360 protein-coding genes, 6 tRNA genes, 1 other RNA gene and 6 pseudogenes (2 of these 373 only partly in view) are annotated in these 461373 nt (G+C 44.2%); 208 read left to right on the plus strand and 165 right to left on the minus strand.

Going from position 1 to position 461373, the window contains the following annotated elements; translation table 11 throughout:
• The 10 genes from CUR83_RS04375 to CUR83_RS04420 all read left to right on the plus strand — a co-directional run.
• A protein-coding gene (locus tag CUR83_RS04375) for a glycosyltransferase (protein ID WP_284719161.1) crosses the window boundary here: on the plus strand, positions 1-630 show its 3' portion. 507 nt of this gene lie to the left of the window's left edge; the window shows 630 of its 1137 coding nt (coding positions 508-1137); the start codon falls outside the window, past its left edge; its stop codon occupies positions 628-630.
• Positions 630-1550 (plus strand): polysaccharide deacetylase family protein, encoded by a 921-nt coding sequence (locus tag CUR83_RS04380; protein WP_284719162.1) that lies wholly within the window; start codon positions 630-632, stop codon positions 1548-1550. The genes CUR83_RS04375 and CUR83_RS04380 overlap by 1 nt, the downstream gene beginning before the upstream one ends.
• Entirely contained in the window at positions 1547-2593 is a 1047-nt protein-coding gene (locus tag CUR83_RS04385) for a GNAT family N-acetyltransferase (protein WP_284719163.1), read from the plus strand. The genes CUR83_RS04380 and CUR83_RS04385 overlap by 4 nt, the downstream gene beginning before the upstream one ends.
• A gap of 12 nt (positions 2594-2605) precedes the next feature.
• Positions 2606-3748: a glycosyltransferase family 4 protein gene (locus CUR83_RS04390; RefSeq protein ID WP_284719164.1), complete on the plus strand. Its 1143-nt coding sequence runs from the start codon at positions 2606-2608 to the stop codon at positions 3746-3748.
• The gene (locus CUR83_RS04395) at positions 3745-4338 is read left to right on the plus strand and encodes a sugar transferase (protein ID WP_284719165.1); all 594 of its coding nucleotides are present in this window, start codon (positions 3745-3747) and stop codon (positions 4336-4338) included. Before CUR83_RS04390 ends, CUR83_RS04395 begins: the two co-directional genes overlap by 4 nt.
• Positions 4339-4361: 23 nt before the next feature.
• On the plus strand, positions 4362-5000 hold the full coding sequence (locus CUR83_RS04400) for an acetyltransferase (RefSeq protein ID WP_284719166.1): 639 nt from the start codon (positions 4362-4364) through the stop codon (positions 4998-5000).
• 58 nt (positions 5001-5058) lie between these two features.
• Positions 5059-6267: a DegT/DnrJ/EryC1/StrS family aminotransferase gene (locus CUR83_RS04405; RefSeq protein WP_284719167.1), complete on the plus strand. Its 1209-nt coding sequence runs from the start codon at positions 5059-5061 to the stop codon at positions 6265-6267.
• A 61-nt stretch (positions 6268-6328) separates the two neighbouring features.
• Positions 6329-7807 carry a capsule assembly Wzi family protein gene (locus CUR83_RS04410; protein ID WP_284719168.1) on the plus strand — a complete coding sequence of 493 codons (1479 nt, stop codon included), beginning with the start codon at positions 6329-6331 and terminating at the stop codon, positions 7805-7807.
• Between the two features lie 229 nt (positions 7808-8036).
• Positions 8037-8915, plus strand: coding sequence for a bifunctional methylenetetrahydrofolate dehydrogenase/methenyltetrahydrofolate cyclohydrolase FolD (gene folD, locus CUR83_RS04415; protein ID WP_284719169.1), 879 nt, complete (start codon positions 8037-8039; stop codon positions 8913-8915).
• A 95-nt stretch (positions 8916-9010) separates the two neighbouring features.
• On the plus strand, positions 9011-9529 hold the full coding sequence (locus tag CUR83_RS04420; protein ID WP_240365313.1) for a phosphate-starvation-inducible protein PsiE: 519 nt from the start codon (positions 9011-9013) through the stop codon (positions 9527-9529).
• Between the two features lie 65 nt (positions 9530-9594).
• On the opposite strand, the gene corA is transcribed toward CUR83_RS04420, so the two are convergent.
• Positions 9595-10749, minus strand: coding sequence for a magnesium/cobalt transporter CorA (corA, locus tag CUR83_RS04425; protein WP_425301322.1), 1155 nt, complete (start codon positions 10747-10749; stop codon positions 9595-9597).
• 154 nt (positions 10750-10903) lie between these two features.
• Positions 10904-11293 carry a DUF2237 family protein gene (locus CUR83_RS04430; RefSeq protein WP_058024362.1) on the minus strand — a complete coding sequence of 130 codons (390 nt, stop codon included), beginning with the start codon at positions 11291-11293 and terminating at the stop codon, positions 10904-10906.
• Positions 11294-11781: 488 nt separating this feature from the next.
• On the opposite strand from CUR83_RS04430, the gene CUR83_RS04435 reads away from it, so the two are divergent.
• Complete coding sequence (locus CUR83_RS04435) at positions 11782-13089, plus strand: ATP phosphoribosyltransferase regulatory subunit (RefSeq protein WP_284719171.1); 1308 nt, start codon at positions 11782-11784, stop codon at positions 13087-13089.
• Between the two features lie 201 nt (positions 13090-13290).
• Positions 13291-14580: an adenylosuccinate synthase gene (locus tag CUR83_RS04440; protein ID WP_284719172.1), complete on the plus strand. Its 1290-nt coding sequence runs from the start codon at positions 13291-13293 to the stop codon at positions 14578-14580.
• A 216-nt stretch (positions 14581-14796) separates the two neighbouring features.
• On the opposite strand, the pseudogene CUR83_RS04445 reads toward CUR83_RS04440, so the two are convergent.
• From CUR83_RS04445 to CUR83_RS04460, 4 genes and pseudogenes are all read right to left on the minus strand, one after another.
• Positions 14797-15045 (minus strand): annotated as a pseudogene (locus CUR83_RS04445) (zinc ribbon domain-containing protein); the annotation flags it as partial.
• 167 nt (positions 15046-15212) lie between these two features.
• The gene (locus tag CUR83_RS04450; RefSeq protein ID WP_093071385.1) at positions 15213-16367 is read right to left on the minus strand and encodes an RNA-guided endonuclease InsQ/TnpB family protein; all 1155 of its coding nucleotides are present in this window, start codon (positions 16365-16367) and stop codon (positions 15213-15215) included.
• Positions 16364-16975: an IS607 family transposase gene (locus tag CUR83_RS04455; RefSeq protein WP_058025651.1), complete on the minus strand. Its 612-nt coding sequence runs from the start codon at positions 16973-16975 to the stop codon at positions 16364-16366. Before CUR83_RS04455 ends, CUR83_RS04450 begins: the two co-directional genes overlap by 4 nt.
• 83 nt (positions 16976-17058) lie before the next feature.
• Positions 17059-18118: pseudogene (locus CUR83_RS04460) on the minus strand (RNA-guided endonuclease InsQ/TnpB family protein); the annotation flags it as partial.
• Between the two features lie 342 nt (positions 18119-18460).
• On the opposite strand from CUR83_RS04460, the gene ndk reads away from it, so the two are divergent.
• The 10 genes from ndk to CUR83_RS04515 all read left to right on the plus strand — a co-directional run bounded on the left by ndk (position 18461) and on the right by CUR83_RS04515 (position 31125).
• Positions 18461-18892 (plus strand): nucleoside-diphosphate kinase, encoded by a 432-nt coding sequence (gene ndk, locus CUR83_RS04470; protein WP_100749128.1) that lies wholly within the window; start codon positions 18461-18463, stop codon positions 18890-18892.
• A gap of 372 nt (positions 18893-19264) precedes the next feature.
• On the plus strand, positions 19265-20500 hold the full coding sequence (gene rlmN, locus CUR83_RS04475) for a dual-specificity RNA methyltransferase RlmN (RefSeq protein WP_284719175.1): 1236 nt from the start codon (positions 19265-19267) through the stop codon (positions 20498-20500).
• Between the two features lie 106 nt (positions 20501-20606).
• Complete coding sequence (gene pilW, locus CUR83_RS04480; protein WP_284719176.1) at positions 20607-21557, plus strand: type IV pilus biogenesis/stability protein PilW; 951 nt, start codon at positions 20607-20609, stop codon at positions 21555-21557.
• A complete protein-coding gene (locus CUR83_RS04485) occupies positions 21548-22363 on the plus strand; it encodes a helix-turn-helix domain-containing protein (protein ID WP_284719177.1) in 816 nt (271 codons plus the stop codon). The genes pilW and CUR83_RS04485 overlap by 10 nt, the downstream gene beginning before the upstream one ends.
• Before the next feature lie 84 nt (positions 22364-22447).
• Positions 22448-23563, plus strand: coding sequence for a flavodoxin-dependent (E)-4-hydroxy-3-methylbut-2-enyl-diphosphate synthase (ispG, locus tag CUR83_RS04490; protein WP_105245022.1), 1116 nt, complete (start codon positions 22448-22450; stop codon positions 23561-23563).
• A 98-nt stretch (positions 23564-23661) separates the two neighbouring features.
• Positions 23662-24963 (plus strand): histidine--tRNA ligase, encoded by a 1302-nt coding sequence (gene hisS, locus CUR83_RS04495; RefSeq protein WP_284719178.1) that lies wholly within the window; start codon positions 23662-23664, stop codon positions 24961-24963.
• A 70-nt stretch (positions 24964-25033) separates the two neighbouring features.
• Positions 25034-25828 carry a YfgM family protein gene (locus CUR83_RS04500; protein WP_240365305.1) on the plus strand — a complete coding sequence of 265 codons (795 nt, stop codon included), beginning with the start codon at positions 25034-25036 and terminating at the stop codon, positions 25826-25828.
• A 192-nt stretch (positions 25829-26020) separates the two neighbouring features.
• The gene (bamB, locus tag CUR83_RS04505) at positions 26021-27241 is read left to right on the plus strand and encodes an outer membrane protein assembly factor BamB (protein ID WP_277077951.1); all 1221 of its coding nucleotides are present in this window, start codon (positions 26021-26023) and stop codon (positions 27239-27241) included.
• A gap of 316 nt (positions 27242-27557) precedes the next feature.
• The gene (gene der / locus CUR83_RS04510) at positions 27558-28979 is read left to right on the plus strand and encodes a ribosome biogenesis GTPase Der (RefSeq protein WP_071003380.1); all 1422 of its coding nucleotides are present in this window, start codon (positions 27558-27560) and stop codon (positions 28977-28979) included.
• Between the two features lie 184 nt (positions 28980-29163).
• Positions 29164-31125 carry a sensor histidine kinase gene (locus CUR83_RS04515; RefSeq protein WP_284719179.1) on the plus strand — a complete coding sequence of 654 codons (1962 nt, stop codon included), beginning with the start codon at positions 29164-29166 and terminating at the stop codon, positions 31123-31125.
• A gap of 202 nt (positions 31126-31327) precedes the next feature.
• Here CUR83_RS04515 and CUR83_RS04520 read toward each other — a convergent pair whose 3' ends face one another.
• Both CUR83_RS04520 and CUR83_RS04525 read right to left on the minus strand, forming a co-directional pair.
• Positions 31328-32494 (minus strand): D-alanyl-D-alanine carboxypeptidase family protein, encoded by a 1167-nt coding sequence (locus CUR83_RS04520; protein WP_223333781.1) that lies wholly within the window; start codon positions 32492-32494, stop codon positions 31328-31330.
• A 656-nt stretch (positions 32495-33150) separates the two neighbouring features.
• The gene (locus CUR83_RS04525; RefSeq protein ID WP_058025084.1) at positions 33151-33585 is read right to left on the minus strand and encodes an MCR_0457 family protein; all 435 of its coding nucleotides are present in this window, start codon (positions 33583-33585) and stop codon (positions 33151-33153) included.
• 787 nt (positions 33586-34372) lie between these two features.
• Here CUR83_RS04525 and surE point away from each other — a divergent pair.
• The 12 genes from surE to modB all read left to right on the plus strand — a co-directional run bounded on the left by surE (position 34373) and on the right by modB (position 44864).
• The gene (surE, locus tag CUR83_RS04530; RefSeq protein ID WP_284719180.1) at positions 34373-35218 is read left to right on the plus strand and encodes a 5'/3'-nucleotidase SurE; all 846 of its coding nucleotides are present in this window, start codon (positions 34373-34375) and stop codon (positions 35216-35218) included.
• A gap of 183 nt (positions 35219-35401) precedes the next feature.
• Complete coding sequence (locus CUR83_RS04535; RefSeq protein WP_284719181.1) at positions 35402-36181, plus strand: peptidoglycan DD-metalloendopeptidase family protein; 780 nt, start codon at positions 35402-35404, stop codon at positions 36179-36181.
• Between the two features lie 68 nt (positions 36182-36249).
• Positions 36250-37548 carry a lytic murein transglycosylase gene (locus CUR83_RS04540; protein ID WP_284719182.1) on the plus strand — a complete coding sequence of 433 codons (1299 nt, stop codon included), beginning with the start codon at positions 36250-36252 and terminating at the stop codon, positions 37546-37548.
• Positions 37549-37903: 355 nt separating this feature from the next.
• Positions 37904-39199, plus strand: coding sequence for a molybdopterin molybdotransferase MoeA (locus tag CUR83_RS04545; protein ID WP_252962884.1), 1296 nt, complete (start codon positions 37904-37906; stop codon positions 39197-39199).
• A 122-nt stretch (positions 39200-39321) separates the two neighbouring features.
• Positions 39322-40422, plus strand: coding sequence for a GTP 3',8-cyclase MoaA (gene moaA / locus CUR83_RS04550; RefSeq protein WP_284719183.1), 1101 nt, complete (start codon positions 39322-39324; stop codon positions 40420-40422).
• Positions 40423-40533: 111 nt separating this feature from the next.
• The gene (moaB, locus tag CUR83_RS04555) at positions 40534-41064 is read left to right on the plus strand and encodes a molybdenum cofactor biosynthesis protein B (RefSeq protein ID WP_284719184.1); all 531 of its coding nucleotides are present in this window, start codon (positions 40534-40536) and stop codon (positions 41062-41064) included.
• An 87-nt stretch (positions 41065-41151) separates the two neighbouring features.
• Positions 41152-41823, plus strand: coding sequence for a molybdenum cofactor guanylyltransferase (gene mobA, locus CUR83_RS04560; RefSeq protein WP_284719185.1), 672 nt, complete (start codon positions 41152-41154; stop codon positions 41821-41823).
• 42 nt (positions 41824-41865) lie between these two features.
• The gene (gene moaC, locus CUR83_RS04565; RefSeq protein ID WP_212563744.1) at positions 41866-42372 is read left to right on the plus strand and encodes a cyclic pyranopterin monophosphate synthase MoaC; all 507 of its coding nucleotides are present in this window, start codon (positions 41866-41868) and stop codon (positions 42370-42372) included.
• 77 nt (positions 42373-42449) lie between these two features.
• Positions 42450-42731, plus strand: coding sequence for a MoaD/ThiS family protein (locus CUR83_RS04570; RefSeq protein ID WP_212563743.1), 282 nt, complete (start codon positions 42450-42452; stop codon positions 42729-42731).
• A 53-nt stretch (positions 42732-42784) separates the two neighbouring features.
• Positions 42785-43276 (plus strand): molybdenum cofactor biosynthesis protein MoaE, encoded by a 492-nt coding sequence (locus tag CUR83_RS04575; protein ID WP_284719186.1) that lies wholly within the window; start codon positions 42785-42787, stop codon positions 43274-43276.
• Entirely contained in the window at positions 43269-44108 is an 840-nt protein-coding gene (modA, locus tag CUR83_RS04580; RefSeq protein ID WP_284719187.1) for a molybdate ABC transporter substrate-binding protein, read from the plus strand. The genes CUR83_RS04575 and modA overlap by 8 nt, the downstream gene beginning before the upstream one ends.
• A 54-nt stretch (positions 44109-44162) precedes the next feature.
• Positions 44163-44864 carry a molybdate ABC transporter permease subunit gene (modB, locus tag CUR83_RS04585; RefSeq protein ID WP_284719188.1) on the plus strand — a complete coding sequence of 234 codons (702 nt, stop codon included), beginning with the start codon at positions 44163-44165 and terminating at the stop codon, positions 44862-44864.
• 289 nt (positions 44865-45153) lie between these two features.
• Here the strand turns inward: modB and CUR83_RS04590 are convergent.
• Positions 45154-45230: transfer RNA gene (locus CUR83_RS04590), tRNA-Asp, on the minus strand.
• A gap of 37 nt (positions 45231-45267) precedes the next feature.
• Positions 45268-45343 (minus strand) — tRNA-Val (locus CUR83_RS04595).
• A gap of 531 nt (positions 45344-45874) precedes the next feature.
• Here CUR83_RS04595 and CUR83_RS04600 point away from each other — a divergent pair.
• The 7 genes from CUR83_RS04600 to CUR83_RS04630 all read left to right on the plus strand — a co-directional run bounded on the left by CUR83_RS04600 (position 45875) and on the right by CUR83_RS04630 (position 56434).
• Positions 45875-47404, plus strand: a complete 1530-nt coding sequence (locus tag CUR83_RS04600; RefSeq protein ID WP_284719189.1) for a cardiolipin synthase — start codon at positions 45875-45877, stop codon at positions 47402-47404.
• Positions 47405-47513: 109 nt separating this feature from the next.
• The gene (locus tag CUR83_RS04605) at positions 47514-49013 is read left to right on the plus strand and encodes a tetratricopeptide repeat protein (RefSeq protein ID WP_284719190.1); all 1500 of its coding nucleotides are present in this window, start codon (positions 47514-47516) and stop codon (positions 49011-49013) included.
• 119 nt (positions 49014-49132) lie between these two features.
• The gene (locus tag CUR83_RS04610) at positions 49133-50734 is read left to right on the plus strand and encodes a 3-deoxy-D-manno-octulosonic acid transferase (RefSeq protein ID WP_284719191.1); all 1602 of its coding nucleotides are present in this window, start codon (positions 49133-49135) and stop codon (positions 50732-50734) included.
• Positions 50731-51453, plus strand: coding sequence for a 16S rRNA (uracil(1498)-N(3))-methyltransferase (locus CUR83_RS04615; RefSeq protein WP_284719192.1), 723 nt, complete (start codon positions 50731-50733; stop codon positions 51451-51453). The genes CUR83_RS04610 and CUR83_RS04615 overlap by 4 nt, the downstream gene beginning before the upstream one ends.
• A gap of 555 nt (positions 51454-52008) precedes the next feature.
• Positions 52009-53142, plus strand: a complete 1134-nt coding sequence (locus CUR83_RS04620) for an extracellular solute-binding protein (protein WP_284719193.1) — start codon at positions 52009-52011, stop codon at positions 53140-53142.
• Between the two features lie 175 nt (positions 53143-53317).
• Positions 53318-54994: an ABC transporter permease gene (locus CUR83_RS04625; RefSeq protein ID WP_284719194.1), complete on the plus strand. Its 1677-nt coding sequence runs from the start codon at positions 53318-53320 to the stop codon at positions 54992-54994.
• 114 nt (positions 54995-55108) lie between these two features.
• Positions 55109-56434: an ABC transporter ATP-binding protein gene (locus CUR83_RS04630; RefSeq protein WP_223333753.1), complete on the plus strand. Its 1326-nt coding sequence runs from the start codon at positions 55109-55111 to the stop codon at positions 56432-56434.
• Positions 56435-56467: 33 nt separating this feature from the next.
• Here the strand turns inward: CUR83_RS04630 and CUR83_RS04635 are convergent, their stop codons facing one another.
• Positions 56468-57319: a methyltransferase domain-containing protein gene (locus CUR83_RS04635; protein WP_284719195.1), complete on the minus strand. Its 852-nt coding sequence runs from the start codon at positions 57317-57319 to the stop codon at positions 56468-56470.
• A gap of 56 nt (positions 57320-57375) precedes the next feature.
• Entirely contained in the window at positions 57376-57657 is a 282-nt protein-coding gene (locus CUR83_RS04640) for a hypothetical protein (protein WP_058025545.1), read from the minus strand.
• Positions 57658-58229: 572 nt separating this feature from the next.
• Between CUR83_RS04640 and gyrA the strand changes: the two genes are divergently transcribed.
• The 6 genes from gyrA to CUR83_RS04670 all read left to right on the plus strand — a co-directional run bounded on the left by gyrA (position 58230) and on the right by CUR83_RS04670 (position 65469).
• On the plus strand, positions 58230-60971 hold the full coding sequence (gene gyrA, locus CUR83_RS04645; protein WP_212563737.1) for a DNA gyrase subunit A: 2742 nt from the start codon (positions 58230-58232) through the stop codon (positions 60969-60971).
• Positions 60972-61112: 141 nt separating this feature from the next.
• Positions 61113-62183: an EamA family transporter RarD gene (gene rarD, locus CUR83_RS04650; RefSeq protein WP_212563736.1), complete on the plus strand. Its 1071-nt coding sequence runs from the start codon at positions 61113-61115 to the stop codon at positions 62181-62183.
• A 237-nt stretch (positions 62184-62420) separates the two neighbouring features.
• Positions 62421-63047 (plus strand): hypothetical protein, encoded by a 627-nt coding sequence (locus tag CUR83_RS04655; RefSeq protein WP_212563735.1) that lies wholly within the window; start codon positions 62421-62423, stop codon positions 63045-63047.
• 201 nt (positions 63048-63248) lie between these two features.
• The gene (locus tag CUR83_RS04660) at positions 63249-63917 is read left to right on the plus strand and encodes a glutathione S-transferase (RefSeq protein WP_093071308.1); all 669 of its coding nucleotides are present in this window, start codon (positions 63249-63251) and stop codon (positions 63915-63917) included.
• Positions 63918-64018: 101 nt separating this feature from the next.
• Entirely contained in the window at positions 64019-64291 is a 273-nt protein-coding gene (locus CUR83_RS04665; RefSeq protein WP_075106295.1) for a hypothetical protein, read from the plus strand.
• 32 nt (positions 64292-64323) lie between these two features.
• A complete protein-coding gene (locus CUR83_RS04670) occupies positions 64324-65469 on the plus strand; it encodes a ribonuclease Z (protein ID WP_284719196.1) in 1146 nt (381 codons plus the stop codon).
• Positions 65470-65528: 59 nt separating this feature from the next.
• Here the strand turns inward: CUR83_RS04670 and CUR83_RS04675 are convergent, their stop codons facing one another.
• Complete coding sequence (locus tag CUR83_RS04675; protein WP_058025551.1) at positions 65529-66473, minus strand: ATP-binding protein; 945 nt, start codon at positions 66471-66473, stop codon at positions 65529-65531.
• 81 nt (positions 66474-66554) lie between these two features.
• Between CUR83_RS04675 and CUR83_RS04680 the strand changes: the two genes are divergently transcribed.
• Positions 66555-67577: a serine/threonine-protein kinase gene (locus CUR83_RS04680; RefSeq protein ID WP_284719197.1), complete on the plus strand. Its 1023-nt coding sequence runs from the start codon at positions 66555-66557 to the stop codon at positions 67575-67577.
• 91 nt (positions 67578-67668) lie between these two features.
• On the opposite strand, the gene CUR83_RS04685 is transcribed toward CUR83_RS04680, so the two are convergent.
• The 3 genes from CUR83_RS04685 to CUR83_RS04695 all read right to left on the minus strand — a co-directional run bounded on the left by CUR83_RS04685 (position 67669) and on the right by CUR83_RS04695 (position 71186).
• A tRNA-Leu gene (locus CUR83_RS04685) sits at positions 67669-67753 on the minus strand.
• 219 nt (positions 67754-67972) lie between these two features.
• Complete coding sequence (locus CUR83_RS04690; RefSeq protein WP_284719198.1) at positions 67973-69733, minus strand: sigma 54-interacting transcriptional regulator; 1761 nt, start codon at positions 69731-69733, stop codon at positions 67973-67975.
• A gap of 82 nt (positions 69734-69815) precedes the next feature.
• Entirely contained in the window at positions 69816-71186 is a 1371-nt protein-coding gene (locus CUR83_RS04695; protein WP_284719199.1) for a two-component system sensor histidine kinase NtrB, read from the minus strand.
• A 135-nt stretch (positions 71187-71321) separates the two neighbouring features.
• Here CUR83_RS04695 and rimO point away from each other — a divergent pair, with 135 nt between their 5' ends.
• The 13 genes and pseudogenes from rimO to CUR83_RS04755 all read left to right on the plus strand — a co-directional run bounded on the left by rimO (position 71322) and on the right by CUR83_RS04755 (position 86476).
• Positions 71322-72917 carry a 30S ribosomal protein S12 methylthiotransferase RimO gene (rimO, locus tag CUR83_RS04700; protein WP_284719200.1) on the plus strand — a complete coding sequence of 532 codons (1596 nt, stop codon included), beginning with the start codon at positions 71322-71324 and terminating at the stop codon, positions 72915-72917.
• 172 nt (positions 72918-73089) lie between these two features.
• Entirely contained in the window at positions 73090-73815 is a 726-nt protein-coding gene (gene pyrH / locus CUR83_RS04705) for a UMP kinase (RefSeq protein WP_093068829.1), read from the plus strand.
• Between the two features lie 128 nt (positions 73816-73943).
• A complete protein-coding gene (locus CUR83_RS13400) occupies positions 73944-74096 on the plus strand; it encodes a ribosome recycling factor (protein ID WP_342213125.1) in 153 nt (50 codons plus the stop codon).
• Positions 74061-74497 (plus strand): annotated as a pseudogene (gene frr, locus CUR83_RS04710) (ribosome recycling factor); the annotation flags it as partial. The gene CUR83_RS13400 and the pseudogene frr, both read left to right, overlap by 36 nt.
• 273 nt (positions 74498-74770) lie before the next feature.
• Positions 74771-75529: a polyprenyl diphosphate synthase gene (uppS, locus tag CUR83_RS04715; protein ID WP_284719201.1), complete on the plus strand. Its 759-nt coding sequence runs from the start codon at positions 74771-74773 to the stop codon at positions 75527-75529.
• A gap of 175 nt (positions 75530-75704) precedes the next feature.
• On the plus strand, positions 75705-76514 hold the full coding sequence (locus tag CUR83_RS04720) for a phosphatidate cytidylyltransferase (RefSeq protein ID WP_071003455.1): 810 nt from the start codon (positions 75705-75707) through the stop codon (positions 76512-76514).
• 189 nt (positions 76515-76703) lie between these two features.
• The gene (gene ispC, locus CUR83_RS04725) at positions 76704-77912 is read left to right on the plus strand and encodes a 1-deoxy-D-xylulose-5-phosphate reductoisomerase (RefSeq protein ID WP_223333634.1); all 1209 of its coding nucleotides are present in this window, start codon (positions 76704-76706) and stop codon (positions 77910-77912) included.
• Between the two features lie 129 nt (positions 77913-78041).
• Positions 78042-79418, plus strand: a complete 1377-nt coding sequence (gene rseP, locus CUR83_RS04730) for an RIP metalloprotease RseP (RefSeq protein WP_284719202.1) — start codon at positions 78042-78044, stop codon at positions 79416-79418.
• A gap of 262 nt (positions 79419-79680) precedes the next feature.
• Positions 79681-82101 (plus strand): outer membrane protein assembly factor BamA, encoded by a 2421-nt coding sequence (gene bamA / locus CUR83_RS04735; protein WP_284719203.1) that lies wholly within the window; start codon positions 79681-79683, stop codon positions 82099-82101.
• 146 nt (positions 82102-82247) lie between these two features.
• Positions 82248-83264 carry a UDP-3-O-(3-hydroxymyristoyl)glucosamine N-acyltransferase gene (lpxD, locus tag CUR83_RS04740; RefSeq protein ID WP_058023666.1) on the plus strand — a complete coding sequence of 339 codons (1017 nt, stop codon included), beginning with the start codon at positions 82248-82250 and terminating at the stop codon, positions 83262-83264.
• Between the two features lie 52 nt (positions 83265-83316).
• Complete coding sequence (gene fabZ, locus CUR83_RS04745) at positions 83317-83853, plus strand: 3-hydroxyacyl-ACP dehydratase FabZ (protein WP_186474831.1); 537 nt, start codon at positions 83317-83319, stop codon at positions 83851-83853.
• 173 nt (positions 83854-84026) lie between these two features.
• On the plus strand, positions 84027-84806 hold the full coding sequence (gene lpxA, locus CUR83_RS04750) for an acyl-ACP--UDP-N-acetylglucosamine O-acyltransferase (protein WP_284719204.1): 780 nt from the start codon (positions 84027-84029) through the stop codon (positions 84804-84806).
• 317 nt (positions 84807-85123) lie between these two features.
• Positions 85124-86476, plus strand: coding sequence for a sodium-dependent transporter (locus CUR83_RS04755; protein WP_071003465.1), 1353 nt, complete (start codon positions 85124-85126; stop codon positions 86474-86476).
• 124 nt (positions 86477-86600) lie between these two features.
• On the opposite strand, the gene tgt is transcribed toward CUR83_RS04755, so the two are convergent.
• Complete coding sequence (gene tgt / locus CUR83_RS04760) at positions 86601-87752, minus strand: tRNA guanosine(34) transglycosylase Tgt (RefSeq protein WP_284719205.1); 1152 nt, start codon at positions 87750-87752, stop codon at positions 86601-86603.
• A 99-nt stretch (positions 87753-87851) separates the two neighbouring features.
• Here tgt and CUR83_RS04765 point away from each other — a divergent pair, with 99 nt between their 5' ends.
• Entirely contained in the window at positions 87852-88163 is a 312-nt protein-coding gene (locus tag CUR83_RS04765; protein WP_284719206.1) for an SOUL family heme-binding protein, read from the plus strand.
• A gap of 109 nt (positions 88164-88272) precedes the next feature.
• Here CUR83_RS04765 and asd read toward each other — a convergent pair whose 3' ends face one another.
• Complete coding sequence (asd, locus tag CUR83_RS04770) at positions 88273-89406, minus strand: aspartate-semialdehyde dehydrogenase (protein WP_284719207.1); 1134 nt, start codon at positions 89404-89406, stop codon at positions 88273-88275.
• Between the two features lie 471 nt (positions 89407-89877).
• Here asd and CUR83_RS04775 point away from each other — a divergent pair, with 471 nt between their 5' ends.
• Positions 89878-91008 carry an endonuclease/exonuclease/phosphatase family protein gene (locus CUR83_RS04775; protein WP_071003473.1) on the plus strand — a complete coding sequence of 377 codons (1131 nt, stop codon included), beginning with the start codon at positions 89878-89880 and terminating at the stop codon, positions 91006-91008.
• A gap of 534 nt (positions 91009-91542) precedes the next feature.
• On the opposite strand, the gene CUR83_RS04780 is transcribed toward CUR83_RS04775, so the two are convergent.
• Both CUR83_RS04780 and CUR83_RS04785 read right to left on the minus strand, forming a co-directional pair.
• On the minus strand, positions 91543-92937 hold the full coding sequence (locus CUR83_RS04780) for a peptidylprolyl isomerase (RefSeq protein ID WP_071003475.1): 1395 nt from the start codon (positions 92935-92937) through the stop codon (positions 91543-91545).
• 156 nt (positions 92938-93093) lie between these two features.
• Positions 93094-96138: an LPS-assembly protein LptD gene (locus tag CUR83_RS04785; protein WP_284719208.1), complete on the minus strand. Its 3045-nt coding sequence runs from the start codon at positions 96136-96138 to the stop codon at positions 93094-93096.
• A gap of 379 nt (positions 96139-96517) precedes the next feature.
• Here CUR83_RS04785 and CUR83_RS04790 point away from each other — a divergent pair, with 379 nt between their 5' ends.
• A complete protein-coding gene (locus tag CUR83_RS04790) occupies positions 96518-97633 on the plus strand; it encodes an aminoglycoside phosphotransferase family protein (RefSeq protein ID WP_425301255.1) in 1116 nt (371 codons plus the stop codon).
• Positions 97634-97682: 49 nt separating this feature from the next.
• On the plus strand, positions 97683-98426 hold the full coding sequence (murU, locus tag CUR83_RS04795) for an N-acetylmuramate alpha-1-phosphate uridylyltransferase MurU (RefSeq protein WP_284719210.1): 744 nt from the start codon (positions 97683-97685) through the stop codon (positions 98424-98426).
• Between the two features lie 194 nt (positions 98427-98620).
• On the opposite strand, the gene CUR83_RS04800 is transcribed toward murU, so the two are convergent.
• The 7 genes from CUR83_RS04800 to CUR83_RS04830 all read right to left on the minus strand — a co-directional run bounded on the left by CUR83_RS04800 (position 98621) and on the right by CUR83_RS04830 (position 108191).
• Entirely contained in the window at positions 98621-98752 is a 132-nt protein-coding gene (locus tag CUR83_RS04800; protein WP_263281220.1) for a hypothetical protein, read from the minus strand.
• Between the two features lie 92 nt (positions 98753-98844).
• Positions 98845-99861, minus strand: coding sequence for a cytochrome d ubiquinol oxidase subunit II (cydB, locus tag CUR83_RS04805; protein WP_284719211.1), 1017 nt, complete (start codon positions 99859-99861; stop codon positions 98845-98847).
• On the minus strand, positions 99861-101360 hold the full coding sequence (locus CUR83_RS04810; protein ID WP_071003485.1) for a cytochrome ubiquinol oxidase subunit I: 1500 nt from the start codon (positions 101358-101360) through the stop codon (positions 99861-99863). The genes cydB and CUR83_RS04810 overlap by 1 nt, the downstream gene beginning before the upstream one ends.
• Before the next feature lie 452 nt (positions 101361-101812).
• Positions 101813-104284 carry an esterase/lipase family protein gene (locus CUR83_RS04815; protein WP_071003487.1) on the minus strand — a complete coding sequence of 824 codons (2472 nt, stop codon included), beginning with the start codon at positions 104282-104284 and terminating at the stop codon, positions 101813-101815.
• A 370-nt stretch (positions 104285-104654) separates the two neighbouring features.
• On the minus strand, positions 104655-105833 hold the full coding sequence (locus CUR83_RS04820; protein ID WP_071003489.1) for a tetratricopeptide repeat protein: 1179 nt from the start codon (positions 105831-105833) through the stop codon (positions 104655-104657).
• 198 nt (positions 105834-106031) lie between these two features.
• Positions 106032-106670 (minus strand): 2-polyprenyl-3-methyl-6-methoxy-1,4-benzoquinone monooxygenase, encoded by a 639-nt coding sequence (gene coq7, locus CUR83_RS04825; RefSeq protein WP_197496799.1) that lies wholly within the window; start codon positions 106668-106670, stop codon positions 106032-106034.
• 189 nt (positions 106671-106859) lie between these two features.
• On the minus strand, positions 106860-108191 hold the full coding sequence (locus tag CUR83_RS04830; RefSeq protein WP_071003492.1) for an MFS transporter: 1332 nt from the start codon (positions 108189-108191) through the stop codon (positions 106860-106862).
• Between the two features lie 455 nt (positions 108192-108646).
• Here CUR83_RS04830 and CUR83_RS04835 point away from each other — a divergent pair, with 455 nt between their 5' ends.
• Positions 108647-112078: an autotransporter assembly complex protein TamA gene (locus CUR83_RS04835; RefSeq protein WP_284719212.1), complete on the plus strand. Its 3432-nt coding sequence runs from the start codon at positions 108647-108649 to the stop codon at positions 112076-112078.
• A gap of 100 nt (positions 112079-112178) precedes the next feature.
• The gene (locus CUR83_RS04840) at positions 112179-117173 is read left to right on the plus strand and encodes a translocation/assembly module TamB domain-containing protein (RefSeq protein WP_284719213.1); all 4995 of its coding nucleotides are present in this window, start codon (positions 112179-112181) and stop codon (positions 117171-117173) included.
• A gap of 133 nt (positions 117174-117306) precedes the next feature.
• Here CUR83_RS04840 and hemP read toward each other — a convergent pair whose 3' ends face one another.
• Positions 117307-117465 carry a hemin uptake protein HemP gene (gene hemP, locus CUR83_RS04845; protein ID WP_379542873.1) on the minus strand — a complete coding sequence of 53 codons (159 nt, stop codon included), beginning with the start codon at positions 117463-117465 and terminating at the stop codon, positions 117307-117309.
• Between the two features lie 328 nt (positions 117466-117793).
• On the opposite strand from hemP, the gene CUR83_RS04850 reads away from it, so the two are divergent.
• From CUR83_RS04850 to CUR83_RS04940, 19 genes are all read left to right on the plus strand, one after another.
• A complete protein-coding gene (locus CUR83_RS04850) occupies positions 117794-118906 on the plus strand; it encodes an NUDIX domain-containing protein (protein WP_284719214.1) in 1113 nt (370 codons plus the stop codon).
• Between the two features lie 433 nt (positions 118907-119339).
• Positions 119340-120533 carry a lipocalin family protein gene (locus CUR83_RS04855; protein ID WP_284719215.1) on the plus strand — a complete coding sequence of 398 codons (1194 nt, stop codon included), beginning with the start codon at positions 119340-119342 and terminating at the stop codon, positions 120531-120533.
• 343 nt (positions 120534-120876) lie between these two features.
• On the plus strand, positions 120877-122319 hold the full coding sequence (locus CUR83_RS04860; RefSeq protein WP_284719216.1) for a glyceraldehyde-3-phosphate dehydrogenase: 1443 nt from the start codon (positions 120877-120879) through the stop codon (positions 122317-122319).
• A 288-nt stretch (positions 122320-122607) separates the two neighbouring features.
• Positions 122608-123813 carry an Obg family GTPase CgtA gene (cgtA, locus tag CUR83_RS04865; protein WP_284719217.1) on the plus strand — a complete coding sequence of 402 codons (1206 nt, stop codon included), beginning with the start codon at positions 122608-122610 and terminating at the stop codon, positions 123811-123813.
• Positions 123814-123891: 78 nt separating this feature from the next.
• On the plus strand, positions 123892-125064 hold the full coding sequence (proB, locus tag CUR83_RS04870) for a glutamate 5-kinase (RefSeq protein ID WP_058024204.1): 1173 nt from the start codon (positions 123892-123894) through the stop codon (positions 125062-125064).
• Between the two features lie 128 nt (positions 125065-125192).
• Entirely contained in the window at positions 125193-126329 is a 1137-nt protein-coding gene (hemE, locus tag CUR83_RS04875; RefSeq protein ID WP_284719218.1) for a uroporphyrinogen decarboxylase, read from the plus strand.
• A 155-nt stretch (positions 126330-126484) separates the two neighbouring features.
• A complete protein-coding gene (gene argC / locus CUR83_RS04880; protein WP_071003502.1) occupies positions 126485-127552 on the plus strand; it encodes an N-acetyl-gamma-glutamyl-phosphate reductase in 1068 nt (355 codons plus the stop codon).
• Between the two features lie 220 nt (positions 127553-127772).
• Complete coding sequence (locus CUR83_RS04885) at positions 127773-128522, plus strand: hypothetical protein (RefSeq protein WP_284719219.1); 750 nt, start codon at positions 127773-127775, stop codon at positions 128520-128522.
• Between the two features lie 157 nt (positions 128523-128679).
• Positions 128680-129075 carry an ATP-dependent Clp protease adaptor ClpS gene (locus tag CUR83_RS04890; RefSeq protein WP_083328960.1) on the plus strand — a complete coding sequence of 132 codons (396 nt, stop codon included), beginning with the start codon at positions 128680-128682 and terminating at the stop codon, positions 129073-129075.
• 627 nt (positions 129076-129702) lie between these two features.
• Entirely contained in the window at positions 129703-132249 is a 2547-nt protein-coding gene (clpA, locus tag CUR83_RS04895) for an ATP-dependent Clp protease ATP-binding subunit ClpA (RefSeq protein WP_284719220.1), read from the plus strand.
• A gap of 167 nt (positions 132250-132416) precedes the next feature.
• A complete protein-coding gene (locus CUR83_RS04900) occupies positions 132417-133154 on the plus strand; it encodes a uracil-DNA glycosylase (protein ID WP_284719221.1) in 738 nt (245 codons plus the stop codon).
• 12 nt (positions 133155-133166) lie between these two features.
• Positions 133167-133727: a tRNA adenosine(34) deaminase TadA gene (gene tadA / locus CUR83_RS04905; RefSeq protein ID WP_425301256.1), complete on the plus strand. Its 561-nt coding sequence runs from the start codon at positions 133167-133169 to the stop codon at positions 133725-133727.
• 188 nt (positions 133728-133915) lie between these two features.
• Positions 133916-134683, plus strand: coding sequence for a (d)CMP kinase (gene cmk, locus CUR83_RS04910; protein WP_284719222.1), 768 nt, complete (start codon positions 133916-133918; stop codon positions 134681-134683).
• 300 nt (positions 134684-134983) lie between these two features.
• Complete coding sequence (gene rpsA / locus CUR83_RS04915) at positions 134984-136672, plus strand: 30S ribosomal protein S1 (RefSeq protein WP_071003507.1); 1689 nt, start codon at positions 134984-134986, stop codon at positions 136670-136672.
• A gap of 323 nt (positions 136673-136995) precedes the next feature.
• Positions 136996-137301, plus strand: a complete 306-nt coding sequence (locus CUR83_RS04920; RefSeq protein WP_284719223.1) for an integration host factor subunit beta — start codon at positions 136996-136998, stop codon at positions 137299-137301.
• 57 nt (positions 137302-137358) lie between these two features.
• Positions 137359-137766 (plus strand): lipopolysaccharide assembly protein LapA domain-containing protein, encoded by a 408-nt coding sequence (locus CUR83_RS04925; protein WP_284719224.1) that lies wholly within the window; start codon positions 137359-137361, stop codon positions 137764-137766.
• Between the two features lie 73 nt (positions 137767-137839).
• Entirely contained in the window at positions 137840-138538 is a 699-nt protein-coding gene (pyrF, locus tag CUR83_RS04930; RefSeq protein WP_284719225.1) for an orotidine-5'-phosphate decarboxylase, read from the plus strand.
• A 214-nt stretch (positions 138539-138752) separates the two neighbouring features.
• Positions 138753-139550 carry a metallophosphoesterase gene (locus CUR83_RS04935; protein ID WP_277077988.1) on the plus strand — a complete coding sequence of 266 codons (798 nt, stop codon included), beginning with the start codon at positions 138753-138755 and terminating at the stop codon, positions 139548-139550.
• 154 nt (positions 139551-139704) lie between these two features.
• Positions 139705-140541, plus strand: coding sequence for a histidine phosphatase family protein (locus CUR83_RS04940; protein ID WP_212563706.1), 837 nt, complete (start codon positions 139705-139707; stop codon positions 140539-140541).
• Positions 140542-140683: 142 nt separating this feature from the next.
• Here CUR83_RS04940 and rpsT read toward each other — a convergent pair whose 3' ends face one another.
• Positions 140684-140950 carry a 30S ribosomal protein S20 gene (gene rpsT / locus CUR83_RS04945; RefSeq protein WP_071003512.1) on the minus strand — a complete coding sequence of 89 codons (267 nt, stop codon included), beginning with the start codon at positions 140948-140950 and terminating at the stop codon, positions 140684-140686.
• Positions 140951-141414: 464 nt separating this feature from the next.
• On the opposite strand from rpsT, the gene CUR83_RS04950 reads away from it, so the two are divergent.
• The 5 genes from CUR83_RS04950 to CUR83_RS04970 all read left to right on the plus strand — a co-directional run bounded on the left by CUR83_RS04950 (position 141415) and on the right by CUR83_RS04970 (position 149003).
• Positions 141415-142116 carry an NAD-dependent epimerase/dehydratase family protein gene (locus CUR83_RS04950; protein ID WP_071003513.1) on the plus strand — a complete coding sequence of 234 codons (702 nt, stop codon included), beginning with the start codon at positions 141415-141417 and terminating at the stop codon, positions 142114-142116.
• A gap of 96 nt (positions 142117-142212) precedes the next feature.
• On the plus strand, positions 142213-142728 hold the full coding sequence (gene rraA / locus CUR83_RS04955; RefSeq protein WP_284719819.1) for a ribonuclease E activity regulator RraA: 516 nt from the start codon (positions 142213-142215) through the stop codon (positions 142726-142728).
• Between the two features lie 206 nt (positions 142729-142934).
• The gene (gene mfd / locus CUR83_RS04960; protein WP_284719226.1) at positions 142935-146645 is read left to right on the plus strand and encodes a transcription-repair coupling factor; all 3711 of its coding nucleotides are present in this window, start codon (positions 142935-142937) and stop codon (positions 146643-146645) included.
• 167 nt (positions 146646-146812) lie between these two features.
• Complete coding sequence (locus CUR83_RS04965) at positions 146813-147244, plus strand: HIT domain-containing protein (protein ID WP_071003515.1); 432 nt, start codon at positions 146813-146815, stop codon at positions 147242-147244.
• 559 nt (positions 147245-147803) lie between these two features.
• Positions 147804-149003, plus strand: a complete 1200-nt coding sequence (locus CUR83_RS04970; RefSeq protein ID WP_284719227.1) for an adenylate/guanylate cyclase domain-containing protein — start codon at positions 147804-147806, stop codon at positions 149001-149003.
• A 102-nt stretch (positions 149004-149105) separates the two neighbouring features.
• Here CUR83_RS04970 and fdx read toward each other — a convergent pair whose 3' ends face one another.
• The 8 genes from fdx to CUR83_RS05010 all read right to left on the minus strand — a co-directional run bounded on the left by fdx (position 149106) and on the right by CUR83_RS05010 (position 156322).
• On the minus strand, positions 149106-149444 hold the full coding sequence (gene fdx / locus CUR83_RS04975) for an ISC system 2Fe-2S type ferredoxin (RefSeq protein ID WP_058024187.1): 339 nt from the start codon (positions 149442-149444) through the stop codon (positions 149106-149108).
• An 86-nt stretch (positions 149445-149530) separates the two neighbouring features.
• Entirely contained in the window at positions 149531-151411 is a 1881-nt protein-coding gene (gene hscA / locus CUR83_RS04980) for a Fe-S protein assembly chaperone HscA (RefSeq protein ID WP_284719228.1), read from the minus strand.
• A gap of 209 nt (positions 151412-151620) precedes the next feature.
• The gene (gene hscB, locus CUR83_RS04985) at positions 151621-152202 is read right to left on the minus strand and encodes a Fe-S protein assembly co-chaperone HscB (protein WP_284719229.1); all 582 of its coding nucleotides are present in this window, start codon (positions 152200-152202) and stop codon (positions 151621-151623) included.
• Positions 152203-152337: 135 nt separating this feature from the next.
• Entirely contained in the window at positions 152338-152658 is a 321-nt protein-coding gene (gene iscA, locus CUR83_RS04990) for an iron-sulfur cluster assembly protein IscA (protein WP_284719230.1), read from the minus strand.
• A gap of 223 nt (positions 152659-152881) precedes the next feature.
• Entirely contained in the window at positions 152882-153292 is a 411-nt protein-coding gene (gene iscU, locus CUR83_RS04995; protein WP_284719231.1) for a Fe-S cluster assembly scaffold IscU, read from the minus strand.
• Positions 153293-153460: 168 nt separating this feature from the next.
• Entirely contained in the window at positions 153461-154687 is a 1227-nt protein-coding gene (locus CUR83_RS05000) for an IscS subfamily cysteine desulfurase (RefSeq protein WP_071003520.1), read from the minus strand.
• On the minus strand, positions 154684-155193 hold the full coding sequence (locus CUR83_RS05005; RefSeq protein WP_223333573.1) for an Rrf2 family transcriptional regulator: 510 nt from the start codon (positions 155191-155193) through the stop codon (positions 154684-154686). Before CUR83_RS05005 ends, CUR83_RS05000 begins: the two co-directional genes overlap by 4 nt.
• A 484-nt stretch (positions 155194-155677) precedes the next feature.
• A complete protein-coding gene (locus tag CUR83_RS05010; RefSeq protein WP_284719232.1) occupies positions 155678-156322 on the minus strand; it encodes a hypothetical protein in 645 nt (214 codons plus the stop codon).
• Between the two features lie 456 nt (positions 156323-156778).
• Here CUR83_RS05010 and CUR83_RS05015 point away from each other — a divergent pair, with 456 nt between their 5' ends.
• Entirely contained in the window at positions 156779-157099 is a 321-nt protein-coding gene (locus CUR83_RS05015; protein WP_161808411.1) for an HU family DNA-binding protein, read from the plus strand.
• A gap of 337 nt (positions 157100-157436) precedes the next feature.
• Positions 157437-159311 (plus strand): SurA N-terminal domain-containing protein, encoded by a 1875-nt coding sequence (locus tag CUR83_RS05020; RefSeq protein WP_284719233.1) that lies wholly within the window; start codon positions 157437-157439, stop codon positions 159309-159311.
• Between the two features lie 280 nt (positions 159312-159591).
• Here CUR83_RS05020 and purH read toward each other — a convergent pair whose 3' ends face one another.
• The 6 genes from purH to mrcB all read right to left on the minus strand — a co-directional run bounded on the left by purH (position 159592) and on the right by mrcB (position 167577).
• Complete coding sequence (purH, locus tag CUR83_RS05025; protein ID WP_093068915.1) at positions 159592-161172, minus strand: bifunctional phosphoribosylaminoimidazolecarboxamide formyltransferase/IMP cyclohydrolase; 1581 nt, start codon at positions 161170-161172, stop codon at positions 159592-159594.
• Between the two features lie 149 nt (positions 161173-161321).
• Positions 161322-161585, minus strand: a complete 264-nt coding sequence (gene fis, locus CUR83_RS05030) for a DNA-binding transcriptional regulator Fis (RefSeq protein WP_227674247.1) — start codon at positions 161583-161585, stop codon at positions 161322-161324.
• A 247-nt stretch (positions 161586-161832) separates the two neighbouring features.
• Positions 161833-163059: a DUF3426 domain-containing protein gene (locus CUR83_RS05035; RefSeq protein WP_093068918.1), complete on the minus strand. Its 1227-nt coding sequence runs from the start codon at positions 163057-163059 to the stop codon at positions 161833-161835.
• A gap of 159 nt (positions 163060-163218) precedes the next feature.
• A complete protein-coding gene (gene prmA / locus CUR83_RS05040; protein ID WP_284719234.1) occupies positions 163219-164145 on the minus strand; it encodes a 50S ribosomal protein L11 methyltransferase in 927 nt (308 codons plus the stop codon).
• Positions 164146-164213: 68 nt separating this feature from the next.
• On the minus strand, positions 164214-165026 hold the full coding sequence (locus CUR83_RS05045; RefSeq protein ID WP_071003527.1) for a tetratricopeptide repeat protein: 813 nt from the start codon (positions 165024-165026) through the stop codon (positions 164214-164216).
• 46 nt (positions 165027-165072) lie between these two features.
• Positions 165073-167577 carry a penicillin-binding protein 1B gene (gene mrcB, locus CUR83_RS05050; protein WP_284719235.1) on the minus strand — a complete coding sequence of 835 codons (2505 nt, stop codon included), beginning with the start codon at positions 167575-167577 and terminating at the stop codon, positions 165073-165075.
• A gap of 437 nt (positions 167578-168014) precedes the next feature.
• Between mrcB and CUR83_RS05055 the strand changes: the two genes are divergently transcribed.
• A complete protein-coding gene (locus tag CUR83_RS05055) occupies positions 168015-170813 on the plus strand; it encodes a heavy metal translocating P-type ATPase (protein WP_284719236.1) in 2799 nt (932 codons plus the stop codon).
• Positions 170814-170913: 100 nt separating this feature from the next.
• Here the strand turns inward: CUR83_RS05055 and CUR83_RS05060 are convergent, their stop codons facing one another.
• Positions 170914-171636, minus strand: a complete 723-nt coding sequence (locus tag CUR83_RS05060; RefSeq protein WP_071003531.1) for a Bax inhibitor-1/YccA family protein — start codon at positions 171634-171636, stop codon at positions 170914-170916.
• A gap of 272 nt (positions 171637-171908) precedes the next feature.
• On the opposite strand from CUR83_RS05060, the gene CUR83_RS05065 reads away from it, so the two are divergent.
• Complete coding sequence (locus CUR83_RS05065; RefSeq protein ID WP_071003532.1) at positions 171909-172913, plus strand: NAD(+) kinase; 1005 nt, start codon at positions 171909-171911, stop codon at positions 172911-172913.
• Between the two features lie 83 nt (positions 172914-172996).
• Entirely contained in the window at positions 172997-173308 is a 312-nt protein-coding gene (locus CUR83_RS05070; protein ID WP_284719237.1) for a YeaC family protein, read from the plus strand.
• 81 nt (positions 173309-173389) lie between these two features.
• Here the strand turns inward: CUR83_RS05070 and CUR83_RS05075 are convergent, their stop codons facing one another.
• The 5 genes and pseudogenes from CUR83_RS05075 to CUR83_RS05095 form a co-directional block, all read right to left on the minus strand.
• Positions 173390-173764 (minus strand): HopJ type III effector protein, encoded by a 375-nt coding sequence (locus tag CUR83_RS05075; protein WP_071003534.1) that lies wholly within the window; start codon positions 173762-173764, stop codon positions 173390-173392.
• 164 nt (positions 173765-173928) lie between these two features.
• Positions 173929-174096 (minus strand): annotated as a pseudogene (csrA, locus tag CUR83_RS05080) (carbon storage regulator CsrA); the annotation flags it as partial.
• 411 nt (positions 174097-174507) lie between these two features.
• Positions 174508-175794, minus strand: a complete 1287-nt coding sequence (locus tag CUR83_RS05085; RefSeq protein ID WP_058024167.1) for an aspartate kinase — start codon at positions 175792-175794, stop codon at positions 174508-174510.
• A 316-nt stretch (positions 175795-176110) separates the two neighbouring features.
• A complete protein-coding gene (alaS, locus tag CUR83_RS05090; RefSeq protein ID WP_284719238.1) occupies positions 176111-178783 on the minus strand; it encodes an alanine--tRNA ligase in 2673 nt (890 codons plus the stop codon).
• Positions 178784-178929: 146 nt separating this feature from the next.
• Positions 178930-180564 (minus strand): DUF389 domain-containing protein, encoded by a 1635-nt coding sequence (locus tag CUR83_RS05095; RefSeq protein ID WP_284719239.1) that lies wholly within the window; start codon positions 180562-180564, stop codon positions 178930-178932.
• A 364-nt stretch (positions 180565-180928) separates the two neighbouring features.
• Here CUR83_RS05095 and CUR83_RS05100 point away from each other — a divergent pair, with 364 nt between their 5' ends.
• Positions 180929-181141, plus strand: coding sequence for a hypothetical protein (locus tag CUR83_RS05100; protein WP_058024164.1), 213 nt, complete (start codon positions 180929-180931; stop codon positions 181139-181141).
• Positions 181142-181300: 159 nt separating this feature from the next.
• On the opposite strand, the gene CUR83_RS05105 is transcribed toward CUR83_RS05100, so the two are convergent.
• The gene (locus CUR83_RS05105; RefSeq protein ID WP_284719240.1) at positions 181301-182704 is read right to left on the minus strand and encodes a L,D-transpeptidase family protein; all 1404 of its coding nucleotides are present in this window, start codon (positions 182702-182704) and stop codon (positions 181301-181303) included.
• A gap of 341 nt (positions 182705-183045) precedes the next feature.
• On the opposite strand from CUR83_RS05105, the gene prmB reads away from it, so the two are divergent.
• Positions 183046-184221: a 50S ribosomal protein L3 N(5)-glutamine methyltransferase gene (gene prmB, locus CUR83_RS05110; protein WP_071003538.1), complete on the plus strand. Its 1176-nt coding sequence runs from the start codon at positions 183046-183048 to the stop codon at positions 184219-184221.
• Positions 184222-184324: 103 nt separating this feature from the next.
• On the plus strand, positions 184325-185428 hold the full coding sequence (aroC, locus tag CUR83_RS05115; protein ID WP_071003539.1) for a chorismate synthase: 1104 nt from the start codon (positions 184325-184327) through the stop codon (positions 185426-185428).
• Positions 185429-185562: 134 nt separating this feature from the next.
• Here the strand turns inward: aroC and CUR83_RS05120 are convergent, their stop codons facing one another.
• The 4 genes from CUR83_RS05120 to CUR83_RS05135 all read right to left on the minus strand — a co-directional run bounded on the left by CUR83_RS05120 (position 185563) and on the right by CUR83_RS05135 (position 190059).
• Positions 185563-185763: a hypothetical protein gene (locus tag CUR83_RS05120; RefSeq protein ID WP_071003540.1), complete on the minus strand. Its 201-nt coding sequence runs from the start codon at positions 185761-185763 to the stop codon at positions 185563-185565.
• 130 nt (positions 185764-185893) lie between these two features.
• Complete coding sequence (gene creC / locus CUR83_RS05125; RefSeq protein WP_284719241.1) at positions 185894-187666, minus strand: two-component system sensor histidine kinase CreC; 1773 nt, start codon at positions 187664-187666, stop codon at positions 185894-185896.
• A 16-nt stretch (positions 187667-187682) separates the two neighbouring features.
• The gene (locus tag CUR83_RS05130; RefSeq protein WP_284719242.1) at positions 187683-188462 is read right to left on the minus strand and encodes a response regulator; all 780 of its coding nucleotides are present in this window, start codon (positions 188460-188462) and stop codon (positions 187683-187685) included.
• Positions 188463-188688: 226 nt separating this feature from the next.
• Positions 188689-190059, minus strand: coding sequence for a glycerophosphodiester phosphodiesterase family protein (locus CUR83_RS05135; protein WP_284719243.1), 1371 nt, complete (start codon positions 190057-190059; stop codon positions 188689-188691).
• A 453-nt stretch (positions 190060-190512) separates the two neighbouring features.
• On the opposite strand from CUR83_RS05135, the gene CUR83_RS05140 reads away from it, so the two are divergent.
• The 9 genes from CUR83_RS05140 to CUR83_RS05180 all read left to right on the plus strand — a co-directional run bounded on the left by CUR83_RS05140 (position 190513) and on the right by CUR83_RS05180 (position 199929).
• Positions 190513-191184 (plus strand): alpha/beta hydrolase, encoded by a 672-nt coding sequence (locus CUR83_RS05140; protein WP_071003544.1) that lies wholly within the window; start codon positions 190513-190515, stop codon positions 191182-191184.
• An 85-nt stretch (positions 191185-191269) separates the two neighbouring features.
• Positions 191270-191628: a transfer-messenger RNA gene (ssrA, locus tag CUR83_RS05145) on the plus strand.
• 376 nt (positions 191629-192004) lie between these two features.
• Entirely contained in the window at positions 192005-192256 is a 252-nt protein-coding gene (locus tag CUR83_RS05150; RefSeq protein ID WP_058024156.1) for a hypothetical protein, read from the plus strand.
• A gap of 67 nt (positions 192257-192323) precedes the next feature.
• Positions 192324-192569 carry a hypothetical protein gene (locus CUR83_RS05155; RefSeq protein ID WP_093068926.1) on the plus strand — a complete coding sequence of 82 codons (246 nt, stop codon included), beginning with the start codon at positions 192324-192326 and terminating at the stop codon, positions 192567-192569.
• Between the two features lie 666 nt (positions 192570-193235).
• Positions 193236-194864, plus strand: coding sequence for a long-chain fatty acid--CoA ligase (locus tag CUR83_RS05160; protein ID WP_093068928.1), 1629 nt, complete (start codon positions 193236-193238; stop codon positions 194862-194864).
• Positions 194865-195238: 374 nt separating this feature from the next.
• The gene (locus CUR83_RS05165; RefSeq protein ID WP_284719244.1) at positions 195239-196609 is read left to right on the plus strand and encodes an aminotransferase-like domain-containing protein; all 1371 of its coding nucleotides are present in this window, start codon (positions 195239-195241) and stop codon (positions 196607-196609) included.
• 365 nt (positions 196610-196974) lie between these two features.
• Entirely contained in the window at positions 196975-198264 is a 1290-nt protein-coding gene (locus CUR83_RS05170) for a CitMHS family transporter (protein WP_093068934.1), read from the plus strand.
• Positions 198265-198286: 22 nt separating this feature from the next.
• Positions 198287-199633: an acyclic terpene utilization AtuA family protein gene (locus CUR83_RS05175; protein WP_071003549.1), complete on the plus strand. Its 1347-nt coding sequence runs from the start codon at positions 198287-198289 to the stop codon at positions 199631-199633.
• On the plus strand, positions 199630-199929 hold the full coding sequence (locus CUR83_RS05180) for an AtuA-related protein (protein WP_071003550.1): 300 nt from the start codon (positions 199630-199632) through the stop codon (positions 199927-199929). The genes CUR83_RS05175 and CUR83_RS05180 overlap by 4 nt, the downstream gene beginning before the upstream one ends.
• 83 nt (positions 199930-200012) lie before the next feature.
• On the opposite strand, the gene CUR83_RS05185 is transcribed toward CUR83_RS05180, so the two are convergent.
• The 10 genes from CUR83_RS05185 to CUR83_RS05230 all read right to left on the minus strand — a co-directional run bounded on the left by CUR83_RS05185 (position 200013) and on the right by CUR83_RS05230 (position 211284).
• Positions 200013-200099, minus strand: a tRNA-Leu gene (locus CUR83_RS05185).
• Between the two features lie 124 nt (positions 200100-200223).
• Positions 200224-200297, minus strand: a tRNA-Cys gene (locus tag CUR83_RS05190).
• A 177-nt stretch (positions 200298-200474) separates the two neighbouring features.
• Entirely contained in the window at positions 200475-200609 is a 135-nt protein-coding gene (locus CUR83_RS05195) for a putative transporter small subunit (protein ID WP_208855952.1), read from the minus strand.
• A 94-nt stretch (positions 200610-200703) separates the two neighbouring features.
• Positions 200704-202371 (minus strand): sodium:solute symporter family protein, encoded by a 1668-nt coding sequence (locus CUR83_RS05200; RefSeq protein ID WP_093068989.1) that lies wholly within the window; start codon positions 202369-202371, stop codon positions 200704-200706.
• Between the two features lie 908 nt (positions 202372-203279).
• The gene (locus CUR83_RS05205) at positions 203280-204242 is read right to left on the minus strand and encodes a formate dehydrogenase accessory sulfurtransferase FdhD (protein WP_284719245.1); all 963 of its coding nucleotides are present in this window, start codon (positions 204240-204242) and stop codon (positions 203280-203282) included.
• Between the two features lie 90 nt (positions 204243-204332).
• Entirely contained in the window at positions 204333-206663 is a 2331-nt protein-coding gene (locus tag CUR83_RS05210; RefSeq protein ID WP_186474780.1) for an FdhF/YdeP family oxidoreductase, read from the minus strand.
• Between the two features lie 190 nt (positions 206664-206853).
• Positions 206854-207648: an ABC transporter ATP-binding protein gene (locus CUR83_RS05215; RefSeq protein ID WP_071001262.1), complete on the minus strand. Its 795-nt coding sequence runs from the start codon at positions 207646-207648 to the stop codon at positions 206854-206856.
• 64 nt (positions 207649-207712) lie between these two features.
• A complete protein-coding gene (locus CUR83_RS05220; RefSeq protein WP_284719246.1) occupies positions 207713-208612 on the minus strand; it encodes an ABC transporter permease in 900 nt (299 codons plus the stop codon).
• Positions 208613-209054: 442 nt separating this feature from the next.
• Complete coding sequence (locus CUR83_RS05225) at positions 209055-210086, minus strand: ABC transporter substrate-binding protein (RefSeq protein ID WP_284719247.1); 1032 nt, start codon at positions 210084-210086, stop codon at positions 209055-209057.
• Positions 210087-210219: 133 nt separating this feature from the next.
• On the minus strand, positions 210220-211284 hold the full coding sequence (locus CUR83_RS05230) for an ABC transporter substrate-binding protein (RefSeq protein WP_223335120.1): 1065 nt from the start codon (positions 211282-211284) through the stop codon (positions 210220-210222).
• A 737-nt stretch (positions 211285-212021) separates the two neighbouring features.
• Between CUR83_RS05230 and CUR83_RS05235 the strand changes: the two genes are divergently transcribed.
• Positions 212022-212432 (plus strand): hypothetical protein, encoded by a 411-nt coding sequence (locus CUR83_RS05235; RefSeq protein ID WP_284719248.1) that lies wholly within the window; start codon positions 212022-212024, stop codon positions 212430-212432.
• Positions 212433-212539: 107 nt separating this feature from the next.
• Here CUR83_RS05235 and metG read toward each other — a convergent pair whose 3' ends face one another.
• Positions 212540-214645 (minus strand): methionine--tRNA ligase, encoded by a 2106-nt coding sequence (metG, locus tag CUR83_RS05240; protein WP_284719249.1) that lies wholly within the window; start codon positions 214643-214645, stop codon positions 212540-212542.
• A gap of 545 nt (positions 214646-215190) precedes the next feature.
• Positions 215191-215463 carry a hypothetical protein gene (locus tag CUR83_RS05245; protein WP_284719250.1) on the minus strand — a complete coding sequence of 91 codons (273 nt, stop codon included), beginning with the start codon at positions 215461-215463 and terminating at the stop codon, positions 215191-215193.
• A 143-nt stretch (positions 215464-215606) separates the two neighbouring features.
• Between CUR83_RS05245 and CUR83_RS05250 the strand changes: the two are divergent.
• The 6 genes and pseudogenes from CUR83_RS05250 to dcd form a co-directional block, all read left to right on the plus strand.
• Positions 215607-215966 (plus strand): annotated as a pseudogene (locus CUR83_RS05250) (CoA-transferase); the annotation flags it as partial.
• A gap of 66 nt (positions 215967-216032) precedes the next feature.
• Positions 216033-216641, plus strand: coding sequence for an SDR family NAD(P)-dependent oxidoreductase (locus tag CUR83_RS05255; protein ID WP_425301257.1), 609 nt, complete (start codon positions 216033-216035; stop codon positions 216639-216641).
• 209 nt (positions 216642-216850) lie between these two features.
• A complete protein-coding gene (apbC, locus tag CUR83_RS05260) occupies positions 216851-218083 on the plus strand; it encodes an iron-sulfur cluster carrier protein ApbC (protein WP_284719252.1) in 1233 nt (410 codons plus the stop codon).
• A 93-nt stretch (positions 218084-218176) separates the two neighbouring features.
• Positions 218177-218602 (plus strand): hypothetical protein, encoded by a 426-nt coding sequence (locus CUR83_RS05265; RefSeq protein WP_238062099.1) that lies wholly within the window; start codon positions 218177-218179, stop codon positions 218600-218602.
• Between the two features lie 27 nt (positions 218603-218629).
• On the plus strand, positions 218630-219751 hold the full coding sequence (locus CUR83_RS05270; RefSeq protein ID WP_284719253.1) for a DUF2804 domain-containing protein: 1122 nt from the start codon (positions 218630-218632) through the stop codon (positions 219749-219751).
• A 112-nt stretch (positions 219752-219863) separates the two neighbouring features.
• Positions 219864-220439 (plus strand): dCTP deaminase, encoded by a 576-nt coding sequence (gene dcd / locus CUR83_RS05275; protein WP_186474772.1) that lies wholly within the window; start codon positions 219864-219866, stop codon positions 220437-220439.
• 104 nt (positions 220440-220543) lie between these two features.
• Here dcd and CUR83_RS05280 read toward each other — a convergent pair whose 3' ends face one another.
• The 6 genes from CUR83_RS05280 to CUR83_RS05305 all read right to left on the minus strand — a co-directional run bounded on the left by CUR83_RS05280 (position 220544) and on the right by CUR83_RS05305 (position 226917).
• Positions 220544-220978, minus strand: coding sequence for a ClpXP protease specificity-enhancing factor (locus CUR83_RS05280; protein ID WP_186474771.1), 435 nt, complete (start codon positions 220976-220978; stop codon positions 220544-220546).
• A 132-nt stretch (positions 220979-221110) separates the two neighbouring features.
• A complete protein-coding gene (locus CUR83_RS05285) occupies positions 221111-221725 on the minus strand; it encodes a glutathione S-transferase N-terminal domain-containing protein (protein ID WP_284719254.1) in 615 nt (204 codons plus the stop codon).
• Between the two features lie 197 nt (positions 221726-221922).
• Positions 221923-222636: a cytochrome c1 gene (locus CUR83_RS05290; RefSeq protein WP_284719255.1), complete on the minus strand. Its 714-nt coding sequence runs from the start codon at positions 222634-222636 to the stop codon at positions 221923-221925.
• Complete coding sequence (locus tag CUR83_RS05295; protein WP_198336410.1) at positions 222636-223841, minus strand: cytochrome b; 1206 nt, start codon at positions 223839-223841, stop codon at positions 222636-222638. The genes CUR83_RS05290 and CUR83_RS05295 overlap by 1 nt, the downstream gene beginning before the upstream one ends.
• Before the next feature lie 22 nt (positions 223842-223863).
• A complete protein-coding gene (gene petA / locus CUR83_RS05300) occupies positions 223864-224448 on the minus strand; it encodes a ubiquinol-cytochrome c reductase iron-sulfur subunit (protein WP_186474769.1) in 585 nt (194 codons plus the stop codon).
• 525 nt (positions 224449-224973) lie between these two features.
• Complete coding sequence (locus CUR83_RS05305) at positions 224974-226917, minus strand: ATP-binding cassette domain-containing protein (RefSeq protein WP_284719256.1); 1944 nt, start codon at positions 226915-226917, stop codon at positions 224974-224976.
• Positions 226918-227156: 239 nt separating this feature from the next.
• On the opposite strand from CUR83_RS05305, the gene CUR83_RS05310 reads away from it, so the two are divergent.
• From CUR83_RS05310 to CUR83_RS05320, 3 genes are all read left to right on the plus strand, one after another.
• On the plus strand, positions 227157-227414 hold the full coding sequence (locus CUR83_RS05310; RefSeq protein ID WP_186474767.1) for a SlyX family protein: 258 nt from the start codon (positions 227157-227159) through the stop codon (positions 227412-227414).
• Positions 227415-227633: 219 nt separating this feature from the next.
• The gene (locus CUR83_RS05315) at positions 227634-228845 is read left to right on the plus strand and encodes an OmpP1/FadL family transporter (protein ID WP_284719257.1); all 1212 of its coding nucleotides are present in this window, start codon (positions 227634-227636) and stop codon (positions 228843-228845) included.
• A gap of 371 nt (positions 228846-229216) precedes the next feature.
• Positions 229217-230572, plus strand: coding sequence for an outer membrane protein transport protein (locus CUR83_RS05320; RefSeq protein WP_093070982.1), 1356 nt, complete (start codon positions 229217-229219; stop codon positions 230570-230572).
• Positions 230573-231036: 464 nt separating this feature from the next.
• Here CUR83_RS05320 and putP read toward each other — a convergent pair whose 3' ends face one another.
• Both putP and CUR83_RS05330 read right to left on the minus strand, forming a co-directional pair.
• On the minus strand, positions 231037-232536 hold the full coding sequence (gene putP, locus CUR83_RS05325; RefSeq protein ID WP_093070984.1) for a sodium/proline symporter PutP: 1500 nt from the start codon (positions 232534-232536) through the stop codon (positions 231037-231039).
• Positions 232537-233011: 475 nt separating this feature from the next.
• Positions 233012-233884, minus strand: coding sequence for a LysR family transcriptional regulator (locus tag CUR83_RS05330; RefSeq protein WP_071001286.1), 873 nt, complete (start codon positions 233882-233884; stop codon positions 233012-233014).
• 472 nt (positions 233885-234356) lie between these two features.
• Here CUR83_RS05330 and leuC point away from each other — a divergent pair, with 472 nt between their 5' ends.
• The 5 genes from leuC to CUR83_RS05355 all read left to right on the plus strand — a co-directional run bounded on the left by leuC (position 234357) and on the right by CUR83_RS05355 (position 240145).
• A complete protein-coding gene (leuC, locus tag CUR83_RS05335; protein ID WP_071001287.1) occupies positions 234357-235775 on the plus strand; it encodes a 3-isopropylmalate dehydratase large subunit in 1419 nt (472 codons plus the stop codon).
• A gap of 141 nt (positions 235776-235916) precedes the next feature.
• Positions 235917-236567, plus strand: coding sequence for a 3-isopropylmalate dehydratase small subunit (gene leuD / locus CUR83_RS05340; protein WP_071001288.1), 651 nt, complete (start codon positions 235917-235919; stop codon positions 236565-236567).
• 155 nt (positions 236568-236722) lie between these two features.
• Positions 236723-237442, plus strand: coding sequence for a hypothetical protein (locus tag CUR83_RS05345; protein ID WP_071001289.1), 720 nt, complete (start codon positions 236723-236725; stop codon positions 237440-237442).
• A gap of 39 nt (positions 237443-237481) precedes the next feature.
• Complete coding sequence (gene leuB / locus CUR83_RS05350) at positions 237482-238585, plus strand: 3-isopropylmalate dehydrogenase (protein WP_071001290.1); 1104 nt, start codon at positions 237482-237484, stop codon at positions 238583-238585.
• Positions 238586-238879: 294 nt separating this feature from the next.
• Positions 238880-240145, plus strand: a complete 1266-nt coding sequence (locus CUR83_RS05355; protein ID WP_071001291.1) for a L,D-transpeptidase family protein — start codon at positions 238880-238882, stop codon at positions 240143-240145.
• 256 nt (positions 240146-240401) lie between these two features.
• On the opposite strand, the gene infA is transcribed toward CUR83_RS05355, so the two are convergent.
• The 7 genes from infA to dinB all read right to left on the minus strand — a co-directional run bounded on the left by infA (position 240402) and on the right by dinB (position 248977).
• Positions 240402-240623, minus strand: a complete 222-nt coding sequence (gene infA, locus CUR83_RS05360; RefSeq protein WP_021814850.1) for a translation initiation factor IF-1 — start codon at positions 240621-240623, stop codon at positions 240402-240404.
• Positions 240624-240734: 111 nt separating this feature from the next.
• On the minus strand, positions 240735-241574 hold the full coding sequence (gene truA, locus CUR83_RS05365) for a tRNA pseudouridine(38-40) synthase TruA (protein WP_071003569.1): 840 nt from the start codon (positions 241572-241574) through the stop codon (positions 240735-240737).
• A 43-nt stretch (positions 241575-241617) separates the two neighbouring features.
• Positions 241618-242703: an asparaginase gene (locus tag CUR83_RS05370; protein ID WP_071001292.1), complete on the minus strand. Its 1086-nt coding sequence runs from the start codon at positions 242701-242703 to the stop codon at positions 241618-241620.
• 173 nt (positions 242704-242876) lie between these two features.
• Entirely contained in the window at positions 242877-244559 is a 1683-nt protein-coding gene (locus CUR83_RS05375; protein ID WP_071001293.1) for a FimV/HubP family polar landmark protein, read from the minus strand.
• A gap of 51 nt (positions 244560-244610) precedes the next feature.
• Positions 244611-246398, minus strand: coding sequence for a type IV pilus assembly protein FimV (locus tag CUR83_RS05380; RefSeq protein ID WP_071001294.1), 1788 nt, complete (start codon positions 246396-246398; stop codon positions 244611-244613).
• Between the two features lie 113 nt (positions 246399-246511).
• Complete coding sequence (gene queA, locus CUR83_RS05385) at positions 246512-247714, minus strand: tRNA preQ1(34) S-adenosylmethionine ribosyltransferase-isomerase QueA (protein WP_284719258.1); 1203 nt, start codon at positions 247712-247714, stop codon at positions 246512-246514.
• Between the two features lie 177 nt (positions 247715-247891).
• Entirely contained in the window at positions 247892-248977 is a 1086-nt protein-coding gene (gene dinB, locus CUR83_RS05390; RefSeq protein WP_071001296.1) for a DNA polymerase IV, read from the minus strand.
• A gap of 508 nt (positions 248978-249485) precedes the next feature.
• Between dinB and CUR83_RS05395 the strand changes: the two genes are divergently transcribed.
• On the plus strand, positions 249486-249731 hold the full coding sequence (locus tag CUR83_RS05395; protein ID WP_071001297.1) for a hypothetical protein: 246 nt from the start codon (positions 249486-249488) through the stop codon (positions 249729-249731).
• Positions 249732-249806: 75 nt separating this feature from the next.
• Here CUR83_RS05395 and CUR83_RS05400 read toward each other — a convergent pair.
• Positions 249807-249893: transfer RNA gene (locus CUR83_RS05400), tRNA-Leu, on the minus strand.
• Between the two features lie 138 nt (positions 249894-250031).
• A complete protein-coding gene (locus tag CUR83_RS05405) occupies positions 250032-250805 on the minus strand; it encodes a ferredoxin--NADP reductase (protein WP_071001298.1) in 774 nt (257 codons plus the stop codon).
• Positions 250806-251232: 427 nt separating this feature from the next.
• Between CUR83_RS05405 and tsaA the strand changes: the two genes are divergently transcribed.
• The 8 genes from tsaA to gspK all read left to right on the plus strand — a co-directional run bounded on the left by tsaA (position 251233) and on the right by gspK (position 259236).
• Positions 251233-252090, plus strand: coding sequence for a tRNA (N6-threonylcarbamoyladenosine(37)-N6)-methyltransferase TrmO (tsaA, locus tag CUR83_RS05410; RefSeq protein ID WP_284719259.1), 858 nt, complete (start codon positions 251233-251235; stop codon positions 252088-252090).
• Positions 252091-252148: 58 nt separating this feature from the next.
• Positions 252149-253936 (plus strand): type IV pilus assembly ATPase TfpB, encoded by a 1788-nt coding sequence (tfpB, locus tag CUR83_RS05415; RefSeq protein ID WP_284719260.1) that lies wholly within the window; start codon positions 252149-252151, stop codon positions 253934-253936.
• A 174-nt stretch (positions 253937-254110) separates the two neighbouring features.
• Positions 254111-254899 carry a TatD family hydrolase gene (locus tag CUR83_RS05420; protein ID WP_284719261.1) on the plus strand — a complete coding sequence of 263 codons (789 nt, stop codon included), beginning with the start codon at positions 254111-254113 and terminating at the stop codon, positions 254897-254899.
• Positions 254900-255133: 234 nt separating this feature from the next.
• Entirely contained in the window at positions 255134-255817 is a 684-nt protein-coding gene (locus CUR83_RS05425) for a TetR/AcrR family transcriptional regulator (RefSeq protein WP_071001302.1), read from the plus strand.
• 166 nt (positions 255818-255983) lie between these two features.
• Positions 255984-256808 carry a prepilin-type N-terminal cleavage/methylation domain-containing protein gene (locus CUR83_RS05430; protein WP_083328789.1) on the plus strand — a complete coding sequence of 275 codons (825 nt, stop codon included), beginning with the start codon at positions 255984-255986 and terminating at the stop codon, positions 256806-256808.
• A complete protein-coding gene (gene gspI, locus CUR83_RS05435; RefSeq protein WP_227517161.1) occupies positions 256808-257311 on the plus strand; it encodes a type II secretion system minor pseudopilin GspI in 504 nt (167 codons plus the stop codon). Before CUR83_RS05430 ends, gspI begins: the two co-directional genes overlap by 1 nt.
• Positions 257312-257313: 2 nt before the next feature.
• On the plus strand, positions 257314-258141 hold the full coding sequence (gspJ, locus tag CUR83_RS05440) for a type II secretion system minor pseudopilin GspJ (protein ID WP_071001303.1): 828 nt from the start codon (positions 257314-257316) through the stop codon (positions 258139-258141).
• A 48-nt stretch (positions 258142-258189) separates the two neighbouring features.
• Positions 258190-259236, plus strand: a complete 1047-nt coding sequence (gene gspK, locus CUR83_RS05445; protein ID WP_071001304.1) for a type II secretion system minor pseudopilin GspK — start codon at positions 258190-258192, stop codon at positions 259234-259236.
• A gap of 21 nt (positions 259237-259257) precedes the next feature.
• On the opposite strand, the gene CUR83_RS05450 is transcribed toward gspK, so the two are convergent.
• The 4 genes from CUR83_RS05450 to ychF form a co-directional block, all read right to left on the minus strand.
• Positions 259258-259938: a TetR family transcriptional regulator gene (locus tag CUR83_RS05450; RefSeq protein ID WP_058023818.1), complete on the minus strand. Its 681-nt coding sequence runs from the start codon at positions 259936-259938 to the stop codon at positions 259258-259260.
• Positions 259939-260042: 104 nt separating this feature from the next.
• On the minus strand, positions 260043-261461 hold the full coding sequence (locus tag CUR83_RS05455) for a deoxyguanosinetriphosphate triphosphohydrolase (protein ID WP_071001305.1): 1419 nt from the start codon (positions 261459-261461) through the stop codon (positions 260043-260045).
• Between the two features lie 78 nt (positions 261462-261539).
• Positions 261540-262031, minus strand: a complete 492-nt coding sequence (locus tag CUR83_RS05460; RefSeq protein ID WP_284719262.1) for a hypothetical protein — start codon at positions 262029-262031, stop codon at positions 261540-261542.
• Positions 262032-262217: 186 nt separating this feature from the next.
• Positions 262218-263309, minus strand: coding sequence for a redox-regulated ATPase YchF (gene ychF / locus CUR83_RS05465; protein ID WP_284719263.1), 1092 nt, complete (start codon positions 263307-263309; stop codon positions 262218-262220).
• Between the two features lie 443 nt (positions 263310-263752).
• Here ychF and CUR83_RS05470 point away from each other — a divergent pair, with 443 nt between their 5' ends.
• The 3 genes from CUR83_RS05470 (at position 263753) to CUR83_RS05480 (ending at position 267856) form a co-directional block, all read left to right on the plus strand.
• Positions 263753-265951 (plus strand): ATP-dependent helicase, encoded by a 2199-nt coding sequence (locus CUR83_RS05470; protein WP_071001308.1) that lies wholly within the window; start codon positions 263753-263755, stop codon positions 265949-265951.
• Positions 265952-266215: 264 nt separating this feature from the next.
• Complete coding sequence (locus CUR83_RS05475; RefSeq protein WP_071001309.1) at positions 266216-267463, plus strand: NAD(P)/FAD-dependent oxidoreductase; 1248 nt, start codon at positions 266216-266218, stop codon at positions 267461-267463.
• 54 nt (positions 267464-267517) lie between these two features.
• Positions 267518-267856 carry a RidA family protein gene (locus CUR83_RS05480; RefSeq protein ID WP_071003571.1) on the plus strand — a complete coding sequence of 113 codons (339 nt, stop codon included), beginning with the start codon at positions 267518-267520 and terminating at the stop codon, positions 267854-267856.
• Between the two features lie 187 nt (positions 267857-268043).
• Here the strand turns inward: CUR83_RS05480 and CUR83_RS05485 are convergent, their stop codons facing one another.
• Together CUR83_RS05485 and CUR83_RS05490 are read right to left on the minus strand one after the other, a co-directional pair.
• A complete protein-coding gene (locus CUR83_RS05485) occupies positions 268044-268190 on the minus strand; it encodes a hypothetical protein (RefSeq protein ID WP_284719264.1) in 147 nt (48 codons plus the stop codon).
• 237 nt (positions 268191-268427) lie between these two features.
• The gene (locus tag CUR83_RS05490) at positions 268428-268928 is read right to left on the minus strand and encodes a lactoylglutathione lyase family protein (protein WP_071001310.1); all 501 of its coding nucleotides are present in this window, start codon (positions 268926-268928) and stop codon (positions 268428-268430) included.
• Positions 268929-269035: 107 nt separating this feature from the next.
• Between CUR83_RS05490 and CUR83_RS05495 the strand changes: the two genes are divergently transcribed.
• Entirely contained in the window at positions 269036-269905 is an 870-nt protein-coding gene (locus CUR83_RS05495; RefSeq protein ID WP_071001311.1) for a LysR family transcriptional regulator, read from the plus strand.
• 84 nt (positions 269906-269989) lie between these two features.
• On the opposite strand, the gene CUR83_RS05500 is transcribed toward CUR83_RS05495, so the two are convergent.
• The 8 genes from CUR83_RS05500 to ppsA all read right to left on the minus strand — a co-directional run bounded on the left by CUR83_RS05500 (position 269990) and on the right by ppsA (position 278410).
• A complete protein-coding gene (locus CUR83_RS05500) occupies positions 269990-271126 on the minus strand; it encodes a glycerate kinase (RefSeq protein WP_071001312.1) in 1137 nt (378 codons plus the stop codon).
• A 112-nt stretch (positions 271127-271238) separates the two neighbouring features.
• The gene (locus CUR83_RS05505; RefSeq protein WP_093070987.1) at positions 271239-272597 is read right to left on the minus strand and encodes a GntP family permease; all 1359 of its coding nucleotides are present in this window, start codon (positions 272595-272597) and stop codon (positions 271239-271241) included.
• Between the two features lie 331 nt (positions 272598-272928).
• Positions 272929-273168, minus strand: a complete 240-nt coding sequence (locus CUR83_RS05510) for a hypothetical protein (RefSeq protein WP_093070989.1) — start codon at positions 273166-273168, stop codon at positions 272929-272931.
• A 321-nt stretch (positions 273169-273489) separates the two neighbouring features.
• Complete coding sequence (gene rplI, locus CUR83_RS05515; protein WP_093070991.1) at positions 273490-273996, minus strand: 50S ribosomal protein L9; 507 nt, start codon at positions 273994-273996, stop codon at positions 273490-273492.
• Between the two features lie 20 nt (positions 273997-274016).
• Positions 274017-274247 (minus strand): 30S ribosomal protein S18, encoded by a 231-nt coding sequence (gene rpsR, locus CUR83_RS05520; protein ID WP_010198808.1) that lies wholly within the window; start codon positions 274245-274247, stop codon positions 274017-274019.
• A gap of 16 nt (positions 274248-274263) precedes the next feature.
• Positions 274264-274668: a 30S ribosomal protein S6 gene (gene rpsF / locus CUR83_RS05525; RefSeq protein ID WP_071001316.1), complete on the minus strand. Its 405-nt coding sequence runs from the start codon at positions 274666-274668 to the stop codon at positions 274264-274266.
• 265 nt (positions 274669-274933) lie between these two features.
• Entirely contained in the window at positions 274934-275914 is a 981-nt protein-coding gene (locus CUR83_RS05530; RefSeq protein ID WP_093070994.1) for an RDD family protein, read from the minus strand.
• A 114-nt stretch (positions 275915-276028) separates the two neighbouring features.
• Positions 276029-278410: a phosphoenolpyruvate synthase gene (gene ppsA, locus CUR83_RS05535; RefSeq protein WP_093070996.1), complete on the minus strand. Its 2382-nt coding sequence runs from the start codon at positions 278408-278410 to the stop codon at positions 276029-276031.
• A gap of 596 nt (positions 278411-279006) precedes the next feature.
• On the opposite strand from ppsA, the gene ppsR reads away from it, so the two are divergent.
• Positions 279007-279903 (plus strand): posphoenolpyruvate synthetase regulatory kinase/phosphorylase PpsR, encoded by an 897-nt coding sequence (gene ppsR, locus CUR83_RS05540; RefSeq protein ID WP_071001320.1) that lies wholly within the window; start codon positions 279007-279009, stop codon positions 279901-279903.
• A 158-nt stretch (positions 279904-280061) separates the two neighbouring features.
• On the plus strand, positions 280062-281711 hold the full coding sequence (sthA, locus tag CUR83_RS05545; RefSeq protein ID WP_284719265.1) for a Si-specific NAD(P)(+) transhydrogenase: 1650 nt from the start codon (positions 280062-280064) through the stop codon (positions 281709-281711).
• Positions 281712-281817: 106 nt separating this feature from the next.
• Here the strand turns inward: sthA and CUR83_RS05550 are convergent, their stop codons facing one another.
• From CUR83_RS05550 to CUR83_RS05570, 5 genes are all read right to left on the minus strand, one after another.
• Positions 281818-283005, minus strand: a complete 1188-nt coding sequence (locus tag CUR83_RS05550; RefSeq protein ID WP_071001324.1) for an ABC transporter permease — start codon at positions 283003-283005, stop codon at positions 281818-281820.
• Positions 283005-284315 carry an ABC transporter permease gene (locus tag CUR83_RS05555; RefSeq protein ID WP_071001325.1) on the minus strand — a complete coding sequence of 437 codons (1311 nt, stop codon included), beginning with the start codon at positions 284313-284315 and terminating at the stop codon, positions 283005-283007. Before CUR83_RS05555 ends, CUR83_RS05550 begins: the two co-directional genes overlap by 1 nt.
• Positions 284316-284318: 3 nt before the next feature.
• Positions 284319-285518, minus strand: a complete 1200-nt coding sequence (locus CUR83_RS05560; RefSeq protein ID WP_071001327.1) for an HlyD family secretion protein — start codon at positions 285516-285518, stop codon at positions 284319-284321.
• Between the two features lie 48 nt (positions 285519-285566).
• Positions 285567-286433 carry a YihY/virulence factor BrkB family protein gene (locus CUR83_RS05565; RefSeq protein WP_071001329.1) on the minus strand — a complete coding sequence of 289 codons (867 nt, stop codon included), beginning with the start codon at positions 286431-286433 and terminating at the stop codon, positions 285567-285569.
• A 166-nt stretch (positions 286434-286599) separates the two neighbouring features.
• Entirely contained in the window at positions 286600-288267 is a 1668-nt protein-coding gene (locus tag CUR83_RS05570; protein WP_284719266.1) for a TolC family protein, read from the minus strand.
• Positions 288268-289071: 804 nt separating this feature from the next.
• On the opposite strand from CUR83_RS05570, the gene glpK reads away from it, so the two are divergent.
• The 4 genes from glpK to CUR83_RS05590 all read left to right on the plus strand — a co-directional run bounded on the left by glpK (position 289072) and on the right by CUR83_RS05590 (position 293692).
• On the plus strand, positions 289072-290682 hold the full coding sequence (gene glpK / locus CUR83_RS05575; RefSeq protein ID WP_284719267.1) for a glycerol kinase GlpK: 1611 nt from the start codon (positions 289072-289074) through the stop codon (positions 290680-290682).
• 248 nt (positions 290683-290930) lie between these two features.
• Positions 290931-291443: a hypothetical protein gene (locus CUR83_RS05580; RefSeq protein WP_071001334.1), complete on the plus strand. Its 513-nt coding sequence runs from the start codon at positions 290931-290933 to the stop codon at positions 291441-291443.
• 299 nt (positions 291444-291742) lie between these two features.
• Positions 291743-292762: an endonuclease/exonuclease/phosphatase family protein gene (locus tag CUR83_RS05585; protein ID WP_071001335.1), complete on the plus strand. Its 1020-nt coding sequence runs from the start codon at positions 291743-291745 to the stop codon at positions 292760-292762.
• 237 nt (positions 292763-292999) lie between these two features.
• A complete protein-coding gene (locus CUR83_RS05590; protein ID WP_071001337.1) occupies positions 293000-293692 on the plus strand; it encodes a TetR/AcrR family transcriptional regulator in 693 nt (230 codons plus the stop codon).
• Positions 293693-293765: 73 nt separating this feature from the next.
• Here the strand turns inward: CUR83_RS05590 and CUR83_RS05595 are convergent, their stop codons facing one another.
• From CUR83_RS05595 to CUR83_RS05615, 5 genes are all read right to left on the minus strand, one after another.
• Positions 293766-294551, minus strand: coding sequence for a hypothetical protein (locus tag CUR83_RS05595; protein ID WP_093070864.1), 786 nt, complete (start codon positions 294549-294551; stop codon positions 293766-293768).
• A gap of 123 nt (positions 294552-294674) precedes the next feature.
• Positions 294675-300023, minus strand: a complete 5349-nt coding sequence (locus CUR83_RS05600) for a hypothetical protein (protein WP_284719268.1) — start codon at positions 300021-300023, stop codon at positions 294675-294677.
• A gap of 139 nt (positions 300024-300162) precedes the next feature.
• Positions 300163-302268, minus strand: coding sequence for a beta strand repeat-containing protein (locus tag CUR83_RS05605; protein WP_284719269.1), 2106 nt, complete (start codon positions 302266-302268; stop codon positions 300163-300165).
• A gap of 66 nt (positions 302269-302334) precedes the next feature.
• Positions 302335-302799 (minus strand): hypothetical protein, encoded by a 465-nt coding sequence (locus tag CUR83_RS05610; protein WP_284719270.1) that lies wholly within the window; start codon positions 302797-302799, stop codon positions 302335-302337.
• A 249-nt stretch (positions 302800-303048) separates the two neighbouring features.
• Positions 303049-305079, minus strand: a complete 2031-nt coding sequence (locus tag CUR83_RS05615) for a hypothetical protein (protein WP_284719271.1) — start codon at positions 305077-305079, stop codon at positions 303049-303051.
• Positions 305080-305669: 590 nt separating this feature from the next.
• Between CUR83_RS05615 and aceE the strand changes: the two genes are divergently transcribed.
• The gene (aceE, locus tag CUR83_RS05620) at positions 305670-308483 is read left to right on the plus strand and encodes a pyruvate dehydrogenase (acetyl-transferring), homodimeric type (RefSeq protein ID WP_284719272.1); all 2814 of its coding nucleotides are present in this window, start codon (positions 305670-305672) and stop codon (positions 308481-308483) included.
• A 25-nt stretch (positions 308484-308508) separates the two neighbouring features.
• Positions 308509-310206: a 2-oxo acid dehydrogenase subunit E2 gene (locus tag CUR83_RS05625; RefSeq protein ID WP_284719273.1), complete on the plus strand. Its 1698-nt coding sequence runs from the start codon at positions 308509-308511 to the stop codon at positions 310204-310206.
• Between the two features lie 162 nt (positions 310207-310368).
• Here the strand turns inward: CUR83_RS05625 and CUR83_RS05630 are convergent, their stop codons facing one another.
• Positions 310369-310995, minus strand: coding sequence for an OmpW/AlkL family protein (locus CUR83_RS05630; protein WP_212563655.1), 627 nt, complete (start codon positions 310993-310995; stop codon positions 310369-310371).
• Between the two features lie 487 nt (positions 310996-311482).
• Between CUR83_RS05630 and CUR83_RS05635 the strand changes: the two genes are divergently transcribed.
• Together CUR83_RS05635 and CUR83_RS05640 are read left to right on the plus strand one after the other, a co-directional pair.
• Positions 311483-311710 carry a hypothetical protein gene (locus CUR83_RS05635; protein ID WP_143007428.1) on the plus strand — a complete coding sequence of 76 codons (228 nt, stop codon included), beginning with the start codon at positions 311483-311485 and terminating at the stop codon, positions 311708-311710.
• Positions 311711-312018: 308 nt separating this feature from the next.
• Positions 312019-313002, plus strand: a complete 984-nt coding sequence (locus tag CUR83_RS05640) for an ion transporter (protein ID WP_212563654.1) — start codon at positions 312019-312021, stop codon at positions 313000-313002.
• Between the two features lie 133 nt (positions 313003-313135).
• Here CUR83_RS05640 and CUR83_RS05645 read toward each other — a convergent pair whose 3' ends face one another.
• From CUR83_RS05645 to CUR83_RS05655, 3 genes are all read right to left on the minus strand, one after another.
• A complete protein-coding gene (locus CUR83_RS05645) occupies positions 313136-313783 on the minus strand; it encodes a TerD family protein (protein ID WP_284719274.1) in 648 nt (215 codons plus the stop codon).
• A 50-nt stretch (positions 313784-313833) separates the two neighbouring features.
• Positions 313834-314961 (minus strand): helix-turn-helix transcriptional regulator, encoded by a 1128-nt coding sequence (locus CUR83_RS05650; protein ID WP_284719275.1) that lies wholly within the window; start codon positions 314959-314961, stop codon positions 313834-313836.
• A gap of 265 nt (positions 314962-315226) precedes the next feature.
• A complete protein-coding gene (locus tag CUR83_RS05655; RefSeq protein WP_284719276.1) occupies positions 315227-317890 on the minus strand; it encodes an ATP-binding protein in 2664 nt (887 codons plus the stop codon).
• Between the two features lie 409 nt (positions 317891-318299).
• On the opposite strand from CUR83_RS05655, the gene rsmG reads away from it, so the two are divergent.
• From rsmG to CUR83_RS05705, 10 genes are all read left to right on the plus strand, one after another.
• On the plus strand, positions 318300-319016 hold the full coding sequence (gene rsmG, locus CUR83_RS05660) for a 16S rRNA (guanine(527)-N(7))-methyltransferase RsmG (protein ID WP_284719277.1): 717 nt from the start codon (positions 318300-318302) through the stop codon (positions 319014-319016).
• 259 nt (positions 319017-319275) lie between these two features.
• Entirely contained in the window at positions 319276-320055 is a 780-nt protein-coding gene (locus CUR83_RS05665; protein WP_284719278.1) for a ParA family protein, read from the plus strand.
• A gap of 104 nt (positions 320056-320159) precedes the next feature.
• Positions 320160-321302 (plus strand): ParB/RepB/Spo0J family partition protein, encoded by a 1143-nt coding sequence (locus CUR83_RS05670; protein ID WP_284719279.1) that lies wholly within the window; start codon positions 320160-320162, stop codon positions 321300-321302.
• A gap of 101 nt (positions 321303-321403) precedes the next feature.
• Positions 321404-322117 carry a MotA/TolQ/ExbB proton channel family protein gene (locus tag CUR83_RS05675; RefSeq protein ID WP_071001354.1) on the plus strand — a complete coding sequence of 238 codons (714 nt, stop codon included), beginning with the start codon at positions 321404-321406 and terminating at the stop codon, positions 322115-322117.
• A gap of 72 nt (positions 322118-322189) precedes the next feature.
• On the plus strand, positions 322190-322621 hold the full coding sequence (locus CUR83_RS05680; RefSeq protein WP_058024949.1) for an ExbD/TolR family protein: 432 nt from the start codon (positions 322190-322192) through the stop codon (positions 322619-322621).
• A 76-nt stretch (positions 322622-322697) separates the two neighbouring features.
• Positions 322698-324485 (plus strand): lipid A export permease/ATP-binding protein MsbA, encoded by a 1788-nt coding sequence (gene msbA, locus CUR83_RS05685; RefSeq protein WP_071001355.1) that lies wholly within the window; start codon positions 322698-322700, stop codon positions 324483-324485.
• A gap of 66 nt (positions 324486-324551) precedes the next feature.
• Positions 324552-325682: a tetraacyldisaccharide 4'-kinase gene (gene lpxK / locus CUR83_RS05690; RefSeq protein ID WP_071001356.1), complete on the plus strand. Its 1131-nt coding sequence runs from the start codon at positions 324552-324554 to the stop codon at positions 325680-325682.
• 45 nt (positions 325683-325727) lie between these two features.
• Positions 325728-326540: a 3-deoxy-manno-octulosonate cytidylyltransferase gene (gene kdsB / locus CUR83_RS05695; protein WP_284719280.1), complete on the plus strand. Its 813-nt coding sequence runs from the start codon at positions 325728-325730 to the stop codon at positions 326538-326540.
• 86 nt (positions 326541-326626) lie between these two features.
• Positions 326627-327757 carry a DNA polymerase III subunit delta' gene (locus CUR83_RS05700; RefSeq protein WP_284719281.1) on the plus strand — a complete coding sequence of 377 codons (1131 nt, stop codon included), beginning with the start codon at positions 326627-326629 and terminating at the stop codon, positions 327755-327757.
• A gap of 116 nt (positions 327758-327873) precedes the next feature.
• Positions 327874-328221 carry a PilZ domain-containing protein gene (locus CUR83_RS05705; RefSeq protein ID WP_058024954.1) on the plus strand — a complete coding sequence of 116 codons (348 nt, stop codon included), beginning with the start codon at positions 327874-327876 and terminating at the stop codon, positions 328219-328221.
• A 123-nt stretch (positions 328222-328344) separates the two neighbouring features.
• Here the strand turns inward: CUR83_RS05705 and ppk2 are convergent, their stop codons facing one another.
• Both ppk2 and CUR83_RS05715 read right to left on the minus strand, forming a co-directional pair.
• Positions 328345-329394, minus strand: coding sequence for a polyphosphate kinase 2 (gene ppk2, locus CUR83_RS05710; RefSeq protein ID WP_228724600.1), 1050 nt, complete (start codon positions 329392-329394; stop codon positions 328345-328347).
• A 232-nt stretch (positions 329395-329626) separates the two neighbouring features.
• Positions 329627-331255, minus strand: coding sequence for an acetyl-CoA C-acetyltransferase (locus CUR83_RS05715; RefSeq protein ID WP_071001359.1), 1629 nt, complete (start codon positions 331253-331255; stop codon positions 329627-329629).
• A gap of 566 nt (positions 331256-331821) precedes the next feature.
• Here CUR83_RS05715 and CUR83_RS05720 point away from each other — a divergent pair.
• The 4 genes from CUR83_RS05720 (at position 331822) to CUR83_RS05735 (ending at position 336688) form a co-directional block, all read left to right on the plus strand.
• Positions 331822-333222: a 3-oxoacyl-ACP reductase gene (locus CUR83_RS05720; protein WP_058024956.1), complete on the plus strand. Its 1401-nt coding sequence runs from the start codon at positions 331822-331824 to the stop codon at positions 333220-333222.
• A 306-nt stretch (positions 333223-333528) separates the two neighbouring features.
• A complete protein-coding gene (locus tag CUR83_RS05725) occupies positions 333529-334440 on the plus strand; it encodes a MaoC family dehydratase (RefSeq protein ID WP_071001360.1) in 912 nt (303 codons plus the stop codon).
• Between the two features lie 81 nt (positions 334441-334521).
• Positions 334522-335094 carry a protein tyrosine phosphatase family protein gene (locus CUR83_RS05730; RefSeq protein ID WP_284719282.1) on the plus strand — a complete coding sequence of 191 codons (573 nt, stop codon included), beginning with the start codon at positions 334522-334524 and terminating at the stop codon, positions 335092-335094.
• Between the two features lie 157 nt (positions 335095-335251).
• Positions 335252-336688 (plus strand): serine hydrolase domain-containing protein, encoded by a 1437-nt coding sequence (locus CUR83_RS05735; protein WP_425301261.1) that lies wholly within the window; start codon positions 335252-335254, stop codon positions 336686-336688.
• Between the two features lie 56 nt (positions 336689-336744).
• On the opposite strand, the gene CUR83_RS05740 is transcribed toward CUR83_RS05735, so the two are convergent.
• From CUR83_RS05740 to CUR83_RS05750, 3 genes are all read right to left on the minus strand, one after another.
• Entirely contained in the window at positions 336745-337992 is a 1248-nt protein-coding gene (locus CUR83_RS05740; RefSeq protein WP_071001361.1) for a cation:proton antiporter, read from the minus strand.
• Between the two features lie 256 nt (positions 337993-338248).
• Positions 338249-340135: a dihydroxy-acid dehydratase gene (gene ilvD, locus CUR83_RS05745; RefSeq protein ID WP_071001362.1), complete on the minus strand. Its 1887-nt coding sequence runs from the start codon at positions 340133-340135 to the stop codon at positions 338249-338251.
• 192 nt (positions 340136-340327) lie between these two features.
• Entirely contained in the window at positions 340328-341158 is an 831-nt protein-coding gene (locus tag CUR83_RS05750; RefSeq protein WP_223335345.1) for a hypothetical protein, read from the minus strand.
• 223 nt (positions 341159-341381) lie between these two features.
• Between CUR83_RS05750 and CUR83_RS05755 the strand changes: the two genes are divergently transcribed.
• The 3 genes from CUR83_RS05755 (at position 341382) to dusB (ending at position 345341) form a co-directional block, all read left to right on the plus strand.
• Positions 341382-341825, plus strand: a complete 444-nt coding sequence (locus CUR83_RS05755) for an HIT family protein (RefSeq protein WP_093070832.1) — start codon at positions 341382-341384, stop codon at positions 341823-341825.
• A gap of 317 nt (positions 341826-342142) precedes the next feature.
• Positions 342143-344188, plus strand: coding sequence for a BCCT family transporter (locus tag CUR83_RS05760; protein ID WP_093070830.1), 2046 nt, complete (start codon positions 342143-342145; stop codon positions 344186-344188).
• Positions 344189-344309: 121 nt separating this feature from the next.
• Positions 344310-345341 carry a tRNA dihydrouridine synthase DusB gene (gene dusB / locus CUR83_RS05765; protein ID WP_083328792.1) on the plus strand — a complete coding sequence of 344 codons (1032 nt, stop codon included), beginning with the start codon at positions 344310-344312 and terminating at the stop codon, positions 345339-345341.
• Positions 345342-345417: 76 nt separating this feature from the next.
• On the opposite strand, the gene CUR83_RS05770 is transcribed toward dusB, so the two are convergent.
• Positions 345418-345825, minus strand: a complete 408-nt coding sequence (locus tag CUR83_RS05770) for a DUF1622 domain-containing protein (RefSeq protein WP_071001367.1) — start codon at positions 345823-345825, stop codon at positions 345418-345420.
• A gap of 199 nt (positions 345826-346024) precedes the next feature.
• Here CUR83_RS05770 and CUR83_RS05775 point away from each other — a divergent pair, with 199 nt between their 5' ends.
• On the plus strand, positions 346025-346912 hold the full coding sequence (locus CUR83_RS05775) for an SDR family NAD(P)-dependent oxidoreductase (RefSeq protein ID WP_071001368.1): 888 nt from the start codon (positions 346025-346027) through the stop codon (positions 346910-346912).
• Between the two features lie 162 nt (positions 346913-347074).
• Here the strand turns inward: CUR83_RS05775 and CUR83_RS05780 are convergent, their stop codons facing one another.
• From CUR83_RS05780 to lipB, 4 genes are all read right to left on the minus strand, one after another.
• Positions 347075-347659 (minus strand): hypothetical protein, encoded by a 585-nt coding sequence (locus tag CUR83_RS05780; protein WP_071001369.1) that lies wholly within the window; start codon positions 347657-347659, stop codon positions 347075-347077.
• Positions 347660-347900: 241 nt separating this feature from the next.
• Complete coding sequence (locus CUR83_RS05785) at positions 347901-348368, minus strand: hypothetical protein (protein WP_223332964.1); 468 nt, start codon at positions 348366-348368, stop codon at positions 347901-347903.
• 178 nt (positions 348369-348546) lie between these two features.
• Positions 348547-349077 carry an inorganic diphosphatase gene (locus tag CUR83_RS05790; RefSeq protein ID WP_223332963.1) on the minus strand — a complete coding sequence of 177 codons (531 nt, stop codon included), beginning with the start codon at positions 349075-349077 and terminating at the stop codon, positions 348547-348549.
• A 193-nt stretch (positions 349078-349270) separates the two neighbouring features.
• Complete coding sequence (lipB, locus tag CUR83_RS05795) at positions 349271-350125, minus strand: lipoyl(octanoyl) transferase LipB (RefSeq protein WP_223332961.1); 855 nt, start codon at positions 350123-350125, stop codon at positions 349271-349273.
• Positions 350126-350519: 394 nt separating this feature from the next.
• Between lipB and CUR83_RS05800 the strand changes: the two genes are divergently transcribed.
• From CUR83_RS05800 to pncB, 5 genes are all read left to right on the plus strand, one after another.
• The gene (locus CUR83_RS05800) at positions 350520-352004 is read left to right on the plus strand and encodes a coniferyl aldehyde dehydrogenase (RefSeq protein WP_425301262.1); all 1485 of its coding nucleotides are present in this window, start codon (positions 350520-350522) and stop codon (positions 352002-352004) included.
• 346 nt (positions 352005-352350) lie between these two features.
• On the plus strand, positions 352351-354279 hold the full coding sequence (locus CUR83_RS05805) for a glycine betaine ABC transporter substrate-binding protein (RefSeq protein WP_223332959.1): 1929 nt from the start codon (positions 352351-352353) through the stop codon (positions 354277-354279).
• A 63-nt stretch (positions 354280-354342) separates the two neighbouring features.
• Positions 354343-355236 (plus strand): ATP-binding cassette domain-containing protein, encoded by an 894-nt coding sequence (locus CUR83_RS05810; protein ID WP_071001373.1) that lies wholly within the window; start codon positions 354343-354345, stop codon positions 355234-355236.
• A gap of 314 nt (positions 355237-355550) precedes the next feature.
• Entirely contained in the window at positions 355551-357296 is a 1746-nt protein-coding gene (gene msrAB / locus CUR83_RS05815; protein WP_379542890.1) for a bifunctional peptide-methionine (S)-S-oxide reductase MsrA/peptide-methionine (R)-S-oxide reductase MsrB, read from the plus strand.
• Between the two features lie 295 nt (positions 357297-357591).
• The gene (pncB, locus tag CUR83_RS05820; protein WP_071001375.1) at positions 357592-358818 is read left to right on the plus strand and encodes a nicotinate phosphoribosyltransferase; all 1227 of its coding nucleotides are present in this window, start codon (positions 357592-357594) and stop codon (positions 358816-358818) included.
• A 1-nt stretch (position 358819) separates the two neighbouring features.
• Here pncB and xseB read toward each other — a convergent pair whose 3' ends face one another.
• From xseB to CUR83_RS05835, 3 genes are all read right to left on the minus strand, one after another.
• Positions 358820-359065, minus strand: a complete 246-nt coding sequence (gene xseB, locus CUR83_RS05825; RefSeq protein WP_071001376.1) for an exodeoxyribonuclease VII small subunit — start codon at positions 359063-359065, stop codon at positions 358820-358822.
• A gap of 58 nt (positions 359066-359123) precedes the next feature.
• Positions 359124-360656, minus strand: a complete 1533-nt coding sequence (xseA, locus tag CUR83_RS05830) for an exodeoxyribonuclease VII large subunit (RefSeq protein ID WP_071003576.1) — start codon at positions 360654-360656, stop codon at positions 359124-359126.
• 227 nt (positions 360657-360883) lie between these two features.
• Positions 360884-361252 carry a hypothetical protein gene (locus CUR83_RS05835; protein WP_071001377.1) on the minus strand — a complete coding sequence of 123 codons (369 nt, stop codon included), beginning with the start codon at positions 361250-361252 and terminating at the stop codon, positions 360884-360886.
• Between the two features lie 290 nt (positions 361253-361542).
• On the opposite strand from CUR83_RS05835, the gene CUR83_RS05840 reads away from it, so the two are divergent.
• The 11 genes from CUR83_RS05840 to purF all read left to right on the plus strand — a co-directional run bounded on the left by CUR83_RS05840 (position 361543) and on the right by purF (position 372407).
• Positions 361543-362193, plus strand: coding sequence for an alpha/beta hydrolase (locus CUR83_RS05840; RefSeq protein WP_071001378.1), 651 nt, complete (start codon positions 361543-361545; stop codon positions 362191-362193).
• A 90-nt stretch (positions 362194-362283) separates the two neighbouring features.
• A complete protein-coding gene (gene zapE / locus CUR83_RS05845) occupies positions 362284-363384 on the plus strand; it encodes a cell division protein ZapE (RefSeq protein WP_071001379.1) in 1101 nt (366 codons plus the stop codon).
• 134 nt (positions 363385-363518) lie between these two features.
• Entirely contained in the window at positions 363519-364178 is a 660-nt protein-coding gene (locus CUR83_RS05850; protein ID WP_071001380.1) for a nitroreductase family protein, read from the plus strand.
• 122 nt (positions 364179-364300) lie between these two features.
• Positions 364301-365617: an NAD(P)H-dependent glycerol-3-phosphate dehydrogenase gene (locus CUR83_RS05855; RefSeq protein ID WP_071001381.1), complete on the plus strand. Its 1317-nt coding sequence runs from the start codon at positions 364301-364303 to the stop codon at positions 365615-365617.
• A 60-nt stretch (positions 365618-365677) separates the two neighbouring features.
• On the plus strand, positions 365678-366136 hold the full coding sequence (locus CUR83_RS05860) for a SixA phosphatase family protein (protein ID WP_058024979.1): 459 nt from the start codon (positions 365678-365680) through the stop codon (positions 366134-366136).
• Between the two features lie 160 nt (positions 366137-366296).
• Positions 366297-367592, plus strand: coding sequence for a type II secretion system protein GspL (gspL, locus tag CUR83_RS05865; RefSeq protein WP_071001382.1), 1296 nt, complete (start codon positions 366297-366299; stop codon positions 367590-367592).
• A gap of 33 nt (positions 367593-367625) precedes the next feature.
• Positions 367626-368195, plus strand: a complete 570-nt coding sequence (gene gspM / locus CUR83_RS05870) for a type II secretion system protein GspM (protein ID WP_071001383.1) — start codon at positions 367626-367628, stop codon at positions 368193-368195.
• Between the two features lie 281 nt (positions 368196-368476).
• The gene (locus CUR83_RS05875; protein WP_093070974.1) at positions 368477-368878 is read left to right on the plus strand and encodes a DUF4870 family protein; all 402 of its coding nucleotides are present in this window, start codon (positions 368477-368479) and stop codon (positions 368876-368878) included.
• A 224-nt stretch (positions 368879-369102) separates the two neighbouring features.
• Positions 369103-370137, plus strand: coding sequence for a quinone-dependent dihydroorotate dehydrogenase (locus CUR83_RS05880; protein WP_284719283.1), 1035 nt, complete (start codon positions 369103-369105; stop codon positions 370135-370137).
• Positions 370138-370167: 30 nt separating this feature from the next.
• Positions 370168-370665: a CvpA family protein gene (locus tag CUR83_RS05885; RefSeq protein WP_284719284.1), complete on the plus strand. Its 498-nt coding sequence runs from the start codon at positions 370168-370170 to the stop codon at positions 370663-370665.
• Positions 370666-370871: 206 nt separating this feature from the next.
• On the plus strand, positions 370872-372407 hold the full coding sequence (gene purF / locus CUR83_RS05890; protein ID WP_093070936.1) for an amidophosphoribosyltransferase: 1536 nt from the start codon (positions 370872-370874) through the stop codon (positions 372405-372407).
• A gap of 122 nt (positions 372408-372529) precedes the next feature.
• Here purF and CUR83_RS05895 read toward each other — a convergent pair whose 3' ends face one another.
• From CUR83_RS05895 to yajC, 6 genes are all read right to left on the minus strand, one after another.
• Entirely contained in the window at positions 372530-372889 is a 360-nt protein-coding gene (locus CUR83_RS05895) for an AzlD domain-containing protein (protein ID WP_093070939.1), read from the minus strand.
• Positions 372879-373610 carry an AzlC family ABC transporter permease gene (locus CUR83_RS05900; RefSeq protein WP_093070941.1) on the minus strand — a complete coding sequence of 244 codons (732 nt, stop codon included), beginning with the start codon at positions 373608-373610 and terminating at the stop codon, positions 372879-372881. Before CUR83_RS05900 ends, CUR83_RS05895 begins: the two co-directional genes overlap by 11 nt.
• A 111-nt stretch (positions 373611-373721) precedes the next feature.
• Positions 373722-375131: an MATE family efflux transporter gene (locus tag CUR83_RS05905; protein ID WP_093070944.1), complete on the minus strand. Its 1410-nt coding sequence runs from the start codon at positions 375129-375131 to the stop codon at positions 373722-373724.
• Between the two features lie 234 nt (positions 375132-375365).
• Positions 375366-376628: a protein translocase subunit SecF gene (gene secF, locus CUR83_RS05910; RefSeq protein ID WP_071001388.1), complete on the minus strand. Its 1263-nt coding sequence runs from the start codon at positions 376626-376628 to the stop codon at positions 375366-375368.
• A gap of 9 nt (positions 376629-376637) precedes the next feature.
• Complete coding sequence (secD, locus tag CUR83_RS05915; RefSeq protein ID WP_093070946.1) at positions 376638-378515, minus strand: protein translocase subunit SecD; 1878 nt, start codon at positions 378513-378515, stop codon at positions 376638-376640.
• A gap of 407 nt (positions 378516-378922) precedes the next feature.
• Complete coding sequence (yajC, locus tag CUR83_RS05920; protein WP_071001390.1) at positions 378923-379252, minus strand: preprotein translocase subunit YajC; 330 nt, start codon at positions 379250-379252, stop codon at positions 378923-378925.
• A gap of 499 nt (positions 379253-379751) precedes the next feature.
• Here yajC and CUR83_RS05925 point away from each other — a divergent pair, with 499 nt between their 5' ends.
• From CUR83_RS05925 to CUR83_RS05935, 3 genes are all read left to right on the plus strand, one after another.
• Positions 379752-381047: a CNNM domain-containing protein gene (locus CUR83_RS05925; protein ID WP_083328794.1), complete on the plus strand. Its 1296-nt coding sequence runs from the start codon at positions 379752-379754 to the stop codon at positions 381045-381047.
• Between the two features lie 266 nt (positions 381048-381313).
• Positions 381314-381808, plus strand: a complete 495-nt coding sequence (locus CUR83_RS05930; RefSeq protein ID WP_071001391.1) for a nuclear transport factor 2 family protein — start codon at positions 381314-381316, stop codon at positions 381806-381808.
• A gap of 145 nt (positions 381809-381953) precedes the next feature.
• Positions 381954-384941 carry a LysM peptidoglycan-binding domain-containing protein gene (locus tag CUR83_RS05935; protein ID WP_284719285.1) on the plus strand — a complete coding sequence of 996 codons (2988 nt, stop codon included), beginning with the start codon at positions 381954-381956 and terminating at the stop codon, positions 384939-384941.
• Between the two features lie 152 nt (positions 384942-385093).
• Here CUR83_RS05935 and CUR83_RS05940 read toward each other — a convergent pair whose 3' ends face one another.
• Entirely contained in the window at positions 385094-386299 is a 1206-nt protein-coding gene (locus CUR83_RS05940) for an MltF family protein (protein ID WP_284719286.1), read from the minus strand.
• Between the two features lie 1022 nt (positions 386300-387321).
• Positions 387322-388158 (minus strand): Nif3-like dinuclear metal center hexameric protein, encoded by an 837-nt coding sequence (locus CUR83_RS05945; RefSeq protein ID WP_284719287.1) that lies wholly within the window; start codon positions 388156-388158, stop codon positions 387322-387324.
• A gap of 391 nt (positions 388159-388549) precedes the next feature.
• Here CUR83_RS05945 and CUR83_RS05950 point away from each other — a divergent pair, with 391 nt between their 5' ends.
• Positions 388550-389881 (plus strand): S1C family serine protease, encoded by a 1332-nt coding sequence (locus CUR83_RS05950; RefSeq protein ID WP_284719288.1) that lies wholly within the window; start codon positions 388550-388552, stop codon positions 389879-389881.
• A 126-nt stretch (positions 389882-390007) separates the two neighbouring features.
• Here CUR83_RS05950 and yfaE read toward each other — a convergent pair whose 3' ends face one another.
• The 10 genes from yfaE to CUR83_RS06000 form a co-directional block, all read right to left on the minus strand.
• On the minus strand, positions 390008-390277 hold the full coding sequence (gene yfaE, locus CUR83_RS05955) for a class I ribonucleotide reductase maintenance protein YfaE (protein WP_212563634.1): 270 nt from the start codon (positions 390275-390277) through the stop codon (positions 390008-390010).
• 136 nt (positions 390278-390413) lie between these two features.
• On the minus strand, positions 390414-391547 hold the full coding sequence (gene nrdB, locus CUR83_RS05960) for a class Ia ribonucleoside-diphosphate reductase subunit beta (protein WP_071001397.1): 1134 nt from the start codon (positions 391545-391547) through the stop codon (positions 390414-390416).
• A gap of 86 nt (positions 391548-391633) precedes the next feature.
• Positions 391634-392002, minus strand: coding sequence for a hypothetical protein (locus CUR83_RS05965; RefSeq protein WP_284719289.1), 369 nt, complete (start codon positions 392000-392002; stop codon positions 391634-391636).
• A gap of 39 nt (positions 392003-392041) precedes the next feature.
• Positions 392042-392329: a type II toxin-antitoxin system RelE family toxin gene (locus tag CUR83_RS05970; protein ID WP_071001399.1), complete on the minus strand. Its 288-nt coding sequence runs from the start codon at positions 392327-392329 to the stop codon at positions 392042-392044.
• Positions 392319-392570 (minus strand): type II toxin-antitoxin system Phd/YefM family antitoxin, encoded by a 252-nt coding sequence (locus CUR83_RS05975; RefSeq protein ID WP_223332932.1) that lies wholly within the window; start codon positions 392568-392570, stop codon positions 392319-392321. The genes CUR83_RS05970 and CUR83_RS05975 overlap by 11 nt, the downstream gene beginning before the upstream one ends.
• Before the next feature lie 84 nt (positions 392571-392654).
• Positions 392655-392780 (minus strand): hypothetical protein, encoded by a 126-nt coding sequence (locus CUR83_RS05980; protein WP_265088263.1) that lies wholly within the window; start codon positions 392778-392780, stop codon positions 392655-392657.
• Positions 392781-392971: 191 nt separating this feature from the next.
• Positions 392972-393859 carry a hypothetical protein gene (locus tag CUR83_RS05985; protein WP_093070956.1) on the minus strand — a complete coding sequence of 296 codons (888 nt, stop codon included), beginning with the start codon at positions 393857-393859 and terminating at the stop codon, positions 392972-392974.
• Positions 393860-394696: 837 nt separating this feature from the next.
• The gene (gene nrdA / locus CUR83_RS05990) at positions 394697-396973 is read right to left on the minus strand and encodes a class 1a ribonucleoside-diphosphate reductase subunit alpha (protein ID WP_284719290.1); all 2277 of its coding nucleotides are present in this window, start codon (positions 396971-396973) and stop codon (positions 394697-394699) included.
• Positions 396974-397472: 499 nt separating this feature from the next.
• A complete protein-coding gene (locus CUR83_RS05995; protein ID WP_058024867.1) occupies positions 397473-397763 on the minus strand; it encodes a YbeD family protein in 291 nt (96 codons plus the stop codon).
• A gap of 276 nt (positions 397764-398039) precedes the next feature.
• Entirely contained in the window at positions 398040-398966 is a 927-nt protein-coding gene (locus CUR83_RS06000; RefSeq protein WP_284719291.1) for a bestrophin family protein, read from the minus strand.
• Between the two features lie 481 nt (positions 398967-399447).
• Here CUR83_RS06000 and CUR83_RS06005 point away from each other — a divergent pair.
• Positions 399448-399660, plus strand: a pseudogene (locus tag CUR83_RS06005) (STAS domain-containing protein); the annotation flags it as partial.
• A 68-nt stretch (positions 399661-399728) separates the two neighbouring features.
• On the opposite strand, the gene rpoD reads toward CUR83_RS06005, so the two are convergent.
• The 3 genes from rpoD to CUR83_RS06020 form a co-directional block, all read right to left on the minus strand.
• Entirely contained in the window at positions 399729-401654 is a 1926-nt protein-coding gene (gene rpoD, locus CUR83_RS06010) for an RNA polymerase sigma factor RpoD (RefSeq protein WP_284719292.1), read from the minus strand.
• 529 nt (positions 401655-402183) lie between these two features.
• Entirely contained in the window at positions 402184-404409 is a 2226-nt protein-coding gene (locus CUR83_RS06015) for a DNA primase (RefSeq protein ID WP_223332925.1), read from the minus strand.
• Positions 404410-404548: 139 nt separating this feature from the next.
• A complete protein-coding gene (locus CUR83_RS06020) occupies positions 404549-405730 on the minus strand; it encodes an outer membrane protein assembly factor BamD (RefSeq protein ID WP_284719293.1) in 1182 nt (393 codons plus the stop codon).
• A 728-nt stretch (positions 405731-406458) separates the two neighbouring features.
• Here CUR83_RS06020 and CUR83_RS06025 point away from each other — a divergent pair.
• The 7 genes from CUR83_RS06025 (at position 406459) to guaD (ending at position 417425) form a co-directional block, all read left to right on the plus strand.
• Entirely contained in the window at positions 406459-407700 is a 1242-nt protein-coding gene (locus CUR83_RS06025) for an RluA family pseudouridine synthase (protein ID WP_392397121.1), read from the plus strand.
• A gap of 114 nt (positions 407701-407814) precedes the next feature.
• Positions 407815-408810: a purine nucleoside phosphorylase YfiH/LACC1 family protein gene (locus tag CUR83_RS06030; protein ID WP_284719294.1), complete on the plus strand. Its 996-nt coding sequence runs from the start codon at positions 407815-407817 to the stop codon at positions 408808-408810.
• Positions 408811-408913: 103 nt separating this feature from the next.
• The gene (locus CUR83_RS06035; RefSeq protein WP_186474684.1) at positions 408914-409525 is read left to right on the plus strand and encodes a flavodoxin family protein; all 612 of its coding nucleotides are present in this window, start codon (positions 408914-408916) and stop codon (positions 409523-409525) included.
• Between the two features lie 993 nt (positions 409526-410518).
• Complete coding sequence (locus CUR83_RS06040; protein WP_284719295.1) at positions 410519-412225, plus strand: xanthine dehydrogenase small subunit; 1707 nt, start codon at positions 410519-410521, stop codon at positions 412223-412225.
• 97 nt (positions 412226-412322) lie between these two features.
• On the plus strand, positions 412323-414896 hold the full coding sequence (xdhB, locus tag CUR83_RS06045) for a xanthine dehydrogenase molybdopterin binding subunit (protein ID WP_284719296.1): 2574 nt from the start codon (positions 412323-412325) through the stop codon (positions 414894-414896).
• Positions 414889-415908 (plus strand): XdhC family protein, encoded by a 1020-nt coding sequence (locus CUR83_RS06050; RefSeq protein WP_284719297.1) that lies wholly within the window; start codon positions 414889-414891, stop codon positions 415906-415908. The genes xdhB and CUR83_RS06050 overlap by 8 nt, the downstream gene beginning before the upstream one ends.
• Positions 415909-415994: 86 nt before the next feature.
• Positions 415995-417425 (plus strand): guanine deaminase, encoded by a 1431-nt coding sequence (gene guaD, locus CUR83_RS06055; protein WP_252962378.1) that lies wholly within the window; start codon positions 415995-415997, stop codon positions 417423-417425.
• A gap of 143 nt (positions 417426-417568) precedes the next feature.
• Here the strand turns inward: guaD and CUR83_RS06060 are convergent, their stop codons facing one another.
• From CUR83_RS06060 to uraD, 6 genes are all read right to left on the minus strand, one after another.
• Positions 417569-418096 carry an ureidoglycolate lyase gene (locus CUR83_RS06060; protein WP_093069012.1) on the minus strand — a complete coding sequence of 176 codons (528 nt, stop codon included), beginning with the start codon at positions 418094-418096 and terminating at the stop codon, positions 417569-417571.
• Positions 418096-419214, minus strand: a complete 1119-nt coding sequence (gene alc / locus CUR83_RS06065; protein WP_284719298.1) for an allantoicase — start codon at positions 419212-419214, stop codon at positions 418096-418098. Before alc ends, CUR83_RS06060 begins: the two co-directional genes overlap by 1 nt.
• 112 nt (positions 419215-419326) lie before the next feature.
• Positions 419327-420307 (minus strand): allantoinase PuuE, encoded by a 981-nt coding sequence (gene puuE / locus CUR83_RS06070; protein ID WP_284719299.1) that lies wholly within the window; start codon positions 420305-420307, stop codon positions 419327-419329.
• 82 nt (positions 420308-420389) lie between these two features.
• Positions 420390-421712 (minus strand): urate hydroxylase PuuD, encoded by a 1323-nt coding sequence (locus tag CUR83_RS06075; RefSeq protein ID WP_212563621.1) that lies wholly within the window; start codon positions 421710-421712, stop codon positions 420390-420392.
• 93 nt (positions 421713-421805) lie between these two features.
• Positions 421806-422174 (minus strand): hydroxyisourate hydrolase, encoded by a 369-nt coding sequence (gene uraH / locus CUR83_RS06080; RefSeq protein WP_284719300.1) that lies wholly within the window; start codon positions 422172-422174, stop codon positions 421806-421808.
• Positions 422175-422291: 117 nt separating this feature from the next.
• The gene (gene uraD, locus CUR83_RS06085) at positions 422292-422813 is read right to left on the minus strand and encodes a 2-oxo-4-hydroxy-4-carboxy-5-ureidoimidazoline decarboxylase (protein ID WP_284719301.1); all 522 of its coding nucleotides are present in this window, start codon (positions 422811-422813) and stop codon (positions 422292-422294) included.
• 468 nt (positions 422814-423281) lie between these two features.
• On the opposite strand from uraD, the gene CUR83_RS06090 reads away from it, so the two are divergent.
• Positions 423282-423947, plus strand: a complete 666-nt coding sequence (locus CUR83_RS06090; RefSeq protein WP_071001416.1) for a TetR/AcrR family transcriptional regulator — start codon at positions 423282-423284, stop codon at positions 423945-423947.
• 106 nt (positions 423948-424053) lie between these two features.
• On the opposite strand, the gene CUR83_RS06095 is transcribed toward CUR83_RS06090, so the two are convergent.
• The 5 genes from CUR83_RS06095 to tolQ all read right to left on the minus strand — a co-directional run bounded on the left by CUR83_RS06095 (position 424054) and on the right by tolQ (position 429775).
• Positions 424054-425460: a nucleobase:cation symporter-2 family protein gene (locus tag CUR83_RS06095; protein WP_284719302.1), complete on the minus strand. Its 1407-nt coding sequence runs from the start codon at positions 425458-425460 to the stop codon at positions 424054-424056.
• A gap of 480 nt (positions 425461-425940) precedes the next feature.
• Complete coding sequence (locus tag CUR83_RS06100; protein WP_071001418.1) at positions 425941-427233, minus strand: PD40 domain-containing protein; 1293 nt, start codon at positions 427231-427233, stop codon at positions 425941-425943.
• Positions 427234-427511: 278 nt separating this feature from the next.
• Complete coding sequence (locus CUR83_RS06105; RefSeq protein WP_284719303.1) at positions 427512-428537, minus strand: cell envelope integrity TolA family protein; 1026 nt, start codon at positions 428535-428537, stop codon at positions 427512-427514.
• Positions 428538-428594: 57 nt separating this feature from the next.
• Positions 428595-429056 (minus strand): protein TolR, encoded by a 462-nt coding sequence (gene tolR, locus CUR83_RS06110; protein WP_058025343.1) that lies wholly within the window; start codon positions 429054-429056, stop codon positions 428595-428597.
• A complete protein-coding gene (tolQ, locus tag CUR83_RS06115; RefSeq protein WP_058025342.1) occupies positions 429053-429775 on the minus strand; it encodes a protein TolQ in 723 nt (240 codons plus the stop codon). Before tolQ ends, tolR begins: the two co-directional genes overlap by 4 nt.
• Positions 429776-430323: 548 nt before the next feature.
• Between tolQ and CUR83_RS06120 the strand changes: the two genes are divergently transcribed.
• The 4 genes from CUR83_RS06120 (at position 430324) to CUR83_RS06135 (ending at position 437166) form a co-directional block, all read left to right on the plus strand.
• Complete coding sequence (locus CUR83_RS06120) at positions 430324-431619, plus strand: NCS2 family permease (protein ID WP_284719304.1); 1296 nt, start codon at positions 430324-430326, stop codon at positions 431617-431619.
• Between the two features lie 709 nt (positions 431620-432328).
• On the plus strand, positions 432329-435577 hold the full coding sequence (putA, locus tag CUR83_RS06125) for a bifunctional proline dehydrogenase/L-glutamate gamma-semialdehyde dehydrogenase PutA (protein ID WP_284719305.1): 3249 nt from the start codon (positions 432329-432331) through the stop codon (positions 435575-435577).
• Positions 435578-435588: 11 nt separating this feature from the next.
• Positions 435589-436281, plus strand: coding sequence for a 1-pyrroline-5-carboxylate dehydrogenase (locus tag CUR83_RS06130; RefSeq protein WP_071001423.1), 693 nt, complete (start codon positions 435589-435591; stop codon positions 436279-436281).
• Between the two features lie 228 nt (positions 436282-436509).
• Positions 436510-437166, plus strand: a complete 657-nt coding sequence (locus CUR83_RS06135; RefSeq protein WP_189586920.1) for an IS1595 family transposase — start codon at positions 436510-436512, stop codon at positions 437164-437166.
• Positions 437167-437193: 27 nt separating this feature from the next.
• Here CUR83_RS06135 and CUR83_RS06140 read toward each other — a convergent pair whose 3' ends face one another.
• Positions 437194-438366, minus strand: a complete 1173-nt coding sequence (locus tag CUR83_RS06140) for a JmjC domain-containing protein (protein WP_284719306.1) — start codon at positions 438364-438366, stop codon at positions 437194-437196.
• 130 nt (positions 438367-438496) lie between these two features.
• Here CUR83_RS06140 and CUR83_RS06145 point away from each other — a divergent pair, with 130 nt between their 5' ends.
• Positions 438497-438682, plus strand: a complete 186-nt coding sequence (locus CUR83_RS06145) for an NF038104 family lipoprotein (RefSeq protein WP_284719307.1) — start codon at positions 438497-438499, stop codon at positions 438680-438682.
• Between the two features lie 4 nt (positions 438683-438686).
• Here the strand turns inward: CUR83_RS06145 and CUR83_RS06150 are convergent, their stop codons facing one another.
• From CUR83_RS06150 to mnmA, 3 genes are all read right to left on the minus strand, one after another.
• Complete coding sequence (locus tag CUR83_RS06150) at positions 438687-439325, minus strand: DUF2238 domain-containing protein (RefSeq protein WP_284719308.1); 639 nt, start codon at positions 439323-439325, stop codon at positions 438687-438689.
• 32 nt (positions 439326-439357) lie between these two features.
• Complete coding sequence (gene purB, locus CUR83_RS06155) at positions 439358-440749, minus strand: adenylosuccinate lyase (protein ID WP_277077430.1); 1392 nt, start codon at positions 440747-440749, stop codon at positions 439358-439360.
• 212 nt (positions 440750-440961) lie between these two features.
• Positions 440962-442074, minus strand: a complete 1113-nt coding sequence (gene mnmA, locus CUR83_RS06160) for a tRNA 2-thiouridine(34) synthase MnmA (RefSeq protein WP_414706370.1) — start codon at positions 442072-442074, stop codon at positions 440962-440964.
• A gap of 374 nt (positions 442075-442448) precedes the next feature.
• Between mnmA and ispF the strand changes: the two genes are divergently transcribed.
• The 5 genes from ispF to CUR83_RS06185 all read left to right on the plus strand — a co-directional run bounded on the left by ispF (position 442449) and on the right by CUR83_RS06185 (position 447582).
• Entirely contained in the window at positions 442449-442952 is a 504-nt protein-coding gene (gene ispF, locus CUR83_RS06165) for a 2-C-methyl-D-erythritol 2,4-cyclodiphosphate synthase (RefSeq protein WP_186474662.1), read from the plus strand.
• Positions 442953-443069: 117 nt separating this feature from the next.
• Positions 443070-443420 (plus strand): Grx4 family monothiol glutaredoxin, encoded by a 351-nt coding sequence (grxD, locus tag CUR83_RS06170; protein ID WP_057759647.1) that lies wholly within the window; start codon positions 443070-443072, stop codon positions 443418-443420.
• A 266-nt stretch (positions 443421-443686) separates the two neighbouring features.
• Positions 443687-444226, plus strand: a complete 540-nt coding sequence (locus CUR83_RS06175; RefSeq protein ID WP_186474661.1) for a hypothetical protein — start codon at positions 443687-443689, stop codon at positions 444224-444226.
• 260 nt (positions 444227-444486) lie between these two features.
• Positions 444487-446382: a tRNA uridine-5-carboxymethylaminomethyl(34) synthesis enzyme MnmG gene (gene mnmG, locus CUR83_RS06180; protein ID WP_186474660.1), complete on the plus strand. Its 1896-nt coding sequence runs from the start codon at positions 444487-444489 to the stop codon at positions 446380-446382.
• A gap of 240 nt (positions 446383-446622) precedes the next feature.
• On the plus strand, positions 446623-447582 hold the full coding sequence (locus CUR83_RS06185; RefSeq protein WP_277077856.1) for an AEC family transporter: 960 nt from the start codon (positions 446623-446625) through the stop codon (positions 447580-447582).
• 99 nt (positions 447583-447681) lie between these two features.
• Here the strand turns inward: CUR83_RS06185 and CUR83_RS06190 are convergent, their stop codons facing one another.
• The 5 genes from CUR83_RS06190 to katG form a co-directional block, all read right to left on the minus strand.
• Positions 447682-447852, minus strand: coding sequence for a hypothetical protein (locus CUR83_RS06190; protein WP_186474658.1), 171 nt, complete (start codon positions 447850-447852; stop codon positions 447682-447684).
• Positions 447853-447882: 30 nt separating this feature from the next.
• Positions 447883-448902, minus strand: a complete 1020-nt coding sequence (locus tag CUR83_RS06195) for an LLM class flavin-dependent oxidoreductase (protein WP_186474657.1) — start codon at positions 448900-448902, stop codon at positions 447883-447885.
• Positions 448903-449181: 279 nt separating this feature from the next.
• Positions 449182-451740: a membrane-bound PQQ-dependent dehydrogenase, glucose/quinate/shikimate family gene (locus CUR83_RS06200; RefSeq protein WP_093069051.1), complete on the minus strand. Its 2559-nt coding sequence runs from the start codon at positions 451738-451740 to the stop codon at positions 449182-449184.
• 202 nt (positions 451741-451942) lie between these two features.
• Positions 451943-452872: a LysR substrate-binding domain-containing protein gene (locus CUR83_RS06205; protein WP_093069053.1), complete on the minus strand. Its 930-nt coding sequence runs from the start codon at positions 452870-452872 to the stop codon at positions 451943-451945.
• Between the two features lie 330 nt (positions 452873-453202).
• Complete coding sequence (katG, locus tag CUR83_RS06210; RefSeq protein WP_284719823.1) at positions 453203-455395, minus strand: catalase/peroxidase HPI; 2193 nt, start codon at positions 455393-455395, stop codon at positions 453203-453205.
• Between the two features lie 765 nt (positions 455396-456160).
• Between katG and CUR83_RS06215 the strand changes: the two genes are divergently transcribed.
• The 5 genes from CUR83_RS06215 to CUR83_RS06235 form a co-directional block, all read left to right on the plus strand.
• Entirely contained in the window at positions 456161-457786 is a 1626-nt protein-coding gene (locus tag CUR83_RS06215) for an AmpG family muropeptide MFS transporter (RefSeq protein WP_284719310.1), read from the plus strand.
• A 56-nt stretch (positions 457787-457842) separates the two neighbouring features.
• Positions 457843-458715, plus strand: a complete 873-nt coding sequence (gene prmC / locus CUR83_RS06220; protein ID WP_284719311.1) for a peptide chain release factor N(5)-glutamine methyltransferase — start codon at positions 457843-457845, stop codon at positions 458713-458715.
• Between the two features lie 45 nt (positions 458716-458760).
• Positions 458761-459552 (plus strand): HesA/MoeB/ThiF family protein, encoded by a 792-nt coding sequence (locus CUR83_RS06225; protein ID WP_284719312.1) that lies wholly within the window; start codon positions 458761-458763, stop codon positions 459550-459552.
• 81 nt (positions 459553-459633) lie between these two features.
• Positions 459634-460977: an ABC1 kinase family protein gene (locus tag CUR83_RS06230; RefSeq protein WP_071001438.1), complete on the plus strand. Its 1344-nt coding sequence runs from the start codon at positions 459634-459636 to the stop codon at positions 460975-460977.
• 126 nt (positions 460978-461103) lie between these two features.
• On the plus strand, positions 461104-461373 hold the 5' end (the start) of the coding sequence (locus CUR83_RS06235) for a YbfB/YjiJ family MFS transporter (RefSeq protein WP_093069056.1). Its footprint extends 987 nt past the window's final position; only the first 270 of its 1257 coding nucleotides appear in the window; it begins with the start codon at positions 461104-461106; its stop codon lies beyond the right edge, outside the window.

Below are 461373 nucleotides of genomic sequence, written 5' to 3' on the forward strand. Positions count from 1 at the left end.
ATAAATATCAATAGTAGCGATCATAAATTAATTGAGCCACAAAAAAACAAAGAATTTACTGTTGGGCATGTTGGCCGCTATGACCCTGCAAAAAATCATGCATTGTTTATATCATCTTTCAATAGTTTCAATAAATACCGTACTGATTCTCGATGTATTATGGTAGGTACAGGCATAAGTTATGAAAATACAATATTTAAAAATAAATATGAGCATCTCATTAATGCTTCATTCACTTTTCTAGGTCAGATTGACAGTAGAGATGAGCTTTTCGATATTTATAAAAAAATGGATTGCTTGGTGTTAAGCAGTATTACCGAAGGCTTTCCAAATGTACTTATTGAGGCTATGAGCTTTGGTGTTCCTTGTATTAGTACAGATGTAGGGGATGCCCGCGAAATTATTGCAGATACAGGTTGGATTGTCCCCTCAGAGGATCAGAACGCATTAGAAAAAGCCCTAGAAGAAGCTTATCGCGAATATCTAGATTTCCCGGAGGATTGGGCCGCTCGAAGAGAGAAGGCTTACGAGAGAGTTATTGAAAATTACTCAGTAGAAAAAATGTGCGAGCGTTACATTGATGTCTGGAATGATGCAATAAACCAAACTACAAGAAAGAGGAGTCAGTAATGGACAAGGGTGTTTTTACCTTATCGCTTGACTGTGAGGGCCTATGGGGAGTTGCTGATCACTTAGGGGGTTCTACACAATGTATTAACCAAAGCAGCTTAAGTGAAGTATATACATATATTGAAGATGTGTTATCGCATCACTCTATCAAAGCGACTTATGCTTTTACTACTCTCTTTACGCAAGATGAAGCTGATATTCTAAAATATAAAGATATTATAAAATCTTATATCAATGAACAGGATGAGTGGTATAAGTACATTTATAGTGCACTGCAAAATGAAAGTTTAAACGGTTGGCTAGGAAGAGAGTTATATTTACAAGCTAAGCAAAATGGCCACGAAATTGCATGGCATGGATTTACTCATCATCCATTAGGTCAAACTACTAAAGAAAGTATTGTTGAATTTGAAATTGCAGAATCTCTCAAAATATTTGAAAAGGAAAGTATATCTGTAAACTCGTTAGTTTTCCCACGTAATGATGTAGGGCATTTAAAGCTCCTCAACAACTCAGGCTTCAATGTGTATAGAAAAGGTCTAATCGAGCAGTCTAGATTACACTCTAACAAATATTACAGAGTGCTTGATGAACTAAACATATTAAAACCTTCACAAAAATTCAAGCAATCTAAAAATAATCCTATGATAAGCTTGCCTGCAGGTTATTTTTTGAAATGGCCCAGTGGTGCAAAGAAATTTATACCTAGTGAAGTCACCTATAAACGATGGGATCATATATTAAGATCTGCTTCGCATAAGTCCGCTCAGGCACACATGTGGTTTCACCCTCATAATATGATTACGGCTCCTAAAATGCGCGACACGTTCGAAAGTATAATTAAAAACGTATCTACTAAAATTCAAAATGGTGAGCTTATCAACCTAACGATGGATGAGTGTAAAAGGTATTATAAATGAATAATAAATGGATAGATAATGAGCAAGACCTTCATTTGGTTAAGCAACTCTTTAATAACAATGATAGCCCTCGTACTCTACAACATTTGAAGTGGCAATATATAGAGAGCTATAGTCAGAAAGGCCGATTAATTTTAGGAGGCGTTGACCCAAGTCTAATAAATGGACTAACTGGTATATATGCTGTTTTTCAAAATAGATTTATGTCTAATGGAAAGGTAGTAACAGGGTCACAGTCTTTAGATACTTTAGTAGCACCTGAGGGCAGAGGAAAAGGTTTATTTAACAAGCTAGCCTCACAAGTTTATAAAGAAGCAGAAGATAGAAATATTGCATTTGTCTATGGATTTCCAAATGGAAACTCAGCCCACGGCTTCTTTAATAAATTGGACTGGATAAATTTAGATCCTATCCCTTTTCTGGTTTTACCGTTACGCTCGCATTATATCTTGTCAAAGCTTCCTATTATAAATAAAATTTCTAGCTTTTTACCTAATATTACTTATTTGAAAAGAATTAAGTATAAAGGTAATTTGAACATAGTTAAGAATATCGATATAGATTCTAATTATGATAAATTATGGCAAAATTTTTCAAAGAAAATTAATATAGGCTTAGTCAGAGATGCTGAATATATTAATTGGCGGCTCTCTCGGCCTGAAGAAGATTATCAGAACATTGCAATATGTAATAGTGCTGGTGAAATGCAAGCAATATGTATTTATTCATTGAAAGAAAAGCATGGTGGCTTAATAGGCTATATTATGGAGTTGATTTATCTTGAAGATAAATTAGGCTCTATAGTCTTAAATAAGGCTTTACAGCATTTAAAAAATAACAATTGTGATGCTGTCTTAGCTTGGAACTTTGATCATTCACCTAACCATGCTGCTTACAAAGCCAATGGGTTTTTATATCTCCCTGAAAAAGTGAGACCCATAGAATTGCACTTTGGTGTTAGGGTTTTTAATAAAGAGCTTAAAAATATTTTAAAAGATAGAAATAACTGGTACTTAAGCTATTTTGACTCTGACACTGTATAGGACCTCTTTAATATGAAATACCTAATCATAGCAAGCTACCCTGCTTCTATTTTAAAGTTCCGTGGTGCTTTAATTAAAGCCCTACAGGATAAAGGCTTTGAAATTCACATTGCTGCCCCTGAATTTGAGGTTTATCCAGAAGAGTGTGATAGTTTGATAGCATTAGGTTATACAGTGCATGACATACCTATGCAGCGTACAGGGACCAATCCGTTAAAAGACGCTAAAACCTTGTCTGCTTTATACTTATTAATGAAGAAAATTAAGCCTGATTATGTGCTTGGCTATACGATTAAACCTGTTATCTATGGTTCGCTCGCTGCTAAGCTTGCCCGTGTGCCGCATATTTTTGCGCTAATAACAGGGCTTGGCTACGCCTTTAGTGGGGCGGAAGAAAAAGGGTACAAAAAGTCCAATCTGCAAAAAGTGATGCATCAGCTGTATGCCGCAGCATTACTGACAGCGGATAAGGTGTTTTTCCAAAATCCTGATGATCAAGCGCTATTTAAAAAAATGGGTATTTTAAAACCATCAACACCTAGCACGGTGGTCAATGGCTCAGGTGTCAATGTATCAGAATATAGCGTTGCGCCATTGCCGACAGAAAATGGTGAGTCTGTGCCGCGCTTTTTGCTCATTGCGCGCTTGCTGGGTGCAAAAGGCGTGCGTGAGTATGCTCAGGCAGCAGCAATTATCAAGTCGCGTCACCTTAACGTGCAGTTTGACCTAGTAGGCTGGGTCGATGACAACCCTGATGCGATTGCGCAGCGTGAGCTGGATGCGTGGATTGATGATGGGCTGGTTAGTTTCTTAGGTAAGCTCAACGATGTAAAGCCTGCTATTGCAGACAGTTCGGTTTATGTGCTGCCATCCTATCGTGAGGGGACGCCGCGTACAGTGCTTGAGGCTATGGCAATGGGTCGTGCGGTTATCACTACCGATGCGCCTGGCTGTCGTGAGACAGTCGTAGACGGTCATAATGGTTATCTTGTGCCAGTCAAAGACGTCGATGCGCTAGCCGCAGCAATGGAAAAATTTATAACCGACCCTGACTTAATCACCAACATGGGCAGTGCAGCACGTCAGGTGGCTATGGATAAGTTTGATGTCAATGCGGTTAATCAGATGATGCTAACGGAGATGGGAATACAATGATAAAACGACTGTTTGATATTGCAGCAGCGTCCAGCGCGCTCGTGGTCTTAGCCCCTGTCTATGCAGTGACCGCTTATAAAGTAAAAAAGAATCTAGGCTCGCCTGTCTTATTTCGTCAAGTTCGTCCTGGTTTGCATGGTCAGCCATTTGAGATGCTCAAGTTTCGCTCGATGAAAGATGCTGTTGACGCTGAGGGCAATGTACTGCCTGATAGCGAGCGTCTAACAGATTTTGGTAAGCGTCTGCGTGATAGCAGCTTGGATGAGCTGCCTGAGCTTTGGAATGTCGTTAAAGGCGATATGAGTTTGGTTGGCCCGCGTCCCTTACTGATGGAATATTTGCCACTATACAATGATGAGCAAAAGCGCCGCCATGATGTGCGTCCTGGTATTACAGGGTATGCGCAGGTTAATGGGCGCAATGCGATTGGTTGGGATGAAAAGTTTGCGCTTGATACGTGGTATGTCGATAATCAGTCATTGTGGTTAGATATCAAGATATTACTTAAGACAGTAAAGAAAGTGGTTGTTAAAGATGGTATTAGTGCTGACGGCGAAGCGACAATGAGTAAGTTTATAGGAAGTAAATAGTTAATAATAACAAGGAAGTCGATATGCAGCAGTTAATCGGTATATATGGCGCTAGTGGTTTTGGCAGAGAGCTTTTACCTTTAGTGCGTGAGCAATATCCAGAAGCAAGTATTTGTTTTGTAGATGACGGATCACAAGACGAAGAGTTAAATGGTTATAAGATTTATAACTACAAAGCCTATTTAGGTTTAGCTCCTAAAGATAAAGCAGTGGTTATAGCCATTGCAGATAGTAGGATTCGAGAAATCTTAGTAGCTAAATGTAGTAAAGACAATATCGCTGTTTTGTCTGCAAAAGCATCTAATAGCATTGTATTAGATGCAGTCGAAATAGGAGAAGGTTCAGTACTATGTCATTTTACTCAACTGACTTCTAATATTAAAATCGGCAAACAGTTTCACGCTAATATCTATAGCTATATTGCTCATGATTGCGTCATCGGCGACTATGTGACCTTTGCCCCGCGCGTTAGCTGCAATGGCAATATTCATATTCACGACCATGCCTATATCGGCACGGGGGCAGTCATCAAACAAGGCACACCTGATAAACCCTTGATCATTGGTAAAGGCGCTATAGTCGGCATGGGTGCTGTGGTGACTAAAGACGTACCTGCCGGAGCCGTAGTAGTAGGTAATCCAGCACGACCTTTGAGTAAATAATTTGCTAAAACTAGCACACTATAAATCTTATGACTTATTATAAAAAATTGAGAACCTTATGCTAAACACTCCTTTCTCACCATGGCCCAGCTTTACTCAAGAAGAGGCGAACAAGGTCAGTGCTGTTTTATTGTCTAATAAAGTTAACTACTGGACAGGGCAAGAAGGGCGCGAATTTGAAAAAGAATTTGCAGCGTGGGCAGACAGCCAATACGCAGTAGCCGTTGCTAATGGCACACTGGCATTGGATGTGGCATTAAAAGCGCTGGATATAGGTGCAGGTGACGAAGTGATTGTCACGCCGCGCACTTTTATCGCCAGTATCTCTTGTGTGGTGAATGCAGGGGCGACCCCTGTGTTTGCCGATGTCGAGGCGGACACGGGCAATATCTCCCCTGAGACCATCAAAGCCGTATTGACCGATAAGACCAAAGCCGTCATTTGCGTGCATTTGGCTGGCTGGCCGTGCGATATGGATGGTATCATGGCATTGGCAGACGCGCATAATTTATACGTCATCGAAGATTGCGCGCAGGCACATGGCGCAACCTACAAAGGACGCAGTGTCGGCAGTATCGGTCACGTAGGCGCATGGAGCTTTTGTCAAGACAAAATCATGACCACAGGCGGTGAAGGCGGCATGGTCACCACCAATGATGAAAACTTGTGGCGCAAAATGTGGGCGTACAAAGACCATGGCAAAAGCTACGCTGCTGTCCATGAAACCGAGCACCCACCTGGTTACCGCTGGCTACATGAAAGCTTTGGTACCAACTGGCGTATGCCTGAGATGCAATCGGCAATCGGGCGTATTCAGCTGGCGCGAATGAGCGATTGGACACAAAAGCGCACGCAAAACGCGCAGGCAATTTTGGATGCGTGTACACGCTGGGCAGAAAAAGGCTATTTGTCTGTACCCCGCCTAGAAAACAGCGCCGATTTTGCAGATGCCAAACACGCTTACTATAAGCTTTATGTTTATGTAAAGCCTGAAAATCTCCCCGAAGGCTGGACACGAGATGCTATTATTGCAGCGATTAATGAGCAAGGCGTCCCGTGCTTTTCAGGCTCGGCGTCGGAAGTGTATTTAGAAAAAGCCTTTGATGATACAGGTCTGCGTCCAGAAATCAGGCTGCCAATAGCCAAACAATTGGGTGAAACCAGCTTGATGTTTTTGGTGCATCCAACCTTGACAGAAGCAGAGATTACGCAAACTGTTCAGGCTTTAGACAAAGTTCTTGCCCGTATCGATGCGGATGCTAAATAAATAATGATTCATTAAAACTTATCTATTCTGGATAAGTACACTTTATAAAGAGTAGATAATTATGTCTAAACAAAGAAAGTACAAGCAGCTGAGTGTGTTAGTAGGGCTGGGTATGATATCCATGCTGGCCTCAGCACAGAATTTGTATATGAATGATATGAAGCTCAAGTCAGAGCTAGAATGGTTAAATGCGCAAGGCGTCACTCACATTAGTACCAGTACATGGCCTTTAACTGCTAATGAAATTACTAAAGCAATCACCACGGCTCAGGTGAGTACTGACGCGCAGCAAAAAGTACTACAGTCAGTCCGTGCCACACTTGCTAAAAACCCCAACTCCTTGGTGAAGGCTGAAGTAGACGCTTATGTACAGACCGATCGTCAGCAGTTGCCGCAAACTTTTGCTGATGACCATTTAGCAGGGCAAGAGGTTTCAGCAGCGCTCAGTTTGAGTGAAGAAAATTGGGAAATGAAACTTCAAGCCAATCTAAAAAACGATAGTTTGCTCGAAGACAGTAACGACTTGAGTTTTGAAGGCTCATATATTGCTGGCTCTGCTGCCAATCAATGGTTGATTGCCGGTCAGATCCCGACATGGTGGGGCCCTGGTACTGACGGCAGTTTGATTCGTGGCGATGCCAGTCGTCCTGTTGCAGGTATCACCATGCAACGTGATGAGCAAAATGCACCAACATCGCCTTATCTTTCATGGGTTGGTCCATGGCAGTATCAATTATTTGCAGGTCAACTTGAAGATTATGATGCCGTACCAGATGCTAAGCTATTTGGTGCTCGTCTGACGGCCAGTCCTTTACCATGGCTAGAAGTTGGTGCGTCTCGAACCTTTATGTGGGGCGGGGAAGGTCGTCCAGAGAGTTTTAGCTCCTTTGGTGATGCTATTTTAGGCACTAAAGATAATGGTGACAATGGTGCGACGATTGGTGAAGACCCTGCTAATCAATTAGGTGGTTTTGATGCGCGTATGAATCTTGCGCCTTTGGTAAATATCCCAGCCACAGTATACGCACAATATGTGGGCGAAGATGAGGCGGGCGGGCTACCAGCGAAGAACATGTACCTTGCCGGTGCTGACTACGCTTCGGAAGCTTATGGTATGCCATATCAATTGTATACAGAATATGCAGACACACGTACTAGTGGTAAAGTCCGAGGCGTATCCTATGATCATAGTACATATACCGATGGTTACTACCAGCAAGGCTATCCACTCGGGCATTCTTTGGGCGGCGATGCAGAGAGCATATCAGTAGGTGGCAAGCTATGGCTAGATAGTCGAAACTTTGTCAATACAAAACTGCAATATGCTAAGGTTAATCAGTCAGGAGAGTTGGATCGTCGCACTGGAAAGTCTGATAACCAAGCCTTTCCAATGAAAGATAAACTGACCGCTATTGACATATCATGGGCGCATCAGTTGAATCCAAAAACTTTAGTGACATCTCGCTTATGGGGCGTAGACTCTGATACTCAGTCAAGTGATATTGGAGCAGGCGTTGGGCTAGAGTTTCAGACTTATTAGCCCAGGCCTATAGCGCCTAATAAATAACGTGAATACATGAGAGTCAAATGGTCTACTAAATGATAGTAGGCCACTTTTTTATTGTATCCCAATACACGCTAGGATTTTGCAGCGTACACAGGTACAATATTATTATCAGTCAAAGGTTGACGAAGCAAAAGACAGGCATGCAAAGTACTTGCACGCGCTGTCTTTATTTTTTTATATCGTATCCTCTATTGGAGTTACTATGTCTATTGCCCACGAGTCCGCCACCGTTTTGGACGGCAAAGCACTTGCCAAACAAATAGAACAGGATCTACGCACGCGCGTGGATGCGATCAAAGATAAAACGGGACGCACCCCAAGCTTAGCGACGATATTGGTTGGTGACGATCCAGCCTCTGCCACTTATGTCCGTATGAAAGGCAACGCTTGCAAGCGTGTTGGCATGGACTCTATACGTGTTGAGATGCCAAGCGCCACGACCACTGAGCAGCTCATGGCAAAGATAAATGAGCTAAACAGCAATCCAGACGTACACGGTATTTTGTTACAGCATCCTGTCCCTGAGCATATCGATGAACGTGCTTGCTTTGAGCAAATCGATTTGGCAAAAGACGTCGATGGTGTGACTTGTCTTGGTTTTGGTCGTATGGCGATGCAGCAATCCGCTTACGGCTCATGCACACCGCAAGGCATTATGCATCTATTAGAGCATCATAATATCGAGCTTGCGGGTTTGGAGGCTGTGGTCGTAGGACGTAGTGCTATTTTGGGTAAACCAATGGCAATGATGCTATTGAATGCGAACTGTACGGTGACTATCTGTCATTCAAGAACGCAAGACTTAGAGTCTCATATTAAGCGCGCCGATATTGTAGTTGGTGCTGTAGGTGTGCCTGAGCTGATCAAAGCCGCTTGGATCAAAAAAGGTGCGGTAGTTGTTGATGCTGGTTTCCATCCAACGGATAACGGCGGTGTTGGCGATATCGAAATGCAAGGCATGGAAAACATTGCTAGTGCGTATACACCAGTGCCAGGCGGTGTCGGCCCAATGACCATCAACACGCTTATTCGCCAGACAGTCGATGCGGCTGAAAAATCAGCAGGTTTGGGTATTAGCTAGAAAATAGCCAGGTGAGTGCTGATTGCCGATAGATAAAGGGGCCTGATTGATAGAGTCAGGCAAATCAACCACCTCTTCGTTGATAGGACCTAAAAATGGCTAAAAAAGATGTAGGTATTCATGAGCGACTACAAGGTATTGGTAGAGAGTTTGTCGATGTCTGTCATTACGTTATCTTATTTTTAATCAGCGTGGTGGTGGTCTGGACGGCAGGTAAAGAGTTTATCTATATTGTCCAAAAAGGCTCAGCGGATTTAAAAGATATTTTGATGCTATTCATTTATCTTGAGCTGCTGGCTATGATAGGGATTTACTTTAAAACCCATCGTCTGCCCGTACAGTTTTTGATATTTATTGCCATAACGGCTTTATCACGACATCTAGTGGTTGATGTGCAGGCAGTGTCAGATTATTTTCATCTATGGTTGCTGGCCACCATTTCTGTGGCAATCATGCTATTGAGTGGGGCTATTGTCATACTCACTTGGACGGCAAAAACATTTGGTCGCCCAGAAGACAATCTTGATAGACAGTATGCAAATTTAACGGTCAAGGCTATACTGCCTGATAATGCGCAAGATCCAGACAGCCATACCAAGCACCGCCGCGAATAATGATTGACGATCAGCATAAAAAAGGGCTACCAGTGGTAGCCCTTTTTTTGTGTATGAATGAGTTATCACAGCCATTTGAGTCGCTTAAAGTTGTAATATAAGAAGCTACAAAGAGCGATGATGATTATCATAATAATGAAGTACGCATACTTCCAATGGAGCTCGGGCATAAAGTCAAAGTTCATACCATAGATACCAGCGATAGCGGTTGGTACGGCAAGGATACCCGCCCACGCCGCAAGCTTACGTACGACTTCGTTCTGTCCCATATTGACCATGGCCATATAAGTGTTCATGACCACGCTTAGCATCTCATTAAGACCATTAATGGCATCCAATGAGTGCAGGAGATGATCGTTCACATCGCGAAAATATGGCTTGGCTGCTTGAGAAAACCCTGAGACTATCTCGCTTTTTTTATGATTGATAAAGAAGCTACAGATGTCTTGTACGGGTAGGATAATAGCGCGCATATGTACCAGCTGTGATTTGAGCTGATACAGATTTTTTAATGTGCCTTTATCAAATTCATAGGTGAAGACATAACGCTCTTGCTCACGCAAATATCGTCCCAATCGATCGGTGATCGGCATATAGTTATCAACGATAAAATCGAGTATGGCATGGAGTACAAATATCGGCCCCATGCGTAGCTTTTCTGGGCGACGATGACAGTGCTCGCGTACAGGCGCATAGGAGTTTGACGGACCATTACGAATCGTAATCAGGTAGTTTTTGCCCATAAATATCGCAGTCGTACCATAACGAATGACATTGTCTTCAAGCTTGGCGGTACGTATCACGACAAAGACCATATCATTGTCATAGTTTTCGACCTTGGCACGCTGGTGATCGGCAAACGCATCTTCAACCGCCAACTCATGCAGATCAAAAGCGTCTTTGACTTTTACCATGGTTTCTAGGCTGGGGTCGTAGAGACCGAGCCAAATAAACTGACCGTTATTGCTAAGAGCACGGCTCACATCAGTAAGGGCGATTTTGTCTAGATTTTCACCTGTTTTTCGCGAATACGCATAGCAATTAACCACTTCATCCTTACTTGATGAATCAATATCTTCATAACGCTCAGAGTCAGGATCGTAGACCGTCATGGTCTCGATGGTATCCTGAGTCGTGGCTTCAGCATCGCCGTAGATATAGCTGTCATCGTCATCTAGGTAGAGATGCCGATCATTCATATTGGCATAAATGTGGCTCATATTAGAGTCAGGTGCAATGTGAGCCGTTTTTTTGATTAATTGGTTGTTGTCGTTTTCCACACACCCTCCTGTCATATAATAAACAGATGCAAGAATCAAAACTTGTCTTAAGCAAAGCCATTATCATTTGGTCGCACTATCTATGAACAACCTTTTACAATGCATAGCTTTTTAGCGTGTCGATATCTACCAATGCCAGTAGGCTCTCGTGGCAAGCTTCTAGTTTTATCTGCGGGGCAATGTCAAAATCTAGTGCTTCGACCCAACGCAGGGCGCAGATACACCAGTAATCACCAGGCTTGAGACCGGCAAAGTTATATTCAGGTAGCGGGGTGATAAGGTCATTGCCACGACTGGCTGAGAAGTTTAAAAACTCGCTGGTCATCTTGGCACAGACGGTATGTTGACCAACATCATGGTTTCCCGTATGACAAAAGCCATTGCGATAATAGCCAGTGATAGGGTCGAAGCAACAGCTGGCAAGCGCTGTGCCTAAGACATTGGTTTGGTTGATGGCAGGGTTTGGGTGGTAATCAGATGACATAAGGCTTCCGAGATAAAAATATGTGTTAGTGTAACATGAGTCTGTCTGCATGGCGCTGTTCTTGCTGGGGCAATTCGCGCACGTTTTTGTCAAGTAATGCAAGCGCATAGCGGCTATTTCACGGGCGCTATTTGTTCAATACGAGCAGATAGCCGTCGCCGTAGCTACTGATACTCATGATGCCATGGACGATAATTAGATAGTAATTGTGCCCAATTGTCACTAGGCGAACCTTGAGTGCTATGCTAAACTAAAGCATAAAGTGCCTTGATTATTTATCTCTGTTTATTAGCGCATAAAGATACTCGTCTTATCATCCTAAATTATACTTATTACTCACCCTGTTGCGGTTACCTAGTTTGTTTATAAATAATTGGGTCAATGATGTTGTGTGTTAAAAACACAACGATACGATGTCAATGCCCTTATAAATACAACCTTTTAGTACCGCGTTTTTTGGTAAGCGATACGCCAAACAAGGATTTATTGTGTCTGTCAGTTCTGATTCTGCAAAACCTGCCCAGTTAAATGCAACAAAAAATGCGGCCACTCAGCCTGCCGATAGCGTTGCTAAACCTAATAGCATGCCCTACCTAAACCATTTTGCCAGCGATGTGGCCAACAGTTGGCTGTTGCCTGATGGCGTGGTGGATGTGTTGTTTGAAGACGCACATAAGCAAGAGGTGCTTAGGTACCAATTGACGCAGCAGCTGATCACTCATGGCTATCAGTTGGTCAATCCGCCGATGATTGAGTTTACTGAGTCACTGTTAAGTGACGCCTCAGAAGATTTGAAACGTCAGACGTTCAAGATCATCGATCAGCTGACGGGTCGTTTGATGGGCTTGCGTGCCGATATTACCCCGCAGATTTTGCGTATTGATGCGCATCACGGCGGTACAGGTATTGCGCGTTATTGCTATGCAGGCGATGTGATTCACACCTTGCCATCAGGACTGTTTGGTTCACGTACGCCCTTGCAGTTAGGCGCTGAGATATTTGGCTGCGCCGATTTGGCAGCCGATATCGAGCTGATTGATGTCTTGTTTGGGATGGTCAATACACTAGATATGAGCGCGGCACTGCATATTGACTTGGGTCATGTGGCGATATTTAAGCGTTTGGCTGAGATGGCTGCGCTATCTGACAGCGACGCTGAGCAATTGATGCATTTATATGCCAATAAAAACCTACCAGAGCTCAAACGCATTTGCCAAGCATTGCCGATGGGCGATGACTTTTATGCCTTAGCGCGTTTTGGTCACGATATCGATAATTTGCTGACCAAGCTCTCTACTGCCGCACAGCAAGATGAACAGATATCTACGGCTATCGATGAGCTACAGCGCCTAAAAACGCACCTAAAAACGCAGTGGCAGTGTCCGGTGAGTATCGATGTGACTGAGCTATCAGGCTATCACTATCATACTGGCATTGTCTTTAATGGCTATATCAATAGCGAGACGCAGCCGCTGGTACGCGGCGGGCGTTTTGATGGTATGCAAAGCGGTGGCCATCTGTCCGCCAGCCAGCCACGTGAAGCCACAGGATTTAGTATGGATGTCAGCCGCTTGCTGGCGCACACGCAGCTTGAAGCGCCAAGTATCGTGCTGATCGATTATCAAGCCGCCACTCAAGCAAGCCCCGAGCAGCGACAAACCTTGCTCCAGCAGGCCACCAGCTTACGCGAGCAGGGCTACCGTGTCACCATGCCACTAAACGCGGACGATCGTCCCGATGGCGTGACACATCGTTTGGGTTTTGCTGACAATCAATGGCAACTACAAACTATCTAGCTTAACTAGATTCAGTTTGGCTGACTTATAGGTATATTTACAGTGGCATCGCCGCTTGGATAAAGACTTTAAGATAAAACATACTTGGTTTGGCTCGGCAATGATAAGCGCACTGAGCACAAGCATCAAACACTGCTAACATCACGTTAGTTTTGCAACCGTTATTGCACACACCTCAATACATAAAGGTAAGGATTGATCATGGGTAAGAATGTCGTAGTTTTGGGTAGCCAATGGGGCGATGAAGGTAAGGGTAAAATCGTTGATTTACTTACCGAAAAAGCCTCAGCCGTTGCTCGTTTTCAAGGCGGTCACAACGCTGGGCACACACTGGTTGTCGATGGCAAAACCACCGTCCTACATTTGATCCCATCTGGTATCTTGCGCGAAGGCGTCACCTGCTTCATCGGTAACGGTGTGGTACTAGCGCCAGATGCCCTACTAAAAGAGATAAAAGATCTAGAAGCCAACAACGTACCAGTACGCGAGCGTCTACGTATCTCGCCAAACTGCCCACTCATCATGCCATATCACGTGGCACTTGACCAAGCACGCGAAGCCAAACGCGGTACAGGCAAAATCGGTACCACAGGTCGCGGCATTGGCCCTGCGTATGAGGACAAAGTGGCGCGCCGTGCCATTAAGCTTGCTGACTTGTTCCGTGATGATTTAGAAGAAAAACTACGTAACCTAATCGAATATCACAACTTCCAACTGACACAGTATTATAAAGTCGATGCCATCGATTTTGATGAGACCTTTAAACTGTGCCAAGAGTGGCGCGAAGAGATCAAAGGCATGGTTACTGATGTGACCGAAGACCTCAATCAATTGCGCCTTTCTGGCAAAAACCTAATGTTTGAGGGTGCACAAGGCACGCTACTTGATATCGACCACGGTACCTATCCGTTTGTGACCAGCTCTAGCGTCACTGCGGGCGGTGTATCGACTGGTACAGGTATCGGTCCCTTGTATTTAGACTATGTATTGGGTATTACTAAAGCTTACACTACGCGTGTTGGTAGTGGTCCATTCCCAACTGAATTGTTTGATGATGTTGGTGCTCATTTGGCCAAAGTCGGTCATGAGTTTGGTGCAACCACCGGCCGCGCGCGTCGCTGTGGTTGGTTTGATGCTGAATCATTACGCCGTGCCGTGGTACTAAACTCTATGTCAGGTATCTGTCTAACCAAGCTTGACGTATTAGACGGTCTAGAAGAACTGCTAATCGGTGTCGGTTATAACTTACCTGAGACGGAGTGTGCAGGCGCACATGATGCTGAATTCTATGAGTCAGTCACGCCTAAGTACGAAACCCTACAAGGCTGGAGTGAATCAACCGTTGGTATCACAAGCTATGATGACCTACCAGAAAACGCTAAAATTTACATCAAACGTATCGAAGAGCTGATTGGTTGCCCAGTTGATATTATCTCAACCGGTCCTGACCGTGAAGAAACGATTGTATTACGCGATCCGTATGATGCGTAGATAGTGTTTTTAGCTACATAAAAAAGCCCCATTGCTCAGCATTGGGGCTTTTTAGTAGCAATAAATCATAAATATTTGAGAAATGAGCGGTAAGTTTTGGCTTTATGCAAGCGACTTTCCTAAACTGATGATAGTATTTATAGCGTCAATCATTATATTGACATACTTCCACCACTTTCGCCAAGCTCAAGTGGGGAATTCTAAAAACATAAGCTCTTAGGTGACTTTCTCACGAAGGTCACAAGTTTTCTGTTTCAAAGGGCGACCTTTAACGCATCCTCCCTCCGCAGACAAAACGGCATGTCCTGCCGCTAATATATTACGAGCCGCATTAACATCTGCGTTCGTAACATACCTGCATTCGACGCACTCAAAGTTTGCTTGAGTGCGTCTATTTTCCTTGGCAATATGCTTGCATTCAAAGCAGGTTTGGCTGGTGTAACGTGGGTTTACCTTAATGAGCAACCGTTCCAAAAATCTTACTCAAACCTAGCCAATATTGACTATTAGATAGGTTTGACGTTTTCTTTCTGCTTCATTGTCACGCGCTATTTCTCATTTGAGATTTAGACTGACCACGACTCCACAGACTTTTTTAATTGGCGATGGAACTCACCGTCCAATAAACAGGATTATGCAGCTGTTAAAATAACAGTCGCGTTATTTAAAATATTGATGCTGGCGTTGAGGTCACGGTCATGAGAAACCTGACAGTTAGGGCACAACCACTCACGCATTTTCAATGTTAGCTCATCTTTACCAAGGATATGATTGCAGTTTGAACAGGTTTTTGAGCTTGGGTAGAAGGGTCCGACTGATTTCACAACCTTGCCTTGCTCAGTGGCTTTGTAGATAAGCTGTCGCTTAAACTCAAAGAAACCCAAGTCACTGATAGCTCTTGATAGCCGCCTGTTCTTAACCATACCTTTGACATTCAAATCCTCAATCGCAATCACATCGAACTCATTAACCAGACTTGTTGTGATTTGATGGAGAGAATCTTGCCTAATACACCTGATCTTATAGTGCAAACGAGAGAGCTTGGTTTTCGCTTTTTCTCTGTTTTTACTGCCTTTTTTAGTGCGACTGAGCGCTTTGTTTAGCGTTCTTAGTTTTTTAAGGTTTGCTTGAAGTGGTTTTGGCGCTTTAATTTTAGTGCCGTCTGATAAAACCAGTAAGTCGGTAATACCAAGATCAACACCAACGCTTTTACCTGTCTTTTTAGTAGGAATTACAGCTTTTTGTATTTCAACAGCCACACTAACAAACCACTTACCGCCACGTTTAGAGATGGTGGCTGACATGATCTTGCCGTCAAAACGTAAAGCTTCTTTTAAGCGAACCCAGCCCAAGTTTGGGATACGAATGGATTTACCTTTAATGGCAAATTGGTCGTTGGATAAACTGAATCTATCGTCACGGCCTTTTTTACGAGCGGTTGGGTATTTCGCTAAGCCTTTAAAGAAGTTGTTATAAGCATCACCCAACTGCATGATTGCCGCCTGCGGAGCGCATTTGGTCACTTCCAGCATATAGGGGAATAATTCACGCTTAATGGCGTTCAATTCGCGTCTGAGCTTCGCCTGTGAGGGCTTGTTTAGATTTTTAGTATCAACCTCAACGCCTGCGGCCAAACACGCATCACGGTACGCTTTGTCAAGCGCATACTGCCGCTGCCACTCATGCAAAGCCCAGTTGTAGGCTTTTCTCGCCACGCCACAAGCACGAGCAAGGTGATTTGCCTGTACGTTGTTTGGCTTGAGTTCGATAATGTGTCCACGGATCATAATGCTTTTTTAACCGCCTCTATTAATTGTTGGTTTTTCTTGCTGCAAGAGCCGTATAGCCTCGCTGAAAATACGGTGATAATCTCCAATAAATCTTGGGCTAATTCTTGCTCAAAACTCAACTCTTCACCTTGATTGATTATTACCACTTCAACGTCACGAGCCTCACACAACATGAAAACCAGTTCTGCACCAAATCGTAAAAGCCTGTCTTGATGGGTAATTACCAGCCGTTCAACTTTATTGCTCAGTATGTCATCAAGCAGGTCTTTTAAGCCTTTCTTTTTATAATTCATTCCACTACCAAGATCGGTAATCGTCTCAAAAGTCCAGCCTTGCCTGGCACAATAAAGTTCCAAAACTTGAGACTGGCGAAGTAAGTCGTCTTTTTGATCACGACTCGACACACGAGCATAAGCAATGGTTTTTCGGTCTAATTTAGGTGGTGTATTCAAGGAATGCGGTCTGATTTCACTTAAATCATATCGCCTATGCCCGTTTTCGGTTCGCTTGGCGACTAACGTACCATCCTCATCCCAACGTCTTAATGTGGATTGAGCAACCCCGAAATGTTTGGCAGCCTCCCCAATACTAACCAGTTTCCCCATAACTTGCTCTCTATATTATAGATATAATCTATCTATCATAGTAATAAATAGGTAGGTTTGTATATATTTTATTTAACTGTTTGCAACCCGCCTTGCCATTGTTGCTTGTACTCAAGCATATTAACCATCATGCCCCAGCCTTGATCTAAGATTGATTTGTTTAATGCTGATTTAGCTTTGACATGCCGACCTTTTTTCTCCATCGTACCGCTAGCTGATCTCGACATATTGGCGACTTTTAAATCTTCACAGGCAATCATGGCGTGGTTTTTGCTGATTGTGGTGGTGATTTTATGCAAGTAGTCATGGCGAATATTGGCGATGTGATTGTGTAATTTTTGAATCTTACGGTTTTGCCTTTTCCAGTTTTCACTGAATTTTACTTTCTTACTTAATTGACGCTGCAATTTGGCAAGTTTAATTTGATTGGCTTTAAAGCTGTTTTTGGGTTTGATGTATTGACCGTCTGAGGTGGTAATGAGTTTAGTGATACCTAAATCAATACCTATGGCGCTTTTGGAGGGGTGAGTTGGGTTCTCAGATAATGCTCGCTCAGTGCCAAACGACACGTACCAGTGACCTGATTTCTTGCTGATGGTGACGTTTTTAATGGTGCCGATGATATCTTGTGATTTTTTAAATTTTACAAAGCCCACGCCATTAGGTAGTTTGACGCGATTACCTTCAACACGGCAATATTTATCAAACTGAACAAGCCTGATTGAGTCGCAGCCATCGGATTTACGTTTAAATCTTGGCATCAGTTGTCGTAGTTGAATCTCTGTGCCATCACTTAGCTTAAAAAACTTGGGTTTTCGGAACTTCTTTTTGTTTTCTTTGAGCCTAGCATGAACTTTAGGGTCGAAAAATCGTGACCAAGCAGAGGCAAGATCACGTACTTTTTGTTGTAAAGACACAGCATTGGCATAGGTTCTTAAGAAGTCAAAATCAGGATTGTTCTTTAGAACCATGATTTTATTAACCAAGTTGGTGGCATTAATAAATTCATTTTTGGCAAACATCTCAAATGAGATCGCTAGCATTTGATTCCAAACAAAGCGTGCAGAGCAACAGATTATTTAGAATAATCTGTTGCTCTGCATTAGGCTCAAGCCTAAATTTATACGCTTTGTTGATTTTCATAACGCCGATTCATTTTTTTTGATATAATATAAACTCTAAAGTTTACAATAATTTATTTCAATATATTATTTGTGTAAAGATATAATATAATAAACGAAACGCTAGGCGAAATTCAATTCCACCCTAACATCAGGTGGTGTCCTTTTTCGCGTTTTGATAAGCAATAATTCTGTTTTGGTCTGTCTTGAATTTATATTGATAAATCATGAACCATTTCAATAAGTCTAAGCCAATATAGTAGTCGGAGATAAAATGAGAGGTTCGTGATAAGGCGACTTCTTTGCTATTTCATTTCTTATTTTAGTTCAATTTTTTAACCCACTCATCCATTAGGAGCTTTTCATGGCTAACGAACGTACTTTATCTATCATCAAACCTGACGCAGTAGCTGGCAACAACATCGGTGCTATTTATAGCCGTTTTGAAGAAGCGGGTTTAAAAATCGTTGCTGCAAAAATGTTGCATCTTGATGACAAAAAAGCAGGCGGTTTTTACGCTGAGCATGCCGAGCGTCCATTTTATAATGCTTTGGTCTCATTCATGACTTCAGGCCCTGTCGTTGTTTCTGTATTAGAAGGCGAAAACGCCATTGCTAAGCACCGTGAAATCATGGGCGCAACCAACCCAGCCGACGCTGCCGAAGGCACTATCCGTGCTGACTTTGCTAGCAGCATCGACGAAAACGCGGTTCATGGTTCAGATTCAGCTGAGTCAGCAGCACGTGAAATCAGCTACTTCTTTAATGATGATGAAGTATGTGCACGTACGCGCTAAGAGCAGCCAGTTATTGATAGCAGCCGAGAGGTTGGTTATGAATAATTTGTGTCGCAAGACGGCTTATATCTGATGGGTATAAGCCGTTTTAGCTATTTTGGTTTGTCTGTTTTTTCGCCGTCTTTGCGTTATTGAAATTTTTTATTATTTGCCTCATTATTGTCTTTATCTAGCATTATCAATCCTTTATCAGTATAGCTACTCATTTTTTGTGCTTGTCGCTATGTATGATTGGCATAAGTACAAGAGACGCTGCGCTCATAGTGGATTGCTAATGGCCATATTTGCCATAAGGCGTATGGAGAGCAACACTCATCGCTTATATCAACAATTGCCACGCTTAATTTAGCTGATGCAAAAAGGTTACCTATTATGTCCACTGTTCAATCCCCGATCCAGCATGTCCCTGCCACCTCCAAAGCCAGCATCAAGCTGGTCGATGAAGCGCAGGCCAAGACCAATCTTTTAGGGATGACCCAAGCACAATTGGCTGACTATTTTAAAAGCCTCGGCGAAAAGCCATTTCGCGCGACGCAGGTGATTAAATGGATATATCAGCACGGGGTGACAGATTTTGAGCAGATGACCAATCTGAGCAAGTCACTGCGCGATAAATTGTCGCTGAATGCCTGCGTGACTCCGCCTAAGGTTATTCATCGTCAGTACAGTGATGATGGTACGCGTAAATGGGTGTTTGAAGTGACGGGCGGCTCGCTGGTGGAGACGGTATTGATTCCGGCGGATGATAATAAATCAAATGGCCGCAAAACTTTGTGTATCTCTTCGCAAGTCGGCTGCGCGCTCGACTGTAGTTTTTGTAGTACCGGTAAGCAGGGTTTTGAGCGCGATCTGACGGCGGCTGAGATCATCGGGCAGCTGTGGGTGGCCAATGCTTCCTACATGAGCGATGATAATGACAGCTTAGAGGCTGTCGATCATAGCGCTTGGGAAAACCATGTCACCAACGTAGTGATGATGGGTATGGGTGAGCCTTTATTAAACTACAAGCCTGTAATCGGCTCGATGGAGATTATGCTCAGCGACCATGCTTATGGCCTCTCAAAGCGCCGTGTGACATTGTCGACCTCAGGCGTGGTACCCAAGATGTATCAGCTGGCACAAGATCTCGATGTGGCTTTGGCGATATCCTTGCACGCGCCCAATGATGAGTTGCGTGATGAGCTGGTGCCTATCAATAAGAAATACCCGTTAAGTGAGCTGATCGCCGTGGCAAAAAACTATGTGTATGATGTCAATCCACGCCACAAAAAACACGTCACCATTGAGTATGTCATGCTTGATGGCGTCAATGACAGCGATGAGCATGCGCGGCAGTTGGTGGCGTTGTTGGATGGTCTACCAAGTAAGATTAATTTGATACCGTTTAATCCGTTTCCGCATGCACCATATGACAAATCTAGCAACAACCGCATCCATGCGTTTAGCAGTATCTTAAGTGAAGCTGGGTTTGTGTGTACCATTCGTCAAACGCGCGGCGACGATATCGATGCGGCTTGCGGCCAGCTGGTCGGGCAAGTCGCCGACCGCACTCGTCGTTCAGCGGCATGGCAGCAAAGCATCAAAGCGCGTGAAAACGCTGAGTTGTGATTCATCATACAATTAATCACAACTAAATTGTACTTATGGGGGCTAAATCTATTAAACTGATGCTTCGATTATCGAACGCATTGAATCCAGTTTTATGATGGCGGCTATGATGACTTCTAAAAATTCTTGTCAAAATAAGTATCAAAGCGTGTGTTTTTTGACTGACAAACCATGGATGACAGCCACGTTGCCAGTCGTGGCGCAGACGGCAGTGACGTCCAAACGGCTACTGCTTGGTATGGCAATGGTGGGGCTGTTTTTGACGGGGTGTCAAAGCACGCCAACCGATGATTTATTGGGGGATACCCCTTATCAGACATCGACGCGGCCGAGCAATGATCGCAACTTGGATCAACAAGAAATTGCGCGCGTACGCACCTCGCTTGCCGCGCAATATATCCGTAAAAACGAGCTTGATACCGCCCAACGCCAGCTTGAAAAAGCCTTCGCTGCCGATAGCCGTTACGCGCCAGCCTATGATATGATGGGCGTTTTGCTGCAGCAAGAGGGCAGCCGTATTAATCTGCAAAAAGCCGATCAGTACTTTAAAAAAGCCATCGCGCTTGATAAAGACTTTGAGCAAGCTCACAATAACTATGGCGTGTATTTGTCGCAGATGAAACGCTATCGTGAGGCGGCTGAGCAGTTTGAGATTGCAGGGGCAGCGCTTGGCTACGAAGGTCGTATCGGCGCGCTGGAAAACCTAGGCCGAACCTACCTACAGATGGGCGACCGTACTGCTGCGGCCAAAGCGTTTTTGCGCGCGCTAGATGGCAACCGCAATAGCATCATCGCCCATATCGAATTGGTAGATTTATTGCTTGAGCAGCAGCGGGTGGCCCAAGCACAAAAACTTTATGACGAGACACTGATCTTGGTACAAGGGCAAGGTATCAGCCCGCGTTTGCTATTACAAGGCATCAAACTTGCGGCGGCTCAAAACAACATAACCACACGCCAGCAATTGGCACAGCAGCTTTTATCCGCTTATCCACTAAGTGATGAAGCAAAACAACTGAAGACTTGGCTTAACAATCCAGAGGCACCATGGAAATGACCACCCCATCATCAAATACTCAATCAAACACTCAGGGATCATTTGGTGCCATGTTGCAGCAAGCCCGCAAAACAAAGCAAGTCAGTCTAGAAGAGGCCGCCGCCGAGCTATTTATCTTAAAGCGTCACCTAAAAGCCTTAGAAGATGAGAATTTTGCAGATTTGCCGCAAGCCGCGTTTGCTCGTGGTTTTGCTATCAACTATGCCAAGTTTTTGGGGTTAGACCCTGTAAAGGTCGCCAGTAGCTTTGATGCCGCCTATCCCAATGAGCTAAAACCATATTCAGTCAACAACATTGATACACCGCTGCGCCCGATGGGCACCTTGCAGCGAGAGACTCATAACCGCATTCGTTTCAATCCGTTACTGATTATCGCGGTCATTGGCGTTATTATCTTAGCGATTTTTTTATTCCGCATGGTCAGTAATGCCAGCAAAGAAAATACCCAAGCACCGACCAACGCTGTCGAAGACATCTCGGCACTCGAGCAGGCTCAAGGCGCTGCTATAGATAGCGAGACAGGCGTGGGTGCCGCAGGCTCTGCGCTTAACATAGGCACGGCGAACAGCACCGCGACGTTAGAGGTGATGTTGAGCGACGAGGCGGTGGTGGTGATTACTGATGCGTCAGGGAGCAATCTGATGAACGGCGCTCAAAGCACGGGTAGCTATAAGCTATCTGGCATACCGCCATTTAATGTACAGATCGATAATGTCGATAATGTCAGCTTAATGCTCAACCAAGAGGCGGTGGCATTAGAGGCATATGCCACTGATAAGCAAGCCAGTTTTGAGCTTGCGCCATAAGTGGGCAAAAGCATAATGCCGCATCGTTAGGTATCATTGTCAGGGTTTATTTTTATTTTTTTGCTTTAACCAAAGGGTTTGTCTATGTCAACGTCAGCGCCTATTAACCGTCGTTTTACCAAAAAAATATATGTCGGTGATGTCGCGATTGGGGGTGATGCACCGATTAGTGTGCAAAGCATGACCAATACCGAGACTTGTGATGTGGCCGCGACGGTCGCACAAATCGAGCGCTGCGTAGAAGCAGGCGCTGATCTGATGCGCGTCTCGACCCCGACGATGGATACGGTCAACGCCTTTGCCGAAATCCGTAAACAGGTCAGCGTACCGCTCATCGCCGATGTGCATTTTGATCATAAGATTGCTTTGGCAGTGGCCGAAGCAGGCGCTGATTGTTTGCGTATCAACCCAGGTAATATCGGTAGTGATGCCAAAGTACGTGAGGTGGTTGCCTGCGCCAAGCATCACAATATCCCGATTCGTATCGGTGTCAATGCAGGCTCGCTAGAAAAAGACATCCAGCGAAAGTATAAAGAGCCGACGGGCGAGGCGATGCTAGAGTCCGCGATGCGCCATATCGATATTTTGGAGCGTCTCAACTTTGATCAGTACAAAGTCTCAGTCAAAGCCAGTAACGTGTTTTTGACATTAGAGGCATATCGTCTGCTCTCAGCCCAAATTGACAACCCGCTACATCTGGGCGTGACCGAAGCTGGTGTCTATCGCACCGGTGCGGTCAAATCTGCCATTGCATTAGGGGGGCTACTCCTAGACGGTATCGGCGATACCATTCGTATCTCCCTTGCGGCAGAGCCTGAAGAAGAAATCAAAATCGGCTTTGATATTTTAAAATCGCTAAATATCCGCTCTAACGGTGTCAATTTTATCGCTTGTCCTAGCTGCTCGCGCCAAGAGTTTGATGTGATCAAAGTGATGACAATGTTAGAGTCGCGTCTCGAGGATATTCGTGAGCCGATGGATCTGTCAGTGATTGGCTGTAAAGTAAATGGCCCAGGGGAGGCCAAAGAAGCCGATATCGGTATCGTCGGTGCTGCGCCAAAGTCATTGGTCTACCGTATGGGCGAAAAAAGCCATTTGATCAATACCGAAAACCTAGTCGATGAGATTGAAAGTATGGTGCGCGCCCATGCTGAAGACTTGGCAAAAAAGCGCGAAAATGAGATTATTCGCGTTAAATAAATACCAGTAGCGCTAACGGATACCAGTAGTGCTGTCGCTGTTTTTAGGTTAACCATATAAAAAAGAACTTGTGATAATTGTAAGGATATGACCGTACCATGATCAAAGCTATCAAAGGGTTTAATGATATTTTGCCTACCCAATCGGCAAAATGGCTACAATTAGAGGCGATATTGGCGGATGTGCTGGGTAGGTACGGTTATGAGCATATTCGCCTGCCTATCGTTGAGCAGACTGATTTGTTTGCCCGTGCTATTGGCGGGGCCACCGACATCGTCGAAAAAGAGATGTATAGCTTTGCCGATAAATCTGAGCCGCCCACTCCTTTGACCTTGCGCCCAGAGGGCACCGCAGGCGCGGTAAGGGCTGTAATCGAGCACAATCTACTGCGCGGTGATACGCCCAAACTATGGTACATCGGCCCCATGTTTCGCTATGAGCGCCCGCAAAAAGGCCGCTATCGTCAGTTTCATCAATTAGGAGTCGAAAGCTTCGGTAGTGCGCTGCCCGATGCCGATGCTGAGCTGATCGCGATGACGCACCTGATGTGGCAAGCGCTGGGTCTCAAAGACGAGATGCGCTTGCAACTAAACAGCTTGGGTGAAATCGACGAGCGCCATGCTTATCGTGAGGCCCTAGTCGCTTATCTAACCGACAAACAAGATCAGCTTGACGAGGATAGCAAGCGCCGTCTGACGACCAATCCGCTACGTATCTTAGACAGCAAAGACGCGAGTACGCAGGCGTTATTGAATGATGCGCCAAAGCTGGCTGAGTTTTTGGGTACAGAGAGTATGGTGCACTTTGAGCAAGTTCAAGATTATCTGACTGCGCTTGGTATCGATTTTGAGATTAATCCACATCTGGTGCGCGGTCTTGATTATTATAATAAAACGGTCTTTGAGTGGGTAACGGACAAGCTTGGCAGTCAAGCGACGGTATGCGCTGGTGGTCGTTATGACGGTCTGGTTGGACAATTAAAGTCCATAGGTACAAACGATGATAAGTCAGATAAAAAACCTGTAAAATCTGAACCGGCTATTGGTTTTGCAATGGGGCTCGAGCGCTTATTGCTACTGATGGAAGCCGTGGCACCGATTGCTGACAAACCCGCTTGTGATGTCTTTGTCGTGGCGCATCCTGACGTTTATAGTGCAGGTATCAGCTATGCACAAAACCTGCGTTATAGTCGTCCAGATGTACGCGTGAAGATGGCAAGTGCAACGAGTCTAAAAGCGCAAATGAAAAAGGCAGATAAGTCAGGCGCAGCATTGACAGTCATCATCGCACAGCAAGAGCTGGATGATAATACCGTCAGTATCAAAGACATGCAGACGGGTGAGCAGCAGACTGTCACACAAGACTGGCTATCGAGTAAAGATAACTTTTCTCGTAAATAATCGTCTTGCAACGCCGCAGTTTTGATTTTGGCATCAGCAATTTAATGTACATTTTATCAGGTAAATATATATGGCTCTGACCCCCAATTCGCCGAATGCAGACAACTCCATGCAAGCGTTAAAGCAGTATGGTAGTTATATTGTCACTGCGATTTTGTTGGCACTGGCTGCTTATTTTGGCTGGACATACTGGCAGAACAACCATGCGCGAGTAGATACTGTCGCCGCTGATCAATATGCCGATATCCAACGACTGAATGAAGAAGTCAGCTTGGCTTCGCAAAATCCAGATCTAGAAGCCGACGCGCAAGAGTCGCTGGTACAGAGTCGCACACAGTTAGACAAAGATATTGATGCTTTAGTCAGTACGCATGGTGAGTCAGTTTATGCCTGGCAAGCGCTGATGATAAAAGCTCGCCAACAGGTCGATAATGATGATTTTACGGCGGCGGCTGAGACATTTAAGCAAGCGCTAGCAATCGATCTGGGTGATGCCGGTCTAAAGGCAATCACTCAGCTGCGTTATGCCAAGACGTTACTGGCGACAGGCGATGCAGATGCGGCCTTGTCAGAGGCCAACAACGATATGCCAAGCTCGTTTGAAGCCAGTCAGCAAGAACTGCTGGGTGATATCTACTTGGCACAAGACAACAAAGAATCAGCGATTAAGTCTTACAATAATGCTTGGGAGCTATTACGTAGCCGCCAAGAAACGCGTGCAGTATTGGCCTTAAAGATGGAAAGCTTGGGTATCACTCCTGAGCCAATTGCTGAGCCCACCAGTCTTATTCAAGAGTCAGCGACTCCTGAGCAGCCATTAGTGGTTGAAAACTCAGAAAATACGAGCGTTGAAGCTGCTCAATAAGTCACTAAGCTCAGTAGGTCACTAAGTTCAGTAAATAACTAAGCTCGGTAAATCGCTAAGCTCGGTAAATCACTAAGATAGTATTGAGCAGTAGCAATCGATTAAATGCTTTTTGATATGACGTCATAATGACTAATGTGCTGTTGGCCAATGTACTAATTAATAATAATTCATTTGTAGTGAGAACATATAATGACTCAATCTATTCGCTCTAGCAAAATGTTAAAAACTACGTTAAGTAGTCAGACTATCAAGAAGACAGTCATGCATGTGGCAGTACTTGCCGTAATGAGCACTGCAGTGATTGGGTGTAACCGCGGCATCAAGCCAGTGGTTAATGACCCAGTAAAATTGGTACAGATTGCGCAACCGATCAGCGTGCTCCAGCCAGTATTTAGCACCGATGTAGGTAACAAAAAAGCCAGTAAGAAAGACCCTCTAGATTTGCAAGTTGGTTACGCCAATGGGCAAATCGTTACGGCATCACGCGGTGGTGATCTGATAGGGTTTAATCAGGCAGGCGAGCGCTTATGGTCGGTTAACGTCGGTGATCAGATCACAGGCGGTGTGGCGTTGGATGCGCTGAGTCAGACAGCGGTTGTGAGTACTCGCAATGGTCAAGTAATGGCGTTTGATACTATGACTGGCGCAAAACGCTGGCAGCAGCAGTTGTCAGGGTCGGTTTTATCCCCAGCGCTTATCAGTAATAATCGTGTGGTATTATCAGCGAATGATGGCTTCTTGCATGGCTTATCACTACAGACTGGTGAATCAGTGTGGCAGTTTGCGACGCAAGTACCAGCGATCAGCGTGCGCGGTAGTGCGGCACCAACTTTGCTAGATAATGAAACGGCGTTGTTGGCGACTGCTGATGGTCGTTTGCATGCAGTCACCGTTGATAATGGCTTACCAAAGTGGTCAAGACGTGTTGGCATTGGGTCTGGAAGCAGCGAAGTTGAGCGCATGAGCGATGTCGATGGCAAGCCTATCGTGGATAAAAATCAGCTGTTTGCGATTAGTTATAGTGGTCAGCTATTAGGTATTGATTTGGCCTCACGTCAAGTGATGTTCGTCAATGAGCTTGCTAGTTTAAAAGCACTTGCCGTCAACCCTCAGCAAGTGATTGCTACTAGCCTAGATGGTAAAGTGGTTGCCTATGATCGCAATAGTGGCGAGACATTGTGGGAAAGTGAGGCACTGGCTTATCGTGACCTAACCAATCCTGTCATGATTGGCAATTATATTGCAGTCGGTGATTTTGACGGTGTGGTACATTTATTTGACCCTGCTACTGGCAATATTGTTAGCCGCGTGCAGACAAAAGGGACGTTGACGAACTTGCAAGTACAAGGCAATCGCCTGATGACTCAAAGCACGTCAGGACAAGTTGCTATCTGGCAGCTAACGCGCTGATAAAACAGTACACTGGTTTTTATCTACAAAACACAAACGCTGCTTAGTCAGCGTTTAGTGCCTTGTGTAAATCGCTTGTTTAAGTACAGGCTTTCGCGTACTCTATGCGACCGATGTGCTAACCATATATACTATATATAATTTAGTCGTCCCAATTATTTTTTAGCCAAAAAATAGCTAGCTACTATTTTTGCTATTGTTTTATCATTCATTTTAATTTGCGGTTAAGTGCAGCCCTATTCGTTACTATTGTTATATCAGTGGTCATAAGAATAATTGTACTGTCCGTCATTGTGCCTTTCACTGAGAGTAACCCATGAGTATCAAGCCTGTGGTCGCCTTAATTGGTCGTCCAAACGTCGGTAAATCCACCTTATTCAATCAGTTCACAAAAAGTCGGCAGGCATTGGTTGCTGATTTGTCGGGATTGACTCGTGACCGTCAATACGGTGATGCAACTTATGAAGATAAGTCATTCATCGTTGTGGATACTGGTGGTATTGGTGAAGCAGATGACGGCAGCGGTAATATCGATGACTATATGTCTGAGCAGTCGCATACCGCGATTCACGAAGCAGATATCATTGTATTTGTCGTTGATGCTCGTGCTGGTATGATTGGTGCTGATGCTGAGATTGGCAAGTTTTTGCATACCCTAGGCAAACCGGTCTATGTCGTTGCCAATAAAGTTGATGGTGTCCACGATGCAGCGCCAGCAGAGTTTTACGCGCTAGGATTGGGCGAGCCGTATCCGATGGCGGCCAGCCACGGCCGCGGTGTGGGCAACTTGCTTGAAGTCTTAACAGCTGATATGCCTGAGCAAGAGAATATAGTTGAGCCAAACGGTTTGAAGCTTGCGATTATCGGTCGTCCAAACGTTGGTAAATCAACACTGGTTAACCGTCTGTTGGGCGAAGATCGCGTGGTGGTATTCGATATGCCTGGTACGACGCGTGATAGTATTTATATCCCTTATCAGCGTGAGGGCAGAGACTACGTATTGATTGATACGGCTGGTGTACGTCGCCGCGGTAAAATCGATGAAAAAGTAGAAAAATTCTCTGTTATCAAAACCTTGCAAGCGATTGAAGACTCTAATGTAACTGTCATTGTCATTGATGCGCATGAAGGTATTGTTGACCAAGATTTGCATATGATTGGCTATGCGCTTGATGCTGGTCGTGCTCTAGTCGTAGCAATCAACAAGTGGGATGGTTTGACACCAGATCAAAGAGACTATATTAAGCTTGAGATGGATCGTCGTTTTAACTTTATCCCATATGTAAAAGTACATTTGATATCAGCACTACATGGGACTGGTGTGGGTAATTTATATCCATCTATCTTGCGTGCTTACAAGTCTTCAATGTTTGAAGTCTCTACCAATCGCTTGACGCAAATCTTGCAAGATGCTGTCACTGCCAATCCGCCACCAACTATTGCTGGTCGCCGTATTAAGCTACGTTATGCACATATCGGTGGTCACAATCCACCTGTTATCGTAATCCATGGCAATCAAACCAGCGCGCTTCCTAAGAGCTATCAGCGTTACTTAGAGAACCAGTTCCGTCAAGTATTTAAGCTTGAAGGTACGCCGCTCAATGTTATCTTTAAACAAAATGACAACCCATACGCCAATAAGAGCGACACGCCAACCAAGGCAAAAACACAGCAATTGCGTCAGCGTGAGCGCAATCGTGCGAAGAAATTCACTACCAAAGATAAAAAGTCTCGTTAATCACATGATTTGCTATGACTTATTTTATCGTGCAGCTCAGCACGGTAAAATAAAAAAGCACTATAATCATATAGTGCTTTTTTTGGCAGTTCAGTATACTCGTTAATTACCTCAATCTTTCGCTTATCACATCTCTCAAATACCTGTAATATAAGTAAAATTTTTCTTGACTCAGTAGAGTGATATGAACAATCGTTCGTCTCAAACCATTTCTATGCTCATTTGGCGCTCTGTTGGACAGGCCGTAATTCTGGCTCTGCTGGCAGGCTTTGTATTGCCTTTTATTTATGGTTTGGTGCATCACTACCAAGAAAAACATCAGCATATACAGCAGTTAGCCTCGTTACTAACAACCAGTGCATCGACACCAGATGGTGCTGACGTCGTCGCTGAGCAAGTGAATGTTTTATTAGAAAATGAGCCGAGCATTCAGAGTATTGTGTTTTATTCCACATCCCAGCCTATCAACGATATCAGCCAATCACTAGATGACTGGAAAAATGCTTTATTTGCCGATACGGTCAGCTTCAACTATCCTGTCGTTAGTAAGTACGAAGATTTTGTGAGTGTCAGACCCAATAAACCCATATCTAATCAGCAGCTAGCGACAGATCTGTCTGAGAGTATGAGCACATCATCAGTTACGGATGAATCGATCGGTATCACGAATAGGAATAACACGCTGATTGGCTATATCAACATCACCATGGATGTGAAAGTACTGCGTTCATATTGGTTTCGTAGCATTATTCCGTTGTGGCTGACCACGTTACTACTGACTATTATTTCAGGTATGTATATCTTTCGAAAGCTGAATTGGCCGCTCAAAGATATCGAAGCATTAAATGGTGTCTGCGGTATTATCATCAAAAACGCAGAGCTAGAGCAGCTACCTATTATTCCGCAGCGCTTTAACTTTCAAGAGCTGACACAAATAAAAAAGGCCTTGGCTATCTTGTTTGATCGACTGCAAGAAGCCAAGCAAGGATATGATACGCTTGCTGCCTTTGAGCAGCAACTACATAACAAAGATGTCTCGCTTGATGTGCAGTTGCATAATTTTCAAAGCATGATTACCCATGAACTAAAAACATCGCTCAACGCTATCGTGGGCGGGCTACAGTTATTGGACTATGAAACCTTAACTAGAGAGCAAAAAGACGCTGTCGAAATTATTAGCAATGGCAGTGATAAATTGGTGCTATCACTGGATCATATTATTCAATTAAATCAGATACAAAAAGGACAAATAAAAATTCATAACAATGAATTTAATCCGCTACAGTTGATATCTGATCTTTTGATAAAGTTTGAACCTATAGCCAATCAACAAGGCTTAGCGTTAACCAGTAATATTCATCATGTAGATTACAGTCTTTATGGCGACTCAGCAAAAATTCAACAAATATTATCCATATTAGTCAGTAATGCCATTAAATTTACTCCTACTGGACAGGTAGTGATCACGTCACAACTGACGCATTTTGATAAAAGTAATCGTTGGAAAATCAGTGTCAAAGATACGGGCATCGGTATTGATAGCAATCATATTGATGATATTTTCAATCCTTTCTTTCAGGTGGATTCGTCACAAACGCGCCAGTATGAAGGCTCAGGTGTGGGCTTGCCTGTGGTTAAGCAATTGGTGCAGCTCATGGGGGCGACCATCGAAGTTGATAGTACCTTGGGATCAGGGACGCAGTTTATTTTGACGTTAGTGATGCCGAACCAACAACAATCTCGCCAGCAGCGGCTCTTAAATGGGCTAACGATTATTTATTATTATGATCAAGAGACGGGTGCGTTATTCAATGAGCTAGAGTATCTGGGCGCTACGGTGATCTGTCACCAGGACGTACAGCAAGTCATGAATGAGATAAGGGCACAGAAGGTCGATATGGTGATGTTCGCTGAGGACGTGCTCGCGGACAAAGCTGAGCTGTTAGCCAAGCTTATTCGCCAACATGAAAACGAAGAAAGCGTGCAACGTGCGTTATTGATATATTGGTATCCCCAACATCAAGCGCGTTATGTCGATAATTTTGAGTATGGTTTAAAAGCAGCTGGCATCGATTACTGTCATAGTACGACTTATGAGCACAAGGCTTTGAGTGACTTGTTAAAACGTTGGCTAGTATGGATCTAAAACACTATAAAAAAATACGTTTGGCTTTTTAAAATCGCCTAGCCCGTTAGATGTAATTTCCTGATAAAAAGCACAAACAAGCCAGGATTTTTTTACAACAAATAAAAAAGACGCCCAATTTTAAGGCGTCTTTTTTATTATGTGATTTTCTTATAATGAGAGTCTTTGCTCTAGCTCTCTATTCATAAAAATAGAGCAGTTCTTAGAACAGATTCTGCGCCCAGCGTACGATATGTTGCCAAGTACGGCTCAAGAATCCTGACTGTGCGACATCATTAGTGGCAATAATAGGGACAGATGCGACAGCTTTACCATCAATAACGGCCATCATCTTGCCGATTTCTTGACCTTTCTTAATCGGTGCTTCTAGGCTGTCAGGAATATCAACCACGGTCGTGATTTTATTCTTCTGCGTTTTACTGGTTAGGATTTGTAAGTTATCACCCGTTGCCAGCTCTACCTCATCGGCTTCTCCGAACCATACTGGAACTTTGCTAACGAACTGACCAGCAGGTGCTTTGGTCACTGTGGTGAAGTGGCCAAAGCCCCAGTTGAGTAGTTCACGCGACTGATCAGCACGAGCCTGCTGGCTCTTGGTGCCCATGATGACAGAGATGAGGCGCATACCGTCGCGGTTACTCGAAGCGACTAAGCAATAACCTGCCGCATCAGTATGGCCCGTTTTTAGACCATCAACGGTAGGATCGGTTGCGAGTAGGGCGTTGCGGTTGCCCTGAGTGATACCATTATAGGTAAACTCTTTTTCGGAATAAATACTGTAGTAATCACCGCTGTTTTTGACAATAGCGCGAGCAAGTTTGGCCAGATCCAGCGCTGATGCCTGATGCCCTTCAGCAGGCATGCCAGTAGAGTTGACGAAATGAGAGTTTTCCATACCAAGCTTTTGCGCTTGCTCATTCATCAATATTGCAAATGATGCTTCGCTACCCGCGATATGCTCAGCCATGGCTTTTGACGCATCATTACCTGATTGAATGATGATACCGCGTAGCATATCGATGACACTAGCGGTCTTATTGACTGGCACATACATGCAAGACTGACTGCTGCTACCACGGCACCATGCATTTTGGCTCATGAGTACTTGGTCGTCTTCTTTGAGGTCGCCTGATGCTAAGCGCTGTTCGATGATATAACTGGTCATCATTTTCGTCAGAGACGCTGGCGGTAATGACTCATTCGCATTTTTTTGGGCCAAGATCTCACCAGTATTATAGTCCATCAATACATAGGCGGTATTATCCATCTCAGGTGGTTGTATGGCTGCGTTTGCCATCACTGCACTCATTGAGATACTTACACCAACGACCAGCTGTACTAGCTGATTTTTTACACGCTTTACTGTCATATATCATTACACCGCATCATGGAACCAAATGTATCTATCGCTTGTATTCACTGTCAATTTTCATACATTATTTTAAGCAGCATGCCTTAAACATCATGTCTAAAATAATGTATTAATCAAAACAAGAACGACTGTACGATAGACATAAAATTAACGCCTTATCTTAGCAAAATGCCAACCGATGGGGAATCGATAAATGCAAAAAAGTAAGGCATGAATAAAAAGAAAAGCGAGTAGGTATAGTGAATTCAGTATAAAAACGATACAGTGGGACTGGGATAAATTTTTCGCAGCATCGAGCAGCGTAGGCACAGCACGCAAGGAAAATTTAGACCAGTTCCACCTTGATATATAATGTATCTGTTTTATTTAGGATTGACTATATTAAGTGTTTGCTCTTACTAACCTATAGATAGCTTTTGATCAGCATAAATTCAACGACCACAAAAAAGCCTGCTGTACCGCTTGTGGTTTATAAGCGCAATGACAGCAAGCTTTTTTGTTCATTAAACTTAATGGATAAGTGTAGAGTATTGTTCTTAACGATGATGAGAGTAGAGCTCCAGAAAGAACAAGGCCATTGTTTATTGTCGTTAATTATGACTGGCTTTTCTAGCGCTCAAGACGGCTCTCTACGCTTACACGCTTTTTAGCGATTAATATTCTGCGTTTGCAAGATCTTCGCATAGTGCTTTATTTTCTTGCTTTGAAAAGCCCATTGTCCAGCTACGAATACCTTGCAGTATCTGACGATAGTCTTGCTGCGTTGACAGATATTGAATCGCTGCTTTTGGATCTTCTAACGAAGGCATCAGCTCATGCAATTGCACGGTATAAGACTTATAAAAACGTTGTTTTTGATTGCCGTTCAGCATTGATGGACAGATCTCTGATAGTACCTGCATCACAGCAATTTCATGCTTTGTGATATTAATGCCAGACATATCTAGCGGAATAGTAGTCGCAGGATTGTTTGCAGCATTAGACGCTTGAGACAGCATGGCAACAGACGTTATCAGTCCTGCCAGCCCGATTTTTGAGGCGGTCTTTGCTATCACAGAAGCTATAGATAATATCGATTGATTCTTCATTCAGTATTACACTCGCTTATCTTTATTTGATAGTGATATGTTAATGGGTAAAAAAACAAAAGTCACATAAAATATTGATTTATGTGTAGATATCTTGTGAGCCAAAGGCATTTTACAGCAACATATCAGTAGCATATACCAATGAAGTCACATCAGTATAAACGCATCAGTTTGTATTGTTGTATGGTGTTGCATATTGTAACGCGTTGCCTTATTTCTCTCATTTCGACTCCGTTTGAGGCAAATAATATAACAATAGACAAAAATGCCAGACAGTTTTTGGTCAAAGACTGAGTTCGGGATTATCTATTGTTCAGGTATAATCGCTCGGGCTATCAAGATAATTTAGTTTTAATGTACTGATATCACAAGGCTTTCAAGAGTAATCGCCAAATTTTTTATTTTATATACTAGGGCGTGTTGAACATTCGACCATGGCACTGACAGCGACTATTTTTTAGGCGATTCGATGTTAAAAATAATAAGTTTAGTCATTCTAAGCGCTTATTTTTAACAATGAAGCGGCAAAAAAGAGTCCTGTCCCCTGCTTTTTATCGTTGGGGCTGATGCTAAAATTGCCCCATACTGCGTTACAAATCTCGCTAAGGCATCTGCATTATCGTCGCTTTGTGCCTTGTCTGGAACCATTTTAGCGATCAGCAGTGCCTATTTGCGAATGTTCAACACGCCCTAGCCTTTGGTTGCTATTTTTATGCGAATAAAGATATGGTACGGTAGCAAAACTTTCTACTAGAAAGACGGTTTGACACAAACATACTGAGCTGACATGAAGATTTTAATTAGTAATGATGATGGGGTGTATGCGCCAGGATTAGTGGCACTGTCTCAAGCACTAACGACCATCGGTGAGGTCGTGGTAGTCGCACCAAATGAGGAGCAGAGTGGCTATGCTAGTGCATTGAGTGTATCAAAGCCATTGCATACGCATCAATTGCCATCGGGATTTATAGCGGTTAATGGTTCACCAGCTGATTGTGTCCATCTGGCGCTGCATGAGCTATACCGTGACGTGGATTTTGACTGTGTCATTACAGGTATCAATTCAGGTGCAAACTTAGGACAGGACGTGATGTTTTCTGGTACCTTTGGCGCGGCATTGACCGCGCAGTTATTGGGCATACCTGCTATTGCCACGTCTTTGGTAGGTGGCGGCGTAAAAAATGGCGGACAAGAATCAGCCAGTGATTATCAAGTGGCGGCAAATGAAATTGTCAAATTGCTCACTGATACCTCGATTTTAGAGTTTCTCAAAAGTTTGCCCTATCATGTATTAAACGTTAATATTCCTGATATGGATAGCAGCAGTGATATCAAAGGGCGAAAGGTTACCTCATTGGGACACAAGCAGATCGCCCGGCCCGTGCGTCATATGATTGACCCGCGCGGCCGAGATGCGTACTGGCTGTCTCTACGAAAATGTAAAAACAGCAAGCACAAAAATGAGCGACCCTTAGACAGTTCAGCTAAATCAATCAATCAAAAAAATGTTGTATTAACATCGGGCATGACGGATGATCAAGCAGTGGCGGCAGGATACATCAGTTTGTCGCCAGTACGTCTACATCATACCCCAGCGGGGGCATTGGATAAGCTTTTGGCACTAGATTTATAAGTTCGATAGGTTATGATTATCAATGACATAGGTGATAATCACCATATCGCTTGCTGTACGAGTGATATAAATCATCTGCTAGATCGCTAATTGTAGTAACAATATCTGGAGGCTTTTGAGTGATATCAAGCGCTTTTGGATGATAAAACAATAGATAAGCAACACAAAGAACAGGAACCTTGTATGAAAAGAATCATGACCGGATCGCACCTTGCTAAGGCGGCGTTGATTGGCACTATGGCAGTTGCTACCTTGTCTGTAGTCGGCTGTGCAACCAAGCCTACTTATCAATCACCAAACCAAGTAGGTCCTAAGATTATTACCAACGCACAAGGCGTCCCTAACTACCATCGCGTACAACGTGGCGATACGGTCAGCCAAATTGCGGCGCGCTATCGTCTTAACTATCGTCAGATTGGCGCACTAAATAATCTGGACAGTAAATATACGATTTATAGTGGGCAATGGCTCAAGCTATGGCAAGGTAACACGGCTAGAAGTAATAACTATAGTAGACCTGCACAGCCGCAACCAACTTATACCCCACCTATAACCCAGTCTCGAACGCCAGCATACGAGGCAACTGCCAATTCGACCTCTGGTTATGATTATCCTACTCGCAATCCAGTGACGCGTAACATTGATCCAGCGGCGGGCAATATGGGCATGTGGTTTGCTGGTAATGTCGGTGATCCAGTACTTGCTAGCCAATCAGGAACGGTGCTTTACTCAGGCAACGGTCTACCAGAATATGGCAACTTGATTATGATCCGCCATAGTGATGATTACATCACGGCCTACGCACACAATAGCCAATTGCTGGTAAAAGAAGGGGATACGGTACAGCGTGGCCAGCGTATCGCGACGATGGGTAGCAGTGGTCAGACCAATCAAGTGGGGCTGGAGTTCCAAGTTCGCTTAAATGGCAATCCGATTGATCCACGTACGGTACTTGGGCGTTAGTATTGAGCTATGTCGCTGATGGCTGGGCGGCTTTGGTCCATTTTATTTATTTATGTTTGAGAATTTTTATGAGATTAAAAAAACAATACTTCACTCTTATGCCGGCATTAGTGATGGTCGGGTGTACAAGTCAGCAAGCCATGCAAAAAAAGCCTGTCCGTCAAGGTGGCGTTGAGATTACTCAAACCCAAACCGTGCAGGTCAAGCCAACACCAGCGCCAGTTATTAAGCCGCAGCCCGCCCCAAAGCCAAGCTATAGCAGTTTTTCTGATTGGAAGTCAGACTTTTCTATGCGTGCAATATCTTCAGGCTATGATGCGGGAGTCATTCGCCGATTACTCGATTCCGCTTATCTGAATCAGCAAGTTATCTCATTAGACTCAGGACAGCCTGAGTTTTCTAAGATGCCATGGGAGTATGTGGACTCTGCTGTCTCTAGTGGGCGTGTGAGCGTAGGTAAGCGCAAGTTTGCAGAGCAGCGTGCGTTTTTGTCTCAATTAGAATCGCAGTATGGTGTTGATGCAGAGATTGTCGCAGCGATATGGGGTATGGAGTCGTCATATGGCGCGGTCACAGGTAACAGTGATTTGCCAAGCTCGCTTGCCAGTCTGGCCTACGATGGTCGTCGTCAAGAATTCGCTGAAGCTCAGCTATTATCCTTAGCGACGCTACTCCAGCGTGGCGACGTATCATGGTCGCAATTAGATGGTTCTTGGGCAGGCGGCATGGGACAAACGCAGTTTATTCCTGAGACTTGGCTCAAGCAAGGCGTTGATGGTGATGGCAACGGTCACCGTAACCCTTGGGCCACAGGTGATGCACTCGCTTCTACTGCCAACTATCTGAGCAACTCAGGCTGGGCGCGCGGTCTAGCACCTTTTTATGAGGCGACTGTACCTGCTTCGTTCGATTATTCACTGATGGGGAGTAAGCAACCTGCAGCCAGATGGTCGGCGATGGGTGTCGATACGATAGATGACGTCTATTTAGATGCCAATACTCAGATGGAGCTATGGTTGCCAGCTGGTAAAGATGGTCCCGTATTGCTGCTAAGCCCAAACTTTGATGTTATCAAGGTTTACAATAACTCGTCGAGTTATGCGCTAGGGGTGAGCCTGTTGGGCAAAACGATTGATGGACAAAGTGGTCTGCGAAAATCATGGCCCCGCTATGAGCGTCCGTTATCAACCACGCAAGTGACCAACTTACAGCGCCGTTTGACGAGCATGGGTTACGATACCAAAGGTGCTGATGGTATCGTGGGCACCAATACTCGTATGGCATTTCAGCGCTGGCAAGCAGATAATGGGCAAACGCCAGATGGATTCATCACTCAAAATAGCGCCTCTTCATTGGCTGGCTGGTGAGGTAAGCTGACGGTATTTATACACCGTATGAAGGTCACGATTCATAATCGCTTTTAGCTATTATAAATCAGTCATTAATCATCAATTAAGCATGTTACCTTGCTCTACAAAAAGCACCTTGCCAAGGTGCTTTTTTTGCCTCAGGCTATGTCTGATTTTGCTGAAATTTATTGAATGGATAAATATTGTGATAATCATCAAATATTTGAGTTGGCTTGATCTCGCAATCTTCAAAACTTATCAGAACAAGGTTAATACAACAAAATCGACACTGTGAATGATAGACTCTAAGGACAGCTTTTAATAATAAAGATTCAATCACAAATAATGAGAACGATCAAAAGAGCATACCTTTATGATTACTATGGAAGAATTACAAGCGGCAATAAAGCTGCGTATCAATGATTATAATGATATGGATTTTCCGCTGCACAAAAGAGCCGTCAATATCTGTGATCTATTAGACAGCCGTAACCACATACTCGCGCAAGATATTGCATCACCTTTTGATGTGCCAAGACAGAATCTATCTGCTATGGATGGTTATGCCATTGCAAAAGGAAGTGAGCTGTCAGAAGGCAAGACGATTGAAATCATTGGTGAGTCTCAAGCAGGCAGTGCCTATGCTGGTGAGACAAAAGCAGGGCAGGGTGTGCGTATTTTTACTGGCGCGGTCGTCCCTGACTGTTGTGATACAATCATCATGCAAGAAAATACCAACTTTGCTGATATCAAAGCGACCATTGATAAGACTCAGCCGTACAGCATCACTCTCACGCAAACGGCCGAAACCAACGATAATATCCGTGCGCAAGGCGAAGAGGTTGAGTCTGGCGAAGCTGTGCTAAAGATAGGAAAACGAATTAATCCCGCCGATATCAGCTTGCTGGCAAATTTAGGCATCAGCGAAGTGAGCGTGTTTCAACCACTCGTCGTCGGTGTGCTCGCGACAGGCGATGAGCTCGTCGCTATTGGCGATGAGCTGGAACATCTAGCCCAAATATATAATTCAAACACCCCAACGCTCAAAAGCTTACTGTCTGGTTTACCTATAATCATTCGTGACTATGGCATCATTCCTGATGATTTGGATAAGACGACAGCTGCGGTCAACGAAGCCATGCAAGACTGTGATGTGCTCATATCGACAGCAGGCGTCTCAGTCGGCGATTATGATTTTCTGACGAGGGTGATCGAAACGCTTGGGCAAATCAACCACTATAAAGTGGCGATGAAACCTGGTAAGCCTTTCGTATTTGGCGAGTTAAATAAAAATCTCGATAAGCCCGTATTGTATTTTGGTCTACCGGGTAATCCGCTCTCCACAGTTGTGGGCGCGCTACAGTTTGTGATACCCGCATTATGGCAAATGTCAGGTGCGAGTGTGTCCGAGCAGCCGATGCCGCTAACGATCAACGCTAAACTCACAAATGACATCAAAAAGTTCCCTGGCCGCAAAGACTTTCAGCGCGGCGTATTGTCACAAGATAAGGCGGGTCATTACCAAGTTGAATGCTTTTCAAGTCAACAATCACACAGAATAAAACAGCTGAGCCGCGCCAATTGCTTTATTGTATTAGACAAAGACAGTGGCAACGTAGTATCTGGTGGTGAGGTTACCGTACAGCCGTTTCCTTGGTTGCATCGCTAACTCACCGTTTGCCAATCTGCTATAAAATGATGGAACGAAATTAAAAAGCAATCTAGCAATGGGATGCTAAACACGAATAATAAAGTAACGCTTATGGTAAGCAATACTGATGGCAGTAATATATGAATGACAACAATATCAAAATAGACAGCCCAAAACTGTATTCTCCTGCGTCAGCACCTGTGCTGTCTGACAGCTATATACCGTCTAATTTAGTGATGCCGATTGATCAGGCAACCCAAATCCATCAGCCTTTAACGGATGGGTTTGCGCGCCGGTTGACATATCTGCGTCTATCTATTACGGATTTTTGTAATTTTCGCTGTGAGTACTGTTTGCCAAATGGCTATCAAGGCAAACGTCCTGACGATGAGTTGAGCGTTTCTGAAATTGCGACATTGGTGCACGGCTTTGCCCAAGTAGGTACCAAAAAAGTGAGAATTACAGGCGGTGAGCCATCTATTCGCCGTGATGTTGTCGAGATTATCGACACGATCAAGCAAACGGACGGTATTGAAACAGTAGCGATGACCAGCAATGCTTATAAGTTGGGTAAACACTTAGCCAGCTGGCAAGCGGCTGGACTTGATCAGCTCAATATCAGTATGGACAGTTTTGATGCGGCCACTTTTCACAAAATGACTGGCTTTGATACTTTACCGCAGATACTGGCAAATATGGATACCTTGCTAGAAACGACGGATATCAAACTTAAAATAAATAGCGTCTTGATGGCAGAGACTGCCTTTGAAAACCTAATCGCCGCGATCGACTACGTCAAAGACAGGCAAGTAACGTATCGTTTTATTGAGTTTATGCAGACCAGTGACAATAGCGACTTGTTTTTTGCCCAACATGCTCAGTCTGATATCATCACGGATTATTTGTTAGAGCATGGTTGGCAGCCACACGAGCGTGGCAGTGCCGATGGTCCAGCGGTCGAGTACAGTCACCCTGATTATGTCGGCCGTATTGGTATGATTGCCCCTTATGCGGCGCACTTTTGTGATACTTGTAACCGCTTGCGAGTCAGTAGTCAGGGCAAGGTGCATCTGTGCTTATTTGACCAAGGTAATTACGATATTCGTCCATACTTACAACAAAACGATATCCAAGGACTGGTAAACACTTTACATAGCTTTATGCCGATTAAGCCTGAGCATCATCATCTGCATGACTCGAACAGTGGTATCATGCACAATCTCTCGATAATCGGTGGTTAAGGCATTCTGAGTCTCTAATTCTGATGATAACTGATGCTGTTTTTGCTATCGCTTTTCTGACATAAGCTTTTTTTAATACATTTATAAAATTATATCTATAAAGGATCTTTTATGAGTAAGCCTGCTGCACCATTTACCCCTCTTAATATTGCGGTATTGACTGTTTCTGATAGCCGTACGCTGTCAGAAGACACGTCAGGTCAATATCTAGCCGATAGCTTGACCGAGGCTGGACATCATTTGGCAGACCGTCAGCTGATCACTGATGATATCTATCAGATTAGAGCGGTCATTAGTGGCTGGATTGCCAGTCCAGACGTGCACGCGGTCATTACAACAGGTGGTACAGGGTTCTTTATTAGAGATAGCATGCCAGAAGCTGTCAGCGTACTATTTGATAAGTCGATTGATGGTTTTGGTGAGATGTTCCGTTTGATCTCAAAAGACGAGATTGGTATGTCTACGGTGCAGTCGCGGGCAGTGGCTGGTATGGCCAATGGTACCGGTATCTTTTGTCTACCAGGTTCATCTGGCGCGTGCCGTACAGGGTGGGAAAATATCCTAAAAGAGCAGTTTGATAGCCGTACTCGTCCGTGTAACTTTGTGCCACATTTTTTGGCACAAAACCCCAGTCATGACTGATTTATAAATGATTAAGCCATAACGGCTATTTAACCAAAAATGACAGGCAATGGCATAATGATGGGTTGCTCGAATAGGCTGGACAACTTGGCAGGTATAGTTATTTTAGCTGGCGGAGCATCCAAACGTATGGGAACACCAAAGGCGACGCTCACTCTGCCGACAGGTGAGCAGCTGCTAAATTATCATGTTCGTCATGCCAGCGAGTTGCAAGTTCCTATTTTGATTGCGGATAATGGGCGCGGCTTTTATGTTGATTCAGATGCTACTTTGAACAAACCCAGTTCGCCCGTTACGCCTATTGCTGACTACGTTTCTGATTTTGACGCGGATAATGATGAGCAGATTCGTACAGGTGGTGCGTTGGTTGCTATCGAATCAGCATTGCAAACATTGACTGGCTCGAATAATCTGTTTACAACTAACAATCAGCGCGCATCGTGGCTACTGGTGATGAGTTGTGACAGCTTAATACCCGCCACTGATCTATGGCAGAAATTGCAACAAGCGATTAATACAGCGGCTAATCAGCGCGTCATTTGCTTAAAAGATAACAGTCACTTATATCCACTATTGGGACTTTATCATTTAGACATTGAACCCGATTTGAAAGCTTATATTGATAGTGGTCAGCGCCGAGTCATGCCCTTTATTCAGCCGATGGTAAAAACCTTGCCATTTACTCAGGACTGGCAGCATTTGACCAATTTTAATATGCCTCAAGAGTTTGAACAGGCGTGTGCCGCGCTACCAACATAATAAAAATACTGATAAAGAGATTACTAAGAGAAGGCGATATCAATGAGTAACAGCGTTCAGACAAATCATCAATCTGCTTTATCACACTTAGATGGTAATGGTGACATCACGATGGTTGATGTCAGTGGCAAGACCGCAACGACGCGAGAAGCGAACGCGACTGGGCAAGTTCGTTTTCCGAGCGAGATTTATGCGCAGATCAAAGCGGCTGATGGGATGACCAAAAAAGGCAGCATTACGCAAACGGCACATATTGCCGGTATTATGGCTGCCAAACGCACGCATGATATGATACCGCTTTGTCATCCGCTGCCGCTAGATAAGATCGGCCTCACCTTTGTGTATAATGATGCGCTGAGCAGTATCACCGTCAGTGCTATAGTCAAAGTCACGCACAAAACGGGGGTTGAGATGGAAGCGCTAACCGCCGTGAGCGTTGCCTGCTTGACCATCTATGATATGACTAAAGCACTATCACATGACATCGTTATAAATGATATTCACCTGATTAAAAAAACAGGTGGCAAGTCAGACTATACTCATGCTTAGTGTGATAAAAAACCTAATCAATGACTAAAGATATATTGGATATCAAGCAAGGACGCTTGCAAAGAAGGGAGAGATTTATGGGTACTATCGATGTGACAACCGATATCGAATCAACGATGGATATCAATGTCATGTATTTCGCCAGTTTGGCAGATGAGGCCAACTGTCAGCAAGAGACTGTCAAACTACCCCAAGACACCTCATTGACTGAACTATATGAACAGCTTAGCCAAAAGCATCGTTTTAGCCGTCCGCAAGCAGAGCTACGGGTGGCAGTGAACGATTATTTTGCTAAATGGACAGATCAAATCAATGACGGCGATAGCGTAGTATTTATCACGCCAGTCGCTGGTGGTTAGGTATATATTTATAAGCGGCTATAGCGCCACAATTAGTGTAAATAGAGAAAAAAATGACAGATAACATCCATAACCATTCAATGACCATCAAACGTAGTACCGATGAAGCGTATCTTATTGCTGAGCGCGACGGTTTTGCGTTACTCGATATTGCAATTGACGAAAATAAGCTCAAAAGTACATTGGACAATGACAGCTCCGGTGCGTTTGTTTGCTTTGAAGGGCGAGTGCGCAATCATAACAATGCCACGAGCGTTGATCGACTTACTTATTACGGTTATGAAGACTTAGCAATCAACCAAGGCCGCGCCATTATAGAAGAAGCCAAAAAGCGTTTTGAGATCACTCATGCCATAGCGATACACCGCATCGGAGCGCTAGAGATTGGTGATGTGGCAGTGTGGGTGGGGGTAGTGTCAGCGCATCGTTATCCAGCATTTGATGCGTGTCGCTGGATATTAGATACCATCAAAGCCGACATTCCTGTGTGGAAGCAAGAGTATTACGAAGATGCTTCATCTAAATGGCTCAGCAACAATGGGTAGGTCACTAGCTGCGATTAGTACCTCTGCGTGTTTGCTACTGGCATTAAATGCTTGTACAGCAGATAACAGTACGAATGCAGAATCGGCGACTGCTACAACTGAGCACCAAACACTACGTATCGCTGCGGCAGCCAACTTATCTGATGTCCTACCCAATATCATTGATAGCTATCAAACAGATAGCAATATGCCGAATCAAGGTAACTTAGATATCGAAGTCACTTACGCGTCTTCTGGCAAGCTATATGCTCAAATCAAGGCAGGAGCCCCTTATGATATATTCTTGTCTGCCAATCAAGAGTTTCCGGCAAAGCTGTCTGATGACAAGCGTGATAAATCTGTACAGCCGTTTACCTATACCAGAGGTCAGCTTGCACTCTATAGTGTCACAAAACCTTTGAATGATTTTACGCCAGCATCGCTTCTTGACGCGTTTACAAGTGCTAGTTTCACAGATGATAGCAAGATTTCTATTGCCAATCCTGAACTTGCTCCTTATGGTGCATCTGCAAAAGCTTATCTACAATCACAAAAGATATATGAAAAATTAAATGCACAGAAAAGCCTGATACAGGCAGAAAATATTGGTCAAGTATTTCAGTACGCCCATACAGGTAGCGTGGATTATGGGTTTGTGGCGCAGTCTCAACTCGTTGCGATAAAAGCCAAACCTGAGCAGTTTATTACTGTGCCAAAAGCATCCTATCCAGCCATCTTACAAGATGGTATCGTTATCAATAATACAGTCCCAGCAGCGGCGTTTACTGATTACTTGCGCTCGGATGCAGGACAACAGCACTTCGCGCAAGCAGGCTACCTGCCCATTCAGTAATCCGTTAGCCTAGACACGCTACCTATCTACCTATAAAACGAGCCGTGACATTATATGATCGACCAGTCTCTTATGTCAGATATGCTCAGTCCATTTTGGGTAAGTATTAAGCTCGCTTCTATCACGACCTTGTGCTTACTGTTGTTTGCAACTCCTATGGCTTATTGGCTTGCCAAGCCAAGTCAAAAGAAGGCAGTTGGGCGTTTCAAAATTCTGCTCATGGGCATCATTGCCATGCCTCTGGTGCTCCCGCCTACGGTTATTGGCTTTTATTTATTATTACTGCTAAGTCCAAGTATGGGTATCGGTCAATGGCTGATTGAGCACAATGTTAGTCCGCTTATTTTTACCTTTGAAGGTCTAGTGGTTGGCTCTATTATTTACTCACTGCCTTTTTATATACAGCCAGTGTATGCACAGTTTTTGCGTATTCCGCAAAGTGTCACGGAAGTCGCGCATCTGTTAGAACCCAGTCGTCTGCGCCGCTTCGTCAAGGTAGCCTTACCGCAAGCGCGCGTGGGTATTATTTTGGGTAGTTTAATCAGCTTTGCTCATACCATTGGTGAGTTTGGTGTGGTGTTAATGATAGGGGGGAGTATCTCAGGTGAGACCAAGGTAGTGTCGATTGCGATATATGAGCAAGTTGAAGCGCTCAACTATGAGGCAGCGCATATGATGTCTGGTATTTTGATTATCATGGGCGTAGTGATGGTGGCGTTGATTGCTAGTGTGAGTCGCATGAGCCAGCGTCCATAGTACTAAAATACCTGCACGTCCGTTGGATGATTATAACTATTGCGAATACAAAATAGATGCTTATCGAGAGGTAGTTATATTAGAAGGAACATATAGTCGAACCACTATTAAAGTGTTACAGCGTTAGACTCGTTTAGCCTACCACTGTAGTACTTGCACTCGTCTGCCTTGTACCACTTTTAATATTGATTGACTATAGACAAAAAACACAGACACAAAAAAACCTCAAGTAAACTAATACTTGAGGCGAAACTTGCTTAAACTTAACCGTTTAAATTCGTTTTAAATATGGCGCAGCGGACGGGACTCGAACCCGCGACCCCCGGCGTGACAGGCCGGTATTCTAACCAACTGAACTACCGCTGCTTAGGTCGTCTTAGCTTTTTTGCCACAAGCTAGTAAGTGGTGGGTGATGACGGATTCGAACCGCCGACATTCTGCGTGTAAGGCAGACGCTCTACCAACTGAGCTAATCACCCTGAGCGAGGAGCAAACGAAGCATTGCTTCGTCCGAGCGCAAGAGAATTTACATTTTTGTAAATTCTAGAAGCTCAGTACCCAATATAAGGTATAACTTCTACTACAAGAGAAATTCTTTAAATAGAATTTCTGTATTGCTTCATTAACATTAGCTGTCACACTCAATGTTAACTTAATCAGCTGGGCTTATCTAAGTAAGTCCCCTTGCTGTGGCTGTGTATTATATAGATTTACACTTGGCTGTCAAACGTTATTTTGACTATTTTATGAAATAATCGGAAATAAATTTTTAATGGTATTAAAAACAGTAATATATGGTAGATACTTACTTGTATTTTTTAGAGGCAGGTTATGATTGTTAGCAGTTGTTTGACAGCGAAAAGCTACTATACTACGGATACTTTGTTTTTTGAGCATGATTGAGGGAGGCTAGCATAGATATTTTTACGATTGGGCAGATCTTTACTAACTGGACGTGGGGAGAGTACGCAGGTCTAGGTCTGATATTTCATATTATGCTGATGATTGTTATGACGTTACGCGTTGTATCAGTGCAGCGTAATATTGGTGTATCCATTGCTTGGATTGCAGTGCTTTATACCGTGCCCGTGTTCGGTCTGATTGCATACATACTACTAGGCGAGCCGATGATTGGACGACGCTACCGTGAGCGCGTGGATCAAGCAAGCATCATGATGAATGACATGGCACGGCGCGAGCAACTGGTGTTTGATAAAGGACAAGATCTGCTACCCATCAAATACCGCGGTGTGAGCCAAATAGGAACGCGCTGGACAGGGCTAGGAGTATTTCCCGATCATCAAATGCAGTTGTTAACAGATCCTGCATCGATTTTTCAGCGTTTGATTGAGGATATCCATGCAGCGCAGCGCATTGTCTTTATGGAGTTTTATATTGTATATCCCAGAGGAAAAGTACTCGATGTGATAGAGGCGTTGTCAGTAGCCGCTCAGCGCGGCGTTGAATGTCACATATTGGCTGATAGTGTAGGTAGCTTTAGTTTTATTAATAGTAGTGCCCATCGTAAATTAGAAAAAGCCGGTGTGTTTGTCCATCAGTCGCTGCCAGTGGGACTGCTTAAGACACTATTTAAGCGCTCTGATTTACGTAATCACCGTAAGATGGTGGTCATTGACGAATATATTGGCTATATCGGTAGCTTTAATTTGGTTGATCCACGGTTTTTTAAGCAAAATAAAAATGTCGGACAGTGGATTGATGTGGCGATTAGAACCACCAGCCAGCACTCTATTAGTATCAATACCGCCATGGCCAAAGTTATTGTTACTGATATCGGCGCCGAAAACAACGAAAACCTAGATGCGCTCAATCAGCGAATCAATAACTATACGCGAAAGCTCTATGTGATGGATCCGACCATCAACGATCTGAATAGTCGAGTAAAGGTGTTGGGTGATACGATTGATTATCACGAGCAGCCAGGTATCGGTAGCACTTCAATTGTGATACCAAAGATGCCTGTCGTAGACAAGGTGATGGCACAGCTCATACCGTCAGCACCGCAGCTGACAGCGCATGTGATTTACAATACGTTAGTGACTGTGATTCACCGTGCCAATAAGCGTATTCGTATTACCACCCCATACTTTGTACCCGATGAGTCGCTATCAGGTGCACTGACGATAGCGGCAAAGCGCGGCGTTGAGGTGACGATTATTGTTCCTGAAAAAGTCGATTCGTTTTTGGTGCAGCATGCTTCACAAGCTTATTATCAAGAGCTACTCGATGCTGGCGTGACCATTGCGCTATTTCGAGGGGGGTTGCTACATGCAAAAACCGTGGTTATCGATGATGACTACTGCCTGTTTGGCACGGTCAATATTGATATGCGCAGTTTTTATTTAAATATGGAAGTCAGCTTGGCGATTTATACGCCAGAGATGGTCGCTCAAGTGGCTGACTGTCAAGAAATATATTTACAAAGTTGCCGTATTTTGGGCAATGAAGAGTGGCAGCAGCGCCATGGATCAAAACGCTTATTTGATAATGTTGTACGCTTGTTTAGTCCTTTATTGTAGCACGCTCAATTTTAGGTTAAGGTAACCTGTCCGTGTTTTTTATGCTCATATTTTTAATCATTATCATTGTCTCTATAATCAACTTATCTAAAAAAGGACACGCCTGTCTATGTCTGCCTCGCCCTTAACACCACTTGACTATATTGCAGAAGGCTACTGGCAAGATTTTTTAGCTAGGCGTCCTATCGCAGGTGGTATCGCATATGAGACAGAGCTACATAATTGTGCGCTAGATGAGTCGCTTGAGAGTTTACAGCGTATTGATACACTATTGTCTCAGGTGCGCCGTGACATGATGAAAGGCGGTATATGGGACGAGGCGACGTTACTGGTCGATGAGCACTATCGCAACTTTATGGTGTTTTTGGCGTTTTATGCAGGTCGCGTATTGGCACAGCAGTGGCAAAATAAGCCCCATTGGTATGGGCAGTTTGAGCTACGCAAACGCTATCCTGAGCTGTCATTGATTACCGTTGACTTTTATCAGCATATGGCCGTTGGCTATGGTGATAATAATGCGGCTACTGATGCGCTGCCTTTATTTTTTCCTTTAGAGCCAATAGGGCTGCGTCTATTTGGCAATATTGATCGGCCATTTGAAGCGGTACAAGGGGGACAGGCGGAGAGTGGACTATACCAAGCAGTCAGCGCAAGATTGCCAGATTTATCGGATCAAGCGAGTAATACAGATACACTTAGTTATTTAAAGACTGAGTCAGCAACGCATAATACGACCCAAAGCATACACTCAACGATAGATTCGAGTACGACTATCAGTACAAGTCAACCTGCTAGTCATTATGAGGCATCAGAGGACGTACCGGTAAATAATGAATTGGCTGATGTTAATATAGTATCAGCCAATATCGAGCGCCCTTCTGCTGCAACTACTGTATCTAAACCATTAGTGAGTACCGCGCCGCGCCAACCAGAGCTTCAAGCAAAACCTGAGCTGACGAAGACAGAGTCGCCAGCCACCAAGCCTATGGCGCCTGTAAAAACCCCACCGACACCAGAAATGTTTACGCAGCTGCTCATAGAGTTAGACGAGATTGAGGTGCCGCAAACAGCAGGCGTGACTGAATATCAGCAAGCTTGCAAAGTCCTCGATCAGTTTGAGCAGCACATTGCCAAGCAGGACAAACCGCGTGGCCAAGTTGTGTTTTCAGACAATCATAGAGCAGCAAAAAATAAAGCATTGCTAGCATTACAGGCGGCTGCAGAAGCGGGTAATACGGCTGCCATGCTACGCTTAGCGATGTATGAGCTGCTTGGCGAAGGACTCACGGCAGATGATGAGGAAGCTAAAAAATCTGGCGTGGAATGGGTGAAGCAAGCCGCTAGCAAAAACGACAGCCGTGCCCAGCGTTTACTTAGCAAGCTGTACTATCAAGGGGTAGGCATGCCGCAAGATATTGATAGTGGTAAATACTGGCTAGAGCAAGCGGCAGATAATGGTCATATAGAGGCGGCAAACCTTGTGTCTCAATGGGAGCAAGCGCAAGCGCTGATCACGACGCAAAAACAAGAGCAGCACAGTATCAAGCGCTATCAGTTACTGTTTGGTGCAGTGATCGTGGTTGCGGTACTGATACTGATTATCGTCTAGGCGCTATTGACTCAGTAAACTTTTAAAAGTTTATGGTTACGCGCTGATTTCAGGTAGAATTGGCGCGTTTTTATATTTACCTTTCTGCTGTTTGATTCATTACTAATCTGGGCTACTCCATGCCATCATCTCATACTCCATCTGACACCTCTTCCCATTCGACTGACACTAGGTTGTCAGGTCATAATTTATTGACTGATCGTGCGGTGTATCAGACGCCATTTTATTATCAATTTCTGATCGGTGTGTTAAAACCGCTATATCGCCTGCAAGTATGGCGGCGCTCTCACAAACGTGACAATTATCAGCAAGAAGTGGCGCAGCGTTTTGGCAAGCAATATCCACCGCGTCCAGCGATTACTGGTCACAGTAATAAAGGTGTGATTTGGTGTCATGCGGTATCGTTGGGTGAGACCAATACGGTTGCACCTTTATTAGACGCATTACTGGCTAGTGGCTATCAGATATGGTTGACCAACACCACGCAGACAGGTTTTGCTCGCGGTGCCAGTCGGTTTGCAGATGCAATCGCTCAAAACCGCATGAGCCACAGTTATGTCCCTGTTGATACTCCTGCCGTGATTGAGACATTTTTGACGCACGTACAGCCTATCGCCGCGCTGTTTGTCGAAACTGAACTATGGGCGAATATCTTGACCAAGCTTGCTGAGCATCAGATACCAAGTATCTTAGTCAATGGTCGTCTCTCGGCTTCTTCTTTTAAAAGTTATCAAAAAATTGGTGCGGTGAGCAGCAGCATGATGAAAAACCTTGCGCTCATCATTGCGCAAGACAGCGATTCTGCCAAACGCTTTCGTCAATTAGGGGCGGATAGCGCACAGATCCGCGTGGCAGGGTCGCTAAAGTGGGTCATCAATACGCCCAAAATCGATGATAAGGCGATTGGTTCTAGTGAGCAGGCTGGTGATACAGAAGAGGCACGTGCGCAGATACCCTCTAAAAAAAATTCGCTCGCTAAAAAAAATGCGCTGGCAAAAGCGTTTGCGATAGCAGACCGACCAGTTTGGGTGGCAGCAAGCACTCATAACGGCGAAGAAGAGACGGCGCTATCGTTACATCAGCAGATCTTATCGCAGTCATCACTAGCCAATACGTTACTGATCATCGTGCCTAGACATCCTGAGCGTTTTGATGAAGTTGCAGCATTGATCGAAAAGACTGGTCTAACAATGGCACGGCGCAGTCTTGATGAGGCCATCAATGCAGACACGCAAGTCTATCTGGCGGACAGCATGGGTGAGATGATGACTTGGTATACACTGGCAAATGTCGCATTGGTTGGAGGGTCGCTAGTAGACATAGGCGGACACAATCCCGTTGAACCTGCGAGCGTGGCAACGCCTATTATCATGGGTCGTTACACCCAATCGTGCCAAAGTGTGGTCGATAAGCTGGCCGAGGTAGGGGCTTTATATCAACCAAACAATCAGTTTTATCGTCCAATGACGATAGATGGCTCAAATGAGCGCGCTAAAAGTACAGTAAATCATCAGTACGGTACTGATAGCACTGATGACACCGCACTTATTTGTCAGCAGCTAGAGGTGTGGTTAAGTGATTTACCATTGGCGACGCAGGCAGGACAGGCGGGTGAGACAATAACCGTACAGCAGCAAGCAGTGTTGACTCGTCAGCTTGCCATGATTGAGGACGTTATTGAGCAATATTTTCCTCAAAATTTAGGGCAAGAGATATTATGAATTGTATATTACTGCCCGTTGAAAATTTCTCCACAAGCACAGCAAAGATCAATGACGTAGTGCAAGTCGACCATGTCAATAACATACTGGGCGCAAAAGTCGGTGACACGCTCAAAATTGGGCAGCTAGGTGGCAATCTTGGTACGGCTGTCATTGAGGACATTGCTGCTGATAGTATTCAGTTACGCGACGTTCAGCTCGCTATTACCCCGCCAGCCAAACTGGATCTGACCGTGGTTTTGGCATTGCCACGGCCCAAAGTATTGCGGCGTTTGATCATGGATATGACGGCGCTTGGCGTACGCGATATTGTACTTGTTAACAGCTATCGCACGCAAAAAAGCTATTGGCAAAGTCCGCTGCTTGAGCGTCTTGATGAATTTGTATTAGAAGGGTTGCAACAAGGGGTTGATACGATTGCACCTCGTATTACGCTACAAAAACGTTTTAAGCCATTTGTCGAGGATACGCTTACCAGTTTGGTGAGTAATCAAGCCATCGTTGCACACCCTTATGCTGAGCAGTCATTTTCTGAATTTCGACAATTAGATACAACATTAGAATTACCCAATTTGGTCTGCATCGGTGCTGAGGGCGGTTGGATCGATTATGAGATAGCGCTACTCGCCGCACACGGGTGCACGCCAGTACATATAGGGCCGCGCATCTTGCGTACAGAAGCGGCGGTCAATGTGATGTTAGGGCAATGGCTGCTCTAAATTGGTGTGGTATTCGTTAATATATTTGCCATTCCCAAGAGTGCAGGAGTACAAAAACACAAGAGCCGTTTTGGGTACAACTTAGCTTTAGAAAATGACTAGGGCGTGTTGAACATTCGCAAATAGGCACTGCTGATCGCTAAAATTGTTCCAGACAAGGCACAAAGCGACGATAATGCAGATGCCTTAGCGAGATTTGTAACGCAGTATGGGGCAATTTTAGCATCAGCCCCAACGATAAAAGCAGGGAACAGGACTCTTTTTTGCCGCTTCATCGTTAAAAATAAGCGCTTAGAGTGACTAAACTTATTATTTTTAACATCGAATCGCCTAAAAAATAGTCGCTGTCAGTGCCATGGTCGAATGTTCAACAGCCCTAATAAGCCAAATAATTTCAGCATCTTGGGTTAGATAAATGTATTGATAGTTAATCTCATTTCTATTAGTATGTTGTTTTCATAATTATGGTCCAACGAATCCCAACAAATAGGGGCTTTGACCATTTTATCTCACTATTTGCCGTCTCTTTTTTATCGCATTACTATGGGGAAAACCATGCCACTGAACACCATCCGCACTAATCTAGTCACTACCAAGCCTGTATTGTCTGCTGCCATATTTGGCCTGATGTTGGGAATGGTTGGCTGTAGCAATTCTTCTACAACCGAAGACAGCGTGGAGACAGAGACAACAGCGGCTGGTACTGAAACTGAACAGCAAGCAGCTAATGATGACGGTGCGACCAGTGCAGATGGTCAAACAATTACTATTTATTCTTCACGTAATGAGCAGCTGATTAAACCATTGCTAGACCGCTATACTGAACAGACTGGTGTCAAGATTGAACTTGTCACAGACAAAACTGGCCCACTGATGGCGCGCTTGCAAGCGGAAGGTAAAAACACTCCAGCTGACATGCTACTGACGGTGGACGCGGGTAACTTATGGCAAGCGGCTCAGCAGGGTTTACTACAACCAGTAGCGTCGTCTGTGCTAGAGGCCAATGTCCCTGCAAAGTATCGCGATCCAAAAGGTCAGTGGACAGGTCTATCACTGCGCGCGCGTACGATTTTTTATGACCCAAGCAAAGTTAGCGCCGATCAATTATCGACTTATGCAGATTTGGCGGATCCAAAGTGGAAAGGCAAACTATGCTTGCGTACTTCTAAAAAGGTCTATAACCAGTCACTTGTGGCCAGCATGATAGAGCATTTGGGTGAAGAAAAAACAGAAGCTGTCATCCGTGGTTGGGTTGATAATCTTGCCACTGACGTGTTCAGTGATGATACCGCTATGCTAGAGGCGATTGCGGCTGGTCAGTGTGAAGTTGGTATCGCCAATAGTTACTACTATGGCCGTCTATTAGACGAAAAACCAAACTTCCCTGTGAAAATATTCTGGGCAAACCAAGGCACCACTGGTACACATGTAAACGTTTCAGGCGCGGGCGTGGTTACAGGGTCAGACAATCCAGACGGTACACTTAAACTGATTGAGTGGTTGTCATCTGATGAGGCGCAAGGCCTTTACGCCAGCTCAGACAAAGAATTCCCAGTCAAAGAAGGGGTGGATGAGTCAGAAATGCTCAGATCTTGGGGCGAGTTCAAAAAAGACGATATCAACGTACAGAAATTTGGTGAGCTACAAACTCAAGCCATTCAAATGATGGACAAAGCGGGTTATAAATAAAGGACTGCCAGTCATCATGATACCAAGCTCAACATCATCTTTTTTAAAGGACAGTTTTTAAAGAACAGCCTTTAAAAATAAATCATTAAGAGTTAGTTGTTAAAGTAATGACGGTTTTGAGTTTGGTCTATGCTTAAAAAGCCTCGATGAGTGAGTATGACACGGTAATGATACTATGATCACAACGCCAGATGCGTCTGTTAGCGAGCAAGATCCAATCAGTAGCAGAGCTGATAACAATCAGACGGTCAGTCAAGACTATGCCCTTCGTAAACGTATTATCTCGAAATCAGTCTTAGGGCTGATTTCGTTGTTTATGCTGGTGCCGATTTTGATCGTGTTGTTGTCGTGGACGCAACCAGTCGCCGATATTTGGACACATATGGCAGAGTATGTCCTGCCGCAAGTGCTCAAAAATACCGCGATTTTACTGTTCATGGTGGCTGTTATATCGGGTACTATCGGTACGGTTCTCGCTTGGGTAACCAGCATGTACCGCTTCCCTGGTCAGCGTTTTTTTTCGTGGGCGCTCATGTTGCCGCTTGCCATACCGGCTTACGTATTGGCGTTTGTCATTATTGGTATTGTGGATTTTAGTGGGCCGTTACAGACAGGACTGCGCGATTTTGGTATCACGACAGCGATTCCCTCGGTACGTAATGTATGGGGTGCAGGTTTAGTGTTGTCGCTGGCATTTTATCCTTATGTGTATTTGCTGGCGCGTCAGGCGTTTTTGTCGCAAGGTCGGCGGGCGATTGAAGCAGGCCAGATGCTAGGTTTGAGCCATAGCCGCGTGTTTTTTCGGTTGGCATTACCGCAAGCACTGCCTTGGATTATCGGTGGCTTATTGCTGGCAAGTATGGAGACATTGGCAGATTTTGGCGCGGTTTCGGTATTCAATGTCGATACGTTTACCACTGCTATTTATAAGGCGTGGTTTGGCTTTTTTAGTTTGACCACAGCGGCTCAGTTAGCAGCCTTGCTCATCGGTGTGATTTTTATTGTAGTACTGTTTGAGCAGTATTGGCAGGCCAAGCGCGGTAATTCGATTACGCAAGGCAGCAATCAGCGTTTCGACGCCAGTACTCCTGCCAAAATAGGGATGAGCTTGCTATGTACGTTTGTATTTTTGCTGGCTTTTCTAATACCGTTCTTGCAGCTGATTTATTGGACTGCACTGAATTTTCGCCAAGATTTTGATGCGCGCTATATTGATTTTGTGACCAACAGCCTCATGATTGCTAGTATGACCACAGTTTTTATTGCCTTTTTGGCAGTGATTATTGCGTGGATCAAGCGGCAATATCCTGATAAATCGACTAAACTGATGACCACGCTCGCTAATTTAGGCTACGTCGTGCCAGGTACGGTATTGGCAGTGGGTATTTTTATTCCTATTGCGTGGCTAGACAATCAAATGATTGCTTTTGGTATCACCTCGCAGCAGGTGCTCTCAGGCAGTGTGATCGTTATGCTATTGGCATTGTCGACGCGTTTTATGACGGTGAGTTTTCAGCCAGTGGATCGGCAGTTACAACGATTGACCGTCAATCAAGAGGCCGCAGCGAAACTGCTTAGTGACAGTGCGTACCAGCGTTGGCGTCATGTGATGCTACCTGTGCTTAGTCCTGGGGTACTAACGGCATTGTTAATGGGATTTGTCGAAGTGATGAAAGAGATGCCGATCACATTGATGACACGCAGGCAGGGCTGGGATACGCTGGCGGTGCGCGTGTTTGAGATGACAAGCGAAGGCATGTGGGGGCGGGCAGCATTACCCAGTTTATTGATTGTACTGGTCGGATTGCTTCCTGTTTGGATACTATTGCGTCAAAGTGACAAACACAGCTAACCGCCATTGCTGCTTATAAATGTGCCATGTTTAATGGTGCTTGATCCAACTTATATTATCATTTTTACTGCTTTATCCAACATTGTATTTACTAATAGCGAACTGGGATTGTCTATGTACACTGATTCAATGAACGACTCGTCAGACGCTCAGTCAGTAAAGACTGGAGCACGTAGTACTCCTGTCAAAAAATCACCAGTCGTGCAAACTCGGACAACCCAGTCTCAACGTAGCAAGCCTGTAGAACAAGCCGATACTGCGCGCCAAGATACTGAGAGCACTATCGCGACCAATCCATATTTTAGTGTACAAAACCTAATTGTCGGCTATGACGATACTATTGTAGTTAATGGCATGTCTTTAGTATTAGAGCAAGGAGAGATTGGTTGCTTCTTGGGCTATAGTGGTTGCGGCAAGACCACGGCATTGCGAGCGATTGCAGGACTGGAGCAAAGCCGCGGCGGTACTATCCATTTAAACAATCAACGTCTAACGGAAAAAACAGCTCGGGACTCTTTTGCCGTGGCACCAGCCAAGCGCGGCATGGGGATGGTGTTTCAAGATTATGCGCTTTTTGGTCATTTGAGCGTGGCAAAAAACATTGCCTTTGGCCTCAATAAATGGTCAGCGGCTGACAAAAAAGCTCGTGTGGCTGAGATGCTAAGCCTGGTCGAACTGACGGAGCATGCGGATAAACGTCCAAATGAGCTGTCCGGTGGTCAGCAGCAGCGTGTGGCACTTGCAAGGGCGCTTGCACCGAAGCCTAAATTACTACTACTTGATGAGCCATTTTCTAATCTGGACGTGGTATTACGTGAATCCTTGGCAATGAATGTCCGTGATATTCTCAAACGTACCAATACTACGGCAATCTTGGTCACTCATGACCAAAACGAAGCGTTTGCGTTAGCAGATAAAGTCGGGGTAATGGATAAGGGCAGGTTGGTACAGTGGGCAACACCAAGCGAGCTGTATCATGAGCCTGTCAGTCCTTTTGTCGCTGAGTTCGTCGGCGAAGGCGCGATGATAGACGGTATCATCAAAGAAGGTCGTGTGGAGACGGCATTAGGTAATATCTATCGCCGTATGGAAGTCTACGATGAGTCAGGACAACCACAGTACTGCGAATATGATTATCCAAATGGTACACCAATCAAGGTGCTCGTGCGTCCTGACGATATCATCCATGATGATGATAGTACGCAGACAGCCTTGGTGATTGGGCGAGTGTTCCGCGGTGCCAACTATTTGTACCGTCTACAGTTAGATGACGGACAGACCATATTATCACTGGTTGCTAGCCATCATAATCATGAAATTGGTTCACATATTGGTATCTTGCCGTTATTGGAGCATGTGGTCGTGTTTGACGAAAAAGAGGTCAATGCCACCACTTGGTCAGAATATGACAGATCATCGAGAGTTGATGAAGACGTTTAGCAGCCTTCACAGCTTTTGAGCGGTTGTCTAAGTTTACCGTTTAGCCAGAATATGCAAATACCGTCCAAGCCATTTGTATGGCTCTAATTGTGAGTAGCGCAGCTCCATCCTTATCACCGCATCTGGATCGTTATGCCCGCCACGCTTGAGCGGTGCATAGTCATGAAATACCCGTAGACCACTGCTACGTACCGTCTGATAGTCATGCGCCTTCAACCAAGACTCCACTTCTTCTTTAGCAACGGGATGATTGGGTGTGAGGCTTTTTTTATTGTCCGCCTTGTAGTCTGTATTATCGAGTAAATTAAAATTTCCCATGATGAGGTTGCGATAATCAAAGCTTGCGGGATTATAAAAGCACAAAGATAGCGCGCCATCATCGGTTAGATATTGATCAAAGAAGTCCATGACGGCAGCAGGCTCTGCCAACCATTCAAGTAGCGCGTGCGATAGGATCAAATCAAACTTATCGTTTTCTTCTTTACCTAGCGTTTCTTCAAGTGTTTGGTATGGACAGACGTACCATGTGATATCCAGCGCTTGATCGATTTGTTCAGCGTTTGCTTTTGCCTTCTCAAGCATATTTGCTGAGATATCGTTGATGACGACGCTATGACCTTGAGTAGCAAGCTCTATGGCAATTTGTGCAAGCCCTGCACCCACATCTAAGATACGCAGCGGTCGTCCAAGCGCTTCACTCATTTGTGTACTATATTCAACAATATCACGGCGTAATACCGCCAATCGGATTTCACCTTTTAAACCGCCATAGACCTTTTTTTCAAAATGATCGGCAATGGTATCGAAGCTACGATCTGCTCGTGTGTCTTCTGGTGCGGTGGCTTGGTTTAGGCCAAGTTGGTTGTTTTGATGTTCAGTGGTCATAAGGCGTTCAGATCAATAGAAGTGAGGTTGAGAGCAACAAAAATATTCAGTATAGCTTAGCGTTTCAAACGTCTATTAATGACCCATTTAAAGACGATCTTGGCTAAAACAATAATGACAAATACGACGATAACAAATACCCACATACCGTTGCCTTGTAGGTTTTCTTGATAGGCTTTTGCTAAATATGCTGACAAAGCCATGGCGACTAAAAGTGCTCCCCAACGGACATAGGGTACAGCGCGATTGTTATGGTTAGGAAAACTAGCAACATAATCGCTCGAAAAGCTATATAGCACCATTGCTAAAATCCAAACAATTGCAAGAATGATATCCATAATAAAAGTAGCCTGTTAGGTCGTTATTCGAGTTCTATAAAAGATGAGTTAGTGTAACGCTTAGGATTTTTTTGTCCAGCGTCACTAAAAAAATAGCCTCATTGACCTAATTTAAATTATCATATACTTATGAAACCCATTAGCTCATGTTAGAACAATTGGTAGGCTCTGTTCAGCTAAGATGGACGGAGTATCTCTTTGCTCAGCAGGTTGTAAGTTCGTCTGTAAAAATGGCAAAATCAGCCAATCAAAAAAAACCTGTCATTAGAATTATTTTAGAGTGTATGGGTAATTCAAAATATCACTGCAAATGAACCGCCTAGCTTGATTTTAATGGTGGTCAGAACCCCCTAAATCAGCAAATTTGTGCTAAAATAGCTTCTTTTATTAAACATTGTTTTTAACAAAAACCGTATCACTATTTTCCTATTGTTTTGCATGTGTAGCAGTGTTTTTTTATGGTATGTATTTTGATCATGACTGCCCATTTATGTGGCAGTATTTTTATATGATCTGTGGGTGCCATAAGCGATGTGTCAACGTTAGAAAAAAATGTGAGTGAAGGAGTGTATATGAGCGAATCGGTCAGTCCTATTGGCATCGTAGATGAACTAAAGCAATCCTATCTGGATTATGCGATGAGCGTGATCGTCTCGCGTGCGCTGCCTGATGTGCGTGATGGGTTCAAACCTGTACACCGCCGTGTGATGTATGCCATGCACGTGTTGTCTAATGATTATAATAAGCCGTACAAAAAGTCTGCCCGTGTGGTTGGTGATGTGATCGGTAAGTACCATCCACATGGCGATAGTGCTGTCTATGATGCCATCGTCCGTATGGCGCAGGATTTTAGCTTGCGCTACCCAATGGTTGATGGTCAAGGTAACTTTGGTTCGATCGATGATGATCCTCCGGCAGCGATGCGTTATACCGAAGTACGTATGACCAAGCTGACTCATCAGATGCTGGCAGATTTGGACAAAGATACGGTCGATTGGGAAGACAACTACGACGGCTCTGAGCGCATGCCAAGCGTGATGCCAGCGCGTATCCCTAACCTATTGGTCAATGGCGCGACAGGTATTGCTGTTGGTATGGCGACCAATATGGCACCGCATAACTTGACCGAAGTGATCAATGCTTGTTTGGCGTATGCCGAAAACCCACAAGTTTCAGCCGAAGAGCTGATGTCACATATTTCAGGTCCTGATTTCCCTACAGGCGGTATTATCTATGGCCGTGCAGGTATCTTAGATGCTTACCGCACGGGTAAAGGCCGTTTGCATATTCGTGGTCGTTATCATATTGAGCCGATGAGCAATACTGGCGTCAACCGCGATCGTGAGCGCATCGTATTTACCGAAATCCCTTATCAGGCGAATAAAGCCAAATTGATTGAGCGTATCGCAGAGCTTGTTCGTGATAAAAAAATCGAGGGCATCAGTGAGATTCGTGATGAGTCTGACAAAGACGGTATGCGTATCGCTATTGACTTGCGTCGCGGCGAGACTGCCGAAGTTATTGTCAATAACTTGTTCTTGCAGACGCCGCTTGAGTCTAGCTTTAGCATCAATATGGTCGCGCTAGACAATGGTCAGCCAAAGCTATTGACCTTGCGTCAGCTTATCGCTGCATTTGTCCGTCATCGTCAAGAAGTGGTGACGCGCCGTACGATTTATGAATTGAACAAAGCCCGCGTTCGTGGTCATTTGCTAGAAGGTTTAACGGTTGCATTAGCCAACATCGATGAGATTATTGCGACGATTAAAGCGTCTGCAAACCGTGGACTCGCACGCGAAAGCTTGTTGAATAATACATGGGGTTCAGGTAGTGTCGTTGCGATGCTCACGGCTGCTGGCAGTCAATCAGTACGTCCTGAGTTTATCGAAGGCGAAGATCCTAAAGCGCCGTTTGGTCTGATCGAAGGCGAAGAGCGTTATCGCTTGTCACTTGAGCAGGTCAATGCGATTTTAGACATGCAATTACATCGTTTGACGGGTCTTGAGCAAGATAAATTGACCGAAGAATACCAAGACTTACTACGCGAAATCACTCATTTAGAGTCTATTCTGGGTGATTTTGATAAGCTTATGAGCATTATCTCTAATGAGATGATTGAGATTCGTGATAACTTTGGTGATGAGCGTCGCACCGACATCATCGATTCACGTATGGATTTCAGCCGTGAAGACCTGATTCCTGAGCAAACCGTTGTGATGACGGTGTCGCGTACTGGCTATGCCAAGACTCAGCCAATTGATGACTACGTCGCACAAAAACGTGGCGGCAAAGGTAAGTCTGCAACGGCAATGAAAGAAGATGATGTGATTGATCATCTGGTCGTGACCTCAACGCACTCTACGGTATTGTGCTTCACTGACAGTGGCCGCGTCTTTAGCTTACGTGGGTTTGAAGTGCCGATTGCCAGCCGCGGTGCTCGTGGTCGTCCGTTGGTCAATCTAATTGGTTTAAATAGCGACGAAACCGTTACGACGATATTGCCGATTCCGCAAATGTCTGAGGAAGTTAGCGGCCGCTTTGTCTTCTTTGCAACCGCCAATGGCACAGTCAAACGTGTTGAGCTTGAACAGTTCGCCAACATTCGCTCAAACGGCCTAATTGCAGTGGGTTTAGAAGAGGGTGACAAATTGGTCAGCGCTCGTATTACCAACGGCAATCAAGAAGTGATGCTATTTGCCTCTAGTGGTAAAGCGATTCGTTTTGATGAGAATGATGCTCGTGCGATGGGCCGTACAGCGAAAGGCGTCCGCGGTATGCGTTTGGCTACTGATGAATTTATCAAATCATTGGTCGTGATCGAAGATGATGTACATGAAATCCTAATTGCTTGTGAAAACGGTTTTGGTAAGCGTACCCTTATCGAAGAGTTTAATACGCAAAACCGTGGCGGTGGTGGTGTCATCGCCATTAAGACCAGTGAGCGTAATGGCGCATTGGTGCGAGCGACTAAGGTTGACGCTACCGATGATATTATTTTAATCTCTGACAAAGGAACGCTAGTACGTACGCCAGTTGAGCATGTCGCGAGCTCTGGTCGTAACACCCAAGGTGTCACGCTCATTCGTCTGCCAAAAGATGAAAAATTGGTCGCTATGGCGCGTGTTGAGCACGAAGAGGGTGATGATGAATTAGTCGATGCGATGAAAGAAGATGGCACGTTTGAGGTGGAAGGTCAGGAGCAGATAGATATCGATACCGCAACTGACAATACTGCTTTGAGCGATGCCAACGACGCTATCGATATTGCCAACGATTACACATTGGATAATGATGCAGTAGACGATGACGAGTAATAGTCTTGGTAGTTAGCTTTTCAGTCTAGTTTCTGATCATTGTCCTAGAAAAAAGCCTCTGACGTTGTCGTCGGAGGCTTTTATTTTTTATTCACTTTTTCTTAATAATGTACACAGGGTTTTACTTTTAAGGCTGTTGTTATGCTTACGACCAATCAAACTTTTCAGGGAACTGTCGCAGCGGTATCGTCGAGTTTTTTATTCTCGATGATGTTTTTGTTTGGACTGTTTATGCTGCCCTTAACGGGGACACAGGTAGCCTCATGGCGCGTGCTGATGATGTTGTTAAGTTTGGTCATCTTGCTCAGTTTGACCAAGCAATGGCAGCATGTCTTTGATTATATAAAGACGCTTAAGACCTTGAAAGAATGGCTGATATTTATATTGCCTGCTCCGATTTTGGGCGGCCAGATTTGGTTGTTTATGTGGGCACCTGTGAATGGATTTGGACTGGATGTCACCTTGGGCTATTTTTTATTGCCACTTGTGATGATTGTGCTTGGTCGGTTTTTTTATCGTGAGGATATGAGTGTCTTGCAGTATGCGGCAGCAATACTGGCAGCGCTCGGTATTGGCTACGACATTTTTCAATATGGTTCGGTGTCTTGGGTGACGCTATTTGTATGTTTGGGCTATCCGCCGTATTATCTATTGCGCCGCACACTTGCTGTACCGCCCGTTACTGGCTTGTTGTTTGATTTGACATTGCTGACGCCAGTGGTATTGATCATGCTTTATTTCACTGGTGGTTTTAGTGTGGCGGCACAAAATATGAAGTTTTGGTACCTACTGCCATTGCTGGGTGCCTTTAGTGCACTGGCAATGTCGCTGACGATGATTGCGAGTAGCAAGTTGCCGGTCTCGCTATTTGGGGCGCTGAGCTACATAGAGCCGCTACTGTTATTTGTGTTGTCCATTACCGTTCTGAGTCAAAGTCTTGATGAAGGTGGCTCGCTCTTTATGTACGGCATGATTACACTTGCCCTAGTGGTCATGATAATCGATAGTGTGATAGGCTATCTCGTTCGTCAGCGTAATAACCGCTTGCATGGCTATAGAGAGCCGCAGGTCGGCGGCTTTCCGCCGCGCCGTCATTTTATCAATCAGCGTATTGATGGTGTGCTAAAAGCGCATCGCTTTCGCAAAATCCGTCGCTATCAAAAAAAGATGGATAAGATACAGCAAAAACTCGAACAACTTGATGCAAAATAAGCACTTATATACATTAAATTTACTGGATGTAGAAATTAATGCACTAGATGCACAGTAGCATTGCTTATCTATTCCGACTTTGACATCATGCCGCCCATAATGTAGCAAGATACATTAAAAGCGTTTATCTTAGATTGTGCGACGACCTTATATGCAAAGGCCTCAGACGTTATCGTCTGAGGCTTTTGTTTTTTTAAAATTGCAAAGGATGTGCCCCAATCTCTAAAGGCTGTTGTGATGTTGACTACTAACCAAACTTCTCAGGGTGCGATCACGGCTGTGGCTGCAAACTTTTTATACTCATTGCTGTTCCTATTTGGCTTGCTGCTGCAACCGCTATCAGGAACACAAGTGGCTTCGTGGCGCGTGCTCACGATGTTTTTTGGTCTGGTGCTGCTGGTGGGTGTGCTAAAACAGTGGCAGCATATTTTTGATTATCTAAAAACCTTAAAAAATGCCAAAGAGTGGTTTTTATTCATACTACCCACACCGATTTTGGGGGCGCAAATCTGGATGTTTATGTGGGCGCCAGTCAATGGTTTGGGTCTTGAGGTGACGTTGGGCTACTTCTTATACCCGATGATCATGATCGTGGTCGGTCGCTTTCTTTATAATGAAGATATGAGCTTGCTACAGTGGGCGGCCATTATATGCGCAGGTCTCGGTATCGCTTACGATATCTTTGAATATGGTGCGATCTCTTGGGCGACTTTGTTTGTCTGTTTGGGCTATCCGCCGCGCCGCCGTCTCAAAAATCGCCATATCAAAGGCGTGCTAATTGCGCACCGCTTTCGCCAAATCAAAAAATATCAGCAAAAGATCGATAAGATGACGCGCAAGATTGAAGCACTACATGTAGAATAATGCGGATGATGACCGTGTCCTAGATATATGTAGAGCTGACTTGTCAGGCCGTACTTTCGTCACAGTTCTACAAAGTTGCAGTGTCAAAGGGGCAAAAATTACGCTATTATCGAGAACAGTGGTGTCATGTTTAATTCAAAACGTGGCGCCATATTTAAGAGATTATGGCTGATTTAAAACAATATATCACTAGGACGGTTTATGTTAACTCTGCATCATTTAAACAATTCGCGCTCGTTTCGTATTTTATGGCTACTAGAAGAGTTGGAGCTGGATTATGAGCTGACAACCTATGAGCGTACGAAGGCCTATCTTGCACCTGAGAGCTTAAAAAAAGTGCATCCGTTGGGACACACGCCGGTGCTTGAAGTCGGCGATCGCGCTTTGGCTGAGTCCGGTTTTATCATTGAATATTTGCTCAGACACTATGATAAAGAACATCAATTTAAGCCTACTGATGATAATGAAGCGGCATGGGAAGATTATACTTTTTGGTTGCATTTTGCCGAAGCCACGGCGATGCCACAGTTAGTTATGCGTCTGGTATTTAGTAAAGTCGTTGAACGATCGCCTATGCTCATCAAGCCGATCAGTAAAGGTATTCGTAAACAAGTTGAAGATGGCATGATCAACAATAATATTATCAACAACCTAAATCTGATGGAGCAGCATCTACAAGACAGTCATTGGTTTGCAGGGGAGACGTTCAGTGCCGCTGATATTCAAATGTATATCGTAGTCGCCGCCTCTAATGCGCGTGCAGGTATGGATCAATCTAAATACGCCAATCTATTGAACTGGCTCAAGCGTTGTCAAGAGCGTCCCGCTTTTAAGCGTGCTGAGGCAAAGGGCGGAACACTGCAGTTTTAAAAGATACTTGTATAAATGTTTAAACACCTCCCAATACTTGAGGTGATATTAGATAAAAGGTTTTGTTTATTCATAAGCAAAGCCTTTTTTAGGATAAAATAATGACAGACTTGAATACATCGCATCATGCAAAAACAAAGAAAGACACAGATGCTAAGCAGTCGCTAGATCATAACTTGCAAAATAGGCAACTGGTTGATAACCAGCAAGTATCTATCAAATCTTGGTCACAAAAACTACTGGTTGTAATTTTGTGCGCCGCTAGTTTTTATGGTGGCTGGAAATCTTATGAATCTAATATGGTTAATGAATGTACGGCCAATGGTGGGCAAATGGTTGACGGTCAAAAAACCATGATATGCCAACGGTCCTAACCCGTGCCTCTAATAAATAAAAGACATGACCTATGCTGAAATTAACCTTTTTGGGCACCTCGGCCGGTGTGCCGACCAAACAGCGTAATGTAACGGCATTGGCAATCGAGTGTTTGAATACTCATGCGTCTGGTTCATCAAAAGGCAACCAGCCGCATAGTAACAGTCAAAATAAAAAGTCGCGCCCGTGGCTACTCATCGATTGTGGCGAAGGCACACAGCAGCAATTACTGCATACCAAGCTCTCCTTACGTCAATTGACGGCTATTTGTATTACCCACGTCCATGGCGACCACTGTTATGGCCTGCCAGGGCTGCTGGCGAGTGCCGCGATGTCAGGTCGCCGTGAGCCATTGACGCTCATTGCACCAAAAGCCATCTCGGCGCTGCTTGATGCCTTTATCCTACATACTGAACTATATCTGCCATTTACCCTCAACTTTGTGTCGATAGAGGATCTGTTGTCGCAAGAAGTTAATGTTAATAAAGGTAAAGTAAAAATCGACTTGGATAATCAACATCAGCTGATGATAGAGGTTTATCCGTTATCACATCGCGTACCATCTCATGGATTTGGTATCACACAAACCATCATCCGTCGCACGCTCAATACAGGTAAACTCATAGCGGATGGTGTTCCAGCAAGCGCGCTTTGGGGCAAGTTGCAACAAGGTGAAAATGTCATCACTGAGGATGGTCGGCACTTACATTCAGCAGACTATGTTCATGATGATGTGCAGCGGACAAAAGTAGTAATAGCAGGGGACAATGACACGCCAGAGTGTTTGAGTGAAGCAGTTATGGATGCGGATTTGTTGGTGCATGAGGCCACTTATACGCACGAGGTCATGATGGCCATTCAAGCCCGCAACCCTGACTTTGATCCTATGCATAGTAGCGCGCACATAGTGGGCACATTCGCGCAAAAGATGAGCTTGAAAAACATCATTTTGACTCACTTTAGCGCTCGTTATCAGAGCTTTGATAATCCAGATAGCGAAACGCCAAATATGGCCTATATTCGCTTAGATGCGCAAAGTGTCTACCAAGGCAATATATGGCTGGCAGAAGATTTTGCTCAATATAGCGTCAATGGGGCTACCGACTTGGTAGACAATCAAGCGGGTAGTCAAAAGGAGAGTCGCGTGCAGTATGTAGGCTCTGCACGCAGCAATTAGGCATAACTGTAAAGAGATAGTTTCAAAGATATGGCTTAGCGGCTGATATGGCTTAGCAGCTATGATTTACGGTCTTCAATAGCCAATTGTGTTTTGCCGCTCCAATAACGACTGAATTGATAAGCCACTCGACCTGAGCGTCCACCGCGTTCAGATGCCCAGCGCAAGGCGTCCATTCTGATTTTGTCAGGTAGATTTTCACCGTCCACATCCATTTCAATATCAGTATCAATGCGAGCTGAAATTTTCCGTTGCTCTAAATTTAGATAATGCTGCACAATCTGTAAGTATGTCTGCTGATCCATGGGATGAAAGGTCAGTGATAAGCCAAATCGATCTGATAACGACACGGTCTCGTCAATGGTCTCGTAGGGATTGACTTCATCCGTCTGCCCATTATAAATATCAAGATTGTCCTTCATCATTTGTGGTAGCAAGCGACGGCGATTACTGGTGGCATAGACCAGTAGCTTGTCTTGCTCAGAGTCTAGCGCGCCATCAAGCACGCTTTTTAGCGCCCGATAACTCTCATCTTGACCGTTAAATGCCAAATCATCACAGTAGACGATATAGCGACAAGCGCAGTCCGCTGGCAGCGCATTAATCGCGGCACGAATCTTGTCTAGCACCTGTAGATCATCACGCGCAATCTCGATAATGCGTAACCCTTCACTGTGATAGGCTTGTAGTAATGCGCGAATCAGCGAGGATTTGCCGGCACCACGTGTCCCTGTCATCAGGACGTGATTGGCAGGATAGCCTTTGAGAAACTGGCGGGTGTTTTGTACCAGCTTTGCTTTTTGCACATCAATACCTTGCAAATCATCCAAACTCAAAAATAGATTGACAGACAAAGGCTGTAGGTGACCAGTACGTCCACCGACCCAGCGATACGCAAGCTGGCTTGGGTCAATCTCAATGGTTGGTGTGACATGCTCTTGCAGATACTGGCTAAGCAATGCTAATAAAGGGGCGGGCAGGGCATAATTGTTAGACTGTGACATAATGACTCTAGCGGTAAAGTGGCGGTTGGGTAAAACGATAGTGCGCGATTGCGACTCTATAATATGATGAGAGATAACACTGTGAAAAATAGTGCCAGTAATTTGCCTATTAAACAAGCCTTGCAAGCGCAATCTGGACAACTATTGCCAGTCATTACCCAAGTATTGTCAGAGTTACAATATGCCCAAATAGTGCATCAGCGTATCAGTCAACAATACAGAGAGGGAAGCACAGAGCAAACCCAAGAGAGCAAAACGCAAATTACCAAACAACGCAGCAAGCAAAGCTGCTATCAAGGTATCACGCGTGCACGCCATGTAGAGTATGGTAGCGTGATAATTAAATGGGAGCTATGTGCCACTTCAATTAGACTTCAAAGTGTCTCAGATTTAACTCATGAAATAAGCGTGTTGCAAGCGTTATATACTTCGCAGAAAACCCAAGTTAGCTCTATTACGCCACCTCTATTGGCCTATCATAATGTAGAGGTCGACACATTAGAACAGAGCCAGCAGTTAATGGTATTGGTCATGCCTTATTATGAAAGCGGCAGCTTAGCTAAGCTGTTGAATCACCATGTGTCATTAACAGACAAGCAAAAACATGATTTGATCAAAGAGTCTGCTCATTTAATCTGCAACCTACACAACGCTGGCTGGCTTCATAATGATATTAAACCCAGTAATATTTTGCTCAGTGATAATCTAACAAGTCACGCCGATAGTGATTGTATAGTGCCTGACTTACTATTGACAGATTTTGCATTAGCCCAAAGAAATGATCGACCAAACGCAATAAATTTTTCTGGCGGAACACCAGCATATTTGGCACCTGAGCGTTGGCAAGGACAAAGAGCAACAATACAAAGTGACATCTATGCCTTGGGTATCATGATGGTTGAGATATTGGTAGGGAAGCGACCATTTAATATAGACCCTCAAAGTAATCAGTCCATGACAGATTGGGCCATTCAGCACTGCCAGCAGTCTATTCCAAAATTACCGCTAGAGTATGTTCGCTATCAAAGTATTGTTGATAAAGCATTGGCAAAGCGAATAGAGAAAAGGTATCAGAGTATGGATGAGGTGATAGCAAATTTATAAAGGTTATAACTAGAAATGCTAAATGACAGACACAAAAAAACCTGCTAAAAAGCAGGCTTCAATATTTGGTCTAAGATGTACTATCCGAAAATGGTGGGGCTGGAGAGACTCGAACTCTCACACCTTGCGGCGCCAGAACCTAAATCTGGTGCGTCTACCAATTCCGCCACAGCCCCATTTTCCGTTACTCTATCATCAAAAGCGATTAAGTTCAAACGCTATCTAGACAGTTAACTGATTCGGTAGTGCGTCTCAGTGGTTGGCTATTATATAGAGTTTGAATTTTTGGTCAACCCCTATTTGCGATTATTTTTAGTTATTTTGCATTTATTTTCACGTATTTTTATAAATAATTGATATTAATGGCTTTTTAATATTGCGTTTTAAGCCTTTATTTACTCTTTGGATGGCACTCTGGGTGCAGAGATATCTAACTGCTGTAATTTACGGGTCAGGGTATTGCGACCCCAACCAAGTAAGCTTGCTGCTTCTATCTTTTTGCCACCACTATGGTTGAGTGCTGCTGTTAGCAAGACCCGCTCAAACTCAGGCGTGGCCGTTTGTAGAATATCAGTTTCGCCTGTATTGAGAGACTGCTCAGCCCAGATAGCAAGAGCTTTTTGCCAATTTGGACTGGCAGGAGTGTGAGTGACTTGATTATTTTGGCTGTGATTATTCAAGTCATCGTTATTTTGCAGCTGAGGGTTTTCTGCATTTGCTTGTGGTGACGAGTCGTGTTCTTGGTCTAGCTCTGAGTCTAGAGGCGTGTTTTCTAATAGCTCTGGTGGCAAATCTGTCGCCATCACGGTGTCGCCCGTGGCCATCACTGTCAGCCATAGGCAGACATTCTCAAGTTGACGCACATTGCCGCGCCAGTCAAAGGTCTGCATCATCTGTAAGGCCGCAGGATGCAAATGTTTCGGTGTTGTGTTCATTTGCTCAGCTGCCGACTGCATAAAGTAGGTCGCTAATGCAGGAATGTCTTCGGGGCGTTTACGCAGTGGTGGCAGCGGTAGACGAATGACATTGAGACGATAAAACAAATCTTCACGGAAACGATTTTGTTTGACTAATTCTTCTAAGTTCTGGTGAGTGGCGGCGATGATACGGACATCTACTTGGATCGGCTGCTGTCCACCAACGCGGTAAAACTCGCCATTGGCCAGTACGCGTAACAGACGTGTTTGGGTACTAAAGGGCATGTCGCCAATTTCGTCCAAAAATAACGTACCGCCATTAGCCTGCTCAAAACGTCCTTGACGAGTTGTCGTTGCACCAGTGAACGCGCCTTTTTCGTGACCAAATAATTCAGACTCAATCAAATCATGTGGTATGGCTGCCATATTAAGGGCGATAAATGGTTGCTGTTTGCGCGGTGAGTGCTGGTGCAAGGCACTGGCAACCAACTCTTTACCTGTTCCTGACTCTCCGGTGATCAAGACTGAGATGGGGGACTGCGCCAATCTACCAATGGCACGAAACACGGCTTGCATGGCTTGTGACTGACCGATGATACCGCTCGGATTGCTATTAGCTTTAGAGGCAGTTGTCACCTCAGCTTTATTTTTGCTGTGTTTAGAGTGTGTACTGGTAGGTGCTTCAGGTGTTATCTCACTGTCAGCGCGCGCGTCAGTCGCGATATGGGTATCAGACTCATTCGAATAATGGGCTATCGCCATATTTGGCTGGTAGTTGATCGCTTTATAGATAGTGGCAACAGCATCATCTAGGTCAAAGGGCTTTGGCAAGTATTCAAACGCACCGGTCTGATAGCTATTAATCGCAGAGGTGAGGTCTGAGTGTGCTGTCATAATGACAATCGGCATGTCCGGAAAGTGCTGGTGTACCCAGTCACTAAATGACAATCCATCCATCATTGGCATACGAATATCAGTCAATATTACGTCTGGCAGCTGTGTGGCTGATTCTTGCTGTTTTAGCGCATCATTGAGCCGAGTCCATGCTGCCTGCGCTTGGGTAAAACTGATAACGGTCAATCCAGCATCTTCAAACGTATCGGCCAATACCATACGCAGCGCTGCATCATCGTCGATTAACCAGAGCGTTGCAGGCTGATCGCTGGGTGCATTATTGACGGTGACTATTGGAGAGTGTGCATCGCTTTTAGGGTTTTGGTTGTCACTGTATTGGGTCATGTATCGGGCCTAATGAGCAATTGTTATTGTCGGTTTGGGATTGGATGTCTTACAATTTAGCAGTTTTATGCCGCCATGTGTTCTATGATTCAGTGACGGGCTGGGTAAAAGGCAGATATAGTGTAAAGCGTGTTTGCTTGCCGTTCGCCTCCTCTGTAGAGCTCACATCAATCATACCATGATGATGGCTGATAATATCTTGTACGATAGATAAGCCAAGGCCAGTACCTGCTGCACGGCTGGTCACCATCGGAAAAAATATTTGTCCGATAAGTGCCGGATCAATGCCCGAACCATTGTCAGTGATAGTGATTTGCAGCACTTGCTTGTGCTGCTGCCCAACAATCGTATGCTGAAAGGCAACGCGCGTTTGAATGTGCAAGGTTGGCTGATAAGCAGTCTCTCTATCGGTCTGCACATCGGTTAATGGTAACTCCTTAGACGCAGAGAGCTTGTTCTGCTGTAGCGTTTGCTCAAACTCAGTCATAGACTCACATGCATTATTCATAATATTTAAAAATACCTGAATCAATTGGTCTTTGTCAGCACACAACTCAGGCAATGACAAATCATAATCCCTCTGTATCGTCACTTGTGGGTATTGACTGACTACCAAGGTCAAAACATGCTCTAGTGGTTCATGGACATTCAGCGTTTGCCAGTTTGGCAGCTGATTTGAGCCAAGCAGTTGAGCAATCAGATGTGTCAAACGGTCAGTTTCTGAGATGATAATATCGGTATAGTTACGCAGCTTTTGATTCATTTTTTGCAAATCATCGTTTGTGCCAGCGCTAGTGTCCTGTGAGATGCTGAGCGTGTTAGAGTGACTGTTAGCCGCCGTCGTATTCGCATCACTGAATTTAATAAACTGTCGCTGTAATAACTGCGCTGCACCCCGAATGCCGGCAAGTGGGTTTTTGATTTCATGCGCGACCGACCGTAGCATGTGACGAGCAACCGCATATTGCTGCTGCTGGCGCTGCTCTTCTGAGATGCGACTTTGGCGGTCTTTGCCCCACATCTCGATAATAAAATACGACTGCTGCTCGTAGATAACAGGCGTCACGCTATAATCGACCGAAAGTAGTAGGTTGCCATTCAAAGGCGTCTGGATGACGTGATCATGGTCAATGAAAGGCTGTTGGTAGTTTTGTGCTTGATTGAACCGCTCTGTCAAAGAATAGAGAGGTTCATCCAGAGGTTTGTTTTCACTATCATCACTGACATTGTCGATAGAAGCATTTTCTTTTAGTTTTAATTCATCGGGTGCCAATAGCGTCAAGATAGACTGGTTAATTAACCTCCCACTACTAATAGCCAGTAATTGCTCCGCTTGAGCATTTAAACGGGTTATCGATAACTGATCATTGACCCACAAAATAGCGGTGAATAGATGCTGTGATACGAATGCTAAATCAGGGGTGGTTTTGGTGGTGATAAAATCAGCAGTCATGGATATTGCCCAGAAAAATAGGATGTTTGAATCAATATTTAACCATAAATCAAGACTATAGAGAGGCAAAACTGGTGATTTTTGCAAAAAAAACGTACAATGCGCTCAGCCAATTTATCTCTAGCAAGGTCAGCCATGTCCAAAACTTCTACCGAGTCAGTGAACACGACAACGACAGCCCCTACGTCAGCCGTAAAAGACACTGCCACTATCTTTAATCCTGCAAAGCCATCAATACCGCAAGAGCAGAGTCAGACAGATGTCAGTCAAACACATACTGACCAGCCTTATCATCATAAAGCCAACCACAATCAAAACCGCAGCATTACTCAAAGCAGCCATGCTACTTCAGCCTCGACGGCTAATGCAACTGCCACGATGCCAGTGAGTGCAGCGCCAAAAATTGGGTTTGTGTCACTAGGTTGCCCCAAGGCCTTGGTGGATAGTGAGCGTATCATCACTGAGCTGAGCCGTGATGGCTATCAAGTCGCAAGCGACTATGACGGTGCGGACTTGGTCGTGGTCAATACCTGCGGTTTTATTGAGTCAGCGGTGCAAGAGTCGCTTGATGCGATTGGCGAGGCCATTAGCAAAAACGGTAAAGTGATTGTCACAGGCTGTCTGGGCAAAGAAGCGGAAAAAATCCGTGAGATGCATCCCGCTGTACTCGCAGTGACAGGCGCGCATGCCTATGATGAAGTGATTACAGCCGTTGCACAGCACGTGCCAAAGCCAAATCGCAGCTTGGATGCCAATTACGACCCAAAAATAGACTTGATCAATGAAGCGGGGGTCAAACTGACGCCCAGTCATTATGCTTATCTAAAAATCTCAGAAGGCTGTAACCACCGCTGTACGTTCTGTATTATCCCAAGTTTGCGCGGTGATCTCGTGTCACGTCCGATTGATAATGTCATGAACGAAGCCATGGCGCTCAAAAAAGCGGGCGTGAAAGAGTTGCTTATCATCTCGCAAGACACCTCAGCGTATGGGCTGGACCTCAAATATAAGACCAGCTTTTGGAATGGCATGCCGCTCAAGTCTAAGTTTTATGATTTATGCCAAGCCTTGAATGATCTAGGCATTTGGGTGCGTCTGCATTATGTTTATCCATACCCACATGTAGACAAAGTCGTTGAGCTAATGGGCGAAAAGAAACTGCTGCCTTATCTCGATATTCCGTTTCAGCACGCCAGTCATCGTATCCTAAAAGCGATGAAACGCCCTGCACACAGCGAAAACACCTTGGCTCGTATCAAAGCATGGCGTGATATCTGCCCTGATATCGTGATTCGCTCGACTTTCGTAGTTGGCTTCCCAGGCGAGACTGAAGAAGATTTTCAGTGCTTGCTTGATTGGCTAGTAGAAGCGCGACTTGACCGTGTGGGGGCATTTACGTATTCAGAAGTAGAAGGTGCTGTCGCCAATGATTTGCCAAACCATGTGCCTGAAGACGTCAAGCAATCTCGCTACGAGCGTTTGATGGCACTACAACAAGAGATCTCAGCGCAAAAACTACAAGAAAAAGTCGGCAAAACCTTAATGGTATTGGTTGATGAGATTGATAGTGATGAGAATATCGCTATTTGCCGCAGTTATGCTGATGCGCCTGAAATTGACGGGCATGTCTATGTTGATGACATTACTGCTCAAGTCAAAGTTGGGCAGTTCCTGACCGTGACGATTGATGATGCTAGCGAATATGATCTATTTGCCAGTTATCAAGGTTAAGTGTTCGACAAGATATACGAGTGAAAATTGCCCAATAGCGGGCAGTTTTTGCTACAATTAGCGCAATTTAGCCTGTTTAATACGCTTGTCTTTAAGTGCAGCGTTACGGGCAAACCTGATTTGTGTTTTACCCATAATTTTCTTTATAATTTCATGATAATAAGGTGACCTCATGTCTGACAAAAACCCGCGTTACGCCCGTATCTTGCTAAAACTCTCTGGTGAAGCCTTGGCTGGTAGCAAAGACATGGGTATTGATACCGAAGTGCTCGATAAAATGAGCCTGTCTATCGCTCATTTGCGTGGACTAGGTGTTCAGGTTGGTATCGTGGTTGGCGGTGGCAACTTATATCGCGGCGCACAATTACAAAAAGAAGGTTTGGTTGGCCGTGTGACGGGTGATCAGATGGGTATGCTAGCCACTGTCATGAATGGTCTGGCGATGCGTGATGCGCTTGAGCGTCGTAATATCAAAACGCGTTTGATGTCTGCATTGCCAATTGGTGAGGTCACCGAAAGCTATAGCAGTCGTAATGCGATTCGCTATCTCAAAAATGGTGAAGTGTGTATCTTTGTTGCTGGAACAGGGAACCCATTCTTCACCACTGATACGGCTGCTTGTTTGCGTGGTATCGAGATTGAAGCCGGCTTGATTTTGAAAGCGACTAAGGTTGATGGCGTTTATGACAAAGACCCAAGCTTACATTCTGATGCCAAAAAATACGACGGGCTCACCTTTGATGAAGTGTTAGAGCAGAAACTTGGCGTGATGGATTTGACGGCTATCGCGCTATGCCGCGAGCATAACGTGCCTTTACAAGTATTTGATATGACCAAACCTAATGCATTGCTAAATGTCATCATGGGTGAAAACGAAGGCACACGCGTTTTTCATTAATTAATTCCCTGAATTGATGTAGCGTTGATCGGTCACTTCAGAGAGTGGCTAATAACAAAAAGTAGCTAATAACAAATATCCCAATAGCAAATAAAAAATTTGTCGATAGCGATAAATAAGGACACACAATGATTAAAGAGATTAAGCAAGACGGCGAAGCACGCATGCAAAAAACGTTGGAAGCGCTTGAAAACACTTTCAGTAAAGTTCGCACTGGACGTGCACACCCAGGTATGTTGTCAGGTGTTATGGTCAGCTACTACGGTGCACCAACCCCCTAAACCAAGTCGCCAGCGTCAACGTTGAAGACTCACGTACGTTATTGGTTCAACCGTTTGACCGTACGATGGTACAAGCAGTAGACAAAGCCATTCGCGAAGCAGATTTGGGCCTAAACCCAATGACAGCGGATGTGATTCGTGTGCCCATGCCAGCGTTGACCGAAGACACCCGACGCGATATGCAAAAACTTGCTCGCGGAGAAGCAGAGAGCAGCCGTGTGTCTATCCGCAATATTCGCCGTGATATGATGAATGACATCAAAGATCTAGCAAAAGAGAAAGAAATCTCAGAAGATGATGAGCGACGTGCTAACGATGACATCCAAAAAATCACTGACAAGTACATTGAAACTATCGATAGCCGCCTCAGCAAAAAAGAAAGCGATTTGATGGAAGTTTAATACTGATCCATTTGGTATTTATAGCAAGAATCAATTCGGTAGATTATCTGTAATTTAGCAGCCAATACCTTGTAGTTATTGGCTGCTTGTTATGACATGGATAATATGATTTATTAATGTGAGTGCAGTTTACTGATATTTCTCAAATATATTGTAAGCTATAAAAATTTTGATCGCTAAATTATGATAAATTTGTGAATTATTTACATGGCGCTTTTAATCGCCACTGCACACGTTATTATTATTTTACCTTAACAATAAGCAAGTTTGCCTATGTCCACTTCAGCCGTTACGGCTCCTAACATTCTTCCTCGTCATATCGCTATTATCATGGATGGTAATAATAGATATGGCAAAGCCAATAACCTGGGTAAAGGTCAAGGTCACATAGCTGGTAAAACTGCTTTAGACCCTATCGTAGAATATTGTGTCGAGACCGGTATTGAAGTACTGACTGTTTTTGCTTTCTCTAGCGAAAATTGGCAGCGACCACCTAGTGAAGTTGCACTATTAATGCAGTTGTTGGCATCGACCATTGATGAGCAAATGCCGCGTATGAAAAAATACTGTATTCGCTTACGTTTTATCGGTGATCGTAGTCAGCTTAGTGAAGAATTACAAGCGTTAATGGCGGATGCCGAAGCAGAAACTGCAAGCTTTGATGCCATGACATTAGTCATTGCGATTAGCTACGGTGGACAATGGGATATTGCTCATGCAGCAAAACAGCTGGCAAAACAAGTGCAGGCAGGTGAGTTGAGGGCTGAAGATATTAGTGCAGAAATGCTCGGTGAGCAAGTACAACTGGCAGACGCTCCAGCAGTAGACATGCTGGTTCGTACCGGTGGTGATTATCGAATATCGAATTTTTTATTATGGCAAGCGGCCTATGCAGAGTTGTTTTTCACGCCAACTTTATGGCCAGATTTTGTTCCAGAAGAGCTGGCTTCGATGATGGCTAAGTTTGCACAGCGTCAACGCCGTTTTGGTAAAACCAGCGAGCAGGTAGGGATAGAGCAGCATAGTCGCTGATGCAATAGTAGCCATAAAAATTCAGACAGTATTCTCTAGGTCGCTAATACCGCTTGCTTACGAGATGATAAACCGTTTTAATGAGGGTCAATGCTATTAATGGGCACAGGTCTATCAACTGTTATAATGCATTTTTTTGACTGTACCTTCTTCATTATTATAAGGCTCGATAAGTATGTGGCAACGAATTAGAACGGCAATAGTTCTCGTTATTATCGTTGGTATTGCAATGTTTGCGAGCCAAACCCCTATTTTATTCGCACCGCTTTTAGCCGTTGGCGTCATTATCGCAGCTCATGAGTGGGCGAAGTTGATGCCGAAGTGGCGTCAACCTATTGTCTTTGTGCTGTTAGTTTTAGTGATAACTGTCGTATCGCTTATGTTGAAGGTGACTTGGTTATTCTGGTGGACGGCCTCGCTTGTCATATGGCTGATGGCACTGTCTTGGGTACGTGCATTCCCAACACAGACAAAATGGTACGGAAAACATCTAGCGTTGTTGGGTGTGGTTATTTTGACAGCCTCTATTACTGCGATTTTTTACCTCTGGCAGCTATCAGCATGGTGGCTACTTTATGTGTTTTTATTGGTCTGGTGTGCTGATAGCGGTGCTTATTTTGTTGGTCGTAAGCTTGGCCGCCGAAAAATGGCACCCAATGTCTCACCCAATAAGAGTATGGAAGGATTGGCCGGTGGTTTGATTACAGGTCTACTGGTAGTCGTTGCGATCAGTGTGTTTAAGCTACAACTGACGGGCGCATCGCTAGTCGCCTTTGTGGCACTATCGGCGCTAACGATTCTGGCTTCTGTGCTTGGTGATCTTTTTGAATCAATGCTCAAGCGCCGTGCTGATGTCAAAGACTCTGGTACCATCTTACCAGGGCATGGTGGTGTACTTGATCGTATTGATTCATTGCTATCTGCAACTCCGATATTTGCACTTGGCTTTTGGGCGATACAGCAGCTAGGTTTGATTGTGGTATAAGACTTTGATTGTGGTATAAGACAAAGTCACTTAGCTGATTTTATGATGTGATAAGTAAGCGAAGTGACCGTTTTGGCTAGTCTTTTACAATGGTCTTATTTGTTACTATGTAGCTTTATTGCCTTTTATACTGTTCAACCCTCATTTATTCTTTTCTCCTTCTCTAAATATTAAATATCATAGGCATTAATGGTTATGACGCAACGCATCGCCGTACTAGGCGCGACAGGCTCGATTGGCGATAGCACGTTAGCAATATTAGCGGCGCAACCGCAACATTATGAAGTTTACGCATTGTCAGGCTATCACCGTTTAGATAAGCTGTTTGCGCTTTGTCAGCAGTTTTTGCCTAAGCGCGTCAGCGTACCAACAGCCGCTGTGGATGATTTTGCCAAAAAGCTTAAAGCAGCAGGGATTGATAGTGATGTAGTAGGGGGTGAGGAAGGTCTAGTAGATATAGCCACTGATTCACAAACTGATACTGTCGTTGCTGCCATCGTAGGCGCAGCAGGACTGCCTTCTACCTTAGCCGCAGCACGCGCAGGTAAGCGTATTTTGCTCGCCAATAAAGAAGCGCTGGTGATGGCAGGGCAGGTCATGATCAATGCGGTCAAAACACATAATGCTACGTTGTTACCCCTCGACTCTGAGCACAATGCTATTTTCCAGTGCTTACCACTCGCTATTCAGCAAGACAACACCCAAATTCATCAGCCAAATCATGGTGTACGCAAACTGTGGTTGACGGCTTCAGGTGGCCCATTTTTGCAGCAGTCTTTTGAACAGATGCAGCAAGCAACTGTCGCAGAGGCAGTCAAGCACCCTAACTGGTCAATGGGCCAGAAGATATCTGTCGACTCAGCCACAATGATGAATAAAGGGCTTGAGTTGATCGAGGCTTGTCATTTGTTTGATCTGCCTGAAAATAAGATAAATGTGGTCATTCATCCACAAAGTATCATTCACTCAATGGTAGAATATAGCGATGGCAGCTTTTTGGCACAGCTTGGCAGTCCAGATATGAAAACCCCAATTGCCCATGCGCTCAGTTACCCGAGCCGTATTGATAGTGGCTCGCAGCCATTAGATTTATATGCACTTAGTGGTTTGGAGTTCATTGAGCCTGATCTGCAAAAATTTGCCTGTCTACGCCTTGCTCGTCAAGCAATGCAAGCAGGTACGCAGGCGACTATTGTGCTAAATGCAGCCAATGAAATTGCAGTGGCGGCGTTTTTGGATGGACAAATTCGTTTAACTGACATTGCTGATATCAATGAGCGTGCCTTAAACGATATACAGCTGCCACCATTAAACGAAACGGCTGACATAGAAGATATATTGGCCATTGACAAGATAGCGCGTCACCTTACTGATAAGCTTGTGGCAAAATTGGCATAATCGTAGCAATCATTAGCCATAAATAGCCTCTTGGTTAAAAAATGGTACTAATAAACGATATCAGTGAAGATGTTGATGTTGATGTTGATGTTGATAAAAGATGCTAAGCAACAATACTGAGAAAAGATCATGACGTTTTTATTAACGCTTCTTGCGGCAATATTTGTCTTAGGTCCACTCATTGCCTTACATGAGTGGGGGCACTATATCGTGGCACGGATGTGCGGCGTCAAAGTATTAACATACTCTATCGGTTTTGGCCCTAAACTATTTGGTTGGACCAGCAAAAAAAGTGGCATCGATTATCGTATCTCAGCTTTGCCACTGGGCGGCTATGTCAAAATGCTTGATGAGCGTGAAGGCAATGTCGCAAAAGATGAACAGCATCTTGCGTTTAATTATCAGCATCCGCTCAAGAAGATTGCGATTGTCGCCGCTGGGCCTATCATGAATTTCATCATTGCTATTGCGCTCTTTTGGGTGTTGTTTATGACGCCGTCTGAGCAATTGGCTACCAAAATTGGGCAAGTACTGCCAGATACTCCAGCTGCGATGGCGCAGTTACCTGTCGGTGATAAGATTGTTGCGATTGATGGGCACGATGTACAGACGTGGGAAGGTATCAATTATCGCCTTGCAGGACGAATGGGTGAGACAGACAATGTCAGTATTACACTACAGTCAGATGCTCAAACCAATCAGTCGATCAAAACCTATCAAGCACCAGTCACACAATTTATGCAGGGTGATGCACAAGGCAAAGATGCATTGACCAGCTTTGGTATGTTACCGTGGCAGCCACAGATTGCCCCGATTGTCGGTGAATTGGCGCCTGATGGTGCGGCTAGCCGTCAAGGTCTACAGGTGGGCGATCGTATTACCGCCATCAATAATCAAAACATTGACGATTGGATTAGCGCCACGCGTATTATTCGTGATAATCCCGAGGTGTTACTTGATTTTACCGTATTGCGTGATGACAAGACGGTGCAATTGCAAATTATGCCGCAAGGTAAAAAAGACAACTTGGGTAATGATTACGGTCAAATTGGCGCCATGGTTGATCAGACTGAGATTGTTATTCCTGATGCCTACAAAACCACCGTGGTTTATGGCCCTGGCGAGTCATTGGTCAAGTCGTTCGAGAAGACTGAGCAGCTCGCCGTGATGACGGTAAGCTCGATGGGAAAAATGCTCTCAGGTATGATTGGTCTGGATAACTTGTCAGGTCCGATTACCATTGCCAAAGTCGCCAAGCAAAGCTTTGATATCAGTTGGCAGATGGTATTATCGTCGGCTGCATTGATTAGCCTGAGTCTGGCTGTATTGAACCTGTTACCGATTCCAGTATTGGATGGTGGTCATATCGTTTATCATTTTATCGAACTGATTCGCGGTAAACCGCTCTCTGAAAGGGTGCAAATGGTGGGGTTAAATATCGGTTTACTCTTACTGGCAAGTTTCATGGTGTTAGCAATTGGTAATGACATCAGTAGGCTGTTTTGATCGGTTAATGAGTAATATAATCAATAAAGCACGATATACTAATGGTTTAATGGCTCTTACGCTTTGATTGTTGCTATTATACGCAAGATACTTTGTGTCATAGCCTCTGTACTAATCGTAATTTTTAGTTTATTTTGTGATTCTTTTTATATAAAGTGTTCTGAGTCAGCCATGCATGGAGTTGCGACTTTGTGCAAATGGGCTGGACAACATATGCTTTTTACCTTAACTTTAGCAAGTTTTTTATTGACGGATAGTGTTTATGCGTACGCCTTTATTTATGAGCGCGGCTGGGTTGCCGTTAGTTGTAGCGATGATGAGTATGCCGGTACAGGCTGCAGAATTTGTAGTCACTGATATTGGTTTCAATGGCTTGCAACGCCTAACCCCTGATAGCCTCTATCCGGTTCTACCCATCACGGTAGGAGACACGGTCAATGACAGTAGCTTGGCGGCCAGTATTAAGGCACTATACGCCACTGAAAACTTTGCTGATATTCAAAGCCGTGTCGAAGGTGGTAACCTCAGATTTGATGTTATTGAACGTCCAACCATTGCCGAAGTGAATTTTGAAGGTAATAAGCTCATTCCCAAAGAAGGTCTAGAGCAAGGCCTTGGGAATGCTGGACTGTCTGTCGGTAATGTACTGAAGCAATCGACCCTGCAAGGCGTTGCTAATGAGCTGCAACAGCAATATATCAGCCAAGGTTACTACAACAGTAATATTGAAGTAGATCAGACGGTACTTGATGGTAACCGCGTCAAACTTGATGTGCGCTTCATCGAAGGTAAGCCTGCCAAAGTTGTTGATATTAATGTCATTGGTAATAAGCACTTTAGCGATGAAGAGATCAAAGATGTTTTTGCGGTAAAAGAGTCTTCATGGACGCGCTTGCTATCAAAATCTGATCGATATGCACAAGAAAAACTGGCCGCCAGTTTAGATAATTTAAAAGCATTGTATCAAAACGATGGTTATGTGCGTTTCGCAGTAGATAACGCGGTACTCAATATTAGTGAAGATAAACGTAGTGTGTTTATCGAAGTCAGTTTGAGTGAAGGTGAACAGTATCAGTTTGGTGACGTCAATTTCTTAGGTAAGCCTACTTTTGATAACGACGAACTAAAAGAGTTGGTTACTTTTGCGCCTAATGAAAAATATTCACAGGCCAAACTGGATGACACCACAGCTGCGCTCAAAAGACGCTATGGTAACGAAGGGTATTATCTAGCTCAAGTTAGACCCGTACCACGCATTAATGACGACACCAAAATGGTTGACGTGGATTATTATATCGATCCTGCACGTCCTATTTATGTTCGCCGTATCAACTTCACAGGCAATCTAAAAACTCAAGATGAAGTATTGCGCCGTGAGATGCGTCAGTTAGAAGGCTCTCTTGCCTCTAGCGAAAAAATCCAGCTTTCACGTACACGTCTTATGCGTACCGGTTTCTTTAAAGCTGTTAACGTTGATGTAAAACCAGTACCCAATCAGCCAGATCAAGTAGATGTCAACTATACCGTAGAAGAGCAACCTTCTGGTAGTTCAACGATTGCAGCAGGTTACTCGCAGAGCGGCGGTGTTACTTTTCAGTTGGATTTGACCCAAAATAACTTTATGGGCACTGGTAACCGCGTTAAAGCCGCACTATCACGTTCAGAGACACGTGATTCGTATAGCTTGGGTTACACCGATCCATACTTTACAGAAAATGGCGTCTCACAAGGGGTGAGTGCTTATTATCGCGAAACCAAATACGATGATAGAAACGTCAGTAATTATGTCACTGATGCCTACGGTGCTACGCTAAATTATAGCTATCCTGTGGATGAGACCAAGCGTGTCAGTGCTGGTCTAAATGTCGACAACACGACAGTACGTGGTGGTCGTTTCCTCGGCATATCAAACGCACAAGAAATCATCGATGACGGCGGTACTGTTGAAGACTTCACTGGAGATTTCGAAGGTCGTACTGGCTTTAAAAATGATTATCAGACTTACAACTTACTATTGGGCTGGGACTACAGCACACTAGATCGCCCAGTGTTTCCGACCAAAGGCATGAGTCACACTGTTGATGCTACCATTGGCCTTGGCGATTCTAGCTATCAGAAACTCGTTTATCGCGGCAACGTGTATTATCCGCTTTATAAAGATTGGATCGCGCGCGGTTATACCAAACTTGGCTATGGTAATGATTTGCCATTCTATGAAAACTTCTACGCGGGTGGTTATGGCTCAGTACGTGGTTATGAGTCTTCAACGTTAGGACCTAAGTCACAAGCTTATTATGATGCTATTAACGATCCCGCTGATCAGACGTATAGTACAGAAGAGGTTGGTGGTAATGCGTTAGTTAGTTTTGGTACCGAGCTAATTCTACCAATGCCGTTTAAAGGCGATTGGGCAGATCAAGTGCGTCCAGTACTATTTGCTGAAGGTGGTCAGGTATTCGATACAAGTGACAAAGAAGACCGTACCTTCGTTAATCCTGGCACTGGTGAGGATACAGGTGTACCACTATTGACCCAAGACAATGATTTCCGCTTTAGTGCAGGTGCGGGCGTGACATGGTATACACCAATTGGTCCAATTTCACTCAGTTATGCCGTACCTTTTGGTGATAAAGAAGGCGACGAAACTGAAAAAGTCCAATTCCAGATTGGTAATACATTCTAGATCGCTAATATTATCTAAATATATCTAATCGTTCTCAAATATTTGTCTAAGTAAGTTAGAATGTCATTAGTTTCCAGTAGGTCGTCAAAACACATTGTTATTTTGACGACCGTTTTATATATAACAATAGTCTATTAATAGTCATTATGATAACGATTGAGCAACTTATCACTCGGATTGAGCAGCGTCAGCCCATTATCAATAAGGCTGATATTAGTGCTGAGCAGTTACGTCACCCATTTAACAGTGTTGGAAGTTTGACTACTGCTGACCAAAAGCAGCTAAGCTTTTTGGCAGACCCTCACTATATCTCTAGTTTGTCCGGTAGCCAAGCAGGTGCAGTATTGGTCACCCAAGCGTATCGTGACCAAGTACCTGAGTCGGCCTTAGCGTTGGTTGTCTCTGACCCATACCTAGCTTATGCCAGCGCTAGCCAACTATTTGCCCGTCAGTCACTATCTGCTGGAATCCATCCTAGTGCTGTGATCTCTGATAGCGCTGTGATTGGTGATGAGGTTAATATTGGTCCTTTTTGTGTCATTGGCGACTATGTGCAGATAGGAGCGCGTAGCTCACTTGATGCCCATGTAGTGATCGAGGCGCATTCTGAGATCGGTACTGACAGTGTTATCAAATCGCAAGTGGTTATTGGTCATGATTGTGTCATTGGTAACTACGCAAGATTGCATGTGGGTGCGAGCATTGGTGCCGAAGGGTTTGGCTTTGCTCCTACCAACAACCCTAGTGTTTCAGGCTGGGAGCGGATCGCTCAGCTAGGCCGTGTGATTATTGGTGATCATGTACGCATTGGTAGTCACACCTGTGTCGATCGCGGCGCCATTGATGATACGGTTATTGGCAATCATGTTATCATTGATAATTTGGTTCAAGTTGCTCATAACGTACGTATTGGTGACGGTACTGCCATTGCCTCCCAAACGGGTATTGCCGGTAGTACGACGATAGGTAAACGCTGCATTATTGGCGGTGCTGTCGGTATCACAGGGCATATCGAAATTACAGATGATGTGGTTTTATCAGGTATGACCATGGTTACCAAATCTATAAAAACTGCTGGTTCTTACTCTTCTGGAACTGCTGCTATGCCAACTGCTAATTGGCGCCGTGCAGCGGTACGCTTTCGTCAGCTTGGTCGTGATTAATGCGAACACATACAAACAATAAACATCCAAAACATAGCAAGGAAGCCTCATTATGAGCAATGACCATATAGATATCCCAACTGATGAAGACATCAAAAGCTTGGCCGAGCAAGGTCTTACCCTGCCACTAACGTATCATACGATTAAGCATTATTTACCACATCGTTACCCTTTTATGTTGGTCGATAGAGTGGTCGCTTGTACACCAGGAGAGTGCATTACGGGTATCAAAAATGTGACCATTAATGAAGAGTTTTTTAATGGGCATTTTCCTGACGAGCCAATCATGCCAGGGGTATTGATGGTAGAGGCAATGGCACAGGTTTCAGGCATACTTGGGTTCATTACCGCAGGTCTGACTTCAAAAGATGGCTATCTGTATTTGTTTGCTGGTGTGGATAAAGTGCGTTTTAAGCGCCGAGTCATTCCTGGTGATCAACTCACCATTCGTGCCAAGACAGTGATGCAGCGCCACGGTATTTATAAGTTTGATTGTACGGTGCATGTCGAAGACGAACTTGCTGCGAGTGCTCAAATCATGATTGCGCGTCAAGAGCAGCAAAAAATCAAAGACAGTAAAAGTGCCTAAGTTTGTAATAAGTTAGCATTCATAAAGCGCTATATCGAATCGATCTTCACAATTATAATAAGCTATTATATTGATATTTAACAAAGCAGCGGATATTGGCCTCATTCATGAAGCCAAACTGGCTGTATTTGGCTGACTATTTATTTGCATTAAATGATACAAGGGCCCACATCATGAGTCAGATTCACCCTACAGCACTCATTTCACCATCTGCACAGATTGATGAGACTGCCATCATTGGTCCCTACTGTATCATTGGTGATGAAGTGTCAATTGGACCACATACTGTGTTGCATCGGCATGTCGTTGTCACAAAGTTAACTCGTATTGGTGCGTATAACCAGTTTTATCAGTTTGCGAGTGTTGGAGAGGATCCTCAGGATCTAAAGTATGCAGGTGAGCGTACTTGGCTTGAGATTGGTGATCACAATACGATTCGCGAAGCTTGTAGCCTACATCGCGGTACTGCACAAGATAGTGAGCTAACCAAGATAGGTAGTCATAACTTGTTGATGGTCAATACTCATGTGGCGCATGATTGTGTGATTGGCGATCATAACGTGCTGGCAAATAATGTGGGTGTTGCAGGTCATGTGACTATCGGCAGCCATACAATCATCGGTGGCAATTCAGGTATTCATCAGTTTTGTACAATAGATGATTACAGCTTAATCGGCGGTGCTAGTTTGATTTTAAAAGACGTCGCAGCGTTTACGATGGTGTCTGGTAATCCAGCAAAAGCTCATGGTCTAAATATCGAAGGCATGCGCCGAAAAGATTGGTCGAAAGAAACCATTGATGTCCTACGCCAAGCGTATCGTACTATTTTTAGATCCGGTTTGACGACAGCGCAAGCTTTAGAGGTTCTGCAAGGTGAGCTACTATCTCAAGAGCCAAAAGTTCAATTGTTGATTGATTCACTACAAAAAAGTCGTCGCGGGGTGGTGCGTTAAACGCATATTGAGCTACGATAGAAGCTAGGCTAGATAGTCGTTTTTTACAGTTTTAATCTGCCTAAATTTTATTAATAAAAGATAATATTGCTAAAAGCCATAACCAATTGTTATGGCTTTTTATATTTATGAATGCTTGACTTTTTTGGTCGCTTAGCAGAAACTGAGCGTTTATGATATTGTAAACAATTCTTTCTTAATGTTACGGGGCACTCCATATTGAAGTGTTTACTAAATAGTTTGATAGTAGTAGTGACTATTTATGATGATCAAGGAGGATTGTCAGTAGCGTTATTTGAAGTACGAGGACGCAAAAAATGGCTATCAATAAACAAGAACATGCGCAATGGAGCTCAAGTTTTGGCTTCGTGTTAGCGGCAGTAGGTTCAGCAGTAGGTTTGGGAAATATATGGAAGTTTCCATATATGGTGGGTGAGAGCGGTGGTTCAGCTTTCGTTATCGCTTATTTATTCTGTATCGCGCTAGTCGGTTTTCCAATATTAGTTGCTGAATGGCTCATTGGTCGCCGTGGACAAAAAAACCCAGTCAACACGTTTGCGGATGTGGCTGCTAGCGAAGGTAAATCTCGTAGCTGGACCATCGTTGGTGCTACTGGTATTTTGGGTGGCTTTTTAATTCTATCCTTCTATAGTGTGATCGGTGGTTGGGCACTTAACTATATCACCAAAGTGGCGTCAGGCAGCTTTACAGGTCAAGATAGTGATTCTGTGGCTGCGACCTTTGATGCGATGCTAGCATCAGCCGGTACATTGACGATTTGGCACACTGTATTCATGATTTTAACGGCCGTTATCGTTGGTATTGGTGTAACGAGTGGTATCGAAAAAGCAGCCAAGATTTTGATGCCACTATTGGGTGTGATCCTTTTCGTTATCGTTGGTTATAACATAATGAATGGCGGTTTTGGTGAGGCAGTTGCTTATTTGTTCACGCCAGACATGAGCAAGCTGACGGCTGACGTTATGCTTGCAGCATTAGGTCATGCCTTCTTCACGCTATCGATTGGTATGGGCATCATGGTTGCTTATGGTTCGTATTTGGGCCGTGAAGTGAACTTGCTAAAAACTGCACGTACCGTTGTTATTTTGGATACGGTTATCGCTTTGGCGGCTGGTTTAGCCATTTTCCCAATTATCTTTAGTAACGGTCTAGATCCTGCGTCAGGTCCTGGTCTGATCTTCGTCAGCTTACCGATTGCTTTTGGTAGCATGAGTGCGGGTATTATCATTGGTGCATTGTTCTTTTTGCTTATTACCTTTGCAGCTGTCACCTCATCTATCTCATTACTAGAGCCAACGGTTGAGCTGCTAGAAGAGCGTACGTCGATGAGCCGTACCGTATCGACTATCGTTGCCAGTACTGTGATTTGGCTATTAGGCATTGCCGCATTGTTATCGTTTAACCTATGGTCTGAATTTACTATTATGGGTAACGGTATCTTTGATGCCCTAGACAAGATTACCAGTAAGTTCCTGTTACCTCTAACAGGTCTTGCGGCCATCGTATTTGTTGGTTGGAAAATGGATCAGCGTAGTATTCAGCAAGAGCTTGGTTTATCTAATGCGACATGGCAGCTTTGGCAAATTGTTGCAAAATTCATCGCGCCAATCGCTGTGATCGTGGTATTTGTTACCTCACTGATGGGCTAATAGTTATTTACAATGATTTAGACATGTAAATCATTGAGTGATAAAAGCAGCACACATAAAAAGGGCTTAAGAATTATCTTAAGCCCTTTTTATGTCCAATAATATCAATAAATACTAAAATGGATTAACGCAAGTTTAACTCAGGAATGGTTTGGCCACGCTTATTATAAAATTCGCTAACGAATTCATCAAACTGATCTTGCTCGATGGCATCTCGGATACCTTGCATCAAACGTTGGTAATAGCGTAAGTTGTGAATGGTGGCTAGCTGAGCACCCAGCATCTCTTTACATTTATTAAGATGATACAAATAAGCACGGCTAAAGTTTTGGCAAGTGTAGCAGTCACATTCAGGATCTAATGGGCCTTCGTCGTTACGATACTGGCTATTACGGATACGTACCACACCAGCATTGTCTGCATCGCCCGTCACAAAGTAATGGCCATTACGCGCGTTACGAGTTGGCATCACACAATCGAACATGTCCACACCGCGGCGTACGCCTTCAACTAAATCCTCAGGCTTACCAACGCCCATTAGATAGCGCGGCTTATCTGCTGGCATATCATCAGGCAGGTAGTCTAGGACGTCTATCATCTCTTCTTTTGGCTCACCAACTGAAAGACCGCCGATAGCATAACCATCAAAGCCGATGTCTAGCAAACCTTCGAGTGATTGCTGGCGCAAATCGGGATACATACTGCCTTGTACGATACCGAATAATGCGTTGGTGCTACCCAGTCTATTGTGCTCATCAACGCAGCGTTGTCCCCAGCGTAGTGATAGCTCTAGAGATTTCTTTGCTTCATCATGAGTCGCTGGATAAGGCGTACATTCATCGAACTGCATGACAATGTCTGAGTTCAAGCTATACTGGATTTGCATGGATTTTTCTGGAGAAAGAAATACTTTGGCACCATCGATAGGCGATTTGAAGTTAACACCTTCTTCGGTAATTTTACGCATTGCACCCAAGCTAAAGACTTGGAAGCCGCCTGAATCCGTCAAAATAGGCTTGTCCCAATGCATGAACTTATGCAAGCCGCCAAATTTATCAATCACTTCCGTGCCTGGGCGTAACCAGAGGTGAAAAGTGTTGCCTAAAATGATATCAGCACCAATGGCTTCGATATCACGTGGCAGCATACCTTTGACCGTACCATAAGTCCCAACAGGCATAAAGGCAGGCGTCTGCACGTCGCCATGATTGAGATGAACGGTGCCGCGGCGTGCACGCGTTGTACCGCTGGCTGTTTTATGTAAGACAAATTGCATATGTTAACCGATATATGAGCTATGAAAATGGCGCTAATTATAGCATTGTTAGGGATTTTTTGGATATTGATATTCATTCTGTCAATATAGTCAGTCAGTATGCAGCAAGATGACGGAAAGTGGCGCGTACAATTCGCGATGCTCAGTAAATATACGATGGAGACGTCACCAAAACCAAATAACCCAGAAGTCGAAATCGTCGAAGTACGAGCTCAAAATTATGACATTATCAAATTCTCAGGATTTACTGGAAGTGATAAAGTAGATAAAAAGATACAAGAACTGCGAAATTGGATGCAAAGCAAACATTTAACGCCTACAGGTGAGCCAGAATTGGCACGTTACGATGAGCCATGGGCATTGCCATTTTTACGTTGTAACGAGGTAATGATTGCGTATGAGCAAAAGTAATACAAGGATACTAGGGCATATAGTCATTGTTCTTAGCCATTTAGGTTATTGACCGCACAAAAAAGACAGCACTTGCTGTCTTTTTTATCTGATATTTTGGTTATTCGATTTAGTTGTTTTGCTCACGAATGATATTCAGCATACGGCGCAATGGTTCTGCTGCGCCCCACAGTAGCTGATCACCAACGGTAAAGGCACCTAAATATTCAGGACCCATTTTAAGCTTACGTAAGCGGCCTAATGCAACTGTTAATGTACCAGTCACTGCGACTGGCGTTAAGCGATTCATAGTGGCTTCTTTGTCGTCTTCAACCAAGTCTAACCACTCGTTGCCGCTATTTTTTAGGGCGGCTTCAATCTCTTCTAGAGGGATATCTTTTTTGAGCTTGATGGTTAGACCTTGTGCATGGCAACGCATTGCCCCGACACGTACACACATACCATCGATAGGAATCGTGCTAGCTTCGTCATTACCAAGAATTTTGTTAGTCTCAACGCCGCCTTTCCATTCCTCTTTTGACTGCTTATTTTCTAACTGTACATCGATATAAGGAATCAAGCTACCGGCAAGCGGCACACCAAAGTACTGTGTAGGGAAGTCTGCTGAACGCTGTGTCTGAGCGATTTTCTTATCAATATCAAGAATGGCGCTAGCAGGGTTGGCCAGCTCATCTTGTACAGCGTCATGCAAAACACCCATACCTGAGATAAGCTCACGCATGTTATTGGCACCAGAGCCACTAGCCGCCTGATAGGTCATCGCACTGACCCATTCGACCCAACCTTTATTAAATAACTCACCAATCGCCATCAGCATCAAAGATACGGTACAGTTACCACCGATAAAGTCTTTTTTGCCCCTGGCTAGGGCGTCATCAATGACGCTGCGATTGACTGGATCAAGAATGATGATGCTATCGTCTCGCATGCGTAGCGTACTTGCCGCATCAACCCAATAGCCAGTCCAGCCGCTATCACGTAGTGGTTGGTGAACTTTTGACGTATAATCACCACCTTGGCAAGTAATAATCACATCACAGGCAGCGAGTGCTTCAATATCATAAGCGTCTTTTAGTTGGCCAGTTTTAATACCGTCGAATTTTGGCGCATCACCACCAGCATTACTGGTTGAAAAAAAGACAGGCGTAATACCGTTAAAGTCATTTTCTTCTTGCATACGTTGAATCAATACTGATCCTACCATGCCGCGCCAGCCTACCAAGCCTACTGTTAAATTACTCATGAAATTCAGTCCTATTTACAATTATTTGTTGCATCACCAACCGATAACAATGCCGTGAATGGTACAAAAAAGCAAGGCGTTTTGGCTATTATTTACTCGTTTTCCATACACTATTAACTATGTGTACTATAACTTTACGTTATTATTAGAGTCGCGCTTAGGTATTGGCAAAATATATTTGGTTGCCTATAAAGAATAAGTCTTTCGATAAAATACTTATTATTTTGATTGGGCAGGTATTGTAAATTTTTATGGCAGTTGTTGCAGAATCACGACTCATATATAGGCGAAAATCTTATGAAATGCTAAAGTAAGCTTCTAGCATTCATACTTGACGTCAGTTCAGTTACAACTCAGTTCATTTAAAACTCAGTTCAGTTAAGATAATGATGTGCGTTGTCATGGAATGAATGGCACAGCACATGTCATTATTGGCCCCATTATCATCTCAATAAACGGTTATCACATACTATGGATCTCTCACTATTATATTACAGCTTACAATGGCTCGCAGGATTCATCGCATTTGTAACGATCTGGGGTTGGGTGCCACTGGATAATTGGTGGGTACGTGGCGTCGAATTCCCACGCATTCAGATAATGGTACTGGGCATTATTGCTTGGATTGGCATGATCGTGTTTTTCTCAGAGTGGCAACTGGGACAATGGTTGTTATTTATAGTGCTTAGCATCACACTAGCGTTTCAACTCAGAATGGTATTGCCCTATACAAGGTTGTGGAAAAAAGAAGTTCAAAAAGCGAAAAATAAGCCAGAAGGGGAAGCACATCAATTAAAAATCATGGTGTCAAATGTATTAACACCCAATAATGAAACACAAAAATTGGTTGATTTGGTCAAGCATAGACAGCCCGACATTTTAATTACGCTTGAAACTGATAAAAAATGGGAGAAAGCCTTACAGCAAATTGAGTCTGATTATCCATATACAGTGAAGGTTCCGCTGGATAATCTATACGGTATGCACCTGTACTCTAAGCTTGAGCTCATAGATCCTGAAGTGAAGTACCTAATGATTGATGACATACCTTCTATTCATACGCAGTTACGCTTGCAAGGCGGCCGCGTGATTTGGCTATACTGCTTGCATCCTATGCCTCCAAGTCCAACTGAGGCTGATAAATCTACCACGCGTGATGCTGAGCTGTTGATGGTTGGCAAACACATCAAAGAAAATAAGCAAACCGCGATATTGGCTGGTGATCTCAACGATGTGGCATGGTCAAAAACCACGCGCCGCTTTCAGCGTATTTCTGGGCTGCTAGATCCTCGTATTGGTCGACACTTTATCAACACCTTTCATGTCAAATATCCGTTTCTGCGTTGGGCATTGGATCACATTTTCCATAGTGCTTGCTTTACAGTAGTTGATATCAAACGTATGCCGTCTATAGGATCTGATCATTTTCCTGTCATGACGACTTTACAATATGAGCCAGAAGAAACGAGTAAGCAAGAAGGTAACGCGCCTACTGCAGAAGCAGAAGATGTAGCAGAAGCAGATAGCAAGATTGAAGAAGGTAAAAAAGAAGGCAAGAAAATGTCAGATGAACGCAAAGAAGCGCAAGGCAGTTTTAGTTGATAAGAAGTGCGACGTATAGGTTAAAGTTTACTCTTATAACGTAAGCATATGCTTACGTCAAATAAGGTCTTTAGCTTCTATTCGTACCAAATTGATTGTCCTATAATACATTCATCAACACAAGGATACGCAAGGATGCAGTGTTGAGACGGTATCAATAAAAGAACAGGTCAGCCCGCTGTTTTATACGTTACTGTTTATGACTTAGGATGAGTCAACACGGAAGAGAGATAATAACAATAACATGAAGCACTGAAGCCCCGAACCAATCGCCCTAGGTTCGGGGCTTTTCTTTGTGCATCCTTTATCGATTTGTAATATTCTTGCTATAAACAGCTAAATAGATTGGTTTAACCGTCTGTTAAGTTAATTGTACTTAGGCGGTTTGCTATCCATTATTCTAATTAACTGGCAGTCAATTTCTAAATAAAAAAAGGGCATATGCATTGGCATATACCCTTTTTCTGTGCAAGCTAATTAGTATTATTAGCGTTCAGTGTATTAACTTATGACCAAGCAGTTGAACGTAAGTCTTTAACCGAGTACTTGGATGTAAGCACCTGCACGCAATTCTTGCAACCAGTCTTCTTGTGCTTGAGGCGCTAGGCGTTGATACAAAGCTTGGCGTGCCATATTGCGACGATATTGCTCGCTCACATCCTGCTGACGCTTACCGTCAACCTTTAGGATATGCCAGCCAAACTGAGTTTTGAATGGAGCAGAGTAGTCACCAACGGCTGTGTTTTTCATTGTGGCTTCAAATGGAGCCACCATATCTTCTTCACTGACCCAATCAAGATCACCACCGCGTCCAGCCGATCCTGGATCGTCTGAATAGGTTGATGCTAAGGCAGCAAAATCAGCGCCATTACGCAGTTGCTCATACAAATCATTAATTTTCTGTTCAGCCAGTGCATCTGTCTGTAACTCATCGACTTTTACTAAGATATGACGAGTGTGCCACTGCGGAATCAGCATGGTATCACTGGCTTTTTTATCAGCCAGCTTAACGATATCGATACCTTCAGGCGTTAGTAACGGCTCACTAACTGCACCAATATCGAGATTGGTAATTTTGCTTGATAGCTCTGTCGGCAGGGAGGCGGCTTTGTGAAAGCCCATATCGCCACCTTGAATAGGGATAGGATAGCTACCTTGGCTTGCAGCAACAGCTTCAGAGACATTGACATTTGGTTCAAGTAAACGAGTACGCAAATCCTGTGCAACTTTTAGCGCTTCCTCACGTTGAGCTGCTGACAGACGGCTGTAGTCATCTATATAAGGAACGCGTACATGCACAGTTTGGTATTCACTTTGGTTCAAACGTTTTGCTTCAGGCGACGCCAAAAATGCATCAATATCTTGCTCGCTAATGCGTACTCGGCGACTGATTTGACGCTGCTGCAGCTCTTGAATAGCAGCATCTTCGATCAGTTGAGCACGTAATGCGGCATAACTACCAGGACGCGCGGCATCTAAGCGTTGCTGTAATGCTGAGATGCTATTAAGCCCTTGAGATTGAGCAATTTGAGCAAGGCGTTGATTGATCTCGGTCTCATCAGGAGATAGGCCGACACGTTTTACCATTGATAGTTGCAATTCACGCAAGATAAGCGCGTTTAGTACCTCAGACTGTAGTTGTGCTGAGTTTGCAATTGGCTCGCCCGCTGCTCGTGCGCGGGCTTGGGTTTGTGTAATGGCATCAACCAATTCGCTCTTCAAGATAGCGTTTTCATTGACCAAAGCCACGATGCCATCAGTACTATTGGCAGGTGTCAAACGATCGACGGTATTTTGTCCAGCCGGATTCGACGTTTGTGCTACTGCAGGTGCCACCGTGGCTGCTTGAGCGCTCAAAGTGAGCGTAAGGCTGGCCCCTATAGACAGTAGTACAACGCGGCTGGTTTGACGTAAAGAAAAAAATCTCATGATGCTCCTCATCAATATCATCGCATCGGATGGTAGTTGGTCAACACGATCCAATACTTTTAATCATTAAATACCCGACAGTGTTGTCCATAATTGGATTGTAGATAGTGCTTTATACATTTTTATATAAATAATATTTTACTTCAAAAAATCTCGTTAGTCTTTCCATGCAGTTTGGACAGGTTCAAAGCCTAATATCTTATCAGAGAGCAATCGTGTTAAGCGGCTACTGCCACTACCAAGCCCATTTAATCTAATTTCCGCCATAATAGCTTGTGTTGGCTCGTCTTTGACATTTAAGTCATTATAGTAACGACGACCATAAACTGCAAAGCCAAAGCAGCAATCTTCATAATCAACGCCGATAAGTGAATCGAGCATCTTATTACTATTATAGTCATATTGACCTTGAGCCAATATCCGCCAGCTATTGTTGATAGGGAAAACAGCAGAGGCGGTAAATGCGGACAATGGCAACTGATCCGTATTTTCATCACGCTGGCGCTTGACATAGCCCACATTGAACAAGCTATTGTCTGATGGCTGATAACGTAGCTCAGTCGTGATATAGTTCAAATCATAGTCGTTAGTCAGCGCACCGCTCACATCAACCCAAAAATTGTTATAAGGTTGGGTGCTGGTAACCCATACCATGCCTGAGGAAGAAGAGTTGAAAACTCGTTGCTCATCATCAAGCGTGACACGACCATCATCTATATAGAACTGTTCTGCAATGCTACCATCAAAACGTGTCACACCCGTTGCATCGATGTAACGATAATTGACACCAGGCGTAATAGAGTGCAGATCTTGCAAGCGGTCATGGCCTAAAAACCAACTGTCTGAAAATAGCTGCTCATAGTTGATAGAGGCAATACGAGTATTGAAGTTAGGGATATCATTTTGGTTTTTGTACGGTGAATACGTGTATTTCACCCGCGGGCTAAGCAGACGATAGCCACCCATGGTGTCATCAAAAGCGCCAAAGGGTGAACCTGCTTGGTAGAAATTCAGACCTGCATCAATACTGGCTTGTGGCACAAATACGGATTGGCTACCATCTTCTTCACTGATGTTATTGTCTGCCAAGCTGTCTTCATCATAGGAAGTATAAAGGTGCTGTAGGCTTAGCTTCGGTCTAATATAGCCCCAAGACTTCTCCATCGGATAGACGGCACTTATTTTATTATAAATGCGTGCGCCGCTCTTTTCATCCTCGGAGCCATCATCAATAGACTTCTTAAAATAGGCAGAATCATGTACACCAGTGATGTCAAAGTTCTTCGCCCACGGCAGTCGATAGTTGAGCTTTAGTTGTGGTAGGCGTGAATAGGGTTTGTCTTTATCCTCTAGAGCCTCACCATTATCAGTAAACGCATCTAACGTTTGAAAGGTTTCTACTTTTAACTCACCATCGACGTAATCATTATAATAATTAACTCGAGCACGCCTTGGTAGATTGATGGTGTTATCTGATAAACCTAAGGTATCAAAATCATCAAGATAATCTGCATCTGATACATAGCTATATTTGGCATCACCACTTAACCGTGGAATACTTTTCGATGACCAATAATGATCATAAAAAAAGCTTTTACGATCTTCGTCATTATATTCTTTGTCATTAGGCAAGTATGAACCGTTAAAAATGCCTTCTCCATAGTTTTCGGTCAAATAACGGAACTCACCTGAGAGCATAGGATTACGATCAGTATATACATGCGTATTGAGCGTGGCATCGTAGTTGGGCGCTAGGTTGAAGTAATAAGGAACATCAATCTCAACACCGCTCTCGCTACTCACGCTCGCACTTGGTAATAAAAATCCGCTGCTACGACGACTGTCTATTGGGAAGTTAAAGTAGGGCAGATAAAAGACCGGTACGTCAGCAATGCGAAAAGTCGTATTGTAGGCTTCACCGCGCCCTGTATCAGTATTCAAATCGATACTTTTGGCATCAAATTGCCATTTACGGTTGGTGGGTGGACAGGTGCTAAACATCACCTCGTCCAACTCGTACTCACTATCATTGGGCTTATTCAAGCGTTTAGCGTAGCCGTGTGCTTGTAGCCCAACACTAGCAAAAGCCACATCGTTGGCTGTTGATTGTCCAGTTTCAGTATTATAATTTAAGCTGTCTGCAACCCCAATCAAACCACCTTTTTTTGCTCTTTCATTAAAGCTGGCTTGAGCGTTGCTTGGTACATTGCTACGTTGCAGTGATTGTCCTGTCGCCTGATCGGTAAACATGACTCTACCTTGCGCAGCAGCCACGCCATTGCTTAGATCAATCACAACTTTCTCTGCTTCGATATGCTGGGTGCCCTGATCGACTTTCACATTACCTGATAGCTCAGCATAGTTGATATTATTGTAATAACCGTAGTCTGACTCTGTGAATAAAGGTGCTTGATTGTTGGGAATACTGTCGACATCAGGTACAGGTTGTCCATTTGCACCGCCAGCCTCATTCACAGCACGCTGATAATTAGGGTTGCTCTTTGGATAGACCCATTGACCTTCACAGCGTTGTGCACTATCTATAGCGTTTGGCAATAATCGTAAGTTTTTACCGACTTTTGGAATGGTCTGCGCTGTAGGCGCTAAAGTACTCTGTATGTTATCTGACTCAGCATCTTCTATATTATCCACGTCATTTGAGACAGGAGTCTCTGGTGTAAGCTCATAGAATTCTGCCAAACGCACTAGACTGTCTTGAATGCTCTCATCATTGATATCTAGCTGGCGGTTATCCGCTGCGGTATTTTCAGGTGTAGCTATAGCATTAGCGCGTGTGTCGCGGCTTACCTGATCGCTATCTAGCATATTTGATGGTTGTGTCGAGGCGATATCAGAAGACTCATTAATCTCTGTGATATTCAAAACATCATCGGAGGCGCTGTCTTCTAACTTAGCATCGCTTGCGAAACGGGTGTCATCAAAATCAGAGGCAGGAGTCGCTCTTTGAGAATTATCGAGCTGTGAGCGCGCGTCTTTATAACGGATATCGTTGTAATCACTGCTTTGAGTGACATTACTGTTATTGGTATCAGAGAGGTAGCTGCTCGTACTACCAGCACTTGATGGCTCAGTTGTCTGTGTGTCAGCATCGTTGATGGCAGCATTAACCGTTAGGCTAGATAAGCCTAAGGCGCCAAATAAGATCAAACGAATGCTTTGGTAAAGCGGAGAATATAACAAGGGCACACCTATGATTGCAGAGCCTATTGGATTACGATACTGAATTGCATAGTCGTATTATTCAACAAGACAGAGCTGTTAATGAACGGCTAAAAAATCACTCATCGATAGCGTCATCTCAAGAATTTGGCTGTTTTACATATAATGACGACTAATCATAGTCAAAAAAAACCAAATCAGCTACACTATTTACCAAAATTTATAATATAGCCAAGCTGCTTTTAAATGAGCTAAAAATTTCAGCTTATCGTTAAATTACTGAATGATATCTTGATATGTCTACTAACGCAGTTGTTGCGGCTTAAGATATGACCATTTTAGCAAGTATTTGCCTGACTTATCACTACTTTAATTATTTATGATTTATATTTAACCTGTGATGCCCATTATGACTGATAAAACCACTATAGAGCCTGACATGACCGATAACAATAACGACAATCGCCAACAACAACTCGAGCATTGGTTGCAGCAAGTATTTGTAGATAAGCCCTTTGATCTAAACAGTTTACCGGGTGACGCGAGTGCGCGCCGCTATCATCGCATTCAACTGCTAGAGGCTGACGGATCAGGAGATACGCGTCATATCGTCATGGATTCTGCTGATGAGCAAGATGCCATGCGGCAGTTCATCAATGTTGCCAAGCTCATGTCGCCTGCAATCAATGTGCCGACGCTCATCGCACAAAATTTAGAAAAAGGTTTTTTGGTGCTACAAGACTTTGGTGTAGTAGAGTTTGCTCATTTGCTCAATGATGCAACACCAGAGCAAATCAATGACTATTATCAACTTGCCATGCAGACGTTAGTAGCGCTGCAAACGGTACCAGTCGAGACTGCAAAATCTCAGTATCAGCTCCCAGATTACGATACGGCGTTATTAGATCGCGAAATGAACCTGTTTAGTGAGTGGTTTATCCCTTATATCGGCGTAGAGCTGAATGAGGAGGTGTGGGAAAACTTAAAATCGGCACTCATCAATGAAATCCTGCTACAGCCACAAGTCATTGTGCATCGCGACTATCATAGTCGTAACCTCATGCAAGACCAAGCGGACACATCGCGCTTGGGTGTGATTGATTTTCAGGATGCCGTCATCGGCTCTTATACTTATGATTTAGTATCATTGGTACGCGATGCTTATGTTGAATGGCCAGAGCACCAAGTATCTGCATGGATTAACGACTTTTGGCAGCTACAAAAGCAACAATTGCTAACCACAGCCGATAATGTGGTTCAGCTTGAAAACGACGTTAATGTAATGGGCGTGCAGCGTCATTTAAAAGTACTAGGGATTTTTATTCGATTATCTGAACGCGATGGCAAAGATCGCTATTTGGGTGATATTCCCAAAGTCATGCGTGATTTAATTATTGAATTAAACTGGCTGGCTGAACAAGGTAATGATGCGATCAAGCATGCCGTCCTACCTTTTAATCAATGGCTAAAAGATGCTGTTCTACCTGCATACAAAGGTAAGTTTGCTTCAGCCTAGATGATGCTTAATCAAATTGATCAACTAAATAATAAAAATAGGAGTAAGCATGTCTAACTCTACGATTACACAAGCCATGATTTTGGCTGCTGGCAAGGGCACACGTCTGCGACCATTGACGCTAGATACGCCCAAACCTTTGGTCGAAGTGGGCGGTCAGCCACTTATTGTCTGGCATATTAAAGCACTACAAGCCGCAGGTATTACCGATATCACGATCAATGCGTCATGGCTGGCGGATAAGCTAATGGATACCTTGGGCGACGGTGCGCAATATGGAGTCAAACTACATTGGTCAGTAGAAGGTGATGAGCCGTTAGAGACGGCAGGTGGCATTTTTCAGGCATTACAGTCAGGCAAGCTGCGAGACGAGCCATTTATTCTCGTCAACTCTGATGTTTGGACGACCTATGATTTTGCTCAGTTGCGAGACTATACATTAGGCGCGGATCAGCGCGCGCACCTGTTGTTGATTGACAATCCAGAGCACAATGATGGTGGTGATTTCGCTATTAATAATGGTCTTGCCAGCGAGCAGCCAGTTGGCGATGCGGACAAGTTTACTTTCGCTGGTATTAGCGTGATGTCTCCTACGTTGGTAGAAGGACTAGTATCAGGACAACCTGCCGCATTGGCGCCACTACTTAAGCAAGCGATGATCAAATTCCAGATTACTGCTGAAGTGATTACTGATAACTGGATCGACGTCGGTACAGCCGAGCGCTTGGCACAAGTGAATGAATTTATTGAAAAAAACGATATCGATAATCATCAAGGTCGAGTAAATTTATAAGATAAGCAAAAATACACTGGTAAACACAAAAAAGCAGCGTTGATCGTTCAACGCTGCTTTTTTACACAGATGATTTCTATATCTTGTTCAATATTTACCAATAGAAATGAAGAGTGAATACAAGGGCTGGTAAATTGAGCGCGTAGCACATAGATAACGACATTGTCTGATAACCGTATTGTCTGATAACCGTGTTAAACGCCCATTGCCAGCTTAATCAATTGGGCAATCGTAAAGATCGTCAAAAATCCTGCGGCATATAAGCCCAAAAACCAAGCCCATTGTCTTTGCTTTTTACTCAAATGTTTTTTACTGAGATTTTTCATAAAGACCTCTTATCTGACAAATTGAGCACAGGTGCCACAAAAATGTGTAGCACCTGCTTATCTCACTACTAGCTGCTTGTCATTTACAATGACTAGTACATATGTTCGTGATCAGTTTTGCCCTTGAACACATAGTACGCATAAGCAGTATAACTTAAGATGATAGGTAACATGATTACCGCACCCACCAGCATAAATGATAGCGATGTATCGGCAGCCGCCGCTTCATGTAGCGTCATCTGATAGGGCACAATATAAGGGAAAATCGCCAGACACACCCCAATATAACCCATCAAAAATAGTGCGACAGTCAATAAGAAAGGACGATATTCACGCTCTGTGGTCAAATCTTTACGCATAATAAAGAACAATATGAGAGCAATAATCGGCATCGGCGCTAAGTAAGGTAAGCGTGCTAATGTGAACCAATTCTCAAGCGCTTCAATGTCTGAGAAGTACATAAAGATCGTCACGATAATCATTGCGACAACCAGCGCTGACAATAACCACCCTGAGATTTTTCTTGCCCAGACCTGCAAGTCATGTTCCGTCTTTAAGATCAGCCACGTCGAGCCTAATAGCGCATAACCAATGATGACCGCAATACCGCTGACAATCGAAAAGGTCGTGAGCCAGTCAAAGGGGCCACCCGTGAACAGACGGTTACTGGCGTCAAGACCATGCACCAACGAGCCAAGCATCACCCCTTGAAAAAAGGCAGCAGTGATTGAGCCAACAAAAAACAAAGAGTCCCATATGTAGCGATGCGTGCTAGATTTGAAACGAAACTCAAACGCCACGCCACGCAAGATCAGGCCAAACAGCATAAAGATGACCGGCAGATACAAGCCTGTCATGATAATGCCATAAGCGACTGGGAAAGCTGCGAATAGACCGCCGCCACCCAATACCAGCCACGTCTCGTTACCATCCCAGAATGGGGCGATAGAGTTCATCATGCGACTACGGTTTTTGTCTGAGCCTGCAAACGGAAATAAAATACCACAGCCTAAATCAAAGCCATCAAGCAGGACATAAATGAAGACTGCAAGCGCAATCAATCCACCCCAAATTAAGGGTAAGTCTAATACATCACCGAAATTAAACATTAGCGTAACCCTCCATCATCGATGTCATCTGCTGGTGTGTCGATATCTTGCTTGGTCGTGTGACCAGCAGGATCATTATCTCCGCTCAGCGTACGACCTTGACCTTCGGTTACTGAATGCTCGTAGAAATTGTCTTCGGCAGGATCGGTATAAGGTTTTGGCCCTTGACCAATCAAGCGCAAGATATAAAAGCTACCTGCACCAAAAACAAAGGTATAGACGATAATAAAGCCGATCAATGTAGTGGCAACCTGTTGGGCTGCTAAGGGTGACATACTTTCAGCTGTACGGATTACACCATAGACTGTCCATGGCTGACGCCCTGTTTCGGTGACAAACCAACCGGCAAGTAGCGCGATAAAGCCAAGCGGCGTCATCATCATCCATGCACGGTGGAACAGCTTGCTGTCAGGACTGAACTGCTGTTTTTTGAAGTATTTATAGACACTAAATAGACCCACAAGCACCATTAACATACCAATGGCAACCATAATACGGAAGGCCCAAAATACAATAATAACGTGTGGTTGGTCTTCTGTTGCCCAGTTTTTAAGACCCTTCACTTCACCATCTAAAGAGTGAGTGAGAATCAAACCTGTGACATAAGGGATTTTTACTTCGTATTTATTGGTTTGATTTTCTTGATCAGGAATCGCAAAGAGACGTAATGCTGCCCCGCGCTCATCTTCCCAGATACCTTCCATGGCTGCGACTTTGGCAGGCTGATGCTCAAGCGTATTTAGCCCGTGCTCATCACCGATTAATACCTGCGCAGGTGCCACAAAAATCGCCATAATCATCGCCATGCCCAACATCACGCGGCCATGTTTTCGGTGTTCGATGTGCTTTTTGGATTGTAGATAATAAGCACCAATACCACCAACCACAAAAGCAGTCGTCAAGAAAGCAGCGGTCATCATGTGTGCGTAGCGGTAGGGAAATGAGGGATTAAAAATAATCTCAAGCCAGTTGGTTGGATAAAGCAGACCATCAGCACCGACCATGAATCCTTGCGGCGTCTGCATAAAGCTGTTGGCGGCCAAGATCCAAAACCCTGAGATCAACGTACCGATAGCGACGGTTGCAGTGGCGACAAAGTGCATGCGCTTACTAACGCGGCCCCAACCGAAGAGCATGATACCCAAAAAGGAGGCTTCTAAGAAAAATGCAGTCAGTACTTCATAAGCGAGGAGTGGGCCTAAGACGTTACCCGCCTTATCTGAAAAGACTGCCCAGTTGGTCCCAAACTGGTAAGACATTACTACCCCTGAAACCACACCCATACCAAACACCACGGCAAATATTTTTACCCAGTGTTTGTAGACTTCCGCAAAAACAGGATTGCCTGTTCTTAACCAGCGAAACTCAAGTACGGTCAGCCAGCTAGCAAGTCCAATAGAAAAAGCGGGAAAGACAATATGAAAGGAGACAACAAAAGCAAACTGGATACGCGCGAGTGTCAGCGCATCGAGCTGGTCAATCATAAACGTAGCAAACATAAATGGTTACTCTTATCTGTTAGCTTCATAGCGCTGTCTTCCGTACAACGCTCAAGTAACTGTCCGTAACGGTACATAAATCAAGGTGACAATGATTACGGGCAATGGCTCTTAGTGGCGTAAAACTTTAACGACATCAGGCATAAATTGTGGCTAAGGTTACGATTCACTGTTTAGCTGAATTGAATAATTTATGTCCCTATAAACTCATATACTACAGGTATGTGCTATGCATATATTATGCGCTTCCCTAGATAGTGACGCAACCCGTGCGGTTAGACAGCTGCATACCTAGGAGTCAGAAAAACAAACATAAAACACCCTTGAAAATAAAATTAATTTTATGAATAACAATGACTTGGGAATAGCGAGTATTTTTTTATAAAACATCTGTTTTGTTTATTACTTGCTTTCCCATGCATTAAAATGTTCCCCAATAACAAAAACATACATCATTCTTGTAACTGTTTATGCAAAATCCGTCGCAGTGTCAAAATCGTTTGTGGATTGGTTTGAATACTATGACCGCCATTGATAATGGTCTCAGACGCCGCGCCATCTAAGTGCGCACTGGTATAAGGCACAATACCGTCTGATAAACGTTGGGTTAGGGCTTGACTGATATTTTTATCAACAGTGACGGCAGCGACCAGTGGCTCAGGAGGCAGCTCTGATGTGTCATCTGACACGCGGGCACTTGCGCGTTCGTCTTTAGCGTCTTCTTCTAGCGCTTGCGATAAATCAATTTTGGCACCGTCAGGCTGTGCTTGGGCCAGTCCTTTGGTGATATCAGCATCATTATTGGCAATAATCGAATGATAAGTGACACGACTATTGATCGTCAGATCTTTGGTCAGCTCAATAAAAGAAGAGTCATCGCTTAGCTGGCTGGCACCGTTTTGCAAATACAAAGCGCCCAACGGGTTTTGTGCCAGATCGCCTTGCGTGGCAATCGTTGCCAAGTTGTCAGTCACTGTTTTTACCAAACCGACTGGCAGATAGACAATGCGGCGCAGCGCCCGCGTAAACCAGCGGTCTGCATAGTCAGTGCCGCGAAAAGGTGCAGATAAAAAGACAGCGGTGTCTACTTGTGGCAAGGATTGTAGCTCAAACCGTTTTTTTAATTCCTTTTCACCAAACGATTCTTTTAGTGCATCGCGGATTTGCCGTTTTTCACTACTAGAGAGAATGTCTTGATCATCAAGTCTGTCCAAATCATCGACCAAATTATCATCGGACAGCATCATGCGCGCGATAAGGGCACCCATGCTGTGGCTAATGATCACGCTGTTTTTACTGGCGCGATTTTGTCCTGTTGGGTCCGTCTGCTCGTAAGTCGTGTTGATTAATTGCTGAATCTGATAGCGGTTTTCTAAAATAGGCAAATTGGTTGGATAAAATATTTGCCAAACCTGGTAATTGTCGCGCAGTTTGTCATCATTGAGAATATCGTTGGTGAGATTGACCCACGTGGCTGGGCTAGAGGCCAAACCATGTAGCATAATGATGACACGCTTGTCAGGGTCATAAGGTTCGAGCATAAACAGTTTGGGCAGACGAGCATCTGGCTGGCGTGTGATGAGGTTCAAATAACCCACACTATCCAACTGGTTTTCTGCCAGCCACATTCCATAACCTGCTGAGAAATTGGCTGCTAATGGATAGTTATCGTTAAGAATATTGACGGTTTCAGTTTGATATGGATTGTATAGATGGATATCGAGCTGGCGACTGCTCAGCACATCCAGCACGCTATCACCACTTGGTTTGATCAAACCAGTTAGCAGGAGATGACCAGTAGGATAAATGCGTGAGCTTGGCTCGCTATCTTTTGTATTGTCACTCTCATTGGTTAATCGACCCGATAGTGATGATGATAATAATTGGCGAATCGTGATGGTGTAACGATCATCGAGAGAAGCGACTAAGCTGATACCTAAACCGGGACGTTTGCTAACAGAATTCAGCCCAGAGAGACGTAGCTCGTAAGTAGAAACTAAGTCAGCAAGCGCAGAGTCTTGCTTATGAGCATTTTGCAAATAGTTGTTTTCATTGGGCAAATAGATGCCGAGGTCATAATCATCTACTTGTACTTTCATGACCTTGACTTGGTCGGTCGCTTTACCTTTTAGCGGGGCTCGGTTGGCAATCGCTGCTTGATCGCTACTATCGCGCCTAGCAGAAGGGATGGTTAAGTATTCTACTTTTTTGCCATTCATCAATTTATCTGAGTTTTCGGTCGATCGATAAAGCTGCGTGATGACATCATTGCTGGCAGCGTTATAGATATCTTGGGTCTGAATATCGTTGTCAGTTGGGATGCGGGTTTGCGTGTGAGCACTACTATAGCTTTCATCAGCACCCTCAAAATCATGAGTCAGACTGTCATAAAACAAATAGGTATAGCTATATTTAATCGCATCAAACAGTCTGTCCTGATAATTGTTTAAGCAAAGAGTGGTCTCTTCTTGCTGCGTTTTGGCATCGTCGTCGCTCAAAGGCGCATTGGCATAGTATGGGTCAAGTGGTGGACGGGCAAGTGCATTGCGGCAGTTTTGTGAGTCAGCAAGCTGGCGCGCTTTTGCGTAGTGCAGTTCTGCAAAAATTGCCAGTGCAGGTCGATAGTGTTTATTTAAAATACTGTCCGTGAGCTGAGTCAAGCACAAGTCGAATTGCTGCATACAAGCTTGCTCATCAAGACCTGCTGATAGCAAGGCAGATGCCGTATCGCTGCTTAGTTGATTATCAGTGACGATATTACCGCGCTGTGCTGAGATGGTCTTGGCCGATGCTTGTTTTTCTACCGAGACGACACTACAGGCTGGTAGCAGCATTGCCGCTGTCAATAATGCAACTGAGGCGATAGGCAGCATTTTTTTATTGGCTTGCGTTACCGTGTTTTTGCTAGGGCTAGCAGAAGTCATAGGTCAGTCCGGTAAAAAAGAAGTGATGAGAAAACCAGCAATGGAAGTGCTATTGGTTATGGTAGAGTTTAGCGTAACTTTTGATATTAGACTATTTTATTTGAAGGGTTATAACCAAGCGCTATATATCGAATGACTTTTTTAAAGGATGGTTATTGTTTTGAGATACACTTAAATTTTTGGGTAAAAAGGGCATTCATTTAGACAAAGTAGGAAAAGACAGGGTTCTGCGCAAGCAGCTTGCTATTAGGCACAAAAAAGCCAGACATAAAAAAGCGCCTTGGCTTTATATTCATAAAAACAAAGGCGCTAGGTATTCTCAGGCTATCAAACTATTTGTTTATCTTTAGTATAGACAAACAGTACCAATTTAGGCACCTGGTTTGACATTGATATCCGGTGCAGGGATATCCCAAATGTAGAATTTGCCATCTTCAACCAGTTTGATTTGCTGAGGAATAACGGTGTTGTTAGGGTATTTTGCTTCAAGACGACGTAGGCGCTCTAGGGCGTTAGCACGGCGATCACTGAGTAGGTCTGACTGTGCCAAGCTTTGCTCTGCTTCGGTATAACCCAGAGATACGGCTCGGTCTAGATATTTTTGGCCTTCTTTAAACCCGCCACCTTCTGATAGCATCATGCCATATAAGAAGTTGGCTTCACCGCTATCTGGCTGGATTTTGAGCGCACGATCAACATACTGGCCGCCGCGTACCGTGTAGTCTGAGCCCAAGTCTAGATTACGACCCATACCATTTAGCTTGGCTGCGCGCATCAATACATCATAAGACGCATTTGGTGATTTGGCGTAAGGCTCAATCCAATCGGCCAATACTTTGATTTTTTCGCGAGTGTAATGGCGCTGAGTGCGGTTAGGGAAGTTTGGTGGATAGTGACGAGCATTCGGTGAGACGTCTGCGATAAAATCATCAAGCAAGCTGACGTCAAGCTTATCAGTACCTAGGCCTTTTTGTTGTGGAATCAAGACGGTTTTGATAAAGCTCACATCTGAGAGCTGTACTTGTGGCGTTGGAATATTTGAGAGCTGACCACTGCGCAGATCAATACCAGTCGCGGTCATCGGACCTGGCTCATAGATGCGAGTAGTACCGCTCATCACAGGGGCGTTAGCTGGATTCATCATTTGCGATGCTGGTGGCTGAGCGGGGCTGATAGGTACACGATTTGGTTGAGCATTGCTTGATTGCATCATCTGTGCTGCCTGTGCCGTGCTCAAAGGGGTACGGTTAGACTGAGTGTTGCTTGACGGCATCATTGGCTGAGTATTAACTGACTGAGCGCTATTAGCAGGCGTAGCATCTGTTGTGCTTTGAGCTGTGCTGGTCGTTGCACCTGGCCTTGCTAGACGAATCACGCGTTTACTGGAATCTACAGCGCTCGGTACAGCAGGTGCTGATGTAGCAGCAGTGTCAGCTTCTGCAGCATTCACAGGCGCAGAAAGCATCATTGCACAGGCGGCCGCGAGCGCAGTCAAGGTTGCAAGCTTTGGCGACTTGGAAGACGCGCTATTAGAGAGAGTTGCTTTCATAAAAATCATTACCTTATTTAGTCGTTATTTATTTATTAATCGGTTGATAGTCAGGATATATGTTTGCTGCAAAATCGTACAAATTTTTAATACCCTAGCAAATTAAGCTTTGCGCTATCTGTGGTAGGATTGTTACTCGCTTGGGCTGAGCAAATCGAGTATTGCTCGTCATCTCAGACATCAAATTGCTATTTGCCTTTATAAATGATAAGCGGTCGCCTTCATACGGTTGGCCATCCAGCGCATTGTCTGACGTACAGGTGGTGACAACGCAGCGCCGCCACTTGCCAGTGCTAGCTCGCGATGATGTTGCTCTTCGATATCCATTTGTGCCAGTATTTCTCTTGAGCGTTGATCATGTTCGGGTAGTTGATTGATATGATCTTGCAGGTGCTCGCTAACTTGTGCTTCTGTCTCCGCGACAAACCCCAAACTAAACTCATTTGAGATGGCGCCTGCGACTGCACCTAGGCCAAAAGACATCCCATACCAAAGCGGGGTAAACACACTCGCATGGCTACCCAGCTCATTTAAGCGCGTCTCGCACCAGACCAGATGATCGACTTCTTCTTCAGCAGAGTTCTGCATAGCTTGCTTGACGCCACTGTCTTTGGCAGCAAATGCTTGTCCATGGTAGAGACCTTGCGCGCACACTTCACCGGTATGATTGATACGCATCAGCCCTGCGACATGGCGTGCCTCTGTGATGGTCAGTTCAGGAATCTCGTCACTACTCACTGGCAATGGGCGCGTACTGGGGTTTGAGTTTGGCACGACAGCTCGTAATGCTTTGTCGACCCCAAGCAATAGCTGATCGATTTTGGATAAAGGACGCAGGGCCATGGTTCACTCCTGATGGCGTTAAATTCTATCAATAAAATAAGACTAGTGACTGCTCTAGGGCAATAATCCTGTGCACAGCTCTTATATACATTACTATAGCAAACAATCCAAATTATCGGCATCAATATTATTGCCTTGATAACCTATCGATTGCTATCGTTATTTAAGCTCAATATGGCTTATTTATATAACCACATCATCATTGGTTTGGATAACCGCCTGTTTGATATGCCTATTTAGCTTAAGGTATAAGAAGATACCAAAAACAATATTGAGCACACCTGTTACCAAAAATAGCTGCGGTAGACTTAGCCCTAATGCATTTAAGATGACAATCGCAAAAATCGCTGATGTGACCATAAATATCGCATTGAATATATTGTTGGCACCCACGATACGCGCGCGATGGCTCTTTGGCGCATAGGCCTGCATTGAGGCATATAAAGGCACAATATATAAACCGCCACTGAATCCCAATAAGAACAAATCAGCAAAAACGCGCCAGCTACCGCTCGTACCAAATAAATCACTGATACCAAGCAATGTGTCATTATTCACATTTATGTTTAGGCTTGAAAGTGAAAAGTACAAATCAATAGCAAAGATACTCAATCCAGCAATACCAAAAGGCAATAGGCGCAGGCTGACTTGGTTTTTGGTCAATGATTTGCATAGGAGCGAACCTATCGATACCCCTACTGAAAATAGCGTCAATAGAAAAATCACCACCGACTCATCACCGTGCAAAATGACTTTGCTGAACTCTGGCACTTGAGTCAAAAACGTCGCCCCATAAAACCAAAACCAGCTGTTGCCAAGAATGACAAAAAACAAGAATGGCAGAGAGTAGAGATAGCGTACCGTAGACAAGCTGATGGTGATAATATTCCAGTTAATCTTAAGATCAGGCTGCATGGCTGGCATGTTAGGGATATAGCGCGCTGCCAGATAACCCAGCACAGCAACGACCAATACGGTAGCGCTAATCCAATATAAGGAGTGTGACAGCTGAGTTAAGATACCAGCGACAATCATACCAACAAGAATGGCTAGAGAAGTGCCCATTTGAAACAGACCGTTGGCACCGACCAGCTCATCTTCTTTCATCGCCTGTGGTAGATAAGCGTACTTAATCGGTCCAAAAAAGGTCGAATGCGTGCCCATCAAAAACAACGCGACAAATAAAAGGGTGTACCATTCAAAAACAAAACCAACCGCAGCGATTGCCATGATGACTAGCTCAAGTACTTTGATAAACTGCGTGAGCTTGGATTTTTCATACTTATCAGCGATTTGTCCTGCCAATGCCGAAAACAAAAAGTAGGGCAGTATGAATAACATCGCGGCCAAATTATTTAAAATACTGACTTCCACACCCAATTGACTGGCAGCGGTATAAGTCAGAACCAGTATAAGTGCTTGTTTAAAGATATTGTCATTAAACGCACCCAAAAACTGAGTGAAAAACATGGCGCTAAAACGGCGGCGCTTAAATAGCTGAAACTGATTGGACATGAATGTTCCTACAGATGAGAAGCGGCTGATAAAGTAAGAAGAGGCGCTGAACGCAGCTTATAATGCGATAGCAATCATCAATATTATCAAAAACTTATCGAAATACAGCATAGGTTTTATCAATATTAAGCCGTATAATAGCAAGGCTTAAGTAAAAATACATGAAACCTGCGCTATGATTTCATAATTAACTAAGTTATGATTTGTAAATTTTATATGGTTGCATTAAAAGGTGCGAGCGACGGTAAAGGTGAAGGCTTGCTATCAATCAAGACTGTTTGTATGGTGTCACCCATCGAGTGCTGAGATTTAATATGCGCTAGAGACTTCCATCATGACAAGCAACGTAGTAAACCATTAATTTCAGCCCACTGCTATAAGTTTATTCACCGGTCTGACTTGGCGATAATCAATCGTTAATAATAGTATGCCGCGTGAAGGGATAGGACGTAAACATGACCCAGCCGCCTTCAACTCGAGCACGCAACACATTAATGAGGCAGCGTGACAGCGTGAGTATTCAGAATGATATCAGCATCCAAAGCACTCATGTCGGTACTCCCCGTATTCATTTTAAGCGCTCAGCGCTCTGTACCGCGCTAGCTACTAGTCTAGTCAGTGTCGCACCTGCGGCATTGGCTGAGACAACCAACACAAATATCACCAATCCATCGACCAGCAATCAAGTCGCTAAGACTCAATCAGCTAACAATCAAACGACCAATAATACATCAGGCACACTATCAGACGATGATACCCAGCTCGATGCTGCCCTAGATGCACTACGTCTAAAAAAGGCAGTAGAGCAAGGTATTATTGATCAGTCGGTCTTGGATGACTATAGCGAGCAAACACTAGGTATCAAAAAATCTGATGCTAACTCGCCATTGTCTCAGAATGACAGTGCCCGAAATAATAATCACAATAGTGGCCTGCAAGATTCAAATCGTTTCGACGAGGATATGTACGTAGAAGGCATGCAGGCAGATCTATCTAACGATGATTTGTTGCAGCAAGCAACAGCGATACAGCAGCAAGGCTATCAGATGATGACGCCTGAGCAGATTGATCGTGAGTTGGCTGCGCTCGATTTACAAAATGCTCAAGATATCGATAGCATTAACAACGACAGTGCCTTTGATGCGCCAATTGCCACATTGAACGACACAGCGCCGCCCATCGGCTTAGATGTTGACTTAGATGCGACCAACTTGCCTATGCCTAGCAATCTTGACACACTGGGTAGAAGTGAGGCCGCAGCAGAACAGGCAGCCACAGCTGAAATTATGTCACGTCCCATTAACGTGAGTGACTCTGTCAGCAGTGGCAATGTCAATGCGGCAAATGGCATTAATGATGAGATAATAGCAGGTAATAGCGATATAACCGATGGCGGTAACATGCCCTCAGATGTGATTGATCCTGAAGACTACCTACCGGATTATCAGAATGATACTCAGGCCGTCAATCAAAGCATCGAGCAAGCTGACCAGTCAAAACCACTTGCACGTAATAAAAGCAATATCGTCAAGCGTCTCTATAATCGCTTTTTCAATGGTGGTGTGATGGCATTGCCTAGTGTGGAGACCACGGTTTATATACAACAAGCTGGCGCCGAAGACACGGCTAATGGTCAACCAAAACTCATCAAAGCTGACGACGATATTCAGCCAATGAAGAATATTAAAGCGGCCCTTGATGATACGACAGTACAGTCGGTCATTGATTTTACCGCAGCGCTACCACGTTTGCGTCAAACGGCATTGGATGCTGCCAAAGCAGTGGGTTACTATGATGTGACTCTCAGCCTGCGTCAGCCTACGCGTGATACGATCAATGTGGTGATCGAAGAGCTGGGCGAGCCTGTTATTGTAGACAGCCGTATCGTTGATATCCGCGGTGAGGGCGGTGAGCAAGCAGAGTTTGTCGCGCTTGAAAAAGAATTACCGCCGCAAGAAGGGGATATTTTTAACCACCGTGTCTACAAGAGTAGTAAAGCGGCGCTTGAGTCTTTGAGTAATACCTATGGGTATTTTGATCAGTATTGGTTAAACAAATCTGTCGATATTATCTTACCAGACAACAAAGCGGACATGTCTTTGGTCTACAACACAGGCGACCGCTACGAGTTTGATGATGTTGTTTTCTTTACCTATGACAAAGAAACCAACACGCTGACACAAGACCCTGACAAACTCCCAGTAGAATTGTCGTTATTGCAGCAGTTGTATGAGTTTGCGCCGGGTGACCCATTCTATCGTCCATCAGTGACAAAGTTTAGTAATGACTTATCAGCGACTCGCTATTTCAACGCTGTCAACGTTGAATCGATATTACCGCCAGATGACCGGAGTGAGGCCAGTACATTGGCATTTGATAATGCACCTACCAATAGCAATGCTATATTGGATGAGGATGTTGATAAGGATGGCATCTCAGATATGACTGGAGATAATGCTACTCTAGCAGCATCCAATAATCGTTTGGCTAGTACAGAAGATACGGGTAGTAGTACTGGCGTAGAGCGTGAAAGTGCGCTTAGCAATGGTAGTGGCGAGACGGTCAATGAAGCTGATATTGCTGCTATCGAGTTTGAGGTTGATGAAGAAACGCTTGATAAGCTACAAGCGGTTAAGCAAAAAGCAGAGCGTCTAAGCCGCCTGCCGGATGACCGCGTGCTGGATGAAAAAGACCAAGAAGCGGATAACTTATTAGGCAAAATCAGTGACTCTATCAGTAATGTGGCCCAAAAAATATTCCCTGATGATGCAGACTTCACCGTTGATGAGGATTTCGTACCGCCAACGCTCGCAGGACGTAAAACACCGCAAGACGTTGCCACAAGCAAAAAAGTACCGTTGTATGTCTTTGTATACGCTGATAAGCCGCGTGATGCTCAGGTTGGTTTGGGTTACGGTACTGACACAGGCGTGCGAGCAACCGCCAAGATCGATTATAATTTGCTTAACCGTCAGGGCTATCAAGCAGGCGCAGAAACCGAAGTGTCCAGAATCAGCAAAAACGTCGCTGTCTATGCGAGCCGCCCTTGGAATCATCCACTCAATGATAAATTAGATGGGCGTCTTACTTATGAAGAAGAAGTCATTGACCAAGGCAAAGGTAACTTTGATTTATCTACCACCACTTTAAAAGCGGCTTTGGCACGTAATATTCGCCGTGATAGTGGTTGGAATCGTAGCTACTCTATGCGTTATCGTTTAGATGAGCTAGAGACTGGCGTTGACGGCGCTGCGCGGGATGATTTACCTATCCGCTTTACCTCGTCAAACCCCAAGCAGCAAGCATTGCTGTTTGGCTATGGCATGAATAAAACCGACACGGATAGTGCGACTAATCCAACGCGCGGTATGCGTCAGTATTATTCGATTGAAGCAGGTGCTGACAAAGCGCTGAGTGATACTGATTTGGCCATCGTGCGTGCTGGTGTTAGCGGTATTTATAGCTTTGGCGATGACAAAAAACATCAAGTGCTTGGTAGTTTGAATGGTGGTTATATTTGGGCAGATGATTTCTATGATGTGCCTTATAAATTGCGCTTTTTCGCAGGTGGCGACCAAAGCATCCGTGGCTATGACTACGAGAGCTTATCGCCACTAAACGATAAAGGCTATCTGACAGGCGGGCAAGTACTAGCGGTTGGTAGTGCAGAGTATAACTATGAGTTCAAACCGGGCTTTCGCGGTGCATTCTTTACCGATGTTGGTAATGCGTACGACAAAGACTTTGATGCTGAAACCAAAGTTGGCGTCGGCGTCGGTGTGCGCTGGGCCTCTCCTGTTGGGATGGTGCGTGTCGATGTCGCCGCAGGGGTGACAGAAGACAATATTCCTGTGCGATTACATTTCTTTATTGGCTCGCCGTTGTAAAAGCTTACTTCCTACATATGAACACAGATCGCTTGAACCGTTTTATTCATTACTTATCGTACCGATTGCTGGTCATCACTTTTTAACGTAGTTGAGTGTCATGCAGACAAAAAATACCCCGCCTAACAATGCACCAGATGAAGACCCAGCACAGCGCGATGCTCGTGCCGTTAGGCGCTGGTATCCGCTATCATTTTTACTCAAGCTGCTGGTGCTGGTCATTATCGTACTAGCGATTATGTTTGCGATATTTTTTTATGCAGCAGGTACTGATGCGGGTACTAAATTCATTTTAGAAAAAATCAGTGCTGAGACGGGTATCGGTTTCAAATATGGGCGCGGTAATTTGCGTGATGGTATTTGGGTGACAGATATCGATATTGAAGCCACTGAAGACCTTGAGGTATTAGTAGACAAAGCTTATGTCAAGATAGGCTGGCGTGCGATATTTGCAAAAGAAGTACACCTGAGTGATGCCGATATACAGACCATCGAAATTCTCAATAAGAAACCACCGACTGGCGAGCCGTTTGATTATAAGACGCTAAAGCTACCAGTCAATCTACGTTTTGATCACGCAAAAATCAATAAAATTATTTATAAGCAAGTGACCAAAGAGCCTATTGTTATCAACAATACTACGGCTCGCGATCTGACATGGGTTGGCAGCACTGTGACGGTCGGTCGCGGCAGCTTGCAATATGCTGATATTGTAAAAGTCAGTGCCTTACAAGGTGAGGCAGATTTACAAGGCGACTACCCACTGGATCTGAGCGCGATTGTAGAGGTGAGTGCACTTGAAAAAGCTTATATCGATCCATTGAATATCACGGCAACTGGTACGCTAAAACGTACGGTTGGGCAGGTGCGTAGCCGCTATAACGACAGCGACGTTAGCGGCGATTTTGTGGTTCAAGGCCTAGATGCAGGCGCACCGTTTCAGGCAAAACTGAAGTGGGATGATATTTTAGTCCCTTATGCAGATGACCAAAATATTCATCTAAAAAGTGGTATGGCGACTGCATCAGGGGTTATCTCTGAGATACAACTGCGCATCAACACAGAATTGACTGCCAAAGACATTCCATCCGGTCATTATCAAGGGCGCGGCGTCATTGCAGACAGTCAATTGCGTATTGACCGCTTAGAAGCCGACGTTCCCTCTGGACGTTTGCTGCTTCAGGGCATCTTAGGCTGGAAAGAGAGCTTTAATGCGACAGTGCGTGCGGCTGGTAGTAACTTTGACATTCGACGTGCGATTCCTGATGAGTATGCTGATTTTAAAGCGTATGCTCCGCAAACGCTCAATGGTAGATTATCGTTACGCTATCAGCAGCAAAACAGTACAGGTAATACAGAGATTGATGTAGACCTACGTCAGCGTGACGGCGAATATGTCAACGCCAACCTAGTGCGCGGCAAGACGTCTGCTAAATCTCAACAGACAGCGCCTTGGTATATTGATGCAAGATGGCAAAACTTGACCCGCCGTGATGTGCCTAATATTGGTAACATCAATAGCCCGCGTGGTCAGGCCGATGTGATTGTCCGTGGCTCCAATGTCTCAGTAGATGCCAATGCAGTGATCAATGAGCTCAATGCGGCGCCCAAAGGCAACTATGATGTGCGCTTGCGTAAAGCAGGTGACGTCATTGATATCAACCGCCTCAATTATGATGGCATCGTAGGCGACCTATCAGGAACTGGGCAGATTCGGCTAGCAAATAAAAACCGCCCACTGACATGGCAGATTGATGCAGCGACCAAAGGTTTATTGCCTAAAGAGTACCGTAGTGACTTACCACTTGAGCGCCTGACGGGCCGCCTAAGTGCTCGTGGTCGCCTGTTAAATATCACCAAAAACGGCGTTAGCGGTCAACGTCACATCATCACGGTTAATAGTACAGACCTGCAAGCACAACTGGATGCCACGCAAAACGGTCGCGCAATCGGTATAACAGGTAGCGGTGATGCCAGTGTCGATATCGTGGGTGGTGAGTTGTCCGTATTTGATGCACGTTTTGATGGTCAGATCGATACAGCGGATGTACCAAAAGGTCGTCTATCAATCGACGCAGCGGGTACGCCAAAATTAATTAGTATCCGTAAATTGAATTATGATGGCGAAGCTGGTGCGGTGAATGCCAAAGGTGTCATTGACTTGCGTCGTAATATTGGCTGGACGGTCGATGGACGTTTCGATCAGTTTAATTTAGGGTATTTTTTGCCAAATAATTCAGCAATCATCACAGGTGATCTAAAAACCAGTGGCGAGTGGCAGGCTGCGCCTAAAAACAGCCCAAATACCGCAGGTAAATTACAGCGTTTTGCTGTGAATTTCGATGGGGTTTTGGATGCCGAGCAGTTACCAGCAGGTAAGCTGAATATTAACGCGAGCGGCGATAGTCAGCTGATCCGTATCAACCGTCTGCGGCATGTGGGCGCGGCAGGTAGTATTGATGCCAAAGGAGAGGTTGATGTGCGTCAAGGCATTGCATGGGACATTAGTGCCGTGATGGATCGCTTCAATATCGGATATTTCTTAAAGGATACACCAAGCCTTATCACGGGTAACATCGATACAGATGGACGTTGGGGCGATACGCAGCAAACAATCAATATCAGACAAGTCAATCTGAGCGGTATGCTGAAAGGCCAGCCACTTAGTGCTAAAGGCAGCTTGGCTGCAAAACTGCGCTTGCCAAAAGACTTAGCCAGCTATTTCAAACGTCTACAAACACAAGATGCCCAAGCACAGTATAAGCAAGTGAATGCATTGATCGATAGTTTAAACGCTGACAACTTGATACTACGCTGGGGTGACAACTATGTCACTGCTAATGGCAATGCCAAACAGCTACAGACCAAAATCAATATCATAAGCCTAGATCAACTGTCAGATAAGCTTGCTGGTAAAGTCACTGGTGGAGCGACTTTGTCTCAACCAGTAGGTCAGGCACTACCGACGATCTATATCGACTTGGTGGGTGAGCGAATTGCACTACCGGGCTTTATTTTGCGTCAAGGTCGTATACGTGGCAAGCTGGTTAATCTAGCCAATAGTCCAAGCCAGCTTATCGTCAGCGCTGAAGGTCTGGATGCTGCGGGACAAAGCTTCGATAGTGTAAAAGCCTCCTTTAATGGGACTGAGCAATCTCATATCGTTGATCTAAATGTAGCCAATCAGCAGCTTGATGTTGGCGCTAGGCTTAAAGGTGGGTTTGATCGCGACAAGCTTCGTTGGTCAGGAGTCATCGGTAAAGGCCGCGTTAAATCCAGATACGCTACCTTAAATCAATTACAGCCAGCACAGCTGATTGTGAATTTGCCCAATAATCAACAGGGCAATAATACAGATCTCAAAGTACAGTTGGCTGCACATTGTTGGCAAGCCACGGACCAAACGGGCAAGCTATGCTTACGCAAGAACTTAGTGGCTTCTCCAGCCAGTGGTGAAGTCGATGTGGCATTGCAGAATTTAGATACGTCATTATTTTCAGTATTTTTACCAAAGGATATTGATTGGCACGGCAAGATTAATGGTAAAGCCATTGTCGGTTGGCAACGTGGTCGTCCGCCAACTATTAACACGACACTATATTCAGACAATGGCAAAATTGGCTTGATTCAAGACGGGGATAGCACGCCTGTGACACTGCCTTATAAGCGTGTTTCACTAATCGCCTTGTCGGTGCCAGAAGGTATCAAGCTGCGTACCGACATCAATACGGGTCGCGGTGCTCGCGGTTATGCTGAAGTCGTTGTTGATCCTTACAAAACACCGAAACCCATCTCTGGTGCACTCGTGTTAAATGAGCTTGATTTGGCGATATTTAAGCCTTTCTTCCCAGGTATGAGAGTACTAAAAGGCAACGTTACAATGGCAGGAGGACTGGGCGGTACGCTAGATAAGCCGCAGTTCTATGGTGATGTGAAACTCTCTGATGGCCGTATCGCTATGCTGGATTTGCCAGTGAATCTGACCAATGTCAACACACAGGCCAAAATTCGCGGTACGCAGGCGACCATTGATGGTACGTTCAAAAGCGGCACAGGCACAGGAACTTTAACAGGAACCGTCAACTGGCAGCAAAAACTACAGGCCAAATTGAGTATCGTTGGTGAAGGGCTCGTGATTACGCAGCCGCCACTACTCGTGGCTGAGATCAATCCTGATATTGACATCATCGTACGCCCAACGGATCGCTATGTGGATATTAAAGGCGCTATCAGCGTGCCAACCGCTACCATTCGTCCACCAGAGGCCAGCGAAGATATTGTGACTCAATCTGAAGATGTGGTAGTGCTGGATCGGCGTTTGATCGGCAACATCGATGAGGTATTGGCAATATCAAAACCTTGGTCTATCAATGCCGATATCGGTGTTGATTTGGGTGATGACATCAATTTCCGTGGTTTTGGTGCCGTTATTCCATTGGCTGGTGCAATTAATATCAATCAAAATGGCACGGGCATCATGCGTGCCAAAGGCGTGGTTCAAGTATCACGTCGTACCAATATCAATGCTTTTGGTCAAAGCCTAGAACTAAATTATGGTCAAGTACGCTTTAATGGCGATGTCATGAAGCCCAACTTGAGTATTGAAGCGGCAAAAACCATTAATGGTAAAACAGTGGGTCTACGCGTAAAAGGCAATACCGAAAACCCCAACATCATCGTCTTTAATAATGCAGGATTGACGCAGCAGCAAGCGATGAATGCGCTGGTGACAGGGCGAATCGATAACAAGAGCGCCACTCAAATCAGTGAGCAAGGGTTCAAATCACAAGTGACCAATAACCTAGCCGCTGCTGGACTGAGCTTTGGTCTGAGTGGTACGCGCAGTCTGACCAATCAAATCGGACAGGCCTTTGGTTTACAGAGCTTGACGGTGGATGCATCGGGTAGCAGCGAAGATACCAACGTCAATGTCACCGGTTACGTGACCCCTGACTTGTATATTCGCTACGGCGTGGGTGTCTTTAATGCTCAAAATAGCTTATCTGTTCGCTATCAATTGACTCGTCGTATTTACGTAGAAGCCAGCTCGGCTGCTGAAAATGCGGTAGACGTGGTCTATAGTTGGCAATTCTAACGCTCTTACTTGACCGAGTGGGTATCTGATCAGCGGTATGGATTGAGACGGATTCTTATAATTATTGCTTTACAAAAAAAACGCCTCGTAATGAAGGCGTTTTTTTTATAAAAAATGTAGTCTACTCATACAGCTATTTGGTCAGAATCAACCGATTGTTGCGAGTGAGGCGTAAGCGATACTCTTCGCCTTGATGCTCGATACGTACTTCTTTGGTCAGGGCAAATAGATGCTGCGACTGTAGTGTTGGCAGACGGTTTTCACGGCAGTTTAGATAACGAGAGATAACCATACTCATGGTAAATTCCTTTTGATAAGAAGTGGCTTAATAAATTAGCTATGTTCTAATTAACCTTAACGATAATAATTATCATTTAGATTGAATGAATTTGCAAGGTAATTGATAAAATAAAATGCAGTTATTGTGTAAATTTATCTAAGGCTACTGTCACAAAGTGAGAATAGGGGGCTTTCTCCTTGTAGAAACACAGAATTTATAAGATGTATAAAAACGATAGGGACCATAAAGACAGTCGCCACGTTGTTACAGCTGCCAAGTTATATACGCAGAATCAGGCGATTAAAAAGTCATAATGAAGAGAGAAGTGAAAGGTAGAGTTATGCCAAATGAGATGAGCGGCCAATCAAAAACGAAAAACATCACCATCGTCAATGTTGCAGTTGCCGTTATTTATTATAAAACCAAGTATTTGCTTGGATTCCGAGATGCAGCTCAGCATCAAGGCAATCGCTATGAATTTGTAGGCGGCAAAATAGAGGCTGATGAGTCAGCAGAGCAGGCATTGATTCGGGAGGTCGTTGAAGAAACAGGGATCGATATTCATCAAAATATGATGGTGAAGCTTGGGCGTTTGCATCACGACTATGGTGACAAGCAGGTGAGCTTGCAGGTTTATCAGGTTGAACTGACCGCACAGCAGTATGAACAGCACAAGCATTGTGAGTATGGATTAGAAGGCCAAGCAATGACGTGGGTTGAAAAATCTAAGCTACTAGCAGGAGCGTATCATTTGCCCGCTGCTAATAAAACTATTTTAGAATGGCTAAAGCTTCCTACAAAAATAGCGATTACGTATCCACTTGCGCATTTTTCTGCCCAGCCAAATTCAGCAGCAGCATGGGTGCACTATCATCGAGAACAGTTGGCAACAGAGTCTTGGGTTTATATCCGACTAAAAGCATCTGAGTTAGAATATATTGCCCAGCAGCTAATGGATGTGCGTCCAGATATTCTAGCGATTTTGCCGTACGACAACGACTGTCAGCGCTCCAAGACGACAAGTACCGATGCAATGGTAGAGGCAAAAACGACTGGTTCGATTGTCGCTAAACACCTGACGCATTCGGTATTAATGGCATGGTTCAATGGTACTCAAGATATTACAGAGTCTGAGCAATTGGCCCACATCTCGAGTAAGCATCCACTAATAGTCAGCTGTCATGATATTGCCAGCATTCGTGCCGCTAATAAACTTGCGAGTATGCGCATACAGCAGCAGTTGTCGCCAGTGATTGGCGCTTTTTTGTCTCCTGTACTTACAACTCGGACGCATCCTGACACGGTGCCACTTGGCTGGGAGTCGTGGTCAGCTTTGGCACGGTTAGCTGACATGCCAGTCATTGGTCTGGGCGGCTTGGCACCTGTCATGATTGACCAGACATTAGCGCACGGCGGTGTCAGTGTCGCAGGCATTCGTCAGTTCCACGAATAAAAAACTAGAAAATGAGTGCCCATTAAGCAGCAATATCATTCACTTGACTATGTTTGCTTATGAAGATAGGTAAGTGTAAATAACTGATTTTTAAGTTATTTATCCAGTCAGTAACTATGTGATTATGATGTGTGCATACCAATGCATAAACCCATCGTTATTTACAAACCGTTGCGTTTCCCTACATTGCACTACTGTTTTAATAGTCCAGCTGCCCTTAATATATATTCCATATCTACAACGCATTGATTCTGGTTTTTATCAGTAAACTAAATATTAACGCATCTATCAAAACTTATAATAAAAAAGAGCGTTTGTAGCAGTAGAGTTTGGGTCGATAATTAATTCTGAAACTCAGGCTCATTATAAAATCAATTCGGATAAATGATGCAGATAAGGTATTTTAACAGTCACTATTAATAACGGTATCCCTATGAAAACCAATAAGTTACCTGATTCAGCATGGACTGACTCACAGGCAGCTGGTTCTCAATCTCAGCAGACTATACAGTCAAACAGCTATAACAATGGTCGTCATGCGCAACAAACAATAAATGCCAGTAATGATGCAAACTATAGCCATAAAAAACTGAGCAATGAAAACCTGAACGGCGAATATTCGCACCATCTGGCAGACGACATGTCTTCACAAGACAGCTATTTTGGATACAAAAGCGCCGACAAAAGCCTTACTAAGGTCAAAGAGTCCGCTATGAGTAACAGTAAAAACAGTCAACATCTGAAAAATAATGATAAAGAACAATTCAACATTGCTAATGGATACAAGCGATCAGCAACGTTGAATAAAGACGAGCCGCTAATCTCTGAGCTTGTAGATGACCAAGCAAGTAATTTGCAAGACAGCACCAAGCAAATCCTTGATACTTCATCAACCACTATCAACTCGTCATACAAAGACATACCGGAGCGTATATTTATGAATGGACTTATCAAGCATACAGGCATTGCGTTAGCGATCATCATACCGCTAGCGGCATTTTCAGCCTATGCTGCAACGCCGCCCATTAATATGGCTACTACCAGTAATATGCAAGATAATGTGATGAGCGAGAAGATTACGACCGATATGCTATCAGTTAAGCCAAACGATATTATCTATAAGCCTGCAAGCACACCAACGACAGTGGATAGTGTCGATCTCAATGAATACGCTGGGACATGGTATGAGATCGGACGTCTACCTATGTATTTCCAGCGCAAATGTGCAGGCGATGTCACGGCAAACTATACGCAAAAGACCGATGGGTCAGGCATTGTCGTCACTAACAAATGCGTGAGCGAGGGTGGTTCAGGTATTACGGCAGAAGGTTTGGCTAAGCCAGTCGATGAAAGTGGTAGCAAACTAAAAGTGACGTTTTTACCGAAGTGGATTCGCTGGATCCCAGTCGGCCGCGCCGATTATTGGGTACTGGCACGTGATGCAGATTATAAAACTGCGCTAGTAGGGACACCTGATAAAAAATACTTATGGCTCCTAGCACGGTCGCCGAATATCAGTCAAGAAACGTATACTAAATATCGTCAGGTTGCTCAGCAGCAAGGATATGATTTGAAAGAGTTTACATTGACGTCGCAGAGCAACCAAACAGTGAATCTAGCACCATAATAGATATAATGAAAATTATTGCTTCAATTAATTAAGCGCTATGGCAATTATCATGTAAACGACGTCCTAATAAGGCAGCATATATGGCTGCCTTTATTTTTATCCTTGTTTATGTATGAGTCTGTATATAACGACAAAACCTATTATGCACACTAGCTAATCGGTTATTACTGGCAAAATGAGGCATTTTAGGCTAAAATCTAGGCGATTTGAATACTCTGACGTCAAGAACTGATATTGATAGTGGTCGATTATCCTATTACAGTCACCACCTAGAGCATACACGACCTATCTTATTTATATCTCTTCATATTTTATCGATCATACATTACTGACCATAAGGATGTTTCTCGTGAGCAACGCTGATACCTTACGCCAATTACATCAAGACCACTTAAAAAACTACAACAATCAAGAGCAACAAGCCATTGAGCTTATGGGGCTATTGAGCAAGCTCTATAATGAGCAAGACGTACAAGTGACTTTGTTTGGCGAAACGCTAGACGCTACTTCAGTTGGTCAAATAATTGCGCTACATCAAAAAGCAGCATTGCGCGACAACGATGCCAACGCTATCGATATCGCTGATACTCTAGCGATGGTAAAAGTTATCTCAGAAAACACTGATATCCAAGCGACTCGTATCGACGTCGGCCAATTGATTGCTAATGATACTGATGTACAAGCCGCTCTACAGTCTATCAACAACGCTGGTGCCGTGAATGGCGCAACGGACGTTGTACTGTATGGTTTTGGTCGTATCGGTCGTATTTTGACCCGTCTGTTATTGTCACAAGCATCAAGCGCAAAAGGTTTGCAGCTAAAGGCAATCGTCGTACGTCCAGCCGCTGCTGGTGACTTGGCTAAGCGTATCTCATTGCTTGAGCGCGACTCAATTCATGGTAGATTCTTAGGTGGCATCAGTATCGATGAAGACAATAACGGCATGATCGTTAATGGTCGTTTCGTACAAGTCATCTATGCCAAAGACCCAAGCGAAATCGATTATACTGCTTATGGTATTGACAATGCGCTAGTTATCGATAACACCGGTATTTGGAAAGACGAAGCGGGCCTTGGTAAGCACCTACAGTCTACTGGCGTGAAAAAAGTACTCCTAACGGCACCTGCTGGTGGCGATATCAAAAACGTCGTTTATGGTGTGAATAACGACACCGTTGGTGATGACACAATCGTGAGTGCTGCGAGCTGTACCACCAATGCTATTACCCCGACATTAAATGTACTAAACGATGAGTACGGTATCGTAAATGGTCATGTAGAGACTATTCACTCATTTACCAATGATCAGAACTTGGTTGATAACTATCATAAAGCGGATCGCCGTGGTCGTAGTGCGGTGATGAACATGGTTATCACTAGTACTGGTGCGGCAAAAGCCGTTGGTAAAGCATTACCAGAATTGAACGGTAAGCTAACGGGTAATGCTATCCGTGTACCGACACCAAATGTCAGCCTAGCAATCTTGAACTTGAATCTAAAGACCGCACCAGCAAGCGCTGATGCGTTGAATGAGTTCTTGCGTAAGATTGCTAACAGCAGCACATGGCAGTCGCAAATTGCTTATACTGATTCTACAGAAGCGGTATCTACTGACTTTGTTGGTACGACCCATGTTGGTATCGTTGATGCCCAAGCGACTATCTTGACTGACAACCAAGCTATCGTTTATGTTTGGTATGATAATGAAGTCGGTTATAGCACTCAGGTATTGCGTTTGGCGACGCAGATGGCAGGAATCAGCTACGCTCAGATTCCAGCATAGATTACTAAATACAGTAGCGCAATAACGTTATACTAAGCCTCTCAAAGCATGGTCACTTTAAAGATTATGCTGCAATAGACTCTACTTTGCATAGCTTGGTATCACTTTAACTGTCATACTTAAACACCCGATAGTCCGATTGATTATCGGGTGTTATTGTCATAATGGGCATGACGTAACATAGCTTCTATAGATTGCTCATTTTGTCAGAACGATATAGCAAAACCTCAAAATACAACCGCTGGTTGTCACCAGTCATAGACTGGATTGTGAATTAAGGAACGTAAGATGCGATTTATTGATGAAGCCGTCGTAACGGTAAAAGCAGGTGACGGTGGTAACGGAATCGCCAGTTTTCGCCGAGAAAAATATGTCCCACGTGGTGGACCGGATGGTGGCGATGGCGGTAAAGGCGGAGATATTTATGTCATTGCAGAGGACAACACCAACACTCTAGTTGACTATCGCTATACCCGTCGTCATGATGCCATGCGCGCTGAGAATGGCCACAGCAGAAACTGCTCAGGCAAGGGCTCTGATGATCTTTATTTACCAGTACCAGTTGGTACGACGGTCGTGGATACCGAAACTGATGAAGTACTCGGTGATTTGATTGAAGTTGGCCAGACGCTATTGGTCGCTAAAGGTGGTGACGGTGGTCTGGGTAATACCCATTTCAAAAGCTCAACCAACCAAGCACCGCGTAAAGCTACGTCTGGTTTTGAGGGTGAGTTAAAAGTTCTTAAGTTTGAGCTAAAAGTTGTGGCTGATGTTGGCTTGATTGGTTTGCCTAATGCTGGTAAATCGACCTTTATCCGTCAAGTTTCTGCCGCCAAACCAAAAGTGGCTGATTATCCCTTTACCACGCTAGTACCAAACTTGGGTGTGGTCGATATTGGTCGTCATCGTTCGTTTGTGATGGCAGATATCCCTGGTCTTATTGAAGGCGCATCAGAAGGCGCAGGACTTGGTATTCGCTTTTTAAAGCACGTGGCTCGTACGCGTCGTCTGCTACACTTAGTCGATGTCAAGCCCGTCGATGGTAGCGACCCGGTCGAGAACGCCCGCGTTATCCTAAATGAGCTTGAGCGTTTTTCACCTGAATTGGCCAACTTGCCACAAATTTTGGTATTGAACAAAATCGATCAGGTCAATGATGAAGACTTGAACGCGCTTTGTACACATATCGTGGCAGAGCTTGGTTGGACAGGTATGGTTTTCCGTACAGCAACGCTGACTGGTGAAGGTGTTGATGCAGTAAAATATCATTTAATGAATGATATTGAACTTGAGCGCGAGCGCGAAATAGAAGATCCTATATTCGCTGAAGCACAAAAAGAACGTTTTGAGCGTTTAGAAGCCGAAGTGCGTCTCAACACTGAAGCCCAGCGTGAAGCGTATCGCGCTGCTAAAAAAGCAGCACGTGAAGGTTTGGACTCGTCTGATTATAATGACGATGACGACGATGGTGTTGAGATAATGTACGTTCCTTAAGCTAGTATGCTTAAGCGGTTATACTTGAATTGTGAATTTAATCCCTACAATCAATTGATATGAAAAAAAGGAGTTTATATGGCAGATGACATAGCAAACACGACCGAAGAAGCAAGATTTGTTAAACAATCTCGCAACTTTGATATTCAGCGCGTTATTGTCAAGATTGGCTCATCATTATTGACAAATAATGGTCGAGGGTTGGATCGTACTGCCATATATGAGTGGGCGAAGCAGATTGCTAAGCTGCACAAAAAAGGTGTTGAAGTGCTGCTGGTATCGTCAGGTGCCGTTGCTGAAGGTGTGGTACGTATGGACCTTGAGGAACGCCCTAAAAAACTGGCAGCATTACAAGCCTGCGCTTCTATTGGCCAAATGGGACTGATTGAAACATGGTGGTCAGCACTGATTCAGCATGGAATTCAAAGCTCACAGCTCTTATTGACTCATGATGACTTGTCCAATCGTAGCCGTTATCTCAATACCACAGGCGCGCTCACGCAACTATTAGAATGGCGTGTGCTACCGGTCATTAACGAAAATGACACCATTACCATTGATGAGATTAAATTTGGCGATAATGACACGTTAGGTGCGATGGCAGCCGCGATGGTTAATGCAGATTTGTACATCATCTTAACCGATCAAGAAGGCGTGTTCACTGATAACCCACGTGACAATCCTGATGCCAAGATGATTCGTCAAGAACGTGCCATGGCCGATTATTTATTTGATATTGCAGGTGACGGTGGTAAGCTTGGACGCGGTGGTATGTTAACCAAAATTCGTGCTGGTCGTCTTGCAGCAATGGGTGGTTGTCCAACCGTTATTGTGAGCGGTGCTATCGATGATGTGATCACTCGTGTTGTCTCAGGTGAGGCAGTCGGTACACTATTGACCACCAACGAAGAAGATAAAATCATCGCTCGGAAACAATGGCTTGCCGCGCATTTGCGTATGTCAGGTAGCTTGGTCGTTGATGCAGGTGCCGCAAAAGCATTGACTGAGCATAACAGAAGCTTACTGCCAGTAGGCGTTGTAGAAGTTCGTGGCGGCTTTGATGAAGGTGATGTGGTAGAAATTGTTCATCAAGACACTGGCGAGCGTATAGCCGTTGGGCAAGTAAACTTCTCATCGCATGAGGCGCACCGTGTTGCCCGTGAGCGTACAGAGAAGTTTGACAAAATCTTTGGTAGTAACGAAGACCGTGTGGTGATGGTGCATCGTGACAATCTTGCGATAACTGTATAACGTATTCATGATATAGCACGGCTGTTTTTTATAGCTTATAAATATTTATTGTTATTTTATTTAACCTATTTTATCCAGCACAGTATCTATTTATAAATTGGATACTATGTTGTTTTGGAGATTTGTACATGAGTGCTTCAGACAAGAGTGACTCGATTCAGCAGCAATTTGCACCACTAAAAAATGACAGGCTGCTACGTGCATTACGCTTTGAGCCCATCGATACCACGCCAGTTTGGATGATGCGCCAAGCTGGTCGTTACTTACCAGAGTACAAAGCCACTCGTGCTGAAGCCGGCGACTTTATGAGCCTGTGCAAAGATACAGATCGTGCTACTGAAGTGACGCTCCAACCGTTACGTCGTTATGACTTAGATGCCGCGATCTTATTTAGTGACATCTTGACCATTCCTGATGCCATGGGATTGGGTTTGTATTTTGAGACTGGCGAAGGTCCTAAGTTTAAGCATCCGATTCGCAAGCAGGCTGATCTTGATAGATTGCCAGTACTTGAGCCTAATGATTCTCTTGACTATGTAATGCGGGCCGTAACCAGCATTCGCAAAGCGCTAAATGGTCAAGTGCCTTTATTTGGGTTTTCTGGTAGTCCATGGACGCTCGCGACATATATGATAGAAGGTGGTAGTTCAAAGGATTATCGTTATACCAAAGGCTTTTTGTATAGCGATCCCAGCTTTTTACATCAGTTATTAGACAAGCTTGCGACTTCGGTCATTGACTATCTCGATGCACAAATTGTGGCCGGAGCTCAGATCGTACAAATATTTGACAGTTGGGGCGGGGCGCTTGGTCATCGTCAATTTATCGAGTTTTCGCACAATTACAACAAGCGTATCGTGGCTGAACTAAAGCAACGCCATCCACAAGTACCAGTGGTATTATTTACCAAAGGTGGCGGATTATGGCTTGATATTCAGGCTGATAGCGAAGCTGACGCTTTAGGTTTAGATTGGACGATGCCGCTTGACCGCGCGCGTCAAGTACTGACTGAGAGCCAGCGTGAGTTGACCAAAAAGCATAAGAAGCTACAAAGCAGCAAAGCCATTCAAGGCAATTTAGATCCGGCAACGTTATACGGATCACCCGCCACTATCCGCTCTGAAGTGAATGCGATGCTTGATCGCGCCTATGCTAATGGCGAAAAAACTGGCTACATTGCAAACTTAGGTCATGGTATTACCCAGTGGGTGAATCCTGACAATGCCAAAGTCTTTGTTGATGCGGTACATGACTACAAGATCTAAAAGCCACGGTATTCAAAGCTATGGTATTCAAAGCCATAATATTCAGAGACGGTAGGATTGACAGACTGGTTTTATGTCTATATGGCTTTGTAAGCTAGATAAAAATATAGAATTTATTAGATATAATGAGTGCTTACTAAGAATAAGGATAATTTATGATTTCAGCAGCGATTGTCGGTGGTACAGGTTACACAGGTATTGAGCTTATTCGCTTACTATCTGCTCACCCTGAAGTGTCTATTGATTTGCTAACCTCGCGTAGCGAAGCTGGCACTCGCGCTGATGAAATCTTCCCAAGCTTACGCGGTATCTCAGATATTGTTTTCAGTGACTTAGGTGACAATACGCTTGGGGCATTGCAAAAATGTGATGTTGTATTTTTTGCGACGCCGCATGGTGTTGCGATGAAGCAAGCAGAAGCGCTGACCCAAGCTGGCGTAAAAGTCATCGATTTGGCAGCTGATTTTCGCCTGCAATCATTGACGGAGTTTGAGCACTGGTACAAACAATCTCATGCTTGCCCTGAGCTGTTGAAGACAGCAGTTTACGGTTTGCCTGAAATCAATCGTGATAAGCTTGCCAGCGCTTTATTGGTCGGTAACCCTGGCTGCTATCCAACCACGGCGATTTTGGGTTTAAAACCTGTTATCGAAGCACAAAATGAGCAAGCAGAAAGACTAGTCGAGTCTCGTATTGTCATCGATGCCAAATCTGGTGTATCAGGTGCTGGTCGTCAAGCGTCACTGGCACTTAATTATGCGGAAACTACGGATAATTTTAAAGCCTATAGCGTTGAAGGTCATCGCCACTTGCCGGAGATTGAGCAGGGTGTGGCGCAGTTACTAGACAGTCAGTTTACACATCGTATTCGCTTTTTACCGCACTTAGTGCCTATGATACGCGGTATGCTGAGCTCAATTCACATGGAGCTGACCGATGCAGGTGCGGCTATCGATTGGCAGCAAGTGTTTGAAGACAGCTATGCATCAGAAGGTTTTGTTGATGTCATGCCAAAAGGTGTTTATCCAGACACGCGCAGTGTGCGTGCTAGTAATCGTCTACGTATCGCAGTACATCAAGACAACGAGCGTGCTGAGCTGACGGTCATTGTGGTGCAAGACAATTTGGTAAAAGGTGCCGCAGGGCAAGCTGTCCAGAATATGAATGTGATGTTCGGCTTTGATGAGTCGATGGGACTCAATTTTGCACCTATCGTACCTTAATGCTGGCTTTTTTGTCGCTAAGTCATTCATATTTATGGTACTAGGTATTGATTATAAATTCCGCTATAATAACTTGCCTTTACTCTTAAGAGATACCATCTAAATGCGTGTTAAACTTGAACGACGCTTTTTTTTAAAGTCATCACGTCTATCGTGTCAAGATTCTGTTCTATATGGCTTGGCGTGCAAAACGCATTCCGATAAAAATAGTAATGGCTTTATGAGTGATATCGGTAGCACTCAACGAGGCGCGTCTACATTAGTATTGGCTTTATTTGTAGTAGTGATATTAGTGACTGCCGTGGCTGGATTGCTATTCGGACATAAGCTGGGCTATCAGCGTGGTTTTCATTCGATGGAAACGCAAGCTCAGCAAGCGATTATCGATGGTAAAGAAGCGACAAAAGCGCTAGAAGATTTGCGTCTTAGTAATAAAATCGCGACCAATCAAGCCGCGACAGCCAAGCAAGAGCTGGCCATAAGTCTCGCAAATCTAAAAGAGCTGCGTGAAAATCAACAAGCTCTGACGGTAGAAAACAGGCAGGTCTCACAGCTTAATGAGATATATGCTGATGTGATTGCTGAGAAAGGTGGCATGCCGCTACAAATATTGGGCGCTAAGATTGAACCGCTGCCCGAAAATGCTTTTGAGTATGGTTTTGATATTGGTATGCTCAGTAGCGACGGTCAAGCCAAACGACTCCAGCCAACCTTGACGTTACTCAATAATGATGACCTTGTAGAAGTTCCCTTAGATCCTGCAAGCTATGCGATCGAAGGTATTGTTCGTATACGCGGTCGTTTTATAATGCCCTCAGGTTTTAAACCTTTACAAGCAAAACTAAGCTTGCAAGCAGGTGGCCAAACAGTAGAGCAATTGTACGATTGGAAGCTCGGTGATAAGGTTGATAACATGCTACCATCACTTTTAGACTTGCCAGAAGTTGATGAAAGCCCGATTGTTCCCTAGATACAAGTCTTAATAAATACCAAACAGCGATGATATAGTTGAAAACAAAGCACCATGTCTATATATAGTCATAGTGCTTGATATTTCATCGCCTGCCTAGCTAATCTCTCTTATTCCAAACTTACCTTATAATTATACTTTGATTATGATGAAAAAAATGATATTACAAGCTACGCCAACGGTTGCTGATTGGCATTTTCCAAATATGCCTGCTCATCGCGCACAGGACGGTGATACAGAAGGTGAAACGTCACCGCAAGCAGATGTGCTGGTTGCTGAGCCAGAAATTGCTAAACCGCCTATGTATGCGGTGGTTATGTATAATGACAATTACACGCCAATGGAGTTTGTCGTCTATATTTTGCAGTCAGAGTTCCGCCATAGTATGGACTCTGCGGTCGAAATTATGCTAACGATTCACAATAGTAGCAAAGGTATTGCTGGTATTTATCCCAAAGACATCGCTGAGACCAAGGCCAAAAAAGTAAATAGTTTGGCACATCGTGAGGGCTATCCACTATTAACCCAAATTGAGCCACATCAAGGCGAGTAAAAGGATAGCAAGACACTATATCTTATTCTCACATCAGCTCTCATTGCCATACCTAATCGTTTTTTGTTCTCATCCAGTTGTTATAGCAGCTCACTCTCAAAGTGAGCTAAGCCATCTATTTTTACAGCCTCGCTTTAGATACCCGTATTTGATTAAGCATGTCAGTGATTATATCGCTCTTATAGTCTTGATTTTATTGTAATATATCCTTATATACTAACTAGGCTTCTCAATAATTTTTATAACCTTTCGATCACTCGTTATTAATATCCTCGTTCATCTACTTATTTTTTATCCACATTAGCTCTTTAAGCTTCTCGTCGCTCTCACATTCTTCGTTATGTACTCGTAGTATGCTTTGATACACTTTAGTCTGCGTTAATAGATTGACTCTGTCGAAGTATCGTGTTGATATAAAGAAAAGCGACTATGAATTATCACAATCACTGCTAACTGATAGATAGATTACAGCATTCGTCACACAGTCTATGGTCCAAATGATATATCCATGATTTTTTAATTATACGAATCTTACTCTTGAACAATCGATCTATCGCCCTGATTTACTTACTAACTCATTCATAAAACTATCAATTATAAAGATAGATATAACCGTAGGAAGTTGTTATGTTAAGTCGTCATCTTGAAGTTTCTCTACGTTTAGCAATGACGCTTGCGCGCCAAAAATCGCATGAGTATCTTACTGTTGAACATTTATTATTGGCGCTATTAGAAAATACTCACGCTGCCAATACCCTAACTGCCTGTAATGCCAATATATCGGCACTGCGTACTGAGCTTGAAGCTTATATCAATAAGCACACGCCAACTGTTGATGCAGATACAGATCAGTCACCGCAGCCAACGCAAAGCTTTGATCGTATTTTGCAACGCGCTATTTTTCATGTGCAGTCTATAGGCGGTGGTCGATTGGTAGAAGGCTCTGATATTTTGGTTTCTATGTTCTCAGAGCATGATACTTATGCCGTTTATCTGCTCAAAAAACAAGGTATTAGCCGTCTTGAGCTGACCCAATATTTATCACATGGTCAAGACAAAGAAGAGCCATCTGAGCAACGTGCTTCTATGACTGGTGAGCGCCGCAGTGCGTCTGAAAAAACCAGCAAAGATCCACTGGTTGAGTTTGCAACCAATTTAAATCAGCGTGCTGCTGAAGGCGAAACAGACCCACTCATTGGACGCGCTTCTGAAATTGAACGTGCCGCTCAAGTTTTATGCCGCCGCCGCAAAAATAATCCGTTATTGGTCGGTGAGCCTGGCGTTGGTAAAACCTCTATCGCCGAAGGTTTGGCGTGGTTGATTATCAATGATAAGGCACCCAAGCCACTTAATGGTTGCGTGATTTATAGCCTTGATATCGGCTCGCTTATTGCTGGGACGAAATATCGTGGTGATTTTGAAAAGCGTATGAAGTCATTGCTTGATGCGCTGAAGAAAAAGCCCAATGCTATTTTATTTATTGATGAGATTCATATGATCATTGGTGCAGGCTCGTCAATGAGCAGCAATATGGACGTATCTAACCTTATCAAACCTGCTTTGGCTAATGGTGAGCTGCGCTGCATTGGTTCAACGACCTTTACTGAGTACCGTCAAGTGTTTGAAAAAGACCATGCACTATCACGTCGCTTCCAAAAAATCGATGTGAAAGAACCAAGTGTAGATGATGCCGTCGATATCTTGCGTGGCCTCAAGCCTCGCTACGAAGAGTTTCATAATGTGGAATACACGGATGAGGCATTAGTGACCGCTGTACAGTTATCAGCCAAACACATTCATGAGCGTTTTTTACCCGATAAAGCCATTGATGTGATCGATGAGGCAGGTGCGTACAAACGTCTGGGTGTGGTACCTGATGTAGAGGATATTGAAGCTGAAGAGAGCTTTATTGCAGATTTAGAGCAAGACTTTGATGTACAGATTGATGCTGATGTCGAAGGTATCGATAGCGATGCAGACAGCGATAATGAGATGCAAGACGAAGCAGAGACGGCAAAGGCAAACGACCGTGCTCAGTCTGCCGATGGCCTAAAATCTGCTAAAGCGCAAAAGCCACCGATGAAAATTGATGTCGCTGATATCGAAGCCATTATCGCTAAACTGGCACGCATTCCGCCCAAGTCGGTATCGAGTGATGACAAGAGCATTCTTGAGCACTTGGATCGTGATCTTAAGCACTTAGTGTTTGGTCAAGATGAAGCGATTGCCACGCTTGCTGATGCAATTAAGCTGTCTCGTGCAGGACTAAAAGCACCAGATAAACCGATTGGCTCGTTTATGTTTGCAGGGCCGACAGGGGTGGGTAAAACGGAGGTCTCTCGTCAGCTGGCCAATCTGTTGGGTGTAGAGCTGGTACGCTTTGATATGTCAGAGTACATGGAAGCCCATACCGCATCACGTCTGATCGGTGCGCCTCCAGGCTACGTTGGTTACGATCAAGGTGGATTGTTGACTGAAAAGATTAATCAACATCCGCATTGCGTACTGCTACTTGATGAGATTGAAAAAGCGCATCCTGATGTTTTCAACTTGCTATTGCAGGTGATGGATCATGGTACATTGACTGATAACAATGGCCGTGTTGCCATCTTTAAGCAAGTCATCATTATTATGACAACCAACGTTGGTGCTGATAGTATCAGTCGCTCTTCTATGGGCTTTACTCAGCAAGATCATAGCCGCGACAACACTGAGGCGCTCAAGCGCGTCTTTACGCCAGAGTTCCGAAATCGTCTAGACGCGATTATTCAGTTCAATCCACTAGATACGTCAGTGGTTGTGTCAGTTGTTGACAAGTTCTTGGTTGAGCTACAAGTACAGCTTGATGATAAGCAAGTGACGTTAGAGATTGATGATGATGTGCGTGATTATTTGGCTGATAAAGGATACGATCGCCTTATGGGTGCACGTCCAATGCAGCGCCTGATTCAGGATGAGATCAAAAAGCCACTGGCAAGTATGATTTTATTCGGTGACTTGGTAAATGGGGGCGTTGTTCATTTGACTTTAGCCCCTAAAGCCGACAATACGCAAGACGATGATACAGTGAAGTTAGATCAATCTTCGCAAAAAGGTTCACCGGATAGTCGGATTGTTTTGACTGTGGTCGAGACTCATGAGCCACGTTCAGACTCTGAGTCAGTGGCTAGCTAAAACATTTGGTTTGAATATAAGAGTAACGGCTATCGTAACATTACGGTAGCCGTTTTTTTGTTGCTATAATTCATCAACAAAGCTCATACGGTTTTTTGTTACTATTAGTTTTTAAAATAAGCCAACCACTAAGCATTCATTTCATAATAAATATAAAAGGATATACCATGGAGCTGTTTGACGAGCCGACCACCAAAACACCAGAGCAAAAACAAGCTATTTTAGACAATGTTCGCCTACCAGAAGACTGGAAGATGGCCCTCGCAGATGAATTGACGTCTGACAATATGGACAACCTGCGTGCATTTTTAAAAGAAGCCTATCAGTCAGGGGATAGCATTTATCCGCCCGCGCCGTTGATGTTTAATGCGCTTAATCTCACGCCTTTATCGCAAGTTAAAGTGGTGATTTTAGGTCAGGACCCTTATCATGGGCCAGGGCAGGCCATGGGATTGTCATTCTCTGTTCCTAAAGCGATTCCTAAGCCGCCATCATTAAACAACTTGCTTAAGGAGATGGCAGATGACATCGGTATCGCACCTTCAAAACATGGTGACCTAACTTACTGGGCGCAGCAAGGTGTTTTGCTACTAAACAGCTCACTAACTGTGCGAGAAGGCGAGCCAAACAGTCATCAAAATAAAGGCTGGGAGCAGTTTACCGATGCAGTCATTGACGCGGTTAACGAGCAGACAGAACATACCGTATTTATTTTGTGGGGCAGTAAAGCACAAAAGAAAGGTAAGTATATCGATACCGACAAACATCTTATTTTAACGGCAGTGCATCCTTCGCCGCTAGCTGCCAACCGTGGTGGATTTTTTGGGACAAAGCCATTTTCCAAAACCAATGATTATCTGGTGCAGTATGGCCGAACGCCCATTGACTGGCAGCTACCGCAATAAATGCTAAATATGATGAAGACAACTTTAGCGCCTTATTTTTCAGCGGCGAGCGACTCAACAAGTATACCTTTTGCTCAGCTTATGTTTTGGTCGCTATCAGATGTTCAATGGATGCAAAAGGCTCTTAGACTAGCGAGCCAAGGCGCTGATGTCGGTGAGGTGCCAGTAGGTGCTGTATTGGTACACGATCAGCAGATTATCGGGCAAGGTTTCAATCAACCGATTGGCGGTCATGATGCGACGGCACATGCTGAGATAGTCGCATTAAGAGAGGCGTGTCAGCGTCTACAGAATTATCGACTGCCACTACAGACAACTTTGTACGTAACACTAGAGCCTTGTACGATGTGTATTGGCGCGCTCATTCACGCACGTGTTGATAGGCTAGTATATGCGGCGAGTGAGCCACGTGCTGGCATGGTAGGCAGCCAGATGGACTTATCAATGCAGCCTTTTTATAATCATAATATCCAAGTTCATAGAGGATTGTGCAGTGAGCATAGTAGTCAATTGCTAAAGACGTTTTTTCGTGAGCGTAGGCGATTAGCGAAACAGAATAAAAACAGCGTCTAATCCAAAATTATTAATAAATAAGATATCAGTTTGGGCGCTAGTGGTAGCGATGATTTTTTGCTATAATATCGCCCTATTTAGTAGCGAATTTTTTAGCCTGCTATCAAGCATTTGATATACCAGTAAATATTGCTTCATTGCTATTGCATGACAGCGATACGGGTAACAACTATTATTGAGTAAGTATTATGACCGTCTCCGTATCTGATAACGATCCACTCAATAAAAACGATAGTGTAAACCATTCAGCACGCTATCCGGTTATCTGTATCGATGGGCCTAGTGGCGCTGGTAAAGGTACGGTCACATGGCGTTTAGCTCAAGTATTGGGCTATCAGTTATTAGACTCTGGAGCGCTGTATAGAATCGTAGGACTCAAAGCATTTGAGGCGGGATTGATCACTACAGATGCCAGCCAACCAATTGATGAGTCGGCGGTCTTAGCGCTTACTAAGAGCTTAAAAATAGCTTTTGTCCCAAATAATGAGTCAGGGCGCGTAGATATCATCGTAAATGGACAAGCGGTAGGTGATCAGGTACGTAACGAGACCGTAGGCGGCTATGCTTCACAAATCGCGGTGTTTCCAAAAGTTCGTGAGGCTTTGCTCACATTACAACAGGATATGGCGACACGCTCAGGGCTTGTCGCTGATGGTCGTGACATGGGAACGGTTGTATTCCCAGATGCCGATGTGAAAGTATATTTGACGGCGAGCGCGGAAGCGCGTGCTGAGCGCCGTGTGACCCAGCTAGTTAACGCTGGGCAAGCAGCAGATTTTGACTCGATTTTGGCGACGATTAAAGAACGTGATGATCGTGATGAGAATCGTAGCACCGCACCATCGAAACCTGCAGCAGATGCTTTATTACTTGATAGCTCAATGCTCGATGCTGATGCGGTTTACGAGCAAGTAAAAAGACATTGCCAAGAGCAAGGGCTGTTTTTTAATAGTTAATAAAAACAACATATTAAGTACTAAAAAAATTCCTATAGTCCCTGTTTTTAATGTAGAATTGTACAGTTGGAAGTTAGTGTTTTTTAACGATTAATTATTTATTAGGCTGGGTTGATAAAATTTTGTTTAATAGAATAAAGTAAGACAGTTGTTATTAGTAAGTTTAAATATGCGCTTATTAACAACAAACGTTTTTATATATGATTGCATAAGATATAAAACCAGTATTCTCGTTTTATGCAATCATAAATTTGATCCGTACTGTGCTGGACAGGATACGGCTATACAAAGGTAGACATAATGGAATCATTTGCTGAACTATTTGAAGCGAGCATCGAAGAAACGGGCCTAGATATCGAGCGTGGCTCGGTGATTAACGGTACTGTTGTGGCCATCGATAGCGATTGGATCACAGTAGATACTGGTCTGAAATCTGAAGGTATCGTCGCTCGTGAAGAGTTTTTAAGCGAAGAAGGCGAACTTGAAGTTGAAGTTGGCGATAGTGTTGATGTCGTAGTTGAAGCGGTTGATAACGGCATGGGTCAAACCTTGCTGTCACGTGAAAAAGCTAAGCGTGTTGAAACTTGGAACTTCCTTGAAAAAATCGCTGACAATGATGAGATCGTAAAAGGTATCATCTCAAGCAAAGTTAAAGGCGGTTTCACTGTAGATATCGGTTCAGTACGCGCGTTCTTACCAGGTTCATTGGTAGATGTACGTCCTATCCGTGATACGACGCATCTTGAAGGCAAAGAGCTAGAATTCAAAGTCATCAAACTTGATCAAAAGCGTAATAACGTTGTTGTTAGCCGCCGTGCAGTTATGGAAGCTGAAAACTCAGCTGAGCGCGAAGAGCTATTGAACAAGCTTGAAGAAGGCATCGAGATCGAAGGTATCGTTAAGAACCTTACTGATTACGGCGCGTTCGTTGATCTAGGTGGTATCGATGGTCTATTGCACATCACTGACATGGCATGGCGCCGTATCAAGCATCCATCTGAAGTTGTTGAAGTTGGTCAAGACCTAAAAGTTAAAGTATTGAAGTTTGACCGTGAACGCAATCGCGTAAGCCTAGGTCTAAAACAACTTGGTACTGATCCTTGGGACAACGTTAGCGGTACTTACCCAGTGGGTAGTGTTGTTAAAGCTCGCGTAACCAACTTGACTGATTATGGTTGTTTCGCTGAGATTTCTGAAGGTATCGAAGGTCTAGTACACGTATCAGAAATGGATCACACCAACAAAAACATCCACCCATCTAAAGTAGTTCAAGTGGGCGATGAAGTTGAAGTAATGATCCTTGATATCGATGAAGAACGTCGTCGTATTAGCCTAGGTATCAAACAGACTCTAGCTAACCCATGGGATGAGTTTGATAAGAAACATGAGCGCGGTGATAAAATCACTGGTACGATCAAATCAATCACTGACTTCGGTATCTTTATCGGTCTAGACGGTGGTATTGATGGTCTGGTTCATTTATCTGATATCTCTTGGAACGAAACTGGCGAAGATGCTATCCGTAACTACAACAAAGGCGACACCGTTGAAGCAATGGTATTGTCTGTAGATGCAGAAGCTAACCGTATCAGCCTAGGTATTAAGCAGTTGAGCTCTGATCCATTTAACGAATACCTAGTCGCTAATGACCGCGGTGCTATCGTTAATGGTAAAGTGAAAGAAGTAGACGCTAAAGGCGCTACTATTGAGCTTGCTGACGAAGTTGAAGCTTATCTACGCGCTTCTGAAATTCAACGTGACCGCGTTGAAGATGCAACTAAGCATCTGTCTGTTGGTGATGACGTTGAAGCAAAAATCATCAGTGTTGATCGTAAAACACGCAACATCAACTTGTCTATCAAAGCGAAAGACGAAGCTGAAGAGCGTCAAGCGATTAAAGATCTTGGTAGCACGAACACAACTGCCGCTGCAGGTTCTGATGCACAGCCAAAAACGATTGGTGATTTGATCAAAGAGCAAATGCAGTAAGTTGTAAGTTATTGATATAAAAGTAATATAAAAAAAGCGACTTCGGTCGCTTTTTTTATGATTAAGTTTTGATATTTGTATTAATAGGTAAGGTTTTTGGCTAAATAAAGAAACTCTTATTCCTATTTTCCTCAATATCCGCTATCATTTGCAACATTGAGTAACGAGATGTGAGCGACAGTGTATTTAGAGTTGCGATATGACTCTTGTAAATAGACTATTCTGATATGCGCTATTATTGATTTAGCTATTAGAGTTTCTGTTGATAATACTGTTTTGACTTATTATCAGTTTATCCATCAATCAACAAGGCAAGCGTAATAATGCAGCAAGCGATTAACAAATCCGAATTTATCAGTAATTTGAGTGCGAATTGTGACAACATGGCAGATACCATCGTTGATGACGCCGTTCGCGAAATATTAAATTTGATGACCCATACTTTAGCCAATGATGGCCGAGTTGAGGTTCGTGGGTTTGGCAGTTTTTGTCTACATCATCGCCGCGCTCGTGTCGGACGCAATCCTAAAACGGGGGAGAGCGTACCAGTTCCTGCCAAAGCGATTCCACACTTCAAGCCAGGTAAAGCATTACGTGAAGCAGTCAATGATAAAATAGCACACAGCTAATATTCATTAATGATTGACTGACCAAAAACTATCATTCCAACCTGAGGTAACTGTCTCATGCGCTTTTTATTATTCGTATTGCTGTTTTTGAGCTTTGCTTACTCGCTTGGTCTGGTATTGGCAAATAATACCGAGGTCGGGGTCAATTTACTGTTTTCGCAAGCGCCTACAATGAATTTGGGACTACTGCTCATTCTATGTCTAATACTCGGCATCATTATTGGTATTCTATTATCATTGCTTATATTCCGCGTACTACAGAATAAGTGGGAAATCTCACGTTTGCAAAAGGCAAATGCAAATCTACAAGAGCAATTGAATCAAGCCAATGTGGTGATTGACCGTCAGGCCAATGCGCCAACCGTAGATGAGGCTGTCTATGGTGCCAGATCGATTGATATACAAGACAATACAGACACACATCTAAATGGAGATGGTACGTTGTCTAAGCGCAAGCGAGATTAAATTGCTCGGCCATAGAAATGGTTGTTGATTTTGAAAATACAGTGCTCTAATAATTCTGATATGCGGCAAAACCATGAATAATATGATTAACTCTCCCGTCATTGTTGCTTTAGATAATATGACTTTGCAAGCTTCCTTGGCATTAGCTGATCAATTGGATCCAGCGTTATGCCGGCTCAAAGTGGGCAAAGAGCTGTTTACACGCTGTGGCCCTGACATCGTTAAGACGCTACATCAGCGTAACTTTGAGGTATTCTTAGACCTGAAGTTTCACGATATTCCTAACACTACTGCTCAAGCGGTACTAGCTGCTGCCGAGCTTGGTGTATGGATGGTCAATGTTCATGCTAGTGCAGGTCTAGAGGCTATGTCTTTGGCAAAACAGCGTTTAATAGATAATAACCTTGATACATTACTCATCGCGGTGACTGTATTGACCTCTATGGACAGTGACGCATTGATGCAAACGGGTATCACTGATAGCTTAGACGTACAGGTGAGCCGATTGGCACAATTGACCAAGCAAGCTGGGTTAGATGGAGTAGTATGCTCTGCTCAAGAAGCGAAAACGCTTAAAGCGTTATGCGGTCAAGATTTTAAATTGGTCACGCCAGGCATTCGACTAGCAGACGACAATGCTGATGATCAAAAGCGCATCTGTACGCCAAGTCAAGCATTGGCAGATGGTTCTGATTATTTGGTCATTGGACGCTCAATCACTCAAGCCAAAAACCCTGCCGAGAAGCTAAATAGAATATTACAAAGCATTTAAGTTTTAATAGCAATACAATAAAAAAGACAGCCTAAATCGCTGTCTTTTTTTACTTTTTTCAGACAGAAAAAAGCTGTTACACTACCTGAGAGGTTTTATAAGTAGGCTGATCTGCAACCAATTATGCAGTCTATTAAAAGGAGTGCTGGCCTATTAAAATACGCTAACGTTACCGATTGGCTGATAATGATACTATTGGACGATATTGAATTATATGAAATTACAAATACTAAGTGACTTACATATTGATAGTTATGCACGCCAGTCACACCCTATTGGGCATATTCCTAAAACTGACGCAGATATCGTGTTAGTAGCGGGAGACACCGCCAACAGCGATAGAGGGATGCCGTGGTTACAAGAGCAGGCAGCACGCTTACAAGTTCCTCTGATCACGATCTCAGGTAATCACGAATATTTTGACGAAGATGTGCTAAGTTTTGACCAAAAGTTGGCGACTTGGGACAATTATGATGCTGCCTCTAACAAAGGGGTTTGTGTCTTACAGTGCCAGCATATTGATATTGGTGATATACGAATCTTAGGTTGCACACTGTGGACGGATTATCAGTATCATGCCAATGAAGATACTATGGCTGCTGCTAGGCATTTTATGCGTGATTATAAGCAGATATATGCAGGTAAAGAGATGTTCTCACCTGAAGTTTCCATGCAAATTCACTCAGAGCATCGTCAGTGGTTGCAGCAAGCACTAATCACTGCCAAAGCACTGGGCAAAAAAACGGTCGTCATGAGTCATCATAGTGTCAGTGCATTATCGGTGTCTGAAAAATATGCTAATTTACCAAGCAATGCTGCCTTTGTTAGTGATTTGTCTGGGTGGATGCATGAGGACTGGGCACCGACTTTGTGGGTGCATGGTCATACCCATGAAGCATTCGATTATCGAATAGGTAATACGCGAGTGATTGTCAATCCTAGGGCTTATCCTAATGAGATTAGCAGTACGGCGTTGACATTTGCGTGGGATAAAGTTATTGATATCGGTTAGTTGAGGATCTATGTAGATAAGCCATGTTACTTATCTTCGCTTAGTTCTCTTAAAAACAAGCTCACTCCTTGTATGCCAAGATATTTACAAGATATAGTGCAACTAGACTTGTCAGTTGTTCATTCCTATCAAAAAATCTGCTACGCTTGCTACTATGAGTAAATATCTTAATAGCACCTTATCAAAAGTCTCTGCTGACAAGCTTGCGAGTCACACACCAAGTGCGCCTGCGCCTTCACATCTGCCAGATAGTATGATTTCTTCGGTCAGACTATTACCTGAAAATGAGCGGCTGATTTTATTTACCAGACACTCTTTGCGTGAGCGTTCTGACGGCAATGGTTTTGCCAGCTATCAGTTGCCGCTGACGCCTAAAGGCCGCGTACTAGCTAAGTCTTGGGGTCGTTGGTTAGCAGGTCACCTCCCATACTCACTCGATGTTGATAGCATCTCAAGCCCCATTAAACGCTGTATTGATACGGCGCAGCTCATGCAGGAAGGAGCAGGTCTAAAGCGTGATATTACGCATCAGTCACTTCTGGTTGAGCCTGGTAGCCTCGTTACTGAACCTGAAATAGCGAACCCAATATTTAAAGAGATTGGTGTACTCAATTTTATCAATCGCTTTTTGCAAGGCAATCTTGAAGGCACCAAAAATGCTTATCAAGGTGGCCTTGATATTCTCTCGCTCTTTTATCAAAACCAGCCGCAGCATGGGCATCTGATGCTGGCTGTCAGTCATGATACTTTGTTGTCTGCATTCTTAGCCGTGATGTTCGATGTGGAAGAGATCGATTGGAATGATTGGCCAAAAATGATGGAAGGGGTGTTTTTGTGGTTTGATGATAAACCTTTTGATCAGGCAAATGCGCATTTTATCTGGCGTGGTCAAGTATATACACGTCCGATTAGTTCATTGTTGAATGGATATCGTGCAGCAGGGTATCACCCAAGTAAACTGCTATTACCACCAGGGGTGCAATGGACATAAAATTTCATCAAAAAATGGTAATGACGCTCCACTAGATATATATCGAGTAGGCATAAAAAAACCTTGCCCCAGTATGAGAACCAGTAGCAAGGTTTTAGTCATGGCGCTATAAAAGCGTCATGCGGTCTAGACAAGACAAATCTTAAGCTTGTAGGCCTTTGATTGTTTTGTTTAGGCGGCTCTTACGACGAGCAGCTTTATTCTTATGAATAATACCTTTGTCAGCCATACGATCAATAACTGGTACCGCTCTGTTGTAAGCTTCGGTAGCCGCGTCATAATCTTTAGCTTCGATAGCCGCATCAACACGTTTTAAGTAAGTACGAACCATAGAGCGTTGTGACGCAGAGTTCTGACGACGTTTGGTGTTTTGACGGGCGCGTTTACGAGCTTGTGCAGTATTAGCCACGCGTATCTCCTTGATAAAGACAGATAAAAATATGAATGTTGATTGCAATAATGGGTTTAACAATCATCGGTGACGAGCAGCCGTCTCGTCAAACATGATGTCGATGTCTAATATTAAAGTATCTAATATTAATAGATCATCGCAAGCGCCAGAACTGTTTGGAATAATTAAACAGCGTTGACGTGTAAAGCCGGTTATCTTAGCAAATTATTGCGCTAAGGACAATATATTTGATTATCAATACCCAAAGAAGTAACGTAAACTTATAGAAGTGGACTCAATAGGGCATCTAATGCCCTGTCAGATACCAAAAGACATAGACAGCGGTTAAAATCTCTTACAATATATCATACATAATAGCGTCAGTTATTCATGAACTTAGGTATGATATTCTAATGGTAGGCCTTGATATAGGTCATTTGTGATTAATATAGAATCTTTCATGTTATATAAGTGGATAGGGTATGCAGCGAAAAGCAATTGTGATTGGCGCAACAGGATTGGTAGGGCAGCATTTGGTAAAACAGCTGAGTGAGCTCTATGATACATTGATTGTGATCGCTCGGCGCCCGCCACGTTATATTAATGCCAGCATGCGTTTTTATCAGGTTAATGACTTTGATAACCTCTCTGAAGTGTTTGCGAGCGTTGGTGCGGATCGAACGACAGATGCCTTTAGTTGTCTTGGCACCACCAAAAAACAAGCGGGCAGTGATGAGGCTTTTCGAAAGATAGACCATGATTACAATGTTAACTTTGCTAAGCTATGCCGTGACAAAGGGGTAGAAAACTTTTTTCTACTTTCATCCATGAATGCCGATATTGACAGCCGCTTTTTGTACAATCGAGTCAAGGCAGAGACGGAGCAATCTATTACAGCACTAGGCTTTGGTCAACTAGTGATATTTCGACCGTCGTTATTACTAGGCAAGCATAAAGGGCGTCCACTCGAGAGCATTGGTCAAAAAGCTTTTAAGCTTATCTCGCCTTTAGTCTCAGAGTCACTCTCATTACATCCTATCTCGGCTAAGCGCGTCGCTAGTGCAATGGCGATGAGTGCTCATGACATTTATCATCGTCGTAAATACCGTACAGAACCCCAGATTGAACATACAGAGATCATTGAAAATAAGAAGATGCTTGCAATGACTCGCGTGAAAAAATAAAGCATTATTTTTGAGTCAAGACTACAGCCAAGTATGACCATGTATTATAAGATCAAGCAGCTTAATCACTCATAATAAGGAGTAAAAAGGATGGAGATGAATAAAGAGAACTTTGTCACATGTGATTTACTGGACGCCAATCCTGAGTCGCAAGTATGTCTACCAAATATTGAAGGTAAGGTATTTCGTCATTTTGGTGCAAAAGATAAATTCTGCGGTGAAATCGTGACGGTGAAGTGCTTTGAAGACAATAGCCGCGTCAAATCACTATTGAATAGTGATGGCAAAGACAAAGCTGGCGATGGTAAGGTGTTGGTCGTCGATGGTGGCGGCTCTATGCGCTGTGCCTTGCTCGGCGATATGATTGCACAGTCGGCCATCGACAATGGCTGGGCGGGTGTTATCGTATATGGCTGTGTCCGAGATGTTGATGACATGGCAGCGATGGATCTTGGTGTGATGGCACTTGGTTGCATCCCGCGCAAATCAACTCGCCGTGATGAAGGTCAAACGGATATCGAAATCCGCTTTGGTGATTTGGCATTGAACTCGGGAATGTTTGTTTATGCTGACAACAATGGCATTATCGCTAGTGATAAACCGTTAATTTGAACTTGGTTTAACCAGTGTGAATGAGAACCTCAGCTTATCAGTTGGGGTTTTTTATGTAATGATAGTTAAAGCTTAATAATCGTTATCAATCCTCGATCATGAATGAGTGAGCTTTTACGTGACAAACCGTTACGGCATAAGTTTTGGTAATTGCTCAAATATTCGTATAATAGCTTTCTGACTCCTTAACTGTGATCCTATTCTTTATGCCTATCACTGCTTTGACTGACGCGTTTGATCCCATTAACCAGCAGTTGTTCCCTATACAAAATGCCGAGCGGCGTTGGCTAGCGCCTGTCCACGGTGCGGTCAGTAGCTTATGGCTGGCAAGCTTGGTTCAAACGCCTCACTGGAATGTTGCCGAGCGATTGAAGGTGGTGGTTGCCCGTGACCAAAATCAGCTCAATCAGATAGAAACTGAGCTGGCATTTTGCGGCGTCGATGCTTACGTATTCCCTGACTGGGAGACACTGACATATGATGAGCTGTCTCCGCACCAAGACATCGTTAGTGAACGCATCAACCTATTGACGGATATGCCGAGATCAGGCGTGCTACTCATCTCAATACAGACATTGATGCAACGCGTCGCACCGCCCAGTTGGTTGATCGGACAGCATTTTGATTTGAGCGTTGGTGATCGATTCGATATCAATACGCAACGTGGGCTTTTGGCAAAGGCGGGTTATAGAGCGGTTGATAATGTCTTTGAGCCCGGTGAGTTCGCTGTACGTGGCAGCATTATCGATATCTTTGCTATGGGTCAGCCTTTTCCGCTGCGTTTAGACTTATTTGACGATGAAATTGAGACAATTCGTTTTTTTCATCCGCAAACCCAGCGCACGTTGACCGCTGATGACCTCAAAGCGATGTTAACAGGCAATGATACCAGCATGGGCAAAGAGTCACTGTCGCTGCTGCACAAGTTGCCAGATATCTCTAAACCTATCGAACAGTTCCAAATATTACCAGCAAAGGAGTTTCCGCTGGATGAAGGGCGAGAGACATTTCGCACGAATTTTGCGGCGATGTTCCCTAATGCCAGTAGCCGCAAGTCTGAGTTGCATAAAGATGTAATGGCAGGTATCGCGAGTAGCGGACTGGAGTATTATCAGCCACTATTTTTTGACTTAAAAGATTGGCAAGAAGAAAGTACATTGTTTTCTTATTTGCCAAGCGATGCGTTGTTTATCACGGATGAGCTGATCCACGAAAAGCAGGCGGACTATTGGTCACAAATTCAGCGCCGCTATGAAGAACGTCGCCATGATATTGACAAGCCTATCGTCGAACCTGCGCTCTTATACTTATTATCCAACGCACTTAACGAGCAGCTCAATCAATATCCACGAGTGATATTAAGTGCTCGTGATGAGTTGGCTACGACGAATGACGTTGTAGCGCCAGAAGGTAACGACCCATCTCAGCCGCAACTGCCATTAACGCCTACTAAGCAGCAAGGCTTGGTGACATTAAGTGCGCAAGAGCCGCCAGAGCTGGCAGTCAATCATCAGAAATCTGAGCCATTAACGGCATTGCTCGATTTTTTACACGTTCAACAACAAACAGCAACGCCAGTATTAGTTGTGGCAGAGACTGCTGGTCGCCGTGAAATTCTCATTGAGCTGTTTAAGGGTAAGATTGATATCAAAGCATATGATAGCTTTGAAGCATTTTTAGCAGCAGATAAGACGAGCGCTATGAATAATACTCGACTACCACATGTCGGTCTGACTGTGGCACCGATTGAGCGCGGCGTATATGTGCCTGAACGTTTGGTGTTGATTAGTGAAACGCAGCTGTTTGGTCGTCAAGTCTTACAGACGCGTCGTCGTCGCCAAAGCGGTGTATCAGAGGAGTTCTTGGTTAAGAGCGTCACTGAGATAACAGATGGCAGCCCAGTCGTTCATATCGAGCATGGTATTGGTCGTTATAACGGCCTAATCACGCTAGATGTGGGCGATGGTGAGCAAGAGTTCATTCATTTAAAATATGACGATGATGCCAGTATCTATGTACCAGTCGCCAATCTACAAATGATCAGTCGCTATAGTGGCGGCGATCCAGCGTTAGCGCCATTACATAAGATCGGCAGTGGCAAATGGGATAGAGCCAAGCAAAAGGCCTTGGAGCAAATTCACGATGTTGCCGCAGAGCTGCTCAATATGCAAGCGCGTCGTGAGGCCAAAGTTGGTATTCATTTTAAAATAGATCCGTCGCAATACGAGCTGTTTGCCAGTCAGTTTGCGTTTGAAGAGACCGCTGACCAAGCCAATGCCATCCATGCGGTTATGGAGGACATGAGACAAAACCAGCCAATGGATCGCCTCATCTGCGGTGATGTTGGCTTTGGTAAAACAGAAGTAGCGATGCGAGCGGCCTTTATTGCCGTCAGTGCTGGCTATCAAGTGGCTGTATTAGTGCCCACCACATTGCTCGCAGGACAGCACGAAGACAATTTCCGCGATCGATTTGCTGATTGGCCAGTGCGTATTGAGAGCTTGTCACGCTTTGGCGGCAAAAAACATCAAGACATGGTCTTGACGGACTTGGCTGATGGCAAAGTCGATATCGTGATCGGTACTCATAAACTATTGCAGCCTGACGTGAAGTTTGCAAACCTTGGGCTAATGATTGTCGATGAGGAGCACCGCTTTGGAGTACGTCATAAGGAACGTATCAAGGCGATTCAGACAGATGTAGACAGTATGTCTATGACCGCAACACCCATCCCTAGAACGCTTAATATGGCGCTCTCAGGCATGCGTGATATGTCAATCATTGCCACACCGCCTGCACGCCGGTTGGCTATTAAAACCTTTGTCATGCAAAAGACAGATGCCTTGATGAAAGAAGCTATCTTGCGCGAGCTGTTACGTGGTGGGCAGGTTTATCTGCTCCACAATGATGTGGCTAGTATTGAGCGTATGGCAGAAACTATTCGTGATCTGGTACCTGAAGCGCGAGTGGGCGTTGCTCATGGACAAATGCAAGAGCGTCAGCTTGAGCAAATCATGCAGCAGTTTTATCACAAAAAATTCAACGTGTTGGTGTGCTCTACTATTATTGAGACAGGTATTGATGTGCCAAATGCCAATACTATTATCATTGAGCGTGCGGATAAGTTTGGTCTGGCGCAATTGCATCAGCTACGAGGCCGGGTAGGTCGCAGTCATCATCAGGCATATTGTTACCTATTGGTGCCTTCTCTCAAAGGTCTCAAAGGCGATGCCAGGCGTCGTCTACATGCAATTGAACGCGCCAATACACTGGGCGCAGGTTTTATGCTGGCGAGTGAAGATCTAGAGATTCGCGGTGCAGGTGAGATACTGGGTAAGCAGCAAAGTGGTAATATGCAGGCGATTGGTTTTAGCTTATATATGGATATGCTGGAGCGTGCAACTAAGGCGATCAAGGCCGGTAAAGAGCCTGACTTGAATACGCCACTATCGCTAACCAGTGAGATTAACTTGCATAGCTCTGCTCTTATTCCAGAAGACTATCTACATGACGTGCATCAGCGTTTGTTGTTTTATAAACGCATTAGTAACGCCAATGATAAAGAAGCGTTGACGGATATTCGTACAGAGATGATTGATCGCTTTGGCGCGCTACCTGACCAAACCAAGCAGCTTTTTGCCATTCATGGACTGCGCTTGCAAGCAGAACCATTGAAGATTAACAAAATTGATGCCAATAGTAATAGTATGACGTTGGAGTTTGCACCAGATACCCCCGTCGATGCTTTGGCGATTATTAAGCTGATTCAGTCAGATGGGCAGCATTATCGTATGAATGGGGCATCTGGTATTCGTTATCAACATAGCGAGAAGCTGGCAACGCCTCAACAGCGAGTCTCTGTTATACAAGATCTTCTACGTTATTTTAGTGAGCATATGGTGACAGAAGCGGCCTAGAGTCGATCAGTGAGAGCCATCATCGGGGTTTCTAAGACAATCAACACAAATGCAATAGTGTATGGTGCTATTTTATCGCAGGGATAACTGATAAAATAACCGGATTGCTTCTTCTTCGATATTTTTACGTACTTTTATTTGCATTAAACAACAAGAGAACCGTCATTATGTTCCAACTTCATCATAAACTTGCTGCTGATAGTTTCTTAGTGGGTGATTTTCCATTATCTACTTGTCGTTTGATCAATGACTGCCAGTTCCCTTGGCTGATATTAGTACCGCGCGTATCGGGTATCAAAGAGCTGTACGAATTGTCTGAGGCAGACCAAACGCAGTTCTTGCGTGAGTCAAGCTGGTTATCGAGTCAGCTAGCCAAAACCTTTCAAGCAGATAAAATGAATGTGGCCGCGCTTGGTAATCAAGTCCCGCAGCTTCATTTTCATCATATTGTTCGTTATCAAAATGATATGCAATGGCCAAATCCAATATGGGGAGTTCCTGCGGTCCCTTATACCAAAGAAGTCTTAGCACAAATGCAGCAGACGCTAATGATGGCGCTACGTGGTCATCATCAAATGCCTTTTGATTGGCAGATGTAATCCGTTTTTAACTTTGGATTGCTTTACCTCATCTATAAAGCATTATTTATGAAGCCTCTCTCATAAACTATTGCGACAGAAAAAAGCCAGATACTCGTCATATCTGGCTTTTTTCTGTAATAATCAAACATTGTCAGTTATTTATCCAGAAGATTTGTCATCTTGATAAATGATAAATGGTATTTTTTTAGCTACCACTGACCTAGGTTTCATTTAATTTAGAAAGTATAATATATTTTTGTAATTATTTATCATTAAGATAGGTAATTTGCGTGTGTTGTTCTTATATATCTTTATCTCTCTGATAGCTTATCTCATTTAAGTGAAATTCAATATGCCTTTTATAGAGATGTTAAAGCCAAAACTATTGTTAAAAGGTAGTGGAATCTGTCAATTCGACTATCCAGAAGTTTTTGTTTTAATTCTTACTGTCATATTACTCGCCCCGCATTACAATTTTCGTCCTACCTCAATGGCATTATTGGTTGTCGTTCTACTACCTAGCCTAATGATTCTGATTTATAACTATCGACGCCAAACCAGTCTTTGGACGTCTAATATGGTCGTTATTTTATTTGCGGTCGTTATTGGGTCAATACAGTTTTGTACGGTGATATCGCTCAGTTTGGCAGCCTTAATCGGCGTACGTATGATCGTCAGTGGTGTCGATAACGGTCTAAGATTATTTACTGTAGCATTGGTGACATCTATTGTCTTTTATTATGTCAGTACAATACTAGACAACGAAGGATTGAACTGTAATGAAGGTTGGGTGCCTCCCACCGTATTGCTAGCAAGCATAATGGTTATTTTGTATCAGTTTCGCAGTACGTATCAAGAGTATATTGGTTATAAAGAAAGTGCCTCTAAAGCCGGAGGACGTTTGAGTACCATGGTGTCGGTCATCAATAAGTTGACTCGCTTTGTACCGCCGCAAATTTGGGAGCCAATTGTTAGATCTGATAGCCCTGTTAGTGTGTCGAATAAACGTGCCAAGCTGACTATTATGTTTTCAGATATTGTGGGCTTTACCGATCTGTCTGATAGTCTAAGTGCTGACAACGTGGCTGATATTTTGAACACTTATATGCATTGCATGACGTTAATTGCTGACAGACATGGTGCCGTACTTGATAAATTTATTGGTGATGGCATGGTGTGCTTTTTCGGTGAGCCTAATAGCCGTGGCTCACGTCAAGATGCTCTGGATTGCGTGGCAATGGCGATAGATATGCGCCGCGAGATGCGTACATTGCGTCAAAAATGGCGGCTGATGGGGTTTGAGGGGTTATATATACGTATTGGTATCACAACTGGTTATTGCCACGTGGGCAATTTTGGTAGCAACAATCGTCTTAGTTACACACTGATTGGTAAAGAGGCTAATCTGGCGTCAAGACTCGAATCGAATGCTGGCAAAGATGAGATATTAGTCAGTGAAAGCACTTATGATTATGTTTGCCATAACTATGAGTGTCAACATGTTGGAGCGCTTCAGCTAAAAGGCTTTGATGACAAGGTAAATGCATGGCAAGTACTTGACCCTGATGCTAATAAAGGTCATTTGTCTAAATGGGTAGATCACACCTTGCCAGGGTTTAACTTGCATCTAAATTTTAAAGACATGAAAGACAATGACTATCAAGATATCAGGAGTCGTCTAAACTTTGCGCTTGAGCGTATCGAACAAGAAGAAGAAAAGTTGGCACAGAGCATCGCTGAAGAAAGCAAACGTCATAGTGCTAACAAAAAGTCATGATTTGGGAAGTCATATCGTGAAATATTGAGTATAAAAAAAGCCAGCTATTATATTTTAATAGCTGGCTTTTTTGTAACTTATAAGTAGTTTGTACTGATCATATTAATGATTTTCTTTTGCATGATTCAATGTGTATTTTGGAACCTCGATGGTTAGATCTTCATCATCAAGCATGACCTGACAAGACAGACGTGAGTCAGGCTCTAAGCCCCAAGCACGATCAAGTAGATCAGCTTCTACATCATCCATCTCATCTAGACTATTGAACCCTTTGCGTACGACAACGTGACAAGTAGTACAAGCTTTTGACATCTCACAGGCATGCTCGATTTTGATGCCTTTTTCTAATAACGCTTTGCACAAATTCTGACCAGCTTGTAGCTCAACTTCTGCGCCCTCTGGGCAGATTTCGTGATGGGGTAGTACGGTAACTTTTGGCATAAATTATTTGTCCAATGCTAATCAATCTAAAAAATAAGAGAAAGTAGCTTAGTATCATAACTAAGCTATCATTTTGAGTATGAATTTTACCAATCTTGTGCGCTGGTACCTGCCATGCTGGTTTGAACGCTTTGATTCATAATGCGAGCAGCAAAGGCATCACTATGCGGCTTAAGCTGTGCTTGCTGTGCTTCGATAAGTGCCAAGTCATTAGTGCTAAGAGCAGAACGAAGGGCTTGTATGTGCTCCGCTAAAGTGTGCTGCTCATCAGAAGAAAGCAGTGCTGCAAACTCGTTCAGCGCAGATTCTAGAGCCAATACTTCACGCTCGGCTTCTACTTTTGTTTCGATTAAAGAGCGTGCGTTTTTATCTTCCTCTGCATGTTTAAATCCGGCAACAAGCAACTGCTCTTTTTGCTCATCAGACAAACCATAAGAAGGCACGATCTCGATCTTGCTTTCTGTCTTGGTCGTGGTTTCTTGTGCACTAACAGTCAGCTGACCATTGGCATCGATACTAAAAGTGACCTCGATACGAGCAAACCCAGCTTTCATTGGCGGAATACCGTACAGCTCAAAGCGGCCGAGTGAACGACAGTTTTCTACTGTTTCGCGCTCACCTTGTACCACATGAATCACCATGCCTGTTTGACCATCTTGATAGGTGGTAAACACTTGACGTTTTTTGACAGGGATAGGCGTGTTGCGTGGGATGAGTACTTCAACCAAACCACCCATGGTCTCAAGACCTAATGATAATGGCGTTACGTCCAATAACAACAAATTGTTGTTACTATCACCATTCACCAGTTGGTGAGCAGTTTGAGCAGCACCTAAGGCAACAACCTCATCTGGATTCAGACGGCAAAGAGGCTGCTTGGCAAAAAATTCAGTCACGACTTGTTGTATGGCAGGCATACGCGTTGAGCCGCCTACTAAGATCACTTCGTCTAAATCTGTGGCAGTCAGCTTGGCATCACGCAGGACTTGCTCACATACGCTTAACGTGCGACGACTAACAGGCTCTACGATAGTAAGGATGTCTTCACGGCGCAATACACCTTGATAGGTTTGTCCGTTGACAGTGACATTGATATCCACTTGCTCAGCATCAGTCAACGCTTGCTTGTAAGCTTTAGCTTCTTGTGCGAGTACTGATTTGTCATGTAGGCTTACGTTTTTTGGATCTATATTTAACTGTTTAATAATCCAGTTGGTAATCAGACGATCAATATCATCGCCGCCCAGTGCGCTATTACCGCCAGTTGCCAATACTTCAAAGACACCATCATTCAACTTCAGAATAGATACATCAAAAGTACCGCCGCCCAAATCATAAATAAGATAGTAGCTTTCTTTATCATTGTCTTCTGATGATTGGTCAAGACCATAAGCGACCGCCGCCGCCGTTGGTTCATTCAATAGACGAAGTACGTTGATACCAGCCGCTTGCGCAGCATCTTTAGTGGCTTGGCGCTGTGCCTCATCAAAATAAGCTGGCACAGTAATGACGGCGCCCTCAATGCTGTCTGCAGGCAGTGCGCTCGCTGCACGTTGCTCAAGCGCGGCTAATATACGCGCTGATACTTCGACAGGTGACACTTCACCTTGAGCCGTGACAAATGCTGGCATATCATCTGTACTACCAGACAACTCATAAGGATGCGAGAATTTGATATCTGCTTGACTGCGACCCATAAAACGCTTAGCCGAGACGATCGTATTTTTGGGATCGTCTGCTAAATGCGCTAGAGCATCATAGCCGACCGATGGATTACCTGTCGCTGGATAATAAACCACAGAAGGCAGCAAGGTATCTGATGCTGCGCCTGCTTCTAAGACTTGCGCCTTGCCTGAACGTACTACAGCGACCAGTGAGCGTGTCGTTCCAAGGTCAATACCTAGGCCAAAACGATGTTGATGAGGTTGAGCGCTTTGATTGGGTTCGGCAATTTGCATTAAAGACATAAGAATAACTCAGAGATAAAATGAATAAGTGTAATGAGGCAAATATGGCATGTTCAGTAGACTGCTTAACCGCTATCTCTTTATTCTCAATATAGAGGGATTTGGCAGTTAAGCATGCTCAAAATCAGAGATTATACGGTATAGTTGATACTAATTTAACCAAATATTTAGAATCTAGCTTTCAAGTAAGATACATCATGCACAGCTATCTAGACGTATAGGTCATCGTCATCTGAATGTGCAGCAGTGGCGACGTCATCAAGCCCCGTTGTAACATCAGCATTCAATTTGACCAAAAACTTCAATTTCTGTGTCGCATCAATCGCCGTTGGCCAATCTTGCTCTTGGTAAGCAGTCTCAAAACGCTGAGACTGGTTTGCCAAGCGCGATGTAATCTGAGGATGTAGCTGCTGCAAGGCTAAAAGGTCTTTGCCTACAATAGCGTCATCTAAATCCATACGCATTTCCATCGCATCTTCTAAAAAATCCAAGTCTGCGATGGAGTGTTCTAGATTTTGCGCTTGATCAGCCATACCTAGTAGGTAACCAGCACGGCTATCAGGTGCACTCAATGTTTGGTAGGCTTGATTTATAATGGCAGAATACTGCTCTGATTGCTGCTTGGCTTGCTTAGTATCTGCTAGGTTCTTTGCAACATTATCAGGATGATAGCGTTTTTGTAGCAGACGTAGATGCTGATCGAGACTGTCTTGATTGACTTCAAATTGTACAGGTTGCTCAAATAGGGCAAAGAAGTTATCAAATAGTGTTTCTGGAATCGTATCTGTCATATCTTACGCCTTGCTTTTTTATTTGTTTTTAAAGTCTTAATCTGGTGCTTCTACCAAATATATTAGTGCATTTATATCTTTTGTATTGATTCATCACAACGGGTGCATCAACCTGAAAGCCAGTTGATTGAACCATTAAACAGTAAAAGACTCACCGCAGCCACATTCACCTTTTTGGTTAGGGTTAGTGAACTTGAAACCTTCGTTTAGACCTTCTCTTTCATAATCCATCAACAGGCCATCTAAATAGACCAAGCTTTTAGGATCAATAAAAATGCTAACGCCGCGGCTTTCATAGCGCGTGTCATTTTCATCAGGTATATCTACAAACTCTAAAACATAAGCAAGGCCTGAGCAACCCGCTGTACGGATACCCACTCGAATACCTTCACCTTTGCCGCGATTGTCCAAAAAGTCTTGAACATGCTGAGCGGCGCGTTCTGTCATTTCAATCATGCCAACTCCCATTGACTATTAATCGTAAATATCAATAAATAAACTATGTAAACTGGCAAGCGAAGTTACGAGTTTGCCAAAATAATATGCTAATAGTTTTTAGAAAATAAAAGGTGACAATTACATAAGTGTCATTGTCACCTTTTTAGCGTTAGTAACCATCTGATGTATTACTACTTTAGCATTGCTAACAAAACACAGCGCAGACGCTAGTAGGTTTGGCTTAGATAGTGGCTTCTTCTGCCGCTGCTGCTACGCCATGCTTACCTTTATAGTCGCTAATAGCGGCTTTAATGGCATCTTCTGCAAGTACAGAGCAATGCACTTTTACTGGTGGTAACGCTAGTTCTTTAGCGATATCGTTGTTTTTGATTTCGCCAGCTTGATCCAAGCTTTTGCCTTTTAGCCACTCAGTAACGAGCGAGCTTGAAGCAATTGCTGAACCGCAGCCATAAGTTTTAAAACGTGCATCTTCGATAATACCGTTATCATCGACTTGGATTTGTAGACGCATTACATCGCCACAGGCTGGGGCACCGACCATACCGGTACCAACGTTTTTGGCGTTTTTGTCAAGTTTACCAACGTTGCGTGGGTTTTCGTAATGATCAATAACTTGGTCACTATAGGCCATGGGGTTTTCTCCTAGTTAGATGATGAGTAGTCGCGTATTAACTTTAAATATCTAACTACTCATCGATAATTGGGGTCAAACATTTAGTTAATAAAAACTGGATTTTTAATTGTCTGATCAATCGTTTAATAAATATATTTGAAGCTGTATTACTGTCTGTGCTTGATTTTAGTGCTCAGCCCATTCGACTGAATTCAAATCAACACCTTCTTGGTACATATCCCAAAGTGGCGATAGGGCACGTAGTTTATCAACAGCTTCATGCAGTTGCTTGATAACAGTGTCGATGTCTTCTTCAGTCGTATAACGACCAAAGCTGAAGCGGATTGAGCTATGCGCCAATTCGTCTGGGCGACCGATAGCACGTAGTACATATGATGGCTCAAGCGTCGCTGATGTACAAGCTGACCCTGATGATACCGCTAAGTCTTTTAGCGACATCATCAATGACTCGCCTTCAACAAAGTTAAAGCTGATGTTCACAATGTTTGGTACGCTGTTCTCAAGATCGCCGTTCAGATAGATCTCTTCGATATCTTGTAGGCCATCCCAGAGTTTTTGACGCAATTTTGCAACATGGGCATGATCTGCTTCAAAGCTCTCATTGGCTAAAGCAAACGCTGCGCCAAGACCAACGATTTGATGCGTAGGTAATGTACCTGAACGCATACCGCGCTCATGACCACCGCCGTGTTGCTCTGCTTTTAGGCGAATACGTGGCTTACGACGTACAAACAATGCGCCGATACCTTTAGGACCATAGGCTTTATGACCTGAGAAACTCATCAAATCAATCTTCATCTCTTCAAGATTGATTTTTACTTTACCAACAGACTGTGCGCCATCCACGTGGAAAACCACACCGGCTTCACGAGTGATTTCACCAATCGCTGTAACATCTGTGATCGTACCAAGCTCGTTATTTACCATCATCAGTGATACCAAAATTGTATCCTCACGTAGCGCTTCTTTCACTTGCTCTGGCAAGATAAGCCCCGTGCTTGGTTGCGGCTCAAGATACGTAATTTCAAAACCTTCTTGCTCAAGCTCACGGCACGTATCTAGCACGGCTTTGTGCTCAATTTTGCTGGTGATGATGTGTTTACCACGAGACTGATAAAAGTGAGCTGCGCCTTTAATGGCTAGGTTGTCAGATTCAGTTGCACCAGAAGTAAAGACGATTTCGCGTGGGTCAGCGTTGATGACTTCAGCCACTTGTCCGCGAGCAGTTTCTACGGCTTCTTCTGCTTGCCAGCCATAGCCGTGCGAGCGCGAGGCTGGATTACCAAAGATGCCATCTACTGTCAGATATTCGCTCATCTTAGCCGCTACTGATTTGGCAACTGGTGTGGTGGCGGCATAATCTAAGTATATAAGGTTGTTATGTTGGCTCATGCTGGGTTTGCCTCACTGTTCGATAGAGTAATAGTATTGATGTCTTTTGTGGAAATATCTTTTGTAGAGGTGTGCTGACGTTCTGATACTGACTGCACATTTTCCATATCTAATAATTGAGCTAATGTTATATTTTTCAAGTACTGTTCAATATGATTTGATAGTGCACACCATAGGTCATGGGTCAGGCACATTGTACCACCTTGGCAGTCACCGCGTCCTTCACACTGCATCGCATTAACGGATTCATCGACAGCAGATATAATGCTCATCACATCTATCTCGTTCAATGGCTTGGCTAGGTTATAACCACCAGCTGCACCGCGAATACTGGTCACAAGGCCACGTTTGCGTAGCTTGGAGAATAACTGTTCGAGGTAGGAGATAGAAATTGACTGCCGTTTAGCGATATCAGATAGAGATACTGCGCTCTCTTGTTGACTGGTCTGTAATGCCAAGTCTAGTAAAGCAGTAACGGCATATCTGCCTCGAGTAGTTAAACGCATGTGCTATCTCCAAACTTTTATGTCATTTTTATTTAATAACGATCTTGGAAAGGGATAGATACAGTCAATAATAGATCAATATAAAAGCTGTCAATCATATCCGTTCAAGTTGTGTCTTATCGTTATTAAACAACAGATGGTTAACCCGATGTGTGCAACGATTAGGTCAATTATACTTAATCCTGAGTAATTTGGTCAAGATTAAAGTGTGATTAAATGGTTAATCGAGCTTATCGCTATGATTGATAAAAACAATGGTGTTCGGGATGTGTGTATGAGCGGGGAGAGATATCTTATCTTTAACAATTCGATATTGGCTAATTTATGATTTGAACGTAAGTTGTAGCAATATCGAACAAGCCAGAATGTAACAATCTAGAGAAAAAATGAGCGTCCATTACCTTTAATAGACACTGTACGCTCATTTATATCTGAAATCATAGTTTGGTAAAAATCAATTGATAAAAGCTAAGTTCGAATAAAATCAGCTCATAAACAGTGCGATGACTGAGCCAATCATAACAACCAGCGCTACCATAGTGACAATCATAAAGGTCTTTTGCTTACTCTGTAGCTCTTTAACTGTGGTTTCAAGTTCGCGGTTCTTGATGGTTAATGTGTTGATTTGGGTCTGTTGTTCTTTGATACGCTCTTTATAATGGTCTTTCTTTTCCGCCATTTCAGCATCGGTCGGTTTGGTTTTGGCTTTGCCACCTTTGATTTTTCTGATCAGACCCTGAATCAGGCTACCAAGACCAAGCTGCATAATGAATTGTTTGACCAGCTGTACTTGAACAGATTCACCGCGCATCTGTAATTTTTCGGTCGTCTCTCTATCGTGAGTGGTGATGGCATTAATCACTTGAATGCTATAAGCATTGATAACGACATCAGGTTCGCTACGGCCAACAGGCAACTCGGCATCCAAGAGTACGCCTTTGGTACTAAAGGTGGCAAAAACCTCAACATGAGGCAAATATAAGCGCAACGCTACGACCGTACCTTGCTTGGCAAGTGGATAAGCGGCTTTACGTAGTTCGGGATCCAAACGTAACAATAGTGTCAGCGCCGACTCGATGAACACCAGAATAATATTAAGAAGAGAGTGAGACAACGTAGAACGCTTCATGTAAATAATCCATTTTTTTATTTAGCAAATCAAAGTTATGTAATAAACTTAAGTTTATTTTTACCCGAAATTTGCAGTGGTATTTTGTTTATAGTAACGCCTTTATAATAAAAAGTAACGCTAGTTTCTGTCAGTGGTAAAATTATTACAGTACAATCTAGCAGTTGATAAAGACATTAAAATTTATGACTGGTAATGCACAGACACCAACTGACAACTGTTTTAAAGAGTAAACAAATAAGCTGATTCATTGTTTGAATGAGGACAGTTTGCCTGTATATAGGTTGCAGATGTTTTGCGTAACATTGGGTGTCAAATAAGTAGTTGATGGCACAAAAAGATGTAAAATCGCTTGCACTCCTTATGCTGCCTTGATATAAAGACGATAACAAAGCGAAACCTGTTAATACGCCAGTCAGGTAGTTTTTATTGCGTAAGTACCACGAGAGCGTTACAATGCTTGGCGTGAGCGTTTATTACCCCCTTAAACTTGAAGGAAATTTTATGAATAAGTCAGAATTAATTGATAGCATCGCAGACAAAAGTGGTCTAAATAAGACTCAAGCTGGTGATGCTTTGAATGCTGTTATGGAAAGTGTTGGCGAAGCTTTAGAAGCTGGCGATAGCATCTCTTTGGTTGGTTTCGGTACTTTTAGCGTAAAAGACCGCAAAGCACGTACTGGCCGTAACCCTAAGACTGGTGAAGAGCTAAGCATCCCTGCAAGCAAAGTACCAAGCTTCAAAGCTGGTAAAAACCTAAAAGAGCGTTTGAACTAAGCCGCTCTATGGTAGATGGTCGCTTTGGCTGATGTCATAAGCTAAGCACCGAAAAAGCACCTAAATATTAGGTGCTTTTTTTGTCGCTATAGTTTATCTCATACAACGTGAATATTTTGAGTATATACGAAAAATCACGTATCATAGGGCGCGCGATAGATGCGTTGTTTAAATAAGGTATTGTCACTGAACCTTGTTTTCCCTAATAAAATGTACACGTTCTTCCTCTTACCATTGCCGGCTTAAATAGCATTGATGTTAGCAGGTCGCACTCGACAGCTCCTAACAGTATTACAATGGTTTTTCATCAATATAGGTTAATAAAGCAGAGATAACTATGGATAAATTGCGCGATTTCTTAAAAAGCTGGCCAGGTCGCATTTTATTGATTTTATGCCTATCGCCACTGGCTCTATTGGGTGTCGAAAGCTATTTTGGCGGCGGGGTTGATCCCAACCAAATCGCTCAGGTGGGTGAGGCAAGCGTAGGGTTGTCCGAGTATCAGACTGCCGTCAATAACCGTCGTAGCGAAATACTAGAGCAAGTTGATGATGCCAGTTTATTGAATGAAGACGTACTGCACGAGCAGGTACTAAAAGGTCTGATTGATCGTACATTACTAGAGCAGCAAGCAGGTAAGCTTGGTATGACAGTCTCTGATGACACGATCAATCGTTTGCTGCGTGAAGAAGAAATATTCAAAGATGCTGATGGAAACTTTTCTAACGATCAGTTTGCAAACTTTTTGCGTCAGCGTGGCATGACCAAAAATCAGCTGTTTGCAGAGTTTCGCAATCAGTTAAGCTTGGATCAGTTGAATGCGAGCATCGTTGGTACAGCCGTCTATCCAATGCAGGCAGTTAGCCAATTGATCGACTTGCAACTAGAATCACGCAACGTCTGGGTACATCGTTTTGATTGGCAGGACTATGCTGATCAGGTCAAACTGAGCAAAAATGATATTCAAGCATATTATGATGCCAATAAAGACACGCTAAAAAGCGCGGCAATGGTCAACTTGGCTTATATTCAGCTTAGCCCGCAGACCATCAAAGTCGATGATGTGACAACAGAAGAGTTGCAGCAGCAGTACGAAGCATATAAGCAAAGTCTGGCTGCTGATGATGAGCGTAGAGTGAGTCAAATACTGTTAACAGGTGATGATGCTAAGGCAAGAGCAGATAAAGTTAAAGCTCGCTTGGCTAAAGGCGAGTCTTTTGCTGCTGTGGCCAAAGCAGAATCGGATGATCCTTCAGGAGAAGCAGGCGGTGACATTGGTCGCTTTAATCCGTCAGTATTTGGTGGTGACGCCGATGCTGTTGAAAAAGCACTAGAAGGCTTGAGCGTTGGAGATGTGACAGCCCCTATCAAGACCAGCTTTGGCTATCAGATATTCACAGTCACTGAAGATAATGGCAAAAAGATTCCAAGTCTCGATAGTATGCGTGCTGAGCTGACGGCTAAGGCAAAAGAGTACAAGCGTCAAGAAGTCTACGCGGATAAAGTAACCTCGATTAATGATTTGGCAGCAGATGGCTTTAGTATCGAAGATATTGCGCAGCAAGAGAATGTCACGCTAAAACGTATCAAAGATTATCGTAAAGAAAATAACAAATCAGTATTATCGCAACCAGCAGTGATCAAACAGGCCTTTGACGAATTTACGATTCAAGATCAGGCCGTGACGGCAGGTATAGAAGTTGGTAACGGTACGGTATGGGTACAACCAAGCAACTATCGCCCTACGACCACACTGAGCTTATCTAGAGCAACGCCAAGAATCACTCAGATATTGCGTCAGCAAAAAGCCACAGCCTTGGCGCTAAAAGAAGCGAAAGCTGTCGCTGCTGGTATCAAAACGCCAGCTGATATTGCTAAGCAGTCAGTAAGTTTGCAATCTTTGGGTGAGATTAATCGTCAAACAACGTTGCTAACTGATAAAGAGCGTGGATTGGCCTTTAGCAAGCAAGCTGCCAATGATGGCGTAGTCGCGCTCGCTAGTGAGACTGAAGCAGGTGCAACGCTATTGGTTGGTGATCGCATCAAGACTGAGCAGCAGTCACCACTATCTGATATGCAAAGAGCGCAAACGGCCCGCATCATTCGTGACAATTTAGGTCAAGATCAGCTGCAAGACTACTTAGATTATCTACGTATGGTCTATCAAGTTGAGATTAACGAAGCCAACATGGCAAATGCACAAGGGCGCTAAGCGTTCGCTGTATGGTTACTCTTAATTATTAAACGCAAAAAAGCCACTGTAGCGATGCAGTGGCTTTTTTTATTGGGTAATACTTTAACTGTAGTGACCACGAATACGATAAAAGCAGGGGACAGGACTCTTTTTTGCCGCTTCATCGTTAAAAATAAGCGCTTAGAATGACTAAACTTATTATTTTTAACATCGAATCGCCTAAAAAATAGTCGCTGTCAGTGCCATGGTCGAATGTTCAACACGCCCTAATTCCAGACTTAAACTAATAGATGATTGTTTAGTGGCGGAAATGACGCATGCCAGTGAATACCATCGCAATACCGTGCTCATTAGCGGCTGCAATGGTCTCATCATCACGCATAGAGCCACCTGGCTGGATAATAGCTGAGATACCTACTTCAGCAGCATTATCGATGCCATCACGGAATGGGAAGAAGGCATCTGAGGCCATAACGGCACCTTCAGTGGCCAGTCCAGCATGCTCGGCTTTGATAGCAGCGATACGGGCTGAGTTAACGCGGCTCATTTGACCTGCACCAACACCGATAGTACGTTGACCTTTCGCATAAACAATGGCATTCGATTTGACATATTTTGCCACATTCCAGCTGAACAACAGATCTGCCACTTGCGCTTCAGTTGGTTGTACGTCAGTGACGATTTTTAGATCGTTTGCCGTAATCAAACCAAGGTCTTGCTCTTGTACGAGTAGGCCGCCATTGACGCGTTTGTAATCAAGCTGACTATCACGCTGATCTGGTGCTGGTAGTTCACCACATACTAATACGCGTACGTTTTTCTTAGTAGCAGTCGCTTCAAGTACACCGTCTTCAATGCTGGGTGCAATGATGACTTCTACAAATTGATTATCGATAATGGCTTTTGCAGCAGCAAGCGTCAGTGGACGGTTGAAGGCGATAATGCCGCCAAAAGATGACTCAGGATCGGTGCTAAAAGCAGTGCGATAAGCAGCTACTTGGTCATTATCTACCGCGACACCGCAAGGATTGGCGTGCTTAACGATAACGCAAGCTGGTGCACTAAAGGCTTTAACACACTCAAGGGCTGCGTCAGTATCAGCGATATTATTGTATGATAGCGCCTTACCTTGCAGTTGCTTAGCCGTTGCAATAGAAGCTTGCTGGCTTTTTAAAGGATGATTTTCAGTGTAGAAAGCAGCGTTTTGATGTGGGTTTTCGCCATAGCGCAGATCTTGCGCTTTTTCTAGTTGTACATTAAATGTGCGTGGGAAGTTTTCTGGTTCCTGCGTCTCATTGACACGGCTGCCTAAGAAGTTGGCAATCATACCATCGTACTGCGCAGTATGCTCAAAGGCTTTAACCGCTAAATCATAACGTAGAGCCGTTGTCAATTCAGTGCCACCATTTAAAGCAGTCAGTACGCGATCATAATCAGCAGGATCGGTCACGATGCCTACATGGGCATGATTTTTTGCTGCTGATCGTACCATGGTAGGGCCACCAATATCGATATTTTCGATAGCATCGTTCATCGTCACGTCAGCACGTGCAATCGTTTCAGCAAATGGATATAAATTCACAACAACCAAGTCAATACGTTCGATTGCGTGCTCATTCATGACAGCATCGTCTGTACCACGACGTCCCAAGATACCACCATGAATTTTAGGATGCAGGGTCTTAACACGGCCATCCATCATCTCAGGAAAGCCCGTATAGTCAGACACTTCCGTCACAGCGACATTATTTTCTGTAAGTAATCGATAGGTACCGCCAGTAGAGAGTAAGCCAAAACCTGCTTTAATAAGGCCTTGAGCAAACTCAACGATATTGGATTTATCAGAGACCGAGAGTAGGGCAAGTGGGGTTGTACTCATAAAAAATCTTCCATAAAAAAAGCCTGACGTAAACGTCTGGCAAGGTGATGATGGCAACAACGGTAGACTATATCGCGATAGATAAAGCCATGCACATTGAATTGCCATGCATGATGATTAGCAATAATGGGTGAGCACATATAGCAGTGCTACATTAAGTCGTAAGTTTTGAGTTTTTTGCGTAAAGTGCCACGATTGAGGCCTAAGATTTGTGCACACTTGGTTTGATTGCCGCGAGTTTTCTCTAGAACCACTGACAATAGAGGCTCTTCGACTTGCTTTAAGATAAGCTCGTACAAGTCGGTAGGCATCTCATCACCTAGCATAGCGAAATACTGGCGAACGACGCGCTCAACATGTACACGCAAAGGCTGCTGTGCGCTACTCGCAGCACTTTCTAACGGGAACTCAATATCGTGAGCGACAAGGTGATGATCTTCTTTATTATAGTCGGCAGGATGCTCAGAGCTCTTAGCAAAATGATGGGCATGATGCTGTGCATGAGGTGCCATAAGATAATATCCTTGAAATGAAAAAAGAGTCAAACCATAAGATGTCAGAATAATAGTATATCAAATTAATATCGTCTAGCGCTGACAGATTGACGGCTATCTTAAAGTCAGCGATATGTCAGGCTCATTCTATTACTAAAAATAACATTCAATAAAGTGGTGTCATCGTAATTTCGCGAATTTGTGCATTGTCAACGGGTATGGTAAATAGTAGTTGTCTGTTATTACTAGCAGCTAGCTGGCTTGGCTTACCCAATAAATAGTCGTTAGGCGCTGCTATAAACTCTCCAATGAGATTGTCTGTCCCATAAACGCTGACTTTTATATTTGGATAGAGCTGTGCTTTTGTGCTTTGGTTGTTCAATATCGCGCTGATATCGCTAAATGTACCTGTGGTTTTAATTTGACTTGATCGATGACTTGGATTGGTAATAGTCAAAGCTGTCAGATCAGCGCTTGGTAAGCTACATGCCGCAATAGAGCATACCGTTTGGAGGCGCTGCGCATTGGCAGGGTTTTTGACTAACGTCTCTAGGTTAAACATAACATACTGCGCGGCAAGTAATAGTGCTAATACTAAGCATCCCAGTATCCAGAGGATAGATGCAATTGAATGGGTTGTGGCTGTTGGCGCAAACTGTGCTTGCGCCTTGTTTGCACGTTCTGTAACAGAATTTTCTTCTTCCCTAAGAGGTACACCCATATCTATCAGTAGTTGTGATAAATCTGTGCTATCTACTGATTTGGCTTCGCGTTTATTTTGTTCCTCAAGAAGTGTTTCTAGCCATGAGTCATCAGCTGTGTCGTTGATACTCGCATGAATATCATTGGCAGCAGTTGAGCTCAGTACTTCTTGAGTCATTGAGGAATGTTCTGTTGCAATACGATCGGTATTGGTTTTAGAAAGTGTGTTTGTCGCGTTGTCAGTTGTCGTCGCAGCATTGGTATCGCTCACTTGCGTCAACCAAGCATCCATGCTGTCTAGTGAGTCGTATTCTACAATGCTGTCTTCTGGCTCATCGATATCCATATCATCATAGATTAAGTCATCATGAATCAATATATCAGCTGAACGTTTTTTATGGAGTGAGGACTTTGCAGTATTTGATATATTAGATGCTTGATTACGACTATTGGTGGAGCTTTCAGGTCTATTACTCAGCTTGGATTGAGTCTCGTGATGTGCTGTAGCAGTATTATGTTGAGAGGAGAAGCTGTTGGAGGTATCAGGGGTTACAATAAGGTGTTGATTGACCGAAAAACTTTTTTGGCACTGAGTACAGTTAATAGTAGCATTGGCTTTATTTAGTTGATTCTGTTGCACTTTAAAGCAAGCTTGGCAATGAGGGCACTGGGTTTTCATTGGGGTGGTCATAGGGTCGAATCCAAAAAAGTATGGTTATCTATACCGCTTAGCCACTCACCAACAGCTACCATGCTTTTTGAAATTCTATAAATCATGAGCAACGACAGAGTGGCGCCAAACCTGTGACGTTTGACTGCCCTCTATCGTAACAGATGTAATTAAATGTTGCTAGCTAGTAAATGTACCAGATAAACGCTGCCAATGCTGGTCCTCTTGCGCGGTAAAGGCATGCTTTGGATCGAGTGCAAAATAGGGTTGATAAGCTTCCATGACTTGTTCAGTCTGTGACTCGATTAAACCGGCCAGTACGATTCGACCTTTTGGTGCAATCAGGGTTAAGAAATAAGGGGCCAAACTAATCAATGGTTTGGCCAAAATATTGGCGACAATCACTTCTACAGGCAAAACATCATGTTGTGAGCAGTAATCTGTGAACTCTTCGGGCAAGAACGCTTGCAGACGGTCACCGACATGATTACGCTCGGCATTTTGATTGGTTGCGAGTACAGCTTGTGGATCGATATCGACTGCATACACTTGGCGTGCACCTAATAATAGAGCGGCGATACCCAAGATGCCTGAGCCGCAGCCATAGTCGATGACCACTTTATCTGTCAGGTCTTGCTCTGTTAACCAGTCAAGACAAAGACGAGTCGTGGCATGATAGCCAGTACCGAAAGCTAAGCCTGGATCCATAATGATATTGGTCGCCTCTGGATTGGGCGGTGTGAGCCAGTCTGGCACAATCCACAAGTCATTAGCGCATTCGATAGGATGGTAGTTACTCATCCATTCGCGCTCCCAATCCTTGTCATCAACAGCCGTTAGCCAGATACGAGTAGCCTGTACTTGTGCGGCAATTTCATGACTCAGCTGCTCAACTGCTTGACGGCTACCATCATCAGTGGTGGCATCAAATAGCCCTGTCAGTATGACTTCATCCCATAGCGGTGACTCACCGGGAAGTGGTTCAAACAAAGGCTGATCACCTGCATCATCTAAGGCAATAGATAGTGCGCCAGCTTCTAATAAAAGCGCTTCAGCCAAATCGACGTTTGATTTTTCACATTGTAAATGCAGTTGTTGCCATGCCATAACGATAACCCTAAGCTAAAAAAAATAAATGTATGTTTTGGATAAATGATAACTGTAGTGAGCGGTTATTAGCGTAAAGCTCGTCTTGCTTCACTAACGACGCGTGAGTTACCTTGAGCTTGCCCTGATTGTAAAATGATTTGCCACAGCGCTCGTCTGCGACTGGCATTTTTAGAAACACTAAGGCCACGACGTGCCATCGCTTCTGCCTTACGAGGTTGGTTCTTTTTCAATGCCACTTGCGCCAGATAAAAATATACGGCAGACGACTTGGGGGCCAAGCGCTGTGCACGGGTAAAGCTGTTTTCAGCATTCGTTAATTGTCCTGATTTCAGTTGATTAACGCCTACCTGCATCAAGTTACGAAATGCAGGCAAGTTACTGTTATTACTTGCTGATTGTTGAGAGCGTTGCTGTGAGTTTTTTCTTGCCTGCTCTAGTAGATCATTGTGTGACGGTGCTGAGGGCTCAGAGATGATATAGTCATTGCGTGATGGTATGGCAATACCCAGATTAGGCTCTGTCACCACTGGAGTAGGCGGCTCAAATACAGGCGTTTCTTGGGTCAATGGGTTCGGCGACTCGAGCTTTTCGGGTGGAGTATAAGGCTCAATAGGGTATTCGTTCTCATCATCTGCTTCAACGATGGGTGCCTGAGTCACAGTGGTGGTCGATGTCACTGGCGGCTGTGATGATGGGGTTGTTTGAATAGGTGTTGTTTTCATCGCAGCTGAGCTATCTGGCGCAGTCTGGCATGCGCTGAGGCTTAGCATGCTACAAACAATGCCACCTACAACTAGAGTATTCACTGACGCAAATTTTTTCTGCCACCAAGACATTGTTTGTGTCACAGAGGCAGACTGCTGTAGAAATGAGACCATATTGAGACCTTTTTTAAATATCAGACGCTACATTTTAAAAATAATGTTAAAACCATTCAATAGCACGGTCATACCATGTGTCAGCGCGGTCTTGACCTTCATTATTTTGTCCATTACTGTCCTCTGAATCACCAGCATCAACCGCTTCACCGTTTGGGATATCTAAACCTTCGCGACGACGTTGCTCATTGATCGCGCTCTGCTGATTTTGGAATTGAGATTGCTCGCGAGCACGGTCTTGTTGATACAAGCTAAGCGCGCAGCTACTGGCTTCCTCTGGTAAATGTGCTGACATGACAGGTAAGTAGCGAGCATTGGCACAACGTTCGTTAGACAGCTTGCCTGAGTTGTTCTCGAGCCACAACCATTCGATACCTTCTGGCTCTGGTAGCGCTACTGGAGTGAGTTTGAGGCGTTTCATATAATCGACCCAAACCGGTAGAGCACCAGTACCACCACTCAAGCCAATGGGCTTGTTGTCATCACGACCAACCCAAACAACACTGACGTAGTTGCCACTGTAGCCTGCAAACCAAGCATCACGGTAGTCGTTTGTCGTGCCCGTTTTGCCGGCGAGATTCAGATTGCTGCCAAGTGATTGAGCCCGTCTGGCGCTACCGTTTGACACCACTTGTTGTAGCGCATAGTTGGTCAAAAAGTTGGTCTCAGGTGGAATACTGCGCTGAGTATTGAGTCCGGTACGCTGCAAAATACGACCGCGATCATCAATAACCGTGCGAATACTATGAATAGGTGTGCGGAAACCGCCAGTCGCAAAGACTTGGTAAATACCTAACATGTCCATCGGGCTCAGATTGACAGACCCTAATAGCGCCGATGGGTATGCTGGTATTTCTTCTTTAACCCCCATGCGTTTTAGCTGTTTGGCAAAAGTATCAACCCCAAATTCCATACCTAAGCGTACCGCCGCTTGGTTATAAGATTGCGACAGTCCTGTGGTCAGTGGTACATAGCCATGATCACGGTTGTCATAATTCTTAGGACTCCAATCGGTACCATCATTCAGATTGACTGTGATAGGTGAGTCATCCACCGAGCTTGCTAAGTTATAACGACCACTCTCAAGCGCGGTCATATAAATGATTGGCTTCAATAAAGAGCCGACTTGACGCTTGGCATCAACTGCTCGGTTAAAGCCTGTGAACTCACTGCCACTACCGACGACAGACACCAATTCGCCAGTTTCAGGATTGGCACTGACGAGCGCGCCTTGTAAGTCTTTGGTTTTGCTACCGCTACGGCGCAGCTCGCCCAGTTTTCTATCAACCGCCTTATCTGCTGCCAACTGAGCAATAGGGTCTAGGGTACTAATGATGATTAGACCTTCATTTTTGAGATCATCAGAGTAATAGACATCATTGAGCTCACGTTTGACGATGTCCAAAAAGTCAGGGAACTGGCTCTTGCCCTCAGCAGGCTTGTCCACGATACCGAGCGGCTTTTTTAAGGCTTTGTCATAGTCCTCTTGACTTAGCGTGCCCATTGCGAACATGTTACCAAGCACCACGTCACGACGAGCTTTTGAATCATTTGGATTACGACGTGGGTTGTAAATACTTGGGCCTTTTGCCATACCAACTAGCATGGCTTGCTGATCTATACGCAGCTCGTTAAGTGGTTTATCAAAATAGAACTGTGAGGCCAAACCAAAACCATTGATAGAGCGATTGCCGTTTTGACCCAGATAAATTTCGTTCAAATAAGTCTGTAAAATTTCATCTTTACTATAATGCAGCTCAAGCAGTACCGCCATCAACGCCTCATTGGCTTTGCGTTTTAGGGTGCGATCAGAGTTGAGGTAAAAGTTTTTGATCAGCTGCTGGGTGATGGTCGAGCCACCTTGCCTAGCACCACCAGTAAAGTTATTGATTACGGCACGGGCGATACCGCGTATCGAGACGCCTTTATGCTCATAAAACGCGCGATCCTCGGTGGCAATCAATGCATCAATCAGTGGCTGAGGCACGTCATCTAAAGAGACAACCATTCGATCTTCGTTACTGTCTGGATAGATACCACCGATACTCACTGGCTCTAGACGAATGATGCCACTTTTGGCAGGTAAGGTGCTTTGAATAGAGTCAACTTTATTGCCAGCAAGGGTCATTTTGATGACTTGCTCAGCATCTATATCGCTTGAGCTATAGGTAAAGCCGCGCGTATGGATAAAATAAGTATTACCCGATCTATGATAAGTGCCAGTACGATCATAAGACTTGTTGCTTTGATAATTAAGCAACTCTAGCCACGTTTTCATCGTATCTCTATCGATATTGGCACCCTGATATAGCTCAAGTGGCTGTGAGTACACTTTAGCTGGAATGTCCCAGCGCTTGCCTTCAAACTTATGGGTAATGGTGCGATCAAGCTTGACCAAATACAGTGCAAATAGCACCATGCCAGCGATGATAGTAATTAAGAGAAGACTACTAAATACCAAGCCGCGCTGCTGTGAAGGTAAGGTATTCCTAGCAGGCTTAGATGATGGTGATAGCTTGGTATTTGGTAACTTAAAATTGGATTTTTGCACGGATGTCGCACCATTTTTGGATAAAAAACTGCCTCATAATGACGCAAATTGACAAATTTTTCAATCTATCATCGTCAACACAGACATACATTGGGATTAGACCATAAGCATTGGTACTGCCTAGGGTGATTGCTTGTAGTATAATCTCTACTAAAATACTGATACTTGTAATCAAGTATCAGCATCTTTCAATTGGGCTAATAAACGCCATGTAAGATAACAATCTATGATAAGTACCATGATGTATTTTGTATGAATCCGCCGTTGCTAGTTATTTGCTATTAGCCATTTGTTATCAATATTGTGCTACTAACAATAGTGATATTCATGTGATGAAAAGTGGCTCTGTTGCACGACGTACAGTACAGTCAATCAGAGCAAGTTTGCCTTAAATGAATGCATTTTGAGCAAGCCTGTCAAAGGAAGTAAGCGCGACTATGTCTAGTATCCCATCATCAGTATCATCTGCTACCAATCATCCTTATAAAGACAACTCCATCACTGATGGCTTGGTGCTACCCCTTGCTGATCACTGCTTCCATTGCGGTGATCCAGTGCCCAAGCCGCCGTTTCATACTGAGATTCTAGGCAAGTCGCGTGAGATGTGTTGTATGGGCTGTCAGTTAGCAGCTCAGAGCATCGTAGAGGCTGGTCTTGAGCAATATTATCTTGACCGTTCGGAGATTAACCGTACAGCAAGCTTACCGACCCAGCTGACGCGTCTTGAGGTATATGATCATGACGAGATAAAGTCGCAGTTCGTATATGCGCAAGATGGGCTGTCGGTGGCGGAGCTGTCTGTTAATAATTTGCGCTGTGCGGCCTGTACATGGTTGATTGAGTCACGTCTCGATGAGCTAGAAGGCATTAGTAAGTGTCAGGTGAATTTGACCAACCAGCGTATGCGGGTCATTTGGAATGAAGATAAGTTACCGATTAGCCGCATTTTAGCGGTCATCAATGAGATTGGCTATGATGCCAAGCCTTATCGGCAAGATACCCATGAAGCCATGCTGGCGCGTCATAACAACCAAATGCTATTGCGTCTTGGTATCGCGGCACTCGGTTCAATGCAGGCAATGATGTATGCCGTTGCGCTTTATTTTGGTGAATATAGCGACATGTTGATATTTCAGCGTGACTTTTTGCGTTGGGTGTCTTTATTTGTTAGTACGCCTGTTTTCTTTTATGCCGGTATTCCTTTCTTTACCTCCGCATGGTCAGCGATTCGTGCGCGCCAGGTCAATATGGATGTGCCTGTTAGCCTTGCTTTGATTATCACCTTCTTTGCCAGTTTATATGCCACCATTACTGGGCAAGGGGAGACATACTATGACTCCGTCAGTATGTTTATTTTCTTTTTGTTGGCAGGACGCTATATCGAACATAATGCCCGTCTAAAAGCTGCGACCATGGCCAATGATCTGGTCGTAGTAGAGCCAGTATTGGTACAAAAAGTGGCTGAAGACAAATCAGCAGCAGAGCGTATTTTACAACTGCTGAAAGAAAATGACTCTCAACAAGGTGACGCCATCGAAAATGAGGCAAAAAAGGTATCAGATGCGACGACAGAAATGATGCCTAACTTTATGAAGGGTGTTGATGCCAATGTTCATCAGCTCACATCGGGTATTGCTCAAGATTGGCAGCAGTCACGTCATCAACAAAATGCGTTATCACAGGTAGAGGAAAATATAGCATCAAAGCAGATGGTGACGGCTCATAGCTTGCAAGTGGGTGACATTATTTTGGTTGAAGCGGGTTCTGAGATTATCAGTGACGGTATTTTGTTAAGTCCTACTGCAACAGTCTCGCAAAGCCTACTGACAGGCGAAGGTGATTTAATCATTAAGTCCCAAGGCGATTATATTGTTGGCGGTGCGCAAAACGATAGCCAGCCGTTTGAGATGTTGGTGACGGCATTACCAAAAGACAGTCAAATAGGGCTGATTGATAGACTGATGAACCGCGCCATGAGCGAAAAGCCTAAACTTGCACAGCAAGCAGATAAACTGGCACGTTGGTTTGTGGCGCGTATCTTAGTGCTATCAGTTTTAGTGTTTGTTGGCTGGTACATTGTCGATCCAAGCCAAGCTATTTGGGCAACAGTCGCCGTATTGGTTGCCACTTGTCCTTGCGCCTTGTCATTGGCGACGCCAATTGCTTTGACTGTTTCAACCAATCGTCTGGCAAGCTATGGTTTTTTGACGACTCGCGGGCATACGCTGCAAACATTGGCTGAAATTACACATGTTGCTTTTGATAAAACAGGTACGCTTACTTATGGGAAGCCAAATTTATTAAATATTGAGATAATCGAGCCAGTAAACCAGACTGATTCTGATAACTCAGCATCAACAGCACAAAAAGATAAACTATTAGCAATCGCAGCTGCCCTAGAAGTAGGGAGTCGTCATCCGATTGCACACGCGCTGCTTACCGCTGCCTATCAGTTACATCTGCCATCGACGCAGGCCATGCAGCATTATCCCGCAGGCGGGGTAGAAGCCATGATTGATGGCATGGTATATCGCATTGGTCATGTGAATTTTGCGTTAGATAAAACCAGTGGCAGTACCAATGAGGTCAATACGAGCAATGATTTGAACATTGATTTGGTCGCTCAGCGTGCCAGCTCCGCCGTTGTCTTATCGAGCCAGAAACCTGATACAAATGACTGGCAAGCGCTGGCGTGCTTTTATTTTAATGACAAGGTACGTGATAGTACCCAATCGATGCTCGATACACTCAAAGGTCTAGGCATTGAGTCTGTGATGTTGACGGGGGACCCAAGCCCGCAAGCGCTCGTGATGGCTGAGAGTTTAGGCATGCAGACCGCTTATAATGGCTTATCACCGACTGACAAGGTCAACCATATCCAGCAGTTACAATCTAAAGGCGCTGTCGTACTGATGGTGGGTGATGGCATCAATGATGCACCAGTGTTAGCAGCGGCAGATGTATCCACCTCGATTGCTGGTGCTGCAGATTTGGCACAAGTATCTAGCGACAGTATTATCTTAAATGGGAAAATTGAGGCCATCACTGCGGCCAAACGTATCTCTGATAAAACCGAACGTATTATTAAGCAAAACTTCCGCTGGGCTTTGGCTTATAATAGTATCGTGCTGATACCAGCGGCTTTAGGGTATGTACCACCATGGCTTGCTGCCATCGGCATGTCACTTAGCTCATTGTTTGTGGTGTTAAACGCGCTACGCCTGAAACGGGCTTAGTTGAACTATAGCTCTCAAAGTTTGCCCATAAAAAAACCGCCTGCAACTATCAATAGCTCAGGCGATTTTTTTTATACAGATTTACTATCGAATTATTTGATTAGTCTTGTAGATAGCTGAGCAGACGCATAAATTCGATATACATCCAAACTAGCGTGGCAAGAATACCAATGCTGAACAACCATTCGTAGTCTTCTGAGATACCCATAGCAACACCGCGATCGATATTGTCAAAATCTAATAATAGCGTAAAAGAGGCAATAACAATCACAAACAAGCTAAAGCCGATAGCGATAGCACCACCTTCAAACAAGAATGGCAAGGTTGAGCCAAATACTAGAGACAGTACCCACTGTGCTACATAAACTAGCATGATAGCGATAACGGCTGAGGTCACGATAGAACGGAACTTTTCAGTAACTTTTACCAAACCTGAGCGATACAGTCCTAGCATGACTGCTGCTGTGACGAAGGTCGCACACATTGCCGTGACTGGGACGGTTGGATACATTCTCATGAAAAATAATGAGATACCGCCCAAAAAGATACCTTCTAGCAAGGCATAAGGCACCGCCAACGTCTTTGCTTTTTGTGGTTTAAAGGTAATAAAAAGAGCAAGAACAAACGCAGCAATCATGCTACCAAAGGCTGCCATGGTAATAAAACCTTGCGATAAACCTGCCATAAGCGCATAAAAGAAAAAGCCCACACCAGTAATAGCTGATAACCCAAGTAACAGGCTGGTCTTTTGAATAACGCCTTTGACCGTCATTGGATTACCGCCGATCGCAAGTTCTGCGCGACTGACAATAGGATTGGCCATACATAAGTCCTTAATAATAAAATATAAAAATAGAGATGCTGCTACTTTAGCAAAACCGCCGTTATTGTCAACTGTGTTTGCGTGACAGCCGTTACAGCTCAACCTAGTAGTCTCAAAACCCAAGCAGACAAGCAAGCATGAGTAAGGCATCTGATATATTTTATATGGGGCCAGTTACGACAGTTAACAACGATAATTCATAAACATGCTAGTCTAAGCGCGCATTTATCGCTATTATTACCCTGTACTTCACCGTTATACCGAGTCGTTTTATGGAAAACTCAGCGCAGTCAGCAAGATTGCCACACTTACACGAGTCAGAGCTGTTCCACGCTATCAAAAATCCTGCTTTTAGGCGTATTGGTTTGATGGGCCGTGCTGGTAAACGCAGCGTCACGCGAAGTCTGGTACAGATTGCTCAAACCATCAATGAGATGAACTTGACGTTGATCATGGATGTACAAACAGCCAACTTACCAACGCTTAACCTCACAGAAGTAGAAAGAGTCAAAATCGTTAAGCGTGGCTTGATTGGTGAGATTTGCGATTTGGTCATCGTTGTTGGTGGTGATGGGTCGATATTGCATGCTGCCGAAGCATTGGCACGCTACCGTGTCCCAGTATTAGGGGTTAACCGTGGTCGTTTGGGGTTTTTGGCAGATGTAAAGCCCAACGAAGCGGCTTTTAAATTACGCCAAGTATTGATGGGCGATTATCAGCTGGATCATCGGTTTTTATTGACGATGGAGATACGAGAAGGGCGTAAAATCATTCATGAAGACATGGCGCTGAACGACATCGTACTGCACGCTGGTAAATCGGTACATATGATCGATTTTCAGATGAAGATTGATGGACATGATGTTTACAGGCAGCATAGTGATGGCCTGATAGCAGCGACACCGACTGGTTCAACCGCTTATGCTCTATCTGGTGGTGGCCCCATCATTCATCCCAGTATGGATGCGATTTGTCTTGTGCCTATGCACCCACATACGTTGTCTAGTCGCCCGATTGTTGTCAGTGGTAATAGTGAGGTCTGTATTCGTATTCATGAAGACAATCGTACGCAGCCGATGGTCAGCGCAGATGGCAAACCAAGCGTACCGCTTGAGCAAGAACAGCGCTTATATATTCGTAAGCACCCTGATAAGCTCACTTTACTGCATCCGCCTGGATTTGACTTTTATGAAGCCTGTCGTACCAAGCTGCACTGGAACGTACATGCCGAAGAATTCAGTCTGGATGTCGATGATGATATTATAGATGATGAATGAGCGCATCTATTAGAGCATGTTTTCAAATCGTCCAATAGCCATCAAAAAATATGATGAAAAAATAGTAGTGGAGAGTAGGCAAGATGGATAAACAAACAATACTAGCCAGTCTAACACCGGAAGTGGTTGATAAATTCCGCATGGCGATTGAGTTAGGTAAGTGGCCTGATGGTCGCAAAATTACCGCTGAGCAGCGAGAAACTTGTATGCAAGCGGTGATGGTATGGGAGCACGAGCACCTACCTCCTAACGAGCGTATCGGTTATATCCACAAACCAGTAAAAGAGGACGGCGCTACCGTGGGCGCTGAGTGTGATGTCGAGCATGAGCATCATTATCCTAATATGCCGAACCCGAAAGGGGCGGTACAACCTGTGAAGTTTCGTAATAAGTAACGATAACCCGATGAGTCCCTAATAAAAAAGCCACGCTCATGAGCGTGGCTTTTTTATTAATAGTTACATACTAAGTAATACTTAGATCGCAGTTGTATCAACACTAGGACGAATGGTTAGCGGATTTTTTTGCATTAAAAATCCTTGCCAGCCCCAATGCAAAAAGTTGCGAATATTAGCATGGTCAGTACCGTTAGGCGTTGCTTGCACTTTGGCATAATGTTCGCCGAATAGTTTTAGCGTGTCCAGTTGATTCAAACCGTGATGCTTAGCGAATCCAAAAATCTTTGCACTACCTTCATTTTCGCCCGCTGCATTATGGACCATACCGTTGACAAACGGGGCAGGCGAATAGCGATAAAAATCATCGATAAAGCTGATAACATCATTGAATCCAATGGCTTTTTTATTCAAACCATTAAGTAGAGCCGATACATCTGATTGGCGGATACTCATAAATAAATGACCTCAGAGCAGTTTAAAAAATAAAAAATATAATGCTTATGTATGCTCATTAGTCGTTGAGCATTAAGTATTATAAATTAGCGATTGAAGTAGTCTTCGTCATCGAACGACGGCGAAAAATTGCCTTGCTCAAGATGTTGCATTTGCGACTGTACAGAGCGCTCATGCTGGATACGTTGATAAATCTCTTCGCGATGTACGGCAATATCTTTAGGTGCATTCACACCGATACGTACTTGATTGCCCTTGACGCCCAATACCGTCACACTGACTTCATCGCCGATCATTAGCGTTTCGCCCACACGGCGTGTCAAAATTAACATGCGTCACACTCCTTATGTCGCATCAACAGATTATTACTCATCAGATTACTTCTCAATTGCAGAACATCACCGCAGCACTCAGTAAGTAATATATCAATAATTACCATACTCGACATTGTGCAAACCACGGCAATGATAGGTAGATTCATTTAGCCCAAATGAAAGCCCATTATAGGTGGCATAACAGATACTGTCACGGTTTTTCACAAAACTATTGGGTAAATGCTCATTTCAACTATGCTAAAAAATAAAATAGGATCTAAAAAGATCCTATTTTATTTAAGTACTGTTTTTATTTGGAGGCTATTTGTTTAAACGAAATGCTATTTATTTACATACGATGCAAAGTTGTCAATAGCGGTTAATAGATAACCATCAATGCTAAAGCTGTATTTTAACAGTTTTTTGGCCTTATAGCCCAGCGATTTTGCTCTCGCCGTCTTCACGGTCAAGACCAAAGGCAGTGTGCAGTGATTTGACCGCTTTTTCTAAGTGTTGGTCTTGAATCAAAACAGACACTTTGATCTCGCTGGTCGATATCATTTGGATATTGATATTGTTCTCAGCCAATGTTTGGAACATGAGGCTGGCAACTCCTGCGTGTGAGCGCATACCAACACCAACTAGTGAGACTTTGACCACTTCGCTGTTGCCTGATATTTCTTTGGCACCAATCTCGTCTTTGACTTCTTCATTAAGCACTTTTAGCGTCTTGTCCAAGTCAGTACGATTGACCGTGAATGTAAAGTCAGTGGTACCATTATCCGAGAGGTTTTGGACAATCATATCGATTTCGATATTGGCACGACCAATTGGGCTTAAGATAGCAGAGGCGATACCAGGATGATCGGGTACACCGCGCACTAAGATTTTTGCTTCGTCTCGGTTGAATGCGATACCTGAGATGATTGCCTGTTCCATATTGTCTCCTTCGTCTATCGTAATTAGGGTGCCCACGTTGTTTTGAAACTCTTGGTCAAAGCTACCGTCAGTGTTTTCATCAAAGCTAGATAGGACGCGCAGTGGTACGCCGTATTTGCCAGCGAATTCTACTGAGCGAATCTGTAGGATTTTGGAGCCAAGACTTGCCATCTCAAGCATTTCTTCAAAGGTGATTTTTTCAAGCTTTTTGGCTTTTGAGGTTACGCGAGGGTCAGTGGTATAAACGCCATCGACATCAGTATAAATTTGACATTCATCAGCACCCAAAGCCGCTGCAATCGCAACGCCTGTCGTATCAGAACCGCCGCGACCCAATGTGGTTGCATTGCCTTCTTCATCAATACCTTGAAAGCCTGCCACAATGACGATATTGCCGGCATCTAGCTGCTCGCGTATGTTTTTATCATCGATGCTTTCGATACGGGCTTTATTATGGGCGTTATCGGTTTTGATCGCGACTTGACGACCAGTCATTGAACGCGCACCAATACCAAGCTCTTTTATCGCCATCGCGAGTAGCGAGATAGAAACCTGCTCACCGGTTGAGACCATCTGGTCGTATTCACGTGGGTCAGGGTTGTTACTGATTTGGCGTGCTAGATCAATCAAACGGTTGGTTTCGCCGCTCATGGCTGAGACCACGACCACGACTTGATGACCATTGTCATGCCAGCGTTTGACGCGTTTGGCGACGTTTTTGATGCGGTCGATACTGCCCATCGAGGTGCCGCCGTATTTCTGTACTATTAACGCCATAAAAATCTACCTATTATTCATTAATGACCTTTTATTCTCATGGATCAGTCTCAATGCGACACGTGTCCATGCGTGTATAGATAAAGCCAGATTGTAAGAGTTATGCCCTATATGTGTCATTCGTTTATTGGTACTGCATCAACTGTCATGAATGAGCAATATTGTCAAACGTTGACCTTTATACCATATCTACTGCATAACTTTAAGTATCAGTACCGCTTAGATGTATGGCGATTGGTTATAGTTGCTATAACCAATCACGTATCTTATACCCAGTAAACCAAAGTAAGGCGCTGAGTTACTGGGCTTTTTATGATTAGCTAAGCTGGGTTTCAATCCAAGCAGGTAGGGCATTGATGACCGCAGTACTGTTATCAGACTTTGGTGCGCCGCCCTGTGCGTAGTCAGGTTTACCGCCACCTTTACCACCAAGCTCACTGGCTAAATGACGAATGATATCACCCGCTTTGATTTTAGCAGTAACAGATTTTGCGACACTCGCGGCTAGTGCTAATTGGTCATCTTTATCACCAATCAATACAATCACACTATCAGGCAGTTTTGATTTGATATCATCCATCAGCGTACGGATGGATTTACCATCGATACCGCTTAAGGTGCTGATAAGCACAGGCGTATCTGCAATAGTCTGCACATTATCGAGTAAGTTGGCAGCTTGAGCGCTGGCGATTTTTTGCTCTAAGCGCTCTAGTTGTTTTTCAAGCTCACGTTGCTTATCTGCCATGGTACGCACACGCTGGGCGACCTCAGGACGTTTGACCTTTAGCTGGCTTGCCAACTCGCTTAGTTGCTGCTCGCTTTGCTGAATGTTTTTGACCGCGTTCATGCCCGTGACGGCTTCAATACGGCGAATCCCCGCAGCGATACCTGACTCGCTGGTGATTTTTAGCATACCGATATCGCCAGTACGCTGTACATGTAAACCGCCGCAAAGCTCGATAGAGAAAGGCTTGCGCTGACCATCGACGATACGATCTGTACCCATGGTTAGTACGCGAACGTCAGTGCCGTACTTTTCGCCAAATAATGCCATCGCGCCTTGATTCATGGCTTCATCGATCGACATGTGTTCAATACGAGCAGGAGTGTTGGCTTGGATTTGCTCATTGACGAGACGCTCTACTCGCATGATTTCAGCAGCACTGACAGGCTTATCATAAGCAAAGTCAAAACGTAAGACGTCGCTTGAGACTAATGAGCCTTTCTGCGTGACGGTATCACCCAAGACTTCTCTTAGCGCTGCATGTAATAGGTGAGTGGCAGAGTGGTTTTTGGCACTGGCTGCACGAATGCTTGAAAGCACGTGGGCATCCGCCGTTTGCTTGGGTTTGATATCACCCATGGTCACCACACCATAATGAATGATGGCTTGACCAGATTTTTTGGTATCTTGTACTTCAAAGACACCTGATTCGGTACGGATTTCACCAAGCTCACCCACTTGACCACCGCCTTCAGCATAGAAAGGCGTACGATCCAATACCACCACGCCTTCTGCGCCTTCCGTTAAGCTATCTGCTGGGTTGCCATCTTGATAAAGCGCGTCGATGGTCACGCCTTCTTCTTCAAGTTGCTCATAACCAACAAAGACGGTTGGCGTCTCGACTTGGATGACGCTGCTGTAATCGACATCGAACTTACCTGCATCACGAGCACGTTCGCGCTGTGCTTGCATGTGCTCATCGAACTCCGCTTCATCAATAGCAATGCCGCGCTCACGCGTGATATCTGCGGTCAAATCGATTGGGAAGCCATAGGTGTCGTAGAGTTTAAAGGCCGCTTCGCCAGATAGCGTATCGCCATCTTTTAGACCTTCAAGCTCGCTGGCAAGCAAACGCAGACCTTGTGCCAATGTTTTGGCAAACTGCGCTTCTTCTTTTTGAATCGCATTTTCGATCACGTTTTGTTTTTCTACTAGCTCTGGATAAGCACTGCCCATTTCAGCCACGAGCGGCTCAACCATTTTATAGAAAAACTCACTATCAGCGCCAAGCTTGTTGCCATGACGTACCGCACGGCGAATGATACGGCGCAATACATAGCCACGACCTTCGTTGCTCGGTGTGACGCCATCAGCAATCAAAAAGGCCACAGCACGGATATGGTCAGCGATGACTTTTAGTGAAGACTGCTGTTCATTGTCAATCTCTAAGATCTCAGCTGCCGCATCCATCAAATGGGTAAACAGATCGATCTCATAGTTACCATGGACGCCTTGCATGATAGCACTAATACGCTCAAGCCCCATGCCAGTATCGACACTTGGCGCAGGTAGCGGCAATAACGTGCCGTCTTTTTGGCGATTGAACTGCATAAAGACGCAGTTCCAAATCTCGATGTAGCGATCGCCATCTTCTTCTGGCGTACCGGGCAAGCCGCCTTCGATCTCAGCGCCATGGTCATAAAACACTTCGGTGCAAGGGCCACAAGGACCGGTGTCGCCCATGGTCCAAAAATTGTCTGAGGCGTACGGTGCCCCTTTGTTATCACCGATACGAATGATGCGCTCACTTGGCAGACCAATGGTTTTGTGCCAAATATCAAAGGCTTCGTCATCAGTCTCATAAATGGTGACATACAGACGATCTTTATCAATCGCGAGCCACTGATCTGAGGTCAAAAACTCCCAGATATACTCGATACCTGCTTGCTTGAAGTAATCGCCAAACGAGAAGTTACCAAGCATCTCAAAAAACGTATGATGGCGGGCAGTGTAGCCAACATTGTCCAAGTCATTGTGCTTACCACCAGCGCGGACACATTTCTGCGAGGTCACAGCACGTGTATAGTCACGTGGCTCCATGCCCAAAAAGGTTTCTTTAAACTGATTCATACCGGCATTGGTGAATAACAATGTTGGATCATTATGCGGAATCAAGCTAGACGATGAAACTTGGGTGTGCTGCTTGCTTATAAAAAAATCGATAAAGGCTTGGCGAATATCGGCTGAGCGAAATGGCTGGCTCACAGCGGCTCCTTACTGACGGATAGAATTGAGTAAATGACATAAAATAATTTTGCAAGCGATTTTAGCACAAACGCCTAAGCTCTTGGTACAAGAGTTACAACTGCTCGTTATAGTCCATTCATGATTTGCCGCTCATATAGGGTGCATCATGGTGAATTGGTCAAAATTACCGCATCAGTCTCATCAAGCTTGTCTTTGATTAATGGATCAGACTCAATGACCTGCACTGGCAAGTAGCGCAATTGCAATTTAATAGGCAAGTATTTGGGGAAGTTTTTTGCCATATCTTTGGTAATCACATCCTCGATCTGCTGTACATCTTGTGAATTTGGACTGGTCTCACCGCGTACCACGGCACGAATGACTTGGAACCCATTGTTTTTTTCAAATTGTATGTTGGTCAGTACGTTACCTTGATCGATAAAATGTTCATTAATTGCTTCTTTGACATTGTTTTCAAAGGTCTGCTGCTTGGCATTGCTATTGAGGTTTAGAGTAAGATAAATGCCCAAGCCGACCAGTAACAATAGGGTGACGGCATTTCGACGGAAAAATATCAAATAGGTGCCCGATTCATAATCATCATCGACCAAGCGCCTGAAGCCTAAAAACCACAGTACCATGGCATTAGTAAACTGAATGGCAATGATGTTGGTCAGGGCCAATAAGGCAGCACCTAGCCCCATCTGTATCTCGCCATTGGCAAATAAAATGCCACTGGCCGCGAGTGGGGGCACCAAGGCGGTGGCCACAGCAACCCCAACAACGGCGACGGACAGGTGCGGAGACACCATCGCATATGCACCAGCCGTACCGCCAGCCAGTGCAATCATCAAGTCCATAGACGTGGGCTGGGTACGAGACAAAATCTCATTGGTCAGCGGTTGACCTTGATGCAATAGACCCACCACAAAGCCGACCAATATCACCAAAAATACCCCCGCTAACACGGTGAGCAACGACTTACGCAACAGTGGCATACGGTAGTCAATAATCGCTAAGGCGACACCTGTAATCGGACCGAGCATCATGGCGACCAACATCGCGCCAATAACCACTGCGGCTGAATTGGTCACCAAGCCATAACTGGCAATAATGGCTGATAGCGTGTTCATTACAAAGTACATTTTACTTGGTAGGGCGTTGGCCTCGATCGTGACACGGACTTCAGGATAGTCTATCTTTTGATCGCTAAACTGCTCGGCCACGAATTGCTTGTAGGATTCTAGCTTGGCCTCTCTTTCATCTTTGATCTTTTCTTCTGACTGTTGCTCGTCGTCATCACTCTCCACATTTTCACCACTAGTGTTTGTCGTTGCAGACTCTGTGGTTAGATGATCATCGACGTCAGCAACGGCAGGATCATTTTCATGGATACTATGATCGATCGAAATGGGTTCGACAGGTTGGCTAACATGAGTGTTGGGCGCTTCGGAAGTGTCTGGATCTTCTTGTGTTTGATGAAAAGCCTCAGACGCTGTCTTTGATGCGTGAGCGGCTGTGTCTGCGTTTGGGCTGGATAATTCAGATTGATCTGAGTCATCATCAGGCGCGTCTAGCGTGGCAATGACGACATCAGGCTCTGGTGAGGTCATGACGATTTTTGTTTCAGAGAGCGACTCCTCTTCACTGTTTTCGGTTGCATACTCCTGTTCAGTGGTCTGTTCGGGTTCATGGGCATCATCGATCTTTCTCTCAGATGTCTCTTTTGTCATATCAGATGAAATCTGAGAAGCGGTGTCTGGTTTTTTTTGTTGTGACGTATTATCAGAAGCGGTCATAGCAATTGGGCTTTATTAGTCAGTTGAAATAAAACCATTATTGTAATGAAAAATCAGCGACAAGCTGTCTTTTTTTTGTGCAAAAGCAAAGTGCTAGACATGACATTGGGCAAAATAGAAAGAGGTATCGTAGTAAGGGTATGATCGAGGGGCTGAATGTAAAGTGGAATCGGAGTAAAAATTTATAAGAAATGAGTATTAATGAAGATAGCGAAATATGAGTGAGAAATACCCTTATGTTAACATGGGTTTTAGAATAAGTCAGCCAAAATGTATGAGGCTGGCGTCTATATTAAATACTTACCTTTAGTAGGGATATGGCGTATAAAGTAACTATACCCACACATAAAGTAAGGATTAAGTCATGAACTGGCCATTATTTGCTGTCATTTACATCATAGCAGGCACTGTCACCACAGGGATTGTCATCATCGGTACGCTCATTATGGGTTTCGATGAGATCGCACATATGCAAATAGCGGTCGCAGTGGGTGCAGCGGCATCTATTCCCATCACCATGTTCTTTGCCAAAAAAATCGGCAGCATCACTGGTAACGAAGATGGTCATAAAGTATAACGGATGATCAGATTTTGGCTTGATGCTCAGATGATGTTGGTTCTAATAGTAAAAACGCTAAAGCGTCGCCAAACGTAAAAAAGACCTCAATAGTGAGGTCTTTTTTGGTAGTAAGTGCTGACTTGGTAATAAATGCTGATAGCGATCTAGGTTAGAGCATTATTTAAGCTCAACGGTTGCGCCATTTTCGATATTGGCATAAACCTCAAGCACATCCCAGTTGGTCAAGCGGATACAGCCATGTGAGGCTTGGCGACTGATACCTTCAGGTTTTGGTGAGCCATGTAGGCCATATGACGGTTTAGATAAGCCCATCCATACCACACCGACTGGATTGTTTGGTCCTGGTGGCAACATATGGACTTTTTTCTGAGCGCCTTCACCGACTGTGGCTTTATACCATGGCATTTTGACTTTATTGACAATCTTATAAGTACCATGTGGTGACGGCGTGTCATTACTACCAACGGTCGTTGGGTAAGTCGCTACCAGTTGGTTACCATCATAAGCATATAACGTTTTATCAGCTTTGTTAGCGACCACGCGGTTGATTCGCTTGTTTAACGCACCACGGGTATTCAGTACAGTGATGGTCTCACCAGCTTTGTATTCTTTGTTCTTATTGAGTTTATCCAAATAGCGTACGTCCATATGAAAGCGTTCACCAAGCATCTCTTTGATATCTTGATAATACAGCCCTTTCATTTTTGACTTGGCTTCTGCACTAGCAGGCGTGGTGGCAAAGTTGGTATTAATATCATCATCAGTCAACGTATAAGTTACGAGCACAGGTTTGGTCGCAGGAATGTTCTTAACCAAGGCATCCCACGTTTTTTGATCCATTCTACCTGTGGTTGGCAAGCCTTTCATCGCTTGGAAGTTAGTAAGGGCTTTTTTGCTGTTCATACCCCAGCCACCGTCGATAGGACCAGGAGAGGCATGATTCCAATCGAGCAACGCTTGCATTTTGATCGTCATGGCTGAGTTGACTTTCATGTTAGGCGACCAAACAGCATTGTTTACTTGTTGTGCGTAATTTGACAAGTTTAATGTGGTATATCTCTTACCATCTTTGTCTTCGATATTTTTGATGGTTGGATCATTACTGAAGTCTTGACGCTTTTCACTCTCCGGTAACTCAAAGGCGAGTGGATCAGATGAGTCGATAGAGGAGACATCGCTGGGTGCAGCGACCGCTTGGCCTTCGCTGATATCATCAGTGCTATCAGATTGCTCATCTTTGAGGGTCAACTCAGCAGCGCTCATGTTGTCAGCAGCAGGTGCTGGCGTGCTATTTTGATCGTCTTGCTTAGTGTTGATCAGCTGGTTCATGCTATCAACGGGTTTTGCGTTCTCTGTATTTAACTGTACAGTAGCAGCACCATCTGAGCGACTACGATTTTCTTGCACATTAAGGCTCACTTTTTGAGCAAGGCCTGGCATGGCGTTTGCCGTTCGTACTGGCAATGTGCGAGTATTATCGGCAGTGACGGCAAGTGCGCCAACGCTGGCACTCATGGCAGCGATAGATATAGCAGTAATAATAGGCTTTATTTTCATCATATTGAATCACTTGTGGTTGCTACTAATGCGGCTATTATGCGCATAATTTGGTTGCTTCGCAAACTTTTGGTCTATCTTTTTGCATTTAGAGTGGGTTAAACGTCAACTGCTGACGTATTCGCTACAGTTGAGTAATATTTTAGCCAAAATGTGTACGGCGACAGGCAGGCTGCTTACGCAAACTCCTCATTATTTTCACTATTTTTTGTTTTAGTAAAAATGACAGTGATTGGCGCTATTTGGCGTTTACGTCTATAATGTATGATTAATTTTTTTATTAATAGATCGATTGTTAGCAACAAGCCATTTAACCTGCTAATAGTTAATCCATAAGGTGCGATATGTCAGAAGACCAAACAATGAGTGCAGAAGAGTTTCAAAACCAATACTTCAGTGATGATGAGTCTAAGGGCTTAGAAGGTGAGATGGAGTATGATCTAGAAACTGGACTTCTTGGTGAGGATGGCGAACTTGCTAACTTACATGCCGAGTTAGAAGAAGCACGCGAGCAGCTAGTGAGTATTCGCGACTTTATTCGTTTTTCCGTCACACAATTGCGTAACTATGATGTGGTTGTCGCGCAAGGCACGACCGATGAGTTTGCAGAAGCCTCAGCCATTGTGTTGCATTCGTTGTCTTTAGATTGGTCAGCCAATGAGCAGATTTTAGACTGTCGTTTGACCACGTCAGAGAAGCAGGCAGTGCTAGGACTATTAGAAGAGCGCATCGCTGAACGTAAGCCGCTGAGCTATCTGATTAACTTGTCGTATTTCTGTGATTTGCCTTTTTATGTGGATGAGCGCGTGCTTATCCCGCGCTCGCCAATCGCAGAGTTGATTCGTCAGCAGTTCCATCCTTATTTTGAAGTTACTGAACTCGCCAAACCACTGGGTGTTAGCCCGAATGAAAAGTCAGCAGTATTTTATGATCATGGCTTGGATGTGAAGCAGTTGTCGCAGCCTGAGCGTATCTTAGACTTGTGTACTGGCTCTGGTTGTATCGCAATCGCGCTTGCTACCCGTTTCGTTGATGCGTTGGTTGATGCTATCGATATCGATAAAGGCGCGCTGGACGTGGCAATGGTCAATGTCGATCATCATGACCTTGGCCATCAAGTGAACGTAATCGAGTCTGATTTGTTTGCCAAGATACCTGCTGAGAACCAGTATGAGCTTATCGTCACCAATCCACCGTATGTCGATGCGGCTATCATGGCAGATTTGCCACCTGAGTTTTTATATGAGCCTGAGCATGCATTAGCCGCGGGTCAAGACGGCTTGGATTTGGTACATCGTATTTTATTTGAAGCGCCAGATTACCTTAGCCCAGATGGTTTGCTGGTCTGCGAAGTGGGCGACAGCGAATGGGCATTAAAGCAAGCCTATCCTGAGATTCAGTTTGATTGGTTGAAGTTTGCACATGGCGGACATGGGGTTTTTGCGATTACTTATGATGAATTGGTAGCCAATCGTCAACTGTTTGCCGCTTATGTGCAACTATTAGATAGCATGCAATAGTTGAGTGTGGGTCACAAAATCGAGCATATAAAAACTGATCAGCGATAATCATAAAAGGTTGGTCGAACAACCATCAGTCGCGTTTACTTGTTTAAGGACAATTATGGCAGGCAATAGTATTGGGCAGGTTTTTACGGTCACCACTTGCGGTGAGTCACATGGCGCAGGACTGATGGCCATCGTTGATGGCGTACCACCAGGTTTAGCATTATCTGCAGACGATTTACAAGTAGATCTGGATCGTCGCAAACCGGGTACGTCTAAGTATTCAACCCAGCGCCGTGAGTCTGATGAAGTTGAGATTATCTCTGGCGTATTTGAAGGCAAAACCACAGGGACATCCATCGGTCTATTGATTCGCAATACCAATCAAAAATCAAAAGACTATAGCGATATCAGAGATACCTTCCGTCCTGGACATGCCGATTATACTTACAGTATGAAATACGGCTTTCGTGATTATCGTGGCGGTGGTCGCTCGTCAGCGCGTGAGACGGCTATGCGAGTGGCTGCTGGTGCTATCGCTAAGAAGTACTTACAAGAACAGCTGGGCGTACAAATTCGTGGTCATGTGACCCAAATCGGCAATGAGCATAGTAACGTTCTAGATCCGAGTCAAATTGACTGGGAATTTGTCAATAGCAATCCGTTCTTCTGCGCAGACAAAGAAGCGATTGGCCGTTTTGAGACCTTGATTGACAACTTGCGCCGCGAAGGCACCAGTTGCGGTGCACGCCTTGATATCATTGCGAGCGGTGTACCCGTAGGTCTGGGCGAGCCAGTATTTGATCGTTTAGATGCCGATATCGCTCATGCGATGATGAGTATCAATGCGGTCAAAGGGGTTGAGATTGGCGATGGTATGGCAGTGGCAGGTCAATTTGGACATAGCGCTCGTGATGAGCTGACCCCAGATGGGTTTGCAGCCAATCATGCGGGCGGTGTCTTAGGCGGTATCTCATCAGGGCAAGATATCCGTGTCAGTATCGCGCTTAAGCCAACGTCTAGTATTACCACCGCTGGTAAAAGTATCAATACCCAAGGTGAAGCAGTCGATATGCTCACCAAAGGCCGTCATGATCCTTGCGTCGGTGTGCGTGCCACGCCTATTGCCGAAGCGATGCTAGCGATTGTAGTGCTCGATCACTATCTGCGTCACCGTGGTCAGAACGCGGATGTGAAGCCGCCAGTACAATCGATTACTTAGTATTTTTGCTCTAAAGCAATCAGCCCTTTGTTGTTTCCAGTAGTTTGATACTAGAAATGATAAAGGGCTTTTTTATGTCCCAATAAAATACAGGGGTTACCTAAAAACAATCAACGTGCTGAGCGAGCAAGATATCAGGCTGCCAATCGATATTCATCAATAGCTATACATTGCTGATGCCGAAAGACCAGTAATAATTGCTGACTAGGAATCGCTAGCCAATGTCCAAACTCAATACTACCGACACCTTGGCTGGATAGTATCTGCGCGCAGTGATGACGACTGAGGCCGATTAGGTGCTTGATCATAGGATCATCAGTTAATTGACGTGACATAAATGTTCTCCTTCTAATCTGCTTTACAAATTTGATGGTTCAATAGATCTTAGTGCTATCGTAAAATAAAGAAGTAGAAATCCTGTGCAGTCATGATGGAAAATTGATGAACTGTTATCAATGCTTATTCTTAAGCCAGGGGCAGGGTAATACTAACCATCACACCAGAACGCTGATTTTTACCAGTATGATTTTTATCAGTGCCAATTTTATTATCATTAGCATGGATATTATCAATAGTTACCTGACCGCCATGATGCTCAATGACTTGCTTCACTAAAGTGAGTCCAAGACCGGTACCTTTTTTGAGAATACTATCGGACTGTTTTGAGTCAGCTTTGTGATGTGCTGAACCTGTATCTAGCGTATAGGTTGTATTCTGATTTTTCACTTGCTGAACAGAATGGCTTTGATGAGATAGGCTAAAATAACGCTCAAAAGCTTTTTCAATAGCATAATCAGGCAATAGCTTTCCATCATTAAATATATCGATGATTACCGTTCGCGCTGTGCTGTGCAACGAGATATCAACAGTGTTATCAGCAAAATGAATGGCATTATCCAGCACATTTTGTAAGACTTGTACCAACCAAAATTGGTCAGCAAACACACTGGTAGAGGCCAATAATTCTGCTGGTAAGTTTGTAGTGTTTGTCATGTGCTGATCATCGATGTATATATCGATAGGTTGTAGATTCTGCTGTTGCTGCTTAGCGGTATTGTCTTTTATTAGACTCTGTAATAATGGCAGTAGCGGCGTTAGCTGACGACTGAGCTTAAAAGTAGGCTGTTCAACTTTCGCAAGCAACAGTAGTCGGTCGATGAGCTGCTGCATTTTTACGCTTTGCTCACCAACCGTCTCAATGAGCATCTGCCGATCATCCTGATCAAGCGTATGACCATCTAGTCCATCATCTTCTAACAGCTCACTACTGGCGCGAATGGCGGTTAAAGGGCTTTTTAACTCGTGAGTGAGTGTATGCACATAATCAGTGACATAAGCACGATTCTCTAGTCGATGCTTCATAGTCTCAATGGTATCTGTCAGGCTGTTTAGCTCATGACCCAGATAAAAATAGGGCTTTTTGGTGTCTTCTGCCAGCGAACTGGTATATTGAGTCACTAAGGTAATACTTTGCTTGAGCCACCATGCGATGAGACCTGCTAAAATGAGGGCAGCCGTGCTGATAAATAGCACTGTGATCAGCATGCGGTTACGTGTATCGTCCAAATAAGGTAGCACGCTGGCGACGGGTTTGCCGACGCTGACCACGCCGATAATCTCGCCAGACATATTCTTTATTGGCTGTGCGACATACATGACCGAGCCATCACGCTGCTGGTTATCCCGCAGCGTACTTCTTGCACCGTACTGACCTCTTAATGTGAGATAGACATCATTCCAGCGCCCATAGTTTTGTCCCTCATTATTATCAGGTTGGGGTAGCGAATCATAAATGACCCTGCCGCTGCTGTCTGTTACATATACCCGAAAGCTACTATAGCTTTTGGTTTGATTGACAGCGCCTAAGTGCTCGTTAGTCGCCGGTATGCCCACAAATGCAGTATCGAGCTGTGCTTGATACGCTTCATCGTATAGCTCGCCCGTAGCCAATGGCACTTGCAGGCTAGCGGCTAGTAATTTACTGGTGTCTAATAGCGTGTCTTCGATGACCTGCTGGGCGGTTGGCTTAACGTAGCCAAATAATTGAGTAAAAACAACAATGCCACAAATGATGAGTACCAAAGCGACCGCCAGCCAAATCCTAAAAAATATACTTAAATTGAGCAGTCGTTTACGCTTAGGAGTTTGCTGCACAGTACCAATGGGATGCAATTTGGCATACCAATTGTTTTGGTCGTTATGAGTATCGCTCTCAGCATTATTGGCATTATGATTCATAAATTAGCAGCTATTATTAAGCTGGACATAATGCGTAACCCAGTCCACGATGTGTATGAATGACTTCAATACTCGTATCAATAGTCGCAAGTTGCTTACGAATCGACTTGATATGGCTGTCTATCGTGCGTGCTAGGCGATGATCAGGATAATCACTAACTGCGTTAAGCAGCTGCTCACGGCTAAAGACTTGATTCGGTGCTTGTAATAAGGTGAGTAAAACTTTGCGCTCGGTGTTACTAAGTTCCAGCTTTTGCTCTTGCCACGTTAATGAATAATTAAGCGGCTGATAGTGCCAAACGCCGGATTGGTTTTCAAACGTTAATGCTTGTCCTGATAGATTATTCGAGGAGGTGCTGTCAGTGCTGTCATTTGAGCTTACGGTATGAGAGCCTGACTGTTGAATCAGCTGTTCACGTCGCCAAATGGCTTTTAGGCGTGCGACCAATTCACGTGGACTAAAGGGTTTGGCACAGTAATCATCGCCACCCATCTCCAACCCTAAAATACGATCGACCTCATCGCTACGTGCAGTCAAAAATACAATAGGCAAGTCTTTTAAGGCGTCGATATCAGGTGTATGACGTATTTGTTGGCACAGACTCAGACCATCGCCATCTGGCAGACCGACATCCATAATGATCGCCGATAGATCTTGTGCTTCATGACTATGCAGCATGGGTAACACACTACTGGCATTATCCAGCCAAGTCATCTGCCAGCCTTCGCGCTTGCAGGTAACCTTAAGCGACATCGCGATCGCAGGCTCATCTTCTACCAGTAAAATATGGGTCATAGTCTCTACATCATCTTATAATCTTAGTAAATTATCGTAGCACAAAACAGCAGGATGCTCCTGCTACTAGGAACCGAATGGTGTGAAAAGTTAATGGAAAAGTAGGGTGCTCAGTAGATGGTTTTCGGTGTAATCATTTTAATGCATTTAACAAAAAGGCCAGCTCAATGGATAAGCTAGCCTCGGTAATACAAACTAAGCGTGATTATCTATTAATAGACTAAATCTATTTAAGACCTTTGCAATTGGCGTAATAGCTTACCGTAGCGGGCCAGTCTGAAAAAATGCCTTGGACACCGACATCCTGCGCTAGTACGTCAATATAATTCATCATATCACCATCATTGTTGATAGCATCTCCAAGACCGCTATAGTACCAATCGCCACCGTCGGTTAATGGTCCTGAACGCTCTATCGACCACGTAATGATTTTTAGACCATTGGCTTTGGCTTGTTTTGCGTATTCTGATGGTTGCATATTGCCTTTACCGTCAGTAGTGACTAATAACCAAAGCGCCGGTGCAATGGTATTGATGCCGCGTGCTTTGATATCAGCCAATGAATGTCTCCAAGTGCTTGCGTCGTTTTTATTAAAAGTTTTATCGTCAGCGGTCTCATTGCTGTCATCAATCAGATAGACGGCATTAGCCCCATAAGCTGGCTCGTTTTTGATCCAGTAATCCAGATCTTCTATATTGAATGACTGGGCAAATACATCACTTGCAGGCACGCCCGCTGCCTTATAAGTATCTATCAGCTGTTGGCGATAATCGTCTAAACGATAGCCATTAAACGGCATGGTCACGGCTGGTGCTTTTAGCTCAGGCGTGTGCTTCATGCCTAGCTGGCGTGCCAATGCGATATGCTCTTTTAACGTCAATACCTGACCATTTTGTGAATACAAGTCCGTTCGCCACGGTGCGGTTGCATTCATATACTCGCTAATACTGGTTGCTTTTTTATTGGCAGCATCCATCTTACCCGTCAAGGTTTTAAATTGAGCGGCACTGATATCTGAGGTGCGGCATTCGATACTATCGGCATTGGTAAGTTTGCCTTTAGCATCCAATACAGGCGGTACGGTGCATTGCTTGGCCAGCGGCGTGGTTAGAATATTAGTCGTGGTGTGCAAATCGTTTTGGGCATGACGACAGACAAGCTCACCGTCATTGGTAAATGCAACATCACATTCCAAGATGCCAGCACCCATTTGTGCTGACGCCACGTAGCTATCATAAGTATGTTCAGGTAGCTGTAATGGCGCACCTCGATGTGCAATAGAGAAGTCCGTCTTACTTGGTAGTTGCCCCTTGCATGCTTGGAGCTCTTGTTTTAATGGTCCCTCATCCATATCATTGATCAGATAAAACGGACGCACGCCATAGGTATATGCGACAGGTGAGGACGGTTGCGGCTGTGATTGCAGTTGCGCTGTCGATGAAGGAGCTTTTGATGTGAGCATCGAGCGGCTATCGGTAGTGCAGCCTACTATCAATAATGAGCTGATCAGTGTTAAAGGTAAGGCGAGATTCATCTTGTTAACTTTAGCCAGCGTTTGCTTACTCAGCTCAAGCGCTGATTTATCAAAAAATGTCATGTAAAATGTTCCTGCAAAATTATAAAAAAATCCCATCGGACGTAGGGATAGGAATTAAAAGATTAGTGTTTGACTATTGGTTGCTATTTGCTATTTGCTATTTGCTGTTTGCTAAAAGAAACTAAAGGCCTTGCATTCTTGTATGAGCTTAGTTTTGTAAGAACTTAACATTAATGCAGATACAATTGTAGGAAAATGTACTAAAGAATAGACAGCTGATAGTATTTAAGCTTGATAGTATTGGGCTTATCGGTCATACAGTCATACGTGTCTTCTTATGCTGTTCTCATTTTTGCTATTGTCCATTTAGTGCCCCACTATTGATTAGTACCTCACTATTGACCATATTCTCAAACTAACAGATGATATTGACCATATAATGACACATACATTATTTTGACAAAAAACATAGAAATGCTTAGGGCATTTCTCACTACATTATTAAGGATAACTATGAGTAACTATTTAGACGCCGTCGTCGTTGAGCACAATCCCTCTCAAAAAAAGATAGATCGCGCGGTGATTTGGCTACACGGCTTAGGTGCTAGCGGTCATGATTTTGAGCCAGTTGTGCCGCAGCTTGGCTTGGCTGATGATATGGCAGTACGTTTTATCTTTCCACATGCACCAAAACGCCCAGTAACCGTAAATGGCGGCATGGTGATGCCAGCATGGTACGACATCATAGAGATGAGTCTGGAGCGCAAAGTAGATGTGGCTCAGATTGAAGAGTCTGCTCAGCAGATACAAGATTTGATTAGCCGTGAGATTGAGCGCGGCGTATCACCAGAGCACATCGTTATTGCCGGATTTTCGCAGGGCGGGGCGGTGGCGTATCACGTGGCACTTGGCTACCCAGAGCGCTTAGCTGGCTTGATGACGCTCTCCACCTACTTAGCGACCAATGACAATATTGAGTATAGTGCTGCCAATAAAGACATGCCGATTCTGATTGAGCATGGTACGCATGATCCAGTCGTGCCTGTCATCCTAGGCGAGCATGCGCAGCAGTTATTGACGAGCAAAGGCTACAACGTTGAATACCATACTTACTCGATGGCACATCAAGTCTGTATGCCGCAGATTCAAAATATCGGCAAATGGCTAAACACCGTCTTGGCTTAAGATGATTCGCTGTAACGTAATGTAATAAGGGTTATGTATAGGTTGAAAAACCATCAATAAATCCTATATAATAGTCAGTCTTATTGGGGATGTTCTGGCTTCGACGCTGGTGATGAAACTCAATGATGCATGTCGAGAGTGTATGTCCTCTCGTTAATCAAACATATATTGTTATAGTCGCAAACGACGAAACTTACGCTCTAGCAGCTTAAACCCTGCTTACTGCGCTGCCGATTACCTATAGTTGGTTAGCCCAGTTGAAGCGTCCGCATATAGGTTCGCCACAAGGGATTGTCTCAATCGCTTGGGTTCAAAAGTAGAGAATCGTCCAATCCATCCTGACTGTCGGATCGGTGCGGATTAAATTTAAAGACAGAAACTAAACATGTAGATTCATGAGCGTAATGCTGGCGGACGCGGGTTCAACTCCCGCCATCTCCACCAAATATTGATAAAGGGCTGACAGTCGCAGATTGTCAGCCCTTTATTTTGCGTGTTTTTTGACTTTCTCTTACCTTATAAAAGGTTGGCTACCATATAGGATGTTGGGGTTATTGTTGGTATTGAAGCTTTTCCAGCTGTTCAATATTAACAAAAAATACTCTGATATCCTTGACCTATATCACGTTACGTAGCATAGATTTCACCATGAAATATCTCGTGCTTATCATCGTCGTAATTAGCTAAAACACTACTCAAGGCAAGCTAGAATTGCTTTTCAGTATGTCTATTTGTAACCTTCAAGTCGAAAAAATATATTGTAGAAAGTGAATTTATCTGTAAAGTATAAAAATAACAGACTAAAAATGAGGGATTAGACATGCTTATCGAACTACAGGGTAGTAGATTGACTCAGGCAATATTAGAGCGGGATGATAATCAGGTATGGTGTGCTGTGAGCAATGTCAGTGACGATCATGCTATGACAGCCATCGATAATGGTTATTACGAATTATTAGTGTCTATCGTGTCTTTGGGTGATGATGGCTTTGTTTGTGATAAAGGCCATCTATGGCAGTACGCTGTACCCGTTAAAAAGGTCGAGCTTACTCAAGATGACGTAGGCTTATAGTTGAATGAACACGGATGTAACCTGATTGTTTGCCTAAATAATCATCTTCATTGTAGGAGTCAGTGGTATGGATAGTGGAATGGTGGGGAGTCAATTAACTCGCTTAATGCTTGAAAATGGCCATCAAGAAATATGGTGTGCCGTGAGTGATGTGAGCGATGAAGACGCTATGGAAGATCAAGTAGGGAACGACTTTACAGCGTGTATCGTAGATTTTAGGGACGGGCAGTTTTATTGCACCGCAGATAATGGTTGGTTTCATGCAGTACCGATTGAGGTACGTGCACTAACGCAAAATGAAGTTGGTTTTTAAAAAAACTTATCAAAGTATTTAGGGCGTGTCCCTAGTTCTTGCTATCCCACCACGAACAAAAAACCGATCATTTAATTTGATCGGTTTTTTTGCATTATGTGGTATTGCGCAAAGTACCTAAGAAATTTAGGGCGTGTTGAACATTCGCAAATAGGCACTGCTGATCGCTAAAATTGTTCCAGACAAGGCACAAAGCGACGATAATGCAGATGCCTTAGCGAGATTTGTAACGCAGTATGGGGCAATTTTAGCATCAGCCCCAACGATAAAAGCAGGGGACAGGACTCTTTTTTGCCGCTTCATCGTTAAAAATAAGCGCTTAGAGTGACTAAGCTTATTATTTTTAACATCGAATCGCCTAAAAAATAGTCGCTGTCAGTGCCATGGTCGAATGTTCAACACGCCCTAATGAGTTTAGAGCAATTCAACGATTTTTTATTGATGATTAATGTAGTTAGCTGTTTGGTAAATTAGTAGGAAAAGGAAAATAGAGTATTAGCAGCAATCTATAAATAATGAACAGCCGTTTATTTTAATGGAGGGCGATCATAATATTATCTTGTCTTGACACACAATTCTGATTATTCTTAATTGTGGTTTATTTTTAGTATTAGAGGATACATGAATAAAAATAAGCGAACTTTTAACAACGACAGGGAATGTACTATGTTAGGAAAAATGATGTATCAGCCATTGCTGATCAGTGGTCTAATCGAACACGCTGCCCGCTATCATGGCGATACAGCAGTTTTGTCCAAAGAAGTCGATGGACAAATGACTCATACTAATTGGCTTACGATTTCGAATAATTCAAAACGGTTGGCCAATGCCTTAGCTGCCCTCGGACTTAAATCATCAGAGCGCTTAGCCACATTGGCTTGGAACAATCGCCGTCACTTAGAAGCTTGGTATGCGATTTCAGGCAGTGGCATGGTTTGCCACACTATCAATCCACGTCTATTTCCTGAGCAGCTTAGTTACATTATCAATGATGCTGATGACCGCGTGCTATTTTTTGATGTCACATTCCTACCGCTTATCATGGCGATTAAAGAAGATATTAAAGGGATTGAGCACTTTATCTGCTTGAGCGCTCGAGAGGACAGTGTCGTCGCAAAACTGCCTGAGGTGTTATTCTTTGATGAGTTATTAGCTGAGTACTCTGCTGACTTTGATTGGCCTCAGTTTGATGAAGCCATTGCCAGCTCGCTTTGCTATACCTCAGGAACGACAGGCAATCCTAAAGGGATTTTATATACGCACCGCTCTTCTGTGCTTCATGCGATGGCACTCTGTATGCCGGACGTATCGGGTTTATCTGCGCAAGACGTCCTACTCCCTGTAGTACCGATGTTCCATGTCAACGCGTGGGGAACCCCTTATGCGGCTGCATTAACTGGCTGCTCTCTGATGCTCCCAGGTCCCAATCTGGATGGTGATAGCCTAGTATCTCTCATTGATGATTATAAGGTGACGGTTGCGTTAGGCGTTCCCACGATTTGGCAAAGCCTATTGACCGCCGCTAAAGCCAGAGGCAGTAAGCTTGATAGTATGACGCGGACCATTGTCGGTGGCGCCGCTTGTCCACCATCAGTGATTAAAACGTTTAGAGAAGACTTTAATTGCGATGCGGTACACGGCTGGGGTATGACGGAGACCAGTCCACTTGGAACGATGAATCAAATAAAAGCTAAGCATAAATCACTGAGTAAAGATGAGATTGACGAGCTACGTAACTCTCAAGGACGTCCACCGTATGGTGTTCAGTTACGTCTCATAGACACTGATGAGCCACTTAAGCCAGTCAAAGAGGATGGAGTGTCTCAGGGTCGCTTGCAGATCAAAGGTCACTGGATTATCAACGATTATTATACAGAGAATCCTGATGCCATTACAGAAGATGGCTGGTTTGACACGGGTGATATTGCAACTATTGATGCTGATGGTTATATGAATATTCGTGACCGATCAAAAGATTTAATTAAGTCTGGTGGAGAATGGATCTCCTCAGTAGAGCTTGAAAATATCGCTGCCGGCCATCCACAGATAAAAATGGCAGCTGCTATCGCCGCAAAACATAAAAAATGGGGAGAACGTCCGGTACTGATTGTGGTAAAAGAAGAGAATGCAGAACTCGATGAGTCACAAGTGCTAAGTTTTTATGAAGATAAAATTGCTAGCTGGCAGATACCTGACAAAGTTATTTTTGTAGAGAACATCTTACTAAACGGTGCCGGAAAAATGGTGAAAAAAGACTTGCGTGATGAGTATGGTGATGCGCTATTAGAGGCGTAGCTTTCTGCTTTTAAGATACCATTCATGATATCCCTGATTGGTGTTAAAAAATCTTAGCCATCAGATACTATGATGGTAATCACGATCAAAAGGTTGTTTACGCTCATAGCGTAGACAACCTTTTTTAGTGTTTTTTTCTGAGTTACCAAAATAAGCCTTATCGCGCGATGCTCAGTGACTTGGCGACTTGAGATGAAGAGATACCTTTTCGGTCTGTTCTCTCTTTAATAATATCAATTTTGATATCCAGATTATAAACTATAGGTCTTTCAGTTGTGATATTTTCCTCACATGCTACTACTCTATTTTAGAAATAGCATTTGCGAAAGCGAGTACGTACTGAGCGTGGTGGTTGCTCAACATGGAGTGTGACAGTGAAAAAGTTCGAAGAAATTTGTCTCATTGTGATTGACGATATCAAGTCTGGACGAAAAAAAGTAGGAGACAAGATACCCTCCATTCGAGCGATGGCCGAAAAACATAAGGTGTCCAAAAACACCGTAATCACGGCTTATAACAAGCTGCTTGAGCAGCACTGGATCAAAGCGCTGCCCAAATCGGGTTTTTATGTGGGAGAGGATTTGTCCAACACACCCATGCTAAACGCGACCCCGTTTTATACAGGTATTGACTTGTTGGAGCAACAAATGGTCAACCAGTCGCATCATAAGCCTGGGGCCGGCCGCTATCCCAAAGAGTACATGGATAAGCTCAACCTTGAGCGCTATTTGGGGCCGGCTAGTGACCGTTTTGGGAGTGAAAGCGCTGAGGTGGCACATTTTGATCGTGGTAATGGCGATCCTGCTGGCAATGTATTACTGCGAGGGCTGCTGGTCGACATCCTAAGCAAGCGCGCTATGACGGTTGAATCGCAAAATGTTCTATTGACCTATGGCACCAATCACAGTTTGGACTTGATCATTCGGCACTTTTTGACCAGCGGCGATCCAGTCATCGTTGAGTCTCCCGGATATTATCCGCTATTTAGTAAGCTTGAATTACATCAAGTCGCTATTAATACCATTAAGCGAACCAAATTGGGCATAGACGCTAATCATTTAGAAGCCCTTATTATTAAATCTCAGCCCAAGATTTTATTTTTGCAGCCTTTTGCACAAAACCCGATGGGTACAGATTTGACGTCTCAGAATATGGCAGAGATTCAGGCATTATGCACCCAATATAATGTGATTATTGTGGAAAACGACCCGTTTTTATTGGCAAGAGACGACGCTGCCAGTTACTTTTTTAATCAAACCTGTCCTGTGATTTATGTCAGTAGTTTTTCAAAAACCGTCTCTGCGTCGATCAGATGTGGTTTTGTCGTCGCCTCCAAATCGGTGATCAAATCACTCACACGGCTTAAGATGATTACGGTGATCAATACCTCATCCATCATGGAAAATATCCTCAACCATCTGATCACCAGTGGCGCTTTGACCAATCATTTGCAAGCGCTCAAGCATCTGTCTGCGGAGAAGTCAGCCACTGCCATCACTCAGCTAAACAAAATCGACGGCCTGACGCTTTATCCGCATAATCCCAGTGGTAATTTTTTGTGGTTTCGTATTCCGATGGACGATAAAAAGGCGGTAGAAGCCGCAAAGAGTCATAATATTTTCATCGCGCCTGGTAGTTTGTTTTTCCCCTCCGATCCGACGTATTTTGCCTTAAGAGTCAATAAATTCTATATAGACAAAACCACGGTTAAGTTTATTAAAACTGCTATTTTTAACCATCATTAACGCTTATGTTTATGCGTTATATCAAAGCATACTTTTTGCTTTTGACAGTGTGGGAGATAGTTTTTGTTTAATAACATGATACAAAACCTGCCAGTATTTCTTAAAAATGCATCGATAATGACCGATATTTTTGTCATTTTGTTTGATGAATCGCACCGCCCATTTTCCTAGTAACTGCCTGCCATAGCACAGAAATGTGTGCCCAAAACGGGTACAGTTTCCTGTCAAAACGTTCATCTGTACCCTTGGAAGCCTCCTGCACCCGTGATATTTCTAATAAAGCTGATGCCAGTGAGTCACCGATGGAGAGGTGAGCTGGTCATGATATCACATGGAAGAGATTAACGTTCACAAGGAGAAGGACTGTGTTGGCACTATTGGGATTTTTGACGATTTTCGTGTTTTTGGCGTTGATACTTACTAAAAAAGTATCCGTCATTGTGGCGCTTATTCTTGTGCCTGTCGTTTTTGCTTTAATCGGCGGCTTTGGCGCAGAGCTTGGGGGCTTTATGCTAGACGGCATCGTAGGTGTGGCACCAACGGGTATCATGCTGGGGTTTGCCATTTTGTTTTTTGGCGTGATGAACAATGCAGGTTTGTTTGATCCGCTTATCTCGCGGGTATTAACACTGGTCAAAGGCGATCCTGTCAAAATCTGTATCGGCACCGTGGTGATCGCCATGGTGGCGCATTTGGATGGCTCGGGCGCCTCGACGTTTTTAATCACCATTCCAGCCCTACTACCGCTATATGACAAGCTGGGTATGAAGCGAATCATACTGGCGGGTTTGGTGGCGCTTGGCGCAGGTACGATGAACATGACGCCTTGGGGCGGCCCAACTGCACGTGCGGCGGCGGCTTTAGAGGTGAGTACCGCGCAGTTATTTAATCCGCTTATTCCTGCGTTTGTGGTAGGTGTAGTTTGGATTGTATTTGTGGCCTATCTTGTGGGCAAAAAAGAGCGCAAACGCTTGGGCGTTCAAGACATGGAGCACAGCTTGCATGATGAGCTGACGGAAGAAGCGCGCGATATGCGTCGCCCCAAGCTATTTTGGTTCAATTTGATATTGACCATAGTTACTATTGTGGCGTTGGTGCAAGTTTGGCTACCGCTGCCAATCGTCTTTATGCTGGCATTCGCCATCGCTGTGCTTATCAATTATCCCAAGCCTAATGATCAAATGGATCAGATCAAGTCGCAATCGGTTGGCATGATTACCGTGGTGTCCATCATTTTTGCGGCAGGCATCTTTACGGGCATTTTATCAGGGACAGAGATGATTTCTGCGATGGCGACGGCGCTGGTGCAGATCATTCCAGACGCGGTGGGCGGTTCAATGGGCGTCATCGTTGCCGTCTTGAGCATGCCTTTAAGCCTCGTCTTTACGCCTGATGCCTATTATTTTGGGGTGATGCCGATTTTGGCACAGACCGCGAGTGCATACGGGCTGGATCCTGTCCAAATTGGTCAAGCGTCTATGCTGGGACAAATGACCACAGGATTCCCGCTCAGTCCGCTGACCGCATCGACGTTCTTGTTGATTGGCCTTGCGGGTGTGGAGTTGGGCGATCATCAAAAGTTTGTCTTTAAATGGGCGTTTGGTACCACGCTGGTCATGACCATTGTGGCGATAGTCACAGGCGTGATCATTTAAATAAAATAATCAGGAGTAAGGAATGAAAACCATCAAAATTGGGTCTGGCGCAGGTTATGCTGATGACAGATTGACGCCTGCGCTTGATGTTATGACCTACGGCGACGTGGACTATATCGTGTTTGAATGCTTGGCTGAGCGTACCATTGCCATTGCCCAGCAGCGCAAAATGCAGCAGCCAAACGAGGGTTATGACCGTTTACTTAAGTATCGTATGGCGCAAGTACTGCCGCTGTGTGTCGAAAAAAAGGTCAAAGTCATCAGCAATATGGGGGCTGCCAACCCCAAAGCTGCTGCCGAAACAATCAAACAGATCGCCGAGCAGCAAGGGTTTCATGGTTTAAAAATCGCTGCTGTCACAGGTGATGATGTGTTTACAGACATTGTGCGTTATCAGAATGAGACACTGCTGGAAAACGATCGCACCATTGCAGATCTTGGCGATTCTATCGTCTCGGCCAATGCATATATTGGTGCCAAAGGTATCGTGCAAGCATTGAGCGCTGGCGCAGATATCGTCATCACGGGCCGCGCCGCCGATCCGTCGCTCTTTTTGGCGCCGATGGTGTATGAGTTTGGCTGGTCTTTTGACGATACCGATTTGATGGGCAAAGGCACAATTGGCGGTCATTTGATGGAGTGCGGCGCTCAGATCACAGGTGGTTATTTTGCAGATCCTGATTATAAGGAGGTACCTGAGCTTTGGAATGTTGGCTTTCCTATCTTGGCGGTGACAGAGGACGGAGAGTATACCGTGTCCAAGCTGCCCAATGCTGGCGGGTTGGTCTCTGAGGCGACGGTAAAAGAGCAGTTGCTGTACGAAATTCATGATCCTGCCCGCTATCTTACCCCAGATGTGATTGCTGATTTTTCTAACGTGTCTGTGAAAGCCATTGATAACGATGTGGTTCAAGTGTCTGGCGGATCAGGCAGGCCCAAAACAGGTCTATTGAAAACCAGTATCGGCTATAAAGATGGCTATATCGCAGAAGCGGAGATCAGCTACGGCGGTTCAGGGGCAGTCAAAAGGGCCGCGCTTGCCAAGCGGGTCATTGAAAACAGGCTAGCCGCTGAGCATATTAAACCGATCGAGATACGCTATGACTTTATCGGTCTCAATTCGTTATATAGCAATGAGTTTGCCAGCACGGCGGAGGCGGCCGAGGTGCGACTACGGGTGGCGGCGCGTACCCCGGATAAAACCATGGCACAAGCCATCACCCGAGAGGTCGAGACGCTGTATACCAATGGCCCCGCAGGTGGCGGCGGTATTCGTTCACACATTCAGGCTATCGTGTCCATCGGTTCTATCTTGATTCCAGAAACCGATACGGACATTACTGTCTCATATTGGGAGTCAAATAAATGAAACTACGTGAAATTGCCCATTCTCGCACTGGTGACAAAGGCAATATCTCCAATATTTCTCTGATCGCGTTTGAGGAGACTGATTACGAATTGCTCAAAGATAAAGTAACCGCAGCCGTGGTCAAAGACTGGTTCCAAGATATTGTAGCAGGAGAGGTGATTCGTTATGAGTTGCCAAACTTAAAAGCTTTTAACTTTGTTTTGTATGGGGCATTAGGCGGCGGGGTGACCAAGTCGCTGGCGCAAGATATGCATGGCAAGAGCTTAAGCTCAAAGCTGCTGGACTTGGACATATAGATAAGAGTTGCGAATCATAGATACAGCAAAGCCCTGATATCAGGGGCTTTGGCTACTCTATAAGATAGTATAGAACTATGTAATGGTACCCGGAGCCGGACTTGAACCGGCACGCTATTGCTAGCGAGGGATTTTAAATCCCTTGTGTCTACCAATTTCACCACCCGGGCAAAACTTGTGTTATCTAACATGTAAACTAGCTGATAGACTGTCTAGTTACTAGATAAGTGGTCGCTATTATAATCGGTTGGGATAATAATGCAAGCCAAAATTAACGTAAAGTTAATAAATAATTGGAGGCTGGAGTCGGAATCGAACCGGCGTTAACGGAGTTGCAGTCCGCTGCATGACCACTCTGCCATCCAGCCAATCAAGGTGGACTATATTAGCAAAAATAATTTAAATTACAAGTCATTTTTTGGCTAAAAATAGCTTATTTGCTCACTTGTGCTGATTTTAGTGCTTTTTTATTAGTTTTTTGCGTATTCAGGCTCATCAGCGAGCCGGACTCACTGATGAGAGTACTGATCATTGAGAGTGTACTTTTATAATATCTCTTCGTTATTACGTTTGGCTCGTTTGATATCGCGATAAGTCGCGGTACAAATCAATACCAGCACGCCGAGCGTAATGGCTGGCCAAATTAAAATATATAAGCCGTAGATAAAGACGTTGTCCATGATATCTCCTTATAGTATTTATGAAGGGTTGCCTGTGCAGCGGGTCATATATTGACCAACTGCCAAACCCGCAAGCGGTGCTCGCTACCTGTGTTCATGAAAGCTCAGAGGTCGATGCCTTGGCTTTTTTATCATAATCGCCGACACGTTGATTGATTAAAGCAAAATCAAAGTGTTCATCACCCATGAGGCTAACGATGATACAAGCGATGGTGCTAGCACCATAGGCCGTTAGTGAGGCCAGTAGTACCATGTACTGACGTAAGAAGCCTGTGGCAAAAATGAGCATCAGTACCAGCGTGATCGCTGCCGCTACCATGCCGATTTTACGACCCAAAAAGCCAAAGACCATCAGCCCAATCACGACTGCGGCGCCCACACTGGCCAGTATTTCAAAGAAAAGCGCAGTAAAGCCTGTCATCGGTAGCAGCTCAAAGCGTACCACACAGAATAGCAGTAGGCCGATGATGACTGCCGAGGTAAAGGCGGCATTGGTCACGCGGTTCCAAAACACACTGGCGATGACCGGAAAAACAATCGCGCCCCATAATGCACCGACGAATACGAGCATCACCAAGATATCTAGCTTAAAGCTGGCAAAGATCAGTCCGGCAGCGGTGGCGATAATCATCGTGCTACGACCAACGAGCATCATGGTTTTAGGTTTGACGCGGCCTTTGGCAATGTTTTTGCCATACACATCCGCCATCATAATGGTCGATAATGCCGACAAATCTGAGTCGGCTGTCGATGACAATGAGCCAATGACCAAGATAAAGAACAAGGCGATAAATACAGGGTGCAAGTAAGTGCTGACCATCTGCGGGATGAGGTTGTTCATATTGCCATCTAGTGGCTCGATACCGATGGTCAAAGCCATCAATCCGATCATACCAAGACCGATGACGATACCAGCATAGCCGACCGTGGCGGTAATAAAGGTCTGTTTAATCTTAGTCTTATCGATCGCAAACAAGCGCTGCGTGATGGTTTGGTTACCAATCGCATAAGCAAGTACAGCGACAAAATAGGGCGCTCCTTGCTGAAAAAACGCTTCGGATGAAAAGAAATCCTGCTGTTCAAGCGTGAGGTTAGCGAGGCCATCGACCATGACTTGTGGCCCACCCATCGCAAACAGTACCGCTGGAATAATGACAATACCGATGGCCATCAAAGCGACCAATTGCGCAAAGTCTGTAAAGACGGAAGCACGAAACCCTGAGGTTAGGGTGTAGCTTAGCACCCCGATACCTGCAATCATGACCCCCGTCTGAAACGATAATGGCGATAATACCGATACCAACGCCCCAGCTGCAGTAAAGTTGACCATCAAGCTAATTAAGCTGCCCATAAGGTTGGATATGGCTAAAATTAATTGGCTTGATGAGCCATGGCGGGCGTGGATAAGCTCACCTAAGGTATGACCATCGGGTGCAAGCTCACGAAAGCGCATACCAAAAGGATAGATGAATAAGATCATCAGCGCGCCCCAAAAGCCGTAATGTATCGGCCCTGACACGCCATACTTGTAGCCAGAGGTCGCCGCCGCATAAAACGATGCCGCCCAAATCCAAGTAGCGGTCATACTAGCAGCACCCATACCAAAGCCGACGCCGTGGCCTGCCACCATAAATCCTGAAGTGGTTTCTTTGTCTTTTTTGATCAGCAATGACAGCAAATACGTGCCGCCATAAAACGCTAACAACAATAAAATAATGGTTAACGATGAAAATTGGAACAGTGACTCAGTTTTCAAATTCATACCTCGCAATTATTTTACATAAATAAAAGTTTAATAACATAACTTTATCCAAAACTGTTAAGAATACAATAAAGCCCATAAAATTCTTATGTAGAGGCATCACACAGTGCTAACAGTTGGCCGTCATAAAAAGCGGTCAGCGCCGACCCAAATGCAGCACGCTGGCGCACTTGGTGTTTTAAGAGTAGATCCTGCAACCTGTAAATGACAACTGCCCATTGACATCATGCCGGTCACTCACTGTTGTACGTCATTTGAAAAAATCACATGCAACTGTGAGCCACGTTTCACAAAAATCGCAGGGCAGTCCTCAGCATGCGTCTGTTGATGGATAGTCCATCACGCTGTCAAGTGGTCATACTTGATAGTAGCTGGCTGCTATAGAGCGCTGACAAGGCAGGTATCTACAGCAAAATTATGAATAAGCATTCAGCCATCTGCTGATGACGGTGCTAAGTATAGACAGCTTTATCGGCTAATATGTATAGCCGGCTGAAATACACCCAAGCATGAGCGAATTTTTGCCCATGATTAGGTAATTGACGCATTACCTGTAGTTAAGTCTCAAACACGCTACAGCCCTGATGCGTCGCACCATAGGCTCGGTATTTATAAATAAAACTACAGCTATGTTAACTATGTGTAACATACTCGTGCGCTAAGAGTACCCTATTCTGCCGTGAAGCTCAAATCTATCGGTCAGTTATCTGTCATAAATGACCAAAAGGCAGAGGCAGACTTCAAGAAAATAGCATTGACAAATGGGGTTTATGGAAAGGTGTTGGTGAGGGTGTCAATAAGGCTAACGTATTGAATGGTGGCAGTATTAAATGATCAATGTGAGGGTATCAAAGTAAACGAATCAGTGATAACGACAGGATTTAGAAAATGTGGTTAGGCAATACTCATCAAATACCAGTGTAGTAGGTGACTCTATTGTCACGCAAAAACCCAGCCAGTCCCAAACCATAGCGCTGGGCGACCCGTACGGCCGTACTGGTGGGCGCAGACATGCCAACGAGCCAAGGGATGCGCCCCCGAATCGATTTTTGTACCAACTCAATCGATAATCGTGAGGTCATGAGTACGCAATCAACCTCTACTTTTTGTCGCAGTTGCCAACCGATTAATTTGTCGAGTGCATTGTGACGGCCTACGTCCTCAAACAAGTACAACTGCTGATTGTATATCGTCGCTGCTGCATGCACAGCTCCTGTCAGTTGGTGTGTATGCTGTGTGGCATCTACTTGCTGACGTAGTACTAATAGATACTCAAGGCTTGGCACGGTTGCCTTAGAACCATGTATGTTTGCTTGTGAGTAGTGGCTCAAGTCGGGCAATGCCTGTGTCAGCCCCGTGATGCCGCACATACCGCAGCCTGTACGCCCTGCCAGTTGGCGCTTTTGGGCTTGGATGCGCTGATGGCAGCGTTGGTTTAGCACCAGCTCTACGATATAGATATCATAATCTTGAAATTGCTCTAAGCGTTGCTCAATGGAGGCAGATTCAAGATCCCCATCGTTTAAGGATTGAGCAAACTTTTGGTAGCTGGCAATATCTGTAAGATGTGTCACTTCCCAATCAAGTAACTCATGACTGTGCTGAATCAAGCCCTCGCTAAATAAGAACCCAACAGCCAAATACTCTAGTTGGTAAGGGCTGGCCATCAGTACCGCATAATGAATCCCATTAATAACGATTGATACCGCTGCCTCTACTGCCAAACTGGTGGTTTGAGACTCAATACAGCTTTGAGGTATATCGGCTCCATGAGCCTTGTCCGATGGATAATGATGCTTCTGCGCTAAATGTTTGCGAGCGAGCATTGTCTCGGCTGCGCTATTATCATTATCCTCAGATATCTCAGTCATAATCACTCTAGTTTCAGTTGTCTCTGCCATCATAGCCATTTTGCTAGAGGACTCACTTTGCTCAAAATTACTTTCAGTGATCATTACCACTTATACAGGTTCGGCTGTCTGAACACTTGTATTCACACGCTCTAAGATCACGGTCGTCGATTTGTATGCTGGGATATGAGAGTCTGGCGCATGGGTATCCAAATCAAACAGGTCGTTACATTCAGGATAATAGGCGGCGACGGCATTGGCGGCGATATCCATCTCAGTCAATATGAGAGGCCCTAGTACGCGCGGCTTGTTTTTATGCGCTGTGTGGCTTGAGCTGCTGGCGTGCCGCGATACCATCACCTGATCTCCTTTTTGCCAGCCTAGGCGGCTGATTTCATCTGGATGCATGAATAGCACATCTCGGCGGTTGGTCTGGCGATAGCGGTCTTTGAATCCAAATATCATCGTATTGAACTGGTCATGACTACGAACGCTGGTCAGTTGCCAAACCTTTTGCGTTGTGTCCTCATGATCAATGTCATGTGTGTCCGCCATTTGGGCTGCAACGTACGTAATGGGGTAATGCGGTACTTCAAACTGAGCTTTGCCACTCTCGGTATTCCATACACGATGGCGCGCTGCATGATACAAATGAAACCCGCGCTCATTGGTACGAATGCGCTGATTGAAGTTTTCAAAACCGTTAATAGCTTGGGCGATATAGTCTCGAATGAGATCAAAATCTTCGCTCATTGCAAGCCAAGGAATAGAGGAGTCAGCACCAAGTACATGTGTCGCAAGCTCCGCTATAATCTTTGCCTCAGACTTTAAGTTATCACTCACAGGTTTAAGCTTACCTTGGGTTGGAACTATCTGACACATTGAATCTTCAATCGTTGCAAACTGCTCACCTTTTGTTGTCAGGATACGCTCAGTACGACCCAGACAAGGCAGAATGACGTTGTTTGCTCCTGGGTATAGCATGGTTTCATTGAGCTTGGTACCGACAAATACATTGAGCTGAGTGGTGGTTAATGCTTGTTGAATAGCGCTCGTATCAGGGGCTGCCACAGCATAATTACCGCCCATACCCATAAACACTTTTAAGTCACCTTCGATAAGCGCTTTGGCGCCTGTGACGACATCATAGCCATGCTCTTTTGGCATAGGACGCTCAAAGACGCGCTCTAGACTGTCCAGTAAGGTTTTACTCGGGCGTTCATGGATACCCATGGTACGATCGCCCTGAACATTGGAGTGACCACGAACAGGGGAGGCGCCCGCACCATCAATACCAATCATACCCATCAATAATAATAGATTGGTAATCATCGCAACATTGTCATCGCCTTGCACATGCTGGGTGATACCCATGCCCCAAGTACAAATGGTCGCTGAACTATCAGCAACTAGCTTAGCGAGATTGACAATATCTATTTGAGGAATACCGCAGCCAAGCGTGATGTCTTCCCAAGTTTGCGCTGTTAGCCATTGTTTTAGCGGTTCAAAACCTGCGGTATGAGTAGTGATAAAGTCATGGTTGATTCTATCATTTTCAATCAGCCATTTAGCAATGCCCGTCAATAGCGCGGTATCACCGCCGATTTGAATTTGAATGACATCATCGACCATATCATCACTTTGACCTGCGGCCATATGCATTGGTTTTTGCGGATTTCTAAATCTACTCAAGCCTTGCTCGCGCATCGGATTAATCGAGATGATTCGGCATCCTTGCTCATGTGCATGGGCAAGCATCTCCAGCATTCGTGGATGGTTAGTCGCTGGGTTTTGCCCAAACATCAATATCAGTTTGGCTTGCTCAAAATCCTCTAGCATGACTGTCGCTTTGCCGACGCCTAGCTGTTTACCGAGCATCACTGAGGTCGGCTCATGGCACATGTTCGAGCAGTCAGGCAGGTTGTTGGTGCCAAAGCTGCGAACAAACAGCTGATACATAAAGGCCGGCTCGTTGGTCACGCGCCCTGAGGTATAAAATAGTGCTTCATTGGGTGAATCAAGCTTTCCAAGCTGCTCAGTGATTAAGCCATAAGCCGCTTCCCAAGGAATAGGGACGTAGCGATCTTGCGCGGCATCATAGTACATCGGTTCTGACAAACGCCCGCTATGCTCAAGTTCGTAGCCAGACCATCTTTGTAACTCGGTCACGGTATGCCTTGCAAAAAATTGTGCATCTGCCTTTTTCGTCATGGTTTCGCTGGCGATGACTTTGATGCCGTTTTCGCAGACGTCGATGCGCTTATGTGACTTATGGTCTGGCCACGCGCAGCCTGGGCAGTCAAATCCGCCTTGAGGTTGATTGCTTTTTAGGACGCTGACACTACCGCGTAAAAAGGTTTGATAATCCATCAGTTTGCGTGTCGAGGAGATCAGCGCAGGCCAACCTGCAGCAGGGTGGGAGTAAACAGGAATTTTGCGCATGACAGACCTCATCGATAAATGGCGGCATAATGGTGGTATCTCATCACTATATAATGCCCGCTGTACCGTGTGTAGCAGTAGTAACCATAGATAACAAAAAACCTTCAAGAAACATCAATTTTCTTGAAGGTTTTAGAAGCAATTAGAAACAGTAATGCCTGCTTTTTGAGAGTCAATAAGTTGAGACAGTCTAGCTCAAAATTAAGCTATCGTCTTCAACCTTTTCGCCGCGTGTTTGCTCGAACATATCTAACAAATCGTGTACGGTCATGCCGCGACGAATGTCTCCAGACACGTCCAAGACCACTTGCCCTTGGTGTAGCATCACGGTGCGCGTACCATGTGCCAATGCTTGTTGCATAGAGTGGGTCACCATCATGGTGGTGAGCTTATTGTCTGTGACAATTTTATCTGTCAATTCTAAAACAAAGGCGGCAGTTTTTGGATCAAGGGCAGCAGTATGCTCATCGAGCAATAAAATCTTAGAGGGCTGTAGCGATGCCATCAGCAGGCTCACCGCTTGACGTTGACCACCAGAGAGTAGACCCATACGGTCTGTCAGGCGATTTTCTAGTCCCAGTTTTAACACAGACAGTTTTTCACGGAACAAGTCACGGTTGTTTTGATTTAGTGCAAACTTCAAACCGCGCTTGCCGCCACGTTTATAGGCCAAGGCCATGTTTTCTTCAATGGTCAGCGCTTCACAAGTACCTGCCATCGGATCCTGAAAAACACGCGCGACCCAGTGTGCACGTTGATGGGCGGATTTTTTGGTGACATCAATGCCATTTAGCAGGATTGAACCACTATCGACGCGCGTGGTACCGCTGACTGCGTTCAAAAAAGTCGATTTACCTGCACCATTGGTACCAATAACAGTGACGAACTCACCATCAGCGATATTCAAACTAATACCACGTAGGGCAGGGTTTTCGATAGGTGTGCCTGGATTAAAGGTCAACTGTAAATCGGTGGCTTGCATCATAATCGTTATTCCTTATTATCTCTTCGGGCAAAGCAAGTGCTGTTGGTACTTGCTTAAACTGTCATTAGGCGCGAACTTTGCGTGATAAAAACTTCGTTTTCGCTTTTGGTAAGACCAAAGCCAGTACCACGAGTAACGCGGTAATTAAGTTCAAATCTTGCGGGCCAAAGCCGATACTACGCAGCGTATCGCTCGATAGTGCGACCTGAATAAACAGCTTGTACAATACTGCACCGACCACAACCGCAAAGGTAATTAACCAAATACGCTTGGCAGGAATGATGGTCTCACCAATGATGACTGCTGCTAGACCGATGACGATGGTGCCGATACCGATAGAAATATCAGCGCCGCCTTGGGTCTGGACAAATAGCGCACCTGCCAAGGCAATCAAGCCGTTAGAGATCGCCATACCGATGATGGTCATCCATGAGGTATTAATACCTTGCGCTTGTGCCATTCTCAAGTTTGAGCCAGTAGCACGCATTGATAAACCAGTTTCGGTACTATAAAACCAGTTTAAAAATAACATGGCAATCGCCACGACCACACCGATAATCAGACAGCGCATCCAATAACCATTGCCATTAGTCACTAAGGTACTAAATACCGTCGTTTCACCAAGTAGCGGTAGGTTTGGGGCGCCCATGATGCGTAGGTTGACAGAATATAGGGCAACCATCACCAAGATACTGGCAAGCAGCTGTAAGATGCCAAGTTTGACATGCAGCCATGCGGTGACGATACCAGCGACTGAGCCTGCTAGCATACCAAAAGCACAGGCGAGCCACGGATTGACACCCGCAACGATAGAGATGCCAGCGACCGCGCCGCCCAGCGGAAAGCTACCGTCAGCCGTCAAGTCAGGAAAGTCAAGCGTACGAAATGAGATCAGCACACCAAGTGCGACGAGGCCATAGATCAGACCACTTTCAAGCGCACCAAAAAAAGCAATTAAAGACATAAGAGATCAGTAAGTCATAACTCAGTGTCTAGCGTATGGAACCAAGATAGGTGAGTGGCAAGCGCCAAAACCATCTAAATGCTAAACAGCTAAGCGGTGAATTTAACAGATTAAGCAATCTGCGGTTAGGGTAAACCAAAACAGGTCACGATTAACAACGATCATAAGTTACCTTGGTTTAAAGCGCTGATTCAAGCAACGGCAATATCCAATACAGCAAAAATGTATTTTACTTAACAAGTATCAGATAAGCCATAAGCTAACTACAGCAATATATGAAACAAGCTATTTAAACAGGTTCTGCTGAAACAAGAAGCCCAGCCTACTGACTCATAGCTGGGTTTCTTGTCAAACATTTAGCATGACAGCACAAAAGCGCAATCACTGATTCATACTATGATTTTGCTCATGGCTGCTATGGTAAGCCAAATAAAAAGGTGCGTTATTCTACCACTTCTTTTGCTTTATCGATAACTGCTTGTGACAAAGTAATGCCTTCTTCTTGAGCATGTTTTGGGCTGACATACAGGTTAAGCGCTTGTGGGGTGTAAACAGGGATAGCGCCTGCTTTTTCACCATTCAAGATACGAACAACGATCTTACCCGTTTCACGGCCAAGCTCATAATAATCTACGCCTAATGCTGCAACCGCACCGCGCTCAACTGAGCTGGTATCTGAGGCGATCAGTGGAATCTTGCTTTCTTTGGCGATTTGATAGAGTGACTCGTAAGCGGATACCACGTTATTGTCTGTTGAGGTGTAGATCATATCGACCTTACCTTCTAGGCTGCGTGCTGCCATTGCGATGTCATTACTACGCTGTGCTGGTGCTTCAAGCACGTTAATGCCTTGAGGTGTCAATTTCTCTTTTAGATTTTGTAAGATAATCGTTGAGTTGACTTCACCTGGACTATAGACATAACCGACATTTTTTAGTTCAGGAATGATTTGGCGCATCAAGTCGATTTGCGGCTCATATGGTAGGGCATCTGAGGCTCCTGTCACGTTGGTACCAGAGCCGTCCAAACTTGGCACTAGCTTGGCAGCGACTGGATCAGTCACGGCAGAGAATACCAGTGGAATGCTGCTCGTTGAGGCGGCAACAGACTGCGCAGATGGTGTCGCGATAGCGACGATTACATCTGGATCATCAGCAACGAACTGTTTGGCAATCTGTCCGGCAGTAGCTGTATTGCCCTGTGCGCTTTGGAAGTTAACGGTTAGGTTTTCACCGTCTTTGAATCCTGCTTCGTTTAATTCGTCGATCACGCCTTTGCGCACATCATCAAGTGCTGGATGTTCAACGATAGCAGTGATAGCAACAGTTTTCATTTCGGTGGCAGTATCGCCAGTAGCCGCAGTATCAGTCGTGCTATTATCTTGGGCTGATTGATTACAACCCGTTAAGATAGCAGTGCATACACCGCCTAGTAGTAACGCTTTGCCAAAATTAAAACGATTTTGATACAACATGGTTCTGACTCCTAAAAATAATAATGTGTCCGTACATTATTTAATAGATGGGTAAAAGGGTAAAGCGAGCCACTTATGATGGCTACAGGGTATTTTTCAGTATTACTATTCAGCACTATTTATTTTATTCGTGCTATTTGTTATCAGTGCTTTGCGCTTGTTCATCAACATTGATGCCATTTTTTAGCAACTCTGCTGGCAAACTAACGCCTTGCGTTTTGGCATGCTTAGGGCTGATATATAAGGTTAGATCGTTCATGACGGCAGGTTCAATGGTATTGATCGCCTCGCCATTTAATACGCGGTACACCATCTTGCCTGTGGTACGACCAAAGTCATAATCATTAACGCCAAGAGCAGCTGCCGCGCCGCGCTTCACGCTAAACTCATCAGACGCGACAATAGGGAGTTTCAACTCGTTTGCTGCTTGAGTCATGGCCTCAAAAGCAGAAGCAACATTATTGTCAAATGAGGTATAGATGATATCTGCGCGTCCTTGCAAGCTACGCGTTGCCATGCCGATATCGGTTGGACGATTGGCAGGGATGTCTAACAATGTCAGACCTCTTGCTGGCAGGGCTTGTTTTAGGCTATCACGCAGTGACACTGAGTTTGCTTCACCTGGGCTGTAAACGTAGCCGATCGTTTTCATATCGGGCTTTATTTGCTGCAATAAGTCTAACTGCGGCTCTAGAGGTAGCTGACTCGATAATCCTGTCAAATTGCTTTGAAAAGGCTTGCCATCTTCATTGATGAGCTTAGCGCCTAGTGGGTCTGATACGGCCGTATAAATGATAGGAATAGTAGTGGTCGCAGCGACAATCGACTGGGCCGATGGCGTCGAGATAGCGACGATGGCGTCCGGATTGTCTCCTGCAAACTGCTTAGCAATCTGTCCTGCTGTCGCTGTATTGCCCTGTGCACTTTGGAAGTTGACCGTTAGGTTTTGGCCTTCGACATAACCATTGTCTGCCAGCTCATCAATAATACCGCGGCGCATGTCATCCAATGATGGATGCTCAACGATTTGGGTAATCGCAATAGATTTGGCAGGTTTTTCTACATCTGCAGCAGAGCTATTTTCAGTAGTGGCGGCTGTGTCAGTAGAGGAGTTCGAGCAGCCTATCAGGCCAAGTGTGCTAATGGCACTAAGAGCAACGCCATATAGGCTTAAGCGTAGAGTAGAAGCAATAGTCATTATTAGGATAACTCATAGGTTATATCAATCATAAAAACCAAGCGAGGACTGTCAGATTGATCAAGCCTACTAATAGCAATGCTCAAAGAATCTGTTTGGTTCTCTTTGGTTCTAAAAAAGATATTGGAGAATGCAGATTAGCCGAGTCAATGCTATGTTGATGCCAAAATAGCAGGCTAACCATTAAATAAAGTAATCGTTCCGTCGATTATTATGTTCATATTATGACAGCAATGTAAGTTATCGCAATAAAAAATTAAAGCGCATTCGTCATAGGCGTACTTAGTAAGACTATTAGGCATTGTCGTAACCACTGTCATAAGTGTGGTTTTGAGTATTTAACCATAAGAATTAGCCTCTTAAGGCATTGTCTTATCCAATAAACTGATAGTCAAAAAGCATACAAGCTAGCAACGCATCTATTACCAATCCACTTCATAATTAACGTAAGCTAATGTTTATATAAAAATTTTTTATATAAGAAGTAGGGTGCGTCCAAAATCCATATCATTACTATGTTGACGTGTTGAATATATAGTAAAGCCCAAATAAAACTGATATAGCATCACAAACACACTCGATTAAATACTATTTTCCTTGCTTGCTGTGACTTCGTCTCCAGAGGCTGCGAAAAATAGCCTTTAATCTCGTTGTGTCATTTTTAAATTGATTTGACTATACAACGCACTCAAATATCTCATTACTATTATTCAAACGCATATTTTAAGGACAACATTATGAATACGGCTAATTTAAAGTTATTGACCATCGCTGGTATTACGGCAAGCTCATTGATTTGCCTGCCTGCTATGGCAAAAGACAATCATGGTAATGGGCACGGTCATGGAAATGGCAAGGGTAACTCTGCTCACATTAGTAAAGATTACAACCATAACAATTATCAAAATAATGGCAAAGCCCACCCTAATATTAATGCGTATCGCAATGCTAGCCCTAACGCGTCATTCAAGCGTGACCTTGATAAATACGGTTATAGAGTAGTCGGCAAGATTGATAGAAGGGATTATGATCGTTCTGTTATTTTAGATCGTTATGATGACCGTTACGTACGTATCCGTACGCCAGACAATAAGATTGTGACAGTAATTAATAACACGTTGGAAATTATTGATGTTTTGAGTAGATAACAGCGAGATTTAATCTTTTAAGTCAGCCATAAAAAAACGGTCTATTTAGACCGTTTTTTTCGTTCTTTCTTTAATTATCACTTACACCACTACTTAAGTTAATATTTTTATGCGAGTACATCACCAATGACACAGTTATCAGGTAGCGTAACGACCGTAAGCCCTGTCTTTGGATGACCGGTTGAGAGTACCATGCCTTCTGATACGCCAAATTTCATCTTTCGCGGGGCAAGATTGGTCACGCAAATGACTTTCTTACCCGTCAGTTGCTCAGGCTCATAGAACTTACGAATGCCGCTAAACACGTTGCGTGGCTTTTCTTCACCAACATCTAGCGTGAACTGTAGCAGCTTGTCCGCGCCTTCTACGTGATTGCACTCAAGCACTTTAGCGACTTTCATCTCAACCTTAGCAAAGTCTTCGATACCAATATAATCCGTTCGCTCGGCATCAGTATTAGCGTCTATTGCAGGTGATTTGTCTTTTGCGGCAGGCTTGTTATTTTCGGTCACAGCAGGCGCATCAGCTTGAGCTAATGATGCTTTAGAATCTTCTACCATGGCTTCAATATCTTTTTCTTCGATACGTTGCATCAGTGGCTTGAATTTATTGATTTTATGACCCAGTAGCCACTCATTACGACTGGCAAAGCTTAAATCGTCAATGTTCAAAAACTCTTTCGCATTTGCTGTCAGCTCAGGCAATACTGGTGCTAGATAGACCATCAACTGACGGAAAATGTTGATAGCGACCGAGCAGACGTCTTGAACTTCTTGCTCAGTGCCTTCCAATTTCGCGAGCGACCATGGCTTTTTGGCATCGATATATTCGTTGGCTTTATCCGCACACTGCATGATGAGGCGCATAGCACGTGAGAATTCACGATTCTCGTAAGCAGCAGCAATCTCATCGCCCGTTTTGGTAATGTCTTCTAATAGGCGCGGTTCAGCGCAAGTCTCAGACAGTATGCCGTCGTATTTCTTAACCAAGAATCCTGCACTACGACTAGCGATATTGACCACTTTACCGACCAAGTCAGAGTTGACCTTTTGCATAAAGTCTTCTAAATCAAGGTTGATATCTTCGACTTTGTCAGACAGTTTGCTGGCGAAGTAATAACGCAGATATTCAGGGTGCAAATGCTCAGCATAAGTCTCGGCCTTGATGAAAGTGCCGCGTGACTTACTCATTTTTTCGCCATTGACCATCAAGAAGCCATGGGCAAAGACGCCCGTTGGCGTGCGCAATTCACTACCGGCTAGCATGGCAGGCCAAAACAGTGCATGGAAATACACGATGTCTTTACCGATGAAGTGATAAACTTCAGTTTTGTGCTCGTTTTCTTGTGCCCAGTAGCGGTCAAAATCAAGCGCTTGCTCTGTTCCCGCACGCTTATCACATAGGTTTTTAAAGCTTGCCATGTAGCCCACTGGCGCATCAAGCCAGACATAAAAATATTTGTCTGGCTCATCGCTTGGGGTATCTGGAATTTGAAAGCCAAAGTAGGGCGCATCGCGAGAGATATCCCAGCTGGTAAGTCCTGCCTCAAACCATTCTTGCAATTTATTAGCCACTGAGGTTTGCAAACGATTGTCACTGCGCGTCCAGTCCTGTAAGAACTGCTCAAACTCTGGCAAATCAAAGAAATAATGCTTAGAAGTTTTAAGCACAGGCGTGGCATCCGATAACGTTGAGCGCGGGTTTTTCAGCTCAGTGGCATCATAAGTGGTGCCGCATACTTCGCAGTTATCACCATATTGATCTGGTGAATCGCACTCAGGGCAAGTGCCTTTGACAAAACGATCGGCTAAAAACAATTGCTTTTCAGGATCAAATAGCTGCTCGACATCTTTTGTGCTGATATGACCAGCCTCATTGAGACGACGATAAATCAGCTCAGAGAACTGTTTGTTTTCTTCTGAATGAGTGCTGTGGTAGTTATCAAAATTGATCAGGAACTTTGCAAAATCTGCTTCATGTGAGGCTTTAACTGAGGCAATTTGCTCTTCTGGCGTGACGCCATTGGCTTCTGCTTTGAGCATGATTGCCGTACCGTGTGCGTCATCCGCGCAGACATAGGTGACTTGATGGCCTTGCGCTTTCATCGCACGTACCCAAATGTCGGTCTGAATATATTCTACAAGATGCCCTAAATGGATATAGCCATTGGCGTAGGGCAGCGCACTGGTTACTAGAATCTCACGCACTTTCATCACCTATATTTTTATATAAACGGGTTAGTTATAGTTAGCTGAATGTAAAACTGTTATGGATTTAAACGCGCTACTGGTATAAATTTTACTTGCGTGCTGCGTTCCCAGAGGCTGCGCAAAATTCATCCCAATAGCGCTATGAAATTTTTAGAGTGTATTGACTATATCGAACATCTTAAGCGGCTCATCGCTCATAGATGCGACATCGTTAATGCTAAAAACTTCTAAAAATAATAAAAAATCAAAAAGTGTGCCTATGATACCGTAATTCAGATAATTTTGTGATATTCCTTGGTAATTATAGTTAGCTGAATATAAAACTGTTATGGGTTTAAACGCGCTACTGGTATAAATTTTACTTGCGTGCTGCGTCCCCAGAGGCTGCGCAAAATTCATCCCAGTAGCGCTATGACATTTTTAGAGTGTATCGACTATACTTCTCATCTGGCAAGCATTTATTAGTCATGAACGATAGGTTTACACCGCATGTTGATGGTCATAAACCAGCCATAAAAACCCCATCTGGGAATTGAGTTTTTAGGCTACTAAAATCTATCGATGGCAGTTGCCGCACCAGAGTCGGCCATCAAATGCCCAAACAGTGACCCTAGCAAGAATATAGGGAAGAATTTGAGTAAGAACCCACTTAACGCGCCCATAAAGACATCGGTATAAGCGGGGATGCTGTTTAAAAAATCACCTGATAGTAAGACTGCTAGCGTCGCCATAATCGGTGCTAAGATCAGCACAGAATAACCGCGATAAGCAAAAAATATGAGTAATAATAGGGTAATGACAATAGCTAGCGTACTAAACATGATAGCCCTCCTTGGCAAAATTAAGACAGCGTGTATGTCGCGCTTATTAATATAGGTAAGAAACTAATCAAAAAATTCCATTTAATCGATTTTATTAAACATAAATCCAGTTGCGATATTATTGAAGGATAAGGAATACTTTGTTGACTCGCGGTGGTCATGTAAATTTGGCGATATTAGGCGCCATGGAAGTCTCAGAACAAGGTGACCCTGCTAACTGAATGATTCCAAAAAAAATGGTCAAAGGCATGGGCGGTGCGATGGATTTGGTCGCAGGCGTACAGCGTGTGATTGTATTGATAGAACAGGTCAATAAACATGGCGATCCAAAAATCTTAGCCAACTGTGAGCTACCATTAACGGGTAAGGGCGTGGTTGATCGTATCATCACTGAGCTTGCCGTATTAGACGTTACTGACAGTGACCTAAAATTGGTTGAATTAGCAGATGGTGTTAGCTTTGACGAGCTACAAGAAAAAACGCCAGTTAGCATTGCTCAATAGGATTTATCTCCTAATATTTATAGATCATAATAAGGAACCTATATGGACACCTAATTACAGCAGGATTTGACAGGTAAAGTGCCATTAATCACTGGCTCTGCAAGTGGTATCGGTCGTGATATCGCTGAGACTTATGCAAAAGCAGGCGCTATGGTTGGTATTGCCGATATCAATCTTGAAGCAGCACAGCAAACGGTTGATGCCATTGAAGCAGATAGCGGGCGTGCTCTTGCGATTGCGATGGATGTCACCTCTGAAGATGCGGTACAGCACATGTATCAAGACGATAAAGGCGGCACGGTCATCTACATGGGCTCAGTACACTCGCATGAAGCGTCACTTTATAAAGCAACTTACGTCACTGCCAAGCACGGCCTGCTAGGACTGTGCCGCGTATTGGCCAAAGAAGGTGCTGAGCATAATGTGCGCTCGCATGTGATCTGTCCCGGGTTTGTCAAAACGCCTTTGGTCGAAAAACAAATACCGCAGCAAGCAAGCGAGAAAGGTATTAGTGAAGAATCTGTCGTTAATGACATTATGCTAGTAAATACTGTCGATAAAGAATTTACAACGGTAGAGGATATTGCTCAGTTGGCACTATTCTTAGCGGCGTTTCCCAGTAATGTGTTTACAGGACAATCTATCGTTGCCAGTCATGGCTGGTTTATGAATTAATAGACAAATATTGCGCCTATTATAATAGAACAAACCACAATGTCAGACCTACTGGCGTTGTGGTTTTTTTATGCGTCCAATTCAGCTACACTGTCACGATAGAAGGTTTGGCTAAAATGGTCACTGGTTTTATCGTTTGCTCAATAGGAGACGATATGAATTAAGCCATGTACCAAACTCATCCACTTGTATAGGCAATAATAATAGCTATGTTCAACTTTATGAAGAAAAAAACCACCAAAACCGAAACACCGCAGCAGCAGGCAGAACGTGATAGTGCCGTTGATAAAGTATTGCTTGGGTATGAGATAGGAACAGTCAGTATTGCGACGATGGTCACAGGACTTGAGCGTGACGGCGAGGCGCTGACGCTAGACTTGCGCCTGCCACAAGACAGCAACCCTGAAGCTATCCAACAAGAGCTTGGTCAGCTGCTGCATCCGCATGGCATTACCACGATTCATATGAATGTGCGCCTGCCTGCTCCAGAAAAAGGGTCAGGTTCAAGCTTACCAAAGCAGATGCCAAAGACAACCAATGCGATGGAGTCCCAGCCTTCATCTGGCGTTAATAACAACGTGAGTAATGCCAATAACGCTAACGCTGAGCCGCCAATTACCAAAGCAGCACCTACGCAAGCTTCATTAGCTGCGCATCCTCGTATCCGCCATATTATTGTTGTGGCATCAGGTAAGGGCGGCGTTGGCAAATCAACGACGACTGTGAACATCGCACTGGCATTACAAAAGCGGGGTAATCGCGTGGGCGTGCTTGATGCGGATATATATGGGCCTAGTATGCCGACAATGCTAGGTGTTGCCGATGTGAAGCCGCAATTAGAAAACGAGCAGTTCGTTCCGGTTGATGCGCATGGAATAGCGATGCTCTCTATCGGCAGCTTGCTCGATGGGGAGAACACACCAGTTGCGTGGCGTGGGCCAAAGGCGACGGGTGCGCTGATGCAGCTTTATAATCAAACCAACTGGCCACAATTGGACTATTTGGTGATTGATATGCCGCCAGGTACGGGCGATATACAGCTGACATTGGCGCAGCGTATCCCAGTGACAGGCGCTGTCATCGTCACGACGCCGCAGCACGTTGCACTACTTGATGCGCAAAAGGGCGTTGAGATGTTTAACAAAACCAGTATTCCCGTACTGGGTGTGGTTGAAAACATGGCGCTGCACACTTGTAGTAACTGCAACCATACCGAAGCGATTTTTGGTACTGGCGGTGGTGAGATGATCGCTGAGCAGTACCACGTGCCGCTATTAGGGCAACTACCACTTGCCAGTGGTATCCGCGCCCAAGTCGATAAAGGGAAGCCAAGTGTATTGGCTGATGATGAGTTTGCGAATTACTATATCAATATAGCCAAAAACATCGAGACTAATATTGATAAATTTGCTAAGCCTGTTGATGATAAACGTATATTTTAATCGTTTATGATGATTGTTTATCAATAACAAATTAGCCTAAGCAAATATAAAGTTAAAAGCACTTTTATTCTAACAAAGAAGCAAGGAAACTTTGTGAGTGTATCTATTTATCAAAGTCATTTAGAGGCTGCGCCCAAGCAGTACACGTTACTAAAAATGCTGCGTCCGCCCGTGTATGAAATTGAGCTATCAAATAACCAACTGATTGGCGTTTGCTACTATAAAGATGGTAGTAGCAAGCGCTATCAAGTCAATGCAACCTTTAGTAATAGGCGAATGGTGATTGCCGATTTTTTGTCAGCAGTAGAGGCGATGGCGGCTTTATTGTTAAAGTTTCCCAAGCATCCTTTTGGGACAAATGCTTTTGCCGTAGCAAATGTGACGCAGGAGCTGGCCGATGGACTCACTGCAATAGAGGTCAAAGCCATTACAGAAGCTATTTGGGCCGCATCAAGGCAAGCAAAAAGAACAGTGATAAGTACCGAAGTAAGCTATCAAGGACAAGTGATTAGTCAGTAATAAATGCAAGACAAGGATGTCATAGCAATGCATGGACATATTAAAAGCGACAAGGTAGATAATGTAGCTTACGCAAATATCATTTCTACCGATATAAAGCCACAAGCTATCGAACAGCTCATCCAAAATGGTCAGCCGCAATTTGGGGTGTTCTCGCAAGTTAAACAAATCAATTATCTCGATTATTACAGTCCGCTAATCTCGCAAAAACCATTATCAAACTGGCGTAAAGACTTCAAGGCCAATCAATTCTGTTTTGTCCAAATCATCGAGCCGCCTTTTAGAGTATGTCTCGCACTGGCAACGATTAAGATTGCCACTAGTGCTTTTGTTTATGTTTACAATGAAGAGACTGCACAATTAGAGATTGGGGAAGCCTTGCAGCCAGTTACGCGCCGCAGTGCATTTAAAGGCGATCACTATCAAGGGCAGATGTCTTTTACCCATAGCAAGCTTAGCCTAACGCTAGGTTTTACCCCAGAGCAGGTGAGTATAGAGCTTGATAGCCAATATCTAGCAGTCCATGCAAAATTAGAGCGTCAGCAGCAGCCGCTTGCAATATGTACGCCAACAGGCAGACGCGGTTGGACCTTTACCCAAAAAGAGCCGTTGAGCGCTGCTAGCGGCGAGATAATTATCAAAGCGGGTGCACAGATAACCGCTGATAGTCAGCAGCAAAAACTTGAATTGAGCAAGACAACAAGAGCCAATCTAGATTGGACACTGGGTTATATGCGTCATGAGACCAATTGGTTTTGGACTTGTATCAACAGCTACCTAGCAGATGGTCGGCATTTTTTATTGAATCTCTCTATGGGTGTCAATGAGACAGGTCTAAGTGAGAATGCTTGTTGGCTCGATGGCGAGATTTTTTATCTGCCGCCTGTATTATTTGAGCGTAAAGATACGAATGACTCCTCTGCCAATACTTGGCACATTTATCATCGAAGCTTAGGCTGGAGCAGTGTCGATATCGATTTAACTTTCACGCCGATTAGAGTCTACAAAAAAACAGATAATTTCGGCGTTGTCGCCAGCATCTTTGAGCAGTGGCTAGGGGAGTACAGCGGCGAGATACGCTTAGCTGGGCAAGTGCTACGCTTGGATAAGGTAATGGGACTGGCGGAAGATCACTTTGCAAAATGGTAATATCTGACTCAAGCTGAATAGCGAGTGGATACTTTTATCTCGCGTAAAACCTATAAATTGATGCCTCAACTGCGTATAATCATCGCTATTAAAAATTTGCTAAGGAATAACAATGTCTATTAAGTCTGACCGCTGGATTCGTAAAATGGCCGAAGAGCACGGCATGATCGAGCCATACGAGCCAGGTCAAGTGCGCTTCAATGATGCAGGCGAGCGTTTGGTGAGCTACGGTACCTCAAGCTACGGTTACGATGTACGCTGTGCGCCTGAATTCAAAGTCTTTACCAACGTCCATTCAGTCGTTGTTGATCCTAAAAACTTCGATGATAAAAGCTTCATCGATATCGTTGGTGATGAGTGTATCATTCCGCCAAACTCGTTTGCCTTAGCACGTACCATGGAATATTTCCGTATTCCACGCGACGTACTGACTATTTGCCTAGGCAAGTCGACTTACGCACGTTGCGGTATTATCGTCAATGTCACGCCGCTAGAGCCTGAATGGGAAGGGCATGTAACGCTAGAGTTCAGTAATACCACCAATCTACCAGCTCGTATTTATGCCGGAGAAGGCGTAGCACAAATGCTGTTTTTCCAAAGCGATAGCGACGATGTCTGCGAGACCAGCTACAAAGATCGTGGCGGTAAATACCAAGGTCAACGCGGCGTGACCTTGCCGAGAACCTAGTTAAAGATAAAGTCTCAAGTCTTTGAGCAGCCAACAAAAAAGCCAGTTATATCAAATATGACTGGCTTTTTATTATGTGAAAAATAATCAGTTTGAATGGCTGATTATTTCAGCACTTTCAACCCTGCTTTGTTATCGCGTTTAGGTCTAGTCGCAGCTTTTGGTTTATTCGCTACCGCGCTAGCCTCTTCTTCAGGCTCATAGTTATCGTACTCGTTAGGATCAAAAAACATCCCTTGCGAGTTTTCTTTAGCATAGATGCCAAGTACCGCTTGCAAGGGTACCCAAATTTCTTGCGAGACACCGCCAAAACGCGCACTAAAATGAATATAGTCATTTTCCATACTCATATTGCCTGTAGCACGGCTGGCGATGTTTAATACGATACGACCATCTTGCACATGCTCGGTTGGTATCTGTACGTTATCAGCAGTAGCATCGACCATCAGATAAGGCGTCAAGGCGTTGTCTTCTATCCATTGATATAGTGCACGTACCATATAAGGACGGGTAGGTGTAATAGAGGTGGTTTCGCTCATCTAATGATTTCCTATACTAATGATGTTCAATAATGAAAAGATATTTTATTTAGCAAATTATCGCACAATAAGTGCAAGTCAATTTCTGTTATATTGGTACTTATTCTAAGGCAGCTTCTTATACTTGTCTAATCAACGTACGCTTTTTTGGAAGCTACTACGCTCAAACACTCTCGTTTGATATTCAAATATCGGACGGCTGATAGCACGTGGCAGCTCAATACCCATTTCATCCAATCGCCATAGTAGAGGCGCTAGTAATACATCACACCAACCAAACTCATCAGCCATAAAATAAGGCTTATGAGCGAACAGCGGCGACAGAGTAATCAATGAATCACTGAGTTGTTTTTTGGCAACGGCAGCCTGTGCTTTATTAAAACTATCTGGATGCGTGAGGAGGCGCTTGCCAAGTACGAGCCAATCACGCTGAATGCGCCAAGCCAATTGACGAAACTGTGCACGTTCCTGCGGTGTCTCAGGGAGCAGTTTGTTTGTGTGATAACGCTCTTCAAGATATTCAAAAATAACATTAATCTCATAAAGCGCAATCTCACGCTGCTGCAATACAGGTAAAGTATGATAAGGGTTTAGTTCAGTTAAGTCTTCAGGGCGCTCAGAGTGCAAGCGCGATAGGTAATACTCTAGTTTTTTTTCTTCAAGTAATAGGCGTACCACATGACTGTCGTAGCCGTCATCAGCATATAAAATTAGCTGACTACTTGGAATGTCATTCGCATCAATCATGAAAGCCTAATGTTAAGAGTAAAGGTTGTCATCGTAAACAAACTCGCAACGTTTATCAAGGTAGTGTACGTAAACATTAGCGCTGAGTGGCTTATTTTCCGGCTTATCTGGTATTTCAGCTTAATGTCAAAGCACAAAAAAAGGCACTACCGAAGTAGTGCCTTTTTTAATTATCAGAACTGTCTGCTAATTATTACTTATTTGACGTCTTTCCAGAATTCTTTGTTCAACAAGTAAACTGGGATGAGTAGTACTAACAAGAATAAAATAACAAAGAAACCAATTACTTGACGGTCGTGACGAGCAGGCTCACCCATCCAAGCCATAAAGTTGACTAAGTCACCAACTTCAGATTCAAATTCTTCTTGGCTTAGCTCTTCTTGCATATTATGCAATACGTGGGGCATAGCAGCATTGGCCAGTACTAAGTTGTTAGCGCCCCAAGGACGACTTGGATCTTCATAGAATGATAGTAGGTATGTGTATACCCAGTCATCACCGCGCAGTCTCGTCTCAAGTGACAGATCGGGAGGTGCAGCACCAAACCAAGACGCTTGAACCTCAGGGTCGATCTCAGCAGTAATGTGGTCACCGATTTGATCGGTGGTAACCATCAAATACTTTTCAACCAACTCAGGCGGTATCTCTAAATCTTGTGCAATACGCGAGTGACGAACATACTTGGCTGAGTGGCACCCAGCACAGTAGTTCATAAAGATTTTCGCGCCGTTCTGTAGTGAGCCTTTATTGGTAAAATCAATGGGGGCTTCACTACAAGCCAAATGTTCTACCACGCCGTCGGCATTGGTAAAAGTACCACATCCGCCGCCTGCTGCCAGCGCACTACCAGCAGTCAAACTCAATGCCGCGCCTAAGCCTAGACCAGCTAGGGATTTGATTAGCGTGCTCATTAGTGACCTCCGGTAACGCGTTCTGGTGGCTGTTTACACTTCTCGATTGCAGTGTAAAACGGCATCAACAAGAAGAACAAGAAATATAGAATCGTGAATACACGAGCCATAATAGTCGCAGTTGGCGTTGCAGGTGTCGCACCTAAATAGCCAAGTACGATAAAGCTAATAGCAAAGACAGTTAGTGCAATCTTAGACAAGATACCTTTGTAGCGTATTGAGCGTACAGGTGATCTGTCGAGCCACGGTATCAAGAATAGTACAGCGATGGCCGCACCCATGGCGATGACCCCGCCCAGCTTACTTGGAACCGCACGCAAGATGGCATAGAACGGTGTGTAGTACCATACTGGCGCGATATGCGCTGGTGTTTTTAGAGAGTTCGCCGCTTCAAAGTTAGGTGGCTCAAGGAAATAACCGCCGCCTTCAGGGAAGAAGAACACCACCGCAAAGAAACAGATAAAGAATACTACGATACCCACCATATCATGCACAGTGTAGTATGGATGGAATTCGATACCGTCTAATGGTACGCCATTTTTGTCTTTTAGCTTCTTAATATCGATACCATCAGGGTTGTTAGAACCTACATGGTGCAATGCGACAATGTGCATGAAGACCAAGCCCACAAGGACCAATGGAATAGCGACAACGTGTAGCGCAAAGAAGCGGTTTAGAGTGATACCTGAGATGATATAGTCACCACGTACCCATTCAGCAAGACCGTCACCGATTACCGGCAGTGCCGCAGGAAGGTTTAAGATAACCTGAGCACCCCAAAATGACATGTTGCCCCAAGGGAGTAGGTATCCAAAGAAACCTTCGGCCATAAGAGCCAAATAGATGCCCATGCCGATGAGCCAAATAAGCTCACGAGGTTTTTGATATGAGCCGTAGAGCAGTGCTCTAAACATATGCAAATACACCACGACAAAGAACGCTGAGGCGCCAGTCGAGTGCATATAACGGATGAGCCAACCGCCTTTGACATCACGCATGATGTATTCTACAGACGCAAATGCGCCCTCGGCACTAGGGTTGTACATCATCGTCAGCCAAATACCGGTCACCAACTGGTTGACCAGTACAACCATTGATAGCACGCCAAAGAAGTACCAAAAGTTAAAGTTCTTTGGTGCGTAGTACTTTGACATGTGGTATTCGTAGGTTTCAGTCGCTGGAAAACGCGCGTCCACCCAGTGCATTAACTTTTTACCTATACTCATGTTAAGCCTCCCCAACCGTCAAAATGGTACCATCCATACCATATTCTGGAACGGGTAAATTAAGCGGTGCAGGAACGCCACTATATACGCGGCCTGCTAAGTCATATTTTGACCCGTGGCACGGACAGAAAAACCCGCCGTACCAATCATTGCCACCTAAATCCACCGCGCCCACATCAGGACGGTAGTTTGGTGCACAGCCCAAGTGCGTACATACGCCCTCAACCACCAAGATCGATGGATCGATAGAGCGGTTGGTATTTTTGCAGTATTCAGGTTGTACCGATGCTGCAGATTCAGGATCTGACAGTAATGGTGTTACAGATTCCAACCCTGCGACCATGTCTTCTGTGCGTTTAACGACATAAATAGGTTTGCCACGGTATTTGACAACAATCATTTGTCCATCTTCGATAGCACTAATATCTTGGGTTACTGCAGCCCCTGCAGCCTCAGCTTTAGCGCTTGGGTACCAAGAACGGACAAAAGGTGTCGCCACGGCAGCTACCCCAGCTGCACCAATCGCGGCAGTTGAGGCAATAAGAACTCTACGGCGTTGTACATTAACGCCTTCGGCTTGGCTCATTAATACTTCCTCCAGGTGAATGAAATGGGATTATCCCACACTGGGTTTGTGGCTTAGAAAATATACAATATCAAGCCACTTTAGCTGTGCCTAATTTTGCTAATTGTTACTATTCTAAGCTATTTCGGTGATAAAATAAATTATTGCGTTAAAAATAAAGCAACCTTAATAGGGCATATTAGGGGGTTGAATATGACAACCATATTAAAACAGTCGGATTATCAATGTTTAACGCCAACTTTGCTTTTATAGGGATTGTAAATGTCATGACCTTATAATTAATAAGGATTTTTCAGCAATAGCGAATGATACTTGAAATTACGAAAATGTTCACTAACTTTCACCATCTCACTACTGGATAAAACGTCATAAAACGAATATCACCACTCTATATATAATAAAGTGGTGATGCTTTCAGAATAATTAATAATGCTTTATCAGACTATCAGAAACTTGTTTATCGAAATACGCAATGCAAAGTACATATGCGATATTCTAATAAATGTGGCTAGAGAAGTGCCATTATTAGCTTTCAAGCTCGCTCCAACGCTCAAGCTTACTCATCATTTCATCTTCGATTGTCAATAAACGCTCACTTGCGGCTGTCGCTGCATCAAAGTCGGTATTAAACCAAGAGCCATCAGCCAGCTTGTCTTCTAGCGTTTTTTGTTCGGCTTCTAGCGCAGCGATTTCTTTTGGTAAGTTATCCAATTCACGCTGCTCATTATAATTCAGCTTTTTGGCTGCTTTTTTAGGCTTGGTATCTGCGCCAGATTTATTTGCCGCTTTTTTGCTGACCGCATTATTGGCAGGTGCTTTTGCGGCACGTGCTGCCTCTTCTCGGGTTTTTTGCACCAAATACTCTTGGTAGCCGCCGACATACTCTTTGACGATGCCATTGCCATTTTCATCGGTATCAAACACCCAGGTGGAGGTGACCACATTGTCCATAAATGAGCGGTCATGACTGATCAGCAAGATGGTACCGTTAAAGCTGCTGACCGACTCTTCTAATAGCTCAAGTGTCGCCATGTCCAAATCGTTGGTCGGCTCATCGAGTACCAAAATATTAGCAGGTTTCAATAACTGCTTGGCCAGCAATACACGGTTGCGCTCACCACCAGATAGTGCTTTGACAGGGGTACGTGCACGCTCTGGTGCAAATAAGAAGTCTTGTAAATAGCTCATGATATGGGTTTTTCGGCCGCCAACTTCGACAAAGTCAGAACCTTCTGAGACGTTTTGTGCGACGCTGGCTTCAAGATCTAGCTGATCACGCAGCTGATCAAAAAAGGCAATTTGCAAATTGGTGCCAAGCGTGACGCTGCCGGTCTTGGTGACCTCGTCATCCGACATATCGAGTAGGGCTTTGATAAGGGTGGTTTTACCAGCACCGTTAGGGCCGACAATACCGATTTTGTCGCCGCGCATAATAGTGGTCGTAAAGTTGTCAACCAGTACATTACCCTCATATTCAAGGTGCAGGTTTTTGACTTTACAAACGAGCTTACCGCTTTTTTCGCCTTCACCCATGGTGATATTGACGTTGCCGACTTGCTCGCGGCGGTTTTTTCGCTCTTCGCGCAGGGCTTTTAGCTCGCGTACGCGGCCTTCGTTACGGGTACGACGGGCTTTGATGCCTTGACGAATCCACACTTCTTCTTGCGCCAGTTTTTTATCAAAATTGGCATTGTTTTTTTCCTCAGCAAGTAGCTGCTGCTCTTTTAGCTCTTGATAACGAGCGTAGCCTTTGGCGCCTTGAGTGACGTCATAGCTGGTCAATTGACCACGGTCAAGCTCTACAATACGAGTCGCAAGCTTATCAACGAATGCTCTATCGTGGGTGACAAACAGTAGAGTTAGACCTTGCCAATCGAGCAAGAAGCGCTCTAACCACTCAATACTATCAACGTCTAGATGGTTGGTTGGCTCATCAAGTAAGAGTACATCAGGTTTGGTGACCAGCGCACGAGCAAGTAATACGCGGCGCTTACGGCCTCCAGATAGCGAGGAGAGGTCGTCCTCTGGGTCAAGCCCCATGGTGGTGATCAGACGCATGGCATCACGTTCTAAGTCCCAGCCATGGACGGCGTCGATATCATGCTGCAAGGTCGCCATGTGCTCGCAAGCGTCCATGTCGCCATTGGCGCACATCTCCACTTGCTTATTATAGTTAATGAGCAAGTCAGCTGTGCGGCGGCTACCGCCCATGACGATATCAAGTATGCGTCCGCTCGACTCGGGGACGTCTTGCTCAAGCATCGCAACACGCATACTGCTGTTGGTGATGATCTCGCCACTGTCAGGCTGCAATGAGCCATTAATCAGTTTGAATAAGGTGGATTTACCTTCGCCATTGCGGCCAATCAAACACACACGCTCGCCTGAATTGATAGAAAAATCAATACCATCAAGAACAGGCGCGACGCCAAACGCTAAGTGAATGTCTTTTAAATGAATCAGTGCCATAGAGTATCTTAAGCTTATATAATAGTGAGGTAGGGGTTGTTGCAAAATTGCCAGCAGTATAACATGCCACCGCGCAACTGTAGTGCGAGTAAATCGTTTTATCAGTACTATTTATAGCTTTTATTCATAGTGGCTATTTTTGATTAGTATGATGGGTTTAATGATGCCACTTAGGTTTTGCCACCTATTTTACTTGCTAAACCTTTCCACCTTATATTTACGATACTTTAGAGAAAAATATGAATCAATCTAATAACAAAGATGCTGCTGCGAGCATACAAGACGACTTGCAAACCCAAGTAATTGATCTGCAAATGAATGTAGCGCACCTTGAGATTACAGTAGAGAGACTTGATGAGGTGATTGCACGTCAAGATAAAGATATTCAAACATTACAGCGTCAGCTACAACTGATTTATAAGCAAATAGAAAATCAAGACCCAGAGAGTGGTATTGCCCCATTTGATGTGATGGCGGATAAACCACCACATTACTGAAAAATAATAGCAAGTAAGATAACCAATAGTAAATAGTCGCAATATGTATATTTTTAGATAAAGGTACCCTTTGGTGACTTAATAGTCATAATATGGAAATAATGTATTTTGGCAGTTGTTTTAGTGTTAAAAAATCTTTACTATCTTCCACCTCGGATGCTGCTTACTTAAGAGAATTAAGTAAAGCAGTAAAACAATGCGGATGTTTGGAGATGTAAAATGCGCGCCACCTTTCACTTAAAAACTCTTGCAGTAGCTGTTGCTACTCTATCTGTCGCTAGCGCTGCTAGTGCTGCTGGTCTTGATCGCTCAGGTCAAGATGTCACCGCATTCCTACAAGATGGCACTTATGCTGAAGCTGTCTATACCTATATCGATGCGGACGTGACGGGTAAAGATACTTCAGATAATAAGATTGATGATATCGCAGAGTCTTATGACTTTTTCCGTTATGGCGTAAAAACAGACATTAACGACACGTTTAGTGTTGGCGTCTTATATGATGAGCCTTTTGGCGCAGCCGCTGACTATACTGGTGATAATAACTTTGTAAATGCAAACGGTGAGGGTACTAACGTAGAAGTACGTACAGAGAGTATTACTGGTATCCTTGGTGCGAAGTTTGGTCAAAATAAAAACTTCCAAGTATACGGTGGCCCAGTTGCTCAGCGCGTAAAGGCAGATGTAAAGCTACGCGGTCCTGCTTATGAAGCTGCGAACGGTTACACTGCGAATATTAATGCTGATCAAGATTACGGTTATATCGCAGGCGTAGCTTATAGCAAGCCTGAAATTGCGTTAAAAGCATCATTAACATACCGATCGGAAATCGAACATAACGCTCAAGCATCTGAAATTTATCCTGTTGTAGGTTCTGGTCTTATACCAGCTCCTGTGGTTTCTGCACTTGGTCTGTCAACAAACAGAGTTGATAGTATTGAAATAACTACGCCTGAATCAGTGAACTTTGATTTTCAAACTGGCATCAACCCTACAACCCTAGCGACTGCCAAAGTACGTTGGGTACCATGGAGTGATTTTGCTATCGTACCATCACTATATAACGATGTTAGCAAGATTTCGACTCAGGATGATAAGGGGTTAGCGTTAGTTAGCTATGATGACGACCAATGGCAAGTAGAGCTAGGATTGGCTAAGCGTGTCGCGCCAGCACTTGCTATCAGTGGTACTGTTGGTTGGGATAGTGGTGCAGGTGACCCAGTCACCTCATTAGGTCCTATCGAAGGCTATTATAGTGCTGGTCTTGGCGCGAAATATAATGTGACCGAAAACTGGGCGATATCTGCTGGCGGTAAATACTTATGGTTCGGTGATGCCAAAGGTCAAATCCCAACTAAGACGATCGTTAGTGATTTCGAAAGTAACGATGGTTTTGTATTGGGTGTAAAGGTATCTTACCAAGCTCAGTAAATCACAAATAAATTATGTGATACTGTTTGCTACTAATATAAAAAAGCGATCCTTTAAGGGTCGCTTTTTTATTATGTGTTTTTAAAAATCACATTTAACAGACTATAGGTAAAAATATTTATTTTCTGGCTATAGACCTTACCGTAAAAATCACATTAAAGACAAAAAGTAAACCACAGTATTTTATTTATATCTTATATGTACTGTTCAGTCATAATTGAGAAATAAAGCACTTTTAATGTTGTTTTAGTGTCAAAAAGACATTAGTATTCAACTTAGGACAAAACTTTAGTAATATCAATATCGAGCATAGCAATGCTACATAATGGTTATTAAAGTATTAATACAACAAGGATCGTTGGAGATACACAATGCGCACTACCTTTCATTTGAAAACCCTTGCAGTAGCTATTGCTACTCTTTCTTTCGCTAGCGTAACCAACGCTGCTGGTCTTGATCGTTCAGGTCAAGATGTCACTGCTTTTTTTCAAGATGGCACTTACGCTGAAGCGGTCTATACTTATATTGATGCTGATGTAAGCGGCTACGATAGTGCGAATGTCAACCCTGGTCAAAATGACTATGAGCGCGGCAATAAAACGGGCGACATTGCTGAATCTTATGACTTCTTCCGCTATGGCGTAAAAACTGATATCAACGACACGTTCAGTGTGGGTGTACTATATGATGAGCCTTTTGGTGCTGCTGCTGAATACACGCAAAGTAATTTTGTGGCAAGCAATAATCCTCAAGCTTCAGGAGGCGAATTGGTAGGTGATGGTGTAGACCCACAGACTGCAGGTGCTATAGCATTAGCTGAGTCAGCCACTGCAGGCGAGAATACTAACGTTGAAGTTCGTAGCCAAAGTTTGACTGGTATTTTGGGAATGAAATTCGGTGCCAATAAAAACTTCCAAATTTATGGTGGTCCAGTTGCTCAGCGTATCCAATCTGAAACCAAATTGCGTGGCTTAGCTTATGGGCCTGCTAGTGGTTATACCTCAAACAGCAATCCTGATATGGATTATGGTTATATCGCAGGTATTGCCTATAGCAAGCCTGAAATTGCTCTAAAAGCAGCGTTGACTTATCGTTCTGAGATTGACCATGATATAGATATCTCTGAGAATTATCCTATAGCAGGTATTTTGGCTCAAGGAGCTGCTTTGCAGCAAGGAGCGACTCCAGCACAGGCAGCGGCTATAGGGGCTGCGGCTGCTAACCGGAACAGTAATTATGAGATTACAACCCCTAAATCAGTCAACTTTGATTTCCAGACTGGTATTAATCCTACAACTCTAGCAACGGCAAAAGTACGCTGGGTACCTTGGAGCGATTTTGTCATCACACCACCATTATATAATGACGTTAGTAAACGTAATTACGGCCCTGATGGTTTGGACTTGGTTGAATACGAAGATGACCAATGGCAAGTGGAGCTTGGTCTTGCCAAGCGTGTTGCACCAGCACTTGCTATCAGTGGTACTGTGGGTTGGGATAGTGGTGCTGGTGATCCAACAACGTCGTTAGGTCCTGTCGATGGCTATTACAGCGTCGGTCTTGGTGCCAAATACAACGTGACGGAAAACTGGGCCGTGTCGGCTGGTGGTAAATACTTATGGTTCGGTGATGCAAAAGGTCGTCTACCTAGTGGAAAAATCGTTGGTGATTTCCAAGATAATGATGGTTATATTGCTGGTTTAAAGATTTCTTATCAAGGAAAGTAGCTTCCTTATATAACTGTTAGATAATAAAAAGCGGCCTATCATAGGTCGCTTTTTTATTGATTCCAATATTTTGAAGTGAATAAAAACTCTTAGATATGGAAAGATATTTAGAGTGTTTTACAGAAAGTAAATTAATAACTGATAGCTACAACCTACTTACTACTCATATGTTGTTATACGTTTGATATCTGCCTTCCAGTTGATTGAATGGTAAGCAATGTATCCATTGTCGCTACCTATATGATAGTTAGCTATCCATATAGGTAGGGGCATGTTTAGACAGATCCATTTGGTAATAGTACATAGCTATTCTATTAAGAGTAGATACTCATAATAGAAGGTTAGAGCAGCCTTCCTACTTATAATAGTAGCTACTTACATCATAATTAATAGCTACCAATAAAAAACCTCGCCATTAGTGGCGAGGTTTTTTTATAGTGATAAGGTAAAGTTACTGTATAAACCTACTTGTTCAGGTTCAATTCCATCTCTTTGTATTTAGCGGCGACTGATTCTCTTGGACCGCCCGTCATGATACTGACTACAAAAATAGCGATGGTACTTAAGATAAAGCCTGGAACAATAGCATATAACCAGCTATTTAGTGCCATACCATCTATTTGGAAAGGACCATAGATCCATAAGATAACCGTCAATGCACCTACAACCATACCGGCAACAGCGCCATTACGGTTCATGTGGCGCCATGTGAGACTGAAAATAACCAACGGCCCAAACGCTGCACCAAATCCTGCCCATGCGTTTGATACTAGGTTCAATACTGAGCTGTCTGGATCAGAAGCTAACAAGATAGCAACAATAGCGACCACGACAACTGAGATACGTCCAACCAATACTTGACGAGCTTCTGGTGCATCTCTGTCAAAGAATAGTTTATAAACGTCTTTGGTTAATGAGCTTGATACTACCAATAACTGCGATGAGATGGTACTCATGATGGCCGCTAAAATCGCTGCTAATAGGAAACCTGAAACCAACGGGTGGAATAGGAACTGAGTGAATACTAAAAAGATAGTCTCAGGATCATCTAACGTCATAGCTGTCTTTTGTACATAAGCACGACCAGCAAAACCAGTCATCAATGCGCCGATAAGACTGACAATCATCCAGCTCATACCGATATTACGTGCAGTAGGCACATCTCGTACTGAGCGGATTGCCATAAAACGCACAATAATATGCGGCTGACCAAAATATCCTAAACCCCATGCCATAAGTGAAATGATACCGATGATACTCATACCGCTAGTAATATTTAGTAGGCTTGGATCAATGTTTCTAACCGCTTCAGTCGTGGCTGAAACACCGCCAAGATCTGTAAAGGCAACGAGAGGTACAATGACCATCGCAAACAGCATGATAACACCCTGTACAAAGTCAGTCATCGATACCGCTAAGAAACCACCGAATAGCGTATAAGCAACCACTACACCAGCAGTAACCCATAGACCAGTACCATAGGATAGATTGAGTGAGCTTTCAAAGAGTTTACCACCGCCTACGAGACTTGCCGCTGTGTAGACAGTAAAGAATAAAATGATAACCAAAGCGGAGATTACACGCAGCATATGCGATTTGTCTTCAAAGCGGTTGGCAAAATAGTCAGGTAAAGTAATAGCGTTATCAGCAACTTCGGTATAAACACGAAGACGCGGTGCTACGATGAGATAGTTCAATAAGGCACCAAGGGTCAAACCAAGTGCGATCCAAATACTCACCACGCCATCTGCATACATATAGCCTGGTAGTCCGAGTAGCAACCAACCTGACATGTCCGATGCGCCTGCTGAAAGTGCAGTAACTGCTGGACCTAGATTACGTCCTCCTAAAAGATAACCCTCGGTATCATTGGCTTGCTTAAAATAAGCATAAACACCAATTCCAATCATCACTAAAAAATAGGCGCCAAGTGATATAAGCACGCCACTAGAAACTCCGTTCATATAAGTTATCCTTAACCAACATCGTTGGCTTTAATTATTTTTTAACTATAAAAGTTCTGTCTTAAAAGACGATGCCTCAAACAAAATATCTCAAACAATGTCTAAAGACAAAAAAAGCCATTAATTAAGACATAATGGCTTTTTTCAGTATCTTTTGTAGTTTTATATGATTGATGTCGTTATATGGCTAGCACTCATATAGAGATAGAGAACAATGGGAACCTCGCATTCCACTTATCTGCTGTTATTGCTCGCATCTGCTATTTATATATGAGTATTAGCAACCTACATAACCAATCAGCGAAACCATTAAACCTACTGTTAACCATCATATCTTACTAGAAGTATTCAATATATGACTATCAGTGTCCTTGTGGTAAATTTTTGTTATTAAAACAACGTCAAGCATATTATAACGTATGAGAGTCACGAATGCGAATAGCTTAAATACCTAAATTGTTGTATTGGGATGTTTTTACTCAATTGGCGCCAGCAAATCTAGTAGTGCGGTTACGCTACTAGATTGTGTTAGCTTCGGATTGATAACCACACCTAAATAGCGTTGTAACTCAATGTTGTCTGCCATATCGATACGTTCCAAATCTTGACTGACCATAGTTTGCGGAAGGACTGACCAACCCAGTCCAACAGAAACCAGCATCCGAATAGATTCAAGCGGATTGGTACTCATCGTGGCATAAGGTTTTAGGTTATGCTTAGCAAACTCAGCCAAAGTAATCTGACTGGTAAAGGTATTGGCAGACGGTAGAATAGCAGGATAGCGTGCTAACTGCTCTAAAGTGACATTAGATTTGGTCGCTAGAGGTGACAAAGTACCCGTCATAAAATACAGGGGATCTGACCAAAGCGTGTGATAGGTCAAGCGTTTATCGTATACAGGCGGTAGCGTGACAAACGCTAATGACAGATCGCCGTCCAGTACTGCTTTGTGGGCCTTTTCTGAGTCAACAAAATGAACTTCTAACTGAACAGCAGGATAAGTCTGAATAAAATGCTTAAGCACGGGTGCTAGATGATGTAAACCAATATGATGGCTTGTGCCAATTACAAGCTTGCCAGAGACGATATGCTGAGAGTGCTGCAAGTTAATCTTGAAGTTCTCATAATCTTCCAACCAGCGTTTGGCGTGTGGCAGCATCTCAATAGCAGCCTGCGTGGGTACAATCCCGCGGCCTACAGTATCAAATAAAGTAATGTTAAACTCATCTTCTAAGTTTTTGATGCGCTTACTGACGGCAGGCTGAGTAATGAACAGCTTTTCTGCGGCACCTGAAATACTGCCAGTGTGCATAACGGTAACGAATGTCGTCAAGTTTGTGGTGTTCAAACGGATTTCCTTAGCTACTTTATGAGCTATAAATAAAAGTGGGCTGAGCCAATGATAACGTATTAAAAATAAAAGTTTGCATCTGGTTAAAAATCATCAATTATTATTATAGGATTTGCCTGCTATAATCACAAGATATCAAGGCGTATTGTCACATATTTATTCTTTTAAGTTGATTATTTGCAGTCTCAAGCGTGTTTAGGCGCTGCTTATAGCCACAAATCTAAAATTATTAATGAATAATATTTATACTACACAAAATATAGCAATTCTAGAATATATATTTCAATATCATTGATTAGGTAGAAGTTATTGCAAAATGATGCTCTCACACAAATCATAAAGAGCTATCATGCAGTTAAATACGACATTATAGATAAATCTAATCGTTAATTGAACAAACAGAACCTTAGCTTGCCAACAGGTGAGCAAGCGAAAATCAAGTCAGTAGTAATTAATAAAGGATAGCATCATGGCCGGTCAAACTTTATATGACAAACTTTGGAATGCTCATGAAGTCACCAAGCGTGACGACGGTTCGAGCTTAATTTATATCGATCGCCATCTGTTGCATGAAGTGACGAGTCCACAAGCGTTTGAAGGATTGGAGCTTGCCAATAGAGCACCATGGCGTTTGTCTGCCAATATCGCCAGTCCTGATCACAATGTGCCAACAGTCACCAAAGAGCGCTCAGCAGGTGTCACTGGTATTAAAGACAAGGTATCACGTCTGCAGGTTGTCACATTGGATGAGAACTGCACCAAATTTGATATCGCAGAATTTACAATCAACGATGCGCGTCAAGGAATTTTGCATGTCGTTGGTCCTGAGCAAGGTCTTGTGTTGCCAGGTATGACCGTTGTTTGTGGTGATTCGCACACAGCGACACATGGCGCACTTGGTTGCTTAGCACATGGTATCGGCACCTCTGAAGTTGAGCACGTATTGGCAACGCAGTGCTTGATCCAAAAGAAATCAAAAAATATGCAAATCCGCGTCACTGGTCAACTTGGTGCGGGCGTGACCTCAAAAGACGTCGTGCTCGCCATTATTGCGAAGATCGGTACGGCAGGCGGAACTGGACATGCGATTGAATTTGCAGGTCAAGTGTTTGAAGACATGAGTATGGAAGGTCGTATGACTGTCTGTAACATGGCAATTGAGGCTGGTGCTCGCGTGGGTATGGTTGCCGTTGATGATACGACGATAGACTATGTTAAAGGTCGCCCGTACGCGCCAAACGAGTCACAGTGGCCACAAGCTGAAGCCTACTGGCGTACATTATATTCAGATGATGACGCAGTATTTGATACCGTGGTTGAGATCGATGGTAGCCAAATAGCACCGCAAGTATCTTGGGGTACCTCGCCTGAGATGGTCGTTGATATCACCCAATCGGTACCAACACCTGACCAAGCCATTGATGAAGCCCAAAAAGAGGGTTGGTTACGCGCATATACCTATATGGGTCTAGAAGCTGGTCAGAAAATCACGGACATTCAGCTTGATCGTATATTTATTGGCTCATGTACCAATTCGCGTATCGAAGATTTGCGGGACGCTGCAGCAGTGATCAAAGGACGCAAAGTGGCTGATAATATCAAAGAAGCCATCGTTGTTGCAGGTTCTGGACAAGTAAAACTACAAGCAGAGGCTGAAGGTTTAGATGCTTTGTTTACCGAAGCTGGTTTTGAATGGCGCGAGCCGGGTTGTTCAATGTGTCTTGCCATGAATGCAGACAAACTTGAGCCGCAAGAGCATTGTGCATCGACGTCTAATCGTAATTTCGAAGGTCGTCAGGGTAATGGTGGTCGTACGCATTTGGTCAGTCCAGCAATGGCAGCTGCAGCAGCGTTGGCAGGTCATTTTGTAGACGTTCGTACGTTTTAAGACTGATAATAAGTAGCTGACATCATGCTTATATCAACGATAAATATATGAGCATGATGTCAAAACGGTAAAAATTTATTTACTGTTTAATATGCTTATCAAGATCGTCAACCAGCAAAAATATAATTGATAGGAAATTTTATGCAAGCTTATAACACCCAAACCGGTATCGTTTGCCCACTTGATCGCGCAAACGTCGATACCGATCAAATTATCGCAAAACAGTTTTTGAAGTCTATTAAACGTACAGGCTTTGGCGTGAATTTATTTGATGATTGGCGCTATCTTGATGAAGGATATCCAGGCCAAGACCCCAGCACACGTGTTATCAATCCAGACTTTGTATTGAATAAACCCCGTTATCAAGGCGCTACTATATTGCTAGCACGCAGAAACTTTGGCTGTGGCTCTAGTCGTGAGCATGCACCTTGGGCACTTTCTGAGTATGGCTTTCGTACGGTTATCGCACCAAGCTTTGCTGATATCTTTTACAATAACTGCTTTAAAAATGGCATGTTACCGATTGTACTAGATGAAGCAATTGTGGATACTTTAATGAAGGCGACTGTTGCTAATGAAGGCTATGAGCTGACGGCAGATCTTGAGCGTCAGGTAGTCATCACGCCAACAGGCGAAGAGTATGCCTTTGAAGTGGATGCTTTTCGCAAACATTGCTTGTTAAATGGGCTAGATGATATCGGTTTAACCTTGCAGCAAAGCGATGCTATCAAAGACTACGAGCATAAAATGATGCAAAAAACGCCGTGGATCTTTAACGACGTACGCGCTTAGGTAAGGATTTTATGATGCCTTGCTCACAAAACTGCTGGCCAGTCGCAACGCATCGTTGAGTTATGGCGGTGAACTGGCTAAAATGAAGGGTAGTTTTTGACACATTTTATTATCTTCCTTATAAATTATCTTTCTGATAAACAGTAGCCGCCATTATGAATAAAAAACGTTATGCTCTATCGACAAGTACGATTGTTGCTGCAAGCTTATTTTTGTCAGGCTGCCAGCTATTGACGGGCTATCAAAAAATAGATGAGGCAGAAAGTGCGAAAGCGTGGGTAGGTAAGATCCAACCCGTTGCTGGCGAAGTAAATATCGCGTGCGTGGGTACTTACCACTGTGAAATCGTGCAAATAGATAAGACACTGGTTATTTCTCCTGATAATCATGAGCCAGTTAATCCTCAGATTGTAGAGGCTTTACCAAGTTATAAAGGTACTGCAACGCCCCAAATGAGCATAGAGATGACACCGCTCATGAGTAAAAACTCTATAAAGATATTGCCATTAGCCGCATCTGGTATGCCAGGGTTGACCAACTATTATGCACGGGTGATGCCTGCAAAACGTGAAGTCCATGTCAATTTTTATCCAGAGAATAACATGGGATACGTTGAGCGTTTTGCGATGATTCATGATTTTGCGGACGCAGGTACTTACAAGTTACGTGCTTATCAAAAGAAAAGTAGTGAAAAATCTGGCAGTTTGTTGGATACAGCGTCGCCTGAGCCTTTATGTATTGATCTATTACAAGGTAATAAGGTGCAGCGCCGATTCTGTAAACAGTTAGAGTCTGAGCACCAAGGTGAGTTTGTAGAGACAGGCATGGTCAAAGCAGTGACGTCAGCATCTAAACCTAAAACGACCACAGCGTAATAAAAATTAATTGATAAAAATATATCCAAAAGGATTAGTATGGCAACGATTTTAACATTAGCGGGCGATGGTATTGGCCCTGAAATCATGACTCAAGCCATCGACGTGCTCAAAGCCGTCAATGAGAAGTTTTCACTTGATTTGACATTAGAGTCTGGATTGATTGGTGGTGTGGCTATTGATGCCACAGGTGAGCCTTTACCTGATGAAACATTAGCGCGTGCACGTGCAGCAGATGCTGTATTATTAGGCGCTGTCGGCGGCCCTAAATGGGATACGATTGAACGTAGTAAGCGCCCTGAGCGCGGTCTGCTTAAAATCCGTGGTGAGCTGGGTTTGTTTGCCAATTTACGTGTGGCAAAGCTTTATCCGCAGCTAGCCAATGCGTCAAGTATCAAGCCTGAAATTATATCTGGTTTAGATTTGCTGATTGTTCGCGAACTGACGGGTGGCATTTATTTTGGCGAGCCACGTGGTATTCGCACACTAGAAAATGGTGAGCAGCAAGGCTATAACACGATGGTGTATAGCACCAGTGAGATTCAGCGTATCGGTAAAGTTGCTTTTGAGTTAGCAAAAACCCGTGCCCAAGCCGCAGGTACAGCTGCCAAGGTATGTTCAGTAGACAAAGCCAACGTCTTAGAAGTGACTGAGCTGTGGAAACAAACAATGATTCAGATGCAGCAAGCAGAGTATAGCGATGTGGCGTTATCCCATATGTATGCTGACAATGCTTGTATGCAGTTGATCAAAGATCCTAAGCAGTTTGATGTCATGGTAACAGGCAATATGTTTGGTGATATCTTATCTGATGAAGCGGCAATGTTGACCGGTTCTATTGGTATGCTGCCATCAGCGAGCTTGGATGAGGATGGCAAAGGTATGTATGAGCCATGTCATGGTTCTGCGCCTGATATCGCTGGGCAAGATAAAGCCAATCCATTGGCCACTATTTTGTCTGTCGCTATGATGCTGCGTTATACCTTTAAGCAAGAGGAAGCCGCACAAGCGATCGAGCAAGCAGTCAGTGATGTGCTTGATGATGGTCTGCGTACGCTTGATATTTTAGACAGCAGTGAAGCTGGACTCAAGCAAGTGGGCTGTCAAGAGATGGGGCAAGCGGTATTGGCTAAACTGGTATAAGTCAGCTAATCTAATGTAGACCATTTTAAGGTAGTTTTTACAGTTTAATCTCGTTCATTTTATACCCATAAGTTGCTGAGCAATTTATGGGTTTTTTCTGTTATATGATATTGAGTCATGCCTTATTGTAAACGGATCAGTGTGTTTGTTCACTCTCTTAACAAATGCACAGTAGGAAGAGTCGGTTATTAACATAAAGCTGTTAGGGAATAGTGGCAAGACTATGGCAATATATTTTTATAATAAATTTTTCGATATTTTTTGATATATGGTAACTATTTAGGGAGTTTTTTTATGTCTCAATTACTTAAGGTTAGCAGCCTTGTTATAGCGATGGGTACAACGTCCGCATTATTAATAGGTTGTAGTAGCAATGCTAATAATAGCGCACAAACGGCTAATGACAGCAAGTCGCCTAATAGTGGTATGACAGGTACTACAACAGATAATAATAACCATGCAGGAACCGAAGCAAAGATGAGTACTAGTAGCAACCAATCTACTAGTAACCAAACTAATAGCAACAGTATCGATGCTGATACGATGGACAGCACGATGACTGATAGTAACGATATTAGTCCAGTAACCAACGGTGTTAGTCAGCAAATAGAGGGTAATAGCAAAGCCGCAAATTCGCTAAATGAATTACTAACCAAAATTGAATACAGTACAGAAAATCTATCAGAAACTGCTAAAAAGGTAAATGAAGCAACATGGAAAGCTGATACCAAAATTGATCGTAATGTTGCTACCAAATTACAAGCGCTACTGAACTGGAATCATAGTGGTGTGGGTGCAGTGGATGGCTATTGGGGCAAAAACACGCGTAAAGCCATGCAAGCTTTTCAAAAGGCTCAAGGATTACCAGTAACTGAAGCGGTCAATGAAGAGACGTGGCAAGCATTAACTAAGAATTCTACGCTTACTTCACAGCCTGTATTGGTCAGTTATCAGCTGACAGATGCTGATGTGAATGTCAAAACTACCCAAATTCCTGCTAGTGCTGAAGCCAAGGCCAAGCTAGATGGTATGTATTATGAAAGCGTCCTTGAAGCCTTGGGCGAAAAATTTCATATCAGTCGTGATTATCTCAAATCGCTTAACCCCAATGCCAGCTTTAAAAGTGGCGAAACCATCATTGTCTATAACCCAGGTAACCCTAATACAACACCAGTGAGCCGAGTGGTCGCTGATAAAGACACGCAAACCCTATATGCATACGATGACAGTGACAATCTGGTTGCCAGCTATCCAACCACAGTAGGTAGCACAGCAACACCTTCACCAACGGGTACGCATAAAGTCAAAGTCAAAATTCACGAGCCAAATTACACCTATACTAGCGATAATGGCAAAAAATCTATTATCCCGCCAGGCCCTAACAATCCCGTTGGTGTGGTATGGATTGGCCTTAGCAAACCATCGTATGGCATTCATGGATCACCCGATCCTGAACGTATCAGTCGTCAGGCATCAGCAGGTTGTGTTCGCCTCACTAACTGGGATGCACTGAGCCTATTAGGTGTTATCAAGAACGATGCCACTGTCGAGTTCAAATAACTCATCGTTTAATTATTTCATAAAACGCAGACAAAAAAATACCGCTGAAATTTAGCGGTATTTTTTATGGTAAAACAAACAGCAAACACGAAATAGCTAAAACAGTGATAGGCAATAATGAGCAGGTTAGCGTTTTCATTATTATTATCAGTCAAACCACTCAAGCGTCTATATCAGCTATCAGCGATAAAGTAGCTATTTGGTTATTGGCTGTATTTTTATAAATACTTTTATAACCATATGAGTTGGCGAGTATTTAGTTTTTACCACGGTAAGTAATACGACCTTTAGATAGGTCATAAGGGGTCATTTCAACCTTAACTTTATCACCTGTCAAGATACGAATATAGTGCTTACGCATCTTACCTGAGATGTGTGCAATGATTTCGTGTCCGTTTTCTAAACGAACCTTGAACAAAGTGTTAGGAAGGGTATCAATGACTTCGCCTTCAAATTCGATAATATCGTCTTTTGCCATAATTTGTATCAATCAATTAAAAATAAGCCCATATTATACGTAAGTTAGCGGATTAAAGCAATACAGAACCTGGTTTTGACTTGACAGCATGTAAGTGATATGTATGCTAATTTAGTCAGGTAAGTTTAACCAAATCGGTGTGAGGGGTGCCTGCGGCAATAGTCGCTGGAAATGCTCAGGATAATAGGCATTGATGAAATACAAGCCATCCCCTGAGGCCGTAGGCGGCGCAATTGTTCGATCCTCTTTGCTCAAAATGTTTAAAAAGTCTGCTGGCTCTAACTCATGTCTGCCAATCGCGTATAGCGTACCCATCAAGTTACGAACCATGTGATGCAAAAATCCATCTGCCTGTATATCGAACACTATAAACTGACCATGAGCGAAAAGGTCGGCATGACTGACGGTACGTACTGGCTGATTGGATTGACAGGCTGCCGCACGGTAGCTGCTAAAATTGTGAGTACCAACGATATCGGCAGCTGCCTTTTGCATCGCTGCTAGGTCTAAAGGCTCATAGATATGGGTAACCTGATGATTGAGTATCGCAGGGCGCTGCGCTTGATTAAGGGTGATATAACGATAACGACGAGCAATCGCACCAAAACGCGCATGGAAGTCAGCTGGCATCGGTTGAATCCAGCGCAAAGCAATATCGTCAGGCAGTAGGCTATTGACACCGCGTAACCAGTTATGAGTAGGGCGATACGCATGCGTGGTAAAATGAGCAATCATATTGCTGGCATGGACACTGGCATCAGTACGTCCAGCGGCGATGACTTCGACGGATTCATTGGCGACCTTGCCGATAGCGGTTTCTAGTGCTTCTTGTACACCCAGCACTTCTCGTTGCCGCTGCCAACCATGATAGTGCGTACCCAAAAACTCAATCGCAATCGCCAAAGTATAGGTTGGTGAACGTTCAGGTTCGATAGTTTCAATCTTAGACATTTTGGTTTCTAAGCTTATAAAGTCGGAATTAATTAAGGAGCATTTATCGCTTTTTGATGCTTGTGCCAGGCTGACTGACATTATTCAACCAGCGCTGTCGGCGCCTTGCTGGACTGTCATAGCGCAGTAGCAACCATAACAACCGTGCATAAATAGCAGGGATGGTTAAGCGTCCACCAGCAATAACGTGGTAGTCATATTGCCAACTGCCTGCCGCGTAGCTGTCGCTCACACCGCCAAACGGACATTGACTGGCAGATATCACCATGTGTCCATGCTCGTGAACCAAATCAAGCGTCTTTGCTAGTGCAGTCGAATAGGGAATATTCCCCGCGCCAAATCCTAATAGGATAATGCCACAAGACGGCTGTGATAATAACGCTTGTAGTTGATCATTGAGCACCTGAACATCATTAGGTAAGCAGTATAAAGCATGGATTTTGGCCTGATCAGCACTTGCTTTGATATTGGGTAGTAAGTCTTGCTGATCATCAAGCCAATGCTGCCTACGGGTATCTGAGAGATTTTTTATATAACTGTTGGCTGGATACGCTGCTCGAGAGTGACCAGTAAATGCCATAAGGTCATGACTGTGAATTTTTTGCACCGTTTGTGCAGGCCACGATTCACCGCCAAAGCTGATCTTGACACCTGATTCACCAGCCGCAGCTAGCTTCAATGAGTCGTTAAGGTTGCCCCAAGCGTCGCTATGAGCATCGATATCGTAGGAGTGAATCACTTCACTATCTAATAACGGCCGCATACTTCCAGTGACCACAATACAAATATCGCTACCGGCAAACGCTTCTGCTAAAAATGCACCTAAATAACTCAACGTGTCAGTGCCACTAATCAGGACAAAGCGTTTATTACCTTGATTATAAGCATTCAGTAATAGCTGATAAAAATGTACAAAATCAACTGGCGTAAGCTGGCTACTGTCTTTGATCAGCGTGTTGTCTAGCCATGAAATTTCTGGTGAACCAGTCGTATTGCCTTGCTCAGCCAATAGTTTTTGTAGCGTAGGTAAAAAGATATCTGCCGATAGCGGCGCTAGAGGTTTGCCATAGCTACCAAAGGTACCACCAGCATAGATTAATTGAATGGGGTCAGACATAGTTTTGGTCATAAAAGAAGATGGCATAGTATCAACACAGTAAACAATTATGAAAAAAGAAGCGCCAGAGCGTTTATTAGTGACAGGTTGAGAGGTCAGTAATAGATAGTATCAGAATTAAATGCAAAAAATCAGCAAGCCTCCGATAATAAGAGATACTTGCTGATAGGCATCTAAACGACTGATTATGCTGTGCGCTCAAGTAATAGTTGTGCTTGTTGTTTCTGCTCACTATTACCCTGAGCGATCACTTCATTAAGCAAACGTTTGGCACTGTCATATTCGCCTAATTGTAAATACTGATTGGCTAAATCTAGCGTCACTTGATTGCTATCTAATGATTTTACAAAGTCAAAATCTGCGGCAAAGCGCGATGAAAAATCTTCTGCTGATTCAACCGCTTCATGACTGATATCTGTTTCAGGTTCTGCTGGTGCAACGGTAGAGGCTGGGGGAGTCGCTACGGAAGAATCTAATAAAGAGTCAGTTTCTATGATATCGAAGTCATCAGCTATAGGCGTGTCATCATCAAATCTTAACGACGTAACTGGCGTAGTATCTGATGCTTCAAAAGCATCAATGTCGGTGTCATCGTTGATCAGTTGTTCTTCAAAACTTAAGTTTGCAACGCTATCATCTTCGAGAGTACTACTGTCATTATCAGCGTTTTCAAAGTCAATATCTTCCAAAACAAAGCCATCAATATCGTTACTTACGTCAGTAGTAGATGGCTCATTAATCGCGAAAGTGTTAACGGCATCAATATCGTCTGATTCGTCCAGATCGTCTAAAGATAAAGTAAAGTCATCTTCAATGTTTTGGACAGCATTGCTAGAAGCTTCTTCTTCATTTTTATTAACAGAAGCATCTTTATCTGCATCGGCTGCTAAATCATCAAAATCTAAGATGAAGTCGTCTTCTAATACTAATGCTTCGCTTTCACTGTCTTGAACATCTGATACGTCAGAATTTTCAATTAAAGTGTTTTCTGCAGGTGATTCAAAATCGAACTCAAAGTCACTAAGGTCGTTGTCTTCTATGACCTCATCATTCTTGGCCTCGTTATTTTCGATGGTATTAGTATGGTCGCTTGTAGAAATATAAAGGCTATCATCATCCGTGGCCAATGATGTAACAGGAGTCTCATCAGTAGCATTTGACTCATTGAAATCATCTTCTAAGTCACTGAGCGTCAGATCAAAGCTATCGTCTACGTTTTCAGTAGGCTCACCTGAAAACACTGGGCTATCGATAGGTTTGTCTATTACTAAATCGTTATTATCTTCAATAACAGGACGATCAGATATGTTAGCGGTATCATCGGCTTGATTAGTAGTAGATAAATCGAAATCTAGACTATCAAAACCATCTTGATTGTTTTCTGTTGTTGCCTCGTCTGTTACCACTTCTGGTGCGGCTACTGGGCTTTGCTCTCCAATGTATAAATCTTTTAATTCATCAGCAAGCGTAATGGTTTTGGCATCGTTATGCATTTTAATGCGGTTATAGACATCATGAAAGTTTTCTGGCTGATCTAGCGTAGCGTATATGCTCAATAGCTTAATAGATAACTGACTGTCATTAGGCTTTTCGTTTAGTCCACGATTGATCGTTTCAATGGCTTTGTCGTAGCGCTGTTGATCCATGAAACGCTGGGCAATCGTAATATGATCGAACTTATTGCTATCATTTTGATTGGTTTGGGCAGCAGTGCCATAATCCGTTTTTGATGCTGGTGCAGCGGTATTTTTTACTGAGCTTGCAGGTGGTTGTACACTTTGGTTTTGTGCTTTATTTTTGCGCAATAAAAAAACAGCGACTAACAGGATAAGCACCAATCCAGCGATGATATATAGCATATTGTCCATAGTTATTCCTACTCCTAAGATCACAGCATCGTGCGTTGATCCGTTAGGCAATTATTGATTGCGTAGTTTTTTGAGACGAGCTTGTAGCTCAGCCAGTTTTTGATTTTGTAATTGAAGCTTTTTCGTATAGTTGTCCAGCGCGCTGCTGGTTTTTGACAAGCGCTGAGCTTGTGAGGCAGTCTCTTGTCTTGATGCTTTTAGCGCTGCTAATATATCGGTGCTTAGACCATTGCCTTTATCTGCCGCTGATTTCGCCTGAGTGCCATCTGCATTACCATCATGACCAGGGGCAAGGACAGAAAACTGTGCTTGCGGTAGTGTCTGGGTCTTAGTGGTTGGTTTTGTAGAGACACTTGCGGCTTGAGAGACATCAGCTGGTTTTTTAGACGTCTTTTGCGCTGGCTTTTTTGGCACAGGTGTATTCGCTCGGCGGCTATATTGTCTTTGAGCACTAATGGCTGCTTCTAAGCTTTGCTGTGACGGTATAACATCGTAGCTAGGTAAGCGAAGCTTAGCATCTGCTTTTAGTTGGTCAGCATCTTGATTAATAAAAGCATCAGGGTTCTGTGACTGAATTTGTTTCATTACAGTCGACGTGTCTAGGTTGTTTTCACGTGCGATCTGCTGCGCGATCATCCACAAACTATCATTGCGTTGCACCTGATACTGAGTTGTTGCATTCCTCGTTACTTTATTGCTAGCTGTACTTGGATTATTCATAGTTTTGGATGGTACAGGTGATGCTATATTAGCAGGTATATTACTGCCTTGAGCTGCGGCGATAACACGATTGTCTGAGTCGATTGCACTTTTTGAGTCATCTCTCGCTTTAGGGGTTGTTGCTTTGACAGGTGAGCTTGCCATGAGGTCAGAGTCTGCTTTACTGCTTGGTTGTATTTGGCGCGTCACTTGTATGTTTAGGATATCAAGCTGCTTGTCAGTACTTGGCTTATCTGCCGCAACTACGTTGTTATGAGTGCGCGCCTCAGTACCGCCTTTATCATCAGGTGTCATGGTACCGCTACTACTACTTGCTACACTTAATCCACTGTTATCCGAAGTGTTCACCGAGCTTTGGCTGTTACCAATAGCAGTTGAATGACCGGTATTATTTTTTATGTCAGCATTGCTGTTTAAGCGACCATTATTGAGACGGCTAGGTGTATAGGTAAGACTGTTGACCTGTGAGATAGCCGTCACTGTTGGCGCCTGAATATTAGGTGCTGGTGATGTAGAAGCCAACAATTCAGTCGCTGATTTGCTTGGTTTTGATAACTTGGGCGAGGATATAGCAGGGGCCGACATCAGTGGCGGCGGCGCGCCTTTTCTGACCGTCAAAGGCATGGCATTACTTACAGAAACGCTAGGCAAATTTGGCTTCTTGGCACCTGTGGCGATATTCTTACCAGTATTGATAGGTACACTATCTTTTAATGGCATCAGTAGCGTTTTTGGTACCATATTTTGCCGACCATTATCATTAATCGCTAAAACGACATCAGCAAAAGGCTTAGACACAGGCTGTGATGTGGTAATAAAAACTTGACCGCTGGTCGCCGAAGTAGGCTGAAAGCGTACCCTCATAGAGTCAGTCGAGGTCAACCCCATTTGCTGGTAAATGGTCGAGTTTGCCAAACTGGCAGAAAAGTCAGCTGATTGAATGTTACTGACGACGATGCTCGCTACTAAAGGCTCATGCTGGGCCGAAGTGACCACCGTCTTACCAATGGTTGCTGCTTGTACGCTCGGCACTAACACGGCGGACCCTACAGAACAAAATAGTGCCATCGATACCGCGCGATGTACAGTAGTCAAGCGACGAGATAGATGACAAGACATGAGCAGCCCTTTAGTATAAATAAGTTGTCTTTGCTGTTATAACAAAATACCGTTTAGTTTACCAGTTTATTTCACAACTGTTGTGTCCAATGCACAAAGTGTCTTTGTAGTGTTCACTGAGCTTTTTTATCTAGTAGCATGGCATCGCCATAACTAAAGAATCGATACTGTTTTTCGATAGCATGTTGATAGGCGTGTTCAATAGATGCCTTACCTGCGAATGCTGATACTAGCATTAGTAGTGTCGATTTAGGTAAGTGGAAATTGGTCAATAACCGATCGATAACGCCGAATTTGAACCCAGGGTAAATAAATATATCTGTATCGCCTGACCAACTAGAGAGTGCCTGACCGTCAATGGCAGTTTTTTGATAAGCCGTTTCGAGAACACGCGTCACTGTGGTACCAATCGCAATAACCTTTTTACCATTCGCGTGCGTTTGATTGATGAGGTTTGCCGTGGTCTGCGGCAAATGCGCGTATTCACTATGCATGGTGTGATTGAGTAGGTTATCTGTTTTGACGGGAGCAAAAGTACCCGCCCCAACGTGCAATGTGACAAAAGCGGTATTGATACCTTTCTCGTCAAGCTTGCTCAGTACGGATTCATCGAAGTGTAAGCTTGCCGTTGGTGCAGCCACGCTGGCGAGCTTGGCAGGATCATGAAAAACGGTTTGATAACGAGTGTTGTCAGTGTCATCAGCATGGCGCTCAAAGTAGGGCGGGATAGGCAGTTCACCATAAAGCTCTAGATGCGGCAATATCGGCGCATCAAACGCCAAAATGAATAAGTTGTCTTGGCGACCAATCATCGTAGCGCTCATATGACCATCGGCAAGTTGTAAGCGTTGACCAAGCTTGAGCGCTTTGCTGGCTTTTACATGGCAAAGGGCAATATGCTCTTGATTAACTGCTTCATCATTGGTGTCTTTTAGATGCAGTGGCACTTCATCTAAGTCCGAGATACCAACTAAGCGTTCAATCAGTACTTCAAGTTTACCGCCAGTATCCTTTTGACCAAATAAGCGTGCTTTCATCACCTTGGTATCATTAAAGACAATCAGATCTCCAGCCTCTAATAAGTGAGGTAACTCAGAAAACAAACGATCTTCTACACGAATGTCATTTATTTGAGTACGAGCTGGCAAGTATAGAAGTTTTGAAGCAGAGCGCTGCGCTAATGGGTAGCGTGCAATCAGACTGTCTGGCAGCTCATAGTCATAATCTTCAACGCTCAGATAATCTAAGACGTCGTTGTTTTTGTCGGTATCAGTTGGCGCGTCAGTATCAGCAGAGTCAATGTGAAAGTCGGTCATAATCAGTCTTTAAATGGATAGGGATTTTGGCACAATTGTAGCAGAAATACCTTTGTGAGAGGATACTTTGCTCAGCAGTAATCATGTATAAGATATGCTTCAAACCTATAAATAGCCTAAGTAAATATTATAGGCTATGTCAACTTACAAAGAAGTTTTTATCAGTTGTAGACTAATTTACTCGAATAGATTTAGTTGAGGCAGTAACTGAGCGGCAGGTGCTAACGAAGAAAAAGTCACACCAACTAGCCGAATAGGCAGCTGGCGTGGAATATCCAAGAATAGCTTGTCTAGCCAATAATGTGCAGACTCAGCGCTATCAAACGTCGTAGAAAGCGTGTGTGAGCGAGTGATTTGAGTAAAGTCTGAATATTTGATTTTTAGAGTAATGGTATGAGCGACTAACTGCTTTTGGTGCATTTGATTAAAGGCATCGGCGTTTTGCTCATATATTTGGGTGAGTAGCGCGTCATCATCATTTAGATTATTTTTGAATGTGGTCTCTGAACCAACAGACTTGTGCGTGCGTTCAGACTTTACAGGGCGCGCATCGCGGCCATGAGCAATATCATGATAAAACTGACCACGTTTACCAAATTCTTGTACCAATACGGCAGCTGGTGTACGCCGAAGATCAGCGCCATTACTTACACCCATCGCATGTAAGCGCTTTGCCGTTGCTTTGCCTATGCCATGAAACCGCTCAATGGGTAGCGTGCTAATAAAGTGATCTGCCTCTTTTGGCGTGATGATGGCTGTACCGTTAGGCTTATTGATGTCAGAGGCAATCTTGGCGAGCATTTTATTAAATGACACGCCAGCAGACGCAGTCAATCCTGTATATTCCAATATCTGCGCACGTAACCAATTGGCCATCAATGTCGCTGAGCCTTTGTGTACAGATAACCCTGTGACATCAAGATACGCTTCATCTAATGATAGCGGCTCCACATGGGGCGTTAAACTATGCATAATGCGGCGAATATCACTACTGACCGCTCGATAAACCTCGAAACGCGGTCTTACAAATATCACTTCTGGGCAAAGTTTGCGAGCTTCATAGCATGACATTGCAGAGCGTACACCGAATTGACGCACCTCATAACTGGCAGCGGCAACCACACCTCGACCATTAGGATCGCCACCAACCACCAATGGCTTACCACGTAGTTCAGGAAAGTCACGCTGCTCCACACTGGCATAAAAAGCATCCATATCGATATGAATAATTTTACGGGAGTTCAATTGAATAGAGTCTGTCATATTCAATATTTTACCTGAATTAATGGCTTTTTCTATTATCAATTGTTAGAGACCAAAGTAGCTTTTCCGTAAATTTTTGACTAAACCGCAATAATATTTAACTATTGATATATATTGGTAATTAAATATATTGTAATGTTATGTACAGCAAACAAGACAACTTTATAAACCTTATGCTAATGTTAGCGAACAGTTGTTTTCTATCAGCATCTTTTATTAAGAGGTTTGGTAAGTTATTTTATTTTAATAAACCGTCTATCTTAATAGAGCTGCCATTCATCATAAATTTGATGGACATCTATTATAGTTGGCAGATTAAAGTTTTAAACTATAAGTATTCACAGTAATAGGTACGGTAACAAGAGTAGTTAACGCCTCATATATTTTTAGTACTGTAAAAAGACGTTGTTTGTAGCGCTCATACCAAACTTGTGCATTGAGTACTGGTAGATTAGCTCTTTAAAAAAATATCGTTGCTAGAGAGTTCAGAACGACCAAGGAGCAGAAAATGAATAACGAATTGAAAGGGAGTGATTTAACACGGGCAATGCTAGCACGCGGCGAAAAACGAGTATGGTGTGCAGTTTGCGATGACAGCGACGAGCAAGCTATGATGGATCATTGTGGTAATGACTTTACCGCGTATATTGTGTCGTTTCGTAATGGGTCTTTTTATTGCAGTGCTGGCATGCCATGGAGCTATGCCGTACCGATTAAGATAAGTGTTGTTAGAGAATCTGAAGTAGCGATGTAAACAAAGAATTCACAGATATAAAAGTAACAGACACAAAAAAACCTCCGAAAAGGGAGGTTAGATTGTACTGCTATATGGTACCAGTGGTCGGACTCGAACCGACACGCTTTTAAAGGCAACGGATTTTGAATCCGTCATGTCTACCAATTCCATCACACTGGCATGTTAGAAGATAATGTCTATTAAATAAATATTATCGAATTGGGCTACAGGGTTAACTCTGTATAGGCTGCGTATTATAGCAGCCTATTTTTGGTCGTCAAGACTTATTTAAAATAATTTTCGATCAATTCAACATTTTTATCCTACAAAGGCACGTTCAACTGCGTAATCTGCTTGCACACCCATGCGCGGTGATACAGTCAGACCAAAATCATCTAGAATGGCTGACACTTCGGCGTTGAATGGCATGCTGCCACATAACATGACGCGGTCGTCGTCTTTATTCATTGGAGGCAAACCGATGTCTTCGAATAATTTGCCAGACTTCATCAAGTCTGTGACTCGGCCTTGGTTTCTAAACTCTTCACGAGTGACAGTCGGGTAGTAGATGAACTTTTCGCGGAACCATTCACCAAAGATTTCATCATTCGGTAGCTCATTTTCGAACATATCGCGATAAGCCAAATCATCAACGTGGCGGACACCATGAACCAAAATAACTTTGTCAAAACGATCATATACTTCAGGGTCACGTGCCAATGCCAAGAAAGGGGCAAGTCCGGTACCTGTTGAGAGCATGTATAAATGTTTGCCAGGTAATAAATCATCTAATACCAACGTACCTGTTGGTTTTTTGCTGACCAATAGCTCATCGCCGACTTTGATGTGCTGCAAACGTGAGGTTAAAGGGCCGTCTTGAACTTTGATGGAGAAAAACTCTAAATGCTCTTCGTAGTTAGGACTAGCAATCGAGTAAGCACGTAGCAGTGGTCTACCATCGACAACAAGACCAATCATCGCAAATTCGCCATTACGAAAGCGTAGGCCATCGTCACGAGTGGTTTTAATGCTAAATAGAGAGTCATTCCAATGATGAACCTCTGTGACCGTTTCGGTGCGAAGTTTTGACATAAAGTCCTCGTTAATTAATAAGTGGTTATCGCTGTCGTTAGGCTTAAATACGTATTAAATCAAAATTTTCAATGATAGATTAAAAAATATAAAAACCTATCAGTATTCTAATAGTTATCGAAAAAGCTGAATGTTAAAACGTACCTACCGTAAAATTCAATAATCAGGTTTATCTATCAGCCGATAGGGCTGTAGACTATTTTTCTTGCATGTTAAATCATCAGTATTGATAAGAGGAGTTACAGATAAGCCAAATGTAAAAGACTCTCATCAAAAAATTTCTTGCACATGATATCAAACTTTAAAGTAAAAATCCGTCTAGCTGCTACCCACCAGCATGATAAAATGGAATATCGTTAGTGAGTAATTTTGTATCATTTGGCCAAATTGTCTAAAAAGAACCGTTTTTTATTACTGGAGCCGCGCTATGTCTGATGACAATATGTCTTTAGATAACTCTCACCACGCCCCAATCATTGGCTACCATCGTGCGCCGCTTTCACAAAAATTTGGGGCGCCGCGTCAGCCGAATTTGGTCGCGCTGATCAGTGCCATTGAAATGCTAGCGCCCTACGATACGCCAGCCGCGTTTGAGGGTTTAGAAGACTTTAGCCATATATGGATCAGTTGGCAGTTTCATCATAATTATCGAGATAAAGACAATCAACAAGCCAATAATGGCTTTCGAGCGCAAGTGCGGCCACCAAGACTGGGTGGCAACCAAAAGATAGGCGTATTTGCCAGTCGCAGTATGTATCGTCCATCAGAACTGGGACTGTCCGTTGTCAAACTTGAGCGTATTGAGATAGTACAAGGTCGCGTACTACTTATCATCAAGGGTGCTGATATGATAGATGGCACGCCAATTATCGATATAAAGCCGTACGTAGCTTATAGCGACGTGCTTCTAGATGCAAAAAGTGGATTTGCACCGATTGCGCCAACATTGCTAGATGTGGTCATAACAGAGGCGGCCTACGAACAATTTATACTGCTAGCAAGCGTAGGAGAGCCTGCTGAAGTCAGTAATAATGATGCAAGCCATAGCTCTATAAAGAGTGTACCGAAAAGTGCTACAGTTGCTTCGATGGTCGAGCACATACAAAGTCAATTGTTAATCTCTGATATCGATGCTATCAAAGCGCTAATTGCGCAAGATCCAAGGCCTGCATACCGCCGCAGAGAGAAAGAAACCTCATTTATCATGCGCTATAAGTCTGTTGATGTGAGCTTTTGGCTGATAGACTCAGGACAGTTGCAAATAACAGCGGTAGTGGCAATATAAGTGATATGAATCGATAGCATGTTTGTCAACGTACCCCAAACAATAAAAGAAGAAAAATATGGCTGCTCAGAATTATTCGATAGTGATTGATTTACGCTGGTGCCTAGATGAATTATTGGCAGATAAAGTCATCGATCAACGTGGCTATAATTTGGTAATCACCAGCCGCCGAAACAAAGCGCAGCATCCATTGCTGACGATTAGTGAGTTTGGCTTGCCCAATGGCCATGCCCTCGATAGCAACTCTGATAATAAGTTGACGCTGGCATGGCTAAATCAGTGGCTAGCGGCCAAAGCAGACATGCCACTCGTTCGTATTGATCCATTAAAAGTTGACGTCCCGGCAGTGACGCAGCTGATGTCTTTTGAATATGCTCGCTCACAGTATATTTTGCCCATTGAGGTCACTTTAGATGAAGTGGTCATCGGGACAGATCAGCCTTTTTATACCGATTGGCACTCAAATATCGAAAAGCTAATCAAGTCAAAAAGCTATCGCACGGTCTATATCAATCCTGAGCAAATCAATCGCTACCGCCAAGAGTTCTATCAAGTCACGCAAGCAATAGCAGGGGCAAATAGTGTTCACAAACGTGCTGCGGCTGATGTTACTAATGTCGAAGCATTGCTGCAATTGGGTGACAACACCAACCCTGATGCCAATGACCAGCATATCGTCAGAGTCGTTGATTGGCTCTTACAATATGCTTTTGAGCAGCGTGCCAGTGATATCCATTTGGAGCCGCGCCGTGAGATGGGTAAAGTGCGTTTTCGTATTGATGGCGTGCTGCATACTGTGTACGAGATGCCACTCGCGATTATCGTGGCAGTGACGGCACGTATCAAAATCTTAGGGCGTCTGAACGTTGCAGAAAAACGTAAGCCGCAAGATGGTCGACTAAAAACGCGTACGCCGAAAGGGCTAGAGACTGAGCTACGTCTCTCTACCATGCCCACTGCCTTTGGTGAAAAGCTGGTCATGCGAGTCTTTGACCCTGAAGTGCTCGTGCGCTCGTTCGCGCAGCTTGGTCTATCGGGTAAGCAGCTTGAGACGTGGCATGAGCTGACCGCAAATCCCAACGGTATTATTTTGGTCACGGGCCCAACCGGATCAGGTAAAACAACCACCCTTTATAGTACGCTCAAGCAGCTAGCCACTGAGCAGGTGAATGTTTGTACGATTGAAGACCCCATTGAGATGATCGAGCCTGCCTTTAACCAAATGCAGGTCAATCCAGGTGTCGATTTGTACTTTGCGGATGGTATTCGCTCCCTGATGCGTCAAGATCCTGACATCATTATGGTTGGGGAAATTCGGGATGCAGAAACAGCAAATATGGCAGTACAAGCCTCACTGACGGGGCATTTGGTGCTCTCGACATTGCATACCAATGACGCACCAAGTTCTATTACGCGCTTGCACGATCTGGGCATTCAGCCTTTTTTGACCTCAGCGACTATATTAGGGGTCATGGCACAGCGCTTGCTACGGACGCTATGTACGCACTGCAAACAAGCTGTGGACGTCACCGTAGATAGTGAGAGTGCCATCCAATGGCAAGAGCTTGTTCAGCCTTGGCGCGCGCCAGTACCCACACAGATTTATACCGCGCAAGGCTGCGAGCACTGTCGACATACTGGCTATCAAGGACGAGTCGGACTCTATGAGATTATGCCGCTCTCTAATGAGTTAAAAAAATTGGTCGCTGCCGATGCCAATTTAGACGTACTTAAGCAACAGGCATACCGCGAAGGGGTGCAACCCTTACGTGTCTCTGGTGCAAAACGCGTGAGTGAAGGGGTGACGACGATAGAAGAGGTGATGCGTGTGGTGCCGCTACATTAGTATGAGGTATTTACAAACCAGATTATCAACAATAGCCACACCTAAATATTGCTGTGTTTGACTATAGCGATATTTTCTCGACTTGAAAATATAAGTCTTTAGAGCAATCAACACACTAACGAATGTTAAATTCCAATAACTTTTACTGATACTGTTCCAATAACGAGATTATTTATGTTTACAGATACACATTGCCACCTTAACCGCTTAGATCTAACCAAATATGATGGCCAACTGGCTGGCGCGATTGACGCCATGAAAACGGCTCATGTCACTCGCGCGATGGCGATCATGTGTGATTTTGCTGAATATGATGAGATTGCTGATATTGTCAGCACTTATAATGATGAGACTTTAAACCTAGGGATGAGCGTCGGTATTCATCCTTGTGAAGACATTGGTATATTACAATCAGCGACAGTCGAGCGTCTGATAGAAACGGCCAAAGCGGATCATGTGTGGGCAATTGGAGAGACAGGACTCGATTATTACTGGTCAACAGAAAACAAAAAAGCGCAGCAAGCCAGCCTTGCGCGTCATATTCATGCCAGTCAGCAACTAAAAAAGCCACTCGTCATCCATATGCGTGATGCCAAAGAAGACACGATTGATATTCTAAAAAGTGAAGGTGCGGAGCATGGCATCATTCATTGTTTTACTGAAGATTGGGAGACGGCGAAGCGTGCGCTAGATCTAGGGTTTTATATCTCATTCTCAGGTATCGTGAGCTTTAAGAGCGCGCAAGACATCAAGGATGCAGCTCAAAAAATGCCGAGAGACAGAATACTTATTGAAACTGACAGTCCATACTTGGCGCCAGTCCCCAAACGCGGTAGACCAAACGAGCCTGCATATGTTCCCTACGTGGCAAACTGTATCGCAGACATGTATGGATGTAGTAGCGAGGAAGTCGGTGCACTGACGGCAAAAAACTTTGAAAATTTACTGGCACAGTATCATTAAAATGGTTATGCTATGACCACTCAGTCATTTATTTGATAGTCTTGTGGTTCAATCCCCTTAGGTATGTATCACACTAAATATAGCCACCTGATTATCAATGACTATTTAGCAAACATAAGCATATTCCCTTTTGTGGTCCTCGAGCAGTCTTGGTACAGTCTCATACTTTCATTGCCGATGTACTGCCGTAAATGATGGTTGTATGCTTAATCTTGTCATGTTTTAGGAGAGATTATGAGTCGTCAGCATCAGTTTAAGGCACGAGAAGAAAATATCTTAGCGATGGCAGAGCAATTGCTACTTGAGTCAGGCGATGGTGATATTACTTTGGACAGTTTGGCAGATCAGCTCGACTTGGCTAAAGGCACGCTATATAAGCATTTTTCTAGCAAAGATGAGCTTTATCTGCGTATTATTATCCGCTACGAAGAGCAGCTATTTGATATCAACCGTATTGATGACTGTCCCTCGGCAGGCGTTGCCCGCATGATTCTTCAGCAGCTATTTAATCCACAAAAAGCCATGCTATTGAATCAAATCGAAGAGCGTCTGGCAGCATCGGTCACTGGTCTGAATCGCTTATTTGGCGAGTTGTATGATATTCGTCGCCAGCGTATGAAGCGCTTGATTGATATTATCAGTGCTTATCTGAAAGACGAGCATAGTAGTCTGAGTACTCGCGATTATTTATCTTCTATTTGGGCGATGGGTCAAGGCGGTGCGGGTCTACTAAACTCAAGCTTTTATCAGCGTTATTTGGGTCGACGTGATACCTTGCGCTACGCCTTTGTTCAGCAAATGCTAGAATTGCCGAGTCATTATCCTGCCGAAGATGAAGAGGTGATGGATGAGGATATGCAAGAATTAGTAGAGCAGATCGATACTGAATCAGAAGAGCATCGCAATACCAATTATTAGAATGTCGACTGATTTTCGATGTCATTGATTATTTAGTGTTACGTGTTGTCATACCTGATATGGCAGCACGTCAAAATGTATCTTTCAATGTATCTTTCTTAGCGTTCATAAAAATGAACGTTATCACCCTATATACAAAACTGAATTACAGGCTTATAGGTGCAATATGCCGGTCACTGTCAAGACTCAGTCCAGCTCAGCAGCCAATTGCCCTTTAGCCATCGTCGGTCAATCGCCTTGTCCAAATCGCTTTGGTATTTTAGCTACATCGTCTGATTGTAGTTGTCTCTCTCTATCAAGTAATGCATGTCCCTCACAACATACCTCATCAATAAGCAGTCATAAGCAAAGTGGTTTTACGCTGGTTGAAATCGTGGTAGTGGTGGTGATTCTATCTATATTTGCCGGCATGATGAGTCTGTCTGTCGGCAGTAGTGACTCTCGCAAAAACCGCGCCTTTTATGAACACTTCACTGATTCGCTGAGCTACGTCCGTTTGCTATCAGTTGAGCGTATGCAGCCGATGGGCTTACGTTTGCAGGCAGATAAGCAGGGACAGGTAGCGCCTGTAATCGTTACCTTATCGAATCCTTATATTGCCTATCAAACGGCTGATATTTCAGTAGGTAACAGGGACAACCAGCCAAAGAACGCAATGGAGCTGTCTGCTGATTTGAGCAGTCTGTCAGACTCTACTGGAGAGACTCAGCCAACACCGAGCTGGGAGGTTGAATCAGAGGTTAGCTTGCCTGAGCTGCCCGCTGGCGTGAGTATCAGAGTGCAGAGCTTGGATGCTAGTAATTCAACGAGTACAGGACAGACGCAAACGCTACAGCCTTGGTTTAGTGATCAAAGCGTGCCGCAGGTACTATGGTTTGGTACGGGCCAAGCGACGCCTGTCAACATCGAAGTAATTCACGATTCGCGTCTGGTGGGTGAGGTGATTACGATAATGCCCGATGGTAGTATGATGATAGGGCAGGGATTATAGTGAATAAGTTGTCCAAATATTCGGCGACGAAGGCTCAGCCTACGTCTCTCAAATCTATATCACTTAAGTCTGGGCGCGAGAGTGGTTTTACCTTGATTGAGGTAATGGTTGCCTTAGCCATTCTGGCAGTAGTGGCCGTCGCGGCGAGCCGTGCTAGCAGTGCGTATTTGAAATCGGTTGATATATTGCGCACCCGCACGCTTGCTCATTTTGTCGCACAAAATGCCGCTGCTGATTTGCGTATTCAAGACACATGGTTGACCGCCAACCGTACCCAAACGATTAATGCTCAAGGGCGTGACTGGCAAATAGTCATGACTGTCGGTGATGCCATCACACCTGCACTAAAACAAGTAAATATCGCAGTGGCGCCTATCATAGACGGACAGGCAGGCACGTCGGTCACTGATATTAGTGTCATGCTAAGCAATGCCGACCAAGATACAGGCAGTTTAGATTTAAGTAGTGAAAGTAGTATCGGACAAGCAGGGGGCGGCTTGTGAGTATGAAACTACAGCGCGGATTCACGCTCCTTGAGCTAATGGTTGCCATGGCGATATTTGCCATGCTGGCAGTGGCAGGCTGGCAAGTATTTGATGGTGTCAACCGCGCCCGCGAGCGCGTACAACGTCATGCGGATAATTTAGCCGTACTACAGTATGCCTATCTACAATTACAGCAAGACATGGCACAAATAATCCCGTATCAAGCGCCTAATACTCAAAATACTGGGACGGCGAGTAGCGATATAAATGGCAATACGAATAATAATGCTCAAGACAATACGCCTGAGCCATTTATGAGCTTGGACGGTGAACATATCAGCTTTGTACGCTTTGCTGATCCTGATCCACGTTATCAAAGCAGCACTAGTCTCCAGCATATTGAATATATTTTTGCAGATGAGCGCCTGATACGTCGTCAATATACCAGTCTTGAAGATGGACGCGATAGCGTCAGTTTAGACAGTGTGTTATTAGAAGGTGTTACTGCTGGGCGTTGGCAAGCCTATTTGCCAGAGCTTAGCACCAAATTTCCAAGCGATGACGTCAATAATAGTAGCAATACAAATATAGCATTGGGGCAAGCAGCGGGTGCTAACCCCGATGTTGTTTTGCTACCCAAAGGGGTTGCCGTCAACTTTACTTATCAAGAGATACCAATCACTTGGCAGTGGGCCCTAGCGCCACAACCAATACCCCGTAGTAGCGCAAAGGCTGCTAATAGCAGCGATAGTAATGATAATAGCAGCGACAATAATAATGGTAGTGATAGTAACAACAGTAATAGCGGTAGTAATACAGATAATAGCAGTGTGGGACACAGTAATTGAGAAGGTAGTATTTAACATGCATCACTTGCTCAGCGACATAAGCTCTCTATGACAATGAAAGCAAACTCTCAGCGCGGTGTGGCGCTGCTTACTATCTTACTATTGGTGGTGAGTATCACGGTGGTGGCAAGCGCGATGCTTGCTAGCCAAAAAGTTGCGATTAGGCGCAGCGGATTATTGTTTGATCAAAATCAGCTATTGCAAGACATCGATGCCGGTCAGCAGCTGGCAGTGACGATGATTCGTGCTGATAGCAAGCTTAACGACACCGATAGTGAGCAAGATATCTGGGCACAGCCGATACTGCCGTACACATTAGCGAATCATAGTGTCAGCATCGAGCTGCGTGATGAGGCGGGTCGTTTTAATATCAATAACTTACATCAAGGTGGCACGGTTGATACTGCTGCGCTAGAAGTGTTCCAACGTCTCTTAACACAGTTGAATTTAGAACCAGATATTGCTATTGCCGTCCTCGATTGGCAAGATACGGACAGTGAAGTCTATCTAGATGGCGGTGATGAAAGTGCGGTATATTCTCAGCAACTAAACCGTTCAGTAGATGGCGCACTACCAAACCAGCCTTTTGTTAGCGTTGATCAGTTACAAGAGGTTCAAGGGGTGAGTGCAGAGGTGTTAGCGACACTACGACCTTATCTGACGGCGGTTCCTTATTATTTACCTATCAATATTAATACTGCGAGCCCCGCATTGCTTGCCGCACTGATCGATGGTGCCAGCAGTCAGCAGATGCAAGGGATAGTCGACACGCGCAGTAAGCAAGCGCTCACGTCTATCGATGAGCTATGGCAACTGCCAATTTTGAGTGGCTTAGATAAAAAGCAGCGGGCAGCATTGACGCCTTTGTTGGCAGTTGATAGCCAAGCCTTTATGGCGCTTATTACCGCGAGTGATAATGCAACTGTTGGTCAGGCAAGACAGCGCTTTGCCACTGTCTTGATTGGTAAAAACGCAGCGAACGACAGTCAAACCTCAAACGACACTAGTGGTAGCAGTAGCGATGTCATTAGCGGAAAGCCCAAGGAAGTCAAAGTAGTCACGCAGCGACTATGGGCGTTTCGTCCTAGTTTTTGATGAATGGTAGTGCGCTTTTTATTAATCTCTCAAGCGAGTCTCTTCACTAGATTTCCAGTTATAAGCCCCATAAAACAACATCTGCGCTTGGCGAGTGCAGTTATGTAGCATCAACTGTTTATTTTCTTCGATGACATTTAGATCGATTTCGTCATCGTGATCTTCAGTGTAGGTCAATTCTAACCAGTCGATAATCCAAGAAAAGAACATATTTACGCCAGCCTCAGCCAATAGACGACGGTCATAATCATTGATATGGGTAAATGCTGGCTGTAATGCCAGATCATCTGCCAAGCTTTGGGCATGTTTTTTAACCAGTTCATTGATGGCTTTTCGCACAGATTCTGAGCCACCGTAGCGCTCACTGACCAAAAACTGCCAGTAGTAAGGCTGATCGCTGACCATATATAAGAACAACTGAATGCTTTTGGCTATCTGACGATCAAAGCTACGCTTGCGTCCAATTTGTAGGCTATCGCTGAGTGTGGCGAGCGTACCACCCAACTCTTCGATGACCAAGGCGCGACCGAGCGACTCCATATCATCAAAATGGCGATAAAACGCAGTCGGCACAACGCCAACCTCACGCGTGACTTGTCTGAGACTGATAGAGCTAAAAGACTGCCCTGTCATACATAGATCGAGTACGGCATTAAAAAAAGCGTGCCGAGTTTGAAGTTTTTTTTGTTCGCGACTGCTCATAATATTTCAAAATTATCCGATAGAGGTTTATCATACTCATTTCAGCGCACAAATACGACCAAAATGCACAATTCGTGCTAATTTACTAAACCTGCATTGGTCTTTTAAACCACCGTACCCCAATGACCTTGCAATTCTTGCGCCAATCGATAGGCTTCATGGTCATTCATACCTGTAATAAAATCTAAAATATTCAATATATTGTGATAAATATTGTCTGATAACACGCGGCGATGCTCATCTAAGTGTGGCTGTAGTAATCTTAACAGACTCTGTTGCTCAAACGACATAGATGATGACGTAGCCTCACTCGTCTCAGTACCCGTCCAAGCCAGTGGTACAAAGGCATCCATTAGACGATGCAAGCATTGATTGGCCATTAGCTCCATTCTTACCTTGTTTGGATGATTAAATATTTTTTCGCGGGCCAATTGCTTGGCCTGCAAGATGCCAGTTTGTACAGTGGTGTCGCAATGGGCAAACAAGCTGCCTTGGAGCGTACCTGCCAGCAAGTCTTCACTATTGGCCACAAAAGCATCGGTGATCGTATTGACCAAGCGCATCATGGCGCGTGATCGCAAAGAGGCCAGACTCTGCCTGACTGACATATGCACAGGCAGGCTGACGCTATCAGGATGCTCGCCAATCAGCTCATAAAAAATCGTGGCAACCTCGCTATAGGTTAGCATATTCAGATTGATACCATCTTCTAAATCTATCAGCGCATAACAGATATCATCTGCAGCTTCTAACAGATACGCCAACGGATGGCGTGCAAAGCCATCGTGATGTGTTGAGCGCGGCAAATGCAAACAGGCTGCCAGCTCCTCTAACTGAGAGGTCTCGCTATAAAAGCAGCCGAATTTCTGTACATTATGGGCGTTGTCATTTGCATCATTGCTGTGAGTGGCAAGCCAAGGATATTTCATAAAAGCGCCTAGCGTTGCGCAGGTAAGACGCATACCGCCTTTATCGGGATGGTGCTCATTGCGCACCAGTAACCGAAACCCTTGTGCATTGCCTTCGTAGGCCAGTAAGTCTAACCGCTCGTTGCTGCTTAATTTTTGCAAAATTGCTTGAGGATCAGGCTGCCGAAACCAGTCACGAATGGCGTACTCTCCAGCATGACCAAACGGCGGATTACCAATATCGTGAGCGAGGCAGGCTGCTTGTACAATTACGCCAATATCAGATGGCGAGACTCCTGCTAGTAAGCCATTGCCTAGCTTATCATGGAGCTTTTCTGCGGTCATCATCCCTAAAGAGCGTCCAATAGAGGAGACCTCAAGCGAATGGGTCAGGCGAGTATGGATACCCAGCTGATTGGTCAATGGATGAACTTGGGTTTTTTGATTCAACTGCCTAAACGAGTGAGAGAATACCAGTCTGTCATAGTCTTTGTGAAACTGTGAGCGAGTACTTGTATTAGCGCCGTATTTTTTGGCAGCGCCAAGACGCTGTGAGTTGAGAAGATGAGACCATTGCGCAGTAGAAGACGACAAAGAGGTTGGGGTACTTAGCATATTGGAACATCCGAAACCAAGGGAGCCTCTAGCATAACAAAATAGCGCCCTTGGTACAGCCACTAAGCGCCATGGCAATTAAGATTTATGACAATCAAAAATTACCTCTTCCTCGTCGATAGGCACATCACTATTTAGTGTTTTGTTTAGCAAGGTTGCGTTGTCACCATCCACTTGCCATATAATGCCATGAGTGTCATCTAATCCAATATCACTTGTGTATATGGTTTTGTCAGTAAGGGCGTCGCTACCAGAGGCAGCTGTCAAATCGTATTCGATACCGTCAATAAGTAGGTGCGCGGTCTGTGGTGTGGCATCGGTATGATAGTAGACGCCGATAGTAGCAGTAGGCTCACAAGAGAATGGTGTGCTGTTGCTAGCGTGCTCAGAATGGTCGTGACCCTCATGATCATGTTCTTCGTGAACGTCCATGTCATTATGACTTTCATGGTCATGCTCCTCATGGGCATGTTCATCGTGCTCTGCGTGACTGTCTACGGTTGTCACATCTTCAGATGCTGCTGGCTCACCGTCTGTTTTTGGCTGGCAGCCTAACAATGAAACTGTCATAACACTGCCTATGAGAGCAGCACTTGCAAATTTGGAAAAAGAGAAAAAGTCAGTCAAAGTATAAGCCCTCAAATAAGCAAAATAAAGATATGTTATAATATAACAAAAGGATAATAAAATAAAGCCGATGCTGGAAAATATCCAACATCGGCTGATTAGCTATCAGGCAGTATTGACTAGCTAAAGCTACACGTTAAATCTAAAATGCATGACATCGCCATCTTGAACGATATAGGTTTTGCCTTCTAGGCGTGACTTACCAGCGGCAGCAGCGCCTTTTTCACCGTTGTATTCGATGAAATCATTATAAGCGATCACTTCAGCACGGATAAAGCCGCGCTCAAAGTCCGTGTGAATCACGCCAGCGGCTTGCGGGGCAGTAGCGCCAATTGCAACGGTCCATGCACGTACTTCTTTGACACCAGCGGTAAAATAGGTCTGCATATCAAGCAAATCATAACCACCGCGAATCACTTGATCAAGCCCGGCTTCTTCCATGTCCATTTCAGCCAAAAAGTCTTTTTTGTCCTCTTCATCTAGCTGGGCAATTTCAGCTTCGATTTGGTTGCATAGAGGAATGACGATAGATTCTTCGCCAGTTGCGTAATCACGAACAGCGTCGAGATAGGGATTGTTTTCAAAACCATCTTCAGCAACGTTAGCAATATACATGGTTGGCTTTAGGGTGATGAGGCCGTAGCTGCGGATGAGTTTTTTCTCATCAGCGTCTAGATTGGCCGCGCGCGCCGCTTTGCCTTCTGCTAATAATGGTTCAATCTTTTTGAACACATCCAGCATGGCGCTAGCGTCTTTGTCACCGCCTTTGGCTTTTTTGGTCAAGTTCAGTATCGCGCGTTCAACCGCTTCCAAATCTGCCAATGCCAACTCAGTATTGATGGTTTCGATATCATCGATTGGGCTGACGCGACCATCGACGTGTACCACGTTGTCATCATCAAAACAGCGTACGACATGAGCAATCGCATCAGTCTCACGGATGTTGGCGAGGAACTGGTTGCCCATGCCTTCGCCTTTTGACGCGCCTGCCACCAAACCTGCGATGTCTACAAACTCCATCGTCGTTGGCAATACGCGTTCAGGGTTGACGATATCAGCCAATTTCTTTAGGCGTGGATCGGGTACTGGTACGATACCGGTGTTGGGATCTTTGGTACAAAACGGAAAGTTTTCAGCGGCGATACCCGCTTTGGTCAACGCATTAAACAAGGTGGATTTACCCACGTTTGGTAGGCCGACGATGCCGCAATTAAAACCCATAACAGTCTCTCAATGTATTAATAAAATAGTTGGTGCTGAGCTAATATAAGACTTGATATTTAGTCAGGATAAAACTGAGTTCATCTAAAGCTCAGCTTGTTTGAAATATTAGTCAAATAGACAATCAAAATTGGGCACATTGTAGCAAATTTACGGGAATAGGGGTGAGGTTGTTACTTTATATGCTTAGGTTTTTACTCAGCGGTGGCAGGTGTGTTTCTACTAAGGCTCAGATAGGTTAAACGCTGAAAAGTGAATACAATGGGTTGCTTCTTATTTAGATAAGCGGTGTTCGATTTGGTATTCAGTATTTTTTGCTATAGTACGTTATCATAGATAAATAGTGGCATCAGCTCACAAGCAGTCAGTACAATCTGCTGGCTGGTTTAATTTTTTCAAACAATCAGCTCGCTCCAAAACAAAATGTAAGGCAATATCCGATAATGACAACCTCGATTTTTGATACACGCCGCTATAAATATCCACAGAATTTTCTTGAGATGAAGCCCAAACTTGCTCGACTTGAGCAGGCCATCAAAAAGCTCGAGACAAACCTCATTGACGCTAATGATCAAGCAAATACGAAGCTGTTGACGCAAAGGTTGGATAGTCATTTGGGATTGAAGGTCGACTATGCCAGTGAGCTCAATCCCGATCAGCTCATGGCTGCCACCACTATCGAAGGTAAAGTGTTGGTGATTGCGGGTGCAGGATCGGGCAAAACCAAGACTTTGACCTATCGCACCAGCTATTTGCTCGAAAACGGCGTGTCGCCTAAAGAGATTTTGCTACTAACCTTTACTCGTAAAGCGGCAAATGAAATCAAAGATCGCGCTAAATCTTTGCTGGCAAGTAGTCTTTCAAATCAAGAGCTATCTGATGATGCATTGGCTGAAGATAAGCTCCCAACTGACAAGGCATTAAATAATATCACCAGTGGCACCTTTCACTCATTTTGCAATATGCTGCTGCGTCAATACTCTGGTCTGCTCGGTATCAATCCACGATTTACGATTTTAGATACTGGCGATAGCGAGGATGCTATCGACTTGGTACATAAAGAAAAAAAGTATCCTACCCAAACCAAAACCCAAGCCTTTCCGCGCAAAAAAACATTGCAAAATATCATTTCAACCTCTAGAAACAGACGCATTCCTATTCGCGACCTAATAGAAAGTAGCTATCCTGATATCGCCGTACATATTCCTATCATCGAGCAATTAGCAATTGATTTTCATGAGTATAAGCGCGCCAATCACTTATACGATTTTGACGACATTATCAGTCAAGTGGTACGTCATCTAAAAACCAACGACACCTTTAGGCAGCGACTTCAAAACACATATCGTTATGTCATGGTTGATGAATATCAAGACACCAATATTCCGCAAAAGCAGCTAATTGACTTAATATGTGAGCCTGATTCGGTGTCACTAATGGTCGTTGGCGATGACAATCAAAGCATCTATGCCTTTCGCGGTGCTAATTACGAAAATATTTTGCTATTTGGTGAGACGTATCCCAATGCCAAACTTATCAAGCTTGAGCAAAATTATCGCAGTACACCTTCGGTACTAAACTATATCAACGCGTTGTCAGCGCAAATCACGCTAGGCTATCAAAAGCAGCTGTATTCTGATGCGCCAATAGCAGGCGACAAGCCAATATTTCGACGACTCAGCGATGAGACAAAAGAAGCGAGTTATATCACTGATAAGATAGTCGCGCTAAAGCCTGAGTATGATTATAACGACTTTGCGGTATTGTGCCGCACGTCTTTTCAGTCCAATTATGTACAGCTAGAATTTATGGCGCGCAATATTCCCTTCATCGTGGTGGGCGGTATCAAGTTTATTGAAAGACGCCATATCAAAGACGTGTTGGCTTTTGTCAAAGTTCTCTATAACCCGAACGATACGATTGCTTGGCATCGTATTTTAACTTTGTTTAAAGGGGTAGGAGCAGTCACGGCGACGCGCTTAACCCAAGCCATCACCGCTGACAATAATGCGTTTGAGTCGCTACTGGCAGCATCGTTTGCCAAAAAAAGCGATCAGCTAAAGCCTCTATACCACACGCTTACCAAGGCCCAGCAAGCAGAAACGGTTGAGACAGCCATTGAGCATATTCTTGAGTTTTATATCCCTGTGTTAAAGTTGATAGAAGACAACTGGCGTGAGCGTAGCGAGGACTTTCGGGTGCTAAAGAATTTAGCGACAGAGCACACGAGCCTCGATAGCTTTTTAGAAAATCTTGCGCTCGATCCGCCCAATGACTCAGTCGCGGTCATGGAAAGCTCTGACGATGGACAAAGTAATGATAAAGTCACGATCTCAACCATTCATAGCGCAAAAGGGCTTGAGTGGCCAGTGGTGTTCGTCAATTCATTGGTCGATGGCATCACGCCGCATCATCGCTCATTGGACGACTTTGAAGCATTAGAAGAAGAGCGTAAGCTGTTTTATGTGGCCTGTAGTCGTGCGAAGACGCAGCTGTATTTGACCGCGCCGAATTACTTCTCTAGTTACTCTGGATACTTTGATATGGCCTCACGCTTTATTGCGGAACTATCGGCTGACGAGGTAACAGTAGAGACGGTAAAATCGCCTATCAAGAAAAATGATGACCCAATATGGTGGTGATTTTTTGAGGATATTGATGGTATCTATCATACTGGGTTTTAGTGTGTATTTTGCGGATTTTGGTCGTCCAATAATGGCTTCATACGCCAACTATTCCTTTTGAAAATGACCTACAAATAAATGTATAGCCAAAAGTATTTAATAGCAAAAATATTTTTCAAATAAGGGTTTAAAATTTATCCCAATGCGTTACTATGACCACCTAATTTGGTAAGACCTTTATATTTGATACTCTGTATTAACACCCTAAGAAAAGGATAGGTTATGCGCTACGAAGTGATCGTTATCGGTGCAGGTATGGTTGGCACGTCAATCGCGTGGCATCTACAAAAAAATAACTCAAACGTATTACTCTTAGACAAAAAATTGCCAGGGTCAGAGACCTCATATGGTAATGCCGGCTTGATTCAGCGCGAAGCCATTCATACGCATCCTTTTCCTCGTCAGCTGACAGAGATGATCCGAGTATTACCTAACCAAGGTACTGATATTCGTTATCGCATACCGGCAATTCTGCGTTATCACCAAGCGCTGCTACAGTACTGGAAATACTCAACGCCTGCGTCAGTCAAAAAAATCGAATCTGAGTGGCAGACCTTGATTGAGCATTGTACCAGTGAGCACCAAACCATGATTAGCGCCTCTGGTGCTGATGAGCTCATTACTCGTGATGGTTGGCTACAATTACATCGCTCAGAAGAGACTTTCAAAGAAGCGCAAGCATCCGCCATTGATGCACGTAATCAAGGGGTTGAGCACAATGTATTGAACCTTGAAGAGCTAAAAGCAATGGAGCCCCGCGCCAATTTTGACGGTTTCGTTGGTGCTATTCATTGGTTGAATTCATGGCAGGTATCAAACCCAAGCTCGCTGGTAAAAGCCTACGCAAAAAACTTCCAAGACATGCAAGGTACGATCAAAGAAAATGACGTCAAAGAAATCGTCAAAGAGGCGGATGGCTGGAAAATCACCACTGATAAAGATACCTATTATAGTGATAAATTGGTCATCGCAGCAGGTCCTTGGTCAAATGATTTGATCAGACCACTTGGTTACAATCTGCCATTGTTCCCAATGCGCGGCTATCATCAGCATTTCAAAGTGACAGACAAGAACACAATCCATCACAGTATGTTTGATATGGACAAAGGCTTTGTCATGGGGCCAATGCAGCAGGGTATCCGTATCACTACGGGTGCTGAGATGACTACCATGAATGCGCCAAAGAATTTTGGTCAATTACAAACGGTATTGAAGCTTGCAAGAAAAATTTTGCCATTAGAAGATGCGGTTGAGAGTGAAGCATGGGCAGGATCGCGTCCTTGTATGCCTGACATGAAGCCCGTCATCGGTCCTGCTGATAAGCATGACAACCTCTGGTTCGCATTTGGTCACAGCCATCAAGGCTTCACTTTGGGACCAATGACAGGGCGTCTGGTTGAAGAGATGATTCATAATAAGCCTGCATTGGTCGATCTTGCACCATTTAGTGCCCAGCGTTTTTCTAACTAAGCGCGACTTGACTGACTAAACACAGATTCAAATTAATAAAAAGGTATAGACATGATTAAGAAGCTACATAGCAATCAGCGCATGAGCAAAACGGTAATCCATAACCAGACGATCTATTTGTGTGGTCAGGTCGGTAATGCAGAAGACGATATCAAAGCGCAAACGTTGACGTGTTTGGAAAAAATCCAAACGCTATTAGAAGAAGTGGGCAGCGACAAATCAAAGCTACTATCAGTCACCGTTTGGATCAAAGATATGGCGGATTTTGCTGCTATGAATGAAGTCTATGACAAGTGGTTTGAAGGCATACAGCCACCAGCGCGTGCTTGCGGCGAATCAGCATTGGCACGCCCTGAGCTATTGGTTGAGATGATTGCCATCGCTGCTGAGTAATAAGCGGCTCGTAGTACTTGTAGTATATGTATTAAATAGAAATAAAGAAGGCCATGATAGCGATATCATGGCCTTTTCTATGCGTAGCAATAAGCCAACTCGATTATTGAAAAGGAATATGCTAGCTTTTTAATCCAAGCACGCGCCGTATAACGTCAGCGAAGCAATACAATGATTATTATAGGAATTAGCATTCTTTCCATACCGCTTGGCGTTTCTCAATAAAAGCATCAATCCCTTCACCCACATCGTCTGCCACCATATTGCAAGTCATGACCTCACTGGCATAGTCATAAGCGTCTTCGACACTCATATCCAGCTGCTTATAAAACATACAGAAGGTCATCTCTATCTAGAGTGGTGCCTAATTGAGTCATTTATCATCCTTGATAATGGGTTGGTTTATAGTTTTATATATAGCTGACTAAATAGTAGCATGGCTCATATTCTATACAATAGATGGAGCACATAGAAAGCGCATAAAAAAATAGCGCACTCAGGTGAGGAGTACGCTATTGGTTTTTCAGTTAAATATAAGCTAAATTCATACTAAGCTGTATTTATACTGAACCTAGTATGCGCCTTCGCTATAGATAAGCTCGTAGCTATGGCTATATATCTCGACGATGTTACCGAACGGGTCTTCCATATAGATCATGCGATATGGCTTTTCGCCAGGGTAGTAGTAGCGTGGTTTTTCCATACGTTTTTTGCCACCTGCGGCAACCATACGCTCAGCCAGCGCTTCAACGTTTGGGTCTTGGACGCAGAAGTGAAAAATACCTGTTTTCCAGTATTCAAAGTTATTTTCAGGGTTTTCCTGATTTTTAAATTCAAAAATCTCAACACCGATACGGTCACCAGTGGAGAGGTGAGCGATCCGAAAGCGGCCCCAACCAGCACCGAATACTTCAGTGCACATCTTACCAATCGGGCTGTCATCTTCAATAATCTCAGTAGGCTCCATGATGGTGTACCAACCCAGCACTTCAGTATAAAATTTTACAGCAGCATCTAAGTCAGGGACTGACAGACCGATGTGCGAAAAGCTTCTGGGATAAACGTTGTTCATAGCTTGTGCTCCTGTTTGCTGTACTCTTGTTTGACGTGAGGCCAGTATACAAACGCACTGTCATTATGTAAAATTATCAAATATTATAAAAATAAGTATGAAACGTAATGATTAATGTCACATGGCTACGCACTTTTTGTACGCTTGCCGAAGTTGGGCACTTTACTCGCACGGCTGAACGTCTATATATGACACAGTCCGGTGTGAGCCAACATATACGTAAGCTAGAAGAGCAGCTGGACACAGATTTGTTAATTCGACAAGGAAAGCAGTTCTCATTGACCAATGCAGGTGAGCAGCTTTATAAAGAAGCAGGCGAGATATTGCAGCGATTATCAAATTTAGAGCAGCGCATCAGTGAAGATCCGCCTTACGAAGGGCTAGTACGGTTGATGTCACCGGGTAGTGTGGGACTTAAGCTATACCCGCAGCTTTTGACCTTACAGCAACAGCACCCAAAGCTAGTGATTGATTATCGCTTTGCCCCCAATGCTGATATTGAGCAGGCATTGGCAAATCACGAGATCGATATTGGTTTTATGACGGACATCTCAGATGATGAAACGATTAGCTGCAAGCCTATGGCGCAAGAAGCATTGATACTCGTAACCCCTGCGACTACAGTAGAGCCGAGCTGGGAGCAGCTTATGGCACTTGGATTTATCGATCATCCGGATGGTGCCCATCATGCAGGCATGCTACTGACTGCCAATTACGAGCAATTCCAGCATATCAATGATTTTGAGAAAAAAGGCTTCTCTAATCAGATTGGTCTAATTTTAGAGCCCGTCAGCAGGGGAATAGGTTTTACTGTCTTGCCGGCGCATGCGGTGGCTGCTTATCCAAAGCCTGAGCTGATTAACAGTCATCATTTACCAGTTGCTGTTAGCGAAACGCTATATCTGGCAGTCAGACAACAGCAGGCACTTTCTAATAGAATGCATACGGTCATTAATGCAGTAAAAAAATGGCTATAGATATGTTGAGAGTGATAAATGTACAGCTAACAAAGGGTTTAATAACTGTACATTTAGTGAAGAAGGTTCATTGATAGATTGCGACTATCTCAAAGTCTGCCCAAGTTTGATACTTGCAGCGATATTAGCAGCAGTCGTTTCAATGTTGTTATAAGCAGAACCCAACACATTATCGATCGTATCTACTTTTTGGATACTTGGCATCACAACATTGAACTGACTGGTCTGAGCAGGTTTTAGTCCGTCAACACTGCCGCAGATAGCGATAACAGGTGTGCGGCTGGCCTTAGCGATTTGGCTGATACCACCAGCGACCTTACCCATGGCGGTTTGCGCATCGAGCTTGCCTTCACCTGTGATGACAAGATCAGCCTCTGCGATATGCTGTGACAGGTGAGCCACTTCGGCAACCGTATCAAAGCCTGACTTCAGCTGAGCTTTAAAGAACGTCATCATCGCATAGCCAAGACCGCCTGCCGCGCCAGCGCCTGCAACGTGTTGACAGTCTTCATAGCCATGCTGTCCACATATGGTCGCAAAGTGACTGAGCGCTTTATCCAAGGTATTGACTTGCTCCGGACAAGCGCCTTTTTGTGGGCCAAACACAGCGCTGGCCCCAAGCAGACCACAGAGCGGATTGGTCACATCACAAGCAACCTCAAATACTGTGTCTGATATCTTTGTATGAAGGTTAGTATTATCGAGTTTATGTAAGCTGGCAAGTGCGCCACCACCATGAGTGAGCAGACTGTCATTGATATCATGAAATGTTATGCCTAACGCCATTAGCATGCCAAGGCCTGCATCATTGGTTGCGCTACCACCCAGACCGATGATGATGCGTTTAGCCCCTTCCTCCAAAGCATCAGCAATCAGCTCCCCAACGCCATAAGTGCTAGCAACGATAGGATTACGCTCATCAGCTGTTAGTAGGTGCAATCCGCAGGCTTGAGCCACTTCAATAACCGCCGTCGCATTGGGCAATAACAGATACTTGGCGATGATTGGTCTCATCAATGGATCATGCACTCTGACTTCTTTCCAGCGCCCACCCAAGACATAAGACAATACCGCTGAGGTGCCTTCACCGCCATCCGCCATCGGCAATAATTTGTAATCAGCATCTGGAAACACTTGACTAAAGCCAGATTGAACGGCGTGGCAAACATCGAGTGCTTCTAGGCTTTCTTTAAACGAGTCAGGGGCGATCAAAATTTTCATACGGCTCTCTTTGAATATCTTAATGACACGATCATCGCAACAGTGTCGTGTTTTAAAACGTTTACTTAGCAATAATCAAATAAACGTATATATACGTACCCAATCTCATGAACTAGATAAACACTAGGGTTAACAACCAGATAAATACGATGCTAGTCACCCCTTGGATACCAGTGGCCATTGAGTGCGCTTTGTACGCTTGTGCCACGCTCATGCGACTAAACTGACTCACGATCCAAAAGAAGCTATCATTGGCGTGAGAGATCGTCATGGCACCGGCACCAATTGCCATCACACAGAATACACGGCCAAGCTCACTGTCCAAGCCAATTTGGTTCAACAGTGGGGCAACCATAGCAGAGGTTGTGACCAATGCCACTGTGGTTGAGCCTTGTGCTGTTTTTAGCGCAGCAGAGACGATAAATGGCATAAAAATACCTAAACCCAAGGCCGATAACGTTGAACCTAGATAATCGCCAATTGGCGTCACTTTTAGCATGGCACCAAATGCGCCACCAGCACCAGTGATCAGTAGGATAGGGGCTGCTACTACCAAACCTTGTGAGATACTATCGCTGATTTGCTGCGTTTTTTGCTCTGAATCAATCAATAAAAACGATAAAAACAAACCAATCAACAATGCAGTCAGTGGATTACCGATGAATATCAAAACCTCTGCTAGCGTACCACTACCGAACGGTGCACTTGGGAAATTGGCAACCGACGACAGACAAATTAATATGATAGGCACAATGATAGGTAAAAACGCCATTGTTGCTGAAGGCAGTTTGCTGTAGTCATCGCGTGTTTTTATGCCTTCAGGTAGGGTCGCTGCTTGAGCATCTGTGGCATTGATATTATCAGGCGTGGCATTAAGAAAGCGATTCGACCACCACCAGCCGGCCAATACGGCAACAGCCGTGACAACCACACCGACCATGATGACCAAACCTAAGTTTGACTCTAGTCCTAAATTACCTGCCGCCGCGATTGGGCCTGGCGTAGGCGGTACGAAGGTATGAGTGGCGTATAGACCAGTAGCCAAGGCAATACTCATCGCGACACTTGATACATGTAATCGCTCAGCCAAAGACTCTTTTAAAGAGTTTAAGATAATGTAGCCAGAATCACAAAATACAGGCACCGAAACCACTGCACCGACGATAGACATGGTCAAAGTAGGGAAGCGTGGCCCCAATACTTTGATGACTGACTCTGCCATTACAATAGCCGCCCCTGTTTTTTCGAGGATTAAGCCAATAATCGTACCAAACACAATCACAAGACCGATGTAGCCTAAAATACCACCGAAACCATCAGAGATTGTCTTTGCAACAGTGTTGAGCGGTACTTGGTAAAAAAGGGCAACCAAAAAAGCGGACAAAATCAACACTAAAAAAGGATGCCACTTCAATTTTGCGGTAGCGAAAATAATAAAAAGAATGGTCAGCACAAGCCAAAATACAATCATCACTGTCTCAATATGGTTTATATCTTAATGAGTTATTCACGCAAACAGGCATCAATAACGATACGAAATTTTGAAGGGGCATATTTTATAGCAAATAGGGGGCACTAGGAAATACATTTGTCAAAGAGATGCTGTTTGTTATGGCGATATGAACATTTTCTGATGAGAGTAGTGGCATTCTTATGCCTGCAGAGTTATCGCTTTTTCGATTTTCAGACCGCATTTAACCAAGGTTTTTCACTAAAAAAAGACTGACCACTATAGATGGCCAGTCTTTTATAAGGTATCGCTTATTTTTTTTGTTCAAGATGAGTTTTATATAAACTCCAATCTAAGCAATCTTATCGAAGAACGCTTTATTGTCAGTAGCTATCGTAGAATCGAAGCTTACGTAAATACCTTTATCATCTAGCGTTGCATACCAGTGATCATCATCGCCGCTGGTCAGTATCTGAAAGTATTTGTCATTTACGATTCTACCTACCGTATAGATCTCACCCTCTGAATAGAAATCGTTACCTTTGACACAAAGTAGTTTATCGTCAGTGTTTATTTCATCAGTGTTAGTCATATTAAAGTACTCTATCAACGAAAAGTATAAAAATAGAAAAATCTTTCTACTCGTTATGATGAATACAATTATATAGACAGTATCTTGTTGGTTGGTATAGCATTTTTAAGTGAGTTGTTGCAAATGGTTACTGCAAGATATCATGCTGACAAATAGTATTGAATACAGCTTTTAGTAATCGATTGATACTTACAAGGCATCAAGAAAACTCTGATGTAATGCGAAAGTATTACGATCACATGTATAAAATATCGACATAAAAAAAGCCAGCAACACAAGGTCACTGGCTTTTTTATAGACTGAGTCTAATTATCTAGAAGATTACTCTTCAGAATAATCTTCTTCAGCTTCTTCTTCGTCAGCTGAATCTTCGTTGTTACCATCTTCAGAAAGAATAGTAACTAAGATGCTAGCAGTAACGTCATGGTGTAGCTGAATATCAACATTGTATTCGCCAACTTGACGTAGTGTGCCTTCAGGTAGCTTGATTTCAGCACGGTCTACTTCTAAACCTGAGTTAGTCAATGCTTCAGCGATATCGCGAGTACCGATAGAGCCGAATAGCTTGCCTTCGTCACCTGATTTCGCACGCATGATAACATTAACGTCAGTTAGTGCATCAGCACGCTCTTGAGCAGTAGCGATCTCTTTTGCTTCTTCAGCTTCAAGCTCAGCACGACGTGCTTCGAACTTTTCAATGTTAGCTTTGGTCGCAGGTAGAGCGCGGCCTTGAGGGATAAGAAAGTTACGACCGTAACCTGGTTTTACATCGACAGTTTCACCGAGTTTACCAAGGTTGACGATACGCTGTAACAAAATAATTTGCATGAGTCATTCCTAGTTAGCGGTTAACCTTGATGGTTATCAGTGTATGGAAGTAGCGATAAATAACGAGCTTGCTTGATAGCAGTCGCTAGTTGACGCTGATATTTAGTAGACGTACCGGTAATACGGCTTGGTACGATTTTGCCATTATCACTAATGTACTGTTTTAGCAATTCAACATCTTTATAGTCGATGTGAGTGATGCCTTCAGCAGTGAAACGGCAGAATTTGCGACGGCGATAGAAACGTGCCATGAGTATTCTCCTTTAATTAGTCTTCACTGTTGTCGTTGTCGTCATTATCGTTTTCACGATTGTCTGGACGACGAGTAGTTGCTTTGCGTGCGCGTTTTTCATCGGCATTCTTGGCTAACTGCGACTCTTCAGTGATAGCTTCGTCACGGCGCATAACTAGACTACGAATGATCGCGTCGTTATAGCGGAATAATTCTTCAAGTTCAGCCAAAGTCTCGCCGTCAGTTTCGATGTTGAAAAGAACGTAGTGAGCTTTGTGAATCTTGTTGATTGGATAAGCCAATTGACGGCGGCCCCAATCTTCAAGGCGATGGATAGTACCACCGTTGTCTTGAACCAACTTGATATAGCGTTCAACCATGCCGACCACTTGGTCGCTTTGGTCTGGGTGTACAAGTAACACCAGTTCGTAATGTCGCATTATGACTCCTTACGGATTAGTAGCTATTAACCCTATGTTAATAGCAAGGAGATTTATAAGGTAAGCCCACGTTCTTAAAAATATAGTAAGAAATAAGCTTAGTTTATAAAGCGCCGTATTATAACAGCACTTGGCGCTTAACACAAAGGGTAATCACCAAGCGGCTGCCAATAAGATATAAAAAGATGGAAAATAAGCGTTACTCAATAAAAATGCTGCGATCTTGCGCAGCGTTTTTATCTGAAACAATATGGTGAATAAAATATTATTCAGATTTTGACTTTTTTACCAGTTGGCTACTGTCTGCTTTGACCACTAAAGTTTTGGCAAGTTTGTCATGCCAACCGATATTTTCAGGGCTTTTTGATGCCATATAATAATGGATAGCAATAATCACAAAACCCAAAAAGCTAGTAAACGAAAACAGTAAATTATAGATAATAAACAACAGTAACGTACGTGTACCGACCAGCTTGATAAACGAGGGTAGACGATGTGTGGTCTGATCCACAACCCGAATACCAGTGATTACTTTGCCTAGGGATTGACCACGCATGGTAATAAATACCAGCTGCAGTGCAAACAAGCCAAAAACCATGACTTGCGACATCATGAGCGTACTGCTTGGAATGCTTTCCATCAACGACATTGAATATTGATAGGCAGCGTCCATATTTTGGATGTTTTGAAACTTGGTATAGTCTACATCCATTTTGGTCAGTGCCATTACTAATGGCAATATGGCCAATACGTAAAGCAGGCCGTTGAGCGCGGTTGCCAATATGCGTGACATAATCGGCGCCAGTACCACATCACCAATGACTTTATCATTATCTGCGACCGTCTTTTTGAGAGCAGTTTTGTTTAATGAGACATTGTTGTGCGGCGTTTGATGACGATTGGTCGTCATATCGGCCTTCACATTTTTAGAACGTTCAGGCTTGCCATATAGTCTATCTAATGATATTGAATTATTATCTTTAGTATTGCTGGTATCTTCAGGGAAGACGGTCACATTATTGATAATAGAATCATTCGCATCAGGAGTAGTAGCACCAGTCGGTCGATAGACCGTTTGATTATTGGTCACATTTCCTACGCGCTGCCACTGATCTAAGCCTTCATGCCAGATTAAATCATCAAGCAATACTTCGCCTGATGCCAGCATGATATTAAGCTGCTCCAGATTGTATGGACCAGCTTGTACGTTATTTCGAGCAAGGAAAATCTGCATAGTTGCCTGCATAGTTAGTCATGTCTTAAGACATTATATTAGGGTCTATTTGAAAAAATCAAATAGACCCTAATAGTGGTATCTTTAATGACTGTGTGAGTTACCGCTGCGACTGAACGTAACGGTCTACTTTTCTTCACCAGCTAGGAAGAACCAAGTATCTAGCACAGAATCAGGGTTCAATGATACCGAGCTGATACCTTGTTCCATTAACCAGAACGCTAGATCTGGATGGTCTGATGGGCCCTGACCACAGATGCCAACATATTTGTTTTGCTTACGGCAAGCGTCGATAGCCATAGTGAGCAATTTCTTAACAGCAGTGTCACGCTCATCAAACAGATGTGAGACGATACCTGAGTCACGATCAAGACCAAGCGTTAACTGAGTCAAATCGTTAGAGCCGATTGAGAAACCATCGAAGTACTCTAGGAACTCTTCTGCGAGTAACGCGTTGGTTGGTAGCTCACACATCATGATGATGCGTAGACCATTTTCACCGCGTTTTAGACCATTTTTCTCAAGTAACTCGATTACTTGCGCCGCTTCACCAGTGGTGCGGACGAATGGAATCATGATCTCAACGTTGGTTAAGCCCATCTCATCACGAACACGTTTTAGCGCTTTACACTCAAGCTCAAAACAGTCACGGAAGTTGTCAGAGACATAACGGCTAGCGCCGCGGAAACCAAGCATTGGGTTCTCTTCTGATGGCTCGTACAGCTTACCACCAAGCAAGTTAGCATATTCGTTTGATTTGAAATCTGACATACGAACAATAACTGGCTGATCCATAAAGGCAACGGCTAGGGTTGAGATACCTTCAACCAATTTATCAACATAAAAGTCAACAGGTGAGGCATAGCCTGCGATACGCTCTTGAATGGCTTGTGAGATCTCACGTGGCAAGCTGTTCATGTTTAGCAGCGCTTTTGGATGCACACCGATCATACGGTTGATAATAAACTCTAAACGCGCAAGACCAATACCTTCGTTTGGCATCTGGGTGAATGAGAAGGCGCGATCTGGGTTACCAACGTTCATCATGACTTTGAATGCAAGCTCTGGCATAGACTCAACCGAGTTGGTCTGTACTTCAAAGTCAATCTGGCCTTCATAAATAAAACCAGTGTCGCCTTCAGCACAAGACGCAGTCACGTCTTGACCATCGACTAGCAGTTCAGTGGCGTTACCACAACCAACGATGGCGGGCACACCTAACTCACGCGCGATAATGGCTGCGTGACACGTACGACCACCACGGTTGGTGATGATGGCAGAAGCGCGCTTCATGACTGGTTCCCAATCTGGATCAGTCATGTCTGATACCAGAACATCGCCTTCTTCTACTTTGTCCATCTCGTTTAGGTGAGTAACGATACGTACTTTACCCGAACCGATGCGCTGACCGATTGAACGACCTTCACACAATACTTTTGCGCCAGTCGTGTCGATGACATAACGCTCCATGACATTGCTGTCTTGGCGACTCTTAACGGTTTCAGGACGTGCTTGAACGATAAAGATTTCACCGCTATCACCGTCTTTTGCCCATTCGATATCCATCGCGTGGCCATAATGCTGCTCGATGGTTACTGCTTGCTTGGCAAGAGAGGTCAGCTCTTCGGTAGTCAAAGAGAACTGCATGCGATCTTGTTTTTCAACATCGACCGTTTTCACTGATTTTGCGGTGCTGCCTTCATCACCATAAACCATTTTCTTGTGTTTGCTGCCTAGGTTACGACGAATAACGGCAGGCTTACCATCAGCGAGCAGACGTTTTGAGATGTAGAATTCGTCTGGGTTGACCGCACCTTGTACAACCATTTCGCCAAGACCATAGCTTGACGTGATGAACACGACTTGATCAAAACCGCTTTCGGTATCCAGCGTGAACATAACACCAGCAGCACCAGTCTCTGAGCGCACCATACGCTGTACGGCAGCGGACAATGCCACACCTTCGTGCTCAAAACCTTTGTGTACACGGTAAGAGATTGCACGGTCGTTATATAGCGAGGCAAATACTTCTTTAATAGCAATTAGGACGTTATCAATACCGCGAATGTTCAAGAAGGTTTCTTGTTGACCAGCAAATGACGCATCTGGCAAATCTTCAGCAGTCGCAGAAGAGCGTACAGCAACAGCGATGTCTTCGCCGCCGCTCATGGTTTCGAACGCTTGACGTACTTCTTGCTCAAGATCTTTTGGCAATTCTTGCTCAATAATCCAAGTACGGATCTTTTTACCAGTCGCCGCAAGCTTATTAACATCATTGACATCCAATGTGTTTAGCTCGTTGTTGATTTTTTCTAATAAGCCTGTTTCTGTCAAAAAGCGATTGAATGCGTTTGATGTGGTGGCAAAGCCGCCTGGAACACTAACGCCTAAATCAGAAAGATGGCTGATCATCTCGCCAAGTGAGGCATTCTTGCCACCAACCATTTCGATGTCGTCTTTTCCTAGCTGATCAAGATTGATTACAAGTGCTGTAGATTGCGCTGCCATGATAACTCCAGAAAATAAGGTTATTTAGTAAAGATTATAACGGTGAATTATACCGCCATATTAGGAGGAATTCGAGGGGTTTTACCAAAAAACTTGTTAAAAATACACAAATTGTAGGATTTGCTACACAGAGTAAGGCCAGTCTAATCAAGTTTCGTATTTACTCAGATGAAAAATATCATTGCTAGTGACGATGTTATGCGCTTTCAAAAGCCAATTACTGCATAAAATAGACGTATTCAAATAAGCCATATTTAGAGTATTTTTATAATTTATGTTTCAATCTTATGTTTATATATAGGAAATGCTATAAAAAATGCCTTGATGAGAGGTGGATTGGTTATGACGACAAGATGAAAAACAATGTTGGTGCTAAGTGTACGCCTGTAACATTAATTTCTATTAACAAGCTAATATGCGTATAATGTAGCGGATAGATAAGTGATGCATATGGCCATATAAATATGCAATAGCAGCGCTGCCATCGTTCTGCATTTACAAGAGATAAGGCAGCCAAAGTTAGATAATTGCTATTAGATCAATACTAAAAATGAAATGAAGATCATTATTGAGCTTTCAACCGAGGTGTCAACGTTATGTACTCAAGCAATCCATCTGAACAAGTCAAGTCCACTATCCAAAATCGTCATGCGCTAAACTTGGACAGCTCACAAGCCATCAGAACGGCATTTTTTATCTCAGATGGCACCGCAATTACGGCTGAGACCCTCGGACGCGCTATTTTGAGTCAGTTTGCCTCGGTCCCTTTTGAGACAAGAGTGTTGCCATACGTCGATAGCTTAGAGCGTGCCGATGATGCCGTAGAGCAGATCAACATGGCGTATCAACGTGATGGGTCGTTGCCGTTGGTGTTTGATACGATCGTCAATCCAGAGATTCGTGAAAAAATCAATTCAGCACACAGCTGTAATTTGGATATGTACGAAGGGTTGATTGGCCGCGTTGCAGAAGAGACTGGCGTAGAGCCAGATGGTCATTCAGGTCATGCGCATGATGATGTTGATTCTGAGACATATAAAGAGCGTATCGATGCAGTCCATTTCGCCTTAGACAATGATGATGGCGCACGTACTCGTCATTATAATGCAGCAGATATTATTTTGGTGGGTGTGTCACGCTCTGGTAAGACACCGACTTCTCTATACTTAGCATTACAATTCGGTATTCGAGCCGCTAACTATCCTCTGACCGAAGATGATTTGTACGACAATCAACTACCAAAAGCGCTGCGTGACCATAAAGACAAACTGTTTGGTTTGCTCATTGATACCGATCGCTTGGTAAAAATACGCCAAGAGCGCCGTGCGGGCAGTCGTTACTCAAGTTATCAGCAATGCCAGCAAGAACAGCGCGCGATACAGGGAATTTATATCACGCATGGTATCCCAAGTTTGGATGTATCAGAGATGTCTGTTGAAGAAATTGCAACGCGTATTTTACAGATGACAGGTCTTAAACGCCGCATTGGGTAATGGACTATTAATTTTATAATATGTAATCGTCATCAAGTTTGTAAAAAGTCTATTCATGCCTTATGGTGAGTACAACTTTACTAAGCTGCTTGGATATTAAAAATATTAACTCGTGCACATAGATATTAATAGAGCAAACAATACATAAAGAGGACATGATGGTAAGTAAGAATATAGGTGACGCAACCAATGATACTGGTAAAGACGTCCATACTGAAGTATCGAATAAATCTAATGGTCGTTCGCCCAATCCTGAGCATACTGAAGGTAAAAACGCAAAACAGAAAATCGAGCAGACTCATGAGCAGGTCACTGAAGATATCATGCATTACCCTGATCTCATCAACCCGCTTGATGACACTCGTATTGATATCAAATCTGGATTTACCAAAGATTCTCGTCGACTAAAAAGTGACGATCACGAGTATGAGTATGATGCGGTGGTTTTAGGTGCAGGTCCTGCTGGTGAAGCCGCTGCCATGAAGCTGACCAAATCTGGTAAAAGAGTGGTCGTCGTCGATCCGCGTGATCAAGTAGGAGGTAACTCTACTCACGTCGGTACAATTCCTAGTAAAGCATTGCGCCAATCAGTATTTAACTTGATTAACTTCCGTCGCGACCCGATGTTTACCAAAGCGATGGAGTATAAGCAAGTTCCGCTAAATGAAGTATTGGCTAAGGCGCGTCAAGTAATCCGTCGTCAAGTCAGTACGCATACCCGTTTTTATGAGCGCAACCGTATCGAAGTTATTCAAGGTTGGGCAAGTTTTATTGACGCTCATACGCTGCGCATTGAAGTCGACGACAATATCTACGAAACTATTACTTTCAATAAAGCCATCATTACTGTCGGTAGTCGTCCTTACCGTCCTGATATTTTAGACTTTAAACATCCACGCGTTTTTGACTCTGACAAAATCTTGCAAATGGATTATGTCGTCAAAAAAATCATCATCTATGGTGCAGGGGTGATTGGCTGTGAGTATGCTTCTATTTTTACAGGACTTGGTTATAAGGTTGATCTTATTAACAACCAAGATCAGCTACTGAACTATTTGGATAGCGAAATCAGCGATGCGATCGCGCATGACTTTAGACAGTTCGGTGTGCTTATCCGTAGTAATGAAGAGATTGATCATCTCGAGACTCATGATGATTATGTGGTCTTGCACTTAAAGAGCGGCAAGCGCATCAAATCTGATGCCATTCTTTGGTCAAATGGTCGCTCAGGTAACACAGAAGGCTTAAACTTAGAAGCCATTGGGCTAAAAGCAAATAGCCGTGGTCAGTTAAAAGTAGATGATACTTACTGTACGGACGTCGACAATATTTATGCTGCTGGTGATGTCATCGGTTGGCCATCATTAGCCTCTGCTGCCTATGATCAAGGTCGCTGTGCTGCTGCCTTTATGGTCGGTGATAGTGATGCCGAGCCAGTATCTAGTGTCCCAACTGGTATCTATACCATTCCTGAAATCTCTTGTATCGGTAAAACAGAGCAGGAGCTAACGGATGAGAAAGTTCCGTATGAAGTGGGTCAAGCGTTCTTCAAACATCTGGCACGTGCCCAAATCATTGGTGAACGCTCGGGCGTATTAAAGATATTGTTCCATCGTGATACGTTAGAAATTTTAGGCATTCATTGCTACGGCAACCATGCTTCAGAGATTATTCATATTGGTCAAGCAGTGATGAAGTGCAAAAGCAACAATACGCTTGAGTATTTTGTAAATACGACTTTTAACTATCCAACGATGGCAGAAGCGTATCGTGTGGCTGCGCTTAACGGTTTGAACCGAGTATTTTAATGTTTAAAAATGACTCAAAGTGAAAGTGTCATATGTATAAAGAAGCGCCTGCTAATATTAGCAGGCGCTTCTTTATGCTCATAGATTTAATTAACTTAAAGATTTATCAGTAGGCTTTTTTTTGCGGAATACGCTTGCGTAAAAATAGCAATAAAACAAAATAGAGCAACCACAAGCCTGCCAACGCATAAAACCCTATGGCGACTTGAGAGATACTTGCACCCATTTGGTTAAGCTGTACAGAGGTGTTGATCGCAGGGGTAGTTGGTACGATCCAGCGTATTACTTGCAAAACTTGGGGCAACTGGTCGGCTGGCCAAGGGTAGCCGCTTAAGAAGAATATCGGTAGGGAGATAAAGATTAAGATCTGCATACTGCGCTCACGCTGCCGGAACCATAGCCCAAGTACACAGCCGAGCGTTGCGACTGTCGGACAAAACAGTGCTAAAAACAATAGCGTTCCGAGCATATTTTGCCCACGTGGATAATGATGCAGCTCAAACGCCCAACCATAATAAAAACAGCCAATGATAAAGCTTAGCGTGCTCAGCGCTGTGATACGTCCGAGCCAACCGCGTACACTCGCAGCATGACGCCGCTGCTCATACCAAGTGCCAATCAGCATGGCGGTTGCCATCAATAGTGTCTGTTGTAAGATAATGACGGAGACGGCTGGTACGACGTAGGCACCGTAGCCTTCAGTTTGATTATAAAGTGGCATGATTTGTAGTGGTACTGCTTGAGCGCTCTGTGCTGCGGTGGGTGCATAAGCGCCTTTAGCGATATTTTTCTTTACCTTGATCCCCGCTGATACGGTACCAACTGCTTTAGAGAATCCCAGTTGGACGTTCTTATTTAAAATAAAGTAGCCGCCATTGCCGAGGACGCTAACATACGCTTGCTGTCCTGACATGACTTGTTCTTCAAGGCCGCTTGGAATCACCATATAGCCTGCAATTTGATCGGACCATATGGCTTCTTTGGCCGCTTGTTCATTGATAAAGTGCTCAGTATCTAGATATGGACTGGCACTTGCATAACGAGCGAGCGTGCGCGACAAGTTACTATTGTCATGATCAACAATACCCACTGGTACATGGTTGACCACTTCAGTTGAGTAGGGCCAAGGATAGAAAAACCCATAGATAATCGGGGCAATAATCAACATCAAAAGCACGCCTTTATCCCCAAAGACATCTTTTATAGTTTGAGAGAAGCTTGCCCAAAAAGTCTGCGCAGTTAAAGAAGTGGTGGCTTTAGCGTTGTTTTGCTTGGTATTTAAAGGTGATGACATCAGCGTGCTCCCCAGCGTTCAGGATGCGCCAATGCGCGTTTGGTCAATAGGGCTGTCAGTAGCATGGCGATGATAGTGGCAAGCGCCAGACCGTAGACAATAGGCACAGAGATAGCAATAGGCGCTTGCATTTGTAACTGGGCAATATGTAGCTTGAGGTAATGTGTCAGTGGCAATGCATTTGACCAGTATTGCGCGCTATCACTAATCGCAATATAAGGAAAGGTCACACCAGCAAAGGCATAAGAAGGCGCTGAAATAAAACCAGTGGTTGACAAACCCATACGCAGTGAAAAGGAGTTCAAAGTAAAAATAGCACCAAGCCAGAATGACAGTATCATCAAACACAATAGGCCGATATATACTGCGATGATTGACCCAATGCTTATATTTTGGTTCGACGTTACAAGCCACAATACCAAAGCCGACCATAAGCTATAGGCCAATATTGGCCAAAAATACTTACCCAATAGACCGGATAGCAATACTGATATACTCACCGAATTGGGCATTTTTGAGTCTGATGATGGTGCAGTGTTGTTGGTGCTATCTTGTGTGGTGTTTAACGCAGCTGCTTTTTTAGAGGATTTAACCAAAGCTAAGTCAGGTGTACCTGTACTGATAAAGCGATACCAGTGACCAATATTTTTATCGCGCAGCTCGCGACCAATGGTGGTTGCCCCGACGACCATCGCTAATATGTGTAGCAGGGCAGGTATGACGGTCGATGCCAAAAACTGCTGATAATCGGTTGCAGCATTGAACAAACTAATACGCTGGATACTGATAGGCGAGTAAGCAGTCATGGCTTGCGACGGCCCTACGCCTTGCTTTACCAATCGTTTGATCTCTACCCCTGCGGATAAGGTGCTAGCGACTGCTTGGACAGCCGTTTGAATAATGCCAGAGTGCGTACCGTACTGGGCGTTTACTTGTAGGATTAAAGGGGCAGGCTTGTTAGATAAAATGTTACGCGAAAAGTCTTCAGGAATGATGACAACCGCATAAATATCACGTTGCAAGATCGCAGCCTCTGCATCCGCTGGTGAATAATAAAGTTGTCTAACCGTAAGCGTAGGACTGGCTTCTAAGTAACGTACGGTAGTATTGGCAACAGCACTATTGTCTTGATCGATCACTCCAATGGGTAAGTCAGTAATCTGCGTTTGTGAAAATATCCACCAAATCAGCAGCACTGTGGCTAGTGGTATCCATACCACCATACTAAGGTCCCAATGGTTTTTGGCTAAAAAACGGCGCTCATAAGCGGCGCTACGTAAAAAAGCCTCACTTAACTTAGTCAAGTGCATGGCCTACTCTTGGTTCTGATTGATAGGATTAATATGCACAACCACACTCATTCCTGAGCGAATGCGAGTATCAGGCGTGGATGGTCGTGCTTTGACCTCAAAGGTACGCACATCAAAACCATCATCATTGTTGGTCGGTCGCCAAGTGGCAAAATCAGATAAGGTCGATGTCGCATAAACAGTAAACTGCTTGCTATAAGGCTTATCTGCTGATGATAATGCGGGAATAGTACCTGTAAATGTCTGACCGATAGCGAACTGGTTTAAATACGACTCAGTGACATTGAGCACTACCCATTGGTCATTGGTATCCACCAACGTCAGCAAAGGAACGCCTTGACCGATGACTTCTCCAGCACTAACGATGACATTGTCCACAACACCAGCGATAGGGCTCTTTAGATTGGCCTCTTCTTTTGCTGCCAGTGCTTCATCTAGCTGGGCATCAACTTGTGCGACTTGAGCGGTAGCCGCTGATTTGTCTTCACTGCGAGCACCTTCTAATGCCAAATCATATTGCAAACGTGCGGCTTCAGTTTGGTCTTGAGTGGCTAGGTATTGGGCATAAGCCTCATCGCGTTTTTGCCGTGCCATCAATCCTTCTTCATACAGACGATTGACACGCTGATAGGTGTTTTCTGCCAAATCAGACGCGGCTTTATTGGCTTGCCAAGCGGCTTTGGCTTGAGCGATCTCTTGCGGGCGTGCCCCGTTTTCTGCTTTGTCCAATTGACTTTGTGCGATTTGCTTACCAGCACGTGCTTGGTTGATCTTAGCGTTAATCTCAGGCGAATCCATCTCAATGAGTTGTTGACCCACCGTAACCGTATCACCTTCTGTCACCATAATGTTAGCAATGCGGCCTGCTACCTTTGCAGCGATAGAGGTTTGCTGCATTTGCATTTGCCCTTGGAGGGTAATGACTTCTGGTTCATTATGCTGATTGCTTTTATATAAACCGTATGCAATTGCGCCAAGAACACCTAATACAAACAGTACGAGCAATATCTTTTTCATACGAGCAGATTTATCAGCTTTTGCGTTGCCCCGACTATAAGCGGGTACAGATTGCTCTGGAACGTCAGACCCACTAGATACATTTTCTATTGGATCGACGGAGGCTTTTGTATCTTGAGAGGTCACTGACTCGTTTGAATCAACTGATTTATTTGAGTTGTCTGATTCGTTTGGAAATTCAGTCATGACGGTGTGATTCCTAAAGCAGCAAAGTTGAGAACAAAGGATTTATGATTAGTACACTCGAACAGCATAAGGTTTGGCATTGTCTATGGCTTCAGAATTAAAAATCGCACCAAAAGCGACGACAAAGGCTGAATAATATAGCCAAAGCATAATGACCACCGCCGCTGATAGCGCCCCAAATTCAGCACTATAGTTGTTGAAGTTTTGCACATAAATCGAAAACAGTACGGACAATATAATCCAAAGAATGGTCGCGAGCGTTGCTCCTGGAACCAGTTTTTTTAGTGCAACGGCATCGCGATTTGGCGCGAGACGATAAAGACTTAAAAAGCTTAAAAAGATAATACCCGCCAATACAGGCCATCTGGCCCACAGTGCAACCGTTTCAGCCACTTGAGGGAAGGGGAAGTAATTCGCTGCTACAGGGATAATAGCAATAGAAGACACCGCTATTATCAAGACGACTACTGCACCAAAGGTCAGGCTCACTGCTCGAACCGTGCCTTGTATAAAGCTGCGCTCTTGGGTGATATGAAAAGCGAGATTGACAAGGGCAATTAAAGATTTGATGCCTTTGGAACCAGCATAAAGGGCAAGTAAGGTCGATATGATCAGGCTAAATGTCAGCGTGGATTTGGTATTAGAGACCAACTCGCTCAGGCGCGAATTGAGGACTTCGTACACTGTATCAGGTATAAACGGACGCAAAATGGAGATATGCTCCTGCATCTCAACGGGTGAAAATACGAGACCATAAATCAGCACAAATACCGCCATTGCTGGAAAGATGGATAAAAAACCAAAAAATCCGACACTGGCGCAATGTGCCCAAACATTAGTGGTATTCGCAATAGGCCACGTTTGTAGCAAAGTTTGTAGCCAATTATTTATCGATTTGGACGTTGGTTTTTTCATAAAACAGTGATTCACTATAGTAATAGTATGGTTTATTGAGCGTTATTGTTTGATAGCGTCATGCTGATTTGGTATATATCTTCGCTCATTAGCCTTATAACACTTAAAAGTTGAAACGACGACATAGCGCTTATTCGTATACTTTATAAGCTTTCATATACAATCATCATTCAGTGTACAAAGTCGGCAGCTGGATATCAGCGGCATTAAGATAAGCGTTAAAAGCAAGCGGCGTACCGCAGCTTTGCATGAGTGCGGCCAATGACTGTACATAGTCGTTTGCTGCTTGCGCTTGCTCAGTACGTGCTTTGAGCGATTGCGTTTGTGCTTGTACCACATCGACTGTGGTATTCACGCCTTCTTGCAATCCTAAGCGGCGCAATCTTAACACTTCTGCAGCCAAATCAACGTTACTTTGTAGCGCTTGATAGCGTGATTGAGCATTATTAACATCGTGCCAGTTTTTTTCTACCAGCAGTAGCAGGTTGTCGCTGACTTCAATCTCAGAAAGATCTGCCTGACGTATTTGAGCATTGCTTGATGCCAATGACGCGGTTTTATCCAGTCCGCCCCATAGCTTCCAACTGGCAGAGATACCAGCGACCCAGCTTGGGTCTTTTTCGAGCTGACCATAACCATATAGCAAGACTGTCGGCTTGTAGCCAGTATCTGATAATGCATGCAACTGCTGAGCCTGCGCGCGTTTGGCGGCGACCTTTTGTAATCCTGGATGATTATTCAGTGCCAAATCCTGAAAATAGCTAACATCCGGTAGGGGACGGCTAGAGACAAATAATGGCGTCGTCGGCTTAATACGATAATCAGTACGTAGCAATCGCTGTAGCGCAATCATGGCTAAGCGCGCGTCGTTATTGGCATTGACGGATTCGCTTTTGGCATCGGCAAGCGCAGACTGTGCTTCTAGTCTATCGACGCGCGAAATAAAGCCTTCTTCAAACAAGCGTTCTGCCATATGATCCGTTTGCTGCAAGGTATCGTAAGCATCCTCACGTAAGTAAGCGGCAATGATCGCCAATTGGGCCTTAAAATACCGTTCAATTAACGTATTATAAAGCTCGTTTTTATCAAGGATGCTATCGGCGACTGCTTCTTGTGTGCGTGCATCTGAGGCGCCAGTCAATGCGTCCGTACGTCCAGCTGTATAAATAGGCCAGACCACACCAAGACCTGCGCCCGTCGTCGATCCTGAGCGCTTAATATTATAAGAGTCTGGAATTCGCTCACCGACCAACTCCCCAAAGTTTGGTAAATCTGGCAGGTCTGCAATCGGAGGAACCGCGTTATCGACGGTATTATTTACTCCGTTGACGATACCGTTTCTAAGAGACGATAGATCTATATCCTCATCAAGATGGTAAGCACTGGCAGAGACGCGCGCAAATACGAGGGGGTTGTCGATGGTTCTGAGGGCCTCAGTTTGGTATTCGCTGGCAGCGATGGCTGCTTGATTGGCCGCTATTTTGGGCGAGACTTGAACCAAAAGCTTTTGCGCTTGTTCTAGGCTTAAAAAGCTAGAGACTTCTAATGGATAGCTATTATCCACGGCTTTGTGTGTGATTAGATCGATAAGGGTGTTTAATGCACTGTGCTCAGCATGAGTCTCTGCTAATGTATGACTAGGTGCCATTGCTGTCTGAGCTGTCTGATTATTAATCTGACCATCGGCATCCACAATTTTTGTCACAGTCACCGGTGTCATGTCATCTGATGATTCTATATTATCTGAGCCCGTGCTCGCATAAGTCACTATAGGGCCGCTCATGAGTGCAACTGTCATCATAGCAGTCGGTAGCGCTGATAAAGTGAATTTCATAAGTCACATAAGCCATTAATTAGAATGTAAGGTATTATAAAATAACGGACAGCATTAATAGATTTTATCGCTCAGAATATAAAGCGGTCATACTATTATAAACGATTTGCTAGTAAGCGAATAAATGATGCTGAAATAAAGTATTTGTACTGAAATATCAGAATGCTTTTTAATAAAGTGCGTGCTAATACGAAAGCGCTAAAAATGTATCATTCAAAACAAGGCGTACACTGTATAGCCACAATGGTGACGGGTCAATGCTCAGTATTCTGCTACTCTCTATTGTGTCATCCCTAGCGGTATGATAGAGGTTTGAGCTGTTTTTTAAATATTCGTTTATAAGTAACATCATAGCGAATAAGACGTCTTAGAGTTAACCAATTTAAATTAACGTGCTGTTATTTTTATCATTAGGGCGTCTTGAACATTCGACCATGGCACTGACAGCGACTATTTTTTAGGCGATTCGATGTTAAGAATAATAAGTTTAGTCATTTTAAGCGCTTATTTTTAACGATGAAGCGGCAAAAAAGAGTCCTATCCCCTGCTTTTATCGTTGGGGCTGATGCTAAAATTGCCCCATACGGCGTTACAAATCTCGCTAAGGCATCTGCATTATCGTCGCTTTGTGCCTTGTCTGGAACCATTTTAGCGATCAGCAGTGCCTATTTGCGAATGTTCAACACGCCCTAAATAATTTGGCCAGTCATTTATAAAATATACAGTGATTGATTAACAGCAAATAATGAATAGCCACTGGTTTTTATCAAATAGAACCAACAATATCAGTAGAGGATATGCGTAATGGCAGGATATATTTTGGCGTTAGATCAAGGGACAACGTCGAGTCGAGCGATATTATACGATGATCATGCACGGCCTATTAAGATGGCACAACAGCCAACGACGCTGCAAACGCCAAAAGCGGGATTTGTTGAGCAAGACGCACAGCAAATCTGGCAAACTCAGATTAGCTGTGCGCATGATGTTATCAATCAGGCAGGGTTGCTTGCTACTGATGTCACCAGTATCGCGATTACCAATCAACGCGAGTCTATTGTCATGTGGGACAAGCAAACAGGGAAACCGCTCGCACCCGCTATCATTTGGCAAGACAGGCGCACGGCAAACTATTGCAAGACACTCGCTGCTGAAAGCGCTACCAATAGTATGGATGATAGCGTTCATCAGGGTGCTGATAGCGCCAATATGGCCGATGAGGTTCAGCGCATCACAGGTCTGCGCTTAGATCCGTACTTCAGTGCCAGTAAAATTGCTTGGCTGCTCGAAAATAATCCCAAACTCAGCGTACGTGCGAGTAAAGGTGAGATAGCAGTTGGCACCATCGATAGCTGGCTGATTTACAAGCTAACTGGCGGCGAGCATGTCATCGACGTGACCAATGCTTCTCGTACTTTGCTATTTGATATTCATAAATTGGCTTGGTCAGAGACGCTTTGCGATCGGTTTGCCATTCCTATGACTATATTGCCTAAGGTACTGCCATCTGACGGTGATTTTGGCAAAACCAAAAAAGGCCTATTTGCAAAGCAAATACCCATTCAAGCCGTGCTCGGCGATCAGCAGGCCGCGCTTTTTGGGCAAGGCTGTCTCGATGCTGGCATGGCCAAAAATACTTATGGCACAGGGTGCTTTATGCTGATGAACATTGGTCAGCAGCCAAAACTGAGCGAGCACAAGCTGCTAACCACCATCGCATGGCAGCGAAAAATATCGCCAACTCGTCCAGACAATTTATCATTTGATCAAATCTTACAGTCAGGTAAGCGAATGCTACAGCCACCCAAAAAAGAAGTTACCTATGCCTTGGAGGGTAGTGTTTTTATGGCAGGAGCTATCATCCAATGGCTACGTGACAATTTGGATATGATTCAACAAAGTAGCGATGTTGAAGATTTAGCTCGCCAAGTAGACAGTAGCGAAGGTGTGGTGCTATTACCTGCTTTTACCGGATTGGGTGCGCCTTACTGGCGTTCTGATATCAGTGCTAGCATCACTGGTATGAGCCGCGGTACTACTAAAGCCCATATTGCCCGTGCTGCGTTGGAAGCAGTTGCCTACCAGACTTATGATGTACTCATCGCCATGCAAAAAGACAGCCCTCATCCCTTGACTGAGCTGAGAGTAGATGGCGGCGCGGCAAATAATGATTTGCTGATGCAGTTTCAGGCAGATTTGCTAGATGTTCCGGTGCTACGTCCAAGAGACACAGAGATTACGGCAAAGGGTGCAGCACTACTCGCTGGTTTAAAGACTGGGCTTTACGATGAGTCAACCATGAAAGCATCATGGCAAGTAGATCGTATTTTTGAGCCAAGTATGTCGATTGATGCTCGTGAGCAACACCTTGATAAATGGCAACGTGCCATCGCAAGGTCATTAATGCAGATATAGGGTTGATTTCTATAGTAAATTTATCAATGCTAATCTCTTATGATTACCCAAAGTATGAGCGCACCGTACATAGACGTCATAAAGATACAGGCTGTAACGCAATGTAATCGCAATACGGACACAGTTTACATAATCAGGCTATCTGTCTCTACCTATAAGTTTCTATACTTCAGTTGGATTTAGCAATATCGCTAATCTTTTAGCAAATAAATAATTCAACAAATAATAAATAATTTAGGGACAATACTATGAGTAACCATGACGCTATCGATCGCAGTGAAGTAAAAAACATGTCTAAAGAGACAAAAGAAGATTTGAATGCAGACATTATTACAGGTGAGCCAGGCTCACATCCAGTAGGTACAGGTATTGGCGGTGTAGGCGGTGCAGCAGCAGGTGCAGCCATCGGTACTATGGCAGGCCCATTAGGTACGCTCATTGGTGGTGCAATCGGTGCAGTTGTTGGTGGCGGCGCAGGTCATGCAGCAGCTGAAGCCATTGATCCAACCCATGAGGAAGCTTACTGGCGCGCAGAGTATGCCAATGCTGATTATTACAAAGAAGGTTACGAGTTTGATCGCGACCTACACCCAGCGTATGCGGTAGGCTATGCAAATCGCGCTCGCTATCCAGTAGATGCACGTTTTGAAGATCATGAAGCCGACTTAGAGCGTTCATGGAATGAAGTGAAAGGCGATTCTCGTTTGGCGTGGGATGAAGCGCGTCTAGCATCACGTGACGCATGGCATCGTGTATCGTAGTACGTGTTTTACAAGAAAGTCAGATGTTAAAAAGACTTATGAATATGACTACTGTTTACTCAATGACTTTAATAGATAGCTAACTTAGCAGACGAGCTGTCTCTTAAAAACGCTGACAATAGATTACTATTTCGTTGCTGAAAATAGATTGATTGTACGATTGGTTCTATTAATGACTTTGACCAGCAGTATGTATGTTATTTTAAAACTTCCAAAGTCAACCTTTGGGAGTTTTTTTTGGCATAAAATTTGCTATGAATCCATATGTATGAATATAATATAAGAAAAACAGGGGACTTATGACTAATAATGACGGTAGTAAACAGTTTTATATTGCCACAGCTAATTTATTGAACTTTGCTAACCCTAATCGCATTTATTATGAGAATGCCCCAGCTTATGATAATAAAGCCTATGAGCATAAGCGACGTGGTCTGACAGATCTGCTGGCTAAAGCACACGCTGATATCATTGCCGTACAAGAAGTATGGGATAGTAATGCACTAGAAGCACTAGCTGTCGCACTAGGATTCAAACCAGAGCAGGTGGTTATTCCGCTTGCAAGCAATGACACTGCAAGTCCATATACTCAAGGTAGAGGCGCACAGCATACACCAGCCGTTGGTATTATTAGTCGATTTGAGCAATTAGAGACGACCTTATTAGAAGAGATTGCACCAAAAGCTGTGATTGATATCCCCGATATCGGGCCTCATCAGCATTTTAATCGTCCACCTTTGATATTGCGTGTTGACGCATATGGTCAACCAATAACGATCATCACGGCGCATCTAAAAAGTAAACGTGCGTTTTTCTTACGTGACGAAAATGGTAACCTATTAGAAGACATGGATGATCCAAATATCCGTATTCGTGCCAAGCTTCGTAGTTTGTGCATGCGTGCTGCAGAGGCGGCATCTATTCGTATGTCGATCATGGAACGTTTGCATCACACGCGTGAGCCATTGATACTGCTTGGCGACATGAATGATGTGACTGGTAGCGTAACAACCCAGCTGATGACGGAGACTGGCGAGGTTAATTATGATAAAAGTATGCGTGATGTCGCACTTTTTGACGCCGCTCGTATTCAAGCTCGCTATGGTTGGATGAAAGATGTGGCTTACACCCATATTCATCAAGGTATGCCAGAAGTGATCGATCAATTATTTGTTTCAGAAGAGTTCTTACCTGATAGCAAGTTTTCGCTCGGTCAGGTTGAAAGAGTTGATTATTTCAATGACCATCTTAAGTGGGATTATTCAGATAGGGTGACTGATCATGGTATTATAAGAGCGAAAATTAAACTGAATGATTAACTTCATAAAATTAGATAGTTAACTCTAGTAGAGTGTTAATCGATACATTAACTTTTAACCCATTCATGTCCCTTGCTTGATAGTGTACAAGCGTTTATGATGCCTCCTCATTGAGGTTAGTAGCGATAACGTTGGCTCTACATTTGAGCCACTCGTTGATTCTCCAGTGATTTAGGACGAATGCTACTCAATGAAGATTGAATTTATGAAATAGGACGTAACATTAAGAGATTTACAATGAGTGATAACAAAGACGAAAAAATTGAAGATGTGTTAGTAGATTCGGAGTTGGCAAAAAAACTTGTACCAAACAAGTTTAAATTTACCAGCCAACAGGGCCGCGCACGTCGTCAAAAACTTTTGGCTGGTGCCAAAAAGTTGAGTGAAACACAAGCTATTAATGATATTACTCTAGCAGCTGTGTGTGAAGAAGCAGGAATACCAAGAGCTTCTGCTTATCATTTCTTCCCTAACATTGAAGCAATATTTTTAGCATTGCGCTTTTTGAATGCGATTGAAATATTAGAGATGGTAGAAACCGTTGATATCGGCAACTACGATAGATGGCAAGGATATCTAACCGCGCTGATTGATCAATGCGTGACGATCTTCCATAACGATGAGACCAAAGCCAAACTCATTTATGACACCAATACGCCTGATTTTGAAGGTGATGAATTTGGCGAAGATATGGACCATCAAATTGTTGACTTGGTCTATAAGCGTTTATCAGAGCGTTATGAGATGCCAAATTTTGAGGATATCCAAAACACGCTATTGATTGCTTATAGTATTGTTAATGCGATATTTACCTTGTCTTATCGTCGTCATCAGACCATTACGGATGACTATATTCAAGAAGCAAATACCGCATTTATCGCGTACTTACGCTGCTATCTACCAGAAAAACTACCACGTAAAAACCGCTAATTTTATCTATAGTAGACACAAAAAAGCCGACAACTCTGTCGGCTTTTTTACCTCTGTTATTTAGTAAGGCGCTTTAATTATTAGGCGTTAGATCTTGTCCGCGGCAGATATCATCACTGGCATCTAAAGGCGCATACTGCTTATAGTAGCTGACGATAGATTGCTCTAAAGCCACATTGGTCTGCGCATCATGGGCATTAATATAGGCTTCGCGTGCTTGCTCAAGCCAGCGGTCCGCCATACGAAAATGTATGCCTGACTCACGCCACCCTCGCTTACATTGATTGGTCGCCGCCCAAATTAATGCCACTTCACTAAATGCCATCTCACGTGGCGCTGACTCTATACCGCCACTGTCTTTTAGCGCACTCAGCGTCGCCCACAGATCAGGTCGCATTAGAGCAGAGGTAGTAGGGATATCTTGCTGTAGTTTGATGCTTTGCGCTGTATCGTTCTTTAGCGATTGTAAGATAGACTCTGCCGTTTCTGCCGCAACTATGCCCGCAGCTGAGCGGTTATTCATACTGTCTTGATGGATCGCATAAGTAAGCCATGCTTGTGCTTTGTAAGCGAGGTACTGCTGATGAGCGGTTTTGTCTTTTTGCTGATAGGGCTGTAGTTGCTCTACCATACAGTTGAGTACACGTTGCTGCGTGCTTTGATATTTATAAGAAGGGGCTTGAGCCTGAATATCATCACGACAGTCTACAGCACTATTCGCATCAACGATTTGAGCCGTGTCGTTAGCGATGCTATCTTGTGCTGAAGCAAGGGATACGACACTCAAAAGTAACAGTGCCGAGAGTGCAGTATGTACTGGTTGTTTATAAGCAGTGGTTTTGATGGCAGCTTTAAACATGATGCAAACCTTATCTGAAGGTAATGAGTGTGGGTATTTACCATTATTAGGGCTGACTCTGCGACTCCTGTCTAATCGCTTATTATATTGCCAGTAGACAGGAGTTAAGACGCTATCATTAGCTTACAAGGTAGTCGTATTAACTTGCGTAGAGTCACTGTTTAAACGCTTGTTCTTACGTGGGTCTTCACGCTTGAATAGATTTTCATCAAACTTAAAGCGCAATCTAAAGTAAGCCCCTTCTTGAGTACTGTCGTCATAGGCGATGTCTTCATCTTCAAAGCCCATAAAGTTATAGCCAAGTGACAACCAAAGGTTGGTCATTGGGCTATAGCCCACTTCAGCACCTAACATATAAGACAAATCATCTGCTTGCTTATTCCAATAAGTACCCGCTTGCAAACCAACATCCCAACGTTCGCTAATATCGTACAGACCGCGACCATAAACGGCATGAGCAGTATTGTCACTGGTAATGTTGTCTGCTTCATATTCTGTATACTTACCCGCATAGCGACCAGACAAGGTTAGGGCACGCGTTGGATGGTAGTTACCATTCCATGACCAAACAGTGGTGTCTTTTTGATAAGTATCATCACCCGTGTTATTGTCATCCAAACGATACTCAAGCTTTGCAAGCATGTCTAGTTGATTGCTGTCGTAATCACGATAAGCGGCACCAAGTTGGAAACGATTAATCGTGCGATCACCATCATTATAGTCGATGCGCGAATAGGTATCTTTGGCCAATAAGGTAATCTCATCGGTATAACGATAGGCAATACCTGCGTTACCAAGTAAGGTGTCGCTTGTCTCGCCCCAACGTTTCTCAACACGTCCTGATGCTTTGTAGTTTTCTTTGGCAAGATACTCAACGCCAAAACCTGCCGCCGTGGCGGTGTTGTTCTCTTCGCCTTCTAATGACTCAACGCGCTCAAGCAACGTATTTAGAGTCAGGCCTTCTTGTACATACCACTTGTTTTTCAGACCGATAGCGGCTTCCGCTTCACGCGCACTGATCGCGTCACGCATGCGGTATTCGCTATACACTTTACCGTCTTTCATATAATTGACGTCAAAGCCCACAACGGTACGTTGACGCTCATCAGTATCATCAAGACCATAGCTACCAGACAAGCTATTGATCAAATCATGACGTGCATACAGACGACCCAAGCCACCGATTGGCGTCTCACCACCGATGGACGTCGCGTTACGTGAGCTATTTTCGATATCTTGCTCATACTCTGCAAACACCAAGCTATTATTTAGCTTGGGTAGGCGAGAAGTGATACGGGCACGAACCGTTGTGCCTTCGATGTCTTTGTCAGCATCACTAACGCTATTTAATGCTGACTGGTTGATAATGTCATCGTTAAATAACGTATCGTCAGTAACGTCTACGACATCTGTTGCCGCTTGCGTATTGCGTGAGGCTGCCGTGGCATCTTGTTTGTAGTAACGCACACCGATTTCACCAACGACATTTTCACTCAAACGTTGCTCGATACTGGCTTGTACGCCTTCACGACTCGCGTCAGTAGTATGATCCTTGGTACGCACACCTTCTAACTTCAACGCTGTTTTTTTGTCGTTGAATGTATGGATGACTTCTACGCCAGACTCCGTACGTCCAGCAGTCAGTGGTGATGCACCAGTGACAAATCCTTCATCTGCATCATTGTAATAAGCCTTGGCACGCGTGTCTTTCTTATTATCAAAGTCAAGCTCGACACGTAAGGCATTGCCCTCAACATTATTATCGTCTAATTCTGTGGTGTTGATCTGATTGCTTGGCTGAAAATTAGGGTTCTCAGCTTTGTTCATTGCGTATTCAGCGACCAGCTTTAGCTTATCGTTGAACTTGATAACGCTATTGACACTAGCCAGCTCTTCTTTGTTCAATGGGTCGTCGCTATTGATATAGCTACCACCGATAGCGACTTTATTAGTCAGTTGCTGTTTGGCAGCGATACCACCAACCAAATAGTCCTCACCACCTTCATCCACTTCTACTGTGACACGAATGTAGATAGGATTGCCTTCGAGATCTTGACTCGCAATCGGTGATTTTAGATATAAACTGCGGCTAATCGGGTCTATCTCATAATCAGCAAAACGAGTTAGCGTCTCACGGTTGACGATTAAGCCAGGGTTATTACGGTCGCGAGTGATCACTTCGATAGTTTCTGAGTTCTCTAACACGGCATCGAAGTCTTCAGCTAATGGGTAGGGACCTGAAATACCTAAACCGCGAGTCTCATTAACGCGCTGGCTAGTACTGGTCTCTGCCAAAAACGTAGTCACGCGAGTATTATTATCTTCAAATTGCGCCTTTAGACCAGTCAAGGTGCGATTGTACTGACCAAGCTCAATGCCTTCATCATTGTCAATTTGTGTTTTTAGGTCGCCATACATAGCAAACGAGCGACCTTTGTCTAGACGCACATAGAGCTTACTGGTTGATTGCGCATCAAAGCCCTTAGCCGATGAGTCACCATAGACAGGATAGTATTCGCCAGGCTCGATATCACGGAATAATCGCTCGCCTTTTTTGTCACTGTCATAAGCCAACGTCAGCAAGTAATCTCCGCGCACTTTGCCTTTCAAGAACATTGCCGCACGACCAGTGGCTGAATAATCATCATTGCCTGAGATTTCATGCAGCTCTTGCTCGAACGCGCCTTGTGCGTCTGTGATATTGCTGCCATCAAAGTCTTTGAGAGAGATAGCACCTTCGACGATACCCACAGCAATGAGTGGACGCAGCTTAGCCGTGAACTGTAGTGGGATAATTTGCTTGCTACTACCCGTATCGATGACCAACTCACCTTTGCCTGGTGCGCTTGGCGCGATGACTGGTATTAATAGCTCACCCCCTGATACAGTAACTTGGGTACCGGCTTGATCTTGGCTGCTGTCTTTCAGATTGATACGACCGATATTAGTATCAAGTGTAAGAGAAGTAGTACCGATATAGGGGCGATTGTCGCGATCTTTTAGACTAATAACAACCTGATATTCGCTGATACCATCTGCTGGGACTAGTTGTGCTTGCGTACGATAATCAATCGCTTGCAGACTATCAGGTGTCAATACGGTGATGGTCTGCTCGGAAATAGTTTTGCCATTGATGTCAGTTGCCACACCACGTAGAGTATTGCGTCCGCGTTTTAGGTCAACCGCATAATAGTCAAAAGCCATTACATTTTGCTTTTCTTGCTCAGCAGTTTTACCGATTTGCTGCTCTGATATCGCTTTGCCATTGGCGTATAGAGTAAATATTGAACCAAGTGGTGCTTGTACCTGTACCATCTGCTTGTAAGTACTGAGCTGTTGACCTTCATTTAGGTTAATGAAGGTGACATTATTGTTAGCCACTTCTTTTAGATATTCTTCGAGCTCTTTTTCTACTGGAGGTGCAACCGTTGTCACGGCCATGTCTACACGATTGGTCGCATCCCCAATCATGTCGTTGACAATAGCAGAATCACAGTTGTTACCAAGGTCTAGGTCGCCATTGATATTGCAGCCACTTGCATCGACATTATCAGTCGTGTCGGCATCGTAGTTTGGCTCTAATGTTAGCACTGTTTTTACCGCTTGCTCTAGCGTATCATTCTTAGCACTCACTGATTTGCTACGAGCGATTAACTCGGCGTTCAGACGCTCAGTACTATCGCCCATGCCGCCCACAATCGCAAAATCTGCACGATGTAGCTCGCCATATTTCAAATCGACAAAACGGCTGCCAGCATCACCCGCATTACGGTTGCTTTGGGTGACCAGCTCTGTTTCTCTAGGGATCGTCGTGCTATCTACTTTTAGTACGTGTGTTTTGGCACTGACCCCGTAAAAGTTGTATTTACCTTCAGGATCGGTCACGATGAAGTTGCCGTTCTCCATATAAATACGGACACCAGCAACCCCAAGCTCGCCGTCTTCTTTTTGCTGAATACCATCACGGTTGATATCGTGATAGACCTTACCAATGATGATACCGTCAGTATTCATGACGCCGCGTTCTACGTCGATTTTCCACTGTGCTTCTCTTGATACTAAGCTTTGGCCTTGCTCATTGTTAGCAACTGCGATTGCGCGGTTGATACCATCACCACCTACTGATGAAGCACCGATAAGCACACGATAAGTAATTTTTTTACTTTCGCCATTTTCCATGTTTCCTAAGTTCAATACCTGATATTTACCATCAGCTTTAAACTCGGTGGTCTGTGCTTGATTGATATCAATATCAGTCGTTGGACTAACACGTACACTATTCTCAACATAGTCAAAACCACGTGGTAAGGCATCTTTTAGCTGTACATCGTAAGCAGTAGCGTTACCATTGTTCGTGATATTGATGGTGTAGCTGACATAATCGCCGAGTTCAGCAATTTTTACGTCACTTTCCTTTGTAACAACTAAAGCTGGGTTGTCATCGACGATATTAATTTGTGAGCTCAGGTCACTGATACGCACGGTGAAGTCAGACGCGTTCGGCAGTTCATCAGCACCAGTACCAACCGAAGGGGCGATACAAGCATCTAAACTGGCAGTCAATGTGTCGTTGTTCAACGTTTGGATAAGCTTATCGTCAATAGCGTTAGCGTTATTTTGAGTGGCTGCTGATAGCTGATATTTACCTGTGTTATTACCGGTTTCTATAGCTTTAAGTGAATAGCTATCACCACTACCAACGGGCGGGTTAGCTGATTTGATGGTTACCCATACTTGATCAGGCTTGTCAGTTTGTACATTACATTGCGCATAGCTGGCACTGACATAAACGTCATCATTAATTTGTGAAATCGTTTTGCTTTCATCAAATTTAGGAGTGGTGAATTTGATACCAGATTCGATAATGACTAAACTATCAGTCGCACTCACGCTGGCTACTGACGGGTCTTCTAAGACAACTGCACCAATCTTAATGTCAGCAGTATCTCCATCCTTACCATTAGCATCTGATAGAGCTTGTACAATAAACTGAATGTTTTCACTCTGACCAAGCTTGATTTGGGCACTCATGTTATCAAGAATCAATTGTGTATCACCACTATCGACAATGCCGTTTTTATTCAAGTCTTGATAAACTTTCAAATTAGATAGAGTTGGCGATACATCAAGCGTCAGCTCAACAGTCTGATCACTATAGCTAGTATTACTAAGAACATTAACCCAATTCACCAGTGTGTTGGGTGCGACAGTACGCACAGGTGGCTGAGTTAAGTTAATACCGTATTCAGGTAAGGCAGAGGCTTTGACTTGAACTTGGTTTGAAATGCTATTTTGTTTGATAGAATTGACGTCATAAGAAGCATTAGCGATATTGTTGATAGTTTGTACGAGAGTGGTGGGCGCAGCAAACGCCATATTTGATTGCATAAGCAACATTGCAGCCGTCAGCGCAGAGATCTTCGCTGTATGCAACGTAATACGATTAGACGGTGTCATTAAAGATTTAGTCATATGTCGCTTATCCAATAAAATATAAAAGGGTCGGATAGTAATTCTCCAGCTTGGCTCATCAAAATCAATTAGGTCAAGCTGGAGCGTTAGTCTATAAGCGTCTTGTGAAGCTTATAGACTTTGAAATGTTAAATATCAATTAACGAGCGTTTTTAATTTTGATTTTAAAAGTCAAGGTACCAACGCCCTGAGGAACTAGGGTATAGTTAGTACCAAGAACTGCAGTACTGGTAGTACTAGCTATGCCTGCAGTAGATGAGGCAGTCGCAGAAGTAGCAGGTGAACCAGCTACTAAATCCGCACCAGCTGAAAAGTTAGACAACAAATCCGAAATGGTTAAATCGTTAAGATTAAAACCTAACGCTGCTGAAGAAGTATTAGTCGCCTGAATACGATAGATAACACACTGATCAGGTTCCGCATCGATCGCAGTCCCAACAAAGGTACTTGCAGCAACCGTACCTGAACAAGTCGCATCTAATGCTTGAGACTTCACTAAAGTTAAGCCTCTAACGTTAGTGGTATCAGTCACTGTAGTAGCAGCAGGTGCATTAATACCAGCAGGTGTTAGTGTTACAACAGAAGTTTCAGTGCTACCAACAGCTGCAGCATCAGCAACAGTTGCAGGAGCAGCTACATTGCCCGACGACACATTGTAGTTGATTTCTAATGTGCCACCAGGTGCAATACCATTTGGAAATTGAGCGGTTGGTAGTGTAGTGCTATTAAGAGTATATGTATTACCATCAGCAACGGTAGGTTGCAGCGTTATAGTAACCGGAGCGCCATTACCAGGCGGCGTATAAGTAGCACTAACAGGACCAGTAACAGGTCTGACAGCCCCATTATTGCCACCATCAGCAATAGTGAAAGTCAATGGGTTAGCATTGGTACCTTCACCATCTTGACCGCTGTTAGTAATGAGAGTTGAATGAGTCGCTTGACTAGCAGTACCTGAGGCAGGGGGAACTTCTCTAGTCGTTGGATTGCTCACCACAACCGCTCGTCTGGTAAAGTTAGTCACACCAGGACTATCTATACCAGCGCCGTTACCTTCACCCGCATCATCAGGTATTCTAGTAGGACCTATAGTGCTATCTGTACTATCCAAAATATCATAGTCAGTACCAAGTACAGGATTAGCAGGTAGCGGGCTAACCGGACCGACAAACTTATCGTAGACTTCTGCGTTGTTAGTTACTGAACTATTAGCAGATGTAAACTGATCTCTATCGACGTTAACCGTGAAAGTAATCGTGCGACTTGCGCCAACAGCTAAGTTCGCTACGGCAACATTAATAGCTTGTCGACCACCAACAGTAGAAATCGTAGCGGTACCAGCACCACCAGTTACGGTCACGTCTGATGCTGTGCCATTAGGTAAACTCAAACCTACAGGAAGGACATCTCTGATAACAATATCAGTCGCAGCAGCACTATAGTCAGTAGTCGCGTTAGTGACTACGATACTATAAGCAATCTGTGGGTTGGCGACTGTCAAATCGACAGTACTGGTCGCTGTTTTTACAATTTTAAAGGTAGGCAATCTCACGATAGTTTGGTTTTCGTTTACCAATGTCGCACCAGGTGCATTATTAGCAGTAAAGAAAGTACTGGTCGCTGTTAATGTGCCTACACCTTTGTCATTACCGTTACGATTGTCTGGCGTAGCTGCTTCGTAGCTTAAGTTAGCTCTAGTACCTGGCTGTAGTCTAATAGTACTGCCATTAGTTAGGGTACCTGTCTGTGCTTGAGTTCCTAAAGCGGTGACTTGAGCAGAAGTTAGAGGAGTGCCATCTGCTTGTACAATAGTAAACGCAACAGGCGCAGTACCTAAAGGGTAGTCTGGAGTAGCCGTTACTAGTGATGAGTCATTACCTGTGGTGTTAATGGTATAAGTATCCGTCACGTTACCCGTGTTGGTTAAATTATGAGTAAAGGTAGTTGTACCACCTGGCGTAGCAGTCTGATTGATAGCAGTATCGTCACCAATACTACCATCATCAACAGTCGATGTGAGTGCAAAGTTAGCCGTTTCGCTAACGTTAACGGTTACTGTGTTAGAGGTTACAGATGGCTGACTGACGCCAGCAACACTGTAGCTTGCAGTTGCTACGTTATTAATTGGCGCAGCGCCTGCTGTTACAGCGTTAGCTGGGGTCGCTGCATTAGCGCCAGTAGACACACCCATTACTGCGGCGACGCCGACAGCTAGCAGGCTATAGTTAAAAGTGTTTGATTTCATATAATGCTCCAGAGTTAAGATTAAAAATTGAAACGTTAAAAGCGTGAAGGTTTAATGTCTATTGAATTAATTAACGGTGGTATTGAGAGCAACAGCTGCTGACTTTTTAGCTGGCAATAACTTAATATTCCAACGCAGAGTGCGGTATTCAGAATATGGAATCTTGACCATTTTGCCATCGACTTTACGCATAAGTGGCATATCAGCATAGTTTTTGCCATCGATACTGGCTTGCGCACTTGCAGGCATCGCATCGCCAGTAAATGTCATATTGGCAGGGATAGGTAGCGTCACCATTAGATCGTTAATATCTTTATTGATGGTATTGGTATAATTCGCTTTATACTGAATCACAGTACCTGCCGGTGCGGTGCGTACTGGCGTATAGACTGTTTTACCTTCCGCATTCTTTATGACTTGATTAGCTGTTAGTTCCATTTTTAGAGCATCATCAGCATGTGCTACATTTAGTAAAGAGCTAAAAGCTATAGTAGCTAATAGAATATTGCGTAGAATCTTGAAACGTTTCATATAAAATCCTTTCTTATACCGTTACTATCATGGGGATACTAATGCTTTGGGCTGCCGTGAAACTGTCTATCATTTGCTATCAGGGTCGTCTGTAAAAAGCACACATTCCCCTTTAAGCTATTGTAACGTAATCGATACAAGTATCAATTATAAAGATGATAAATGGTATTTCAAGATGACCGAACGGTAAAAGCCCTGTCTAAGAAGACAGGGCTTGATTGAGTACTCAGTAATTCGATACACAGGTGTTTAGTTACTAATGGTAGTACCATATTTAGTATTAAAACGAATGGCCTGACGGCGAGTGGCTGTAGTAGCACCTAAGGAAAAAGTATTGGTGATCACTGTACCGTTGTTACCAATAGATACTGAGTTTGTTGCAAATGATGGAGTGCCACTATTTTCACCAATAGGTATTGGATTAACTAAGGTAGAGGTAATTAGCGAATTATTAGAGTCGTTTTTACTCTGTAGCCTATCCTTAATAACAATATCTGTCAGAGAAACATTACCTCGATTGATAGCTTCAATTCTATAAGCGATACATTGTCCTGGCACAATGCCAGATATTGGTTTTATACTATACGCGCTGCTAGCACTACCTTCATAATTAACACCAATTGTGGCAAGGTTATTTAGACTACAGTCATGAATATACTGACTTTTGATCAATACCAATGCAGCATTTGCTTGAATAACATCACCGAAATCATTGCTAGGATAGTTGTACTGACTATTAATGATGTTTATTTGTCGCACATCGCTTGTCGTGTCTACAGAATAGGTATAATTACTAGGTTCATTCTGAGTGACACAGAGTCTTGTGTAACTACCTACTTGTGCTGGCGTCAAGCTAAAACTATAGGTTCCATCATTACCAATGTTTACCGTCTGAGGTGAGAACGTACCACTATCACCGGCACATTTATTCAAAGTAATGGTGTGACCGGTGGTAAAAGGGATACCAGATTCGGTAGGTGAATCGTATTTGCCATTGAAATAAAGACTATTATTTAAGTACTTGCTAGATATATCATCCTTAGATGGATTTGAAACATTACCGTTATCGTTAAATACTGTACCTGAAAATACATAGTTAGATCTATCATTTGTGATTGTGCACGTCCAACTATCTCCGTACGTAAGCTTTAGATTCTTTGGGTCTAAAGTCGTAACGGTTGTACCATCCGATCTTCTACATGCATATAACGCAGTATAGTCTGCTAAATTTGTCGTTCCTGAGACCGCCTCTGTCAATGTATAAGTCTTGGTAGGATTAACCTTGAAAGTTCCTGTAGTACCTGTGCCCGTAGTAACTGTATTACCTGAACCTGTTGTAGTAACTGAGTTAATACCACTGGTAACGACGGAGTTATCTGCATTGTCCTTGATTTGAACAGTGAATTGATCGGTATTTGTTTTACGAGAAGAAGAGAGCACTTTAGTATATGTTAGGCGCGGCTGTGGCAAGTAGCAGTAACCATCAAATACAATGTTGATTAGCTGATCACCAGGGTTACCGAAATTGCTAAAGTCATAATAGTTTAAATCAGGATTATTACCATAAGTTACATCTACTCTAACTACAGGTTGATTAAAAGCAACGGATACTTTACACCTTTCGTCCACAGAGTCTGTACTACACAAAACGCTACCGGTAGTGGTAGTTTGACGATAGGGTGCCGTAGTCGTTATTCCGGTGCCTCTATATATTAAAGTTGGCGTCACACTAGTACCTGCACTGGTAAAACCAGTGATAGTTACTTGGTCAGAAAACTCGAAATACCTAGTTCCTGAACTTGTTGAACCTACATAGTTCACATCTATATCATAAATACTTAAACTGACATTAGTAAGGGCTTGAGACTCGTTGGTAAAACTGTTTTTAAAAGTATATGAAACCGTACGAGATGATGCCTTGTTAGTAAAATCCTGGAAAAATTCAAATGATTGAAGGTTGCCCGCTAGCGTTTTAGGTCTATAAAGATTTGAGCCGCCTGCATCTAAACTGCCAGTAGTAATCAAACTGTTAGAAGCAACAGTGTAACTTTCACTTTTAAGACCATTTAAAAGTTGGTTTACACCAAGAATAGGGGGTGATGCTGTCGATCCTAAGTTGCTGTAATCAGTGCTTGAAAACTCATCAGAAATGTAACCAGCAGGACATGTTGTTATTGCTGCAAAAGCTAAATAATTAGGTAGCAGTATTAATAAAGATGGTATAGCTATCCAACGCGTTACTCTTGACTTAAAAGCTGACAGTTCAATAGACGAATTCATAATAGCTCCGAGAGTAAGAATGGAATTTGGATATAGCTTTGTGATAAGCATAATGTATAAGTGACAATTAATATACAAAAATGAGATGAAAGTCTATTTATAGGGTATGAATAGCATAAAAGTTTACTCAAATAATATCTATTTAGTAACTCAAACTGTTACTACAGAGACGATATTAATTTTTATACATTCAGCAAGGTTGAATAGATATAGTTTAGCAAGTGATTGATAGTCATTTTTAAAAAAACTAATCATTATTTATTTAAAAAATACTTGTTATTTATCCATTTCTCTACAGCCATAAACAATTGCCTCGCAAACGCTTATAATAGAGTGTCAAAATCATCCATGACTGAATATACAGAGACAACAGTATGATCTGTTTTGTAGTTTCGTCCATTTGACGCATATGTCAATTCTCAGTGGCACTATTTTGTATAATCTAGCTGTATCTCACCGTATGAAACAAGGGAATGCTTGGACATATCAAGGAAGTCATAAGTAAACCGATATCTCACTTCACACCAGTATTTAACAAAGCCTTACCGTCTAGATAGGTAGGTATGACTGATATAAAAGGATCGACAACAATGAATTATTACAAGGATGCTGACAGCACCGAAACACAAGAATGGCTTGAAGCCTTTGAGTCTGTGATCAAACATGCAGATAAGGATCGCGCGCAGTTTTTACTAAAAGCCTTATACAATATGGCGGTGCAAGAAGGCCTGCCATTCAACCGCCTTGATACTGCTTATATCAATACCATCGCAGTCGAGGACGAGCCGATGTATCCTGGCGACTTGACCATTGAGCGTAAGATCCGTGCGCTGATTCGCTACAACGCGCTGGCGATGGTGATGCGTGCCAACAAAAACGATGACGATCTAGGTGGCCATTTGGCGACATTTGCCTCTAGTGCCACGCTGTATGAGACAGGCTTTAACCATTTTTTTCGAGCCGCAAGTGATCATTTCGGTGGTGACATGGTTTATTATCAAGGTCACTCAGCGCCAGGTATCTATGCACGTTCTTATTTAGAAGGTCGTCTAACCGAAGATCAGCTTGATAACTTCCGCCGTGAAGTGGGTGGTAAAGGCTTATCAAGCTATCCTCATCCATATTTGATGCCTGACTATTGGCAGTTCCCAACGGTATCAATGGGCTTAGGTCCGATCATGTCGATCTATCATGCTCACGTGCATCGTTACATGGAAAACCGTGGCTTGCTCGAAAAAGAAGGCCGTAAAATTTGGGCATTCTTAGGTGATGGTGAGACGGATGAGCCAGAAAGCTTGGGCGCAATCTCTCTTGCTGGTCGTGAGAAGTTGGACAATCTAATTTGGGTTGTTAACTGTAATCTACAGCGTCTTGATGGTCCAGTACGTGGTAATGGCAAAATTATTCAAGAGCTAGAGTCGGTATTTCGCGGTGCTGGCTGGCGTGTGATTAAAGTCATTTGGGGTGGTAAATGGGATAGCCTGCTTGCCAATGATGATACTGGCGTACTCAAACATCGTATGGAAGAAGTGGTCGATGGTGAATACCAGCTATATGAAGCGCGTACGCCTGAATTTACTCGCAAAGAATTCTTTGGTAAATATCCTGAATTAAAAGAAATGGCAGATGCATTGACTGATAAAGACATTGCACGCCTAAACCGTGGTGGTCATGATCCACAAAAAGTGTACGCTGCGTTTAGCGAAGCGATGAAAACCAAAGGTCAGCCAACGGTCGTATTGGTCAAAACTGTCAAAGGCTATGGTTTGTCCAGCACAACACAAGCGGTCAATAAATCGCATCAAATCAAGAAACTTGATCAAGAGGCGCTTGTTTATTTCCGTGATCGCTTTGATTTGCCATTTACCGATGAGCAATTAGAGACCCTACCATTCTACCGTCCTGAAGAAGGTTCGGCAGAGATGAAGTATCTAAAAGGTCGCCGTGAAGCATTGGGTGGTCATCTGCCAAACCGCCGTAGTGGCCATATTCCGCTGAACATCCCTGAGCTGTCGATATTTGATCGCGTCTTAAAAGGCAGTAACGGCAAAGAACAATCAACGACGATGGTATTCGTACGTCTGTTATCAGCCATGCTGAAAAACAAAGACATCCAAGATCGCGTGGTACCAATCGTACCAGACGAAGCGCGCACCTTTGGTTTAGAAGGTATGTTCCGTCAATTGGGTATTTACTCTGCGGTCGGACAAAAATATACGCCAGAAGATAGCGAAGCATTGATGGGCTATAAAGAAGCCATCGATGGCCATATGTTAGAAGAAGGTATCAACGAAGCGGGTGCGATGAGTACATGGATTGCCTTGGCAACCAGTTACTCTGTGAACGCGCTACCAATGATTCCGATGTACATCTATTACTCGATGTTTGGCTTCCAGCGCATAGGTGACTTGGCGTGGGCGGCAGGTGACTGTCAGGCACAAGGCTTCTTATTAGGGGCTACTGCGGGTCGTACGACTTTGAATGGTGAAGGCTTACAGCATCAAGATGGCCATTCGCAGATTTTGTTTAACACCGTACCGAACTGCGTGAGCTATGACCCTTGCTATGGTTATGAGTTGGCGGTCATCATGCATGATGGCCTACGCCGTATGTACGGAGAAGGCGAGCGCGTTTATTATTACCTAACGCTAATGAACGAAAACTACGACCAGCCTGCCATACCAGAAGGAAGCGAGGAAGGTATCAAGCGCGGTATGTACTTACTTGAAGACAACGGCTCAACTCAGGTACAGCTATTGGGTTCAGGCGTGATTCTACGTGAAGTACAAAAAGCGGCTCAGATCCTAAAAGATGAGTTCAATATCACATCAAACGTTTGGAGTGTCACCAGCTTCAACGAGTTGACTCGTGATGGTATGGTTTGTGACGACTACAACCGTCTACATCCAATGGATGAAGAAAAAGTGCCATGGGTTACTGAGCAATTAGCACCGCACGAAGGCATCGTAGTTGCAGCCACTGACTACATGCGTAACTACTCAGAGCAAATTCGTGCTTGGTTACCAGACAACCGTCCTTATACCACGCTTGGCACAGATGGTTATGGCCGCTCTGATACTCGCGAGAACCTACGCAGCTTCTTTAACGTTGATGCGGCTCATATCGTTGTCGCCACGCTTAAGCGCTTAGCGGATGAGGGTGAAGTCGAGATGCGTTTGGTAAAAGATGCGATTTCAAGCTTAGGCATCGATGCGGATCAGCCACCTGCATGGCACCAACAGTCTTATTATGATCATTCTCCAGATGCACCTGCACCAGGCAAAGTCAACCCAAGTCCTGTGCCTGAGTTCGTTGCTGAAGACGATGAAGATATCAGCAATGAAGGCCGCGCCGAAGATCAAGCAGATGCGCTCTTGCTCAATGACGGTGATGTCAAAGAATAATAATCATAAGACTAGGAGATAAAACATGGACATTAAAGCCCCCGATTTGGGTGTCGATAGTGCTGAAGTCAGCGAAATTATGGTAGCAGTGGGTGATGTCATCGCAAAAGATGACAACATCGTTTTGTTAGAGTCTGACAAAGCGTCAGTTGAAGTACCAAGCTCTGCTGCTGGTAAAGTCACCAAAATCAATGTCGCCATCGGTGATCAAGTCAGCGAAGGCATGGTATTGATCGAAGTAGAGAGTGCTGACGCAAGCGATGATAATGACGATACTGCCGAAGAAGTAACTGATTCAGAACAAGCAGACGATAATAATGAAGACGCACCTGTTGAAGATGAAGCAGATGCAGAAGAAGCGACTGATGATGCTGGCGAAGGCGCATCGACTACCCATGCACTGCCAGATATAGGCGTTGATGAAGCGCAAGTGGCTGAGATTATGGTGAGTGTAGGCGACACGGTCAGTGCCGATGAGTCTATCCTACTGATTGAGTCAGACAAAGCCTCAGTTGAAGTGCCTGCACCAGAAGCAGGCGTAGTCGAAAAAATCTTGGTTAATGCTGGTGACACTGTTGCCAACGGTCAAGACTTTATCGTTATTAAAGCGGCAGGTACTCCTAAGGCAAAACCGAAAGCGGATACTGCTAAAACTGAAGATAAAGCGGACAAGCCTTTACCGAAAACTGAAAACAAGTCACAGCCAGCCCCAACAGGCGAGCCAAAGCAAGCGCCTGCACCGACCTCAACTGCTGCACCTGCGGGCAAAAAATTGAGCGAAGCGGAAGTCAATGAAAAGTTGGTTGATGTATATGCAGGTCCTGCTGTACGTAAATTGGCTCGTCAGCTTGGCGTCGATATCACACAGGTAAAGGGTTCAGCATTAAACGATCGCATTCTAAAAGAAGATCTGTTTGCGCATGTTAAAAACCGTTTGACCACCCAACAAGCCGCACCAGCTGCTCAGGGTGCTGTTAGCTCAGGTCTGCCAAAACTACCTGATATGAGCAATGTTGAAATCTGGGGCGAAACAGAAACCCAAGATTTAAGCCGCTTGCAAAAAGTGTCAATCCCGCAGCTGAACTACAATACCTATCTACCGCAAGTGACACAGTTTGATTTGTCTGATATCACCGAAACTGAAAAACTACGCGGTGAGCTAAAGGGTGACATGAAGGCGCAAGGTATTGGCCTGACTATTTTGGCCTTTATTGTTAAAGCAACTGCTTACGCCTTGACTCAGCATCCACGTTTCAACAGTCATTTGAGCGACGATAATACACAAATTATCTTACGTAAGAGTGTCAACATGGGTATTGCGGTTGCGACTGATGACGGCCTAGTGGTTCCTGTGATTAAAAATGCACAGGACAAAGGCATCAAGCAGATCGCTATCGAGATTGGCGAGCTGGCAGGTAAGGCTCGTGATAAGAAGCTTGGCGCTAAAGACTTGCAAGGCGCGAGCTTTACGATTTCGAGCCAAGGGAACTTAGGCGGTACGGCATTTACGCCGCTGGTCAACTGGCCACAAGTCGGTATCTTAGGCGTCTCTGAAGCCAGTATGCAGCCGCGCTGGAACGAAACCAAGCAGACGTTTGAGCCGCGTTTGATGCTGCCATTATCATTGTCTTATGATCACCGAGTGATTAATGGTGCTGATGCAGCGGTATTCACTCGCTATGTTGCTACATTGCTTGCTGATCCACGCCGTATTTTGCTATAGCTGATACGCTACTTTAAAAACTAAAACCAAAAAAAGACTGCCTAAGGGTGGTCTTTTTTTTGAGCAGTACTGTATTAGATATGAGTAACTATCAGCCAAAAAAAAGCCAGCATCAGCGCTGGCTTTTTATACTTAGATCATCGAGTTTAATACGATTTGTGATTAAAACTGTTTAACAAATGCAATGCCATATGCCCAAGGGCTGATATCGATTTCACCGATGTCACTGCCATCTAAAGTAGCATCTGTTTTGATGTCCATATAACGCGCATCGATACGGAAAGCTTCAGTTGGAGCGAAAGGAATGTCTAAACCGACATGACCAGCCACACCAACACTATCATCAAGATCTAAATCACCACCAGTAGAGATTCTTTCTTTAAAAAAGGTCGTATAGTTCACGCCAACACCAACGAATGGCTTGATATTCATTGGCATGTTGTCAGAGTCAAAGTGATATTGCACAGAAAGAGTTGGTGGTAAATGTTGGGTTTTACCTGTTAAAACTTGTGTGCCATCCGCACTGTTTAGATCAAAATCATGATGAAATGGAAGTGCTGCGAGTAGCTCAACACCGACATTGTTGGCAATGAAATACTCACCACTAATAGTTGGCTGTATATCGCCGTCAACATCAACAGACAAACCATTATCTAGAGTGCCATTATCACTTTTAGGGTCAACATAATGTGCACCAGCCGCAATAGACCAAGTGCCAGAAGGTACGGCAAAAGCAGTGGTCATGGTAAGGGCAGTGGCAGCGGCTAAAACTAGGGATTGTAGTTTCATGATTTGGTTCCTTAATATATTAAAAGGTTATCAGTGCTAATGAGGGATGACATTGCACACTGATACATAATGTTATAATGGATGATAAAGCGGTAACATTATGACTCCATTATAGTATAAAACCACAATTACTGTAAGGTTTTAATTGTGCTTTACTAAGTTTTATTTAATTATTTATAGTAAAGGCGATAACGGTATAATTATTTTGATTATTTAAAAAAATTGATTATTGTGAGGTAGGGTATAAGCCTGTTGTGATACTCTGAAAATAGGTAGATAAGAATTATAGTCAATCCATTAAAAAAGCGTTACAGCGTTAACCTCGCTTGAAGTATGACGTATACATCTGCACTCGGTTGCCTTGTACCACTCTTAAATTGGATCAACTATATATTGATTATTGCTAATGTCTAAACGGTAGAATTGGAAATAAATGGTGACGGCTTACTGAATTGATATTCATGATTTGATAAAAGGCGTACGTATTATGCTTGGTTATTGTAGCAACTCCCCACTACGTTGTAAGAACGCCCGTTCTACCAACATATTGAATCAGGTAGATTCTTGTTGCCCTGAGTGCCATTTATTTTTAGTACCTGCTCAAGACATCAGCCAGCAATTGCCCGCTGATGAGCAGTTTTTACGATTATCAGTAGTAGGCACCGCATTGGTGCTATTAATAGCAGTCTATCTTTATTATCTACATGGGACATAATATAGTCGAACCACTATTAAAGTGTTACCGCGTTAGACTCGTTTAGCCTACTACTGTAGTACTTGCACTCGTCTGCCTTGTACCACTTTTAATATTGATTGACTATAGCGGCTGCTGATGAACAGGCGATAAGCCAATGCCATGCTGGGTCATGTCAAATAGTTGATATTTTCGTATTGATCAAAGTGCATTGATAAAAGCGCATTGAATAAAGCGTGCGCTTTTGATGATAGAGCGCTTGAACACCTTGCAAGGCAGTTAATTTATTTTATTTATATAATACCGGTATTTCACCGAATAGGGACGGCATGCTACTCCAATCTATAAGGCGCTTACGTCATTTTGTTTATGATACGTTGCAAAATGATGAACATGACACTTTATTTAGCCGCTATATTGATTATTTTCTCATATTTTTGATTATGACCAATGTGGCAGCTGTGATTGCTGAGTCAGTTGACAGCTGGTACTACCCTTATCAAAATTATTTTACTTGGTTTGAAAACTTCTCTATTGTGGTCTTTTCTATTGAATATTTGCTGCGACTATGGAGTGTTGCTGAAGCCAAACCGGACAATACAACGTGGAAACAGCGTTGGGATTGGATCAGAAGTCCTTCCGCACTCATTGACTTGGTAGCCATTGTTCCAGCCTTCTTAAATTTCTTCGTCAATATTGATCTGCGTTTCTTACGTATTTTGCGTTTGTTCCGTATTCTCAAACTGACCCGCTATTTTGCGTCCATGCGTATCCTGCTAGTGGTCATCAGTAAAGAGCGCGGTTCGTTCCAAGCGGTTATTTTTATATTGATTATTATGATTGTGACTGCCTCGAGTGGCATTTATTTGGTCGAAAACCATGCGCAGCCAGAAGAGTTTGAGTCAATACCCAAGGCGATGTGGTGGGCTGTAGTAACGCTCACGACCGTGGGTTATGGAGATGTCACACCAATCACTAATGCTGGCAAGATATTGGGTGCTATTATTACGATATTGGGTGTGGGTTTGGCGGCACTGCCTGCAGGTATTCTGGCGACAGGTCTGGCAAATGAATTGGTACAACGCCGTGAAGAGCTGGAGCAGCATTTTCGTGAGCAGCTGATCGATAGTGATTTTGATTTGGTACAAAATCAGATGATGATTGACAAGATTCGCCGAGAGTTGGGACTGGATAAAGAGCAAGCACAAAATATTGTACTGCAAGTGCTACGTGAGCAAGAGCTTGAGCGGCGCGAAAAAGAAGTGGAGGTGCGTCAAAAGAATTTTTGCCCGCATTGCGGCGAGGTTTTATAGCTTAGTATCTATCAGGCAATCATAGAAATTTATGCTTAAGATTTCTAGAAACAAATATATTTGTCAGGAAACATAAAAGGGTACTGTGTGGTTGAGACGCAGTACCATTTTTAGATTTTATGATCGACTGACGCTATATTCCTTGAGGAATCGGTAGCGCCCTTGCCAATTCATGCGCAACTTCTTGCGCTGCATTCGATAGATCTTCAGCGCTCAGTGGTAAATTTTGTAGGGTTAAATGCCAGTCATCAACGGATCGGCGCAAATGAGCCACCCAAAGCGTTTTACAGTCGCGTGGGAGCTGTTTTAGGTTGACTTCAAAACAGCGGTTACCCTCATCATCACTCAAATGAATCTCACCTTTTTTGACCCTAGAGAGTGAGTGCCCGTGATAGGAGTTGGCAATCAAAGCGATATGAGTGATATGCAAGGGAATTTCTTCTAGCTCTAGTCTGATTTGTTCTTGATCAAGCGGAGCCAAATACATGGCTTGCTCTCCGCGATCCTTACCGTTTAGACTGTCTCCTTGGTGCTTGACGGACTCAGCTTTGTCACGTAATTGTTTGAACCAGACAATATCACTAATAATGCAATTGTCATCATATAAAACGCAAGCCAGATCGATATCTACCGCGCTTTTGTCCTTTTTAAAACGTTTAAACAACCCTTTTGGCTCGATCTTAGTAAATTCATAGTTGAGCGCAAAAAATAACGTTCCCGTATCCAAGCCCAGTCCTCTTAAACTGTCGGAAAGCAGCGGTGATGGGGCAGCGGTTGGCATAATATTCCTTTTTTAATTTTTAGTGGTTAACGATTAGTGTCATTCGAGTGTTATTCGTTGTTTGTCATTGCAGGTTGGTCCAATACCGCTTGATAAAGGAGTGCAGGCTTGGCGTCTAACAGTCCACTGCCAAAACCACGTAACCACCAAACCAGCTGTGAGGTCAAATTAACGGTCGCTTTTATTGTTAGGGTGTCGTCGTCGTTTGATGTGACGATTTGATCATCACTCAGCTTGCTTTCAGTCAGGCTTCTGCCTGCCTGTTGCGTAAATTGTAGCTCAACGGCTGTGTTTTTACCACGCTCAGCCAGCTCACCGAATAACGGATGACTAAAGCCCATGCTGCCTTCATCCAAATACGTATCGAGCTGAAAGTTATCTGGTGTCTGTGCTGCGCTCTCTAAAATCTCGACTCTATCAAATCGATGCAGCGCAAAAGTGCGGATGGTGGATTTTGGATCATCGGTACGAGTTGCCAGTAGATAAATAATCACGCCACGCTGGATAATGGCAATAGGATTTAGGGTGTATTCACTGGCCTCTGATTTATTGCTGCGTGTATAGCAGGCATTAATTTGCAGCTGATAAAACAATGCATGGTAAATGTTGTCTTTGCTATCTAAATCTATATCTGGGGCAATAAGTGGCTGGGTCGCAGGCTCGATACGTACACGGTCTATCCATGAATGCGTGACTTTACTGTTTTTGAGCTGTCGTCTTGCTAAATCAAACCACGGAAATAGCTCATCTAAAATCACAGGCGGCAATAGCTGAGTGAGATTGGCCTCGACCATATTAAAAGCAACTGCCTGTGAGAGGTTCATATGCGGCAAGCTTTGCAGCGGTGCATCTTCCTTCCAGCGCCAACCTTGTGGATTGGCGTTGTTTTTTTCGATAGGAAAGCGTCTGGCCAATGCGTTCAAATCACGTTGCACGGTACGCAGGCTGATGTCAAAACCGGCCATCATGAGCTGTTCATAAATATGAGTCGTACCTACCCAGCGATTGCGCTGTAGCTGTGACAGTACTTGCCATTGACGAGCCGTTGTCGCTGCCCCATAACGATTATCTTGGGTCTCTTTTAACACATCATTTTCTGCTGCCTCTATTGCAATTGCTTGCTCATCAGAATCTGACTGAGCTTGAAGGTTATTGGCATTAGTAGAATGTACAGTCATCAAAAAATACCCTTTATAAAGTCACAGGTTATTGTTCTACAGATTTTGGCTGGTTGTTTATCATCTCAGAAAAGTATCAAAGCGTCTAGGGACGTTCGTATACATTTAGACATCGTTTAGGCGCCGTCTAAGCGCCATTTAAACATGGTCTAGATACGTTCTAGTTATTCTTTTGGTGTGTTGTTATTGACACTTTAAGCTTTACTGTGCTCATGGTTATCAGTGACATCACTATCGCTATTTTCGCCTTTACGTTTTTGTTTTTCTATTTTGTCCTCTTTTTTTGGCGCTTAGCTTTGCGTTTTTTCTTCTCTTTCTTTTTTGACTTTTTATCATCTACCTCATCGTCGCCGTCTTGGTTCTCATCCCATAACATCAGACGATTTAGGACTTTGCCAAATAGGGTGTCTTTGCAGTAGCGACCTTTTTTATTCATGGTATCGATGGGTAAGCCTGTCATCAAGGTCAATGCTTCACTCAAGGTATAAACGCCATAAATATGGAAGTCGCCGTCTTTTACCGCAGCAATGATATCGTCGCGTAGCATGAGTTGTTTGACATTGGCCATTGGAATGACCACGCCTTGAGCGCCCGTCAACTCTTGCTCACGGCACGCATCAAAAAAGCCGGCGATTTTGGCATTGATACCACCAACTGCTTGTACTTCGCCCAGCTGATTCATAGAACCAGTAATGGCAAAGGATTGATCAATAGGGACATTTGCTAAAGCGGATAGTAGCGCACAACCTTCGCTAACGGTGGCACTATCACCATCGATATGGGCGTAGCTTTGTTCAAACGCGAGCGAAGCACTAAAATTTAGCGCATGGTGTTGGCTAAATAACGCACGCAAATAACTGGTCATGATTAGCATCCCTTTAGCGTGCAAGCTACCACCCAAGTCTACATCGCGCTCGATATCAAGGATTTCACCTGCGCCAATATTGGGTTGAATGACCGCAGTGAGGCGCGCTGGCATGCCAAACTCACTATCGGCATAGCTGACGACGGTCAGGGCGTTGACCTGCCCAACTGCACTGCCTTGGGTTTGAATCAGCTGCTGGCCGTTTTTGAGTTCGTCCCAGTATAGATCGCGCAAATATCCTGAGCGCTCATCCATGTCGTCAATTGCCTGAGTGACATGATCTGCTGTCACCATTGTCTCATCATTTAAACGAGCGTGACGGTTTGATTCATGCAACAGTTTAATCAACAAATCACTGTGTAGGCTTAAACGGTCTTGCTCTTCAGCTTGCAAGCTTAAATGCTCAAGCAACGTGGCTTGCGCGCTACTATCGAATGGATAGAGATTAGCATAATCGATGATGTCTGCCATTTTCGCTACCAGTGCCAATTCATGCTCGCTGGTGCGCGTCACATCATCATGAAAGTCCGCGCGAACTTTAAACACTGCATCAAACTCAGGCTCAAGCTCAAGCAGCTCATAATATAAGTCTGCTTCACCTAATAAGATCACTTTGATATCAAGATCAATGGGCGCTGGTGATAAAGACAAGCTACCTGTTAGCGTGAGCATTTGCTCAAGGCTTGAGAGCTTAATTTTGCGTGACTGTAGCGCGCGCTTTAGACCTTGCCATGCATAAGGATGCTCAAGTAAATGGCTGGCTTCTAGCAGCAGATAGCCGCCATTGGCACGGTGTAGGGCACCTGCGCGAATCATACTGACATCAGTCGTTACGGTTCCTAATTGAGTGATTTGCTCAACATGACCCAATAAGTTTAGATGGGTTGGTAAGTCTTCAAAGACAACAGGCGCGCCACTGTCTGGTGCGTGACTGACAATGACATTGACCGCGTAACGGCTGGGTGTTGTGGTCAATACAGCCGTCACAAACTCTTCATCATCGCCGTTAACGATACGCTCTACATGAGTAACCATATCGGCAAATATGGCTTTGAGATAGTCAACCACAAGTGGGTGCGTGGCAAATTGCTCATAAACAGGCGCGAACAAAGGCTGTAGTGCACGGCGCGCGATACTGCGATGCAGTGATTCTATCGCATCGTTGGCTTCGTCTTCTAACTGCTCCAACGCAATGGTTAGCTGACTGAGGCGCTTTTGCATATGGTTTTTTTGGACAAAGTTATTTAACTCAGCCTCGTACTCACTGTTACCATACTCAGAATTTTGAGCGTTGTTTTGATCCTCATCATGGTTAGTCTTATCGTTGCTCAATATATTGACTTTTTCGTTATCATTTATTGGTGATAAATTTTCACTGTTACTAGATGGTTCTGAAGCCTTTACAGGGTCGCTACTACTGTCTGTCGTCAGCTGACTGGGATGGACAAAAACTGCCTTGTTATCAAATGAGCGAAACGTTAAGGCGAGGTCATACTGTTTGCCCTCAGCGTTTAGCGCGTCGTAAGCATGACTCTCTTTTTGATGCGTATTATTTTTAATCGCTTCGATTTTACTTTGGTATTGATCACTACGAAAGCGTTGGCTTAGTCGCTTTTTTGCCTGTTGCCACAAGTTATTGACCTGCTGTTGTAGCAAGGCGGCTTGCCCTGCAGGTAGACGTAGAGCCTGTGGCGTACGCGGATCGGTAAAATTGTGCACATAAACCCAATCATCTGGCGTTGGTGCGTCGGCGGCAATACGGGCCAACAGGCGACTGATGACAGTACGCTTACCCAAGCCGTTCTCGCCAGCAGCAAACACATGATAGCCACTTGCTTTGATGTCTAGCGCTGTGTGCAGGGCTTTGAGCGCACGCTTTTGACCAAAACCCACATCTAAGTCGGGCGCAGTACGTGTGTCGGTAGGCAGCTCATCAGGGTCGCTATAGCGTTTTAGTTGCTCAGCCGAAATACGGCAGCTTTTTTGAACCTCAGTAAAAATAGGATTTGGGGCGTTAGATATTACTGGTTTATCGTCTTGTGAGTCAGCGGTAGGTGGTACCATATTATTAGCGTCTTTTGATATTTGAGATATAGGGGTATAAGGTTGTTCGGTCATAGGTTTTTGAGAGATCGTTTTAAAGGTATTGAAAGAGTATGAGGGATAATATATTTATTTTAGTCATGCGCGCATTGAATTTTTTATAATTAATAGTGACATCTTACAAGACATAGTCGCATTTTAGCGAAGTCATTAAGCGCAGTTTGTCTCATATTTACAGGAATCTTTGATCATGATAAACGAAAAATAAAGAAACTAGGCAAGGCGTTTTATGCTGTTAACGCAGAATAACGCGTCATGAACGGTGCAGATAGTATAAGATGTCCCACATTGGCGCAATCTGCAACTATTCAATGAGCAGACTGCATGATAAAATAGGCGGTTCACATGTCAAAACTGGATAACTCGTTGTATGTCAGCTTCCGCTAAAACCTCTTCGTCGTCTACTAGCACGGGTAATATCAATATTGATCCGACTGGCTTTGTGAAGCTTGGCTCACAATTGCCAAAGCTGGCCAGTATCTTAGCACAAGCCGTAAGTGAGCTAAGTCTATCACTAAGTGAGAAACAGCAGCGCACGTTATTATTATACTTAGACCAGCTTTTGTTGTGGAATAAAGCGTATAATCTGACCGCCATCACCGATCCAGAAGAAGCGCTGATCAAACATGTGATTGATTGCTTGTCTATTATAACGCATTTGCCGACAGGGTCGCTGCTTGATATCGGTACAGGTGCAGGGTTGCCTGCGGTGATTATTGCGATTTGTCAGCCTGAGCGCCCGTGTACAGCCCTTGATAGTAATCAAAAAAAGATTCGCTTTATTAAGCAGATCAGCAGTGAGCTTGGCTTACGTAATATGCAACCGATCGCTTCGCGTATCGAAGCGCACGAAGCCAGCTATGATGTGGTGACGTCTAGAGCGTTTGCCAGTTTGATAGATTTTGTTGAAGTAGCGCAGCCAAGATTGGCAGATGACGGTTATTTGTGTGCTATGAAAGGCAAAGCGCCAAGCGATGAAGAGCTACAAGCGCTTGATAGTGATTGGCACATTAAGACGATTAAGCTGACAGTGCCGCGTCTGCATGATAGTCGTCATTTGATTGAAATGTCTGCTAAAAATGCCTGAAAGGTAGATACTTCCCAGTCATGAAACAGCAGTCGTTTTTTGTGAAACGCAGTTTACGTTTGTACCTAAATGGCATAGTATTTAAAAGGCACTGAAAATATACAAATGAAAATTGGGTAACTTATAAAAGAATTTTTTTATAAATGGCTGTCCTTTATGAGGCGCTGATTTAGTAGCACTGCATAAGCATATAAGATTGAGCGGCAAATAAATTAAAAGAAAAAGTCAGTAACAGACCTTAATAAAATTGAGTGAGTGTATGGAAATCATAGCAATTGCGAATCAAAAAGGCGGCGTGGGCAAAACCACGACGGCGGTAAACTTGACCGCCAGTTTAGCTGCTAAGCGCAAGCACGTACTACTGATTGACTTAGACCCACAGGGCAATGCAACCAGCGGTACGGGTGTCGACAAAAACGAGCTGACGCTTACCATAGCCGATGTTTTACTAGATGGTGTAGCGCTGTCAGAAGCCATTGTGACCAGTCCGGCAGGGTTTGATGTGATCGGTGCCAATCGTGATTTGGCTGGTATGGACGTCACGTTGATGAGTAAAACGGACAGTCACGAGCTGTTCAAAACGGCGATGAAAAATCTGGTTGATGCGCAGACATCCTCGCAACAGCCGCCATACGATTACGTGATTATAGACTGTGCACCCAGTTTGAACCTACTAACGATTAATGCCTTGGTTGCAACTGATAGTGTGATTATCCCAATGCAGTGCGAATATTATGCATTAGAGGGTTTAGCAGATTTATCACAGACGATTGAGCGTCTCACTGAATTAAACCCTAATTTATACATTCGCGGTGTTGTGAGAACGCTGTTTGATGCGCGTAACACGCTTGCCCGCGATGTGTCTGCTGAATTAGAAGCGCACTTTGGCGATATTATGTATAAGACTCATATTCCAAGAAATATTCGCTTGGCAGAAGCACCTGCCCATGGTCTGCCAGTGATTGCTTATGATAGATGGTCAAAAGGCGCGCGCGCCTATCAAAAACTGGCCACTGAAGTGATGAAGCAAAGTAGCTAGTTTTTCTATAAAAGCTTTCGAACAATAAAGCACTTAACATTGTATTTAGTAAGCCGCAGCAGTAATCAATTGACTTTTATTTTAGCGTTAGAGGATAGGTAATCATGGCGAAGAAAAGAGGGTTGGCTGCCAATCGAGGCTTAGACGCCTTATTAGGGTCAATCAAGAAAGAAAAACAAATCACCGCCTCTGCCTTGCAAGATGATATGGCTGCACGCGATATGGCCGTGCCAGCTGAAACGCTAGATACCAACATGCCTGTGAAAACTGCACCCGTCGATGCGGCTGCGTCCAAAGCCAGTAAAAAATCGGCGGCAAAATCCGCTGACAACCACACTACTGTCATTAATAGTACTCGTTCATCACGTGTGACAAGCAAGACGGCTATCAACAAAACGCGTGGTAATAGCACAGACGTAAACGCTTCAGAGGATCAAATCAGCCTCGTGCAGATCGATGTCACGCGTCTACAAGCAGGTAAGTATCAACCGCGCCGTGACATGAGTGAAACGGCACTGGCAGAACTGGCATCTTCTATTGAGCAGCATGGCGTGATGCAGCCCATCGTTATTCGCCCATTGCTCGCCAATGAAGATAAGAGTGAGGCATTTGTCACTCATGAAATTATCGCTGGCGAACGTCGCTGGCGCGCGGCAAAAATGGCGGGCAAGTCGGTTATTCCAGCGATTGAGCGTGCGTTATCTGATGAGCTTGCTATTGCACTGGCCTTAATTGAAAATATCCAGCGTGAAGATTTATCTGTGATCGAGCAGGCAGCTGCGTTGCAGCGCTTTCATACAGAGTTTGGTATGAGCCATGCGATGATTGCTGAAGTGGTGGGCAAGGCGCGTACAACGGTATCGAATTTACTACGCCTAAATCAATTGCATGATACGGTAAAAGATCATTTGGCAAATAGCGCACTAGACATGGGTCACGCTCGAACGCTTTTAGCATTGTCTTCTGAGCAGCAGCCAATCATTGCACAAAAAATCATCGATGGCGGTATGACGGTGCGAGAAGCTGAAAAGCTGGTCAAATCGATCTTGCACCCTGCGCCCAAAACCAACCGTGTCGAACAAGCACAGTCTCGTGACGAAGAGCGTCTCACGCAAAGATTGACAGATATGTTGGGTGCTGAAGTCAAGCTTAAGCACAAAAAAGACGGGCAGGGTAGTGTTGAGATCTTTTTTCACAGTCAAGACCAGTTAGCTGCTTTGATTAAACACATAGAAGCACAGGCTTAAGACAATACGCAAGCTAGTAGGACTGATTTATTAGTAACGACTATTTACGTATAAATCCATCTACGTAATAACTGTTTTTAAAAATATGGAAGAGAGCAAATATGTGGGAGTTAGTAAAGGCAGGCGGCTGGCTAATGACACCTATTGTCGTCTGCTCTATATTGGCATTGGTTATCATTATTGAGCGTAGTCATACATTGCAATTTAGCAAGACTGTGCCTAGCAGACTGCGTGAGCAGCTCATCACTCGCCTACGCGAAAATGGCGATATCGGCCGTACACAATTGATGAATGTCAAAGAGAAGACAGCGCTTGGTGATATTTTGGCAACGGGGCTGCTCTATCGTCAGTACGGCCTAGAGTCTATGACCATGCATATGCAAAATCGTGCTAGCGTACAAGTCCACCAGCTAGAAAAAAATATCAATATGTTGGGTACAATTGGTGCCATTGCGCCATTGCTTGGATTATTAGGTACGGTATTAGGTATTATTTCTTCATTCTTAGCGATTACTGATGGTGCGATGCAAGATCCAACAATGCTTGCTGCTGGTGTCTCACAAGCACTAATTACCACGGCTGCTGGTATGATCGTCGCCATCCCAGCGCTTGTCGCGTATCGATACTTTCAGCGGCGTATCATCGACATCAATGCACAGTTCGAGACTCAAGCAGGGCTGATGATTCAAGAGCTATACGACTACCAATTGCTCGACAATACTTACGTAGCGGCACCTGCTAATAGTATGACTACTATTGATGAGCGTGCTACTGATCGATTAGATGTAGATAAAAGCAATATGGCGACAATATAATTGTCATAGTTTTGATCCTGAGTTTGATGCTCAAAGTACGTTCGTAATAGCAGGTAAGTAGAAGAGATTCATATGCGCTTTAGAAAACCGACTGTTGAGCCGCTTGAAATTAATCTGACGCCCATGATTGATTGCTTATTGTTTTTAATCGTCTTTTTACTACTGGCTACTTCTTTTAATCATTTTAGTCGTTTAAATATTATCCTTCCTGAAGCAGAAGGTGTGGCGCAGACAGAGCAAAAAAATAGTATAGAAGTAGCTGTACAAGAAGATGGCAGTTATTTGGTGAATGGTATTACGCTTGCTAGTAGTAACGAGGCTGAACTGACCAGCATGTTGCAGCAAGAAGCAGGAAGCAATCGCGATATGCTATTTGTCATCGCAGCGGATGCCAACGCTACCCATCAATCTGTCGTACGGGTGATGGATGTTGCTGGTAAACTCGGATTTTTGAACTTAAATATCAGCACCGTTGTCCCACTTGGTCAAACTTTGCCGCAATAATATTTGCCGCATCATTACTATAAACTGTGTATCAAGCACAGCCCATTCATGTCATGACACCTACATTGAGGCTTTTATGAGCCAAGCTTATACACCTGACTCTACAAAACCTTCTGCTAAAAAACCTTCAGCAGCCCCGTCTAATCCGCCAAAAAGTAAAACTTTACTGCGTCTATTAAAATATCTAAAACCGTATTGGTGGGCTTTGCTACTGACTGTTTTGGGCTTTGCTATCAACGCAGGAACTGAGATTTGGATTGCCAAGCTGTTGCAATACATTACTGATGCCATTAACCAAAGTGATCGAAGCAAACAGGCATTATTTCCATTACTCATCATTGCGCTATTTTTCGTACGCGGTTTGGGCAGTTTTTTGGGTAACTATTACTCGGCTTTGGTCTCACGTAATTTGGTTTATGAGCTGCGGGTCGAGGTTTTTAATAAACTACTGCGCTTGCCAAGTTCATTCTATTTGGCCAATCCTGCTGGTACGATCTCATCCAAGTTGATATTTGATGTTGAGCAAGTCACTGCTGCCAGTACAGACTCAATGAAGACCTTGCTGCGTGATGGTTTGACGGTTGTGGCATTGATAGGGTTTTTGCTTTATAGCAACTGGCGCTTGACTCTAATCCTATTTGTCGTATTGCCACCAATACTATGGCTCATTCGCATTGCCTCCAAGCGTTATCTTAAGCTCTCTAAAGGTATCCAAAAAACGATGGGTAGTGTCAGTCATATTACCAATGAGGTCATCAGTGGCTATCAGGTGGTAAAGAATTATGGCGGACAAGCATATGAAGCCGAGCGCTTTGATAAGACTTCAAAAAAGAACTTACGTCAAGGCATGAAGGTGGTCGTCACCAATAGCATCAATACCCCAGCAGTACAGCTGCTGATGGCGATAGCGATGTCGGTGGTGGTATGGCTTGCATTGAGACCTTCAGTTATTAGCGGTATTTCAGCAGGAGAGTTTATCTCTTATATTGCGGCAGCTGGTCTGCTCAGTAAGCCCGTCCGTTCATTGACTGATGTCAATCAAAAACTGCAAAAAGGCATTGCTGCTGGTGAGTCGATTTTTGCATTACTTGATGAGCCAGAAGAGGAAGACACAGGCACTATCAGCAAGGCGTTATCTGGTCAGATGTCTTTGGATAATATCAGTTTGGTATATCCAGATTCGACAGTTGCTCTACGTGATTTTACGTTAAATATAAAAGCAGGCGAGACGGTTGCATTGGTAGGACGAAGCGGAGCAGGCAAGTCCTCCTTGGTTAATCTCTTAACGCGTACTTTAGAAACCTCTTCAGGACAAATTACCTTAGATGGTGTGCCGATAGACCAGATTAAGCTAGAGAGCTTGCGCGCACAAATTGCGATGGTGAATCAGCAGGTTGTACTATTTAATACCACAGTATTTAATAACATTGCTTATGGGGGATTGGCCAACAAGAGCCAAGCTGAGGTCGAGGAGGCTGCAAAAGCGGCTTTCGCGCATGACTTTATCATGAAAATGCCAAACGGCTATCAAAGCGAGATTGGGGCCGAAGGGCTCCAGCTGTCTGGCGGCCAGCGTCAACGACTATCTATTGCTCGCGCGTTGTTAAAAGATGCGCCGATTCTGATTTTGGATGAAGCCACCAGTGCGCTTGATAATGAGTCAGAGTATTATATTCAGCAAGCGCTCGATAACGTCATGAAAAACCGTACGACGCTAGTGATTGCGCACCGCTTAACGACTATTGAATCTGCGGATCGTATTGCTGTGATGGATGGTGGTCAGATAGTTGAGCTTGGTACCCATAATGAGCTGATGCAGCTGCAAGGCCATTATGCGCAAATGTATGCTCGAGACTTTGAGTAGAATAGATTTATTTGATAAAGCGTCAACGCCTAAGCAGCGAATCGATAGGATACATGGCAATTATTTATGAGTATTGAGACGATAATTACTAATGCATGGCAACGTAAGGCCGCTTGGTTATGGCTGTTGCTACCTATTAGCTGGCTTTATGGACTGATCACCTTGCTTCGTCGTCACGCTTATAAAGTTGGGCTGCTATCAAGTTATCGCGCACCTATACCCGTCATGGTCATTGGTAATATCAGTGTGGGTGGTAGCGGCAAAACACCGTTAATTATCGCCTTGGTCAATCACTTGCAAAAACGAGGCATAAAAGTCGGCGTCATCAGCCGCGGTTATGGTGGTGATACGAGCCAAATGCCAGCATTGGTCAATGCCACCAGTTTGCCTAACGTAGTAGGCGACGAGCCATGTTTGATTGTTCATATGACAGGCGTTGCCATGGCAGTATGCCCGAATCGTCAGCAAGCAATTACTACCTTGTTGGATGCTGAACCTGATTTGCAATTGATTATCGCTGACGATGGTTTGCAACATTATGCGCTCAAGCGGGATATAGAGTGGATTGTGGTAGATGCCGCGCGAGGGTTTGGTAATGAGCAATTATTACCAACCGGATTTTTGCGTGAGCCAATGTCACGACTAGAAGGTGCTCATGTGATTTATCATGACAAGCCAAAAACAGACTTGTCGCATTATCATGAAAGCAGTAAAAATTCACACCCTCCTGAGCGCTTGAGCATGCATTTGCAAGCTGATGAATTGCAACATCTATGGAGTCCTCAATCACCTATTAAGCAAATAGATAATGTCGTTCCTGCCAGCAATAGTAGAGTACACGCAGTCAGTGGTATCGGCTACCCACAGCGTTTTTTTGATACGTTGGAGTCTCTTGGTTTTGACGTGATAGGGCATCCTTATCCTGATCACTATGACTTTAGTTTGGCTGAGCTTTTACAATACAGCGATTATCCTATCGTCGTTACCAGTAAAGATGCGGTAAAAATAAAAGCATTGCTGTCAGACTATACGGCGGAGCAAGCATCAAGTGATGAGTATGCACAGCTCGTTAGCAGGTTGTGGGTTTTGCCTGTGACGGCCGTATTATCCGATAACTGTTATGATAATCTAAACCAGCAATTAAAAGCTTTGGGTATTGAGGCTGACTCTGATGTTGGTACAAAAACGCCATCATAGATAATAGTCAATACGTCAAACTGACACAATTTTTAGGAATAAACCATGTCGCTTGTCACCACACCTGCCAAAACCCATATTGTGATTCCTGCACGCTTTAAGAGCACACGGTTACCCGGTAAGCCATTATTGAGCATTCATGGCAAACCGATGATACTTTGGGTGGCTGAAAAGGCAAAAACAGCAACCTTTGCTGACGATATGTGTATTGCAACTGATGATGAGCAAATTGCAAAGGTCTGTATCGATGCCGGTTTTGATGTTGTGATGACAAGTAGCGAGCATGCTTCAGGCACTGACCGCTTGGCGGAAGTGGCGGCTATCAAAGGCTGGGCTGATCATGATATTGTGGTCAATATGCAGGGTGATGAACCTCTTGTGCCGCCCTTACTGCTTGAGCAAGTGCAGGCGCTTTTGGTAGCGGATGAGGCCAGCGTCATGGCGACACTCTGTGAGCCTATCGATGATTACGATACATTCCAGCGACCTTCTGTGGTAAAAGTGGTCAGCCAACATACGAATAATTTGCAGCGCGCGCTTTATTTTAGTCGAGCACCGATTCCTTGTGATCGTGATGTCGTATTGGCGGATGACAATCAAAGACAGCCACCGAAGAACGCATATCGTCATTTGGGTTTATATGCTTACCGCGTTAGTTTATTACAGCAGTTTGTTGCATGGCCACAGACGCCACTTGAGCAGCTTGAAAGCCTAGAGCAGCTACGAGTGCTAGAAAACGGTAAGCTTATCGCCATTGCAGAAGCTGCTTGTCAACTGCCGGCTGGTGTCGATACCCAAGAGGATCTAGACCGTTTAAATGCCATGAGCTTGGCTGATTTTCAAAACCCCGCTAAATAATGGTTTGAGCAAGCGCTCGCACATTATCCAGAGTATCGTTAGCGTGCCGCATCCTAAATATCTAAAAACGTGATAGAGCCATTGTTATGAATGATCTGACAGCAAATGTAGGCGCGCAAGAGCGTTCAGATAGTATCTATTTTGCGCCCTTATTGCCATGGCAACAGACATTGTGGTCGCAATTGACTCAGCGAGTATTGACTCAGCAGTCCTTGCCGCATGCATTGCTCGCTGCTGGTATGCAGGGAATGGGTAAACGCGCCTTTGTATGGCGGTTGGTGGCTTGGTTATTATGCCGCGAGCATGATACGAATCCACTAGGCGCATGCGGCACGTGTGAAAGTTGTCAATGGCTCAAGTCGGGTACTCACCCAAGCTTGCAAGTGCTGCCAATCGTGAGTATGCCAATCAATGCGGATAGCGACACCCTCCAAGACAAATCAAGCAGCGCAAAAGACAAAAAAGCCACTAAGAGCACCAGCAACAGCGCGATTAAAATCAAAGTGGATGACATTCGTGCCTTGCAGCCTTTTATTTATCAAGGCGGGCAAGGGATGCGCATCTGTGTGTTAGATCATGCTGAGCAAATGACCGTCGCCGCTGCCAATGCGTTACTCAAAACCTTGGAGGAGCCGCAAGCGCAAGTTCATCTATTTTTAATCAGTGACACGCCTGCTCAGCTGCTTCCGACCATCAAGAGCCGTGTACAACAGCTGGCATTACAGACTATTGAGCCCGCTGTTGCTATCGATTATGTGACAAAAGCGCTCGGTCATACCATCAATCGTGAAGCCGTCAGTAAGATGGCGATTGAGCAGTTGATACAATTAGCAAACGGCGCACCTCTCGCTGCGGTAGCATTGGCACAGGCACCGTGGTACAGCAAACGTGCACTGTGGCTGACCACATGGCAGGCACTGCGAAGTGGTAAACGTAGTAGCGTAGCGGCAAGTGATTATTGGCAAAAACAGCTGAGTATTAAAGAGTTTATTCAACTGTCTGAACGGATGCTCCTAGACATAAAGCGCATCTGCCTAGGACTGAATGAATTACAAACAGATATCAACCTATCAGAAGCATTAGCCTCTTATCAACCCGATGCTCTCAATCTAGAAGTATTCGGCGATAGTTTGCAGCAAACCAAAGTTGCACTGCAACAAAATGTGCAAGAAAAATTTGCCTATGATAAGCTAATGCAAGAATTGGCCTGCTTGTAGGAGTGGTGACATAGCCTTTGTGAGCTATTGAAACTTATTGATATAAATTGCTTTTGTTTATATCTCACAATCATTTATAAAAATATATTTGACCCAATTGATAAAGGAAGCTGATTATGGCAATGCCAGGACGCGGCGGGATTTTAACCTGCCATATTGAGACTATCGAAACGTTGTATGCCAGCTATCTGTCTTTTGTGAACAATGGCGCTTTGTTTGTGCCCTCTGATCAGCCGCAGCAATTGGGTAATGAAGTTTTTATTGCTGTTACACTGCCCAACTCTAGTGAGCGTTTGCCAATGAATGGTAAGGTTGTTTGGATCAACTCCAAAACGCAGAGCGGTCGACCAGCAGGCTTTGCTGTGCAAATTGGTAGTGATATCGCAGGACAACGAATCAAGAACGAAGTTGAGCGTTTATTGGCTGGTAAAATAGATAGCCTGCAATCCACTTATACCATGTAGCCCATACCACTTAACCCAAAAACCTAGGCGTCTTTATCGATGGTCATCATGGCTATATTGTATGATTAATAAAAAAGCCTTATAACTGTATAAGGCTTTTTTTAGGATATATATCCATGAGTGCTAGTAGCGCGACGGTACGTACATATCATCAGGAATAGGCTCGCGGTAGTATTCGTCATCACGTTTGCGACTGGGCAATTCAACTTCCTCACGAGGTATCTCTTTATAAGGAATCTGGTCGAGCAGATGTGCAATACAGTTGAGCCTAGCGCGCTTCTTATTGTTGCCTTCAACCACCCACCATGGGGCCTCAGGGATATGAGTGCGCTCAAACATGGTCTCTTTTGCTTTGGTATAATCCTCCCAGCGCCTACGGGATTGTAAGTCCATCGGCGAGAGTTTCCACTGTTTTAGCGGATCGTATATTCGGCTCATAAAGCGTGCATGCTGCTCATCGTCAGTAATAGAAAACCAGTATTTCACCAAGCGAATGCCTGATCGCACAAGCATGCGTTCAAACTCTGGCACTGACTGGAAAAATTCCTCATATTGCTCATCAGTACAAAAGCCCATGACGCGCTCGACACCGCCGCGATTGTACCAACTACGATCAAACAAAACGATCTCACCTGCGGCTGGTAGATGCGCGACATAGCGCTGAAAATACCACTGGGTTTGCTCGCGTTCAGTAGGAGCAGGTAAGGCGGCAACACGGCACACGCGTGGATTTAGCCGCTGAGTGATACGTTTAATGGCCCCACCTTTGCCAGCAGAGTCTCGCCCTTCAAAGATAACGACGATACGCTCACCATTTGCGACCACCCAGTCTTGCAGCTTAATAAGTTCTCGCTGCAATCGTACCAACTCATGGAAATAGGTACGCCGATCCAGTTTTTCTTGCTCACTCATCTCACGACCATTGAAGCGAAAGTCACGTGCATAGTCATCTATTTCGTTTTCTAGCTCTTCATCGTAGGTATCGATAAGGTCTTGATGCATTTTTCGACGTAGCTCATCATCAAGAATGTCTTTTTCGATGCGCTCAGCCAAGATGGCTTGTTCTCGGTTGTATTGATCTAATTGCTCCTGGGTGGTGAGTGATTGAAAGTCAGTGGTTGTAATGGGTTTTGTCGTTACCAATTTATCAGAGCCAAAAATGATTTGTCTCATTTTTCTTAATAGAAACTTTTTTTTAAGTAGAAATTCTGTCTTACCCATAAATATTACCTTTGTTTGGCGTGTCAGCTTTTTTAAGAGGCTACTATCTAGGTCGGTTCTATCATAGCAAAGTACAGACAATAAAAAATGCCCTTTAACTATTTAAAGGGCATTTTTTATGAGAATAGATGAGCTGATAAAAATGATGAATCAAGTACTCATTTTCATTCGTTACTTACCGAACTTATTTTTCTAAGATGCAAGTCACGCCTTGACCACCGGCTGCGCAGATAGAGATTAGCGCACGGCCTGAGCCTTTTTGGTCAAGTAGTTTTGCGGCGGTGGCTAGGATACGACCACCGGTCGCGGCAAATGGATGGCCTGCTGCTAGCGATGAGCCATTCACGTTTAGCTTGCTGCGATCGATCGAGCCTAGTGGCGCATCAAGACCTAGGCGCTCTTCACAGAATGTCTCATCTTCCCAAGCGGCGAGTGTCGATAGCACTTGTGAGGCAAACGCTTCATGAATCTCATAGAAATCAAAGTCTTGTAGCGTGAGGCCAGCGCGCTCAAGCATACGCGGTACCGCATAAGCGGGTGCCATGAGTAAGCCTTCGGTAGTACCAGATTTACCGATAAAGTCTACCGCTGCTGTCTCTTGGTGCACGATATAAGCCAGTGGTTTTAGACCATGCTCTTTTGCCCATTCATCAGTACCCAATAGGACACAAGATGCGCCATCAGTCAGTGGCGTTGAGTTAGCAGCAGTCATCGTTGGATTGGCGTTCTTTTTGCCAAATACTGGCTTTAGCTTACCCAGTTTCTCTAGCGTGGTGTCTGGACGTAAGTTGTTATCACGAGTCAGACCTTTGTATGGGGTGATCAAGTCATCAAAGAAACCTTCGTCATAAGCGCGTGCTAGGTTTTTGTGACTGTTAAAGGCAAGCTCGTCTTGAGCTTCACGAGTGATGTTCCACTCAAGCGTGGTGATGGCTTGGTGCTCGCCCATCGATAGACCAGTGCGCGGCTCGCCATTTTGCGGTGAGTCAATCAAGTCTTTTGGATTTAGACCCATCAATGCCTTTAGGCGTTGCTTGTTGTCTTTGGCGGCACCAAGCTTGATCAGTACTTTACGCAGACCATCACCAATAGCGATAGGCGCATCTGAAGTAGTATCTACGCCGCCTGTAATGGCTGAATCGATAATACCCAGTGCGATTTTGTTCGCAGAAGCAAAGGTCGCTTGTAGGCCAGTTCCGCACGCTTGTGAGATATCATAGGCTGGTGTGTGTGGGTTCAGCGCTGTGTTCAATGTTGCTTCGCGAGTCAGGTTGATATCGCGGCTTAGCTTCATAACGGCACCAGCGACCACTTCGCCGATGACTTCGTCTTGTAAGTTGTAGCGCTCAACCAAGCCGTCTAGAGCCGCAGTCAACATATCTGTATTGCTGACGTCAGCGTATGAGCCATTTGAGCGAGCAAATGGAATACGGTTACCACCTAAGATTGCCACACGATTCTGGTTTGTAGCAGGTTTGGTTGTACTCGCTTTTTTAGTTGCAGTCGCTGGTTTTTTAGCTGCTGTGGTTTCTACTTTTTCATCATCTGGTTGTTTGCTAGTGGTATTTTTAGTCTCTGAGTCGTTGGTATCAGTTCCTTTAGCGTCAGATTTTTTAGTAGCTGGCGCTTCTTTTTTTGTGTTGTCAGCTTGTGTGCTATCAGCCTTGGTATCGTTGGCCTTAGTATCAGCTTTAACGTCAGCAGTTTTAGCAGGTTCATTGTTTTCAGCAATTTCTTGTGGTTTTGCATCGCTGGCTTTAACAACAGTGCTTTCGACAACTGGACTATCAGGGTGGTTATTTTTATTACTCATAATATTATCCTTAAAAAGTATGGGCAGAAAAGTTGAAGGGTAAAAATAAAAAGTGGCAAAGTCATGTTAAGCAAAAATCAAATATTATCATTTATCGCCTAGTGTCGCTGTGTATGATAAGTCGTTTTGTGCTCGTTTAATGTATGTCTTTAGCAAACGATGTGTCGCTTGTATAAGTTCAATGACAGCTTTAAGCGTACTGGTTAAGGCGCTGATAGACTGACGAGTACCAACGAATATCAGATAGTAGCATTGCATAATGATATGTTTGATAATATATTGTTATCAATAATTATGTTTGCCATAACTTATACGTCAGATTTTAACATGTTATGATGGTCAGTAAGTGGGTAAAAAGTCGTCAGCTTGTATACTGACTTGTTTACAGATTGTTGTAGACATTGTCTGTTTTTGGACATGTTTTTAATGGCAGTGTATAGTTTGGCCAGTTTTAAAATGATTTACCAAATATCAATAATTACAATGTTGATGAGTCTATATAATAGGCGTATTACATTTAGTGTTTATTATTATTTCAACCATTCATTATTTATAGGGAATATATTATGTCAGACCGTTATGGTGATTTTGTTCAATCTTCTATTGGTAAAAAAGTCGCAAAGAACTTAGGTTTGCCAATGCCAGCGACGCTTGATCGTTTTGAAAGCGGTGAGCGTTTGGTTCGTGGCAGTGTACTAGTTGGCCGTGCTAATGGTGAGGACAAAAGCATTAGTGAATCTGTTGCACGTATTTTGTTAGATGTGCATGCTGATGTATATGTAAACAGCAGTGATGATGTTAAAGACGCCCTTGCTGATGCAGGCGTTGAAGCAAAAGCCAATACAGGTGGTGACGATCAGTTCAAAGTATTGCTTTTTGATGCAAGTAATATCAGCAATGCAGATCAGCTAAAAGAAGTGTACGAGTTTTTTCATAGCGTTGCGCGCCGCGTTGAAAAATCAGGCCGTGTGATCGTTATTGGTCGTACGCCAGAGGACATCACTGATATCGAAACTGCCATGGCACAACGGGCACTTGAGGGCTTTGTAAAATCAGTAGGCAAAGAGTTCAAGCGCGGCATTACAGCTCAGCTTATCTATGTAGAAACAGGCGCTGAGCAAAACCTAGACTCGACCTTACGCTTTTTCACTTCAGCACGTTCAGCTTATGTCTCAGGACAAGTGGTACGCGTGAGCAAGGGCGACTCAGTTGATGTCGATTGGAATCAGCCTCTAGGCGGTAAAACGATGCTAGTGACGGGCGCAAGTCGCGGTATTGGCGAAGCAATTGCTCGCGTCTTGGCTCGCGAGGGCGCGCATGTAATCTGTCTTGATGTACCGCAGCAGCAAGCTGACCTACAAAAAGTTGCTAGCGAAATCAGTGGCTCTGTATTGACAGTAGACATCACTAGCGATGACGCTGGTGCAGAAATCGCAGATGCGGCGCAAAAGCGTGGTGGTCTGGATTCAGTCATTCATAATGCTGGCGTGACACGTGATAAGACATTGGCCAGAATGGATGAGAAAAAGTGGGATATGGTCATCGATATTAACTTGGGCAGCATTGCTAAGCTGAATCGCTACTTGCTTGATAATGACGTGCTAAAAGAAAACGCCCGTATCGTCTGTGTGTCATCTATTTCAGGTATCGCTGGCAACATGGGTCAGACCAATTATGCCACTTCTAAAGCGGGTGTTATTGGCTTGGTTAATGCGACTGCTAAGCAGTTAGAAGACAACGCAAAAGGCATGACCATCAATGCAGTAGCACCAGGGTTTATCGAAACACAAATGACGGAAGCGATTCCGTTTGCTATTCGCGAAGCGGGTCGTCGTATGAATTCAATGAGCCAAGGCGGTTTACCAGTTGACGTGGCTGAGACCATCGCATGGTTGGCTTCACCTGCTTCGGGTGGCCTAAATGGCAACACAGTTCGTGTTTGTGGTCAAAGCTTACTTGGCGCATAATACTGATTTGTTGGTGAGACTGTGTGGCAAATGAGGAGAAAGTAGCGTGATGGTATTATCCCTTGTTTTTGATTTGCCTCACATATGCTTACGAAATATTTGCTGATAATTTGTAATAAAGCTGCCCACGGGTGGCTTTTTTATGATAAAAACACAAGAGCCATCAGCCAAACTATTTTTTGCTATTAAAGATACTTGCAAAATTGATTGAATATAGTACTCATTGATAATAGGTATCAGTCAATGACTGCTTAATGTCTTTAGATACGTTAAAAATCTTGTTCAAGCCACATTTAGGATTTACTTATGCCAGACACCCATTATGACGCGTTGCCAAAAGCGCACACTACCTATGCCAATATTGTCAAAAGCTTACTACCGATTGGTAACAGCGGCAAAGTCAGTAAAGATCAATTGCCACAGGCCACCTATTACGTCGATGATTTGCATATCGATCATGATAATCTAAACGACTATCGTAAAATTTGTGGCTTTGCTGATAATAGTAAAGTTCCAGCGACGTACTTTTCAGTACTATCACAGACTCTACAGATGAATATGATGGTCAAAGAGCCGTTTCCGTTTGCGATGTTGGGTCTGGTACACGTAGACAATAGCGTCACGCAGCATCGTCCTATCGGTGAGCGCGAAACGGTGTCCATGTCGGTCACTTTTGATAACTTGCGTGACCATGCTCAAGGTCAGCAATTTGACTTTGTCACCACGGTCAAAGCAGAGGACAAAGTGATCTGGGAAGGAACGTCAACTTACCTATCACGCAGCAAAAAAACGGCCAGCAGCAAAGATAAAAAAAGCACACCGCGTCCAGTTGCTGTGAAGCCAGAAGTAGGTAAAAAAGACGTACACAGTATTTTTGAAGTGCCAGAAGATATCGGTCGCCGTTATGCTTTTGTTTCAGGTGACTTTAACCTGATTCATTTGCACCCACTATCAGCGCGCGCGTTTGGCTTCCCTAAAGCGATTGCACACGGCATGTGGTCAAAAGCTAAGTGTCTTGCTCTAATGGATGAGCTGCCTGATGCTTATACCGTTGATGTTTCTTTCAAGTTACCGATCTTTTTGCCAGCAGAAGTGGAGCTTATTGCGCAGCCAATCGCTCAGCTTGAAAGTGTCGGCGATACCTGTGATTTTGGCTTATATAGCTCCAAAAACAGTAAGCCACATTTGGCGGGTGTCGTGACGTTAAATAGCAAGTAGCAAGCATTGTACGACGTATTCAAACCGATATCTTAATAGCCATATTTAACCAACACGTTTATCATTATGACTGCACAAAACATGAATTCACAAAATAGCGCGACAAGTACGGATCAAGCTGACAGATCAATGACTATTGATACAGTAGCTGCTAATGACAACGCTGTCACTAATATCTCAATTAATGACCATAGCGATTCTGACAATGGTGTTGATTTGTCCGCTGTCTTTGAGCCTTATTTTCGTCCGGATGCCAATACTATTGTGTGCGGCGCGTTAAATGAGGAAAAAGTCGCCGCTCTAGCAAAAGCTGGCGTTGAGTTGGTGATTAATTTGCAGTCAGAGGATGAGTTGAGTTTTAATGAATCAGCGGCCGTTGAGCGTGCAGGAATGAGCTATGAGCACCTGCCTATTAATGGCGCTGAAGAGCTAAAGCAACTTAAAATATTGGCATTTGATAATATATTGCGTCAGTATCATGGTAAAAAGATGGCCATGCACTGTGGTTCAGGCAACAGGGTAGGGGCTGCCATTGCACTACGCGCAGGCTGGTTGCGTGGTCGCAAGATGGATACTGCTATGGAGCGTGGACGCAGTCACGGCTTGACCAAGCTTGAACAAGAAGTCCATAATCGCTTGCTAGTACCGCGTTAAAATATCATAATAATTGAAGCATAAAAAGGCGACCGATAGGTGGCCTTTTTTATTGGTTATCAATGCATTTATACTGATCTCCAATATCTCTATAACGCATGTACCCAACTGATTTTAATACGAGGTCAGTTCACAATACTGGAGCAAGGTAGCAATGATGGACGACAACAAGCAAAATAATGATAAAAATATCGATACATCTATGAGCATAGATTTACAACGCCGCTTACAGCATTTATTGATAGACTTACAGCTAGATGACGCGCCAGCTGGTGGTGCTGTGGTTGTGTATCAGGCAGGCGAGTGTATTGCACAGGCAAGTACAGGTATGGCGCGTTTGGATGCATCATGGCAGTCTGATACGCTTGCCATCAATTTTTCTACCGGTAAAGGCATCTTAGCGACGCTACTGCATGTATTGGTATCACAGAAGCTGCTTGGTTATGATGTGCCTATTGCTCACTATTGGCCAGAGTTTGCCGCAACAGGTAAAGACAAAATTACCTTGCGACAGATGATGTCACATCAGGCGGATTTGTTTTCGATCACCAGTATCGATGTCGATAGTGACACGATGCTCGATTGGCGCGTTATGCTGAATCATATTGAAAAAATGCCTATCACAGCACCTGAGGACGCCGCTGCATATGACAGCGCTTATAGCGCGTTGGTCTATGGTTGGGTACTTGGCGGCGTGATAGAAGCCGTAACGCATATGTCATTAGCCGAAGCTTTACGTCAGTATCTAACCGAGCCTTTAGGTATTGCAGACAGTTGCTATTTTGGTGTACCAGATAGCAAAGTAGATCAAGTAGCAAAGCTTGCCAAAGACTTTGAGTCATCAAATGAGGATAGCGTACCACTGCGTAACAAGCGCCAAAAACCAACCCTAAAATCCGACTCACCAAGCACCTTACGTACTTATGCAAGTCTGCCTAGCTATCATTGCTGGCAACAGAAAATGCTCAATGATGAGCGTACAGCTGAAACGCAAAGTAGCCTTAACGACGATCTGGATGATAAAAATATTGATAACATACAACCTGTATTAAATACTGCGCGTATTAATAGCCTATATTTTAATACCAGTCAGCTCAATCTGAAAAACTATAAAGCAGCGCTCATTCCTGCCGGAAAACAAGCACTTGATTATCACAATCGCAAGACACTACAGGCAATCATTCCCGCTGCTAATGGCGTCGCTTCAGCGGATGCGCTAGCCACTATCTATGCTATGTTGGCCAATGGTGGGGTTTGGCAAGGGCAGACGCTAATTGATAGTGCTACGTTTAAGCAGCTCTCCGCAATACAAGTCACAGGCCTAGATGCTGTCATGCCAGCGCCTATGCAGTGGCGACTGGGCTACCACAGATTATTCAGTATATGCAGTGGTAACGACACTATCGATAATAGCATTGATCCAGCACTATCAGGGTTTGGGCACATGGGATATAACGGCTCAGTCGCTTGGTGTGATCCTACGCGTCAACTGTCATTTGCCTTTATCCATAATTTTGATACCACCATGCTCAACGATATTCGTCAGTTTGCATTGACAGAAGCGGTTCTGGGCTGGGTTGATGAAGTACGCTGATAAAGGCAATTCTATAAATGAATCCACTTTATCAATGATAATAACAGCATGAGTGGTTAATGATGCTCTTTTGGTGTCATTTTAAGTAGCCTTGTTGCGCTCAGACCATGGATGAAGATGGAGGTCAGAATCACAATCGAGCAGACAATCCATAGTTTGAGCGCATCATCCTCAGCAAAGAAATCTGTGTTGAGCGCATAAGACAGATAGTACAAAGTACCAATACCGCGTATACCTAGTGCTGAAATTGCGTATTTTTCAGTACGGGGTAAATGAAGTCCTGATAACGCGATAAATCCGCCAATTGGGCGTATGAGTAGTAGGAAAGTAAAACTGACGATATACACACGCCATGTTAGCTCAACACCAGCTTGCAAACCTTGACCCAAGAACATACCAAAAATAACCAGTACTAACGACATCAACAAACCTTCTGATTGCTCAGCAAAATCGTGTAGTTTTTGATGGTAGGAGTGCTCACATTCTGAACGCCTAAATGCAAATGCAGCGACGAAGACAGCGATAAAACCATAGCTGTGCACATACTCTGCGACACCATATGCCACCAAAGTCAGAGCAATAACTACATATCCTTGCGATATCGTGGTCTCACGGGTGTGTTTAGAAAATACTACTTTGGCCATCGCCTTACCAACCAGCACACCAACCAATACCCCTGCGCCAATCTTCCACAAAACATCATGGGTGAACCATGACCACAGCATCTCACTGGTAAAAGCGTTTCCTTCACTAAAAGCTTCCGCAATTTTAATCGCCAAGTAAACAAAAGGAAAAGCCAATCCGTCGTTTAACCCTGCTTCTGAAGTCAACGTAAAGCGAGGTGTGTCTTCTCTTCCTGTATTAGGGGGGCCCACCTGAATACTAGATGCCAGAACAGGATCGGTAGGTGCTAATACCGCACCCAGCAAAATAGCAGCGCCAAGGCTCAAGCCAAAGGCATAATAGCCTAACCCTGCCATCGCAAAAATACCGATGGGCATCGTAATGAGTAAGAGCCTAACCGTCGGTCGCCACAGCTGCCAAGAGAAATCAGTATCAATTTTGATACCCGCACCAACCAATGAGACTAAAATGACAATTTCAGTCAGTTTTTCGATGATTATTCCATTATTGATAGGGTCCAAAAACGATAGAGACGTCCACCAGTAACCCATCATCAAGCCAAAACTCACTTGTAGCATAGGCAATGATATCGAGGTGCGTTTAAAGATAACAGGAAACAATGCCCCTAATAAAAAGGCGATACCGCAGATTAATAAAAATAAATTGTAGTTCTCAATCATAAGGTTTTCGCACGTTGTTATATTTTAAGGAATTGTTTTGAGAGGTTTGCTTTCGATATTGATAATGGTTGGTATAGATGTTTAATATCTAGCCTGCAATATGACTTATCATAACGATAAAAAAGAATTATTACCGAAAGAAATAGTTATCAGAACGACAGATGCGTTGTTTTTTGGTGAAAAAAAAGCCTGCATGGCGCAGGCTTGATAGATTTTTATAAATAAGTTATGAAAACGAAGGGTTTAGATAGAGTTCTTAGCGCTCAACTTGGCTTACGTCGCGCACAGCGCCAGTGTCCGCACTGGTCGTCATTGCAGCATAAGCACGTAATGCCGGCGAGACATGACGATCACGACTGACGGGTTTCCATGCGTCGCGACCGCGTGCTTCCATAGCTTCTCGGCGTGCGGCTAAGTCTGCATCACTGACTTGCATGTTGATAGTACGATTTGGAATGTCGATGTGAATGCTATCACCTTCTTCAACCAGACCAATGGCACCGCCTTCAGCAGCTTCTGGGCTAGCATGACCGATTGATAGACCGGATGTGCCACCAGAAAAACGACCATCAGTGAGTAGGGCGCATTCTTTACCCAAACCTTTTGACTTCAGATACGTCGTTGGATAGAGCATCTCTTGCATACCAGGGCCACCTTTAGGGCCTTCATAGCGGATGATGACCACATCGCCTGCAACGATTTTGTCGTCTAAAACTGCCGCGACAGCTGCATCTTGTGATTCAAAAATACGTGCGCGACCGGTAAAGGTTAAGATACTCTCATCGACACCAGCGGTTTTGACCACGCAGCCACGCTCGGCAATATTGCCATACAGTACAGCCAATCCACCATCTGCAGAGTAGGCGTGTTCGGCACTACGGATACAACCTGACTCACGGTTGACGTCAAGGTTTGACCACTCTTTTGATTGTGAAAACGCCTCGGTGGTGCGAACGCCACCCGGTGCAGCAAGGAAGCGCGCGCGTGCCTCATGGTTATCACGATTCATGATATCCCATTTATCAATCGCTTCTTTCATTGTCGTACTATGGATAGTCGGTACGTCAGTTTTCAACAATCCCGCACGATCAAGTTCAGCCAACAAGGCAAAGACACCGCCCGCACGATGCACGTCTTCCATATGGAATTTTTGTGAGGCAGGGGCTACTTTTGCTAGGCATGGCACACCGCGGCTTAGACGGTCAATATCAGCCATTTTAAAATCAATCTCAGCTTCATTGGCCGCAGCAAGTAGATGCAAGATCGTATTGGTTGAACCCCCCATGGCAATATCTAAGCTCATCGCGTTCTCAAAAGCGGCTTTGGTCGCGATTGAGCGTGGTAATACTGAATCATCATCTTGCTCGTAGCGACGTTTCGCAAGCGAGACAATAGTGCGTCCCGCTTCCAAAAACAGCTCACGGCGTAGTGAATGAGTAGCGAGTAGCGAGCCATTACCCGGTAGGGCCAAGCCTAACGCTTCGGTCAAGCAGTTCATCGAGTTGGCAGTGAACATCCCAGAGCACGAGCCGCAAGTCGGGCAAGCTGAGGCTTCGATAGCAGCGACATCTTCATCACTGATGCTGTCATCAGCCGCGTCCATCATTGCATCGACGAGGTCAAGTTTACGAATGGCACTGCTGTCATTACTATCGGTATTGTGGCTCTTACCAACGGTGCTGGCTAGGATTTTGCCCGCTTCCATTGGGCCACCTGAAATAAATACCACAGGTATATTAAGACGCATTGCCGCCATTAGCATACCCGGTGTGATCTTATCGCAGTTAGAGATACACACTAGCGCATCTGCACAATGCGCATTGACCATGTACTCGACCGAATCAGCGATCAAATCACGACTTGGCAGAGAATACAGCATACCGCTATGACCCATGGCGATACCATCATCGACCGCAATGGTGTTGAACTCTTTTGCAACGCCGCCAGCTTGCTCAATCTCGCGTGCGACCAGCTGCCCAAGATCTTTTAGATGCACATGGCCGGGTACAAACTGGGTAAAAGAGTTGGCAATCGCAATGATTGGCTTGTCAAAGTCGCCGTCAGTCATGCCGGTGGCACGCCATAATGCGCGCGCGCCTGCCATATTACGACCGCCGGTAGAGGTTTTTGAGCGATAATCCATGTGATATTCCTTACAAATAGGCGGGGTTGTTAAAATCTGCACCCTCAGTTCTGATAAGGATAGTGTGCTTTTTATAGAGGGTGAGGACTAGTGAATAATACTAATTCGTTACCATACCATTAGATATGAATAATAAAAAATCATGTGCCAATAATAATGAAGTTATAACCATAAAAGATGGGTAAAAATGGACTATTCAAGACGCGCTAAGATGGCTTTTTCAAACCAAGGTAGTTCAGCTTTATCGGCTTCTAGCTTCATAATAACTGCCAGCGCATGGGTGGCCAGTAGTTGTTGATAGTCACCACTTGCCTCAATCGTCAATAGCGATTCGGCAGGTAGCTCTTGCGTATTAGAGTTTTGCTCGTCAATACTGATTAATATCTGCTTATTATTTTTATAAAGGACGTCTACACGACCAAAAAACTGCCAGTCTTCAAAAGCGGCAATAATAGCGTCGGCGGCATCCTTAGTATAGATTTGCTGCGTCTTTTTGCCTGTATTGGTCCAATGCAGACGAACGGCTAACTGCAATGCCTCACTAAATACCACCAATGAACCCATAATTTTTACATGCCAAGGACTGGTCAGCAGCTCCTCGTCAATGCCAATTAACTTGGCAGCTTCGTGAGCTGACATAGGTGTATTGAATTGAAGCAGTAATTCAGGTGTAAGCGGATGCGACTGCTTGACGGCATCGTCTAAGCTATCATAATGATACAGAAAAGGCAGTGGCAAATCTTGCGTGACGGTCTTTTTGATGATTTTACAGTTGTGTATCTGCCAGCCAATCGCCTTGTCAGTCAAAGCTTCTGCTAAGATAATAGCGTTTGGATCGATAGTTTGAGTATTATTATCAGGCTCAGTACCAAGTTGCTCTAAGCCAGTACTATTAGGCGTAGAGATATTTGATTCAGACGTTTGGACACTGTCATTGGTTTGAGCATTGTCATTGAGTGTTGAAGACGGGTCGCCGTTATCTAGGCTATCTGATCTATTGGTCGGCAAAGTAGGCAAATCCATAAACATAGCGTTATTAAAATAGAGGGTTAATATAACATTTAAAAGGCATGGTCCGCCAATAAATTAGTAGGATAAGCTAGGGAGTGTACAGCTTGATTTTATCAACGACGGAAATGATAGCAACTTGTACTAAACTTATATTTCGTCCACTATATGACAAGCGCACTAAACCATTTTAAAAGCTTTTAAGCATCCAACAATCAAATAATCAAAGGAAAAAATAATGACTGAAGTAAATCAAAAGACTGCTTATGATGACAATAATATTTTTGCCAAAATGTTAGATGGTGATATTCCTTGTCATAAAGTCTATGAAGACGACAAAACCCTTGCTTTTATGGATATCATGCCGCAAGCCGAAGGTCATGTATTGGTGATACCCAAGCAAAAAGCGGTAGATTTGGTAGATCTTGAGCCAGAGTATGCCGCTGCTGTCCTGATGACTTCTAAAAAGGTTGTGCAAGCACAGCGTCAAGTGTTTGAGCGTGAAGGGGTTATTCAGATGCAGTTGAATGGCTCACAAGCCGGTCAAACGGTTTTTCATTATCATGTGCATTTGATTCCATCGAGTATTCACGAGTTAGGACGTCATGCAGTAACGCAGGCTGATCAAGGTGAGCTTGCAGATATTGCCAAGCGACTTGCTACAGCTATTAGTGCTGCCTGATATCGAGGCATAAATTGCTAGGATGATAGGTATATAAGATTGAAGGGCAACTAACAAGTTGCCTTTTTTATTGCCCAGTAATCATTGTGTAATAAACGTTAAGTTATTGTTGTAAACACGCGTTTATCTTGGGATTTGGCTAAAGTTTATGTTACATAGTATTCCCATCTACACAGAATGCGTCGGTATTATTGCTAACGTGCTGTTTTAATATTGATGACATCTATTGTTTGTAAATTGATATCTACTATGTTGATGAGTATCAGGGATAGGATTCTTTATCACTTATTTTTACGGATTTGAGGATACCACTGCTTATGAGTAACGGTTCACGCTCTACCATTTTACTACCAGTCTTTATACCCGCAGCTGTGATTATGCTGCTGTTGGTCATCGGTACCGCCATCAATCCTGAGGCAGCAGGGGCGCTGTTTAGCGATGTGCTTAGTTTTACGACCGAGACCTTCGGCTGGTTTTACATGCTGGCGGTGGCCCTGTTTTTGATGTTTATTATTGTACTGGCGTTTTCGTCTTATGGCAGTATCAAGCTGGGCCCTGATCATGGGGAGGCGGAATACGGATTCCTTGAATGGTTTGCCATGCTGTTTTCGGCAGGCTACGGGATTGCGCTACTATTTTATGGAGTAGCGGAACCAGTGATGCATTTTTCTAGTCCGCCAATGTCTGATCCGCAGACCATTGCGGCGGCAAAAGAGGCGATGCAGATTGCTTATTTTCACTGGGGTTTTCATATTTGGGCGATTTATGGTGTCGTTGGTTTATCACTGGCATATTTTGCCTTTCGTCATGGTCTACCATTATCAATACGTTCGACACTGTATCCGATTATTGGTGACAGGATTCATGGCCCTATCGGTCATACGGTCGATGTGTTTGCGATATTGGGTACGATGTTTGGTATTGCCACCAGTCTTGGTCTGTCAGTATCGCAAATCAATGCAGGTCTAAACTACTTATTACCTGATATTATCCCCGTGAATACTACCATACAGGTCGTGGCGATTGCATTAGTGACATCGGCAGCACTGGTGTCCGTATTGGCAGGGATGGACAAAGGGGTAAAACGCTTGTCTATTCTAAATATGGTATTGGCAACCGCGTTGATGGTGTTTGTATTTGTAGTAGGGCCGACGATCTTTATCCTAAATGCCTTTATGGAAAATACGGGTAGTTATTTGGGTAATATCATTGAGCGTACCTTTAGCTTACAAGCGTACGAGAATAGCGATTGGATCGGTAGCTGGACCTTATTTATCTTTGCATGGACGATTGCATGGGCGCCTTTTGTCGGTCTGTTTATCGCCAAGATTAGCCGTGGCCGTACCATCCGTGAGTTTGTACTCGGTGTGATGTTGGTGCCAACGTTCTTTACGTTCTTTTGGTTTTCGGTGTTTGGTGATACTGCCCTACATATGATTATGGTCGATGGCTATAACTCACTCATCAGCGAGGTACAAAACAACCAAGCGATTGCTTTATTTAAATTATTAGAGCGGTTACCGTTTACCGAATTTGTGTCGTCATTGACTATTTTGTTGATTATTACGTTTTTTGTGACGTCATCAGATTCTGGCTCATTGGTGATCGATTCGCTAGCGGCTGGCGGGCGTAGTGATACGCCATGGTGGCAGCGCAGCTTTTGGGTAGTGACTGAAGGGGCCGTTGCCGCGGTGCTTTTGATTGCTGGCGGTCTCACAGCGCTACAAACGGCGGCAATCGTTAGTGCACTACCATTTGCGATTATCATTCTGATCTCCATGTTCGGTATGTGGCGCGCATTGCGTATCGAGGGACATCGTAATCAAAGTCTCGATCAAAATAACAAACTACCGCCGCACTTGCTTAAACCGTCTGCATGGCGTGAGCGCATCGACTATATGGCTGATAAGCCCACACGTGACAAGGTGCTAAACTACATCAAAGAAGTGGTGATGCCCTCGATGATGGAAGTGTCGTCTAAATTTGCAGAAACAGGTTGGACGACTGAGGTGAATTATGATGCAGCCAATAACCGTGCCGTGCTTGAGTTGCAACGTGGTGACGATGTCGAGTTTTGGTATGAAGTGCGCTTGTCTGAACATGAAGCGCCTGATTATTATACTGAAAGCAGCGCCGACACCTTGCCGCAAGAACACTATCATCGCGCTGAGGTGTATCTGCGCCGTGGTGGTCAGACCTATGACTTATACGGTTATAAGTCTGAATCGGTGATCAATGATATCATCGATCAGTTTGAGAAGTATTTGCACTTCTTGAATGTGTCACCTGATAGCCTACCGTGGCGTATGCAAGCGCATGATGATGCTATCACGCTAGAGCAGGGCAGTGTGCTTGATAAATAATGAATAGAATGTATCAAAAATGAGTAATGCTTATGCAAGCTATTCACGTTAATCGCTTGCAATAAATGTAAGAATCCTTAGAATAACGGCTTGTTTTCCTTACAAATCAAGCCGTTTTTTTATGTCTATTGATTCTCCTGTGTTACCTTCATCCTCGACTTCGTCCGACCATCCATTGTTGCAACCCTTAAATATAGGTGGTCTGACGATTGAAAACCGTTTGATGGTTGCGCCGATGGCGGGCGTGACGGACAATCCTTTTCGCCGATTGTGTAAGTCATTTGGCGCAGGTCATGCGGTCAGCGAGATGATCATCGCTGATACGGCACTTTATGCACGCAAAAAATCCCTGTATCGTGCCAATTTCGACAATGAGATTGCGCCTATTTCTGCACAGATAGCAGGCGCAGAGCCAGACAAATTGGCTGAAGCGGCTCGTTATCAAATCTATAATGGCGCGCAGATTATCGATATCAATATGGGCTGTCCGGCCAAAAAAGTCTGCCGTAAGCTGGCAGGCTCAGCGCTGCTGCAAGATGAAGATTTAGTAGCAAAATTGCTTGACGCTGCAGTCAATGCCGTTGATGCGCCTGTGACATTAAAAACACGATTGGGGTTTGAAAACGGTCGTGAAAACATCCTGCGAGTCGCTAAGCGGGCAGAGCAAGCAGGTATTGCCGCGATTGCGATTCATGGGCGTACGCGCGAGGATATGTATACGGGCGAGGCGCGTTATGAGTTAATACGCGAAGTCAAAGACAGCATTAGCATTCCTGTCATTGCGAATGGCGATATCGATAGCGCGCAAAAAGCGCAGCATGTTTATGAGATGACAGGCTGTGATGCGGTGATGATTGGGCGAGCCGCGCAAGGGCAGCCGTGGATATTTCGTGATATTGAGCATTTTTTACGCACAGGTGACGTGCTTGATGCCCCAAGTGTGAGCGAGATTAAGGAAGTTGTACTGGCGCATTTGCAAGAGCTGTATGACTTTTACGGCGAGTACTCCGGCTGCCGTATCGCCCGCAAGCATATTGCGTGGTATACGACAGGCATCCCCAACTCCAACGCTTTCCGTCAAGCGATGTATGGCGAGGAGAGTACAGCAGGGCAGTTCCGCGTGGTTGAGCGTTTTTTGCAGACGCATGAGTAGTAATGATCTGTACAGTTTCATCACGCTTATCATAAGCATAAATCACTGATACCTCTTTCAGCTCTATTGATTAAAGCTATATTTTATCAACAGGAGCGGCTTCGTTAAAAGGCATAGCATCAGGGTTTTTCTCAGATGTTGGCTTTTCTTTTTGCCAAGGGAATCGGCCTTCTAGCTCAACTTGTAGTGATAAACTCAAAAACGTACGAATAAGCACGATAATACCCAATACTAAGACTCTGCGTAATGTCGGCTCTGTCACCACCGTTGCCATAATGTCTGCGGCAATCAGTACCTCAAGTCCCAAAAGAATGGATTTGCCAACGGTCTGCCTGCTCTCTACATAGGTATTATGGTTCAGGCCGCCCGATATCCGAAATGCTTTGTAAAAGGCAAAGAGGAGTCCAAAGAACATAATCAAGACACCAATGACTTCGACTATCTTGGCAATCAAGTCAATATAATGGGTTAGGTTTCCGATCAAAATAATGTCTCCTCTGTATCAGTCAGCAAAAAGTATGGTGCTAAATATCGTCACTATTATATGATGATATATCACTATAAACCTCTAAAACCGTCAAGTTAACTATCAGCTATTGGTGTTTTGTTCACTGTATGCGATATTTTTTTGCTATGCTGTAAACGAATATTCATTGGCATAGGACAGACAAAAAGGACTTTTTATGGCTAATCCCTCGAAAAAAGCAATAACAAAAGCAGTAAAAGGCAAGAATATTATCATTACGGGTGCATCAAGTGGTATTGGCGAGCGTACGGCTTTTTTATTAAGTGAGTGCGGGGCGCATGTTATTTTGTTGGCGCGTACTGAAGACAAACTAAAAACCGTCAAAGAAAATATTGAAATATTGGGTGGCAGGGCCAGTTATTATCCATGTGACCTCACCAATATGGATGAGATTGAGAAAATCAGCGAACAAATTCTTGCTGATTTTAAACATGTGGATGTATTGGTCAATAATGCTGGTCGTTCGATTCGCCGTTCAGTCCATGAGTCGGTCAACCGTTTTCATGACTTTGAGCGCACCATGGAAATCAATTATTTTGGCGCGGTCAAAATTATTTTGGGTTTCTTGCCGACGATGATTAGCCGCCAAACAGGTCAAGTCGTCAATATCTCTTCGATTGGGGTATTGGCCAACAGCCCTCGTTTTGCCGCGTATGTGGCGTCAAAATCTGCACTAGATGCGTTTAGTCGTTGCTTAGCCGCGGAAGTCAAAGGCGATAATATCAAGGTCACCAATATCTTTATGCCTTTGGTACGTACCCCTATGATCGCCCCCACCAAGCTATACCGTTATATGCCAGCTTTGATGCCTGATGAAGCTGCATTAATGGTCGCAAAAGCGATTGTCCATAAGCCAAACAGTATTGCCAGTAATATGGGCAAATTCGCCTCAGCCACTTATTCGTTGGTGCCAGCATTTAACGTCGGTATTCAATCAATTGGTTATCGTATCTTCCCAAGTTCGACGGCAGCGCAAACGACTGATAGCAAGCCTAACTTTGCTCAGCGTGCCTTTGCTAGAATTCTTCCTGGTGAGCATCACTAAGATAGGTTTATTCTTAATTATTACGAAAACAAAAAAAGGATACGATGGTATCCTTTTTTAATACTGTAAAAATGGCTTAAATCCATATAGTTAAGTAGGGGAGTGGCAGCATTTTGTTCTTAGCAATTTACTTCGGTTAAAGTTTATTTACCATATATGGGCTTAGCGTGAGAATACGACGTGCTTTCGTCCTTCCATCATTACTAATGAATAGACTAATAGATAAAAGTTTGACAAAAAACCTAAGAAAATATTTATTATAATGAAATATTCAGAACCCACTAGAAAGCTTCTCATGATTCTTGAGTTTCCCGCTGAGGTAAAGCCAAAGAACATAAACCAACCTATATTTATAAGAAGTAATATTAATGCAGTTATAAGAATAGTTCTTTTGGGATTTTCACCGACTGCATGACTTAACTTATCTGGGTTTTTTGCTGCTAGTTTAAATTCCCTGACAACTTTGTTTGATACCCCTTTCATGAAATAAGTGAGAGTAATTATAAAAAATATTAATACAAAATATAGTATAACTGCATCGCTCAGCAACCTTATTCTACCCGAAGCTAATTCCATTGATTGTGCAAAGGGAGTAATACCTTGATAGTTTTTGTACTTGGAGCCTAGTATTAAAGAAGTGAAAAAAACTGCAAAAAACCCATAAAAATAAGCATAATTAAATGGCGATAAATCGTTTAATAGATTAACCATAGTTTTATGAGAAATATAATGATGCTCTTCTGTCATTTTTTATGTTCACCTTAATTTTTTTAGGCTATACCCCAACGGAACCAACTATCTCACCCTTCAAACCTATTAATAGACTACTTAAAACAGACTGGTATAATGGAACCACTTATAACAGACTAGTGAAACCAGCAGACCTTGCTTGGCTTTTCTATTGTCCAGCCTGTGAGTAACAATACTCGCAGGCTACAGTATCAGCGATAAACGGTTCTATAAAAAGTATCGCAATTTAGTACTTTATTCAACCAAACACTCGCCACAATATCCAAAATATACCTATCATCAATACCGCGATGACAAGCAATCGTTTTAGCCAATAAGGGAGTAAAGGTTTTTTATAGCCCAAGTCATTGAGTTGACTGTCGACACCCGCTTGTAAGCTTTTAAACCCTTGCCCTGGCTGAGTAGATTTGACACGATTTTTTACCAATGGACCAGGCTCATCTTCGACCTCTTGCTCTCTATCGAAACTAATGGCCTGATTGGGGATACCTTGTTTGCTGGCGATGGTATTGAGCTTTTGCTGTTGTTTTACTTTGAGTGCTGTCTCATAGGCATCAATCCTAGTTTTGGCTTCATCCATACTGATGTTTTCGTCTGCCGCCAACGTTTTGATGGCCATCACCAAGTTGTTTTTTTCGACCATCATAATGATGTCTTTTGGCAACTTTGTACTGACCGGCTTTTTGCTAGGGTCGGGGTTAAACATGGCTGTCCTTATTACGGCGTATGCGTGTGAATGAGTAGTCGCGTTTATTATAACCATTTTACATATAGAGTATTCAAGTTACACACAGAGTATTCAAGCAAAAAAATACCGCGATCACATTGCGATCGCGGTATTTTGGTATTTATCTATGATTAGCATTTATGCCAATTTTAATAAATTATAGGTCTTTCCAGCGTTGGATAGATTCTTTGATGACCTCTTTCGCTTGCGCAACATCACCCCAAGATTCAACCACAGTAGTGCCCGCTTTTTTCAGGTCTTTATAGTGGCTGAAATGGAACTCTAGTTGGTTGATTAACTGCTTTGGTAGGTCTTCTAGGCTGTTGTAAGCATTACCTGTGTCACGGTCGTCAGCAGGGACGACAACGATTTTGTCATCGACTTCGCCATCATCAACAAACTTCATGACACCGATGACTTTGGCCTTTAAAAAGATGCCAGTCGGTAGTGGCTGTTCAGTCAAAATCAATGCATCTAGCTCATCACCATCTTCGTCAAGCGTTTGCGGGATGAAACCATAGTTACATGGCTTAGCAAAAATCTGTGGATCAATACGATCAAGCTCAAATACGGCCAAGTCGCGATTCCACTCAATTTTATGGCTGCTACCAGCTGGGATCTCTACGACTACGTTGATGATACCGCCGTCTACGTCGCCTGCGTCCAAAATTTTATTAAAATCTGCCATGAAATACTCCAATTTGCTTTTGTTTTAGAGGTTTGAATGATTGATTTAGCTAGGGATACTGCAAAATTTTTACCGCACCCGATTTGTACTGGGTGCGATTATAACAAGTTTGGTCTAAATTTTCTCTTAATGCTTAAGTCTAAGCGTGCAAGATATTATGCAAAAAAAGATTATGCAAAAATGGACTCAAAACTCACTTTGGCGCTATTGCTCGTAATTCAATCAGTCCAGCATGACGCTTGGCGATATTGTCGATAAGTTTTTGAGTAACTATCTTGTAGTTTAATGTGTCGCTGATTTGTTGAGTCGTTTGTGTTTCTGACTCTTTTTGCTCTGAATCTGTCTGCATGGCCACAAAATCAGACAAGCGCAACATCTGCATCCCCGCATAACCGCAAGGATTGATAGCATTAAATGCTGACAAATCACAGTCTAAGTTAATTGCGATACCATGATAGCTAAAACCATGCTTAATCTTGAAGCCCAACGACGCTATTTTTCCAAGCATAATCTTATTATCAAGAGATTTGTCATCTAGCGAGTTGTTATTAGCATTGCTACTGTCATCCGCTACAGTGGGGTCAGAATACATATAAACGCCAGGTGCATCACGGCGGGCGTGGGCACTGATATTGTCACGACTAGATGGCGAGCTATGCAGACAGTCATTAACGACGTCTTCTATCGCTTGTTCAGCATGGGAGACCAGATGGCGTACACTCCAGCCCAAACTGTTTAAGTCAAACAACCAGTAAAGTACCAGCTGTCCGTGACCGTGCCAAGTTACCTGACCACCGCGGTCGGTCTTGATGATAGGCGTGTCGGTGCGCTGCAATATGTGTTCTTCTTTGCCTGCTTGTCCAAGCGTATAAACATCGTTGTGATCAACGATCCATAACTCATCAGGCGTGCGCAGTCCTTGCTGTTTTTTTAGATCAATACGTTCGAGAGTACGTGACAGCATGGCATCGAGAGTGGGAACATAATCGGCTGCTGACAGAGATTTACTGATCAGCATGTCATTGAGCGGTTGTGTGTCGTTTTGCATGAGCGTGTCTGTCTTATTATTGTCTGGTTTAAATATATATAATGCCGATGGCTAGTGTAGCAGTTTTGGCAGGTATCGCTCAAAGATTATATGCTATCACGCAGTCTAAAAGACAGTTAAATACTAAGGGTGAAAGTCATGAAGGATTCATAAAAATATTTATATATCATTGGGTTAGCTGATAGGTAGACAACACTAGTACAGACGCACTAGTCAACCAAAGAAGCTGTTCATTGCGCAGTCAATGCGCTACATTAAAGTTTGATAAGCAAAACCGAATAAAATGTACGGTCAGGGCATATAACGGATGCGCGCGTCTGACTAACAAAGTAACACCATAATTCAATAAACATATTGAGCATGTGACATCATATGAGCACGACAAGGAAGATAAATGACAGATAGCAACCAACACGTCCATGAGCAGGCACCAACCGATGCAAGTTTTGCGCTGCAGCGTATGCCTGAAGCACTGAGTACCGCAAAAACCATCGATGAGATGAAAGCGCAATTTGCGCGCTTACAAATGCTAAGCCGTAAGCAGCCGATCAATGATTGGGGTACTCGTGAGACCCAGCTAGATAATTTAGAAGTGATGCTGAGCGACAATCAAGAAAGCTTTGCAAAAGCAATCAGCGCAGACTTTGGCTATCGTAGCCAATCAGAGACTCAGTTTGCTGAGTTGTTTCCAAGCTTCACAGGTATCAGTCATGCCAAAAAGCACGGTAAAAAATGGATGAAAACGTATCGTGCGCCTATTTCACCCATATATATGCCCGCTCACAACGAGATTCAGCCGCAGCCATTGGGGGTGGTCGGTATCATGGTGCCTTGGAATTATCCTTTATTTTTGGCAATCGGACCGATGATTGATGCGCTTGTCGCAGGCAACCGGGTCATGGTCAAAATGAGCGAAGCTGCGCCGCAGTTTGCTCAGACATTTGCTGATGCCATTTCTCGTTATTTTTCGCCCGATATGATCTGCGTGGTACTGGGCGAGGTTGATATTGCGGCCGCCTTTAGCGAATTACCTTTTGACCATCTACTCTATACTGGGTCGACTGCGGTCGGCAAAAAGGTAATGGCTGCCGCCGCGCCTAACTTGACACCAGTGACGCTTGAGCTTGGCGGTAAGTCACCAGTGATTGTATTGGATGATGCCAATCTAGAGTCGGTGGTCAACCGTGTCATGATGGGTAAAACACTAAATGCAGGTCAGACGTGTATTGCCCCAGATTATGTATTGATTCAGCGTCAATATCATGACCAGTTTATCCATTTGGCAAAAGAGTGGATGGCCAAGCATTATCCCAATATCGAAAACAATCCAGACTATTCACGCATTATCAATGGTGAGCAGTTTAAACGGGTCAAGGGTTACCTAGACGCGCTAACAGGTGTTGAGATACACGCACTTACTGCAGTTGAGCCCAATATCGAAACGCGCTTGATGCCACCTGTGATTGTGAGCGAGCCTGCGCCTGATAGCGATCTGATGCAAAATGAGATTTTTGCTCCGATTTTGCCGCTGATGCATTATGAGACATTGGATGATGCGATTTCTTTCGTCAACGCGCGTCCACGTCCATTAGCGCTGTATGTCTTTAGTGACAACTATAGCAGCATCGAAAACGTGCGTAACAATACCGTCTCTGGGGGTCTATGTATCAATGAAGTGATCATGCATGTCGCCCAGCATGACTTACCGTTTGGTGGGGTCGGTGACTCTGGTACAGGCGCATACCATGGCAAAGCGGGCTTTGAGCGCTTGAGCCATATGAAACCTATCTTTGTACAGACCAAGCTAAATGGTCTCAATTTCTTATTGCCGCCTTATGGTGGACTGTTTAAAAAGGCGATGGCATTGTTTTTGAAATAATTGCTCTATGGGAGTTATTCAAAAATTGATTTTGAACTCTCTTCATTCGATACCTATATCTATAGCATCTATCAAAATAGGTGCTATTTTTTTGTCAAAAAATCAAAGGTTAGCATTGGGAAAAGCGTTATCAATGATAGCGTTTATATCTGCATGGCATGAGGTTTAACCATCTCAGCAATCGACAAATAAGCATTTGTTATTACTCCTATAAGTCGCTACACTTTGTAGTAAGTCTAAACAACAGTGAATGATTCATAGATGTTGTGAGTCAATATGGCATCGTGATGCTCTGTGGTTGTGATACTTCTTTCATGCCAGTACAAAACAATAAATAGGACAAAGCATGCGCCAATGGATTGCATTAAGCTTACTGTGTATGAGCGCGTTGTTGCTGCCTTTATCAGCATCCGCAGCTTGTGAGTCACCGATCAAGTTTGGCGCACTGACGTGGGAGAGCGGACAGTTTACCTCTGGGGTGCTTAAATATATTGCTGAAGAGGGTTACGGTTGTACGGTAGAAGAAGTGCCAGGAGCAGGACCTGCGCTTGAGACCGCATTGTCTCAAAACGATATTCAGATCATCGGTGAGCAGTGGATTGGACGCTCACCAATCATGGAAAATGCCATCGAGCAGAACAAAGTGGCTGTCATTGGCGATACACTCAAAGGCGGCGCAACCCAAGGGTGGTATGTCCCAAAATATGTATTAGAAGAAAACCCAGGGCTACGTCGTTATCAAGACCTGCCCAAATATGCTGATCTATTCAAAGACCCTGAAGATCCGAGCAAATCTCGCTTTATGAACTGTCCTTCTGGCTGGACCTGTGAGATTTTTAATACGCGCCTTCTAAAAAATACGGGGCTTGATAGTATTTTTAATAATGCTCATCCCGGTACGGGCGCTGCGCTCGATGCTGAAATCGCCTCTGCTTTTGAACAGCACAAGCCGCTATTGTTTTACTACTGGCAGCCTACGGGCCTAATGGCAAAGTATGACTTTGCTGCTTTGGAGTTCCCAGATCACAAAGATGCCTGCTGGCAAGACCTATTACTCGCTGATGGTACTTCCGATTGTGTATCTGGTTTTCCAGTATCGCCTCTTGGTATTGCAGCATCGACCCCATTTATCGACACCAATCCTGAGCTTGCAGAGGTGTTTAAGCGTGTTCAGTTCACCTCCGATGAGCTGAACGGCGCTATCTTGGAGATGAGTGAGAGTAAGCGTAGTGGCGATGAGCAGGCGTTGGTGTTTTTGCGTGATAACCCAGACGTTTGGCGCGGTTGGTTGTCTGAGGAAGCTGCTACCAATCTTGCGACTAAGCTAGGTGTCAGTTTGGACGGTACCACCTCGATTGATGATACTGCTTCTACTCTGGATCAGTCGGTATTATCATCCAGTTTTCCATCATGGTCGCTTGAGACCCCGCTCAACAATGCCTTATCAAGCGTCGTCCAAAACTACGGAGACGTATTTCGCACTATTAGCACGGTGACACTTACGTACTTGCTCTTACCCATTGAGCGATTATTAACGATTATTCCGCCTTGGCTGATTATCGCCTTGGTGGCTGTATTGGCGTGGTTTGGTGTACGCAAGATTTGGTTTGCGTTGGCATGCGGCGCGGGGCTATTTTTGATTGGTGCTTTTGGGTTATGGGGCGCGCTGATTGATACCTTAGCGTTACTCATCGTGTCAGTATTGGTCACGGTGGTGATTGGTATTCCTATCGGTATTGCCATGTCGGGTAGCAAGCTGCTGCGCAAGATTGTGACGCCAGTACTCGATGTGATGCAGACGATGCCAAGCTTTGTGTATCTCATACCGGTACTGATGCTGTTTGGTATTGGTAAAGTGCCTGCACTTTTTGCAACGGTTATTTACGCGCTGCCACCACTGATTCGCCTGACAACGTTGGGTGTTACCCAAGTGAATCATGAAATGGTCGAGGCAGGACGCTCTTTTGGTAGTACGCATTTGCAGCTACTCATTTGGATCAAGCTGCCACAAGCACTGCCCAGTATTATGGCAGGTATTAATCAGGCGGTCATGATGTCACTTGCGATGGTGGTGCTGGCGTCGATGATTGGTGCCCCAGGCCTTGGTGAAGATGTATTGCAATCTATCCAAACGCTTAATATCGGGCAAGGCTTACAAGCGGGTATGGCGATCGTTATCGTTGCCATTATCATTGACCGCATTACTCAAGCCTTTGGTCAAGGAAAGCGTGCTCGTCAAAAAACGATCAAAGCAGGCAGGCGTCCGATTGGGTAGAAACTTGTCCAATAGTCAATGAGTAAAGCCAGCATAAAAATCAAGCAAATAGCGAGAGTCACGATGAATCATATCCAGCTAAAAAATATCAGTAAAATCTATAATGCCAATAGCACGCAAGCCCAGTCTGCAATGGCGTTACTGGCTGAGGGTATGGATAGCGTTGCAGTTAAAGAACAAACTGGCTACTCGGTGGGGCTCTACGATATCAACTTGAATATCAAGGCAGGCGAGCTACATTGCATCATGGGGTTGTCAGGCTCTGGCAAGTCGACCTTGATACGTCATCTCAATCGATTGATTGATCCAACCAGCGGGGAGATATGGGTTAACACGACGGTCAATACCAAAACGCATGCCAAGGATAATACTCAGGCAAACACTGCGCCAGTAGACGAAAGCTCATCTAACGCTATCAATATTTTAGAACTTAATGATAAACAATTGCAGCACTACCGCCAGCAAACGGTCAGCATGGTTTTTCAGCATTTCGGCTTAGTTCCGCACATGACTGTGATTCAAAACGTCGCTTATGGTCTGCGTGTCCGTAAAATGAGTGTGAGCGAGCGTCATGAGATCGCGCGTTATTGGCTCAATGAAGTAGGGCTGACCAACCTAGAGCACAGCTACCCTGATGAGTTATCTGGCGGTATGCAGCAGCGAGTTGGGCTGGCTCGTGCGCTAGCAACGGACAATCCCATCTTATTGATGGATGAGGCATTCTCTGCGCTTGATCCGCTTATTCGCGCGCAGTTGCAAGATCAATTATTAGAACTACAAGAGCGCCTGAACAAAACCATCGTTTTTATCACCCATGATATCGATGAGGCTATTAAAGTTGGTCAGCGCATCAGTATTTTAAATGGCGGACGCTTAGTACAGACAGGAACACCAAGCGACTTAAGACACAATCCTGCTGATGATTATGTCGAGCAGTTTATGCGTGCCAAAGCTTAATTGGGATTGATGAGGGTGTCAGATACTTCTCTATCAGCACTCTTACTATCCTGTTAAATAAGTGTAGCTATCAACAGCTTACTATTAAAGTAGGCTCCAGTAGCGTTGTATACTATTAAGATGAACTAATGCGTCTCAACCATCAGAATCACTGTCTCTCCACCATTTTTCAAAGTCTTATCTCTTTAACTTGAGTTCCCTCATAATAGAATTTTGAGCTATTTATCGCTCATGGTTGCCAAAACTCGCACCATTCGTAACAAGGACATGTCATGTCATATAAAAACAATCAAAAAAATAGTAATCATGAAGAAATTAAGAAACCTCGCTCACCAAGCTGGCTAAAAAATGTTAGCGCCTTTAGCATGACAACAGTGCTAAGTGCAGGCATATTAGTCGCCTGTGGCCAGATGAGTAATGCAGAAAGCAGCGCAAGCAGTAGTACCAAATCAGGTAGTCAAAATACTGGTGTCACAAGCTCTCGTGACATGTTGCCTTCCGACATGCTCAAACAAATGCAAGCATTGCCGCAGCTAACGAGCGGCTTAGGCGACACAGGTGCGGCAGTGATTGATCCTAATAAGCCAACCTTGGTAAAATTTTGGGCGAGTTGGTGCCCGTTATGCTTGGGAACGTTAAAGGAGACTGAGACATGGCGCACTGATCCTAAATTTTCAGGGCTGAATGTCATGACTGTCGCCAGTCCTGGTCACCTGAATGAAAAAGCGGATGGTGAGTTTAGTACTTGGTATGCAGGCGTACAAGCGGACCACCCAAACTTGCCTGTCTTGACTGACCCTTCAGGTGAACTTATCAATAAGCTTGGTGTACAAGTTTATCCAAGCTGGGCTATCCTTGATAAAAATGGCAATCTAGTACACTTGGTAAAAGGTAATATATCAGTAGAGCAAGCCTACGCACTTGCCGAAAATGCAGATAATGGCTTCGCTGAGCTCAAAGCAGGTAACGCTAAACCTGCCAATGCACAAGCATCAGATAACAATAAAATCGAAACCATCAAGCAAAAAGATGGCGTGTACTACAATGAGACCGGCAAACCAATCAACACCCGCTCAATCTACCTTGCAGGGGGCTGTTTTTGGGGTGTTGAAGCTTATATGGAGCGCGTTGATGGCGTCATCGATGCCGTATCAGGTTACGCCAATGGCGATACAGCCAATCCAAGCTATGAGCAAGTCATTCGTGGCTCAGGTCATGCAGAAACCGTAAAAGTTACCTATGATGCCGACAAAACAGACCTCGATACCATCTTAAAATACTATTTCCGAGTGGTTGATCCAACGAGTCTGAACAAGCAAGGCAATGATCGCGGTGTGCAGTATCGCTCAGGTGTGTATTACACTGACAAAGAAGACAAAGCGGTGATTGATGCTGCGCTCAAGCGTGTACAAAGCAAATATGAGCAAAAAGTCGTGGTCGAAAATGAACCCTTAGATAATTTTTATTTGGCTGAGATGTATCATCAGGATTATCTGGCAAAAAATCCAAATGGCTATTGTCATATTGATTTGAGTCTTGCTGATGATAAGCCTGAAGGGGCAGCTCGCACCAAGCTTGCGCCAGTTGAGACTATTGCTGAGACGTTAGATCCCAAGCGCTATGCTAAATTTGACAAAGATGCGCTAAAGAATACCTTGACCAAAGCGCAATACAATATCACGCAAGAGGCTGGGACGGAGCGTGCTTTTAGTCATGAATATGACGATTTATTTGCACCAGGGATTTATGTCGACGTGGTGAGCGGTGAGCCGCTGTTTTTGTCGACTGATAAATACCAGTCAGGGTGCGGCTGGCCCAGCTTTACCAAGCCTATTGATATGCAAGTGATTACTCAGCATCAAGATACGGCATTCAATATGGTACGTACTGAGGTGCGCTCGCGCGTAGCAGATTCACATTTAGGTCATGTATTTTCTGATGGTCCAAAAGACCGTGGCGGGCTGCGTTATTGTATCAATGGCGGGGCGCTACAGTTCATCCCAGTCGATGTGATGCCGCAATCGGGCTATGCACCATTGGTAAAACTGGTGAAATCATAGTCGTTTTATTGCCACCTTTGAATAAATAAAAAAGACGTTAAGTTCACTCTTAGCGTCTTTTTTGTACCATGTACTGTTAGATATTCGATGATCATTTTCGCTAGTTGTACGAATTTTGCTGCAATCTCATGCGAACTCTGACATCAATACCAAACTTCGTTATACTGGATGGTTTATGGATGACGCATACTTTATGGGCGTCTATTATCCAGATGTTATTTATTATTCAGACATAAGGTCGCTTGGTTGATTCGGTGACACTTGTTTCTCATTTCTGCACTTTTAAGGCCATAGCATGACTGCTACTTATTCACCTATTATTACCTCACTGCTTGATAATGATTTGTACAAATTTACGATGTTGCAAGCCATGTTGCATCAATTTCCGCAGACGCATGGGGTCTACCGTTTTCGCTGCCGCAATCATAAAGACACCGCTTATCCACTCGCCAATATCAAAAAAGATCTAGAGCAGCAACTAGACAGTCTGTGTGAACTGCGCTTTTTGCCAGATGAGCTGGACTACCTACGTGGTTTGCGCTTTATGCGCTCAGACTTTGTTGATTATCTAGAATTATTTAAGTTAAAACGCCGGTTTATTACCGTCAGTATCGATGAAAAAGGTCGTTTGTCTATCGACATCGAAGGGCCGATGATTCAGGCAATGTTCTTTGAAGTATTTGTGCTGGCTATCGTCAATGAGCTTTATTTTAATGCGTTATCTGACGATAGTGTGATTGTAGAAGGACAGCGCCGCCTTGATGAAAAAGTGGCATTGCTGCATCAATATGCGGCAGAGCAGAAAAAAGAAGATCGTAATACGCCGCCGTTTATCGTCGCTGATTTTGGAACGCGTCGACGCTTTAGCAAACGCTGGCAGGCGCATGTGGTAGAGACACTATACAAGGCTGCGCCAAAAATCGTAGGCGGTACTTCTAATGTATATCTGGCAAAGCAGCTTGGCATGACGCCGATAGGCACGATGGCACATGAGTTTATGCAGGCATTTCAGGCATTGGATGTACGTCTGCGCGATTCACAAAAGGCAGCGCTTGAAGCATGGGTGCATGAATATCGCGGTGATTTGGGTATTGCATTGACAGACGTGGTTGGTATGGATGCGTTCTTGCGCGACTTTGATTTGTATTTTGCCAAGCTCTTTGATGGGCTGCGTCACGATAGTGGCGACCCTTACATCTGGGGTGATAAGGCAGTGGCACATTATGAAAAATTAAAAATAGATCCAAAGACAAAGATTTTGACTTTCAGTGATGGGCTGGATTTAGAAAAGGCTTGGGAGCTGCATCAATACTTCAAAGATCGTATTAGAACCAGCTTTGGCATTGGCACCAATTTGACCAATGACATGGGCATCACACCGATTAATATCGTGCTCAAATTAGTAGAGTGCAATGGTCAGCCAGTGGCCAAGCTGTCTGATAGCCCAGGCAAGACCATGATCAATAATGACACGTATCTTGCCTATCTACGCCAAGTCTTTGAAGTTGATGAGCCTGAATAAACTAACTGTCCGTGCTGCTAGTAGATTTTTCTTCGGCGAAGGCCGCATCCAATGCTTGCTGTACCGCGTTAATACGGGTTTCGCAAACGCGATAAGCCGCAATAGACTCTTCAACCGTGGTCATCAGATTATCAATATCAGGCTCGTCTTGTTGCTGTAATTCGGCCGCATTGGTTTTTAAAATATCGTAAGCCGCCTTAAAGGTTTTTGGGGCGGCTTTTTTGCGTCTGCGAGTAGGGGTGGTCATAAAATTTCCTAATTGTTAAAGGTAAGTAGATAAGTAGTTGTTAGATATTATTATATGATTAAATGGGCATGTCTGAGGTTTCAGTCGCTTTCTTGTCGATATTGACATCGATAATCTGCGCTTTTGCATTGCCATCTTTTAAAATGATATTGACGGTTTGCTCAGGAGACAGTTGGGTGCTGGTCGTGAGCGTTTGGTTGTTTTTGGCATCCGTGAGCATGGCATAGCCTTGTTTGAGCACGCGAGACGGGCGATGTAATAGCACAATATCACGTAGATGTTCGCTATCACGCTGTGATTGTATGACTTGCTGCTGCACGTTTTGCATAATCGATTCTTGATGAGTTTTGCTATTGGTCGCGGCTTTCGTCAGTTGTTGACGTGCCGAGGTTTGCGTTTGTGTATATCGCTCAGCCGTCAGTCTAGCGGCTTGCTTTACTTGACGCTGTGCGCTTTGTTGAATGCTGCGCCACGCATAATCATTGTCTTTTCGCAGAGCGGTGAGTTGCCCAATAGTTTGCGACTGTATTTGGCTCAACTGGCGTGTGCTTTGTTGTTCCGCCGTATTGAGTTGGCGCTGAGCGGCTTGTTTGATTTGCGCTTGATATTGTAGCGTCTGAGTGACGAGCTGGGCTAAATGACTATGGATAGCGGCAATCACTTTTGAGGGCGTATCAAAGCTGGTGTGCGCCACTTCATCTAAGATGACTTTGTCACGCTCATGACCGATACCCACCCAGACAGGCACAGGCTGCTCAGCCACCAACGCTGCCAGCTCATAATCATTAAGATAAGCCAAATCACCAACCGCACCGCCGCCGCGAATAATCACCAATAAATCAGGCAAACGCTGATAAATTTCATAAAACTGCTGCTGAGCACTAACGATGGCTTGGCGTATCTCAGCGGGTGCATGATTGCCTTGAAAAGTCGCATTATGGTAGTGGAAATGACAAGCACCTGTACTGGCTAAGCGATCCGCATCTGCTTGAAAGTCACCCAATCCAGCCGCCTTTTCAGGCGCGATGACCAGCACATGCTCGATATCAAAAGGGGTAGGCAGCTGCTGATTGAGGTGTAATAGCCCTTCGCCTGTTAAGCGATCAACCATTTCTGCATACTGCCGTGCCAAGTCGCCTAGGGTATAGCTGGGATCGATATCCTCAATCGTGATTGAAAAACCGTACTGGGGATGGAATCCTGCCGATACTTTAAGGAGTACGGTCAAGTCACGCTCAAGCGGCATACCCGTTGCGCGCTCAAACTTGGCTAATACACGAGCCGCTTTAAAGCGCCAAAGGTTGCCGCGGCAGCTGGCGACCACTTTGCCATCATCGTCTTTTTCTGCCAATTCAAAATAATAGTGACCACCCTTGCTCGACAGATTACGGATTTCAGCTTTGACCCATACCCGGTGGTCAAAGGTCTGTTTGATGACCATTTCAACCGCGGATAAGTAATCACTCAGGCGTAGGACCGTATCCTCTAAATGGTCTTCTTGCTCAGCGAGCTCGGCCTCTAGAGTGGCCAAATCTTTGGCAGGTGCGAGTACTTTGGCCTGTTTGATATTTGAAAGGTTAGGTTTGCGCATGATATAAGACCAAAGATAATGAAAATATAAAGACTGATGAAGATATGCTGAATACGATAGCGGATAGTTTAACCCAAAAGGGCGCGCACAAAAAGCAAAGCCAACAAGCTTTGATTGATATATCATCCATATCGCGGCTTGTTGGCTATTCCATCAATCACAGTATGTCAGGTGATGCTAGAGAAACGCAAATGGCGTCGCTCATTTAGAGAGTTGCTGATAGAGAGTTACTGGCAACGAAAATTGATCTTGTATTCATAATCATCATTGCGTGACAAATCTGGCGTGCCCGTGCCAAAGATTGAGCCGACCACGGAACCCACTTGCCCAACCATACGGCCAGTACGTTCATTTAAGATACCATTATATTTGACATTGTCATCAACAATAATGACTTGTTTGCTTCGACAGGTTTTTTGCGCACTATCAATTGCATTTTGCTGCGCTTTGACTTTGGTATCAGCGATTCCTGTGGTTTCATAAATAGAGTTGGCACGTTGAATCACTGGTGATGATGGCGTGCTTTGACAAGCGCTTAAAACGAGCGCACTGGCCAATATTGCACCTAAACTGGCAGTTTTGTTAAAGGTATTCATAAATAATTCCTAATGTATATAAACAGAACGTCTTAGCGATAGGCAAAGCTTCATGAATGTAGCGCATCTAGATATTACCTGTCTAGACGCTTATTGTGTGCGGTATTACAGCAGTATTACCTATCCAATTTATGACAAAAAAAGCGTGCTTAAATAAATCATATACTCAGCTGCTGGGCATCAACTTTGGCCTAACATAAAACAAGTCGCACCCGTACACAGCAAATCACTTGAAATAAAAATCATATCTAGGATAATTGAGCCATTCATTTTTATTAATAAGTAATACTATGCAATTGATTCCTGCTCCTGCTGGTGTGCTCGAGGTCGACGCACTATGGCAAAATGACAATCCTAACGACCCAAATACAGATACCGTTGCGCTGCTGTGTCATCCCAATCCGTTGTTCGATGGGACAATGAACAATAAAGTGGTCACGACTATGTACCGCTTTGCCCGTGACAATGGTATGCATGTGGTGCGCTTTAATTTTCGCGGTGTTGGCCAATCGACAGGCGAGCATGATTATGCGGAAGGTGAAGTGGTCGATGCAATGACCGTGCTACAATGGATTGCTGAACAAACCAATGCCCGAAAGCTATGGCTGGGCGGTTTTTCTTTTGGTGGTTATGTCACTGCCCGCGTGGCTGAGCAAGTACTTGAAGCCGCGCATATATGGGGATTGGGTGATTTTGACGTGTCAAAAATCGCGCTTATCGCACCCTCAGTTGAAAAAAATGACAGTACTGATATCAATTTACCCGCTGATAAAACCTTTGAGATTTATGGCAATGCGGATGAAGTAATCGCGCCTGAAAATATGCAGGCATTTGCAGATCGTTTAGGAATTGCAGTAAGCGTTGTCGATGGTGCTGGTCACTTTTTTCACGGTCGATTATCAGAGCTCAAAAAGTTATTAGAAACGCATAGTAATACGTAGTTTTAACCTTAACCGCTAATTTATGTTTTAGGGTAGCACTTAGCCACTCCAATATTTTGATATTTATTTAATCCAACGATGAGTCGTATTATGAGTTTATCTCCATTGCAACGTTACGAGAAAGCCGTCAGTACCGATGAGTTTACTCGGGATGAGCAGCAATTTCAGGCCATGAGCTATCTTGATGAGATCTACCATCAGCTCATCAATAGCGCACCGCAAAAGAAAGGGTTCTTTGGGTTTTTAAAATCTAAGCCTGCCGCGCCAACTGGATTATATATGTGGGGCGGTGTCGGTCGCGGCAAGACGTGGATGATGGATATGTTTTATGATTCATTGACCATTGAGCGCAAAATGCGTCTGCATTTCCATCATTTTATGCAGCGTGTTCATCAGGAGTTGAATAAGCTTCAAGGCGAAAGTGATCCACTCGAAAAAGTCGCCGATATTATTTATAAAGAAGCGGTCGTTATCTGTTTTGATGAGTTTTTTGTGTCTAACGTCTCTGATGCGATGATTTTGGGTGATTTGTTTACGATGCTGTTTAATCGCGGTATCACTTTGGTGGCTACCTCAAACATCGAGCCTTCTGGTTTATACAAAGATGGTTTGCACCGCGACCGTTTTCTACCCGCCATTGCAGAGGTTGAGAGCCATACGACTGTGATGAATATCGACTCCGGTGTTGATTATCGTCTGCGCGTGCTTCAGCAAGCAGAGTTGTACGAATCACCAATGACCAAAGCCAACCATCACTGGCTCGCCAACCGCTTTGCCAGCTTGTCTAATAATCAAAAAATCAGCAATGACCCGATTATTATCAATGGCCGCGAGATCCCAATCAACGCGCGTACCGAAGATATCTTGTTTTGCGATTTTCGACATCTGTGCATGGCACCGCGCTCGGCATCTGATTTTATTGAACTTGCAAAACAATTCAGCACGGTATTAGTTGATTCAGTACCCGCTTTAGATGATGATTTGCGTGATCCAACGCGCCGTTTTATTTATCTGGTCGATGAGTTTTATGATCGCCGTGTAAAACTGTTGGTACGCGCAGAGCAATCGATTTTGGACTTGTATCAAGGGGAAAAGCTAGCGTTTGAGATTGAGCGTACCCGCTCACGCTTGCTTGAGATGCAATCAGAAGATTATCTACGCATGGATCACCGCGTCGAAGATGCTGCGTAGTGGATGTTTTTTAAAACAGCATTGCTACAGCTTAAATATTTTTTCGCATTCGGTGCTTAGTATTTTCAATGACAAGTATCAGATTTAAAAGTAGTTCGTAAAAAGAAATAAATAATAATAAGTAAGGACAGGCAATGACGACAACAGATGAAAATAACCAAGCGCCACAGGACAATAAACTGCCCGTTAAAAATGTAGCCACAAATGATGTCTCAGCTAGCAGTGAAGAGCTGATTGGTTGGATTAATTCAAGACGCAGCATGGGCAATTTGGATACACCAGCGCCAACACGGGATCAAATCGAGTCTGCTATTGGGTGTGCAGCGACAGCGCCCGATCACAAAAAACTGCGTCCATGGCGCTTTATTGTGACCCAAGGAGAGGCACGTCACGAGTTAGGTAATGCTTTGGTAGCCGCAGCAAAAGAAAAAGCGCTCAAAGATGGCGAAGAGCTGTCTGAGAAAACCATCAAAAAAACCCATACCATGCCGCTCCGAGCACCTGTTATCATAACGGTCGTGACGCAAATGCAAGAGCATAAAAAAGTGCCACCTTTTGAGCAAATGCTCAGTGCAGGTGCTGCTGTGCAAAATTTGATACTGGCACTCAAAGCTCAGGGATTTAGTACAGTTTGGCGTACTGGGTTGTTATGTAATGAGCCTGCGGTAAAAGCTTATTTTGATGTGGGTCCAGATGATTATGTGACCGCTTTTGTTTATACTGGCACTAGTCCAAAAGATGAATCCAAACGCAAACCTATTGATATCGAGCCGTTAGTACGCTTCGAGTCGTAATTTGACTCAGTGCTGTCTCTTGGTAAAATTATTACCTCAAAAAGACCGCGAGCCCGAGTATCGGAGATATCTGGGAACAGTAGCTCCTATGAGAATAAGTCAGTCAACATGGATAAAAGAACATGACAAGTCCTAACGATAGCAATAAAAATAACAACAGCGCTAACAATGAGGCGGGCAACAATACGTCTGAAAAACAAAATGGTATGTTGGCAAGTATCTTAGAGCGTGCAAGTAAGTCAGGCATCGGTCGTAAAAAATCAACGCGCAGTCCAGTTGAGTCAGCAGTCGCAAAAGACATGGCAGATATTCACAGCAACCCTACCAAGCTGCGTTTGGCGTTTTTAGGTGGTGGTAGCTTTGGTACGGCAATGGCAAACTTGGCTGCGCGTAATGGCTGCGATGCTACGCTGTGGGTACGTAATAAACGTACGGTAAAAGCGATGGCAAAAACTCAAACCAATAAAAAATATCTGCCTGGCTACAAGCTTGATGACCGTTTGAAATACAGTCATGATTTGGCGGCTACCGTCAAAGACAAAGATATTATCTTTATCGCCGTGCCGGGATTGGCTTTTCGCGAAACGGTAAAAAACATTGCGCCTTTGATCAGTGGGCAGTCTATCGTATCGTTGACCAAAGGAATGGAGAAAGATACCTTTGCCATGATGAGCGACATTATTAAAGAAGTGTTGCCTGAAGTGAATTTCGGTGTTATGTCAGGGCCAAACCTTGCCATAGAAATCATGAAAAACATGCCGTCTGCCACGGTGATTGCAAGTGAGTCTGAGCCATTGCGTCATGCGGTACAAGCAGCTTTGCACAGTGCTTTTTTTAGGGTGTTTGCAAGTGACGATGTACGCGGTGTCGAGCTTGGCGGCGCGCTCAAAAACATCTATGCCATCGCCATGGGTATGGCAGCTGCTTATGAAGTGGGTGAAAATACCAAAGCAATGATCCTTACTCGTGCCTTGGCAGAAATGAGTCGTTTCGGTGTTGAAGAGGGGGCCAATCCGCTAACCTTTTTAGGTTTGTCAGGAGTGGGGGATTTATATGCCACTTGTAGCTCAGAGTTAAGCCGCAACTATCGTATTGGTAATATGCTCGGTCGCGGCATGAGTATTGATGCTGCCGTCAAAAAACTGGGTCAAACTGCTGAAGGGGTCAATACGATTCAGCAAGTCCACGAAAAAGCCACTAAAGCGGGCATCTATATGCCTATCACCCATGCGCTCTATGCGGTCATTTATGAAGATAAAGCAGCATTAGGCGTGGCACTACATTTGATGGAAGCGGGATTCCGTAGTGATGTTGAGTTTGTGATGGCGCATGATCATAGCAATGCTGCGCTTACCGCTCATATGAAAAACTCAAGTAACAGCGCTAAAGACAATACCAAAGACGACGCCAAAAGTAAAAATAGCGATGCTGATAAGTAAGATATTTTATTAAAAGGTACTATTGAGAGACAGTACTAACTCCGCGCACCAAGGAAGGTTATGAAAATTATATTAGTACGTCATGGTCAAGCCGAAGATGAGACGCGTCCGGATAGTGCGCGTCAGCTGACTGACTTTGGTCAACAGCAAGCGGCACAGACGGCAGAGTATGTGACCACACACTATCATCCAGATTGTTTTATCGTCAGTCCTTATGATAGGGCGCAGCAGACGCTGGCTGCATTCCAGTCACGAATGCCCAACGTACTTTCAACAGTACAAGATAATATCACGCCCTCTGATGATGCCCGTGAGGCTTTAATTGATATTGCGAATATTGATGCAGAATGTCTGGTCGTTGTTTGTCATATGTCAATCGTTGCTTATATCGCAGGCTTGTTGACTGGTGATTATCCTGAGTCATTCTCTTTGGCAGAAGCCAGAGTGTTTGAAATGGAGTTTGTTATGACTGGGATGGCCACTGAAGTGGATCGTTTTGTACCTGACCAACCATACTAGGCTGACTTAGCCATTTCTTAGATAGGGTGAATTCAGAGTGAGGCAATCATGCCAATTAAGCGACTGGCTCAGCAGATAAAATGACTCAATCCTTTCTAAATAGTAGCACTGCTTCATCACAGTACTTTTATAACCGCAGCAATAATCGAGGACACGTTTAGTGTTACATGTTTGGTTACGAGCGCAGCATAGTCCGCTAGCTGTCTGGCGCGAAGATGTACATCAATGGCAGACGGTTGATGGTTGGCAACAGTTACAAACTATCTATGGTCATCATAAATCGAATGGCCAAAAGGCAATTTGTTTATATTTCCCCTCAAGTCATGTATTGCAAGTAGAAACAGCGCTTAATAATGCTCAGCTCAAGCAGCTGGGTAATAGTGGTAAGCAGTATTTGTTTGAAGAAACCTCCCTAACGCCAGTTGAGCAATTGGTTATTCGTCAGTTGAGCCATACTGATACGACGCAGCTGTACGCATTGGCACAAAGCGATATTGAGGCATGGCAGCAAAGTGCTCAACTCGTGGGTATGAATATAGTGGCACTACTGCCAGATTTCCTATTACTGCTGCCGCCAGAAGAAGGTGCAGGTCAGCAAGTGACATTATATCAAGACGAGCAGACTCTGCTATTGCGCCAATCATTGCGCCAAGGTATGGCTGTCAGCTATTTGCCGTTGATCTTTGAGCGCTTTCCGCATTTAAGCGAAGTGATGTTGCTGACTTCTATTGAAGCCAATAGCCTTGCTACCAGTGATTCAGCCACTAATGAAATGGATAGTATGGGTATCAATGATATCCCAGCAACATCAGCGACTACCAGTTCTATGGCGCAAACTAAAGCGCTGATCGCTGATCACCAGCTGTTATTAACGAGCTTGCCCACGACACCAGCGCCCATTGACAACCCAGAACGTCATGCGCTGAACTTCTTTATCAAATCAACCGACTCACAGTTATCACCGTATTTACGGGTAGCAATGATGGTTGCGTTATCGGCCTTAGTGCTACAGATGGCAACCGATGGGGTGCAGTGGTACCAGTATAATGAGGCAACAGCTGCCACCAAGACTGAAATAGCAGCGCAATATCAATCTTGGTTCACTGATGAGCCCCTCAGCACTCGAACCAAGCTCCAAGTACAATTACAGCCAAAACTGCTTAGCGACAGCCAGGCACCTGCATCACACATGGCAGCGCTGTCAAAGATATCACCCTTAATCAAACAATCTTCACTGCGTGCGCAGACGCTAGTGATGCAGCCATCTGCACTCAGTTTTACGCTCATTGCACCTGATCGTGGCAGTTTGGATCAATTCACGAGCACGCTAATAGCGCAAGGTTTGAATGCCAAGCTTGCGCAAGTGAGTAGTAATGATCAAGGTCAATTTAGTGCTCAGGTCACTGTGGATGTGGTGGAAAACAGCGATACGGCGAACACTCCGGCAGCATCATAATTCATCAGTGTATTGGTAAGAAAAGGTCAAAACATGAAACAATTACAGCGCCGTACCAAACGCAGTGCAGCTGTCTCTGCAACCAATACTAAGGCGCACGCATTCTCTGAGCGTATGAGCAGTTACCAAAATATGCTATCAACGCGCTGGCAAGCATTACCACCACGCGATCAGCTAGCGTTAGCTATATTATCCGTATTTTTGTTGGTGTTTATCGGCGGTTATGGTGGTTATAGCATTCATCAAGCGGCAAAAGAGAGCGAAAATGATTATCAGGAACAAGTGGCTGATTATTTTTGGTTGCGGGCGCAAGCAGGTAATATCGATAGTAATGCATTAAGTGCTGGCAATAACGCTAATGGAGAGGCTGACATGCCGCCTGCCAATCGAATTAGTGCGCTGCTAAATACCACAGGAATTACAGATGCTCAGGTCGTTGCGGCTGGTGATTCGGTGCAGTTAAGCTTTATCCACCCCAGTCAAGCTGTCGTAAGTACCGCTCTTGGCAAGTTAGAGCAGCAAGGTTGGCAGTTCACGCAGTTATCCATGCAGCAAGACCTAACGAATAAATCTATCCAAGTGCAAGCCACTGTCACTTTATAACTCGATACTGTTTAGTGGCAGGTATGGTCTTAATAGTAGAATATGAGTAACAGAACATGATATGTTCCAATCCAATTTATTAGTAACTCGTTTTTCAAATGGCATTTTGAGTTAGATGTCATTGAAAAGCCTTTTATCTGTCACCATTAAATGTTTATTAGCCACTGCTAACGATAGATATTTAGCGTAAAGCACTTTCTTCATAACGATACTGATGAGCATAGTTTTCAGCAGACAAGATTACTGACCAGCAAGGACAACGCAAACCAATGAGTGACAGTATGAGCAACGATAAGCGCCGTTCTTTAACCATTTACAATCACATCACTTATTTCTTATATGTGATTAGCTATTTTACCGCTGGTCTGCTGTGGATCGTGCCGATTGTGATGAATTATGCCAAGCGTCACGATGCTGATGGTACATGGTTATCCACGCATTTTGATTGGCAAATCAAAACGTTTTGGTACAGTATCGTTTGGTTTATTATTGGTATTGTCATCACAGTTTTTGCTTTAGGTGGTTTTGGTGTGAGTATGCTAGCTGATAGTGGCAATATTGCTATTGGTTCGACGTTACTGGCTGGCTTTGGTCTGTTGATTGTGACATTCACCTTTATCTGGCATTTATATCGAATTATACGTGGTTGGATTGCACTCACTGACGGTCGCCCAGTACCTTGATATAATATACTAGTTGTCTTTCGCTGTTGATTCAGCTGAGCTTAAAAGACAGTGAATTATTATGGCTATTTAATAAATGCTTATATGCGCTGACGGCGGGTTAAATGTGGAAATTTACCGTGTGAAACTTTGCGCTTGTTTCTGTTAAGCTGATATAATCGCTCCGCCTGATTTCATTCATATTCTTTATCCACTATTTCTTTCGAGCAGGGTTTGCCATCACTATGTCTTATGCCTTACTTCGTCCTTTTTTGTTTAATATGGATCCCGAACACGCCCATGAGATGACGCTATCTTTATTGGATAAAGCACATAAAGCGCGTGTTTTAGGTTTGGCGTATGGTCAGTCGATGCAGCCTACTGACTGTATGGGATTACAGTTCTCTAATCCAGTGGGTCTTGCTGCAGGCTTGGACAAAAACGGTGACTACATTGACGCGCTAGCTGAGCTGGGTTTTGGTTTTATAGAAGTAGGTACGGTCACGCCAAGACCGCAAGCGGGTAACGATAGGCCAAGACTGTTTAGAATCAAGCAAGCAGACGCCATCATCAACCGTATGGGTTTTAATAATGAAGGCGTTGATTATCTGATTGACAATGTCAAACGCTGCAAATACAAAGGCAATATCGGTATCAACATTGGTAAAAATGCCGACACGCCGGTAGAGCAAGCCGCAGACGATTATGTGTATTGCTTAGAGCGTGTCTATCCGCATGCCTCATATATTACGGTCAATATCTCATCGCCAAACACCAAAAACTTACGTGACTTGCAAAGTGGTGAGGCTCTGACCCAGCTGATGGATACGATTAAAAACCGTCACAGTCAGCTGGCGACTGAATATGGGTTTTATGTGCCATTGGTGCTCAAGGTTGCGCCTGATCTAGAGCCACTGCAAGTTGGCTATATCTCACAGCAATTATTAGACTTTGAAATTGACGGTTTGATTGCAACCAATACGACGTTGAGCCGTGTGGGTGTCGAAGACCTACGTGATGGTGATCAAATGGGCGGCTTGTCAGGTCGTCCGGTGAGCCACATTAGTACCCAGATTTTACAACAGTTCTCTGATCAGCTAGATGGTAAAGTTGCTTTGATAGGTGTGGGTGGTATCGATAGTGGTGCCAAAGCCGTCAAAAAAATCGAAGCAGGTGCAGACATGGTACAGCTCTATACAGGTCTTATATATAGAGGACCTGGGCTAGTACAGTCTTGTATTCAAGCAATCGGTGGCTATTATGATGCCATGGAAAGCTAGTCAAGTGAATAAGATGGTGAGGCGCAAAATATGAGCGGTCTAGATATTGTGATTGCTATTGTTGTCTTGATTGGATTGTGGCGTGGGTTTCAAGTTGGCCTGATCAAAACTGCGGTTGGCTTAGTAGGCTGGTTTATCGCTCTTATCGCTGCGACTCGGCTCGCAGGATCGGTATCGCCTCAGTTGTCTGGTGTTGTCCAAAGTCCCGTACTACAAATGGCCCTGGCCTTTTTGCTGGTGGTGATTGTGATATTGGCAGTTATGCACTTGGTGGCTTTTGTATTCTCAGGTGTGCTCAAGACACTGCGTCTGGGCGTAGTCGATAAAATGGCGGGCGGGGTGCTTGGTGCTGCCAAAAATGTACTCATGGTATTGGTTGTGTTAAGTGTGACTGCGCCACTACTAGTACAAATGCCGCAATGGCAAACCTCAGTCCTTGCCCCTGAGCTGCTACCTTATGCACCTATGGGGAAAGCATTGGTATCAGATGTGTTGGGCATGGCTTGGGATCAAGTCAATCAGTCGTAATTTTCTATTGTTCTAATTCTTTTTATACTTCTAAACGTTTACATGTGTCACTGATCATCGAAAACAGATGATCAAAAATTATCATGAAGTTTCTTGCAAAATCATCAGGTTAGCGGTGGACGACAGTGCGTGATTTTAGCCACATACTGTCAGCAGTTTTGCCGTTATTGTCGTACTAATGTATGAGTTAAATAGGATATAGCTATATGTGTGGAGTCATTGGAGTTGCAGCTCATGAGCCAGTCAATCAGATACTTTATGACGGTTTAACGATGCTACAGCATCGCGGGCAAGATGCAGCAGGTATTGTTACTTTGCAAGATGGTCGACTTTACCTACGTAAAGAAAACGGTATGGTACGTGACGTATTTATGAATCGTCACATGATGAAGCTGGTCGGTAAGTTTGGTATCGGTCACGTTCGTTACCCAACTGCTGGTACTTCTAGTAGCGCTGAAGCCCAGCCATTTTATGTTAACTCACCTTATGGTATCACGCTTGCGCATAATGGCAACTTGACCAATGCTGAGAGTTTGGCAAAGTCTTTGTATATCGAAGATCGTCGCCACCTCAATACCGATTCAGATTCTGAAGTGCTGCTGAACGTACTCGCACATGAGATGCAAAATCTAGGTAAGACGCATCCAACAGCCGATGACATCTTTGAAGCGGTAAAAGCCGTTTATAGACGCTGTGAAGGGGCTTATGGCGTTGTGGCCTTGATTACTGGTCATGGATTACTAGCGTTCCGCGATCCAAACGGTATTCGTCCGCTTATCTTTGGTAAGCGCATGGCAGAAAACGGCGGCACCGAATATATGGTCGCCTCTGAATCAGTCGCATTGACAGGTTCTGGCTTCACTATCGTTCGTGATGTAAAACCAGGCGAAGCTATTTTTATTGATTTGAACCATAAGCTACATACGTATCAATGCGTAGCGCCAAAAGAATATACGCCTTGTATCTTTGAATATGTGTACTTTGCCCGTCCAGATTCTATTATGGATAATATCTCAGTTTATAAATCACGCCTACGTATGGGTGAAAAATTGGCTGACAAAATCCTTGCAGAGTGGGGCGAAGATCATGACATTGACGTGGTCATCCCGATTCCAGATACTTCACGTACCTCAGCGATGGAGCTGGCGCTAAAAATGAACGTCAAGTACCGTGAAGGGTTTATGAAAAACCGCTATATCGGTCGTACGTTTATCATGCCAGGTCAACAGCAGCGCAAAAAGTCCGTTCGTCAAAAGCTAAGCGCGGTGCCGTTAGAGTTTAAAGGCAAAAACGTACTATTGGTTGATGATTCAATCGTTCGTGGTACGACGTGTCATGAGATCATTCAAATGGCGCGTGATGCAGGTGCTAATAAAGTGTTTTTTGCGAGTGCCGCGCCACCAGTCAAGTTTCCAAACGTATACGGCATTGACATGCCAGTGCGTACCGAGCTGATTGCCTCAGGCAATAGTGTTGAGGAAGTACGTGAGATCATTGGTGCTGACCGTCTGATCTTCCAAGACCTAGATGATTTGATCGATGCCGTCAAAGATACCAAGCACAGCAGAGTCGAAGGGTTTGATTGTGCTGTATTTAATGGCTGCTACATTACTGGCCAGATCAATGAAGCGTATCTTGACCATCTGCAAGAGCAGCGTAATGATACGGCCAAGACTGGTAAAAAAGGCGTGCAGATAGTGGCTGATACCCCAGTCGATATGATGGGTGTTGAAGAGCTTTAAGCCAGATAGCAATAAATATATTGCTTGAAAATAAAAAGCTGGATTCTATTAAGAGTCCAGCTTTTTTTTTCCAAAAATACCAGTAAAATCAATACTGAATGTTGGTATAAGGTTAGCTGCTGTTAAGTCAAAAAGTTGGTAAATATCCAGACAAAACCATTGATCGCGGCAATACCAACGACCATGCTAACCAAGAGCTGGCGGCTAATATGGTAAATAAAGAGTACCAGTACAAGTGCGCAAACCTGTGCCATTAACAGATGTAGCTCAGGATCACTCAAGGCAATATCCACTGGCAAGTTCTGATATGACAGACTGGTTAAGATAAGTAGCACCATCACTGACAACGGTAAGCTCTCATTCAGTCGATGTAGCCAAGGCGTATCTAAAACTTTTCTAGGGATTAATGCTGGTAACGCACGAGTGATGAACGTCACTGCCGCCATCGCAAGCGTCGCAAAAATAAGATAACTACTGGTCATAAGATTCTCCTATTTCATGACGCTGCATCCAAAATCCACGTACCAAAATCATCAACATACAGATAGTGATAGCCACCAACAATAACCAATCGCTAGTGAATAAAGACGCGACAATCAAGCCAATGACAGCGATGCCAATGGGGAAATAACGTTTAATACTTTGAAATTGCTCATAAGCCAAAATTGCAAACAGACAAACCAAGGCAAAATCCAAATGTGGAATTAAGTCACTAAGCGTACTTCCAATTATCACGCCGATGGCACTCGCGAGCACCCACCAGCTTTGGTTAAATAAGCTAATAGGGAGTATGAGTGCTTGTCGTGCCTCGTTTGGCAAACTGGTCATGACTGAAAAGGTCTCGTCAGTCAGGGCAAATAAGCAATACGTTTTTGCCAGTTTATGTTTTGGTAGATATTGCAATAGTGGTATACCATAAAACACGTGGCGTAAATTAATGGCGGCGATATTGGTCGCGATATTACCGATCGGCAGACCAGCGCTTAGCATTGGCAAACAAGCATATTGAGCCGCTCCAGCATAGAGCACAATGCTGAGCATAACCGTTGCCCATACAGGAATACCAGCAACTTGTGCAAGTACACCAAAGGCAATACCAGCAGGCAGATATCCCATGGCAACGGGCAAGCTTTTTTTGAAGCCCTCAGTCCAATCGTGAGTGCGTTCTTTTTGATGACTGAGTTCGTTTGAATGAGTGGTCACATGGCATCCTAAATTTTCTTACACTGTTTTTATAAACGGATTGTTTTACACTTAAAAATAAACACTGTATTGCGTCAAAACGGTATGTGATGGCTGTACAATAAAAAGTGTTTAAGCCTCTGGCTGTAGCTTCTCATAACTACCTGATTGATGAGCACGGTACAAAAATCCGCCTAAGATAATTAGCCTCAATAGCAGTAAGCACCATACACTCAGCCAAATACCGGTCATATCCCATTGCTGATAAAGCAGCCAGCTCAACGGAAAGAAAATAGCAGCTAGTATCAGTGCAGCATTACGAATCACATTGCCTGCTGTCAAACCAAAAAATATACCATCTAACCAGTAGGCTCCAACACCCACGAGGGGTAACAATACGGCATATAGGTGGTACTTATAGGCGAGGGCAAACACCGATTCAATATTGGTCATAAAATCTAGATAACTTGGCATTGCAAGCCACCAGATAGCGCTCAGCAGGATTGCTAGGCTATAACTGACAATGCCCGTGCGTTTTATGATCATCAAAAAACGTGGCCAGTCACGCCGACCAGCAGCTTGCCCACTTAACGTCTCAGCAGAGACAGCAACGCCATCAAGTGCAAAAGCTGAGATGCTCAATACCTGTAGTAAAATGGCATTGGCGGCCAATATCACATCGCCACTTTGAGCCGATAGCCGAGTAATCCAAGCAAAACTGAGCGTTAAGATAAGAGTACGGACAAAAATATCTTTATTTAAAGAAAATAGCCTAAGCATTTTATTTTTTGTAAAATGCTGCTTATCTGCTCTGAGTAAAGCTGTCCATGATACCTTTAAGTGATGGCGGCTTAGTGATAACGCTAGTAACACACCTAACCAAAACGCAATGGTCGTACCCAATGCCACACCAACCAAGCCCATATTCATAATGAACACAAAAAATAAAGTCAGCACGATATTGATCAGAGCAATAAATCCCTGCTGATACAGCATATATCGTGTCTTGCCTTGCCCTGCAAACCAACCTATAAAGGCAAAGTTCATCAGCTCAGCGATCACTCCCCAAAATCGCACATCCAAATAGATTTTTGCAGCGCGACCACTTTCAGGATTGGCTGATAACACTTGTAACCCAACATCGATCAGCCACGGTTTGGCCAGTAGCAAAACTGCGCCGATTAAGAAGGCTAATAACAACGCGCGCTGTAAAATAGACAGTAACGGTGACGCTGTTGTCGCAGTGCGCCCATTGTTATCAGTATGATTGGCCAGTTGTCCTAAAGCTTGCGCGGATAAACCAGAGGAGGCGTATTGTAAAAAGTTAAAGCTAACGAGCAACAAGGACAACAGCTGTATTGCCAAACCCATGCCAGCCAGTTTGGCCGTCTCATTCATATTACCGACAATCGCTGTGTCGATCACACTTTGCAATGGCATGGCGAGATTGGCCAATAGGACAGGTAGGGCAATGGCAATGATACGCTTATAGCTGGTATCGATAGGCGGCATGACGTTGGATGCTGAGGTATTGGCTGGCATTGGTGGCTCGTTTATACTGAGGCGATAAAGAGGGCAATATATTATTTGGTTTTGGCAAAGCAGCAGTGCAACGCATTTGATAAGTGAGGCAAAATTGCTATAAAGACAAAAGCACCTAGACTCATTATTCATAAGTCAGGTGCTCTTGTCGAAACATTATTACTATTTCATCAGCGATAATACAAAGGCTAACCGTACGCTACATAAGTGTACTATGTCCTCTAATATACCTTACTAGACGTTGTCTTGCTCAAACATTTTTGGATCATTGAAGGTGACAATCTCTTCTTCAAACTCTGGCTTCACTTTTACGATAAAATCATCGCGTGATAGACCCATGCGTAATGGAATCGAGCTTGCAATATAGGTCGATGAGTAAGTACCTGCAAGTAGACCAATAAATAGCGCGACTGAGAACCAGTATAGCCCTTCACCGCCTAGGAACAACATGGCCAATACGACCAATAGGACTGTTGAGATGGTCATGATGGTACGGCGTAGGGTTTCGGTCAAAGACAAGTCAATCGTCTGCTCTGGGGTAATACCACGGACACGGCGGAAGTTTTCGCGGATACGGTCATAAACCACAATCGTATCGTTCAATGAATAACCAATCAACGCTAATACAGCAGCTAATACCGTTAAGTCAAAAGGGAAGCCAAATAGCGCAAATACACCAATGGTCACCACTGCATCATGAAATAGTGACAGCACAGCACCAAGCGACAATTTGAACTGGAATCGTAGCGCTACATAGCCCAGCATACAAACCAATGCCAACACCAATGCCATAACGGAGTTTAGATAAACCTCATTACCCACTTGGCTACCAATGATATTGACGTTACTGATAGTAGCGGTATTGTTAGGCAATGCTAATGCTTGAGTTAGGTCAGTATTCAGCCCATCCACATTATCAGACTGGGGCGGTAGTCGTACCAGTAGCTCTTCACGTGTACCGAGATATTGAACGACAGCATCATCAAAACCATTGTCTGCCAGTGCTTGTACAACAGCAACTTGCTCAACAGGCTGCTCATAACGCACGTCTGCTGAGACACCGCCCGTAAAATCAAGACCCAAGTTCAGACCGTTGACGGCAATAGCAATGATACTACCGATCACCATAAATAAAGATAGCAGCGCCATTGGCTTTTCTATCTTCATAAAGGGAATGATGCGCTGATTACCAACGGCTTTGATACCGCCCTCAGCCATGGCTGCGGCATCATCAGCCGCGTCACTTGCTGCTAGGTTAGGATCAACAGCAGTAGAGAGGGCTTGATTGTCTGTACCAGCTTGGCCTTTACCACCACGGCGGCCACTACTTTTGCCAGATTTGGTGGTAGTTGGGTTATTGGTTTTGGTATTGCTACCTTTGCCATCACGGCGTGGTTTTTTGCGGCGGCGGGTACTTGCAGTAGTCGCATCACCGTTCGAGCCATTTCGATCAGGATTATTCTGCTGTTCTAAAGGGTTATTATTTTCGATCGCCATAATGTTCTCCTAACCGATGCTCAGACTTTTGATGGATTTACGCTTACCATAAGCAATTTGTACCAGTGCACGCGTCACCAAAATAGCGGTAAACAGTGAGCTGACAATACCAATAGCTAGCGTAACCGCAAAGCCTTTAATCGGACCCGTACCAATCGCAAATAGGATAAACGCGACCAATAAGGTTGTGATGTTGGCATCAAAAATACTACTAAATGCCCGATCAAAACCTGCCACGATGGCAGATTTTGGCCGTACCCCATTGGCAATCTCTTCTCGTATCCGCTCAAAGATCAGTACGTTGGCATCAACCGCCATACCAATGGTCAAGACGATACCAGCAATACCAGGTAGCGTCAGTGACGAACCCAAAATTGACATAATCGCAATAATAATAATAACGTTCACCGCCAATGCCACGTTGGCAATCACACCAAATAGGCGATAGAAGATAATCATAAATACGAAGACTAATAAATAGCCGACCTGCGTAGAGAATAAGCCTTTATCAATGTTCTCTTGACCCAGCGATGGGCCAATGGTGCGTTCTTCTACAAAGTACATTGGTGCGGCAAGTGCACCTGAGCGCAGTAGTAGCGCAAGCTCAGCGGCCTCAGCTGTGCTATCAAGACCAGTAATACGGAATGATGAACCCAGTACTGCTTGAATATTGGCACGGTTAATGACCTTGGTTTCAGCATAAGGCGTACGTACTTCAGTTGTCTCACCAGTCGCTGGATCTTCTTCGTAAGTGATTCTTTGCTTGTTTTCAATGAACAATACAGCCATCTGCTTGCCGACAGCGGTGCGAGTGGCGTTTTGCATGAGCTTACCACCAGCACTGTCTAGCGTGATGCTCACTTCTGGCGAGCCGTTTTCGTCGACGCCTGTCTGTGCATTGGTCACTTTATCGCCCGTGACGATCGCTTGGCGATCTAGCAACACTGGTGGACCATCGAGTGTCTCAAATGGGAATGCTTCAGTACCTGCTGGAGGAATACCGCCTGTGTAGGTATCAGCGTCTTCTGCCACCATACGGAACTCAAGGTTGGCAGTACGTCCAAGGACACGTTTTGCTTCAGCAGTGTCTTGTACGCCTGGCAGCTCGACCACGATACGGCTAGAGCCTTGAGATTGTACCAATGCTTCAGTCACACCCAGCTCGGCAATACGGTTACGTAGCGTTGTTAAGTTTTGATTGACCGCGTAACTATTGATTTCGTCAAGCGTGGCATCGTTGTATGACAATACCAATGCAGGACCTTGGTTATCAATTGAAGATTGCAAGTTGAAGGTATTGCTCATCGAGCCTTGCAAAATGTTTTGCGCACGATTACGGGTATCTGTATCAGCAAAATGTAGTACAACGCCGCGGTCTTCGGTTTTTATACCTTTAATCGCCACTCGCTCAGCACGTAACTCGCGTCGCATATCACGACTGGCGCTGTTCAAGCGCTGTTCAAGCGCCTTGTCCATATCGACTTCTAGTACAAAACGTACACCACCGCGTAAATCAAGGCCAAGTTTCATCGGTCTGGCACCGATATCACGCAGCCACTGCGGGGTCGTTTGTGCTAAGTTGAGAGCGACCACATAGTCCTCACCCAAGTTTTGACGTAGTACTTCTTGCGCTTTTAGCTGATCGACTGGGTTGTTGAGACGTACCAGTGCACTGTTGCCCTCAAACGTACCATTATGATTCTCTAGACCTGCCTCTTCGAGTAAGCTTTGAGACTGGGTCAAGATACCTTCAGACAGTTGAGTCCCTGCTGCTGCGCTCGTAATCTGCACGGCAGGTTCGTCAGGGTATAAGTTAGGAGCAGCATATAGACCGGCAATGATGAGCACGACGGCAATAAGTAAGTATTTCCAAGCGGGATATTGCATAATCACTTCTTTAAGTTGATAAACGACTGGCGACGTGAGCCACAAGTTAGCAGATGGGAAGTTAGCGACAGCAATGGCTGACTGCTATATTTAGCAGGCTCCATTATTCATCAGGCTCCATTGCGATCATCCGCGGTGATAGTAAAACATAAAACAGTAAAGCAAATAATACAGACGTATCTTTATCGAGTCACCAAGAATATCATTGGTGAAACAGGCAAAGTCAATATATCTACAGGCTAGGCTAGCTTATATAACAGCCGTACCTTACTACCTTAATAGCGACTACCTTAATAGCGAAAAATGACCGTAAATGATATACGGTCATTATTTGGTCATTGCACCCAGTGGTGATACGACCATTAAATTACTACCGATAAAGCTCAGTAATAATTAAACGTTTTCGATTAAACGCTTTCGATTGTGCCAGCAGGCAATACTGAAATAACAGAAGCACGTTGCACTTTGACATCCGTGTTGTTATTTAAGCTCACAACTGCATAATCGCCTTCTATCGCTTTGATACGACCCATCAAACCACCAGCAAAGATGATTTCGTTGCCAACCGTCAATGCATTCACCATGGCACGGTGCTCTTTGGTACGCTTAGACTGCGGGCGAATGACCAAAAAGTAAAAAATGGCAAAAAAAGCAACAGGAAGTAAAATCTGACCGAATAGCGATCCAGCACCAGCGGCTTCTGGTGCAGCATGGGCAGCTTGAATAAATAAGCTCATAATGTCTCTCAGTGGTTCATAGATAATAATAAAATTAGACGCATAGTAACAAAAAATCCCAGACTTGGTAACTGTTAATCATAGGCTGAGCGTGTTTTTGTTGATGTAATGGCAGAGAATAAGCCGCCGGATAGCAGGATAATATTTTTGCTATATCAAATATATGATGCCAAAATGATCAATATCATATGCCATTGAGCCAAATAATATTGAGGCAATACCAAACAATAAAAGTCACCAAAAAATAAAAACTTAAAAATAGTGACTTATTGTGAAAAGATATCATCAATGCTACTATCAAATGGCAATGACTGCATGCATTTAGTATGCTATTTATCGAAGCACTATTTTAGCTTTGAGACGGTGTCTAAATCAGCATTGAGCCGTTATGACTATTGATCAGTAGATATCTGATATCACCTCGATAATGTATATGATTGGCTCGTTATATCATCTTCCTTTTTCTCTTTTTAGGTTACCCAACTTGTTCACCACTTTTATGTTTGTACCTCGTTTATGTCGTCCGCGTGCTCATCGTGAAGACGCATCTGCAGAGCCTCCCCCGAGAATGACGACTAGTTCTCGATTTGGTTATACCTTCTTTGCCGTGCTTTGTGCGTTGGCGCTGATGTTGCCGCATTCTGTGTGGGCGGCGGGCGCTGCATCGCCAACCGCCGTGGCAGCCGCACCAACTGCCCTAAACGTGGGACTATTGATATTTTTTGTTGTCCTCGCTATTGGTGTCTCTTTTGCCTGCTCGTTGGCTGAGTCTGTTTTGCTGAGCATGACGCCATCGTTTATTGCAGATGTACAAGAAACCAATCCCAAAAAAGCGGATATGCTAAAGAGCCTAAAGGTCGACAATATCGATCAATCACTGGCAGCTATCTTGACCTTGAATACCGTTGCTCACACGTTGGGTTCTATCGGAGCGGGTGCCCAAGCCACCATTGTATTTGGTAGCGCATGGTTTGGATTGTTCTCAGCCATTATGACACTGGCTATTTTGTTCCTGTCTGAGATTATTCCAAAAACACTAGGCACTGTCTATTGGCGTCAGCTAAGTGGTATGGTGGCGTACTTTGTCCGCGGTATCATTATGATTTTATACCCACTTATTTGGGTATCAGAGCGTTTGACGAAGTTATTAGTACGCGGTAAAGAACCGCAAACGTTCAGCCGTCGTGAGTTTGCAGCCCTTGCTAGCATCGGTGAAGAATCGGGTCAAATCGATCCACTAGAGTCGCGCATCATTCGCAATCTACTAGCATTCGGCGCGATCAAAGTTGAAGACATCATGACGCCGCGCTCAGTGATGCTCGCATTTGAAGAAAACAAAACAGTGGCTGAGTTATTGGTTGATCGTCCAAAGCTCACGTTTTCTCGATTGCCCATTTATGATGGTGATCTAGATAACATTACTGGTTTTGTTTTAAAAACTGACATGCTATTGGCAAAAGTCAACCATGCCACGCACAAGCCTTTGACGCAGTTCAAAAGAGACATCACGTTTGTATTCTCTAAAATGAAACTGTTTGATCTGTTGGAGCTTATGCTAAAAAATCGTATTCATATCGCAATTACCGTTGGCGAATATGGTGAAGTCAAAGGGTTGGTCACATTAGAAGATGTCTTTGAGACATTGTTAGGTCTTGAGATTGTCGATGAAATAGATCGCGTGGAAGATATGCAGGCATTGGCTCGACAAATGATGGACAGACGCGTAGAGCGTTTGGGTATGAAACTCAGTGATGATGAGCAGTATGAAGATAGCAATAGCGAAAACAAATTTTAGCGTTATCGATTGAGTGCTATTGCCATTCAAAGTTGTTGAAATCAGAGGATATAATAACCTTCGTTTCAAAGAACGGCTTTTGTGAGCATCCTGTGCTTTTATATTCGCAATAATTACACAGGGTGTCACATGCCTGTGAGAATTCAATGATAGGCTCGGCATATGATATGAGTATACTTACTATATAAGTACATCAACAACACAAATGATAAAAGAGCGTTGATCGTCACTACGGCGCAAACGAAAAAATATCGCTAAGGATTATCATGAAAAAATTATTGGGAAGTAGGCTTTTGGCTTTATTGGTAAAGGGCGCCAGCGTCACTGCGATATTAGCAGTCGCCAGCACCATTAGTATCAATGCGCAAGCCGCTACGATGACCGAAGCGTTAGTGCAAAACTACGCAGCAGCGATGAAGTCATCCGCAAATAGCAAGAGCATTAATCAGGTCGCTCGTCTGGTATCGGATGATGCATTGATCTCTTTATCTAGAAAGGGAAAATCGACTAGCCTAGACAAAGATGCGTATCTAAAGCTACTGCAAAACAGCTGGAATGATACGTCCAATTATCGCTACGATATCTCTGTAGATAACATTGTTATTACAGGAGATCAGGCAAAAGCCAATGTAACGACAAATGAGAGCTGGACGAAAGACGGTCAGCAAACATCATTTGTTACGACATCTCGTGTAACGCTGACGGTATCTACTGGTAACGCTGTATTATTACGTGCAGTATCACAAGTAGCTATTAACTAGATACTGGTCAATACAATCTATTAGATACTAATAAAAATGATTATTAGTGTCTTTTATATTAGGCTGGTCTTTACTTTACGTTGCATACTATACTATCTCTCAACTTTGTCTTATCACTTTCTGTCGTTAGGAAACTTCCAATATCATGTCTACTGTGCTATCAAAATCTCGCTCGTTTGTTGCGTTACCATTGACGCTTGCGGTATCAACTTTACTCATCAGTGCGTGTAGCAACACCTCAACAGTAAAAAATAAAGGTGCAACCAACAGCTCAGCTATCATTACCAAGCGTCCTGCTAATCAAGGGGCGACTACGAGCAGTGCAGATTACTCAACTGCGTTTTTGGATGCAGAGAGCTTGGATGAATTGGCAGATCTATTAGAAGCCACTGACATGACGATGGTAGAGGGCAACCAGCTTGCTATTCAGCAGTATGGTGATCTATGGAATCGTTTGCGTGCCGGCTACCGTATGAACGGTGGTAAGCCGATTTATAATCAGCGTATCGAAGGGCAAAAGAGTTGGTTTACCAGCAGACAAGACTATCTAAACCGTTTGACGGCGCGTGCCAGTCGCTACATTTACCATACGGTACGAGAGGCTGAGCGCCGCAACATTCCAACAGAGCTGGCGTTGTTACCAGTTATCGAAAGCTCGTATGATCCGAGTGGTACCAGTAGTGCAGCAGCGGCAGGCCTATGGCAGTTTATCCCAAGTACAGGTCGTATCTATGGTCTGAATCAGAGCAGCACCTATGATGGTCGCCGTGACGTTATCGAATCAACGCGCGCCGCTTACGACTTTTTGACCGCGCTACACAATCAGTTTGGTAGCTGGGAGCTGGCGCTAGCCGCCTACAACGCAGGACCTGGTCGTATCCAAAAAGCGATTGATGCCAATGCCGCACGTGGACTACCAACAGACTACTGGTCACTACAACTACCAACTGAAACCATGAATTATGTGCCGCGCTTTTTGGCAGTAGCCGAAATCGTGGCCAAGCCTGAACAGTATGGCGTATATCTACCAGCTATCGCTAACCGTCAGCATTTCCGTAGTGTGCCAGTCAACTATGGTGTGAGCTTATCTGAAGTATCACAGCTTACAGGCGTGAGTTATGATGAGTTAGAGCGACTCAACACGGCATTGACTTCAGGTCGTGTGGATTCCTCTGGTCCACAGCGCGTTATCATTCCTAACGATGTTAGCTTGAACGCTGATGCCAAACTGAGTCTATTGCGTGGTAATGGCACAAGCAATGTATTGGCTTTTAGCAATACAAGCACCCCAACTACAACGACACCAAGCTACAATAGCAAGCCATATACTTCATCGTCATTGCCCTCCAGCAGTAGCGCATTGGCTGATTATGCTGCCAGCGCAAGCGTACCTCAGCAAACAACGAGCTATATCTCACCGTCCGCTCAAACGACTAGCAGCTCTGTCTATAGTGGTAATGCCTCAGTACGTACTGAGCCGCCAATAACCAATGCAGAAACCAAAAAGATCAATGCTGAGCTCAAGAGCAGCAACAGTCTACCGACTACCTCAGCTCAGATTACTCAGAATAATACGATTGTCCAAGAGCCACCGCTTAGCAAAGAAGAGCGCGACTTCATTGCCCACCAAATCCGTAGCAATACCTCTGAGACCAACGTTATTAACGCGGATGGTAATATCAACCTATCAGCCGTACAGACGCAGCAGTCTATCTTAGAAGCAAGCGGTGAAGAGAAAAAGCTGAGCTTTGCTAAAACGTCAGTTAGTAAACCAAAACCACAAGGCACGCGTACCACTTATACGGTCAAACGTGGCGATACGCTATCGAATATCGCAACCCGTGCAGGGGTAAATTGGCGTGATATCGCAGAGTGGAACCAAATAGATGCTAGTGCCAACTTACTATCTGGCAGCACGTTGTATCTATACAATGCCAAAACTATCGAACCGCTAAGCGCTGCCAGTAACCCAGCCGCCAATCAGCCTGAGAGCTATGTTGTACAAGGTGGCGACACGCTTATTGGTACGGCCAACCGTTTTGGTTTATCGGTCACACAGCTTGCCAGCTACAATAATCTCAGTAGCCGTGCTGATCTGCTCAGAGGACAAAAGCTCTGGCTAGTACCTGGTAAGGTAAAAGCGCCCGCCACAACACCTGCGGCACCATCTACCAGACCAAGTAAATCAAGCACTGCGACTAAGAACTATAAAGTAAAACCGGGTGACGGTCTGATTGCATTAGCGCGTCAATTTAACATATCGACAGACACGTTAGCTAGCCTGAACGGTATCAATAGCACAAGCTCACTGTATGTGGGTCAAACACTAAAAGTACCTGCTAGTGTTAATTTCGATGCAGCAAGCACCACAAGCTCTAGTAGTGCTAGTAATACAAGATCAGTAGCGACTACCAGCTATAAAGTAAAATCAGGTGATACCTTGATCGGTATTGCAAATAGCTTGGGTGTTAGTGCAGCAGAGATCGCTGCTGTAAACAGTAACTTTGATGCAAGAGCGCGCCTGCAACGTGGGCAAACGATTAAAGTACCGGTTTCAAAAGAGTTAGTTGATCGCCAACTAAATGATAAAGCCGTCAGCTATAAAGTAAAATCTGGTGATACGCTAACCGGTGTCGCCAAACGCTATAATATCGGCTTGAGCGATTTAGCTTCAGCGAATAACCTGAGCACGACGTCTAACTTGATATTAGGTCGTACTATTACTATTCCTGCGGGTGGTAGCGTGGCAAGCTCTTCGGCTTCTAATAGTAGTCAAAGCAACAGTAATCAAAGCAGTAGCAGTCAGAGTAGTAGCAGCGGTAAAAAGCTAGGAAATACTGAAAATTACAAAGTCAAATCTGGCGATGGCTTGATTGCCTTAGCTCGCCAGTTTGGTATCTCTGTAGAGGATTTGGCAGCGACCAATGACTTGGCAACAAATGCCCAGCTACAGCGTGGACAGACCCTAAAAGTGCCAAAAGCGACGGTGAGCTACACGGTTGGCTCAGGCGATAGCTTGATTGGTTTAGCTCGTAAATATGGTGTATCAACCCAAGAATTGGCTGAGATGAATAATATCGCTGCTGATACTATGTTGCAACGTGGTCAGCGTCTGACGGTACCCAATCGTTAAGCAATAACGTATTATCGAATGATGTATATATAAATATCGCCCACTTAAATGGTAACGCATAAAAAAGCTGCTCTATATAAGAGCAGCTTTTTTTACGTAAAAATTAGGTATCTTAAGATATCCGATATCCGATATCTAATGGAGTCTATTAACTAGACAGTTTGAGTTTTGATAGACTCAAGATAACTTCTGATGTTGCTGACATAGTGCATTGCTTGGCCATAACGGCTGTTTGATGCTTTATTGTCCGCCAAGTACGCATAAACGTTCGCCCAGCTCTTGTCGTCAATGCCTTGGGCGCGCAGTTTACGCTGAATGCTTTTCACCGCATTTGGACCCATGTTGTAAGCAGCAAGGGCAAACCAGACGCGATCAGTCTTGGGTACATCCGCGAACTCATCTTTCATTTGCTCTAGATAACGAGCACCGCCGCCGATACTTTGATAAGGATCAACGCGATCTGACACGCCCATAGCCTTCGCAGTGTTATTGGTCAGCATCATAAGGCCGCGTACGCCAGTCGGAGATACCGCATTGGCATCAAGATGTGACTCTTGATAACCCATAGCAACCAACAATTCCCAATCATGATTGTAATTGCGCGCTTGCTCTTCAAACGAAGACTGATAATCAGGCAGTTTTTCTGTCAGTGTTTTTTGGAAATGATCCTGACTATAAGCGTCTTTTAGCAAATTCTGATTGTAGAACGCCGCTAGTTTCTGTGTGTTTTTTAGCTTGATGCTATCGCACAAGAAGTAACTGGCTTTTTTGGACAGTGGATCATTAGGTGAGCTGAACGTCCAACTGACTTTTGGATGCAGACCGTTTTTAGTCAAGCTTGAGTCGTAGCCACAGCTAACATTAATAGATGATAGATTGAGCTGGCTTTTTAGTTTGGTACTAGCCGTGGTCAACGCCATATCAGCGTCACCTGATCTCAAGGCTTTGAGTGCAGCCTCTTCATTGGCATAGGCTTTTAGATTGATATCCACACCGAGCTCGTCTGCATAGGTGCGCACGAGATCAAAACCAAAGCCATGTTGGAAGCCATCAGTGGCAAAATAAGTACTATCACCTGGGACAGCGGCAATGGTCAAAGTGTTTTGCAGCATGACATTGGCATAGGCTGATACCTTTGTATTCATTGTCGTTAGGCTCTGTGCAGGCAAAGAGAGCAGAGCGATACTGGATACTTGTGCCAGCTTCTTGGTTCTGGCAAAACGACCCGACGCAGTAGGGGTAGATGAAACGATGTTACTTCTGGTGTTAAGTAGGCGTTTAGATGGACGTAGTAAATGAGAAATACGACGTTTGGCACCTTGCGCAGATCCTTTGACACGATAAGTAATACGTTGCATGGATGTCTCCTGATTTTAGCCATCCTTCTTACCGCAAAAACGCGTAAAAATACATGCACATCATTTGGCATGTATCAATACAGCATTTCAGACGACATCATACTTTTGAATAAAATAAGTATCAGTCATCCTGCTTGATTATAGCGCCACTAGCATGCTCTCTCTAAGAGTTAGCGATGTGGATTTGTGGGTCAGCCCGCTATCGAGGTGTTACTCATATGCTTAAAGTAAAAGCATAAAACAGTCGTTTCAAAATCTGGACGCACGACTACGCGAAGGATGTAAATCAGATGATTCCTTCATCGATAACGCAATATGGCTAATGGCCAAACAACTATATATCAAACATAGGTAAGGTCATGAGTAAGTTATTGAGACAACGACATCAAGCAAAGCGGTAAGGTAATGATTGACCATTGATACCAATATATTCATCTGCTTTGGTAATGCTAACTTTAATAACTAACGACACCTTGAGCGGTTAGTAGTAAGGTGGCTAGCTGCTAAAGTTAATTGTCCAGCAATGAGGGTAAGCAGCTCAACCATATTTGATAGCTTATAAAATATGCTATCAAAAAGGTGGTGCACAACTGTCATCGCGACACTAAAAATAAAAACACGATATAAATCAAATATCGAGTGTATACATCGTGTTTTAACTGGCGACGTTCAAAAATTTCATTGCTCATAGAGCATAATAAAGTTTCAGATAACCGCCAGCATTATTTTAGCGCCATAACCGGAAGCTGTAATAATGGGAAGTTTCATGACAAAACGTTCTTTCTTACAGGTAGTAATATGCGGATATCACTTGCATTATTCAAGTAGAGTTAAGAAAAAAGCGATAAAACTTAACAATTGCGATATAAACGGTTAAATTTAGCCATGTTATACGCGTGCTGGTCACAAACTTATCAATGACTCTTTCGATAACTGCCAAAATTGCGCCTATAACTGCTACTTATTCAGCCCATTACTTTTGTCCTAATCATTGCTATGTTATTGGTGATACATTGGCAATACTAAGCTGGATTTTCAATATCAATAAAGGTGACTGGCAGTCCATATTCTTGGGCGACTATCTCTCCTAACGCTTGAATACCACCGCGCTCTGTTGCGTGATGACCACAAGCAAAGTAATCGATACCCAGCTCACGAGCGATATGCGTGGTACGCTCAGAGATTTCACCAGAGATATAGGCGTCACAGCCCATTATGGCAGCCTGTTCGATCATATCTTGGGCGCCGCCTGTACAGATGCCGACACGTTTGATCACTCTCTCACTATTGGCAGTCGTTTTCGCATTATTATCAGAGTGATGTTCATAATTAGACGAAATATGTAGTGGGGTACGACCGAGCGCTTGGGTAATCTTTGCGATCAGGCTATCAGCACTCTGCGGTGTACAAGTGGCGATATTACCAACAGGGTGTGATTCGTTGGGGTAGAGTGCGCCAGTAATGGTCATATCTAGTACGTCCGCCAGTTTGGCATTGTTACCAATCACGGGGTGCGCATCAAGCGGTAAATGATAGCCAATCATAGAGATACCATGTTGCATCAATTTGCGGATACGTCGACCTTTCAGACCTGTGATAGGCGCAGGCTCGCCTTTCCAAAAGTAGCCATGATGCACCATAATCGCATCGGCATTGTCAGCGATAGCCGCATCAATGAGCGCCTCGCACGCCGTCACCCCTGTGACGATACGTTGTATTGGACGACCGCCATCTACTTGTAGGCCATTTGGCGCGTAGTCTTTGAAGGCACTGGCAGATAGATACTCGTCACAAAATTGCGTCAATGATTCTGCGCTGATGCTGTTGGTCGAAGGTTCAGTAGTCATGTTTTGGCTCATTAGGTTTCCTTATTGTTATTGCCTTGCAGTAACGCAGTATTATTCAAATATAGTGCTTCAAAAAAGTTGTTTGAAGCCAAAGACTCATAAAAGATAAATGATTGATCATTATCTATCGCAAATATCTGATAGCGATGATTTTAACATGGCACTGTAAAAGAGTAGACAAGATGGATAACTGAAATGGTACACGATACGTTACTATTTCACGGCATTGCGGTTATAATTTATACATGTGAGTCTGCCTAGCTCTGGCTATTAATTGCCTAATCAAGCAATTACCTAGTCAAGCCATGATGGTTGAATAATCCAAGCCATGATGGTTGAATAATCGCAGTCTTCTCACCTTATTTCCCACTGCCCGTCTGCATTACATTTATAGAGGTTCTATATGTCGTCATCCCAGAACACCAATAACACCCGTAACAAGGTTTCTTTATTAAAATGGTTGCCTTGGGTCTTATTGCTGCTAGTGTTAGTAGCGTTTATCTGGTTGTTCACGAGTATGAAGTCATCATCGGAGGCCACGTGGGAGCCGCCGAGAACCCCGCCAGCCGAGCAGCAAGCGTCAGAGCCAGTAGCAGACACACCAGCGCCCATCTCTTCTTATCATAATGCAGTTGCGCGTGCGTCACAGTCGGTTGTCAATATCTACACCACACAAACGATGACCGAGCATCCTTATATGGATGATCCTGTACTGCGCCGGTTTTTTGAATATCATGGTGGCCCATCACAAGAGCAGGGCAGTACCAACTTAGGCTCTGGTGTGATCGTATCAGAAGACGGTTATATCGTGACCAATGCGCATGTCATCGAAAAAGCGGATGAGATCACGGTTGCGTTCAATGATGGTCGTAAGAGCCGCGCCAAAATCATCGGTACAGACCCTGATAGTGATCTAGCCGTGATTAAGGTCGATATGACAGGATTGACACCGCTTGGTTTTCGCGAAGATCCGATACGTGTAGGCGATTTGGCATTGGCAATTGGTAATCCATTTGGGGTTGGTCAGACGGTAACCCAAGGGATTATCTCAGCGACTGGACGTACTGGACTGGGCGTCAATAAGTTTGAAGACTTTATCCAGACGGATGCGGCGATCAATCCAGGTAACTCAGGTGGTGCTCTGGTTGATGCTCGTGGTGAGCTAGTCGGTATCAATACGGTGATCTTCTCGCGCTCTGGTGGCTCGATGGGTATTGGCTTTGCGATTCCTACATCATTGGTCGAGCAAGTGATGAATGCGCTGATCAAAGATGGTCGCGTCAGTCGTGGTTGGCTCGGTATCGAAATTCAGTCACAGCTACGTGACCCAACGCAGCTAGAGACGTCAACTGGCGTGGAAGTGCTAAACGTCATCGAAGGCAGTCCTGCTGCCAAGAGTGGTTTGCGCGTTGGCGATATCATCCTAACCATCGATGGTGTCGAGATGACCGATGCCAATACCTTGATCCAATATGTCGCTCGTAAGCCACCAACGACAGAGCTGAATGCACAAATATTGCGCCAAGGCAAAAACGCTCAAGTAAAAATAATGCTAGAAGAGCGTCCAGTACAAGAGCCCATCGAGCGTCCTGTCGTACTACAGGGTGAGAGTATGGATGGGATGGGTGGCAGTATCCAAGGTGATGAGCAAGCACCGATGATGTCAGAGGCAGAGCGTGATCGCATGCGCGAAGAGCTAATGAAACTGTTTGAGCAAGACTCTTTAACACAATAAAGTGTATTGCTAAATTACACAAAAAAGCGCGCTCCTTATCTAAAGGAGCGCGCTTTTTTATTGAGTTAAATTTTATCAAAGCATAAAAGCTAATGTTCAGGCCAGTCTTTAGTCCTCACTATACTGCTAAGGCTTTTCAATCAGCTCATGGTTGATATAGATGACACCCCGTACGCGGCAACAGCAGGGTAGGATTTCATCGTCCTCAATCATCGCAAGCGGGTTAAATGGATAATCGACCGTATGCGAGCTAGCAATACGCTTGACTCGGCAGCTACCACAGTAGCCCTCGCGGCATTGATAGTTGACATCGTGTCCGGTGCGTAGCAATCCATCTAGTAGACTTTCGTCATCATGTAGATAGAACTGCTTTTTACTGGTCATTACCCAAGTCATCGCTCATCCTATTGGGATATCTGTGCTATTACTATCCCTACTATTAACCGATAAAATGATTACAGATCAAGCCTTTATAATTTAAAACCTTTATAGCTCAAAGCTCTTACAACTCAGCTCTTATAATTCGGAGCCTTTATAGTTCAAAGTCGTCAAAATCACTGTCTGATAAATCAGAGTCAATCTGACCGACCAAGTACGAGCTAATCTCGGTCTCTTGCGGTGCGACCTGCACATTATCAGACGACAACCACGTGTTGATCCACGGGATTGGGTTTGATTTTGAGTTCGGGAACGCCGCTGGCAAGCCGACCGTTTCCATACGCAAGTTGGTGATGTATTCGATATATTGGCACAGAATATCTTCGTTGAGACCGATCATCGAGCCGTCTTTGAACAGATAGCCTGCCCATTCTTTTTCTTGCTCGGCAGCCTTGCGGAAGATCTCAATACTTTCATCAAAACATTCTGCGGCAATCTCGACCATCTCAGGATCGTCACGACCATTACGCATGAGATTTAGCATGTGCTGCGTACCGGTCAAATGCAACGCTTCGTCACGCGCGATGAGCTTGATGATTTTGGCATTGCCTTCCATCAATTTGCGCTCAGCAAAGGCAAACGAGCAGGCAAATGACACATAAAAACGAATGGCCTCTAGGACGTTGACCGCCATGATACATAGATACATTTGCTTTTTCAGCGATCGCAAATCAACGGTCACTTCCTCGCCATTGATGTTGTGCGTACCTGGACCGTATAAGCTATATAACTGCGAGTTGCGATACAGCTCGTCATAGTACTGGGCGATATCAGAGGCGCGGCCTAAGATGTGCTCGTTTTGCATAATGTCATCAAAGATAATATTTGGATCATTGACGATATTACGAATGATATGGGTATAGCTGCGCGAGTGAATGGTCTCGCTAAACGACCATGTCTCAATCCACGTCTCAAGCTCAGGGATAGACACTAGCGGCAGGAGCACCACGTTTGGACTACGACCTTGGATAGAGTCGAGTAGGGTCTGATACTTGAGGTTGCTCAAAAATATATGCTGCTCATGCGAGGACAGATTGCTAAAGTCGATACGATCGCGTGATACATCGACTTCTTCTGGACGCCAAAAGAACGATAGCTGCTTTTCAATCAATTGCTCAAAGATTGGGTGCTTTTGTTGGTCATAGCGCGCCACGTTGACGGGCTGACCAAAGAACATCGGCTCTGTTAGCGCATTGTTTGGCGTTTGCGAAAAAATCGAGTAAGTCATGGGACTGCCTTTATCATTGATACGGTTATGAAATTATATAAATTGGATATGATTATATTATAAATTTTGGTCAATGGCTTTTTGGGTTAAAGGTTCTCTAGCGATATCTGTGAAGGCTCTTTGCCATCGTTCATATAGGCTTTGAATATCTCGCTCAGCTCACTATCATCGAGTGCTTCTAATTCATCCAGTGCGCTTTTGCGTAGGGTACTCACATCAGACGCTTCTGCTGTTTTTAAGTCTTTTTTAGCCGCGCGCGATGCTGGTTTTTTGGCTGCTTTTGCCACGCTTTTTTTGGCGACGGCTGCCTTTGGTGCTTCATCCATATCTAACTGCTGACGCACCGCTGCAATATCAACCTCGACTTGTACGATATGCGAGCCACCATCGTTTAGGTCTGAAAATACGTTTGGGATAAACAAACCACCGTCTTTGATGATTGCGGTATATTGCACATGACCTCCGTTATTTTTATTGCTGCTTACGTGTTTTCGTTAGGGTTGACGCGTCGCCAGACTGTCATAGACCTTGTTATTTTCTCTTTTACCGACTGCCAATACATAAACCACCACCACGTCATCTTTGACGGTATATACCAAACGATACCCTATGGTGCGTAATTTGATTTTATAAGTGTCTGTATGTCCAGAGAGTTTTGACGCAGGCACATGAGGGTTGGATAGTCGCTGCTGCAGCTTTTTCTTAAATTGCTGTTGGATGCTTGGCGCTATCTTTTTCCATTCTTTTAACGCTAATGGGTGAAACTCAAGACTATAAGTCATCTAACGTGACCTTTATCGGTGTTTGCCCATCATTCATCCGTGCGTTTACGGTTTGGCTGAGTGCCATATCGTCCATCGCTTCCATCATGCGCTCGTACATGTCTGTGGAAACTAAGTAAGCCACGGGTTTATTGTGGTTTAAAATAGCCACAGATTCACCATCCGACTGTTTAATGAGTGCTGAAGGATTGGTCTTAAGCTCTGAGATACTGGCTGTCTGTGTCGCAAATATTGGTTGCATGCCCCATTCTCCATTAAAATTATGCTCTAAATATAGGGCTAATTTTAGCACGAAAATTAGGTCTTACTTGTTACTGTGTTAAATTTAAATATTAAGGTAGCCAATCCCGCCTACCGCTTGTATCTGCTTAGCCGCTGGCGTGCAGTCTATCGTGTCTGACCGCATTCCTGTTGCCTCGATACTACGTCCAGTCAGAGACTGCAACGCCATCGTCGTCAGCAGGATATCGCTATAGTCGGGGCTAAACGACCTTGTTAGGGCGTCTTTCTTTTTTCTTAGCGACCTTGCTATTTGAGTATATTTTGTAGGGTGCGCCTCGCTCACCTTTAAACACAATTTTTATATCATCGGTGCGCTGGGCGCACCCTACAACTAAGAAAGATTCGCTTGACCTAGGCTTATTAGCTTTCAAAACAACAATTTAAAAATCTTTTTAACTTTCTATGCCTTTTACTACTTATCAAAGGCGTAAATTGTCTCATATTATCTGCACTAAATAACTTAAAGCCATCCGCAATAATACTATGTGCTTCACGAACACTATCGTTTAATTTTTCATTCTCTTTGATCATTTTGCTAAGTTCTTTGAGAGTTGTCTTGTCCTCATCAAAATCATTCAAACGATTAAGAGTTATTTTATTGTTTAGAATGATGGCTTTAATTTTGATTCTATCAGTAAGATAGTTTAGACCTTTTAAATCACCTAAGTTGTCAGACATATAGAAAGGATTTTGAACGTCTTTTCCTGTTCTAACCTCTTCAAGCTCAATCTCCGATTCTGTAGCTCTACGCTGTATTGCAATAATGGAGCTCTTACTATATTTCATTTGTTCTAGCTTGTCGTATAGCCCATCAAGACCTTCGGACTTTATAGCTCTATAAACTCTCTCAATCTTCTTCCAATCAGCTTCTATTTCATTTAACTTTCTATAATTTTCAGCAATATTCAATTTAGCTAACTTTATATTCTCGATTTTGTTTGCGTAATCAATCTCTTTGCTAAGTTTATTGCTCAAAGACGTAAAGTTTTCTCCAAAATACTTCTTGCCACAGTCGTTTCCTAAATTAGTCAACCTACCAGATTCAGTTTCAACAATACATCCAATATTATGAGGTGTGCGACAATTTGATAAACCGCATCTACCCTTGTTTGGAAGTTCATACTTATTAATAACTTGCTTTAATTTTTCCTTCTTAGGATCTAATGAGTCAGTATATCCACTCATTTTATAAATATCATCCCAAGTATTAATTCTCAAAAAATGCTTTTTGCCCACTGAAATATTCAAATTCTTATCCCTCTTAGCAACTCATACTTAATAGTGCTAAGGTGTCGAAGCACCCTAACACTAAACCATGAAGGTCAGACCAAACACCTATGCTATTTTTCTAGCATAAGTATGTTTAGCGTTTAAGTTTATGTATCCGTTAAGACCATTTCCTGTTCTAGCTAGTCTTATCATATTGTTGACATGATAAGTGCCAGTTTTGGAATAGTTATATAGATACATACCACCTTTCGTAAAACGCACAATTATAGAGTCATCACCGACCTCGAATGCGCTTACGCCAGAGTCGCCATGTATATCACGATAAACTTCCATACTCATTACTCCTGAGTAGAAATATTTGTGACTACCTTTTCACGGTTTTTTTGGACAAGTGGTAAGTTTTAAATTAGAATGTCTGCTCTGAAAAAGGAAATTCATTCTATTGGCCTATCACTTGTGGACGTCGGTAGTCTCAACTTCCTGATACTAAATATTGACGTATTTAGCATCTCCAATGGCATAGTTGATTACTCTTCTATGCCATTTTTATCTTCTACTATCTACCTCCTGTGCTACCCCTTTATAACTACCTTTCATACCACTCATAAATCGACCTGTAGCAGCGTCTCTCTTAAGCGAATGCTTAGGGTTACTAGGATGCTTCATTTGAGTTCGAGCTTTTACCGAACCTCTGCGAGTACTACGGCCTGTGTTCTTAGCCATAATTAAATTACCTCTCTATTAATTAGCTTTAGTGGTTTTATGCTATCTATATTTTAGTTGCACCTCCTTTTACTAGACCAAATTATCTATTAGGCTCTCTAAATTAGATCAGAGAGCCTAATGGCCAAATTTTTAAATCTTACAAGCACCGCCAGCACAATCATCTTCCATATCCGCTTGGGCATCGTTCGCACCATCACGAGTGTTATGGTAGTACAACGTCTTCACACCCATTTTATAAGCGTTTAGCAAGTCTTTTAGCAATATCTTCATCGGTACACGGCCACCAGCATAACGAACGGGGTCATAGTTGGTGTTGGCAGAGATACTTTGATCGACGAATTTTTGCATGATAGCGACCAGCTTTAGGTAACCGTCATTGTTTGGCATTTGCCATAGTAGCTCGTACTGATCTTTTAGGGTAGCAATCTCAGGCACGACTTGCTTTAGGATGCCATCTTTTGACGCTTTGATAGAGACCAGACCACGTGGTGGCTCGATACCGTTGGTCGCGTTGGCGATCTGGCTTGAGGTCTCAGACGGCATCAAGGCGGTTAGGGTAGAGTTGCGTAGACCGTGCTCAGTGATATCCCTACGTAGCGTTTCCCAATCGAGATGTAGCGGCTCTTGGCAGATGTTATCCAAGTCGGCTTTGTACGTATCAATCGGCAATATACCTTGTGAGTACGTGGTCTCATTGAAGGCAGGGCACGCGCCTTGCTCTTTTGCCAACTTGTTTGACGCTTTCAAGAGATAATACTGCAATGCTTCAAACGTCTGATGGGTCAGACCAAGCGCGCTGTCGTCAGAGTAGCGTACGCCATTCTTAGCCAAGTAGTAAGCATAGTTAATCACGCCCACACCAAGCGTACGGCGGCGCATACTGCCGTTTTCAGCCGCCTTAACTGGATAGTCCTGATAGTCGAGCAGGGCATCAAGCGCACGGACGATTAGCTCGGCTGGCTCTTCGATGTCGCTGACGCTCTCGACTTTACCCAAGTTGACCGCTGATAGCGTACAAAGGGCGATTTCGCCTTCTTCGTCATTGATGTTATCCAGTGGTTTGGTCGGTAGCGCGATTTCCATACATAGGTTTGACTGGCGAATCGGGGCAATGGCCGCATCAAATGGGCTATGGATGTTGCAATGATCGACGTTTTGGATATAGATACGACCCGTACTGGCGCGCTCTTGCATCATTAGGCTGAACAAATCAGCAGCTGGGATTTGACGGCTACGGATGTTAGGATCATTTTCGTATTTGGTGTATAGCGCTTCGAATTTGTCTTGGTCTTCAAAGAACGCATCATATAGGCCTGGCGTGTCACTTGGTGAAAATAGCGAGATGTCTTGACCTTTGATGAGGCGCGTGTACATCGTTTTGTTTAATTGTACGCCGTAGTCCATATGACGGACACGGTTGTCTTCGACGCCGCGGTTGTTTTTGAGTACCAGTAATGACTCAACTTCCAAATGCCATAATGGGTAAAATAGGGTCGCTGCACCACCACGGACGCCACCTTGTGAGCAGCATTTCACCGCTGTTTGGAACAGTTTGTAGAATGGGATACAACCAGTGTGCTGCGCTTCACCGCCACGGATCGGGCTACCAAGGGCACGGATACGGCCAGCGTTGATGCCGATACCAGCACGCTGTGACACGTAGCGTACGATGGCGCTGGTGGTCGCGTTGATTGAGTCTAGGCTGTCACCGCATTCGATAAGTACGCACGAGCTAAACTGACGCGATGGCGTACGTACACCTGACATGATCGGTGTCGGTAGTGAGATTTTGAATTCTGAGGTCGCATCATAAAAGCGTTTGACGTAGCTTAAGCGCTCAGCTTTGTCGTAATTGGCAAATAGACACATGCCCACGAGCATATATAAGAACTGCGGGCTTTCGTACACGGTCTTCGTGACACGGTCTTGTACTAGGTATTTCCCTGCCATTTGCTCGACAGCAGCATAGGCAAGGTTCATATCACGCCAATGATCCAGATATTCTTCTAACTCGTCAAATTCAGCACGGCTATAGTCCGCTAGGATATGCTTATCATATTTGCCCGCGTCGGTGAGCGTTTTGACATGGTCATACAGGTGCGGCGGCTCAAACTGGTTATAAGCAATCTTACGTAGATGGAAGATCGCCAAGCGCGCAGCGAGATACTGATAATCAGGCGTGGTCTCAGAGATAAGGTCGGCAGCAGATTTGATGATGGTTTCGTGAATATCACGAGTCTTGATACCTTCATAAAACTGGATGTGCGACTTTAGCTCAACTTGCGACACAGAGACGTTGTCCAATCCATCCGCCGCCCACGCTATTACCTTATGAATTTTGTCTAAATTAATAGGCTCTAAACGTCCATCACGCTTGGTTACTTGGATTTTATCAATATGTGTCATGTTGGCCTCTATTTTGATTGCTTATAGTGATGCTGCGCGCCAAAGGAGCGGCAGACATTCTTTATGACGCGATTGTAGTCGATGGTAGCAGTAGTTTTTTGGCAACAAGCAGCCACTACCCATAGTGATAGCAAAAATCACTGAGTACTACATATAGCGTGTTTGTTAATCGGTAGGCACAATATAGCGGGAAAATTTTGAAAATACTATATTGATTTTAGGATAAAACTATGTTGCTACAAGGTTGTAGGCAGTCCAAATTTTGGCAAAGGACGATGGGATAAGGGTTAGACGCAAATGCGGTCGATCATAAATTTTTTGTAAAAATAGTGTGGCCGTTTGCTTTTTATTTTCTCAGTGATTGTCGCCTGATAACCATCACCATGGCGGCAATAATGCGGGCGCAGATTGTACATCAAACCACAAAAAATCGCCACCCATATGTTATTACTAGCGAGTGACGACTTGGACCAAAAGGCGCTAAACCTGTCTGAACGATTTACAAAACCATGCGAACCGTCTTGGCATTATCAAGCGCGGCATAAAGTGTATTGACTTGATCAGCGGCTGTTAGGTACAGATTGACCCGTGCTGAATGAAAGCGACCCGTTCTAGAAGGTTTCACTTCAATAGAGGCCAAATCAAAATCAGGGAATTGGCTACCCAAGATCAGCTTGATTTCATTAAGCAGGCTCTCGTGCTCACCTTCATGACCAATGATGCTGAGTGGGTAGTTCATCGGGAACTCCCAAAGCTCAGGATTTTGAATGTCTGTTTTTTTGCCTTTCAGAACGCCTTTATTTGGCGTCAAATCAGTGACTTTCACTGATGGCTGATTGCTGGTTGGGTTATTTATATTGTTGTCGACGTTGTCGTTGTTATTTTTTGAATCATCACTCATGATATGAGCCTCGCTTTTATAGATAATATTTTTGAATAAATCAGCTGGTTAGAGTAGAGATTTTACCTACAGTACCTTTGTCTGCTATTTATAGTGGCGTGCGGTAGATTATTCAAGTTACGTTTGCCGCTCGTTTATTGTATGGCGCTTAGATGACGGCAATATTTACGGCAAATAACCATCAATAGGCATAATATCAGTCGGCAGATTGGTCTCTCCCAGCGCTTCTCGCAGATTTATTTCGATCGTGCGTGACAAGGCGGTCAGAGGTAACTGATTAGCCGCCAAACCAAACGGCTCTTCTAGCTCTTCGCTCAGCGCATCTAACCCAAAAAACGTATAAGCAATCACGGCACAAACCAAGGGCGTTGCCCAACCAAGCGAGGCGACCAAGCCAAAAGGCAGCATGACGCAATACAAGTAGGTCGTACGATGTACCAGCAGCATATAAGCAAAAGGTAGCGGTGTGTTATGAATGCGCTCGCAGGCTGCCAAGACAATCGTCATAGAGGTCAGGCGCTCATCCATGTTTTGGATGACTTGCTCTGAGACCAGTCCTTGACGCCGAATATCGCCGAGATGCTTACCCATGAGGCGCATTATATGGTCAGGGACATTTTTTGCTTGGCGCATACCATCATGATGTATGGATGCGACAAAGGGATCTATGTCCGCCCAAGGTGGCGTACCACGCAGCCTGTGGCGCACCGCATGTGCAAAAGCAATGGTCAGATATACCATGGTGCGCTGAGTCTCACGACCATGCTCGTTGTCATCATCTATAAAGGATAGGACTTGGCGCGTTAAGCTGCGAGCATCATATACCAACTGGCCCCATAGCATCCGTGCTTCCCACCAACGCTGATAGCTGGCATTATTTCGAAATCCCAAAAACAGCGATAGTGCAATCCCTAATAAGGTAAAAGTGGCGATACCATAATAAGGAAAAGAGTCAGGAATCCAGTGTTGAATAATGGTAATGGCTGTACTAAGGATGGTAACCAATAGCAGCTGCGGATATATTTTTGGAATGATTGAACCGCGAAGGGCGAAAAATATCTTAAACGGGTGGGGTGTTTGCCGGACAATCATGTCAGTTTCCTAGCGATGAAATCTGTGAGCGTAGTATTGCAGGTGCCGTATGATTCTAATACAGAATCTAAGTCTGTAAAGCCCAAAAGACTATAAATTTATTCAAACTAAGAAGTAGGGTGGTCACTTAAGCTCGGTAATTGGGATAGCCAAAAAGTTAAATCCTCGCCTATGCTTTTCGTCAGCAGAGCATATGATTGAATCCTTTGATATTAGGGCGTGTTGAACATTCGACCATGGCACTGACAGCGACTATTTTTTAGGCGATTCGATGTTAAAAATAATAAGTTTAGTCATTCTAAGCGCTTATTTTTAACGATGAAGCGGCAAAAAAGAGTCCTGTCCCTGTGGGCTGATGCTAAAATTACCCCATACTGCGTTACAAATCTCGCTAAGGCATCTGCATTATCGTCGCTTTGTGCCTTGTCTGGAACAATTTTAGCGATCAGCAGTTCCTATTTGCGAATGTTCAACACGCCCTAAAGAGTCTGTCTCTAAAGCAGTTATTGACGTGTCACGAGCACATTTTTGGGATGTGACAGCAATCGCTGCGATTGATAAAGTCATTATCAAATTTCGCCGTGAAGGCACTGAGGTAGAGCTTATTGGTTTGAACGAGGCAAGCCAGACGATGATAGACAATTTCGGTGTACATGACAAACCAGATGCTGAGCAAAATTTAGGCGCGCATTGATAACATAGATTAACAAACACAAAAAAGCCGAGATAAACTCGGCTTTTTTTATTTAGCTTCATTGAATATTAGTCATTTTCAAGGAAAGAACGTAAATGCTCAGAACGTGAGGGATGACGCAATTTACGTAGTGCTTTTGCCTCAATCTGACGGATACGTTCACGGGTAACATCGAACTGCTTACCAACTTCTTCTAAAGTATGATCCGTTGGCATGTCGATACCGAAACGCATTTTTAGGACACGGGCTTCACGCTCAGTTAGATTACCGAGTACATCACGAGTGGCTTCTTGTAGTCCAGCAGACGTTGCATCGTCGACAGGGCTTGAGATCGTACCATCTTCGATGAAGTCACCTAGGTGTGAATCTTCATCATCACCGATAGGCGTCTCCATAGAGATAGGCTCTTTGGCAATCTTCAGCACCTTACGGACTTTGACTTCGTCCATCTCTAGACGTTCGCCTAATTCCTCAGGCGTTGGCTCGCGGCCCATTTCTTGTAGCAGCTGACGTGAGACACGGTTGATCTTGTTGATCGTCTCAATCATATGCACAGGGATACGAATGGTACGTGCTTGGTCAGCGATAGAGCGCGTGATTGCCTGACGAATCCACCATGTGGCATACGTTGAGAACTTATAACCACGGCGATACTCAAACTTATCAACCGCTTTCATCAAACCGATATTACCTTCTTGGATCAGATCCAAGAACTGTAGGCCACGGTTAGTGTATTTTTTGGCAATAGAGATAACCAGACGCAAGTTGGCCTCAACCATTTCTTTTTTCGCGCGTCGCGCTTTTGCTTCACCAACGGCCATACGACGTGCCACATCTTTCATGTCGTGGATTTTCATATCAAGCTGCTGCTCATAATCACGAATACGGCGCTGAAGTAAAATAACGTCATCGGTGACTTTTTCTAGCGTGCCCGCAAATGCAGGCTTACCTTTGATACGCTCAATGAGCCAATCGACATTGGTTTCATTGCTAGGGAAGGTCTTACGGAACTCTTCACGCGGCATACGACCACGGCGAATCACCAAGCGCATGATTTGACGCTCTTGCTTACGCACGTCGTCGTAGACGTCATGCATGATCGCCATGACTTGGTCTGACAAGCGATTATTGAGCTTTAGCATCATAAAGCGTTCAGCAAGTAACGCGTACGCAGTATCCGCCTGCACGCTACCACGACCATAATCAAGCAGCGCTTGCTTGGCTTTGATAAATAGATGCTCGATCTCTTCTAGACGCAAACGTACTTCTTCTGGATCAAGACCGCTGCTTTCTTCTTCAGCTTCTTCTTCCACGTCGTCTTCGTCTTCATCTTCGTCATCATCAAGTGCGGCTGCCTTGGCATTCACTTTAGCTTTGATGATAGGCGGGTTTTCTTTTTCTTCTTTGATGCGCTCACGCTCTTCTTTTACCGCATCTTTGGCTTCTTGAGCGGCGATTTTATCTTCTTCGGTTTCAGGATCTAAGAAACCAGTGATGACGTCAGATAGCTTTTTTTCGCCATCTTGTACTTTTTGGTATTCATCAAGGACGAACTGTACGGTGCCAGGCCAGTAAGCCATGGCATGCTGTACATCACGAATACCTTCTTCGATACGCTTAGCAATGGAGATCTCACCTTCACGGGTAAGAAGATCAACTGTACCCATCTCACGCATATACATACGGACAGGGTCAGTGGTACGACCAGGCTCAGTCTCAACAGAGGCGAGTACCGCCGCTGCCTCATCTGCTGCCATGTCATCATCACTTGAATCATCGTTCATCAAGATGTCATCGGCATCAGGGGCAGACTCAAAGATTTTGATACCAACATCGGTTAGCATCTGCACAATATCTTCGATCTGATCGCTTTCGGTAATAGAGTCGGGCAGCTGGTCATTCACCTCAGCATAGGTAAGATACCCTTGCTCTTTGCCCATTTGGATTAAGGTGGCCAGTTGAGATGTGGACTTAGAAACTGACTTATCGTTCATAAATACTCGCTTACTTGCATCGGACATTTTTATATTGTGACTCGCTATCGCTCGCTCTTTGCGTTGATCTTATCAATCGATTGATCAAAATATGGCGTAGAGGTTGTCAATAATATCAAAAATGAGTTGATATGAATAAAGGCTCAAAACACTACAATAACAATGCTAAAAAACAGCTAAAAATTAGAAAAGCTAAAAAGACTTCAATACAGTACCTAAAAAAATATAGTACTTAAAATTTAATACTCAAAATAGTATCTAAAAGCAGATATGTAAAATAATACCTAAAATTTGTGCTTAAAGATGCATGCTCACAATCATCAACCAAGCAGTGCTGTCAATATACAGCGACACAGTTTAACACAGACCGCAGTGGTCAAGCACGAGCTAGTGATAGTTACCGACCATTTTTTGCCGTTTATTTGCCATCAGCTAAATGATTTAGGAGTGACTCATGCTACTCGGCATAATCATTAGTAGTGGGGGCAGTGGCTAGAATTTTAAAGGGGCATGATTTGATAATTAAACATTAAGACTGCACGGTGACCATCTGTGATGAGCGTTCGGCATGCTGCGCGCGCAGCCAATTGCTCAAGTGCTGGGCCTGCATACGTACAATCGCTTGCTTGATATGATCAGGGTTTTTTATCAGCTCTTGCATCTTCTTTTTTATATTACGCTCAAGCAGTGAGCTGACAAGCTCCTCGATCAAGTCGTCGAGACTCAATACATTTCTTGCTGTTAGTGCCCGATAAAATCCGCCCCAGCTACTGCTTAGCGTCACTTGATGGGATTGATCCAGATTTGATAATACAAAATGTGCCGCCGCATTGGCATCGGTGGGCAAATACTTCATGCACCGCTTAATCGTTGTGACAACATTTAATAAAGCCGCATCTTGCAAGTCTTCCCATGCGATTGCGCGCAATGCATCGCTTGTCGCCTTTTTTTGTATGTGAGCAGGCAGCTGTAATCTTGTCAGCCCAGACTGTTGCCAAATCGATTCGATAGGGTCATCAATGAGTGCGCGCGGCTGAAACAAAAAGCACAGCTGCAATTGTTGGCTGATGGTCATATCACCATCAAAGTCTAGCAGCGCATCTTTGGCCTCGACATTTTGACTGCGCCTGCCGCCAAGCTTTTGATAAACATCATTGTTGAGCAAATAGCGAAAGCTACTGCCTTTTGGCAAAGCGGTCGTCAATGAGCGTACTTGCGACATGAGCTTGGCTTTACCTTCAGCCAGACTCATGTCATAGCGCTCACTTAAGTACGCAAAAATATACTGTGATAACGGCATGGCTTGGCTGATTTGCTCGCGCATGGCATCGCTGCCATGACTTTTGATAAACGTATCAGGATCATGATTGTTAGGCAGGGTTAAAAACCGCAACTCTTTATCATCAGCAAGCACAGGTAAGGCAACTTCAAGCGTACGCCAAGCGGCTTTTTGTCCGGCACTGTCGCCATCAAAACTCAAAGTCAGCGTTGGATTGAGTGTCAATAGCCGCGATATTTGGCTTTCATTGATTGCCGTACCCATCGAGGCGACCGCGCCATAGATGCCCGCTTGATAGAGAGCAATGACATCCATATAGCCTTCTACCACCAGCCAGTCGTTAGCACGCTGCTGGCGCGACTCATAATAGCCATAGAGTACATGCTGCTTATGAAAGACGGGCGAGTCTGAGGAGTTGATGTATTTTGGCTTGACCTCATCGTCGAGCGCCCGACCACCAAAACCAATGGTGCGACCTTGGTTGTCACGAATAGGAAAAATAACCCGATCACGCAGCAGATCGTAGTCACGGCCAGACTCTGATTGGCGCACGAGCCCTAGTGCCTTAAGTCCTTCAATATCTTGTGGAAACTGGTGCTCAAGATGCTGCCAGCCAAATGGCGCATAGCCAAGACCAAAAGTCTCAAAAGTCTCTTCAGTGAGTCCGCGTGACAAAAAGTATTGCTTGGCATGAGGGTGAGTGTGTAGATTATGCTGATAGAACTGCTGAATTTGCTCTAGCAATTCGTACAGGTTGCCATCTTGATCAGACGTCTGATCGATACCAATACTATCCATGCCTGCGTCAGTTTCTGTCAGCCACACTGGCGGATAGCCACTATCGTCCGCATGGTTTGAAGAATACGGCTCTGATGGATACGAGTCCATCGAATAAGGCGCTGACTCGTAAGCATCTAGCGGCGGGAAATTATCGTAACCCTGAGCGTCATCATAACTCGACTGGTCTATGTGATTTTGGTCGCTTTGGTCAACATTATTTTGATGACTGGCTTGACGGTTGTTTTGATAGTTATTTCGATAGCTGTCTTGGTTTGTGCCGTCTTGGTTTGCACCGTCTTGATTTACTTTGCTGTGCTCTATCGTTGGGCTAGGTACATTGTGAACTGGCGGCGGTGCAATAGGTTTTGGCGTACGGCGTTGATAGCTGACGTTCTGTTGCTCTTCTTTTGGTACTTCAATGCCTGTTTGTTTAGAGAGCTCATTGACTGCTTCGATAAAGGTGAGATTCTCGTAATCACGCAAAAAACTGATGGCATTGCCACCGACGCTACAGCCAAAACAGTGATAGATATTTTTTTGTGGATTGACATAAAAGGATGGGGATTTTTCACCGTGAAAAGGGCAGCAGCCTTTATATTCACTACCAGCGCGTTTAAGCGTAGTGTGTTTGCCAATGATGCTGATCAGGTCAGCTTGGCTATTGAGTTGTTCAAGAATATGGTTAGGAATGCTCATACAAAAAACAGTTTACCATAGGTCGATTATGTTGGGGCAGAGGTAATAAGGTACTGCTAGAAAAATAAGGCCAACGTAATGTTGACCTTATTATCAATGAATACAGACTGTGTTAGCTAGGCTAAAAGACCTCACATAATCAATTATTATCCATATCACTCACACTGTCGTCATTTAGCGTAGTGCGACGTGTTGGATTGGTATTTAGTGGATCGACGTTGGCTTCTCGTGCAGTCGAGCCAGTGCTTGATTGGCTGGTCACGCGCTCAGCTGACGCTTCAGGCAGACCTAGGCCTACGCTAATACCATTACGTGCAGACGCATTGTTGGCGACTGGAGTGTTGGCAGGCGTTGTGTTTGTCCCTGCTAGTCTCAACTGGGCTGCGTTGCCAATCATTTGGGTTTTGGTCGCGCCATTATATTCGCCCGTTGCCACTGAGTTGTCAGTTGTGCTTGAACGACCAAGCTGTCCAAAGGTAATCTTATTGAGCCAAGAGCGATCACGTTTGGTGCTCAGTTTGACTTTGCCATTACTCGTCAGCATGTTTGGATAGTTGATTTGCAATAGGGTTTTGTACTCATTTGCTAAGTCTGTTAGACCAAGTTTTTCGTGGCTATAGGCTAGGACAGCAATGGCATCTGGTACTGACTCACTCAGTGGATAGTACTGGAAGACCCATTTGGCACGGTTGACAGCTGCCACATAAGCTTCACGCTCGATATACCAGTTGGCTGCGCTCATCTCGCTCTCAGCAAACTGATTATAGATAAATGTCATGCGCTGGGCGGCATCTGGTGCATAGGGGCTATTTGGGTATTTGCTAATAAGTTCTTGGAAATTGGCAAAGGCAATACGTAGATACGCAGTGTCACGCTCCGCTTGGTTTAATTTAAACAGCTTCAAACTCTCAGACGAGCCTTCCATATTGGCAACGCCGCGTACATAGTAAGCATAGCTGACTTGGGGATTAGAAGGATATAGACGGATGAATTGCTCAGCACTCGCTGCTGCCATCTCGTATTTATCGCTTTGATACTGTGCATACATCATATCAAGTAATGCCTGTTCAGCGTATTGCCCAGTTGGGTAAAAGGTACGCAGATTGGTCAGTTCTTCAACACCTTGAACATAGCGGCCTTTATCGATTTGAGCGATGGCATCGTTATAGTAATCTTGCTCTGACTTTTCCGCGGTTTCTACCGCGTCGACATCTTTGGCGCCAGTGAGGTTTTTGAATGTCTGGCAACCTACTAGATTGACGCTAAGCGCAAGTAAGGTGATTGAGGACAGTTTGATAAACGTATTGCCAACAGCTTGCATACTTCTTCTCCGACACAAGACGCATGATAGCAGCAGTGCTATCATGCTATATAAAAGGTTAGTGATAAAAAACGATGCTGAGTATTCAGCGATGCACAAGCAACACGTTTTTCATCGAATGCAGTTTTTGTTATGACGTATTGTACTGGTAGATTGGGTCTGATACATAGAGCTTTTATAATAAGCCTGTAATAGATCAAATGCATTTAATCATATTCAAACGGTTTAAATGGCAAACACTGTCAATAAAACCCAATGGTATTTTTATACTGTATTTGAATATGGCATAGCAATACAGTGCCATAGCATACAGCAAAACATGGCTATACTTTATAGAATAACGTTTGCTTCGTCTATTTTTTCGCTATCTATATTTTACAGGCAGTTTAACATGAGCAGCTATCACGAGCGATATCGAATGTCGCTGGCAGGAACAAATATACAGTAAATTACAGCAATGTTATGTTCTAGAGAGCTAAGCAGTAAAGCTTGGCACCTCAGAAGCGCTCAAAAATTCACAGATAGTATGCACTTTTATAGGGCTTGGACGCGTGACATGATACACTAGGGCGGTATTGTCTCCGCTTTTTTGACCTGCATAGCTTTTATTATTTGCTAGAGGTCAAAAAACGACAATTTTTTATTATTTTGTCTTTGAATGAAGTCACCTAACAAAATATAGTTAGTAACTTTACATAGTTAGCAACTTTGCCAGGTATCAATCCGCTATGAATAATGATGCCATGACTACCCATTTATCACCGAATCAATCGCTAGAGACTGATTCATCAGCACAAGAGTCACCAATGCCAAATAACGTTTTAAATAATGACGAGCCTGACAATCAAGAAATGATGGATGAGCAGGAAATAATGGACGAGCACACTGATGCTCTTGATAATGACGACTTGCTCGAAGAAGATAGCGATATTGATGAAGAAATTGATGACAGCGACATGGATGAAGGCGACGACGATGAAGCGCCAGTAGCAGGTCAAGCGGTACCAGTGGTGGTAGATATAACGCATATCGTCACAGAAGATGAGTCTGGCTTACGTATCGATAAAGTCGCTTCGCAAGTATTTGCAGACTTTTCGCGCGTGCAATTACAAGGTTGGATCACGGATGGTAGCTTACTTTATAACGGCAGTGTGCAAAAACCAAAGGTTCGTGTCAAAGCAGGTGATGTCCTACATCTATCAACGACGTTGCAGCAGCATAGTGAAGATCAACCAGAAAATATCGATATCGATGTGGTCTATGAGGATGATGATGTGCTGGTGATCAACAAACCAGTTGGCATGGTGGTGCATCCAGGTGCGGGTAACCATACAGGCACTTTGGTCAATGCTTTGCTATATCATTATCCGCAGCAGCATCACTTGCCGCGTGCAGGGTTGGTACACCGTATTGACAAAGACACCTCTGGATTACTACTCATCGGTAAAACCAAACCGGCTCAAATGGCGCTGATGGAGCAGCTAAAAGACAAATCTGTTTATCGTCATTATCAGTGTGTGGTAGCAGGCGATCAAGCAAGCTTGCTGCGTCATCGCCGTATTGATGCGCCGATAGGGCGACATCGTACTCAGCGTACCAAAATGACAGTCATGACTGCCGGCCGTGAAGCGGTAACCCATCTATTAAATGTCACGCCACTGAATGACAACTACTGTCTGTTAGATGTCGGACTGGAAACAGGTCGTACGCACCAGATTCGCGTGCATCTGAGCCATGTGACCCATCCGCTAGTCGGGGACCGTGTCTATGGTGGTCGTCGTCAACTGCGAGCAGGTTTGACAGAAGCACAGCGCCAAGCCATCAGCAACTTCCCGCGCCAAGCATTGCATGCCTATACTCTTGGGTTTGTGCATCCGGTAACTGGTGAGGATATTGAAGTGACGACGCCACTGCCAAAAGACATGCAACAGCTAATAGCCGTATTAAGCGACGGCTATGATGACGAGTAAACGCTATTGAGAAAAGCGGCTGTCTAAAGGTGTTTACGACAATTGCTAAGTTTATAGTAGTGATTTAGTGATGCCAATTTTTAGACAGTCAGTAGATAAAAGGATGGGGCAGTCGTGACAAACAAGCTTCCGATAATAGATAATTTTCCAATGACCATGCTCGCGCAAATGGATGACGTGGCTGTTTTCCAAACGGCTGCTTTTGCGCCGAATAATATTGACGAACCTGCTACCGCAAGCCAGCAAAGAGGGCTTGACAGTCAAGCAAACCATCAAGCAAATTATGGCGCGCTAAATCTAGGCCTGCATGTCAACGATGAGGCGGCAAAGGTATTAGGTAATCGTATGAGTCTGTTGGCTGCGATTAATACACAGATGGCAAGTGAGTCATCACAAACTGAGCAACATACTGCTATTCACAGCTTACATTGGGTCAGTCAGATTCATGGTAAACAGATCCATGATATTGATACGACGCCTTTGAGCATGGCACCAATGGCGGCTGACGCCATAATCAGCAAGCAAAGTGGTCGTGGACTGGCGATCATGACGGCAGATTGTGTGCCGATTGTCTTATACCAACCCTTAAGCGGTAAAATCGCCGCCATTCATGCAGGTTGGCAAGGATTGGCGTGCGGCGTGATTCGAGAGACTGCTCAGCGCTTTACCGATTCAGGGGCTATACAGGCTTGGATAGGGGTGTGTATCAGTCAGGCCAATTATGAAGTGGGTCATCAAGTTCGTGACCAATTACTGGCTGGTTGCTTAGATAATCAATTACTCACGGCGTCAGATAGTGATAATTTTGACAGTTTATATGTGATGCGCTCAGATAATGGTCTTGAAAATCATAGCGATACTCAGCATTTACATAAGACAGTTGATAAACTATCGAATTGCGCTACAGTGCACGCGCATAAAGTTAAGCTAAACTTACCAAAACTGGCCGCTGATCAATTAACAGCCGCTGGCGTGTCGATAGATAACAAAGAACCTATCAGCTGTAGCTATGCAGATCGGCATTACTATTCTTATCGTCGTCAAACGCATATGCAGCAGCCTGCAACGGGAAGAATGGCGCTCGTGATTGTGCGCCGCGCCGCTACGTAGATGTCAGCTCACAACTAACAAACCTATTGAGTGCGCTGAGTCGTTTTGCACTCGTACACTATATTATTTTTATTTAACCATTATTGTCATTATTAGAGTCTGTATGAATACAACTAGCGAATCCTCAAAAATATCTCCTGATAGTACGCCTAACGTATCGATTGCTGTTATTTTTCATAGCAACTATGGTCATACTAAGCGTGTCGCTGAAGCGATTGTACAAGGCGCGCATCAGCAATTACCAGAGGCCCAAGCAAAAGCGGTTGATATTTATGATATTGACTGGGATTACTTAGATCAGGCAGATCTATTGGTTTTCGGTAGCGCGGTATATATGGGCAGCGTCACCGCTGAATTCAAAACCTTTATGGATGAAACCTCAAAGCGTTGGTACAACCGCACGTGGGAAGGCAAATGGGCCGCAGCTTTTGCCAACTCAGGCGGTCTGAGCGGTGATAAACTTGCCGTGTTGCAGCAAATTTCTCTATATGCCATGCAGCATGGTATGAATTGGATTGGTCTGCCGCTTATGCCGACGGGTCATGAGGCGCACGATCTCAACCGTCTATCTAGCTTCTTAGGTTTGATGACGCAATCTCTTGACGGACCACCTGAAGAAACGCCAGGGAAAGGAGATATTGATACCGCTATTTGGTTTGGTGATCATTTGGCTAAAACCATCATTAAACATCAGCCAGCGGATAGTAAGCGTTAGATAACACAGTAGGTGACAGGCTACTCCAGTAAAAAAGCAGACACTATTGATGTCTGCTTTTTTTATGTCAATGTTATGGAGTAACCATTTTATGGAGCAACCAGATTAGTCGGTACAGGCTTAACAGGAATAGGGCTATCAACAAATTGGAAATGTTGACAACCAGTCAGCATTAGCGACGCTATCAGCAGACAAATAGAGGTAAGTGACTTCATAATAGTATCTCAGAGACGATATATTACCCAATAATATATCTTGTATGTCTATCTATCGTTAGAAGCGATGACAGTTAAAAGTAAGGTTTACTTTTAGGTATTATATATAAAAACAGGTCGGTTATATAACCTTAAAAAGGTACAAAGACTTGGCTTTGTTTTTAAAGAAATTATTTATTCAGTCATGACGTAACTTGTCTACTATGCGTTTGTATTAGCTATAGTCAATCAATATTAAAAGTGGTACGAGGCAGACGAGTGCAAGTACTACAGTAGTAGGCTAAACGAGTCTAACGCTGTAACACTTTAATAGTGGTTCGACTATATATCAATGACTAACATGACGAGTCTTAGAAACTATCTCTGCTGTTAGGATTGATAGCGGTTGTCAGATAGCGGCTTGAGGGTCAATCATTTAGCAGTATCGACAGATGTTTGAATGGGTTGTGTTATAAATAAGAATAGTGATAATATGTTGAAAGCTGACCAAATAGTCAGGTATATAGCAGTACTAATTCTTGGCAAAAGCTCCTGATAATTACTGCTATTTATGGTCGATTTATTTGCTATAAAAGAGTGTGCGATATCCTACTCATCGACATCCTGCAAATGCGACATAGAATAAATAGTAAGTATATTAAAAACTAAAAACGTACTTGCCGATAAACTTACTTGAGCGGTTGCAGCAAAATATAGATTAAGCGTTTACCTTTCGTACTCAAACCACTAATGTTTCTCAGTCTTATACTCACTTTCATTATTTTAGCCGAGCCTTGCTATGATTAGTTTTTATCTCAATGGAAAATACCATGAGCTAACCCAGCTTAACCCCAATACGACAGTGCTTGAGTATCTACGATTGCATGAAGGCCAAACGGATACGAAGGAAGGCTGCGGCAGTGGTGACTGCGGTGCTTGTACGGTAATGGCTCAACGCCTGCCTAGCACTATCCAGCAAACGCTTAATGATGAAAATGGCAACGAAAAAAATGCTACGCCTCCATTCTATACGATCAACTCCTGTATCACGCTATTGTCGCTGATGGACGGTCATCACCTGATGACAGCGTCCTACTTGGCGGACAATCCTGAGCATCATCCAGAACGTGCTTTGCTGCATCCAGCACAGCAGGCGATGGTTGAGTGTCACGGATCGCAGTGTGGTTTTTGTACCCCTGGGTTTGTCATGTCACTGGCTTGCGTTTACGAAAACAATCGTATGCAGACAAGTTCAGAATCAGCAAGTCAGAGTGATGCTAAGCAGTTGAGCTATGATGAAGTGGTTGCGTCAATATCGGGCAATTTATGTCGCTGTACAGGCTATCGTCCGATTATCGAGGCAGGCCTACTGATGAGCGAAATCGGTCAGAAAAGAGAGGCAGAGCAGTCGGTGATGAAAGACTTGACTATCAGTCTCGCAACAGACGCGATGGGTAGTACAAAGGAATCAGCAGTATCTGCAAATGCGCCAGCTGAAGCCGAGTCGGACAATGTAGAGTCAACAGCTATTGCCCCTGCACTCAATGATGCTGGGCGACGGTTATATATACCCAAGTCACTAGACGAGCTTAATCAAATATTAGCAGCTAATCCGCAGGCGACGATCTGGGCAGGTGGTACGGATTTGGGATTGAGTGTAACCCAGCATTTGGTTGATCACGAGATCATTATTCAGCTCTCAGGTATTGAGGCGCTAAAGTCTTGGGCGCTATCAGATGCAAATAGCAACACATCGACTGACGAACAAACTCAAAGTCAGTCGCTAGTGCTAGGTGCTGGCATGAGCTATCAGCAAATGCTCCCTGTGCTTGAGCAGTATTTTCCACGCTTTGCGCAAGTGTTTGAGCGCATTGCCTCTCCGCAAATTCGTAATATGGGCACCATCGGCGGTAATATCGCCAACGCATCCCCGATTGGTGATTTGCCACCGATTTTATTGGCACTAGATGCGTCAATTCATTTGCGTCATTGCGCGCCTAATCGTGAAGAGTCAGGTAAAGATTTAGATAGTAGTGATTCGGTTTATACGGATGAAATCATACCGTTATCAGCATTTTTCTTAGATTATAAAAAGACCAAGTTGCAAGCAGGCAGTTATATTGTCGCTATTCATATTCCTTTGATGCAAGATCATCAGCATTTATTTATCCATAAGATTAGCAAACGCTACGAAGATGATATCTCAGCGTGCTTGCTTGCGGCGCGGCTTGATGTGTCAGCAGATGGTGCAATTATCGACAATGCAAAGCTTGGGCTCGGTGGCATGGCAGCGATACCACTGCTTGCGGTGCACTGTCAGCAAGCGCTTATTGGTCAAGCTACTGATGTTGCAAGTTTTGAGCAAGCAGCACAGGTGTTATCTGCAGATGTCACACCAATGACGGATGTCAGAGCCAGCCGCGAATATCGCATGCATGTGGTGCAGCGTCTACTGGTGAAGTGCGGTAAACAATTAGTAGCAGAGATGCAGGCTGAGAGCGCTTGACTGTCAGCGTAATTGAGTATCAATACTGCGTCATGAGTGTATTTGTCAGAAATAAAAAAGCGCATCAGTAAATGCGTACTAATAGAAGAGATTTGCTATGAGCCATCATTCGTCTTTATTTGACAGTTATAGTATCCGCCGCGTGCGTCCGCCAAAAAACAAGATTGGCACGTCAGCCAAACACGACAGTGCGATTACCCATGTGATGGGTACGGCAACTTATGTGGATGATATTACCAAACCACAAGGCACGCTACATCTGGCAGTGGGTAAAAGCAGCCATGCTCATGCACGTATATTGAGTATGGATTTGAGTGCTGTCAGAGAGGCTGATGAGGTCGTTGATGTTTTAAGTTTTAAAGATTTACCGGCGCAGACAGATATCGGTGCCGTGTTTGATGGTGAGCCACTGATGGTGAATGACATTACAGAGTATGTCGGTCAGACGCTATTTGTGGTGGTGGCGACCAGCCATCGCGCTGCCAAAAAAGCCGCCACCAAGGCAGTAGTAGAATATGAGCCATTGCCAGCGGTACTTAGTATTGATAAAGCGCTAGAGCAAGAGTTATTTGTGCGTCCGAGTCATTTTATGAAGCGTGGTGATGCGGCAACGGCGCTTGAGAGTGCACCGATTCGTATTGAAGGTCATATTCATATGCGCGGGCAAGAGCACTTTTATCTCGAAGGGCAAGTGTCGTATGTGGTGCCTTGTGATGATGGCGGACTAGAAGTGTACACGTCGTCGCAGCATCCAAGTGAAGTGCAGCAGCTCGTCGCCGAAGTGACGGATTTGCCCTTCCATGCGGTAAACACAGTCGTACGCCGTATGGGTGGTGGTTTTGGTGGTAAAGAAACGCAAGCCGCGGCATGGGCGTGTCTGTGCGGTATCGTTGCCAAGCGCCATAACGCTCCTGTCAGTATGCGTCTAGATCGTCAGGATGATATGGTCGTGACGGGTAAACGTCATGAGTTTGCCAATCGTTATGAGGTTGGCTTAGATAAGTCTGGGCGTATATTGGGCGTCGATATGCAATTGGCTGGTCTGTGCGGTTATGCGCCAGACCTATCTGATGCCATCGTCGATAGAGCGATGTTCCACTGTGATAATGCCTATTACTATCCAGCGGCTCGTGTGGCGGGTCATCGCTGTAAGACGCATACCGTATCCAATACGGCCTATCGAGGATTTGGTGGTCCACAAGGGCTAATGACCGCTGAATATATGATGGACCATATTGCCTATACCTTGGGGCAAGATCCGCTGCAAGTGCGCTTAGCAAACTTATATCAAGATGGTCAAAGCACCCATTACGGTCAGACCATTGAGCATTTCGATTTAGCAAACATCATGACCAAACTGGCAGCGGATTGCGATTACGACAAGCGCCGTCAGCAAATTATAGAATTCAATCAAAAAGCCGCCGCTGAAGGTAGTGACAAGCGTTTGGGTCTTGCGTTAACACCCGTAAAATTTGGTATTTCATTTACGGTGCAGACGCTCAATCAGGCGGGCGCGCTGGTACACGTTTATACCGATGGCAGCATCCATCTCAACCACGGTGGTACGGAGATGGGGCAGGGTTTATATATTAAAATCGCCCAAATTGTCGCCAATGAGTTCGATGTGGATCTAGATACAGTAAAAGTATCAGCGACACGTACGGATAAAGTACCTAATACCTCACCAACTGCCGCGTCATCAGGTACTGATATTAACGGTAAAGCGGCGCAAAATGCCTGTCTAAGCATCAAAGCGCGCATTGTTGAATTTGCAGCTGAGCATTTTGAGGTGGCACAAGAAGAGATACGCTTTGAACAAAACCATGTCTATATCGGCGATAAAGAGACACTAACCTTTGCTGAAATGATTCAGCTGTCGTATCAAAACCGCATCAGCCTATCGTCTACTGGCTACTATAAAACGCCGAAGATATTTTATGATCGCTCCAAAGCATGGGGACGTCCGTTTTTCTACTTTGCGCTAGGTGCAGCTTGTGCTGAGGTTGAGATTGATACACTGACAGGGGAATATAAGGTACTGCGCTGTGATGTATTGCACGATGCAGGGCAATCGATCAATCCTGCCATTGACATCGGTCAGATTGAGGGCGGTTTTGTGCAAGGTATGGGCTGGCTCACAGCAGAAGAGCTGATCTGGAATGATAAAGGAAAGCTTGCATCCGATAGTCCTGCCAATTATAAAATTCCAACGGCGCATGACTTGCCTAAGCAGTGGAATGTGAAACTATACGATCGCAAAAACGAAGAACAAACTATCTATAATTCTAAAGCCGTTGGTGAGCCGCCGTTTATGTTGGCAGCTAGTGTCTGGTGCGCTCTCAATAACGCGGTGGCTAGCCTTGGTAATTATCAAAAAAATCCAGAATTGACCATGCCTGCGACCCCAGAAGCCGTATTAAAAGCAGTTATGCGTATGGAAGGTTCGTCTTGGGATCTAGAGACCAAGGCGGACAAGGATACGATGGATAGCCTTATTGAAGGTATAGAAGAAAAGGGCGATCTCTATAACGACAAAGTCATGCCGCAAGATGTACGCCATGCCAAAGATATTGATCCAAAAGAGGTAGCCGGCAAACAGACTGATGAGCAGCCAGAAGCGATAGAGCACCCAAATGTCGCAGGGGCAAGGGGTCCTGCGCACAGTGAGTGAGTCATTGGTTCCACCAAACATCTGGTATGAAGGTCTAGCGCGATATCAGCAGCGCGGCATGGCTCATGTGTTGGCAACGGTCGTGGCTGTGAATGGCTCGGCTCCGCGTGCGCTACAGGCAAAGATGATTATCACGCAGGATGGTATTGTAGATACGCTGGGCGGCGGCGGTCTAGAGCACGATGTGATTACTACTGCTCGTCAGCTATTAAGTGGCGAGATATCCACCACGGTATCCAAACAAGTCAAACCAAAAATTTCTGAAGCTAATGAGACAAGCGCGTCAGCTCCTTCTAAAGCAGTACGCCGAGACGCGGTTTATACTAAGCATTACCCGTTGGGTGCGAAATTGGCCCAATGCTGCGGCGGTAGCGTCACTGTTATGTTCGAATGCTTTAATGTGACGCCGCCGATGTCAGTACTGGTATTTGGAGCAGGTCATGTGGCATCAGCGCTCATGACTATCCTTGCTGAATTGCCATGTCAGGTAGATTGGGTAGACAGTCGCCCAGAGATGTTTGAGCGTTACTTGATTGATAAAACCAACTCCAGTGAAACGGGCCAAGCAGGCAACAGTGCCTACCAAAACCCCACACCGAATCAATCACAACTCTATCAGCTACCAAGGCATATCCGTCCGCATATCGATGACGATCCTGTCGATTTTGTGCGTCCATTTATTGAGCAAGGTGGTCAGCGTTTTATTTTGGTTATGACGCATGACCATAGTGTGGATTTTGAGCTGGTGCGCGCAGCATTAGATACTATTTCTGATATCTGCTTAGCTGATAGTAAGCGCTCAGATATCTCATTACCTTATATTGGCTGTATTGCCTCATCCACCAAAGCCAAACGTTTTAGAGATCGTTTGATTCAGCGTGGCTATAGTGAGCAACTAGTCAATCAGCTCATCATGCCAATCGGATTACCCATCGGCGGCAAAGAGCCAATGGCGGTGGCCGTATCTATCGCGGCACAGCTATTACAACGTTATCATCAGGTTGCTCTTTGAAGGGACTAATTACTTCATGAAGCCGTGTCATTTTTTATTAAATAATTAAAACGCTCAGTACTACTACGCCATTGTGAGACTACCAAATGACCCTACATATTTATCAAGCTCATTTATTACATTATATTAGCGAAGATGACCTTGCTAAGCGTACGGCTGCTGAATTATCCGATACTAGAATTCCTGACTTTCTCGTAAATCTGACCGTTGATAAAGATACAACGTTGCTTCCAGTAATTGCAGGCGTGCGTGTTTACCCTGAGTATATTGCCGACGGTGCACTTGTTATTGATGATGAGACTGGACTGATTATTAATTATGGCAGTCGAGAGGCGATGCTAGCAAATTATGTGCTGACCGCTACTAATGACAGTCAAGAACCAGTACAGATTCATGACCATCGGCACAAACTCATCATGCCGGGTTTTATCGATACCCATGTGCACTATCCGCAGATAGATATGATTGCCGCTTATGGTGAGCAACTGCTTGATTGGCTCAATAATTATACTTTTGTGACGGAAGCCAACTTTGGTGATCCAAAAATAGCGCATGATACCGCGCAGTTTTTTTTGAACCAATTACTTGCCAATGGCACGACCAGTGCGATGGTTTTTGCAACCAGTCATCCGTTATCTGCCGAGGCGTTTTTTGCTGAAAGCCACAGGCTCAATACGCGTATGATCACGGGTAATGTCTTGATGGACCAAAATGCGCCTGAGCCGCTATGTGTGCCTGCTGAGCAAAGTATCCGTGACACTCAAAATATCATTGATAATTGGCATGAGCGCGGGCGTCAGCATGTGGCCATTACCCCGCGCTTTGCGATTACGTCGAGCCCTACACAATTACGTCTGGCAGGTGAGTTGTATGCCAGCCATGACAGTGTGTATTTGCAAACGCATCTGGCAGAAAACCGTGATGAGGTGGCTTTTGTGCAGGAGCTGTATCCCAATCATAAAGGCTACCTCGACGTCTATGATGATATGGGATTACTGGGCCGCCGTACCACCTTGGCGCATGGTATCTACCTTGAGACACCAGAATACGAGCGTCTACGCGCGACTGGCACGCAGATATCACATTGTCCAACGTCCAATCTGTTTTTGGGTAGTGGGCTGTTCGATTTACCAAAGACGTTAAGTTATACCGGTGTTAGTATCGCCACCGACGTTGGAGCAGGCACGAGCTTATCGATGCTCACGACGTTATCAGAGGCATACAAAGTCCAGCAACTACAAAGTAATCAATTATCAGCACACCAAGGGTTGTATCAGATCACTTTGGGCAATGCGCAGTCGCTACTATTAGATGATAAGATTGGTAACTTTATGCCCAGTAAAGAAGCGGACTTTGTCGTGATTGATATGAAGGCCACAGCATTGTTAGAGCGGCGTATGGCGCAGACCAAAACCCTTGAAGAGCAGTTATTTGTGCTGATTATGCTGGGTGATGATAGAGTGATTGAGCAGACGATAATTGCTGGTCAGAGCCGCTATCGAAAATCTGCGGTCTGATAAACTGGCGAAAAACATGAGTCACAAAAAAGCCCCGTTTATATATCATAAACGGGGCTTTGATTGGTCTGTATCTTTTGTTCTGTGCTTTTTTGTCTGTGCTTATGAGATAGCTTGGCGACTTTTTTTCTAACTGACATTTTCTAACTGACGTCTTCTAACTCAATAAGCACACCCCAGTCCGTAATGTCTATCTCATGGCAGTTGTTACCTTCGCCATTGATACGATCAATCACTAAAAAGTCACTGTCGCGTCCAAGCGCCAATAAGGGATGATGCCAGACGTTGGCAGCATACTGTACGCCTTGATGCGACTTGGCATAAAACACGGCCAGATCATCAGGCGATTGTGGCGGCGTACCTGCTTTGGCAACGACGACGACATAGTCCTGACCTTCCATCGAGACAAATGCTTGCGTGCAAAACGGATGATACTCCATGACGGAGAGGGCAATCGGATTCTCACGTTTTTTGGCTCGAAAGATACTCATACCGACAGTGCCACCCTCAATCTGACTCGCAGCAAGCGCATGATGGCGAACCGCATAGCCATTATTGATCTCATAAGTGTTGTCAGCGGTTTGCTCCTCCTCACTATAGCGCTCGATAACCGAGCCGTAAGGGGCAAAGTCGCCTTTGGTCAAAGGCTGAGCCGTTAAGATAACACTCATTATTTGACCTCTGTATTATCAGTAGTACCAACATGATCTGCTACTTTGCCAAACACGCGCACGCGGCTGATACCACCATCAGGGAAGATATTGACTCGGATATGGGTGATAGGCTGGTCTATTAAGAGCTTGTCGTTACCGAAGGTATGGATGTCATCCGCATTGGTTTTTTGCGGCTCAAGCAACGTATCCCAAAACATACTTTGAGTGACCAAGGTTTGCTCTGGCGTATTTGGCGAGTAGACGGCTTGAATGGATACTTTATCAGGATAGTTGCCTTTAAAATGAGCGGTATCTATCTCGATAGAATCCACGATACCTGCTTGACCTAAGGCAATAATGCACCAGTCATTGCCTGGCTCACGGCGGCGACGCGTCTCCCAGCCATCCCCCATATTGGGCGCTTTGGTCGGTAACAGTAAGTTGCTAGCTTCACCGAAATGTGCGTCGTTACTGGCGATTGCACGACCGCCATTTAACGCGCCTGCCAAGTCGAGCATTTCACCTTGATTGTTTAGGCTGGCATCAAGTTGGATATCACCATAGACACGCAGTCGAGCCACGCCGCCATCTGGGTAAATATTCAAACGGATATGTGTGACCGTTTGCTCGTTATCAGTTTCGATAAACTCATGGTGATTGCCCTGTAGTGGGGTCATGCCAACAAGGGGCTGCCAGTTTTTACTGTCCCAGTCTTTTTTACTGAGACTAGTAAGCTCAGTTTCATCTTGCTGTAGTAGCTCTGGCGCGTATAAGCTATCGACACTGGCAGAAGAGGGGAAGTTACCCGTAAAATGACTGGTATCGATATCGAGACCTGCGATTTTGGTCGGACGCGCCAGCTGAATGACTAAATAATCATAGCCCAAATGACGCTTACGGCGCGTCTCCCAGCCGTCCATCCATTTACCGTTATCGTCGAATTTACCTACAATAAAGATAGGCGCATCAGGGTTTAGAATACGGCTTTTATCCGCAAAAAAATCATCGGTCGCAAATAGCGCTTTGGCACCCAAGCGACTGTCAGCCACGTTAGATTTTTTAGTAAAGGCTGGCAGGCTCTCAGGCAGATTATTTGCTGAGATGATTTGTCCCACTTCTGAGGTGTTTTGACTCATTATGATTCCTTTTGCTTAATATTAGGTTTAATTGATCGAGTGCCGCTTGTTTTATTTATTCGACACACTGCGGCTTACTTGACAGCCGTGGTAGTGGCTGTCGTGGCAAAAGCTACATCCAGTTGGCTGTGTTGTCTGGTGTTGCTGGATGGTTGTCGTACCAGTGCTTCGCTATCTCATCACGGCGGCATATCCACACGTCAGGCTTATTGGTGATGTATTGCAAAAATTGCTTTAATGCCTTGATACGTCCTGCCCGTCCGATAATACGGCAATGCAAACCGATGGTCAGCATTTTGGGGGTTTCTGCGCCTTCTTCATAAAGGGTGTCAAAGCTGTCTTTGAGGTATTGATAAAATGGCTCGGCGTGAGTAAACCCTGGACTCGAAGAAAAGCGCATGTCATTGGTCTCTAAGCTATAAGGGATGACCAAATGCGGCTTGCGTGTGATTAGATCGCCATCTTGGGCTTTGACATTGAGCCAGTAAGGCAGCTCATCGCCATAGGAGTCAGAGTCATAGTGATAGCCACCTTGTTCGACCACCAGCTCACGTGTGTTTGGGCTATCGCGTCCCGTATACCAGCCGAGTGGCTGTTTGCCGAGCATGCGCTCAAATATGTTGGTTGCACGGCGAATGTGCTCACGTTCCGTCTCGCGGTACATATATTGATAAGTGATCCAGCGTAGACCGTGACTGGCAATCTCATGACCGTCTTCTAATACGCGCTCGATAATATGCGGGGTTTTTTCGGCAGCGGCAGCACAAGTAAAAGTGGTGATAGGAGCGCCGTACTCTTTAAACACATCCAACACCCGCCACACACCAACACGGCTGCCGTATTCAAATGCAGACTCAATAGACTGGTGACGGTTGTTAAACTCGGGCGTACCCAAAATATCCGACAAAAAGCGCTCGGACTGTCCATCGCCATGGATGACGCTATTTTCTGCCCCTTCTTCGATATTCAAGACAAACTGTACGGCGATTTTTGCACCGCCTGGCCAATTGGCTTTTGGTGGCTTGCCACCGTAGCCTTTTAGGTCGCGTGGGTATGTATTTTGATCAAAATCACTGATGATTTTTTTGCTCATTGTTTATGTTCCTATATCTCGTAGAGCCTTAAATATTTAATTGAATATTGCTCGCCAAGGAAAGTTTTCTATTGATAACAAACTAAAGGGATGATGCGTATGCGACAAGCTGCTGACGTTCTGTATCTGTTAACTGAGTGATATTACCAAGTGGCATATAGCCAGTTTGTACCGCAGTGACGATTTTTGCTTTGTGTGTTTTTAGATCTTCTGGTGTTTGCAAAATGATACCTGCTGGCGGTGCGGCAAAGCCTTGCTGTGTGGGCTGCACTGCATGACAAGTGCTACAGCGTGTATGTACAACATCCATCATAGCGTCATCTACTGATGCGCTCACTGGTACGGCTTCAGCAGCAGTGGCGGCATTATTGCTAACACTGCTATTATTAACGTTATCAGTATTAGTAGTCGCGCTTGTAGCTGTTGGGGTGCTATTAGTTGTCGTAGGTGTTACTGCGGCAGTAGCGGGCATTGCAGGCGCTGGATCAATTGGTTCAGGTCGCATCCAAATAATCAATAATACCGTCAGTATGGCTGGGATAACCAAGTAGCGTGGTTTTTTATGCCCCAAATGTTTTTGGTTAAAATAATGACGTGCCGTTGCAGTGATAACGCCGACGAAGACCAATACCAACCAACCTTTTTCATGAGCATACATCATCGGATAGTGGTTGCTAATCATGGTAAAGATGAGTGGCAGGGTAAAGTAGTTATTCATCAGTGAGCGGTTTTTGGCTTGCAGTGCCAATTCAGCGACTTCTTTGCCCGGTTTTTCGCCGCGCCGCACACAGTCTACGAGTGCGCGCTGCGCTGGCATAATACCGAAGAATACGTTACCGACCATCACCGTGCCCAAAATCGCCCCGATATGGATGAACGAGGCGCGATCACTAAACAGCTGATAAGAACCCCAACTCGCGATAACCAACAAGATAAAAATCAGGGTACTAAAGATAAAGGCGTTTTTGCCCAAATGACTGCGCACAATGACTTCGTAAATAAAGTAACTACCAAATAAAAACAGCAAGCTTGTCGCAATGGCACCGATACTGGTAAAAGGCACTTTGCTTGGATCGATCAGATAGGCAGTTGCATTGGCATAATAGACGATAGACATCATCGCCGCGCCCGTCAGCCAAGTCGTGTAAGCTTCCCACTTAAACCAATGTAGCGTTTTTGGCATCTCCTCTGGTTCGAGCTTGTATTTGGCAATCTCATAAAACCCGCCGCCATGGACGGCCCACAGATCACCTGAGATGCCTTTGTCTGCTTTCCACTGTGGCGGCTTGCGTAGGCTCAGATCCAGCCACACAAAATAAAACGATGCACCAATCCATGCCACCCCTGCGATAACATGAAACCAGCGAAAAAATAAACTCAACCATTCGAGAAGATAGGCGCCCATGCGGTAAGTGTCCTTTAATATGACAGTGTCTTGATAAAATATTTGTGAGCGGATAACGATTTTCGCTCACAGTTTTTTGATAATAAGGGTCGGTTATGATCCGCGGTAGGTACTATAACCATGCGCACTCAGAAGTAATGGCACGTGATAGTGGCTTGCGTCTTTTATCACAAAGTCGATGACCACCTGCGGATAAAATGCCGTCAACTGCTGGGCATCAAAATATGCCTGAGTATCAAACGTCACGGTATAGCGTCCCGTATCTAGCTGACGCTCAGTGCCATCAATGCTTGACTCAAACTGCCAAGCATCTGGTGTCACGCGACCATCGCTATTGGTCGTCCCATGCGCAAGCAGTATCGTGTCACCGCTGTCTGGTACGCGGTGTAGGCGGACGGCGATATCAGCAGCAGGCGTGCCCAAATGAGTGTCTAAGATATGTGACGATAAGGTGGCAGACATAAGGCTTCCTTTGTATTTAGTAAAGACGTAAATAGAGTAATGATGCTAGCGTATTTGATAAGTAGAACGTCGGACAAACATTGATAGTAATAATGTGGTTTGATAGCTGTTGATCATCTAAGCATTACCTAATAGTTTGCTTAGACGTAAACGTGTGATTTTATTTTGCTCAGCGGCGGCATTGGCCAGCTCTGTTGCGCGATCATTTGGCAGGCGCGCCAAGAGCAAATCGAGCATTTGCTGCGCGCTTTTGCCGGTTGCAAAAACAATAAAAATAAAACCAAATTTATCAAGATAATCTTGATTGCCTTTAGCGAGCGCTTCGAGTACGTCGTCTGTCGCATCATTAGCGCCAGACTGCTCATGGGCGGCGCTATCTTGTGTATTGCGATATTTCTCTTTTAACGAAGCCACATTACCGATTTGTGGATGTCCATCAAATGCTTCTAGTAAGTTGGCCTCATTGGTTTGCACGTCATGCCAGATAGCATCGCTATTCGCTAAGAGCGCATCGAAATCTGCAAAAGGACGCGCATTGGCAAGCTTATTTGCCCAAACGCTACTGGTACAGCAGATTAAAAGCTGCGAGACTGCGATCTCTTGAGACAAATTATTAAATTGCGCTAAGGTTAAGCTCATGGTGATATCCTTTTTGTTGATATGACAGCCCATTATGCGGACTGGATAACTATTGTTTAATAAAGGTTTATACATGGTGGTTTTTTGCTTAGACTTAGCGATAGCAATCGATGTTTTTATGGTTCATTTTTTAGTTTTTCGACGTTTGCATTTTTATTTAAGCAAACCCACAGTGCGTATTTAAGTTGCTAGCTTTCTAATCATGATAAATTGACGATACAGAACGTATTTTTTGAGGAAATACTAATAGTTGAGCCGCAAAATGACATGGCAGTATAGTTTTGGTCGTAATACGTGTGATTTATAATTACCATTCTGCTAAAACCTGACTAATTGGTCAACTGTTTTATGAGAATTTTTTTATTTGGTGGCTCATGCTGCGAAAATCTGTGCATTGATATATAAAAATATTCAGAAATATAGCGACTATTTTGTCGAACCAGCCACTTGGAGTGAGATACCATTGTTATGACTCAAGATAATCAGAAAGAGGATATCCTGACTACTGATGCGCCATCGCATCGTAGTCAACAAGTTACGCGCGCGCACAATCAAGCGTTGATACTGGCAGCCGCTGAAGAGGAGTTCGTGCTCCAAAGCTATCGCGGCGCTACAATGCAAGGCATCGCTGATCGAGCAGGACTGCCTAAAGCCAACGTCCACTATTATTTTAAAAACAAAAAAAACCTATATATGGCGGTGCTACGCTCGATTATTGAAGAATGGAATGACGGCTTGGTGACGATGACAGTGGACAGCGATCCAAAAACCGTCATTGAAAAGTTTGTCCGTACCAAGCTGCATCAAGCTTTTGTCAATCCTAGTCGTCATAAGTTGTTTGCCATTGAGGTCATCGGCGGTGCGCCTCACTTGCACGAATTTATGTCAACAACGATGAAAGATTGGGTAAATGATAAAGCGCAAGTCATGAAAGAGTGGCATAAGCAAGGCAAGATTGGGATTACAGATCCCTTGCAACTACTAATTTTGATATGGGCGACGACCCAGCGTTACGCTGAATTTGAGATTGAAATTGTCGGCCTGATGGACAAAACAGCTTATGACGCAGAAGATGAAGCGCGCGCAGCAGATTTTCTAGTGCCTTTTATTTTACGAGGCTGTGGACTTGAATGATTATATACAGTTAAGTCATTGTGATTAAGCGATCATAGCGGACGAGGTGCACAAACAAATTTTATGGCACCTCGTTTTACTTTTAGACAGGGCTAAACATTCAAATTTATGCCACTTTTTGCGCTGTTTTTAAGCCATCTTCGGCATGTTGTTCAGCCGTATCAAATTCTACACCGTAGTTTTTTGGTAGGATCATATCAAGCGTGATTGCCACAATACCGGACATCGTCACCGCTGAGCCAAAGATGTTTTGGAAAAATTGCGGCGTCTGTGAGAGTACGTCAGGAACGAATGCAATACCCGTTGCTAATCCTAGTGACGTGGCGATAATCAAGACATTACGATGGGTAAAATCCACGGTGGATAGTATACGAATACCCGCAGTTGCGACAGTGGCAAACATCAGTAGCGTGACCCCGCCTACGACAGGCTTGGGCAGCTGCGTGAAAATCGCACCGAGGATAGGAAATAGACCCATCAGGCACAAGATACCGCCAACATAAAAACCAACATAGCGACTGGCAATACCTGTCATTTGAATCACGCCGTTATTTTGGCTAAAGGTTGTCACAGGAAAAGTGTTGAATACAGCCGCAATCAGAGAGTTGACACCATCACCCAACACACCACCTTTGATGCGCTTCTCATAGAGCGGGCCTTTGATCGGTTCGCCTGAAATCATCGAGGTAGCGGTCAAGTCGCCTGAGGTCTCAATACTGGTAATGATGTACATAAAGGCAATGGGAATAAATGCCTGCCAATCAAAACCAAAACCATATTTGAAGGGAATGGGAACGGTGAAAAAATCCGCTTTAGACACCAATGAAAAATCAATGCGCCCCATAAATACGGCAGCGAGCAAGCCTAACATCAGACCGATAAAGATAGCACTTGAGCGAATAACCTTATTGTTAATAATGCTAATGAGCACCACACTGACGAGTACGCCACCACCTAAGAGTAGGTTTGGAATACTACCGAAATCCTCAGCACCAAACCCACCTGCCAAATCAGTGAGACCTACCTTTGTTAGGGACAAACCAATCGTGACAATCACACAGCCAGTAACAATAGGGCTCATAAATGATTTGAGTTTGGTGATAAATTGACTCAAAAATATCTCAACAAATGCACCGAGAAACGACACACCAAAGATAACGGATAAAATCTCTTCAGGACTACCACCGCGGTTTTTTACTACAAATCCTGCGGTCAATACTGCCGCCAAAAAACCAAAACTGGTGCCTTGTAATGCCATAAGGCCAGAGCCGATGGGCCCTACTTTTCGCGTTTGAATAAAAGTCGCGACTCCAGATACGATTAAGGACATGCTTAGCAGATAGGGGATATGTTCCCCTAAACCTAAAGTGCCACCGATGATTAGTGAAGGGGTAATAATACCAACGAAAGCAGCAAGTACGTGCTGTATGGCACCTAAGAATGCTTTGATAGGGTTGGGGCGGTCGTGCAGTCTATATAATAAATCAGTATTTGCTGGAACGTTTTCACTCATGGTGGTTTCCTCCTAGAATAACTGCTTAGCACCCAATTAGCTGTATATATCAGACAACGTAACAAATCATTAGATAAAAATTAAAACCCAATCCTTGACCTGTTTTTTATCGATTCAAATAATAGGGGTAAGTTCCCGACCTTAAAATAGACAACAGTAATAGTTTATATTTGTTGGCCAATATCTAAATAACCTGACCAATTAGTCAGACCTATTTAGGATATAGGTAAAATGAAAGTTAATGCAATGTTTTTTTTGGTACTAACCGGTTTACGGGTTTATTACTAACAATAAGGAAGAAAAATGAGTTCGAATGAAGGGTACCTAAGAAGAGTGCATAAGACGGCGGGCAGGTTTTACTAAGTAGGTTTTATCACTTTTCTTCTAGCAGCTTATGACACAAAAAAGCCTTAATCATATTCATTATGATTAAGGCTTTTTGTATGAGTAAATTCTAACGTTGTGATTCAGTTGCCTAAATTACTTTGGACTTGATGACCATACGGGTGAGCGGATGATGCCTTGTCCTGATTTGCCGAACGCTTCGCCACCATTCAATGATTTAATCGTTAGTACACCTTTGCCGCCTTGGGTTGACGCATAGACCACGCGCTTGCCATTGGGTGAGAAGCTTGGGGCTTCATCGATACCCGTATTACCAAGGTTGGTCGTCACCGCACCATTGCTATTCATAATCGCGGCTGAGCGTCCACTTAAAAAGGCGATTTGTGTTCCGTCGCTGCTAAACTGCGGACTGGTTGCATAGCCACCATTAGATACTTTGGTGGTGCGTCCCGAGCCAAACTCATAACGATAGACTTGTGGTTTATTGAATCCAGCTTTGTCACTGACAAATACAAATGACTTGCCATCAGGAGCGTAGCTTGGCTGCACCTCACTGCTTGGCAAATTAGTGAGGCGTCTAGGCGTACCGCCGCTTGCGCTTATCTCATAGATATCGGCGCTACCCTCAAAACTACTAGAAAATAGGATTTTGCTGCCATCAGGGGAGAATGACGGACTCAAGTTACTACCAGAAAAAGGCGTTAGCACACTGGCGCCGCCGCCGCTGACGTTTTGAATGTAGATGACGGGATATGATTTTTCACGTTGTACCGAGTATGCAATGCGATTGCCGTCAGGTGACCATGCTGGTGAGAAGATAGACCCAGCTACCTCAGTGATGGTTTTGGCGTTTTCACCATCAGCATCCATCACTTTTAGACGAGAGACTTTTTGTTTGCCAGTGCCTGTTTCTTCTATATAAGCAATACGCCCTGAGAAATCCCCTGGAATGCCCGTAATCAGCTCATAGACTTTATCTGCGATGACGTGACCGGCGTAGCGCATGCTTTCTCTGTTATTGTCAGCGGTTAGGCTTTGCTTGCCTTCTATCACGCGACCAGATTTGACATCGATGACCTCATAATCGGTGACGATTTTGCCGCGATTGGTACGAGTGCTGCCGACGACCAAATAAGGTATTCCCATACTTTGCCATACTGGCAGTGTGCCTGCCAGCTCGCTACTGCTGCGTGGCTGCTGCGGTAGGTTTTGGCTGGTGACTTTTAGTTCTGTATTATTCAAATCATTTAAAATAATAGGGGACAAAACAGAATCGCCTGCGAATGGTACAAACGCGACTTGGTTTTGTTGGACAGGAATCTCATAGTCCAATTCTAATACGACAGGGGCTGCGAGCACGTTTTGCGAGATAAGTAATGCTGAACTACCCGCAAGTAAAGAGGCTAGTAGTTTTTTATGAGTATACATGGGTCAATGGCGCTCCTAAAATTAATATGATAGTCATTTTTATAGTCGATGAGGCAAGTATAGATAAGTCAATTTAAAAATGACACAACGAGATTAAAGGCTATTTTTCGCAGCCTCTGGAGACGAAGTCACAGCAAGCAAGGAAAATAGTATTTAATCGAGTGTGTTTGTGATGCTATATCAGTTTTATTTGGGCTTTACTATATTTAGATGAAAAAACGAAGCGATAAAAGCCGCTTAACATCACGTTATCAATAATACAAGACGCTAGCAACTGATTAATTGCTACCTTTAAACTGTATAGTAAAGGTAGGATATTTTGGGTCATCAGCATCGATTGGTAGGCTACCTGTGTTGAGCACTGCTTGTCTGGCAGCTTCATTGACGACGCTATCAGGACCAGATGCGGTGACATTGACCACGTCACCATTGGCATTAACGGTGATGGTTAAGGTGGCACGCTGGGTAGAGCCTTTCGCTGCGGTAGGCGGCGTATAGTTGCGCTTGATTAGATTGATGATTTCACTATTGCTGGCACCGCGACTACCACTTGAGGCAGAGCGACTACTACCTTTAGAAGTACTAGAGGTTAAGGTGTCGCCGGAGATGGTTGATTGACCATCTGAGAGACTAAAGGTTCGGCCTGCATTGCCAGAGCCATCGGTATCAATCTGTATATTACGATCGTTAGCCGTGGGGCGTCTGATCTTGGGTGGGTTGTTTTGCTTTTGACGAAAATCTCCAAGCCTTTTTTGATCTTCGATCATCTGCTCTCTTTTGTCTTGCTCTACTTGATCAAGCTCCTCTATCGCGGATTCGTCTAGCTGCGCTGCCCACTCAGCCATTCTGCGCTCATATTCTTGGTTTTGCTCGCGCAGGCGTTGATGTTGCTCTTCACTCATAAGCATAGGCTGACTGGCAGGCTCGTCAGATCGCGTAAACACAGGGACACGCTGGGAGTTCGGCTGGCTTGGATTTTGAGCGCTTGAGCTACTACTACTTGAGGTTTCTTGTTGAGCGCTACTGGCTGAGTCGCTGGTGCTGCTGTCCATTTGCATGGCGCTGGCTGCTGCACGATTGGCCAATATCTGTCCTTGCATTTCAGCGAGCTGCTCAGGAGTTACCATGACCGTCTCGATGCTACCAGCAGTCTCAACCTCAGTGGACTGATAGTTATAAATCAGTATGCCGATTATAAGACCATGTGCTAGCAAACTGAGTAACGTAGGCAGTGTTAGCCCATTGCCTTCAGGTTCGGTGGGGACATAGACGGCAGGCGCATTATGCATGATATGGATACTCATGAACGTGGTTTATCGGATTGGCTGCTATGATGTGACATACCTATATAGAAGGTATAGCTATTGGAGTGATGGCGTCGGTAAAGGCGCACCAGTCAATAACCCTACTTTTTCAATACCTGCCTGCTGCAAAGTTGCCATGAGCGTCATGATAGCGCCATATTGGTTATTTTGATCAGCATTAATCATCACTTGCAATGGCTCAGTGTTGGTATTACCGCTCTGAGACTGTAAGTTGGATAAAGTGTTAATTAGCTCAGGCTCACTAATAGGCAAGTCGATATTATTTTCATAACTGATAAAAATCTCGCCCTTGTCAGTCAATGAGACAATGACGGGCAACTGGCTCTGACTCATGGTATTGGTTTGCTCTTTTGGCAAATCAACATCGACACCTGTAATGAGCATGGGTGCGGTCACCATAAATATCACCAATAGCACCAGCATAACGTCGATGTAGGGAACGACATTCATCTCTGCATTCAGCGCTTTTTTCTCACGGCGATAGGGGTTTGGTTTCATAGCCCATTCACCTGAGTGGCACTCACTTGCGTCTCTCTAGCAACGGGGATTTGCACACTGGTCTCGCGCTGTAGCATGCCTGTCATCTCGTCACAGAATAGTGCTCGTGAATCATAAAGACGGCTAGATTTTGCCGTAAAATGATTGTATGCCAATACAGCAGGAATAGCGGCAAACAAGCCCATGGCTGTCGCAATCAGCGCCTCAGCAATACCAGGCGCGACAGAGGCTAGGGTGGCTTGCTCGGTTTGCGACAGTCCCAAAAACGCGTTCATGATGCCCCAAACGGTTCCAAACAGTCCAATGTAAGGAGCCACCGAGCCGATACTCGCTAGCGTCGTCAGCCCTGACTCGAGTAATTGCTGCTGACGGCCCAAGCCGACGCGCAGTTTACGTTCAACACCGTCGATGATGTCATCTTTAGGTTGACGCTTTTTATGCATTCTCAGGTACTCTGAAAATCCCACATAAAAAATCTGCTCAAGTCCTTGGCGATCAGGTGAGCCTTGTACGCCTTGATACAGCTTTGCTAAATCTTCGCCTGACCAAAACCAAGTCTCAAATTGTTGATCAAAGTTTTTGGCTGTACCGAGCCGCGCACTCATACGGAAAATAATGACCCAACTGAACAAAGAGGCTAATAGCAATAACGCCATCACAATCTGTACCAATAGACTGGCTTGGGTAATAAGATCAATAATATTTAATGATTCAGGCATGTAATGGACTCACGGATAATTGACAACAGCTGGTTTAAATAAAGACATCCAAACCAAACGAACCCTAAAAATAATAAGCATACTTTATCGTTGAATCTTAAGCGCAGTAAAGATCTCGGCAATCGGGTTTAGTAAGAGACTATTTGAGACCACGCTCAACCACTGAGACATCAACATAATAACCTGTTAGTTTACTTCTAAATAAAAGAAACGTCATTATTAATGTGTTAACCAGACAAAAAGTACGATACATCAAATATTTTAACAATATAGTGGCAACACGCCCTACTAGTATACATAAATGATTTGAGCTAGAGACTATAAGAAAATTCAAATTTGTATAGACTTTTTATCGTTATAAAAGTGGTGTTTTTAATTGCTTTTTATACGAGTTAGACATTATCAGCGATTGAGTTTGTAAGACAACTCGTCTAATATGTTACGCTTTGTTACTACATTATTCTTACTGCGGCATCGCCATTTTGCTGAGGTCATGTTTAGTTTTAGGTAGTGGTGATTTTTTATTAGCCAGTTGGGGGCGAACACTTATGAATGCAATTGAACGCTATTTTGGGATTAATGGTGACAATACCACGATCAAAACAGAAATCGTCGCTGGTATAACCACGTTTTTGACGATGGCTTATATTATCTTTGTTAACCCTAATGTCTTAGCCGATGCAGGTATGGACAAAGGGGCCGTATTTGTCGCAACCTGTGTGGCCGCAGCAGTCGGTTGTTTCATCATGGGTATCTATGCCCGACTACCAGTGGCATTAGCGCCAGGCATGGGACTTAATGCTTTCTTCACCTATGGCGTGGTCTTAGGTATGGGGTATGCATGGCAAACCGCGCTGGGTGCGGTGTTTTTGTCAGGTTGTATCTTTGTTCTATTAAGCCTCTTTAAGATTCGTGAGGCAATCATCAATGCGATTCCAAACTCTCTCAAAAACGGCGTAGTCGCTGGTATTGGTGCATTCTTGGCTTTTATTGCTTTGCAGAGTGCAGGTATCATCGTCAATCATGATGCGACCTTGGTTGCTCTTGGTGATATGACGTCATTTGGTTCTGTATTGGCATCTCTAGGTTTTGTCGTCATTATTGGTCTGTCTTATAAAAGAGTCCCAGGTGCGGTAACCATTGGTATTTTGCTGGTTGCTCTGATTAGTTTGCTAATGGGCTATACACAGTTTAACGGTATCATATCTGCACCGCCTTCTATCGCGCCGACACTGATGCAGCTCGATATCGCTGGCGCATTTGATGTGGGTATGATCAGTGTGATCTTCGCTTTCTTATTTGTGGACTTATTTGATACTGCAGGTACGCTCATTGCAACCACTAGCCAAGCCAAGTTGACTGACAAAGATGGCAATATTCCTAATATGGGCAAGGCGCTATTAGCAGACTCAACAGCGACAGTTGCAGGCTCTTTACTTGGTACGTCATCGACAACCAGTTATATCGAAAGTATCTCTGGTATTGCCTCAGGTGGCCGTACAGGATTGATGGCAGTCACTGTTGGTGTGTTATTTTTACTAAGCATTTTCTTTTCTCCATTAGCCGGTATGATCCCAGCCTACGCGACGGCCGGTGCCATATTTTATGTTGCCGTACTGATGATGGGCACCCTAAAAGACATCGACTGGAGCGACTTAACAGAAGCGGCGCCTGTTGTAGTTGTATTGCTGTTCACGCCGCTGACGTACTCTATCGCTGATGGCATCGCACTTGGTTTCATTACCTTTACGGCGGTCAAAGCGATCTCTGGTAAGTTTGCTGATATCAGCATTGCTGTATGGCTTTTGACTCTTGTGCTATTGGTTAAAATTATCTTCTTATAAGGCGTACTGCGCTAGGTATGAGACCTAACCATACAACCCTCTTTATCACTTGATGGTAAAGAGGGTTTTTATTATTTGGAGATGGTACTTAGCTTACTAGTGAGCCCAAAATTGTTACGATTAAAACTCAAAATTTTGGTAATAATTAATCAGTAATAGTAAACTAAAAAATATAACCAAAGCGTCATGACTGAAAAATTGCTTGTAAATATTTGTTTTTTAAAGAAAAATTAATTTTTAAAAATAAAAAAAAGCGTTAGTTTGAATTTTTTTTTCATGATATTATAGCCGAGTTAAGCGCATCACCTCAATCAACGCCGTAGAGGTTTTTCTTACAGTGAATTTGCACATTTAAGATGGTATGTTTGGGCTTGTTTAAGTGATTTTTTATCACTTCATTCAAGCGATATTTGTCCATCACACTCCTTTCACTACTAACAAGAAGAAGGCACTAATGCCGCTTAATTTTTCGTTGTTGCCTTTGTATTGTTAACGTAGCCCGTTTAACAGTGGAACGACCTACTTAACCATCTCCAGCATGTGCTGGATTTTCTAGTTTTGTGATGGCGCCGTTTGGTCTTTTGATTATTGCTGTGAATATCCTTCCATAACCTCTATTTTGATAGCGGTTACGAGCAGTTATGCAGGACGATCAGACTTCCTAAAGCACCATTTATTATGGTTTTTAAACGATAGTTATGGAGTTGTTATGAACCCAGTAGACCAGTTTACCCCGCAAGAGCCGATTTTATTCAATCCTGTTGATATGCTGTCGCCAGAGTATCTTGCCCAGCCAATAGAAGAGTTATATAAGCGTATTTCGCCATTGTATAGCGTTGATGAGCAGCGTTGGTTGTCTGATTTATTGCCCCTTGCTAAGCCTAGTGCAGAGGAGCGTGATGCTGCCGCTGAGCAGACACGCAAGCTGGTTGAGCATGTCCGCAACGATGGCAAAGCCGTCAAGATGGTTGACTCTTTATTGTTAGAATATAGTCTTGATACCCAAGAAGGTATCTTGCTGATGAGCCTAGCAGAGGCATTGATTCGTGTGCCAGATAACTATACGGCTGATGCACTTATTCACGATAAAATGAGTGTGGCGGATTGGAAAAAACACATCAAAAATGACAATGGCTTTATGGTCAACGCCTCAACATGGGGTATGATGATGACAGGCCGTGTGGTCAGTATTGACAGCAGTACCACTGCCTCAGGTTTCTTGGATCGTATGACCAAAAAGATGGGAGAGCCTGTCATTCGTAGTGCCATGCAAAAAGCCATGCGCATCATGGGCCACCAGTTTGTATTGGGTGAGACCATTGAAGATGCCAACAAAAACAGCCAGCCATACCGTAATAGAGGCTATACCTATTCGTTTGATATGTTAGGTGAAGCGGCTATCACGCATCGAGATGCTGAAAAATACTTCAATGACTACTTGCATGCGATCAAAGCGACGGCCAACGTCAAAGTCAAAGAAGGTATGCCTAAGCCATCAGTATCTATCAAATTGTCTGCGCTGCATCCTCGCTATGAAGCGACACAAGAAGCTCAGGTCATGGGTCTATTGCGTCAACGCTGCTTGCTCCTTATTGAAGCGGCACGCGAGGTCAATGTTGATCTTAGTATTGATGCCGAAGAAGCGGATCGTCTTGAGATTTCTTTAAAACTGTTTGAGTCTCTATACCGTGATAACTCAACAGCTGGTTGGGATGGCCTAGGTATCGTTGTACAAGGTTATTCTAAACGTGCTATTGTTGTATTGGCTTGGCTTGCTCGTTTGTCTTCTGAAGTAGGCGATCGCATTCCAGTACGTCTGGTAAAAGGCGCTTATTGGGATACTGAGATCAAACTTGCTCAGCAAAAAGGTCTATCAGGCTATCCAGTTTGGACACGCAAAGAAGGTACAGATACCGCATATCTTGCCAGTGCGCGTTTCTTATTATCAGACCATCTGCGCGGTCTTATTTGGCCACAGTTTGCGACGCATAATGCGCACACACTGTCTTCAATCATGACCATGAGCACCCATAAAGAGTTTGAGTTCCAGCGTTTGCACGGTATGGGTGATGCACTTTATGACCATATTTTGCAAGCTTATGAGATTCCTGTACGTATCTATGCACCAGTTGGCGCGCACAAAGACTTGCTACCATATTTGGTACGTCGTTTGTTAGAGAACGGTGCCAACAGCTCGTTTGTCCATCAGTTATTAGACAAGTCGTATCCGATTGAAAAACTAACTGTGCATCCATATGACAAGCTACTTGCCAACCCAACCTTGCACAACCCAGATATCCCGCTACCACTAGAGATTTATGGTTCGCGCCGTGCAAGTTTTGGCCCCAACATATTTGTAGAGTCACAATGGCTACCGTTCAAAGCCGCTATTGATAGCCATCTCAATAAAAAATGGTCAGCGACACCTATTATCAACGGCCAAGCAATTAATGAATATGAAGTAGATGGCGTCACCCATCAGCTTGATGCGCAGCCTGTACTTGCGCCTTGGAATCATGACGTAAGCGCTGGTGAAGTCAAATATGCCAATGCAGAATTGGCTCGTCAAGCGATTGATGTGGCTGTCGCTGGTCAAAGCATGTGGCAGAACGTGACAGTGGCCAAACGTGCAGCAATACTGCGTAAAATCGCTGAGCTATTTGAAGAAAACTACGCTGAGCTAATGGCACTATGCCAAGTCGAAGCTGGTAAGACTATGCAAGACAGCATCGATGAAATCAAAGAAGCCGTTGATTTCTGTCGTTTTTACGCTGATGAAGCAGAGCGCCTAGACGATGTCGTGCATGAGTTTACAGATTTGTCTGGTAAGCCATCGCGTCAAGTTTATAAACCACGTGGCACTTTTGTGTGTATTAGCCCATGGAACTTCCCATTGGCTATCTATACGGGTCAAATCGTGGCGGCACTGGCAGCAGGTAATACGGTAGTCGCTAAGCCTGCTGAACAAACCAGCTTGATTGCTCATTGTGGTGCGCAACTCATGTATCAAGCGGGTGTACCAGCAGAAGCACTACAATTGGTGACAGGTGCCGGTGATGTGGGCAGAGCGCTAACGGCTGCTGATAACATAGCAGGTGTGATATTTACTGGCTCAACGCAAACTGCTCAGCGCATCAATCAAAGCTTGAATGATCATGCACAAGCGAGCGGCGAGCTGCCTGTATTTATCGCTGAGACTGGCGGTCAGAACGCGATGATTGTTGATTCAACAGCACTGCCAGAGCAAGTCGTTAAAGACGCTGTTCTATCTGCATTTGGTTCAGCAGGTCAGCGTTGTTCAGCTTGTCGTATATTGTGCGTGCAAGATGAGATGGCGGATGATTTGATCGAGCTATTGCAAGGCAATATGGCTGAGCTTTCTGTTGGCAATCCACTATACGCTGCCACAGATGTAGGTCCAGTCATTGATGCTGATGCCAAAAATGGTTTAGAGGCCCATATCGCGCGTATGGATGCTGAGCCAACCGCGACTATTTTGGCTCAAACCCCAATGAGTGTAAGCTCAGTGGTCAGCCAAGAGAAGTCTACCTTTGTATTACCAACCGCAATCGAGGTAAGCAGTATTGATGTGATTGGTGGTGAGCACTTTGGTCCAATCCTGCACGTATTGCGCTATAAGGCACGTGATCTGAATAAGCTGATTGACGCTATCAACAACACAGGCTTTGGTTTGACGATGGGTATTCATAGCCGTATCGAAAAAACTGTTGAGCATATCGAGCGCCGTGCTTTTGTAGGTAACACTTATATCAACCGTAACCAAATCGGCGCGGTCGTAAACGTCCAGCCATTTGGTGGTTGTGGTCTGTCTGGTACTGGCCCGAAAGCAGGTGGCCCGCACTATGTTGCGCGTCTGATGCAGCTTAGCTCAGAATCAAATGGTAGCAACCAAACAAATGTTAACACCCAAACAACCACTCAAACAGAACTCGCATAAGGAGTAGCAACATGGCGACTGAATTCAAAAAAAATCATGCCCAGGTTTGTGAATCTTGGCGACTACTTGGCGCGGTCAATCGCGCAACGTACCTAGAGGCGGCAATTCCAAAGTTGTCTCTATTGACTGGTGATGCCAACAAAGCAAAGCGTTTATTCAATCACCTATTGAACGCGGCGCCAAGCTTAGATGAGACGCATCGTATGACTGGTGCGACAGGTGAGTCAAACGACTTGTACGTCACTGGTCGTGGTAAGACAATGGTCGTTGGTGGCGAATCAGCCAGAGCAATGGCCGTACTAGGTCAGCTTGTGGCTGCATTATTGACTGGTAATGAAGTCATACTGCATTGCCCAAGCCAAAATGAGATGTGCAATGAAGCCGCTAAAATCCTGTACGATACGGGTATTAGCGAAGATGTATTGAGCGTGGCTAATGACTCGCAAACCATCACACTTTTATACATTGATCGTCTTGCTCAGGTGGCCGTTTCTGGCAGTCGTAGTGAAGTACAAGCCATCAGTCAAGAGCTTGCAAAGACAGATGGTATTTTGACTCAAGTCATCAGTGTCACTGATATGGAAGGACTGTCTGAGATGTTAACGCCTGATTATCTGCATCGTTTTGTCACTGAGCGTGTTAAGACGATTAACACCACAGCGATTGGTGGTAATGCTAGCTTGCTTGAGCTTGGTACAGAGTAATAGTATTAACGACCAACACGTTTAGTGTTTATAGTGGTTTTAATAAATACTAAGCGGCGTTTGATACATCATTATGAGTATTGAACGAGTAATTGTGTAATATGCATAAGAAAAAACCGCTATCTGAGTAATTATCAGATAGCGGTTTTTTTATTGTGCATTATTCAGCTAAAATTTGATGATTATGTTTGGGGCTGTAGTAGATAAGCACTATGCTAGACTACTTTTATGAAGATAACCCATTGTAAACTAAGTAAAAAAATACAGCGAAGGCTGTTAGAGTTTTTTACGGCTGAAGTGACTGCTAGAACAGCCGCAGATTTGCTTAATATCCAGCCTAACAGTGCTGCACTTTTTTATCATAAAATAAGACTTGTGATAGATTACCATCTCTCATTACAAGCTGATGAGCTTTTTGATGGTGAGGTCGAATTAGATGAAAGTTACTTTGGCGGTGTACGCAAAGGCAAAAGAGGTCGCGGGGCTGCTGGTAAAACCGCTGTATTTGGGATTCTAAAACGAAACGGTAAGGTGTATACCATTGTCGTAGCAGACACCAAACAGACTACTCTAATGCCTGTTATTAAGCGTAAAATCAAGCCTGACAGCTTTGTTTATACGGATAGCTATCGAAGTTACAATGCACTGGATGTGAGCGAGTTTAAACATTTCAGAGTCAATCACTCTAAAGAGTTCACTTGCGGTAAAAACAATCACATCAATGGCATTGAGAACTTCTGGAATCAGTCTAAACGAACACTCAGAAAGTATAATGGAATCGATAAGAAGAACTTCCATTTATTTTTAAAAGAATGTGAGTTTAGATTTAACTATGGTTCACCATCTAATCAGCTAAAATTCCTGAGAAAATGGTGTGATATTTAATCCTTATCTACTACAGCCCCTTATGTTTTATTCAGTCATATTGACCCATATCCAACCGTTTTCTAACCATTCGCTTAAATCATCTGTATCGATATCCTTCACATCACTATATTGTAATGGCTCTCCATCAGCCAAACGTACCAACACTGCTATTGCTGCATCATCAAGTCCATCGAGACGCTGCCCATTGGCATACAGCACAATACCATTACCAGTTTTGTTATAGAGTAGGCGATTGCTATAGTCCGCTTGCAATAGCGCACCTTCAGACAAGGCTTGTACAAGCTCATCGGTGCCCAGTGTTTCCTCTGGCATCAGCGCATCGTATTGGCGCTTACTCACCACCTCAGAGACTGCTTGACGAATCATATCATCACCGCGCTCAGATTGTAGCATCTCTAGCAATTGCGCTTTGATAGCAGCAACACTGTCTGCTTGTAATTCGCCTGATGCTTGTAGCGCTTGCGGCAGTAGCATAGGGATAAATAACTGGCTGTCATTGGTTGCAATATCTGCCACACTGTCGATGATTTGCATCAAGTTTGGACGACGACAGCCAAACGAGAAAGTCAGACAGTCATCTTGTGCCACCCCAAAGTGCGATAATTTAGGCGGTACATAAAGCACATCACCCGCTTCTAGTATCTCATCAAAGATAAGCTCACCCATATCGTCAAACAAGCGAATAGGCTCATCAGCAACAAACTCTGTCTGCTCATCACAGAATTTGCCCAACTGCCAGCGCCGTGAACCATAGCCTTGTGCCAAAAATACATCGTAGTCGTCATAATGCTTACCAACCGATCCTCCTTTAGGGGCATAAGAGACCATGATATCATCACGTTGCCACTGCGGAATAAAGTCAAATGCTTGCCACAACTGACCGAGCTCTGGTGACCATTGCTCTAGGTTTTGCACAAGGACTGTCCACTGCGCTGGCAGGTTGTCAAAATCAGTCTCGCTCAGTGGGCTTTTTTTGAGTTGCCACTGCGCTTGACCTTCTTTTTTACTGGCTGCTTGGGTTAGCAAGCGTGCGCTAGCATCTTCTTCAAGGGCAAGACCCATCATATCATCGGGCTCAAACATATCGATCAGCTGCGGTAAGCCTTGCTTGATAAGCAGTGGTTTTTTCTGCCAGTATTCAGCCAAAAACTGCTCAGGCGTAATAGAGTCGGGTAGACAAAGAGGAATAGAGGTCATGGGCAAATCCATATTTTAAATACGTACAAGATTGATAGTAAGGGATGCTTTATAAGAAGGGATTAATCGTTTATGATGATCACCTATCTGATGGCTATCATCAGAGCAGCCATCGAATCGTAGGAAAGTTATGAAAAAATTACATTTTGTTGTCATTATTGCCAGTGTGTTTTTCTTGCAAGCTTGTGTCCATAAAATCGTCACCGTACCTGCCAAAATCGCCTACAAAACCACTAAAGGTGTGGTCAAAGGCACTGTCGCGGTCGGTAAAGCCATCATACCAGGTGACAGTGATGATGATAAAAAGGACGATTAGTCACTTAATTAGATACCACTTGGTTTTGACGAGTTTCAAATAGCATAATAACTGCCGCAATTAGCCCACCGAGTAATGCTAAAGCCATATCTTTGTGGGCGTCCCATATATCACCCTGCTGACCATTATAAGCTTCGGCAGCTTCTGGAGATAACGTCATTGCAATGCTCCATTCGAGTAATTCGTAGAGCAGACTTGATGACATATTAATCATGAGAGCAAGTGCGATGAGTAGTTTGACAGATTGAACGTTAAAGATAGTCTTTGAGATATCTACCATCGCATTGAACAGTAAAACCCCGTAGCTAAAATGCACAAGACGATCGTACATATTACGCTGCCAGTCAAATAATTCATCCAAACGTAAACCAAACAGCTGATCTATCCAATCATCGTAGGGCACGTATGAGTATAAATAGCGTGCGCCTACGATGTGAATAATTAAAAATAACGCCGCGAGCACATAGGAGCGTGAGCTAACATAGCGATAGCGATAAGCACCTAGCATTAATGCCAAAAAAAGCAGCGTACCTAGCTGATGTAACAGGTAGCTCGACCACTCTAGAGGCTCAATGCTTGCCAGTACCATAACGATGAATACCGCAATTGTACTAGCAAGCACAGACTTATTATCCTGACGCATATTGGACGCAGATCGCCATTAAAGCCTGACAGTTATAGTTTGGCAATCCAATCTTTAATAGCACGTGCTTGCTCAGCGGCATTACCGATATAAGTAGCAGGCGTCAATGCACGTAGGCGTTCTTTATCCACATCGCTAACAGCCGATAGCTCATCGCTTTCAACAAAGGTTAGCATGGCTTCACGAGTCATGGCATTACCGCGAGTCAAGGCTTTTAGTTTTTCATACGGGTTTTCAACACGGTAGCGACGCATGACCGTTTGAATCGGTTCTGCCAACACTTCTTGCGCTTGATTCAAGTCGTCATTTAAACGCTGTGCATTTAGCTCAAGTTTACCTACACCTTTTAGGCACGCATCAAAAGCAATCATGCTCTGTGCTAGGCCAACACCGATATTACGTAATACGGTAGAGTCTGACAAATCACGCTGCATACGTGAAATCGGTAACTTCTCACCCAAATGGGCCAGCATCGCATTGGCAACGCCCAAGTTGCCTTCAGAGTTTTCAAAGTCAATTGGATTAACTTTATGCGGCATGGTAGAAGAGCCAACTTCACCGTCTCTTAGGCGCTGTTTAAAATAGCCTAAGCTGATATATTGCCAAATATCACGGTTAAAATCGATCAAGATGGTATTGAAACGCTTAACAGCATCAAACAACTCAGCGATATAGTCATGTGGTTCAATTTGAGTCGTATAAGGGTTAAAGGTTAACTCTAGACGCTGATTGATAAATGCTTCAGCATGACTCTGCCAGTCGACGTCAGGATACGCTGAAAAATGCGCATTGTAATTGCCAACGGCGCCGTTGATTTTACCCAATAACTCTACTTGATTGATTTGCTTGATTTGACGAGCAAGGCGGTAGGCCACGTTTGCCATCTCTTTACCCAATGTCGTTGGACTGGCTGTCTGACCATGTGTACGTGATAGCATTGGTTGATCAGCATGAGCAATCGCTAAGTCAACGATGCTATCAGTCACTTGCTGCATTTTGGCAACGACAAGCTTGCGGCTGTCTTTGAGCATCAATGCATACGATAGGTTATTGATATCTTCACTGGTACAGGCAAAGTGAATAAACTCAAGAGAATCAATCAAGGCATCCTGACCTCGGAACTTGTCCTTGATAAAGTACTCAACCGCTTTTACATCATGATTGGTCGTCGCTTCGATGTCTTTGATCGCTTGGGCATCGGCTTCACTAAAATCATCAACGATTGCATTCAAAAAAGCGTTGGTCTGGTCATCAAATGCTGCTAATTCACCAATTGCGCTGTTGTCAGCTAAAGACTGCAACCAGCGAATCTCTACCGTAACGCGGGCTTTGATTAGACCAAATTCAGATAAATAAGGACGTAAGCTGTCAGCCTTTGATGCGTAACGACCATCAATTGGAGAGAGAGCGGTAAGTGGGGTCATGGTTGTGCCTCAGTAGTTATGAAATAAAAAACTGCAAGAGTCTAGATAAAAAATTACCATATAAAAAACGGCGTCGAAATCGTTGCGCGTAATATAGCAGAAATATGATATTAAAAAAGCGGTCTATGCAAATAAAGCGATGTTGACCCTCGTCAAAATAAATCTATTTACTGCATCAACATCTGTGCTTTAAGTTGGGTGTTAGGAAGCAATTAAAATCCACATGGTGCATCGATAGATTCAATCACGCCGCCGCCTAAACATACTTCATCGATATAAAATACCGCTGACTGTCCAGGAGTGACAGCGCGCTGCGGCTCATCAAATACCACTCGAACCTCACTGCCATCAGCATTGGTCGCAAACACGCGGCACGCTTGATCAGGCTGGCGATAGCGAGACTTCTCCATACAGGCTAAGCCTTCGTCGCTAAACACATCCGCAGGTGGTAAACCATCAATCCAATCGAGCTTATAGGCTTTTAGCTCGTTGCTCATTAGCATGGGATGTTCATGCCCTTGACCGACGATTAAACGATTTTTCTCTAAGTCTTTTGCCAATACAAACCACGGCTCCTCGGGACGGTCTTTGACACCGCCAATGCCGATGCCGCCGCGCTGACCCAATGTGTAATACATGAGGCCATCATGAGTATCGATGACTTTATTGTCATCAGTAAGTATCTCGCCTTTTTGGGCAGGCAAGTACTGTTGTAGGAAATCTTTAAAACGGCGCTCACCAATGAAGCAAATACCGGTTGAGTCTTTTTTCTTCGCGGTCACTAAATCATGCTCTTCTGCGATGCGGCGTACTTCAGGTTTTTCTAGCTCACCCACAGGGAACAAGGTCTGCGCGATTTTGTCACCGCCGACCGCATGCAAAAAGTAGCTTTGGTCTTTATTGTTATCAAGGCCGCGCAGTAGCTGGGCAACTTCTGTGCCATCAGCGTTACTATAGTTGACACTGCGGCGCGTATAGTGACCGGTCGCGATATAATCTGCACCAAGCGTCAACGCATAGTCTAAAAACGCCTTAAACTTAATTTCTTTGTTGCACAAAATATCAGGGTTTGGGGTGCGTCCTGCTTTATATTCTGCCAAAAAGTGCTCGAATACGCGATCCCAATATTCCATTGCAAAGTTTGCGGTGTGCAGTTTGATGCCAATTTTGTCACAGACCGCTTGCGCGTCCGCGAGGTCATCCATTGCTGTACAGTATTCGGTGCCGTCATCTTCTTCCCAGTTCTTCATAAACAGCCCTTCAACCTTGAAGCCTGCCTGCTGAAGTAATACGGCTGATACAGAAGAATCGACCCCACCTGACATACCGACGATCACATGCTTGGTGCTAGGATTTTCGACATCAGCAAGTGTTAAAGGGCGATGAGCATTAAAAGACTCAGAAACGGTTGTGCTTGAAGTGTATTGTATGGCTGACATAAAACGGCTCAACTATTTATACGTTATCCAAAATACATGCCGACGCCAAGCGTTATGCAATCACTACAATACGTAGTGTCAGCACAACAACGTCAGCTTGTCTTCTGGATCTGGTATTATGATAAAATAAACGTCATATTATACCAGTTAATTGAAACTGGTGGCGACCGATGGTGTCTGGCTACTCGTAAAACCACTTTGAAAATTCAGATAGTGGTTTTGAATTATTTTAATCACCTTTAACTCATCTTGGAATAATAATGATAAAAATTGGTCAAGGTATCGACGTTCATGCTTTTCATAATAATGGTCAGCAGCAACAATATGTCATTCTAGCGGGCGTGCCGATTGAGCATTCTCATAGTTTGCTCGCACACTCTGATGGGGATGTGGTCTTGCATGCATTGGCTGATGCGCTGCTGGGCGCACTTGCACTTGGCGATATTGGGCAGCATTTTCCTGATACCGATGCGGCACATGCTGGATTGGATTCAAGGATTTTGCTGCGTTATGTTTATAGTAAAGTGCAAGAGGCTGGTTATAGTATAGGCAATGCTGATATCACGGTGATGTGTGAACGTCCAAAGCTGGCACCGCACAACAAAGCGATGCGCGCTAATATCGCGAGCGACTTACAAACGGATATTAGCAATATCAGTGTAAAAGCCACCACGACTGAAAAATTGGGATTTACGGGTCGTCAAGAAGGCATCATGGCCAATGCCGTGGTATTATTAGTCCCTAATACTGTTGAACCTACATAGATCGAAATTCGTGCTTGTAATACAGCGGCAGTCGCCCCATGTATCAACCACGTCTTTACACAATTATTTTTATATAAATAATCATTTTAATGAACCGCTTTATCAATAGGAGCTTTTATGAGTGAGCAAACCCCAAACACTGCTGCAAACGACGTTGAACAATTGATCCGTGATCAAATCCGTGACAATAAAGTCATTATCTACATGAAAGGCACACCGCAATTTCCGCAGTGTGGTTTTTCAGCGCGCTCTATCGAAGTGTTGACTCAGATTGGTCGTCCATTTGCGTTTGTAAACATTTTAGAAAACCCAGAAATCCGTGCAACGTTGCCAAAAATTGCGAACTGGCCAACTTTCCCACAATTATGGATTGATGGTGAGTTGATGGGCGGATCAGACATCATCTTGCAAATGTATCAATCAGGCGAGCTAAAGCCATTGGTTGAAGCAAACAGCCCTGCTGCTTAATACTTAAAAGTGTGAATTGGATGTATTTAATGTCCAATTATTCTTTGTAAGATACGAGCACAGCAAACCCAAGTAGTCATTAATGGCTATTTGGGTTTTTTTATTATTGCTATTAGTGTCACTAATACTCTATCTATTCTTGTCCTTACTAGTATTTCCACGCGCCTATGTCATTAGGCTTCGTTGTTTTTAGGGGATTTACCCCCATATATTGTCGAAGATACCAGCGATATAAATAATAATTATCAGATAATTAAGAGAGCTTTATGAATAACCAAACCAGTGAACAGTTAAATGAGCAGAGAGAAGCGGCTGAGCAGGCGGCGATTGAAAAGCGTCGTGAGCGTTTAAAAAACGAATCTACGCGGATCATTGAGATTGCTAACAATGAGTCATACTCAGCACTGAAGTGTATTCATCAGCTTAGTGTGGCGGGCGGTGCAACTGAAGCGACCTATATCGCTATTGAACAGCGCATTGTTGTGGACCAAGATCCAGCAGGTGCTTATCACTTGGCATTGTTGGCTCAAAACACGCCAGATTTGCCAATCGATGCTCGTCAACTTATCGAATTAGTAGTCAACAAGGGTGATAACCATCAGCGCTTGGCCTTGCTCAAAAACTTACCATTACCGCCAGTTGAGCTTATCAAAGCGCAGATTTTAGCGAGTGAGGATGGTGAGGCGATTGGTCAAATGAATGCCTATCTACAGATAAACCCAGAAGGGTATGGTAGCCATCATATGCTGTCTAGCGGTCAATCGGATCAGATCGTACCCTTGAGCCGTGGAAACAGTAATAACTAAGAGATCATTACGAACTCAAAAGCTAACAACCAAAGTGATGCTGGCGTAAGTATCTTTGCGCTTAATTATAATAGTTTTTATCCTAGCGTTTTTTAAGCGTGAAAAAATTGTTATAATGATGGGTTATTCAACCAATTATGAACGATTTATCTGAGTCGTTATCTTTTTTATAAATACGACTGACGTTTATTTGCTGATGGTTTTCTTATTTGAACACAAGATACGTCAATCAGCAGCGTTATGAGTCAAGTGAGGCACACATGCAATACCCAAAACATTACGACGTGATAGTAATCGGCGGTGGTCATGCTGGTACAGAAGCTGCTTTGGCGGCTGCACGTATGGGCGCTCAGACCTTATTGTTGACCCATAATATCGAGACGCTTGGTCAGATGAGCTGTAATCCCGCGATTGGCGGTATCGGTAAATCGCATTTAGTGCGTGAGATTGACGCATTAGGCGGCGCAATGGCGCTAGCAACGGACAAAGCAGGTATCCAGTTTCGTGTACTAAACAGCCGTAAAGGCGCTGCTGTGCGTGCCACACGTGCGCAAGCAGACCGTATCTTGTATAAAGCGGCTATTCGTCATACGTTAGAGAATCAACCAAACCTAGATATATTTCAGCAAGCCGCTGATGATATCTTAGTAGAGAATGGCCGTGCGACAGCTGTTGTGACCTCTACAGGTATTATTTTTAAGACCGAAACAGTCGTATTAACCTCAGGGACTTTCTTGGGCGGCGTCATTCATATTGGTCTAGAAAACTCAAATGGCGGGCGTGCAGGCGATCAGCCTTCTATCAAGCTCGCCGATCGCTTGCGTGAGCTGAAATTGCCAGTAGGTCGCCTAAAAACAGGCACGCCAGCACGTATCGATGCACGTAGCGTTGATTTTAGCGTGATGACGGTACAACCTGGTGATACGCCGCTGCCTGTCATGAGCTATATGGGTGATGTTTCTATGCATCCTGAGCAAGTCAACTGCTATATCACGCATACCAATGCGCGTACTCACGATATCATCCGTGAAAATCTTGATCGCTCGCCGATGTTCTCTGGCAAAATCGAAGGCGTAGGCCCGCGTTATTGTCCATCTATCGAAGATAAAATTCATCGTTTTGCGGACAAAGATAGCCATCAGATCTTTATTGAGCCAGAAGGCTTGACCACGCATGAGCTGTATCCGAATGGTATCTCAACCAGTTTGCCGTTTGATGTGCAGTTAGATTTTATTCATAGCATGAAAGGGCTTGAGAACGCCCATATCACGCGTCCAGGCTATGCAATTGAATATGATTATTTCGATCCACAAAACCTCAAGCCCACGCTTGAGACCAAATCGATTGATCGTCTGTACTTTGCGGGTCAGATCAATGGTACGACTGGCTACGAAGAAGCGGGCGTGCAGGGTTTGCTAGCAGGGACCAATGCCGCATTGGTGACGACCAACAATAGCGAGTTTGACACGTGGACCCCGCGCCGTGATGAAGCGTATCTTGGCGTACTTGTGGATGATTTGATCACCCATGGTACGACCGAGCCTTATCGTATGTTTACGAGCCGTGCAGAGTATCGTTTGCTGCTACGTGAAGACAATGCCGATCAGCGCTTGACAGAGACGGGTCGCAAGCTAGGGCTGGTAGATGATGTGCGCTGGCAAGCATATCAAGAAAAAATGGAGGCGATCTCGACAGAGACGTCACGCCTAAAAGACATGTGGGCCACGCCGACAAATACCTTGGGTCAGAAACTATCTGAGCAGACAGGTGAGGTACTCTCTAAAGAATCGACTGCCTTTGATTTGCTCAAGCGTCCGCAGATACGTTTTGCTGATATCGCGGCTATTACTGACTCAACCGTTGATGCGCAAGTAGGAGAGCAGATCGAGATTTCTGTCAAATATGCCGGCTATATCGATCGTCAGCAAGAAGATATTGATCAAATGAAGCGCTTAGAAAACACGGCGCTACCGCTAGATTTTGATTATAGTGTGGTATCAGGGCTATCAAACGAGATTGTACAAAAACTCACGCAAGTTCGTCCTGCGACGCTAGCTCAAGCTGGACGTGTCAGCGGTGTCACACCTGCGGCCATACAGTTATTGGCGATGACGGTCAAAAAACATAAAAAAGCAAAGGCTGCGCTTGACTCGTAACAGTAGTATGCTAAAGCCTTTTATAACAAAGCATCCATGATATAAAAAGCCCGTAATAATATTTTATTGCGGGCTTTTGTTTATTGAAAAACCACTCTATTATCGAAATAAAGTCTCATTCAAACTTGTCTTACTTGCTGCTTTGTCTCTATACTAGGTCGTAAAATCTGATTATTACTTATTAAATTTTCTTGTTGATGCTCATATCATGATGGGCTTGTCACCGAATTGAGCCTATTTATGATTGATGCTATTGTTTTTGCTATTACTATTGTATTCCCCAACCTTGCTTTGATGTGGTTGGGTTTTTTTATGCAAAGACGTGGCGAGGCGAGCCAAAGTTTCATTGATCAGGCATCCAGCTTTGTTTTTAACTACTGCCTGCCTTGCTTGCTATTCTTTAGCGTGGTCGATAGCGATGTTGATTATGGTCAGCAAGTTAAGCTAATTTTTGTTGGTATTTTGGTGACATTTGTCCTGTTCTTTGGGGCGGAGCTGTATGCCAAACGCTTCATCAAACGTCCTGCCGACCAAGGCGTGTTCGTACAAGGTATTTTCCGTAGCAACATGGCGATTATTGGCCTTGCAACCGTTGCCAATGCTTATGGTGAGCGTGGTTTAAGTATTGGTGCCGTTTACATGGGCGTAGTCACCATATTGTTTAATATTTTAGCGGTCATTACGTTAAGTCGTGTCTCTAAAAGTGTGGATGATACTTTGATCAGTCGCAGTATTATGATCATCAAAAAGGTATTTACCAACCCACTTATTTTGGCATTGCTATCAGCATTCGCTTATAAGGCATTGCCATTGCCACCGCTTACAGGCGTTATTCATACAACGGGTGATCTATTAGCAGCGGTTGCATTGCCGCTGGCACTAATTTGCGCTGGTGCTAGTATTGATTTGAAATCGATGCTGAGTGCCTCAGGGTTATCTATGCAGGCAAGTATTGGTCGGATTGTGATTGCACCCACCGTCGCCATTGCGATTGGTTTGGCATTTGGTTTATCAGGCGTCCATATGGGCGTGTTATTCTTGATGGTGGCATCACCAGCCGCAGCGGCCAGTTATGTCATGGCAAAAGCGATGGGGGGTAATGACATATTGGCGGCCAATATTTTGGCGTTTACGACGGTGGTTGGTATGTTTGGCATGGCGTTTGGTGCGGCCGCCTTACGTGCGCTTGGTTTGATGTAGCTTATATAGTCAGTGCTTTGTTGGACATAGCGTCAACTGGTCGTTGTAATACTAAAACCCCCCTTTTTTCTATTTTGAAAAAAAGGGGGGGGTTGAATGTCAATTTATATTGTCTCGGTTACGTTTTTCTTCTCGACGTTGCTTACGCTTAGGACTGGTACGATAGGTCAGATATCCACCGATAGCCATGACTGCAAGAAATGCCAAGATATACATAAATATCGACGAGCCAATCATAAGTGATGCACCGATAACCGCAGTTGCTTCCATGTCAAAAATCCAGTTAAGGTTTGGCAATAATTATGCAAGTGTCTCATTTGATTGTAAAGTAAATAAGTTTAGCTCCGGTGTAAGTTCAAGTGAACGAATACGCGCTGCTTGATTATGTACATTAGCGGTTACAATCAATTCATCTGGTTGATGGGTTGCCAAAAACGCAGCCAATTTTGGTTTGACTGTCTCGACAGAACCAATGAATGAAACTGACAGCGCATTATCTACCATCATTTTTTCTGCTTGGCTCCAGATGCTGTCCATATCGTGCGTAGGTTTTGGCATTTGACCTGTCTCACCACGGCGCAAACGTACAAAGCTCTGCTGTGCTGAGGTAAAGTGATACTGAGCAGTCTCATCGTCGTCAGCCAGTAACAAGTTTGCAGCCAGCATGACATAAGGCTTATCTAAATAGGCAGACGGTTTGAACTGCTCACGATAGGCTTTAATTGCTTGTCCTAGCATTTGCGGTGCAAAATGTGAGGCAAACACATAGGGCAGTCCTAAATGCGCGGCTAAGGTCGCACCAAATAGGGACGAGCCCAATATCCAAATAGGGACGCCTGATCTGGCGCCAGGGAACGCTTGTACAGGGCTGCCATCTGTATCATTGCCCAAGAAGTACATCAGTTCTTGGACGTCTTGTGGAAAACGCTCGGCGTCTTGCATTTGGCGGCGCAGTGCCTGAAACGTCGCCCCATCAGTGCCAGGTGCGCGTCCTAAACCCAAGTCAACACGGTCGCCATAAAGCGCTTGTAAGGTGCCAAACTGTTCAGCGATGACCAGCGGGGCGTGATTAGGTAGCATCACACCGCCTGCCCCAATACGGATACGCTCGGTTTGGCTACCGATGTGCGACAGCAATACTGAGGTTGCTGCACTGGCGATACCCGGCATATTGTGATGCTCAGCCATCCAATAACGGTTTAGACCAGATCTTTCTGCTTGCTGTGCGGTTTCAACCGTTTGGGCGATGCCTTCAGCGATGGTATGGCCTTCAGGTACAGGTGCGAGATCTAAAAAAGATAAAGGGATTTTGTTATTCATAAATTATCCAGTAGAGTGACTAATTATTTTCTCTTGATATGCTTGTCACCATTACCGATTTCAAGCCGTGTGACCAAGCAGTAACAATTCACAACAAAGCGCCATTAGTGGGTAGTAGGTATAGCTAGCAAAAGATAAGGCTGCCGATAAGCTTGTTATCAAACATATCTATATCAAAAGTATTTGTATAACAAAACCAGTCGCACATAAAAAAGCAGGTAACCGAAGTTACCTGCTTTTTTGAAATGACATTATGTAAATGGTAAGTTTTTAAATCACTTATTTGGCTTGATCGCCAAGCTTATAAGCGACCACATAATCACCAATCTTCGTACCTACTGAACCATGTCCGCCAGCTACCAATACCACCATCTGCTCACCTTTAGAGTTCAAATAAGTCATAGGCGTGGCTTGTCCGCCTGCTGGAATACGTACATTCCATAGGACATCGCCATTTTTCAAATCATAAGCACGGAAGTTGTTTTCTGTTGCAGCAGACAAGAATGCGACGCCACCTTTAGTGATGATAGGGCCGCCAATACCAGGCACCCCCAATTCAAACTTGATTGGAATAGGAGATAAGTCCTGTACGGTACCGTTTTTGCGCTGATAAGCAATCTCGCCTGTGGCCAGATCAGCACCTGCGATCGTACCCCATGGTGGCTGCTGACAAGGTACACCAAGTGGTGATAAAAATGGTCCCATTTCTACCGCATAGTCTGCGCCTTCATTTGCATTCACACCTTGTTCACCTTTATTGGTCTCAACATCGCCAAGTGTGTCTTTAGGGATGAGTTTTGAGGTAAAGGCAAGGTAAGTTGGCATACCGAACATCACGCCATTTTCAGGATCGACAGCGAGTCCGCCCCAGTTAAAGGTACCAAAGTTACCAGGATAGACTAACGTACCGTTGGTTGATGGCGGCGTGTAGCGACCGTCGTAGTTGAGTTTGTTGAACTCAATACGGCACATCATCTGATCGATGAGACTTGCGCCCCACATGTCTTTTTCTTTCAACATCGGCGGCTCAAAGCTCAAGCCAGAGTAAGGTTGCGTCGGAGCAGCATGTTCACCAGCAATGAGATAGCCTTGCGGTGCATCACGCTCTTTGATAGGTACAATAGGCTCGCCTGTGGCACGATTCAAGACGTAGACATCGCCTTGTTTGGTCGGTATAACCAACGCAGGTTGGACACCATCAGCGGTATTTAAGTCAAGCAATGTTGGCTGAGCAGGCGTATCCATATCCCAAAGATCATGATGGACAAACTGCTGTACCCAGCGCGCTTCACCTGTTTTAAGATCTAGTGCGACCACAGAGGTTGCGTACTTTTCTTCAGCAGCATTACGATAGCTACCGAGCTGATCGGGCGTGCGATTGCCCATTGGGAAGTAGGCCAAACCAAGCTCTTCATCAGCACTGGCAGTCGACCATGAGTTTGGCGAGCTGGTGCGATAGACTTGAGTTGGATCATTGACATCAAAAGGAGCTGTGTTGTCAGGATCGCCTGAATCCCAGTTCCACATAAGCTCGCCAGTATTCACGTCATAAGCACGGATCACACCAGAGGGTGAGTTTACATCGTAGTTGTCGTTAACAGCACCAGCGACAATAATAACGCCACCTGCGACGACGGGTGCAGACGTTGAGTAGTAGTAGCCTGCTTGCGGGAACGGCATGTTGTGCATGAGGTCTAATGCACCATCTTCACCAAAGTCTTGACAGCGTTGTCCCGTTTTTGGATCTAATGCATATAGCTTGGCATCAGAAGTTGGGATAAAGATCTTGGCATCGCATTGCTTGGAAGGATTTTCAAAGGTATTTCCAGCAATTTTTTGCACCAATGTATCGCCAGTCGCGGCCGGTTTATTAGCCGCTACTACGTTATTATCAGTGGTGTCACTGACGGCGCTATTGCTAGCTGTCTCGATATTAGCATTAGCTGATGGCGTAGTGCTGTTTGTACCAGCTTGACCAGCATAGTAAGATACACCGCGACAGGTTTGATGCTGACGTTGGAGGTTTTCGCCAACCTTAGGATCAAACTTCCATAGAGTCTCACCAGAGTCGGCATCTAATGCTAGCACCCAGTTATGCGGCGTACACATATAAAGAGCGTTGCCGATTTTTAATGGTGTTGCTTGATAAGTGGTTTCGCCAACATCATTAGGACCTTTGACATCACCGGTTTGGATTTGCCAAGCGAGTTCTAAATCTTTGACATTCTCAGTGTTGATCTGAGCCAGAGGAGAGTAGCGTTGTCCATAATCAGTACGGCCATACGCGCTCCATTCGCCATCTGGTGTTTGCTCACCAGTGGATAATGGGTCGCCAAGGTTGGTAGAAGTGGCGTTTTGATCGCCGTCATCTTTGGCAGTTAAATCGAGTTCGCCCAATTTGTCGGTGGCATTATTGGCCATACTACCGAAAGAGAGCAGTGCGCCCACAACCACACTGGCCATTAGTCCCCAATAATAAAGAGGACTTTTCTTAACGTTGTTTGTGGTTGTTACTTGAGCGTGTTTCCCGTGCATCTTCTTAGAGACCCACGGTAAAAGCATTAATAAACCAAATATTAGTGGGAAACCCAAGCGAGTTGCCAGCGCCCACCAATAAAATCCAGATTCCCAAAGCGACCATACTAGTGTCACAACGATAAATATCGCGTACACCCCGTAAGCGCTCCAGTGTTTTTTGAACAATAAAAATGCTGTCGTTAACATCATAACGCCAGCAAAAAGATAGTAAGGACTACCGCCTAAAGAGAGCAGATAAGCGCCGCCAATAATCAAGGGGACGGCAAAAACTGCCATAATGATCGCTACGAGTTTTTCCATGAGCGGTATCACCTGTTACATAGAAGCAAATGGACATGTAGTGATCGACACCCAGTACAATTAAATGTCTAGGCGTCCAGCAATACATGCAGAAATAAAAACGAAATAAAACGTTGAATAACGTTTGAGACTGTATTTTATCACTTATGCATAAGCTCGGTAAAGGTGGGGTAAGGTAAGACAGACGCTCTAGCCGCTTTGTCTAGTTGTCAAATTGTTTTTGACAAAGCTCCATAAAGGCACGACCGTATTGGCGGATTTCCGCATCATCACGCACCGCCATCCAACTGGTGAAACGCCCGAAGTGATCGACTGGTATGGCAGTTAGGTTCTGATAATGACTTGGTTCAAAGGCCATCTCGGCAATGATACCAATGCCTAAGCCAAGTCCAACATAGGTACTAATCACATCCGCATCAAGTGCTGCTAACACAATATCTGGCTCTAGACCTGCTGCTTCAAAGGTTTTATCAATCGCGCCGCGACCGGTAAAGCCGCCATGGTAAGTCACAATCGGATAGCTGGCCAGCGTCGGCAGATCAATGGACTCTAAGCCTGCAAGCTCATGATCGCTTGGTACGATGACGCGGTGTGTCCAGTCATAATAACGATAACAGCGTAGGTAGTTATTATGGAGCAATGACTCCGTTGCAATGCCAATATCGGCCTGCCCACGAATAACCATCTGCGCGATGGTCTCAGGATCCGCTTGTTGCAAGATCAAATTGACTTTGGGAAAGCGATCTTTGAATTTTTTAACCACCTTCGGCAGCACATAGCGTGCCTGCGTGTGGGTCGTCGCAATGGTCAATGTGCCAATATTAGGATTATTAAAATCTAGGCTCAGATTTTCAATGGTACGAATCTCGGCAAAGATAGATTCGATATGTGGCATAAGCGCCGTACCCATGGTGGTCAGCCCTGTCAGACGCTTTCCTTGACGAATAAATACTTCGGTCTTCAGTTGGTTTTCAAGTGCCGCGATATGCTTTGACAAGCTCGATTGGCTGGTGTGCAGTACAGTCGCTGCTTGACTTAAGTTATAGCCATTAATCACCGTATGCCAGACTGTTTCCAACTGTTTGAGCTGAATTTGCAAATGTCGCTGATTGACCACTACATCGATTGCCATCACTGAATCCTATTGTGTAACAATACAAACCTTACCTATATTTGAAAGATTTGTATATGAAAGTAAAAACTTACAAATGTGCCATAAGAGCGTAGTGTAAAACAAAGCTATTATTCTTGTATATAATAAATAGCTATCAATTTATGATAATTATGAATATAGGAGTAGGATTTTTAATATTAGTTATAAGTATCTATTTTATCAACGCAAAACAACCAAAATAGTACTAGCTATTGTGTTAGACACAAACATAAAAACAGCTGCCTTCTAAAAGACAGCTGCTCATCATCTATATGCTCATCTATGACCAATCAGTTTGGCGAACCAGACTTATTTGGCGATATCGTAACGATCCGCATTCATGACTTTGCTCCAAGCGCTAACGAAATCACGAACGAATTTCTCTAAGTTATCGTCCTGCGCATATAGCTCAGCATAAGCACGCAAGATAGAGTTTGAGCCAAATACTAAATCCACACGGCTGGCTTGCCATTTGGTATTACCGGTACTACGCTCACGTATTTCGTAACTATTGACCGTGTTGCTTGGCTCGTCACCTGTTTTCACGGGATGCCACGTGTAGTTCATGTCGGTCAAGTTGACAAAGAAGTCATTGGTCAAGACCCCAACACGGTCAGTGAAGACGCCTTGTTGGCTCTGTCCATGGTTGGTATCAAGGACGCGCATACCGCCAATCAATACCACCATCTCAGGCGCTGTCAATCCCATTAGCTGCGTGCGATCGAGCAGCATCTCTTCAGGAGAGACCGCATAGTCTTCTTTGACCCAGTTGCGATAGCCGTCATGCAAAGGCTCTAAGTCTGCAAAAGATTCGGTATCGGTCATTGCCGCTTCTGCATCACCGCGACCTGCGGTAAATGGTACCGTAACCTCTATGCCTGCATCATTCGCTGCCTGCTCAATAGCAGTATTACCAGCAAGCACAATCAAATCTGCCAAGCTCACGTCTTTATCAAAGTCAGACTGAATGCGGGTTAACGCCTCAAGCACACGTTGTAGCTGCTCTGGCTCATTGCCTGCCCAGTCCTTTTGCGGGGCTAAGCGGATACGTGCGCCATTTGCACCGCCGCGATAGTCTGATGCGCGGAATGTACGTGCGCTGTCCCATGCGGTAATGATTAATTCACGGCGGCTCAAATCACTGTCCAATATTTGCGATTTTAGCGCTGCAATATCATCAGCATTCAAGTCTGCATTGCCTGCTGGAATAGGATCCTGCCAGATAAAGTCTTCGCTCGGTACATCTGCCCCTAAGTAACGAGATTTAGGCCCTAGGTCACGGTGAGTTAGCTTGAACCATGCTTTGGCAAACACCTCATCAAAATACGCTGGGTCGTTATGGAATTTCTCTGAAATCTCGCGATAAACAGGATCTTTGATCAATGCCATGTCAGCATCAGTCATGATCGGATTACGGCGGACACTTGGATCATGAGCATCTAATGGACGGTCTTCTTCTTTAATATCTGTGGGCTCCCACTGCCATGCACCTGCTGGACTTTTGGTTAATGCCCAATTGTGGTTCAATAATAATTCAAAATAGCCATGATCCCACTGAGTTGGATTGGTTGTCCACGCGCCCTCAATACCGCTTGAAACAGTATCACCGGCATTGCCATTACCTTTAGGATTGCGCCAGCCTAGACCTTGCTCTTTGACATCCGCCGCTTCTGGCTCGTCTTCTAGTATGGTCGCATCGCCATTACCGTGACACTTACCAACGGTATGACCACCCGCGGTCAAGGCAACCGTTTCTTCATCATTCATTGACATACGCCCAAACGTCGTACGCATATCTTGAGCGGTTTTCAATGGGTCAGGGTTACCGTCGACGCCCTCAGGGTTGACATAGATTAAGCCCATTTGTACCGCTGCTAGTGGGTTTTCGAGGGATGCACGGTCTTTATCGCTATCGTAACGGTTTTCGGTCGGTGCCAGCCATTCGCGTTCAGAACCCCAGTAGATGTCTTTTTCTGGATGCCAAATATCAGCACGACCACCAGCAAAGCCTAGCGTTTTAAAGCCCATAGACTCATAAGCCATGTTGCCTGCCAAAATCATCAAATCAGCCCATGATAGTTTGTTGCCGTACTTTTTCTTGATGGGCCATAGTAGGCGGCGCGCTTTGTCTAGGTTGGCGTTGTCCGGCCAGCTATTTAGTGGCGCAAAGCGTTGATTACCAGTATTAGAACCGCCGCGACCATCGGCACCGCGATATGTACCCGCTGAATGCCACGCCATACGAATCATCAAGCCACCATAATGACCCCAATCTGCTGGCCACCACTCTTGTGATTCGGTCATGAGGCTTTTCAAATCGGTTTTGACCGCTTCTAAATCAAGTTGTTTGAACGCTTCAGCATAATCAAAGTCTGCTCCCATTGGGTCAGTCTTTTTGTCTTGCTGATGCAATATGTCTAGGTTTAAGCTATTCGGCCACCAGTCAGTCACAGCAGAGGCGGTGGTAGTATGCGCTTGATGCATGACGGGACAGCCGCCCATGCTAGGACGCTGCGGTGCGTGTGTTTGATCAGCGTTTTCACTATGAATCGTCGGTCCCTTATCATCACCTTGATCATAAGTTGTATTGGTTGCGGTGTCGCTGTTACCTTGGTGGTTTATCGGGCAACCAGCGGTATCTTGCGTGGTGTTTTTGTCGGTTGGGGTGTTGGTTGAATCGGACATGGCAAAACTCCTGGGCTATGGTAATAGAAAGAACAAACCATCAATCAAGTTAATCATTGTTGATATAGAGAGCATAACGAAGCACTGTTTATTTATAAAACTAATATATAAAAATTATATGTTTTAAATTATTAATCATTAATTCTTGGTGTAGTACCTCATCCAGCTTGCTATTAACGCCATTGCTTTATCACGAGGAGAGATAGTGATGAGCCAATCAAACTGATACTGATGCTATCTCTATCTACATATTGCCGATAAATGAAAGCGTTGTTAGACATCTTTGATGAGAGTAAGTAGTAAGAAAACTAAGGACTGATTTAACCATAGTGAAAGATTGCTATAATCTTCGTTACTGCAGCGAAATATAAGCCGTTATGAAAGTGCCAGAATCAATGAGTTAATGCAAAAACATCTAGTCAAGGTAGCGGTTCTCAAGTACCATAACTGAATTTTGTTGTAATAAACGCATTGGTGCAACGTAAAGCAATTTTTATCGATCTCTTGATGGATAACTGATTCTAAAGATTGATAAAAATTGTGCGCAGTTGTGTTATTTGTCTCAATTGTTAGTGAGTTATTATGTCTGCTGTCAAATCTGTACTACCCAAACCTCCCATCGCCAAAAAATCATGGGGCGAGGCGGCGAAAGCCTATCTTGATCGGCGTGCTATGATCATGCTGTTTTTGGGTTTTGCAGCTGGTATTCCTATTTTGCTTATTTTCTCCAGCCTATCGTTATGGCTGCGTGAGGCAGGGTTTGATCGCAGTGTAGTGACGACCTTTAGTTGGGCGGCATTGGGATATTCGTTCAAGTTCATTTGGGCGCCCCTAGTGGATGCGGTGCCGCTACCGATATTGACTAGATTACTGGGCCGTCGTCGTAGCTGGATTTTGATTGCACAGCTCTTAATTATTTTGGCGATTTATATGATGGCCAGCATCAATCCGACCGATGAGAGCAGTTTGCACTATATGGCCATGGCAGCCGTGCTATTGGGCTTTTCATCCGCCACGCAAGATATTGTGGTCGATGCTTATCGTATTGAGCTTGCCCCTGCGAGTTTTCAGTCAGTACTGTCGGCAATGTATACCGCAGGCTACCGTTTAGGGATGATTTTTGCAGGCGCAGGTGCGCTCTATTTGGCAGATTATTTTGGTTCGACCGAAGAGCTTTATAGTTACGAAGCGTGGCGCAACACCTACTGGATCATGGCAGCGGTGATGGGCGTAGGTGTGGTGACCACGTTGATAATTCGGGAGCCTGTGAGCGAGCAGATACGTATTGATCGTCCCGCCTCTGACTATGCCCGTTTGGTATTGGTATTTGTATTGTCGGTCGCCGCTTTTATCATTGCTTTTGTCAATGTTGGTGCGTTACTGCCAGAGACAGACAGTGTGATGTTTGCCTTTGTACTCGAAGTGGTTCACCTGTTAGCCAGCTTACTGGTGGCATCAGTTGTGGGTTACTTATCTGTCAAAGTGGGCGTGGTCAAACAAGAAATGGCCTATACCACTTGGGTCGAACCAGTCGTTGATTTTTTCCGTCGTTATGGCAAAAAAGCATTATTGCTACTGGCCTTGATTGGGTTATACCGCATTTCTGATATCGTCGCAGGGGTCATCTCGAACGTCTTTTATCAAGACATGGGTTTTAGCAAGACAGACATTGCCAATGCTGTGAAACTGGTTGGTGTCATAATGGTTATTGCGGGTGGCTTTTTGGGTGGTATTTTGGCTCAAAAACTGCGTATGATGCAGGCGATGATGGTCGGTGCCATCTTGGCTTGTGTGACGAATTTATTATTCGTCCTGCTCACTTACCATCCTGGTAGCTTGCCGCATATGTATGTGGCAGTGATTTTTGATAACCTAGCGGCAGGCCTTGCCAGCGCTGTATTCATTGCGTTCTTATCTGCTTTGACCTCGATTCGTTTTACCGCGGTACAGTATGCTATTTTCTCCTCATTAATGACGTTGCTACCTAAGGTGATGGGTGGCTACTCTGGGGCTATCGTTGACAATATGGGCTATCCGTTTTTCTTTATTTTCACCTTTGCGATTGGTATGCCAATTTTGATCTTAATCTACTTGGTCGATAAACATATTATTATTGGTGATAATGATGATATATATGGTGATGACAAACTAGCGAAAGCAAATCCAAACCTGACCGATACCAATGAGCCACCGCGCGCTTCAGAGTAGCATTGGCGCATTGGCAGTACTTTTATCTTTATTTACGATATCTTTAAGAGTGACTTATGACCGCATTGACCATTCGTCAAATAAAGCAGCAAATTGGTCAACTGATGAATGGTGAGACAAATCGTCAGATACCATCGTTTTGGCCAACGGATTGGCTGCTATATGTTATTGATAAACCTTCACTATTTTTGATTACTGACGAAGATTATCAGCTGACAGAAAGTGAGCAAAGGCGGTTTTATACTGGTATGGTTAAGATGCAAGAAGGGACGCCGCTCGCTTATTTGACGGGTCAGCAAGCATTTTGGTCGCTGAATTTTGTGGTCAATGAGCATACTTTGATTCCCAGACCCGATACCGAGGTATTGGTCGAGCAAGTATTGAATTGGATTAATGCTCAGCCAGTATTTAATCCTCATAAGCGCTTACTTGACTTGGGTACAGGCTCAGGTTGTATTGCTATCAGTTTGGCTCATGAATTAAAAAAAGACAATTGGCAAGTGGTCGCCGTTGATTTGTCGCTTGAGGCGCTCGATATTGCTCGGCATAATGCGGATTTTAATGGTGTCACTAATATTGAATTTATCCAAAGCAGTTGGTATCAAGCGCTATCTACTGATGACGAATGTCGGTTTGATGTGATTGTCTCAAATCCGCCTTATATTGATGAGGCAGACGAGCATTTGGCAGGTCTAACCGCTGAACCGATCAGCGCGCTGAGTGCACCCAATCATGGTTTGGCTGATATCGAGCATATTGTCCAGCAGGCACCGTCTTATTTGTGCAAAAAAGGACTGCTGGCTATCGAGCATGGCCATGACCAAGGGGTTGCGGTTCGACGGTTATTTTTGGAGAATGGTTTTGAGTCAGTACACACGGTACAAGATTACGGTGGTAATGATCGTGTCACAGTAGGGCAATATCCATAAATAGGCTTTATGGATAGACATTTTTAATTATAGGTTGCAAAAAATATGGCAGACGATTTGGCACAGCTATCTGATGATGAGCTGCTCCGTTATGCACGGCAAATACTACTCGACGGTTGGGATATGGATGCTCAGCTGCGATTAAAGTCAGCACGCGTGGTGATAATAGGTGCAGGCGGCCTTGGTTGTCCAGCATCTGAGACACTGGTGCGTGCAGGGGTCGGTTATGTGCATCTGATTGACGATGATGCGATCGAGGCAAGTAACCTGCAACGGCAAACGCTGTTTTTGCCAGAAGATATCGGTCAGTCCAAAGCGCTGACAGCAGCGGCTATGCTGGCACGCATCAACCCTTTGATAGAAGCTTACGGCACCGTGGCGCGGTTAGATGAAGATAATGCTTATGAGTTGCTCAATCTAGCCTCTGGTAAGCCAGACTTATTACTAGACTGTACGGATAATTTTGCGACTCGTGACGTCATCAATCGCATTAGCGTCCATTATCGGATTCCATTATTATCTGCCTCGGCAATTGCGATGCAAGGGCAGCTGGCGCTGTTTGAGCCACATCTGGACACAGGTTGCTATCATTGCGTGTTTGGCGCGCTTATGCATGATGAGGTTGCTGATGAGCGTACCTGTGCCAATTCAGGTGTGCTTGCGAGCACCACTGCGGTTATGGGTAACCTGCAAGCCAATACCGCCTTGCAATATTTGGGATTAACCAAAAATCCACTGACAAATAAACTGCTTATATGGGATGGTAGGCAGATGCAGCAGCGGCTGATGGGTTATAGAAAAGATCCAGAATGCCCAGTCTGTAGCAGCCCTGATTGAATACTATGTCTTTGATATATTTTTAGTCTATTTTCGAAATTATCTATTTTCAAATCCTTTCTATTACCATAGTTGTTTTTTATGAAAATTCATCGTCCGCATTTGTTAAAGCATACCTTTAATGTCGTCAACCGTGTTCGCCAAACCGCGAGTGTGGCAGGCTTATCTGCGCTAAGAGTGGCAAAAGGGGAAAAACCTGATGCAATGCTACTCAAAGAAACCTTTGAGCAGTTAGGCACGACTTATATCAAAATCGGTCAGTTTATCGCCAGTACACCCTCGCTGTTTCCACGTGACTATGTCACCGCTTTCCAGAGCTGCTTGGATCAAACCACGCCATTGTCTTATGCTTATATCGAGCAGGTGCTAAAAGAAGAGCTGGCGACTGATGGTATGAGTCTTGATGATAAGTTTGCGCATATTGACTCAGAGCCGCTAGCCTCTGCCTCTATCGCTCAGGTTCATGCTGCCCGTCTGCATAATGGTGATGAAGTGGTGCTAAAGGTACAAAAGCCTGGCGTCGAGACGATTATGCAGACCGATTTGGGCGTATTGCATGGCGTGACCAAGCTGCTTGAAATAGTGATGCCATCGATGAAGTTCGCAAGTATCGCGCCAATTATCGATGAGATTCGCCTGCGTATGCTTGCCGAGACGGATTTTATCGCTGAAGCACAAAACATCCGCGATTTTCAGCAGTTCTTAGCCGTCTCAGGTAATACTCGGGTAGTGGCACCAACAGTGTATGACGATCTGACCACCAAGCGTGTATTGACGATGAGCCGCCTATATGGGGTTTCTATGGTTGATGAGTCGCTCATGCGTCAGTATTGCAGCGATCCTGCGCAAATCATGGCAGATACATTAAACACCTGGTTTGCCAGTCTTATGCTGTGCAATAGTTTTCATGCTGACCTGCATGCGGGTAACTTGATGCTATTAACCGATGGACGTATTGGTTTCTTAGACTTTGGTATTGTCGGTAAATTAAAAGCCGAGAGCTGGCGTGCGTGCATGGGTATGATGCAAGCGATGCAAGACAGTGACTATCAAGCGATGGCACGTTATATGATTGACATGGAAATGACGCATGGTGGCAATAAAGTTGATGTGGTTGCCTTAGGTAACGATCTAGAGCGCATGATGATAACGATCATGGCAGAAGATAAGACCTTTACCAGCGGTGTGCCTTTTAACAGTAAAGAGCAAGCTGACGAGCTCAATAAAATGATGCTTGAGATTGTCGAAGTTGGCAAACGTCATGGTATCCATTTTCCACGCGACTTTGCTTTATTGACCAAGCAGATGTTATATTTTGATCGGTTTATGCGTACGCTAGCCCCTGACATGGATATGTTTAGCGATCAGCGTGTACAAATGCTAGGACAGGATACGATAGGGACAACCACGTTAGATGTATTGTAGGGTTTGTTTTTATTTTATGATGTCCCAATAGCTCTAATAACTGTTTGACTCCTACTTATTTTACTATTGCTTTTAATTATCTAACACAAAGGATTGTGTGCTAATTGCCACAAAAATGGCGCTGTCATGATGACTGCTATTAAAAGCCGTGTCGCTCCTACCATCACCAATGAAGCGGCCATTGCCTGTATCGGTATGTACTGTTTGGCAGTTGTCATGGGCTATGGACGCTTTCTCTTTACCGCCACTCTACCTGATATTATGGTGCAATTGTCACTATCAACGACGATTGCTGGCTGGCTAGCATCAATCAACTATATCGGTTATTTTATCGGTGCCCTCATTGCTATGTTTGTGCCTCAGCGTGCGACATGGCAGGCGATGACGCTTTGGGCA

Source organism: Psychrobacter pocilloporae (assembly GCF_029872915.1).
Lineage (GTDB): Bacteria > Pseudomonadota > Gammaproteobacteria > Pseudomonadales > Moraxellaceae > Psychrobacter > Psychrobacter pacificensis.

Coding starts and splice junctions, on each gene's coding strand:
- CUR83_RS04810 (WP_071003485.1), bottom strand. CDS start 101,360: ATGTTTGCTACGTTTATGATTGACCAGCTCGATGCGCTGACACTCGCG.
- CUR83_RS06230 (WP_071001438.1), top strand. CDS start 459,634: ATGAAAATTCATCGTCCGCATTTGTTAAAGCATACCTTTAATGTCGTC.
- CUR83_RS05555 (WP_071001325.1), bottom strand. CDS start 284,315: ATGCACTTGACTAAGTTAAGTGAGGCTTTTTTACGTAGCGCCGCTTAT.
- CUR83_RS05295 (WP_198336410.1), bottom strand. CDS start 223,841: ATGCACTGGGTGGACGCGCGTTTTCCAGCGACTGAAACCTACGAATAC.
- CUR83_RS06175 (WP_186474661.1), top strand. CDS start 443,687: ATGAATAACCAAACCAGTGAACAGTTAAATGAGCAGAGAGAAGCGGCT.
- CUR83_RS05105 (WP_284719240.1), bottom strand. CDS start 182,704: ATGATGAAAATAAAGCCTATTATTACTGCTATATCTATCGCTGCCATG.
- CUR83_RS05810 (WP_071001373.1), top strand. CDS start 354,343: ATGAATCATATCCAGCTAAAAAATATCAGTAAAATCTATAATGCCAAT.
- modA (WP_284719187.1), top strand. CDS start 43,269: ATGGGTAGGTCACTAGCTGCGATTAGTACCTCTGCGTGTTTGCTACTG.
- moaA (WP_284719183.1), top strand. CDS start 39,322: ATGAATGACAACAATATCAAAATAGACAGCCCAAAACTGTATTCTCCT.
- CUR83_RS05055 (WP_284719236.1), top strand. CDS start 168,015: ATGTCTAGTATCCCATCATCAGTATCATCTGCTACCAATCATCCTTAT.
- CUR83_RS04820 (WP_071003489.1), bottom strand. CDS start 105,833: ATGAAAGCAACTCTCTCTAATAGCGCGTCTTCCAAGTCGCCAAAGCTT.
- CUR83_RS04695 (WP_284719199.1), bottom strand. CDS start 71,186: ATGACTGCTGATTTTATCACCACCAAAACCACCCCTGATTTAGCATTC.
- CUR83_RS05280 (WP_186474771.1), bottom strand. CDS start 220,978: ATGAGCGAAACCACCTCTATTACACCTACCCGTCCTTATATGGTACGT.
- ppsR (WP_071001320.1), top strand. CDS start 279,007: ATGTACTCAAGCAATCCATCTGAACAAGTCAAGTCCACTATCCAAAAT.
- CUR83_RS04855 (WP_284719215.1), top strand. CDS start 119,340: ATGAAAACCAATAAGTTACCTGATTCAGCATGGACTGACTCACAGGCA.
- CUR83_RS05700 (WP_284719281.1), top strand. CDS start 326,627: ATGAATGATCTGACAGCAAATGTAGGCGCGCAAGAGCGTTCAGATAGT.
- CUR83_RS05005 (WP_223333573.1), bottom strand. CDS start 155,193: ATGCGTTTAACTACTCGAGGCAGATATGCCGTTACTGCTTTACTAGAC.
- apbC (WP_284719252.1), top strand. CDS start 216,851: ATGTTCAACTTTATGAAGAAAAAAACCACCAAAACCGAAACACCGCAG.
- modB (WP_284719188.1), top strand. CDS start 44,163: ATGATCGACCAGTCTCTTATGTCAGATATGCTCAGTCCATTTTGGGTA.
- nrdA (WP_284719290.1), bottom strand. CDS start 396,973: ATGACACATATTGATAAAATCCAAGTAACCAAGCGTGATGGACGTTTA.
- guaD (WP_252962378.1), top strand. CDS start 415,995: ATGACCCTACATATTTATCAAGCTCATTTATTACATTATATTAGCGAA.
- CUR83_RS05590 (WP_071001337.1), top strand. CDS start 293,000: ATGAGTGATAACAAAGACGAAAAAATTGAAGATGTGTTAGTAGATTCG.
- gyrA (WP_212563737.1), top strand. CDS start 58,230: ATGAGCGAATCGGTCAGTCCTATTGGCATCGTAGATGAACTAAAGCAA.
- CUR83_RS05405 (WP_071001298.1), bottom strand. CDS start 250,805: ATGTCAAAACTTCGCACCGAAACGGTCACAGAGGTTCATCATTGGAAT.
- putA (WP_284719305.1), top strand. CDS start 432,329: ATGAACCCAGTAGACCAGTTTACCCCGCAAGAGCCGATTTTATTCAAT.
- alc (WP_284719298.1), bottom strand. CDS start 419,214: ATGAGTCAAAACACCTCAGAAGTGGGACAAATCATCTCAGCAAATAAT.
- CUR83_RS04540 (WP_284719182.1), top strand. CDS start 36,250: ATGAGATTAAAAAAACAATACTTCACTCTTATGCCGGCATTAGTGATG.
- cydB (WP_284719211.1), bottom strand. CDS start 99,861: ATGTTTAATTTCGGTGATGTATTAGACTTACCCTTAATTTGGGGTGGA.
- CUR83_RS05475 (WP_071001309.1), top strand. CDS start 266,216: ATGCGCTACGAAGTGATCGTTATCGGTGCAGGTATGGTTGGCACGTCA.
- ppsA (WP_093070996.1), bottom strand. CDS start 278,410: ATGGCAGCGCAATCTACAGCACTTGTAATCAATCTTGATCAGCTAGGA.
- CUR83_RS04615 (WP_284719192.1), top strand. CDS start 50,731: ATGAATTGTATATTACTGCCCGTTGAAAATTTCTCCACAAGCACAGCA.
- CUR83_RS05070 (WP_284719237.1), top strand. CDS start 172,997: ATGGATAAACAAACAATACTAGCCAGTCTAACACCGGAAGTGGTTGAT.
- infA (WP_021814850.1), bottom strand. CDS start 240,623: ATGGCAAAAGACGATATTATCGAATTTGAAGGCGAAGTCATTGATACC.
- CUR83_RS05315 (WP_284719257.1), top strand. CDS start 227,634: ATGCGCGCCACCTTTCACTTAAAAACTCTTGCAGTAGCTGTTGCTACT.
- CUR83_RS04755 (WP_071003465.1), top strand. CDS start 85,124: ATGGCTATCAATAAACAAGAACATGCGCAATGGAGCTCAAGTTTTGGC.
- petA (WP_186474769.1), bottom strand. CDS start 224,448: ATGAGCCAAGCCGAAGGCGTTAATGTACAACGCCGTAGAGTTCTTATT.
- iscU (WP_284719231.1), bottom strand. CDS start 153,292: ATGGCCTATAGTGACCAAGTTATTGATCATTACGAAAACCCACGCAAC.
- lpxD (WP_058023666.1), top strand. CDS start 82,248: ATGATAACGATTGAGCAACTTATCACTCGGATTGAGCAGCGTCAGCCC.
- CUR83_RS04775 (WP_071003473.1), top strand. CDS start 89,878: ATGGATCTCTCACTATTATATTACAGCTTACAATGGCTCGCAGGATTC.
- CUR83_RS05550 (WP_071001324.1), bottom strand. CDS start 283,005: ATGTCATCACCTTTAAATACCAAGCAAAACAACGCTAAAGCCACCACT.
- sthA (WP_284719265.1), top strand. CDS start 280,062: ATGGTAAGTAAGAATATAGGTGACGCAACCAATGATACTGGTAAAGAC.
- CUR83_RS05615 (WP_284719271.1), bottom strand. CDS start 305,079: ATGAATTCGTCTATTGAACTGTCAGCTTTTAAGTCAAGAGTAACGCGT.
- CUR83_RS05505 (WP_093070987.1), bottom strand. CDS start 272,597: ATGATTGTATTTTGGCTTGTGCTGACCATTCTTTTTATTATTTTCGCT.
- gspK (WP_071001304.1), top strand. CDS start 258,190: ATGACAATGAAAGCAAACTCTCAGCGCGGTGTGGCGCTGCTTACTATC.
- CUR83_RS04840 (WP_284719213.1), top strand. CDS start 112,179: ATGCAGACAAAAAATACCCCGCCTAACAATGCACCAGATGAAGACCCA.
- tadA (WP_425301256.1), top strand. CDS start 133,167: ATGAAGACAACTTTAGCGCCTTATTTTTCAGCGGCGAGCGACTCAACA.
- CUR83_RS04410 (WP_284719168.1), top strand. CDS start 6,329: ATGTCTAAACAAAGAAAGTACAAGCAGCTGAGTGTGTTAGTAGGGCTG.
- CUR83_RS05875 (WP_093070974.1), top strand. CDS start 368,477: ATGAGCAACGATAAGCGCCGTTCTTTAACCATTTACAATCACATCACT.
- CUR83_RS05200 (WP_093068989.1), bottom strand. CDS start 202,371: ATGAATTTGAAAACTGAGTCACTGTTCCAATTTTCATCGTTAACCATT.
- CUR83_RS05450 (WP_058023818.1), bottom strand. CDS start 259,938: ATGAGCAGTCGCGAACAAAAAAAACTTCAAACTCGGCACGCTTTTTTT.
- CUR83_RS05975 (WP_223332932.1), bottom strand. CDS start 392,570: ATGCAACCAATATTTGCGACACAGACAGCCAGTATCTCAGAGCTTAAG.
- CUR83_RS05495 (WP_071001311.1), top strand. CDS start 269,036: ATGATTAATGTCACATGGCTACGCACTTTTTGTACGCTTGCCGAAGTT.
- CUR83_RS04640 (WP_058025545.1), bottom strand. CDS start 57,657: ATGGATATCATTCTTGCAATTGTTTGGATTTTAGCAATGGTGCTATAT.
- CUR83_RS05290 (WP_284719255.1), bottom strand. CDS start 222,636: ATGAGCACGCTAATCAAATCCCTAGCTGGTCTAGGCTTAGGCGCGGCA.
- hisS (WP_284719178.1), top strand. CDS start 23,662: ATGATCAAAGCTATCAAAGGGTTTAATGATATTTTGCCTACCCAATCG.
- CUR83_RS06145 (WP_284719307.1), top strand. CDS start 438,497: ATGAAAAAATTACATTTTGTTGTCATTATTGCCAGTGTGTTTTTCTTG.
- CUR83_RS05570 (WP_284719266.1), bottom strand. CDS start 288,267: ATGAAATTCACTTTATCAGCGCTACCGACTGCTATGATGACAGTTGCA.
- grxD (WP_057759647.1), top strand. CDS start 443,070: ATGAGTGAGCAAACCCCAAACACTGCTGCAAACGACGTTGAACAATTG.
- CUR83_RS05705 (WP_058024954.1), top strand. CDS start 327,874: ATGGCAATGCCAGGACGCGGCGGGATTTTAACCTGCCATATTGAGACT.
- hemP (WP_379542873.1), bottom strand. CDS start 117,465: ATGGTTATCTCTCGTTATCTAAACTGCCGTGAAAACCGTCTGCCAACA.
- putP (WP_093070984.1), bottom strand. CDS start 232,536: ATGAACGGAGTTTCTAGTGGCGTGCTTATATCACTTGGCGCCTATTTT.
- CUR83_RS04455 (WP_058025651.1), bottom strand. CDS start 16,975: ATGGGGAAACTGGTTAGTATTGGGGAGGCTGCCAAACATTTCGGGGTT.
- pyrH (WP_093068829.1), top strand. CDS start 73,090: ATGTCTGACAAAAACCCGCGTTACGCCCGTATCTTGCTAAAACTCTCT.
- CUR83_RS05840 (WP_071001378.1), top strand. CDS start 361,543: ATGCAATTGATTCCTGCTCCTGCTGGTGTGCTCGAGGTCGACGCACTA.
- CUR83_RS13400 (WP_342213125.1), top strand. CDS start 73,944: ATGATTAAAGAGATTAAGCAAGACGGCGAAGCACGCATGCAAAAAACG.
- murU (WP_284719210.1), top strand. CDS start 97,683: ATGTCTAACTCTACGATTACACAAGCCATGATTTTGGCTGCTGGCAAG.
- CUR83_RS04965 (WP_071003515.1), top strand. CDS start 146,813: ATGTTCCAACTTCATCATAAACTTGCTGCTGATAGTTTCTTAGTGGGT.
- ispC (WP_223333634.1), top strand. CDS start 76,704: ATGGTTATGACGCAACGCATCGCCGTACTAGGCGCGACAGGCTCGATT.
- argC (WP_071003502.1), top strand. CDS start 126,485: ATGATTTCAGCAGCGATTGTCGGTGGTACAGGTTACACAGGTATTGAG.
- tfpB (WP_284719260.1), top strand. CDS start 252,149: ATGGCTGCTCAGAATTATTCGATAGTGATTGATTTACGCTGGTGCCTA.
- CUR83_RS04440 (WP_284719172.1), top strand. CDS start 13,291: ATGGGTAAGAATGTCGTAGTTTTGGGTAGCCAATGGGGCGATGAAGGT.
- CUR83_RS05195 (WP_208855952.1), bottom strand. CDS start 200,609: ATGGACAACGTCTTTATCTACGGCTTATATATTTTAATTTGGCCAGCC.
- queA (WP_284719258.1), bottom strand. CDS start 247,714: ATGACCGACTTTCACATTGACTCTGCTGATACTGACGCGCCAACTGAT.
- dcd (WP_186474772.1), top strand. CDS start 219,864: ATGTCTATTAAGTCTGACCGCTGGATTCGTAAAATGGCCGAAGAGCAC.
- CUR83_RS05000 (WP_071003520.1), bottom strand. CDS start 154,687: ATGAGCCAACATAACAACCTTATATACTTAGATTATGCCGCCACCACA.
- CUR83_RS05895 (WP_093070939.1), bottom strand. CDS start 372,889: ATGACCAGTAGTTATCTTATTTTTGCGACGCTTGCGATGGCGGCAGTG.
- CUR83_RS05930 (WP_071001391.1), top strand. CDS start 381,314: ATGAAAAAATTATTGGGAAGTAGGCTTTTGGCTTTATTGGTAAAGGGC.
- CUR83_RS06105 (WP_284719303.1), bottom strand. CDS start 428,537: ATGAGTATCCATATCATGCATAATGCGCCTGCCGTCTATGTCCCCACC.
- cgtA (WP_284719217.1), top strand. CDS start 122,608: ATGCGATTTATTGATGAAGCCGTCGTAACGGTAAAAGCAGGTGACGGT.
- purF (WP_093070936.1), top strand. CDS start 370,872: ATGTGTGGAGTCATTGGAGTTGCAGCTCATGAGCCAGTCAATCAGATA.
- rpsF (WP_071001316.1), bottom strand. CDS start 274,668: ATGCGACATTACGAACTGGTGTTACTTGTACACCCAGACCAAAGCGAC.
- CUR83_RS04620 (WP_284719193.1), top strand. CDS start 52,009: ATGCCACTGAACACCATCCGCACTAATCTAGTCACTACCAAGCCTGTA.
- iscA (WP_284719230.1), bottom strand. CDS start 152,658: ATGATTGAAATGACAGAACGCGCCGCTCAGCATGTTCAAGACTTTTTG.
- CUR83_RS05905 (WP_093070944.1), bottom strand. CDS start 375,131: ATGCCAGCCAATACCTCAGCATCCAACGTCATGCCGCCTATCGATACC.
- CUR83_RS05310 (WP_186474767.1), top strand. CDS start 227,157: ATGAATCAATCTAATAACAAAGATGCTGCTGCGAGCATACAAGACGAC.
- CUR83_RS04660 (WP_093071308.1), top strand. CDS start 63,249: ATGTTAACTCTGCATCATTTAAACAATTCGCGCTCGTTTCGTATTTTA.
- aceE (WP_284719272.1), top strand. CDS start 305,670: ATGAATTATTACAAGGATGCTGACAGCACCGAAACACAAGAATGGCTT.
- rraA (WP_284719819.1), top strand. CDS start 142,213: ATGAATAAAGAGAACTTTGTCACATGTGATTTACTGGACGCCAATCCT.
- CUR83_RS05235 (WP_284719248.1), top strand. CDS start 212,022: ATGAATACGGCTAATTTAAAGTTATTGACCATCGCTGGTATTACGGCA.
- CUR83_RS05640 (WP_212563654.1), top strand. CDS start 312,019: ATGCTACTCCAATCTATAAGGCGCTTACGTCATTTTGTTTATGATACG.
- CUR83_RS04850 (WP_284719214.1), top strand. CDS start 117,794: ATGCCAAATGAGATGAGCGGCCAATCAAAAACGAAAAACATCACCATC.
- CUR83_RS04860 (WP_284719216.1), top strand. CDS start 120,877: ATGTTTCTCGTGAGCAACGCTGATACCTTACGCCAATTACATCAAGAC.
- CUR83_RS05565 (WP_071001329.1), bottom strand. CDS start 286,433: ATGAAAAAACCAACGTCCAAATCGATAAATAATTGGCTACAAACTTTG.
- CUR83_RS06195 (WP_186474657.1), bottom strand. CDS start 448,902: ATGAATAACAAAATCCCTTTATCTTTTTTAGATCTCGCACCTGTACCT.
- CUR83_RS04400 (WP_284719166.1), top strand. CDS start 4,362: ATGCAGCAGTTAATCGGTATATATGGCGCTAGTGGTTTTGGCAGAGAG.
- leuB (WP_071001290.1), top strand. CDS start 237,482: ATGGCAACGATTTTAACATTAGCGGGCGATGGTATTGGCCCTGAAATC.
- CUR83_RS04890 (WP_083328960.1), top strand. CDS start 128,680: ATGATATTACAAGCTACGCCAACGGTTGCTGATTGGCATTTTCCAAAT.
- CUR83_RS05015 (WP_161808411.1), top strand. CDS start 156,779: ATGCTTGGCGTGAGCGTTTATTACCCCCTTAAACTTGAAGGAAATTTT.
- CUR83_RS05460 (WP_284719262.1), bottom strand. CDS start 262,031: ATGACAGTTTCATTGTTAGGCTGCCAGCCAAAAACAGACGGTGAGCCA.
- rpsA (WP_071003507.1), top strand. CDS start 134,984: ATGGAATCATTTGCTGAACTATTTGAAGCGAGCATCGAAGAAACGGGC.
- CUR83_RS05120 (WP_071003540.1), bottom strand. CDS start 185,763: ATGTCACGTCAATTAACTGATGATCCTATGATCAAGCACCTAATCGGC.
- mfd (WP_284719226.1), top strand. CDS start 142,935: ATGCCTATCACTGCTTTGACTGACGCGTTTGATCCCATTAACCAGCAG.
- CUR83_RS05075 (WP_071003534.1), bottom strand. CDS start 173,764: ATGAGTATCCGCCAATCAGATGTATCGGCTCTACTTAATGGTTTGAAT.
- CUR83_RS06135 (WP_189586920.1), top strand. CDS start 436,510: ATGAAGATAACCCATTGTAAACTAAGTAAAAAAATACAGCGAAGGCTG.
- CUR83_RS05860 (WP_058024979.1), top strand. CDS start 365,678: ATGAAAATTATATTAGTACGTCATGGTCAAGCCGAAGATGAGACGCGT.
- CUR83_RS05485 (WP_284719264.1), bottom strand. CDS start 268,190: ATGTTTTATAAGCAGCTGGATATGAGTGTCGAAGACGCTTATGACTAT.
- CUR83_RS06100 (WP_071001418.1), bottom strand. CDS start 427,233: ATGTATACTCATAAAAAACTACTAGCCTCTTTACTTGCGGGTAGTTCA.
- CUR83_RS05800 (WP_425301262.1), top strand. CDS start 350,520: ATGACAGATAGCAACCAACACGTCCATGAGCAGGCACCAACCGATGCA.
- CUR83_RS06015 (WP_223332925.1), bottom strand. CDS start 404,409: ATGAGCATTCCTAACCATATTCTTGAACAACTCAATAGCCAAGCTGAC.
- secD (WP_093070946.1), bottom strand. CDS start 378,515: ATGCAATATCCCGCTTGGAAATACTTACTTATTGCCGTCGTGCTCATC.
- CUR83_RS05155 (WP_093068926.1), top strand. CDS start 192,324: ATGGATAGTGGAATGGTGGGGAGTCAATTAACTCGCTTAATGCTTGAA.
- CUR83_RS05885 (WP_284719284.1), top strand. CDS start 370,168: ATGAGCGGTCTAGATATTGTGATTGCTATTGTTGTCTTGATTGGATTG.
- ychF (WP_284719263.1), bottom strand. CDS start 263,309: ATGGGTTTTAATTGCGGCATCGTCGGCCTACCAAACGTGGGTAAATCC.
- CUR83_RS05380 (WP_071001294.1), bottom strand. CDS start 246,398: ATGTCTTGTCATCTATCTCGTCGCTTGACTACTGTACATCGCGCGGTA.
- CUR83_RS05760 (WP_093070830.1), top strand. CDS start 342,143: ATGAGTAACGGTTCACGCTCTACCATTTTACTACCAGTCTTTATACCC.
- CUR83_RS05945 (WP_284719287.1), bottom strand. CDS start 388,158: ATGAGCCAAAACATGACTACTGAACCTTCGACCAACAGCATCAGCGCA.
- rarD (WP_212563736.1), top strand. CDS start 61,113: ATGCTTACGACCAATCAAACTTTTCAGGGAACTGTCGCAGCGGTATCG.
- pilW (WP_284719176.1), top strand. CDS start 20,607: ATGATGACTTCTAAAAATTCTTGTCAAAATAAGTATCAAAGCGTGTGT.
- CUR83_RS05725 (WP_071001360.1), top strand. CDS start 333,529: ATGCCAGACACCCATTATGACGCGTTGCCAAAAGCGCACACTACCTAT.
- CUR83_RS06205 (WP_093069053.1), bottom strand. CDS start 452,872: ATGGCAATCGATGTAGTGGTCAATCAGCGACATTTGCAAATTCAGCTC.
- CUR83_RS04430 (WP_058024362.1), bottom strand. CDS start 11,293: ATGTCATCTGATTACCACCCAAACCCTGCCATCAACCAAACCAATGTC.
- CUR83_RS05010 (WP_284719232.1), bottom strand. CDS start 156,322: ATGAAGCGTTCTACGTTGTCTCACTCTCTTCTTAATATTATTCTGGTG.
- lipB (WP_223332961.1), bottom strand. CDS start 350,125: ATGCAAAACGACACACAACCGCTCAATGACATGCTGATCAGTAAATCT.
- CUR83_RS04485 (WP_284719177.1), top strand. CDS start 21,548: ATGGAAATGACCACCCCATCATCAAATACTCAATCAAACACTCAGGGA.
- purH (WP_093068915.1), bottom strand. CDS start 161,172: ATGAGTACAACCCCACTTGCCCTACTCTCGGTCTCTGATAAATCCAAT.
- CUR83_RS05805 (WP_223332959.1), top strand. CDS start 352,351: ATGCGCCAATGGATTGCATTAAGCTTACTGTGTATGAGCGCGTTGTTG.
- hscA (WP_284719228.1), bottom strand. CDS start 151,411: ATGTCTTTAATGCAAATTGCCGAACCCAATCAAAGCGCTCAACCTCAT.
- xseB (WP_071001376.1), bottom strand. CDS start 359,065: ATGACCACCCCTACTCGCAGACGCAAAAAAGCCGCCCCAAAAACCTTT.
- purB (WP_277077430.1), bottom strand. CDS start 440,749: ATGACCCCACTTACCGCTCTCTCTCCAATTGATGGTCGTTACGCATCA.
- truA (WP_071003569.1), bottom strand. CDS start 241,574: ATGTCTAAGATTGAAACTATCGAACCTGAACGTTCACCAACCTATACT.
- CUR83_RS06225 (WP_284719312.1), top strand. CDS start 458,761: ATGGCAGACGATTTGGCACAGCTATCTGATGATGAGCTGCTCCGTTAT.
- CUR83_RS04625 (WP_284719194.1), top strand. CDS start 53,318: ATGATCACAACGCCAGATGCGTCTGTTAGCGAGCAAGATCCAATCAGT.
- clpA (WP_284719220.1), top strand. CDS start 129,703: ATGTTAAGTCGTCATCTTGAAGTTTCTCTACGTTTAGCAATGACGCTT.
- yajC (WP_071001390.1), bottom strand. CDS start 379,252: ATGAGCTTATTTATTCAAGCTGCCCATGCTGCACCAGAAGCCGCTGGT.
- der (WP_071003380.1), top strand. CDS start 27,558: ATGAGTATCAAGCCTGTGGTCGCCTTAATTGGTCGTCCAAACGTCGGT.
- CUR83_RS05425 (WP_071001302.1), top strand. CDS start 255,134: ATGAGTCGTCAGCATCAGTTTAAGGCACGAGAAGAAAATATCTTAGCG.
- CUR83_RS05780 (WP_071001369.1), bottom strand. CDS start 347,659: ATGACAGAAGAGCATCATTATATTTCTCATAAAACTATGGTTAATCTA.
- CUR83_RS04600 (WP_284719189.1), top strand. CDS start 45,875: ATGACGTTACGCGTTGTATCAGTGCAGCGTAATATTGGTGTATCCATT.
- CUR83_RS04655 (WP_212563735.1), top strand. CDS start 62,421: ATGTTGACTACTAACCAAACTTCTCAGGGTGCGATCACGGCTGTGGCT.
- mnmA (WP_414706370.1), bottom strand. CDS start 442,074: ATGTCAGGTGGGGTCGATTCTTCTGTATCAGCCGTATTACTTCAGCAG.
- dusB (WP_083328792.1), top strand. CDS start 344,310: ATGTCTATTGATTCTCCTGTGTTACCTTCATCCTCGACTTCGTCCGAC.
- msbA (WP_071001355.1), top strand. CDS start 322,698: ATGAGCCAAGCTTATACACCTGACTCTACAAAACCTTCTGCTAAAAAA.
- CUR83_RS05355 (WP_071001291.1), top strand. CDS start 238,880: ATGTCTCAATTACTTAAGGTTAGCAGCCTTGTTATAGCGATGGGTACA.
- CUR83_RS05790 (WP_223332963.1), bottom strand. CDS start 349,077: ATGGCAGATTTTAATAAAATTTTGGACGCAGGCGACGTAGACGGCGGT.
- prmB (WP_071003538.1), top strand. CDS start 183,046: ATGTCAGAAGACCAAACAATGAGTGCAGAAGAGTTTCAAAACCAATAC.
- CUR83_RS06035 (WP_186474684.1), top strand. CDS start 408,914: ATGAATACAACTAGCGAATCCTCAAAAATATCTCCTGATAGTACGCCT.
- zapE (WP_071001379.1), top strand. CDS start 362,284: ATGAGTTTATCTCCATTGCAACGTTACGAGAAAGCCGTCAGTACCGAT.
- CUR83_RS04630 (WP_223333753.1), top strand. CDS start 55,109: ATGTACACTGATTCAATGAACGACTCGTCAGACGCTCAGTCAGTAAAG.
- pyrF (WP_284719225.1), top strand. CDS start 137,840: ATGAATAATATGATTAACTCTCCCGTCATTGTTGCTTTAGATAATATG.
- CUR83_RS05245 (WP_284719250.1), bottom strand. CDS start 215,463: ATGTTTAGTACGCTAGCTATTGTCATTACCCTATTATTACTCATATTT.
- CUR83_RS05595 (WP_093070864.1), bottom strand. CDS start 294,551: ATGTTTAAAGCTGCCATCAAAACCACTGCTTATAAACAACCAGTACAT.
- ndk (WP_100749128.1), top strand. CDS start 18,461: ATGGCTAACGAACGTACTTTATCTATCATCAAACCTGACGCAGTAGCT.
- CUR83_RS06120 (WP_284719304.1), top strand. CDS start 430,324: ATGAATGCAATTGAACGCTATTTTGGGATTAATGGTGACAATACCACG.
- CUR83_RS06075 (WP_212563621.1), bottom strand. CDS start 421,712: ATGGGCGCCTATCTTCTCGAATGGTTGAGTTTATTTTTTCGCTGGTTT.
- CUR83_RS05060 (WP_071003531.1), bottom strand. CDS start 171,636: ATGGCCAATCCTATTGTCAGTCGCGCAGAACTTGCGATCGGCGGTAAT.
- nrdB (WP_071001397.1), bottom strand. CDS start 391,547: ATGACTTACTCGATTTTTTCGCAAACGCCAAACAATGCGCTAACAGAG.
- CUR83_RS05225 (WP_284719247.1), bottom strand. CDS start 210,086: ATGTTGTATCAAAATCGTTTTAATTTTGGCAAAGCGTTACTACTAGGC.
- CUR83_RS05305 (WP_284719256.1), bottom strand. CDS start 226,917: ATGGCACTGATTCATTTAAAAGACATTCACTTAGCGTTTGGCGTCGCG.
- CUR83_RS05395 (WP_071001297.1), top strand. CDS start 249,486: ATGAATAACGAATTGAAAGGGAGTGATTTAACACGGGCAATGCTAGCA.
- rseP (WP_284719202.1), top strand. CDS start 78,042: ATGACGTTTTTATTAACGCTTCTTGCGGCAATATTTGTCTTAGGTCCA.
- gspJ (WP_071001303.1), top strand. CDS start 257,314: ATGAAACTACAGCGCGGATTCACGCTCCTTGAGCTAATGGTTGCCATG.
- CUR83_RS04790 (WP_425301255.1), top strand. CDS start 96,518: ATGCCCATTATGACTGATAAAACCACTATAGAGCCTGACATGACCGAT.
- CUR83_RS04765 (WP_284719206.1), top strand. CDS start 87,852: ATGCAGCAAGATGACGGAAAGTGGCGCGTACAATTCGCGATGCTCAGT.
- CUR83_RS05230 (WP_223335120.1), bottom strand. CDS start 211,284: ATGACTATTGCTTCTACTCTACGCTTAAGCCTATATGGCGTTGCTCTT.
- CUR83_RS04520 (WP_223333781.1), bottom strand. CDS start 32,494: ATGACAGTAAAGCGTGTAAAAAATCAGCTAGTACAGCTGGTCGTTGGT.
- CUR83_RS06190 (WP_186474658.1), bottom strand. CDS start 447,852: ATGGAAGCAACTGCGGTTATCGGTGCATCACTTATGATTGGCTCGTCG.
- CUR83_RS04920 (WP_284719223.1), top strand. CDS start 136,996: ATGCAGCAAGCGATTAACAAATCCGAATTTATCAGTAATTTGAGTGCG.
- CUR83_RS06215 (WP_284719310.1), top strand. CDS start 456,161: ATGTCTGCTGTCAAATCTGTACTACCCAAACCTCCCATCGCCAAAAAA.
- CUR83_RS05585 (WP_071001335.1), top strand. CDS start 291,743: ATGACTAATAATGACGGTAGTAAACAGTTTTATATTGCCACAGCTAAT.
- CUR83_RS05085 (WP_058024167.1), bottom strand. CDS start 175,794: ATGGCGTTAATAGTACAGAAATACGGCGGCACCTCGATGGGCAGTATC.
- uraD (WP_284719301.1), bottom strand. CDS start 422,813: ATGAGCTTAACCTTAGCGCAATTTAATAATTTGTCTCAAGAGATCGCA.
- rimO (WP_284719200.1), top strand. CDS start 71,322: ATGTCCAAAACTTCTACCGAGTCAGTGAACACGACAACGACAGCCCCT.
- CUR83_RS05635 (WP_143007428.1), top strand. CDS start 311,483: ATGCTTGGTTATTGTAGCAACTCCCCACTACGTTGTAAGAACGCCCGT.
- cmk (WP_284719222.1), top strand. CDS start 133,916: ATGACCGTCTCCGTATCTGATAACGATCCACTCAATAAAAACGATAGT.
- CUR83_RS04900 (WP_284719221.1), top strand. CDS start 132,417: ATGGAGCTGTTTGACGAGCCGACCACCAAAACACCAGAGCAAAAACAA.
- CUR83_RS06095 (WP_284719302.1), bottom strand. CDS start 425,460: ATGAGTGAAAACGTTCCAGCAAATACTGATTTATTATATAGACTGCAC.
- CUR83_RS05740 (WP_071001361.1), bottom strand. CDS start 337,992: ATGATTGAGAACTACAATTTATTTTTATTAATCTGCGGTATCGCCTTT.
- CUR83_RS05160 (WP_093068928.1), top strand. CDS start 193,236: ATGTTAGGAAAAATGATGTATCAGCCATTGCTGATCAGTGGTCTAATC.
- CUR83_RS05065 (WP_071003532.1), top strand. CDS start 171,909: ATGGAAAACTCAGCGCAGTCAGCAAGATTGCCACACTTACACGAGTCA.
- CUR83_RS05345 (WP_071001289.1), top strand. CDS start 236,723: ATGAATAAAAAACGTTATGCTCTATCGACAAGTACGATTGTTGCTGCA.
- CUR83_RS06200 (WP_093069051.1), bottom strand. CDS start 451,740: ATGGAAAAACTCGTAGCGATCATTATGGCAGTTTTTGCCGTCCCCTTG.
- CUR83_RS05785 (WP_223332964.1), bottom strand. CDS start 348,368: ATGTTTAACCCCGACCCTAGCAAAAAGCCGGTCAGTACAAAGTTGCCA.
- CUR83_RS05600 (WP_284719268.1), bottom strand. CDS start 300,023: ATGACTAAATCTTTAATGACACCGTCTAATCGTATTACGTTGCATACA.
- CUR83_RS05490 (WP_071001310.1), bottom strand. CDS start 268,928: ATGAACAACGTTTATCCCAGAAGCTTTTCGCACATCGGTCTGTCAGTC.
- CUR83_RS05020 (WP_284719233.1), top strand. CDS start 157,437: ATGGATAAATTGCGCGATTTCTTAAAAAGCTGGCCAGGTCGCATTTTA.
- lpxA (WP_284719204.1), top strand. CDS start 84,027: ATGAGTCAGATTCACCCTACAGCACTCATTTCACCATCTGCACAGATT.
- CUR83_RS04815 (WP_071003487.1), bottom strand. CDS start 104,284: ATGACTTCTGCTAGCCCTAGCAAAAACACGGTAACGCAAGCCAATAAA.
- CUR83_RS05420 (WP_284719261.1), top strand. CDS start 254,111: ATGTTTACAGATACACATTGCCACCTTAACCGCTTAGATCTAACCAAA.
- fabZ (WP_186474831.1), top strand. CDS start 83,317: ATGAGCAATGACCATATAGATATCCCAACTGATGAAGACATCAAAAGC.
- tolQ (WP_058025342.1), bottom strand. CDS start 429,775: ATGCCTGAATCATTAAATATTATTGATCTTATTACCCAAGCCAGTCTA.
- moaC (WP_212563744.1), top strand. CDS start 41,866: ATGAGTAACAGCGTTCAGACAAATCATCAATCTGCTTTATCACACTTA.
- CUR83_RS05735 (WP_425301261.1), top strand. CDS start 335,252: ATGGACGACAACAAGCAAAATAATGATAAAAATATCGATACATCTATG.
- CUR83_RS05850 (WP_071001380.1), top strand. CDS start 363,519: ATGACGACAACAGATGAAAATAACCAAGCGCCACAGGACAATAAACTG.
- ppk2 (WP_228724600.1), bottom strand. CDS start 329,394: ATGAGACAAATCATTTTTGGCTCTGATAAATTGGTAACGACAAAACCC.
- CUR83_RS04885 (WP_284719219.1), top strand. CDS start 127,773: ATGAGTGATATCGGTAGCACTCAACGAGGCGCGTCTACATTAGTATTG.
- CUR83_RS05320 (WP_093070982.1), top strand. CDS start 229,217: ATGCGCACTACCTTTCATTTGAAAACCCTTGCAGTAGCTATTGCTACT.
- CUR83_RS05835 (WP_071001377.1), bottom strand. CDS start 361,252: ATGAATACCTTTAACAAAACTGCCAGTTTAGGTGCAATATTGGCCAGT.
- CUR83_RS05150 (WP_058024156.1), top strand. CDS start 192,005: ATGCTTATCGAACTACAGGGTAGTAGATTGACTCAGGCAATATTAGAG.
- CUR83_RS05750 (WP_223335345.1), bottom strand. CDS start 341,158: ATGGATTTGCCTACTTTGCCGACCAATAGATCAGATAGCCTAGATAAC.
- CUR83_RS05580 (WP_071001334.1), top strand. CDS start 290,931: ATGAGTAACCATGACGCTATCGATCGCAGTGAAGTAAAAAACATGTCT.
- CUR83_RS04665 (WP_075106295.1), top strand. CDS start 64,019: ATGACAGACTTGAATACATCGCATCATGCAAAAACAAAGAAAGACACA.
- uppS (WP_284719201.1), top strand. CDS start 74,771: ATGTCCACTTCAGCCGTTACGGCTCCTAACATTCTTCCTCGTCATATC.
- bamA (WP_284719203.1), top strand. CDS start 79,681: ATGCGTACGCCTTTATTTATGAGCGCGGCTGGGTTGCCGTTAGTTGTA.
- CUR83_RS05370 (WP_071001292.1), bottom strand. CDS start 242,703: ATGACCAAAACTATGTCTGACCCCATTCAATTAATCTATGCTGGTGGT.
- aroC (WP_071003539.1), top strand. CDS start 184,325: ATGGCAGGCAATAGTATTGGGCAGGTTTTTACGGTCACCACTTGCGGT.
- CUR83_RS04570 (WP_212563743.1), top strand. CDS start 42,450: ATGGGTACTATCGATGTGACAACCGATATCGAATCAACGATGGATATC.
- CUR83_RS06060 (WP_093069012.1), bottom strand. CDS start 418,096: ATGAGTGTTATCTTAACGGCTCAGCCTTTGACCAAAGGCGACTTTGCC.
- rpoD (WP_284719292.1), bottom strand. CDS start 401,654: ATGAACGATAAGTCAGTTTCTAAGTCCACATCTCAACTGGCCACCTTA.
- CUR83_RS05655 (WP_284719276.1), bottom strand. CDS start 317,890: ATGGTACCACCTACCGCTGACTCACAAGACGATAAACCAGTAATATCT.
- CUR83_RS05940 (WP_284719286.1), bottom strand. CDS start 386,299: ATGCAACGTATTACTTATCGTGTCAAAGGATCTGCGCAAGGTGCCAAA.
- metG (WP_284719249.1), bottom strand. CDS start 214,645: ATGAAAGTGCGTGAGATTCTAGTAACCAGTGCGCTGCCCTACGCCAAT.
- CUR83_RS04940 (WP_212563706.1), top strand. CDS start 139,705: ATGAGTAAATATCTTAATAGCACCTTATCAAAAGTCTCTGCTGACAAG.
- CUR83_RS04935 (WP_277077988.1), top strand. CDS start 138,753: ATGAAATTACAAATACTAAGTGACTTACATATTGATAGTTATGCACGC.
- surE (WP_284719180.1), top strand. CDS start 34,373: ATGAAGATTTTAATTAGTAATGATGATGGGGTGTATGCGCCAGGATTA.
- CUR83_RS05510 (WP_093070989.1), bottom strand. CDS start 273,168: ATGACTAACACTGATGAAATAAACACTGACGATAAACTACTTTGTGTC.
- prmC (WP_284719311.1), top strand. CDS start 457,843: ATGACCGCATTGACCATTCGTCAAATAAAGCAGCAAATTGGTCAACTG.
- CUR83_RS04670 (WP_284719196.1), top strand. CDS start 64,324: ATGCTGAAATTAACCTTTTTGGGCACCTCGGCCGGTGTGCCGACCAAA.
- CUR83_RS04390 (WP_284719164.1), top strand. CDS start 2,606: ATGAAATACCTAATCATAGCAAGCTACCCTGCTTCTATTTTAAAGTTC.
- CUR83_RS05130 (WP_284719242.1), bottom strand. CDS start 188,462: ATGACCCATATTTTACTGGTAGAAGATGAGCCTGCGATCGCGATGTCG.
- CUR83_RS06040 (WP_284719295.1), top strand. CDS start 410,519: ATGATTAGTTTTTATCTCAATGGAAAATACCATGAGCTAACCCAGCTT.
- CUR83_RS06150 (WP_284719308.1), bottom strand. CDS start 439,325: ATGCGTCAGGATAATAAGTCTGTGCTTGCTAGTACAATTGCGGTATTC.
- CUR83_RS04950 (WP_071003513.1), top strand. CDS start 141,415: ATGCAGCGAAAAGCAATTGTGATTGGCGCAACAGGATTGGTAGGGCAG.
- yfaE (WP_212563634.1), bottom strand. CDS start 390,277: ATGACTTGGGTAATGACCAGTAAAAAGCAGTTCTATCTACATGATGAC.
- CUR83_RS05605 (WP_284719269.1), bottom strand. CDS start 302,268: ATGAAATCAAACACTTTTAACTATAGCCTGCTAGCTGTCGGCGTCGCC.
- rplI (WP_093070991.1), bottom strand. CDS start 273,996: ATGCAAATTATTTTGTTACAGCGTATCGTCAACCTTGGTAAACTCGGT.
- CUR83_RS06185 (WP_277077856.1), top strand. CDS start 446,623: ATGATTGATGCTATTGTTTTTGCTATTACTATTGTATTCCCCAACCTT.
- CUR83_RS05135 (WP_284719243.1), bottom strand. CDS start 190,059: ATGACATTTTTTGATAAATCAGCGCTTGAGCTGAGTAAGCAAACGCTG.
- CUR83_RS05095 (WP_284719239.1), bottom strand. CDS start 180,564: ATGACCGCTTCTGATAATACGTCACAACAAAAAAAACCAGACACCGCT.
- pncB (WP_071001375.1), top strand. CDS start 357,592: ATGACTGCTACTTATTCACCTATTATTACCTCACTGCTTGATAATGAT.
- CUR83_RS04675 (WP_058025551.1), bottom strand. CDS start 66,473: ATGTCACAGTCTAACAATTATGCCCTGCCCGCCCCTTTATTAGCATTG.
- gspM (WP_071001383.1), top strand. CDS start 367,626: ATGAAACAATTACAGCGCCGTACCAAACGCAGTGCAGCTGTCTCTGCA.
- CUR83_RS04610 (WP_284719191.1), top strand. CDS start 49,133: ATGCCATCATCTCATACTCCATCTGACACCTCTTCCCATTCGACTGAC.
- CUR83_RS04500 (WP_240365305.1), top strand. CDS start 25,034: ATGGCTCTGACCCCCAATTCGCCGAATGCAGACAACTCCATGCAAGCG.
- CUR83_RS04575 (WP_284719186.1), top strand. CDS start 42,785: ATGACAGATAACATCCATAACCATTCAATGACCATCAAACGTAGTACC.
- CUR83_RS05755 (WP_093070832.1), top strand. CDS start 341,382: ATGACTGAAGTAAATCAAAAGACTGCTTATGATGACAATAATATTTTT.
- creC (WP_284719241.1), bottom strand. CDS start 187,666: ATGAATCATAATGCCAATAATGCTGAGAGCGATACTCATAACGACCAA.
- CUR83_RS04925 (WP_284719224.1), top strand. CDS start 137,359: ATGCGCTTTTTATTATTCGTATTGCTGTTTTTGAGCTTTGCTTACTCG.
- CUR83_RS06020 (WP_284719293.1), bottom strand. CDS start 405,730: ATGCAAGCTGTTGGCAATACGTTTATCAAACTGTCCTCAATCACCTTA.
- CUR83_RS05665 (WP_284719278.1), top strand. CDS start 319,276: ATGGAAATCATAGCAATTGCGAATCAAAAAGGCGGCGTGGGCAAAACC.
- leuC (WP_071001287.1), top strand. CDS start 234,357: ATGGCCGGTCAAACTTTATATGACAAACTTTGGAATGCTCATGAAGTC.
- CUR83_RS05375 (WP_071001293.1), bottom strand. CDS start 244,559: ATGGACAATATGCTATATATCATCGCTGGATTGGTGCTTATCCTGTTA.
- CUR83_RS04535 (WP_284719181.1), top strand. CDS start 35,402: ATGAAAAGAATCATGACCGGATCGCACCTTGCTAAGGCGGCGTTGATT.
- CUR83_RS05220 (WP_284719246.1), bottom strand. CDS start 208,612: ATGTCTTTAATTGCTTTTTTTGGTGCGCTTGAAAGTGGTCTGATCTAT.
- CUR83_RS04830 (WP_071003492.1), bottom strand. CDS start 108,191: ATGTCCAATCAGTTTCAGCTATTTAAGCGCCGCCGTTTTAGCGCCATG.
- CUR83_RS05935 (WP_284719285.1), top strand. CDS start 381,954: ATGTCTACTGTGCTATCAAAATCTCGCTCGTTTGTTGCGTTACCATTG.
- CUR83_RS04525 (WP_058025084.1), bottom strand. CDS start 33,585: ATGAAGAATCAATCGATATTATCTATAGCTTCTGTGATAGCAAAGACC.
- CUR83_RS05625 (WP_284719273.1), top strand. CDS start 308,509: ATGGACATTAAAGCCCCCGATTTGGGTGTCGATAGTGCTGAAGTCAGC.
- CUR83_RS06140 (WP_284719306.1), bottom strand. CDS start 438,366: ATGACCTCTATTCCTCTTTGTCTACCCGACTCTATTACGCCTGAGCAG.
- CUR83_RS05650 (WP_284719275.1), bottom strand. CDS start 314,961: ATGACTGTACATTCTACTAATGCCAATAACCTTCAAGCTCAGTCAGAT.
- ilvD (WP_071001362.1), bottom strand. CDS start 340,135: ATGGATTATCGCTCAAAAACCTCTACCGGCGGTCGTAATATGGCAGGC.
- CUR83_RS05210 (WP_186474780.1), bottom strand. CDS start 206,663: ATGCGCAAAATTCCTGTTTACTCCCACCCTGCTGCAGGTTGGCCTGCG.
- tgt (WP_284719205.1), bottom strand. CDS start 87,752: ATGCAATTTGTCTTACATAAAACAGCCAGCGGTACAACGCGTGCACGC.
- CUR83_RS05775 (WP_071001368.1), top strand. CDS start 346,025: ATGGCTAATCCCTCGAAAAAAGCAATAACAAAAGCAGTAAAAGGCAAG.
- CUR83_RS05100 (WP_058024164.1), top strand. CDS start 180,929: ATGAACTGGCCATTATTTGCTGTCATTTACATCATAGCAGGCACTGTC.
- CUR83_RS05430 (WP_083328789.1), top strand. CDS start 255,984: ATGCCGGTCACTGTCAAGACTCAGTCCAGCTCAGCAGCCAATTGCCCT.
- puuE (WP_284719299.1), bottom strand. CDS start 420,307: ATGAGCAAAAAAATCATCAGTGATTTTGATCAAAATACATACCCACGC.
- CUR83_RS04450 (WP_093071385.1), bottom strand. CDS start 16,367: ATGATCCGTGGACACATTATCGAACTCAAGCCAAACAACGTACAGGCA.
- rpsR (WP_010198808.1), bottom strand. CDS start 274,247: ATGGCACGTTTCTATCGCCGTCGCAAATTCTGCCGTTTCACTGCTGAA.
- kdsB (WP_284719280.1), top strand. CDS start 325,728: ATGTCGCTTGTCACCACACCTGCCAAAACCCATATTGTGATTCCTGCA.
- CUR83_RS05925 (WP_083328794.1), top strand. CDS start 379,752: ATGTTTGTACCTCGTTTATGTCGTCCGCGTGCTCATCGTGAAGACGCA.
- CUR83_RS06025 (WP_392397121.1), top strand. CDS start 406,459: ATGAATAATGATGCCATGACTACCCATTTATCACCGAATCAATCGCTA.
- CUR83_RS04970 (WP_284719227.1), top strand. CDS start 147,804: ATGGTCGTTATTTTATTTGCGGTCGTTATTGGGTCAATACAGTTTTGT.
- uraH (WP_284719300.1), bottom strand. CDS start 422,174: ATGTCTGCCACCTTATCGTCACATATCTTAGACACTCATTTGGGCACG.
- tolR (WP_058025343.1), bottom strand. CDS start 429,056: ATGAAACCAAACCCCTATCGCCGTGAGAAAAAAGCGCTGAATGCAGAG.
- lpxK (WP_071001356.1), top strand. CDS start 324,552: ATGAGTATTGAGACGATAATTACTAATGCATGGCAACGTAAGGCCGCT.
- CUR83_RS04380 (WP_284719162.1), top strand. CDS start 630: ATGGACAAGGGTGTTTTTACCTTATCGCTTGACTGTGAGGGCCTATGG.
- CUR83_RS05670 (WP_284719279.1), top strand. CDS start 320,160: ATGGCGAAGAAAAGAGGGTTGGCTGCCAATCGAGGCTTAGACGCCTTA.
- bamB (WP_277077951.1), top strand. CDS start 26,021: ATGACTCAATCTATTCGCTCTAGCAAAATGTTAAAAACTACGTTAAGT.
- CUR83_RS05880 (WP_284719283.1), top strand. CDS start 369,103: ATGTCTTATGCCTTACTTCGTCCTTTTTTGTTTAATATGGATCCCGAA.
- CUR83_RS05715 (WP_071001359.1), bottom strand. CDS start 331,255: ATGAGTAATAAAAATAACCACCCTGATAGTCCAGTTGTCGAAAGCACT.
- CUR83_RS04720 (WP_071003455.1), top strand. CDS start 75,705: ATGTGGCAACGAATTAGAACGGCAATAGTTCTCGTTATTATCGTTGGT.
- CUR83_RS05720 (WP_058024956.1), top strand. CDS start 331,822: ATGTCAGACCGTTATGGTGATTTTGTTCAATCTTCTATTGGTAAAAAA.
- xseA (WP_071003576.1), bottom strand. CDS start 360,656: ATGCGCAAACCTAACCTTTCAAATATCAAACAGGCCAAAGTACTCGCA.
- CUR83_RS05610 (WP_284719270.1), bottom strand. CDS start 302,799: ATGAAACGTTTCAAGATTCTACGCAATATTCTATTAGCTACTATAGCT.
- CUR83_RS04395 (WP_284719165.1), top strand. CDS start 3,745: ATGATAAAACGACTGTTTGATATTGCAGCAGCGTCCAGCGCGCTCGTG.
- leuD (WP_071001288.1), top strand. CDS start 235,917: ATGCAAGCTTATAACACCCAAACCGGTATCGTTTGCCCACTTGATCGC.
- hscB (WP_284719229.1), bottom strand. CDS start 152,202: ATGACAGATACGATTCCAGAAACACTATTTGATAACTTCTTTGCCCTA.
- glpK (WP_284719267.1), top strand. CDS start 289,072: ATGGCAGGATATATTTTGGCGTTAGATCAAGGGACAACGTCGAGTCGA.
- CUR83_RS05470 (WP_071001308.1), top strand. CDS start 263,753: ATGACAACCTCGATTTTTGATACACGCCGCTATAAATATCCACAGAAT.
- rsmG (WP_284719277.1), top strand. CDS start 318,300: ATGTCAGCTTCCGCTAAAACCTCTTCGTCGTCTACTAGCACGGGTAAT.
- fdx (WP_058024187.1), bottom strand. CDS start 149,444: ATGCCAAAAGTTACCGTACTACCCCATCACGAAATCTGCCCAGAGGGC.
- katG (WP_284719823.1), bottom strand. CDS start 455,395: ATGGGCGGCTGTCCCGTCATGCATCAAGCGCATACTACCACCGCCTCT.
- CUR83_RS05730 (WP_284719282.1), top strand. CDS start 334,522: ATGAATTCACAAAATAGCGCGACAAGTACGGATCAAGCTGACAGATCA.
- prmA (WP_284719234.1), bottom strand. CDS start 164,145: ATGGCATGGCAACAACTGCATTTACAATGTGAAAAATCAAACGTCGAT.
- hemE (WP_284719218.1), top strand. CDS start 125,193: ATGAGTGCTTCAGACAAGAGTGACTCGATTCAGCAGCAATTTGCACCA.
- mnmG (WP_186474660.1), top strand. CDS start 444,487: ATGCAATACCCAAAACATTACGACGTGATAGTAATCGGCGGTGGTCAT.
- CUR83_RS05045 (WP_071003527.1), bottom strand. CDS start 165,026: ATGGTCTCATTTCTACAGCAGTCTGCCTCTGTGACACAAACAATGTCT.
- CUR83_RS05970 (WP_071001399.1), bottom strand. CDS start 392,329: ATGACTTATAGTCTTGAGTTTCACCCATTAGCGTTAAAAGAATGGAAA.
- CUR83_RS05645 (WP_284719274.1), bottom strand. CDS start 313,783: ATGCCAACCGCTGCCCCATCACCGCTGCTTTCCGACAGTTTAAGAGGA.
- CUR83_RS05560 (WP_071001327.1), bottom strand. CDS start 285,518: ATGACTGAATTTCCAAACGAATCAGACAACTCAAATAAATCAGTTGAT.
- rlmN (WP_284719175.1), top strand. CDS start 19,265: ATGTCCACTGTTCAATCCCCGATCCAGCATGTCCCTGCCACCTCCAAA.
- CUR83_RS05270 (WP_284719253.1), top strand. CDS start 218,630: ATGCATGGACATATTAAAAGCGACAAGGTAGATAATGTAGCTTACGCA.
- CUR83_RS05175 (WP_071003549.1), top strand. CDS start 198,287: ATGAAAACCATCAAAATTGGGTCTGGCGCAGGTTATGCTGATGACAGA.
- CUR83_RS05215 (WP_071001262.1), bottom strand. CDS start 207,648: ATGATGCAAGCCACCGATTTACAGTTGACCTTTAATCCAGGCACACCT.
- CUR83_RS04690 (WP_284719198.1), bottom strand. CDS start 69,733: ATGACCCAATACAGTGACAACCAAAACCCTAAAAGCGATGCACACTCT.
- ispF (WP_186474662.1), top strand. CDS start 442,449: ATGATAAAAATTGGTCAAGGTATCGACGTTCATGCTTTTCATAATAAT.
- folD (WP_284719169.1), top strand. CDS start 8,037: ATGTCTATTGCCCACGAGTCCGCCACCGTTTTGGACGGCAAAGCACTT.
- CUR83_RS05035 (WP_093068918.1), bottom strand. CDS start 163,059: ATGACCACCCCAATGAAAACCCAGTGCCCTCATTGCCAAGCTTGCTTT.
- CUR83_RS05630 (WP_212563655.1), bottom strand. CDS start 310,995: ATGAAACTACAATCCCTAGTTTTAGCCGCTGCCACTGCCCTTACCATG.
- CUR83_RS04385 (WP_284719163.1), top strand. CDS start 1,547: ATGAATAATAAATGGATAGATAATGAGCAAGACCTTCATTTGGTTAAG.
- proB (WP_058024204.1), top strand. CDS start 123,892: ATGGCAGATGACATAGCAAACACGACCGAAGAAGCAAGATTTGTTAAA.
- CUR83_RS05455 (WP_071001305.1), bottom strand. CDS start 261,461: ATGCTAAGTACCCCAACCTCTTTGTCGTCTTCTACTGCGCAATGGTCT.
- moaB (WP_284719184.1), top strand. CDS start 40,534: ATGAGTAAGCCTGCTGCACCATTTACCCCTCTTAATATTGCGGTATTG.
- ispG (WP_105245022.1), top strand. CDS start 22,448: ATGTCAACGTCAGCGCCTATTAACCGTCGTTTTACCAAAAAAATATAT.
- CUR83_RS05530 (WP_093070994.1), bottom strand. CDS start 275,914: ATGCAGGCAACTATGCAGATTTTCCTTGCTCGAAATAACGTACAAGCT.
- CUR83_RS05205 (WP_284719245.1), bottom strand. CDS start 204,242: ATGACTGAGATATCTGAGGATAATGATAATAGCGCAGCCGAGACAATG.
- CUR83_RS04835 (WP_284719212.1), top strand. CDS start 108,647: ATGACCCAGCCGCCTTCAACTCGAGCACGCAACACATTAATGAGGCAG.
- CUR83_RS05285 (WP_284719254.1), bottom strand. CDS start 221,725: ATGATTGATGCGAATGACATTCCAAGTAGTCAGCTAATTTTATATGCT.
- CUR83_RS05180 (WP_071003550.1), top strand. CDS start 199,630: ATGAAACTACGTGAAATTGCCCATTCTCGCACTGGTGACAAAGGCAAT.
- CUR83_RS04635 (WP_284719195.1), bottom strand. CDS start 57,319: ATGACCACTGAACATCAAAACAACCAACTTGGCCTAAACCAAGCCACC.
- CUR83_RS06000 (WP_284719291.1), bottom strand. CDS start 398,966: ATGATTGTCCGGCAAACACCCCACCCGTTTAAGATATTTTTCGCCCTT.
- corA (WP_425301322.1), bottom strand. CDS start 10,749: ATGAGCCACATTTATGCCAATATGAATGATCGGCATCTCTACCTAGAT.
- CUR83_RS04780 (WP_071003475.1), bottom strand. CDS start 92,937: ATGAGATTTTTTTCTTTACGTCAAACCAGCCGCGTTGTACTACTGTCT.
- CUR83_RS05675 (WP_071001354.1), top strand. CDS start 321,404: ATGTGGGAGTTAGTAAAGGCAGGCGGCTGGCTAATGACACCTATTGTC.
- CUR83_RS05980 (WP_265088263.1), bottom strand. CDS start 392,780: ATGGCGTTGCAGTCTCTGACTGGACGTAGTATCGAGGCAACAGGAATG.
- CUR83_RS04515 (WP_284719179.1), top strand. CDS start 29,164: ATGAACAATCGTTCGTCTCAAACCATTTCTATGCTCATTTGGCGCTCT.
- CUR83_RS05140 (WP_071003544.1), top strand. CDS start 190,513: ATGAGTAACTATTTAGACGCCGTCGTCGTTGAGCACAATCCCTCTCAA.
- CUR83_RS05855 (WP_071001381.1), top strand. CDS start 364,301: ATGACAAGTCCTAACGATAGCAATAAAAATAACAACAGCGCTAACAAT.
- CUR83_RS05500 (WP_071001312.1), bottom strand. CDS start 271,126: ATGAAAATTTTGATCGCCCCTGACTCGTTTAAAGAAAGCCTAGAAGCA.
- secF (WP_071001388.1), bottom strand. CDS start 376,628: ATGGCGATCGAAAATAATAACCCTTTAGAACAGCAGAATAATCCTGAT.
- tsaA (WP_284719259.1), top strand. CDS start 251,233: ATGTCTGATGACAATATGTCTTTAGATAACTCTCACCACGCCCCAATC.
- CUR83_RS06090 (WP_071001416.1), top strand. CDS start 423,282: ATGACTCAAGATAATCAGAAAGAGGATATCCTGACTACTGATGCGCCA.
- dinB (WP_071001296.1), bottom strand. CDS start 248,977: ATGACAGACTCTATTCAATTGAACTCCCGTAAAATTATTCATATCGAT.
- asd (WP_284719207.1), bottom strand. CDS start 89,406: ATGAGTAATTTAACAGTAGGCTTGGTAGGCTGGCGCGGCATGGTAGGA.
- xdhB (WP_284719296.1), top strand. CDS start 412,323: ATGAGCCATCATTCGTCTTTATTTGACAGTTATAGTATCCGCCGCGTG.
- CUR83_RS04605 (WP_284719190.1), top strand. CDS start 47,514: ATGTCTGCCTCGCCCTTAACACCACTTGACTATATTGCAGAAGGCTAC.
- CUR83_RS04405 (WP_284719167.1), top strand. CDS start 5,059: ATGCTAAACACTCCTTTCTCACCATGGCCCAGCTTTACTCAAGAAGAG.
- CUR83_RS04420 (WP_240365313.1), top strand. CDS start 9,011: ATGGCTAAAAAAGATGTAGGTATTCATGAGCGACTACAAGGTATTGGT.
- CUR83_RS04545 (WP_252962884.1), top strand. CDS start 37,904: ATGATTACTATGGAAGAATTACAAGCGGCAATAAAGCTGCGTATCAAT.
- CUR83_RS05950 (WP_284719288.1), top strand. CDS start 388,550: ATGTCGTCATCCCAGAACACCAATAACACCCGTAACAAGGTTTCTTTA.
- CUR83_RS06130 (WP_071001423.1), top strand. CDS start 435,589: ATGGCGACTGAATTCAAAAAAAATCATGCCCAGGTTTGTGAATCTTGG.
- CUR83_RS05680 (WP_058024949.1), top strand. CDS start 322,190: ATGCGCTTTAGAAAACCGACTGTTGAGCCGCTTGAAATTAATCTGACG.
- CUR83_RS04800 (WP_263281220.1), bottom strand. CDS start 98,752: ATGAAAAATCTCAGTAAAAAACATTTGAGTAAAAAGCAAAGACAATGG.